Raw genomic sequence first — 461,373 nt, forward strand, 5'->3', positions numbered from 1 at the left:
CAATAATCAAGGAATAGACCTTCGACAAAATTCCCTATCCATTAGAACCTTAAAATGTTAAAAACAATTTGAGATTAGGATGTTCTTTGATTATGTTTTTCTCCTTCTCATTCAGTTAAAGCTTAAATGATATAAAAATGACTAAGAAGTTGTCTGGTTTTTGAGCATATATTCATTGAAGGAGCTTTCTAGTGTCCTAATAAAAAAAATTCTGGATATATGTCATGATAATTTTGTTTTTAAATGTCGATTACCCTTTAAAGAAAGGAAAAACCGCATAAGACTTTTACAAAAAGTCTTATGCGGTTTAAAGTCACGTTACGTGATCACAGTAACCACTTTATAGATACTCGAATTCACCATTTCCAACATGGAAAGTGAAAAAATGATGTTAATATTCCTCTCAAGAGAATGAAGATTAGAACATTAATTTAATCCCATGCTGATAGAGAATATCGTATTTGTAGATATACCAAGATAGTGAGTCATTTTCTCGGAGACAGTTTATGAGAAAGCAGGAATTTATTTAATTGGTCGTGACTACTAGGCTATCTATACAAATAAAATTAATATGATCATCCAAGAATAACGCATATTAGGGTATAATAATAAGGACGAAGATCTGACTATTACACTGTACCATACCATGAAACTATTAGAGAGTGAATAATTAATTCCCTCGTAATGACAATTGTAATTTTACTGCTAGACGCATTCTAGATTATCAAAATTAATCACGATTCAAAGAAAGAAGAAAATCAGAAAAAGCCGCCAAGAGATGCTAGTGAGAATCGAAATACGGGTTAATTTCGAACCGATTCGTATTGAATTATGCGATATTTAATTAACAGCATCATAGGAGTTCTTAAAAAAAACGATAACTCTCAGAAAACCCCTATTTTATAGGAACATATTTTCTTAAAAAATAAATCCTCTATTAACAGCAAAAATAAATCGTTTTTTTCGAAGTAAAAAATAATATCTCACTAGCGACACGATAAAATCGGCTAAATTTTAAATTTACTAAAGCTTACTAGTTTAATTACACAATACATTGAATTTTAATATATTTTTTTGTAAAAATAATCCAGTTATTTAGAAATATTAAGGGAGTAAAATCTATACTCACCTCGCTCTTCATGGATCGCTATGGGAAAAAACCACCACACTGTTTTTAGAAAATTTCATTTCTTCCATGATGCAAAGAACACTCACTATCTATAGAACTATCTATTTCTCCTTCAATGAGAAAAACAACAGTTCATTTAAGGAAAATAGAAAATGTTTGACAAATGAAAGCCTTTGAAGATATTTAATTAATTTAGCCATTCCAGTGGGTTCTATTGCAGACTTTGATAAGATTGACACTACCTTATTTATGCGATGACATTCAAAAGAAACTAACTAATTACGAAACAGTTAGACAAATAATAGAACGCAAAAAGAAATAAAACTAACTATAAACGAAGATTTTATTACTTCAGTAGCTCATCTTGCCTTTAATATCTCTTTATTTAAAATCAGATCAAACCCACTTACTATAAAAAATCACTGATAAAAAAAGAAAAATTGTATCAGCAAAAGAATTTGTGATTTATCTCTCAAAGCAAAAACAAAAATTCAATTCATTCACACATTACTCATGAAAACAAGAGGTAGATTTGCAAGTTATTAAGATAATCATTTTAAATTAACGGACAAGAGCTTTCAAAAACGAAATCCAGTATGCTCTTTAGCCTCTTCGATTGGTTTGTCGACGTAAATACTCAAGCTTTACAACAATTCACTAAAGAGTTGCTGGTTGATATTCGTCGAAAACTCAGAAAAACCCTCCTTAAAGTATTATTCGGATGTACAATCAACTATTCTTACCTTGGCAAATCGACGTTTCCCTACCTGATATAGATGGCTCTCTCCGGTTGAGACCATTAATTTGATATCTTCAACACGCTCACCATCGATGCATACAGCGCCTTGAGTAATCATACGGCGCGCTTCGGAAGTACTGTGCACTAAACCGACGCGTTGTAAAATATAGCCAATGGCAAGGTGTTTGTTTTCGGCCGTCAATTTAATTTCATTCAGATCTGCTGGCAATTTACGATGTTTAAAACGATCAATAAAATGCTGATGTGCCATTTTTGCCGCCTCCCTGTTATGAAAGCGTGAAACGAGTTCCTCGCCCAATAGCACTTTTACATCACGCGGATTTTTTCCTTCGAACACTTCTTTGCGCCATTGATTAATCTCTTGCGTTGGACGAAAACTCAACAACTCATAATAATGCCACATTAACTCATCAGATATCGACATAACCTTTCCAAACATTTCATCTGGCGGATCCATAATGCCAATGTGATTATTGAGCGATTTTGACATTTTTTGTATGCCATCCAGTCCTACCAACAAAGGTGTTGTTAAAATACACTGCGGTCGTTGGCCGAAATGTTTTTGTAATTCGCGGCCTACTAATAAGTTAAATTTTTGGTCTGTACCACCTAATTCGACATCAGCATGCAAAGCAACGGAATCATAACCTTGCAATAAAGGATATAAAAATTCATGGATAGCAACAGGTTGTTGTGCCATATAACGTTTATTAAAATCGTCTCGTTCTAGCATACGGGCAACCGTATAAGTACTGGCCAAACGGATAAAATCATCGACTTTTAACTCATTCATCCAAACGGAATTAAAAGTGACTCGTGTTTTTTTGGGATCCAAAATACGAAATACTTGTGTTTCGTAATTTTTAGTATTTTTCATCACGGTGTCGCGTGTTAATGGTTTGCGTGTCACATTTTTCCAAGTGGGATCACCAATCATCGCTGTGAAATCCCCAACCAGGAAAATAATTTCATGTCCCAACATCTGAAATTTGCGTAACTTATTGAGCACCACAGTATGCCCCAAATGGATATCTGGGCCAGTTGGATCAAATCCAAGCTTCACTCGCAATAGCTTGCCTTCATCCAATCGAGCAACCAATTCTTCTTCGAGAATAATCTCAACCGTGCCCCTTTTAATTTCTTCTAACCCTTCTTTTGGTGAAATCATTTAAGCCTCATCATGATTATTCCACAACGTTAACATACGTGGTATAATTCGGGATTGGAACTATCGATAATTAGTGGGGAATCCGAAGGAATCCGAATGCAGGGCTGTAAGTCAATGATTTCAATCATTATCGCTATCTCCGTGGTCCTTGCTATGTTAACTGGGTTGCTCTATGCATATGCACCACACAATAATAAAGCCATTACACTCAATCTTCCAAAGACCGCTCAGTCCCTAGGGAAAATAGACACTCACTTGTTAAAATGCAAGAAAATAATTGTTCAAAGAGGAGACTCTTTAGCTGCAATCTTTATCCGATTAAAGATATACCAAAAGCAATGCAAATTACTAGCTACTTTACATCCCCATCAAATACTTTATTCCCAGATCAAATTACCTTATCAATTAATGACTCTTAAATATCCTTTGTTAACCGACAAAACATTAATGATCCTTCGCGAAGAGAATCATTTTATAAAAAAGATTCCTCGTAATCCCATCTTAACAACTCTTGTTTATAAAACCTGCACGATATATCACTTCCTTAGCCGAGACTCTAAAAAAGCAGAACTTACTGCACGTATGCTATATAAACTACAAACCATTTTTATAAGAAAGGTCAATTTTTCTCGTGATCTTCATCAGGGTGACCGTTTTAATTTTCTTTATCAAAAAGAATACATTGATGGAAAAAAATATTACGACGGAGCTATTATTGCTGCTGAATTCATTCATCAAGGAAAAGTCGACCAAGTTGTCCGCTACACTTATCCTATTCAACATACCGCGTATTATACCCCTGATGGTCGAGGTATTGAAGCCCGTTTTTTACATACCCCACTTCACTATAAACGCATTAGTAGTCACTTTAGTTATCACCGTTTTGATCCTGTCTTACATCGAATTCGCCCCCATTTGGGTATCGATTTTGCAGCAAACATCGAAACGCCTATTCAATCTATCGGCGAAGGGAACGTAGTTTTTATTGGCAAAGATGGAGGATATGGAAAAACAATTAAAATCGCATATGGCCGTCATTATGTAGCTCTTTATGGACACATGTCGCGATTTGAAAAAATCAAATTACATGAATGGGTCCGTAAAGGCCAAATCATTGGCTATGTCGGCAAATCAGGCTGGGCAACAGGGCCTCATCTTCATTTCGGTTTCTATGTAGATGGCAAGCCTCGTGATTGGCTAGCAATGAAACCACCAATAGATCAATCTATTCCCCCGCAGTTATGAAAAATCTTTTCTTGTAACAGCGAAACAATTATTAGCAGAATTGCATTTACATCAAGATACTCAATTAGCAGCGAATAACAGAAATCCATAGGGTTAAGTATGCCTTAGTGACTTTTGTTCCTACTTCTTCGAAGTCTATATCTATTTTAATTAAAAGAAAATTTACTAATGTTAATTGCTTCTTGTTAAGGATGTAACATTTTTTAGTGAAACTGATAACGCTATCAGTCACTTACTCACTGTTGCCGAAAAACTTTATCAATTTGCGCCATATTGGGGCATCTGGCAGTATCCATTTAATTTGAAAATTAGTGATCTCAATATTATTACCGCAATAACTAGTATTACGACGATTGCGGATTTTCGCCGTGCGACATGACACTGAGAGGCCAAGTAGCATCATTTTGCCCCAATTTTCAATTTTCTTCTTTCAAACAAAACAGAGATCATTTTTTTGAATATTAATAGGTGTTGCTGATATCTGATATAACTTTTCTTTCCAGCAATTTTAAAAACTGATTATCGGCTTTTAATACAAGACGCTAAAATACCTTAACAGATAAGCTGTTGTATGAAACATTTAAAAAAATTTTATGACCACAATGATGGCGCCAATCAGCAGCTAGCGGAAAAGTACAGATTCAAATAAATTCATTGGCATTATGAGGCCCCGACAATACTTCGACAGATACTTAAGATCATAAACTATGATAGTTTTTCTAAAATAAAGCACATTAATTTAAATACGGTACGAATATTTTCACTAAAACAGAGGTTACTAAATAGATATTTTAGTCATCTAAATTTGAGTCGTAAAGTATATACGTCTGATCAGCAACATATAAACACTCTCACCGGCAGATGATTTACCTTTTAATTTCTTCTTAGTCAATCTTTTAATTATAAATAATTAAGGCCTCTTTTACGTCAATTGTCGAAGGAAAAAGGAAAATGACGACGGCAGTATTGTATATTTGATCAAGTTGAATTTGCTAAATTAACATTAATATCCATTCCTGAATATATGAAAATATTCTCCATTATTTCTATAAAGATCTACCTTTAAAAAGATGGCAATCCTTAAATACGATCGAAGTCAACCCCATTTTTATCAGTAGTATCAATAAATTACTTGTTTCTGATTTTATCTGCTTCATTACTTGAATAATCCATTTTATCAGAATAGCAAACCCAAAATTTCCACCTATTTTAGTAGCATCCAAATTAAGTGCCCCTTATCATCGAAGAAAACTCATCTGCTCGAATAAAATAAATAGCTGTATCATTTATAATTAATCGCTTTTCACGAGGGTGTTTATTTAAAATAATTCGTTATAAGAATAATGCATTCTAACTACCATAAATAGTTCTTGGCATTTCCAGTAAACAAAGATCTTATTTTTCTTTTTATAAAAGAAAAATAGCGCGTTGAGGTTATGTCAGATTAGACAATCACTATTAAACTTCCCATCAAATGGTTTCTAAAAATAGTTTTCTGAGGTAACTATTGCTTCGTGCTTCAACTAGTTGAGTTTCAAGATCGATGATATGTTAGTGTATTAATGTGTAAACAGAGTTTTAATTTTTGACAGATTTCTCATGCTATTAAATCAACTTCAACCATAGCCCATAACAGAAAGAGCAAGCAAGCGAAGAAAAACTAACTGCACCTCCCCTTATATAATTCCTATCTCATGATCGGTAGTTTTATACTAATAATTTAAATGAAAATATATAATTATAACATCAGGTAGAAGTTTAACTCCTTCTTTTTTAAGTACAATTGCATGATGATTATTTATATTAAAACGTCGCATATGAGATTATATATTTGACTTAAAAAATGTTGAGATAATTTATGCTTTAAAATTATTAAAAGTCTTATAATAATTGCTCTCTTTTTTAAAATAATTAGCTAGTTTCTTCTATCTGTATGTTTTCTAAGACCAAAAACTTAAATAACAATCAATGCTCATAAATTAAATACCCTCATTCAACGTTATGATCATGAATATATTGAGAAGCATCACTTATTACGAAAATCGCTTTTATTAATTTATAAATAAGGGCATTTTTTCCTTATATTATCCTAAGCATAAAATAATAACGTTTATGATATAATGATTCTAATACCATAAAAATTAATTCTGGTTCCTCATTTTGTTATTATAATCTGTTTTTTAAGATTTTTTTGTCTATTCGTAATAGAATTTTATTAAATTTGATGAATTCTCTACTTTCCAATTTTTCTTTTAATTTTTCTTGAAATTTCAGTTCCGGATAATGCCTTCTTGAGTATTGCAAGACGAGAAAGGAATAAAACTAGTAAGCTACAAGATAATTTTTTAACTTTCTATGAGCGTAAGAATTAAAAGCACAGATTAATCTCTCTCTTAATATTTTTAAGTATAGGAAATTATTTGTGATTGTCATCTTTATTTCCTACGGCATCTTAATATTCCCGATAAAAGACGCAGTAATTTCGTCAAAAGTATTTGTCAAAAGATATAATCATCTTCTCATGCTATAAAGCAGATTCTATATAAGAGAAAATCTAGTAATTTCCTTACTTTTCTAATTAAATTGACGCAATAAAATAGTTACATTAACTTTCTAACTTTCTGTTATTAGATCCGTAGCGAATAAGATAACCCTAAAGTTAACGTTAAACTTTAAAGAAAGAGAATTGACAAAAGAACTATTGGTCGATTACCCAACTTATTGGCATGAATACTTTCATAATCCGTCTGCGGATGCAACCACGAACAGATTATTATATAGCTTATGGTAACACACAATAAAACTAGAATTAGAAGGTGTGGTCTACGCATAAAAATCAAAAAAGAGCATAGCGATAAGAAAAATAGAAATAATTACAACACAACAATTAGAAAAACAAATTAATATTCATTCCTTAATGAGGAATGCTAATGACTGCGATAAAATCTGCTTATACCTGCGCAACTTCTAAGTTTATTAGAATCCCGTTATTCAAGGACAGTATAAAGCATTAAAAGTAGTTAAAATATAATCTCAAGTGAGATATTTTGACTTTTTAGAATTATCTTTAAAAGTTCATATCGATTGAAAAATAAAGGACGTAAATTTTTTTTCTATTAATATTTTAATTTTTCATCAGAAACTGTAGAATGCTTGACAAGTAGGTTAAATTAAAAGATTAAAATTTTTTTAATATAAATTATTTTCTGCGAAAACAAAAATAAAAAGATTATTGAATATACGCTACATGACACTACTAAATCTATCGATGTTACTGAATATAAACTTCTGCCAAAAAACACAGAAATATCTACTGACACCAGAACTGATTACTACTTTGCTTGATAAGATTTTATTCCATGCGACAATTAATAAAAAGATAAGGCTAATAAAGCGACACTATCTCTTATCTGGTCCTGCACGACTGCTCTCATTATAGCTTCCAAAACTTTTACAATCGATAAAGATCCTGTTAATTAATGCCGGTGCGCAGATTCGAACTGCGGACCTACTGATTACGAATCAGTTGCTCTACCAGCTGAGCTACACCGGCAAAATTTTCTACCTTCCTGTGTACTTTTCTGTACTCGCTTGATTATCTTCTATATACCCCACTGCGATTGTCGTCGTGTGGACGTTGGTGCAACAAGCATACTATTAATCACATAAGCAGGCGTTGAGGCGAGGTTCAGTTTACTGACATAAAGACTTTCTTCTACAGGCGGACTTGAATAGACCACCCCTCTTGGAATAGACGGGCAAGTATAGCTCATTATCACAAATCCTCATTGCTCTTTATGTCGCAAAGAAGCTACCAATTTATGATCGACTAGAAAAAATCGGCCTATGGCTTTGAGACGCGAGCATATACAAACTGTCTTTTATAACTATGTTACACTTTGAGCCTATTTATTATAGGAGAAAAAGTCTAGTTACCACAACTTTAATCTTTAAACAAAGAAAAATAGCTTTACTATCACTTAAAATGGGTGTTGATTCTAAACTAACCATAAATTTAAATCAGCTACCAGAAATAAACTTTTATCAATGTATCCATTTATATTGCACCGGGAAAGAAAGACAAAATGACAAAATATACGCAACAAATACTAAGCAAATGATTCTTAACCAGAAACAAAGGAGTGACGTCACAAAATCGTCCATTATAGCAGGCCCCTTGCTATAATGGACGATTTTGTGACATTACACACCATCCCTATCTTACCTACCTACCTTGCGGCCCAAACGAATCAGAATTAGTCACCTGTTAATCCTTTAATTGGACTCTTTTTTAAGTTTTTTATATTTTTACTACATTTTTAAACTGTTTCTGGCATGATAAAGTAAGTTATAGTTTTTTGGCACTCATAACGAACATTGTTTATTATTAAAGAAAACATATGCTACGAATCGGCTTAACAGGTGGCCTTGGTAGTGGTAAAAGCACAGTAGCCGATTATTTTGCAGAATTAAAAGTGCCTGTTATCGATGCTGATAAGATCGCGCATGAACTCACTCAACCCGATCAAGAAGCTTTTAAAAAAATCGTTGAGCACTTTGGGAAAGAAATCTTAATAGACCAAGTGCTATTAAACCGTTCAAAGTTACGATCTTTAGTTTTTCAAAGCTCAAAAGAACGTCTATGGCTTGAAAACTTATTGCATCCTCCTATTATTGCAAAAATGCAAGAATCACTAAACTATTTAAAGATTCCATACTGCATTTTGGTGGTTCCCTTGTTGACAGAGTCTTTGCAATCAATAAATTTTCTTGATCGTATTTTAGTAATTGATGCTCCTGTATCAATCCAAATCAAACGAGTAAGAATTCGGGATAAGCTCTCTCAGAAACAAATTGAATTAATCATGCACTCACAAAGCAGACGTGAAGAACGGCTGGCGATGGCTGATGATATACTTGTTAATAATCAGGATATTATAGTATTACGCGAGGCAGTTTTTAAGCTAAATTATAAGTATTCAAAATTAGCTGAAGAACAACATACTCAAAAGAGACCAATAAAAAAATCTTTCACCAATTCCATGTATGCTTTGGATGTTTAACGGGCTTCTTTTTTGTAATCACATTATGTAACAATGCAAATATTAATTTTGGAAATTTGACTTCCTAATTTACAGGTTACGTTGTAATCAAAAAAATGATAATCAACAAATTCGGGGCAGTCTTGGCTTGTGAGCCTTGGTTTCTGTACTTTGTATAATGATACAGTATCTCATTTTAAAAAAGTTCTTGCATCAAAATCCGATCTTTGAAAACCACTATTTAAAGTTAAAGTTATTATTTACTCTGACAAACATTCTCGGGGGCTTGCTTTGTTCACTATTCTCCTGACATTAGATCGTAGGAAAATCAGCATTAGTACCTATTGCTTTTTCAACGGTCATGATCTTTTAAACACTTATAAACTCTCCTAGTTAAATAAAATGGAAAACCCCTCGTTTTACCGTGTCGGAATTTATTGTTCCCAATACTTCTTCACATCTAATTGAATCAAAATCGCTCAAACTGTATTTGAATTCATTTGGCAATGAGCGCGTTTAAGATACATAGCTATCCCATCTAATTAAAATTATGAAATGGAATATTAGTAAAGTTAACATGCTGATTATTATCAGCCTTACTTCAAACAAAGGTAAGACACTTCTATTACGTAAAATTCCACAAGGAAAATATTCAACATTAGAGACAACCATCAACACACATAATCTCCGTCTTAATCTGGTACGCACAGAAGAATAGACATTATCATGAAAACGGTTATACGCATCTTCTAAATTAAATTGCCTGGTGAAACAAAGGAGTGTCCAGGAAGAAGTGGAGAACCAACAGCCACTCACTCGCTTTTATCACCTTGCTTTAACCAAACGCGATGGGAAGGGGAGATCTTTTCCCTGCGTAACGCCAAAATACCTTGCTACCAATCGTATGAACTCTCGAATCGACTGGAGTAATAGCATATGAACCAAATTCATTAAATTCGTTATATTTCTGGAAAAAATCGAAAGTTTTCTTTAAAAAACATTTTTTCCAATTAAATTCATAAATACCTTTACAATCTTCTAGATCCTTTATAACTTCACTAAACCCGATTACACACTTGTTGCACACAGTCTGACTGCGATAATACAACGAAACTCAAACCGGACACCGGTTTTTACAGAAGTATTTTGATAAATTTAATGGTTGAATCACATTGTTAAAACAATTTTACAAATCATATGAACAAGCACCTGTATGCACAAAATGCTTGCTCAACAAGATTGTATCAAAACGTTCCAGTTTATTCTGTTAACTCATCAGATTAATTTTACCCGCTAAAAACCACCCAACATCTATCCGTAGGTTTGCGCAAAACACCATATCGTCATCTATTTCTTTCTATTTAGATGTTAATGAAAGTGGTATAGTTAAGAAATTTTCCGACAACATTTCCTTTCCGTTAGAAACATTTAGTTTTAGGAAAATTCGACTTAATGATCTCTTGAACAGAAATTTAACGAAGTCACTCCCTTCCTATGCCCCATAGATTCTTTCTCAAATCTTTACTGGGCAATTCCCATAAACTATCTTGTGGTATATAATTCAGACATAAGGAAACTAAAATTTCATTTTGAGAATCCTCGTTTCTTTTTATTCAAAGGAAAGAATATAGATCTAAACCAGCTTCCCATGGCACTTCTTATACTTCTTACCACTTCCACAAGAGCATAATTCATTCCGCCTAATTTTAGGATAAGTACGCACAAAAGGCTGAGCGGATTGACTTTCAGCAATAGCAGTGGCGGCATCCACCTTTTCCGTAGATTGTAACATAGCAACTTTTGGATGATGATATTGTAACTCTAATGTTGATTGTTGGTGTAGCCGTTGTTCAACAGTTTGTGCTTCCGTTGTGATCTCTAATTTTGACAACGCTGCAACCACTTCATATTTAATCCGCTGCAACATTTGGGTAAACAATTCAAAAGACTCTCGTTTATATTCTTGAGTAGGATTTTTCTGAGCATAACCACGTAAATGAATACCTTGGCGCAAATGATCCATGGCAGCCAGATGTTCTTTCCAATGATGATCCAGCAATTGTAACATTATCGTTTTTTCAACTCTCCGCATTTCCTTAGGGTCTGCTTTTTCTTCTTTTGCTTTATAAGCTCGAGCAATTTCATTGACGAGATGTTGATGCAACTTTTCTTCGTGTAATATATCATTTTCCTCAAGCCATTTTGCAATAGGCAACGACAAGCCAAAATCCTCTCGAATTTGTTGTTCCAAACTAGGTATATCCCACTGCTCCTCTAAACTTTGCGTTGGCACAAACAAACTAACCATTTCAGAAACAGCTTCTTCACGAATCGCTTCGATGGTTAAAGAGATATCCTCAGATTGCAATAGTTTAAGGCGTTGTTGATAAATTACTCTTCGCTGATCATTTGCGACATCGTCATATTCCAACAGTTGTTTACGAATATCGAAGTTCATACTTTCCACTCGACGCTGCGCTTTTTCGATAGCGCGAGTAACCCATTTATGTTCAATAACATCGTCTTCTTTTACACCCAATCGGCGCATTATGTTTGACATCCGCTCAGCCGCAAAAATACGCAATAGATTATCTTCCATAGAAAGATAAAATTGTGAAGACCCTGGATCGCCTTGCCGACCAGAACGACCACGCAGCTGGTTATCAATACGCCGCGACTCATGACGTTCTGTCCCTAACACATGTAAACCACCGGCAGCAATTACTGCGTCATGCCGTTTCTGCCAGTCAATATTTCGCTTTTTCACTTCCGCTTTATCAGGATGATCTAACTTAGCAAGTTCCGTTTCTAAATTACCGCCCAACATAATATCCGTTCCACGGCCGGCCATATTAGTTGCAATGGTTATAGCTCCTGGACGTCCAGCTTCTGCAACAATTTTCGCTTCGTGTTCGTGATTTTTTGCATTTAGAACTTCATGTTTTAAATTAACTTTCTTCAAAAGCTGCGACACAAACTCCGACACCTCAATTGACACCACACCAATCAAAATCGGCTGAGCTTTTTCATGTCGTTTCCTAACTTCATTTACGATCGCATCAAATTTTACCTTCGCCGTTAGATAGATCTGATCAGGTTCGTCCCGACGAATCATAGGCTTATTTGTTGGAATTACGACGACTTCCAATCCATAGGTTTTTTGTAACTCAAACGCTTCTGTATCAGCCGTACCTGTCATACCCGATAATTTTTCATAAAGGCGAAAATAATTCTGGAAAGTGATCGTAGCTAATGTTTGATTTTCTAACTGAACCGATACACCTTCTTTTGCTTCCACAGCCTGATGTAATCCATCTGACCAACGACGACCTGGCATCAAACGTCCGGTGTATTCATCGACGATAATTACTTCGTTGTTCCTCACAATATAATGAATGTCTCGACGAAAGAGTGTATGTGCACGCAGAGCCGCATACACATAATGCATCAAAGAAATATTCGAAACATCGTATAAACTTTCCCTATCACGCATCAATCCTTGTTTCACCATCAACCTTTCAATGGTTCGATGGCCTTGCTCAGTAAGGTAGACTTGTCTATTTTTTTCATCTAGGATGTAATCTCCGCGGTTGGCAGGAGACAATTCTTCTTCCTTTTGACCTTTCTCCATCTTTTGTAATTTCAGCAGCGGGATGAGTTGATTGACTTTGGAATAGAGGTCTGAGGGTTCTTCTGCTTGACCAGAAATAATTAAAGGCGTTCGCGCCTCATCAATTAAGATTGAATCGACTTCGTCAATAATAGCGTAATGCAGCGTCCTTTGTACCCGTTGCTCTAAGTTGAACACCATATTATCACGCAGATAATCAAAACCAAATTCGTTATTGGTCCCGTATGTAACATCTGCTGCATAGGCTACTTGTTTTTCTGAAGGTCCCATCCCGGAAACATTTATTCCCACCGTTAAACCTAAAAATTCATAAATCGGTTTCATCCATTCGGCATCGCGTTTAGCTAAATAATCATTAACCGTGACGACGTGTACGCCTTTTTCTCTCAGGGCATTTAGGTATGCTGGCATCGTTGAACTCAACGTTTTTCCTTCTCCAGTGCGCATCTCTGCAATTTTACCACTGTGCAATACAAGACCGCCAATCAATTGAACATCAAAATGACGAAACCCTAGCGTACGTACACTCGCTTCCCGAACCACAGTAAATGCTTCAGGCAATAAGGCGTCTAGTTTTTCCCCCCATGAAGCCGCCTTTTAAATTCGTCGGTCTTATCGCGAAGTTTCTTATTAGAAAGAACCTTAATTTCAGTCTCTAATGCATTAATTTTAGATATAATTCTGGAATACTCCTTGAGTAATCGCTCATTATGGGTTCCCAGTATCTTTTTAATAAAGTTGCCAAGCATGGTGGCATTGTATATGATCCATCAATGAAGGGGAATTTCCAGAGAAAATGAAATCAACGCAAACCGAAGACCCTAAATCCATCATTCACTACTTTAAAACTGGTTCTCTTAAATTCATTGTGCAAAAAGCAAATCAAATTACTACGCTGAAGAAGATACTTGAAAACCTCCTACCTTCGGAAATTATACCTTATTGCCAAGTAATGAATATATCCTATAAAACGCTTATTCTCCGATTAGACAACGCCGCTTGGGCTACACGGGTTCGTTATTTAATCCCTAATTTAATTGAGGCATTTTCTCAACGAAAAATGCATATCACTTCAATCCAATGTCGAGTTAGGCCAAATACTATCACCTCGCGAGTTTGATTGGATGTACAGGGTGATTCAAAAACGACATTAACAAGAAGAGGAGGAGTCCTTTGATTCCTTTTGTTCTTAGCCAGAGAACCTCCTGCTTGAGATGTCACTGTAGAAATACGTAGTCAAACCGCCATCACTGCAGGTGCAAAAGAAAAAGGCAATTCCGAAGAATTTTTAAAGGTCACAATTTCCCATGCATTTTTTTCTGACAAAAGTCGTTTTAACAATTGGCTATTTAAAGTGTGTCCTGATTTCACTCCGCTAAATGAGCCAATTAAACTATGCCCCAATAAATACAGGTCTCCAATGACGTCAAGAATTTTATGTTTGACAAATTCATCAGCATAACGCAAAGCATCTTGATTTAAAATTTTATACTCATCCAACACAATAGCATTGTCTAAGCTGGCTCCTAAAGCCAAATTATTTTTGCGAATAAATTCATAATCCGATAGGAAACCAAATGTTCGAGCACGCGAAACTTCTTGCACGTAAGAAGTACTCGAAAAATCAAGTACCGCATTTTGATTATGTTCGTCAAATAATGGGTGATCGAAATCAAGGTTGAAACTGATCTTAAATCCGTTATAAGGTTCGACTATCACACTTTTATCATTTTCTTCAATTTTAATTTTGCGTTTTATGCGAATAAATTCCTTCGGTGCGTTCTGTTCTTCAATGCCCGCGGACTGAATTAAAAATATAAAAGGACCCGCACTGCCATCCATAATTGGCAATTCAGGTGACGTGAGGTCCACGTAAAGATTATCAATGCCAACACCACCTAAAGCTGATAGCAAGTGTTCAACGGTTGCAATACGAACATCACCTTTCGCTAAGCAAGTCGATAAACTGGTGTCGCCAATGTAGTTAGCATGAGCAGGAATTTCAACAACAGGATCCAAATCCGTTCGACAAAAAATAATACCCGTATTAGGAAGGGCAGGACGTAATGTCAAATAAACTTTTTCTCCGGTATGAACGCCAACACCTGTGGCTCTAACCACATTTTTTAAAGTTCTCTGTCTAATCATTAAATCAATCCCTTATTTCAATCCCTTACTGAAAAATGAGGCGCATTCTAACACATCCTTTTTGCAACAGTTAGTCATTTTTTGAGATAGTCTCAATCTCCCTGGTGACGCAGAAAAGACGGAATATCAAGATACTTAAAATCCTGATCACGTTGTTCTTCCGAATCTAAATTTCGTTTGACGGGCTCCTGATTTCGCAGGTAAGTAGGTCGATCAAGTTGATAGTAATCCACTGTCCCATCATTTTTTGTACCTTTTGCAGGTTTTGGAAGTACAGAGGCACCATTGCTATTAGTTCCAAGTCCAGTAACAACCACTGTCACACGCAATTCATCACTCATTTCTGGATTAATTACCGTCCCCACTACCACAGAAGCATTTTCTGAAGAAAATGCTTTCACTGCCCCACCAACTTGCTCAAACTCACCGATAGAGAGATCCATGCCTGCAGTAATGTTAACTAGTACTCCCCGAGCGCCTGTAAAATCCACGTCTTCTAGTAATGGACTCGCAATTGCCGCTTCCGCTGCTTCCCGAGCTCGGTTCTCGCCGCTGCTTATACCTGTTCCCATCATAGCCATTCCCATTTCCGACATTACGGTTCGTACGTCAGCAAAATCAACATTAATCAATCCAGGACGAGTGATGAGATCTGCAATCCCTTGAACCGCACCTAACAACACGTTATTAGCCGCCTTAAAAGCATTCAATAATGTGATATTTTTACCGAGCACACTCAACAATTTATTATTAGGAATAGTAATTAGAGAATCGACATAACTCGTTAACGCTCTAATACCTTCCTCAGCGACCTCCATTCGTTTTTTACCCTCAAAGATGAAAGGCTTAGTCACTATTGCCACAGTTAAAATACCCATTTCTTTCGCCACTTCAGCAAAAACAGGGGCAGCCCCTGTGCCGGTACCTCCTCCCATCCCCGCAGTTAAAAACACCATATCCGTTCCTTCAAGTACTTCACGAATGCGGTCTCGCGCCTCTTCAGCCGCTTGACGGCCAACATGAGGATCTGCGCCTGCTCCCAATCCTTTTGTGATTTCATCCCCAAGCTGCAAGATGGTTCGTGCGCTTGAACGACTTAGGGCTTGCGCATCGGTGTTAGCAGAAACAAATTCAACACCATCAATGCTTTCAGTCATCATATGTTCAATCGCGTTACCCCCACCACCACCGATGCCGATCACCTTTATTTGGGCATTTTGAGGCGACGTTTCACCAAGCTCAAACATATAAAACTCTCCTAATTTAAAAATTTCCTTGAAACCAGCTCTTCATTCTCTGCCATAAACTTATTCTCTGTTCTAAATCAAACATAAATCGACCACTGCTCTGGTTTTGGTGTCCATGAATCAATAATCCTACTGCTGTTGCGTAAATTGGATTCTCACGGACGTCCACTAAACCGTTTACATATTGCGGCAGCCCCAATCGAACAGGCATTTGAAAGATATGCTCGGCTAATTCAATACAACCTGGGGCACGCGAAGCCCCGCCTGTTAATACAATTCCTGACGAAATTAAATCTTTAAAACTGCTGCGACGCAATTCCGACAACACAAGTTCGAACAATTCTTTGTAACGCGCGGCAACCACTTGTGCCAATGCTATTTTTTGTACTTGCTTTGATGGGCGTCTAGTAATACTTGGCACTTGGATGGTTTCTTCCGCGTTTACTTCTTGCGGCAAAGCAGACGCATATTTAATTTTGATTTGTTCCGCATATTGTGTAGGAGTTCTAAGCGCCACTGCAATATCGTTGGTTACATGATCGCCCGCGATTGGAATAACGTGCGTGTGACGAATCGCTCCTTCTGTAAAAATAGCGATGTCAGTGGTACCACCACCAATATCCACCATGCACACACCTAATTCTTTTTCGTCATCAGTTAAAACCGAATGGCTAGAAGCGAGCTGCTCTAGAACAATATCACCGACTTGCAATCCGCAACGGCGCACACATTTAGTTATATTTTGCGCAGCACTAACGGCTCCCGTAACGATATGTATTTTAGCTTCTAATCGTACACCGGACATGCCAACAGGCTCACGAACACCTTCTTGATTATCGATAATAAATTCTTGGGGCAAAATATGAAGTATCTTTTGATCAGCTGGGATAACTACAGCTTTCGCAGCATCGATAACACGATTTACATCGGACTTATTTACTTCTCGGTCTCGAATCGCGACAATGCCATGAGAATTTAAACTTCGAATATGGCTGCCTGCAATACCCGTATAAGCAGAACGGATATCACACTCAGCCATAAATTCCGCCTCTTCAATCGCGCGTTGGATCGATTGAACGGTCAACTCGATATTGACAACCACACCACGTTTTAATCCGCGTGACGCATGCGTGCCAAAGCCAATAACCTCAATTTGGTTATCTCGACTGACTTCACCGACCAACGCTGCAATCTTGCTAGTGCCAATATCCAATGCAACGATAAGATTTTTATCTGGATTTTTCGGCATAGTTGCCAAATTCTCCCTGTGCACAACACCGCATCGATTGTTAAATCATCAGTATAAGTGATTAATCTTGAAATCACTATAAAAAAATTCTCTCATATTTAACGCTCCTTAATATTATTTAATACTTTTATAGAATATTTGATCCATCAATGAATTGAAAAATAAATTCGATTCTAACTTAAAGATACGTGCTAACTACTACTCAGGCGATCACACAAAATCGCTTCCATCCACGAACCCAGCTTTAATTATTAAGGTACTCAATTGGAGGAACTCCTTATTGGAACTGCGCACCATTTACTCAGAAAACAAGATCTCACTCGAACGTTTATTTCAGTTTTAATAGAACTAATTGATTTTTAAAATAAATAGTCATTTGAAAGCATAGATCGTTATCATTTAAATTCTTCCTCAATGTTTTATCAATTATCAATTATTATTTACTTCTTAAATTAATCGTCTTTTCTTAATCTTAGTTAATACTCTTTTTGCAATCAATCATATTTTTGCAACACCGTATCAAAAAATGATTGGTAAATTAAACTTCTATTTTTCACATTAAAATATTTCTCCCCTTATATCCCAAAATATGCACTTGGCCTATTAGCCTTTCACTATTCAGTTATTGCAAAAGCAAAAAGATGACATAATAAGCGTGGTTATTTTACGACATTTTTCAACATATTGCTGACATCTGGAAGCAATAGATCATACTTCATGAATCTTTACCAATTATTCTCTGACAATTAAAGGCGATCATTTTATGCAGGGCGTATCTCGTACATCACAGACAAACACCACAAATGTCAATATTGGGCATCAGAAAAAGTAATCATAACCATAATAGAGTAGTTGCTCATGATAAGACGTTTGCCCAATAGTAAAGCGCGATCTTAAGCCACATACGGTATGATGTACATAAGACCAAAAAATAGATGATAGACAGCCATACCACGATTAACCTAATCGATAGAATCATAAACTAGTATGCTACTTCTTACAGATCCCTATAAATAAAATTGACTAAACCCACAGTAGTGACTGCTAATCTTTGTCAAACAGAACAAAGTGGATTAAACCCCTCCCTTGCCTGGCAAATCTCTTTCTTCAGTAGTTGTATTTTGCATTACAGGTACCTCTAGAAAGCAATTCTATTTAAGTCATTTCAGCTTTTGTGAGAATGGAATAAAACTTTTATTCTAATTTTTATTTTTATATGATCGATAATGTTTTAAAACCTGTTTTGTTAATATGGCTTGTGTCCCCGTTAACAGAGGATGTTTATTGATCTTCGAAAATGATTGTATTTCTAACAGACTGTTTGTTTGAAAAATTTCCGTTGCAGAAAAAAGATCTTCGGGATACAAAGTGCTCTCTATTATTTTACCGCCTTTTTCCTGAATAGCGTTAAAAATAACTTGTCGTATAATGCCAGGTAAAATACCATCGGCCTTCTTTGGTGTAAACACTTCTCTATTAATCACTACGAATATGTTACCAATACTTGTTTCAGTAACAGCGCCTTTTGTATTAAGCATAATCCCCTCATTATATCCTTGCGACACTGCCTGTTGTCTTGCAAGAATAGATTCTAAATAATTCAGTGTCTTAATTTGAGTAAGAATAGAAAATTCATTTCTTTTAATTGTTGTAATACATACAGTCGGCTGAATAGCTGGCCGATGATAAGAGGCTGCTGTGATAATTAATGTTGGAGAAGCTGTCTCTGAAATACCAATTCCTCTTCCTTCTTCCAGACGACCCCTGGTTAATGTCATTCTTATTGCTATATCACCATCTAATTTATTAATGTCTACTATTTGTTGGCATTTCTTCTTAAGATTTTCTAAGGAGAACTTAAAGGGGATAAGTAATTTAACTGTTGATTCGAAAAACCTCTTATAATGAGCTTCGAAGAACAGCAACTTGCCATTTTCCGATTTAATCGTTTCAAATAATCCATCCCCCAATAATAGCCCCCGATCATTCCACAAAATTATAGGAAACTCATCAAAAACAACATTATCATTTACAATAATTTTCATAACTCTAAATTTTATATATGCACTATTTAATTCAATTTACTCTTCATTTCGATTCTTTCTACTGAATCGCAAGCCCATTCGGGTAACGGAGATCAATGCGGTTGACTTGATTTGTGTGGGAGCTGATAACCTTGGGGTAAAGGTGAACCAGTTGTGCAAAACGTTGATCAATGTTTTCCCGCCCGAGGTATACTTTGACATGCGCATTTAACGTTAGAGACCAGGTATGCCGATTCGTGAGGGTTAAAGCAGTAATAAAGACATGGAGCGGTGTTAATTCCTGACTGAAATGTTGAAAGCGTTTTAAAATAAGGAAAGCACTATCATAAGGGCCTTGCAAGTGGGGAAAATTTTTAGGAAAGTTATCGGAAGGTGGTGTAAATACTTTACATTCCGCAGTTATCAATTCATTATTATTCCACCGTGCAATTGGTTGTTGTTCTTGAATTGCAACTTCCAGTTTATTAGGCCAAACTCGCCGTAAAGAGACGCTATCAACCCACGACAGCGACAGCAATGCTGATCGCAACTTTGCAGCATTTAGCGAAAAAAAACCACCACCCACATGCTCAGTAATGATATCTTTTAAAGTCGTTATTTTAATATGATTTCCATTTTCTGATATTTTTATTTTTTGGAAAGGCAGTGTTTTTGGATTGTATAATACAATGATTAATAATAAAAAAGAAATTAAAATCATAATTACTAATCCTGTAGAAAGTACTTTCCGTATGAAACTTAGCCATGCGTATTGCTGTTTTTTTTTATGCCGTCTCATAATCACATCCAATAACATGTACTTCTTTTATCAGTCGAACACCATGAACTCTATACACGCGATCTGCAACATGACAAATCAAACGTTCAATATCAGCCGCTTTTGCATCACCTTTATTTAAAATAAAATTAGCATGTTTTTTAGAAACTTCCGCATTCCCTATTCGAGTTTCTTTCAAACCTGCCAAATCGATTAATCGCGCTGCATGATCGCCTGGAGGATTCCGAAATACAGAACCACAACTATAAGTTCCGATAGGTTGTGAAATATTTCTTTTTTGAGCAAAATGTTAATGGCTTCTTTTTCCTTAACAGCATTCCCCTGATTAAAACAAAAATAACCTGCCACAAAAAATTGATTATTTAATCCCTCAATTTGACGGTATTGAATTTTAAATTCATCCGGAATTCTTTCATATAATTCACCACATTGATTGATAGTTTCAACACGCACGACATAGCGCCATGTTTCGCCCCCAAAAGCACCGGCATTCATCGCCAATGCACCTCCTACTGTCCCTGGAATTCCTGCAAAAAAAGCGCCCCCTCTAATCTATGACTCGTACAAAATCTCGCTAATTTAGCGCAGGTCACGCCCGCTTCTGCACGAATAATTATTTTTCCAGCCTCTTTATTGTACAACTTCATTTCTTTTAATCGATTAAGCGTCAAAATAACCGTACCCGCTATGCCACCATCTCGAATTAAAACATTACTTCCTAATCCTAACCACGTTAACGGCTCATATTGCGGTAATTGGTCAAGAAAATTTTTTAAATCAGCTAAATCAGCAGGTCGATAAAATCGCTCAGCGTCTCCTCCCACACGCCATGAGCTGTAACGTGCCAAATTATGATCATAAAATAAATCACCTCGTAAATGATTAAACTTTTTTGAGTCATGAGTTTGGACTAGAGTTGTCACTATAGATCCTATATCACCTGCACCTTGAAGAATAACAACGTCACCAGACTGCACGATGGTTTCCAATATTGCAGGTAAATCTTGTAAATAGGGTACAAATACAGGTTTCTGTGGAATATTTTGTTCGATTGCTTTTAACAAGCTTTTTCCATCCGCCTCTGGAATAGGTGATTCACCAGCACTATACACTTCCAATAATACTAAGAAATCAGTCTCCATCAACACGAAAACGAATTCCGCCATTAAATCACGAGTACGCGTATATCGATGTGGTTGAAAAACTAATACGATTCGTCTATTAGGCCAAGCTGCACGCGCAGCAATCAACGTTGCCCTAATTTCATTAGGGTGATGACCGTAGTCTTCGAGAATTAGAGCGTGTCCGTTTGAAGTAATCATATTTCCGCGAATAGCAAAACGACGATCTACTCCCGGAAATTCTGCTAATGATTGAAGCAATGCGTATTCATCCATCCCTACTAAATCAGCTACTGCTATTACTGCTAAAGCATTAAGGGCGTTGTGACGTCCTGGCATATTTAGTTTAACGGATAAATGGGTTACATGGCCTGAATCTCGAGTTTCAAAATAACCTCGTATTCCTTTCTGAAAATAATAAGCGGCATGATAATCAGCGGTGGGAGAAAAACCATAAGTCACTATGCGTTGAGATAGTGCGGGGATTAATCGCCGAATAATAGGATCATCAATACATAAAACAGCTATCCCACTTTCTATAATTTGATGCAAAAATTGCACGTATGTTTGTGTTAGATTATCAAAATCACCACTATAAGTACTCAAATGATCAGCATCAATATTAGTAACGATAGCAATATTCGGTTTCATAAATAAGAAAGAAGCATCGCTCTCATCCGCTTCCGCAATAAAATAACGACCTTCGCCTGCTCTTGCAGGAGTTTGACAATCATTCAGGACACCCCCTATTATAAAAGTAGGATCTAAATTCGCTGTGATAAAAGCATTAGCCAACATAGCACTAGTGGTCGTTTTTCCATGAGTGCCAGCAACAGCAATGGAATAATAACCCGACATTAAATTTGCAAGCATTTGACCTCGTTTTAAAAGAGGAATATTAGCGCGTTTAGCTGCCATTAATTCAGGATTGTTTGTTTCAATAGCGCTAGAATAAATCACGCAATCAGATTTGGTAACTGTTGTTCCTTCATGATTAAATGTAATTTCAGCACCAAAACGTTGCAGTCGCTCTGTATTTTTGCTGTCTGAAATATCAGAACCTGTTACTCGATAACCCTTTTTTAATAAAATTTCGGCAAGAGCACTAACTCCGATACCTCCAATCCCTAAGCAATGTATGTGTTTTATTTGTTTATTGTCGAGCAACATAGCATTTCTCACATTGAGCAATAACATAGCGTACTGCATTTGGTTGTGCCAAATTTCGAGCACATTCTGCCATTGCTACTAAACGGCCTCGATGGTGAGCAAACTGTTCAAAATAATGAACTAAATCTACCTCAGTTAATGATTCTTCAGGAATAATAATAGCAGCCCCTGCTTGTTCCAAGAAGCGACCATTATAAAATTGGTGATTATCTACGGCGTGAGGATAAGGAATAAAAATGCTGGCGACACCGATAGCAGCGATTTCACTTACCGTTAAAGCGCCTGATCGACAAACAATCAAATCAGCCCATGCATAAGCGCTCGCTATATCGTCAATAAAAGCATTGACCTGTGTTTTAATTAATATTTTTTGATAAGTATTTTTAACAGATTGATAATCGAGTTGACCAGTCTGATGCCAAATCATAATTTCGTTAGACCGAGGATATTGATTTAATGCACCAGTCATTTTTTGGTTAATTGATCGCGCTCCTTGGCTGCCACCTAATACTAAAATTCGTAACGGGCCTTGACGATCAGCAAAGCGGGTTTGTGGCAGCGGTATATTGAGTAATTCAACCCGAATCGGATTACCTGTCGTCGTTACCTTAGGATTTTTAGGAAAAGTATTAGGAAATGCCTGCATGATCGATTTTGCCATGACGGCTAGCGCGCGATTCGTCAGCCCAGCTACCGAATTTTGTTCATGGATCAGTAAAGGAATCCGTTTTAACCATGCTGCTAACCCACCAGGTCCCGAGACATAACCGCCCATACTAAATATCACACCAGGGTTTAATCGGCAAATGATCCGATAAGATTGAAACAACGCTCTGGCTAAACGAAAAGGCATCAGACACTTCCGTAATAACCCTTTTCCTCGAAAGGCTTTTATTTGAATACGATTCAAAGGAAATTCAGGCGCCACCACCTTTTCTTCAAGCTTCCCCGCTGTCCCTAGCCAATGCACTTCCACCCCCTGTTCTCGTAATGCCCGAGCAACAACTAGTGCCGGAAAGATATGCCCTCCGGTGCCTCCAGCCATGATGAGTATCCTTTTCATAGAAGTATGGTAACACGGATGCTATTGTCCACACTAAAAACAGTGAAAAATATAAAAAACTCATTAAAATTATGTATCTAGATATATTTTTAAATTTCCTACAATAAGATTGTTACAACCTTCTCTTGTTATGACAATAAAATTTCTCAATATTCTGTGGACATCATTTACTGAATGCGGAAATAGGCCTAAAATTTTAGAAATTTCTTTATAAGGAAATCCTTCGAGAAACTAATTGACTGTATATATTCTTAGACAATGAGAATAAATTCCTACATAGGATTCTCCCACGCAATATCGCTCAAATAAGCACTGTGTTGGTAACAAATCTTTAGTACTTTTTTCGGCTTCATTTTAAAGATATAGCATTCCTAGATATCCAAATATCAAACTTTCTTCTATTACTATAATTCTTTAATCGCAATTATATGCACTAGATTAGGAAAATTAAATTGCTGGAGTTTATGAGGATGATATTCTCATAATATAGTAAACCAACAATTCGCATAATCAATTCAAATTAGCAAGCGATTTGCTCATTAGAATGATTGCATAATGTTACTGTGCTAAATAATATAATATTATAGTAAGAACATCCTAACTATTTGTTTTCTCCGTTTGTAAGCTTTTTTATACACCACTCGTTATTTAGCTTTTTCAAAACAAGTAAATAAACAACCAATCGATCGGCGGATATCTGCTCTTTATAGCTTCGATACCTAGTAATTTTTCTAGGATTTCAGACTGTATGCGTTTTACGAATTTCTTTTCTTTATACTAAACACATTTAATTACTTACTATTTGGTTAGCCTATATTCAACTCCAAAGGCAAGACGATTTAGAATAATCTAAATCGGATGTAGGGTATATTTTCATATAAAAAATATAAATCAATTTAAAGAGTAATAATTTAGAATCTGTCCTACGTTTGGTATAATTGGCCAATAGAGGAATACCCCTAATTTTATAAAAAAGAAAGGACCAAGAGTTAAAATATTAGCTAAGAAAACAAAAATATCAAAATGTATCTTTAAAAAAAGATTTAGATTAAAAGATATAAAATCTAAGTATATGCTTATGTAAATCTCCTTAGCATTGAGAATATTCCTCTAAGCAGCTTAATCTAAGAATAAGCAAAAACACCCATAATTTGCCAAAAGACATTCTTTCTTTTTGATACCGAGGGAAATTGTCTGAGTCATATTAGTTTTATTTATAAAAAATACTTTTCATTTCTAATGATTTAATCACTTTATTATCTTGAAAAGATATAGAGCTTCAATTATGTAAATTACATCATTAATTTAATGATTATTGGTTTCTTTACTTTTTTTATTTCTAAAATCGCGGTGTTTACTCACTAAATTCAACAACGGTCTACTTTCTAATCAATTCATTCAAAATGTATTTAGCAGGTTTTATTAGCATGCGCGCCACTGTGATATTATCCAGTTGGGTATTATTTGCTAGTCGATCTATCTATAAATATTACCATAAGCAGAAAGCTCAGTACTTTCTAATTAGAAAAATCAATATGCTTAATATTTTTAACTTAAAAAATTCTTGTCTTTTTATGAATTTTTAAAAACTAATAATATAGAAAAATTTACAAATTAATAATTCGCTCAATAGGAAAAAACAAAAAAGATGATATCAAACTATTCCTATTACCTTTGATAAAAAAATATTTAAATACACATAACCCTTAATATAAAACAATCTTTCATAAACTATTTCCTATTTCTAGATATTAAAATTTTAGAAAGCAATTTTATATCTTTATCAAATGAAAAGAACATAATAATGATGCGAAAATATATGCAGAAATTGAATCTTTAACCATGAAAACTAGTTTCTAAAAGAAAAGGAAATAAAAAAATTATTACTGCATTAATAAAATATTAAAAGAATTTTCTATATTGAATTTAAATTTTCTATATTGAATTTATTTCAATTAATCAAAATAAATATAACAAGGAAAAAATTAACGAAATATAAAATAGTACATACATTAAAAGTTTACTTTTATAATGCTTTATGTTACTCATAAACTATCTAAATTAAGGCAATCATTTTGATTGATGATCCTGTGTTAAGTATATTACAAGAGCTAGATCACAATAGCTAGAGATCATCAATACTTCTTTTCAGGAATTAATATTAATAGTACAAGTTAGCTAATTTATAATATTAACCTTTAAAACGGGGTTCTATCACGAAAATAGCTCAATACAGCTTTCTTTCTAATGCTAAAAGAAGCGAGATTTATTTTGGAGTATATTGTACATTGTACTAATCTTACAAACAGAAAAGCGGTTTATCATGATACTACTATCGTGATAAATATCTCTTTATTTCAAATAAAAAAATAACACGAACTTCAAAGGTCTTTATGGTTTTTATTGAGGATAAAAAAAGATTAGGATGAGTCCATTTGTCATAGAATCAGCATATTCCCATCGGTCAAATATTCATTCATTTGCAACCTATTTGCTAAAATCCAGTCTCCTAGGAATAATGCTACTGTTTATTTATAATAATTAACAAGACTAAATTAATATTATCAGATGATAGAATATTCCGGGATTGATACGATAAATTTCATTTTTTAGATTAATCTCACACAAATGATTGTATTCATTTTCAAAAATCTGTTCTTGATAAATCACTCGTCAAAATTCCTACTAAAGAAATACTTTTCCCAGAGCAGCCTTCACGAAAAGTCTTAGCTAAATAAATAGTGAAATCAATCACATCTCCCAAATTATGTAGTTATATTGGGAACGAACTCAGATTATTGGGATGCACAACATATTTTCTCGCTCCCTGTTTAATAGTTTTAACTTTTTCTTCAAATTTAGATGATAATGTTTTTATCTCTTTGCACACAAAATTAAATAAATCTAGTTAAGTTTCGATAGAATAATAACTATCTAAGAGAAGTGAACTGTGGACAGGAGAAAGTTGTTTAGTAAATTATGTGTTTTAAAACAAAACAGCGAGCAAATAGCACTACTTACGTTCTTCTCCACATTTGCTGGTAATAGACCGTTTGATGGAATAATTATTTTCTCCTTTTTAAAAACACAATAATCAGATTCTCGCCCGATAGCTGCAATCTCTTCTATCCTGGTTGTTGATATTGAAAACTGATTAATCTGTTTAGATTTCTCTCATTAAATGAGATGGATCATTTTATTAACATTTGGGAAATTCTCCATAAAAAAGTTGCTCCCACTTGGATGATAATCTTACCGAATTAATATCAGGAAAAGGCATTTACGACACCTCCATTTTCCTACCTAAGTAATAAAAACAAAGGCACTGGCACCTGATATTCTGCTATTAACCCTTTCAGTTTTCGGATGTGGTATGTTGAAAACTGTGTTTAACTTTAAAAGGAATAGACTGATGACTCACTTTAGAAATAAGATCACGACGCTTTATCGTCTTTCTCTTGTCAACAAGAGAAAGACGATATTTTAGAGATAATGTCCTCCCAAAAAAATTTTTGATCACAGCGACTTTATCAAGAAAAAAAGTACTAAGGCCCAACCAACTATGCAACTCGAGCTCACGGCTTTCAACACAGAATGCAACCTGATCGGGTTATAAAAGTACTGTCCACCGTCGAATATCGTCTTGTTCAATCAATTTATCAACAGACTAAAATTGAGATAAGGTTTGATACCCTTTGTTTGAGTATATTAAGTTACAGTTGTACTGCAACTTTATGAATATCTACTAAGTCTTCTACCAATATTTTGTGACCAGTGACTCATTAATGTTATTATCTTCTTCAATCTCAAAAGCAATTCGCAGCACAATACCGAGAACCAAGCAGTTAATTAATATACTACTTCCGCCATAGCTGATGAAAGGGAGTGTTAACCCTTTAGTAGGTAACATACCGGTGCTAACACCTATATTGATTAGGGCTTGTAATCCTAACCAAAGGGCCACACCGTAAGCGATGTAGGCAGAAAATAAACAGCTACTATTTTCAGCACGGCGTCCGATAATGATGATGCGACCAATTAATAGCATGAACAAAGCAATTAATAAAAGCTCACCAAACAGGCCTAATTCTTCGGCTAATACAGCAAATAAAAAATCCGTATGAGCTTCGGGTAAATAAAATAATTTTTGAACACCGTTACCTAATCCAACACCAAAAAGACCACCGCGTCCAAAAGCGATCAATGATTGCGTTAATTGATAACCTGATCCGAATTGGTTATGCCACGGATTTAAAAATGTAGTGAAACGCCGTAGGCAATAAGGAGATAAGATAGCTAATAAAGCCAATGACATAGCAATCAAAATTAAGAGTATGCAAAATGGCCACAATCGTACGCCTGCTAAAAATAACAACGCCATATAAGTCATGATAATAACAACAGCAGCACCAAAATCGGGTTCCAATAATAATAGGCTTGACAAAATAACCATTAAAATCATAGGTTTTACGAACCCTTTTAATTCCTCGCGAACCTCATCTTGGTAACGTTGTATATAACTAGCAAGATATAAGATAGCTACGGATTTTATCGCTTCAGAAGCTTGTAATGAAATAAAACCTAGTGAAATCCACCGTCGACTGCCATTCACTACTTTGCCTATTCCAGGCACCAAGACCGCAATTAATAAAATAAAAGAAAACAGAAATAAGAGGCGACTGTATCTTTTCCACACTCTTACAGGGATGTGTGTTACAATCCAGGTGACCGTCAATCCTAAACTTAAATAGGACAATTGTCGAATAAAATAATGGAACGGATAGCCAAACTGGCGATCGGAAACAACCATTGAAGCAGAAGCCACCATTAACAAACCTAATGCCAATAATGACAATGCACAAATTACGATCCAACGGTCGTAGGAAAAAACAACTGATTTCTGCCGCATTAAAGCGCTTCCACTATGTTTATAAAAACATCACCTCTATGTTCATAATTCCTAAACATATCATAACTAGCACAGGCAGGAGACAACAAAACAACATCACCTGCTCGCGCTACTGTTGCAGCTTGATTGACTGCCTCATTCATTGAGTCAGCGTGTTTAATAATCGTATATCCTTTCAAAGCTCTTTCTAAAATAGACGCGTCCTCACCAATTAAAATAACTTCTTTTACATAACGTTTAACAGATTCTCTCAACAAAGAAAAATCGGCACCTTTACCTTGTCCGCCTGCGATTAAAATCAATCGTCCTTTTGCTGACTGTCCCAAACTAACAATAGATGCTCGCGTCGCTCCCACGTTGGTACCTTTTGAATCGTTAAAATAATCAACCCTATATCGTCTCCGAATTAATTGGCAGCGATGTCGAATACCTGGAAAGTCGCGTAATACTTGCAACATAGCTGCCATAGGAATATTTACTGCTGTTCCTATGGCCAACGCAGCCATTGCATTTTGCAGATGGTGATGCGCATTCAATTTCAATTCTCTAATAGGCACTAACCGCTCTCCGTGATAAGTAATATAAATTTGTTTTTTGCACTCAATTAAAGAAAAATCAGCTGGAGATTCTAAACCGAACGACAAAAGCTTCCCAGTAAGTAAAAGACGTGTCCAGATTTCAGGCTCGTCCGCATTTACAACGGGTGTTTGACAACGCGCATAAATACGTTGTTTTACACTCAAATAATCCTGTAAAGTGGCATAACGATCCATATGATCTTCACTAATATTTAATATTATTGCAGCCTTAGAATGTAAGGAAAAAGTAGTTTCTAGTTGGAAACTCGATAACTCAATCACATAGTAATCTGCTTTTGTTCTAATTTGCTGTAATACGGGCTCACCGATATTGCCACATACCATTGCGTTAAAGCCAGCTGCTTTCATCATCAGACCTATCAATGTTGCGACGGTGGTTTTCCCATTAGAACCTGTAATCGCAATAATAGGTTTTTTATTTCGCGAGCAAATAGTTCGATATCAGCAACTATAGATTTACCTTTAGCAACCTGTTTTGCGATCAACGGTTCTTGCAATGAAATGCCTGGACTTAAAATAATCTCTTCAGCCATTTCTAATAAATTTTCAGAAAATTTTCCGAGGAAGAGTTCAGTATTCGGACAAATTTGTGTAAACTCTTTTAATCGGGGGGTTCTATTCGGCTATCCATAACAGCGAAGGACTGATTTTTTTGTGCCAAGAACTGAGCACAGGATAGTCCCGTTTTGCCCAATCCAACAATGACGGTGAATGGTTTATTTTTCATAATTTTTGAACTACTTTAATCTTAAGGTTAAGGTGGTTAATCCGCAAAGGACCAAAATAAATGTAATAATCCAAAAACGAATGATAACTTTGGGCTCTGGACAACCTTTTAGTTCAAAATGGTGATGCAGAGGCGCCATTCGGAAAATGCGTTTCCCACTTGATAATTTGAAATAACTAACCTGAATAATAACTGATGCAGTCTCAATGATAAAAATACCTGCCATTAAAAAGTAGGTCAATTCTTGCCGAACCACCACAGCGATAACACCTAATGCCGCCCCTAAACCCAGCGACCCCACATCACCCATAAAAACCTGAGCTGGATATGCGTTATACCAAAGAAATCCAAGTCCGGCTCCCATCAAGGCACTACAAAAAACAGCGACTTCCCCTGCTCCAGAAATAAAAGGAATTGTTAAATATTCCGCAAAAAAATGATTTCCCATCATATAAGCAAAAACGCTTAACGCACCGCTAATCATCACCGTTGACATCAATGCTAAACCATCCAAGCCATCCGTTAAATTTACAGCATTGCTGCTACCTACAATTACAAAGTAAGCTAATACGATATAAAACAATCCTAAATTTGGCGAGACGTTTTTTACAAAAGGAATAACTAGAGAAGTTTCTGCAGGCGTTGTTGTTATAAAATATAGATAAATAGCAGCAAGGACACCTATAACCGATTGGAACAAATATTTTGAACACGCTGATAATCCTTTACTGTTTTGGTTGATGATTTTTCGATAATCATCAATCCATCCTATAATACTAAACGCCACCGTTACTAATAAAATAGTCCATACTAAACGACTAGTAAGATCACCCCATAACAACATGCTGATTACAATAGCCAGAATAATCAATACACCCCCATAGTTGGCGTACCAGATTTTTTCAAATGTGCCTGCGGTCCATCATTCCTAACCATTTGACCAATCTGTAATGCCTGGAGTTTTTTAACTAATCGAGGACTTAAGGAAAGAACGATAATTAATGCGGTTAAGGCGCTCACAATGAAATGAAAAGTTAAATAATTAAACATGCGAAAACCACGAAAGTGATGACTTAAAAAATTAGTTAGCCACAGCAACATTTTTATCCTTCTATCAGCGCCTTTACAATTCTACTCATATTCATGGAAAGAGATCCTTTTATTAAAACTACACAATTTTCATTCAACTGCTCCTTTAAAACGGACAAGAGTTGATTCTGGCTATTAAAATGATATGCATTTCTACCAAAGGTTTTCGCCGTAAATTGCGTAAAGTTACCATAGCAAAACAATTTTTGAATTCCTGATTGTAACGCACGCTCCCCGATTTCACGATGGAATTGATGACAACTTTTTCCCAACTCTAGCATATCACCAAAAACTAAAATGGAATTTCCTTTTCGTTTCGCTAAAACGTCAATCGCTGCCGATACGGATAAAGGATTTGCGTTATAGCTATCATCAATAATAATCGCGCCGCGATAACCCTTTTGCTCAGTCAATCGACCCTTAACAGCAGCAACTGTTTCTAAACCGGCTTTTATTGTTATGATTGGCAAGCCTTCAGCATAAGCTGCAGCGGCTGCTGCCAATGCATTCGCGACATTGTGCATACCAATTAGTGGTAACTGAATATTAATTTCTTCTTTTGGTGTTATTAATTGAAAAGCCGGTTGAGCGGCCGAATTCATTTTTATATTCTTTGCTGTAATATCAGCAGGATGGTTTATACCAAAAGTGACAATTCGACGCTCACCCACTAAACCATGCCAAAAATTGGCGAAGCAATCGTTGATATTAATAATAGCAATCCCATTTGCTGATAATCCTTGAAAGATTTCTCCTTTTGCTTTTGCTACACCGCTGATGCTGCTGAAACCTTCTAAATGAGCAGGAGCCGCATTGGTAATAATACCAATAGCAGGTTTAACCAATTGTGTTAAATTAGAAATTTCACCAGGACGACTTGCACCCAGCTCGATAACAGCATAGTTATGTTCCGCACATAAACGCAATAGGGTTAATGGTACGCCAATACTGTTGTTAAAATTTCTTTCGCTCGCTAAGACGTTGCCGCACTGACGAAAAATATTGGCCAATAATGCTCGCGTCGTCGTTTTACCACAACTACCGGTTACAGCAATAATGGGGAGTTGTATTTGCTTGCGTTGATAATTAGCTAACTGCGCCAAAGCAGTCAGAGTATTACCAACGAGGATCAGTGGTAATTCGATTTCTACAATACGCGTAACGAGTGCACCAACAGCACCTCGTTCGCGAGCCTCTTTAACAAAATTATTCCCATCAAATCGAGGGCCCTGCAAAGCAACAAAGAGAGCGCCTGGTTGAAGTGTGCGGGTATCGGTGCTAATTGATTCGAATTCCTCGTCTCTGTCATTAAAACTGGAGTTCACAGTTTTAGCTACTTGAGAGAGCTTCATGAATTAAACACCTTTCTTACTTCTTCTACATCATCAAAGGGCAGGACATCCGTGCCAATAATCTGCGTGGTTTCATGTCCCTTTCCAGCAATCAAAACAGTATCATTGGATGTTGCTTTTTGCACGGCGTATTTGATAGCTTTAGCACGATCGGTTTCGACAATAACGGGATTCTTATTTTTAAACCCTGCCTGAATATCCCGAATAATTGCAAGTGGGGATTCACTGCGCGGATTATCATTAGTCAAAACAATCTGATTGGTTAATTTTTCCGCGATAGCTGCCATTTGAGGACGCTTTCTGCGATCTCGATTACCTCCGCAACCAAAGACGCAAATTAATTGACCTTTACAATGCTCCCTTAAAGCCATTAGTACTTTTTTTAAGGCATCTGGTGTATGCGCATAATCAACAATAATTTGAGGGCAGTGGTGCTGGTGGTGTCGGATATTAACCACTTGCATTCGCCCACGCACAGTGTTTAGCTTCGACAACTCTGTCAGCGCTTCTTCAAAAGGCACCCCATATAAACACAATACACTTAAAACAGATAATAAATTACTGATATTGAATCGACCCAATAAAGAAATCGTAAATGTACCTTTTCCCCATGATGTTTGTACATCCACTGAAAACCCGTGCGCTAATTTTTTTATATGGGTGGCTCTAACATAAGAAACGCGATTATCTTTTATGCCATCGGCAGAGTATCCCACTAATGTTAATTTGGAATGATAATTGTCAATAATGCGTCTTCCCAGTGCGTCATCACAATTAACCACTCCATAATGTAAGCCTGGTTGTTCGAACAATAATTCTTTTGCGCGAGCATAATTTTCCATATTGCTATGATAATCGAGGTGCTCTTGGGACAATTGAGTAAAAACAGCGATAGTAAAATGGACACCTTGCACACGAAACTGATCCAATGCATGAGATGATACTTCCATCGCAACAGCCTTGACATCTTGTTCTTGCAGTTTAGCAAACGCCTGCTGCAATTGAATAGGATCCGGTGTTGTGCAATTCGTCCTATTTAAATTACCCACAAAGCCATATCCTAATGTTCCTATAACGCCGCACGAAATTTTTTGTGATTGCAGAGATTGCGCAATAAAATGTGTACAAGAGGTTTTTCCATTAGTACCAGTCACACCAATGACTTTAATCGTTTTAGATGGATCTCCATAAAAACGCGTAGCAATGTCTCCAATATGATTTTGTAAGTTAGGAAAGGCAATTAAAGGGATTCCATTCTGAACGGAAGGTTCATAATGGTCAGCTTCATAGAGTACTCCTACCACCTGCTTCTCAATTGCTTCTTTTATATAGTGACGCCCATCGACCCGTCGTCCTGGGTAAGCAATAAAAAGATCCCCAGGTCGAATTTTTCGACTATCTGTTTGAAGTCTATGAATAAACACATCGAACTCAAGCTCATTACAGAACCCTTTCAGTAACTGATTGAGAGAAAGACCGTTCATTTCTATGGATTATACCCAATAGCCTAGATTAAACGCTAGTAAAACCCTACTGGGTTTTAATGTTAATGCAAAAGGAAAAGATATTCTTCGGACCAATCAACCATGCCTGTCTTCCAAATCTAATTGCAAATAGCTTAGCCATTTTTCATCCAAACAGCCTAGCCTAGATGCCTTCAGATTCGAATCACAAAGATGAAGAGTGTGTCTTTCACCAGACATTACAAAAAGATCTGGTCTTTTTCTCCTAATCAATTTAGGACAATAGCTTTCTCCTAAGATCATGAACTTCATCAAAATTACTTTATTTAGGTACAATAATCATAATTGCTTTTATTTTAGAAAAAGTTAATCGATAAGTTTTCCTCCACAAATAACTTAATATAATAGACTACTCTCAGATAGTGAATATTGACTGAGACATCCAAATTTAGGAATTACTTAGGCGGAATATCCAATAATCGCAACGAACCACTCATAATTTTAGAAAACAAAGGTGCAGCGACAACACCACCGGAATGTTTTGCCTGTGGGTCACGAATGACAACAGCCACAACTAATTGAGGATTATTCACAGGGGCCATACCGACAAAGGAAGACATGTAATGATGTTTATCATAGCCATTGGGGCCTGCAATATAAGCGGTTCCGGTTTTACCAGCCACACGATAGCCACAAATTTGACTGCGAGTCCCAGTTCCTCCCCTTTGAGTTACGGTCTCTAACATTTTTACGATAGTAGTAGTGATTTTTTCAGGAAGTACGCGAATACCCGGCGGCGGTTGATACACTTTCACAAAACTCACAGGTCGCTTAATTCCACCGGATGCTAAAATAGCATATCCTTGCGCTAGTTGTAGCGTCGTAGCAGCAAGACCGTAACCGAAAGCTAAAGTAGCTACCACACTAGGCACCCAAGTATTATGAAAAACCAACGCGCCCATTGATTCTCCAGGAAATCCACTAGTCGTGCGTTCTCCGAATCCTAAGGCACGCAGTAAAGCGTAATAGTGATCTGGCTTTAGTGATAATAAAATTTTCGCCGCAGCAATGTTGCTGGAATATTGCAACAACTGGGTTAAGGTAATGATGCCATAATTTAAACCATCATCACTGATTCGATAACCCCCAATTTTCATCCACCCTGGATTCGTGTCAATTTTTGTATCTCGCGTATATTTTCCTGATTCTAATGCAAAAGCGATTGCAAATGGTTTAATCACTGAACCTGGCTCAAACATATCTGTCACCGCACGATTACGATACCGCCCATCATAATTTCTTGGCCGATTATTCGAATTGTAACTTGGCTGATTTACCATTGCTAAAATTTCACCAGTTTTTACATCGAGTACAATAATAGAACCAGATTTTGCATGATAATCGGAAACAGTTTCTTTTAAAGCACGATAGGCCAAATACTGAATTCGATGGTCGATACTTAATACTAAATTATGACCCTGAAGAGGTTTTTTTAACGAAGCCACATCAGCAATAATATGCCCAAGCCGATCTTTAACTACTTCATCTTCGCCGGGCCTTCCGGCTAACCATTGATTATAGGCTAACTCCAATCCTTCCTGACCTTGATCGTCAATATTCGTCAACCCAATCACGTGGGCCGTCACTTCGCCTTCGGGATAATAACGTCGATATTCCCGTTTTAAAAAACGCCTGGGATATGTAATGCCAGCACTTCTTTAGCAATACAAGGAGGGTTGCCTCGCTTTAAATAGACAAACTGCCGCCGGGGATTCCATTTTTGCTCAGCCTCCCTTCTTATGAAAGAGAGAGATAAGCCCAAAAAATGGGCAAGCCTGCTCAATTGTGCGGGTGTAGGTTGAAATAATTGTGGATTAATCCAGAGCGAATCAACAGGCGTACTAATTGCTAACGGCACGCCTAGCCGATCGGTAATCATACCGCGATAAGCCGGAATACTGACGTCACGAAGAATCCTCGCCTTACTTTGTCTCAGTAAAAAAGATCGATCTAGGATATTTAAATCGACTAATCGCCATAATATTCCAGCCACCGCAACACACAATAAAAACCATAAGGCATAAAACCGCCAAGCTCGTCGCACGCTTTTACCTGACAAAAGCTGGTGGGTTTGGGTTGTTCTTTTTTGCATTAACTAAAACAATCTCCTTTGCGTTTGGCATTTCCATCCCCAATTGCCGTTGTGCAATTTTCTGAATACGTGATTGTGTCGACCACGTACTTTGTTCCAACAATAATCTTTCCCATTTAATGAGTTTTTCTGCTTTTTCGTGCTGTAAAGTTTCATATTGGATAAATAAGCGGCGATTAAGATCTTTAAAATAAACTACCCCAAAAGAAGAACATAACGAGGCCACCATCAGTAAAACAATTAAGGTCTGCATTGGGTGGTGCAGAAGATACGGCTTCTTGTTCCTATAATTTGTTCAACAATCACCCTAGTTACTACTATGTTCATGTTAATTTCTCCACAATACGCAAACGAGCACTGCGTGCTCGCGGATTTTTTCTGATTTTGGCTTCACTCGGTCGAATCAAAGCACCTATTTTTTTTAGTCGGTGTTTAATTTCACTCCATAAAATCGGAATCTCACGCGGAAACAGGTCGCACGATTCCTTTTGGATAAATTGTTTAACAATGCGATCCTCCAGCGAGTGAAAACTAATGACACATAAACGCCCTCCTTTGACTAAAGCTTCTAAACCTTGTGGCAAACAATTTTGCAATTCTTCCAATTCATGATTAATAAAAATCCGAACCGCTTGAAAAGTACGCGTTGCAGGATGTTTTTTAATTTCACGACGAGGTATTGCTTTTTTAACAACCTCACTCAATTGAAAAGTGCTTAAAATGGGTTTTTCTTCGCGTTCTTTCACAATGGCTGACGCAATGCGTTTGGCATAGCGTTCTTCACCATAATTCCAAAGCACGCGGCGAATTTCACTTTCCTGAGCTTGGTTAATCCAGGTTGCTGCGTCCAAGATTTGTTTCGGATTCATTCGCATATCCAGCGGTCCATCTTTTTTAAAACTAAAGCCCCGCTTTGCATCGTCCAACTGTGGTGATGAGACCCCCAAATCCAGCAAAATTCCGTTCACTTTCCCGTGCCATCCACAGTCCTTGACCGCTTTTCCAATATTTCCAAAAGTATCGTGAACGATAGAAAATCGTGAATCACAGAACGGATCTTTATTTCCTATAACGATTGCTTCAGGATCTTTGTCCATCGCCATCAACCGGCCAGAAGCCCCTAGCCTCTGCAGTAAACCGAAACTATGCCCTCCTCTTCCAAATGTCCCATCTATATAGACGCCATCTGGTCGAATAGCAAGCCCTTGGATCACCTCATCAAACAAAACAGGTTTGTGCATTATGTAAGGAGAATATTCTTAATTTTAGCAGCAGAACGCCTCTTTCAAAAACTCGTTTACTAACTATCTCACGCGACAGCTACCATTGCAATTAATCCTACAATTTAAATTTTTTCTATCCTTAAACTAGTAAAACTAATCTAGCTTAATTCCGCATATTCATGCGAAAGTAGTGGAACTAAAATTCACTTATTGCGGCGAGACCTATCCCTTAAATTTTAGGATCCACGGACTAACGGGATGATAGATAATTCAGTAAATTTTCTAATTTTCTCTTAATTTCTTCCTATCTAGGGTCTAGAAATTAAAGACAATACCCTAACGTCTTAAAATGATTACTAAGACATCATCTACTGCAATGACATTTAAGCTAATATGAAACCAAAATACACCCCCGCCTTTATTGTATCACTTTTTAAAAGTTGGTCTAACACCATAGAAGCGTTAGCGTTTTTGAAAAACGAAACATACCTCCTCTCAGAAAGTCTTATTTAAGAAGAAGGCAGTTATGGGAAAAAGCCTACATTAATCTCGAAAATTATCAAATTAAAGAAAGAGGCTGACCTCTTTTACTTGCGAAGCAATCCGATGACGAGAATCGAGATCATCTCTTTTTTCTGTAACATATACTTTCTCGCTTTGAATCACTATTTAAAAAACTTTCTCAATATATCAATTAATTGCTTCGGTTAAAATAGTCTCTACCCGTAATTGGCCCACTGTATTCGTATTACTAACTTTGTACTCATCCAGTTTAGATAAAATATCAAACGATAGTATAACTTGAGTCCTAATCAATAATTTCAGGAAGTTCAACAGTAAGTCTTGAAATCCTAATCTATACTGATTCTGGTATACTGAAAGGCTCTCTATGAGTTGGTAGCAGAAGTAAATTAAAGAAATGATTTTTAAACCCATCATAACAGAAAATGAAATTTGAAGTTGTGCTCTCCGTAAAAATGAAAAGATCCATACCTATGCTTAATACGCATAGCAATGAAAAAACTGTGATTAAAAAATCACAACACGAAATCACCTCTTTCCTAGTCTTAAAGAGACTGACAAGATTAACGCATAAAAGCCAAAATCATAAAAAAGAAGAGGAAGGGAATCTATTTACTTCTTCTTTTTTATGACCAATCCAAAATGACTTTGCCTGCTTTACCTGATAACATTACATGAAATGCTTCTTGAAAATTTTTTATAGGAAATTCATGCGTAATGACGGGGGAGATATCCAGTCCGCTTTGTAACAGATTGGTCATCTTGTACCACGTTTCAAACATGCGCCGACCATAGATGCCCTTAATCACCAGGCTTTTAAGGACGACTGTGTTCCAATCGATGGCGAAAGATTCAGGGAAATCCCCAAGGAAGCAATTTTCCCGCCGTTATTCATAACAGTTAACATACTACAAAAAGCTTCTGCGTTTCCAGACATTTCTAATCCGACATCAAAACCTTCCGTTATTCCCAATATCTTCATTATCTTCGTCAATGGTGTTTTTATGGGATTCACTGTAACATTCATCCCCATTTTTTTTGCCAAAGACAAGCGATATTCATTAACATCGGTAATCACTATATGACGTGCACCAATACGACGCACAATGGCACCAGCCATCAAGCCTACAGGACCTGCACCTGTAATTAACACATCTTCACCCACCAAATCAAATGCTAATGCAGAATGAGCAGCATTGCCGAAAGGATCCAAGACGGCTGCTGTATTATCACTAATTTTTTTGGAATTTTGTAGGCATTTTGCTCAGGAATGACTAAATATTCGGCAAATGCACCCGCGTAGTTGACACCCACGCACAACGTATTCCGACATAAATGACGTTTTCCAGAACGACAATTTCGACAATAACCACAAGTGATATGTCCTTCTCCAGAAACCCGATCACCGATAGAAAAACCTTTAACATCTTCGCCCATTTCCGCTATTTCGCCTACAAATTCGTGGCCTATGTGCATAGGAACTAAGATAGTTTTCTGCGCCCATTTATCCCATTTGTAAATGTGTAGGTCAGTCCCGCAAATCGCAGTTTTTTTGATTTTAATTAATACTTCATCACGCTCAGGCTTTGGAGTGTCTATTTCTGATAACCAAATACCTGTTTCTGCTTTTAATTTTGAAAGTACTTTCATATTTTACTCCATATCCTGGTATCGAATCCGGATTAATCATCATGCTTAAAATTTGAATGCCGCCTTCTACCATGATAGGGATGACAAAAAATCAAATCACTCCTAAATTTTTTCCAACACGGCCAAATATGTTAATAGCTCGATCTAACTGCTCCTTACTATGAATCGCTGACATCTGCGTACGAATACGAGCTTTACCTATCGGTACGATGGGATAAGAAAATCCAATTACATAAATACCTTCTTGTAATAATTGATCTGCCATTTTTATAGCTAATTGAGCATCCCCCAATATGACAGGAATAATCGGATGATTACCCGGTACTAAAGCAAAACCTAATTTTTCCATGCCGGCGCGAAAATAACGACTATTTTCCTGCAATTGTCGACGTAATTTCGGACCTTGATTTTCTAACAATTCAAGCACTTTTAACGAGGTAGCAACAATAACTGGAGCTAAAGAATTAGAAAATAAATATGGCCGCGAACGATTGCGTAACCATTCAATAATTTCCTTATGGCCTGAGGCATAACCCCTGACGCACCGCCTAATGCTTTTCCTAATGTTCCAGTAAGAATATCGATATGATCTGAGACGCCACAATATTCCGGTGTACCTAGTCCATTTTCGCCTATAAATCCTACTGCGTGCGAATCATCCACCATAACTAATGCATGATATTTATCCGCTAAATCACAAATAGACCTTAAATTAGCGATAGTACCATCCATTGAAAAAACCCCATCGGTCGCGATCAATTTATAACGGGCACCTTTCTCATCAGCTTCCTTAAGTTTCGCTCGCAAATCCTGCATGTCGTTATTTTTATAACGATATCGCTGCGCTTTACACAATCGAATACCATCAACAATACTAGCGTGATTCAGTTCATCACTGATAACTGCATCCTCACAGCCTAATAATGCTTCGAATAAACCGCCATTCGCATCAAAACAGGAAGAGTAGAGGATAGTAGCTTCGGTTTTTAAAAACAGACTGATATTTTTTTCCAATTCTTTATGAATATTCTGTGTCCCACAAATAAAACGTACCGACGCTACCCCGAAACCATATTCCTTAAGCGCCTTTTGTCCTGCTTTAATTAATTCAAGATGATCTGCTAAACCTAAATAATTATTAGCACAAAAATTAAGAACGGACTTATGATCTACTGAAATTTCAACATTCTGTGGTGAAGTAATGATCCGTTCTGCCTTGTAAAGACCTGTTTCTTTAAAATTTTCAATGTTGCTACGCAATTGATTTAATATTTCATTCATTGCTAAATACCTCTTAGCAGCTATTCACTCAAGTAGCTTTTAAAACTATGAAGTTCTTGAATTATACATCTCTCAGCTGACAAAGAAAATACGCACCCCTATAATTAGAACAGAATCAGTCTTATTGCCTTTACCATTTACCTTAATCTTAGCCACATTTCTAGCTGTTTTTTCGTAATGCCAAAGCTAAGACTCGATAAGAGTTAATTTCCTCAAAATTCTCTTTAACTATGTTTATAAATTATTTTTGATATTTTATAAAAAATCTTTCATCATTTTCTTTTTTAATAATTTCACTCTAATTCTTCAGAAATAACGTCTATTAAATCACGCCGCTGCTGTCCAAAACAAATTCTGACTTCATTAAAACTAATTAAATTAATTGTATTAAAAATTACATGATTACACCGACTATCGGTTTGGATATAAAAATAACAAAGATCAACTATCCAACCTATTCATTTAATTCTTAAACACAATGATAAAGAAACATAATCTCCTTGATCAATGCCATTAAATAAAAAGAAACTAAATTCCTTTGATCAAAGAAATGGTAGTGCTCAATCAAGAAAGTATTTTGTTAATGTAGAAAAAGACTAAAAATAAGCGATATTATGTATTAATAAAAAACTTTATTCCAACGGAACTATAGGTTCTACAAGTCCTTCTTAACGAAAAATTAATTTATTTTTTAATTTTTCTCTCTTTTATTTAAGAATATTAGGAAGAAGCAAAAGTGAAAATACCATGATTTTGAATCTTTTCCCGTATAATGGTTAGGAATCAACCCATGTAAAATAAATATACAAAGTATATATTTTATCGTAATCAATTCTTAATTTTCCGAATATTACTCGAAATATGTTGTATTACTTCTTTGTGGTTAAAAATCATTATCTTTTCTTTATCTAGTCTTTTTACACTACTATCCTTTCAATGATTAATTTTTTCGTTTTTAACAAAGAATAAGTATTATCTTCTAATCAAAAAGAATGATACATAAGTTCTTAAAATTAGTTACAAATTTTAGGTGTATAATATGTCTACTGCGTCTTACTCTCTTCCAAATTTTCATCCATATGTAAATCTTTTCTCTTTTCTGTTATATAAAGAGTATGTGAGCCGATAGTCATCAAATCAATCTTTTATAAGTAACCTGTTTCTGACTAACAATTGGGTAATAATTTTTTTCACTTTTTTATTTGAAAACAGGGAAAAATTTATTTTTCCCTGTTTAATGGCTGTTAGAGAAACTATTTGCTAGCGAGCACTTTATTTTAAAAATATTTTCTTTTATTGAATCGCTTAATGAGAGAGCGCTGACCGTTCTCAGCAAAATCATCTCCTAATTGTTGCATTATCTTAGGAAAGCCGAGAGATTTTTGCTGTTAAAATGTTTCCAACATTATGTGCTCCCATTAGGAAGTGGCTCTTTATAAGAGAAATACGGTTAAAAATAGGAAGTCTGATAATAAAGCTGATAATCACGAACAGTCACTTACTTATAAGTATCTCATCATGAAGCCACTCTTTGATAGATTTTTTTAAAAGGCGAGAAGGCGAAACATTTTAACTGAAATTAAACACTATATACAGAAACTCGTTAAATCGGTCGTATTTTTTCTTTTATTGATCTGAAGAATCAGTGAGAAACGCAGATACCCTACAAATAGTTTTAAAAGCATAGGTGAGATACTGGCGGGCCACTACTTCCCTGACTCTAAAAGGCACTCTTGCGTTATTTTTCTCTTTTACTGTTATTTTTTATAGCATCGTTTTGAATTTGATAATAATACAACGGGCACTAGTGAGGTCAGTGGTCGCCCCCACCTCTCATCAATTCATTGAAAAGAAAACCCCATTTATGTAGCCATGTATTAATTACAATTTTTTATCAATTCCACTTTTCGATATTATGACACATTTAAATTGGCCAGCTGATAAGCCGGGTTCTGTCGTGAACAGTCATCTATCTAGGATGTGTGTCACCACACACCTCAAGCAGCCTACCCAAATCCACGTGTGAGCTGCACGTTAAAGGATTCCTATTTGGCCTTGCTCCGAGTGGGGTTTACCATCGCCGTTGTTGTTACCACCTAACGCGGTGCGCTCTTACCGCACCATTTCAACCTTACTATCGAGAAATTCGACAGCGGTATACTTTCTGTTGCACTTTCCGTAGGCTTTCGCCCCCAGGTGTTACCTGGCACTCTGCCCCATGGAGCCCGGACTTTCCTCCCAGCTACGCTGAGCGACTGTTTAGCTGGCCTAGTCAACACTATACCAGATTAAACCATCTTTCACAGCAGTATATCCTTGTCTATAGCCTTTCTAATGAATAACCTAATGATTCTAGGCTTTTGGAATACCTTCGTCACTGAAAATTTTCTTTACTGCTTTGTAAAATAATGTCGTATTTTGTAATGTATAAAATCACTAAAACTAAAAGGCTGATGATCATTACGCCAAATCAAATCGCTTGTAACTATAACGAATGCTAAATCACCTAAATCCTCCGCTACTAAAAACACCTATATTGCCGAATATTCAACCAAAGTCATGGTCTCAAAGATACTTCAGATACGGGATTTCAAGTAACTACACTTTTAAAATATTTGAAAATATTTGCCACGGGGTTCATCTCTTAACTTGCCTTCATCACCCCTCCACCCACTAGTTCTTCCTATAACGTCTTTTAGTAAGACGTATGAAAAGAAAGGAAACACACAAACCAACGGGGGCTACAAGAAGCAGCTATGGCTTTGATCGATGTTTCCGAAATGGTATATCAGCGGAATAATCACTATCACTAAAATACAAAAGGAAATTATTTTTTTACTATTTATAGTAGTACATAGATCACGTACAAATAGTAAACCAATGATAATAGCAATCCCACAAAGAATGATGAATATTTCAGTGATCTTGACCAATGAATTAATTGTATATGGTGCTAATGTTCGTTGAAATAACTAAAGATCTCAACTTATAATTCTCCTTCGTAAATACATAATTCCTGGATTAAGTACTTCGGTTTCGTTTCGCACAGACCAACGTCATACTGACGCAATTATCCTATGAAAATTCCAAATTCGCGCAAGATCTTGCAGGATTAATTAGGATATTAATTTGCAAATCAAAGTGTCAAATAAATTCGTCAATGCTCACATCGTTTATAAAATCAACATAACAAAAGGCATAGCTATATTTTATGGGTTCCTCTCATAATATGTGCTGAGGTTTATTGCAACCGCCGAATTACATCGACAATCATCAATCCTTATCGGAGTTGTCAAAGATTTACACAGCGTCACGACGTACTTTCCTTTTCACTCTAACGAATAATCACTAAATATCTAGACGGCATCCGCTCACAAATTAATATCCGACAAGACAACAACTGTACCCTTTCATCCAAATATATTTTTTCTTTACTTAATTCAATCATGCTAATGACCCCAATCGTGTGATTGCTTATCAGATAAGAATAGGGTATAAAGAGGAGTTCTGTGCCCCCTTTATATATTCGATTTGGCTATATTTTATTCACTTTTATGAACGTGGGAATCAAAGGTCAATCGGTTGCTACTAACTATGGGTATTCATGTCTTTTTTCCCCATTATTCGGCTTTCTCTTCTTTGTACTCTATGGTCAATTCTTTTGGTTACTGTCTTTCCTATGATCTTCACATTTCCAACGCTTTCCTTTATCATTTTTAATAGTTGAGAAATTGCGAAATTGTAGGAAATTTCATGAACAGTCAAATTTTTGAAAAAAATATCGAGAAAATTCATCAAGATATTTCTACCACCTGGGACAAAAGCATCATTCCTGAACTCGTTAATTACATTAAGATCCCGAATAAATCGATTTTTTATGATTCGGACTGGAAAGCTCATGGCTATATGGACGAAGCTATACAACTGGTCGTTGGTTGGTGCCGAAAACAACCCATCAAAAACTTGCAATCAGAAGTGGTTCAATTACACGAGCGAACACCTCTTTTATTTATCGAAATTCCTGGACAGATTGATGAAACTATTTTGCTATACGGACACATCGATAAGCAGCCTGAAATGCAAGGCTGGGAGGAAGACTTAGGCCCGTGGAAACCAGTTTTAAGAGAAGATAAATTGTATGGCCGCGGTGCCGCAGACGATGGTTATGCTGTATTTGCCGCATTAACAGCTATCGAGACATTACAGCGCTATCAAATCCCTCACGCTCGCTGCGTTGTTATCATCGAAGCCTCTGAGGAAAGCGGTAGTATTGATTTGCCTTCCTATTTAAGTCATCTGAAAGATCGTATTGGAAAACCGAATTTAGTCATCTGTTTAGATAGCGGCTGTGGTAACTACGAACAACTGTGGTGCACTACTTCCTTACGCGGCAATATCAGCGGTACATTAAAGATTGAAGTCTTGAAAAACGGTATCCATTCAGGATTAGGAAGCGGCATTGTACCCTCTCCTTTTCTAATTTTACGTCAGTTACTTGATCGCATCGAGGATAGCCGGACTGGAGCTATCATTGTGGACGAATTGAAAGTAGCGATTCCGAAGCAACATCAAGAACAATCTAAAAGAATTGCTGAAAATATAGGTCAATTAATTTCTTCACACCTTCCTTTTTTGCCTAATGTCAAACCGATTACTTCTAATTCTCTTGAATTATTGTTTAACACTTTTTGGCGCCCACAATTGAGCGTAACTGGCCTTGATGGGCTACCCCCTGTTGCCAACGCGGGTAACGTGACCATTCCTTCTTTGAGCGTCGTGTTGTCCTTGCGTACGCCTCCAACGCTAGATACAGAAAGAGCAGCACGGGTATTGAAAGCCATATTTGAAAAAGACCCTCCTTTTAACGCACAGGTCTCTTTTTGCTTTGAATCTGCAGCAGCCGGCTGGGTAGCGCCGAGTTTAAGTGAATGGCTTGCGCGAGCCAATGAAAAAGCTTCCCAGCAATTCTTTAAAAATCCAGCAGCTTATCTCGGTGAAGGCGGCACAATCCCCTTTATGGGCATGCTTGGCCAAATGTTTCCAAAAGCCCAATTTATGATTACAGGTGTTTTAGGACCGCTCTCAAATGCGCATGGCCCAAATGAATTTTTGCATATCTCGATGGGGAAAAAAGTAACCGGCTGTGTAGCTTCTATAGTGGCTGCTCATTGTACGCATTATAGTTCAAATATAGATAGCAAGTAAGATTCTCAGGAAAAATTTTAAAACTGCATCCTAAAAAATACTAACCGCATAAAAAGAGCGAGATTCTCAGAACTGGCGCTTAAAATAAGGTACATCGATTTGTTTGCCAACAGCGGGTAATAAACGTATAAGTGATGAAGGTAGTGTATGGAATGCAAACTAAAAATCAGTGCTAGGTTAACATTGAAATAAGATAATCAACATTTTTCATCAAAAATAAAATCTTTTGTTAAAAAGATAGCATTTCACCAGTATTTCTTACATATTTAGATAGGGCAGGTAATTGGCTAAATGCGACACAGCAAGTACCACTACCAAAGTGATTACTCAGATGGATAGAAAATCTTGCCATCCCTTAAATGTTACATGATAGACACGATTATTACACGATTAGCTTATTGATATTAATAGTTGAACCCTTTGTTTGCTGATTTTTGATTCTCCTGATATAGTTTGGTTCCTAATATGACAAATAGCAAACTCATGTCTACTTATGATGTCTTGGTTATTGGCAGTGGTGCTGCAGGTCTCAGCCTCACCTTAAGCCTAGCGGATGAGGCGCGAGTTGCTGTCATCAGTAAAGATGATCTTATCGACGGCTCTTCTCCACATGCCCAGGGAGGAATTGCCGCTGTGATGAATACCGATGAAGATAGTATAGATCTCCATATACAAGACACTTTAAATGCAGGAAGTGGCTTGTGTGATGTTGAAGTGGTAAAAGCTACAGTAACCCAAGCCAAATTAGCTATTGAGTGGCTGATACGACAAGGTGTTCGATTTTCTACCGATGGTGATCATTATCATCTCACTCAGGAAGGAGGACACAGTCGACGGCGAATCTTACACGTTGCTGATAAAACAGGGGCGGCTATTATAGCAACGTTAGTTGAACAAGTAAAAACCCATCGTAATATTGATTGTTTCACTAAACATACTGCAGTTGATTTACGTCTTAAACATAATCGTTGTGTTGGGGTGTTGGTATATAGCAACCAACAACAACGAATGCTAGTATTTAATGCGACATGTACGGTGCTTGCAACAGGAGGGTCTAGTTTTGTCTATTTGCATACTAGTAACCCATCTTGTACGAGCGGTGATGGTATTGCAATGGCTTGGCGCGCTGGATGCCGTGTGGTCAATCTGGAATTTAATCAATTTCATCCTACCTGTCTTTATCATCCTAGTGCTAATTATCATTTAATCACTGAAGTCGTTCGTGGTGAAGGGGTTATTTATTACTGCCCAACGGCGAGCGCTTTATGCTGCGTTATGATAAACGCGCTGAAATGGCGCCAAGAGATATTGTTGCTCGCGCCATGCATACTGAATTAAGAAAGCATCAGCTCGATTGTGTTTACTTGGACATTAGCCACCGCCCTGCCGATTTTATCAAAAAAACTTTCCCTACTATTTATTCGACATGTCTGAAATTCAATTTAGATATGACAAAAGAACCATTACCTGTTGTACCAGCCGCACATTATACTTGTGGCGGTGTAATGACGGATTTAAATGGTCAAACGGATATTCTAGGTTTATATGCTATAGGTGAAGTAGCATACACGGGATTACATGGCGCTAATCGAATGGCAAGTAATTCGTTGTTAGAATGCCTAGTTTTTGCTGCCAATTGTGCACATGCTATTAAAAAGCATCGTCGCGAAAGAAACAATCCATCAAAAAGAATATATTACGTTGACTCCTGGATTCCTACTTTCTCTGGGATGGAAGAGGAAATTTCTACTGAGACCTTAACCCAGCGCGTACGTAAAATTATGTGGGATAATGTAGGAATTATTAGAAATAATACAAGTTTAAATAATGCAAAAAAAGAATTACAACCAATGTTTCAACAAATTGAAACCATTTTCTGCAATCAACAACCACTTAGCAGGTCGCTCATTGAACTTCGCAATATAATCACGGTAGCTATGCTGATAATAGAAAGCGCTCTCTATCGAAAAGAAAGTCGTGGTTTACATTATAATACAGATTATCCACAAAGTAGTAGCAGCCAGGTAACAAACACTATCTTGACCCCCTCCTCCTCCCACACCTACCTCAATTAATGTCAATCATGTTCGCTGTAACTATCTAAAAGAGACTTAGGCCCCCTGGCAATTAAAACGATTAATAATGTCAATGCCTGCGCTTGATATACTTGATATATCAGAAATACTAGATATACTTGATATATCAGAAATACTAAACAAAATAAATAGCGTGTCATCATCGTTTTATTCCTTAATTTTACCATACAAATTTTTTCCATCTGCATTTTGAGATTCTAATGTTCTGCATATTTAATAGAAAATAACTGATTGTATTCTAAAAGGAAAATCCTACATAAATAAAAAATACGGTAAAAAACGAGAAAATCGGAGTTGGAATAACAGTCACTCTATTTTATCCGGCACTAAATCAGGACGTAATACCCAATTTAGGATCCAACGGTTTTGAAATCGTTCTAAGCAAACCACTGTTGCAGGTGGAAAAAGTAAAATATCAGGATAATTGCTGCCTAATATCAACGAGCTGACCAATTGCGACATAAAAGGCATGTGACCGACTAACAGAGTGTCATCATGCCACTCTTGAATTCGACCAATAAGCGGTGCTGTTGGGTAGTCTGATCCTAATAATTCGCATATTTCTACTAGTTGATCTTTCGCCACAGCCTCAGCTAGAACAACGGCGCTTTGTTGGGCGCGCAATTTACCGCTGTGCATTACATGAACAATACGTATATCTCGGTGAGCTAGGTACATAGCTATTCTATTAATTTCCTCAATCCCTTTCTGAGTGAGTGGCCGTTCACCATTTGTATTAGGTGACTGTTCTGCATGACCATGACGAACACAATAAAGTTTCATTTAAACTCCATAATTAGAGATGGAAGTCCGATTCTATACCTCTCCTATTGGAATATAAATCTTAAATATAATGATTGATTAGCTATTGACAGGAGCACTTGATAGTCCGTAGAATGCCCCGAGTTCCTGCCGGGGCTATAGCTCAGCTGGGAGAGCGCTTGTATGGCATACAAGAGGTCAGCGGTTCAACTCCGCTTAGCTCCATTTGAGTCCTCGCTGAAGCTACAAAGTTATTAAGGTAGGAGCTACAAAAATAAGAATCGTAAAAATAGACCTGTAAAAAAGCGCTGCGAATACAGAAGTCCTGTGTTGTAATAAAGGATAAAGGCATCATAGGGTCCCCATCGTCTAGAGGTCTAGGACATCGCCCTTTCACGGCGGTAACAGGGGTTCGAATCCCCTTGGGGACGCCATTTTTCAATTGCAATAGAAAGAAAAGAGGAATAGCTTGTGCTGATTTCATCTAACGTGGGATTTAGTAGGAAAAGTGACGGCACTATTTAATTTCGATAAATATAAGATAAGGTTTTGTCAACAATGATAGAGGATCCACTTGTTTTGACAGTGTTAGAGAATAGAGGAACTGCGCCTTTTCTGGAAATTCCTCTGTACTTTTATACACTTTCGTACGATTGACACAATCTATTCCATAATTTCTTTTCAGAGATTTTTATGTAACTTCTTTGACTGCACTTGAAGAAATTAATGAGAGGCAATTGACTATTTTAAATTAGAGTTTAGTGCTTCTGCTTTTTTCTTTAGCTCTTTCATTAATTCTATTGATTTTTCAAAAATAGATTAATAAGTCTCTGAATCATTAATCTGTTAAATAGAACAATAAAGCTGATAACGCTCAGATAAAATAAAAAAGCTTACTTCCTAAAAAGCTTTTCCTATTTTTCAGGTAATCGTTGTTGAATCCGAAGATATTTAAATGAAAATGTCGCGTCTTATCTATTTTTTAATTAGCTTAACCGAACTTATTAGATAGCGGAATGTCCTGATTCGTATTTACTTTATATAAAATCATCTAAAAAGTTTTGTTATGTTTAAATATTTCGGAAACAATAGATAGAAATAAAATTTCTTTCAAATTATCATTTTTATTTAAATAATATGATGATTTCAAAGATAATAATTCCAGATTATTAAGTCTTTAGTATACTCAGCAAATAATTTAGCGTTAAAAGCTACTTTTTTATCTGTCATTTTCGAGCAATCACTTGTTTTATTGTTATTGTAATAATTAATTGGATATTACCCAAAATCTAATTCTCTATCCTTAACTAACATTTTTGTACCGTATAAAATACATTTTTCTCTAGTTAAATAAAATAGATTGTTAATCATTAAAAGTCATTACAAGATTCATATCAACGTAAAAAATAAATTAATTTTTTTTAGTATAAGAATTTAATTTAAAAATTTTATAGAAATTATTATTAATCCAACTAATTGAATGGACAATAGATGAGAAGGAGGGAGCCAGAAAAATAATTAAATAAAAATTCGCATCGAAAGATCAATAGCTTGAATGTGCTTCGTCAATGCTCCAACTGAGATAAAATTAACACCAGTTTCCGCAATTTCGCGAATATTTTCTAAATTTATATTACCCGAAATTTCTAGTTCTGCCCGGCCTTGATTAATAACAACGGCTTTTTTTATTTCATTAATATCGAAATTATCTAGCAAAATAATACCGGCGTTTGCGTTTAGCGCTTCATTAAATTCATTGATATTTTCTACCTCTACTTCTAGTGGTTTATCCGGATGATGATTTCGCGCTTTTTGAATAGCCTTTGTAATTGAGCCGCAACTAATAATATGGTTTTCCTTAATAAGGTAAGCATCATATAATCCCATGCGGTGATTACTACCCCCTCCGCAAAGAACAGCGTATTTCTGAGCATAGCGTAAGCCGGGAAGAGTTTTCCTGGTATCCAGTAACTGGGTAGTCGTGCCTTTTAATTTTTCAACATATCGTTTTACTTCCGTCGCGGTGCCAGATAAAGTTTGTAACCAGTTGAGTATCGCTCGTTCACCTGTCACGAGAGCTCGGGCTTTTCCAACTAATTCTGCCAACGTCTGACCTGAACTAATTGCTTCTCCGTCTTTTACCTTCCAATAGATTTTCAGATCAGGATCAACGTACTTATATACAGCTTCTACCCAAGGGATACCGCAGATAATAGCATCCTCACGCGAAATAATGGATGCTTTTGCCAAATAATTTTCTGGAATTAATTCAGCCGTAATATCGCCACTACCAACATCTTCGGCGAGACTCCATCGAGCGGTGTTTTGAATGAGTGTCAACTCCATCAATGAGAACGTTTTTTTACTTTAAGTTGCTTTTTTTCTGCCAGCTCTTATTACACAACGACCATAAAGTCGTGATGGGACCAGAGATGACATATATAAAACAAAGAAATAACAGGGTATCCGGGGGATCAAAAGAAACAAGCGCCAGGATTAAAATAACTGACAAAATAACCACAAATGGAATTCGATTGTATAAATTGAAATCCTTAAAACTACGGTACCGAATCGTGCTAACTTTTAATAATCCGAGAAACACCGCCGCTATTAGTAAAGGGAAAGCGATTGCCTCACCAGCGATATGGTAAGCATTGCATAGTAAAACTATACTCGCTACTAAGGCTGCCGCTGATGGGGTAGGTAGTCCCTGAAAATAGAGCCTGTCGACTTTTTTAACTTGCACATTGAAGCGCGCCAACCGCAAAGCAGTGCAAGCGGTATAAATGAAAGCAGTCAACCAACCAAGTTTTCCTACCACGTTGAGTGACCAGGTGTACATTACGAGGGCGGGCGTGATCCCAAAACTCACCATATCCGATAAGCTATCGAGTTGCACCCCAAATTCGCTCTGAGCATGAAGTAGGCGAGCAATTCGACCATCCAGACCATCCATAATTAATGCCACAAAAATGGCGATAGCCGACATCTCATAATGGCCTTTAATAGCAGCCACAATCGCATAAAAACCAGAAAACATTGCGCTAATAGTAAAAAGATTAGGGAGTAGATAAATGCCGCACACCCTAAGCTGCTTTATATCCGTCATTAACTACCCTGGCAGAATTAGTTAAAGTGCTATAATATTTGTGAATTCAAACTATACCATAGATTTCATCAGTTAGAGAGAGCAGCACACAGGTATCTCATGAAAAACGATCAACCGAAAATAATTATTGAAGGAGTGACAGAGTCTGGAGAAACTTTCCGCCCCAGTGACTGGGCCGAGCGCATGAGTGGTACGTTATCCACTTTCCACAAGCATCGAATTCATTATTCACCAATGCTTCAACCTTCTGTAAAGGATGGCCACAAATGCGTTGTCATTGACCCATATCTTAAACAATCTAATCCAGAACTTTATAAATCTATAATAAAATTTGCTAGGGCTAATAACTTACGGATCTGTAATGAAGATCTTGATTAATTCAAGGAAAAATGACTCTATGGAAGGTGGCTCACCCGTAACGACCTACCAAGAAAAGGTATTCACAGACGGGCAGAAACATTTTAACTCGTTACTCACTGATATTGCTAACGCTAAATATTCGATTGATTTAGAAACTTATATGTTTCATAACGATCCTTTAGGTAGACGTGTAGCCATTCAGCTCTCAGAGGCTGCTAAACGCGGCGTTAAAGTTCGAGTGATGGTAGACGGCGCTGGCAGCCCATCGTGGAGTGCCAACTTTGCGTATTTCTTGGAAAAAGCCGGCGCAAAAACCAAAGTATTTCATCCTTTCCCGTGGCAACTGTGGAATTGGAGTCGCTCTGTCATTAAATTACCGTTTCTATTAAAATGGATTTATTTGATTTTAAAAATTAATTTTCGCAATCACCGCAAAGTTTGCATTATCGACGGAAAAATTGCCTATATTGGCAGTCTCAATATTTGTAAGCATCATCTATCAAAAGCCGAAAGCGGTGACGCATGGAGAGACACTTCTGTACGGATATCTGGTATTTATTTAACTGAATTAAACAAAGCCTTTGAGGCGGCCTGGTATCATCGCACAATTCAAGAGCGCCTACGTGAAATTTTCAGACAGGTACGAAAAGACCCCTGATTCGCTTAAATTACACACGTCATCGACGCCGTATTCTTTATAAAAATTTACTACGAAAAATAGTGCGCTGCAAATCTCGCATTTGGATTACCAACGCTTACTTTGTTCCAGATAATTTTTTACTAAAACGTCTAAAAGATGCTGCTCGCGCCGGCGTAGATGTTCGTATCTTACTGCCGCGTAAATCTGATGTCGTGATAATGCCATGGGCATCATCTACCTTCTATGATAGCCTGCTAAAAGCAAGAGTAAGGATTTTCGAATACTTGCCAAGTATGCTCCATGCGAAATCATTAATACTCGATGACTGGATGCTAATCGGCTCTAGTAATTTAAATCATCGTAGTCTTATTCATGATTTAGAAGCCGACATTAATATTGCTTCTGACGAATCAAAAAAGTATTAGAACGACAATTTCTAGAAGATCTTAAAAATTCTCGGGAAATTTCTTTAGATAGTTGGCAAACTTTACGCCCATGCAGACAACGGATTATGGGCCGCCTGTTGCTTTATATGAAATATTGGATCTAAACAACAACCATCACCCAATTTGGAGAACTCGATCTAAGAACAGCGTAATAATCCACGAGAATAAGAAAATAAAAAATGCCACTATTCTTTAACAAACTCAAGTTGTTTGTCTTTTTTATCAACCTTAATCGTTATACCTGGTAAGAATTTGCCTTCTAAGATTGCCTGTGACAATGGATTTTCGAGATATTGTCGTAATATTCGCTTTAACGGCCGTACCCCATAGGTAGGGTCGTAACCCAATTTTGATAAATAATCAAGCGCATTATCAGTGATAGTGAGTTGATAATCTTTTTCTTTCAAGCGAGCCTTAATAAGATCAATTTGAATAGCCGCAATATTACGAATTTGCTTTTCTTTTAAAGCATGGAAAACTACCGCTTCATCAATACGATTAATAAATTCTGGACGAAAATGTTGCGCAACCACTTCCATTACAGCATTTTTCATTGTATCGTAATTTTCTGTCGCAACTTCCTGAATTAATGTCGATCCCAGATTCGAAGTCATCACAACAACCGTATTACGAAAGTCAACTGTTCTTCCTTGTCCATCAGTTAATCGACCATCATCCAACACCTGTAATAAAATATTAAAAACATCATTATGAGCTTTTTCAATCTCATCCAGTAAAATGACAGCATAAGGTCGACGTCGCACTGCTTCAGTTAAATATCCGCCCTCTTCATAACCTATATAGCCAGGTGGCGCGCCGATTAATCGTGAAACGGAATGTTTTTCCATAAACTCAGACATATCAATGCGTACCATCGCTTCTTCCGTATCAAACAAAAAAGCAGCTAATACTTTAGATAATTCAGTTTTTCCGACTCCTGTCGGACCTAAAAATAAAAACGAACCAATGGGTCGATTAGGGTCAGATAACCCAGCCCGTGAACGACGGATAGCATGTGATACAGCACTTATCCCTTCCTCCTGTCCGACAACACGTTTGTGCAACTCTTTTTCCATATGCAACAACTTATCGCGTTCGCTCTCCAACATTTTGGATACAGGAATATGTGTCCATTTAGAGACGACTTCCGCAACTTCTTCTTCAGTTACCTTATTACGCAATAATTTATGTTCACGAAGCCCATCTTCCTTATTAACAGCCATCATTAATCTCTTTTCTAAATCTGGAATGATGCCATACTGTAATTCCGACATGCGCCCCAAATCACCTGCACGACCTGCTGCCTCTAATTCAATACGCACCTGCTCCAACTCTTCTTTAATTTGCTGAGTGCCAGAGAGTAAAGCTTTTTCACTTTTCCATACTTCTTCAAGATCAAAATATTCTTTTTCAAGACTTTTAATCTCTTTTTCTAGAGCCGTTAAACGTTTTTTTGATGCAGTATCCGTTTCCTTTTTTAACGCTTCGCCCTCAATTTTTAATTGAATTAATCGTCTCTCTAACCGATCTAATTCAACCGGCTTTGAATCCATTTCCATCCGGATTTGACTTGCTGCTTCATCAATTAAATCGATCGCTTTATCTGGCAAATGACGATCCGTAATATAGCGATGTGACAACGTCGCTGCCGCAATAATAGCAGGGTCTGTAATTTCGACGCCGTGATGAACTTCATAGCGTTCTTTCAGCCCACGTAAAATAGCAATCGTATCTTCGCCGGAAGGTTCATCCACCAATACTTTTTGGAAACGTCGTTCTAAGGCAGCATCTTTTTCGATATATTTCCGATACTCATCTAATGTCGTTGCTCCCATACAATGAAGTTCGCCGCGAGCTAAGGCCGGTTTTAACATATTTCCAGCATCAATAGCGCCTTCCGCTTTTCCAGCACCTACCATAGTGTGCAATTCATCGATAAATAAAATAATTCGGCCTTCCTGTTTAGATAAACCCTTTAATACCGCTTTTAAACGTTCTTCAAATTCGCCTCGAAATTTAGCACCTGCAATTAAGGCACCCATATCTAATGACAATAACCGCTTATTTTTTAGCCCTTCTGGTACTTCTCCATTAACAATACGTTGAGCGAGTCCTTCAACGATAGCAGTTTTACCAACACCGGGTTCTCCGATAAGTACTGGATTATTTTTTGTTCGTCGTTGCAAGACTTGAATCGCGCGACGAATTTCTTCATCGCGCCCAATCACTGGATCGAGTTTCCCCAATTCTGCTTTCGTAGTAAGATCAATCGTATATTTTTCCAATGCTTTTCGCTGAGATTCAGCGCCTTGATCAATCACCCTTTCCCCACCACGCAAATTTTTAATATTTTTCTCGATTAGTTTAGGATCCGTATTTGCTTTTATTAAAATCTCTCTCAACTGACCTTTCACTTCTAGGGCTGCTGGAATAAATAATTCGGAAGAAATATATTGATCTTTGTTTTTTTGAGCTAATTTATCCATTAACGTTAACATTTGCCCTAATTCACGGGACAGATGAACTTCGCTAATGGTACCTTGGAGTTGAGGATAACTATCTATAGCTTTATCGATATCCTCAATAAGGGTTAGCAAATTAACACCAGATTGCCGCAATAATGATGCTACGGTTCCCTGTTCTTGTTCTAATAGAACTCTCATAAGGTGAGGTGGTTCTATATACTGATGATCGCGCCCAATCGCTAAAGATTGTGCGTCAGCCAACGCTGTTTGGAACATAGTAGTAAATTTATCCATCCGCATAACCCCTTCCCCCCTTATATCGTTTATATGCTCTGGGCATAAATTACCGCTTTTCCATTACTTAGATCTGGGCAATATGCGATAATTTCAAGTGTGTAATTTTTCAAAAGATCGCTTAAATAATCTCAGAGTTATGAGAGCTTACCCATATCAAATTTCCATGGCTGACGCGTGAAATTGCTCTGTTTACACCGCCGGCTATAAAAACCTGTACTTGAGAGTTGGGTTAGGTACAGGTCAGATTCATCACAAAAGCATATTATTAAGAAAAAATTTCGTATCATCGTCCTATTAATGTGAGAACATCGGAAGCACTTATTAAAAATTGAAGAAGCAATGTTCGTCAATCAGAATTTATCCAAGGTGATATTAACCATTTATCAAGATTGCTAAGCAGTGTATAAACTAACACTATCGCTTCAGGTTTATCCCTATTCATACTCTCAGAAGAGATTAAAAGGACTTATTAAACAAATAAAGCTTTGGTCAAGCAAACTTTGTTTGTTAAAGCGTATCGATGTTTCGATAGAGAAAAATGATCAATCAAAATAAGAGCTATTATAAAAAAGTATGAAAAAGAAAAGTATGCTCTCCTGTGCTTGACGGATAATCTTATCAGCGGAGCTTTACAAGCTTGGAAAATCTACAAAAAGAAAAAAGAAATTTTAGTGGGGAGTCACTCTATCGACAAAAGAAAGCGATACACATGCTATTGAAAAGAAACTACGTATTTGGATAACAAGCAGTTAAGGTACTTTATCATAGTTGATTTAGTACAGCTCACCATACATCAGTCTTCGCTTGAAAATGTTTTATTAATGTCAGAACCATCTGGAGATAAAATCTATAAATCTATACTATGTTTTTAGGAGAATGACGGGCCTTAGACTTATGACGGGCCTTAGACTTTATCCTTCATCGATTATAGGTAATGTAATGATGTTGCGGAAAAACCCACTATGTGATTTAAATACCACAGATAAACCAGAAAATGGGCCCACCAGGACTTGAACCTGGGACCTGCCGATTATGAGTCGATTGCTCTAACCAACTGAGCTATGGGCCCTCGCAGCTTTTTTAAAAGAGCGTTATTTTTAGCACGTCAATGTTGTTGTAAGAAAGCTCAAAGCAAATAATTAAGGTTACTTTCTATTAAATTTTGGTTTCCATTGCCATCTGTCCAGCCTAAGCGACGATAATCGACACCTACTATAAACTGACTACTAAGTGGGAAATTGACTCCTGCCATTCCTTGATAAGCAAATTCATTGCTTTCCGGACCATTGAAAAGAACAGCTACATTAGTTTTCCAAGTATGCACCCAACCGATACCTACGCCAACAAATGGAGCGAGTGGGAGATTAAGATTAAAATTATAATAAGCATTCGCCATTAATGTTGTCATACGTAATTGGGCGCTATGATTTCTTTTTAGACCGTTGCTGTAATAACTCAATGCCCCTTCAACGCGCACATTTCCCATATAATAACCTGCTTGCGCACCTATAACAGGTCCAGAGTTTAATTTTCCATTGTTCATCATCCTACTGAAAAATGCGACACCTCCGTGTAAACCTCCATAAGGAGCAGCGAGTAGCGCGGATGAATCTTGTGCATTAGCATTCATAAGTAGCGGAATTATCATTAAGCCTCTTAAACCAAGGATAATTAATCTTTTCATTAGTACTCCTCCATTCAAAAACTTGCCTATTACACCAGATTTTTTATGGAGATAAAATGGTAACCATTAAAAAGCTTTTGTATTTTACAATATACCGGAAAGTTAACAATGGCCAGTCGATCTTCAAATACCTCACTAAGCACTAAGTTGTCGGGTAGCTATTTGAGTGATGCCAATTACTTAATGATTGCTGATAGCTTGTAGTGTTGAAAACCGGCACACGTCAATGATAATTTTTTAATTTTGATTAGTTATTTATATAATAACAAGTAATTAAGAGCAAATAGAAAAACCTTTTTTCAATACCTCGCGTAATAATATGAATTTCTTGCTAATGGAATTGATTTTAGTGATCTTCAAAAATCAAACAAAAAAAATTTAACAACCTAAGTCCAGCAAAACGCGCTGAAGCATTAAAAACTGCGTTAATGTAGTTCTGATTATCAAAATTTAACAAGCGATCACATAAGTAGGTACTACATTAGTGATGCTCAGCATTACACATCTTAGTCTCTGAGCAACACCTGGTTAAAGGCTTAGGCGCTAGCGGACATGCCGTATGATACCAATCATACTAATCTATTCAAATGTAAATGGTGTGAACCTTTTTTCTCTACCTAACTAAAAAATTATGTCGCCAACGAGTGCATTTACAATTTTGATGCGAATAAATAATGATTTTTGCAGAAGCAGAAGTTAACATCCAGCTACAGAAAAATTATCTCGATAACGAATGCCTTCTCGCACACTTTCATCTTCATTAATGACATTAATAATAGGCTAGAGCTTCTAGATGATATAAAAATATTGCAAATAATTTAAATAAAATTAAGCAAATTAGGAAATCATTTTTTCGGATACGGATATTTAATCATTAAAAAACCCAGCAATGGTAGAAAAATTAGAGTCAGTATGTTCCTAGTGTCCTCAATATTGAGAATAAGTCGGCGCTGACATAACATCTGTTCTAGTAACCCAGTGCTATCTTACTGTGACTAATCTGGAATAATATCTTAGGATATTTGAGAACTAAAATGGGTTAGTGGGTTTGATAAGACAAATCTCAATATAAGCCGCTTGAATAAAAGAATCTACAATATTGAAGAGACTGACTCTTTTAATATTCAAGTACGTCATTTAACAAGCATATCCTCAAATGCATAGCCCGTTCAAGAGGGCACAAGATGTTATTTATTCCGTCAGATGGGTTCTTCCGAATCTGTAGAACTCTAGTTAAAGTCAATTGCTGAATATTACTTTGAATAAATGCAGTTAAAAAGGGTTAATCCACTTTATTTTTATTTACAATTTGAAAATCAGCAAGATTCATCCAGACTGACGAGCGATAGAAAATTTTGGTACCTTCTTCATCAATTTCTCTATGGTTTTTAGATTTTAAAATTCAAAAAGGTTTTTGATATACACGACATCACTAGGTTTTGCTAGAATAAATTTCTTAGATTTAAACAAACAGTTATTTTGTATAATTTTGTATGCACGAAATCTCTTTGATCCAACCCGACGATTGGCATTGTCATTTACGCGATCAATCTTATTTGAAACGCACGGTACCTGACATTGCTTCTCAATTCGGTCGAGCTATTATCATGCCTAATTTATCGCCACCTATCACTACTGTCGCTCAAGCAAAAGCATATTACAATCGAATTAAAGCGCATGTTCCTCCCACCACAACCTTTCAACCGTTAATGACTCTCTATCTCACTGATACCTTATCTTATAAGGAAATTAAAGCAGCAAAAGAATCGACAATTATTGTAGCGTGTAAGCTTTATCCTGCAGATACTACAACGTATTCTCAGTCAGGCGTCAAAAATTTACAGAATATTTATCCCTTATTTGAAGCAATGCAAACTGCCAACTTACCACTTTTAATTCATGGAGAAGTGATTGACTCTGATGTAGATATTTTCGACCGTGAAGCTGTGTTTATTGAACGTGAACTTTTATCTTTAGTAAGAACATTTCCTGAACTTCGTATCGTTTTCGAACACATTTCAACAAAAATAGCAGTAGATTTTGTTTCTGAAACGCCTAAGACACTCGCTGCCACGATAACACCTCATCACTTATTATTCACGCGCAATGATCTTTTAATCCACGGTTTTCATCCTCATTATTATTGTCTCCCCATTTTAAAAACGAATGAAGATCAGGCGGCTTTAATTCGGGCAGCCACAAGCGGAAATTCTAAATTCTTTTTAGGTACCGACAGCGCTCCCCATTCCAAAGCTAAAAAAGAATCTCCTTGTGGGAGTGCTGGTATTTATAGTGCGAAATCTGCTATCGAAATTTATGCTGAAATTTTTGAACGTGAAAATGCGCTCCACAGATTAGAGGATTTTTCCAGCCGTTTTGGCGCTCAATTTTATGACTTACCCCTTAATACAATGAAAATTTCGTTGATAAAACAACCATGGAAGATACCTGCATCTCTTTCCTTTGATCAAGACATTCTGGTACCGCTTATGGCAGGTGAAATATTGCAATGGCAAATAAAACGTTATGAATGAAGACAATAACCATAAAATTCCATCTATTAACAAGCGATTCAGTGGTTATTTACCAATTGTGGTTGACCTCGAAACTGGAGGGCTTGAGCCTCTGAAAAATCCTATTTTAGAAATCGCGGCTGTTTTAGTTGAATTCGATAAAGACGGTCAACTACGCCCAGGTGAATTATTTGCTTGTCATGTACTGCCATTTGAAGGCGCTTATTTAGATCCTGCGTCATTGGAAATCACGCGAATTGACCCTTATCATCCCTTCCGTTTTGCGATTAAAGAAAAAAAGCACTCAATAATCTGTTTGCCTTTGTTGAAAAGGCAGTAGAAAAAAGTGGTTGCCGGCGTGCTGTACTTGCAGGCCATAATGCGCATTTTGATTTAACATTTATTCAAACTACTATGAAACGGTGCAAAATTAAGAAATCACCTTTTCATACTTTTACCTGTTTTGATACAGCGACACTAGCAGCTATGATCTTTGGGAAAACTGTACTCGCACAAGCTTTACAGAAAGCAAAAATTCCTTTTGACAAAAGAGAAGCCCATTCAGCTATTTACGATGCCAAACAGACTGCTGCATTGTTTTGTTACATTCATAATCGGATTAACCGACTTAACTAGAGCCTGATAAAACTAAAGTGCCGATAAACAGACCGGAAAAAATCTCCTCTCCAGATTATTCACGTCAACGACGAGGAGTGAGCGGACGCCAGAAGAGCGCTTCTCGGATTTGCTCAGTTTCTTTATACTCCTTGAAAGCGAGCACTGCCATCTTTATCCAAATCTTCATGGTGCATGATATGTTTTAGCGTGGCGTTTTTCAAATTCAATAGAGTTTAGATATAAAAATAAATAAAAAGAAGTGGGGTACCCCACCGTCTTTAAGCTAAAAAGCTTTTTTATAAGTTATTTGCATTTTCCGCGAGATATTTGGCAACACCAGAAGGAGAGGCCTGCATACCAACATCCCCCTTTTTCCAGTTAGCGGGACAAACTTCACCGCCGTGCCGCTCAGTAAATTGCAACGCATCAAACAAACGCAAAATTTCAGGAATGCTACGACCAAGAGGTAAATCGTTCACGATTTGAGATCGGACGACGCCTTCTTTGTCGATCAAAAAAGCGCCGCGCAAAGCTACCCCCCGTCCACATATTCGATGTTGTAGCTTCGGCAAATATTATGCGTCACATCTGCTACTAAAGTATAGCGAACAGGACCGATACCTCCTTTTTCAACAGGGGTATTACGCCATGCATTGTGTGTGAACTGAGAATCAATTGAAACACCAATCACTTCAACATTGCGTTTCTGAAACTCATCAATAGCGTGATCCAAAGCAATCAATTCTGAAGGGCATACAAAGGTAAAATCAAGCGGATAAAAGAAAATCAATCCATACCTATTCTTAATTACTTGCACTAAATTGAAGTTCTCCACTATACAGCCATCAGCCAAAACCGCTGGAACCGTAAAATCAGGGGCTTTACGACCTACTAAAACTGCCATAAACCATAACTCCATATTTTAAAATTAAGACTGCTAATCTATTCCTATATTATCTATTTGTCAATTAACTAGAAATTCTAGCTACAATAAGGTATCATACAGAGGTCAAGACGTTAGATAAAATTCAGTAATACTCGGCATTAAGCGAGAAACAACAACGTCTCTGATTAATTGAGTGCAGCTGGTAAAAATCAACAAGGAGACTTTGATGCCATTTATACTACCCGATTTACCTTATGCTAAAGATGCCTTAGTTCCATATATTTCTAAGGAAACCCTTGAATACCATCATGATAAACACCATTGGGCCTATGTGGATAAGCTCAATAAATTGATCAATGGAACTCATTATGAAAAGAAATCTCTAGAAGAGATTATCCGAGAATCTGAAGTTAGTGGGGGTATCTTTAATAACGCCGCCCAAAGCTGGAATCATACATTTTATTGGCAATGTATGAGTCCAAATAGCAGCGAACCTTCTGGAAAACTAGCTTCAGCTATTAAAGAATATTTTAGTTCTATAGAAAAATTTAAGGAACTGTTTACTAATACGGCCAATAAACATTTCGCTTCTGGTTGGACTTGGCTGGTTAAGAATAAAGCTGGGAAATTGGAAATATTAAGCGCTGCTGATGCAGGGAATCCGATGACGGATGATAAGAAACCCCTGTTAACATGCGATGTTTGGGAACACGCCTATTACATTGATACTCGTAATGATCGTTCTAAGTACGTCGATAATTTTTGGCAAGTAATTAACTGGGATTTTGTTGAAGAAAATTTTGAATCCTAAATAAACAATGAATTCTTAATCTTAATTAGATATTTCTATAAATTAGTCCGTCATTCTTACAGTGATTAAGCATCTCTGATTTGATCAGGTTTGTAGGGTGTGTGGGGTGGGAATCCAGAGGAGCGAGGCTTGGTTACATTTTCCCACTAGATTTCTGCTCGCGCGAGAATAATACGCTCTTACATTTTTTATTCTTCTTTTATTCTTCATCAATATTTTTCATCAATAGCGCGTAAATGATATGCTCTTTTGAAGAAATAAAAGAGCATAAGATCCGAAGGGGTAATTAATATGGTTATCAAGATTATCATTAATGGTGTCAAGGGAAAAATGGGCCGCGTTCTTGAACGAAGCATAGCTGCTCAGCTAGATTTTAAGTTAGTTGCAGGAATCGGGCGTGAGGATGACCTAGCTAAAAGCATTCAATCTACTAATTCCGATATAGTGGTTGATTTCACAACACCAAAATCCGTATTTAAAAATACAGAAATGATTATTCAATGCGGCGCGAGACCAGTAATAGGTACAACGGGATTAACTTTAAAGCAAATTGCAACTTTAGATAAACAATGTCGTGCTAAAAAATTGGGGGAATTATTGCACCTAACTTTTCTTTAGGCGCCATATTAATGATGAAATACGCAAAAGACGCTGCTCGCTATTTTCCAGATACAGCAATCATCGAAATGCATCATCCACAAAAAATAGATGCTCCATCAGGTACAGCTATCAAAACCGCTCAAATGATGGCAGAATCGCGCTTACAAAAAAGCAATGATAAAACACATGAAGATCAGCATCATGCGCGTGATGAAATGGAACATAACATTGCTGTTCACTCGATCCGTCTTCCGGGTTTATTTTCTCATCAATCAGTTATTTTCGGCGGTAACGGCGAAGTACTAACCATCCGTTATGACAGCATAGATCGTAACTGTGCTATACCAGGGATTTTCCTAGCTTGCCGAAAAGTCATGGAACTAAATCAGCTGATATATGGCCTTGAAAATGTTTTATGGACCTAAATTCTAATAGCTATTACAAAAGCGTGCGAAATTTATCTGCACCAGCAGTATTCTTCTCTTCGGATAAAAATCCGAATTCTCTAAAATCTCAAGTGTAGCTTTTACGTCTTTTTAAATCTAGATGCCCTCCTTAATAAATGTCATTTTATCTCCTTTCAAATCGAGGGTGCGGCATCCACCGAAGATCTAAATCGCGGACAGCTTTGACTTCGTCGAGTCGATTAATGAGTTGGTGATGGGGAGCACTTTGTAAAAGATCGGGGCGAGTTTTAATTTCTGTCAAAATTCCTTGCATAGCTTCAATAAAATGATCTAATGTTTGCTTGCTTTCAGTTTCTGTAGGTTCAATTAACAAACATTCAGGAATTAATATAGGAAAATAAATCGTTGGCGCATGAAAACCATAGTCCAACAAACGTTTTGCAACATCAAGCGCGGTTATACCATAAACGCGCTTGAGTGGTTTCAAGGTGATGATAAACTCATGAGAAGCACGTCGATGAGGGAAAGCGAGTGTAAACCCCAATTGTTCTAACCGTTTCATCAAGTAGTTGGCATTTAAGGTCGAAAACTCAGCTACCCGTGCTAAACCTTCTTTACCTAATAAGCGTAAATAAATATAGGCACGTAATAATACACCGACGTTGCCCATAAATGCAGATAATTTGCCGATGGTTTGTTGGCATTCTTTTTCTGTTAACCAGAAATAACATTCGTCATTCTTTCCAACCATAGGTATTGGTAAAAATGAAGCGAGCTTTTGATTAGCTGCTACAGGACCAGCACCGGGGCCCCCACCGCCATGAGGTGTGGCAAATGTTTTATGTAAATTTAAATGCATGACATCAAAGCCCATATCACCGGGACGGTATTTTCCTAAAATTGCATTTAAATTTGCGCCGTCGTAATAAAGTAAACCACCAACGTCGTGAATAATTTTTGCAACCTCTAAAATTTTCCTCTCGAATACGCCCAACGTAGAAGGATTAGTAAGCATAATACCGGCTGTTTTACGACTAACCATTTTCCTTAATTTGTCGAGACAAATATCGCCTTCTTTTGTTGTTGCAACTTCTTTGACGGTAAAACCGCACATCGCTGCTGAAGCGGGATTGGTGCCGTGAGCGGCCTCGGTCACAAGCATTTCTATTCGATCATGATCATTGCGACTTTCATGGTACGCTTTTATCATGGCAACTCCGGCGAACTCTCCTTGTGCACCCGCCATCGAGGCTAGTGAAATTTTTTCCATACCCGTGATGTCAGCTAGCATTATTTGTAATTCATAAAGGCATTGCAAAAATGATTGACTGTATCGTGCAGGGGATAAAGGATGACGGTTTAAATAACCCGACAGCGAAGCTAAGCGATTAGCAGCACGTGGATTATATTTCATCGTGCAGGAACCCAATGGATAAAAATGCGTATCAATTGAAAAATTTTTGGCAGACAACTGTGTAAAATGTCGAACGACTTCTAACTCGGATAATTCAGGAAGATAAGGTGAAACGCGACGCAATAAATTAGCAGGGATATCGTTTGCATCGATTTGGTCATAAATCGCATGGGCTATTGTTCGTCTTTTTTTTGTGATTTTTCAAAAATTAACATTCTATGTATCTTTTATTGTCATACCTACTTTTGTAGAGATGACAATGTCCTTAAATGCTTGTTCATAACCTATTAAATCCTGTTCGGTTTTCGTTTCTGTCACACAAACTAAAAGACAATCACTTAATTCGGGATAATCATTTTTTAATGCATATCCTGCCTGAATACCTTGTCTTGTCATCTCTGTAATGATTATTTCTACTGGCTTTTCCAAACGAACTCCAAATTCATGAAAAATTGGGCTCGAAAAAACGGGTGACACTCCTTTTAACGCGGATAAACGACTCAATAGGTAACGAGCTTTAGTATGAGAAGCCAAAGCTACTTCCTGTAAACCCTTTGCACCTAATAAGCTTAAATAAATTATCGACGCCGTCACAGCTAATCCCTGATTAGTACAAATATTTGAAGTTGCTTTCGAACGACGGATGTGCTGTTCCCGTGCCTGCAAAGTCAATGTAAATCCTTCCTGACCTTTAGTATCGACCGTCCGTCCCACAATTCTTCCCGGTAATTGGCGAACATATTCCTTTTTGCAACACATGAAACCAAAATAAGGGCCGCCCGAAGCTAAGGGCACGCCTAAGGATTGTCCCTCTCCACACGAAATATCTGCTCCTTTCTGTCCCCATTGTCCTGGCGGTTTTATTAAAGCCATTGCAATTGGATTTACGCTCGCAATCACTAAAATATTACGGGCATATGCCCAGTCGGTAAGTACATCCACCGCCTCTAGGCAACCAAAGAAATTAGGTTGAGAAATAATAAGTGCTGCCACCCCTTCTGTTTCTATTTCTTCTAAAGCTTGTGGATCTACAACACCTTGCAATACATCAAAAGGTACTTCATCAACTACAATTTTTTGTTGCCTGATAATAGAGTTTAAAACTTGTCGATACGCAGGATTAACACTGGTTGGCACTAAAATACGTCTTTCTTTCCCCTGTTTAAGACGCACTGCCATTAATGCCGCTTCTGCTAACGCACTAGCACCGTCATATAAGGAAGCGTTTGAAACATCCATCCCCATTAATTCACACATCACTGTTTGGTATTCGTAAATTAATTGTAAAGTGCCTTGACTAGCTTCAGCTTGATATGGCGTATATGCGGTATAAAATTCTCCGCGAGTTGTAATTTCCCAAACGGCAGCAGGGATATAATGTTCATAAGCACCAGCACCAATAAAAGATAACCATTTTTTTGGTTCTCGTTCTTCCATCAACCGAGTAATTCCAGCTTCATTTAATCTCGTCGGAACTTCATTAATGGTAGCTGTGGGTAATGCTTTCGGAATTTCATCAAACAACTGTCCAATATCATCCACACCGATAGTGGCTAACATTTTATAAATATCATCAGGAGTATGAGGAATATAAGTCATCATTCTTCTCGAATTTTAGCTTCATAATCATTAGCACTCAGTAAATTATCTAATTCCGATTCGTCTTCGATTTTTATGCGATACAGCCAACCATCCCCATAAGGATCACGATTAATCAAGTCGGGTTCGCTTTGCAATGCTTCTTCGTTCACTTCGATAATTTCACCAGTTAAAGGTGAATAGACATCTACTGCTGTTTTTACTGATTCCACTACCCCCACTTCATCCCCGCTGTCAACATGCGTGTCCATTTTGGGCAATTCAACAAAAACCAAATCACCTAACTGTTCTTGCGCATGATCGGTAATACCTATTGTAAAAATATCCTCATTTTCTTTTCTTATCCATTCATGACTTTCGGTATAACGCAGTTCGTCAGGAAAATATGCCATTTATTTCTCCTTTATAGTAAGACATTACTCAAACTCGTATTGCTTCTTCTCGTAGCTTATCAGATTTGTGAAGTATTCTATCCACTTACGTCCTCAATAAGTACAGAGAGATGATAAGGCTGCACAAGATATTAAATTAAATTTTTTTACCCCGTCGAATAAAAGGAGGCTTAATTATTTTAACAGGAATATATTTACCTCGCCGCTCAATGTAAGCGGCACTTCCAATCTCAACAGGCAGTCTAGCTAATGCAATGGCGTAACCCAACGTCGGCGAAAACCCTCCGCTGGTGATCTCACCATTTTTATTATTTTCTAACCAAACTTTTTGATGATTGCGTAAAACACCTGGCTCCTCCATTATTAACCCTACCAATTGTTCTTTGACGCCTTCGTATAATTGTTTTTTTAATGCAGAGCGACCGATAAAATGACGAGCAGGATCATTCAACGATATTGTCCACGCCAAATTTGAGACTAAAGGAGAAGTAGTTTCGTCCATATCGGTTCCATATAAATTTAAACCAGCCTCTAAACGCAATGTATCCCGTGCCCCCAACCCACAAGGCTTTGCACCACGATTAATAAGTTTCTTCCAAAGAGCCGGCAATTCCTTGTCTGGCACGACAATTTCGAATCCATTTTCTCCCGTGTAACCTGTACGAGCAATTAATAGATCCTTTGACAAAACAAATTGAAAGGGCTTAAGTGAAATTAATTCGGCAGCTATTGATTGATTAAAGACAGGTTTAATTATAGAAAAAACAGCTGGACCTTGAACAGCCAGAATACACATTTGAGGACATTCATTAACGATTACCTTTAAAGATCGGCTTTGTCTTTTTATCCAAGCAAGATTTTTTTGACGCGTTCCAGCATTGACAATCAATCGATAATGATGAGAAGCTATATAATAAATAATTAAATCATCAATAATGCCACCGATTTCATTTAACATACATGTATATAAAGCGCAGCCGGGATCTTTCAATTTTGCAATATCGTTCGCTAACAAATAACGCAAAAATATAAAAGCATCTTTACCTGTAACGTCAATTACTCCCATATGAGAAACATCAAAAATCCCAACGTGTTGACGTACTTGATGGTGTTCTTTAATCTGAGACGTATAACGCAAAGGCATTTCCCAGCCTGAAAAATTGACAAAGTAAGCCTTCATTTTGACGTGTTCTTGATAGAGAGGGGTATGTCGGAGCATATTGTGAAATTATAGGTGATGAATTTTTTTATGCCAAGCGAAATCAAAACAACATCGAAATCACTACCTCTACTTAAAGAGGCAGCAAGCTGGCATCGAGAACTGAACGCTAAACGGCAAAATAATTTCTTCAGATTATTGACTCGGAGCCTCTAAACCTCTCTATATCTTCTTTTATCTTGTGCTTTCTAGGAGAACTCCTGTCAAAAAAGCTTGAGGATTGTGACTTAATGAAATGCCTTTCCCCTTCCGCTTCCTTCTTTAACAGTTTTTTCTTCGGAGATCTTTTGCATTGTTTCCCGTCCCATGTATTCAAAAAAATCACTCGTGCTGCTTCTCCTCACCTACAATCAACTCTAATTAATTATATCTTTGATAAAAGAGAGAGTATTTGCTCTTTGTACCGACAATAATTTCACTTTTTTTTGTAACGGAGTGGCCTTTAGTTGATTTTGTTCCGCTTTTCTTTCTGAATATTCGCTGAGAGCATTGTTCTCAGCGAATATTTTAGGAAAATAATCAATAAAGAGTAACAGTTTTTAAGAGAATTATTCCTCTCGATGCTTATAAAAAACCCCGCTTCAAGCGGGGTTTTCGTTGGAAGGCTTAGCACTAAAAAAAATTACATCATACCTCCCATACCTCCCATACCTCCCATGTCACCGCTAGGCATTGACTCCTCTTTCTTCTTTGGAGCTTCAGTTACCATACACTCAGTGGTAATCATGAGGCTAGCAATGGAAGCTGCATTTTGCAACGCGGTACGAGTGACTTTGGTTGGGTCAAGGATACCCATTTGAATCATATCAGCATATTCGCCAGTTGCTGCATTATAACCATAATTAACATCTTTATGGTTCAATACGCGATCAACCACCACAGCGGCTTGTTCACCCGCATTCTGCACGATTTGTGATAGCGGAGAAGCTATTGCACGACGAGCAATATCAACACCAACCTGTTGATCTTCATTGTCCACGCTTAATTTCTCAAGCACTTTCATCACCCGGATTAATGCTACACCACCACCAGGTACTACACCTTCTTCGACAGCTGCGCGCGTAGCATGTAAGGCATCTTCTACACGTGCTTTTTTCTCTTTCATTTCTATTTCAGTTGCTGCGCCGACCTTAATCACTGCTACCCCGCCAGCCAGTTTAGCTAAACGTTCTTGCAACTTTTCTTTGTCATAGTCAGAGGTAGTCACTTCAATTTCTTTACGGATTTGCCCAATACGATCCTTGATATCACCTGAATCACCGGCACCATCGATAATGATGGTGGTATCTTTGGTAACAACGACCCGTTTGGCAGAACCTAAGTCTTCTAAGGTAGCTGACTCTAATGACAAACCAACTTCTTCTGAAATTACCTTACTACCCGTTAAAATAGCAATATCTTGCAACATCGCTTTACGACGGTCCCCAAACCCAGGCGCTTTCACCGCAGCTATCTTGACAACGCCACGAATGTTATTAACCACTAACGTAGCTAGTGCTTCCCCCTCAATATCCTCAGCAATAACCAGCAAAGGCTTGCTTGATTTCGCAATACCTTCCAGTAATGGAATTAATTCACGAATATTAGAAACTTTCTTATCAACTAACAAAACAAAAGGATTTTCGAGTTCAGCGCTCATGTTTTGCTGGTTATTTACGAAGTACGGTGACAGATAACCGCGATCAAATTGCATACCTTCAACTACTTCCAGCAGATTCTCAAGTCCCGAACCATCTTCCACCGTAATGACCCCTTCTTTACCTACCTTCGTCATTGCTTCAGCGATAATGTTACCGATGGATTCATCCGAGTTAGCTGAAATAGTGCCTACTTGCGCAATAGACTTGTCATCCCGGCAAGGTTTAGAAAGCTTTTTTAGCTCAGCAACTGCCGCAGTGACTGCTTTATCAATACCGCGTTTCAAATCCATCGGATTCATGCCAGCAATAACTGCCTTGATACCCTCACGCAAAATCGCCTGTGCTAAACAAGTTGCGGTTGTAGTACCATCACCAGCATCATCCGATGTACGTGACGCCACTTCTTTCACCATTTGCGCGCCCATGTTTTCAAATTTATCTTCTAGTTCTATTTCTTTGGCTACACTCACACCGTCCTTAGTGATCATAGGAGCCCCAAATGATTTGTCTAAAATAACATTACGCCCTTTAGGACCCAAAGTTACTTTGACTGCGTTGGCTAAAACGTCCACACCACGGCTCATTGCATGTAATGCGTCGTGAGAAAATTTCAAAACTTTTGAAGCCATTTTTTTTACCTCTCTTACCTGTTGTAATCAGTTATTCTTGAATCACACCCATAATGTCATCTTCTCGCATGACGACATATTCATTGTCATCCACCTTCACTTCGGTACCAGCATACTTACCAAACAGCACCTGTTCACCAATTTTGACTTCCAAAGGACGGACCTCGCCATTATCCAACAGCTTACCTGTCCCAACGGCAATTACCTTACCTCGAGAAGGCTTCTCTTTCGCAGTGCTCGGGATGACAATGCCACCTTTTGAAGTGTCTTCTTCATCAAGACGATCGACAACAATCCGATCGTGCAATGGACGTATTTTCATGGTTTAACCCTCTCCATTATAAAATTAAGTTAGAAGCTCATCTATAAAAAAGGAGCAACAATCACTAAAAATAAATATAGGGGCAGATAGCAAAAAATCAAGGGAAGAAAGCAATAAAATACAAACTTCTTTTATGGATAGCTTGTAATCCCGATACAGTCTAATGTCGGCGCGAAGTTTTGGATATATGTTAGGTATATCTTGTGATCAAATCTTGGAGTTAAATTTATTTCGTCGAGGTCCGTATTAAAAAGTCACTATTGAAAACTTTGTTTCCATAAGCAGACATCAAAATCTCTTTTTTGCCGTGTATTATTGCTTATCATCCTCATTTTTAAATACAATGGGGTTGTGCGTCTTCCGAATTCTAGGTTACCATTACTAGCTTCATCAGCAACTTTATTTTCTTGAGTGAAGAATCAGCAAGTACCCAACAACGTTTATTAAAACTTTATCGATTGCATCATACGCTAGATCCCATAAGCATCGCTGTTATTTTAGATATTGATTCATGCATTTTGAATGCCAGAATTGTTCCCCATTGTTAATGATCCAGGTAGAAATTCTCATAGTACTGAACTGCTTTTACTGTCTATAATTTGCGTTATACCGAAATTAGAGAAAGAACAAATTTTTTCTTCGAAAAACCAAGTACTCAGTCAACATATATATCGAACACCAAAGAATTTCGCGCGATCCACGCTTGGGTGCAAAATCTCTTTAGGTGAGTTAGGTAGGCGCTGTACCGCACCAATATATTGGGATAAATGATGACTGCATTAAAAAATCCGAACTAGAATTTATTGGCAGTCGAATTAAAAGCGAACAATTACTATAAGACTCTAGGTTTCTGACCAAAAAAGAACATCTAGACTTAGATTGTGAGACCTTAAGTTCGGTCATGGCTGTGTCTCACTCAGCTGTGCTAAAGGCAGAGTAGCTTGGAAGAGTCGATTTTAAGATCCGTAGGTGAGAACAGTAAACTGCTTTATTCTTTGCATGCGCGGCGATATGCGCAATCCGTATAGAAAAGATCATGGTGAGTTTATTTTGTATTTTCGCAAGATGTAATTGGTATTGCACATCTGGGAACTTATAACACAGAGATAAATTTTTGCGAATTATCAAAAATTCTATGGATTTCGTAAAAAGGCAAAGGATAACGGTCGCAATAAGTTAGTATTGCCTGATAGCGTGTAATAAATGTGATCCATAAATAATATTGAGAACGACAGTTTTCCTAATTACAAAGTTGTATGTTTTTTGAAAATATTTTTTGAAGCAACGACAGAACCGATAGTCAATACTATACTGTGCCTCACAGTAGAACCCTTAATGACAGGTAAACAACCACCAATACCAAATAGCAACAGCTAAGCACACCGCTTCTAAAACACTTCTTGCACAGAGCAGGCCCACCAATAAAGCCGAAAGTAATGCAACGATGAAATGGGGTGTGATTGCTGTATCCAGAATAAAATATATAAAAGAATTAGCGATAACCTAAGCATATTTACAGGTTGTTTTTGATATCGGTAGGAGATTCACCGACTACAACTTGTAGAGCGGTGCCACCATGATGCTACTCGAATGGATTTTAATTCCATGTAGGGGGTCTATTAGGTACAAGGCATTATCTTAAGGAGCACTAGAGAGTCTCGACTACTTTAGGCAGTGTTTTTCTTTTCTTGATGCCCCTATTTACCCCTATATTGAAAGCAACCAGGAATATTCACAGATCAAAACTCATACCTCAATATGTGTGCGACCCTCTGCTTAGAATATTGTTCAGTATATGTAATTTCCTGGCGATATTATCTTCGTATTAGGAACATTATTTAAGTTTACTCCATTTTGAAGAATTAAAGCCTCATCATTGAAAACATCAATTAATTGAGCTGCTCTCCAATATATTCCGAAAAATAAACTGCAAAATACCACCATGTTTATAATAGGAAAGCTCTTTTTTTGTGTCAATACGGCAGTGCAGAGGAATTTTTTCGATAGAGTCATTTTTTCGCTTGATAATCATAATGACATCGCTCCTAGGATGTAAATCATTTGCTAAGCCGTCGATATCGATGACTTCATTACCTTCTAACTTCAAGGTTTTGCGATCTACGTTGTTTTTGAATTCAAGAGGTAAAATACCCATACCTACTAAATTAAAACGATGAATACGCTCAAAACTTTCTGCAATGACTGCTTTAATGCCCAATAAGTAGGGGCTTTTTGCTGCCCAATCGCGTGAAGAGCCAGTTCCATATTCTTTACCTGCGATTACGACCAGAGGCACATTTTCATCTCGATATTTCATCGCTGCATCGTAGATAGATAATTGTTCGCCTTCCGGAAAATGTCTTGTAAAGCCACCTTCGACACCTGACACAATTTCATTGCGAATTCGGATATTAGCAAACGTTCCTCGCACCAAAATTTCGTGATTACCGCGACGGGAGCCATAAGAATTAAAGTCTTTAATGTCGATACCTTGCTCAATTAAATACTGACCAGCGGGACTGTTAGGCTTGATAGCACCGGCGGGAGAAATATGATCTGTAGTAACACTATCTCCTAAAAGCGCCAAAATGCGTGCATTAGTAATATCTTTTAAAGGTTCCGGATTAATCCCTATATTTTCAAAGAATGGGGGCTTTTTACATAAGTGGAATCCGGCTGCCATTCAAATGTATTCCCCGACGATATTTTAATATTTTGCCACCCCAAATCACCTTTAAAGACGTCAGCATATTCTTTACGAAACATTTTATCGGTCACTTGTGTGACCATTTCAGCAATTTCTTCATTCGAGGGCCAAATGTCACGGAGATAAATAGGTTCTCCACGATCATTTTCTCCTATGGGTTCTTTTGAAAGATTGATGCGAGCAGTTCCTGCGAGCGCAAAAGCGACAACAAGGGGTGGAGAAGCTAACCAGTTAGCTTTTATGAGAGGATGAATCCGACCTTCAAAATTTCGATTGCCTGATAAAACTGAAGAAACGATAAGATCATTTTTGGTGATGGTTTTAGCGATCGAATCAGGTAGGGGACCGGAATTACCAATACAGGTGGTACAACCATAACCCACTAAATAAAATCCCACTTTTTCAAGGTAGTCAATTAAACCAGTTTTATACAGATAATTTGTAACGACTTTTGAGCCAGGGGCGAGCGATGATTTTACCCATGGTTTTTTTTTCAAACCTTTTTCGACAGCTTTTTTCGCCAATAACCCTGCAGCTAGCATGAGACTTGGATTAGAAGTATTGGTGCAACTAGTAATGGCAGCGATCACCACATCACCATGACGAAGAGCAAAATCCTTTTGGCTTCGGAAAGCTTGATCTAGTTCTTTTTCGCGCCCAGCAGTAACGATGAAATTCTCAACAGCTTCTCTAAGATTCGGCAAGGTTACTCGATCTTGTGGGCGTTTAGGTCCAGCTAAACTGGACTCGACAGTCGATAAATCAAGTAAAAGCATGTCACTAAATATCGCCTCTAGCGTATTTTCGTCATGCCAAGTGCCTTGTGCTTTTGAATACGCTTTGACAAGTGCGATAGTTTCAATGCTACGACCAGTCAGTTCCAAATATTTGATGGTTTCAGCGTCGATAGGGAATAAACCACAAGTAGCGCCATATTCCGGAGCCATATTACCAATAGTTGCGCGATCCGCCAGCGGTAGTTCGGCAAGACCTGGCCCATAAAATTCTACAAATTTTCCAACAACACCCTTAAGGCGTAGCATTTGGGTGACTGTTAAGACGAGGTCGGTGGCGGTGATTCCTTCCCGTAATTTTCCTTCCAGACGAAAGCCAATAACTTCAGGAATCAGCATAGAAATAGGTTGACCTAAAATAGAGGCTTCTGCCTCAATACCACCCACACCCCAACCGAGAACGCCGAGACCGTTAATCATAGTAGTATGACTATCAGTGCCTATCAAAGTATCCGGATAGGCAAATAATTTGTTATCTACTTTGCTAGACCAGACACCGCGGCTTAGGTATTCCAGATTCACTTGGTGGCAGATACCGGTACTGGGGGGACTAGCTGAAAATGATCAAATGATCGCTGTCCCCATTTTAAAAAGCATACCGCTCTTGATTGCGGCTCATTTCTAAATGAACATTTTTTCGGAAAGCCTTTTTGCTTCCGAATTCGTCTACTTGAATAGAATGATCAATAATAAGATCTACGGCACAATGCGGGTTAATTTTTGAAGGATCTCCTTTCATCCGCGCTATTGCATCTCGCATCGCAGCTAAATCCACAATCACAGGAACGGCTGTAAAATCTTGCATTAGCACGCGTGTAGGTCGATAAGCAAATTCACGATCTGAATTTCTATTATTCAGCCAATGCACAAAAGCTTCGATGTCTTCATTTGTGACGGTTTTCCCATCTTCGTAACGCAATTGATTCTCGAGGAGAATTTTAAGGGAATAAGGGAGGCGATGAATATTAGAGAGCCCAGCTTCTTCTGCTGCCTTTAGACTATGGTAATAATAAGTTTTATCGTTAACTGTTAATTCACGCAATGTTTTAAATGAATCAAGCATAACAACCTCTCAACAGATAACATTGGACCTTGAGATATATTTGGATAAATTCGCTTCCTACCGCATATAGACTTTTAGAGCATCTTGATAAAGCATGCCAATGATTGTCTCGTTCTTTTAATCAGCTTTAACGAATGAATCAATAACCTCTCAGATTTAGGGACTTTGCGATTTACCAATTTTTTCTGAAATAAATTCAAATCCTGAAGCTCTTATTCCGTTAAGTAAACCCGACATCATCACCATATTTAATACATAGAACGCATTACATCGCAATGGTGACTGTCAGGCCATTTCCATCCTATTGAACATTAAAATCTGACCTTGATCGCTAAACGGTACTAAATTATAAAAAGAAAACGGGTTATTTAATAGGGGGAACACCTGAGTCTTCGATACGCTTAATACAATAACACAATTGAAAGCGCTCTAAACTACCTGTATCAGTCAGCTCTAGCTAAATGCACACTATCTATGCACACTATCTATAAATTTTAACCGACATCACCATCATCCAAAGAATTCAAGAAAACTTTAAAAGGATCTTTATTTTGGTAATACGTAATCAATATAGCCCCAGAGATAGTTTAACTACTAACTTAATATAATGGAACAAAAAGAGTCTCTATTTATTTATTTTTTGAACAAGTCAATATCCATAAAGTTCTCGATCTTGCGATTAACTTCTTCAAACGGGGCGGCAATTTTCCAAATTATAGACAAACCCTTTTTTTCAGGCACAATAGGCCGCTTAGTTAGTTACTCACTGACGAGGAAACGCCATGGATATTCGAAAAATAAGAAAGCTTATCGAGTTGATTAATGAAACTGGCGTGAGAGAAATCGAAGTAAAATCAGGCGAGGAATCTGTCCGTATTAGTCGATTTTTAACGCAAACAACACCCCAACTCCGTCTATCTTCTATCACAGAACAAACCTCTCACATTCAAACATCTGCAATGATCAAAGAACCTCCACAAATCATAAAGAAAGCAATAATAGGACACGAATTAAGATCCCCAATGGTAGGCACGGTTTATTTGTCTCCGACCCCTGGAGCAAAGCCATTTGTTGAGGTAGGAGAACGCATATCGGTAGGTGATACATTATGTCTCATTGAAGCGATGAAAATGTTTAACAAAATCGAAGCCGATAAAAGTGGTGTGATCAGCGCGCGCCTCGTTGAAAATAAACAACCAGTGGAATTTGATCAGTTACTCTTTATTATTGATCTGAATGAGTAATGTTCATGTTTGAAAAAGTATTAATCGCTAATCGTGGTGAAATTGCTTTACGTATTCACCGCGCTTGCAAAGAAATGGGAATTAAAACGGTTGCTGTCTATTCAAGTGCTGACAGCGATTTGATGCACGTTCGTCTAGCTGATGAAGCTGTTTGTATCGGCCCTTCTAACAGTGCCAACAGTTATCTCAGCATCCCCGCCGTCATATCAGCAGCGGAGATAACCCATGCCGATGCAATCCACCCTGGTTATGGCTTTTTGTCGGAAGACCCTAATTTTGCTGAGCAAATTGAAAAAAGTGAATTTAAATTTATTGGCCCATCCCCAGAAGTAATTCATTTAATGGGTAATAAAGTTTCAGCGATTAAAACCATGCAAAAAGCAGGGCTACTTTGTATTCCAGGCTCTAATGGGGCCTTAATCCGAAATGATGAAGCTAATTTGGCCATTGCTCGAGAAATCGGTTATCCCGTCATTATTAAATCAGCAGGAGGTGGTGGTGGTCGCGGCATGCGCGTGGTATATAAGGAATCGGATCTTTTAAATTTCATTGCCATGACGCGCACGGAAGCCGCAGTGGTTTTTGGCACTGATGAAGTTTATATGGAAAAATTTCTAAAAAACCCTCAACATATTGAAATTCAGGTGTTAGGTGATGGACAAAATCATGCTATTCATTTAGGTGAACGCGATTGCTCCATGCAACGTCGTCATCAAAAAGTCATCGAAGAAGCTCCCGCTCCTGGCATTACTGCTGAACAACGTGCAGCGATTGGAGATCGTTGCGTGCAAGCCTGTATTGCTATGAATTATAAAGGGGCAGGTACGTTTGAATTTCTCTACGAAAATGGAGAATTTTATTTCATCGAAATGAATACCCGTGTTCAAGTAGAACACCCCATTACTGAAATGGTTACGGGTATAGATATTGTAAAAGAACAAATCCGCGTCACAGCAGGTTTACCATTGGGTTACAAACAAGAAGATATCGAAATTAAAGGCCATGCAATTGAATGCCGTATTAATGCTGAAGATCCTAAAAATTTTATACCCTGCCCAGGTACTGTAACAGCTTACCACGCGCCAGCAGGAATTCGGTGTCCGAATTGATTCCCATCTTTATACAGGCTATCGAGTACCTCCATACTATGACTCTTTAATCGGTAAATTAATTACTTATAATGAAAACCGTGAACAGGCTATCGCACGTATGAGGAACGCTTTGACGGAACTAGTTGTTGAGGGCATTAGAACCAACATCCCGTTGCATCAAATGATGATGGAAGATGAAGCTTTTCAAAAAAATGCACAGAATATTCATTATCTGGAAAAGAAATTAAGCCTTAAATAAAGGATCAGATCAATCAACTAATAATCCGAATAAATTTTTTGGATTGATGCCCTCCTCCTCGGGCACCATGTCCAACATGTGTCCTACGTGGAAATCTTCTGCCAAGCTATAAACTAATCGCAAAGTGACATAATCTTCCAAAGCAAATCCTATCAAATCGAAAACAAAAATTTCCTCATCGGAGGTACGTCCTAATTTTTTCCCTCCGTTAATTCCCAAAGTTCTGCATAAACATGATTATGATTGTAATTTTGTATTGCTCCCTCATCTTTTGACTGTTTAAGAAATTCAACCACAATTTTACTACGTTCCAATATTTTCGGATCGAGCGCAGTTCTATCAGTGCAATTTTCTCCAATAGTATTAATTATCATGCCCGGCTTTATCCACTCATTTCTTAATATTTGTGTGAATTTTCTGGAAGCCATTACGGTGATAATAATATCTACATCTTCAATCATGCTCTCCACATCTTTTGCTCTTTCCAAATTAACTCTTCCTGAATTACATTCATACGACGATAAGTTTTTTTCAAATTTATCCATTGCTTTGGAATCGAGATCGAAATAATAGACAGTTTTTATGTCAAATAATGTCTTATGTGCGATAATTTGAAATTCTGATTGCGCGCCTGTTCCAACAATTGCTAATGACCTAGGTTTCGGTTTTGCAATGTACTTTGAAGCTAAAACTGAAGTGGCTGCGGTCCGTATAGCAGTTAATAATGTCATTTCACTAATTAATACAGGATAGCCTGTAGCAGCATCGGCTAGCATACCGATACCCACAACTGTTTGCTTATTATCCTTTGAATTTGAAGGATGACCATTGACATATTTAAATGAATAATAATCTTTATTCCAGAATGGCATTAACTCAATGACGCCGCCTTCGACGCTTGAAACAACACGGGGCATTTTTTCAAATTCTTCCCAACACGAAAAAGTCGCTTCAAGCCTCTCGACGAGTTGAGTAAAAAATTTTTCTAACGTGACTTTGCGGATTAAACTTTTAATATCGTCAACGGTAACAATTCTAACCATATTCTTACTTTCATTTTAGGGAAATCTTATTGTATCAACCTTCAATTGTTGACGCTATCCTAAATTGTTACCTATCCCTGCGATTTATAATCATATGACTATGGTTATATAACCATTAGAACGCAAAAATGACTAATTTTACGAAATCCCTACTGGAAAATGCGAAGCGCCAGACGTATGGTCAGTTATCCACTGAAATAAAAACATCAAAATTAATCAAACTTTTTTAAGCATATTTTTATTTTAATACAATAGGTTGAATATTTAAGCGTATTATCCATTGAATAACAGCGAACTTCCTCTTCAATCAATAATTCCGGAGGAGAAATTGAATAAATCAACTAACTTAAAAAACGAGCATAACAAAGCGCTTACCAATTGTTTATGGTTTAGTTGTTTTAGAAGCCCGATAATGAGAACTATAACATAAAACATATAAGCACCTACCATGACTAATTTCACCCAAAACTCGCGTGCCAGATTGTAAAGGTGTTAGTTGTGGAGTTTTTGAAGGTAAGTACATCATTTCAAATGATAATTCCTTCATCGCGTGACAGCATGCTTATAACAAATGGGTGCGACCAACGCCAGATGCACCCCATAGTAAGAAACGACCCGTCGTTACCTTTCAATAACTCATTTAAAGATTGAAAAAGCTTTATTTTCACCAATAAAAATTAGTAAAGGTCCTCTCTTCTCGTAAATTGATACGCAACGGTAATTGGTCAAGCAACAATAACAGGTGTCTTTTCCTATCGCTGAGTTTCCCTACATCGATAAAATAAATTTGCCCAATTGGATCCTACTGGTAGGAGGTGCTGTTTCAAGTGTTAAAACTACATGCACATAATCTTCTAGATTTTTGTGCATCCCTCATCTATAAACAAAATTTTTCATACAGTTGCTGTTCAAAAAACTAAATTGGCTGTCCATCAATCAGCTGCCAGATCGACCCCGTTCATAAGCACTTCTGCAACATCATTTCCAGTCGTTTCCCACTCACAAGTCGCTCCTTACAAAAAAACTGCCATTCGCGTAACTTACCATTTCCCATTTTCATCAACTACTCCTGCTAAAATACAATCGATACCATATCGTTGTATAACAGCATCAACTGCTGGAAAGATAGTAATTACTATCGATTGTGTCGCATTGGTCTGATCCTCAAAAGATCTATAACAGGAAAAACAATAGGGGAGTCACGCGAAAATGCCATCCCTATTTATCGCTTGCATAGCTGACACTGCCTATCACTCGCTAGAATTTCGAAACCTATCTCTAGTACTGAACTCACAAACCATCGTCAATGGTCAGCTAGCCACCCAATAGCCTGGTTAGCGTCTTTCAAAGCGGCAGGCCCGCCTGTAACTACCTGAAACACTAACTGAAGCTCTTCCAACGGCATCTTTTTAATGGTAACTATTTTTTAACATAATTACTAAGCTTATAGATAAGCTTTTTGAATCGTGGGCAATGTTATATGACTGCGTTTCCACTCGCTCGTATCAGCGCCTTGCCGAATGCCTGAGACAATACCTTTCTAAAAATCAATTGGTGATTAATCTGGACATTTATCTGTATTTATATCTCGTATTTCAACAGTCACCATTATCAGCCAAGGATAAGCCATATAAGAAGATCACTATTTTTCGGATTATCGTCATTGGTAATACATTCTCATAGTCAAACTTCGGCTGCGTTCGTCTACTTTTTAAAAATATACACACTTCTGCTTTTTATTTGTCTTCTATATTTTATTCTCCTCCCCTATAATATCATCGTTATGATAGGCTCTGTTAAAAAACCGATCTCTTATCGCGATGCTGGTGTCGATATTGACAAGGCGAATACCTTAGTGAATACAATAAAACATATCGCTAAACGAACTAATCGTACAGGCTCTTTAGGCAGAATTGGCGGTTTTGGAGGCTTGTTTGAGTTGCCTAGCGGATACCGCCAGCCAGTGCTTGTCTCAGGAACAGATGGTGTCGGAACAAAATTAAAACTCGCCATCGAGCTTAATCGCCATAATACCATTGGTATCGATCTCGTCGCCATGTGCGTGAATGACGTCATAGCCACAGGTGCAGAGCCTCTTTTTTTCTCGATTATTATGCGACAGGCTATCTAAACAACGAACAGGCTAGCAAAATTCTCACTGGGATCGGGAAAGGCTGTGTAATAGCGAAAATTTCGCTGATTGGTGGAGAAACTGCTGAGATGCCTGGGCTTTACGAACAGGGCGATTACGACCTAGCCGGATTTTGTGTTGGTATTGTTGAAAAAGAAAAGATAATTGACGGGAGTCAGATCAAAGTAGGTGATGTTTTGATCGCGCTGGCTTCTTCTGGCCCGCATTCCAGCGGCTATTCATTGATTCGAAAAATCATTGCTCACACAAAAGTTCCACTCACTCAGTCCTTCGAAAATGCCACATTAGGCGATATACTGCTGACGCCGACCCGAATTTATGTCAACGCTCTTAATCGGCTTCTAGCTGAAGTCAATATTCATGCCATAGCTCACATCACCGGCGGTGGATTGGTAAGGAACATACATCGAGTCCTTCCTCCACACACCCAAGCTGCCATCCAGACCCAAAGCTGGGAATGGCCCCTCATTTTCCGATGGTTGCAAAAACAAAGCCGGGTGTCTACCGAAGAAATGTGGCGCACGTTTAACATAGGTGTAGGATTAGTTTTGTGTGTTAATAAAAATGAAAGCGATAAAACGCTAGAATTATTGAGTGCCTTTGGCGAAAAGGCTTGGGCTATCGGAGAAATTCAATTCTCTTCTCATCAACATCCTCATGTTGTAATGCTTTCATGAAAACTAATCTTCCCATTCTTGTTCTCATCTCTGGAAATGGCAGCAACCTGAAGGCGATTATCAAAGCTATCAGAACAGGCTTAGCAGCAGAGATCCGCGCCGTCATTAGCAACCGCAAAGACGCTTATGGTATAGAATGGGCTAAAAAGTAGGAATTCCTACCAACACTATCCCACACGGTGATTATCCCTCACGTACAGAGTTTGAAACTACCCTTCAAAAAATGATCGATCATTATCATCCTGGGCTAGTCGTTCTTGATGGCTTCATGCGTAAACTGGGTGAAGATCTCGTTGCCCATTATCAAGGGCGAATGATTAATATCCATCCCTCTTTGCTTCCCAAATATACTGGTCTTAACACACACGAACGCGTGTTAGCAACAGGCGATCTGGAACATGGCGTAAGCATCCATTACGTCACCAAAGACCTTGACAGAGGGCCACTCATTTGCCAAGCCAGTCTTTTCGTCACAAAAAAAGACACCCCAAAAACCCTTAGCCAACGTATCCATATTCTCGAACATATCCTCTATCCCCAAGTTCTGTCTTGGTTCGCCGCAGGTCGCCTCACTTTGTGTAATCAACAGGTATGGCTAGATAACGAACTGCTCCCAAAGACAGGAAAAAGAGTTCCTATCTCTATTGATCAATTCCTGATTTAAGCAGCTCAGCCGGCGGACCGCCCATCGCGCGGGTTAACTCGATGGGATAGGAAGAAGATGACAGAAATAAAACAAGGATTGGGAGTTAGAAACTCTAAAAAACTGTTGTATAATGATCACTTTTACAATCAACAAACATTAAACATGATAGGGCGACAGTATGGTAAAGTCAGAACTCATCAATCGAATCACAGCACAACAAAAAACCTTATCATCAAAAGATGTCGAATTAAGCATTAACCGTATATTAGAGTGTATGAGCATTACACTAGGTCAAGGTGAGCGCATCGAAATTCGGGGTTTCGGGAGCTTTTCTCTCCATTATCGCCCCCCGCGCAAAGCGCACAACCCAAAGACCGGTGAACGTGTTTATACTGAAGCAAAATACACACCACACTTCAAACCTGGTAAGGATTTGCGTGAACGAGTTAACAACAATCGTACTTTATATCCAATCCGTGAAATTAATAACGTAGACGCTGACGCGATTGCTGAATGCTCAACCCTGATGAATAAAGTTTTTTTCTGGGAAGCAAAGTAATTTTTGTCGCTAAAGCGACTACTTTTTTTAACGGCAATTCTTCAAGCAACACTGTCAACAGTCGCTGATTTTCCTCGTTTATTTCTGTGATTTTTTCAGTAGTGCCTTCCACAATAATCACGAATTCTCCTTTTTGTTGGTCAGGATTCTGAATAATCCATTCTTTCAATTCCGACAATAGGGCAGTGTAAATAGTTTCAAATGTTTTTGTTAATTCCCGCGCAATAGTTGCTCGCCGATGTGGACCAAATTGTTCATTTAATAAATCAATGAGATTCACAATACGATGAACTGATTCGTAAAAAATCATCGTGCGCGATTCATTTTTTAATTCCGCTATTTTTTTCCGCCGCACTTTTCCTTTAGAAGGAATAAATCCTTCGAAAACAAATCGATCCGTTGGCAATCCTGATGACACAAGCGCAGCAATGGCTGCACAAGCCCCAGGAACAGGTATGACCCGAATACCTGCTTCACGGACTCTCGCAATGAGCCGACAACCAGGATCACTGATCAGCGGTGTCCCCGCATCTGAAATAAGCGCAATGTTAAGCCCCTGTTTTAATTTTTTACATAAAATGGTCGCTCGAGCTGCTTCATTATGCTTATGCAAAGAAAGCAATGGCGTCTTTATCCCATAATAATCCATTAACTTTTTACTGTGACGTGTATCTTCTGCTACAATGAAATCCACTGTCTGAAGAATCTCAATCGCACGTAAAGTTATGTCATCGCGATTGCCGATAGGTGTTGCAAGAATGTATAAATAACAATCTTCCATATTATCCTTGATGCCCCAACTAAGCTAGGTTAAACCCGACCATGTAGCAAAATATTAAAACTGCCAGCGCGATATATTCTTAATCGCCCGGCAAGTATAATAGGATGTACAAAATCCACAAGTACACTCAATAATCAAGTTTTCGATGCCTTTGAAAATCTAGCAACTAGAGGCCAATCAAAAATTGCTTTTCTTCTGCTTCTAGAAGGCCGCTTACAACCAAGCCAATGCAATAAAAAACGGATTTTACTGTCTAATTATTAATTATCAAGTAAACAATCAGGCCCTATTTCTACCATAATGGTATTAAATACTAACGGAAAAGATATCCACACCATTTACCAGCAATCTATTGAGCACCAGCTTTATTGTTGGTCTACTTGCTAAAAATCATTTAGTTACACTAATAAACTCAATCGCATTGTTTATGCATTTATGATCGCCCCTACCGCTGCCCCGACTCTCCTGGAGAGAAACTATAGTAATCGCTATGGGGGGTGGTAGCTATCAAAACAACACCAATTTAAATAGTACGATCAGATATCTCTTAAATATCGATAAGGCTGAGCAACATACGCGAAAAATTAGGGAATTGCTTCATGAAAAGCTTGCGCTCTCCCGAATCGACGTGGGATTTTGACAAAATTTTTCTTATTGCTTAACGTTATTCAAGCTAAAATCGCGCCTTTACTTCGATTTTCATGACGGGATATATTCTCTTATGCTACTTCTTCAATTGATTCACCTGAGACAGAAGAAAATAATGACATCGATGGAGTAATTTTCTGACGATACTCTCTGGTTTTATCACTCAGAACGTTTTTATCAGAAAACTTTCAGCAAACTCGATCGTGTTCAAAATTTATGGCTAATCTCTTATTAGATAGAATTCTAGATAGATTTCACGACTGTATGTGCTGGGATCGATGCATTTAATCTCATTCTCCAGCTAGACAAATTATTCACTTCCTACTATAACTTCTTCCAAGGCGCCATAGGCACCTTACATTATTACCTGATCAATCAATATATCCATCGTCAATTAATTGGGGCGAATAATTAACGGTTAACTGAAATTACTCTAATTCACGGTATGATAAAATGCCAACTTATCCCACAGTTGGCATTTTATCATTTAAGACAGAGAATTGCTTTTAAGGCAAAAAAGCGTGCACTATTTTCTATTTACAACGATAGGAAGGACTGTCCTTACCATAAAAAATTTTCGCTCCAAATGTAGAGAAATAGATTTAATATGTTTTTCATCGACTCACTATTTTATTAAAGTTTACTATTGGCCACCTTGCTCATTCTATGCATCGACTCATAACAATATCTACTGTGTACACCACCCGACCAACAAAAACCCTTTTATTGCCTTAAAAAACGTCATCTCATCGATAAATTCCTTGTCGGTTTTATTTTGTTAATATTATTTGAGATCACTAAAAGCTCGTCTACTACCTGGATTAAAAATGTGATTGCAGTAGAATATTAACTTTTCCCGTAGGGGAGGTGCTTCATGGATTTATTCCAACACATTAAAAATAACTTTAATGAAAGTATTCAAACTAAAATTGCTGTGTCTGATGCTCTCGTTAATCACATTGCTCAAGCAGGAGAATTGATAGTTCAGTGTTTGCTTAAGCGTCATAAAATACTCAGTTGTGGTAATGGGGGGTCGGCTGCAGACGCTCAGCATTTTTCGTCGGAAATGCTTAATCGTTTCGAGTCGGAACGACCCAGCTTACCAGCCATTTCACTCACTACTGATTCATCTACCGTTACTTCCATCGCCAACGATTACAGTTTCACCGAAATTTTTTCAAAACAAATTAAAGCATTGGGATCTGGTGGTGATATATTATTAGCTATTAGCACGAGTGGTCGTTCAAAAAATATTCTCCAGGCAATAGGAGCTGCTCATCAACGAAAAATGGATATAATCGCATTAACAGGCCACGATGGTGGAGAAATTGCGACGTTGTTAAGCGGTAACGATATTGAAATTCGTGTTCCTGCCGAATCAACCCCGCGCATTCAAGAAACCCACTTGCTTATTATTCACTGTCTCTGCGATATTATTGATCGACAGTTATTTGAATCTGAGGAATAATCGTGAAGAAATTATTGTTCTTAATTTTACTTATTTTTCCTTTAGTAGGTTGCGTGCCTGCCATACTTGTAATAGGTGCTGCCGGTGCAGCGTTAGGAGGGGCAGTGGTTTATGATCAGCGTAGTTATCAAACGATGAATCAGGATCACAATGCTCGCTCTATGGCTCAATACCGACTGTCTAGTAATTCTCTTCTGAAGGGTAAATCTCATATTTCTATTTCTGTATTTAACAATATTGCCTTGCTCTTAGGACAGGTAGGAACACCAGAAATGCGTAACTGTGCTTATCAGATCGTTTCAAAAATTCCAAATATTCGACGAATTTATAACGAGATTAGCATTGGTACTCCAGCTTCAGCTATACGACAGGCAAATGATTTTTGGATCACTACCAAAGTTCGTACTCTCATGTTAGGCAAGTACGGCTTGCGTTCTTCCAATCTTAAAGTGATAACACAAAATAATGCTGTTTATTTAATGGGAATTGTCACTCCTAAACAGGCGTCTATGGCAGCCGATGTAGCTCGACAAATTTCTGGTGTGACAAAAGTTATTAAAGTGTTTGAATACAAATAAAAATTATCTTTCATTGGAATTCGTTTAGAAAATTATTCATAACCCAAAAATTGAATAAATAAATTGACTCAAATGCAACGCTAATGGTAAAAGAATACGACCCAATAAACCAAAAACCAATAGTCCTAACAAAATCCAAATTCCATATGGTTCTATTTTAGAATAATTATAAGCGGCTTGTCGCGGTAAAATTGCTGAAATCACTCGACTGCCATCTAGCGGAGGAATTGGAATTAAATTAAGTATTATCAAGACTATATTGATCAATACCCCAAAGAGTCCTGCATTGTAGAAAAAAGTGACAATATCCTGACTAATGGGATTACCCACATTTGCACCAAAAAGAAGACTTAATTTCGCCACTGTAGCCCATAACAGTACCATAAAAAAATTAGCCAACGGTCCGACTAGAGCGACTAATGCCATGTCGCGACGAGGATTTCTTAAATTTTGCCACGTGACGGGGACAGGTTTTGCCCAGCCAAAGGCAAATGTAAACTTACTAAGAACCAACATTAAGATCGGTAAAATCAAAGTACCAAAAGGATCAATATGCTTAATAGGATTCAGTGTGACGCGTTCCATCGTCAGAGTTGTTTTATCCCCCAATTTATTTGCTACCCAACCGTGAGCGGCTTCATGCAAGGTAATAGCGAATAAAAGCGGTAAAATAATAACTGAAATGAAATGAGCGATGTTTGAGAAATTCATAAGAATTAGTATACAACAATTCCCTTCAGCGGCCTATTTCACGATTTTCAAAGTCGGCCTACCTTTCCTAACTAGTGTACCGCCAGTCGTCGGCGATGGCGGACTTCCCCATCGCCACCTCCATCCATTTCTTCATCATTGAAAACCATTCCTCTCCCATTTTCAAAAGCGTAAATTGCTTTGACAGCGAGCACGGGAATAAAAATATGATGAGCTATTCCAGAGAAACGGGCATCAAATTCAATGGCATCATTTCCCATACGTAAACGCCCTGCCGCTTGCGGTTCAATATTCAACACGATTTTGCCATCTTCAATAAAGCGCTCTGGCACTTCAACATCAGGTACCATGGCGTCTACCATGACGTAAGGAGTGAATTGATTGTCAATAAGCCATTCATAGATTGCCCTTAATAAATAAGGGCGACTAGGAATCATATATTTCTCTGAGTTCACGTTCCGCTTCGCTTAAACTTGCCTGGAAAGATTCTCGTTCAAAGAGACGTTTTTTATAATTGAAAATCGCTTTTGCAGAAGTGCGCGACAAATTCACACCCAAATGCGGCAATCGCCATAATAAAGGTGTCATCACGCAATCGACTAAAGTGAAGTCATCGCTCATGAAATAGGGTTTTTCTGCAAAGATAGGATCCATCGCAATCAGATCTTTCTTTAGCGCATCGCGCTTTATTTCTACTTGCTTTGGAGTTCCGTTTTCAATAGCTTTCATTTGATAGTACAAATCTCTTTCAATGCGATACATTAACAGACGACATGCAGCACGAGCAACCGGATAGACTTGTAAAAGTGGCGGATGAGGGAAGCGCTCATCTAAATATTCCATGATGACATGTGGATTAAATAAAACTAACTCACGATCCACTAGAGTCGGTAAAGTATCGTAAGGATTGAGCTCCACTAGTTCTCTACTAGGATGATTGACATCGACATTCAGTATATCCACATGGACACCCTTTTCCGCCAATACGATGCGAACTTGGTGACTGTAAACATCCAACGGACCTGAATATAAAGTCATAATGGAGCGCTTTAACATATATTCCTATTTTTTCGATATAAACGGAAAAGAAAATTTCTATATTTTATCGTTTGGAATACTGAGTGCCCTTTCGTGCCTTGTGAAGGCCTACCTTCTTACGCTCAACCATTCGTGGATCACGAGTAACAAATCCTGCTTTTCGTAACACGCTACGCCAAGAAGCCCCTTCTCGGTCTTCTTTTTTATCGTAATCCATTAAGGCACGAGTAATCCCATGACGAACAGCGCCTGCCTGTCCGCTATCCCCGCCGCCTTCAACAGTCGCATACACGTCAAATCTGGAATTAACACCTAGCTTAAACAATGGTTGACACACAATCATGCGAGCTGTTTCCCGACCAAAATACTTATCCAACGGTCTTCCGTTAATGATAATTTTCCCAGTACCTGATCTTAAAAAACCCGAGCAGAGGCAGTCTTACGGCGGCCTGTGACCAAATTTTGCTTTTTTGCCGCTTGTTGTTGTACCATATTGTCTTAAAACTCGCTCACAATTTAATCAATCTTGGCTGCTGTGCTTTATGTGGGTGTTCATTTCCTGAATAGATCTTTAGCTTGCGATATATTTGACGACCCAAGGGCCCTTTAGGCAGCATACCCTTAACTGCTAATTCTAATAAACGCTCTGGTTTTTTATCCTGTAAATTAGCGAAATTAGTAGTCTTTAAGCCACCTGGATAACCGGAATGGTGGTAATATTGCTTACTTTCGGCTTTATTACCGGTGACAACCAGTTTGTCAACATTGATAACAACCACAAAATCTCCACTATCTACATGAGGAGTATACTCTACTTTATGCTTTCCCCGCAAAATCGTTGCGATTGGACTGGCAAGTCGCCCTAATGTTTTACCTTCAGCATTAACCAATAACCATCGAGAGTTTACTGTGTTCACATTAGCCATGTAAGTTGCCATAGACCAAAACTCCCAAACTGTATGAAATACAACATGAAGGACAGAGTCCAATGTACAGTATATCCGTATAAAATGCAAGGTACCACGCATCCTTAACGATATAATTTTTTGGAATATGCTATTTCCTAAAGTGGTTACTGTTATAGTATTTGACAAAGAAAATAAGAGGGGATGTTTAGTGACAAAACAGGTAGAAAACAGACGCGACGCCTTACAAAAAGTCATAATTAACCACTCTGTAGCTGCGGGAAGAGCAGGAAAGAAGTCACGAGATCTTTAAAAGCTGTCAGTTATAAATAACCGCATATAGACTTTTAGAGCATCTTGATAAAGCATGCCAATGATTGTCTCGTTCTTTTAATCAGCTTTAACGAATGAATCAATAACCTCTCAGATTTAGGGACTTTGCGATTTACCAATTTTTTCTGAAATAAATTCAAATCCTGAAGCTCTTATTCCGTTAAGTAAACCCGACATCATCACCATATTTAATACATAGAACGCATTACATCGCAATGGTGACTGTCAGGCCATTTCCATCCTATTGAACATTAAAATCTGACCTTGATCGCTAAACGGTACTAAATTATAAAAAGAAAACGGGTTATTTAATAGGGGGAACACCTGAGTCTTCGATACGCTTAATACAATAACACAATTGAAAGCGCTCTAAACTACCTGTATCAGTCAGCTCTAGCTAAATGCACTGCCGCCCCCACAAATAATGTGGGGGTCGGTGCACTCACTATACCAAGCTTATCTAACCCATTAATATAAAACAAAATCACTCCACGGCATTAGTCCTTTCACTAAAAAAATAATAACTTTCAAAATTAATCCACCCCTGCTGCAACAGAGGTTCTTAATGTATTAGCTATTAGCCACAAAATTGAAAACATATCAAGACTCTATTTTGTATACATTACCACTCTTGTAGGATAAGTAATTTATTCCACCCACTGATACACTTCAGCAAACTGTGGTTGACAAGATTGGCATTTTGTACCGCAACTCTTCTTGGGTTTAACCACCATATAGCGTATTTTCCCTTTACGAATCCAATGTGCTAATAAACAGCGCATAGTGTCAGGATGTTTGCAAAAGTAGAACGACAATTCTTGCAAATTAGCCGACTTTTGTTCTCTTAAAAATTTTTTGATTGATAACAACATTCAAACCTCAAAAAACCTTTATTCTTCAAAAGAAAGATAATTAGGGGTGATTCTTTTTTCTACAAGGTGCTGGCACTTTATTTCTCCATTAGTGCGCGAGAAGCATAAGGTCGTAACCAATACGACCGCTATAGCTAACACCATCAATAACAGCGCATTCGAACATAATATTACCCATAGATGATGGGCTACTGTAAGCAATTGATAACAAATAACAGCCAATACATAGGCCAAACCGGTATTCCACAATACTGAAAACAACGCCCATTGTTTGCCTACTTCACGTCGCATCGCAGCCATTGTCGATACACAGGGAAAATATAATAAAATAAATAATAAATAGGCAAATACCGCAGCGACATGGCCACCGAATTGTTGATACATAACCCCACAAGCTGTTTTATTCATTTCATGTGAAGTTCTATTTGCCGTAATAGGATTTTTAAACGCATCACCTAATCTGCTCAAATTTTCAGGTATCGACTTAACAGCATCAGTCAATCCACACAAAAAATTAAATTGCGAAGTGGCGGATTGTTGGGTTAAACAATCGTGTTCGCTGTATAAGCTATTCAATGTTCCGACCACCACTTCTTTTGCTAAAATACCGGTCATTAATCCAACAGTGGCAGGCCAATTTTCCTGTTTTATTCCTATCGGTGAAAGTAACGGAGTTACTATCTGACCCGCGGCAGATAATAGCGATTGTTGATCAGGGTCTTGCACTAATTTCCCTCTCATTGTAACTGAATTTAAAATACCAATGATGACACAAATGGGAATAATGTAACGGCCTGCCCGAAATAAAAAGTTTTTTAATCGCTGCCACATATACCGCCATAAAGAACCAACACGCGGTATATGATAAGGTGGTAATTCCATAATTAATGGCGCAGGTTTTCCAAGGAAAACAGTTTTTCTTAAAACCAACCCAGATAACACAGCGACCAAAATACCTATTAAATAAAGACAGAAAATAATAATCGCTCCATCCCTCGGAAAAAAGCGCTAGCAAAGACAGCGAAAATAGCCAATCGCGCCCCGCACGACATGAACGGCATCATTACGACTGTTAACACCCGATCACGCCAATTCTCTAAGGTGCGCGCAACCATTACAGCCGGCACATTGCACCCAAAACCTACAATCATCGGCACGAGTGATTTCCCAGGTAAACCTAACGCACGCATAAATCGATCCATCACAAAAGCCGCACGTGCCATATAACCACTATCTTCCAAAAATGCGAGGAACAAAAACATGCCTCCAACGACTGGCGTAAAAGTAATCGTGGTGTTAATTCCTTTTCCAATACCATTAGCTAAAATCACCGTCAACCAAACGGGACAATGCCAATACATCAATAGATGTGATAAACCATCGGTAAAAATGGTGTTGCTACTGATATCAAAAAACCCTGAAATGCGCCACCAATATTAATTGCAAATAAGAACATTAAATACATAATACCAAGAAATATCGGGATTCCTAAAAAACGATTTAATACAATATGATCAATCCATTGGGTCAAAGATTGACATGGTGTTTTAGTCAATCGCGTCACCTGATTTACGGTTTGATTCACAAATATATATCGCGCATTGGCGATTAAAATATCAGACTCCTCGTTTAATTTCGTTTCGATTGACTGAATTTCAGATTCAACTACTTTTAGAACCGATTGACCAACTGCTTGCTTTGCAAAATAATCACCCTCTAATAAACGTAGTGCTAACCATGCAGCACGAGGAGCACTACCTGTCATTATTATTTTAGAAAGCAAATGAGTAGCTTTTTTAATTTCTGCAGGCAAAGGCAAATCAAATTGAGGCAACATATCTTTTTTTATTATTACAATCATATCTTTCAGCAAATCAACACCTTTGTTTTGCCGAGCGATCAAACTCACTGTCGGACAATTTAACAATTTACTTAACTGGTTTAAATTAATTTCTAAACCATTTTGTTTTACAATATCCATCATATTAACAGCTATGATGGTAGGAATATCCATTTCCAGCAATTGCAAGGTAAGATAAAGATTCCGTTCGAGATTACTGCCATCGATTATATTGACGACAACATCCGCTTCTCCAGACAACAAATATTGACAAGCGACTTTCTCATCAATAGCACTTTCCTCAGAAATGATACTGGTAGAATACACACCGGGTAGATCAACAACTTTAACTTTAGTCCCCCTATGCTGAAAATAGCCATATTTTTTATCTACCGTCACGCCTGGCCAATTTCCCACCTGCTGATGACTTCTAGTTAGTGCATTGAAAACAGCCGTTTTACCACAATTAGGATTCCCTGCTAAAACAATAGTCATACTCTGACTCATTTATTCACCCGTGCTATTTCCAATTGCATCACTTCATGTTGCCGCAAACTGAGATAAAAATCGCGTACCAGAATTTGGATTGGGTCTCCTAATGGGGCTCGCCGAATGACTTCAAACGGCGTATTAGGCGTTAACCCCATCGCCAGCAATTTCTGACGATATCCCTTATCACTACTGCCACGAAATCCTAAAATTCGGCCAAATTCCCCAGGACTCAGATCAGACAGAGTTAACACAATAAATACCTCTCTTATTGAAAAATGCAATCAAATTCGAGTATCATTATCCTACGAACGAGTGAGCAGTGTCAATATAATTGAGAATCATTCTCGTTTATCGATTACCCCTCGTTACGCTCAACACCATACTACGCTAACTCTAGAATCAAAATTTCTCTCAATTTAATTAAGACGCCATCAAAAAAATGGTTAGCCTCTTCAACAGGAACGCATTTCATCGCAACAGGAGAATCGTCCACGAAAGTTTTAACGTCAACAAAGGGAACCAACTCATCTCGCCTACCGACAATAAGCCACCAAGGACAGATGATATCAGTCAATGCAGCATAGTTAGAATGATTAAGAGCTGGAGCAATAGTGATAAGTCTTGCAATAGTGCGATTTGCATTAGTTGCCTTAGCGGCAATATAAGCGCCGAAAGAAAACCCTGCTAGCCAAATTTCATCGCTAGGATAGTTATATTGAACCCACTTTATGATGGTTTTCAAATCATCAGTTTCCCCGATAGCATTGTCATATTTTCCCTCGCTTTTCCCAACTCCTCGAAAATTAAAGCGCACCGTTTTTAAGCCTAGTTGATAAAACGCTTTAGCGATTGTGGTTACAACTTTATTGTGCATCGTACCGCCATGTAAAGGGTGCGGATGACAAATAATGCCTGTCATTGATTTTTCCATATTTTCTGGGTTACTGGTCATAACCTCTAATTTTCCAACTGGACCAGATATTAAGAAAGTTACATCATTTTTGTGGAATAGTTCCATTATTTAGGGATTCTCCAAACTAAGAATCCCGGAATTATAGTCATACGCAAAAATTTCTGCATAACGACCCCAATCAATTACAGTAGTTAATACTTCATCTGCTGCCTGCTCACTCAAATAATTTTTTAAACTATCCAGAAAATGTTCTTCGGAAATTTCATGATTCGGATTTTCATTTAACTCCAGACGAATTTGACTTGCTAAAGGAACATAATCAATTAAATGCCGTGCAAATATTTTTTTACGTTCTAGGATATTAGCCTCAGCCAACTGACGTCCCATGAGCGTCAATTCAATATCACCACCTGAGACATGTGCAAAGTGCAATATTTCTAGGGCTTCTATGATGGGGAATAATTCATCGACTTCGTAATGCAGTTCTTCTGTCAATTCAGGAAGATCTACTGCTTTCTGATCATAAGAGGCCAACGTCTCTATGAAACCTATCATTTCTGAAATAGGCACTTGCGGTAATCGGCATCCTACATCGATCATCTTAAATTTGATAGCTTCAGGCATAGCCTCCGCCGCCGGTTTTGTCATCAGCCCATAAATATTATCAACGAGATGACGAAATTCAAGATCTTGATCGTTTCGCGAATGCGGTAAATCTACTTTTATTTCTGCTAGAATAGTTCCTGGATTAATTGAAAACACCAAAATACGATCAGCCAAAAATGCAGCTTCTTCAATGTTATGAGTGACGATGATGACATTTTTAATATTGGTTTTACCTGAACGCCAGATATCAATCAAGTCACCCCGTAAATTTTCCGCAGTTAATACATCTAATGCAGAAAATGGCTCATCCATTAATAATACTTCCGGATCGACTACTAATGCGCGCGCTAATCCAACCCGTTGTGACATTCCACCTGATAATTCTTTAGGATAAGCCGATTCAAAACCATCAAGCCCAACGATGTCAATAGCTTCAAGCGCTCTTGCCCGTCGCTCTTCACGTAAAACACCTCTTGCCTCTAAGCCTAATTCAACATTTTCTAACACGGTTAACCACGGCATCAAGGCAAAATGCTGAAATACCATACTTAAACCAGGCACAGGAGCAATGATAGGTTCATTGTGATACAGCACCACACCTGATGAAGGTTTAATTAAACCAGCAATGATACGTAACAACGTAGATTTTCCAGAACCCGATTTCCCTAAAATAGTAATAATTTCATCTTTGTTAATATTAAAATTAATGTGATCCAATACAAGCAGATCTTTCAGACCTTGTTTTTTAAACGATTTACAAATATTTCTAACTTCGATAATGGGAATATTTTTTTCATGATCGCCGCCTCTGAATCTCTATTTTAATTGGAATCGCTGTTCTGCTAGACAATACAAGGATCGCCACACACTACGATTAAATACCAATACATATAAAGACATCACCATAATAGCTAACGCTAAGCGTGGAAAATCCCCTTGTCGTGAAATAGTAGCAATATACGAACCCAATCCCGTAGCTTGCAAATGAGTACTGCCCCAACTCACAGCTTCAGCAATAATGCTCGTGTTCCAAGCACCACCAGATGCCGTAATAGCACCCGTAATGTAATAAGGAAATATTCCAGGCAACATAAATCGCTTCCACCACAACCATCCTTTTACGTTTAATGTGCCAATAACATGATGTAAATTTTTAGGTAACGCCATAGTGCCAGCAATTACGTTAAACAAAATGTACCATTGCGCGCCTAAAACCATTAACGGTGATGTACAAATATTGACGTTCAATGCGAACCGCATAATAAGCATCACTACAATGGGAAATAATAAATTAGCTGGAAATGCCGCTAAAAACTGGGCAAGCGGTTGAATAAATCTGGAAACCTTAGGTCGCAAGCCTATCCACACACCGATGGGTACCCAGATAATAGAGCTAACAATAAGCAAAATGGTGACACGTAATCCTGTCACAAAGCCTAAATAAAAAACATGTAATACCTCAGACCAACGTACCTCAGCTAAAATAAAACACATTAGCAGATACAAAACAGTGACCACAGTTAAAATCAGAATGACATTCCAACTAATCATTAAAAATCGACGTAGCAAGTAACTATATTTAAACGATTTTCCCGGCGGGCGGTAACGGAAGAATTGGCAATTGACGATAGCATTTCCCCAAAAAGAAAAATAATTTCCGATAAAACGTAAAAAACGTGTACGCTGAAAGAGATTCAATACCCACGATTGGATTTCACTTTCTCCTACACTTGCCTCAGCGCTGAATTTTTCAGCCCAAGCAACAAGGGGACGAAATAACAATTGATCATACAGGGCGATTACGATGATCATCGTGATGATCGCATACATCACTGCTATTTTATTAGCGTGCTCAACAGCCATCCCTATGTAAGAACCAATACCCGGCAGCAGGATATTATGACCAGCAACAGTAATCACTTCGGAAGCTACTAAAAAATCCAACTTTCCGACATGGACATCATGGTATTCCACAGAAGACCCGGCATAGAAAATGGTACTTCTACACGCCAAAAACGCTGCCATGCGGATAGCTGCAACATAGTCGCAGCTTCTTTTAAATCATGAGGCATCGTCCGCAAACTTTGATAAAAGCTCAAGGCCATGTTCCATGCCTGTGCTGTAAAAATCGCAAATAGCGCTGCGCATTCAGGACCTAACAAACTACCGCGAAATAATGCAATAAAAGCGGCTACTGTAATGGTAAGAAATCCAAGCACTGGTACCGATTGCAAAATATCAAGAATAGGAATTATGATACGTTCCGCCTGTCGGCTTTTAGCCGCCCACGTACCAAAAATAAAGGTAAATAACAACGAAAAAAACATCGCAATCAGCATGCGCAGGACAGTGCGTAAGGCATAGTACGGCAGCTTAATAGGATGTAATGAAATAGGAATAATCTGCCCGACATCAAATCGTTCCATCATTGCATCAGCACCATAGCCTAATAAAACAATAACAACTAGCACTAATAAAAGGGCAAGCCCATCCCAACAATTAGGAATCGGCCACGAGGTGGCTTCATTTTTCGTGTAAGTTTTTCTTGAAAGTGAAAACATGTCCCATTCCATTTATAATTATATGGAGCAAAAGATCAGCGGTGCTATTCAAAACGCACAATATCAAGCAGATTAGGCCAAGGGACTACTTTGGGGGTCTAGGCAAGTGCAGCGCAAACAGGGCCTTCACCTCCTATAAAGAAAGCTGAGTCTAAGGATTCATAACGAACTCTATCCAAGTCTTTTCCAAAAGACAATCTTTTTATTGCCGATACCATTCATTTAAAACTGTTTTCACTACATCTAATCCGGTACGATCGTAGGAAGAAAATAATTGAAGAGTTATATGGTCATCATAGGGCGTGAGCGCAGCCTCAAGTTCGTTGATGGTTTTCTTCGCTGCACTTTGGCTGAGTTTATCGGATTTAGTCAACAGAATATGAAGAGGAACACCGTAATCAACTGCCCATTTGACGACATCTGCATCCCTTTCTTTTAAGGGGTGACGAACATCCATTACCACGACCAGTCCTTTCAAAGAACGACGCTTCTTTAAATAGCTATCTACTAGCTCTTCCCAGCGCTCTTGAACCATCCTCGGAGCCTTGGCATACCCATATCCAGGTAAATCCACAAGACGTTGTCTTTCATTAAGCGCGAGGAAATTAATCATTTGAGTACGTCCAGGCGTTTTACTGGTACGAGCTAGCCCTTTTATACCCGTAATCACATTTAATGCGCTTGACTTACCTGCATTCGACCGCCCAATGAAAGCTATTTCGGCTCCCTCATCCGGTGGAAGCTGCTCGAACTCAGCCGCACTGGTCAGATATTTAGCCTCTTGATAGGCTGGTGACTCAAATTCAGTCATAGTAATGGACATTTTATGGCACAAGGAAAGAAGTGTAGTACATTATACACTAAATACCTAATGGTTTGAATATAGCCGAACACAGGTCTGTTAAACTGGTGATCCATGATTTCATACTGGAGTATTTTTTCCATTCTATGTTAGTTGGCGTATTCTCGCAAGAGATCACGAGGCCCGTACATAAGCGGTTCCCCGCCGCACAACCACTTTCTTGTTCCTTGTCTCCTACCAAGTGTCAGAATTGCATTCTCTTTAGCTAATATGATTAAAACCCCAATAACACACACCAACGGCTACCCTTCCCTTAAATTTACAAAGGACTATACGTTACTTTCACATTAGCATCATGCAATCGTACAGCTTAAACCAAAATACCATTTCGTAGAATCATATCGTGAGTTAACACTAGTCATTAATCGATTAGCTTCCCCATTTTTGCATTAACGTCCAAAAGACGGGATTAATTGGCTGGATAAATATTATTGACGGGAACCTCGTGGTACAATTACCTGAGCTCCTATTTCTTCTCCATAAAATAGCAGGGTAACTCAAAATCTGGTAGAATCGATAAAAATATTTGATACATTTCGTTTTCATAGACGCGAGGGTTGATGATGCAGTTTTTCCAGTCAGTTGAAAAATGATTTGGACAAGCGCACGAAGGTCAAGGCCAGTGTTTTATAACTTCTACATTTAAAGATCTGCATTTAGAGAATTTTTGTCCTTTTGAATAAGCTGATCGTGTAAGACAGGGATGGTAGTGGCGATAACTACTCCGCGTACGTTTTCGTAGAAACAACATCTAAAATAGCTACCGTATTCAAAAGGAAGCTTCCTTTCAGAAAGCGACACCTCCTCTCCTATACACCACCAACCCCACCGGTTAAATATTTTGGATCCGTGGATCCAGCTCGCCGACCTTATAACGGCACGCCATCTTTTCCAGAGAGATAATTTTAATTTTTTCTGCTTGTCCAGCAGTGCCAAAGTCTTCATAGCGCGCCCTGCAAATCGCTTTCATTGCTTGGAGCGCTTCGCCTAAATATTTTCGCGGATCAAATTGGGAAGGATTTTTAGTAAGGTAACGACGAATTGCGCCAGTAAATCCTAATCGTAAATCGGTGTCGATGTTAACTTTGCGTACCCCGTGTCGAATGCCCTCCTGGATTTCTTCTACTGGTACACCATACGTTTCTGGCATTTTACCACCATGCTCATTAATAATTTGCAGCCATTCTTGTGGAACCGAAGAAGAACCGTGCATAACTAAATGGGTATCAGGAAGACGCTTATGAATCGCTTTGATTCGATCAATAACCAGCACTTCACCCGTTGGGGGTTGAGAGAATTTATATGCCCCGTGGCTAGTACCAATAGCAATAGCCAATGCATCTACACGGGTTTTACTCACAAAATCCACAGCCTGCTTAGGATCCGTGAGTATTTGCTCACTCGATAACTCACCTTCAGCGCCAGAGCCATCTTCTTCTCCGGATTTTAAAGTCTCTAGAGATCCAAGACAACCTAATTCACCTTCAACAGAAACACCACAGGTATGAGCAATTTTTGTCATAAAAGCAGTAATCTGCACATTATATCTGTAATCTGACGGCGTTTTTTGGTCTTCTAATAAAGAGCCATCCATCATGACGGAAGTAAAGCCGAGTTGGATGGAACGCTGACACACTGCAGGAGAGGCTCCATGATCCTGGTGCATGCAAATGGGGATGTGAGGCCATTCTTCCGTGGCTGCGATGATTAAAGCACGAATAAATTGTGGGCCGGCATACTGTCGTGCACCTGCAGAAGCTTGGACAATGACAGGGCTTTTTGTCTCATCCGCCGCTTCCATAATTGCGCGCATTTGCTCTAAATTATTAACATTAAACGCCGGAACCCCATAATCATGCTCTGCTGCATGATCGAGTAATTGACGTAATGTGATAAGAGCCATATTTTCTCCTTTTTAGTTAGTATCATAAATTCTATTGCTATCTCTCGCAACACTCTGCCACCTTTAAAAAGCACAACCGTATATCATTTTCCTATATATCGGATAACTTTAGCCTCCACAATAACTTACCTACAATCAAATGTGGCTTGCTTACAGTAGATTAAAATAGCCCTTACACAACCTTTCCAACTACCACGATCTTCATAGCATTCGAGCCACCACCTATGCCCATGTAATCACCTTTTGTTAGAATTACCAAATCACCTTCTTGCAATAAAGCTTGTTTTTCCATTACTTCAATAGCTTTCACGTTGACTTCTTCCCGCGTATATTGAGTCGGGTCAAATTTCATGGGATAAACGCCGCGATAAAGCGTGATTCGACCAAGCGATTTATCAAATCGGCTTAGTGCATAGATAGGAATTGCTGTGCGAATACGCGACATCCAGAGCGTCGTAATTCCTGATTCTGTTAACGCCACAATCGCCTTGATATCTAAATGATTCGCCGTATACATGGTCACCATCGCAATGGCTTCATCGATCCGCTTGAAGCGGCATTCAACACGATGACCGGAAACGTGCGAACTTGGTTGCGATTCCGCAACCATGCATGTTCGCGCCATCGCTGCTACCACTAAGGTGGGATAATCACCCACTGCAGTTTCTGCTGACAGCATCACAGCATCCGTGTTATCCAGCACCGCGTTGGCAACGTCAGACACTTCAGCGCGAGTTGGTACTGTGGCATGAATCATCGATTCCATCATTTGTGTTGCAATAATGACCGGTTTATCTAATGAACGTGCGCGATGAATAATATCTTTTTGTACAAGAGGCACTTCCGCGTCTCCGATTTCAACGGCTAGATCGCCACGTGCTACCATCACTCCATCGCTTGCTTCGATAATTGCATCAATATTTTTAATCGCATCCGCCCGTTCTATTTTTGCAATAATGCCAGCCGCTCCTTTGTGTCTTTGAATTAAATGTTTGGCTTTTAAAATATCCTCTGCATCACGCGGAAAGGAAATTGCAATATAATCTACGTCAAGGCTTAATGCGAATTTTAAATCGTCGATATCTTTTTCTGTCATCGATGCGGCGGAAAGACCTCCACTTAATCGATTAATCCCTTTATGGTTAGAAAGTTCACCTCCTACAGAAACATGACAAATGATTTTATCGCCTTCAACTTTTTGGACAATTAATTTAAGTCGACCATCATCCAGTAATAAAACATCTCCAGCCTTTACATCTTTCGGCAAATTTTTATAATCAATGCCAACGCTCTTTTCCGTCCCTTCATCAGGAAGTAATCCCGCATCTAAAATAAATTGCTCTCCTTTTTTTAAATTAATTTTTCTTATCTTAAAGCTTGAAACGCGAATTTTAGGACCTTGCAAATCTGCTAAAATTCCGATAATACGCTCTTGTCTTTTAGCCGCTTCACGTACCATTTCAATGCGCTTTTTATGTTTTTCATGAGTATCATGAGAAAAATTTAACCGAACGATATCAACGCCTTCGTGAATAATTTCTTCAAGTAAGAAAGATTTATCTGTTGCAGGACCTAACGTCGCAATAATTTTAGTGCGACGCAACATATAATTATTATTTTTACTCATAAATATTTTGCTCGTTCTGCTAAAATTTGAATCGCTGGCAACATTTTTCCTTCTAAAAATTTCAAAAAAGCGCCTCCTGCTGTGCTAATATGGGATAATTGATTCGTGAGATTGAATTTATCCAATGCTGCTAAAGTGTCTCCACCACCGGCAATAGAATAAGCTTTGCTTTGGGCGATCGCTTTGGCTAATGCATGAGTGCCGCGACTAAAACCTGCGATTTCAAAAACACCCACCGGTCCATTCCACACAATAGTACCTGCTTGTGACATTAATTTAGCGTATCCCCCTCTGGTTTTTGGACCTACATCAAAAATAGATTCATTCTCTGCAACAGCCTCAATAGACGTTGCTCGTGGTTTAGCATCTTTTAATAATGCTTTTGCAACAATCACATCAACAGGCAAAGGAACAGAAACATTTTTTTCTTTTGCTTTTTTCCAAAACTGTTTCGCAATCTCCAGCGAATTATCTTCGCAAAGAGATCTACCAATCGGATAACCTTGAGCTTTTAAAAAGTATTCGCTACACCGCCTCCAACAATGAGCTGATCGACCTTATCTAACAAATTTTCTAATAATTGAATTTTAGTCGAAACTTTGGATCCACCAACAATGGCAACCAGCGGTTTTTTAGGATTTTTAAACGCTCGCGATAATGCTTTAACTTCCGAAACCAGCAAAGGACCGGCGCACGCGATAGGGGCATATTGCGCCACCCCCACAGTTGAAGCTTGTTCACGATGTGCTGTGGCGAAAGCATCCATAACAAAAACATCACATAATCTTGCGATTCGTTTAGCAAGCCCAGAATCGTTTTCGTTTTCCCCTCGATTAAATCGAACGTTTTCACAAAGCACCACAGCGCCTGGTTCAATGTTTACCCCGTCTAACCAATGTTTAACCTGTATTACAGGGCGGTTTAATTTTTTACTTAATAAATCAGCCACTGGTGCTAATGAAAATGCCGCATCATATTTTCCTTCTTCTGGCCTCCCCAAATGCGATAACACCATTACACGCGCTTTCGCCTCAAGCGCTTGTTCAATAGTAGGCAACGCCAAAATGATCCTTTTATCATTCGTAATTTTTCCTGTTTCCATTGGTACATTTAAATCCTCACGAATCAACACGCGTCGATAAATAAGATCGATATCGGACATCATCAGAAATTTAATCATTCCCCGCACTCAGTATTTTCATTCATCTGGCACTCCTCTTAATTCCTATCCCTTGTCGCCCAGATACAATACGGAGAAGCCACCACCAGGGTAGCAGAAAGTAAATCCGCGATAAACGATAGTTGTAAAATGCAAGAAGCTATTTACACTAAAGTGACGATGTTAAACATTCAAAAATGCTTGAGCTGTATCGAGCATCCGATTAGAAAACCCCCATTCGTTATCGTACCATGAGACAACTTTAATTAGCTTGTTAATGATTCGTGTTTGCCCGGCGTCAAAGACAGAAGAATGTGCATTGTGATTAAAGTCAATCGAAACTAATGGCTCATCGCTGTAACCGAGAATACCTTTCATTCTATCTTCAGCTGCTTTTTGCATAATAGCGTTGACCTCAGAAACACTGACCGATTTTCTTGCATCGAAAGTAAAATCGATAACAGACACGTTGATTGTTGGTACACGAATGGCATAGCCGCCAAGCTTCCCGTCTAATTCCGGCAACACTAAACCCACTGCCGCAGCTGCACCTGTTTTAGTGGGAATCATGGACTGTGTCGCGGCACGAGCGCGATACAAATCTTTATGATAACTATCCGTAAGGTTTTGATCATTAGTGTACGAATGCACAGTCACCATTAAACCACGTTCAATACAAATTTCATCATTTAAAATTTTAACGAGCGGCGCTAAGCAATTCGTCGTACATGAAGCATTTGAAATAATTTTATCTTCTCTAGTAATAATTTTTTCATTAACCCCAAATACAATGGTTTTGACATCGTTACCTGCTGGAGCTGAAATCAAAACCTTTTTAGCACCTGCCTTTAAATGTGCTTCTGCTTTTTCTTTGCTGGCAAACAAACCCGTGCATTCAAGAACCAGATCTATGTTAAGATTTCGCCATGGTAATTCTGCTGGATTTCTAATAGCATATACTTCAATTTTGTCGCTATTAATCACTAAACGATTGCTATCGACACGAACTGAACCAGGAAATCGACCATGCACACTATCATATTTAGTTAGATATGGATTAATATTAACATTACCCAAGTCATTGATCGCAATAATTTTTAGATCTTTATGCTTTCTAGATTCATACAATGCTCGCAAAATATTTCGCCCAATACGACCATAACCATTAATCGCGATATTGAAAGTCATGCTGTTCTCCTCATTAACTGATTACTAATTTTTTTGACAACGTGTTCTGGAGTAAAACCATATTTCCTATAAACGACTTCCCACGGGGCTGAGGAGCCGAATCGATTAATCCCAACGATATCCCCCTGAAAACCGACAAATTGATACCAATAATCCGGTTGAGCAGCTTCAATGGCAATACGTCTGGTAATGCGTGAAGGCAAGACAGATTCGCGATAATTAGCATCTTGTTTTTTAAATAATTCACAACAAGGCATGGATACAACTCGTACGGAAATATTTTGCTTCTTCATAATTTTTGCAGCTTCTATGGCAATTATGATTTCTGAACCTGTCGCTATTAAAATGATGATTGGATCTGTTTTAGGCTCCCATAAAATGTAACCCCTTTTTTAATCAGCGAGACTTGTTTTTCATCCCGTTCCTGGTGATTTACTTTTTGGCGTGTTAACAAAAGACAACTTGGGCCTTGGTGTTCCAGTATCTGTTTCCAGGCTATCGCGGTTTCTATTCCATCGCAAGGACGCCAAACATACAACCCAGGAATCATTCTCAGTGAAGGCAATTGTTCAATCGGTTGATGCGTTGGGCCGTCTTCACCAAGCCCAATTGAATCATGAGAGTAGATGAAAACAGCCTGCGCTTTTTCCATCGCTGCCAATCTCAGTGCACTACGTGCATAATCGGAAAAGGTTAAAAACGTACCAGCAAAAGGGATGAAACCGCCATGCAGCGCTATTCCGTTGAGAACCGCCGTCATTGCAAATTCGCGTACACCATATTCGATGTAATTGCCACCGCGATTTTCCTTACTGAGAAGAACCGAGCCAGACCATTTAGTACAATTAGATTCTGACAAGTCAGCTGAACCACCAATTAATTCTGGCAATAGATGAACGAAAGTATTTAAACATTTTAAAGATGATTTACGAGTAGCGTTACTTTCTCTAGATTTTTGTATGATTGAAATTAATTTTTTCCATTGCGCTTCCCAAGTTTTGGGTAATTTCTTTTTTGTCGTCGCAAAAATTCATGAGCCAGCTCTGGGTGTTGTCTTCTATATTTCGCAAAAAGCTTTTCCCATTCAGCCTCATATGCTTTACCTTTTTCTTTTGCATCCCAGGCAGCATAAATATCAGTGGGAACTTCAAAAGGCGGATAAGGCCAATTTAAAATTCGTCGCACACCAGCGAGCTCCTCTTGTCCCAATGGTGCACCATGGGTAATAGCTTGACCGGCTAAAATGGGAGCACCATACCCAATAATGGTCTTACAACAAATTAAAGTGGGCCTATCTATTACATTTTTTGCTTCTTCAATGGCTTTAGAAATAGCGTCTGGATCATGCCCATCAACCCCTGGAACGGTGTGCCAACCATATGCCTCAAAACGTTGAGGCGTGTTATCTGTAAACCAGCCACTCACTTCGCCATCAATAGAAATACCATTGTCATCGTACAACACTGTAAGTTTACCTAGCCCCAGCGTCCCCGCAAGGGAGCAAGCTTCGTGCGAGATACCTTCCATCAAGTCACCATCTCCAGCAAAGACGTAGGTATAATGGTCGACAATTAGGAATCCTTCTCGATTAAATGTATCGGACAAAATTTGTTCAGCTATTGCCATTCCTACACCATTTGCCAGCCCTTGTCCGAGGGGCCCGGTAGTAGCTTCTACCCCTGGCGTATGGCCAAATTCCGGATGTCCTGGCGTTGGAGAATGCAATTGGCGGAATTGTTTAATATCTTCGATGGCAAGATTGAAACCCGATAGATGCAAAAGCGCATACTGCAACATCGCCCCATGACCATTGGACAAGATAAAACGATCGCGATTTGACCACTTTGGATTCTGCGGATTAAATTTTAGAAAATCCCGCCATAAAACCTCAGCAACATCAGCCATACCCATTGGCATACCTGGATGACCTGAATTCGCTTTTTGTACGGCATCCATCGCCAACGCGCGAATTGCGTTAGCACAATCTCGACGTGAAATCATGACGTGTTCCTAAATGGCTAGCTCAAATTGAGGTTCATGATGATAACGCGTCTTAATCACTCATGCAACTTGTTGGTTTTTTAATAAGAAGATTTAAGTGAATATTTTCTAAATACTCTATGCTTTTACGTAGCAAGATTGGCTTCCTGACTTTTCATATTTAAAAGAACATCAGTAAGAAGCGTTTTTATAGTGAAAATGACTGATGTTTGAAGAATTAGTAGAGTTAACTAGAAAGAAGTACTTCTCAAGTCAAAAGAAACAGTCCTAGTTGGTTATATACTAGGTTGCACTCAGAGTCCTTAAAAGGTTCGAACAGGTCAGAAAAATTTGATATTCGATTCTTATCACAGAAGAGTTAAAAAGGAATTAGGCAAACAACATACGATTGCTAACTTCTAAGGGATTAAGGTGTTGAAAGTGAGTGATCACCAACAATAATACAATACCCCATGAAATCGACCAAGAAGAGCAGCCATCGCTGAAATCCTGAGGGCATTCACTGAGTACATAATCTCACTCCGATGCAAAGGATCCTATGAGTAGTAGCTAATGGCGATAACGATAACAAACCATCTGCACAAACAACTACTAGGAGTGATGTCTCTCTTCGTTGACCCAAATCCAGTCCTTCTTGGTAGAACATATTCATAAGAGAAACACGCAGACTTGAGTATAACGTGTGGTAGAATAGGTTTTCCATTCAAAAAAAATAGCCTATCCTGGAGCTTAAATCCATCCTTTCGGGTGGAGTAGGTGTTTTTTGAATCCTTGGCTTTTTGTTGTATAGAGCTAGTAGCTGCTGACACACACAATCTGAATGAAGTCCGATTTAAAATCGATACACTAGCCAATACAGCACTGTCCAGCACTATATTCCTTGGGGTCGAATCCCGCTTGTCCGACTTTCATAGGGATCAGAAAACTTTGTGAGGATAAGACTACTTGCTCTTTTCTTCTACAGATTTTTCTTTTCTCATAACAGAGAGGAGCTATTGCCTATGTGGATATTCTCAGAAAGGTACGAAGTTCGTCACTAAGATACACAATATCAAAGAGTAACACATTTGCGCTACCTTATCTTTACAAACCAGAAGCCGAAAATTCTTATCCTCTACGTGCCCGATTTAGTAAATTCTAAAAGGTTGGCGATTTTCATTCTAACACGAAACAAGGGGCCCTGGTGATATAACTGTCTCTCATATCTCTCACTCAGGGGTAGATTTGAAAATCATATCACGAAAACTATATCCTTACCCACCAGACTGGAAAATTAGGATCTAGTGGAAAAAGATGAAAACTCAATTCAAAGTAAGTATAGTGTCTTCTCCATGACGAACACAAAAAATCGACAAATCCTAGTTACTGCTGCATTGCCCTATGCTAATGGGCCTATTCATCTTGGGCATATGGTTGAGCATATTCAGGCAGACATTTGGGTGCGATTTCAACGCCTCCTTTATGGTAACGATTGCCTTCTTTTTATTTGCGGGGAAGATGCACATGGGACAGCAATCATGATTTCAGCCAAAAAAAAGGCATTCCTCCTGAAGCTTTGGTAGCCAAAATGCATCAAGAACATGTTAATGATTTTACTGATTTCTTAATTGACTTTGACAACTTTTATACTACCCACTCGCCAGAGAATCGCGAACTCTCTGAATTGATTTATAAACGGCTTAAGGAAAAAGGAGATATTTTTACTCAAACGATTTCACAATTGTATGATCCGATAGAAGAAGTTTTTCTTCCTGATCGCTTCATTCGGGGCACTTGCCCCCGCTGTGACTCGCCAGACCAATATGGTGATGTTTGTGAAGCCTGTGGCGCGATTTACAGACCGACAGAATTAATTAATCCAGTTTCTGGGTTATCAGGAGCAAAACCTATCGAAAAAGATTCCGAGCACTTTTTCTTTTCGTTAAATCATTATACCGATTTACTAAAAAGATGGATTAATTCAGGTCATTTGCAACCACAAGTGGCCAATAAACTAAAAGAATGGCTTGCTGATGGGCTTAAACCATGGGACATTTCTCGTGATGGGCCTTATTTTGGATTTAAAATCCCTGAAGCGCTTGATAAATATTTTTATGTCTGGCTAGACGCGCCTATTGGTTACATGGCGAGTTTAAAAAATCTTTCGAAAAAGCGTCCTGTGATTGGTTTTGAGTATTTTTGGAAAAAAGAAAGCACAACAGAGCTTTATCATTTTATAGGTAAGGATATTATTTATTTTCACGCACTTTTTTGGCCCGCAATGCTATCGGGAGCAAACTTTCGCTTACCCACTGCTATTTACGTTCATGGTTATTTAACTATTAACGGACAAAAAATGTCAAAATCTCGCGGTACCTTCATTACAGCGCGTCATTATTTGCAGCACCTAAATCCTGAATATTTACGTTATTATTATGCAGCGAAGTTAGGTCCTCAAGTAGAAGATATTAATTTAAATCTCGAGGATTTTGCACAACGCGTAAATGCTGATCTTGTAGGCAAATATGCTAATTTAGCGAGTCGATGCGCAAGTTTTATCACTAAAAAATTCAATGGTCAGTTGTCTTCTGAATTACCAGAGCCAGAATTATATGAAGCTTTTATAAAAGCGAAGCAAACTATTACTGAATGTTATGAATCATTAAATTACAATAAAGCCGTGAGGACTATCATGGCGCTAGCCGATCGTGCTAATCAATACATTGATGCTAAAAAACCGTGGATATTGGCAAAAGAAGTCGGTTACAAAAAACAAGCGCAAGCAGTCTGTACACAAGGACTCAATTTATTTAAGGTGTTGACGACTTTTTTAAAGCCAATATTACCAGCGACAGCGAAAAAAGCAGAACTATTTTTAAATAGTGAACTTAACTGGTTAACACTAAAAACACCTTTACTTAATCACTCTATCAATACTTTTGAAGCTTTACTACAACGCATATTACCAGATACAATGTCGAAGCTGATTCAATGAACAAGAAGTTAATTAATCAAATTGATGCACTATTACCTCAAACACAATGTGGATTGTGTAAGTACGACGCGTGCCGGCCTTATGCTGAAGCAATTGCTAAAAATGAAGCACCTATTAATCGTTGCTTGCCTGGCGGTGTTGAAAAGTTAGTAGCGATAGCTGAATGTCTTAATCTAGATCCAGCGTCCTATATTCCCGAAATGGAAAGAAAAGCGAAATTACCTGCAATTGCAGTAATTCGTGAAAATGAATGCATCGGGTGTACGAAATGCATTCAAGCCTGTCCAACGGATGCGATTATAGGCGCTGCTAAACAGATGCATACCATCATTAGCGATGCCTGCACTGGTTGTGAGTTATGTTTACCCGTATGTCCTATCGATTGCATTGATATTCAACCGACAATATTGAAGAAAAACCATTCCGCTCAGCAATGGCGTTTACGCTATGAAAATAGACAAAAAAGACTAAATCGTGATAAAACAGAACAGCGTAGTAATAAAATTTCTAATCTGACGGTGGAAACACGGAAAGCTGCCATTCATGCTGCAGTCTTGCGCGTTAAAAAAAAGGAAAGTGCGATGCATCAATCCCGGCTGGAAGAAATTTTTCGTCGATTTAAAGCGCATAATAGTGAGCCAGTCTCAGAGTTAATTTATCGTTCTAAATTTGAATTATTGATTTCTGTGATGCTTTCTGCACAAGCGACTGATATAAGTGTTAATAAATATACGAAAGAATTATATAAAGTTGCTAATACGCCACGTAAAATCCTGGAACTAGGAGAAGAGGGTTTAAAACAATATATTAAATCTATTGGTCTTTTTAATTCTAAAGCTAAAAATATTATAAAAACTTGCAAAATTTTAGTTGAAAATCATGGTTCCAAAATACCAAACACGCGCGAAGACTTAGAAGCTTTACCAGGCATTGGCCGCAAAACAGCTAATGTTATTCTTAATACAGCCTTTGGACAAAAAACAATTGCTGTGGATACGCATGTTTTTCGGGTTTCAAAACGGATTGGCTTAGCCTATGGGAAAACCCCGCTTGAAATTGAAAAAAATTGATGGGAGCTATTCCTCAAAAATATTTAGTCGACGCCCATCATTGGCTAGTTATTCATGGACGTTACATTTGCATGGCACGACGCCCAAAATGTTCTGATTGTTTAATTAACGATTTGTGTGAATATCCGGATAAAACTGGTTAGTAAAAATAATCAGGAACAGCGATCAAATGATAAATATTTTTTGATTCAATCTCAGCTTGAATAACAATCAATTACACAGTCATACATGCTCACTCGAAAATATCAGCACTACCAGCGCTTCTTAAACAATAATTTAATAATTCGGAAAATCAGCTTAAAAATATCACACGACTGAAACCAGTCTTTTTTACATGTGGATTTACATTTAAGTTCACTGGAAAGTTTAATACACATCCGCCTTGAAGGCATTCAAGATATTATCAAAATGATAAATAAAATCGACGAAACCCAAATCAGGTTGAACATTTAAATGATAGAAATCATGGCAGAAATAATTCGAGAAAGTCAGAAAAATAATACTTTTTCCAAAGAACAATGTTATCTGCATGCTTTACTTAACATCGTCTCTGAAAGTTGACTCTTTTCGACTTCACTTTTTAACTATAGTAATTAATTTCCCTTCTATCAGGGAAGGAATAAGTTCTTCTATTATCAATTTTTTTTGTTTTCCACTACACTTTTAATGAGATTAGCCACTCTTCTGTGGCTACTTCAGTGACATGCTCACCTATAAATTCTAGATTAGAAATCTGTAAACTGTGTGATCCTTTATCGTTACCAACCACAAGGATTCGTTGCAATCCGGCAAAAATTGAGGCAAATTTAGAATTTCAGATAATAATTTAAAAATAACTTTATCTGGGTATTATATGCCTAATTATCAGATTAAGTTAGTCATTTACCAAAAGTTAAGAATACTGGCACTGTTAGTCTTCTTATAGACCAGCCTGCTCAAACTGAATCCTTTTTGCAGCAATTTCATCGGCAGAGGAAGGAAAGATTGCTTAACGGTCGATTAACTTTATTTCTTTGCTGGTGAATTAACAGCTCTCATTTTACATTGCTAAAGAAGGTCCTTCAAAAATCGACGCAGATAAAGCTGAAGAATCCTTCTTAGGGATTTTCAGGATGGCGAGAAAATCTAGCAAGAAGTTATCTTAATGCATAGAATGCATCTGTATCTCTCAGACAATCGCTTTCCAGTTTCTTTTAAAGCTATACGCAATTACCTCTTTTGGAAACAGTAGTATTTGGTAATTACCTTGGGCATCGAGGAAAATACCGCTAAATTTACCTGATCAACCACGATAGCTAACGCTGTTATTACTACTCTTAAAAAAATTTAGCGGTTATCACAGAAGTATGTTCGTGCTTATAGATGAAAAATTGAGGTGAAAATTTAGATAAGACCAAACTTTAAAATTCTCACCGCCCTTCAATGCTGGCGTTTTTACATATAAATTATTTAGAGGCACACTTTTCTCTGATGGAGGCATGCTGTGCACCTGGATATACTCCAGGACTTACCCCTTAGTAATTTTCTTCACTAGTATAACGGAGAAAAGATACCAATTTAGGTTTGGAACAATTGGCATACGGAATTCGATGAACGAACAGTTGCTTTCTTCATTAAATTTATCCAATTAAAATAATGACGCAACCCCTCTTCGAGAGTAAGGAATACTTCTGAGTAACCACTATTGCGTAATTTGGTAATATTGGCTTGGGTGAAGATTTGGTAAGCACCTTTTAATTTTTCAGGGAAAGGGATGTATTCAATTTTTCCTTTATTATTTAATTCAATTAATATTTCAGCTAACGCATTAAATGTTCGTGCTTTTCCAGTGCCGACGTTAAAAATGCCTGATATATCTGTATGTTCCATAAACCATAAATTAATTTTGACAACATCTTCTATCGAGATGAAATCCCGAAATTGTCCGCCATTAGGACAGCCATCGGAACCTTCAAACAATCTGACAATTCCTGTTTCTTGTAACTGATTCATCAAATGAAAAGCCATACTGGCCATGTGGCCTTTATGCTGTTCGTGCGGACCATATACATTGAAGTAACGTAATCCAACCACTTGAGAAGCAATTTGTTTGCGTTGTTGCAAATAATATTGATCAAAAATCCATTTTGAATATCCATAAACGTTTAAAGGAATTTCATTATCACTGGTTTCCTCAAATTGACGATTACCCCCATAGACGGCGGCACTGGAGGCGTAAATAAAAGGAATTTTTCTTTTTGTGCAATAATGCAATAAATGTTTAGAGTATTCGTAATTATTACGCATCATGTAGCGGCCGTCCCACTCTGTAGTCAGCGAACAAGCACCCTCATGAAAAACTGCTTCAATAGACTTGGCAAATGATTGCTCCGCGATAATTCGATTTAAGAAATCTTCATAATCCAGATAATCAGCATACTTTGAAACAGCTAAATTTTTAAATTTTCTTCCATCTGTTAAATCATCAACAACAATAATATCCGCCCGACTCGCTTTATTAAGACCGTTAAGCAAATTACTCCCAATAAATCCTGCTGCACCTGTCACAATAATCATTCATGTCTTACTCCTCTAACTTTTTCAATTAACTGAAATGTCGAAAATCCCTTTTTAAGAGGGATAGTTAGTATCTGACCGCCATTTTTAATCACTGCATCAGCACCCGCAATTTCATCAAGTTGATAATCGTTACCTTTGACTAAAATATCGGGTAGCACTTTTCTAACTAAACGAGCAGGGGTATCTTCTGAAAAAGGCACAACCCAATCTACCGCACGCAAAGCAGCCAAAACTGCCATACGCACGTGCAACGCATTTATAGGACGTTTTACCCCTTTTAAACGGGTAACCGATTGATCATCATTCACAGCGACAATTAAACGATGGCCCATTACTTTAGCAGCTTCTAAATAGTGCACGTGGCCCGGATGCAAGATATCGAAACAACCATTAGTCATTACTACAATTTCTCCATGTGCATGTGCATCCGAAACAGCTAACAACAACTCTCTTTCTGTTAATATACCACCACCGATGCGTGAACCGGTGATTTGACACAAGGCGCGTCGTAACTCCGGCACAGTGACTGTTGCAGTCCCGAGCTTACGGACCGCTAATCCTGCTGCTAAATTAGCCAGCGTCACCGCTCGTACTAAATCGCAGCCTGACGCCAATGAAGCTGCTATGACTGAGATCACGGTGTCGCCCGCTCCGGTTACATCATAAACTTCACGGGCGTGTGTCGCTAAATTAATTGCTGGTTTATCTTTCTGGATTAAAAGTATTCCATGCTTGCCGCGTGTGATGAGTACAGCTTCAAAATGGTGACGTTGAATAAGGGCACGGGCTTTAAATTCAGTTTCCTGTTCTGTTTGGCAGTGACCCACAATCGCTTCAAATTCTCTTAAATTAGGTGTTAAGAGGGTAGCCCCCTCATAACAAGTGAAGTCAGTAGCTTTGGGATCAACCAATACAGGCAATCCTTTTGCACGGGCTCCTTTGATAAGAGTTGAAACATTATTGAGCGCCCCTTTGGCATAATCTGAAAAAACCACTACTTGAGCTTTAGACAGCGCCTCACGATACCGAATCATCAAAGGATTATCGTGATAATTCTTTATACGTTTTTCAAAGTCCAACCGCAAAAGCTGTTGATTTTGAACAAGAACCCGCAACTTAGTTACCGTGGAATAATTTGGCACACGATGAAAGTGACAATCAATAGAGTGCGCAGCAAGCAGAGACTCCAATTCTCTGGCTTCCCCATCATCGCCTACCAAGCCGATTAACACCACTGACGCGCCAAGTGCTCTCACATTCAAAGCTACATTTGCAGCACCCCCTGGGTGAGATTCACTATTACTCACATTCACTACAGGGACAGGTGCTTCAGGAGAAATTCGTCCTGCTTGCCCATAACAATAACGATCAAGCATTAAATCACCATAAACGACCACACGTGCATTTTCGTAAGGAGGGATATCAATTTCAGCTATCATACATACCTCTCACCCTCATTTTAAGTATTATGCGCAAAATCTCCTAGGCGGGCAAGGGAAGGTCTCCGTGCTCCCAAAGTATGATTCGGCGTAGAATTCACAGCCTCTGCGTGCGTGAGATAAGAGCCAAAAAACATCTTAAAATATAAGGAAGTTATATAATCAACTAGTGAAAAGAATAACTCAATTCTATCTGTAAGTTAATTTAATTCGAATTGGTCTTTTGATGTAAGGTATGTCACCACATAAAGACATTTTTCGCTTGCTCTCGCTTACTTGGATATGTATTCTCTGTGGGTTTGGATTTTGCGAAGCAATTATATTTAAAAACCTTAATAGAAAGTGTGGTAGAGAGCAAAAAAATCGAGATTAACGGGATTGGATATTAAGGGAATCCGACTGCATTGAAAACCACTGCAAAAAATCAGTCTCTGCCCGCTAGTACCCCAATAAAATTGGATATAGCGCATTGCGGCCTGAAAAAATACACTATTTATGAAATTTTGCTTATTTTTTGCAGTGGTTTACAAATCTTTACCAAGAAAACTTGGTGATTAAACAACCCCCCCATTTGGTTTATGACCATTTATTCCTTTGAAGATGATAGTAATGGCTGAATCGCTCTCGCAATTGTTGATGGCATTATATTACTCGCTCCGAAAAATAAACAGCGTCTTATGGCAATATGTATTGCATATGTTCTCAAATTTAATGAGAACGCAGTGACTGATAATTTAAATGCAAAATATCGACTCGTAGAAATGGTTTTTAAATTGTTTCAAAGCACAATTTAGCGTCGGTAATACCCAAAAACAAATCATCATCAATCGGCCAGCTTTTACGTAAAACTTACTTCTTGCAAAGAAGCTGTGACAAGAAATACAGGCTTACCTTCATTTGATGCAAACTTAACCAAAACAGATGCACTATTAACAAGCTTCAGTATTCGTCTAGTTTAGTGTTTAATTTTTGTTTCTCATAAAATTTAGCATATCGATAAAATGCACCATAACTCTGGCCCATCGCAATAATAAATCCGGGCCAGCCGTCTAAAAACCCCCATCGTAAAATATAAACTTTAATAAATGTCCAAATAGTATGGGTGAGTGTTAAAAGCATGGATGCTTTACTGTATCGTTCCTCAAGTCGGTCAACACCAAGGGTTGAATAGCGATTGGCTTTTTGCATCATTTCTGATACATCCTGAAATGGAATTTGCCAGATGGAATTTTTAAATAACCCATCGGCTTTTTGCTGTGGCATAGATAATTTTCATGTACGATATCGTTGATATAACTTAAACTATCTTTTCTAAATAATTGGGGTTGACGATAATCGGGATACCAGCCGCAATGTTTAATCCAACGTCCCATAAAATAACTTTTTCTTGATATCCGGTAAATATCTAAAGCTTCTTTAGAATTAATAATAGACAAAACTTCATATTGTACCTCCGATGTGCAGCGTTCATCGGAATCTAAACTAAATATCCAACCATACCGACAAGCTGCAACCGCCTGATTGCGCAAATTACCAAATCCCCGAAAGGGTATCTGAATTACCCGCGCACATAATTTTTTTGCTAACTCTGTGGTGCCATCCGTGCTATGTGAGTCGACGACGAGAATTTCATCTGCCCATAAAACACTTTTTATAGCGGATTCAATCTTTGTTATTTGGTTATAAGCAATAATATATACTGATATCTTATTCACTAAACACTCAATTTTTTGATTATTTTTAAGGTATTAACAGGATCATGCTCGCAAAAGAGAATTGCACCGGCTTGTTTTGCATTCTCAACAAAGCGCATATATTTGCGCCGAATTAATTGTAATGCCTCATAAATATTTTCAGGCGATCGGCGGGTCAGTACCACACCAGCCTGAAATCGCTGTACCGTTTCGCCAATCCAGGTATCATTTACTCCGATAATAGGACATCCCGCATACAAGGCGTCCAAAGCCACTCCGCTGAATTTATCACGATAATGAGCAGGACTGTAGACCATCAAACAAATCGCTCCAAAAAATAATTGCTGATAATCATCTTGATTTAACGTTTTGTTATACAAGGTTAATTTTGGCAATGACAATTGATTCAATCGTGACAATGCAGCTTGAGTCTTTTCATCATAACGTCCTGAGAAAGGAGGGGATATTTGCAACGCTATCGGCATGTCTTCTTCTTTCTGACATAAATATTCCAAAAAGTTAACTACTTCAGGAAAACCTTTATCAGCTCGCGCAGCGCCCGCATAAATGACTTTTAGAAACGATGAATTTTCGCGAGCAGGATGATAGAGCGGCGCATAAGTTGGACAAGGAACCCGTTCACAATTTTTAAATCCACTTTTCTTAAAAATGTTTAACAGCCTTTCAGTGGGGGCCATAAGAATAAATTCAGGATAACGTTTCGCTGTCTTTTCTAGTAATGACATTTTCTTATCGGTCATTTTAAATTGATGAAAATGCAAAAAAATTTTTCCCTGATATCTTTTCTTGTTTAATATTCGATCTAGATAAACCAAATCAAGGCGCCCAGCAGTTGGAATAAAAATAGTCTTGTGACATTGGATCAATGAGCGCAAATGAAAGAACTTTTGGACTTTACACCACCTCCGTCGGAAATAAGGACGAACATGGCAGCGCTCCCCTTGGAAAAGCCCACTTCCCTGACGATCCAACCAGATATGGAAATCATAACAAAAAGTCGAATTCGCGCGAACTAGACTTTGCACATAACCATGACAATGGCCTGCCTGATCAGCTAGCGTCGGTTCAACGATATGTACTTCTTCTTGATGGCACACTTTTGACCTCTATGTTACAATTTGGACAAATTTATCCAGTAAATGTATCCAGTATTTTTCCAATACGAGCTGTTGATGAAATTATGAAACAAGAGTCATGGAATGCAAAGCTTACAGGGAGTGTCTTAGTTCTTTCTGCCTTTTTTCTGCCACTTTCAACGAGCATTACTGGGACTTTATTTCCTTTAGCTGCCATTTTAAGTTTATTTAGCGATCGCTGGAAAAAAAATGGCGCATCATTATTTCACATCCCGTTGCTATTTTCCTGACAGCCTTTGTCCTACTTTATGTTGTCGGGATCTTTTATTCTCCAGCACCTCAGCAAGATATCCTCCATCGGTTTTTAAAATTATCCACATTGGTATGTGCCGCTGCCCTTTTGATGGGCTTTATTTGCGAATCCTATTGGAAAAGATACATTTTAAATGCTTTTTTAATGGCGATGCTAATTACGTTGACTTTATCGTACATCAAATATTTTTTCCATCCTTCATGGCTGCCTCATTCCCGTTTTGACCATGCAAGTGTCTTTAAAGACCATATCGTACAAAATTTTTTAATGGTCATTACAGCCTTTATTTTTCTATACCAATATGCGAGAAAATTTAATTTTCGTTGGTTTTACGGGTTATTAACCATAGCAGCGATCTTTAACGTATTTTTTATCAGCGACGGACGTTCAGGTTATTTTATTTTTGGCGCATTACTCTTATACACAGGCATTCTTTATTTTGGATGGCGAGGATTGTTTTCCTCACTTCTTGTCGCTGTTGTTTTGAGTGGATTGGCTTTTCATTTATCTCACGAATTCAGGATACGAATCATACAAATCGTTAGTGATGCCGAACATTACCAACAAGGCTTAGTCAATACTTCTGTTGGCATTCGTATCCAATCCATCAAAAACGCTTATTTGCTCTTCAAGGAAAAACCTTGGTTCGGACATGGAACAGGAAGTTTCCATACCGTCTATGCTACTCTGTCCCAAGATCAGACAAAAGCAACTGGCATTATATCGCTTGCTTACAATAGCTATTTGAATGTCGGAGTTGAATTAGGATTTCTAGGTATTGCGTTTATTTTACTGAATTTCATATTGCAGTGGAAATATAGTTTTCTTCTCCCTGAAGAATACTGTTATTTAATACAAATCCTTTTAATGAGCATGATTATTGGATGTCTCGCTAATCCTTGGCTTAGCGATACTACGGAATTGCATTTATATGCTTTATTTCTTGTTATGAGCTTTTCCCGAAAAGATTTAAATGAATGCTATTAAGTAATTAGTACATACTTTCCCCCGCGCTACACTTCGAAGTTAATGCTCTTTACAATCGACTCAAACGAGTCTTACTTTTTTTCATAAAGGGAAAATCATGATCAAAATTGGCTCGGCTGAAAATAAATTCTTTCTTCAAAGAGACAAGAGGAAGAAATAAAAATCTGTTATCAGAAGCTTTTAGATCGACTATTTAAATTCTACCGACTGAAGATGAAAATATCATTCAAGAATGGCTTGAATTATATATTCCTACTTGACTGCCATCTTTAATAGGAAAATAGGAGATGATTCCTGTATATAACTGCCAAATATAATCGCTAAATTCCGACACCCCTCCTTACTTTCTCCAAGTGATGTTGTGACATTGAATCTTTTAAAAAATAAGTTTTCATAATCCATTATATCGAACACAAATATTTACTTTATTTATTGCGCATTTATCAAGAAATACCCGAAAAACTTTAGGAAATAGATCTGCTAGTGGAATCGGCAGATGTTTCTACTGACAGATTTAAGATTAGCGAACATATTTCCTATCAATTGCACAGGTAGAAAAATAAAAATTATCTAAAGAAACAAAGTCCCAATTTCATCTGCAAAATACTAGAACTAATGGCGACTAAGCATCAAAATTGAGGAAAATTTATAAAAATATTTTCTATCGCGACTATAATTCTTTTGCTTATATCTTTGCTAGATCTTTAGTATAAATTTTTATGCGAGAGTCATACCTTATCAGTTAGAATATCTGTTGCCAATATTACCAACGCCCAGTATCCAGTTGCTATTACTTTTAAGAAGAAAAAATAGTTGTAGCAGCCTCTAATATCTGTTCCGGCTTTAATTTTTTCATACAGTCATGATGTCTGTACGGACAAGTACGTTTAAAACAAGGACTACACGATAGTGAGGATCTTAAAATTTGAGCTTTTTTTGATAGAGGCGGTGTAAATTCAGGTGAAGTAGAACCATATATCACGATAAGGGATCGACCAAGTGCAGCTGCAATATGCATTAAACCTGAATCATTCGTTACCACTAACGAAGCTAATGACAGTAAGTCCACAGCTTCACTTAATTCCGTCATTCCAGAAAGATTTTCAGCTTGATGCTCCGTTGCAGTTATAATCGAATCCGTTATTTCTTTATCTTTTACAGAACCGAACAACCAAACACGCCAGCCTTCGGACAGCTTAGCTCTCGCTATATCTGCGTAATAATCCGCTGGCCATTGTTTGGAAGGGCCAAATTCTGATCCAGGACATAAAGCTAGAATAAGCTCATCTGACTTTGATAAAGAAAGTCTATTTAATGTAGCATTAACACTTGATGGAGAAATTTGTAGCTGTGGATAAGGCAACTCGATAGGTAAAGGTTCGCCCTTTTCTAATCCTAAAGCAATAAAACGCTGAACCATCTTCGGAAAATGTCTTTTATTCAACCATCGCACATCATTCAAAAGACCGTAACGCATTTCTCCTATCCATCCAGTACGTCTCGATATCTTCGCAAAATAAGGTACCAAAGCTGATTTATACGAATTAGATAAGACAATTGCCTGTTCATAATGTCGTTCCCGGAGTGATACACCTAATCGATAGCGATCACCAAATCGAAGCTCACCATGATTAAAAGGAGAGCTTAACGACTCATGAATTTCTGGCATACGATCTAACAAAGGTTTTGTCCATGCGGGCGCTAAAACATCAATCTCTAAATCTGGATGGCGTTTTTTCAACCATCTAAACAAAGTTTGGGCCATTACAATATCACCTACCCACGCAGGCCCTATAATCAAAATTTTCATTTTTTTCTTCATGAATCACTGCAAACTTTCCTTTAGCATTTCAAAGTCCTCCAGGATATATTCAGCTTCACAGTAAGGGCATCTAAAATAGCCATCTCGTTCAATAGGCAAATAAACTCGGGGATGCGCATCCCATAAGCGATATTCAGGCATCGGACAAGAGAGAGGAGATTCGCTCGTGTTACTTTATAACGTCGCCTAGTGATGCCTTGGGGTTTCATCATCCTACTCCTCTGAAATGGGGAGTATTTTAGCATAAACGAGCGAGAGCAGAGCTCTTTTAGAAGAGCTGTTCTGAAAATGGAGAGTCACTAGGATTTTTAGAAATCGACACAATCCCACTGTGGGATAATAGGATAAATAATGTTTAAATGCAAGGCAGGTTCATCTGAAAAATTAAGCACAGAAATTAACATTTCATTAAAGAGACCGCTATCATAACAGAAGTATTATCCTCTTTTAATGATATCGTCTTACGTACCTTAAGGCAATTTCTCTGTTGTGCAACATATTCACGATCTTATGATTAGCGTGAGAGATATTACAAAACTACATTAACACCGGTTCTTTAAAAACATTTAAAGATGTTATTGTACAGTATTTAAAATACTAAATCATTATCAAATACTTAATAAATATTTTACTCACTATACTATCACCATACAAGATAACATATTGAAAGTTAATTTTTTTACCGTAATAAACAAGTCTATAAACAATTCATTAAAATCGCAGAATATGAACAATTCTAAAAGGATAATTTTAAAACTCTTAAACAAGCGCAGCGGCCATCATAGAAATGCTGAAAATCTTGGCATTACTATTCTTACGAAGCAAAATATATTGACCCCAATGGAGCAACTACACTAACTTCAGTCGATTTACCTGAGATAATGATTAAACGCATTCAACAAATGTCAGTCGACGCTTTTAAGACGGTGCATTGTTCTGGGATGGCACGGGTAGATTTTTTTATATCAAATAAAAATGAATTAATGATTAATGAGATTAATACTATTCCTGGATTTACGGATATTAGTATGTATCCAAAAATGTGGGAAGCGACAGGATTACCTTGTCGTGATTTATTAGATCAATTAATTGAGTTAGCTTTAGAACGTTACCGAGAACAGAAAAAATTAATACACCGAGGGACCTCCAGCCTTATACTTACGGAGTATAATTTCAGAGTATAATTTCAGTGAAAGGGATAATTAATAAAAGGCTGATCTAAGCGGAACCAGTTTAAGAAGACTTACTTGCCTTCCAGAAAAAATTCTATGGCGGAGTGGACGGGGCTCGAACCCGCGACCCCCGGCGTGACAAGCCGGCATTCTAACCAACTGAACTACCACTCCGTTTCATATATCTCCCTAAAATTTTTTGCCTCGAAGTTTTTGTGGTGCACCCTGGAGTATCAGCACATAATGGGTGCTGAGGGATTCGAACCCACGACATTCGCCTTGTAAGGACGACACTCTACCAACTGAGTTAAGCACCCACAAAAAGAAATCATTCCAGAAACTTTAAACTTCTTCTGGGGAAGTGAAGATAACGGATATATTTGAGTTAATCAAGTCTTCTTCTTTTACTCTCTATTTAAAGCTTCTTTCAGCTTCTTACCTGCGGAAAATCGAACAACCTTAATTGCCGGGATCTTCATCGGTTCACCCGTTCGTGGATTACGCCCAATTCTTGCTACACGTTGACTAGTTTTAAAGGTACCAAAACCAATAAGCACCATACCTTTTCCCTCTCGCAATGATTTTGTAACCGAATCTGTAAATGCATCCAAAGCACGAGCAGCCGCATTTTTAGAGATGTTAGCAGCGTTCGCCATGATTTCAACAAGCTTGTTTTTAGTCATAAGTTCCTCTTGGTAGTACTATTAATTAGGAGCATACAGGAATTTTCTCACTCAACCACCCTTCCATACTAAATGAGGTTATAAATCAACTGTCTTCCATCGCTGTCGCGCGAATAAATCAGATTTACTGAAATCCTGGTGAGAGACTAAATAGGAGGGTCAGTCTAACATATTGAATAGCTTTTTACTACCCCCTGGAAAACAGGTAATACTTTTTGAGACACCCTACCCTGAAAAGCCTTGACATTAATTAGCATCAGCAGCATACGTAAACCCTGCACTTTTACTACTGTCACTGCAACACGCGTGACCCAAAACTATAATCAATGCTAAAAATACTAAATCGTCCCTTTATACTGTAGATTCTTCCGAAAACCAGTTTTCTTCTTGAATATTTTGCAAATAATATATACGATATGCTATCAATCAGGAGCTCTATTACTGAACCAGATTTTCTCAATTATTAAGCTTAAGGCTATAAGCTTAAAGTATGAGAAGTAAATTTTATAACAGTGAATTAAGCTCGTGCTTTAATAGTACTCAATGCATACGGACGACAACCGTCATTCCTATCTGAAGAATATCATTTGTTTTACTGTTATCTCACAGCTTAATTTTAAGTTCTCGGTAATTTCACCTTTTAAAACTGAACAGACGACTAAAGACGCTTAACATTGAGTACGCACTGATATCACCAGGTATCAGTGCTTGCTAAAATGCTCAACACAATCGGTGTCAAATGCGATATTTAGTAAATTTGGTATTTTTAGCAATATAAATTGTTAGTAACGTAAATGAGTTTTACTCAGGATCGTGTTTACATTAAATTTTCCTCATAACTATCTTGGTCTTGTGTGAATACAAGGAGGACCTTTAATAGAATCCAAAATAATCCATTTCTTTGCACACATTGCAATAGAATTAGCATGGCCCTATACTAACCCATTCAAAATCAGCCCTAATCGACTCTTAATTATAATCGATTAGATGTGAATGTTATCATGAATTACGATGACTGTTGTACTTTTGTTCGCATAAGACGAGCTATCATTAGAAGAGCTAATCAATAAATTTAGCAACATGTAATACTATGAAATACTTAAAAATTGTTCTATGCATAAAACTAAACCAGTAAAATCACCTCTATATATTTAAAATGTAAAAGGTGCGGAATGTGAAAGATGCGCACAATCGTCCACCGTCAGATTGTTTGACTATCTTCTGCTGTATAACTTCTAACTAAAGAGTTTTCATTTTCTGGAACCAGAATCTGATATTCTCACCTAAGTACTTACATCATTTCAGCCATTCTTTTTCCCACATACAAAATTATATACTCACCTATTAATCCACACCCGTCGGCACATACTTTCTATTTCTAATATAAGTTGGGCATGAATTTGATTAATTTTTTATGGAATTAGGCTGCTTCTTTGCATGGATTATAGCTACTATTTATAAAATTTTGATCATGATTACATATCATATTTTCCATGCTTGATCGAAAAATCTTTAGCACACTCCTCCAATGGCTATTGAACTATTGCCTTTAAAAAATATTCATTACACCATAATTCAATGTCAGCAAAAACAGATTAAGTAGTTGGAGGTCTGATACCAGTAACACTTCCCTGACCGACTGTTTGACGACGAAAAATTTTCATTGATTTTCAGCTCACAAATTGTCAACAAAAATATTGCTTTTTAGGCGTGTAATTTTAGGGTGTAACATTGATGACAAATAATTAATAAAATTTAAGGTGATATTTGGTCGCTACAGGAGCTACAGAATTGTGCTTATTTCACCTAAAGCGGGCATCAGGCTTTCCCCGTAGCACCGTTTTTCTTTAACATGACTTTATCTTCTTTATTTCTTACTACATCAAGAGCTCTTTGTCTGATAATATTAAATGAGCCAGGTAGCCGAGCAACACGCTAATGAGTAATCTATGAAAATCTAGGTTGTGATTAACAGTTAATTAATCTATAAGTAAGGATTTTTGATTTTCGGGATCAACAATGACGACGTCACAGAAAAATGCGACACGGGATCAAAGCACACACCAACTGGTTAGATAGATTGATATAGATCAATTAATACAAAAGCGGTAGCACAACCATTAATCCCCATCGCTTAAAAATCTCCCTGATAATTGATCACGAAATTACTAAATATGCAAATTAACCAATACAACAAAATAATGACGATACTTGCCCTCGTTATCGATAAATATTTTAGACAAATCTTAAATAAATCCGCATTATGATTTTAAACATCAGCCTAATCTAAATCGATGATAATAATCCTGTAATAAAAATCGCACCCAAGGCCATAAAAACGTTGTACTAAAAATAGATAACCAATATTTTGCCGTTATCGGAGCAATATTAGCCAGTGCCATAATCCAATATTGTAATGCTAAATAAACAGCTGTTGAGATTAGTACAAGAATAATTTGCTGCCATGGCGGAAAACTGTGAATAAGTACCTGGAAACGAATGAAAAAATAGGCAATAACTGTAAATAAAAGCGCATGCTGCCCCACCATCGTACCTGTCAATAAATCAAGCAAAAAACCACTAATAAAAGCTGTGCCGATACTTACCCGATGAGGAATGGTCATCATCCAAAACAACAAGACCATAAATACCCACACCGGTTGCAACCATACAGCCTCTGACGGCAAAGGCAGGATGGTAAGCATCATTGCAATTAAGAGCGTAATACCAATAAAAATAAAATCTCTTGAAAAGCTATTTTCCATTATCCTCACTCACAGGAGTCAATTTTTATTTTAATTCTTCCTGAACTGACTTGACTAATGAAGCTTTACTTGGCCAAACCATTAACACCTGCTGTGACCGGTCTAAATGCGCCGATTGCCGCAATATAATTGTTGAAAAACGTTTAGAAAAATTATACCTCATTTCAGACACGACACCCACCGGATAACCTAGAGGATAACGAAGCCCGAGACTAGACGACACAAAAAGATCACCCTTCTGAATATCGCTGGTATCAGGTACATTAATTAACACCAATTTTTCAGAACTACCTATTCCCACAGCAATAGCACGAATTCCATTACGATAATCCTGTACTGGAACAGCACTTTTTCGATCAGAGATCAACATAACTTTGCTTGTTAATGGCCCTACTTGGACCACTTGACCAACCACACCATAAGCATCCAGCACAGGTTGACCTACATAAATATGATGGCGCCCCCCTTATCAACAATAATTTGCTGTAAATTCGGATCCAAATTCACCGCAAGCAATTGAGCAATAATTACCCTGGCATTACTGACATGAGAAGTTGACTTTAATAATTCTCGCAATTGAGCATTTTCGTGTTCTAGCGCGAGTAATTTTTGCAATTTGGATTCTAATAACAACTCATGAGCACGTAACCGTGCACTATCGGCGACTAATTGCTGTTGGGTAGTAACATTCGTGGCAATCCAGTGAATGGTCTTGATCGGCACATTGACTAGATATTGAATAGGGAGTACTGCTAACACTAAATTAGCTCGTATTTTTTGAAAAAACGTAACCTTCTGATCAAGAACAATTAAGGTGACAGCAAGCCCTATAAATAGAAGAGCACGGAGTCCTGGTGGCATTGAAGAGCGTGTAAAAATTAACTTGATGGCTCTTTCCTCTTTAAAAGCAAAACGCTATCAATCACGTGAAAGAAATTCACCACCCATTGAGCGCATTAACTCTAACGCTCGCCCGCCACCACGAGCCACACAGGTTAAAGGATCTTCAGCTGCTACAACAGGTAATCCAGTTTCTTCCATTAGGAGCTGATCGAGATCTTTCAACAAAGCGCCGCCGCCTGTTAATACCATCCCTCGTTCAGCAATATCGGCTGCCAATTCTGGAGGCGCTTGCTCTAGTGTACTCCGAACCGCACCTACAATTCCGGAAAGAGATTCTTGTAACGCTTCAAGAATCTCATTATTTGTCAAAGTAAAGCTGCGCGGGACACCTTCTGCTAAATTTCGTCCACGCACCTCTATTTCTTTGATTTCGTTATTAGGAAACGCTACAGCAATTTGATGTTTAATACGCTCAGCCGTTGTTTCACCTATTAAAACACCATAATTACGACGAACGTAACTAATGATGGCTTCATCAAAGCGGTCGCCACCAATGCGTACAGACTCAGCGTAAACAATACCACTTAACGAAATAATGGCGACCTCAGTAGTGCCACCGCCAATATCGACTACCATTGAACCGCTAGCTTCTTCTACCGGCAAGCCAGCACCCATTGCAGCCGCCATTGGCTCTTCAATCAAATACACTTCGCGTGCACCCGCACCTAAAGCGGACTCCTTAATGGCGCGTCTTTCCACCTGCGTTGATCCACAGGGCACACATACTAATACACGTGGGCTTGGACGCAAAAATCGTGTTTTATGTACTTTATGAATAAAGTACTGCAACATCTTTTCAGTCACATGAAAATCTGCAATAACACCATCCTTCAGCGGTCTTATAGCAATGATATTACCCGGTGTACGACCCAACATGCGTTTAGCTTCAGCGCCCACAGCAGCCACTCTTTCCTGACCACCACGCTTATCTTGTCGGATCGCTACTACCGAAGGTTCATTTAGCACGATACCTCCCTGTTCTACCATATAAATCAATGTATTAGCTGTTCCTAAATCGATAGATATATCGTTAGAAAGTAAACCACGTATTTTTTTAAGCATGGATAATCTCTTCTCGGTGAAGTGTTCGAAAATGCAAACTCACTTTAACTGAAAATCAAAGATGAGAGAAGTAGCTAATGGAAACGTTATCTCATTGCGTTTTCTAGTTCAATTGATAGAGTATGAGGTGCACTAACTCTATCCTCTCACACACCCACCATATTCAACCATTTTGACATTAAGATCAGGATGGTTTTGACTATGCGACATTTACATAAAATGACTAACACAATATACCTAGAAGATTATATTAACTGGAATGTTTCCATCTTAAAAGTCGTCTTACTCAAAGGGTCTCGTCAATATGCACAAGACTACACTTTCAGCATCTTAGGTAGAGTTCGATTATTTTATTATATGCACACAAAGAACCAATCAGCCTTTCAAAGAAAGAATAGTACTTCCCTAAGAATCAACTGTTTTGGATTATACCATATCGGTATTTAAATAAATAGTTTTAAATTGCATGACACTGAGCCTAGAAACGTAAAGAGATTTATGGTATGGAAAAGTGTTTTTCTCCGAAAATTCTAATTACTGGAACAGAAGTGCTAGGACGACGTTTATCGTCCCCTGAGTTGTCATTCTCTCATCACTTGCTACTACTTTTACTCTCCTCTTAAACTATATAAACACCATATTGGCGAGCAAGGAGATTTTCGATCGATTTGTATCTTAATTACACGGGTTTTCTAGTCTTTTTTATGAGTAAGACGTTTGCTAATGGTAAACTCATCTAAGGCATTATTTATTAAGATTGAATGATATATACAAGGGCGTTTAGAGAGAGTGTTGTTGTTAAAACGATCGGGGGAAACTGCATTCTATGCTAACCTAGCACGTGTTTTAGATCGCGATATCAATTTATTTGATAGAAGTCAATCTTCTCGGAGACCTATCAACTCACTTTATATACTTCTCTAAATAGTTCCAGTCCAGGTTTCTCGCTGCTAATGATTGAAATTAATTAAACCAATTCATAGTTACTTCAATGCGATTATAATTTAATTGATTTAATTAAGTATTAGAAGAACTTATCATTAATATTGTGATTTTTTTAAACCAACCTGACATTAGTATTAATTGAAAAATAAAGATCTATATAACTAGTCATTACAATATCGAACAAGCTTATCATAATTTTCTAACAGAATGCGGAAGAAATCACTTAGACTTAGTTAATTCTCAACTAAAGTTAATAGAGGAGTTATATGACTGCACTTACTTATAACTTAGAATACAAGATTTATACTTTTTATATGGGACTCAATTATAATGATAGACTTCATGATTGATTAAGCACTAATACTATTAGCCAAAAGATGTTGTTAAATCCTTTGTAATATAGCACGAAAATTTTGGACTAAGAATATTCACACTAGATTTATTTGCAATCAAGAATGGATGAAAACACCACATTATCAAAATAACTACATGAGTATAAACGTCCGGTTGTACTAATAAATAGAGAGAAATGCCCATGTCCAGAAAAATCCATGAAAGTGAAATAGCGGATTTATTTGCCTCAGGTAGTAATATTTAGTGAAAACATTAAAAGGATGACCGCATTTAACTTATATGGTTATGACGATTTGATTTCTATAAACACTAAATTTGAAAGAAATTAAAAAAGAAAGCATATGTTTTAACGACCCACTAATACAGAAACGAAACTCCATAGTTATAAAACGAAAAAATTAATAAAACTCAGCACCGCTAAATTATAGTGGGCACTCTTAATCTTGCAACCCTAAATAGTCCTTTCGGACAGTTAGGCAAAATAATGAAAGCCTTCACAATCAAATAACCTACAGATAGGATTTTTTAAGAAGTCACTCACTATTAGTGTCTTTTAAGGAGGGACATCTGTCTTGTTCTATTGTTAAAAGCGAAGATAAAAAATACAGTTTTATTTGGAAAGAGAAAAGAAAATTAAAAGTATACACTTAGTATTAAAACAGAAAAAAATAATTCCCAAATTAGTGAAATTCTATCTAGAACATTTACATTAATTATATGAACTCCAAATCAGCTAATAACGCAACCAATACTATTTCAAGATGATATTTCAACCATCATGAGCTTTGATACAAAGGTAAGAAGGAACCATTGAGTCAAGTAATATTAAAATCATTGTGTTAAAAATCTTTAATACTGCGTTACGCTAAGATTAAAGTATAATATTACGATATATCTGATATAATTAACAATTAACGGAAGAATTGATCAACGACATTAAAAATAAATATAACAGATAATAGAACTTTATAGTCAACATTCGGGATATTTCTTTAAGGTTATCTCTTACCACCCGAGAATATAATCGGAATAAATAAATACGAAAAATAGTTACTTTAAGAAGAAAATAATTTAGTTGATGTACTCCACTGAACTGAATCATAGGAATTTAGGGTTATAATTATTTAAAGGAATGATACAAGCACTTTCTTGCTAATCAATATTGTTATTCATTCTTCGATAAATGAAGACAAATGAGAAAGACTTACAAACATGAACTATCGATTAATTAAAACTGATTTAACAACTACAACTAATTGAATAACTGCTTTTTTAGGGTAAATGTACAGGAGATGGTGACACCATTTCCACCATGCATTTTAGCGATATCTTCCGCTCTACTCACATTTTGTCTTTCTAGCATAGATTTTAGAGTGGTCTTAATTATTTCGACATTTCATAAGACGAATCGGATGAGGCACAGATTCTCAACTTCGAGATAAAAGGTTTCCTAAACTCAGGCCGTTTTGATTTAGCATTATTGGCAAAGATTAGATATAATCCTTTCCTCAGTTGGGGGAAATAGCTGTGTCTATATTAAACGCTGATGACATTGATAGAATAGCACATTTAGCTAAACTAATTATTCCTGAAAATAAAAATCAATCGATGCAAAGGGAACTCAACAAAATTCTCAATTTGGTGACGAAAATGGACGAAGTAGATACAACTACAGTTGAGCCACTTTCGCATCCTTATGACGTATCTCAACCCTTGCGTGAGGACATCGTCACCGAACCAAACCAGCGCGCTTTACTCCAAGAAGTGGCGCCGCAAATTGAAGCTGGACTTTACATCGTCCCCCTCGTCATCGAAAATGAAGAATAATTGAAAGAACATGCACCGAAAAACCATTGCCGAATTAAGCCAAGAACTGCAACATAAAAACATATCCAGTGTGGAACTCATACAACATTTCATCAATCGCATTAAAAAGCTCGACAGCATACTCAACAGCTTTATTACCGTGACAGGAGAATATGCTTTAGCTCAAGCAAAAGCAGCTGATGCACGGCTAGCAAAAGACGAAGCAACCCCGTTAACCGGCATTCCTATCGCACAAAAAGATATTTTCTGTACCAAAGGCATCAAAACCAGTTGCGGTTCAAAAATGCTCGATAACTTTATCGCTCCTTATGACGCTACTGTCGTTGAACAACTAAATCATGCAGGCGCTGTTCTGATAGGAAAAACAAACATGGATGAATTTGCCATGGGTTCTTCGAATGAAACTAGCTATTATGGACCTGTTAAAAATCCATGGGATATCGAGCGGACTCCAGGGGGATCATCCGGTGGTTCAGCAGCTGCCGTTGCTGCCCGGATAGTGCCTGCCGCAACGGGCACTGATACAGGAGGATCAATTCGTCAACCAGCTGCTTTATGCGGTATAACTGGCTTGAAACCTACCTATGGCCGCGTTTCTCGCTTCGGTATGATCGCTTTCGCTTCTAGCTTTGATCAAGGTGGGCCACTAACTCAAACCGCACAAGACGCGGCACTATTGCTCAACGTTCTGGCTATGCACGACCAGAAAGATTCAACCAGCATTAACAAAAATACACCCGATTACACTGCCACACTAAATGATTCCTTGGAAGGTTTAAAAATTGGTTTGCCGAAAAACTACTTTAGTCAAGAATTAAATTCAGGCGTTGCAGCCTCTATTGAAGCTGTAAAAACAATATTTGAAAAATTAGGGGCCACCGTCGTAAACATTCACTTGTCTCACATAGATTTTGCCGATTCTGCTTATTATGTGTTAGCATTCACTGAATGTTCTTCTAATCTTGCGCGCTACGATGGTATTCGATACGGACATCGCTCCAACAATCCCATAGACTTGGATGACCTTTACAAACGATCCCGCTCAGAAGGTTTTGGTGCTGAAGTAAAACGTCGCATTATGATTGGTACCTATGTGCTTTCTGCCGGTTATTACGATGCTTATTATTTAAAAGCTCAGAAAATTCGTCGATTAATATGTAACGATTTTAGTGATGCGTTTAAAACTGTCGATATTATTTTAACTCCCTCAACGCCCACACCCGCATTCAAAATAGGTGAAAAAACGTCAGATCCGATAGCAATGTATCTCTCTGACATTTATACTATCCCTGCTAATTTAGCAGGTTTGCCCGCCATTTCTTTCCCCGTTGGTTTTATTAATCACCTACCTATCGGAGCTCAGTTAATTGGAAATTATTTTGATGAAGCGCGTCTATTAAATGTGGTTTATCGTTATCAGCAAGAAACAGATTTCCATAAACGATTGCCATCTAAATTGAGGTAAATAAGATGGAATATGAACCGGTTATTGGTTTAGAAGTGCATGTCCAATTACGCACAAGAACAAAAATTTTTTCTGGCGCCTCTACAACTTATGGCGCAGAACCTAATACGCAAGCTTGTGCGATCGATCTTGGTTTTCCAGGTGTTTTACCTGTTTTAAATAAAGAAGCTGTCAAACTGGCTGTTCGTTTTGGTTTAAGCATCAAAGCCACTATCGTGAATCACTGTATTTTTTCAAGAAAAAATTATTTTTATCCAGACTTACCGAAAGGCTATCAAATTAGTCAACACAGATTGCCAATTGCTAAATCGGGTTGTCTTAATGTTGAGAGCGAAAATGGGGGTATAAAACGCATTGGCATTGAGCGAGCGCACTTGGAGGAAGATGTGGGAAAATCTATTCATGAAGGCATGCAAGGCTATTCCGGAATTGATTTCAATCGGGCTGGGATGCCCTTATTAGAAATCGTTTCTCATCCTGATATTCGTTCTGCCACCGAAGCTGTTACTTACTTAAAAACCCTGCATACGCTTGTGCGTTATATCAACGTTAGCGATGCTAATATGCAAGAAGGCGCCTTTCGTTGTGATGTGAATGTTTCATTACGCTCTCAAGGTGAAAAGAAATTTGGAACACGCACCGAAATTAAAAATGTTAATTCTTTCCGCTTTGTAGGACGTGCTATTTTATTTGAAATTGAACGCCAAAAAGAAATTTTAGAAAACGGTGGAAGGGTTGTACAAGAAACGCGATTATATGATGCCGTACGCAATGAAACACGACCCATGCGAATGAAAGAAGAAGTGCACGATTATCGTTATTTTCCAGATCCTGATTTGTTACGGGTAGAAATCACACACGCATTTATTGAATCTGTAAAAAAACAGTTGCCCGAACTGCCATGGGAAAAACGAAAGCGCTTTGAAGCAAGTTATCAATTAAGCGGTTATGATATTAAATTGCTATCTTCTAATGTTGACATAGCTAATTATTTTGAAACCATAGTAAAACTAGATCAAACCCTACCTCATAAGCTTGTAGCCAACTGGATCAACGGCGATTTAGCCGCCGCGCTAAATAAAAATAGTCTCTCCATTACAAAGAGTCCCGTCAGTGCTGAACAATTAGCAACTCTTCTCAGTCGTATTGCTGATAACACTTTATCCGGCAGCATGGGCAAACAAGTATTTGAAGCTATGTGGAAGGGTAAAGGTGATACAGATTCGATCATCGAACAGCAAGGGTTTAAGCAAATTACTGACGCCAATACCATCGAAAAAATTATTGACGAAGTGATTGCCAATAATCCCAAACAGGTCGAACAATACTGCGCAGGTAAAAAAAACTCATCGCTTTTTTTGTTAGCCAAGTCATGAAAGCCTCAAAAAGCAAAGCCAACCCGCAACAGATTAATGAATTATTGAAGAAGAAATTATAAAGGTTATCCCTATTTATTCAGTTTAATACTCATATAAATCTTAGAAGTAGAGAGAAAAAGATAGGAGTTGTAATGGCACAATTGATAAACGAAAAGCGAATTTTATATTTTTTGATTTTTTAGCTTTTTAATTTGGTTTTTTTATTTAATCTCAAATTAACTCACTATGTTTTCGCGGAATTTCTCCGGAGTGCTGCATAGCTGCATAATACGCTGATGGAAGTAAAGCGCAGAATCGTTGAGTAGTTTAACAGTTTGATAGCGAGTAATGGTTGCAAGTTTGAGTTAATGAAAAGTGATTGACAATATCACTCCTGTCATATTAGCAACTATCAAACGATGCAAAGTTTCAAAACTCATCTAATCTAAATCTGGTTTCCGCTTACGTAGTTGCCATTGAACACGTTTCCAATGCCTGTTCTCTCAAAAAATGATATTTTTTCAATAAAAACAATATTTCTTTTTCAATATTAGCTATGTTATTTTTTCTTTTCTAATAATAATTTTTCGATAACGCCATGTAAAAGTCTATAGTAAAAGGATGCATAAAATAAATCACGAATGACTAAAATTTTGGAAATCGATAATATTGAATCGTATCCAGTTCACCATACGTTCATTGACTTGTGAACAATATTTTCTGTGTTATTTTCACACTTATTAACGGCGATTTTAAACAACAATTTCTAGAAATTGTTGTTTAAAATCGCCGTTAATAAGTGTGAAAAAGTTTCTAATGCAAGGAATAATACCTAGTCGGAGAGTACTTATCAGGGTATCTTCTTCTGACTTTTAAGTAACTGCAACTTCCCAACCTCGTTATGAAATAATAAGTACTTATTTCACAATCATTAATTATGCTACGGACGCAACTAAAATATGAGTTGGCTCACAAAACACTGTTCTGCAGATTTTCCAAAATTAATCGAAGCAGACTGCGTATATAGATACCGGAAACAAGTACCGACTTTGAATTTGTGCATTTCATTATCTGGAGACAGAAGAAAAAAGCCTAAAGTCCTCCCTATACTCCGGCAACTATCGTAATAATTTACCATTTTAAATGATTTGAATGTTGAATGAAATCTAAAAGAGATACTGCGTGCGTTCTCGATGCACTGCAAATGGATAAATTGTGCCCTTATAATTAGCAGCTAAACAAAAAACACTTATTTTTGCTAAGCAAATAAAAGGAAATAATTACGTTTTTAAAAATAAAGACCAATCACTATAATATGCGAAAGGTTTAAAACTCAATCCCTCACAAGCACTCAATAAATCGGAGTTCAGTGAATAGCCTTTATAACAAATCACCAACATTGCTTTAGTTATTACTTACGCAATACAAAACGTTCAACTGAACATACCTTAAAAAAGAAAGAAAAAATTAAATTAAGAGTAAACTATTAAAGTAACAATAAGAACCTTATCGTTATGCATAACGATGCCCATGCTCTAGTTAAAGATGCAAGCATTAATGGGCAATGCCAGACAATTTAGAAAAGAAGGTTACCGTGATCCAACACGTTGACAAAAAGCTTTAATTTTTATTTGCTAATATAGTTTCGGTTGTCAATAATGAAGACTTGTGGCACTCATACTAATAAACTGATTAAATCAATCAATCGGTCAGTAAGAAAGCTATTCAGCATACTATTTTCATGAAAGCATAAGTTTTTGTTTTCTTCTTTCTATAAAGAGGAAAAATCTGCCAATAAATTCTCCTATTAATCAGCTCTTTTTGGTAGCGTATCTTTGTGTTTTATAGAAAGTAAGTATATTCATTAAGTAATCTTACTGTTGTAAGATGAGAGTGGTATCAGTAGCAACGTCTCACCGTTTTATTTATGCCATAGAAATAGTGATACACTGGCTAAGTTGTAATAGTAAACATAATGAAGTACCGGACTTAATTAATTTTTAAGGATAAGCTACTTGCCAAAATGATTTTAAAATAAACTAGGTGATAAGAGTCTCAAATAATAAAGTCAATACGTATTGCATACGCATAAACATAAAAGAGAGTAGAAAGAAACACACAAGAATAAGGACGATGTTTAGCCCTATAAAAAGATTTCGCAACTGTAGTAGCCTGTGTACCTAAATGATTTGATACATCTCCCCAGAGAGCGAAATATAAGGCTTTTAATCACTACACCTTCCAATGGATATTAGCTCCCCGCGGGATGACACAGGTTTTGCTTCGCTTAATACAGTTACTTATTAGATTTCGCAGCCAAGTTATGAAACAAAGGAGCTAAGATTTTTTTCGATAAATTTCAATAAGTCAATTGGTATAGGAAATACGATAGTCGATGTTTTATCTCTTGCTAAATCTATCAAAGTTTGGATGTAACGCAACTGTAATGACTGCGGCTGTTCCGCCAAAATTTCCGCTGCTTCTTTCAAGCGCTTCGCAGCTTGATATTCACCTTCTGCATTGATCACTTTGACACGTCGTTCACGTTCCGCCTCCGCCTGCCGTGCAATTGCCTGCACCATACTCTCTTCCAAATCAACATGTTTAATTTCGACATTAGCCACTTTAACACCCCAGGAATAGGTCTCCGTGTTCAAAATTTCTTGAATGTCCTTATTTAATTTCTCACGTTCAGCCAATATTTCATCAAGCTCATGCTGTCCCAGAACTGAACGCAACGTCGTTTGTGCTAACTGACTCGTCGCTTCATCATAATCTTCCACTTGGGTAATTGCCCGTTCAGGATCAATCACACGAAAATAAACTACAGCGTTCACACGTACCGATACATTATCACGTGAAATTACATCCTGACTAGGTATATCCATCACTACTGTGCGCAAATGTGTACGCATTATTTTCTGAATGACAGGAATTACAACGATTAAACCAGGTCCTTTAACTTTCCAAAAATGTCCTAAAGTAAAAATAACACCTCGTTCATATTCTTTAAGAATATTAATCGCAGAAAATAATAAAAGTAAAACTAATATCGCGGCAGTAATTAAGATAATAATCATTATTTTTTCCATTCCACAGATTTATTTACTAATGGCACAAACTATATAATATGTACCACATAAAACAAGTTCCTGCGCTAGCTAAGCATCATCATGCACGAGCAGCACATAATCAATGCCGGTACAGGAATACAATTTGAATATCTGGGCATTTGAATATTAAAGTTACTCAACCACCCGCCCACATCCGATTACAAAATCACGACTTGATAGCTTTTTGAAACTACGCGCAAAAAATAGCTGATTTATGAGTATGGGAATTACTACGTAAAGATGTTCAAAGACAACTACAATAAACCCATAGCTAATATTAAACTAGAAAACTAACGAATGAACGAAGGCTTTCAAAATTACTAGCTCTCGTATTACTTGAATTATTATGGCACCATTAAAGCTGGGACGGTGTAATCTTTGTAGTTCCTATACGTTTGTGGCCCAGAATTGGGTCTAGCAAAAAAAATGACCTAATTTTAAGCTTCGTCAAGTGTTGGACAACAGAGGGCTACATTATGTACCTAAAATTTGAATCCAACAAGGATCACACGCACATGCTAACAGCAAAAAAATGTCACTCTAAGTTGTATCTCTGGTTAGCGCCATTTGTCGTCGGGGTTGTCGCTTCCTCATTTTATGCTTACGATTTCCTGGTTCGCGTCATGCCAATGGCGATGGCGCATGAATTGTTAAGCACTTTCAAAATCCAAGCAGGTGAATTAAGTATCTTATTCAGTGGATTTTTTTATGGCTATGCGTTGATGCAAATTCCCGTAGGTATGTTATGTGACAAATTCGGCGCTAGACGTTTGCTTTCCGGTGGTTTAGCTATTTGCGCATTTGCCACCTTCCTTTTTGGTTTAACCAACTATTTCCCTATCGCTATAATTTCACGTATCATCATGGGGTTTACTGCCTCCGTTGCTTATCTCGGCGCTTTATGGGTTGGTGCTTATTGGTTGGGCTCGCAACGTTTTGCAATGTATGCTGGCCTAGTTCAAGTGTTAGGATGTATCGGCGCCGTTATCGGTTCAGTTCCTGTCGCTCACTTAACCAAAATCTACAGCTGGCAAAAAACGACTTATTTTATCGCAATTGTGGCTGTACTTCTTGCCATTTTAAACTGGATAGTGATTCGAGATAAACAGAAAGCAGCCAAATCAGTCCAAAATGCTAAGATTGTCCAAAAGGACCGTCGCTTCCACTATGTCGGTGAGGTATTCAAACGCTCTCAATCTTGGTGGATTGCTTTATTCGGTTTTGCTATTTGGGGACCTGTTGCGCTCTTTGCTACCTCATGGGGCGCCCTATTTTTAATGAGCTCACATCATTTTACCAACATTGAGGCTACGAGTCTGATATCGCTCATGTGGATTGGCATTGCTGTAGGCGGCCCCATTTTTGGATGGTGGACGAATTTTATTAAACGACGTCGCTTGCCCATTATTATTGCTGCCCTTTTGGGATTCATCGTGATTTCATTAATCTTATATATTCCCGAACTTCCACGAATAACATTGGCTATCTGTCTCTTCCTTTTAGGCGTAGCTTGCTCTAGCCAAGCTATTGCTTTTGGATTAGTCATCGATAATAACCGCCCCGAAGCGGTTGGTACAGCATCCGGCTTAACAAATACGGGAATTGTTTTCGCCGGCGTTGCTTTACAACCATTTGTAGGACTATTACTCGATATATTCTGGGATGGACAAGTGATAAGTGGTGCGCCTGTTTATAGTTTTCGCGCTTATCAAATTGCACTCACGATGCTTCCCGCTCTATTTGTATTGGCACTAATTATCGGAGGATTTGTGGTAAAGGAAACGTATTGCAGAAATCAGTATTGACCTAATATCTACGCCATTCCGAGCATACCCAAAAGCTCAAAAGAAATATCTTGACAAAATTATACCTATTGTTACGTGGAGATGGAGAAACAAACACAGGACTGGATGAATGCAGAACTGACGGGTATACTATCTGTATTTTATAAAACTTGTGGATGCCTGAAATATCTTAAATGTTCTTAACGAACTAATTTAGAAGATGAAAATAAATACTAAAATAAGAACTATATAAAGAGGTTCTGTATAAGTGAATGAGCGTTTTAATATCTCTTCCTGCCTTAGTAGCTATTAAATTCTTTATGTACTGCGGCAAATTGATTCAACTATGTATTATACACTACAGGACTGTCACTAAGCGGTACATCATGGAAATATGTAAATAACCTCTCTGGTGAGAGGGGCTATTGATTAATATAAATGAACACGTAAATCACTTGTAAATCAGTGAGATTTAAGATATCTGAAAATCGTAAGTATTACGGGGAGACGGGAACCGCGTTTGTTAACGGCCTTAGAATTAGAATTAATTCTCTAATGAAAGACAAGGTCCTAAAGTAGACATTTTTTTGTTTCATCGACACTTTAACAGGAAACGGCTTTCTATCCTATCAGAATAAAGTATTCTTAAATGACTTCAAATAAAGAAAGCCATCTGTTGATTTCTATTCTTGTCGCCAAGAAGTACCTTCTGGGAAATCTTCAATAGTTATAGAAAGATTACTTAATTGATCGCGAATTTGGTCAGCTGTTTCCCAATCTTTTTTTACCCTTGCTTCATTACGTTCAGCGATAAGAGCTTTAATTTTTTGGGCATCCATTTCTTTTTTACCACCTTGTAAAAATCGTTCAGGAATTTGATCTAATAGACCAAAAATATGACTGAGATCTTTCAATTCAGCACCCAACATTGCTGCTTTTTCTAATTGATTGTCACTGCGAAGTCGATTAATTTCTCGAGTCATTTCAAATAGAACGGAAAATGCCGTAGGGGTATTAAAATCATCATCCATAGCTTCCTTAAAGCGATCCGTGTACAGGGAAGATGATTGCAGCTTTTTATCCACACGCAACAAACCACGTAAGGCAAGATAAAATCGTTCCAAAGCGGCGAGACTATTATTTAGATTTTCTTTGGAATAGCTAAGAGGACTACGATAATGTCCTGATAACAAAAAATATCGTAGAACTTCGACATCGTTTTCTTTAAGTGCTTCTCGAACAGAGATAACATTACCGAGCGACTTCGACATCTTTTCTTTCTCAATTTTAAGAAGACCTGCGTGCATCCATAACTTTACAAAGAGCTTTTTTTCAGCTGCTTCAGATTGTGCGATTTCGTTTTCATGGTGGGGAAATTTTAAATCGAGTCCACCTCCATGAATGTCAAACGGTTGCCCCAAAAGACTGCTTGACATCGCTGAACACTCGATATGCCAACCAGGTCGACCACAACCCCACGGAGAATCCCATTTAGGTTCTCCACGTTTTGCTTGCTTCCATAAAACGAAATCTAAAGGATCGTGTTTATTTTCGCTAACCTCTACACGCGCACCCGCCCGAAGCTCATCTAAGTTACAATTAGACAGTTTTCCATAATCTTTAAAACGACGCACATCGAAATAAACATCACCATTCTGTCCAATATAAGCACTTTCATTTTCAATTAATTTTTCTATTAACTGGATAATTTGCGGTATATATCGCGTTGCTCGTGGTTCTTTATCAGCTGATAAAATATGCAGCGCTTTTTCATCTTCATGCAAGATTTGAATAAATCGTTCTGCCAATGCTGCAGGATTTTCACCCCTCTCTTTAGCATGACTAATGATCTTGTCATCAACATCAGTAATGTTACGCACAAAACTCACTTCATAATTTCTCATTCGCAGATAACGCACAATCATGTCAAAAGTCATCCATGAGCGTGCATGGCCGATGTGCATGCGATCATATACTGTCATTCCACATACATAAAGTTTGACTTTGCCTTCTTCGATTGGTTTAAATTCTTCTTTTTGTTTCGTTAAACTATTAAAAATTTTCAATGCTTCGCATCTCGCAATCGTTTTTGAATAGTTTTGGCATCCATTAATAAAATTAATTTCCCTAATTCTGGGCCACGTTTAGCGCCGGTTAAAGCTATTCGTAATGGTTGATACAGAGCTTGCCCTTTAAGATTTAATTCTCCCTTTAAATAGTTTATTACTGACTTCAAATCTTTATCAAATCGCTTAAAGGCTTCAGCCGCTTTTTCAAAATAGACGCTGTCTGTCTCTTGTAAGTATGCTTTCTGCATTGGCTTAAACAGTTGTGTACTGTTGAAGCAAACATCAATCCAATAATGAACATCTTTCAGAAAAATCACATTAGGCTTTATTGTTGTCAAAAATAAATCGGTCTTTTCCGCAGGGATTTTTGATTTTAATCCATTCCCTACCCACTCCCAAAAATGGTCATAGGAGAATTGTTCAATAGCTCGTTTTTGCCAATAATCCAGTTGTTGCGCGTTAAATTTAGTGGGAGATTTACTTAACGATCCTATATTAAACCCTTTTACCAATTCAGAGAGCGAAAGAAAAGCGTTGCTTTCACAATAATGGCCCAAACGTGCTAAATAATTTGTCACGGCTTCGGGCAAATAACCCATTTCACGTAATTCTTTAATACTTCGACTCCCCTGGCGTTTGGATAAGGGACTACCATCTTGTCCCACAATTAAAGTGATATGACCATAAGCGGGTACGGCCAAATGGAGCGCTTGTAAAATTAAGAGCTGCCGTGGTGTATTGGTTAAATGATCTTGACCACGTAATACATGAGTCACCTCCATAAGCGCGTCATCGACGGCATTACAAAACATAAAAGGTGATATGCCATTAGCACGGCGAATAATAAAATCACCAATATCGTTAGTTTGAAAGCGTTGCTCACCTCGCACTAAATCAGTAAAGGTCACTACTTCACCATCTGGCACACGAAAACGCAAAGTAGGTTGTAACCCCTCAGCGCGTTTTTTCCCTACTTCTTCTGAAGATAAATAACGACACGTACCAGTATAACGCGGCGGTTTTGCAACAGAACGTTGAATTTTCCTCAGTAATTCTAATTGTTCTTCACTGCAAAAACAAGGATATGCCTGGCCGGCCGCTTCTAAACGCCGATAATAATCTTCATAAATAGCTTGTCGCTTGGATTGATAGTAAGGCCCTTTTTTCTCTCTCTATCAGGGCCTTCCTGCCAATCTAACCCCATCCAATGCAGATCTTCTCGAAGCCAAAAATCAAATTCTTTTTGGAACGCTCAACATCGGTATCTTCAATTCGAAGCAAAAAAATACCTTTTTGCTTTTGTGCAAAAAGGTAGTTAAATAAGGCTGTTCGAGCATTTCCTAGGTGCATAAGGCCTGTTGGACTTGGACAGAAACGACTTTTTATCATTAGACTCATTCTTGAAAACACATTATTATGACAATTTTTAATCTGCTTTCCAACGCATTTTAGACGATGAAACCTCATACTTTATTTATTTCCGATCTCCATTTAGAAGAAGGAGCACCGTCAGTCACTGCTCGTTTCTTCGATTTTATGGAATATCAGGCTCCTAAAGCAGATGCTATTTACATTCTGGGTGACTTTTTTGAAGCATGGATTGGGGATGATAATCAGTCAGTTTTCAATCGACAGATTATTGAAGCACTTCGAACTCTCATTGCAAAAGGGCCTATAATTTATTTCATGCGAGGTAATCGAGATTTTTTAATCGGCGAAAAATTCGCAACAGCCGCTAATACTGTCTTATTGGAAGATCCAACGGTGATTTCGCTTTATGATAAATCTACTTTATTAATGCACGGCGATAGTCTCTGCACATTAGACCATAAGCATCAAATTTATCGGCGAAATGTCGCAAAGCCGTGGGTAGAAAAATTAATGTTATCCCTCCCTTTATCGCTACGACGTAAATTAGCTAAAGGACTCCGCAAAAAAAGTCGCAATCACAATAGATATTTATCTATTAAAATTCAAGATGTTGAAAATGAAGAAGTAAAACGAGTTATTCAACGACACAACGTCGAATTACTCATTCACGGTCATACTCATCGTCCCGCTATTCATGATTTAACCGTAGGCCAAAAACCCGTTCAACGGATCGTCTTAGGTGCCTGGCACGAGAATGGAAGCGTTTTACGTTATTTTGACAATGGACAATTTGAATTGCATACTTTTGCTTAGCTGTTTTTCTGCTGGCTATTTTTTCGTGAGTGCGAATGACGGAAAGTAGCAAAATTTGTATCGTCATTTCTAGAGATATTATTAAGAAAAAATTAATTTTCTCTTGCTCCTTTATGTGATAGAACTTCGAGTTGATTGTGTTAATTTATTTTTCCATAAAAAATCAATCGATCTTCAATTGAAAGGAGGAAAGTTTTTATGACTAAAGTTTTTCATGTGTTTTAAAAGAAACTCAATTTGAACAAGAATAGCTGCAATAATTCGACCTAGCCGACAATAAACGAAAAGGAAGCTAATTATTCATCTTATTCCTTCAGAAAGGAACAGATTTTACTTCAAGGGAATTTCTTCTAATCACTTATCCTTTCAATAACTTATATTAACATTTTTCTATTTTTCGTGTATCTTAAAACTGAGCGTTTTCTTGAATAAGACGGATTATATAACAATCTGATTATCTAGCTGCTTTTTATCTCTCACATCCTCTTTCTGCTAAATGAAGAAAAAAGAGGACAAAGATGGCATAGAAAATTACCTCCTATCTAGCGCTCAACAATAAACTCTTCATTTCTTTTACTGCTTCGGAGAGTCCAATTAATACAGCACGTGAGATAACACTGTGACCGATATTAAATTCGTTGATAACAGGAATAGCAGCAATTGGTTGAACATTGTAAATGGTTAAGCCGTGTCCGGCATTAACGATGAGACCAAGATTATCGGCGTAAGTGGCTGCTTCGGTGATTCGCTCAAGTTCTAGATTATGTTCGCGATCAGTTTTTGTATTGGCATAATGGCCGGTGTGAATTTCAATGACAAAAACTTCACAGGCTTTGGCAGCATCAATTTGTTTTTTATCAGGATCGATAAATAATGAGACTTTGATGCCTGCTTTGGCAAGGCGAGCGCAAATTTTCTTCATTGATGCCTGTTTTCTCGCCACATCCAGTCCTCCTTCTGTGGTTAATTCTTCGCGTTTTTCAGCTACTAAACAACAATGCTCGGGTTTAATTGCTTCCGCAAACTGGATGATGGGTTCGGAAGCAGCCATTTCCAAATTTATAGGAACAGTCAATTGTTGTTTTAAATTACGCACGTCCTCATCCTGGATATGCCGGCGATCTTCGCGTAAATGAAGAGTAATCCCATCAGCACCTGCATCGACAGCAATAATTGCGGCTTCAACAGGATCAGGATAGGTAGTACGGCGCACTTGTCGCAATGTGGCGATGTGATCGATATTCACTCCTAAACGAATCATTTAATGTCTCCTTTTTATCTTTCCCTACCTCCAACGGAAAAGGAAGACAGGGAATGAAAACAACTTTATCATCCCAATTTTATACTACGGGGCACTGATTTCTTAATAAATTCTATAGCTAACGATATTGATCATATACTAGCGTAATAATTCGCGACTTTTAAGAGGTTTTTTCCGAGTAGTTGGCCTAGTGTTATTCGCATGAGACGTTTGATATCTTTTAGCGACTCATCATCAGAAAATGTTTCTTCTCGTAAAGCAACCAAACTTTTTCCATAAAAAATATCTTTCTCCCCACTTTTCTCGCAAAGCAAAAATCCCTGTTCTGGATGATATTGATAAAATTGATCAGCTTTAATGGGTATGTTAGTTTTTATCTCACACTGTAATGGCAAACCATAACCTAATTCCTCTAACAATCGTTTTTCAAAACGACGCAAGATCGCTTCTAAATGACCGTTAATCAATTGAGCAAGTGCTTCCTGATAAGAATAGAATAAATGATGGTAAGGATCATCGTGATATAAGAGACGCATTAATAATTCATTTAGATAGAAACCACATAATAACGACTTGCCTTCTAGAAGATACGGCATTCCATTTAATTCTACGTCTCCTAAACATTTTAAATCATTTTGACCTGCCCACGATACTAAAAGCGGAAAAAATAAGTCTAGCCCACCCCTATAACGTGATTTTAATCCCCGGGCACTGCGCGCCAGTATGGATACACGACCATGGTTCAGAGTTAACAGTTCAATAATCAAACTGGTGTTACTATAAGGACGTTTATGCAAAACAAAGGCGGGCTCTAAAACAACGCGCTGCATCATCCCTCAAACCCCAATTCATTTAATAATCGCTCACTATCTGACCATCCACTTTTTACTTTCACCCACAATTGTAAAAACACTTTTTTATCGAACAGTTTTTCCATATCTGTTCGTGCCGTTATACCTATTTTTTTAAGACGTTTCCCTTCTTTAGCAATTACAATCCCTTTTTGTCCTTTTTTCTCAACCCAAATCACTGCTGAAATGCGAATAATTTTTTCTTCTGGCTTAAAAAAAATAATAGTAACAGCTAACGAATAAGGAATTTCCTGATCCAACGAGCATATTAATTTTTCTCGAATAATTTCAGATGCCATAAACTGATTGCTACAATTAGTTACCTGTTCTGGTGGAAAACAAAATGGTGATTCAGGAATGTATTGAATAATCGTTTGCTCCAAAATACCCACTTGATAACGAGTTTTTGCGCACAACGGAATAATTTCCTGAAAAGGAAATAATGACGAAACCCTTTCAATTAATGGCAATAATTTGGTGCGATCTTTCATTTGATCAATTTTATTAATAACAAGAAAAACAGGTATCTCAAAATTTTTGAATTGGTTTAATACCCATTGATCTTGCACTTTCCAGTGCGGTTCAATCAAAAAAACGACTACATCAGCTTCCTGAAAAGCACTGTGAGTCATACGATTCATATAACGATTTATTGCTCGATATACGTCTGCGTGTAATCCAGGTGTATCTATATAAACGAGCTGAGTATTTTCAAAGGTTTTTATACCAAAAGTGCAAAAACGTGTGGTTTGCGGCTTACAGGAAGTAATACTGATTTTTTGACCCAGAAGCTGATTAAGCAAAGTTGACTTGCCCACGTTAGGGCGTCCAACAATAGCTACATAACCACAATAGATGGATTGATTATTCATCCAACAATTCCAAAAAATATTCAGCAGCTATCTGTTCTGCTCGGCGACGTGCCGAACTAACACCCTGTGTTTTACTAGGAAGCCCTTCAACAGAACACATTACAGTGAATATTTGTGCATGAGCTTCACCAGTTACCTTTGTTGTATACATAGGCAATGGAAATTTCCGAGCCTGTAACCATTCTTGCAAGCGCGACTTTGCGTCTTTATTCGGCGTTATTTTCGATAAATCATCCACCTGTTTCCCATACCAATTTAACAAACAATGCCGACAAATTTCCAATCCTGCATCAATATAAATAGCGCCAACCACTGCTTCTAATGCATCAGACAAGATAGAGCGACGTGATTTCCCGCCGCTTTTACACTCGCCAATGCCTAATCGCAAATTTTCATTAATCCCTAAATCAATCGACAATCGTGCTAACACGTCTCCGTTAACTACCGAAGCGCGCATCTGGCTTAATTCACCTTCTTGTGCTTCCGGGTGCCGTTGATACAATTCAGAAGCAATAACGAATCCCAGAACAGAATCTCCTAAAAATTCCAATCGTTCGTTATTATCCGATCCAATACTGCGATGACTTAATGCACTTTCCAATAATTTCACATTTCTAAACCTGTGGCTTAAGCGATCCATTAATTTATTCAGATCAGCCATGTGAATTCCCTCCGACACTGGGATAATGAAACTACATCAAAATACAATATTATACTGCACGTATACTACATGATCCCACTACGCCGCATCCAATTTATCTAAGGGATGCCAACTCATCCAAATTTCGGATATTGATCCAAGTTAATTTTTTCATGGACATCTCCATTTTCTAGCTATTGTCACTGTCATCTTGATTATCTCCCCATTTATAAAAGTGCCTTTTTTTGTTCTTCGCCATTGACATATATTTTTTTATGGGCCATATAGCTCTGGTAATCAATCACCCGTAATAAAAATAATTTTTGGATCTTTTTGAACCAACGAAATCAATCAATTTACCTTCGTTTTAGTTCATCTAAAGGAATAATTTTTTATAAACTGGCAAGAAAATCTATAAGCAATGTTCTATGGCGAAGATCACTAGAGATCGCTGTCGGCTCCAAAGAAGCGTTGCTGCATGTGATAGATCTCATTATAGGAAAGACCCTCCCCGCGTACTATCCTAAATAATCAACAACATAGGGAAAAGCTTTTGCATATTTAACGAGAAAATTAGCTTTGGTTTTTGAGAGTATGGCTTTTAAAACAAGCTAATTCACTACACTGATAAAACTCGTTGAAAACACGGTGATTATTAAAATGCAATAGATATGATCATTTTTCAGTTTTTGCTCTCAGAATCGCTAAAAAGGCTTCCTGCGGAATAGCGACTTTCCCTACATATTTCATGCGCTTTTTGCCCGCTTTTTGTTTTTCTAATAACTTTCGCTTACGTGTAACGTCGCCACCATAACATTTCGCTGTCACATTTTTCCGAAACGCCTTCACTGACGTACGCACAATAATTTTGGCACCAACCGCTGCCTGTATTGCAACTTCAAACATTTGACGCGGAATCAAATCTTTTAACCGCTCAACCAATTCCCGCCCGCGCATAAATACCTGATCGCGATGCACGATAGTTGCTAAAGCATCCACTTTTTCCCTCCAATGAGGATATCCAATCTTACCAGATCTGCGACCTGAAAGTGATCAAAACTATAATCTAATGAAGCATATCCTTGGCTGACCGATTTTAAACGATCAAAGAAATCCAACATTACTTCACTCAAAGGGGCCTCATAACTAATTGATACTTGTTTACTTAAATACAATAGCTTCTTTTGTACGCCCCGCTTTTTAATACACAGAGTGATCACAGCACCTAAAAATTCTGGAGGCACCAAGATGTTCACCATCACAATAGGTTCTCGAATTTCAGTTATTTTAGTTGTTTCTGGCAAACGACTTGGGTTGTCAATATATAAAATTTCGTTTTGTTTGGTCAAAACTTCATAGTTCACTGTCGGCGCGGTAGTAATTAGTTCAAGATCGTATTCGCGCTCTAACCGTTCCTGGACAATCTCCATATGCAGCATACCTAAAAATCCACAACGAAAGCCAAATCCTAAAGCTTGAGAAGATTCTGGCTCGTAAGATACGGCAGCATCATTTAAGCGCAATTTGGCAAGGGCTTCCCGAAAAGACCCATAATCTTTAGGATTAATCGGAAATAAGCCGGCAAACACTTGTGGTTTCATTTTCTGAAATCCCGGCAGTTGGGTGTTTGCCCCATCTTTAGCATATGTTAACGTATCGCCAACTGGGGCACCAAAAATATCTTTAATTCCAGCAACTATAAAACCTACTGCCCCAATACTCAATTCTTCAAGTGAATGACGCTTTGGTGTGAAATGGCCAAGCTGATCAACATAATAATCCCTACCCGTCGACATTACGCGAATTCTATCGCCTTTGCGTAATATGCCAGCCTTAACTCGCACTAACGATACTACACCTAAATAACTATCAAACCAGGAATCAATGACTAAGGCCTGCAAAGGAGCTTTTGGATCTCCTGCTGGTGGTGGAATCGTCATTACTAGTTGTTCCAATAATTCTCTAACTCCAACCCCTTCTTTAGCGCTCACCCGAATGGAATTATGTGCTTCAATGCCAATAACATCTTCAATTTCCTGAATAGCACGCTCAGAGTCTGCCTGGGGCAAATCAATTTTGTTTAAAACAGGAAGAACGACAACCCCTGATCAATTGCCGTATAACAAGTGGTCACCGTTTGTGCTTCTACTCCCTGCGCTGCATCTACTACCAATAAAGCGCCCTCGCAGGCAGCAAGCGACCTCGATACCTCATAAGCAAAATCCACATGTCCTGGTGTATCGATAAAATTCAGTTGATATGTATAGCCATCTTGTGCTTGATAATTGAGTGTAACACTTTGCGCTTTAATAGTAATACCCCGCTCGCGCTCGATATCCATCGAATCAAGCACTTGGGCTTTCATCTCTCGCTCACTTAAACCGCCACAAAGTTGAATAAACCGATCTGCTAACGTCGATTTTCCATGATCAATATGTGCAATGATAGAGAAATTCCGGATAAATTTTTGTATAACTACTGTCATAACAACCGTCATCTCCTCGACTTTTCAAATACAATGGTCGAAGCGAAAATCACCTCAATTATGATAAATCAAACTTCATAAATGCAAGCGCTTCAGACATTTGTAGAAAAGAAATTAAAGACACAGCTCTCTTTTTGGAAAGCATCCTACCTTTCTTCTCTGGCTTTCTAGTTTTATTTAAGACAAAAAGAGCTGCCAATTAGCAGTCATCAATTATCGATGACAACTATCTTAAAAATCGTCACCCTGATGCTAGGAGTTCCTAACCTAGCACAGATTAGAATAACCCTATGAACATAAAAATAAAGGAGTTGTACGTAGCGCCGGAAGACCAATGAGCAATTAGTTACTGAGAAGAACCCATAGGTTCATCATCTTCTTTTAAGGAAGTCATTAAACAGCTATTTTTCAAAAAAGCACTCAACTCTTTCTTCATATGCAATATATCATTCAACAGATTAGGTGATAGAAACTATGTTTGAAATCGCAAAAGAACGTAATTTGGTGGTTTATTATGCTTCTTGTTTAGAATTGGTGTAGCGAAAAATGACTGTCATGTACTCTTGATCATTATTAAAAAAGCATTAACTATTTTGGGTATTAAACTATTTATTTAAATCGTTAAAGTTAGTGTATCTTTACTTTCGTTTGCCTAGCTTAAACCGCAAACCACAAAAATGATAAGTACGATTCGATTGAATTGTGAATCAAATAATTCATTCATTTCCTCAAAATCGTGAGTAGTTGGCATTAATAACAACAGCGAGCAGGATAACATAGGGGATTGTCTCACACACTATAAGCAAATATACCTAATATACTATAAATATTTCACAATGTTACTTTGCATCACCAAGAGCATCCTTAACCTTAAAATTACCAAGAAAAAATTTAATTTTTATTTTTGCCTTAATGCCCTGGCAGATCTTGATAATAGCCTGAGGAGTAAATAACGGAGATTGTTTTGACCCGGAAACTGCTTTAAGCTTTCAGTACCAATTATCCAGCTTGTGTGCAGTACATGTTGTTTTTAGCAGTTGGTATTATATGTTTTATCACCCATCCACATTCATCATTTTTCGCTGTAAATCCTCCACAAATACAATAACCTACAACAGTGATTAATCTATCATCATAATAAATTAATGGAGTACGATCACGTTGCCACGGAGGAATTTTCCATTTCTGCATCAATTTTTTAAGTGAATATGTTTCTTGCCGCCCTGCTGGTCGGCAGCGTTCTCCGCCACGACGGAACTGGACAGTAATTTTTCGAATATCAATAGCTGTAGATATCCCTTCGCCTTTTTTCTTCGTGGCCTGCAGTACTCCTAAAGTACCGGGCAAATTTAATAAGTGGTTCAAATTCCATGGAATAATCATATGCGCATCATGCTCTGAAGAAGCTGCTGATATATGAAGTGCGTTATCGTACCGCCGAATTTCGGTGCTACCATAAATAAAAGGGGAGCTGCATCCTCCGATGCTTTTAAAACATCGCTTCGTATTTGCTCCAACTGTTTCGTCTGCGGTACACTAAATCCCAGACGATACATCCAACGACGCAAAATATTCCGTTGTTGTTCAGGTGTTAATTGTAACAGCGGTTTAATAGCTAATGCCTCTTTTGTTTTCATAGCTTGTAAGTTCGCATCAGCTGATTGATCCAGCAAATAGGATGCTTCTGCACAGTGACTAGCAGACCTCGAAATAACTGAAAATATTTTAGGCCAACGACGACGCAAAATAGGCAATACTGCATGCCGCAAATAATTTCGGTTAAAGCGCAATTCAAAATTCATATCGTCTTCAATCCAGTGCAAATGATTTTTTTCAGCATATTTTTTTAATTCCTCACGATTCATCTTCAAAAAAGGTCGTAGTAAATAACCCTTCCCAATTTTTTTTTCAAAGGCATTGCGGATAAACCTTTTACGCCCGAGCCACGTAATAACTGAAGTAAAAAAGTTTCAGCTTGATCATTTTGCGTATGCGCGGTTAGCACATTTTCTTCTTCGTGAATGTGATTCTGTAAAACATTATAGCGTGCTCTTCGCGCCACTGCTTCAATACTGTCGCCCGGGTTTAACGTGAGCCTTAATGATTCTGCATGAAAAGAAATTCCCAGATGTTGAGCAATTTTCTTACAATGATCTTCCCATTGATTAGCATTGGGATTTAAATGATGATTAACATGCAATGCGCGAATTTGAATGGAAGAATTCTGTTTTTGACATTCTATCATCGCATGCAATAATACGTGAGAATCCATTCCCCCACTGTAAGCAATACAAAAATAGGGATCATCAGTCAATTCGCGCAGACCAGCAAGAAGCTTTTCCGGTATCAACATAGCTCAACCCTTTCCGTAACTTAACCAACGAAGATAGCGCTCTTCCAACAATAGCTCGATGGGTTTCGATTGCAAATTCATTAAATTCGCCTGTAGTTCTTTTTGAAGTGTAGCGGCAACCGTGTCAACATCCCGGTGAGCGCCTCCGACAGGCTCTTTAATTATTTCATCAATTAAACCGAGCTCATATAGACGGTTAGCAGTGAGCCCCAAAGCATGAGCGGCCTCACCAGCTTTTTCTGAGCTTTTCCACAAAATGGAGGAGCACCCTTCTGGGGAAATTACAGAATAATAAGCATATTGCAGCATTAAAGTTCGATCACCAACCCCAATAGCTAAAGCACCACCAGAACAACCTTCACCCAGCACGGCACAAATAATAGAAGTTTTTAATTTCGACATTTCAAACAAATTCCGCGCAATGGCTTCACTCTGATTCCGTTTTTCAGCACCTATACCAGGGTAAGCGCCTGGTGTGTCAATTAACGTGATTAAGGGAATCGAGAATCGCTCAGCTAGCTTCATTAACCGGAGCGCTTTTCGAAAATCTTCCGGTTTCGCCATTCCAAAGTTATGATAAATTTTTTCTTTTGTTGTTCGCCCTTTTTGTTGACCGATAACCATAATGGGCTCTTCTCCCAATCGAGCGAGGCCCCCAATGATCGCAGTACCTTGTGAATAATGGCGATCGCCTTGTAATTCATTGAAATCAGTAAAAACACGATGGAGGTAATCCTTTGTATACGGGCGCAATGGATGACGCGCTAATTGAACAATTTGTTTCGCTGTTAAATGAGAAAAAATTTGACGTGTTAATTGCTCACTTTTTTCTTCCAACTTGGCAACTTCCTCGATAAGATTGATATCTTGGCTGGTGCCAACACGGCGGAGCTCTTCAATTTTTTCCTGGAGCTCCGCGATGGGTTGTTCAAAATCTAAATAATCTAAGTTCATGATATCTATTCGCTGAAATTTATAGAGTTTAATTTAGCAGTTTCTGCTGTCTGCTGCCAAGGGGGTAGTATGTCACTTTTTTCCTATAAAGGATCAATTGTTGTGATTATTACTCTTGTTACGCTGGTGGCGGGATTTACTTCACTACGTTTTATCCGGCGTTATCAGCATTTTTTGGATGTTGGTAATGCCTTTACTGATGGTATTTTTTTAGGAACAGCCGCTTTTCATATTTTCCCTGATTCTCTTCAGGGCATTCCAATCATGCTCGCGATTCTGATTACATTCGTTGGTTTTTTCTTTTATTTATTTTTGAGCGATGGATAATCTATCGCGAAAAGAAGCGTCAAGCAATAGCAAATGATTATATACGTACTGCGAGTGGTTTGTTGATGTTAGTTGGTATTTTATCTGTCCATGCGTTTATTGCTGGCTCTGCTCTGGGAGTTTCAGATACGATAAGTAACGTCTCTATATTGTTAGTCGCAATTCTAGCGCATAAAGGATTTGAAAGTTTTTCTTTGATAATTGGATTACATCAGAGTTTGAAAAATGAAAAACAAATCAAAGGCATCCTGTGGACATTTAGCTTCATAACACCTCTGGGAATTATCTTGTCTGCTTTGGTTCAAATATTTTTTCAAACACCTGACTTGATTACTAGCCTCTTCAGTGCTTTTTCAGCCGGTAGTTTTCTTTATATCGGCACACTGCATGTAGGACACAATCACCTCCACCTTCCGAAATCCCCTATGAACATTTATGAAAAAATCTTGATTACTCTTATCGGCATTGCGGCTATGGGAATAGTAGCTATTTTGGGATAGCTGTTATAGAAATTCGCTCATCAAAGACAAAACACTTTCCTTTAAAATAATTACCCCCACATTTTTCGTAATAATGGAGAATTCCACCGTCAAGTTGATAAACTTTTTTAAATCCTTTTTTTATCATCAGAGCAGATGCTTTTTCACAGCGAATACCTCCAGTACAAAAAGTCACAATGAGCTTGTCTTTGAGAGATTCTGGCAATTGATCAACAGCGCTTGAAAAATCACTAAATGATTTAAGGCGAAGATTAATCGCGTTTTTAAACGTTCCCATAACAATCTCGAAATCATTACGCGTATCTAAAATAATCATATCTTGTTTCTCTTCATACCAACGTTGGAATGTTTCAGGCGAGATACGTTGCGCTGTTTCTTTCTCAGGATGAATATTAGGACAGCGCATTGTGATGACTTCTTTTTTAATACGAATCACGAATTTTTTAAATGGACAGGACGCTGATAGCGTTTCTTTATAAACTATATCGCTCAAAGTCGATATATTGGATAAAAACTGCTTATACTTATCAATATTTTTTCGTTCTCCAGCTATCATTAGATTAATCCCTTCGGTACTCAATAAAATTGTACCTTTTAAATGGGACGCGAGCGCTTCTTCTCTCAGATCGTTTTGCAACGTGGGTAATTGCTTATTTTCGAAAGTTAGAAATTTATAAGCAGCTATATTGATTATTTTCATCTTTCACTCTCAAATAACTATACGCATCAAGACTTGTTTTGTCGCCATGAAAAGGCGCAAGTCTTTTGTATCTTGCTTTTTTCTTTCATGAATGGATACCCACGCGACTAGCTCCAGCGGGCCCCAAACACAAGCCCGCGCCATTAAAAATACCGATGATAGCTTGACATTTCTTCAGTAATTGATAATGCGGCTTTTCCCACACACCACAGCAGTAGTTCACCTCCAATTTAGCAAACTGGGCCCCTATAAGTCGATTCAATACCGCTCGAGGCATCTCCCCCGGGCTATCAAAACTAATTAATATTAGATAAATCAAGAACAACAGCAACAGTGTGGAGTATATCATACTTATCATACTGACAGTCATATAGGAAGCTGCAAAACGTTTCCTCAATAAAACTGTACCTTCTTAATTTCTAACAATGGAGCACAGTATTTATTTACAACATAACTTAGTTAATTGAAAAAATACCTACGGCTATTATATCATTCCAATGCAATCCGGAATGCAATTTAAATAAATAAAAAATAATTTTTCATCTCACTCTTTTTGAATCCAGGATTGCACCATTATTTATACAGCGTGAATCTTAATCTATCAGTCTTCCGTTTTGGGGGAACGTTCTAGAAGTTCTCGCACTGCCTGGTGAGGATCTAAATTTTCGTGCAGGATTCGATAAACTTGATAAGTAACTGGCATTTCAACAGCATGCTTTTTAGCTAACTTATACACTTGAGCAGTATTATATAAACCTTCGATCGCCCGCCCAATAGCCTGTTCTGCTGTTTTTGGATCCACACCTTTTCCTAAGGCTAATCCAAACTGGCGATTACGCGATTGATTGTCCGTACAGGTAAGCACTAAATCACCCAACCCTGCTAAACCAACCAGTGTTGCCTGTTTACCGCCCATAGCGTAAACCAATCGCCCCATCTCGGCTAATCCGCGCGTAATTAACGCAGCACGCGCATTAGCGCCTAATCCCAACCCATCGCAGATACCTGTCGCAATCGCCAAAATGTTTTTCACGCCTCCACATAATTCCACACCAATCATGTCATCATTTTGATAAACACGAAAACATGGGCTATGCAATCGCTTAATTAAGTCTTTTGAAAATTCAGCTTTATTACTTGCTACTGCAATCGCCGTAGGTAAATTAGCGACCACTTCTGCTGCCAGGCTGGGTCCAGATATTGCTGCCATAGTCAAATGTCCTAATTCCATCTCTACCACCTGATGCAATAAATAACCTGTCGTAGCCAAACCTTTCGTCCCCCACGCAATACGAGCATTTGAGTTGATATAAGGTTTGATCCGAATCACTACTTCCTGAAACGCAAAACTCGGCACTACGATTAAAATGTCGCTGACGTTATCCAAACTACTTGCTAAATTATCAAAAACATAAAGAGTTTTAGGAAAAGGATAATTAGGTAAGTAACGATTATTAACACGTTGCCCACGCATTTTATCAACGTGATCTTTCTCACGAGACCAGAGCCGAACTTTTTGTCCATTTCGTGCCAACACAAGCGCCAACGCAGTACCCCATGAGCCTGCGCCTAATACCGTGATGAAACGACTAGTCATCGATCGTATTTCTAATGCACACACTCGCCGTCTTGCGAGTGATTCTGTTGTTCTAGGAGAGTATCAAAATTGACTGGGGCTAAATAAAGTTGAGGGAAACCTCCACGCATAACCACATCGGTAATCGCCTCTCGTGCATACGGGTAAAGAATGTTCGGACAAAAACTTCCAAGCATAGGACGCATTTGTGTTTTTGGAAAATTTTTAATAGTGAACATACCGCCTTGATGTACTTCCGCCAAAAATATCGTCTTATCTTTCATCGTCACATTAACAGTTACTGTTAAAACGATCTCATGGTTATCCCCACCTAAATCATTAGCCTTAGTAGTCAAATCCATGTTTACCTCAGGTTGCCATTCTTCCAAAAAAACTAGCGGAGAATGAGGTACTTCAAATGACAAATCCTTTACGTACAAACGCTGGATAGCAAATTCGGGTTCATTACTATACATATCAGCTTGTTGCACTTGTTTTTTTTCTGCCATTCAAAGGTTCTACTTAATTATTTTAACAGCGTGTCTAATTGTTTCTTTTGTTCCAATTCCCACAATGCATCAAAACCTCCTATCCCACAATCATTGATGAATATTTGAGGAACGGTGCGTTGTCCATTACTTCGTTTTAACATTTCACGGAATTTGGCTTCTTCTTGATCAACACAAATTTCCTTGTATTCAATGCATCTCCGATCCAAAAGCGCCTTAGCTCTGATACAATAAGGACAACGGGCAGCAGTATATATTTCAACCTTCGCACTCATTTAACTATTGGCATGTTATCACTCTTCCAAGCGCGCATGCCACCTATTAGAATATAAATTTTTTCATGTCCTTGCTTGTGCAGTTTGTTGATAAGATATCTTGATTTTTGACCAATCGAACACACCATAATCAACGGTTGATGCTTGTATTGTTCCAGGTATTTTATATTCTTATCCAATTCTATAAGGGATATGTGAACGGCATTGGTGATATGGCCTTTTCTATATTCACTCACATCGCGAACATCAATGACCACAGCCTTTTCACTGTTAATTAAGCGAGTTGCTTGAAAAGGGGTGAGACGATTTTTCCCAGTAAGACCTCTAGTAAGCGCTTCCATTATAAATAGAAAAAATAGCGCGACTAAACTGCTAACGAAAGCAGTTACCAAAATCCAATGGTTAACAAAAAACTGTGGAAACTTTTCCATTACCTACACTACAAAACTTAAACTATTTTAAGTATACTGGATTTTCAATACGGTTGAAATACCGTAGCAGTATTTCTTATTCTACTCTAAAAAAGACACTCAAATGAAAATGGGTTTTTTCATATCTTTCCTGTGTCCATTATCTTTGCTATCAGCCAAATGTAAAATTAGTCAACCAAATTTAAAAACCTTCTCTTAATAGAAATTATAAAAGAGTGAGCAATTGGGGAGAAATATTAAGGACATGATCTTTTTTGAATTCAATGTTTCCCATCTATATCGTTGCTAATTTAAAATACGGAGAAACAATTTTCTAAAAAATTATCTACCATCAAAGCAATAGCAACAAAATTTGAAATATTGGATTGAAAATTTGTGACGATAAATTAAGTTTATACAGAAATTATCTCTGGATACCCACGGTGGACTCCTGATAGATATATCATTTTATGAAACCCTGAAGGCCGATTCAATGGATAACTAAATACTCTCCCGGCAGCGCGCCAGGGGGGTCCTCCTCCTCCGCGTATTTAACGAAATTCTTTGCAGCAACCCCCTATCCCTCTCCGATTGTCTAGCTAGCCATTGGAACTATGTTTGTATAGAAAACTCTTCACTGGTTGAATCAATATCGAAAAAACAAAAATAGCGTATTTTAAGGAAGACTAAGAAAGGATTGACAATGCTTTTTTCATTTTCTCTTTCTGAAGAGTTGACAAATTAGCAATGTTTAGAGTTACTAACCCTAATTTTTTATAAAGCTCAGAAAGTTCTATTTTTGACAGTACACGCAAATGTTCACTAATTGTATTAAGATCACCTCGTTTGATCGGGCCGGTTAAAGATTTTTCTGCCGATTGTGTAACCTCGATGTTTTCCAAAGTATTTTTCATGAGATTCATGGTCATTTTTACTGCAGTACTATCTTCTATATCTGCTTCTTTTAAGCAGGATAATGCACTTTTAAACAACGTGACTAAATAATTAGAAGCAAAAATGCCAGCGGCATGGTAGATGATTTTTTTACTTCGGTCAACGGGATATACTAAATAACCTATTGTGCTAAAAAGCTGAGTTAATGTCTCAACGGCGTTTTGATCACCTTCGATGGCACAATAAGCATTTCCTGACTGAAGAGTATTCTCTTCAATAAAACTTCGCAGAGGATGTGCGCTCGCTACAGAACAGTTCTTTTTTTCACTGAGATGAGTTGATCCGATGTCAACGCTCCACTGCAATGCACTACAATGCTTCTTTTTCTAAGATTGTTGCTCTTGGCTAATTTTTCACAGCAAGTTTGAATATCATCGTCCGGAGTTGTGATAAAAGTCAAATCAGCGGGTGGTAACGCATTAATATTTTTATAACTCTTTCCCTGCCCAATAAAATTGACAGCGTCAATACCACTTCGTGCATTGCAGATTCCCTGAATCATCGCAGCTTTATTAATTGCTATTTGCTTAGCAATATTTTTCCCAAGTTTCCCTGCACCGATAAAATTAACTTTCATCATAAATGTAACCTGCTTATTCATTAAAATTTTCTATTTTTATTGGTAATAAAACATCTGCAGGTTTAAAATCGAAAAACTGACTAAAAAAGTATAACTCTGATTCAAGCGCCGCTTTAATCGTTTCTACATCACGAAAACCGTGTTGTTCATGTTCAAATGTTAGATAAGAATAAGGCAATCCTTTTTTATTTATCTCTGTAACCATAATTTCTGACTGAGAAGGTGGTACGAGCTGATCTTCCAAGCCATGTAAAAGGATAATCGGACACACCAAGCGATCTGTATAATGAATCGGTGATCGTGCTTTATAAAGTGCTTTTTCTTCTGGATATTTACCCACTAAAGTCTCTAAATATCGTGATTCAAATTTGTGAGTATTGTCCATAAAATCTTCCAAATCTACAATACCAAAATAACTAGATCCGATAGAGAATACGTCATAAAAAATTAAGGCGCATAAGGCAGTATAACCACCTGCACTGCTACCGCGAATAATTAATCGTTTTGAATCTACTTTCCTTTCTCTTACCAAAAACTTTGCCCCATTGACGCAATCAGCAACATCGACTACCCCCACTTTTTTTTAAACGCTCACGATAAGCTTTTCCATAACCCGTGCTCCCACCATAATTTACATCCAAAACAGCAAATCCACGACTAGTCCAAAATTGATTTTTTAAATTAAGTGCTGTTGAGGAGGCACTGGTAGGGCCTCCGTGGCTGATAACAATCAGAGGTGGCTTTTCATTTTTCGGAGTCATATAGCTGTCGTTGTGTGGTGCGTAATAAAAACCATGCGCCGTTTTTCCATTATCGGTTGAAAATTCAATTGCTTGTGGAGTAGAAAAATATTTTTTATCGATTGTTAGAAAAGCACTTTCGTACAAAATAGCAAATTGTTTATCTTTTAAATCATAGCATGCTAGAGTGGGAAATCGATCGTAACTAGCACCAATAAAAAGGATCTTATTACTTTGAATCGCTAACGTGGGTATAAAATCAGTGAAAGGTAAATTAAATGCGGAATAGCGGCCCTCTTTAATTAAGCCAAGCGTTTGCTCCCCTTTTTTGTCACAATAACTACGATTTGATTACTATGAAGGAAATCATACGTTTTGATTTTAAAAACCCATTGGGGATAATCGCAATCAGCATCCATCGAACAAATTAATTTGAGTCTTTCGTTGTCATAACAATAAATATTTCCAAATCCACTTTTATCAGAAACAAAATAAAGTTTTCCATCGTGATTAAAGGAAGGCTGGGAGGCGAATTCGTCGACACTGCCTGTAATTTTATTGGCATTGATTAATTCGAGAGTCGGCGTTAAATCAGCTAACCAAAGCTCAGTCCCGTCCCAAGGCATTTTAGGATGATTCCAGCAAATCCAAGCGATTCGGTTTCCTATTTGATTCAATCGTGGTGCCGCATAAAAATCATATCCTCGTGTCAATACTTTTATTCTCTGGCTTCCGTCAGTAGCAATCGCAACGAGCTCATTCTCAACGGATTTTCCGTGTGATTCTCGAACTACTATTAACCATCTTCCATTGTGAGTGACTACACCATCTGCATAACGTAGTGCTGCCGTCTTCTCTGGTACGGGGGTAAGCGGCTGTGGGTCTTCTTCACCTATATTTTGGCGATACCAACGTTGGTCTGTATCATTAGAGAAATAAATAACATCTTGATGAATGACATAATTACCACCCCCATATTCGTGTACCCGTGTTCGTGCGCTAAAACCAGAAGGCGTAACCGCTTGAATATCTCCTGCTGAAGATAAACACATAATAACTTGGCGTCCTGCTTTTTCAGGACAACGTTCCAACCAATAAATATTATTGCTACTCGATTCAACCTCCATTAAAACTCGAGATGAAGATGCTGCTAAGCTAGCACTAATTGGAGATTGCCACGCACCATAAGCTGCTTGTTTTTTGATCTGCATTTAACTGAAATCTATGAAACTTAATTTAAAAAGGATCCTGAGGATTTTTCTTTGTCTGAGCTCCTCGTTTAAATCGACTACCCAATAACCTCGATGCTTCTCAGCTTATTCTATCTCAGCTGTTCTTTCTTTATTCCTTCTCGTTTCTGAAAAAACTTTAATCTAGTCGTCCTTCTGAGGACTAACTAATGTATCTTCTGTAAAGTCCAGCAGTTTTATTTTATAGACCACACTTAGCAACCTAATCTTATGACGCCAACACTGCTGATTTTCGGATCACTTTAGCATACCGAAAATAATTTACCAATAAAAAGCATAAAATGATTTTTGAATAGAATTGCATTCTGCTACATTTAAGTAACAGCTTAATCATTTTTTTTAATTGCGGAAATAAAGAACTTCTTTGATCAGCAATTTTTCAGCTCTGGTGTTATATCGCGTGAAGGATCTAAATTAAAAGAAAAAATAAATTTAATATCAATAATTTTCACTAAAAATTTAATATATATCTTACTCATCGCACCATTAACATAACTAAATGGCGAACCCTGCTTGCTGATTTTATCAGTAGTAATTTTTGAAAAGGACTACCCCCTAGTTATAAACATAAACTGTGTTGAATTAGCGCAGTAAACTTGAGTATCCAAGGATAAATTCTCGGAAATATAGTTATTGATTTGACTAAAGAGGAAAACCATTCAATATATTGAAATAATGGATAACTTTTAAGATGTCCTACAAATGATTCATGATAGTGAGGACAGGCGAGTGAATAATAATGATTAGGATTTTCAATAATGTAATTTCTTCTGTATCCAAATCACCCATAATTTCTTTTATGTAAGGGTTATATTGTACGCTATAACTGTTCTTAAAAGTAGGGTTTCTCGTTGAACTATTTGAAATAAATAAGAAAATTGGAAAAAGCTATTTCCTCTGGTGATACTTTAAGTCTGAGGTAACTATCTTTTGAATTCGCTCTGTAGTTTTATCGTTTAGTAAATTTCTATTTGGAAGTTTACGGTATGCTAACTATTCCGATCAAGGTTCATCAAAGACATAAAAAATTCCCAATATCAAAATTCAAGGAAATTACTTCTTTTCTTGTTATTGGAGAGCGCACAGCAATCTTACCAAGCCCATTGTTTTTCATTATCACAACGAAAATGCAGACGAAGTTAACGCCGATGAAGGTCTTTTAATTAGTCTCTCGAAGTAAATAATAGCTTTATCTTGAAAATCAAACGATAAGGAAATTACTCTTTCTCATTGTTTCCAATATAAAAATCCTATTCATTTTTCTATTTGAACTCAACTGTTTGGCGGTCGCTTGGTACGCCTGATAAAGGAGAGTATCTTTCTAGTTCCCAGTTTCTTATCAGACTACTCTAAAAATTTGAACAAAGAAGATTGCATGACTTCGTCTTGCTTAACCCTTAAATCTATAATGCATAGCTTTTCAATTACTGTTGTGCTCTGCGTATAAAAAATTCCCTTATTCTCTATCATATTTATTCTTAAATTTAAAATCGAGAGACAAATCTTATCCAGACAATGGAAATCTTGAAAATGAAATCCCCATCTTCTTAAAAATTTTTTTCGAACAGCTTAGAGATGATATTCCATGGTTAAACTCTTCAACTCTCTAGTAGTCTGATGAGATTATTGTTTTAACAATTTTGAAAAAGCTCTTACAACATTATATTTTTAGAATTCAAAATGCTCTGCTGGACTAAAAAAATACAGCAATTCGTCAGCAATTTCTTTAACTTATCAAGATCTGTTACGATAGTTGAAAGTCATATCTCAAAATTACTCGAGGCGAGCAAGTATATATCTGATGCTAAGGGAGCTCTGTTTGATTTTTCAGTTAATACATCATGTTAATCATAAGTAATCCCGCAGTAATCTCTCGAATCGCAGAATTAATTTAAAGATAACGGAGTGCTGAATGATTAGCTTTTCATGATTAGCTTTTTCAAAAAACTCAGTAGTGCCCCTCACATATAATTTTTCTAATTTTTTTCATAAAATATATCCCTAATTTGAGCTATTATTTCAGAAATAAAAAATAAATAAATTTTCGTACTTTCTAACAGAATAGAAACACCAGCGACAACTTTGGCTGTAATAAATAAACAATCCAATCTGTTATCGTCCTCCAATACCCAGAATACGAATCTCTAGGAAAAACCGTATTTAAGTAGTTTGACAAACTACAATCGTTTTATTTTTTATTCATTAAGGAATTCATTCTTCTTCCTAAATCCGTGCTTCAAGTTGTAAATCTGAGTATGAATTGTAAGTATTAGTCTTATTTTAGTTTGTAAAAACCCCTTCGGAATACTTGAAGAATTTTATATTTAAAACATCATAGCTCAATCAGTTACAATAATTTTTCTTTCTGAAAGCATCTTGCTTATTTTGATAGACAATGCATATGATTAGTCAGAATAAAAAAAGCATTTTTAAGTTTTTTCTGAGGAAGCTCTTCACTGTAACTCGTTAATAATAGCCTAGCTAAAAATGTGAAACTCTACCATATTGAGAAAATCACTGAACAAATTTTAGCGATTTAACCATTTCAATAGCTGCTGCAAAGAGCGATCACAGTTCTTTGTAGGGGAAACTTCGCCCGTGATTCAATAAACATGCTCCTTAAGATTAAACTGTGATGAAATTGAAATAATTGCATTTTCTTACAATTCTTTAAAAGATTGTATAACTCCATCAATTTCTCTTAACGATGCAACATTAGAAGCTAAACCTCTCGTTGCAATTCTTAAAAATAAAGTAATTAAAATATAAAACTGAATAAAAGCATAGTAAGATAGGTTCCTCAATTTTATTTAGGAATTGATCTAAATGCATGACCTTAAATACAGCAAATTATCAAGACACTATAATGACTAAAACCAACCAAAAAATTCATTCCAAACCAATGGTACTTATCATTCTTGACGGATTCGGGGAGAGCGAAGAAGCATTGCACAATGCTATTAAATTAGCTGATACACCAATGTGGGATGATTTGGTATCGCATTATCCCCATATTTCACTTGGAGCCTCCGGTGAGGTAGTAGGCCTGCCGGACGGACAAATGGGTAATTCTGAAGTAGGACATCTTCATATTGGCTCAGGACGAAAAGTGCCACAAGATTTAACGCGCATTGATATGGCTATTGCAAACGGTGATTTTTATAAAAATCCCGTCTTAATTAATGCTATTAAGAAAGCTAGAGAAAATAATAAAACTGTGCACATTATCGGATTATTATCACCAGGCGGTGTACACAGCCATGATAATCAAATTGCCGCAATTATTGAGTTAGTTTACCGACAGGGGATTAAAAAAATTACTTACATGCTATCCTGGATGGACGAGATACCCCTCCGAAATCCGCTTTGGAATCAATTAAAAAGATTCAGCATCAATATACTAAATATGGCCATGGAAAAATAGCATCTCTAATTGGCCGCTATTATGCCATGGACCGCGATAGACGTTGGGATCGGACGGAAAAAGCTTATAATTTATTAACGCAGGGGACTGCTAAACATCATGCCGCAACGGCAAAAGAAGCGCTGGCGTTGGCCTATAAACATGATGAGACAGATGAATTTATAGAACCAACTAGTATTCACTATGAAAGTGAAATATCCACCAAAATCCAAGATGGTGATGCTGTCATTTTTATGAACTTCCGTGCGGATCGTGCCCGACAATTGACACATGCCTTAACCGATAAAGATTTTATTGCCTTTAATAGAAATATCCTACCCGATTTAGCTTGTTTAGTAACACTCACAGCATATTCGAAGAGCATAGACACCGCTGTTGCCTTCCCCCCTGAATTTAAATAATACCCTTGGCGAATATTTATCAACGCTTGGTTATCGTCAACTGCGTATTGCAGAAACAGAAAAATATGCCCACGTCACTTATTTTTTTAATGGTGGAAAGGAGGAGCCTTTCCCTGGCGAAGATCGCTTGTTAATTCCCTCACCAAAAGTCACTACCTACGATCTTAAACCGGAAATGAGTGCTGTTGAATTGACTGATAAATTGGTAGAAATTATTAAGGGTAAAAATTATGATCTAATCGTCTGTAATTTTGCTAATCCGGATATGGTTGGTCATACGGGTAATGAATCAGCTGCAAAAGCTGCTATTCAGACCATTGATCACAGTCTGAAACGAGTTATCACAGCGCTTCAATCCGTCGGCGGTGAAGTGCTAATTACGGCCGATCATGGGAATGTAGAAAAAATGTTTGATGAAAAAACTAATCAACCTCACACAACACACACCAACAATCCGGTTCCATTAATCTACGTAGGTAGGCGAGCGCAATTCCAAAAAAGCACAGGTTCGTTGGATGATGTAGCACCAATTTTGCTTTATCTTATGGGATTGGAAAAGCCCGCTGAAATGACAGGGCGCAATTTGATTACTTTGAAATAAAATTGAGGACCTTTTTCACTTAGGCTTTTCAAAACTTAAGTCTGCTAACATAAGCCTTCCGCTGGGTCCACAGATCCGAAAGCTTTAGAAAACTTGAACAAAGTCACTTTAAGAAAAATTTCAGCTAGCCTATCAAAAAAAATAACAGCTTACAAATATACCAATGGAACAAATTAGATCTGAAACTTATTCTGAGCTAAAGCGATAACGATTTTAGAATTTTCCGTCTTTTTATATTATTACCTTAGTTGCCCCACTGACGATCTCCAAACTAACTTGTCAGAATTGCAAACTAATTAAATGAAAATAGAAATGCAAACTATTGCTTACAAATCTCAACCAAGAAATTCAAACTAAAAGCTAATGCCTCACCAAACTTCTCGATAATAAACGTGCATTCGAGTAATTCCTCTAATGCACCTAGAATGAAGCCGCGCTGAAACCGAAACAAACAGAATTTTTCTAAACTTCATTCAGAATTCCTCACTGTAATCCCATATAGCCTATTCTCAGGTATAGCGCCTAGCGCCTAGCGCCATCAATTTGAGCACTCTTATGAATTAAAGCTAGCCCAAATAGGAACACGGAATTACACGGCATTCACCGCAATACAAAGAGCACCTGTCCACGGGGTTGTCCACGGGGTTGTCCACGGGGTTGTCCACGGGGTTGTTGTAAGTGGCAAGGCAGGCTTCGCTAAATGGCTAGATACGGGTTATTGATTATCAGTCATGGACATGATTATATGACATTGTTTATGGATGTAATCACAATTTAAAATGCGATGAAGGTAAAAGATGACTGAATTGTGGTGGTCTATATTGTGAAGAAGCGGCACAAGAAACCGGCTCTTAACTTTGTAATTCGCACGATACTAGCCGCTGAATACATCGAAATGGTGTATGAGGAGAAAGGGTAAATGAATTTACGAGATATAATGAAAAAGATAGTAACAACAACTGCGGCTGTTATAGCGAATCTGGGTTTCACCGTTATACTGGCGATTTCCGATCATGCTGTATTGAACTTACTAGTACCTGTGCAAATTAACATGCAAGATAACCAACTGCCAAAAAAGATGTGCAACGATTTGTGACGGCCATTGCGTTGATTCACCACTACTATATCAAGAATGTCAGCAACGAAAAACTATTTAACGATGCCATTAGTGACATGATTTCCAGCCTTGATCCACATTCAAGTTATCTCGATGCTAATGACTTAAAAGAACTAAAAACCACAATTTCCGGAGAATTTATCGGTGTGGGTGTCGAACTTACCATATCCAAAGATGGAATTTTAAAAGTCATCAGTCCATTAGATGGCTCTCCTGCTGCTTGTACAGGCATAAAACCTAATGATTACATAATTAAAATAAATGATCAATTGATTCAGAATATAAGTCTTCCTGAAGCCGTGAGTCGCATTAAAGGTAGGAAGGATACAATGCTTAAGCTAACCATACTGAGAACAGGAATTAATAAGCCGCTGATTTTTAATATTAAGCGCGAACCTATTCACTTGATCAGCGTGAAGAGCAAAATGCTCGAGCCAGGGTATGGATATATTCGTATTACTTTCTTCCAGGGGCCTGTAAAAAAACAACTTCGCAGCGCCATTGATCAACTGAAAAAGAAGCGGATGGGCATCTGAATGGACTGGTACTAGACTTACGTAATAATCCAGGTGGATTATTGAACGTGGGCGCCGAAGTAGCTGACAGTTTTCTAAATGCCGACAAAACACATAAATATCAAGATTATATTGTGTACACCAAGGGTCGAGTACCAGGTGCTGATATTCGTATTAAAGCTAGCGGTAGTGACGTGATTCCTAACACACCGATGGTAGTCCTCATTAATAGCGGCTCTGCTTCTGCATCGGAAATTGTAGCGGGCGCCTTACAGGATTATAAACGCGCGATTATCATTGGTACTCCCAGCTTTGGAAAAGGATCGGTACAAACGGTGTTGCCAATTGGCAATAACGAGGCTATTAAATTAACCACGGCCTTGTATTACACACCTGCAGGTCGCGAAATCCAGGCACAGGGCATTATTCCGAATGTCACTGTACCAGAGCTCAAAGTGCAACCCGTTGAGCTTGGTTTAACTGTCGATGAAGCAAATTTCCAAAATCATTTGCTGAACGACATACTATCGAAAAAAACGGGATAAAAATAGAAGAAGAAAAAAATTGTTACACATACAACTACGACTAGCGAAAAAGGACTATCAATTATATGAAGCTTTATTAATGCTCCAAGGATTGCACGCCAATTCAAAATCTGACTGAAAAACTATGGAAATTTCCTTTAACGTTAAAGGAAATCCTACAGCAGAAAATTAAATAAAATTAAAAATCAATCCTTTAAAGGAGAAATAGTATGGGTTTAGTTTTTAATTCAAGTTAAACTGCCACAGGAGCCTTAATTGGCGGATGGTGGTTATAACCAATTATCTCAAAATCTGAAAAATCGTAATTGAATAATGACGCAGGTTTTCGCTTGATGATTAATTGGGGTAATTGACAGGGCTGTCTAGATAATTGTTCTTTAACTTGAGTTTGGTGGTCATTATAAATGTGACAATCTCCCCCAGACCAAATAAATTCACCTACATCCAAATCGCACTGTTGAGCAATCATATGCGTTAATAACGAATAAGAAGTGATATTAAAAGGCACGCCTAAAAATGCGTCAGCTGAACGTTGAGTCAATTTACAAGAAAGCAAACCATTTACGACGTAAAATTGAAAAAGCAGATGGCAAGGCGGCAATGCCATTTGATCCAGCTCACCAACATTCCATGCATTGACAATTAATCGTCGAGAATCCGGATTCGCTTTTATGTTCTGAATCAATTCCTGCAGTTGATCAATAACACGTCCGTCAACACACTCCCAGTGACGCCACTGTTTCCCATAAATAGGACCTAAGTCACCTTTTTTATCAGCCCACTCATCCCAAATAGTCACACCATGATTATGTAAATAACGAATATTCGTATCGCCCCTCAAAAACCAAAGTAATTCATAAATCATGCTCTTCAGATGGATTTTTTAGTGGTCATCAACGGAAATCCATCTCGTAAATTAAATCGCATTTCATAGCTAAACACGCTAAGTGTGCCCGTACCCGTTCGATCGGTCTTATCGACTCCGTAGTTAAGAATAAAATTTAAAAATTCGAGATATTGTTTCATCTAAACTTAGCTACCAACTGAATTCAGAAAGTACATTTAATGGCAGCATATACCATTTTGCTATCATCATCTTCGTTAATCAATCAACTAAAGCAACAAGATACTGGCACCTAAATTCCTACTACCATAATAAGTGGTATGGCGATTCGCTTGGTGAACCAACAAAAATCAGAATCAAAATTGTTTAAATATTCTAACGTTCCTTGCCTTGATACGCCCACCATAGCATAAAGGCACCACCAATAATCATTGGTAATGATAATTCTTGTCCCCGAGTGAGCCAACCCCATGCTACAAACCCTAGCTGTTGATCTGGTTGTCGAAAAAATTCCGCCGTAAAGCGAAATATCCCATAACACAGGGAAAATAAACCCACTACCGCAAGCCGTGGTCGAATCTTAGAAGAAAACCACCATACAATAATAAACAGAAGTATGCCTTCCAGTAAAAATTCATAAATCTGAGAAGGATGACGCGGCAAGGGCCCGCCCTCTGGAAACACCATCCCCCAAGGCACCTTTGTCACCCGTCCCCATAATTCCCCATTGATAAAATTTCCAATGCGCCCAGCGGCTAGGCCCAGAGGTACCAATGGAACTATAAAGTCAGCTATATCTATCCAATGTTTTCCCGTACGCCGGCTAAAAATCCAAGCGGCTACAGCCACCCCAATCAACCCACCATGAAACGACATACCTCCGCACCACACTTGAAAAACTATCACCGGATTTGCTATAAAATCGGAGAAATCATAAAAAAGCATATATCCAAAACGCCCACCAACAATGATTCCCAACATACAATAAAACACTAGATCTCCTACCTGCTGCGAAGTCCATTTTTGATTCGACTGTCGCATCCGACATAAACTAAGAAACCACGCCATCGTAAATCCAACAAAATACATAAGGCCATACCAATGGACTTTAATAGGTCCAAACCGGAAAGCGATCGGATCAATTTGCGGATAATCAATCATGTGCGAAAGTATATAGAAGATAAATGAGAAAAAATAGAGATCGCTTCGTTCGCCTAAATCAGCTAGCATATGGTTCCTCTGTAAAGCTAGACATTTCATTCAGCATAACGAATTGTTCTCTTTAAAAGCACGGTTGAAAGATTCATTACTCATGCCAAAATAGGTGCGAGTTACAAATAGTGCGGTACGGAGAACGATAAGACGACTATAAGTACTTTTAATATCCACCCAAGAGACAATATCTTGGGTGGACAAGGTGTTTTGTTCCTGACCTGAGGCAAGGTACGCGTTAGGAAGTATGATCTGGAACCGTAAAAGCAAATTTTTCTGCTGAATTATATCGACCATCCGTTTTCGCAACTTAATACAGCCCCACTTAGAAGAAGCGAATAAGTACATTGGCACTACAACATCAAATTGCATTTGATTTTTCAATTTGGCACTTAACAGAAAATAGGGCAATGATCATGTAGTTCTGTTTAAATTCTAACGTGTACCTTAAACACTTTTTATTTACTACCGCAATACCCTATTTATAGGAGCATTCCTTTCCCCAATAGGAGAAGAAGAAAAATTTACTGATAACATTAGTGCACCCTGGATCAAGCATTTTGGCGAGCAATCATCGGCGGAACGTATTTTCTTTATATGAGTTCCGAATATTAAAACGATAGAAAGTTGTTGCAAACAAAATGCTGTAAAACGCTGATTGTTTTAATTGCACTCTCTATTTATACCTAATTAAATAGGTATTCTTATAGAAACAACAACATCCTTTCCACAAATCAGTTAACGCTTAACGACTATTTATAGGGAATCATGCTGATTAGGAAATATACTTTAAAGAATAGGTTATGAATATTATCTACTTAAAGGCACGTGGATTAAAATAATTATTGCTACAGTTAAAATTGGTTCCTTTATTTAGAGAGAAAACTGCATCACGTAAACGATCGAAATCAAGGATAGTAGTTATTAATGACCAGAAATTTTCCATTTTTATCATTTATCAAATAGTAAGAAATTTATTTAGTAAGAAATTTATTTTAGAAAATGCTTCCTGATCAGAATTTATAAAACTTATTTCTGCAACAGCTCTACTTCCTTATTTTGAAATATTTGAAGAAATTATTGAAATATGACCTAAGCAAAAGGCCTGTTTTGTCTCTGATTCATAAAAATGGGGCGACAGAAGGCCAATCTTCAACTGCAGCGCAAAACACAGAATAATTAAGATTGCTATTTTTTTAACCCTTTAGCGACCGGCGCGAATTAATCCACCTAATCCAGCTTTTTCAAGTGCATTTTCTAGATGTAAACGAATATCTTTAGGGTCATCCATTTTCAACATCTCTTCCAGCAACTCTTTCGCTTTTTTCATCGAGAAATTACGAATCACCCATTTAATGCGTGGCAAAATCCGCGCACTCATACTCAACATATCAAATCCCATTGCTAATAACAAAACAACCGCCAACGGATCTCCAGCCATCTCTCCACAAAGGCTAACCGGCTTCCCCGCTTTATGCCCCGCTTTTACCACTAACTTTAAAGCCTGCAAAACAGCCGGGTGTAACCCGTCATAAAGGTTAGATACCCGCGGATTATTGCGATCAACTGCTAGTAAATACTGAATTAAATCATTACTTCCCACCGATAAAAAATCCACTCGCCTCGCTAATTCATAAGCTTGATAAACCGCTGCAGGAACTTCAATCATTAACCCAAGCGAAGGCAACTCAACACCTACTCCTTCTTCGATTAATTCATCATGCGCCTGATTAATCATACGAAGTGCTGTCTCGACTTCGTTGACTGACGTGATCATTGGTAATAACAAAGATAAATTATTTAGCCCCTCACTTGCATGTAACATCGCACGTACTTGCTGCAAGAAAATTTCAGGATGATCTAAAGTAACCCTAATACCCCGCCATCCCAAAAAAGGATTGTCTTCTTTTACTGAAAAATAAGGTAACGCTTTATCACCACCGATATCTAATGTGCGCATAATCACGGGACGTGGTGCGAAAGTATTGAGCAGCTGACGGTACATAATACGTTGCTCTTCTTCACTAGGAAAGCGTTCACGAATCATAAATGGCATTTCTGTGCGATATAAACCAACGCCTTCAGCCCCAACACTTAGTGATAATCCTCCTTCAATAGCAAGACCGGCATTTACATATAATGCCAATGCATGCCCATCCATTGTTTCTGCTGGTAAATCACGCAATGTTTGCAATTCTTCGTCGAGTTGTTGCTCTTCTTCAGCCAGTACCTTAAATTCCCTTTTGATTTCTAAAGAAGGGGAAAGATAAATTTGACCGTTATAGCCATCAACGATTAATTCCTGATTTGATAATTTAAAAAGAGGAGTTCCACGCACACCCATCACTGCCGGCAAACCCAATGCGCGCGCTAAAATGGCTACATGCGAATTACTCGACCCTGTTCCCGATATTACTCCGCGTAAACGCTCTAGAGGAACTTCAATCAGCGACGTTGCCGTTACTTCTTCGCTCACTAAAATCATATTTTTAGGATATTCTAGTTCTTCTTGCTTACTAAGTTGCAAATGAGCTAGAACACGTCGACCTAAATCACGAAAATCAGCTGCCCGTTCGCGCAAATAAGGATCTTCTAAAGATTCAAAATGCAACACCTGTTTTTTTATAACGTGTTTTAATGCACCCTGTGCCCATTGACCATTTTTAATTTCAGCAATAACTTCGTTAACAAACGTTCGACTATCTAAAAGACGAAGATAAGCATCAAACAATGCATTCTCCGCCACGCTTAAAGAACTTTTTGCACGCATCCGCAACGTATGAATTTCATCACGTGCAGCAGCAAGCGCCGTTTCAAAATCCGAAATCTCGGCACTAATATTAGTAATTTCCTGATCGGGAACTGCGTCTAAATCGGCTGGCGGATAAACAATCATAGCTATACCGATCGCAACTCCTGAAGAGCTAGGTACACCCGATAAAACCGTCTCCGTTTTTTTGCGTCGTCGTTTTTGTCCGCTGAGTTGTTCTAATGCCCCCTTGGCGCGCGCATGAGCAATTTCTGCAGCTAAATGAATTGCTAAAGTCACACAAAATGCTTCTTCTTCCTCAGCAAAATTATGACTCTCACACTGCTGAACTATTAATATTCCTAACAATTCCCCTTGTTCGATAATAGGAATTCCTAAAAATCCATGAAACTCTTCTTCTCCCAATTCAGCACGATGTTTATAACTAAGATGCAACGGCGCGTCTGCTAAATTAATTGGTTCCTCACGCTCCCCAATCAGTCCAATTAGTCCTTCTCCAAATTTCAATCTCGCCTTTCCCACTTGTTTGACATTCAGTCCTTGTGTTGCCATTAATACATATTCGCCATGCACATCATCACAAATAAAAATACTGCAGGCATCGGCAGGTAATTTTTCGCAAAGTCGCTTAACAACGAGCGACAGCGCTTCCTCCAAACTCAGAGCTGCATTGACTTCTTGAGTGATTTGGCGAAGAATTTTCAACATTATCGAAAGGTCTCCCGCAAACTCTTATGATTATGTTTGGTAAACGTCGCATTTGAGTTTGCCTACATGTTTTCAGATACGAATAATCTACTCAAACTGCTGGCTTTTAAATTCTGGCTTCTCTAAATGATTTAAAGGGATATAGCTATCATCCCTACCACTGCATAATAAAAACCATTTTTGCTTCTGCTTAAATTCTGCTTAAATAATGGCAACTTAATTAATCAACGACCAACTTTTTGGAAGACTATAATTCAGCCAACAACGTATCTGTCGGAGAAAAATAATGTGTTAAAGCTTTTTAATCCAAAATCTCTTCAACTAGCTCCCGAGTGATGGTTTCTCAGGAAGGTCGGACCCATTAAGGAAATTCCCACATATTAGGTTGCTTTATCTGACATCCTAAAAACAGTTCCCTTGTTAGTTTACAATGACTACACAATAACTATATGAATGCCCGATCAGAATTCGTATTTTCCAATGATTGCACCGTTTACTATCTTAACTCATTGTTTCAATATTAAATAGCAGACTCCAGGTCTTCATTCAGACCCTTGCCCGAACCCATAGGAAGCTGAACAGGGCTTGAGAGAAAAGATCAAGCTACGACGAAGCGGATGATGCACTATTGGTTCTATTTGTCTACTATTCGGGGAACCCACTATGAGAGTATGTTATCCACATCTTGTACACATGTTACTCTACTTGCAATTCATACTAAAACACACTATGTTGTGTCCAACAAGGAAAGAATACCTATATATTGAGATTCAATGGATTGAATCAATCGGGAGCGCTGGCAGACCAATTTGGTTCTCAGACAAATACCGACTACTACTATAATCCGTTTTATTTGTCAGGAGAGGCCGCATGGAAATAAAAAACACAAAACGAAGAGCTTCATACAATATCGACATTCACGATATTGATGTGTGTACTACTGCCCAACCAGGTCAATTGCGTGTGATTAAGCGAGATGGTCGCGTAGTAAAATATATCGATACTCATATTGCTAATGCAATAAAACAAGCTTTCTTAGCAGTGGAAGGAGAAACAGCACAAAATTCTAGTCGAGTGGAAGAAATTGTCTCGCGCCTTACCCATCAGATTACCGATTTATTTTACAAGCGCTGCCCGGCAGGTGGGAACGTTCATATCGAAGCTATCCAAGATAAAGTAGAGCTCGCACTGATGTATGCTGGCTTACAGAAAGTCGCACGAGCTTACGTATTATATCGGGAAGAGCGTCGCAAACAACGTGAAGCACAAGAAGCAATTGAGCCACCACGTACCGACATTTATATCACGCTTGATTCTGGCAATAGAATTCCCCTGGAAAAAACTTGGATGGCGGATATCATTCAGTCCGCCTGCAATAATTTAGATGATGTCGATGTTTCTAAAATTCTCAATGCGACCACCCATAATTTATTTGACGGTATTGCATTGAAAGATGTTTACAAAGCTCTTGTAATGACTGCGCGGACACTAATAGAAAACGAACCCAATTATACGTACGTCACGGCACGTTTACTGTTATATGATTTATACAGCGAAGTGTTGCGCGGCCTCTATATCGCGCATGATTTAATGCACGAAAATATTGAACGCTATTATCCAGCCGCATTTAGAGCTTTCATTCAGCAGGGCATCAAAACCGAACGTTTACATCTTAATCTAAGAATCTTCGATTTAGATCGTTTGGCGTCAATGTTAAAACCTGAGCGAGATCAACAACTTACCTATCTTAGTTTACAAACGCTCTATGATCGGTATTTTATTCATCAAAAACAAGTTCGTATTGAGCTACCGCAAGTTTTTTCATGCGTGTTGCCATGGGATTAGCGCAAAGCGAGGGAGAAGCGCGTACCGAACGAGCTATTGAGTTCTATGATGTGCTTTCTTCTTTCGATTTCATGAGTTCAACACCAACGTTATTCAATTCAGGCACCACGTTCCCTCAGCTTTCGAGCTGTTTTTTAACGACTGTGCCAGACAGTTTAGATGGAATTTACAGTGCCCTAAAAGATAATGCTTTACTTTCGAAGTATGCAGGTGGCTTGGGAAATGACTGGACACCAGTGAGAGCGATGGGCTCCTATATCAAGGGAACGAATGGAAAATCATTAGGCGTTGTCCCGTTCCTTAACGTTGCTGATGCAACGGCCATCGCTGTTAATCAAGGGGGTAAACGCAAAGGCGCCGTTTGTGCCTATCTAGAAACATGGCACATGGACATAGAGGAATTTCTTGATCTACGCAAAAATACTGGCGATGATCGTCGACGTACACACGATATGAATACCGCCAATTGGATTCCCGATTTATTTATGAAACGTGTCTTTGAAAATGGTGAGTGGACTTTATTTTCTCCTGACGAAGTACCTAAATTGCATGATAGCTTTGGCAAAGCATTTGAAAAGTCATACGTAACTTATGAAGAAAAAGCACATCGCGGCGAAGTCCGCTCCAAAACCATTTCAGCACTTTCGCTCTGGAGAAAAATGTTAAGTATGTTGTTTGAAACTGGCCATCCCTGGGTTACTTTCAAAGATGCTTGTAATCTACGATCTCCACAACAACATGTGGGCGTTATTCACAGCTCAAACCTATGTACAGAAATCACTCTGAACACATCCGGAGACGAGATTGCAGCTTGCAATCTGGGCAGTATTAATCTCGTCAATCATATGAAAGAGGGAAAATTAGACATAGAAAAATTAGCACGCACGATAAAAACGGCTATTCGTATGCTGGATAATGTCATCGACATTAATTATTACAGTGTTCCTCAAGCGCATAATTCTAATCTTAAACATCGTCCGATTGGGCTTGGCTTAATGGGTTTCCAAGATGCACTGTATTTGCGGAAAATTTCTTATGCTTCGGAAGCGGCTGTACAATTTGCTGATCACAGTATGGAAACCATTAGCTATTATGCTATTCAGGCTTCGATGGAATTAGCGAAAGAACGCGGAAGGTATGAAAGCTTTGAAGGTTCTTTTTGGAGCCAGGGTATTTTACCGATTGATTCAATTCAATTACTGAAACAAAGTCGCGGACAATATTTGGATCAAAACAGTGATCAGACATTAGATTGGGATACATTACGACAACAGGTAATAACACATGGAATGCGTCATTCCAACGTCATGGCTATTGCGCCAACTGCAACCATTTCGAATATTTGCGGTGTTTCTCAATCGATCGAACCAACTTATCAGAATTTATTTGTGAAATCGAATTTGTCAGGTGAATTCACGATTATTAATCCTTATTTAGTTAAAGAACTGAAAAGCTGTAATCTGTGGGACAATGTGATGGCGCATGATCTTAAATATTATAATGGTAGTGTGCAAAAAATTGACCGCATCCCAGTAGAACTTAAACAATTGTATACAACCGCTTTTGAAGTGGAGCCCCGCTGGTTAGTAGAAGCAGCATCACGCCGACAAAAATGGATCGACCAGGCGCAATCTCTTAATTTATATATGGCAGAGCCATCTGGGAAAAAGTTGGATGTTCTTTATCGCATGGCATGGTTGCGTGGATTAAAAACCACTTATTATTTACGCAGTATGGGTGCTACAGGTACTGAAAAAGCGACAATTCACGATTCTACTTTAAATGCAGTTTCCGAACAACACACTGCAAAAGTGTGTGCGATTGATGATCTTGACTGTGAAGCATGTCAATGAGAAAAAACTTCTCTTGCTTCCTAGCAGCCCGTTGAAACCTTTGAAGTCTACGTATCTTCAGTACTTTTATATTTAAGGGCGCAGGGGAGGAGTCGTGTCAGCTAAAAAAATACATTTTTTAGGGGAATATACATTTGAGAAAGATAACCTTTCCTAAAGGTTTATAAATTAAACGAAAAAGGAGAATCACCATGTCGACTTACCAAAAAATCAGCAGTTTATTAGGTTGGGAAGATTATCATGGCACTGCAGCAGTCGATGTAACCTCAGACAAAATACCTGAAACCGCTTCTACATTTCTCAAGGAAAACGAAGTTATCAAAGATGAAAAAAATTACGGTAGTAGGTCGGAAAGCAGTATGACTCAAAGAGGTGCTACTGGTTTGGAGCAACCCGAAATGGGTGCTGCTCGCATTCAAGTCGACGACAAAAAGATCATCAACTGCCGTGCGGATCTCAATCAATTAGTGCCGTTTAAATACACATGGGCCTGGCAAAAATATTTATCTGGTTGTGCCAATCATTGGATGCCAAACGAAATTAACATGGCGGCTGATATCGCCTTATGGAAAGATCCCAACGGACTAACCACAGATGAACGAATGATCATAAAACGCAGTCTGGGTTTTTTCTACAGCTGATTCATTGGTAGCTAATAATTTAGTGCTTGCTATTTACCGACATATTACCAATCCCGAATGCCGCCAATATTTATTGCGTCAAGCTTTCGAAGAAGCCTTACACACTCATGCTTATCAGCACATTATCGAAAGTTTAGGCTTAGATGAAGCTGAAGTATTCAATATGTATCGAGAATTACCAACTGTTTCTGAAAAAGCTATATGGTCATTGTCTTTTACAAACAGTTTGGCTGATCCCGATTTCAAAACGGGAACACTTAAAAATGATCATCGCTTATTACGCGATTTGATTGCTTTTTACGTAGTTTTTGAAGGGCTTTTTTTATGTTGGGTTTACCCAAATTCTCTCAATGGGTCGTCGTGGAAAAATGACGGGAACATCCGAACAATTTCAATATATTTTGCGTGATGAATCTATGCATGTGAATTTTGGTATCGATGTGATTAATCAGATTAAAATTGAAAATCCTCATTTATGGACTAAGGACTTCCAAGTCGAAGTTATTAAAATGATTCTCGAAGGAGTTGAACTTGAATGTCAATACGCGAAAGATACTATGCCACGGGGTATTTTAGGATTAAATGCAGCAACGTTTAAACATTATTTACAATATATTGCTAATCGACGTTTTGCTCAAATCGGGTTGCGTGAACAATTTCCAGACGCAAAAAATACTTTTCCGTGGATGAGTGAAATGATGGATCTCAAAAAAGAAAAGAATTTCTTTGAGACTCGTGTAATCGAATATCAAGCTGGAGGAACACTTAAATGGGATGAATAGCAAAAACAGAAGCTTTTTTTGATGTTAATTTAGCTGATCAAGCGAAGCTTGGCACATATTTCATATTTGAGGTTTGAGTATGCCATTAAAACAAAAGACCAGTCCGTTAAAAATTTTGATTCTTTCTATTCAAATTGACATAGCAATTTGGCTTTTTACCTCGATAGTTTATTTTATTTATTACCCCGATGCCAATTAATTCGGATTCTTTTAAATAAAACGCCGCTGAATGTATGAAGATAACTACAAAATCCCTATGGAGATAGTCGGTTATTTCCAAATATTTGCTATAGCTTTATTCCGGTTTGGATGCCATCCTTTTATTTTGCAATCTTTCATAACAGCGTTGATATATAGGCTACAAGTTTAGTACCCATAATTACGTATGTTTAATGAAAACGAGAGAGACAACTTGAAAATATGCTGGAGTATTATGTGTGGTTTTGGACTTTATGACACAGGCATAGTAGTTATCGATGTCGTTTGGGTTGTACAATTTAAACTGATAAACATTAGTTATGAGGCTTTTTGATATCTACCGTTATCTCAAGAACTATTTAGTTTTTTAGCCCAGTCAGTACGACCTTTCGTATAACGGTTTGATTTGAAATATGCTAGAATCTTAGTGTGTATGAAAGTCACCCAGTTTTTCTAGACACAGTTAAAGAGACGCCTACTGATGCGGAGCTGGTAAATCATCAGCTGATGATTCGCGCGGGCATGTTGCGTAAATTAGCAAGCGGTTTGTATACGTGGTTACCGCTCGGGTTACGTGTGCTGCGAAAAGTGGAGAGCATTGTGCGCGAAGAAATGAATCGCAGTGGTGCCATAGAATTATTAATGCCGATTGTTCAACCAGCTGGTTTATGGAAAGAATCAAATCGATGGGAAGCTTATGGCGCAGAATTGTTAAGAATTATAGATCGACATAAAAATGATTTTTGTTTTGGTCCTACACACGAAGAAGTAGTCACAGATATTGCTCGTCAGGAATTGCACAGTTACAAACAGCTCCCTATTAATCTTTATCAGATTCAGACTAAATTTCGCGATGAAATTCGTCCTCGTTTTGGTGTGATGCGGTCGAGAGAATTTTTAATGAAAGATGCTTATTCTTTTGATCTCGATGAACAAGGAATGCGATTAGCCTATGACAATATGTATGAAGCTTACGTGCGAATATTTACACGCCTCGGATTAAATTTTCGTGCGGTGTTGGCAGATACCGGAACCGTCGGTGGCGATTATTCACATGAATTTCATATATTAGCGGATGTGGGAGAAGATATTGTCGTCTATAGCGACGGGAGCAATTACGCTGCTAATATCGAAAAAGCAACGGCACAAGCTCCTGAAGGGAAACGTCCCGCACCTGTTGCTAAGATGAAAAAAATATCGACTTCTGACGCGGTGCGGACAATACCTGAAAAAAGTGTAAAAACATTAATTGTTAAGGGAAAAGAATCGCCTTTTATCGCACTTGTTTTACGTGGTGATCACGAATTAAATCTGGTGAAGGCACAGCATTTGCCTGATGTTACTTCGCCTTTAGTGTTTGCGAGTGAAGAAGAAATTAAAGAAATCATCGGTTCTGGTCTCAGCTCTTTAGGGCCTGTAAATATTACGATCCCTTATATCGTAGATCGAGACGCTGCTCATTTAGCTGATTTTTGTTGTGGTGCAAATGAAGATAATTTTCATTTTATGAATGTTAATTGGGATCGGGATGTGGTACTAAAGACGGTTGCCGATATTCGCAATGTGGTTGAGGGCGATTTCAGTCCCGATGGGAAAGGGCATCTTCATTTTACGCGCGGCATTGAGGTAGGACAGGTTTTTCAGCTCAGCGATAAATATAGCCGAAAAATGAACGCTACCGTGATTGATAAAGTAGGGAAAAATTGCTATTTGCAAATGGGATGCTATGGTATTGGCGTGTCACGGACAGTAGCCGCAGCCATCGAACAGAATTACGATGAGCGAGGTATTATCTGGCCAGAGGCCATGGCACCTTTTTTAATTGCATTAGTCCCGATGAATATGCACAAGTCATACCGCCTACGCGAAGCCTGCGAAAAATTATATAACGAGTTATTGCAAGCAGGTTATGATGTACTCTGGGATGATCGCAAAGAACGACCCGGTGTCATGTTTGCTGATATGGATTTAATTGGCATACCCCATCGCTTAGTGGTAAGCGAACGAGGCTTGGATGAAGGAACCATAGAATACAAAACACGTCGGCACCATAAAATCGAACATTTATCACTTCACGATATTTTCGCTGAACTTAAAAATAGGTTACTACAATAAGAAATTCCCAACCTTATCGGGAATTTCTTAAAAATCCCTAGATTCCCTGATCAACTTTGCAGTAAGCAAACTTTCTCTTAAAAAGATCAGTTGAGAGCTTACTAACTATCTGTTCTCATTTTTCTTTTGCGTTTCGTTAGAAGGAGCAACAGAGTGCTGTTGATGAGAATTGGGCGTAGTATTTGATTGCTTTTTAGTTTGGTCGCTTTGTTGACAAGCAGCTAAACCGACAATAAAAAATAACATCATGGTGACTGCTAGAAATTTTTTCATAATTCCCCCTATGTTAGAATCCACTGCATGCTCCCCTAAAGAGAAACATGGATTTGATGATAACATAAATCTACGTCAGAAAATAGTCATCATTCGCATTTCTTTCATATTTCCTTAATATTTTTCGGTTATTCTTGGTCTTATGTCAAAATCAAGCTATAGTAGAATAATAGCTACTCTGTATTTCGGCAGGTTTCTTTTAATGACTACATTATTGGTATTACGCCTAGGTTAGTTTTCATATTCACAGGGGGAAACTAAAGGCAGTCGTTGTATGTCTTGTGTCCGTTTTGATCCTCTTGCTGTAGTCCCTTATCGATTGCTAACGTTCGTGATTAGGCAAGTGTGGGTTACCATTACTTCACTTTTTTAGTTTTTAATGAAATTTATTTTACGCCTCTATCATCTTATCGATACCTTGTCGGTGTAGTAGTGCTCGATTATCTCGGATTAAATAGTAGGTGTGAGCGTCATTGGTATTGCGTTATCGGTAGTAAAATCATTATTACTTTTTTCGTTTAACGTCAGGTCACTCAAAAACCCAAGAGCTGTAAGGTAATTGTTTATTTTTGTTTACACTCCGTTGTTTAGATATCAGTGGATGTGCTGAAGAAAACTCGGATGCGCAAAACAACGTTCATATGCCCAATATAGAAGCGCAAGTTATTTCGTACTATAACGGTTCCACCTTTATTACCCAGCAACAATTCTGGATTACAACTACAAACGCGTAGCGATGATTGTTGGATTAATAAGGTGATGGATTATCATGGGCTATCCACTTAAAAACCGTGATATCATGCGAAACGTTGCACCTCATTTTAAATCAAAGTTATCGCCATTTGCTTCACCAATAGTTACACTAATCAAATATCCTAGTAAAACCTAATTTGAGTTAACTTAGTGCATCTGCTGATACTATCCCATTTTGCCAATCGGGAGGCATTTTTAAATGAAACCTTAAAATAGCCAAAGCTTGTACAGCTATTTGAAAATCTAGATAAAATTTAAATAAGCTCTATGGCTTGCGTCTTTCTATTTATCCATTGATAATAGAAGCAGACTGCACAGTTAGATGATAAAGGACCTAGTATGTCTCAATGCTTAACCAAGTCTAGGCGCGTTTTGTGTCTTTGGGTGGGGTGGTTTTTTCTCATTAATGTTCTTTTGGCTTTTGTGATAGGTATCGGGTATCTTCCATTATTGCCGGATTTCCACGTAGTGAACGGTATCACGAGCGGCGGGATAGCTTTATCTTGTCTTTTTTCAGTAACCTCCCTCTTCACCCAATTAGCGATTATGTTTTTCTTTTGTTGCTTATTAGTCATTGGGGTAGTGGCATTGTTTCCTCATCGATGGTTGGCTTTTCTGCTGGCGATATTTTTTACATCTTCTCTTATTTTTATCTTAGTTATTGATATCATGACATTTGGCTTATATCACATGCATTACTTTAGTGAAGGGTTGCGACTTTTTAAAGCTGGTGCTGTATTGCAAGTGATTGCATTGTCGTCATTGGAACAACTCTTTCTGATTGTGTTCGTTATTATCTCATTTATAGTTGAATATATTATTGCATTGCTTGTGTGGCGTCGAGTGATCAAGGGGAAGAAAGGATATCGTGGTTATATTTTTGCCAGTGGATTAGTGCTCGCATTTTTAATTTCTTACAGTAGTATGTTTGTCGCAACAAAGATGACGTATCAACATGGGTTTAGTCCTATTGATAATCACATTATTTTGGAAGATGCACGCATTCTCCCTTATTATAGTGATGTTTATAGATTGTTTATGCCGGGGGATCCAATCATACGACAGATCCACACATCAGAGGGAGAAGTTTACTTTCAAATGCGTCAACTAAACCATCCACTTAAATATCCCATCCACCCAGTCCGATGCAAGTCTCCAAAAAAGTTATTAAATATATTAATCATCGGAATTGATGCATGGCGCTATGATGCGATGAATAACGCTGTATCACCACACATTGCCCATTTTGCGAAACAGACGTTGCAGTTTCAGGACCATTGGAGTGGCGGTAATTGTACTCAGCCGGGACTCATTTCGTTATTTTACGGGATACCACCTAACTATTGGTGCGCATTTTTAAATCAGCGCCACGGACCGGTGTTAATCCACCAATTGTTGAAGAATCATTATCAAACGGGGATATTTATTAGTGCACCACTTAATTATCCTCCGTTGGATAGAACTATTTTTAATGAGGTCAAACACCTCATTATACGTACGGCCGGAGACACTTCTATTACACGCGATCGTGCTATCACAAAAGAGTTTAATTATTTTTTGGAAAAAAGAGATAAAAACAAACTTTTTTTCAGTTTTCTCTTTTACGATGCTGTTCATAATTATTGCGAACAAACGATTCCCGATTATCAACCTTTTCAACCTACTGTTAAGCAATGTGATCGATTTTTATTAACACCGAACTCAGACCCCATACCCTACGTTAATCGTTATCATAATGCAGTTTATTTCGTTGATAATGAAGTACAAAAAGTGCTTAATTCACTGAAGGACCATAATTTGTTGAAAAATACCGTTGTTATCATCACAGCTGATCATGGCGAACAGTTCAACGATGAACATATGGGGTACTGGGTCCATGCGAGTGCTTACACTCCTTATCAATTACATATTCCGTTTTTGATGTACTGGCCTGGGAAAAACCACAAATTTATTCGTATTTTACGACCCATTATGATATTGTGCCTACTTTGATGATGAAGGTATTAGGTTGTCAAAACCCCCATCTGATTATACGATCGGTCATTCATTGTTTTTCAAGAGAAATCGTCCTTTCCTAATCGCTGGCAGTTATGGTGATTATGCTATTGTTACAAAAAAGCAAGTAATGCGCATTTATCCTGATGGGGATTACGTTATCAATTTTCTTAATGGTCATCCAAAATATGATGCTTCTCTGAATAAGAATGCGTTGCAGCAGACACTGGAAGATTTGGAAAAATATTTTCGTTACTAATGGTACGAGGGCGCATGCTGAAGATACCACTCTCCTATCGTTTGCCTATAGGTATTTCTGTTTTTTTGCATTTCATCTTACTAGTTACACTAAGTATTAATATATCTACGCAGAATAGATATCGATTTAGCGATCAGAATAGGCCCATGCCAGTCATTAATGCTCTCACTGTGAACCAACAAGCCTTTAACAATCAAATTAAAAAAATGCAGCGGGCTGAGAAACAAAAACGAACTGCTGAAAAAATCCTCAAAGAAACATTACAACAGCATCTGCTTGCTTTAAAAAAGCAACGAGTTACTGAACAAAAACAGTTATTATCTATGCGAGATAAGCAATTACAATTAAATCAACAACAGAAATATGAAGTTGCTGCTCGGAAGAAAGCACTAGCTATGAAAAAACAAAAGCAAGAAGTGTTATCTAAAAGGCAGCAACAATTACAAAAGAAATTGCTTCAACAAGAGATAGCTCAAGAGAAGGTATTGGCAGCTACTAAAGCACAACAGATGGTGCAACTGCAAAGTGTTTTAAATCAATATAAAGCACAAATCATCAGGGCTATAGAACAGCAATGGATTGTACCTACTGACATAAATAATAATCTGTCGTGTATTTTACTTATTCGTTTGGCATCAGACGGTAATGTACTAAGTGTGGAAACGGTCCAAAGTAGCGGTGATGCTGTTTTAGATCGTTCAGCACGAATGGCTGTGTTCAAAGCATCCCCCTACCTGTTCCAAAAAATACGGGCGCCTTTTCTGAATTTCATGAACTGCGTCTTACAGTACGGCCTGTAGGGTAAACAGTCGTCCCTTTGTATGAAGGATAAAATTACGGAACTATAATCAATGTTAGTCATAGAGTGAATATCATGGTAAAACACCGCGGATTCGTTTCATTAATCATATTTTTGTTTTTTCTTCCAGCCTATGGTACGCTAGATTTAGAATTAACACAGGGGATAGTAGCCGCTATCCCTATCGCTGTTGTGCCATTTGCAGGTCCAAGGATTTTAGTGCCTGGTAACCAAACTGTTACTGAAGTTATAAAAAATGATTTACAAAATAGTGGGCAATTTCGAGTGATTGGGCCTCCGATTAATGATCTCGATCAGATACCAAAATCCTTGCAAGACAACTATTGGCACACACAAAAAGTTAGCGCAATTATGGGTGGCGCAATTCATCCTTTAGGTTTAAACCGTTACCGAGTAGCTTTTACTTTAATGAATGTTTTTGGTTCTGACAACGTTTTATTAAGCGATTCATTTAGTATAAATTCTAAAGAAATGCGAAATCTTGCCCATCATATTAGTGATTTAATTTATCAAAAGCTAACCGGTGTTCGAGGTATTTTTTCTACGAAGGTTGCTTATATTCTACTGCAGCGTTCTCTGAGTAAGGCGGATAAATACACCCTGGAGGTCATGGATGTAGATGGATTTAACCCGAAGCCATTATTGGTTTCAGACATGCCAATCATGTCTCCTAGCTGGTCTCCAGATGGTCAAAAGATTGCTTATGTGTCCTTCGAGGGACATCGCTCAAGTATTTATCTTCAAGACTTGATGACAGGTGTGCGACAGCGGATTAGCGATTCGCCAGGCATTAATGGAGCCCCCGCTTTTTCTCCCGATGGCAGTCGTCTGGCATTAGTACTCTCTAAGATGGGCAACCCCAATGTTTATATTTTGAGTTTAGACAGTGGACAATTACAAGAAATCACGCAAGACTGGTCCATTAATACGGAACCCGCTTGGTCAGCAGATGGAAAATCATTGCTATTTACATCCAATCGTGACGGAACGCCGCAAATTTACGAATATTCACTGCAGCACGGCACTGTCACTCGATTAACTTATCGCGGTGATTATAACGCGAAAGCTTCTTTTCTGCAGGATGGTCAATCTATCATCATGATGCATCGGGACTATGGTCTCTTCGGAATTGCCCGACAGAATTTGATAACCGGATATATGCAAATTTTAACCAAAGGCGGTTCTGATGAATCGCCTAGCGTAGCCCCAAATGGGAAAATGATAATTTATTCAACCGAATATAATGATCGTGGGGTGTTGGCCCAAGTATCTGTGGATGGTCAAATTAAACTACGTTTACCATCGCGAGATGGAATTGTGCAGGAGCCTGCCTGGTCGCCATTTTTGAATTTCTAAATTAAAATATTAGGGTTAATTTATGAGAATACTTCAAATAAACGCTATTATCACTGTTTTAATGGCATTGGAATTGACTGCCTGTAAAAGCCATAATGCATCACTCACAGGAGTGAATAGGGATATTGTTACTGACTTGCTGCCTCATCAGTGTGTAACCCAGACATATGCGCTTGCAGAACAAGCTGGATACACTGAAAAAGTGCAGAAAGATACTGATGGTCGAATCATCAATCCGTTGGTCGCACCGGCTAATCAAACCTACTACTTCGATTTCGACAGTATAGCGTCGCATTCTTTTGATCTTAAAGCCATCCAAATTCAAGCGAATTATTTGGCGACGCACTCCACGGCAAAAATACGATTAGAAGGAAATACAGATAACCGCGGCAGTCGAGAATATAATATTGGATTGGGATGGCGACGAGATAAGGCCATCGCTCGCATTTTAGAACAAGCAGGTGTTGCGCCGAGGCAGATTGACATGCTCAGCTACGGAAAAGAATGTCCTGCAGCAGTGGGAAAGAATGAAGCAACCTGGAAGTTAAATCGACGTGTTAATTTGATTTACGAGGCCTTTTAAGAAGTTACTTAAAAATGAAAACAAAAATAGCAATTGTAAGTGCAGTCACCTTGTTCTGCGTTTTGTCGGTACTGGCAGATGCGCCGGTATTAGATATTTCACAGCAGACTAGCGTACAAATCGCCTCTTCCACAGCAACCGAGAATCAACGATTAGCGCGTTTAGAACAACAAATAAATAATATCACCAACATGAATTTACCACAGCAACTTATCGATCTCCAACAAGAATTAGCACGAATCAGTGGTCAGTTGCAAGTCCAAGAGCATAATCTGCACTTACTTAATAATCAACAGTGTAACTTTTATCAAGATTTGGATCAAAGAATTACGAAACTTAAAAATTTAAATAGCGTTAGCACTTCAAATGATAATATATCCTCCAAAAAATCGTCAGGAAATTCTATTCCGGGTAATGGAGAAATGCAATTACGGGATTCAAACGCCTATCAGGCAGGGCTAGATTTATTAACCAAAAAACAATATGAAAAATCAGAAGCGGCGTTTCAAAATTATTTGGATGATTATCCCAATGGAAATTATGTAGCAAATGCGCATTATTGGCTCGGTGAAATTTATCTTCAACAAAAAAATACCCATAAAGCAGCTACTGAATTTGAAGTTGTTCGAGATAAATCTTTAGAATCAGAGAAAATACTAGATGCTAAATTGAAATTAGCTATCATCCATGCAAAAATAGGCAAGATTGCCGAAGCTAAGCGTGAATTAATGGAAATAAAGAAATGCCATCCAGAATCCACGGTGTCTCGGTTGGCGAGTGTTTGTCTTCAACAATTAGAAGAGTCTACTACCTCACAACATTAACAACATTTTAATGATGTACAGATTTTACAGATTTCGAGTCACTGAAATTTCTTATTTTCTGTAAGTCGAAATAAAAACACAGGACCGCCTGTTTACCAGTAGTGAACCGGCGCCGACGACCTGCTTGTTCTTGCTTAACGAAAACTCCATGACGTTGTTTCTTTAGACGAGCGACGTTTAGAGACTTCAGTTGTTAAGCAGACTGCAATTTACAAGTTATCGATATTAAAATGTTCAGTCACAACAAATTTCATCGCAATTGTTATAAAAATTTCAACTACTTTTTGTCTCAAGATTAAATTTGTGATTTCTAATCATTGAGATTAAAAATAGGCAAGACAATTATTATTCAATGTTATTTAACATAGTGCTCTGGGGTTGGGGGTTTTTTATTTTCCAATTTTTCTAACAACTGTCAATAATCATAGGTGAAGCTTCTACTTTCACCCCTCCCGCTTGGCACCTACCACCACCTCCCATTTTCTGGTTTATCTGTGGTATTTAAATCACATAGTGGGTTTTTCCGCAACATCATTACATTACCTATAATCGATGAAGGATAAAGTCTAAGGCCCGTCATAAGTCTAAGGCCCGTCATTCTCCTAAAAACATAGTATAGATTTATAGATTTTATCTCCAGATGGTTCTGACATTAATAAAACATTTTCAAGCGAAGACTGATGTATGGTGAGCTGTACTAAATCAACTATGATAAAGTACCTTAACTGCTTGTTATCCAAATACGTAGTTTCTTTTCAATAGCATGTGTATCGCTTTCTTTTGTCGATAGAGTGACTCCCCACTAAAATTTCTTTTTTCTTTTTGTAGATTTTCCAAGCTTGTAAAGCTCCGCTGATAAGATTATCCGTCAAGCACAGGAGAGCATACTTTTCTTTTTCATACTTTTTTATAATAGCTCTTATTTTGATTGATCATTTTTCTCTATCGAAACATCGATACGCTTTAACAAATGTACTGTGAATGGATTTATTGCTAGGAGTAAGAGTATTCAGCTAGCATAAACTGCCGAATGGTTTAAATTCATCACTATCATACACAGCAAGCCTTCTGTTCTAGATTTATCAGTCTTTGCTACATGAATGAACACAACAGCCTTCACGGAGATAACAAATTAGTTGTAGATCCCTTCTGGATCGTGTAAATCCATGCTTTTTATTCTTCAGATTCAATAAAGCTACGTAGCTTTTCGGCTCGGCTTGGGTGACGTAATTTACGTAGAGATTTTGCTTCTATTTGACGAATCCGTTCTCGTGTAACATCAAATTGTTTACCTACTTCTTCGAGTGTATGATCAGTATTCATATCAATGCCAAAACGCATACGTAGAACTTTAGCTTCTCGAGGGGTGAGTGTAGCTAAAATTTCTCGAGTAGCTTCCTGAAGACCGGAGGAAGTTGCATAGTCTACTGGGGATTCTATGTTTACGTCTTCGATAAAATCCCCCAGGTTAGAATCTTCATCTTCACCAATCGGTGTTTCCATTGAAATGGGCTCTTTCGCAATTTTTAATACTTTCCTCACTTTCTCTTCAGGCATATCCATACGGTGACCCAATTCTTCTGGAGTCGCTTCTTGGCCAGTTTCTTGTAGAATTTGTCGACTAATGCGATTAAGTTTATTGATGGTCTCAATCATATGTACAGGAATACGGATAGTGCGCGCCTGGTCAGCAATCGAGCGAGTAATAGCTTGCCGAATCCACCACGTTGCATACGTCGAAAATTTATAACCGCGGCGATATTCAAATTTATCCACTGCTTTCATCAAGCCGATATTGCCTTCCTGAATCAGATCGAGAAACTGCAAGCCGCGATTGGTATATTTTTTCGCGATTGAAATCACGAGCCGCAAGTTGGCTTCAATCATCTCTTTTTTGCACGACGTGATCTCGCTTCACCAATTGCCACACGACGATTAATTTCTTTGATTTCCTGGATGCTTAAATTACTTTTTTCTTCCAGTTGAGCCAGATTTCGTTGAGCACGATAAATTTCTTTGCTATATTTTTCTAACCGTTTTGCTTGGTCCTTATTTTCTTTTTGTACTGCTCTAGCCACTCCATGTTTGTTTCGTTATGTGGAAACGAAGTGATAAACTTTTTACGAGAAGTTTTTGCCTTCATCACACAATAACCCGTAATTAATCGCTCTTGTGTGCGTGCTTCTTTTAACAAATAACGTAATTGACCCATGAGTCGATTAAACTGTTTAATAGACAGTTTAAATGTAGAAAATAGTTCCGAGAGATTTTTTTGATGTTTTAATGTTGCTGAATTTTTTTTCCGTAACGTTTAATTGCATTTAAATAACGACTGTAGAGCTTTTTGAGCTCATCCATATACTTTTTGGTGACGAGTGGATCGGGAGAGCTTTCACCAAAATCATCGCCACCCTCGTCCTCATCCTCTTCGGATAAATGCGCTTCTTTGGTTTGCTCCTCAAGCTGTAATGCTTCTTCGGATTCTTCGTCAAAAAAACCGATGAGTAAATCACTTAGACGTCCTTCTGTTGTTATGAGAGTGTTATATTCTCTAATAAACGATTCAATGAGTTCAGGATATGCAACTACCGCACCCATCACTTGCCGAATGCCTTTTTCAATGCGTTTAGCGATAACGATTTCACCTTCCCGCGTTAACAATTCAACGCTACCCATTTCGCGCATATACATGCGAATTGGATCAGTAGTTCGGGTTTCTGTCGCCAATACTTCGGCGACATCTTCGTTTATTTCATCATCCGATTGAGTATCCTCTTCTAAAAGCAAGGAGTCAGCATCTGGAGGAGCTTCAAAAACTTTAATTCCCATTTCCGTGAGACGGCCGATAATGCCTTCTATTTGCGATGGATCAGCATAATCATTAGGGAGAAGATTAATCAAATCTTCATGGACCAAATAACCTTTATTTTTCGCCTCTTCTAATAAGGCGCTAAAACCCAATCGCTGAGTTTCTGCGATGTTTTCTTCAGATTTTGTAAGAAATTGCACTCGAGACGATGGAGCAATAGCTAGTTTTGCTTCACCGGGGAATATAAACGAATGTTTTTTTGGTTCCATAAGCACAGTAACTTTTTTTGTTTTAGTCTTTTTCATTTTGACCGTTATTGCAGCAGGCTTAATTTTTTTCGATGTATGCTTAACTGATTTTGGTTTAATTTTTTCTAGCTGTTTAGCTTTTGTTTTTTGAACCTTTCCTTCTATAACAGTAGCTTTTTTCTTCGCTTTGAGAGCTTTAACTTTAGATTTCTTTTTACGAATTGACATAAATGTTGCTGTACCTCAATGATTCAAAGAGCCTATTCTACAACTAACTTATGCGTATAGCACCTCTGATACGATAGATGGTGAATACAAAAGTCCACGCTACTACACAAAAGATCTATCAATCGGAGATAAAAATACGTTAGACGGCAGTTATAGTTATATAGCGTCGATGGGAGATTTCATCAAGAGTTTCTGGAGTCTTTTCTTTTCTTCTTGGGTAAGTACATATGTTTTTGCTTTATTTATCAGATCTTCTGCAAGATTTTGAGCTTTTTGTTCTTGAAGTCGTGATAAGGCACCTTTTAATTCAGCCAGCACCCCTTCTTTGGCTGATATAGGCAGTTGTTGAGCGGCTAACTGAGCAATGTGACGGCGTTCGGTTTCATCATCCCATTGCCCCAAAAGAATGCCTGTCGACATGGTAGGGAAGTTTTTCAAGATAGCAATTAATTTAAGCAGCAATTTGATACCCGGCATTTGGATGCCATCCAGATCAGGTAGAGGATTAATTTTTTAATCAATTCAGGTTGTTGTAAAAGAGCGACAATCGCCCGGTAAGCAGGAGATAATACGCGCTTTTGAGTAGGAAAAGAAGACAATGAAGGTGAATTAGAAGAAAGTAATAATGATCTGATTTGATCAGCATTAGTGCCTAATCGTTTGGCTATTTTATTCAATAAGAATTGACGAAAAATTCCTTGAGGCATAATATCAAGATACCCGCAGGCCCGCTTAGCGAAATGTGCTTTATCATCCAGTGAACGAATAGGAATTTCTTTTTCCAGTGATTGGAAAAACATTTTTTCGATAGATAAAGCCCACTTTATTTTTACTTCAAAGGCTTTTTGTCCAATTTTTTGGATGAGATTATCTGGATCTTCACCTTCAGGTAAAAATAAAAAACGAATATGAATGCCATCGCGCATTAATGGTAAACTTTCCGTCAATGCACGAAAAGCTGCGCGGCGGCCAGCTTCGTCTCCATCGAAACAATAGATAATTTCACTAGTATACCGCAGTAATTTTTGTAAATGACGTGCACCCGTGGCTGTGCCTAGCGCCGCAACGGCATAGGTAATCTGATGTTGGTGAAGTGAAATGACATCCATATAACCTTCAACAATCAATACACGCTGTAGTTCGCGATGGACTTTATGTGCTTCATATAATCCATATAATTCATTGCTTTTGTGAAAAATGGGAGTTTCAGGTGAGTTCATGTATTTAGGCTGATCACCTCCTAGCGCTCGTCCTCCGAAAGCAATAACACGACCGTGCACATCTCGGATAGGGAACATGATACGATGTCGAAAGCGATCAAAAAAACGATTTTTTTTTTAATAAGGAGGCCGTTGGTGATTAATTGCGATTGTATTTTTGAAGTTTTTGCCAAAAATCGAAGATTTTCCCACCCCGGTGGGGCATAACCGATGGCGAACCGTTTAGCAATTTCACCGGTTAATCCGCGAGATTTTAAGTAATCGATAACTACAGTTGAGCGTTTCAATTCTCGTTGGTAATACTGTGAGATATTAGCTAATAAAGTACAATAATCATTGTATTCAGCTGACTGTGAGCGTTGAGACATTTCAGTTGGAATTTCTAACCCTTGTTGACTAGCTAGATCCGTAATCACTTCTACGAATTCCATGCGATCAAAGGCCATCAAAAAATTAATGGCATTGCCGTGGGCGCCGCAACCGAAACAATAATAAAATTGTTTGCTGCTGCTTACTGTAAATGAAGGTGTTTTTTCATTGTGAAAAGGACACAATCCTAAATAATTATTGCCGCGCTTTTTTAAGTTGACACGTGCCTGGATAAAGTCAACGATATCTATGCGAGATAGGAGATCTTGAATAAATGATTGTGGAATACGACCCATAGCTCATTTTACAATAATTTCTACCAATGAATAGGGTATAAGCTTGTCGATGTCTTTTCTGATGTTACATTTAGTTTTTAAACCGTCTGGTGATGATATTCTCAATTTCAACTCATCTGCGCTTTCTGGAGATATCCTTCCAAGTAAATCAATTTCTCGTTGCTCTTTATCAACGAGATCACGGCGGTCACCGGACTTATATCGAACGATCGTATCGTTTTTGATTTTACTTAATAACTTTTATAATCCTTGTTACCCAATATAACCAGGCATCTATTTCGCGTTATTTTATTGTCACAACAGGGTAAGCGTATAGTGCTTAAAATCCCTATACATCCCTGCTTTCATATCCTTCTGAAAGCAGGGAATAGATTAAGCCATTATCCCTCTCCATCTAATGACGCGTGCGCTCACGCTCCAACGCTTCCCTTTCTTTTTGCATCTTTTTGGTATAGCGTTTAATAGCTGCAGCGCGTTTGCGTTTACGCTTACTGGTTGGTTTCTCGTAGTATTCGATTTGACGCAGCTTGGTTAGGATAGCAGCCTTTTCGCACGCTCTTTTAAAGCGGCGCATGGCAACATCAAAAGCGTTATTATCGGTTATTTCTATCATTGGCATATTGTGGTCTTTACCTCCGTAATCCCGTAATGATACTGGATTTGGATAGGAAAGCAATGCCTAAACAGTAGACTCAGCGTTCAGTCGCCTTCGATATCTGGCGCTTGGATTGAATAGTGGCTATAGTTTCAATCTGGACAATTATAGTACATCATTATTAAGTAAGAAATGTAATCATACAGCTATGAAAACCGGAAAAATCCAATTTTTATCAAAAGCTTGAGATGAAAATAGGAGTTTCGTAATTCAAAAAAATTAGGTTGTTCGATTCTTTTGTTTCAGGAAATTAATTTGCGATTTCGAATTCTGCGTGCGTTGCTTCAATTGGAATCAAATGGCGGTGTTGTTCTATTTATCGCTGCTATTTTAGCGCTTATTTTAGACAATACACCAGCCAAAGCCTATTATGAATCCTTACTCAATTTTCCCGTAAGCTTTGAATTGGGCACCCTGCAATTATCTAAATCGCTTTTGTTATGGATTAACGATGGATTGATGACCATTTTCTTTTTATTGGCGGGCCTTGAAATTAAACGCGAAATACTGGAAGGCGAACTTAATAGTTTTGAAAAAGCAGTGTTGCCTGTGATGGCAGGTTTAGGTGGGATGGTTATGCCAGCTTTAATTTATGTCATTTTTAATTGGGGAAACAGCGCTGCATCACGAGGATGGGCTGTCCCCATGGCAACCGATATTGCTTTTTCATTGGGTATTTTGGCTTTATTGAGAAAAAGATTGCCGGTTGCCTTAAAAACATTTTTAACCGCCTTGGCAATTTTTGATGATATTGGTGCGATTGTTATTATTGCAATTTTTTATACTCATTGCATTTCATTATCTTTATTGCTCACCGCGGGTACACTACTTTTTTTGTTAATTTTATTAAACTGCTTGCGAATAATGACAATTACAGCTTATATCATTGTTGGTATTGCCTTATGGCTTTGTATATCGAAATCTGGTATTCATGTTACTTTAGTTGGTATCGCGTTAGCTTTTGTTATTCCGCTTCGTAACTCTAAAAAACCGGGAAATTCGCCGCTGCGTGAATTAGAATATAGATTACATCCGTTAGTAGTTTTTGGTGTTTTACCGATATTTGCATTTGCAAATGCAGGTTTTTCCTTGGCGGCAATCGATTTAAAATATTTACTGAACCCTGTGACTGTAGGAGTCGCTTTGGGGTTATTCATTGGAAAGCAACTAGGCATATGGTCTGTTTGTTGGCTTGCTATTAAATGTGGAGTAGCACATATGCCGTACGGTGGAAATTGGAGAGGAATTTACGGTATCAGTTTGACAGCTGGTGTTGGTTTTACGATGAGTTTATTTATTGGGATGTTAGCATTTGGGCCTATTGGAGGGTGCAATTATCCAGAGATGGTGAGGTTAGGCATTATGATCGGTTCGTTTTTATCTGGCACTTTAGGTTATATAATTTTGCGTTTCACTTATCCTGCCGATTAATTTTTTTAAAATTCTAAGAAATAGTCTGTATGTGTAATTGAAATTCAAGTCGGATTATATGTCCAATTTGTCCAATTCAATCACAATGGGTTTAGGATGGCTAAATGAATGCAGCCAGCGTCCGAAGAAATGATTTTGATCAATTTCTTTGGATAAGCAGCTCGGTATAGAGTTGTTGAAGTTTTGATTTAACAAATCCTCTTTAAGTGAGATTAGCTTACAATTTTTCTGATGTCTAACAAATAATATGTGGAGGAGAGTTATGTATTCACGTGCGTGTTAATTTTAATGAAATTTGAGCCAAGCGCTTTCCTAGTGCTTGGCAGAGATTTTTTCTTCCTTCCTAAGAGACCAATTGCTTTCTGGTCCAGCCATATGACTCGGACCGTACGGTGTACCCCCGTGGTGGTAGAAAACAAATCAGTTTCACTATAAGGCAAGCCAACAATAATTGCTCCGTGGTGAATCAATGGCATCATCATACTAATAAGCGTTGCTTCTTGTCCGCCGTGCAAACTGGCTGCAGATGTAAAACATCCTGCAGGTTTATTAATCAATGATCCCGATTGCCATACGGTACTTGTCGTATCGAAAAAATATTTTAACGGAGCAGCCATATTGCCAAATCGTGTGGGACTTCCTACAGCGAGCCCCACACATTCTTTCAAATCCTCATGGGTGGCGTAAGGGGGACCTGACTCGGGAATTTTGGGTTCTATTGCTTCTGTATTAGGGGAAACAGAGGGAATCGTGCGAATACGCGCTTCTATGCCCCCTACTTTTTCAACGCCTCGGGCAACGTATCTAGCCATTTCTGCGGTGGCGCCGTACCGACTGTAATAAAGTACTAAAATAAGTGGCATTGATAAAATACCCGGGTTACTTTTCAATCTCTTGTGATCACTAGTAACATTTAGCGTGATAAGAACTCCGCATATCGATTCGTTGATTTTGCTGTAACTAGAATAGAAGTAAAACCGATGAATCATTGCATTAGCCAGAGACAATTATAAGATAGCAGCGGAATCATGACAATCTATCCTCATATAAAGTGGGGCAATGCTACTCTCCAGTCTATCTTCATCATTGTTATGATGAAGAAGGATGCGCGCTTACCGAGCTGCAGCGCTAGCTTATACGACATTGCTTTATTGCTTTTACTGGCTCCGTTAGCCATTATTATCTTTACATTATTTTATTTATCCTTATATTCCAAGGTATTGGTGAATGAATACAAGAGTTGATTTTAAAAAACTTTTGCCTTAGTTCAGCGGATACAGTTTTCCACTGTTTGGAAGGATTTATCCGAAACGCTCTAGCTGTCCATCTTATATATTTTCGCTTTATTATTGATGTATAGGGCTGTTAATCGAGTCTCCATCTCTATTTGATGCTGACGACGTTTTCAGTTTTTCATTCGTTCTTTTTATTTATTTTGTCTTATTTGTTTCCATGTTTATTATTTACCATTGTGGTTGTAGCATTTCCTTACCAGGATCGTATATTTAACAATCTAAATAAACTTATCACTTTATTTTCAGAAGCTACTTTTGTCTGTCTCGCCTTTAGTAATCTTTATCACCTTTGCCGTGTTTAATTGGATACTCCCTTCCGTTAAAATCAGATTATTGCATGTAGCAATCGCCGGATTAGTGACAACGGTACTGTTTAAGTTAGTCAAGTTTACTTTTATATTATATTTATCGTTTTTTCTGACTCATCGATTGTTATATGGAACTTTATTAGTCATTCTTTTTTTAGCGCGGTTATATGTATCATGGACAATCATTCTGCTTAGAGCAGAAGTGAATAATATGACGGGTTCGGTGTTCCTAAAAAATATTGTGTTTTCAACTCAATGATAATTTAGATGATCATGAAATATTTTCGCTTTTTGGCGTTGTCTATTTTAATTTTTTTCACTTTTTCTGCATTAGCACTTCGTTTTTCTTTGCCAGAGAGTGGTAATAATTTATTTGGGCGGATCCAATTTGTTTCTATTCAGGAAGGATATACTTTCGCTAGTATTGCGCATCAATATGACATTGGTTATTTCGAATTGGTAGAGGCTAATCCTGAAATAGACCCTAATCAATCGGTGCCGGGGACGGCTTTAATTATTCCTACACGATATCTGTTACCTCATGTATCAAGGGATGGAATTATTATCAATTTAGCTACAATGCGACTTTATTATTTTCCAAAAGGCAAGAATTATTTTTATAGTTATCCTGTTGGTATAGCTCGATTTAATTGGGCAAGTCCGATAGGGAGATTTCGTATTGTTCAAAAAATCCGAAATCCTGTTTGGATAGTGCCGAATAGCATTTTTCGTTACCGACAGGAAAATGGCGATCCCGTCCCTAGAATAGTTCCTTCGGGTCCGAATAATCCGTTAGGTTATTATGCATTACGATTATCAAATCCTACTTATTTAATTCATGGAACCAACGATCCAGGTAGTGTTGGAAGGCGAAGTAGCGCAGGTTGCATTCATTTGTATTCGGAGGATATTAAGCAATTATTTGCAATGGTTTCAGTAAATACGCCGGTGTTGATTATTAATCAGCCTTATGTTGTAGGATTGGATAAAGGGAAATTATATATCGAAGCGCATCTACCTTTAAAAGAACAACGAAAGAAGTTGTCGACGAACATTCACAATGTAGTAATAACGCTCATCAATGATTTTTTAAAAAATAGAAAAGAAAATTTTTCCATTGATTGGCAAAAAGCTGATGAAATTATAAAGGAACACGTGGGCATTCCTACTGTAGTGAACTTTTCAGGTTCAGATAATCATTCATGATTCCCTGTCATGATGTCATTTTCTAATGTCAACTTTATTAATCCTCACCCATCCACCGTATTCGTCATCCAGAGCAGAGGATTGAGATGTGGTGAGGGGCCCCCGGCGTGACGCCGGGGGCCCCTCACCCTATTGATACATTATTGGATGGTAATTAAGGCCTGCTAATATGGTCTTGGTTTGTTCTGCCGGTTTTTTATGGAGATTAATTTGCCCACGGCAGAATTCATACAAAACTCTCATAGTTTTTAAATATTCATACTTTCAGGATTTTATTTTCTAGGTAGAGTTATTGTATATCCGCTTTAAATATATCTCAATAAATTTTTGGTCAGATAATGTATAGAGTTTTTTAGCTAATTTTCATAAAAATTGCGATGAAAGTTCGTTCCCATCCGGATACTTCCATTTTAAGATTTAAATGCTCAATATCTTAGGTGGTTAAATGAAATAAGGAATATATATTATGCATTAAAAAATCAGTGTATTGGAGTTACTATGAATATGCTAATTCTACACAAAGAAGAGTGTGTAAATGAGCACGGTTCTTTTCTAACAAGAACGAGAATAGGAATTCGATTGTAAAATGCGAAAATAAATTCTTTCTAAAGTAAGACATGCCAACTACAAAGCCAGAATCTCCAAAAATTGAATCTAGCCGATCTATAGAGAAGGATAGAGAGCAGCTTTAGTAAGGATGTTTTTCAACACAAATCGTGAGCATATTGAGCTACGGGAAGTATTTGTCAAATAGGCTAGATCTTTATTGATTAAATAATGTTGGCTACATTTAATCAATCTACGTAGCAATCACATTGAACAAATTTAGTAAGGTCTTGTAATTTTCGTGTTCTTCATAATCCTGAAATAATAATTTCATGTTTCGTTTTAGTAAAATTCTTTCTCAAGATATAAGTTTGACTAAATAAAACGCAGTAAATGGTAGAGATGCCAATCATTTCATATTGAGCCTCAAATAGCATAGCTTACGGGATGAACACACTGTTTTAGCGTTATCGCTCTTGTGGTAACTGCGAACACGAGATGAACTAGACCATGCAATTTGGTTCCATGTTCTACGTGAATTTTGTCAACGAACAAATCAACGAGATCAAATCTAGATTTACTTTAGCATCATCAAAATCATTTCAGTCAAATTATAGTATTTTATTAATCATTATTTCTATTTCATTCAAACTTTAGGTAATGATTTTTTGTCTTCAAGTCTTCAACAAATTGCGCACGTGATTTCATAAGTGTAATTGATTTTTACAGATCGCTGCGCGAAATTGTTGCTAACGTCCGGTAATTGGTTAAATTTTGTTTGCTACATATGGCAAGATCATGAATCAGTACTGGCTGGACATTTAATCCACACCACAGTACTTGCCCCCTGCTGCTTGCTTAAAATTTTCAATCCTGCCCTAAGGATTTTATCCTGAAGTCAATTTTTTATCGATTTGCACAAGAGTGCCCCCTGCATTTCTTACTAAATCATCATATTTTCACTCTTTGCATAATCAGATTCTACAACAAAAGTTCTTTTCTTCTATCGACAAATATGAATAATTGTGATACGTAAAATTTATTTAAATCAGAAAAAGAAGTAAAGATATCCTCATAGTCATTCTCAACTTGCTCTAACAATTTCGTGATCAATCGCAGAATAAAGAAATGCATTCCTTACACGCACCAGTGAGTGCGTTTATAAAAAGACGAAAACCAAAGTAAAGAGAATCATCAAATTCTGAAACGGTATTTAAAAATTACATCTTTACCACAAGTACAAGTTCAGTTTTTAAGTTTTTTAATTGCTTGAAATCCAGAATGGGCAAGCATAGATTCTTTACCTACTTTAAGCCGGTATTACAACCTCTTACCTACACTAATGATACCCAGACAAGTGTATAACGAAAACGCTTATGCAATTTGAAAGCACCCCTTTGAGAGTTAAGCCTCAAGTATTAGGATCTGAAAAACCCTATACAATTAATCCTACTAAAAGCAATAATCAACTTTCCATCATTTTTTGAATGGTAAACTAATGACCACAGAAGCTCGCTTCGTAAATGTCTTTAAGTGATCTCATATTTGGTTGGAACTCTTCCAAGTAATAACTCTATTTCATCACGATTTATTTTTGTAGCATTCTATAATGCTATTTTCTGATAACAGATCATAAACGCTCTATTATCAAGATTTCATTCTCATAGCAACGTGATAGACTCAAGGTCATGAAACAACATATAGAATCTCTATTGCATCAAGCTATGGAGACCCTGAAAATGGATGGCACCCTTACGATTGACGTATTGCCTGTAATCAGGGTGTCTTCCAACAATGATCTAAAACATGGTGATTTTTCGTCTAATTTAGCACTTATCCTTAGTAAAACTGTCGGAATGAACCCGCGGACTTTAGCAGAAAAAATTGCCAATGCTCTACCTACCTCAAAGCAAATTACCCAGGTGAAAATTGCTGACCCAGGCTTCATAAACTTTTTTCTAGAAGAAAGCAGTTATTATTCTGTGATCCATTCTATCCTCAAAGCAGGGCAGTGCTATGGTGAAAGTGAATTTGGCAAAGGAAAACGTGTACACATTGAATATGTATCTGCAAACCCAACCGGCCCGCTGCACGTCGGTCATGGCCGAGGAGCCGCTTATGGAGCTTGTGTCGCTAATTTATTAAAAGCTGTAGGCTACGATGTTCATCGAGAATATTATGTCAACGACGCTGGTCGGCAAATGGATGTTCTAACGCTAAGTGTTTGGATTCGTTATTTACAAAGTTGCGAAGAAGCTGTTGATATTCCTAAAAATGCTTACCAAGGGGAATATGTTATAGATATCGCTCAGGATTTAAAAAAAATATGGCAATCAATTTTACTGTACACAAAAATTCATTAATGAGATATTTTCTCCAGAAATTAATCCTTGTATCAACCCTGAAACTTATCTGGATGCATTGATCAAAACTCAAAAAGAAATCCTCGGCACTGCTAACTTCAATCTTATTTTTCATGCAGCACTTGATAATATCCTGGATGATATTAAAAATGATCTAGAAGAGTTTGGGGTGTTTTACGAAACATGGTTTTCTGAAATTCAGTTAATTAATAAAGAGCTCATTCAGGCCGGTGTCGATCAATTAGCTAAAGGTGGTTATGTTTATGAAAAGAATGGAGCCCAATGGTTTCGCGCTACAGTATTTGGTGATGAAAAAGATCGTGTATTAATGCGTAAAAATGGCGTACCTACTTATTTCGCTTCTGATGTAGCTTATCACCTTTACAAATACGACCAAGGCTACGACTTACTTGTCGATATATTTGGCGCGGATCACCATGGTTATATTCCTCGGATTTGTGCTTTTTTAAAAGGCCTCGGAAAATCAACAGAAAAATTACATATTTTGCTAGTGCAATTCGCTATCCTTTATCGAGGAAATGAAAAGATCTCGATGTCTACCAGAAGAGGAATGTTTATTACTTTACGTGAGTTACGAAATGAAGTGGGCAATGATGCGGTGCGATTTTTTTACATCATGCGAAAACCTAATCAACATCTTAATTTTGATATTGAATTAGCAAAATCAAAATCGAACGAAAATCCAGTATATTATATTCAATATGCTCATGCGCGCATTTGTAGTGTGTTTCGTCAATTAAAATGTGCTCAAAAATCACGGGATGAATCGTCAGGTATGGAAAACTTATCCTTATTGTCAACAAAGTATGAAAAAGAGCTATTAAGTACGTTAACGCGATATCCGGAACTACTAAGAAAGGCAGCAGTTCAACATGCCCCACATTTACTCGCTCATTATCTGCAAATCCTTGCTAACCAATTTCATACCTATTACAACGCAGAACGTTTCTTACTAAGAGATGCTAAACTTCGTGATGCTCGATTAAATCTAATTGCCGCAGTGCAACAAGTGCTCGTCAATGGTTTAACCTTATTGGGAGTTTCCGCTCCAAAAGAAATGTGAACGAACATAAGAATGAACTGCAAAGACTCTCTAATGATTATTCCTGTTCATGCTTATTTTTCTTCTCAGTACTACCTTTCTAAATAAGTTTTGGTTTAAGGATAACTGGTAGAAAGCTCCCTTATTTAGCTCATGCGCACTATTTCGATTAAAACTCCTTAAATTTGGTCGTGTGTGGCTCGCGTCAAACGTCAAATGCCGATCTAAGCTATTGTCCCAAACCAAAATCATCTGTCACTAAAAATAATCCGTCAAGACAGTTCATTATTAAACAAACACCATATCCTTATACCCTTTCTGCTGAACAACAACTTTATTTAGGCCACCGTTGATTTAAATTTGTCTGTGGAAGAAATTATAAAACACCGGCTCCATTCACCAACACCATAATCTATCAATTAATCAACCCATTAATGCCTTTTATTGAGTCAGAGAATTTTAGTGTAATTGATGATGAGTTGTTAATGTCCGAAACAGATCGCTAACCTATAAATTAAGCATTAGCTAACCAATAAAAATTTGTTCAGGAAGATTAAGACGTACAATTAAAGATAACTTAACGATAATAAAAGTAGATTGGTTAATTAACGAATTACTTTCCGATTCAAAAAATATTAGATAAATTGATTGAGGAACTATTATCAAAAGCCAGGCCCACTTGAAAATCGTGCTTCTCAACCCAATCTACACTGAATTAACGCCGGGGAAAATGTGGAACCATTACACAGCACTACGATTCTTTCAGTAAGGCGAGACGGTAAAGTAGTTATCGGAGGTGACGGACAAGTTTCAATGAATAGTACCGTCATGAAAGCAAACGCTAAAAAGGTTCGCCGACTATATAACGGCGACGTCATTGCAGGGTTTGCAGGTGGCACAGCAGATGCATTCACCCTTTTTGAACGATTTGAGAGTAAGTTGGAGCAGCATTCGGGTAATTTGACGAGAGCAGCGGTGGAATTAGCAAAAGACTGGCGAACCGATCGCATATTACGTCGCCTTGAGGCTTTACTGACTGTTGCTGACATTAAAACATCTTTGATTATTACAGGTATCGGAGACGTTATTGAACCAGAACAAAGTCTAATGGCTGTTGGTTCAGGAGGTCCTTACGCTCAAGCAGCTGCAAAAGCTTTATTAGAAAATACTACTCTCAGCGCAAGAGAAATCGTGGAAAAAGGGCTCTCTATTGCTGCTAAAATCTGCGTTTACACAAATCACCAATTTACGATTGAAGAACTAGATAGTAGAACATAACAAACTGGATAAATTTGTATGGCAGACATAACGCATTCTTTATCTACAACAAATCCTTCTGCAATCTCGATGACGATGACGCCACGTGAGATTGTGGCTGAGCTCGACAAATTTATCATTGGACAAAATGAAGCAAAGCGAGCAGTGGCTATCGCTCTTCGCAATCGTTGGCGTCGTATGCAATTACCAGAAGAATTACGTCGGGAAATATTCCCAAAAAATATTTTAATGATCGGCCCTACCGGCGTAGGAAAAACAGAAATCGCTCGTCGCTTATCTAACTTAGCGAACGCACCTTTTCTCAAAGTAGAAGCGACCAAATTTACAGAAGTTGGCTATGTGGGTCGTGATGTAGAATCTATTATTCGTGATTTAATTGATGTTGCTGTCAAAATGACGCGTGAAAAAGCTATACGTCAGGTAAAAAGTATAGCAGAAGAAGCTGCAGAGGAGCGTGTATTAGATGCTTTAATTCCTCCAGATCGTAGTACTTTTACGGGGGAGCCTGTCAGTGAGGAAGTGCTACCTACTCAAACGAAAGAATCTGCTACGAGAAAATTATTTCGTCAAAAGCTGCGCAGCGGAGACCTGAATGATAAAGAAATCGAAGTGGAAGTTAGCGCAACGCCGTCTTTCGAAATTATGGGTCCTCCAGGCATGGAAGAAATGGTGAGTCAGCTGCAAGGTATCATGTTGAGTATGGCTAATCGACGCACAAAGTCTCGTCGTTTAAAAGTAAAAGATGCGCGGCGTATTTTAGAAGAAGAAGAGGCTGCAAAACTGGTTAACGAGGATGAAATAAAATCTCAGGTACTCATGAGTGTTGAACAGAATGGTATTGTATTTATCGATGAGATCGACAAAATCGTCAAACGGGAAGGTGGGGGAGCTGTTGGCGCTGATGTTTCACGTGAAGGTGTACAACGGGATCTCTTGCCTCTCGTTGAGGGCAGCACCGTTTTTACTAAATACGGGATGATTAAAACCGATCATATTTTATTCATTGCTTCCGGCGCCTTTCATGTCGCGAAGCCGTCAGACTTGGTCCCTGAATTACAAGGCCGCTTCCCAATTCGCGTGGAATTAAAGGCGCTTACAGCAGATGATTTTGTGCGAATATTAACTGAACCAAAGGCTTCTTTAACGGAACAATATACCGAATTGTTAAAAACGGAAAACCTTAGCTTGAGCTTCACTAAAGACGGCATTAAACGTTTGGCCGAAATTGCTTATCAAGTTAATGATCGTTCAGAAAATATTGGTGCTCGTCGTTTACACACGATCATGGAGCGATTACTTGAAGAAATCTCTTTCGAAGCCACGGACAGACAAGGTGAATCGATTACAATCAACGCTACTTACGTTAACAAGCAACTGCAAAAATTGGCTGAGGATGAAGATTTAAGTCGATATATCCTCTAATTAAGGTATCTAAATTAAGAAAATTCAGCTAAATTAGGAGAAAGAACACTTTGCATTAGTCAACATTAATGAAAAACGGAATCGCAGTGAATCGAGATCACAGGTTCTCTGATTTGTGAAAATAGAGATCGTGGCTTTTTCTGTTTAGGCAAAACTACAACTGGCGTTAGTAGGTCAATTATCTGTTTTAATATCGATAATACTCATATTTAAAAGGACCCTCCGGATTAACACCAATATAATCAGCTTGTTTAGTTGTTAGTTTTGTTAGTTTAGCGCCCACGCGTCTCAAATGAAGACGAGCAACTTCTTCGTCTAAGTGTTTAGGTAAAATGTAAATACCGATATGATATTTCTCCGGATGTTGCCAGAGTTCTATTTGTGCGAGTACTTGATTAGTGAAGGAGTTAGACATCACTAAACTAGAATGACCTGTTGCACAACCCAAATTGACTAAGCGACCTTTTGCGAGGACTGTCAAGTGTTTTCCATCTGGAAAAATTACTTGATCTACTTGAGGTTTAATATTGATCCAGGGGTATTGCAAAAGAGAAGCGATATCAATTTCGTTATCAAAATGACCGATATTACATATAATCGCTTGGTTCTTCATTTGTAACATGTGATCGTGGGTGATGATAGTAGTATTTCCGGTCGCCGTTACGAAAATATCCGCCTGTGTAGCCATTTCATCCATTGTTACGACTCGATAACCTTCCATCGCTGCTTGTAAAGCACAAATAGGATCGATTTCTGTGATGTAAATAGTAGCTCCATAGGCACGTAAGGATTGCGCGCATCCTTTACCCACGTCACCATAACCACAGATAACAACGCGTTTGCCAGCAATCATAACATCCGTCGCTCGCTTTAGTGAATCGATGAGTGATTCGCGACAGCCGTAAAGATTATCGAATTTTGATTTCGTAATAGAGTCATTCACATTAATAGCCGAAAATTTAAGCGCATTTTCTTTCATCATTTTGTGAAGACGATGAACTCCGGTCGTGGTTTCTTCTGATACTCCGCGGATGTTTTTACATAATTCAGGATGTTTTTGGAGCACATAGGCTGTTAAATCACCGCCGTCATCTAACAAAAGATTAGGTGTCCAGCTACCAGACCCTTCGAGTGTTGCGGCGATGCATTCCCAATATTCTTCTTCCGTTTCTCCTCTCCAAGCAAAGACGGGGATGCCCTTTTTAGCAATAGCGGCGGCTGCGTGGTCTTGAGTAGAGAAAATATTACAAGATGACCAGCGAACCTCTGCGCCTAATGTGAGTAAAGTTTCGATTAAAACCGCAGTTTGAATAGTCATGTGAATACAACCAGCAATGCGTGCACCCTTTAAAGGCTGGATTTTTTCGTATTTTTCGCGGATAGCCATTAGACCTGGCATTTCCGTTTCAGCAATTTCAATTTCCTTTCGACCCCATTCGGCCAGATTAATGTCCGCAATCTGATAATCTTTTGACATGGTCATTTCCGATAATTAATTTCTTCCCTTTATTGTTAATTTCTTATTTTGCGTGGTCATAAATTGAATGCTCTGGTCAAGCGTAGACTGAGGATGAATCATTGTTCCTCAATAGGTGTTATGTTTATAGCTACACTGGATAACCCAGCTGATTCCCGAAGTGCCTCTGCTTTATCTATTTGTTCCCACCCAAATTCTGGCTCCTCTCGGCCAAAATGTCCATAAGCAGCAGTAGCTTTATAGATAGGACGCAATAAGTTTAACTCTCGGATGATGCTATCAGGTCGAAGATCGAAATATTTTATAATTAATAATCGTATACGGGCTTCATCAATTTTTCCTGTGCTGAAAGTTTCGACGCTAACGGAAGTTGGTTCAGCAATACCAATAGCGTACGAAATCTGAACTTCACATCGATCGGCTAATCCGGCGGCTACAATATTTTTCGCGACATAACGGGCAGCATAAGCACCTGAGCGATCGACCTTCGAAGGATCTTTACCTGAAAAGCATCCGCCACCATGTCGAGCCATTCCACCATAAGTATCCACGATAATTTTTCGACCAGTTAATCCACAGTCGCCCACTGGACCACCGACAACAAAACGCCCAGCAGGGTTAATTAGAAAACGGGTCCCTTTATCAATCCATTTTTTGGAATAACAGGCTTTATAATTTCTTCGATGACTGCTTCTTGTAATTCTTTTTGTTGAATATCAGGACTGTGCTGGGTAGAAAGCACGATGCAATGAGCAGATACTGGAATACCATTTTCGTAACACAGTGTTACTTGTGATTTAGCGTCTGGACGGAGCCAGTTAAGAACACTCTCTTTGCGTAGTTGTGCTTGTCGTCGCATTAAGCGGTGAGCATAAACAATTGGGGCAGGCATAAAGACGTCTGTCTCTCGCGAAGCATATCCAAACATCAAGCCTTGATCACCAGCTCCTAATTTTTTATCTTTTCCTCCATCTACCCCCATTGAAATATCTGATGATTGTTTGCCGATCGCAGAAACTACAGCGCAGGTTTCACCATCAAATCCAATGTGTGGATCGTTATAACCGATTTGCAAAACTGTATTGCGTGTAATTTGTTCAATATCAGCCCAAGCGCTGGTAGTGATTTCGCCTGCTACGAAAACCATTCCAGATTTTACCACAGTTTCACAGGCTACACGACTGTGAGGATCTTGTTTGATGAGTATATCTAGAATGGCGTCTGAAATTTGATCCGCTACTTTGTCAGGATGACCCTCCGAAACAGATTCCGATGTAAATAAAGTTGTGTACACCATAAATTTATGCCACTACAAACGAAGTAAGCTATCATAGTAATAAAATTTCCAATAAATTGCACTTGTTTTCTGTGAAAATGGACTATGGTAACTTCGATAATAAGGCCCTGAAAAAGTTGTAAATATGACCTATCCCCTATTATATTTGACTTTGTGGAGAAGATCTTTTTTATCTGTACATTGTGACCTAAACAGAGGTTTTGGTCATTAATTTTTTATTAATTACAAGAGTGGACTAATTATATTTTGAAATGATAATACTCGATCGGAGAGGCTCTTACTAAGCTAAGAAAATAGCAAACTCTGGTACACGTCCATTAATTATTGCTGAACTAGAACGATGGCGTCTTTTATTCTTAGAATAAGATTTTCGCTTTTAAGTTTAAACGAAGTTACTTCAAATCACTTTTAAAATCTTCTCAGGAGATCATTAATTTTTGATACTGAGATAGATAAACGAATGAAACCATGGGCGTGATACTGGGTTTGTCTTGTTCTTTTAAGGGGTGTTAGGGTGAATAAAATAATGATTCTGGGATATGTGATAGACCTTCTGTATTCGAAATCTTTCTGCTAAAATTTAAATCTGGAGAGACACAAGCGTTTTTTAGTTTTGAGTAAATTGTTTCAATACTGCAGAAATCATACTATCGAAAATAACACATTTTTGGCAAGCAGGAGATGGGGAAAGCCATTCAGTTCATTGCATAGCATTTTTGTGGTGACGCTCTTCATGAGATGCTATAGTTTTGCTGCACAGAAAAAATATTAACGAAGAGTGACAATGAAACCGACCACATTATAAGGAATTTTAACTGTTCTGCTAAGAATGATTAGCATCAGTTTTGTTATTTTTTAGATGGATTGCTCTGGGTTTCTACGCATAGTTTTAATATAACGACTTTTCAGATTATTTTCATCCGTAAAGTTAGTAAAAGGGGAGCATGACTCAGCTAATCGTTTCCCGCATGTTTTCAAATATAAAAATATGAACTGCCGATATCATCTGTTACAACAATGTGATTTCTGGATTACAAAAGTAAGAGTAGTCGGTTGTGGTAGAATCGGAAAGATCCTGCTGATTTGATTCCAAATCTGCAACGCAATATTTATAGGAAAATCCATGGATAACTTAGAAAATATTCATAACCCTTGATTAATGCTCAGGATTTTTTACACGTACGTTGATTAAACATAAATTAGCGTTTACCATGCCCGTTTCATGGGTCTGACTTTTATTCTGCATGAATGGTGGATAGTACACCAGTATGTAATTTGTAATGTTTTGTTATTAGCAGCCGGTCATTGGTTTAATTCCATCGTTCCAGACCATAAAAAGCCCTCTGTATTTTTTCCATTGGGACCACAAATTTTGTTAGATAACAAAGAATCTAGAAATAACACGTGAGACAAAGACTCCTGCTTTTAAGCGTGGTAGCTTAATAATGAATCTCAGGGGATTTTCTGGAATAGAAATGATGGTATTATAATATTTATAAAAGCATCAGTTATTATACACCGATGCACCAGATTCCGTGAAGGATCACATCACTGATGTGATCCTTCACGGAATCTGGAACGGGATTTAGAAATTCACAATTTCTATAAGACTTGCGCGACAGTGCCTCACCGAGAGATGTTTTGCCGGCAATCATAATAAAAAAGTATTTCTATATTATGGTATGATGTTTAATAAAAGCCACATGTTATTTAAGAATCTTTATAGAGGTTATTTTAGGAGTTCATTTTATGATGTCGTCTTCGTTTCATCTTTGCAGTTAAGTTTGGTCCGATCAGGTTTTAGAGTAATCTTAACTAAGAGGACGACAAGAGGTAATAAAAGTTCTCATTTTTGGGGGGTCATTTGCTAGAATTACCCTAAAATACAAATGATATAATAAAATAAAAGAGATAATTTTGTTTAATCCAAAACATATTAATGACATTGTGAGTCGTCTTGTAAGATCTATACCACCTGGTGTTAGGAATTTACCGAAAGATTTAGAAAAAATTTTAAGAGTGTTTTGCAGCAATCCTTTAAAAAAATGGATTTTGTAACACGGGAAGAATTTGATGCGCAAGTGAAAGTGCTGGCACGTACACGGGAAAAGCTGGAAGCGCTAGAAGAAAAATTTAAACGAACTTGAAAGACAGAAAAAATCAATGTTACCTAGCCCGTTGTACATGACCGATGGCAGTGTGTACGATCGGTACACAGCCCACTAGTTTATTGAAGGAGAGTCGGCATCGCATTCAAACTGCTATGGTCGATAACTAAATGAAATTTTCCGTTCTGGGTATTACTGTCGGTTATCTTATCGGAGGCTGATTTAGTTTATCTAAAAGAAGGAAGACAGTTTTACTTTAGAACGATTAAATGAATATAAATTCTTCGATAACTTCGATAAGTTGCTTTATTCGAAAAATTGAAGCCCATTCTTAATGCGTTTCCCTTCTACAGTGGTGAGACTACTAAAGCCAAGTGAAATTTAGTTATTACTTCGAGAAATGCCGACGATACAGAGTATTTATATTGCTATAGGGCTGGGCAGTGTGAATGACCCAGAGTCTTTTATCGGTAGGAAGCTCTGTTAGGACAGATAGTAGGGAAATAGTGATACAGATTTAGGAGAGGACGAATAATAGCAGAAATAATTCTTTTAGCACCCGACTCTATACCACACCCACGTTCGCGATGACAGGAAGCAGAAATCCTCTATGAACGAGATAAACGACTTGGTATCCATCACGGTTTTATTTTTAGGCACTACCTGAATTCTCATGGACCAGTTGTCGAAATTCGATTTCCTGTCAATTTCCAATTATTAGTCAAACGTAAAATGATGAATTAATTTCTTTTTTATAAGAATATGTCTCATTAAGTTCGTGCTTTGCAGATAGATAATATCATAAATCCAATGCTTGGATCATTGCCAATGCAGTGCGCAAGTATGATGACTTGTAAGAAGAAAACAAGGTATTGTCTCTTGAAGATAGCGCGTATGATTTCTGATTTAGAGAATGCTGAGAACATGGAAACCACATTTGGTAAAGAGTATTAAGTTATCACGTACTTAAATCATTCTCTTTGTACTGTTTAGAATTATTGAACAGATTTTTCCTTTGAAGTCGCAAAGTCGCGATGAAGCTGATAGGACGACAGAAGCAAAAAAGAAAAGTAATAGCATTTGAGATAAAAGTGATATGAAATAGAGGGCGTAGTTAAAGTTTTATTGTATCTCCGAAATAGATAAACTCTAAACAATAAAGGATTAGGTCTATTTTCTGTTTTATATGAACTGCCTTCGTATTTCTTATTCGTGTCGTTCATCATTCTATATCAATCCCAATCGTGAGCAGCAAAACATTTATGCTGACGATTAAGAATAGTTATGAATGAATTATCACTGTGTTAAATTTAGTAAGCGAAAAGTGCAGTAGTAGGAAAAGGTGATGAGAGCACATTATTCCATAAGGTTTACTATTTTGTTAGGCACTGTTTTCTAGTGTTGGTAGGCATTGGAATACCCACCGTTTATGCGGAAAAAATAAAAAATTAAAAACATGATTTCCCGATATTATTCGTCGTCAATTTTAGTCGCGAGCTTAGCTATACCCATTGGGATTGATTGTGGAATACTCAAGCAAGACGGCGTTTTACTAGAACAGTTTTCACATCAAAATCACGAAATGTATTAGTGAGTATTTACTTTCTTAAATAGGTTTCGTTAGTTATGTTACACACTTTATTTTCTCCTGTATTCCTAGAAATGATTAGGGATATCGGTGAATCAGTGGTATAGAAATTTTTCTTGTATGGTTGCTGTTTTAATTAGCAGTTTATTATCTTTTAATTTCACAGTTTTTCATTTAAAAACTAGGAAAACGAAACCAGATAGCTTTATTACTTGAGGCTACTACCATCCTAGAATAATCAAGAAAATTCCCAGTCCAAATGTCGTCCATTGCCAAGGAATTATTGGTTTAGGTCCAATAATAAAACTCGTGATTGCGCTGACAAAAAGGCAATCCCAGCGCCGAAGATAAAAGTACATTTGTGTTTTTTTGGTGGTGCTGGCAGAGTTTCTCGGCGTTGGAAGTATTGACAGAAATTAGTTTTTTGTAGTACGTCATGGAATAGCCGCGGTATTTTTAAAGCCGCTTCGATAGTAGTAGGTAACTCTTTTTTAGCCATCTTAAAAAATAACGAGGACTGCGCTGTTCACGCATCCAATTTTCAATAAGGGGCTTCGCTGTTTGCCAAAGATCCAAATCTGGATATAGATAACGACTTAAGCCTTCAATATTGATCAATGTTTTTTGCAGCAGTAATAATTGAGGTTGTATTTCCATGTTGAATTGATCAGCGGTTTGAAATAAACGCATTAATAATCGTCCAAATGAAATATCTTTTAAAGGTTTTTCGAAAATAGGTTCGCAAACAGTGCGAATAGCTGCCTCGAATTGATCAATTCGAGAATCAGGAGAAATCCAGCTGGATTTCATGTGTAAGATAGCTACTTGTCGATAGTCTTGTTTAAAAAAAGCTTCCAAATTTTCTGCAATATAACGTTGATCTTGGGGGCTTAATGAACCCATGATTCCAAAATCGACGCTGAGGTATTTAGGATTTTCTGGATCGCTGACATCAACAAACAGATTGCCAGGATGCATATCTGCGTGGAAAAACTATCACGCAATACTTGTGTAAAAAAGATTTCAACACCATATTCAGCCAATTTTTTAAAATTAGTGTTAGCAGCTTTTAATTCGGTAATATTGGAAATACAAATTCCACGAATACGCTCCATCACCATTACATTACGATGGGCGTAATTCCAGTAAATTTTTGGCACATACATTTTTTCAGAGTTAGTGAAATTACGTCTTAATTGAGAAGCATTCGCAGCCTCACGCATTAAATCAAGCTCGTAATGAATAGTCCGTTCAAATTCGGCAATCACTTTTATAGGTTTTAGGTGCTTACCACATTTTAAAAATTTGCGAGCTAATTTTGCACTCAAATACATTAATGCGATATCACGCTGAATCGTTTTAAAAATGTGGGGACGCAATACTTTCACAATAATCTCACTGCCGTCATATAGAGTGCCAGCGTGTACCTGGGCAATAGAAGCGGAAGCTAAAGGTTTTTCATCAAAACTGGCAAAACATGCTGAGATAGATTTTCCATAGGCTTTTTCAACCATTTTTTTTGCGATTTTTCCTGGAAATGGCGGTACTTGATCTTGTAATTTTTCTAATTCTTCTACGATATCGTCTGGCAGGAAATCGCGTCGAGTAGAAAGCAGTTGTCCGAACTTAACAAAAATAGGTCCCAATTCTTCAAGTACAATGCGCAAAGATTCTCCTCGTGTTTTACCTTTTTGGCCAAAACTCCATGGATTCAAATAACTTAACGTCCGTAACCACGGTGAAAATTCGCTAACTACAGGACGATTAAAGCCATGACGGAGAATAATTAAATTAATTTGAATTAATCGGATTAATTGTAAGGGGCGTATCATGCAGATATGTCCCTTTTCCCCAGAAGATGATTAATTCGTGCTTCTGTGCGTTCTACATCGTACTGAAGATAGGTAATCGACTGCATAAAATAATCTACTTCTTCAAAAGTGGGCGTAAACCGAGCTTCTATTTGTAGATAATCTTTTATATTTTCACGCAATGTATCAGTGATAGATTTACCAATATCTCTTGCTCGATGAGCCCACACACTGATTTTGTGGGCAATGATATCACCCGTAACTTTTGATAAATATTCCTCCCAATCGATGTCAATATTCGACAGAATATCTCGCACTTCTTCTCCGAAATTTGTATTACCCATGATTTCAACAGTATTTTTAAATAAAGTAGAACCTTTGCTTTTTGTAAATCCTACTTTGAATAAACTCAAAAATGTACTTACAATAGTTATGTCAGGTTCATTTCTGCAGGTGTTCAATAAACGGATTTTGGTTTGAGAAAGCAAAATAAAAAAATCAAGATTCCAGTCAGTGATTTCTATTTTAATAATTTTATTTCCCATATCAGACAAACGTTTAATGGTTTCAGGGTCAAGTTGTAGATAACCATTAAGTGCTTTTTCTAGCCCAGATAAGACTAATGCGAGCATTAAAATTTATAACCTTTATGAATAGCAACGATACCGCCGCTTAAATTATGATAATCACAGTCTTCAAATCCAGCTTCGGCCATATAGCTAAGTAATGTTTCTTGATCTGGATGAACACGAATAGATTCTACTAAATAGCGATAGCTTGCTTCGTCATTGGTGACTATCCTGCCTAGCCAAGGTAACCATTTAAAGGAATAAATATCATAAAGAATTTTTAATAGTGCTGATGTTGGTTTGGAAAATTCTAAAATAGTTGTAAAGCCACCTGGTTTTAAAGCGCAATAGATCGATCGAAGCGTCTTCATCTTATCTGTCATATTTCGAAGTCCAAAGCCAATAATAACGCGATCAAAAGAATTATCAGGAAAAGGAAGGTTTTCCGCATCAGCCTGTATAAGCTTAACGTTCTTGAAAATTCCTTGATCTAATAATCGGTTACGCCCTATTGATAGCATGGTTACATTAATATCTGCTAATATAACTTCTCCATCGTCGCCGACAAGAAGGCTTATTTTTTGAGTGAGATCTCCTGTACCGCCAGCCAAATCCAAGATTCGTTGACCTTGCTGCAAGCAGCAAAGCGTCACAGCAAAACGTTTCCAACAGCGGTGAATGCCTAAAGACATTAAATCGTTCATTAAATCATATTTTTCAGCTACGGATCTAAACACTTTTTCTACTTTGGTAGTTTTTTCATACTGATGGATGGATTGGTAGCCAAAATGGGTGGTTTTTTCTGTCTTACTCATGTGCTAATCATAGCTTGCCCATGAGACCAGAGCAACCCGCCATTACACATTGACTACATCAAAACGGCATAATCTACAATGCGGGTCAGAAGTACTTTTTCTCTTATAAATTATGATTCACAGTAAGTTAGAGAGGAATACTTAAAAATTTTAACGTGTATGAGTAATAATTCTTCTAAAATACTCCATTTGGCATATTCAAATAAATTGTTTCGATTACTCTTGTAAGAGAGTGCCTCGCTAATAAGTTCCACGGCTTTTGATTTCACGCCTACCCACAATTCAGGAGAAAATCTTGTAAGAGTGGACCATGACACTAATCTCTCACCTGTCCTGTACAGCGTTTAAATACGTACCTGAATCGAAATTCTCTCATTAATGTACACTTTTCGATATAAAGCATGTCTTGACTTTTTGAGAATGCCTCAAGGATAGAAATAATTCTGCTTCACTGCCTCTTTTACTAGAAATAAGGTCTCTTCGGCAATTTTATTCGCACGAGCAGATCCTTCTTGCAAAATTTTCTGAATTTCTATCTGATCTTTTTCATACTCAATGCGTCTTTTTTGGATGGGTTTAAGAAATTCCAACAACACATCCACTAATCTTTTTTACATTCTACATCGCCAATTTTACCTTCACGATAGCGTTGCTTAGCTTCTTCTATCCAATTCTTATCAGGATTAAATATGTCATGAAAGATCCATAAAGGATTATTTTCAATCGTTCCAGGATCACTAGCATATAGACGATTAGGGTCCGTATACATGTTCATTATTTTTTTTGCACAATTCCAGGGGAATCACTCAAAAAAATCGCGTTATTTAACGACTTACTCATCTTTAACAATTGACCATTTTTACCAAATCCACCTGTACCAACTAAACGTCGTATACGTCCCATTCTCGTTTTCGGTATAGGAAACAATCCCCCTGCTTTAATATAATCTTTATCTTCCGTATCCGGACTAATACCGCAATACACTTGGCTAAAGCGGCGAGCTACTTCGCGAGTAAGTTCTAAATGCGACACTTGGTCTTCTCCTACTGGTACGACTTCAGCACGCATAGATAAAATATCAGCTACTTGCATAATTGGGTAGAATAAAAACCCCATTGAATAATTATTCCCTAATTCTTTATCTCGAATTTCATCTTTAATAGTCGGATTTCGCATTAATCGATGGAATGGAATTAGCATGCTAAAAAAGCTGTCAATTCAAAAATTGCGGGTACATCAGTTTCAACAAAAATTGTACTTTTTTTCGGATCAATACCGGCTGCTAAATAATCGAGAACGATGTCTAATGTACTTTGTCGAATCGCTTTAGGCTGATTTATACGAGTCGTAAACGCATGCGTATTAGCTAACAAGAAATAACATTCATATTCATTCTGAAGTAAGACTCGATTCTCCACAGAACCAACCCAATGGCCTAGGTGTAAACGACCTGTTGGTGTATCACCAGTAAGCAAGCGTGATTGATATACAGAATTTGACATCACGTCATCATCTCTAGTTCATCTTAGTGTGTCAACACTCAAAATTGATGAAGAATAAAAACTTAAAGGCCGCCTGAGTCTCATCCCCAGCAGTTAAATTTGCTCCTGATCAGGAGCAAATTTAACTGCTGGGAGATGGGGAAGTAAATAGCTACTTTACTTGTCGAAACGATATACCACTGGGCAAGTCCCTTATATAAGGTCCGATTTAATCGCAAGATCAAGGGAAGCTTACTAGCTTGTCAATGAAGTTTAAAAATAGATGAGACAAAACTCCATCGAAACAAATAAATAACGAAATTGTTTATACCGCAAAAGATAAAAAGACACGCCAAATTACAGCTGCTATTTTAATTCCTATACATTGTATTAGAAAATATAATTATTTATATAATACGACAAACTAAATTTATTTTTGACTGAAGAAAAAATCAATGTTACTTGTCATCTGTCGCCTATATGATGGCTCTAAAAGATTATAAAGGGACTATAATCACATTTTGCGCTATTCAATTAAAGAGAACTGACAAAAAAATGCTGATGATATTCTTCCTCTTGAGAGTAGCAGTAATGAAAATTTAATCGCGATTTGTTAGTCGTCAGAATTTAATTAAAATTAAAAAAAGCAACTTATTCAAAACCTTTGGCTATCAAAGTAGTAACGAATGCGATAAATCAGATTATTCTTAAAAAACTCGTTAAGCAATAAGTTGTGAAAACATCATATCTAATTTCATATCGATAGTGCCTATGGTGATTTTGTGCTCTTAAAAAAGTCGACACAATTAAGAATTAGTAGCTTCATCTATTCATTGATTAAAATCATAAAATTATGAATCTCGCGCATATTCGTTCTGTAGGTATTCTTCGATTAGGTGCACTGGGTGACGTGTGTCTTACCGTACCATTAGTTCGTCTTTTACAGAAACATCTTCCTCACGTAGAAATTCACTGGATTATTAATCGACTTTTATATGATTTCGTAGAAGGATTGCCGAGAATCAAATTTATCGTTGTAAATAAACCAAGATCTATTAAAGATTATTGGCGTTATTACAGACAGTTAAGATCTTATTTTTTTGATGTGTTATTGTTGCCTCAGGCTACGCTACGATCGAATTTTTTATGTTTGTTAACGAAAGCTAAAATTAAATATGGTTATGGAAAATTATGTAGCCGAGATTTGCAATATCTCTTTGTAGATCGTACAGTGATATCTAAACGGGAACACCTGTTAGAAAGTTTTTTACGGTTCGTTGAGCCTTTTGGAATTACCGACAAAACCATTAAGTGGGAACTGCCTATTAATGCGGACGACCGCGCATGGGCGAAAAAGCAAATAGATGGATATTTAGGGAAATGGTTAGCGATTTGTCCTGCTGCAAGTAAAGAAGAGCGCAATTGGTTTTGTGAGCGCTACGCTGAGGTTGTTAACAAATTAAAAAAAAATTGGAATTTTAATGTTGTTTTGGTGGGAGGACTAAGCACTTTAGAAAAAGAAATGGCCAATGAGATTAATAATCAGTTAGAGGTGCCCTCTCTCAATCTTGTTGGAAAAAGTTCATTAAAACAGCTAACTGCATTGTTAGGCGAAGTCGATGTTTTATTGTCGCCTGACACAGGTCCTTTACATATTGCTCAGGCGATGGGAACGCCTGTGGTTGGGCTCTATGCGGTAGCGCCTCCTGAAAAGACAGGACCTTATTTTTCTCAACAATGGGTCGTCAATAAATTCCCAGAAGCGGTAAAAACTATTTTAGGGAAAGATCCTGAAAAAATAAGTTGGCGCGAACGAGTTCATTATCGCGAAGCTATGGCGCTAATTACTGTAGATGAAGTTAAACATAAACTCGAACAAATATTTTCAGGAACGAAAAAAAAATGCTCACTATCCATGAGAATTTTTAAATTTTTTAAAAATATTTTTAAACAGATAATGTCATTCCCGGGTAAGTAAGAAGGGATCTGTAGCTACTAGCATAAGTTTTTGTCTGATCTCACTTTCCGCGAGAATGGTCCCTTTTGATTAAACTTAAAATGCCATGTTGCTTAAACACAAATCCTCCACTACTCACCTTAATGTGGTATCTTGGCTTCGCCTGTGAATGTTGCTTCGACCGCTTTCTGACTTATTGCTAGTGCTAAGAAAATAAAAATTTTTAACTATTTCTTCATAGCAACACAGTAGTTGTTAAGCAGCTGCTATAGGTAATCAGACAGTTTTAATTGTTCCGTTTTATCAGGAGAGAACTCAGAACGATTTGTTCAGTGTCATAAAATAATCTCGGAGGCATAAAAATTCTAAAAGTTTTTATTTCCTGTTAAAAGCAGTTAACTAATTGTATGCACAGAAGTTATTTTAGAAGATACGAATTTTGGAAATGTATTAATTCCAGAAATGGAACATGATGGAGAATGAGTTATTGAAGTAAAGGTTGTGGATTATGAGAAAGGATCAATGTATTATAGCCATTTCAATTTAGATTGGAAGGAAAGCTATTAACGCTCTCCGCTCTTGCTCCTGAACGTGTCCAATTATCAAAAAGGATCATAAAAACGAATCCACTGCCTTAATTAATTGAGAGATTAAAAATAGTGATAGAATTCAGACTGCGAGAAGTGTAAATTTCGATTGCGAAAGTTGAATCTCAGTAATAAAAATTATTATCAGCAAAATCACAAGATTTAATTAATAGTAAATAGTAGATGTTCATTAATGAAAGAATTAGGAGATTTTCAGGCAACATTAAATTGCCTTGAAGACGAAAAATCTCTCCTAAGAGCTATTAAATTAGGATACTCAGAAAAACTGAAGTTTTAGTTATAAAGATAGGCTCCTGTTAGGACTCTTTCATTAAGAGTTTTTACACTGAGAATCTAGGTCTTATCAAATTTTTTTTGAGGAAAAGAAGAGACGGCGCGGCGGTTGCCGCGGAAAATCGTTATATCTCCTTATTAGAGTTATATTATTTTGAGACATCAAAAGGAAGCTGAAGAAGGTGCTGCTAAGAGTTGATATTCCCACTTAGTTGGTCACTGTTAGCACTTGTCTTTGTTACTTATCCAGCTCGTAAGACCTCACCTGTAATAGCATCGCGAATTTCTGTGGGACGGCAAGAAGGTCCGATAGGGCCTTCAAGAATCCTATTTATTTGATTGCCAAAAATCATGCGCAATATTCTAACATTCCGAATAGGCTGTTCCCATTTTCGGTTTGCACTGGTTGAAACGATAGGCCCACCGAACCTATAACATAATAATTTTGCTATTAGGTGATCGGTAAGGCGAATAGCAATAGTAGGATGTTTTCCCCGAATCCATGAGGGCGCCTCTGAACTCGCCGGAAAAACCCATGTAACAGGGCCTGGCCAACTCTGAAATATACGAGCGAGTGATTTAGGGTCAATAGGTTGCGTCAGAGTGGCCACTTGTTTCCACGCAGAAGCAATTAAAATAAAGCCTTTTTCAAGAGGGCGCTTTTTCAGTATCAATAATTGAGTAACAGCGTTATGATTAAAAGGATCGCAGCCTAATCCATAAACAGACTCCGTTGGATAAGCAATAATGCCCCCTGTCTGAGTTCAGTGACTGCGTCGTTAATTGATTGGATAAAATCATCCATAAACTTATAACGCTTTTTGGAGTTTCTCATCCGCCTCTTTCAAATCATTCTCATTCAGTTCTCGTTTTTCTCGTAATTTTTTTGCAATACCTGCATCCTGAAGAGCCATAATTTGTACCGCTAAAATCGCTGCATTTTTAGCACCTGCTTTCCCGATAGCTGTACAAGCGACAGGGATACCACCGGGCATTTGCACGGTCGATAACAAGGCATCTAGCCCACCAAGACTGCCACCTGCCATAGGAACGCCGATTACTGGTTTAATGGTATGTGCCGCCACAGTACCAGCCAAGTGCGCTGCCAATCCCGCCGCTGCAATAAAAACTGCACAGCCACGCTTGTCTGCGTCTTTAACAAATTTAATAGTTATTGTAGGATTGCGATGCGCTGACAATATATGCGCTTCAAAAGCAACACCAAAAGATTTTAATTCAATAAAAGCTGCTTCCATGGCAGTAATATCACTATCGGATCCAAGCAAAATAGCAACAAAAGATTTATTCATCGATTTCTACCTCGCCTTCAGAATAAGGTTCCGCAAAATTACAGTCCTTTTGGATACATATCTTTTCTATACCTCTATTTTTAGTAATTTTTATCGATAAAATTGGCCAATGGCATTTTTGGCATTCTTTCGCAATAGGTTTGTTCCAGATCGCGTAATCGCAATCTGGATAATGCATGCAAGAATAAAAGATTTTCCCTCGACGAGTTTTACGTTGCAAAATAGTGCCCTTATTACACTTCGGACAAGTCACGCTGGTATCTTGAGGTTTCTTTAGTGATTCCATATAGTTGCAATTAGGATAACCTCTGCAGCCGATGAATCTCCCATAGAGCCCTGCCCTAATAATTAAATTCGATTGGCATACTGGACATTGTCGTCCATCCACCGTTTTCTGAGATTCATCAGCGGTAATTTCAGTTAAATTACGGGTATAATCGCAATCTGGATATGCAGTGCAACCGATAAATCGTCCTCGTTTTCCGAGTCGAATAGATAATTGAGCCACACATTTAGGACATTTTTCATCGATTTTTTCTTGTGTCACATCGCTGCGTTTCACTGTTTTTTCAGCAAGATCCACCAAATTTTTAAACGTCGACCAAAATGATTCTAAAACAGGGATCCACGCCTTTCCACCGCGTGCAATATCGTCTAGCTCATCTTCTAATTTCGCTGTAAATCCATAATCCACGTATTTCGTGAAATAATGCGTCAAAAATCGATTTACTACACGACCAATGTCAGTCGCTACAAAGCGCCTGTTATTCACATCGACGTATTTTCGATTCTTGAGAGTTGCAATAATGCTCGCATAAGTAGAGGGTCGACCGATATCGTATTCTTCCAATGCCTTTATTAGGCCCGCTTCCGTATAGCGTGCCGGAGGTTCAGTAAAATGTTGCTCACCTTTAATTTTGCTTACATCAACGGTTTGTCTTTCTTCAAGTAGAGAAAGCATTTTGATATCTCCTTCGTCGTCTTTTTTCTGATCATCACTTGTTTCCTGGTAAACATTAATAAAGCCTGGATTTACAATAGCAGAACCATTAGTACGAAAAAGTGCATTGGAGGTACTTAAGTCAATTGATACTGTGTGTAAAGTAGCCTCAATCATTTGGCAGGAAACGGTGCGTTTCCAGATCAAAGTGTAGAGCTTTAATTGATCACTGTTTAAATATTTTTTTAATTTCTCTGGGACGCGAAAAGCAGACGTTGGACGTATGGCTTCATGAGCTTCTTGCGCATTTTTGGATTTAGTTTTGTAAATGCGTGTTTTAGTTGGCATATTTCCAAATCCATATTTTTCTTTAATTAATTCGCGAATTTCTTGTAAGGCTTCTGGTGCTAATATAACCGAGTCAGTTCGCATATAAGTAATAAGGCCAATCGCACCTTCTTTACCGACATTCACTCCCTCATATAATTGCTGCGCAATTTGCATTGTTTTAGAAGAAGAAAAACCTAATTTGCGCGCTGCTTCTTGTTGCATAGTTGAAGTTATAAAAGGAGGAGCAGGATTTCGTTTGCGTTCACGCTTAACAACTTTAGTAATAGTAAGCTTCTTACCATTCACTGATTTTGTAATCGCTTCACAGATTTTATTTGCGGTTTTTTCATCCGTTATAGAAAATTGTTCGATTTTCTCATTTTGAAACTCAATTAAGCGTGCATCGAAATTTTGTTTTTGTAAATGACAGTCTGCATGAATCGTCCAATGTTCCTGACTTTTAAAATTCTCAATTTCAATTTCTCTTTCAACAACTAACCGCAATGCGGGGCTTTGAACGCGACCTGCCGACAACCCGGGGCGAATTTTTCGCCATAATAGCGGCGATAAATTAAAACCGACCAGATAATCCAATGCGCGACGCGCTTGTTGCGCATTCACTAAATCCATTGAAATATCACGAGGATGTTCAATGGCATTTTGAACAGCTTTTTTAGTAATCTGATGAAAAACAATGCGGGAAAATGTTTTATTTTTTAGCGTATTCTTCGCCTCTAGCATGCGTTTCACATGCCAAGCAATAGCTTCGCCTTCGCGGTCGGGGTCGGTAGCGAGATATAAGTTGTCGCAATTTTTTAATGTTTTTGCGATAGCATCCATGTGGCGCACATTACGTCCGATTGCTTGATGATACATTTTAAAATGATCATTCGGGTCAACGGCTCCTTCTTTGGGGACTAGATCGCATACGTGACCATAAGAAGCCATTACTTTAAAATCTTTTCCCAAATACTTTTCAATCGTCTTCGCTTTTGCGGGCGATTCGACCACCACTACTGATTTAACCATAATCAATGTACACACCATCTAACGTATCGTCGAGAACTAATAATTCCATACTTACAAGAGTCTGTTTTTGTCAGACTGATAATCGAAAAGAAGCATGATAAGGGTAATTAACTTGAGAAGACTTATATCAAGGCTTTCCGTTAAAAGCTCAATCACTTGATTAGTAACAAATTCACAGGTATGAGAAAGGATTCCCTGTTGTTCTAAGGTAAGAAGGAAGCGACGACATTCTTTCAGTAATTCACATTTATAATCGCTAAACACGCGACATGAATTCTTTTTAGGAAGCTGTATCGGTTTTCCGCCGTAAGAACGACTATTCAGCCATATCAAGGTTTGGTCAATGACAACTCGATAAAAACCGAACTCTTCCAATTGAATTGGAAATTTTTTCTCTCCAAGGTTCAGGGTGCAATTTTCTTGCATATAATTTTTGGAAAGATACATCGATATATCTCTTTCGTCTTTCATTTTTTAACTCGTATCATAATACTAAACATAGTTATAATAACGATCTAATTCAATAGATAACGATAGCAAAAATTTCGAAGTTAAAACTACTTCTTTCCATGCTTGATCTGCAGAAGCAGCTTCAAAACCGATATAATGTAGTAACTTCTGTTTGTTCGCATCAAGTATCTTTTTGTGGCTATTATCGCTATCAACCACACTTTCAAATTCTCTCTAATTCTGCAAAATATCCATTATAGATTCAACCAGTTTCGCGCCTTATTTCAAATGATTAATACCTCTGCTGGTAGAGCGCCAAGATCGTTAGTAATGATAGAGGTCCAGCTTGGAAAATTTTCTTGAGAAGGATGATTCAGCGTAAGATGCGATGATTGGGTTCAAGCGCAGTATGTAATTCTTTTTGAATGTTCTCGATCTGTTCTATGTAATTTCAGTAGAGCTGATGATATAATTCGCCATCATTTTCGATAGGTATGCAGAGAGTAGTAATTGATTGAAAGGGACTGGCAATATTAGAGATAACATCGTTCATGTCGTTGAAAATTATTTTCGCTGGAACACCTAGATTTGCAGTTCTCACTTTAGAAACTTTAATTCGATCTTCGCATCGAGTAGTCTCCGTTTATACACAGCCAGATCGCCCTGTGGGGCGTGGGCGAAAGGTAAGTCAGAGTCCCATTAAAATTATTGCGAAGCAACATGGAATTTCTGTTAGACAGCCTGCTTCATTACGAGAGACATCAATACAAAAAGAATTAATGTCAATGCAATTCGATGTAATGGTGGTGGCGGCTTATGGATTGCTACTCCCTAAGGCTGTGTTAGCGAGTCCCAGATTAGGATGTTTAAATGTGCATCCATCACTATTACCACGATGGCGCGGAGCCGCGCCAATTCAGTGGGCTATTTTATCAGGTGATGACGAAACTGGTGTTAGTATTATGCAGATGGATGAGGGACTGGATACAGGTGATGTGTTAGCAAAAAAATCCTGTGTGATTAAAGCGAGGGATACTAGTGCCGATTTGCATGATCGTCTTTCGCAATTGGGTTCGGATTTGTTAATGGAAATTTTGAACGCATTAGAAAAAAAGGGCATATAGTAGCGGAAAAACAGGATAGTAGCAAGGCTACTGATGCGCCAAAAATTCGAAAGAAAGAAGCTGAATTAGATTGGTATAAATCGGCCGCTGAATTGGTACGATGTGTACGTGCGTTTAATCCGACGCCCATGACTTTTACGTATTTTAATGGACAGCCTATTCGAATTTGGGAAGCAGAGGCGTTGAATGAAAAAACGATGTTAGAACCGGCGACGCTGGTCCACGCTGATAAAAATAGATTGGATATTGCAACAGGAGCAGGTATTCTTCGAATTCGTAAACTTCAATTGCCTGGTAGACGAGTGCATTCCGCTAATGATTTTGTTAATGCATATCGAAGTAAATTAATTTCGGGAGAGACGATTTTTAAAACTCATTATCCAGCAACTTGGGGCATATAGATTGAACAAAAAATTAAGCCCATTCAATTTCTTCTGTACTCATCTCAGGTTAGATAAATTCAATTGATCTTAATCAGACCAAGGGTGATAGAGAAAGAGAGGAATACAATTTTGAAAAAAAGAAAAAATTAATTATTTTAGACCGTGATGGTGTTATTAATTATAAGTCTGAAAATTATATTAAAAATTCCGACGAGTGGATTCCTATTCCAGGAAGTTTAGAAGCGATTGCATGTTTGAATACAGCAGATTATCAAGTTGTCGTGGCGACCAATCAGTCAGGTGTTGGGCGCGGTTATTATTCGCTAGGTACGTTAGAAATGATTCATAAAAAGATGCAGCGTGAACTGGTGAAAGTTGGCGGTTATATCAACCACATTTATTTTTGCCCACATATACCGGAAATGAAATGCCTCTGTCGAAAACCACAACCCGGTCTTTTGCATTCGATTGCGAATGATTTTCCTGAGGCGTTTCCTAGTGCCATATTTGTCGGTGACAGTTTACGGGATATTCAAGCAGGTCAGGCAGTGGATTGTCAGGTTGCGTTAGTAAAAACAGGCAATGGAGAAGAGACCATTGCTGCCGGGAAAGGATTAGAAGGTATTTCGATTTATGAAGATTTACAGGATTTTGTGAACTATCTAATACTAAAATCAAAATAACATTCCAGCCCAATTTCTTTCAAATGGATATTGTTCATAGTTACTGAGGGTAGTCCTTCCCGCAGAGCTATTTAGTGAGCACTGTCATTACATTCTGGACGCACTTACGCGTAATATAAAAATTTCGATCAGATGATCTAAACAATCTAAACAAGGCAAACCTGCAGAAATTAAACATCACAATAAAAAAACAAAAATTGTCCCAGAGTAGTGAAGCAGTCAAAATTAGGAAGGTTCAAAACAGCCTAGCACAATCGCTGCTGATACTGATGATATTATGTACATGGATTGGCAGATGAATATGGAAAAAGTATCTAGGTACTGAATAGTGAATAAAAGATCTAAAGTGAAAGCCGATAGAATTTACAAAGAATTAACTTCTCAACTCGATGTTATTCTCAACTCGATGTTACCTTTTATTCAATCTCTTAAAGAGAAGTTGCGTATGTATCGCAATTAAAATACACTCGTGTTTTTATTGTACTCAATGCAAACGCGGGAGATGGTATTATGGAATAATTGGTTTAACTTAGAAAACGATTTTATGATGTTCTTTTATAATTCTGAGAGTTATTTTGAGAGAATGTCTTATCCGAAAAGAAGACATATGCGTTTTTCTGAAAAAATTAATTATTTCTTTTACAGGTTAGACTACAGCCAGGATGTTTGGCCTAAGAGGATAGAGTATTGAGTTAGAATGATTCGTTTCGGATAGTTTTGATATGTGATTTGAACGCACCACAGTAATTTTGTGGCAACACGTGGAAAAGGTGATTATGAAATTTGAGCGGCTGAAAATATCAGAAAACGATTTATTGGGTATTTAATGGGTACAAATGAAAAGGATCATAACGTATGATTGAAATTGAAAAGGAAGTAAATTTGTAGCAACAAGAATATTGGGTTGGGTGTGTATTCTTTAGCGATATCAATCGTTGACGATTGAAAAATGGACGTCTCTTAACTAGAATTGGCATGAAACTTTACTGAAAAGATTAAATTTCAAATGATTATTACCCTTGTTGCTGCCATGGATAGAAATCGTCTGATTGGCCAAAACAATGCTTTACCATGGCATCTGCCGGTTGATTTAGCACATTTTACAGAAGTCACTCTGAGGAAGCCAATTATAATGGGCCGACGAACCTTTGACAGTCTTGGGAGGCCACTGCCATATCGGCACAATGTTGTAATTACGCAGCAAAAAAATCTAGTTCTTGAGGGCTGTAATATTTTTCATTCATTAGACAACGCATTAGATGCGTTAGTTCAAGAACGCGAAATTATGATCATAGGTGGTGCACGCATTTTTAGAGAAGCGTTATCAAAAGCTAATAAGATGATTCTTACAATTATCGATTATACTTTTAAAGGTGATGCTTATTTCCCTGAGTGGAACACTGAAGAATGGAAAATAGTTTTTGAAGAAATACATCCGTTGAATGAGAAAAATCTTTATTCTTTTCGATTTCTAGAATTAGAACGGCTTAGTATGACGTAGCCCATTTCTTGAAGTGTATTATAACATCACATTCCCAATGATAAACAGCAGGCGACAGAAAAACGTTCTTTAGTTTCGAGATTAATCGCCGTTAATCGGCGTCCCCAGGCGCAACCCGTATCTAGTGCGTGACAGCGAGGGGAATCGCATTCCCCATTTAAGGCAGACCAATGTCCGAAAAGAATGTCGATATTGTCTTTCTGAGGATCGCGCCAATTAAACCATGGTTTTAACTGTTTAGTGTTGGTTTTTTTAGTCGTTTCGAATTCGAGGGTCCCTTGAGCATCGCAAAAACGCATGCGCGTGAAAGCATTACTAGTATAGTGTAACCGATCTTGACCGCTCAGTGTGTCTTTCCATTGATCAGCTTGATTACAAAATAAATGCGCTAAATAATCTTCATAATGAGAGCTACGTAAAATAGCAGAAACTTCATTTGCGTGGTGAATACTTTCTTTAATAGACCACTGCGGGGGTATACCGGCGTGAACCAAAAGCGCATTTTTGTTTTTTTCGTAGTAAATCAAAGGGCGTTCTCGTAACCATTTTAATAATTCCATTTTATCAGGCGCTTGTAAAACGGCATGCAGCGTATGCTTGCAAATATCAGGCGACATGAGACCATAGCCAATGACTAACAAATATAAATCATGGTTACCTAGAACCACCATCTGTGAAGGTAAAGATTTTATAAAACGCAACACCGCTAATGAATTAGGACCTCGATTCACGAGGTCACCCACAAAACCTAGCTGATCTTTCGAAGGATCAAATTGAATAAGTGTTAGTAATGCTTGCAATTCCTGATAGAACCCTTGTACATCGCCGATAATATAAGTGCTCATTAATAAACCTGTTCACGAATAGACGCGGCCTCATTAATTAAATGAAAATAAATATCAGTGACAGTATTACGAAATAATGCTTGTAGCAGAGGTGTTTTTGTAGTGTAGTCGTGATAACTTTTTGCACAAAACTCTTGTCGAAGCACTGTCTCTAAGTTAGCTGTCCCATCCACGATGCCAAGAGTAGCCGCTTCTTTCCCGGTCCAAAAATCCCCTGAGAATAATTCTTGACGATCGCCGTGCAATCGGTCACCACGTCCTGAAACCACGAGATCAATAAAATTCTGATGCACTTGTGCAAGGACTTGTTTTATTTTAATAACATCGTTAGGATTTAAAGTTTCGAAAGAGTCAAGTCGTCCTTTGTGACTACCGGCTGTAAATAAACGGCGTGTCACTCCTACTTTTTTGAGCGTATCCACAAAACCGAAGTTGCTCATAATAACACCGATGGATCCTGTTAGCGTATCTTTGTTAACGTAAATTTTATCAGCAGCAGTAGAAACAAGATAAGCCCCGGAAGCCAATTCATCTTCTCCCACGACAATCACTTTTTTATGATATCGTTTTTTAAGATCAAGAATTTCATCATGAATAATCGATGCCTGAACTGGACTGCCGCCTGGAGAATTAATCACTAAAACCACGCCTTTAGCGTTCTTATCCGCAAATGCTTTTCTTAATGCAGGAATTACTAGACGTGCAGAAAACATTGTATTTGCCATGATTAAACCATCCATACGTACTAAAGACACGTATACTCCGTTTATTTTTTCTGCTTCTAGTGCGGCCGGTGAAGGAGCAAAAATTAATATCGTTAATAGTGACAAAAATAATATCCAACCTGTAAATCGAATATTACGCCACCGCCGTTCTAACCGGCGGTCATCCAAGACCGCTTTAATCAGTGTATTTTCAATTGGTTGATTGTTCATGGAGTTGCCTCATTAGGATCGATATCCGAGCCTTATTGTCACTATGCACAAAAAGGTAGGTAATTGCTAGATTGGTCACTACTTTTTATAGCTTTCTAATATTACAAGTCTAACTCAATCATAATCCGTTTCATAAATAAATAATTAACGCCGGCATCAAAAATAGGACAAATATGCGCTTTTCCACCTACATCGTAGATTAATGTAACACCAACATTATTGGAACCACGCAAATCTATTCGGCTAACCTAAACTATATAGATAATAAAAGAAATTTTATAAAATCGAGGTAAAAGGTGACTGTGGTAGCGATATTAGAAAAGCATGTATAATTTAATTCCACAGCGAAATGAGGCTGGACTCATAGCTAACTACAAAAATTCGTAGAGAAAATCTCGATTGCTAGTGTTAGTCGGTGTAAAAATGACAAGTGCGAATATTCCCCTCCCCGGCTAGGGGAGGAGCCCTCCTCTCTCCCGCGCGCAACACCTTTTTCAACTAATTAGCTCTCTAACGGTGCTTCTCTGGCAGAGGCTAATACCCATTTAAGGAATATGTGAAATGAAGAAGATCTCCCTACAGTTTGCAACACCCATCAACGTCCTGTAAGTATAGGTGAAAATAACCGACAAATCACCGCTTTCATGTTATTTTCCTTTGCTTACGCGGGGGCACATCCGCACACTTGGTGGCATGCAAGACTAGCTCTCAAGCCGAGTATTATCTCCCTTGATGATTATCGGTGCCTACGACGGTTAAAGTCGGCATTTACTTTCTCTCGATAAGGTTCAAGGGCGTTCGAACGATGTCGCGCACTATGTGTTTCTATGAAGTGAGAGTTTTGCGAGCCTATAGTCTAATATTTTCAAGATCTATTAATGTGTAACTCTCTTGGTGTTAATGTCATCAGACGATTATGAATGCGAGATAATTATGTAATGTACCGCTTTTAACTCATTTATAAGTCCAATTCAAATCATTAGAAAGCCCTTTTTCAATTTAGACTTCCAATTCAAGAGATTATTATCGAACCTCTCTTTGGGATACTTCTCACAGCTTATCTTAAATGAAAGTGTCATATATAAGAAAAAAAATACCAAGAAAAATTACTAATCCTACCCAATTGTTATTGCGAAAAGCTGCAAAACAGTTTTCAGGTTTTCGATGACAGATCAACGTTTGCTGATAGATCATCAGCCCCAAGGCAGCTAAAAGCCCCAGATAAAACCAATAATTCAATTGCAAACGCCTCCCTAAAGTGCTTAGTAACAGTAACATCCCTCCCTGTAACAACGCAATCGTTAAACGATCATAGCGTCCGAACAAGATAGCCGTTGATTTCACGCCGACCTTAAGATCATCTTCTCGATCCATCATCGCGTATTGTGTATCATATGCCATCACCCAGCATACCCCCGTCATAAACAAAATCCAGGCTGTTGTAGATACACCCCTCTCTGTTCTGCCGTAAATGCCATCGGAATACTCCATGAGAAAGACAACCCTAACCAAAATTGAGGTAAATGAGTTACTCTTTTTAAAAATGGATAAATAACCACTAACAAGATTCCCACTATCGCTAATTCCAGTGTAAAACGGTTTAATAACACTACAAAACCCAAGGCAAATAAACATAAAATCCCAAACAACGCTATCGCTTCAATAGTTCCCACTGCCCCTGTAGTAAGTGGTCGAAATTGAGTACGTTGCACATATTTATCGATATTGCGGTCCGCAAAATCATTCATGATGCATCCCGCTGCTCGCATAACCACAACACCTAAAATAAAAATAATCAGTGTCTTAAAAGAGGGTATTCCATTCGCTGCCAGCCACAAAGCCCACAAAGTAGGCCATAATAAAAGCAAAATCCCGATCGGTTTATCAAACCTCATCAATCGAAAATAGTAAGGAGCTTGATGACGTAGATTAATCATAGAATAACACTTTATTTTCAAACAAGGCAGACAAAAAATTTCACCAACGAACGAGCCCCCCCCGCCTTTCTTCATGGAAATAAAAAAGAAAACGTGACGCTTACATCATACTGTTTCCATGCTAAGTTAAGACAAGAATGCCTAAGAATGATCTTTCGCTTTTTCAAATTCAAACTCACTGCAGCTTAAGTTAGAATCTGCAAGTAATATGCACTCCCAAAGAGTATTACCCAATTTTTAACGGAGGTTCTTTACTTCTAGTATTTGAACATGGATGACGACGTGTACAAGTATTTATAATTCCTTAAAATACAACTCAAAAAAAATTGAACTTTTCGGAACCCCTAGTTTAAAAAAGCCAGTCAAGTAAATCAATATTGTCGTAGTAGTCCACGCATCGCCCCATTATCTCCAAAAAATACATGCAAATGTGTCGAGAGATTGTCTGACTTTTTCATTGATTATCAGGATTTTACTAATCCAGTTAATTTTTTGTTTTATATCAAACACAAATCTTAAGCACTTACCGTTAGTTACGACTGCTGCCAACAATATCGAATTTTATACTAATTTTTATTTTACTGAGCCTTGAGATATTAATTATTTTCGCATCGTGTGCGGCCCCCGCCTCTCCCATAGAACCACATCTTTTCATCAATCCATGAGTGCAGGTCAGTAATCTTTGCGCAGAAGACCTCGCGCCCAGCACACATACCAATGGGAAATAACCATAATCGGCACACGATGTTTAGGAAAATTAAATTTGGAGCTGTCCCGATTTTCTCAAAGCCACCTAAAGATACCCTATCAGATTGTCTGGATCTAATACAAGTTTTTAAGGTAAGTAAAATAGACGGCACACTCGGAGCGGATGATAAACCAACGAGGTTATAATATGCAATGACTATATCCCCCTTATTATTTGAATACGATTTGTTTGTATCGATCCATCCAACTGAAGCTCCTATTTCATAAGAAAAAATTGATAATACGCGACTTTGGAAGCGATTGCTCTTGCATTCGTTGCTTCAAATAACCAATCAGCTCAAATTAGGAACCACTTACTATTATCACAGAACATTTTTCTACAGGAGAAAGGAGCCTATCAACTACAGTACCTGATATGCGAGACGCATGTAAAGTTCTAGGGATGAGAGGTATAGCAACTCATTTTTCTCCACTTCTTCGGTGACCGACGTGAAAGAATTCTTGCGTGTTGAGGGTATTTTGTATTATTGATGCTATGTGATATTGTACAACACAATAAACCATGAGCTAGCTTAAGAAAGCTTCATTCAAAAATGAAAATTATTTTTTATTCCCAATAAAAAATAATCACGTTGAAAAGAGAGATTTTCACGAATTTCGGCAACTACAAAAAAGATCGATGGTGGTTATTCGATCAAACAAACCTCTTGATCGAACTTTTTATAAGACCTATTCCGTTACCAAAGAAGAAAATCGAATCAATAAGAGAAAAACAATAAATACTGGCATTGTTTCACCTACAATTCTTAAAATGCTCTTTTAGTGGGAGGTCCACTATAGCCAATTCATTTTAACGACACAATAAAGATCCGATTAACTTTCAATGTTTCATTTATGAATGTTGAAAGCGCCTGACTATAAATCTCGAGGTAATCCTTGCTTTATCAAAATTTTTTGATAGAACGCCTGACGAGTTTTTAGGGAACACGAAATACAGTTTACAATTAATCAGCTTCAGTCTGGAAAATAATCATTTAGACAAAATGAAAAGCGTTATCTCAAGTAGTTCTTATCACCGTCGGAATCGTTAATGCTTCTATAATAGTTTTTAAAATACATAACAAAACAATCTTACCTTCTAGCGACAATCATCCGTGGTAAGCCAGCGGGATCAGTGTAGTCCTGTATTTGGTAATAATTAGCTTCTTGCATCAACTCGATAATCTTTTGAGATTGGTCAAACCCATGTTCGAGTAATAGCCAACCACCATCAGTTAGGTATGATTTTGCTTCTTCGATAATTGTCTTAATAGAGGCTAACCCGTCGGGCCCACCAGCCAAAGCTTCGTGAGGCTCGTATTTTAATTGCTGCAAGTGTTTGTCGCAGTCAAGAATATAAGGTGGATTACCAACGATAACATGATAATTTTGCTGTTCCAAAGCTTGACACCATTCACTAAAATGAAAATTAATATTGCGTATATGGTGTTTCTCAGCATTAGTTTTTGCCACCTTTAAAGCTTTTTTAGAATTATCGACAGCAATTAGCTGCCAGTAAGGCCGCTCTGAAGCTATAGCGATCGCAATAGCACCAGACCCGGTCCCTAAATCAGCGACTTGCAATTTTTCATCTTTTGGTAAATTTTTTAGAATCCACTCTACCAACATTTCTGTTTCGGGGCGAGGGATCAGTACATCTGGTGTTACTGTTAAACTAAGCGACCAAAATTCTTTTTCTCCTAAAATATAGGCAACTGGCTCACCGGCAACTCGACGACTTATACAATCTGCTAACTGTTTTTTTTGTGTGGGCCTCACTCGAACTTCCGAATAAGCAAATAATTCAGCACGGGATTTTTTAAAAATATGACCTACCAATATTTCCGCATCCAAATTCGGCGTTTCTGAATACATAACTAATTGACAGGAAATATTTTTAATTATTTCCTTAACAGTCATCATCTTCGCCATTTTCCTGACTTTTCATTATTGCTGTTTTAAAAAAATTTTATTCCTTGCTCAATTCTGCCAATTGTTCTGCCTGCAGTTCGCGAATTAACGGCCCAATCACGGAGTCTAAATCTCCTGCCATCACTTCGTTTAACTGATAAATCGTCAAATTAATACGATGATCAGTTATTCGTCCTTGTGGGAAATTATAAGTGCGAATTCGTTCAGATCGATCTCCACTTCCCACTAATACTTTTCGTTGTGCTGCTTGTCTCTGCTCTTGCTTCGTGCGTTCAGCATTTAAAAGCTTGGATTGTAATAAAGACATAGCCCGTGCTTTATTTTTGTGTTGTGAACGCTCATCCTGACATCCTACCACCATACCTGTCGGAAGGTGCGTAATACGCACAGCCGAATCGGTTCGGTTAACATGCTGCCCTCCTGCACCAGAGGCACGATAAGTATCAATACGTAACTCTGCCAGATTAATTTTAATTTGGTCAATTTCTTGTACTTCAGGCATTACAGCTACGGTACATGCCGATGTATGAATACGTCCTTGTGATTCGGTTGCAGGCACACGTTGAACTCGATGCGCGCCCGACTCAAATTTTAATTGCGAATAAACTGCACCACCGGCTACCCGAGCAATAATCTCTTTAAAACCACCATACTCACTCTCATGGGAGGATACCACTGCTATGTGCCATCCCTTTTTTCCGCATATCGCACATACATTCGAAATAAATCACCCACAAAAATAGCTGCTTCACTTCCTCCAGTACCAGCACGAATTTCAAGAAAAACATTGCGCTCGTCATCAGGATCCTTAGGTATCAACAACAATTTTAATTGATTTTCTAATTCATTTTTTTTAATAGTTAATCTGTCCAATTCTTCTTTTGCTAATTCTTTTAATTCAGCATCTTTTTCTGAAGCCATTGCTTTCGCAGCTTCGAGCGCTTTTTCATTTTGCTGAAATTCTCGAAAACATTGCACGATGGGCTCTAATTGCGCATATTCTTTACCTAATTCACAATAACGATTGCGATCGCTCATGATGGTGAGATTGCCCAATAAACCACCAACCTCCGCGTACCGACTGGATAATGTATTTAATTTTTGAATTAAGGAATCTTTAATCATAACTCAAATGATTCTTTAGCGGACAATAATAATGCTACACTGCATTCGTAAGTGACCTTTCGCAATTTCGCGATGCTGGTTAGTATGTATTTTACATGTTATTCTTGGAATCATGAGCAAGACAAGCAATAGCCGCTCGGGTCTTGAGTTCGCTAACTTAATAGCGGGCCTTTCCCTGGTTATAAACTACCTCTAACGCTCACGAAAAAAGGTCATCATACTCCAACTCTGTAACTCTAAGCTCAAAATATCACGAAGACAATATAAGAGCTATAAAATGATCATTGGATGACACCTTAGCGCAACACACTATTAAACCAGACACCTTTTTCCAATCAACGACATTCACTACTCCCATTGGATTAGTCGCATCCATATTCTCCATCTATACAGGAATCTCTCACGCATGTGAATCCGTCAGCATAGTAAATATCCGTTGACTGTTTGGCCATTTTACCGTTTGATTTAAAATGGATGCGAACAAACTAGTGCTACCGTATCACCTGCACCAATCAATAATACCCGATCTAAATAAGACAAGAAAAATCCGCTAATCGCGCGCCACTACATAAAATCGAAATTTATTAGAAGCACAATATCCCTATTAATCCGCTACGTCTCACCAGCAAAAATTAAATGTTTTTCATATATAAATCTCCTATCAACAAGACAACGATAAACCTATCTCAACTGACCAAAAATTTACGGCTCTCTTAAAAACCATTGAATCAAGCCCACTCATCACTCACTACGTGATAAAAATCTCTGTATACTTGAATATGTGAGAAAAAATGAAGAAATCCCCGAATCTGCTACAAAATGCAGTTTCTCGGGTAGATGCATAGCTAATCAATAAAAACCCTAAAATTTCATTGATAGTGATATAGATTTTCGTACGACCATAAGTCTGAGATAATAAATTATGCAAAGGTAAAGTTCTACTCTTATACTAAATATACTAGCTTTCATGAATATCCAACGGGGCTGATCTTTACCACATACCAACAATATTATAAGGGAAAACTCTCTTTCCTCTAGAAGGCTTTCTTTTACACACCGCACCTTAGAAGAATGCCGCTCTCAGAAATGACAATCAGTTGAACCACCTATTTATTAGAACGAAGGGCCTTGGTTTTTATTCTTCATAAATGGTAAGTGATGATGCTAAACTAAAGGGGAAGGAGAATTTTAATGAAAAATGACGAAATACCAAAGGGAAGTAATGATATCTTTTCTCTCCTTAGACGCGGAATTGTACGAAACTATAAAGCACTGCCAATGGTAAAATTATGACATCCGCATTCGCTCAACAATAACTCCAGCCCCCTGTGCATCATCAAAAACGAAAAGCTTTGTGGCACTCAATTGCAACCACTGAATACCAAACCGATTCACTAAAAAATTCGCACATCGATCCGCTAAGGTTTCGATCAAATTAAACTGATGCTGATTTAAAAATTCGATGATACTTTCACGAACTCTAGCATAATCAATGGCGTGCCTCAGATCATCAGAAACAGCAGCACGCTCCGCATCCACACTGAAAGTGATATCAAGCGAAATTGTCTGTGCCGCTATTTTCTCATGAGGCAAAATTCCTACCCAGGCCAGCACCTTAAGATTGCGGATGAAAAGCTTATCCACCAGACTGCTTCTCTCGGATTTCTTCAAAAGTCTTGCAGTCGATGCATTTAGTTGCTGTAGGACGCGCCTCTAATCGACGAATACCAATCTCAGCACCACAATCCTCACAATAACCATACTCTTTTTCATCGATAGCATCCAAAGCTTGCTCAATTTTCTTAATCAGCTTGCGCTCACGATCCCTTGTGCGCAATTCTAAATTAAAACCCTGTTCTTGACCAGCGCGGTCCAAGGGATCTGCGTAAGCATTCGCTTCCTCTTTTAAATAAATCACTGTAGAATCTACTTCTTCCATTAACTGCTTTTTCCAGTTAAATAAAATTTTCTGGAAATGCTTCAATTGTTTATCATTCATATATTCTTCGCCCTTTTTAAGCTTATAAGATGCAACCCCAAGTACCGCCGTTTTTGTCTTTAATACTTTTGGTACCGCCATCTCCACCTCCTTAAAGCCTCAACGTGGCTAGTTAAAACTCACACATTCTATAATCAAACTATAAAACTCGCAAAGGCAAAAGCGCTCAAAAAAACACACTAAATTAAGTAGAGGTTCAAGATTTATTTAGTTAACGATTAAGGATAGACAGCTCTAATCCAGCCACTCGCCATCAAAAACCTTCGCTGCGGGACCTGTCATTATTACGGGAGTTTGTGGTCCCTGCCAATCGATGGTTAAACTCCCTCCGGGCTGGCTCACCATAACTCGTTCCTGCAACAAACCTAGACGGCGCCCTACAGACACGGCAGCACAAGCACCACTACCACAAGCCAAAGTTTCACCAACTCCTCGTTCGTAAACACGTAACCGAATAGTTTGCGGATCAACGACTTGCATGAATCCAATATTTGCTCCATCAGGAAAACGCTCATGAGTACTTAAACAGGCTCCAAGAATTGATGCTTGCTTGGTATCAATATGCTTCACGGGGATTATCGCATGAGGATTTCCGATGTTAACCACACCCAGTGTTATAACTTGATCCTTTACCTCAACTTCATAAATGTTTGCTGTTTGCGCTGTAATAAAAGGGACATCCCGCGGATCAAACTGCGGGATTCCTATTTTCACGGACACCTTATCATCAGGTTGAATTTTTAATTCTAATACATCGTTAATTGTAGAAATAAGAAGCTCATTATGATTGCTAAGTTTTTGTGAGCGAATAAATCCTGCAATACAGCGAGCACCATTTCCGCACTGCCCTACTTCGCTTCCATCAGCATTAAAGATGCGAAAATGAAAATGGACAGCATTATTTTTAGGGTGTTCAATTACTAGTAATTGATCGAATCCCACACCTAAACGCCGATTGGCCATTTTTTGAATTTGCGAAGTCGTTAATGCAAACGGTCGCTTTGTAGCATCAATTACCACAAAGTCATTACCCAAAGCATGCATTTTTGTGAATTTAATTTTCATTTTATATCAACTGTGGTTTGCATGGATTTTTTGGTAAATATAAAGGCCCTCTGGCCCCACAACTAATCAGAATAAAACTGAAGCTTATGCCTATCATTATTAGTGATATAGCTCTCCATTTTCTACCGTTATGTTGCTTTTTCCTCCGTTCTCCAGTGGCTTAACCCACAGCATCCAAGCTACAATGTTCTTTTGTTGGATGCTGTGGGTTAAGCCACTGGAGAACGGAGGGAAATCAGGGAAATCGTAGAATGACGATAAACCATAAAACAACAGATTTTTTAAGAGAAGAAACGCTTTCATAATCGAATGCTATCACGACGATAGATTTTACCACATATCGATAAAGTTGATAAAAAAATCTAAGATACGCTCGGAGATGATATATTAACAGATGGCTATGAACAAATCTTTAGAAAAAATTACCATTCTACCAATTAGAACAGCCGTGGGCAGCGTTATTTGGCTACATGGACTGGGCGCCGATGGACATGATTTTGCGGGTATTATCCAACAGCTGAATTTGCCACAAGATCTTCATTTGCGTTTTATATTCCCCCACGCACCTTTAAGGACAATTACCATCAACGCCCAGATGAGGATGCGCGCTTGGTATGATATTTATAGTCTTGAATATTTAAGCCATGAAGATGAGATCGGTATTGCTCACACACAGCAATCAATTAATAAATTGATCGAACAAGAGATTATAGCAGGTATTCCCGCCGAGAATATCATTCTAGCGGGATTTTCTCAAGGCGGCGCAATAGCTTTGTATGTGGGATTGCGTTATTCCAAACTACTGAAGGGTATTCTGGCTTTATCGACTTACCTTCCCCTCGCTGACAAGCTTCCTAAAGAAGCCAACAAGGCTAATCAGGATGTTTCCATTTTTATGGCACATGGCAACGCTGATCTGGTTTTACCATTTATGCGTGGATACCAAACTTTTCAACGTTTAAAACACTTAAATTATTCGATTGAATGGCATACCTATCCTATGGGGCATCAGGTTTCCCTTGAAGAAATTAAAACCATCAGGAAATGGTTAACAAACCGTTTTTCTTAAAACTAAAAATCCTTATGTAATTCACCTATCACCTTTCCATAATAGATTTAAATTAATAAAGATGAGGAATGAAATTTGGCAATGTTGAACCACATCAAGCTTACCATGACTAACTCTCTACCTTCAGATGTTAATATCAACCATTACTGGTGTAGGTAATACGGATTTTTAAAATTAAGTGCACATTGTTATCAGATTCAAAAAATGTTCTACCAAAGAAAAATTGCCTCTCCCCGGTTACAAGCGATTGATCTCTGTGATAGGAATAATGAAATATTAGCTTTATAGCGCTTGCCATCGCCTACGGAATAATCTATAACTCATTTTGCATGATTTTTCATACTACCTCTCTGAACACCAATACTCCTCAATTCTCAACTGTGTTTAACTCAATTTTGAATTGTGTTCAATTAAATTCTTAAACCCAGCAGGATCATTAAGGGCTTTTGGGATAGTATCTAATAGTTTTATCATGAGCTAGCACCGCAGTGGGTTATATCACAGTTTTCATTAATGCTTGATCCATTTTTAGTCACAGCTTTAGTTCTCCAATTCAGGATACCACTTATAAATCTCTTCCAAACAACCAATTACCCGTGGAATATATTATAAATACATGAACTTTTGTCACATTCTTTAATTGAGGAAAAGAAAGATACATTTTAAATGTCGTTACAACCAGAACCCAATCAAACCAACACAGAAATTATTACTTGCGCCTCTTTCAGCACACCTGACCCCACGCGCACCTGATGATGATAATAAAACCCTATGTTTCTATCCTTTCTTGGCTAATCAATAAAAAAACCCTATAACAACAGAAGATGTAACTTACAGACCCTAACACGATACCTTAAAACATAACACAGTTTAGAACATTAACCATCATCAAACCAGGAAAATGAGATAGATAATGCATGCAAACTTGTAGCTATGATTAAAAGCTATTACTAAATCATAAAACAAAGATATTCTTCGACAATAAACTCCGATATAAACGGCTATAATTAATAGCCTTCATTTACGTGGATAAACAATAAATCGTTAAAAGCGTGTCAATAATCCTACGCCGTATTTTCCTGAACGCATCAACAACATAAACGATCGCTAAAATCCGTTAAAAACAAAATCGCATTTTTCTTGTAAGTCTTGTAAGAGATAAACGATAGGAACCTTTTAATTCAGCTGATAAAGCGTTTTATGATAGCAATATAAGTGAATCTTATGAGACTCCCACAGGCCCCTAGCCGGCAATAGGGCACGAGCCATGATTAATGTATGCGACACACACCAAAACGAGATGCAAGCTTGCATCACTCTGTACCCCTGCAGAAAAAAGAGAGAGCTTATAGGCATTACTCTCGCTCACCTAGCCACTGTTGCTCACTGTAAAACGCTTTAAAACATTCGCCTTGCACGTTTTATTACATCGAGGTTACTATTTCTAAACAGTGCTATTCATAACTTAGAAAGAAATTCCAACAGTGAAGCTGAAAAAATCATTTTTTTATATTGTCTCATCTCTATATTACCTTTTTTCAGCAAGTTAGCGTCGCTGTGACAACCAGCCTCATTAAAACCACTAAAACAACAGAGTGGAAACAGTACACATTGACGAAAGGAACGCTACCCAAATTCGGGTCTCATCAGCGTTACCAACAACATATTGCAGATATTCTCGGATGGGTATCCACCACAGACCATCCACATCTCCTTTGCTCAGGTTATTTCAAAGAACCATCCATCCTCAGCGAATTTCCGCATCTGGCATTTATTAAAAAAAATCGACGATTATCACCGCTGCAGGCCCTTCTATTGTAACTGCCCACGGCGTTTCAATTTTACGAGAGGTTATCATCACTCAGTCAGGACGAATCGTCAAAGCAGATACAGCTTATATTTATCGCGATACTAAAAGCGGTCAGATCGCTAAAATTATTCTTGTAGGTCATATCCACTTACATGAAGCAGGAAAATTGATTATTGCAGATCATGGAATACTCATACTTTTTCCTAAGACGGCGATTCTAACGAACGCAGCTTATCGCGTTTACAACGATATGTCTTTTATCCATAAATTTGACTATTCATTCAACGGCTGGGGTGTCGCGAAACACGCTACTCGCAACAAGTCCGGTGTGATTACTTTAAGACATGCGACCTACAGCACCTGCGATCCTACTCATCCCGCCTGGTGGATGAACGCGTCGACCATCATTTTAGACAAACAAACTCATCGAGGCAAAGCCTATAATACGTTGATTCGTTTCGAGGGAGTGCCGATTCTTTATTTTCCTTATTACAACTTTCCTATTGACCATCGCAGAAAAACCGGTTTTTTAACCCCTAAATTAGGTTATAGCAGTTATTCTGGCAGAACTTTTTCACTACCTTTTTACTGGAATATGGCGCCCAATTATGATTTAACGTTAACCTTTGAAATCATGACTCAACGCGGACTCAACATGGGCGCGCTACTTCGTTTTTTAAGTGAACGCAGTAAAGGAAGTATCTATCTAAACTACTTGCCGAATGACATAGAATTTCAAAAATTTCGTGAAGATACTATCAGTAAACATCTTCCTATTTTATCAAACAATCTTCTCATCGTTCCTTACGTTAACCAACTACAAAGAGCGAAGAACCAACGCGGTTTTTTAGCCATGGATGATACTATTTTATTCAATTCCGAGTGGTCATCCCATGTTATTTTAAACTATGTAACCGATCCCTATTATTTTCAAGATTTAGGCTGGCAGCTAGGTATCGACAGCGCAGCTAATCAACTTTTAAATAAAATTGATCTACAGTACAGTGGATTACACTCGCAATTTAATGTGCTTTTACAAGCTTATCAAACACTTCATTTAATTGCACAATCTGACAATCCCCCATTCGACCAGTATTTACGATTACCTGATTTTAATATGAAGGGTTATTATCCCGACATTGTTCATGACATGGATTTTAATTTCAACATCGAAATAGTTAATTTTAAATATAGAAGTGACTTCACTCCAAAGCATCCTATTGGGCAACGTTTTCATATGCGCTCTGGTGTGAGTTTTCCTATTTATTTTGCTTTAGGCCATTTTATCCCGCAAATTTGGTGGGATGCTATTGGTTACAATCTCACCCATCTTCAACCGGGACAACTTCACACAGCCAGTCGAGTATTACCAATTTTTGATATCGATTCTCGGCTATATTTTAATAATTATCTAAAAATTGGAAGTCACTCATTTATTCAAACTTTAGAACCACGTTTCTTTTATTTATATGTTCCTTATCAAAACCAAGAGAGATTACCTAATTTTGATACTGTTTTGCTGCCCTTTTCTTTTGAACAACTATTTGCTGTCAATCAATATACTGGCGACGACCGGATTCAAAATGCTAATCAAGTCACTTTCACACTGACTTCAAATTTGCTAGATACAAACAGCGGTGATGCCATACTGAGTGCTAATACTGGTTTTATTTATTACATTAAAAATCAGCGCGTCTGTCTCGATAAATGCTGCACGTTGCCAAAAAAATACTATTTTTCTGATATTGTTGCCAAGCTTGTATTTCGTCCAATTCTTCACTGGTCATTATCAGGAAGCCTAGCGTGGGATCCTTACTTAGGAAAAACGAATAATACCTCTGTTACTCTGACTTATCAAAATTGGGGAAAATATATCGGCGTAAGTTACGTTTTTGTCGGACAAAAGCGTAACTATATCACCCTAACCCCAGCAATCCCCCAAGGTAATCTCTTCAAACAAAATATTGGCCAATTTATATTTTCCGCGGCATGGTCTGTTTTCAAGAGATGGAACACCACTAGCTACTGGAACTATAATATTGGTCAAGACCATATCGACAACTATTCAATTGGTGTACAATACGATACGTGTTGTTGGGCGTTGAGTTTTATAACGCAGCGTTCTTATATAGGCTCGAGGTTAGGTATCAAAAGCAATCTCCAAAATGTTTACGATACTAACTGTTTTATTCAGTTTCGGTTGAAGGGGTTAGGCGATTTTGGCGCGTCTTCTATCTCAAGCAGTGGCATATACAATATGATCAACAATAGGCCTTTTCGATTACGCGAGGCAGGGTAATATATGTTGAAAAAAATAGTAAGTTTCATCGTCATCCTATTTACTATAGGATATACCTTTACGCAGTCCGCCTTATCTACAGCACTTACTATCACTCCTGAGCAATCGCTAAATCAAATTGTAGCAGTTGTAAATGATGAAATTATCACACAAAGTGAATTTACTCATGCAGCGAGTATTGCAAAACAACAGTTCGCGCAAGAGCACATTGCTCTACCGAATGAGCAAACATTTAAACGGCAAGTGCTTGATCAACTAATTTATCAGGCATTACAATTACAATTAGCAAAACGGAGTAACATTAAGGTCACTAATAAAGAGGTCAACGCGGCTATTGCGCACATTGCTGCGCAAAATCATTTTTCGAGAACAATTCTTCAACGAAAATTGGCCCAAGAAGGAATTGCTTACAAACAATTCCGCGATCAATTACAGGAGCAATTAACCATTTCAAAATTACAACATCAAATTGTAGGTAATGATATTACCATTGATGAATCCGACATCTCAGCATTTAAAAAACAACATCAAAAGCAACTTGCTCCCACACAATATCATATCGCAACCATATTAATTCCTCTGTTTGATTCCAGCACTCAGGCTCAAATCAATCATGCCAGAGGAAAGGCTATGCTAGTTTTAAACAAGCTTCGTAGCGGGTCCAATTTTGAAACAGGCATGAAAATGCATCCTGGTAGCATTGACTTAGGTTGGCGCACCGCTGATAATTTACCACAAGTTTTTGCTAGCGCAATTACTAAAATGAAACCAAACGAAATTGCAGGCCCTATCCAAGCACCTAACGGTTTTCATATTATCAAATTAATAGACAAAGAAGCGACAGGCAATGTTACTGATCAACAAGTTCAACAAATCGTCTACCAACAAAAGCTTGAACAAGCGATACAAAAATGGTTACTGCAATTACGCCGTGCAGCTTACATACGTATTATGCAGTAACGCATTATTTTTTAAAATCGCGGGAAGAAATCCGGGATAAAAATGAATCACTAGCGTTAATTAAAGTCCCGCTTTTTAAAAAATGATATAACGGTGGTGAGAATGAGAGGCGTAGGTTAAACTGCGCTATCGCAATGACTTCGTCTTGACCTTGCAATGACATTGATCGCCATTACACCAGGAGAACCAGCAGGTATTGGACCTGATATTTTGATTAAGCTCGTGCAATACGAGCTTCCTGTGCCTTTGTGCGTAATTGCTGATCGAGATTTATTGCAAAACCGCGCCAACATGCTCGGCCTCTCACTGCCTCAAAATCTTTCAATCCAGCATGTCCCATTAAAAAAATCCTGTATAGCCGGAAAACCAGACCCCGTTAATGCAGAATATGTGTTAGAAACATTAAAAATTGCAGTGAAGGGTTGCCAAAATGGGAATTTTAAAGCTATGGTAACAGGTCCCGTGAGTAAATGTCTCATAAACGAAGCCGGCATTTCTTTCATTGGACATACGGAATGGCTGGCAGCAATCACTGGAACTAAACAAACGGTAATGCTTTTTGTAGCCGATAATCTAAAAGTGGCTCTATATACGACACACATTCCTTTATCCCAAGTTTCTGCTTCACTACATTCATCCACATTGAAAAATTGCATTAAAATTTTACACGATGGTTTGCAGAAATATTTTTCCATCAAAAATCCGAACATTATTGTGTGTGGGTTAAACCCCCATGCTGGAGAGCAAGGTTATTTAGGGAAAGAAGAAATCACTATTATTCGTCCCGTCATCGAAGCCCTTCAAGCAGAAGGTCTGCAATTAAAGGGCCCACTTCCTGCAGACACTGCATTCATTCCCACTCATATTAAAGCTTCTGATGCCATTTTAGCGCTTTATCACGATCAAGGGCTACCACTCATCAAATCTATCGGATTTAGTCATACAGTTAATATCACGTTGGGACTCCCCTTTATTCGTACGTCAGTTGATCATGGCACCGCGTTCGATCTCGCTGGCACAGATTTAGCCGACGAACAAAGTTTATTCACAGCAGTCAAATTAGCATTAAAAATTTCTTGCCCTTCTTCCTTGTCATCGAAAGAAGATTAGGATGAAGAAAAATATTTTTAGAAAACGATTCGGTCAACACTTTCTTCATGATCCATATTTCTTAGAGAGAATCACCGCGGCTATTCATCCTAAAAAAACTGATATTCTCGTAGAAATTGGTCCTGGTTGCGGCGCGCTAACAGATCATTTATTAACTGAGTGTATAAAATTAGTTCTGATCGAAATCGATCATGATCTCTTAGCTTTTTTACAAACTAAATACAAGCAAAAAAGAATATTATCTTTTGTCAAAAAGATGCTCTGCAATTTGATTTTTTAAAATTGAAAAGAGGCGGACAGTTTCTTCGAATAGTAGGGAATTTACCTTATTACATTTCAACGCCATTGCTTTTTCATTTATTTACCCAAATAACCTGCATTGAAGATATGCATTTTATGCTACAGAAAGAAGTAGCACTGCGACTAACTGCTTTAGTAGGCACTACTAATTACGGACGGCTTAGCGTAATGACACAATATTTTTGCGATAATACATTGCTATTTACTGTTCCTTCCAACGTCTTTGTTCCGGCGCCACGCGTGGAATCTGCGATGGTGCGACTAATACCGAGGAGAAATCCAGCTCTGACAGTAGAGAATTTAGAATACTTTAGCGCCATAATCAAAGAAGCATTTTCTTATCGAAGGAAAACAGTTAGCAATGCATTAAAGAAAATCATCAGTGTTAACAAGTGGAACACTATAGGCATTAACCCCCAATTACGGCCACAAGAATTAACAGTGGAAGATTTTATTAAAATCAGTGATATGACAAACTAGCGCTGCTATTCCAGCGAAAGTTAGGAATCCAAGAGTTTATTCAATAATGATAAAGCAATGGATTTATAAACATCTGTATCTCGCTATCGACCTTTTACTGTACGCTGAACAGATAATCAAACAAGCTAGAGCTCACTACAGACAGTAGTGTTACCACCGCGTCCACATGAGAACTTACGTTATTATACTGGTAAATTTCTAATTCCCATTAATAGTATGCAAAGGTTAAGTAACACTACTGCTATTTCTTGCAGCCGCTCCACTCTCTGTCAAAACTTAATTTTCTGAACTAAAAAGGATTTTTTAATGTGTTAAATGCCATTATCAATTTCTACGGAAGAAAAATTCAAGGTTGGCCTAAGAGCGTGATAGTGGTATTTATGATTCTCGAGTGATATAGCCAGTTGTGGAACAGAAAATTTAGTACTGGAATAGATCGACTACCAGTTGAAATATACTTGTCATTGGGCAGCCTCATGTCGGATCCACACATATCAGTATTTTGAAGCAGCAGAGACAACATTATGTCCTTCCAATTTAGTGCAAATAAAAATAAATACCTAGTTCGGGTATTCGTGAGGTTCGATATCAAACGACATAAAGTATCCTTAAAGTTATCTAGTGTAATTCAGGAAGGATGAGTTGTTGGATCAGCTCAATATGTTTGACAACCGCACCAGTATTAGCAGCACTGACCTGATAAACGCGTTCGGCAAGGGCATTTTTTTCTTTTGGATTTTGGAACAATTGTGAAATTGCGTTAGAGAGGCTCTGACTGTCGTTCACAATAATTAAAGCATTTGCTTTTTTTAATAACTCGCTTATAGCTACAAAATTATGTAAATAATGTCCGCTAATAAGAGGAAGATGAAGAGCGGCAGGCTCTATAAGGTTGTGCCCGCCAACGGGAACGAGACTGCCTCCTACGAAAGCGACATCACTGGCTGCATAAAGCAAACAGAGTTCGCCCATAGTATCACCAAGCAAAATATCTGTTTTTGGGGTTGGAATTTGTTGCAGACTCCGTTTGACCGTTGAAAAACCGGTTGCTTCACATAGTCGTGCTACTTTAGCAAAACGGTCCGGATGCCGTGGCACTAAAATTAAAAAAGCCTCTGGGAAATGAATGCGAAGTCGATGAAATGCTTTGAGTAAAATTGTTTCTTCACCCTCATGGGTGCTCGCTGCAATTAATGTTGGACGTGTTCCCCAAGTTTCTCGTAGGGATTTACCTTCTTGAATAATAGATTTTGGTATGTGGAGATCGAATTTCACATTACCGGTAATTGCTAATCGTTCAGGGAGTAAGCCGAGACGAATAAACCGCTTTCCATCTGCGTTGCTTTGCGCAGCCACACAAGTGATCTTTGAAAGCATTTTTTTTATCATACCATCGATGCGTCGATAATTCTGCATAGAACGTTCCGAAAGACGAGCGTTAGCTAGAAGCACAGGAATATTCTGTTGATGGGTATAATGCAATAAATTAGGCCAAAGTTCGGTTTCCATTATGATGGCAAATTGCGGATGGACACGTGCCAAAAATCGTTTAATGGTGGTGGGTAAATCATAAGGTAAATAAACATGGTGGACTCGTTCAATGTCGAAATTTTTTGGACTTGCAAAGAACCAGTTGGCGTTGTGGTGGTAACCATCAGCGTATGATAAGGGTAGTGTTTTTGTAGTGCTTTAATTAAAGGAGTGGCAGCAATAACTTCGCCTACAGAAACCGCATGAATCCAAATAGAATGAGTGTTTTGGTCGATAAAATCGATATATCCAAAGCGTTCAAAAAGTCGTTGACGATATCCTTCCCGTCGCCCTGATCGCCATAACAGGCGAAATAATATGAAAGGCATAGCAGCATAAAGTAATAAGGTATATAAATAACGCATAAGCAGCAGTAGTACAGTCCCGTGGTCATTAGGCTTTCAATAATGACTTACAATAATGTGGATTATATGCGATAGCAATGCTGGTAAAAAATAATAAGCGACAAAAATGAGGTGATATACTGTGGCCGTTGCGGAGTTACTGCAAGTTGTTAAAGGCGAGTGGTTTAGATCCAGTAGTAAGATGCTATTCCTACATGTATAGTACATGTTGATACTACTTGCTCAAAATTATCTGGCTCAGAAACTATTAATATAAGTGATTGTGATGGTCACGGTATGCCAACAGACACGTATTCAGAGCATAAAGTTGCATTATATTGTAACTGCGGAGAACTCAGGATCTACTAAATTACAAATTAGGATACAGAATTAGGCGCGAAATAAAGTCGGATCAATCGCGCGGAAACCACAATGAATCCGGAGACATGCTATTTAGTGAAATTAACAGTCAGTACTAAAATTAAAGCAGAACATCTTCAAGGAATATGCTTTCGGTAAAAAGTGATCTGCTGGTCGTCGTCATTGATTTGAGAAAAGACAATCTTGCTGAAATTGAAATTTAGGAGTGCACATAAAAACACATCCACGAATTTGCACAATCCCTACAGAGGTTGCGTCTTAGATTACTTGGATTGAACTAGATCGTATACCGTGAAAAATGATAGAATAGAAATATGGTGAAGATTCTGATCTTGCTGGCATCTATTGAAAAAGATGAATAAAACTAAAATGTTTTTGATCTGTCATTGTTTTTAAATTCTTGTAAGAACTATTAAGCTCTCGATTAACCTTCTGTAACTACTGATTTTTGTTTTTAGGATAGCTTTAAACAGGATGGATGAATTTTTGTCGTGTTTTTTTCTTCTCATAAATTTTTGAATAGACTACCAATAAGTATTTTGAAATACAACGTAAGTGATTAATGTTTTCTTTTAACTAATCTTTTAAAAATAAATAATAGGCGCTGTTCATTAAACGAATAATGTTCATCATTTTTGAACTTCGTTTTAATATTTAATAATAGGGCTAACTGAGCAAGCATAAGCACTTGTTAGTGCAATCTGAGTTGAAGATTGTAAGAAATTTATATCCTCATAGTTATCGGCACAAACATTTCATCAGTAAGTTAAATATTCAGTTTATGAAAATTAAAGACGATATATATTCTCTTTAACAATCAGTCTGGAAATTTCATCAGAAAATAGTATTTTTATTTCTTTATCTAAAGTGATTTCTATAAATAGCAATAAATTTTAATATTAATTTTATGACCATTATAGAATGATAGAATTCTATTTTAATAAGTTTGATCAAACTTATTGTTTAGAATAAATACGCACTTTAAAGTTTCAGTGTTAAGAAATTCTTTATTTTTAATCAGGAAAGTGAAAATAGCAGGATAACAGGTAAAAATTCTTCAAAGTTTGCCATACTCAACATGAGAAGATTGAAATTTAATTTATTTGTACACCCATAAAATTCGCATAATATATTAATATTATTATACTTTTACTGAAAAAAGATTGTCTTAATGCGATATCTTCTCGTCACTAATTTTTGTAACGATTGGCAGTGAGATTGGTAAAATTCGTATCACTTGTAGTGAATGCTTGAAATGTTAAAGTTACGCTTTAAGTAAGAGAATACGCATTTGGTTTCTTGCTAACTAGTCTGCCCCTCTTCTTTTTCACTTATCTAGGCTAGATTTATAGGTAATTAATGAAAGAATTTTGTATTAAAGCTGGATATTTTATTAGCTCTGCGTGATGAGTTAGAAATTGAGATTGAATTTTCTGTAATTGTTTTATTAATCTTGTTAAGCTCAGAAATTTTTTCGGAAAAGTATTTATATTTCGAGTCGAACTTAAAAAGAACTTTTAATAACAAGCAAAGAGTTATAGTACTAGTGAAATCGGTTAAATTGCTAGCTAGGTTGAGGGGCTTTTATGAAACAATGCTTATTTATTATGTAATATGATGAGTGGACCATGATATTCTGGATAGAATAGTCTTTCGATACGAAATGTTTCTTATATAGACACCGTAGTTGTCAACCGGTGATGACTGAGGTAAAAATTTTTCAACAAGGCGGGGAGTATCATTCATTTTTCGAATGTGCAGAACTTCTGTACTTTAATAGTTACCTTGGCGATTAGGGCCTGCAACTGATACATATTAAGCAGTATAAGGTTGTACCTTAGGTGAGCTTTTTCTGAAAAGATATTTAGATGATGTACAAGTATAAAGCAGATCTAGATTCATTGTGAACGTAGCATATTTCACTAATTTTTCTATATGATTAATTAGGTATTGTTCCTGCTGAGATGTAAATTTCAGGAGGTGATGTGTACTGAAATGCTTTTTCTTATAAAACTATTTTAAAATTTTTATCTAATTGGTATTAAAATGGCGTTTTGGATACCCATCCCTGGAAGAAGTTTAAATGGATTCACTTTTTTTGATTTATTTAAAGTGAGAGACATTAAGGGATGAGAGTACGATGCATCTTAAAGCAGCTAGAGAGACAATAAACAAAAAACAAATGTCAAAATGTGCCACTTTGCCTTGGGGTTTTTTGAAATCACTCTTGTTTTTATTAGTCAGAAACAATTATTTTCATTTGGACTTTCCTGGATATAACTATATTTATTCCTAGCTATTTTCTCTTTAGTGACTTACTCTAGTAATTTTGTTATCTATTGGGTTATTGTTCGAAGACGGCGCTAAAAATAATAAACTTCCTGTTCTGTGACAACGAGGTTTAAAGGAATATCCCAAATTTCGGAGGGAAGTTTTTCTACTTTCTGAAATTCATAAGCAATCCCTATTAAGAGAGGTTTTTTTTCTGAGTGCTGTAAAGAAGCCAACGTCCGATCATAATACCCAGCGCCACGACCTAAGCGATTACCTTTTTTATCAAAAGCGACCAAAGGTAGAAAGATTAAATCCAGTGCTGTTATCACAATGGATTTATCTTGCGTCAAGCTGGGCTCTTCTATTCCAAAACGATTTTTTATTAATACATTTTCTGTATGATAAAGATAAAAGTCTAAATAATAATCTTGGTTAGTTTGTAAAGTAGGTAAATAGCATGATTTCTTTCTTCTCAAAGCCTTATTCAACAGATTTTTAATATCCACTTCACCGTCGTGCGCGAGATAAAATGCTATCCGCTGGCTTTCTTGGAATAAGGGGAGTGCCATTGTTTTTTTGCAGATAATATAAGAGAGCTTATTTCTTTGTTGACAAGAAAGGTCATTTCGCTTTTGACGAAAGAGGCTTCGAAATTGTTTTTTTTTAGTTAAATTCATTTTTTAACCCCCCATGACATCACTTACAAGCCGTTATATGTCGGTTTAAATGCGCGTTCTTTAGAGGATGGGCACGGTACTGTCATTTCTTTGTTCGTTTCCATAAATTTTCAATACGACTCTGTAAATTTCGAACGCGTTGGCTCAACTACATCCATATAATTATTTTTCTGTTTACGTAATTGTATGAATTCATAGTAAGTATTGAACGCAGTGACAACCGCGGTCGTTCATTATTGTTGATACTCTTGATTTGCCACATTTTTTGCATTTGTGCATTAACATAGTTAGCAGCTTCTTAAATAGCTCTTGCCACTGCTTAGGCGGAGATTTAATTTTAAGCTGTGATCCATTTACGGCAATAAACCCTGTTCAGCTTCACTCACAATATCGCTTCCCTTAATTGTGTAATTAATTTTTTTATTTTTTGTGCTGCCTGTAAATTTTTTCTACTAATAACGACTGTTCACGTACTTGCATGGCTACTTTTCGCTGCAGCCCATTGTTTTCTGCTTTTAGACGTTTTAAGTAGCGAAGCAAATAATTAATCCGATCTTCTAATGCACTAAGTTCAATCATATGTGTTGCTTGCATCCTTATGATCCCTTATTTTATTTTCAAGGACTAATCTGTGTTTTATGACCTGATATGTAAGAATAATGCCTTACCTTTTTAAGGTCAACCAACCTTCAGCTTTTTGGGAAGAGAAGTTTTTATAGTGGAGTAGTTGCTGCTTCAAGCCAATCAATTAGTTCAGTAAAGGGTAATAAATCCTTTACTGTTTGATAAACTTGGCAATGATAGTCGTTAATTTGCTGCATTTCTTCATGGGTGAGTGCCTTGACTTGGATTAATTTTCGACAATAAGGGACTAGTGTAAGATCTTTAAACGCGTAAAAAGGGCCGTGTTGAGTCTGGCTGTCATCTACGGTAAATTTTTCGATTACTAAACAAAGGTTTTCAATTCGGATACCGTATTTATTAGCTAAATAAACGCCGGGCTCATTACTCAAAATCATGCCTGGTTGAAGAGGAATATGCGTATTGTGAGCAGTAATGGCTTGCGGTCCTTCATGTACACATAAATAACTACCAACACCATGCCCTGTTCCATGTCCATAATCCAGTGCTTTACGCCAGAGAAATTGGTGCGCTAATGCGTTAATATGTTCTCCACAAGTGTATTTTGGGAAGACTGCATGCCGGATTGCCAAATGTCCTTTAAGCACTAACGTATAGAGCTCTTTTTGCTCTTCCGTTGGCGTTCCTAAATGGATAGTGCGAGTAATGTCGGTCGTTCCAGCCGGATACTGGCCACCGGAGTCAATGAGGTAAATAGAGGAATTATCGATGCGACTATCGGTTTTTGGGGTTGCGGAGTAGTGAATAATAGCACTGTGCGGTCCAAATCCACTGATAGTTGCAAAGCTTAAATCTACACAGCGGGAATCCTCCCGACGAAATGTCTCTAATTGCTTACTAGCCGTTATTTCAGTAATGTCTTCTCTCCAGTGGGTTTCGATCCAGTGTAAAAATTTGATCATGGCTATGGCATCGATGATATGAGCTTCGCGTGCGCCTCGCTGTTCTGTTGGATTTTTTACAGCTTTTTCCAGCGCAATGGGTGAGGGCTGAGTAACCCAATCAATAGAATTTTTTAACTGTTTCTTGATCCACCAGTTTGTGGTTGTTGGATCTATCCATAGTGTACTGTCTGACAATTGTCGGAGCGCATTAGGAAATGCCTCGTAAGATTTTACTTGAAGAGAAATTTCTTTAAATTTTGATTTAACTTCCTCTGTAATTTTGTCGAAATCGACGAAGAGAGTAGCTTCTTTTGCGGTCACAATCGCATAGCTAATTACGAGCGGATTATAGGCAATGTCGTTGCCTCGAATATTAAAGAGCCAAGCAATGGCATCAAGGATACTAAGTATGATGGCATTAGTATTTTTAGACTGCAGAGTTTTTCGTAATTGAGCCAATTTCTCTTCTGCGCTTTTCCCTGCGTAAGGTTGAGGTTGCAAACGGATAGGGGTTTTTGGGATTGATGGACGGTCCTTCCAAATCTGATCGATGAGGTTATCTTCGACAGCTATTAGTTTACCCTCGTTTTTTTGAAGCACTTTCTCAATCTTTTCTGCTTGCTGAATACTGATAAGACGGGGGTCAGTGGCAAAAGTGAGGGGGCGTTTTTGTTGGGATAGCCATTGAGCAATGGCTGATATTTCACCATTCTCTATTTTTATTAATTGATACAAAGAATGATCAAGTTGCCGTTCAGCTTGTAAGAAATACCGCGGGTCTGTCCAGAGAAAAGCTTCATGCATCCCGACTACGACGTCTCCTGCAGAGCCTGTAAAATTGCTTATCCAAGCACGACGTTGCCAGCAAGGGGTACGTACTCGTTTTTATGCGGATCGACTGCAGGGACATAATAATAATCTGCGCCTATCTTACGGACGAGCCTTCGTAATTCAGATAAACGAGCAGCGATAAACCTCATACACTTTCTATTTTTGACAGAGCTCCATATTTCGTCGCACTAAACCTTTCTTCTCATCCTGAGCTCTCTAAAGGGAATTTTTTGACTAGGAATTATAAAGCAATCATCCCACAAGTAACAACAGCTATTTAATCTATATTCCAAAGAAGGTAGAAATCCAGGCTGATATTTGTTTAGTCATATTTTTTGACTCCTGTCTTTAAAGAAATGATAGGCTTTAGTTTTTATTAACGATGAAAATAGTATGGCGGGGCGGGAAGCGGAAGGGATAAAAAGATCCATTAGTGCTGTTCCGATTTTTGGGGTAGGATTACTAAAGGTATATTTTAAGAACACTTTAGTATGATAGGATGCTCCATCATATGCAGAAATCGGACATTGTTATTGTAGGTGCTGGACTGGTAGGTACAAGCTTGGCAGTAGCTTTGCAAAATCAAGGGCTACGTATAGCTATTTTAGAACATCATTTACCACAAACCACGATGCATGTTCCAAGAGACATACGGCCGATTACTTTATCTCTAGGTAGCCATCAAATTTTGCATACTTTGGGTGTGTGGAACGATTTAGTTGATGAGGTTTGTCCGGTTAGTATCGTGCACGTATCAGAGCAAGGCGTATTAGGTTCAGTACGTTTTCGAGCCGATGAATTAGGCGTACCTGCCTTAGGTTATGTCGTACCTTTTTTTAGATTACAAAAGATCCTTTATCAGCGAGCTACTGCTCAAAAAGATGTTGAGATTATTGCAATGAATCAAATAAAAAGCATTCAATGTGGTTATGAAAACGCTGTAGTCCATTACGTAACGGTTGATGGAGAAACACGACAATTAGTTGCTGATTTATTGGTAGGCGCTGACGGTACACGGTCTATAGTGCGTCAATTTTTAAATATTGCTGCCAAAGAAGAAAATAAAAATGAAATCGCATTGGTTGCATTGCTGGAGTTAGAAAAACCGCATCATTTTACGGCTTATGAGCGTTTTACATCGCGAGGCATATTAGCCGTTTTGCCCCTCTTCCATCGCCATTACTGTCGTTTGGTTTGGACGATGTCGAAAGTAAAAGCGGATGAAATAGAACAATGGACAGATGAACGCTTTAAAGAAGCAGTGCAAATAATTTTTGGCCATTATCTCGGAAATATTAAATCGGCTATACGAGATAAGCGATATTTGTTGCATCTATTACTAACTAAGCGACAGATTCAATCTCATTCTATATTGATTGGAAATGCAGCGCATACGTTTTACCCCTTTACAGCCCAGGGATTTAATTTAGGTTTGCGGGATGTGGCAGTGCTGAGTGAAGTGTTAACGACCGCACATCGCGAAAAAAAACCATTAGGCGATATTCATCTTTTACAAAATTATGAACGGTGGTGCAAAACAGACCAAAATCTGGCAGCAGGGTTAGCACGTGGCATTTCTGGGTGGTTTGGTTTGCAATTGCCGTTGATAAATCGGCTGCGTGGATTGGGTTTATTAGCAACAGAATTATTATTCCCATTTAAAAAACGCCTAGCTAAAAGCGCAATGGGTTTGGTGGGTCGTTTACCGAAATTGGTTCGGGGATTAAAACTCGATGATCATGACACAGTTATGTGAATTAAAACCGCTGACAATTATTGGTGGTGGCGTGGTGGGATTGTTATTGGCCGCGTTATTAGCCGACGAGAAAATAAGTGTTGTGGTTATTGAAGCGAAAAAACCTTTATTGCACTGGGATAAAAAAGTTTGGATTCGCGTGTGAGTGCGATTAATTCTGCATCACAACGCTTATTAAAAATAATTGGTATTTGGAAAGAAATTGATTTAAAAGCCTACTCCCCTCTGATGAAATTAAGAGTATGGGATGGTTTGGGGGAGCCGAAATTATATTTGATAGTGCGGATGTGGGTTCGCCTTCATTAGGCGCTATTGTTGAAAACCGAGAAATAGTGCGTGCTTTGTGGCAACGGTTAAACAACGATCCCTATGTTAGATTGGTTTGTCCTGAAAAACCTCTCCATTTGTTACAATCGGATGATTTTATCGAGCTTGAATTGAATAATAAACAAAAAATAAAGACATTTTGTGTAGTAGGTGCTGATGGTTCGCATTCCTGGCTACGAGAAAAAATGAAAATCGAATTAAGTGAGCGTTCTTATAAACAAAGCGCTATAGTTGCAGTTATTAGGACTGAAAATGATCATCAGAAAACAGGCTGGCAGGTTTTTTTACGAGAGTCGATAATAGCGCTGTTGCCATTAGCTGATTCGCATACTTGCGCTATTGTATGGTCTTCCATAGCTGAAGAAACTGACAAATTAATGATGGCAGATGAAAGAACATTTAAAGTAGAGCTAAACAATGCTTTTAAATTTCGGTTGGGAGAGATTCGTTGCCTGAATTCTCCTAAGTTGATTCCGTTAGTCATGCATCATGCAAAAAAGTATGTCAAACCAAGAATGGTCCTCGTGGGTGATGCAGCTCATACGATTCATCCTCTGGCGGGGCAGGGTGTAAATTTAGGATTTATGGATGCAGCTTGTTTAGCGCAGTGTATTATTGACGCGCAGCGAGAACAACGAGATGTGGGCAGCTTACGGGTTTTACGCCGTTATGAACGTTGGCGTAAAGGCGATAATACGACGATGTCAGCTGCTATGCGTTTACTTAAAGAATGCTTTAGCGCCCAATTTCCATTCATCGTGCAAGCGCGTAATATGGGTTTGGCGATAGCCCATCGTTTTAATTTTCTCAAAAATTTTTGTATGAAAATTGCTATGGGTGAGATGAATGATTTACCGAACTTAATGAAATGAAAGTATCTTTTCTGTTCTGCATCTCATAGAATCTTATTCGAATCGGTAAGTTTGAGATCGGAGGGAGTAGCATTTGTAAATTTTTTACGATAGCTTCAAAGATATCGTTACTTTTGGAGGCCGATTGCATTTTACCTACTTTAATCCAATTTTGACATTAAAAAGTTGTTGCTGATTTCCTTTTCTATTCAAGAGCATTAAAATGCTTTTTAAATGCATTAAAATAAAAACCAATAATACCTCCATAAAACTTAAAAAATTATGATGATTATTATGGTAGTATTATAAAAAAGGTTGAATCTATCACAATGAAAGTAATATTTAGTTATGAGGAAGAAATTGCATTACGTTTCATAAAATCGTTAATCTCTGCAAAAAGTTTTAAAAATTAAATCAGAGATTATTTTAAATTAAAAGAAGGATGAAACTGACTTTATAAAAATACGAACCTGAATAACCCCTTAGATGAGATCTATAAACTAATTATTCAGGATTAAAAAAGACAGAATTGATGGAATCAAATCACTTAGAATTTTCTCTATGTCAACCTTGAAAATTTAACCAGCAGCTCTTGTGCTCTTCGTACTTCGCTCAGCCCAATCCCACTGCTCTCGGACTTGTTCTATTTCAAAATTATTACATTGAGCAATACGGTTGACTTTGCAATCCATGGACGGTTCCTCAATCACAACATGGACAATGGGAATAATAAAATGGCTACTCACCTCTACCTTACTAAAATGCGTCTCTTAATCTGTTTCTAGTAATCGATTAATTTAAATAACTAATTAAATAACATTCGATACAAACCATGTACGAAGAACGTCGTCAAAGTGCAAGCGAAGACAGGAGGTATTGTTATTGCGGGGAATTTTGGGTGAGTAAGCCAACACCACTTGCACCTGCCTGTTTTAAAAGAGCCATCATTTGCACCACTTTTCCGTAATTCACTTCATTATCACCTTTAACATAAATTTCCCTTTGTTGATGTTTTTGTTTGGCAAGCTGTAAAGCGGCAGCAACACGAGTAATTAATTCTTTAGTTGAAACCGGTTGTATAAAATCATCTGAAATATTGAGAAAATAATTTCCATGATTGTTGATGCTAATGATAATCGGCGTCTCTTGTTGAGCAGGAAGCGCTTTTACCTTAGCTTGAGGTAATTTGACATTGATTCCTTGAGTCAATAAAGGAGATGTAATCATAAAAATCACTAATAAAACTAACATGACGTCAATGTATGGAACGACATTAATTTCAGCGATCGGTCGTCTTCGCATGTTCCCCTCTTTCTTTAAATGTAAGACCGGTGATGTAATATATTTAAAAACTCCTCTTGAAAGGTGTCATAATTTTGCGTGATACGATATAACTCATCAGAAAATCGGTTGTAAGCAATAACAGCAGGGATGGCAGCAAATAAACCAACTGAAGTTGCGATCAATGCTTTTGATATTCCCGGGGCTACCATTGCAATTGTCATTTGTTGAACAGCACATAAGGCGCGAAATGAAGTCATGATACCCCAAACGGTTCCAAATAAACCGATATATGGGCTTGTCGATCCTACGGTTGCTAGAAAATTTAAATTGCGTTCAAGAAAATCTACTTCGCGAGTTTGGGCGATACGCATAGCGCGTTGCGTGCCTATAAACATAATGTCAGGATGCGTTTTTAATTTTTGATGGAACCTGATAAATTCGTTAAAGCCGGCATAAAAAATACTTGATAAACCAGAAAGTTTCTCTTTTTTTCAGATAATTGGTGATAAAGTGTTGCTAAATCACTACCTGACCAGAAACGACGTTCAAATTCTTTCATTTCAAGTCGCATTTGTTTTATTAAAAAAATGCGTTGTAAGATGATTGCCCAGGAGGCGATAGAAGCAAGAAATAAAAGAAAAATTACTGTCTCAACAACAATACCGGCGTCCCTGATAAAACTCCATAATGTTAGTTGGCTATCCAATCTAAATTCTCCGATTAAAGAAGCATGCATTCTAACAAAATCAAATGCTCTTTGCTTTAAAAATGTGATTATTTGCACATCATATTTTTAAAAACTACGTTTTTTTAGAATCTATCCATTCATGTTGAAAGATTTTCGTTTGGTTCCTGGTTCCTATCAATTTTTGCAATCCATTACTGTGAGAGCTAAGCTCCGAGGCTATTTGTAAGATGGTGTCCGTACTCGTAAATAATTGAGCGAAACTGATGTGTGAAGAAGATAAATAGTGCAAAGGTAAATCATTCGAAGAAGGACAATAAGGCTAAAAATAAAAAAGATCCCTCATTGCTCAATTCCAATACAAACGCAATGGTAAAGAGAATGACTCTCGTCGGTTAAGAAGAAATGTTACATTGTCATAATGCTATTTTGAGTTTAAGAGATATATAGGCCCAATAAGCTGTAGATTGAGCGCAACATCAATTCAGAACGAAAAGCAGCCGAAATACACACACATATCAATGGCCCATCCATCCGGTTGTGGTGATTGCAAAAAGTTAAGGCAGAGAGGATTCATTAGGCTTTCAAGTGCAGTGTGGTAATTCTCACGCCATAGCTAGGGAAAAGTAAAGCCGTAAAATAAAAGGGCACACCTTTTAAGTCGCCGATGCTTAATAAAAGTTGACTGAGTGCAGCATAAAAGCGACCGTGTAAAAGAAAATTTTTTCTCGTGTTTGTTAAGCAGTTTTAACTAATTAGCTAACTTTTAATAGTGATAAAAAGTCCGCGCGTATAACAGTCGTTAAAAAGTTGCAATCCAAGCAACCACCACGGAGTATATAATACGAAAATAACCGATAACAAGAGCCTAATACTCCAATCATCCAATGGAGCACACTACCAATCTTGCTAAATGGAGACTCGCCATGATGTAAAGTGAGAAAAAGTCGTTGTCGGGTGTAAAAGATTAAACCTAACAAGAATGAAAAACGGTAATAAGGAAAATTTTTCCTGATTTCATAGTTATTACTGTTACGTAAAAAATAAAAATAACAGATCTAATTTTCTTGTAAGAATTGTGTAGAGTTTCATATCAATTACTCACAACCAACAGCTATGTAATCCATCATCCCCATGAAACGGGAAAGAAAGGCTACGTTGTTATCATACTTTCTAACTAAATCCACTCATTCGCCTGTGCTCGGATAGCGGTCTTTAGATTTTTCATTCTTCATCAATGGTGAGCAATGATAGTAGCATGACCTGGTAAACCAAAGTGCTGATAGGTTTGTTGCGTGACAATTCGTCCACGTGGTGTACGAATGATAAGACCTTCCTGAATTAAATAAGGTTCAATAACATCTTCAATGGTACCACGCTCTTCACTGATGGCTGTGGCTAAACTTTCGATACCAACGGGTCCGCCCTGAAACTTTTCAATTATGGTATGAAGCAATTTTCGATCCATTAAATCTAAACCGCGAATATCGACGCTTAATAAATTCAATGCTTCTTTTGCAACGGCTTCAGTGATGATGCCATCCGTGCGTACTTGCGCGAAATCACGCACTCGGCGAAGTAACCGATTGGCAATTCGCGGTGTGCCACGGGACCGTCGTGCAATCTCGATTGCGCCCTTTTTTCGATGGTTACATCAAAAATATGAGCAGCACGTTTGATAATATGCATAAGATCATTAACGCGATAAAATTCTAATCGCTCAACGATGCCAAAGCGATCGCGCAGTGGTGATGTTAATAATCCGGCGCGCGTCGTGGCACCGATTAGGGTGAAGGGCGGTAAATCTAGCTTAATCGATCGTGCGGCCGGCCCTTCGCCGATGATAATATCCAGTTGAAAATCTTCCAAAGCTGGATATAACACTTCTTCAACAGCCGGATTTAATCGGTGAATTTCGTCGATAAATAAAACGTCGTGTGGTTCAAGATTAGTGAGCAATGCTGCAAGATCTCCTGCTTTCTCAAGTACAGGCCCTGATGTTTGTTTTAAACCTGCACTCATTTCGTGAGCAATGATATGTGCTAATGTGGTTTTTCCTAAACCCGGAGGTCCAAAAATTAAAACATGATCTAGCACTTCTCTTCGTTTGATAGCCGCACGAATAAAAATTTCCATGTGCTCACAAACGCTTTCTTGACCAACATAATCTTGAAGTCGCCGAGGCCGAATAGAGCATTCGATAGCAAGCTCACTCTCACTAGATTGCATAGCGACATTAGTAGGATGTTTTTCAGTTTGAATCGTATCCATCGCTCATGTTATTACCTGCTTTAATGCTAAACGAATTAATGCCTCAATGGTGAGCAAGGGAGGTTGTCGAACTGCGTCAACGGCGCGTTTTGCTTCTTTAGGTTTATATCCTAACGCAATTAATGCTCTGATGGCATCTTGTGTCGGTTGATTAATGGGAGCACCATTTCCTTTTGAAGTAAATGCATTCGTTTGCCAACGCATTAGTGCGTCTTTTGTTTCGACTATTAAGCGTTCTGCTGTCTTTCGTCCAATGCCAGGGATACTAACGAGTTGGTCGACGTTTTGATGAAGAATGCATTGCACGAATTCATCATGGCCGATGGCTGATAAAATAGTTAAAGCGGATCTTGGACCTACACCGCTCACCTTAATTAAAGCACGAAAAAGACGCCGATCGCATTCACCATGGAAGCCATAGAGTATATGAGCATCTTCGCGAATAACCAGATGGGTGTAGAGAATAACTTCCTCAGAGGTATCAGCTAAATAATGAAAAGTAGATACGGGTGCTGCAATTTCGTAACTGACCCCCGCCACTTCCAACAACAGGTAGGGTGGCTGTTTTTCAAGTACAATTCCTCGAAGTCGCCCGATCATATTCGAGTGCCTCTTTTTTGAATTTGTGTTAATTTTTTTGATAAGCGTTGAGTTGCTGCATGACACAATGCGATCGCTAAAGCATCCGCTGCGTCGACAAGCGGTTTTTTAACTAATTGTAACAATATGCGAACCATATGTTGTACTTGCATTTTGGTTGCAGCGCCATATCCTACGATAGCTTGCTTGATTTGGCGTGCGCTGTATTCGGCTACTGGTAATGCCTGATTAGCGGTAGCGACAAGAGCTGCGCCTCTGGCTTGCCCAAGTTTTAAAGCTGACTGAGGGTTATGAAAGGTAAATACTTGCTCGATAGCAACTTCCTGAGGTTGGTAAGTAGCAATCACATGACGCAATCCCTGATGAATTTGTTGTAAACGAACATTGAGCAATTCAGAATTTGTTTTGATTTGTCCAAAGGTAATGCAGCCTTGTTTTGATTCCTGAGACCAGATTATCCCATAACCTGTGATCCTCAATCCCGGATCGATCCCGATGATAATTCGTTTCGGTTTGTCCATGTGCCGTCCCTATTCTAGCTGGTAAAGGTTCCCTATACAAGAAGGCTCGTCGTCAGAATAGTTATTATTATAGCGCTTCACTGGCTCGGCGTTAGAATACACATTTTGTACGTCATCTAAATTTTCCAATGTTTCTCTCAGACGGAGCATTCGTTCAACATTTTCTTTATCTAATTTAATTTCAGTTGAAGCCAGTATAGTTACTTCTGCATAAGAAAAATTGAGGTCGGCGCTTTTCATAGCATCGCGTACTTTTTCAAGTTTCTCAGGTACTGTAATGACATTAATACTTCCATCATTATTGGTTGTGATATCATCTGCGCCCATTTCTAAAGCCATTTCGATAATTTTTTCCTCGTCGCTATTGGGAGGGAAAGTAAGTAAACCACGTTGTGTAAAAAGATAAGAGACCGACCCATCTGTGCCCAGATTGCCTCCGCATTCCCTAAAAGCATGTCGCACTTCAGCCACGGTACGATTTTTATTATCAGTTAAACAATCCACCATGACAGCAACGCCGTTAGGGCCGTATCCCTCATAGCGAACTTCCGCTAAATTATCGCTGCTGGCTTCACCACCGGTAACGCGCTTGATAGCGCGATGAATCATATCTTTTGTCATATTGGCGGCATAGGCCTTATCTACCATAGCGCGCAATCTGGGGTTGGAATCAACATCTTCTCCGCCCAAACGTGTTGCCATGCTGATTGCACGGATTAATTTTGTAAAAATCTTTCCGCGTTTTATAGCCTGTCGTGCTTTGACATGCTTAATATTTGCCCATTTGCTATGTCCAGCCATGATGAATACCTGCTAAGGGAAGTTATTCTCTCCTGTGTTTGCCTACCCATAGTCCTAAAGCTTCTAGTTGTTGGATTGCAACCAGCGTAGGAGCGTTTGTCAATGGACAATTGGCAGTTTGGGTTTTTGGGAATGCGATGACATCGCGGATGGAGGTGGCGTCTGTCATAATGGCAGTTAAACGATCCAATCCAAATGCGATACCTCCCAACGGAGGACAACCAAACTGCAATGCTGTTAGCAGATGACCAAACTGTACTTCGGCTATTTCCTTTGAAATTCGCAGAATTTTTAACACTGCGTATTGCATTTCTATGTTGTTAATACGAATAGAGCCGCCACCGATTTCACTACCGTTTAAAACCATATCATAAGCGCGGGAAAGTGAAGCACCCGGATCAGCGAGAAGTTTTTCGATGTCTTTTTCTTGAGGAGCGGTAAATGGATGATGTAATACTTGCCAAGAGGTGGTTCCTCCACTATCTTCACGTTTGAACATCGGAAAATTTGTGACCCACAATGGTTTCCATTTTCCTTGGTATAAATTGCAATCTGCACATAAACGATCACGCAATGCACCCAAAGACTCATTCACGATTCTCGTTTCATCTGCTCCAAAAAATAGAATGTCTCCGTTTTTCGCTTGCGTGCGTTTGAGAATTTCAAGGATGGTATTGTCAGATAGAAATTTTAGAATTGGTGAGTGTAATCCTTCAATGCCTTTTTCCATATTTTTAATTTTGATATAAGCTAGCCCCTTAGCACCATAAATTCCGACGAATTTCGTGTAATCATCGATGGTTTTACGCATTGTTTCTAAACCGCCTGGCAATCGCAAAGCAGCCACGCGACCCTGGGGATTATTAGCTGGTTCTTTAAATACTTTAAATTCGACCGATTGCATAAGATCAGTTATATCAACGAAAATTAAGGGGTTACGAAGATCAGGCCGATCCGTACCATAATTTTTTATCGCGTCGGCATAAGTCATTTGTGGAAAAGGATTGGGCAGTTGCACATTTAAAAACTTAGAAAACAAATACCGCATCATAATTTCCATCAAATCCTGAATATCTTTTTCTTCGATAAACGACATTTCTAAATCAAGTTGGGTAAATTCAGGCTGACGATCGGCCCGTAAATCTTCATCACGGAAACACCGCACGATCTGATAATAACGATCAAAACCAGCCACCATCAAAATTTCTTTAAAAATTTGCGGCGATTGCGGTAATGCAAAAAAATGACCAGGTTCTACACGACTTGGGACTAAATAATCACGAGCACCTTCTGGTGTTGATTTTGTTAGTATTGGTGTTTCAATATCGAGAAAGCCTCGCTCGTCTAGAAAGCGACGAATTTCGCGAGTAATATACGAGCGCATTTTAAGTCGATAAGCCATCTCTGGTCGCCTCAGATCGAGATAACGGTATTTCAGTCGGACTTCTTCTCTAACTTCCTGATATTCACTAATATTAAAGGGTAGTGCTTTAGATTGGTTTAATAATTCAAGATGAGTTGCAGCGATTTCCACTTCGCCAGAAGCAATGTTGTGGTTGATAGTTCCTTCTGGACGTTTTTTAACAGTGCCTGTGATTTTAACCACATATTCGTTTCGTAAATTTTCAGCCATTTTAAAAACGTTCTCTTGTGTCGGATTGCAAACTACCTGAACCAACCCCTCTCGATCACGCAGATCGATGAAAATTAATCCCCCATGATTGCGACGTCGATGTACCCACCCGTAAAGTATCATCGTCTGCCCAACTAACGATAGATTGATCTCATCAGTGTAATGCGTGTGCATATTATTCCAGATAGTGAAATAAGCTTGAATATTAGCGAGAGTTGTTGAAGGGATCAAGTCACTTTTTCCTACTTATAAAAGCTCTAGGATTTATGATGCAAAGCCTTACAGCAATAAACTGTCACATCCCCAGCGCTGGAGAAAAGAAACTTCGCTCGGCTCATTGGCTTATTATATAAAATCCTTAGATTAAAAAACATATGGCAAAGTTCATATAATAGTAGAGTAATAAAGGTGAAGACACCGAGTAAGCAGATTCAAAGATGAATCACGTTTCAGATAATTAAAGGGATACTGGTAATTAATTAAGAAAGAAGATATAAATCCTTGTGGTAATGAGGATCAATATCTTGGTCAAGTAAGGCTTGATAGATAGTTCGAAAAGAGGAGGTGAGCAGTGTCTCCCGCCCGCGGGCCCGCCGCGGAGTGTGTCGTCCACAACCAACGGCATAGCCAGAATCGCGTGAAAACATGCACCAAAATAGATGCGGCAGAGATGTTTAACTAAATTTTATAGTGTTTATCCCCTATCACGATGGTTGATAGATAAGAAATATAAAAAATAATAGATAGAAAGAGCAAGAAACATTCCTATCATTACAGGTACTTTCTTATGAAAATAACGAAATTTACTATTGCTAACAGACATATTTTCGTTCCATGCTTCCTGCTCAATGGTAGTCGTTACTCCACCAGAGAAGAATAGAGCAATGACCATGCTTTAATGCGGTATAAAAAATAGTTATTGGTGAAAAGGTAGCATATTTCGGGATCAATACAAAAGAAAGCAATCGTCAAAAGGAATGATGGGGAAAAAACACCAAATGCACAGCGCAATAGCCTATTTTAGGCTATTGCGCTGTGCATTTGGATCTCTTTGCTTAAAATTGAGATAACACTCTTAGATAGTAAATGTGGTGGAAATGTATACTATATAGGGTTATTTGCTTATCGCAGAGAAATTGAGCCAATATAGGGATTATGAAAGAGTGTGAGGCAATTGAGTATGGAGTATTTGCCTAAAAGGAAACAATTATTCGGGAGATCTATTCAGATGGTATTTGTGGACTAGGATTAGAAAGTGAACCAGGGATGGAAGATTGTGTGGTACAAAACAGCCAGCGTGTGATCATCGTTTCCTCCATTAAAGATAACACACAAAATTGTTGGAAGTGAGAAATCTTATGCTCCATTGACCTTTGCAAGGATACTCGATAGCACTACTTTTCAAAAAGATTAGCTTTTAAATTGAATAAATGCATATGTCACTTTTACAACGATTTAATACTTCGAATAGAAGGAATGCGGACTAAAATGTGTTCCCACTATTAAAATAAATAATGAGCTATGAAATTAATGACTAGTAAACCGGTGAAAAAGAATGTTAAAGTGAAGTTTAATCTTAGACCGGGCATGTTGTATACACAAATCTCTGCTCATGGTGTGGTGTAGCGATAAGATAATAAGTTCCGTCTCTAGAAGATCGACGAGAAAGAGGATAACAAAATTGCTACTAAACGTAATCTAGCAAGAAAGTAACGGCGAATAAGGTTTTTCATGTTGTTTTCAATTTTCTTCGTCCTGTTTAGCCTTTTTATCTCTTCTTTTTTTGATCATTATTTTAATCAAAGTGAATTGAGGTGGAGGAAGGTAATTCGGCAGATTTCTTAGAAAGAATGATTTTCCAACAAAGATTTACATCCATTTAAAATGTGGAAATGACCTTTTCTGTAATAAAGAAGATGATTAGTCTGTCTCGGTTGTATCGCGCTTTAGGTCAGCTATAAATAATCGCAACAATGTTCCAAATCCATAATAGTGCCCATAATTTAAGCTACTATTTCCAAAGTTAACGCTCAATGAGACAATTAAAAGAGAGCATTAAACTTAAATGATGAATTTAAGATTGGCATATAAATAAAAATTCTTTTGGCCATCTATTTTCATGATTTTCATTTTATTATTCATGATGTTAACTAAGAAATAGATTTAAATGAATAGATAGCGTTATGAATCTCGGACCCATAATAAAGTAAATTAATGATTAATTCGCCATTCATTAACCGTATATTCTTGAAGGTAAAAGAGTGATTAATTACCAAGAGAGATAAGTTGTTGAGATTTTCTATCCATATAATTTCGATGCAATTTTTATAGTTAAATGGAGATTTGATAATAATCTCCAAAATTTTCAAATCTGATTCGTTCAATTTAAATTTTATTTTTATTGGATTGTGATTAATATAAATGGATATATGTTAGATCATTTCTAATTTCATAAAAGAGGGGGTCCCGATAAATTTTAGTAATGCAGTTAATTTTAAGCTATCAATGATCACTTGTTCCTTCAACAGCGGAATAGTATTGAAGTAAGAAAGGTGATTGTAGTCCAATCCGCAAAAATATGATTTTCTCTATATACTGCTGTTGAGATTGTATAAATATAAAGATCTAATATAAATACATTGCTAATTTTTTCATAAGTACCGCCACCGACGGATATATACCCTTCTTCTTCGATATATTCACCGGTGCGATGAATGATTGTTGCATTAACTAAGCCAAAATATTCTATGATCATCAAATATAACAAGATTTCTTGCATCCAATGATAAATTTGCTTACTATTTGGATCAGTGAGGCGTGATAATTGCACTCCATATTAGCATCTACATGCTATCCGGTGAAAAACCGTTATATTTTCCATCGCGTGACTTCTAAAAAGACATCCAGCTATTTTAACTAATTGATAAAGCGTGAATTATCCTCCTAATTTGGGTACAATAACCGACATGGAACAGTCAGGTCTTTTAGAATCTCTTAATCCACCGCAAAAAAAGCAGTTACTTCGCCTTTTAAGCATGTCCGTATATTAGCGGGGGCAGGGAGTGGAAAAACAAGGGTGTTAACTCATCGTATAGCTTGGGTCATTCAGCAGAAAAGCGTTTCGCCTTATAATATTCTTGCCGTCACATTTACAAACAAATCAGCTCATGAAATGCGCGAACGAATCAAGTCCATGCTAGGGATTCCTATCGATGCCATGTGGACAGGGACTTTCCATCAGTTAGCCCACCGTTTGCTCCGTACGCATTGGAAAGAGGCAGATTTACCGCAAGCTTTCCAAATTTTAGACGCGGATGATCAGTATCGTCTAATTCGGCGTGTACAACGGAGTCTTAATCTAGAGGAATCACAATGGCCTCCAAAACAAGCGCAATGGTTCATTAATAACCAAAAAGAAGAAGGACTGCGTTCTAATCAAATCCTTAATGCAGATGGCGCTTATTTTACAGAAACACTGATTAAAGTCTATAAAGCATATGAAGAAATTTGCCGCCCTAGTGGATTGGTCGATTTTTCAGAACTCTTATTGCGCTCTCTTGAACTGCTGCGCAATACTCCTTCAATTCGAAAACATTATCAAAAACGATTTCAACACATATTAGTCGATGAATTCCAGGATACTAACACCATTCAATACATCTGGCTACAATTGCTGGTCGGAAATGATACTAGTGTGATGGTCGTGGGTGACGATGATCAATCCATTTATAGTTGGCGTGGGGCAAAAATTGAAAATATTCATCGATTTTCTAGCGATTTTGGTGATGTAGAAACTATTCGTTTAGAACAAAACTATCGCTCTACACAAACCATTCTGAACGCAGCAAATGCTATTATTGAAAACAATAGTAATCGTCTCAGGAAAAAATTATGGACCTATAATCATACCGGAGAGCGAATTACTCTATGCACCGCCTTCAATGAACACGACGAAACTTTTTATATTATTTCCTGTATTGAAGAATGGATTCGCCAAGGTCGGCACTATAATGAAATCGCTATTCTTTACCGTTCTAATGCGCAGTCGCGTTTATTTGAAGAGCGATTGGTCGATCGTCAAATTCCTTATCGCATTTATGGTGGACTAAAGTTTTTCGAACGTGCTGAGATTAAATATGCACTCGGTTATTTACGTTTACTAGCAAATCGCGACGATGATGCAGCGTTTGAGCGTGTCATCAATACGCCAACGCGCGGCATTGGCAATACAACTCTTATCACCTTGCGCACAACTGCTTGTGATAAAGGTATTTCGTTGTGGCAAGCTACCCTTTATTTGATTAAGAGCCAGGCTTTGAATTCTCGGGCATTAAATGCCTTACAAAATTTCTTTCAATTAATCGAAACACTGCACAAAGAAACAAAAAATCTTCCTCTAAGCGAACAGACAAAAACCGTATTAGCAAAAAGCGGTTTATTAGTGTTGTATAAAAAAGATAGGAGCGAAAAAGCTCTTTCTCAGGTTGAAAATTTAGAAGAATTAGTTAGTGCTACTTCGCAATTCACTCCTGATAAAAAAATAGGCTTATCGCCTTTAGACGCTTTTCTTTCTCATGTTGCACTAGAAGCGGATGGAGGACAAGCGAATTTCTATAACAATTGTGTCAATTTAATGACGTTGCATGCGGCAAAAGGCTTAGAGTTTCCATTACTTATTATCAGTGGTCTGGAAGAAGATTTATTTCCTCATTACATGTCAGCTGAAACTAAAAATGGAATTGAAGAGGAACGTCGATTATGTTATGTCGGCATAACACGCGCAAGAGAAAAATTAATTTTAACCTGTGCTGAATGCCGTCATTTACACGGATTGGAAAAATTTAATCAACCCTCTCGTTTTTTAAGCGAAATTCCTGCTGAATTAATTGATGCGGTGCGCCCTACTCGAAAAATAATACGAATTTCCTCGACAAATTCTACATCATACCAATTTATCAGGAAAAACAATCTGCATGTTGGTCAGCGTGTTAATCATAAAAAATTTGGGCCCGGCGTTATTACTAATTATGAAGGACAAAGCGAACATGCCCGTCTACAAGTGAAATTCGACAAATCCGGTACTGCTAAATGGCTCATGGTTAGCTATGCTAAGTTGGAAGTATTGACATAATTCTTTCCGAATCGGTATTCATATTTATCTACTATCCAATATTTTTCGTCGTTAGCTTAGATAATGGCGTGAATAAAGGTTCCGAATCACTGTCATTTTTATAATTTCCTTTATACTTTTAAGCATTCTATTAAGTTTTTGTGTTTTCAAAGTTATCCCAAAATTTTCAAATTGCTATCATCGCTTTTAGTGTCGCATCCCTCCTTTATTTAGTTGCTAAAGAAATGCTCGCCAACACCTACAAAGTCTCTAAAACTTATCTCGAAATAGTCTATTTTCATTAGATTTTCACTTATATTATTTGTTCATTTAGATAAAATTCACTAAATATTTTACTAACAAGGTAAAAAGCCACCAGTATGTTGAGTAAGTTTGTACTGCTAGCGTGGGAGTTGCATTTGATAAATAAATATTTCTCTGATACTACATGATTGACAATCATTGATAATTATTCTCTGATAATCGTTGCCTATGTTTTCTCTCGATAACCTCCTTTAGTGTTTTCGTAATAACCTATATGAAACACAAATACACCATTAAATACCTAATTTATGATGAGCTAACTTTGTGTAGTATCCCATCGCGGCATTAAAATTGTGTCGTCCAATGACTTTAATTTATTAAAACTTGAATCGAAATCGAAACAGTACATAACTTTTTACCGTCGCAGTAGCCAGCATAAGTTTTAAAGTAATGGCAACCAACACGGTGGTAATTGAACTTCCCTTACTGTCAGAAAAATGAATAAAATACTAACTAAAATTTTTCTCGTAAAAATCAATAAACTTATGAACTTCCAACGAATAACAAATAAGTGCCTAAGGCCTACAGCCATTAACAATAACGCCAATAGCCATACCAACAGGAACAAAATCTTCAATAACCATAAATCACCATATTGTTAGCACGATTCTTTTTCATCAATCATGAGATCGGCAATAAGTTTCTCGTAAACAAAAAGCAGCGATAAATGCAACAAAAAAACCAATGGGTAACATTAACATTGCCCATTGAAAATCAGAAGCTCTGTAATTTGCAGAAAAGTGTTGAAAATAGACTACCTGTAAATCCATTAATCGTCCAAAAAGAGGTTGGGAGACAGCTTGGCCCATCATTGTAGTAATACTAACTACACTGACAGACATTGCTGTAATTGCAGGTATACTACTTTCCGCTACCACTGGATACCCAATTACTTGAGTACTTGTCGTTAGTCCAATAGAAAAAAATAAAAATAATAAAGCGGGGAAGGATAAATATGGCCCACACATTATGATCAAAATTAATACTAACGATAAAATAGCACCTATCAGCATCGGTAAACGACGCAAACTGATTTTATCTGACAAAAAACCAACCGTTGGGCCACCAATCACTGTCCCTAAAAACAACATGCTGATTACATATGTCGCATCGAGTTTCGTGACTTGATGTGCGTCTACCAGATATAAAACACCCCAAACACCCCCCAACAAACTAATGGGTAAATTCATCAGGCATGTATATATGCCTCCCAACCAATTTTGTGATTTTAGAAAAACCAATCTCGCGCTTTCCCAGTATCCAATCTCATCCACTTGCTGTCGTTCTAATTGATAATATTCGCGATCATTCGACGGAAAATCTTTCACAACGCTGGCGATGATAGCAAAAATTGAAATTCCAAAAATGGCATCAATTAACAGTGCCCTCCGCCAATTCATCGATTCTGCCAATAAAGTTAACGGGGTCTGTGCAGCCATTCCACCCAACATAGCCATAGTTACAATAATACCTGTCACCAACGCCAATCGGGCTGAGGAAAACCAACGGGTTGCTAATCGCATAACGCTTAAAAAACAAAACGCGCTACCAATACCCATTAAAAATCGGAATATAGAAGCCCAAAACACAGATTTTGTCAAAGCAAACAAAAATACACCTAAAATGCAAATACTCAACGAAGATAAAATAATCTTTCGTGTCGAATAGCGATCGAGCAATATCCCTGCAGGGAATAGAAAAATAACATTAGAAATAAAATAAAAACAAGATAATTCTCCCAATTCTGTAGCTTTGATATGAAAAGATTGCATTAATTGTACACTAATCGCATTAAACATATTCATCTGAATAAATTCGTAAAAGAAAAAGAGCGATGCCGATAAACAAACTAGCCACGCATACCATGAGCCGGATTGTTCACATGGTTTTAAATTTAAAGAATTCTCGATACTGATAACTGACTTTTTCATTTCGGGATTTTCCTTTCTCGGTAGAAACAGTGAGTTTTTTTACAGGCTTCCTGATCCCAACACAAAAGCTAACGGTATCATGGTTTTAATGCCAAGCCGACAATCTTTAGAAAAGAATACCACTTGATTAACAATGTCTTCCGTGTTAGTAAGCGCCAAAGAATGATTGCTTTTAGCAACCAAGGATAACTTACTAATTTATGTGCCGGTAATAAATTCTAATACTAGCAAAATAGCTAATAATGCGAATAAAGATAAAAAGGCAACTGTATAAGAAATAAAACTAAATAAAGGCAATAATCACCTACAATCATAGGGTTCTCATAATCACTTGATTTTATCCGAAGCCACCCCATACTTATTTTCCGATGATGACGCCAATTACAAAGCATCTAGGTATAAAAAACAGTATGTATTTGTGTTAATCAACGAATTTGCACAAATATAAACTGTCTACATAATATCTATCAAAATTAGCAAGACTTCATACGCTTGTAAAGGTAAACAATTTATCGCACACCAACTTAATATCTTAATATCTGTTAAGAGCATGGCACCGCCAGAGAAAATAGATGGTTGTTTATTTTGGGATGATGAATTTCTTCATTAGCGACAGGCTTTCTTAGGTAAAAAAGAAACGGTAAGAAGCGATAATTCCGTAAAATATTAAGATATAATCTCTGTGCTTTCTAGGTGCGATTATTTTTGTATAGTGTTGCTGAATCAATACTTTAGTTATAGAGTAGAACTGATGTCGTAATTGCAGCATAAACATCTTTGCCTATGCTTTTGCTTTTTCTAGGAAAGTTTATTGGTCATTTTATCTCAATACCTAAATGATATCCGATTCTACAGTCTCTTTCTATAGCCTCTAGTTCCCTAAGTTATTCACAAAGCATGGTTTTTTAGGGAATATTTTTATTCTAGTTTTAATAATTTTTCGGCACTTTCCCATCTGAATTTCTCGGCCACCTTTTATTACGATTAAAACTTTTACAGTGCATATTAGTAGCTTGATATTGAGAAGAGGGAAAAGATGATAGGGAAAAGATGATTTTGTTCGTGATACAGAATTTATTTTTTGGCTTCTTTTTAGCTTAGTACTTGGTGACAAGATTACAAATTAAATTGATATCAGAATGAGTAATCTTTTTGATATTCCTTCATATCTTCAATATAGGAAAGAATTTTATTATTGAGCCTAACTTTTCTGTTAAACGATTATATTTCAATACTTTCTACTATCGAATTGTTCAAAGGAAAAAGAATTGATTGCTTGGTTTCTTGCCATTAATTTTTTGAGTTTATTATCGATATGTTTGGATAAAAGTCAAAATAAGCTTAGTTAATTTTTCAGTCGCCAATTTTACACCATGTAAGGTTTGTTCGTGAGTGAGTTTTGCTTTTGTCATTCCTGCAGCAAAATTACTGACAACTGAAATTACACTAACGCGCATATTACAATGTCGCGCGGTGATAACTTCAGGAATTGTCGACATTCCAACGATGTCAGCACCCAAAATTTTATACGCATTAATTTCGGCAGGTGTTTCAAACGTGGGACCCAAAACACCAAAATAAACCCCTTCTGGCAGATTAATCTTTAATTGATTAGCAATTTCTAAAAACTGAACACGAAAATGAGGATCATAAGCCTCTTCCATACTGACAAATCGAGGTCCAAAATCATCCTCATTTTGACCTATAAGCACATTATTAAACTGAAAATTAATATGATCTCTCACTAAAACCAAGGTGCCAGGCTCGATATCTTCTCGCAAAGACCCAACAGCATTGGTAGCTAACCAGGCCTCGCAACCCAATAATCTCATTGTACGTACCATCGTTTTAATCGCATTATTATTAGTACCTTCATAATAGTGCGCACGGCCGCACAAACAGGAAACAGGGACACCTTTAATTTTACCTAAATATAAGTTCCCTGCATGCCCTGCAATTTTTGGCTTATAAAATCCAGGGAGTTCGTGATAAGAAATGACAGTGGTTTCTTCAATTTCATTAGATAACTCACCAAGTCCAGAGCCCAAGATGATAGCTAATTTTGGTTGAAAATTAGAGGAACGTCGTCGGCGAATTTCTTTGAGTGCGTCATAAGAATCAAGTGTCATGTTATATTGCATTTTCCAAAACAGTAAAAGTGCCAGCTGAAAACATAGTACAGGAATACTATCCATCCTCTCCTTTTTTTCCTTTTTCAAAACACGACGCCAGTTCTTGATAGTATGTTGGCGTTTACGGGAAAGGGTGAGATGATCAGCAGGAGCATCTTGGGTGATGGTAGAGCCAGCACCGATGGTAGCGTTTTTCCCGATGATAACAGGAGCTATCAAAGTGGCGTGTGAGCCGATGAAAGCACCGTCTTCAATTTTTATGGGCCACTTATTGGTGCCATCATAATTGCAAGTGATGGTGCCAGCACCTATATTAACGTTTTTTCCAATAGTAGCATCGCCTAAATAGGTTAAATGATTAGCTTTGCTCCTAATGCCTAAGGTAGATTTTTTCATTTCGACAAAATTACCTACTTTGGCCCCTTCTTCTAAAATACTACCGGGACGAATACGCGCGAAAGGACCAACGCTGCATTGTGCACCAATGACGGCATCTTCAATAACGCTACTGGACAGAATTTCAGTATTTTTATCAATAGTCACATTTTTTAATAAAACATTAGGACCAATCCGAACATTCCGACCCAAACGGATTTTGCCTTCAAGAATGACATTAACATCAATCACAACATCATGACTAACGTTTACATTGTCACCGCGAACATCAATGCGATTAGGATCAATAATTGTCGCACCAGCCAACGCCAATTTTTTCGCCATAGACTGTTGAAAATAACGCTCTAACTTAGCAAGGTCCCAACGATTATTAACGCCCTGGACTTCCTCGAAACAATGAGCCATTACACCGCCAACGGGGCAACCTTCCGACACCGCCATAGCAACGATATCTGTCAAATAATATTCTTTTTGCCGATTATTGTTACCCAATTTCGGCAACCATCTTTTTAAATTTTTTGAAGAAGTTGTTATGATGCCAGTATTAATTTCGCGAATTTTTAGTTGTTGCTTGTTGGCGTCTTTGTGTTCGACAATTCTAACGATATCACCAAACTCGTTACGAATAATGCGGCCCCATCCTGTAGAATCAGGTAATTCAGCAGTTACTAAACCCAACCCATTGGTCGGTGTGCTATGCAACAAATCTTGCAGCGTCTTAGCGGAAACTAAAGGCACATCGCCGTAAAGAACTAAAATCTGATCATTGTCGTCACTACATAAAGGAATTACTTTCGAAACAGCGTGACCAGTACCGAGTTGTCCGTTTTGTTCCACCCAATGTATGGGAAAATGATTGAATGTTTCATGAACTAAACTTTCTCCACTGCTATAAACGACATAAATGGCATGAGCCCTTAATAATCTAGCAGTGTTTAGGACTCGTTCCAAAATGGGGATTCCGCCAATAGAGTGTAACACTTTGGAAACACCTGAAGCCATTCGCTTTCCTTTGCCTGCTGCAAGAATAACAACGTTCAATCCCATGTTTATTCTCTAATGTCTTTCTCGCTTACGTATCGACTGGATGATACGCAATTGAATGATAGCTTCGGCCAGTTCCCTCATCGCTTTTGAATATTCAACACCTGATTTCTGCTTAGCTAATTGTCGCTCCGATCTCTCTTTTGCTACTAATGCGACTGATTCATCCAGATCGGCAACACGTAAAACAGTATCAGCTAAAACTGTTACGATTTCCGGCTGCACTTCTAGCATTCCTCCTGAGATATAAAATATATCTTCCCCACCTACTTCTAAGAGGATGCTAATTTGTCCTAGCTTTAAAAAAGTCAAAAGCTGACGATGACCTGGATAAATCCCAAGTTCACCAGCGATGCCAGTAGCATTTATTCTCTTTACTTTGCCGCTAAAGATAGCAGCCTCCGCTGAGACGATTTCCAATTGCATGGTTTTTATTGTAGTCATTAGTCATAATCACCTATTTTACCTAGCCGCTATCCTGATTGTCTGGGTAACTAAATTAAGCCATCACAATGACTTTGCTTTTCCAAACACTTCTTCGATTGAACCTATCATATAAAAGGCTTGTTCTGGCAATTCATCATATTCCCCACTGATAATGCTTTTAAAACCACGAATTGTCTCTTGCAATGACACATATTTTCCTGGTATACCAGTGAATACTTCTGCAACAAAGAAAGGTTGAGACAAGAAACGCTGAATTTTACGAGCACGACGAACAGCCAGTTTGTCTTCTTCCGATAATTCATCCATACCCAAAATAGCAATAATGTCTTTTAATTCTTCGTAGCGTTGCAGTATTTCCTGAACTCCGCGTGCAACACGATAATGCTCTTCACCGATCATTAATGGATCAAGTTGTCGACTGCTGGAATCTAGAGGATCGATAGCAGGATAGATACCACGCTCTGCAATTTGCCGCGACAAAACTACCGTGGCATCTAAATGCGCGAACGTTGTAGCAGAAGACGGATCAGTTAAGTCATCTGCCGGTACGTACACTGCTTGAATAGAAGTAATAGATCCTGTTTTGGTTGAAGTAATGCGTTCCTGCAAAACACCCATTTCCTCCGCTAGAGTAGGTTGATAACCCACTGCGGAAGGCATACGACCTAAAAGCGCAGAAACTTCAACACCAGCGAGGGTATAGCGAAAGATGTTATCAATGAATAATAATACATCTCGGCCTTCATCTCGAAAAGCTTCAGCAACCGTAAGACCAGTGAATCCGACACGTAATCGATTTCCTGGTGGCTCATTCATTTGACCATAAACTAATGCCACTTTATCCAATACGTTAGATTCCTTCATTTCATGATAAAAATCGTTTCCTTCCCGTGTTCGCTCACCAACACCGGTAAATACGGAATAACCACTGTGTTCGATGGCGATGTTGCGAATTAGCTCCATCATATTAACAGTTTTTCCCACACCCGCACCACCAAAAAGACCCACTTTACCACCCTTGGCAAAGGGACAAAGCAAATCAATGACTTTAATTCCTGTCTCTAGTAATTCCGTGGTGCCTGACTGCTCTGCAAAGGATGGGGCCAAGCGATGAATAGGTAATTTTTCTTCAGCATCGATAGGGCCTGCATCGTCGATTGGTTCCCCTAAAACATTCATGATACGGCCCAATGTTTTTCTCCAACGGGAACTTTAATCGGTTGGCTCGTATTTTCCACTGAAACACCACGTTTTAAACCTTCCGTGCTGCCCATAGCAATGGCGCGAACAACGCCATCGCCTAGTTGTTGTTGTACTTCAAGTGTAAGGTGATTATCTTTTACATATAAAGCGTCGTACACTTTGGGCACTGCGTTACAGGGAAACTCGACGTCAACCACTGCGCCGATAACTTCATTAATCGTTCCGGTTAGTGTCATTTTGCTACCTCATTTTTATTCTACTGCAGCAGCACCTACGACAATTTCTGCAATTTCTCGCGTGATGCCAGCTTGACGCGCTTTGTTGTAAATCAATTGCAATTCGTCAATCAATTGGCCTGCGTTTTCTGTTGCATTTTTCATCGCCACCATTCGCGCGCTTTGTTCACACGCGATATTTTCAACAACTGCTTGATAAACTTGTGATTCGATATACCGAACTAATAACATTTCTAATAAATCTTTAGGTGAATCTGGTTCATAAATGTAATCCCAATAGCCTTCCTCCGCTCTCTTTTGATCAGCTTGCAGCGGCAATAACTTTTGGATAATTGGCTTTTGAAGTACTGTATTGTAAAACTTATTTGTTATGATATAGACCGCGTCAATTTTTTTATTTTTATATTGATCCAGCATAACTTTCACAACACCAATAATATCTCGCACTTCCGGTGCATCACCTAAGCGATCCGCTACTGCTAAAACCGGTATGCCATAACGACGAAAAAAGGCTTCACCTTTTCTGCCAATTACACACAAATCAACATTGATACGATCTTCTTGCCATTGCTTCATATCTGCAATAGCTGTGCGAAATAAATTAACATTTAAACCACCACATAAGCCGCGGTCAGTCGTAACAATGATATAACCTCTACGTTTAATGTTTTCGCGTTTCTGTAAATAAGGATGAGAATATTCAGCATGGCTGGCTGCAACGTGGCTAATGACTTTGCGAATTTTGCTGGCATAGGGGCGCGACATTGCCATGCGATCCTGTGCTTTTCGCATTTTACTTGCTGCAACCAGTTCCATCGCACTCGTAATTTTTTGCGTGTTTTTTATGCTCGTAATCTTCTTTCTGATTTCTCTTACTCTTGACATAAGTTATTTCTCGTTATCCACATAAATATCGTTTCCCCGCTAATATGACCGTGTTTCTTTGAATTTCTCTAATACGGCTTTAATTTTTTCTATTCTTCTTCCTGAAAAATGCGGATCTTTATTAATTTCATCTAATAAATCCTGATGTTGATCGTGTAGAAAGCTTAATAATGCCTTCTCAAAATCAACTACTTTTTTAACTCCACTTCATCAAGATAATTATTATTAACCACATACCAAATGATCGCCATTTCAGATACGCTTAATGGCTGATATTGCGGTTGTTTTAAAATCTCCATTACCCGCTGGCCGTGCTCTAATTGTTTTCGAGTAGTTTTGTCCAGATCAGAAGCAAATTTGGCAAAGGCTTCTAATTCACGATACTGAGCTAATGACATTCGTAAACCACCAATCAGTTTTTTAATAATTTTAGTTTGAGCAGCCCCACCCACACGTGATACAGATAACCCCGCATTGATCGCCGGTCGAATACCAGCGTTAAATAAATTGATGTCTAAATAAATTTGCCCGTCCGTAATTGAAATAACATTGGTAGGAATAAACGCTGAAACGTCTCCAGCTTGCGTTTCAATAATAGGAAGAGCAGTCAATGAGCCTGTTTTCCCCTTAACTTCACCTTTTGTAAATTCTTGAACGTAATGTTCATTGACATGCGCTGCGCGTTCTAATAAGCGAGAATGCAAATAAAAAATGTCCCCAGGATAAGCCTCACGACCTGGCGGTCGACGCAACAATAACGAAATTTGTCGATACGCCCATGCTTGTTTGGTTAGATCATCGTAAACGATTAACGCATTTTGACCACGATCACGGAAGTATTCGCCCATCGCACAACCTGAATAAGGTGCTAAGTATTGCAAAGCAGCCGCTTCAGAAGCGCTTGCATTGATAATGATAGTGTGCTTAAGTGCACCATGCTCCTCTAATTTACGCACGACTGCAGCCACTGAAGATTGTTTCTGACCGATGGCGACATAAATACATTTAACGCCAGTACTTTTTTGATTAAGAATGGTATCGATAGCAATAGCCGTTTTTCCTGTTTGACGGTCACCAATAATTAATTCTCGTTGTCCACGACCGATAGGAACCATTGCGTCAATAGACTTAATACCAGATTGCAATGGTGTATCAACAGATTTTCGTTTAATAACACCTGGTGCTACTTTTTCAATAGATGAGGTAAGTTTTGTTTCAATTGGACCTTTTCCATCGATCGGTTTGCCTAGTGCACTAACCACTCGGCCTAATAATTCTTCCCCTACAGGTACCTCCAGAATTTGACCAGTACAGCGCGCAGTCATCCTTTCTTCTAAATGTTCATAAGATCCCATGACTACCACCCCTACTGAATCACGCTCAAGATTAAATACCAAGCCGTAGGTATATTCAGGAAATTCAATCACTTCGCCAAACATGGCATCACGCAATCCATAAAGCTGCACAATGCCGTCTTTAATATTAACGATTATGCCTTCAGTACGTTCTTCTGCTTTAATACCAAATTTTTCAATACGCGATTTAATGATGTCACTGATTTCAGCTGATCGTAATTGCGAACTCATAATTTACCCCTTAAGACTTTCTGCTAATCGAGTCAATTTTCCTCTAACAGAGCCGTCTATTACCCAATTATCGGCACGAACAATAGCACCGCCCAGCAAAGATTTATCCTCCGTTACCCTTAATTTAACTTTAGAGTTAAATCGCTTTTTCAGTTTATTTTTAATTTGTTCTTGATGTTCAGTGCTTAACGGAAAAGCACAAATGACTTCGGCTTCCATAAGACCGTAGTAGTTGTTTAATAATTGGTGATATAAGAAATCGATATCTGGTAAAGTCGTTAATCTTTTTTCGTGAATGAGCAATTGAAGAAATCGGTCGATTTTTCCTTTCAACGAATCTGATTCGGCTTGAATGGTTTGAATTAAATGAAGCAACAACTCTTTGACATCTTCCTTAGAAATCTGAGAATTAAAAATCAGTTGGGCTATTTGATTATTTTTAATAATTTTTGAGAAAGCATGCAGCACCGCAGACCATATTTCAAGCTGATGGGTTTCTTTAGCATCAGAAAATACGGCTTTAGCATAAGGTCTTGCTAGTGTTAGTTGTAAGACCATTATTTAATCTCGCTCACTAATTCATCTACCAAACGATCATTGCTTACCTTGTTTATTTCGCACTGCAAAATCTTTTGAGCGCCGACCACAGCAATATCAGAAATCTGTTTGATCAGTTCTGCTCTTGCTACGTTGTATTGTTGCTCAATTTCACTTTTAGCTAGTTGCAGTAAATACGCACTTTCTTTCTGAGCCTTGTTTTTTGCTTCTTTAATGATGCGATTTGCTCGTTGATTAGCTTGTTCAACAATATGTGCTGCTTGCGCTTTTGCTTCAGTGAATATTTCTTTGGACCTAATTTCTGCAACTTCCAGCTTTTTATGACCTTTTTCAGCAACCGCTAGCCCATCGGCAATATTTTTACGACGAAGTTCCAATACTTGTATAATCGGCGGCCAAATAAATTTCATCGTTAAGCCAATGAAGACAATAAATACCAGCATTTGTACAATCAACGACGCATTAATATCCACTAAAAACCTCTTTTTAACTTACTCTTCTTGTCGAAAGCGGTGTGATTTGTCATTGACTAGCTATTTTCGCTGCAGCATCCATAACGGCAGTCAAGAACGGATTTTTAGAAAAAATTAAAATCAAGCCCATGACCAACGAAATAGCTGCGAAAGCATCCACTAAACCAGCCATTAAAAACATGCGAATCATTAACATCGTAGATAATTCCGGTTGTCTGGCTACACCTTCTAGAAATTTACCTCCAAGTATGCCAAAACCAATAGCTGTTCCCATAGCAGCGAGGCCGATAAATAAGCCAGCTGCGATGGCTGAAAACCCTTGTACACTTGAGATTAACTGAGCTATAACCATAATTTCTCCTTTTTCTAAATTAGTGCGATCTTGTTGCAAGGCTGAGATAAACAACTGTCAGCATCATAAAGATAAACGCTTGAACTGTAATCACCAATAAATGGAATAGGACCCAAAGTACACCTAACGTAAATTGACTGAACCAAGGCAATAGCGCAATCAAAATGAAGATTAATTCACCTGCAAAGAGATTACCAAAAAGCCGCAACGCTAATGAAATTGGCTTAACACCTTCGTCAATCACTCTGAAGATAATGTTAATGGGTATAAGATACCAACCAAATGGTTGACTTAATACCTCCTTACCGAAACCAATTACCCCTTTCATTTTGAAATTGTAAAAAACGACCAAAATAAAAACTGTAATAGACATAGAAAAAGTCAAAGCGGGATCGGCAGTGGGAACAGACTTGAAATGCTCTACATTGACAAAATGAAATAACCGAGGAATAAGATCCACCGGTAAGAGATCCATAAAGTTCATCAAAAAGACCCAAGTAAAAATAGTTAATGCTAGAGGCGCAACCAAACTTCGATCACCGCGAAAAGAATCTTTGACAGTGTTGTCGACGGATTCTACTGCCATTTCGACAAAATTTTGCCACTTACCAGGAATCCCAGCTGTCGCATTACGCGCAATAATATAAAAGAAACTCAAAAACAAAATACCGAGAGTCACAGAAATAACGAACGTATCGAGATTAAGTGTCCAAAAATCACCCCTTGTGAGGGTGAAATCGTGCAGGTTCAGCTGCCAATGAGACATATGGTGCTGAATATATTCGCCCGGTGTTAGCTTAGCCTGTACATACATCTACTGTGTACTCTTCACCTTATTCGATCGACTCCACAGAATCTCTAGGGGCGCAAACAAAAATCCAAACTGTGCTCCCACAAATCCAATAGTAAACGGCACGATAGAAACCGGAATGAATACTATGATAAGTATCACCAGCACAGAACTCAGTGCCAACTTAATCAACTCTCCTAAAAAAAATCGATTATGATCCTTTTAGTTGCCCGAGAACTCGTAATAGAAAATAGACGCCAAGCAAAATAAAGGTTAGGTAACACACAAGCTGCACCACCTAAAAGCGCGGACAGTCCATCAGTCGCTCCCTGAACCCACCAATACCAGGTAATTACAATAACCACCACTGCTTGCAGTCTAATTAACCGGTAAGCAATGAGACGAACGGAGCATGTCGCTGAATCTATAGACGACTTTTGTGCATAAAACAACTTTCCAACCCATCGATCTCGGTATAATTGGGGCGAGTATATAGATTTTTATAGGGTAAGGCAAGGCCAACTTAGCTTTAATTTGAACTTAAAACTTTATCTACACCATAAGAAGAAAAAACTTTTTGGAAACTAAAAGCTCATTTAGCTTGAAGGTATGCGGCTGTATGGGTGAGAAAGGTCGGAATGGAAATTTTTTCTTTCTGTTGGTTTTAAAATTAAGATGAGAAAAATCATAAAAGCACTAAAAATATGAAAATATGACTTTAAAAGCCAGCACAATAACTCTATAGTCTGAAAAATCGAATAACGCAACAATGTGATGTCATTACTAGAAATAAAAACCAACATCCATATGTTCGGTTTCTTATCTAAGGATTTTATAGTGCCGGTGATCCTTCCAATCGAGCAATAACAAAAACCAGAGGGCAGTAACAAAGAAATATCAAAAATGTATAAAACCATGGAATAAAGTTTTTATAATCCTAGTAAAAAGATGTAACGAGACCTGTAAATCCAAACAAAGATCTAAACAAAGTTGCAATAAAAAGTAACAATATAGATAAAAGAACGAAAAAAGAATACCAACTCTTTATTGATAGGCTATATCTCGAATAATATCGCTATTTTCTAATTTAAACGAATAAATTTATACTGTCTTAGCATTTAAAATTCATGATATCTATGTGCTTAGATAATTAAAAAATTTGAAAAATAGGTGCTAATATGGGAACAGTAAAATGGGACAGAAAAATCGAGACCCCTAGTAATGTGTGCTAATCAACGAACTGATCTTTCAAATCTTCAGCATCGAAACAATCTGTTTTATAAAAGATTAAAATAGAGCTATAAAAAAGTATCTTTATCTTCCATCACTATTTCGGTTCCAAACAACGATAAAAACTTAGAGCAATTAAAGCAAATGGTAAAGAATGGAGAATTTTAAAAAATCCAAAAACAACTTGACTGCTTTTTTAAAATCAAAAAGAAGCTGCTTATTTTTACTGTAAAAAATTTATTAAAGAATTAAAGAAAGTGCTTCCAATAAAGATAATTAATTATCAAAGATATCGTCTATTAACACTCCTGATACTTAGGGTAACAGTTAAAAAGTTGCCGCACCAAACACCTAAAGAACTTAAATCCAGACTTTCAATGATCTTATCATTAATTTTCCAATATAAATTCATAAGCAAATTGAAAATAGCAGATAAGAAGGCTTGATAATAATGAATAACCTATAACTATCTCCGGGACATAACAAAAAAGCGAAAATAAAACTAATGGCAAATAATCAGACCAAGTCCATTTACGTGCCGATTAATCTCATATTGTGACAAAAGGAGCGGATTACGACAATATGATGCACTATTTATCTGAAACCAGGCGGCCACCCCACCAGTTAACATATTTTAAGAGGGTAGTTAATTACATGAAGTTATGCTATAGATTTCGCTTCAAGTATTTCCTTTAAACAATGCCTTTGTTAGCCTAATTTTAAAAACCGCCTAGATTAAAGTACGGCAAACTGCATGGTTACTCAAAATATGCACTTTTATGAATTTTTATGAATCTAGATTAACCATCAGAATCTATCGTTTAGTAACAGTGAGTAAAGTTATAAATTAACAGTAGAAGTTATTTTACTAACCCAGTCTTCTTTTAATCAGCGTTGCGATTACGCTTATTTCCAATTTCAACAAGATGACGCTCCGCGTTTAAATCCGGCACCTTTAAACGATAGACAACAAAAGGCTCTAAGATGATTTGCAATTCCTCCTTTGGATAACTGCCTTTCATTATAAACCATCGCCCATCTGGGCAGAGCAAGTGTTTAGTTTGATTTATAACAAACCTGAGATTTCCAAAAGCACGACAAATAATTGCGTCAAAACCAAATTCTCGCCGATAGTCTGGAACATGTGCTCGCACGATGGTGACATTAGATATCTTAAATTGAGAAATGGCCTGAAGCAAAAAAACTGATTTTTTATTTTTACTATCAAGCAAAGTAAATTGTTTATCTGGGCATGCTAACGCCAGTGGAATTCCTGGGAAACCCGCCCCACTCCCCACATCTAAAATCGTTTTTCCCTTTAAATAAGGGAAGATAGACAAACTATCCAAGAGATGATAGGTTATCATACTTTCTGTGTTGCTGATTGCAGTGAGATTGTAGGCCTGATTCCATTTTTGTAGGAAAGTAAGAAAATCGAGCAATATTTTCTGAGTGTTTTCTGGAATTTCTAACCTTAATTCATCAATTCCTTTTTTCAGTTTTTCTTTCATTCTTACCTTACCCACTAAAACTCCCACTAAAATCGACCTTTTCTTCAGAAGACTGGAATCTAAAAGCTAGTTTATCATTCTCTCCTTAGATTCTTGATAACTCACTCTGATGACAGGGTTAACGGCAAGAAGTACTGACTCGAATGACACAGATAACAATTACCCAAATAAGGTAGCACTACCTTACTTCTTCTTTTTAGATAAATAAGTAACAAAGAAATTGCAGCTGGAGTAATACCAGGAATTCGTGTAGCTTGCCCAAGGGTAGTTGGTCTAATTTGACTGAGCTTTTGTCGTACTTCATTCGATAATCCCGCAACTTCATTATAATCAATGGATTCTGGAATATATGCAGATTCGTATTTTTTTGACGAGTAACCTCAGCCAACTGATGAACTAAATAACCTTCATATTTTGCCTGTATATCGATTTGTTCCGCGACAGAAAAATCATTTACAGATGGGCCTAAATTTTCTATTTTCATCAGCTCAAAATAAGTAATCTCGGGACGACGTAAAAGATCCATTGCAGAATATTCCCGCTCTAATCGTTGTTGAAAGCATTCATGAATTTTCCCGGCAATTATTGAATTAGGTTGAATCCATTTTTTTTAAACGTTGTTGTTCCTTTTCAAGGGACTCTCGTTTGCGAGCAAAAAAATCCCAACGTTCATTATCGATACAACCTAATTCACGTCCTTTTTCTGTCAAACGCAAATCAGCGTTGTCTTGTCTTAATAAAAGTCTATATTCTGCACGACTTGTGAACATTCGATAAGGCTCATTCGTTCCACGAGTTGTTAAATCATCGATTAACACACCAATATAAGCTTCATCTCTTTTAGGTGTCCATGATTTTCTTTCTTGGATTTGTAAAGCGGCATTAATTCCGGCAATTAAGCCTTGCGCAGCAGCTTCTTCGTACCCAGTAGTACCATTAATTTGGCCAGCAAAATAAAGTCCCGGAATACATTTGGTTTCCAAAGAAAGATTCAAACCACGTGGATCAAAAAAATCATATTCAATAGCATACCCTGGGCGAGTGATATGACAATTTTCCAGTCCTTTTATGCTGTGAATAAATGTCGATTGTACTTCGAAAGATAAGCTAGTCGAAACGCCGTTTGGATAAACTTCAGGTGTATTTAATCCTTCTGGTTCTAAAAATAATTGATGTGATTTCCGATCCGAAAATCGAACTACTTTATCTTCAATAGAAGGACAATAACGCGGTCCGATACCTTCTATAATACCCGAAAAAAGTGGTGATGTTTTTAACCCGGAGCGAATAATGCTATGCGTTTTTTCATTGGTATGAGTAATGAAACAGGAAATTTGTTTCGGGTGTTCTTTTACATTTCCACAATAAGACATTATCGGCACAGGTTGGTTGCCCGGTTGCTCTTCTAGCTGAGAGTAATCGATCGTTCGTCCATCAATACGTGGTGGAGTGCCTGTTTTTAATCGCTCAACGCAAAAAGACATAGCGCGCAGTCGTTCAGCTAGCGCAATGGAAGGGGATCGCCCATACGACCCCCATCTCTACTTTTCATACCAATATGAATTTTCCCCCTAAAAAGGTCCCAACCGTTAAAACCACAGCGGGTGCGTAAAATTGAAGGCCTATTTGAGTGTCAACCCCTACTACTCGATTATTTTTCAAGATTAAATCATCAACTGCTTGTTGGAATAACCATAGGTTAGATTGATTTTCCAGTGCTTTCCGAATAGCGGCTTTGTACAAGATCCGATCAACTTGCGCGCGGGTAGCTCTAACGGCAGGACCTTTTTTGGCATTGAGTATGCGAAAATGAATTCCAGCCTGATCAGTCGCCCGGGCCATAACCCCCCTAATGCATCGATCTCCTTTACCAGATGCGTTTTGCCAATGCCGCCGACAGAAGGATTGCAAGACATTTGACCCAGTGTTTCAATGTTATGCGTAAGCAATAAAGTCCTAGCTCCCATGCGCGCCGAAGCCAATGCAGCCTCAGTGCCTGCATGCCCACCGCCGATAATAATAACGTCAAATTTCTGGGTGGCATTTTTCATACATAGGATTCTATCATAAGAAAAGGTTATTTGTAGGTCGCAGAAAGGAGACTATATTATTTTCCGATACAAAATTCAGAGAATATTTTCCTGAGTAAGTCATCTGCTACAAATTCACCAGTAATTTCTGAAAGGGTATTTTGTGCTTGTCGTAGGTATTCGGCGATAAGTTCGCCGGCCTTTTGCTTGAAAAATTGTTCATCCGCTTTTTCTAGAAAAAATCTAGCTCTTGTTATAGAATCGCAGTGGCGTCGTCGCGCGATAAAGTCATTTTCGTTAGTAGTTTTAAATCCAACAATCTCTTTTAAATGACATTTGAGTAAATCAATACCGGCGCCAGTTTTAACAGAGATTTTAATCCGTATGTAATCAGTATTTTCTTTTGACGGTTTTTCTCCAGTTAAATCAATTTTATTTTCGATAATAACAAGTGGTATTTGTTTTCCACTATCTGAAAATAATTGTTTTATTGTTTTATGAAAATCTTCTTCTTTTGAATGACTAGAAGAATCCAGCATAAGTAAAATAAGATCAGCTTTATCAATGGCTTTTTTAGTACGATTCATACCTTCCTTTTCAACAACGTCTTCGGTAATTCGTAAACCCGCTGTATCTAGAATATTAATGGGCATGCCGTCGATATGGATGGACTCTCGGAGAACATCGCGGGTAGTACCTGCGATATCAGTCACAATCGCTATTTCTTGTCCACTGAGTAAATTGAGCAAACTCGATTTACCTACATTCGGTTCACCTGCTATCACGACAGTAATTCCGTCACGTAACAACACGCCTTGTTTTGCCGTTTTTTTAATTTCCTTCACTTGTCGTAGCAAATTTTTTAATTTTATTTCTATCGATTTATCTGCTAGAAAATCAATTTCTTCTTCTGGAAAATCAATTGCTGCTTCTACGTGTGTCCGTAATTCAACAAGGGCCGTAACGAGTTCACGAATATGGTTGGAAAACTCACCTTGTAATGAACGGACAGCAGACTTCGCAGCCCGTTCAGAAGTAGCATTAATTAAATCTGAAATGGCTTCTGCTTGTGCTAAATCGATTTTGTTATTTAAAAAAGCTCTTTCAGAAAATTCCCCTGGCCTTGCTAACCGCACCTCCTCATTTAAGATGCTTTTAAGCAAGCAGTCTATTACAATAGGTCCACCATGACCATGGAGTTCTAAAACATCCTCACCAGTGAATGAATTTGGCCCTGGAAAATAAAGGGCGATGCCTTCATCAATAACTGACTGTTGATATTTAAATTTAGCAACCGTAGCATGTCTAGGTTTAGGTAGGCACCCTAGCATCTTTTTCGCAATAGCTTTAGTCTGTGGTCCAGACACACGAACAACACTAATCCCTCCCTGACCAGAAGGCGTTATTTGTGCAACAATGGTCTCCCTAGAGTCACTAGACATAAAAAATGTAATTAGATTTCAACATTTATTTTCTAGTAGTGCATCTGATTTTTAATTTCGCTTTGTGGCTTTCATATACTCTATTAACGTACCATTGTTGCAACGTCTGAACAACATTATTTATTAGCCAATATAAGACCAATCCTGCCGGGAAGTTGATAAAAAATACAGTAAACATCATAGGTAAAATCCACATCATTTTTTGTTGTGTAGGATCTGGAGATGTAGGAGATAATCTCTGTTGGACTAACATACTTAATCCCATTAAAACTGGAAGAATATAGTACGGATCTTTAGCGGATAGATCATAAATCCATAGAATAAACGGTGCTTGACGTAATTCAACACTTTCAATGATGACGTAATAAAATGCGATAAAAACGGGGATTTGAATTAACAATGGCAGACAGCCGCCAAGAGGATTAATTTTTTCTTTACGATACAGTTCCATAGTAGCGCGGCTTAATGCTTGTCGATCATTGCCATAGCGTTCCTTTAACGCTTGCACTCGAGGTTGCAGTTCACGCATACGCGCCATTGAACGAAAACTTTTTTCAGAGAACCAGTAAAAAACAATTTTAATTAAAATCGTCGTAACGGCAATAGACCAACCCCAGTTTCTTAAAATTTTATGAACAGCACTCATAATCCAAAATAAAAGCATTGAAATAGGCCATAACCATCCATAATCAATCGTTCTCTCTAAACCAGGTGCTAATGGTTTCAATTGATTAGCTACTTCTGGACCAATATAAACTGTTGCGTGACTAGATGCAGTTTTTCCAGGCGCAATATTCATTGCTGGACTTAAAAAACCTATGGTATAAATATTCTGTCTTCCGTTTTGGGAAGGGGTGATATAGCTATAATAGTAGTAAGTTAATTTGGAATTTCCTGGAATCCATGCGCTCAAAAAATAATGCTGCTGCATGGCAATCCATCCGCCTGTCGATACTCGATTGATGTTTCCTTTGTCAAGGGATTCATAAGTCACCTTTTTGTAAGGTGTTTGTGGACTCGAAATTGCAGGACCATTATAGCTTCGGATATAAAAATGGTGATGCTTAACAGATGGTTGTCGGCGCGTTAATTGAGCAAACAGACTACCTTGCCACAGTTTAGCAGTCTCATTTTTTACCACATAATTAAGTTGAATGGCATAATTACCACGATGAAAGGTATAAGTTTTAATAATTTTTAATCCATTAGATGTTCGGCTAGTCAATTGAACTACAAGCTTAGTTTCCGCATCTTTTAAGACATAATTTTTTTCTGTAGAGGTAAATTTAATTGGGAAGACTTTTTGATTAGCATTCGCATTCGTGAGACCACTTTGTGCGATATATAATTCATTGCAATCAGAATTTAAAATTTGAACTGGCGTATCTTTTTCTTTAATAGAAATTGGATATTTCGGAAGTGCAGCCGAAACAATATTGCCACTCTGCATATCGATTACTATTTTGAGCACATCAGTTCTTACAGTAATGAATTGTCTTAGAAAATTTTTATTTCCTGCTGCAATGGTTCCTGTTACTTTGGTTTTGGCCGTTTTTGGCATAAGAGCTGGAGGTGTATAAATCGTTTCTTTTCCATCCGTATGTGGGGATGGGGCGGATTGTAATGATTGTTCCGAAACTGGCGGATAATCTCGCATCCATGCATTAAAAAGTGAAATCGCTAAAAGTACCATAATGATGTATAAAACTATTTTTTTGCTATCCATTGTTATATCGTCTTCTTATATTTTTTAGGAACTGAATCAATGCCACCTAAATGAAAAGGATGACAACGTAATAATCGACAAACCGATAAATACACACCTTTCATAACACCTAATTGTTTTATTGCTTCTTCTGCATAAGAAGAACAGCTGGGATAAAATCGACAACAACTAATAAACCAGGGACTTACTATATACTGATAAAATCTAATTAAACTAATAAAAATGAACTGTGTTATTTGACTAATTGTTCGAGTAAACGATTTATACATTTATACAGCTCTCTGTTGCTTGCTTCACTAGCACATGCCTTTGCAATAAAAACAAGATCAAACGATGGTAGTTGATTTTTTTGTCTGCGGAAGGCCTCCTTTACCATTCTTCTAACTCGATTTCGGATGATGGCCTTTTTAACACTTCTCTTACTTGCTACCACCCCTAAACGGGAATGCCCGATATCGTTATTAAGATAATAGAGTACATAATACCGATCTAATAATCGCTGGCGTTTGGAATAAACACACCGAAACACTGCTGTTGTCCGGATTCGCCAATCCGATGAAAAGTGATATCCCATTAGTTTATTGGACGCTTCTCCCTTTGGCGCGACGACGTTTTAATACTTGACGACCATTTTTTGTGGCCATGCGTGCACGAAAGCCATGTGTTCGATTTCGCTTTAATTTACTGGGTTGATATGTTCGTTTCATAAGTCACTCGGTGTTATCAAGATCCGAAATCATAAATCAGCGCGAACGGTGCTGTCAAATAAAGTGATTACGGTTCTTTCTACTATCAATTAAATTTAGTTAATAAATTCATGGTAATGATTATAAGACCTGTTAATAAAAGAACAAGTTAAATTACTGTTTATAGAACAATTGGTTATAGTATTTTCATCTGTTAATGAATGAAAGGACATTGAAACGAATAACCTGTGTAAAACCATAAGCATGTTGTTTTGCTTTTAAAATATTCATTTTCTATAGACAGTTTATCCACAATTTAAAAACACATAGAAATGAAAACCTTTTTAATTTTTAGTTTAAAAATATTTACGTTAGTCTTAAGAGAAAAGACGCTTATAGTGTGTCACCGATCAAAGTACGTTAATCCTCCTTTTAGCTCTCTTTGTTCTTTTTTAGATTTTATATCAGTATCTGTTGCATTCCTTTTCAAGAAGAAAACTTTAAAACTAAAACTAAATTCCATAAAGAAAGTGGAATGAGAATTTCACCTTAGTGTGCGCTGGGCCCTGTGAGAAGTTTTCCTTCATTACTTGATGTTTGCACTTACTTAATTTGAGTCAGAAGCCGCTTTTGAATATGGATTCTATTATTTCTTATGGAATCTAATCAATTTTATATTCATCTAAATTCTTTAAATTTTTCCCTCGATTGCTGCTACTTCCAAAAGATGGTTCTCGAGAGAAGAATTCCCATTAATATAAGTTTTCGATAAACCGCGTATATTGGTTTGAATTTATTTCTTGATATATGGTTTTAGCAAAACCATTCGGATGCAATATCCGCTGTAACATAGAACATAGCTCGGAATTGAGTCGTATTTTCCTTCAACTATATTCATTATAAGAAATAATATAATATGTGATGAATTTCAGTGAATTTTATGATTCGTCGTTCTATAATGATTTGTTGCTATCGTAAAAACTATTAAATACAAAATAGGAATGCAATTAGAAAAAACGATATGTCTCTTGCTTAAATAGTTTAAAATTATATACAATATAGATAATAAAGGCCGCTCATTGTCAAGCGCTCCAATTGGTAGAGATGAAGTTAACGCACTCATCGTTCGATCGTATCTGTATCAACCCATTTTCCAAACTTCTTGCTTTATTCATTGTGAGGCAGTTATCGGGGTAGCTTGAATCTTTCCTAAAAAATCAGAAGTAGAAAGCGTATTAGCATATTGAAAAATAAAAAGGTAGCTACTCTCCATTCATGTTTGTATTCAAATAAAGTATATTATTTTTCTATCAAGAATTGGACATCAGACTAATTTCGATTTCTGATGGTATATCATTATTGAGATTCAGTTATCCTATTCTCTAAAAACACGTAGATATAATATTCTACTCATGGTATCAGAGAGAGCTTATAGGCTTCAGCGGGGGATTTTATAATAAAATCATATCACTGCTATGTAATGTTCTCTTACAAAGGTCTATAAAAAATAGTTTAACAAATGTCTAGATAAATCCTTAGCTTTTACAGGGCTATATGTGCGTTCGTTAAATTTTTCAGAGTCTACACATATAGATAAAAGTTAATAAAAACAAGTTTGCATAATTGGGCTAAGCTCTTATAGATTTAACTACAATAAGTCTTCTTATTTTTTTTGGATTCCATGTAGTGCTTAACCATTTAAGGGATTCTAAGTTTAAAATTACCCAAGGCATTCTGGTAATAATTAAATAAAATTAAACGAAAAAAATTTCATGAATTTAGTCTGTTATAACTAGGATAAGGTATGTTGAAATGTTGTTCATTGAGAATCAAGCGACCATAGTTTATATTCATTGATTTAATGAAGTTTAATAAATACGGAGTATAGCTTAATTAGTAATAATCTTTGTTAACACAGTTAACAGTTTGGGTTTCGTAAGAAACTGCTATAATGATTTCTGATTCTTAAAAGGTGATCTAGTGTGGTAGCTGTCATAGACGAATCTTTAGTGGGAGTTGACCTCATTCTGCCTGGAGATCATCATAGTGCCAATAGTATCACTACTACTTGATTCTATGGAAAACACTGTTTTGCATGGAGTAAATGTGATGTTGTAACAAGTTTAGCTTAGAGAATTGAACTCCGTATTTTAAAAATGGCGCTATCCAGTTTTGATAAGTGAAGGTTTGGTCTATTTCTTTATTAACAAAGGCTCCGATAACATTGATGAAATCGCTCTTTTTATTTTTTTCAAATTTAGTATCTGTATGCAAAGTGCATTCATTAAGGACGCAGTCGAATATTTCCACTTTTAATTACATTAAGACTAAGAAACCTGCTGATTGCCATGTCTATGCTGCGCATATTCTCGATAATATTTTGAATCTAGCTAATTTTATTATGCTATAGGGTGAGTATACTGTCCTTTAAGTTGTAGCTAAATGGTATATTGATAAAAGTCAATTAAAAGTAAGTAAATAATAATTTTGATTTTCACGTGGAGAACAAAATAATTTTTCAGCGATAGATTTTAATTTAAGGTACCGCAAAGCATCGTAGTGCGCCATAGCCAATAATGCAGTCTTTTATAAAAGCGCCACGCACATGCTATAGCAGAGAAATATCTGCGATCTGCATAAAAAGTTGTTGTAACGATGAAAGTAATATCAAACGATTGGCACACTTTCTCTTGTCATCTACCATTACCATAACTTTATTAAAAAAGCATCAATTGGCCCCTTAAGGGATGCTAATTCGCTCAGTGCTTTGGTGTAATCTGCTTTTTTATATAAATTATTAACAGAGTCAGCATGTATTCTCAGCTGTGTGGCGAGAATGCGTTCAGCATCAGAATCAAATAAAGAATCATTGATCAATTTTAATTTTTCCACATTTGACTGTTTTTTTAGAATATTATTGATACGTTTATTAGCGGCTGCAAGTGCGTTTGCTTCGGGTAGCGTTTGAAAATGTTGTACTGCCTTAATACGTCGATCGAAATCTAGAGGTTGAGTGGGTCGTGAAGATAGAACTGACATAAATACAGATGATGGTACATTCTTTTCGAGATACCAGGTACGTAATCGTTCAATAATAAACTTAAAAGATTGATCAACGACATTTTTGCTAGGTAATGCTATAGTGAAGTTCTTTTCCGCTTCTTCAAGTAATGTTGATAAATCTAAAGGAAGCTCTTTCTCTATTAAAATACGCAAAACGCCAATCGCAGCTCGGCGTAAAGCAAAAGGATCTTTATCTCCTGTTGGCAGTTTATGAATACCGACAATTCCAATAATAGTGTCTAGCCGATCTGCGAGAGCAATGCAAGCGCCGGGTAAACTCTTGGGCAAAATATCACCAGAGAAGCGGGGTTGGTAGTGTTCTCTAATAGAATTGGCCAAACTTTCAGATTCTTTACTGTGGAGTGAATAGTAATAGCCCATAATGCCCTGTAGTTTCGGAAATTCATGCACCATTTTACTAACTAAATCACATTTGGAAAGAAGACACCCGCGATGAACAAGGAGTTCATCGATATGAATTTGTTTAGCTATAAAAACCGCGAGCTTAGCAATGCGTTTCGTTTTATCAGCAAGTGTACCGAGCTGGTGCTGAAAAACAACATCAGCTAATTTAGGTAGTCGACTTTCTAGGGTAACATCGAGATCGTTGTTATAAAAAAATGAAGCGTCTGAAAGACGGGCGTTAATAACGCGTTCGTTTCCTGAAATTACACGTTTATGGTCTTTGCTTTCAATATTACTGACTAAGATAAAATAAGGAAGTAAGTTGCCTTTTTCATCTTTTATAGGGAAATAACGTTGATGTACTTTCATCGCAGTGATTAATACTTCCGGTGGTAGTGCCAGAAATTTTTCTTTAAAGCGTCCTAGTAGGGCAACAGGCCATTCGACCATACCGGTCACTTCTTTTAGTAAATATTCATCGATGATAGCTTGCCCTTTTAGGCTAGCTACTTCTTGAATTAAAATCCGAATTTTTTAAGCCGTTTTTCGAAATCAGCGATTACCATACCATGCGTTAATAATACTCGCTGATAATCATCAGGTTGGCTGATTGCTATTCGTTGAGGGTAATGAAAATGATGTCCTCGTGTTTCAGCAGAAGTCATATGACCAAGGATAGTGGTTGGCACGACATCTTTTCCAAAAATCATCACAACCCAATGAACAGGACGAACAAAAGTTTCTGTATGAGCCCCCAGCGCATGGCTTTAAAAATGGGTAATTGCTTAATGGCCGTTTGGATAATTTTAGGTAATAATTCTTTGGTTAATTGACCCGGTTGCTTAATGCGACAGTATATAAAATCCCCTTTTTTTGTTTCTTTTCTTTGAAGCTGATCTGTTGAAATACCACAAGATCGTGCAAAACCTAAACACGCTAATGTAGGAGCACCATCTTTTCCAAAAGCAGATTTGACACTAGGGCCCTGTCGTTCAATGACACGTGCGGGTTGTTCTGTTGAGAGACGATTTATTAATACTGCTAAACGGCAGGGCGTTGCGAATGAATGTAAAGTGCCAAATGACAATTCTGATTTTTCAAGCTGTATCTGGATGTTTCGAGATAATGAGTTTGATAATTGATTCAACATGCTTGGTGGTAATTCTTCACAGCCAATTTCAAATAAAAAATTTTTCGTGACCATCAAGCAATCTCTTTTTTTAATAATGGAAATCTAAGTTTTTCTCGCGTTGAATAGTATGCGCTTGCGACAGCAAGCGCTAGTTTTCTGACACGTAGTATAAATCGTTGACGTTCCGTCATTGAAATAGCTTGGCGAGCGTCTAATAAATTAAACGTATGAGAAGATTTTAATACCATTTCATAGGCAGCTAAGGGTAATTTAGCTCCAATTAAGCGTAGTGCTTCTTTTTCGTAGAAACCAAAATGCTTGAATAAGGTATCGACATCGGCGTATTCGAAGTTATAGGCTGACATCTCAACTTCGTTTTGGTGAAATATATGTCCGTAGGTGATGTCACCATCTGGGCCTTTAGCCCAAACTAGATCAAACATATTATCTACCTGTTGCACAAACATGGCCAGTCGTTCTAAGCCATAGGTAATTTCGCCGGTTACTGGGTGACATTCTAGGCCACCGACTTGTTGGAAATAAGTAAATTGGGTGATTTCCATTCCATCTTGCCACACTTCCCAGCCAACCCCCAAGAACCCAACGTTGGCGCTTCCCAATCATCTTCAACAAAACGGATATCATGGATGAGAGGATCAATATTTAAAGCTTTTAAGGAGCCGAGATAGATTTCTTGAATGTTATCAGGGGATGGCTTTAGCATAACTTGATATTGATAATAATGTTGTGTGCGATTGGGATTGTCTCCATATCGACCGTCAGTGGGGCGACGTGATGGTTGAACGTAAGCAGTGCGCCAGGGTTCAGGGCCGATCGCCCGCAAAAAAGTAGCCGGGTGGAAAGTACCAGCGCCTACTTCCATATCCAATGGCTGAAGCAAAAGACACCCTTGGTCAGACCAATACCGATGTAAAGTTAAGATCATTGTCTGAAAGTTTAATGGGCACTGATTCATTTTGAAATCCAGGACAATGATGACTTATGTCGCCTTCCTTCCGTATTCCACATTTTTGGAATAACAGAAGGTCTAGTTATTTTTTTACCTGGCCAATTGCACTTTGGAGTAGAGATTTTGTTGAGAAATTGTGCCTGGTGTAAATCGAAAATTAGTCGATGCTTTTCTACCAATAACCAGATCGGTGTGCTTACCGGTTGCATTGATCGTGCCAATTGAAAATTATCGCGCAATTGTTTTTGTATGGCGGGATCATTCATATCTTTTTTAACTTGATCTATATTTAATCCAATATTTTTAGTAATTTTAAAAACTGAATCATTTGTCAACGAATTATCAGTGTTGAGCAGTACATCAAAAAACATAATATTTTCCTTGTGTTACCGCTGATTATGATACTTTGGCAGCCAATTGCGATTGATTGTAAAAAAGTCAGTCCTTCAAAGAGGACGACTCGAAGATCTTTATTTTGTTTCATGAGATTTTGGATGAATTGATTTATAGCTTTGCAATGCCACTTTGATAATCAAAAAATTTAACTAAGATGACACTACCTTTAGAATTACTTATGATAGGCGAAACTGAATCATTAAGCAATTTTTATCGTGTTGTGCAATCGCCTTTCGTATACATTGTTCTCGCCGCTTATTTGCGTCTACTTTTGTAGAGTTCGGGAAGATTCCATTAACACTTTTTAATTATTAATTAGGTAATTATGAATAATTTTATGAATTTCTTTTATTTTTTTATGTTGAAAAATTAGAGAGTTATAGGGTAATTTGTTAGTGTCGAGTTTTGTAGAGCCACCCTATGTTCTTTTGATTAGTTGGTGAGTGTCATTGCTTCTCGAATTTTCTGCATAGCATTTTTTTCGAGTTGGCGAATGCGCTCAGCAGAAATGTCGTATTTCCCCGCCAATTCATGGAGTGTTAGTTTTTTTTCATTTAACCAGCGCTGATATAAAATATCTTGACTTCGTTTATCCAGTGTTTGAATAGCGTTATGCAAAAGTTGCTCTTGATCGTACGACCAATCACTTTGTTCTAGTTGCAAAGCGGGATTGTAGCGTTTATCTTGGAGATAATGAACTGGTGCCGCTACGCAGCCAATATGACCTCCTCCGTCGCTATCATCGTCACTGCCATCAAAGGCCTCATCATAACTGTTTAGCCTTTCTTCCATTTGGCGCACGTCTTTTGTATTCACATTTAATGTTTCAGCAAGCGTTTGAGCTTCCTGTTCACTAAACCAGCCGCGTTTTTTTGTATGCTTTCGTAAATTGAAAAAAGCTTACGTTGCGCTTTGGTAGTGGCAACTTTAACGATACGCCAATTGCGGAGAATAAATTCATGAATTTCTGCTCGAATCCAATGTACAGCAAAAGAAACCAAGCGAACACCTACTTTTGGATCGAAACGTTTTACTGCCTTCATAAGGCCAATATTGCCCTCTTGAATAAGGTCGGCTTGAGGGAGCCCATAACCTGAGTAACCGCGCGCGATCCGCACCACAAACCGGAGATGAGAAAGCACCAACTTTCTAGCTGATTCTAAGTCATTGTTTTTTTTAAACTTGATGGCTAACTCTTGTTCTTCCTCTACGCTTAGCATAGGGATGCGATTAACCCAGCTAATGTAGCTGCCCAAACTTCCAACAGAAAGAGATCTTTCCTCAACGCATGTTAGCTGATTCATGTTTTCACTCAATTTTCGAATAGGCTATCGATCAGGAACAGTAATTTTAACATCGTTTTGAGTTAAGTGCTATGGGCTAATCTGAATCCCAAACATGAGTCTGACACGTTTTATTTGTCAGATTTTTTATTATTCAATCTTCCTAAATCATCTTGAGTTTTTTTGTTTCGATGCACCACCCGGTTGTATATCTACTTTCTACTTACGATATTGATTATCGTTCTGATGATGTTCTATAATAACTTTATGTAATGGCTAATTTCCCACTGATATCATAAAAAACAAAGAACATTTAAAGCAAATTAAGATGATCTAATAAGAAGGGAGCGTTTGTGGTATTGTTTTTCCGGTTAGTGGGCTGGTTAGAGTAAGAGTAGCTGGCTGAGGATTAAGAATTATAACGAAGCAAAGTCTGATTAAAGTCCGAAAAGTGATTTATGTGTTGCCGTTGGATTCTCTTGCATGGAGCTTTACAACTTGATTACTAAAAGTTTCTTTATCAAAAGTATTAAATCAAATCCGTTGGTACTTCATCTTTATAGTAAGTACAAGTGACTATAAAGCAGTGCTTTTTAAAAATGTTGAAAATTAGCACTACTATTAAAAGATAGGTTATACGCAGAAGTTATTTCAAAAATATTTGTGGGTTTCAGTTATGGTCATCAGGATGAAGATTGAGAAATTAAGTTGCTTCGCGGGGTTTGTTAAGACTTTGGTCAATCTGTGCAGTTTTGAATGATAACTCTCTACAAAAAAACAGAAGATGAACGTCTAATTTCGGTTGCTTGATTAATTATTGATGAGGGATAATCAAACGGTTTTTCGGTGAGAAAATTTCTCAAAAGTCGGTCATAGATTAATAAGAAATAAAGCTAGAAAGAATTAGTTTTACTGAATATACTGCATTTATGAAATGGTTTGTTATAAAATACTTATCTTCCTAATAAAATAATTTTAGTAAATAACAATTGCTTTTATGTTATCGAGCAGTTCATTGATAAACAGTTTTATTTGCCGATAAGTTGCTAACCACGGGTCATCTAAAGCTTAAAGATCGAGGAAAAATGGGAAAGAGCTCCAGAATATACAGCGAATTTATGTTAATTATACCGGAGATCCTCGATATAAAGGGGTTGGATGATGTTTAAGTGGCAATCACCAATTGGGGAGTTGCAGTTTCCCTACGTTCAGATTCGTTTATCAAACAAATAGTATTACTAATTATTAACGCCGATAAAAACAAAACGATGCATATACACTTAAATGCTCTTCTTCCAAAGAACAATGAAATAACGCCTGCTTCATCAACGCAAAGTCGGGTTGAGTGAATTAATATGAATAGCATTTATAGAATCTAAAAATACATGTTACAAATTGTCGGGATTGCTATTAGCAGGATATGCAACGATTATATCGAGTAAGTGGAATGTTAATGCGTTTTTATGGTGTCGTGAGTGCTTTTATTGCTTTGTTAGAAGTGTTGAATTTAAGTAAAGTAAGTTATAGATTGAGATAGTAGGCTGTACTTAGTGGTACCGTCCTAACATTTACTCAATACTTGAAAATTTTTCAAGAATAAGTAAAAACCTGCCGAAAACGTAATCAACGATGTCGGTTATGGTTACTGGCTGTATCAAACTAATCCCACAAAATCATGCACAAAAGCCGAACAAGGCACCCTCCTTTTAAAGTAGGAATAATGCGGTAATTTAAAGTCAATGAGAAATAAATCGTGCGTTTTAGTAAGAGGAGGAATAGCTCTCCTGGTTGGCTGTTGTAAACAGTCTCATAATGTCTCGTAATGATAATGCTGGGTTAAGATTTCGGTGGTCATCTACGTTAACGGTTCATTGGCGTGCGATACCAACTCGTTGGATCTCCGCTTCACAAAACAGAAAGATACAGATTCTTCTTTTACAGAAATCTGACTTTATCCAGATGGTTAATTACCTTGTGTTCATAATCCTGAGATAGCTAGTGGGGGAAGATATTATTGAAAAAAGTATACGATAATAGAAAAATTATGGGTTTTAAAAAATTATATCTAAACAATTTCAGTAAGGTCATTTTTCAAGTACAGGAGTAATCAATTAAAATGCTATTTTTTCCTTTTTTAATGTAAATGTAGTGCTATCCAGCATTTGGGTCACTAAGGTAATATTTTAAAATCGGTAAAACAAATCACGGGTTTTTATTTCCAATAGGACAGTGATAAATTCCTCAGCATCAAAAGTTATTAAATCATCAATTTGTTCACCAACACAGACAAATCGAATAGGTAATTGTATTTTTTTGCGATACCAAAAATAACCCCGCCTTTAGCGGTGCCATCTAATTTTGTAAGAGAAATACCGTTTAAACCAATATATTCATTAAATTGTTCTACTTGATTGATTGCATTTTGCCCAGTCCCTGCATCAATTATTAGTAAAGTTTCATGTGGTGCCTCAGGATTTACTTTCTTCATAACGTGTTTTATTTTTTTTAACTCTTCCATGAGATAAGATTTGGTATGAAGGCGACCTGCTGTATCTACAATTAAAATATCATAATTTCTTGCCATTGCTGCTTTCATTGCATCATAAATTACAGAGGCGCTATCCGCGCCAGGTTGCTGTGCGATAACCGGTACCTGATTGCGTTCACCCCAAGTTTGTAATTGCTCGATAGCTGCTGCTCGGAATGTATCTCCGGCAGCTAGCATGACACGTTTATTTTGTAATTGATAAAAATGAGCCAATTTGGCAACGGTGGTTGTTTTTCCAACACCGTTAACTCCTACTATTAAGATGACAAACGGCGATTGATTAATATTGAGTGGATATTGACAGGGTTCTAGGATAGCTAGCAGTTCCGTTCTTAAAGCACTCATTAAAGCAGTTGGATCGGAAAGAGATTTTCGAGCGACTTGATGTGATAATTTTTTAAGGATAGACTGACTTGCTTTCATACCTACATCGGCGGTTAAAAGAATCATTTCCAGTTTATCTAATAAGTCGACATCGATGGTTTTTTTACCAAGAATTAGATGGCTGAGGGCATCAGTGAGCCGATTTCGAGTTCGCTGCAAGCCCTTGTTGAGACGAAAAAACCATTTTTTTTTCAGTTTTGAAGATTTGACATCGTCTTCTGCAGACTGACACTTAGATTTTGAAAAACCAAACATAGAAATTCCTGTCAAAAATACAACGACCAACCTTATGATCTTATCCTAACATCGTATGATGGGATTGAGTAGTATTTATATCATGGTATACTATTTAATGGATTGGGGTACGGGAGATATGTCATTGAGTGGTACGTGCAGAGTAATGTAATTGCGGTGTTAGAACGCGAATACCTTACTGAAGACGATTATTCAACTATTACTTTTTATTACGTGAGTACTGATTACATACGTATTTAGATATCTAACTTCCTTATCATGAGATATCATGAAAGATTAGTAAGGCCGTTAATTGCTGTTGTTAGCTTAACACGTTCTCTTTTCTATGTTATGCCGTTAGTGTCGTTAGTGCATTCCTTGCTAACTGAAGGAAGGTACGCACGTAAGCTGGTTAAATTAAAATTGAGTTTGATTAGATAGACTCAATATGGTAGCAATGTGATGAGATGGTATGGCAGAATTTGCGTAACTTAATCAGAGTGATTTTTAAAATCTACAGTTTTAACTACACTGAATTTTTGATGGTCTCCATCTAATCGGGTAACATAGTTACCTTATAATAACTTATAATAAACAGTCAATCATAATCCTTTTTTAATAATTTTTGTTAAATATTAACCCTTATGGGCATTGACCTGAGAGAAGTTGTTAAATGCTGCGTGCCAGAAAAATGAAGTAAGTACGTTTCGACATGCTCTCTATATAGTAAAAAATTCAGAAGTTGTAATGCTGGGTTTTTAATCTGTGACCGAGAGCAGCAACTGCTGCTGAAGAGGCCGCGGGATTCTTGCTGGATGGGAAGGTAGTACCGCAATGATTAAGAACTAAAATATGGGACACTTCTTATTTTAGCCAAGTAAAAGATACTATCGTAATTGGATAGGTGGTTGGCATTACTCCTAATAATATCGATTATCTTTCTCTTATTGTGGGGAATTGAACATTAGGTCGTATTACCTCGATCTTCTCTATTTTTGAGCAGGTGAAAAATTAACTTAAGTTAGCTTATACACCTACAGTAGTTTTCCCACGAAAATGGCGCCCCTATTTTCCTTACAAAATCAGACTCGAAAGGAAGCATATGAAGCATTAGATCTGCTAAAATGGTCTGCATATTGTGCGGAGAAGTAGGATTGCTATTTATGTCTAAACGATTACGGGGAAAGTCCGTATCATCAGCGGAAAATGGCGTAGCCGAAATGTCATTTTTCCTGAGGTTCCTGACTTGCGCCCAACGGCTAGTCGTATTCGTGAAACCATCTTTAATTGGTTACTGACTTATATTGTAGGCGCAAATTGTTTGGACTTGTTTGCGGGTAGCGGTGCTTTAGGATTTGAGGCGTTGTCACGTGGTGCGGCTCATGTCACCTTTATTGATCGTTCCAATAAAGTCATCAATGCATTAAAAAAAATGCAGCTATTTTAGAGGCTACCAATGTCGAGTTTATTCATGCTGAATTCCCATCTGATGTCCCTTTATTAAAGAATATTCCTTTCGACATCATCTTCCTTGATCCCCCTTTTCGTCAAGGTCTTATTGGAAAAGTAGGAGAGTGGTTAGAAAGAATGCAGATAATGTCTGAGAAGGCTCTCATTTATATAGAAGTTGAGAAAGACTTGAAGTCTTTGTCTGTACCTGAAAATTGGAAATCTTATCGAGAAAAAGAAACAGGGAGTCTATCTTATAGCTTATTTTTACGCTATTTATCATAGTTCGTTATAGATTTGTTTCTGGATAAAAATAAAAATTTACAAATTTCATTACTTCCTTTTTAGGAGAGATATAAGACTTCATGATCATTCTTTAATAGCCCTACTAAACTCCTCAGAATAAATGCTCCATTGTTGTATTCTGATAAAAAAAGAAAATAGTACCTTACTAAAGAGTGCAATAAGTATCCAATTTACGGTTACTCGTTTTTAAGCACTAGATTCGGGCCTTAAAGAAAGAAAAAATTTCGACTTCATTTTTCAGAGAAAGGATCGTTAGATAATTGTCGTGAGAGGCGAACACTATTAGAGGAGAACGATTAGAACAATTTTTGTTTTTTACGCGGAGATGTAATGATTATATTATCAGCGCATAATAAGTTTTTACCACCTCTATTCGTAGTTTTTTCACGATTTTCAAAAAGCTGATTCAAAGAACATGCCTATTGAAGCACTTGATTAGCGATATTTTTGCAAACGTTGCCTTTTATGATCCTCGAATATTGTCGGACCTTATGTAAGTATAAAACTGGTTGAACTAGTTGATAATTAAAATTATTTAAAGCCCCTGGTGTTAAGGTCGTTCAGATTTTTATATGAGGAATGCGTGAATTACACTCCACGATATACCCATGATTCGCCCGCACATGATTGTAGTTTTTCTTTAATTAATATAAAGGATTTCAGCGTAAATTAACCATTAGGTAAATATTTTAGATGTGCACCCCCACCTTATTTCAGTTTTTCAACCCACAGTGACGGTAAAAATTTATGATTTTGATTGATTCTGAATCTCAGTATCAATTGTCCTGAACTGATTATGAATCAAGAAGTCAGAAAGCCAAACATAAAATTTAAAAGATTAACGAATTATTAGCTGCGTTAAACGTCCAAATTTTCGACAGCTAACGCATTTTGTTCGATAAAAATGCGGCGAGGCTCAACCTGATCGCCCATTAAAGTAGTAAAGATTTCATCGGTGATAACAGCGTCTTCAATGCTGACAGATAAAAGTCGACGACTTTCTGGATCCATGGTGGTCTCCCATAGCTGTTCGGGATTCATTTCACCTAAACCTTTATAACGCTGAATAACTAGCCCTTTTTTTCCTTCTGCAATTAACCAGTCCAAAGCTTCCCCAAAATTATTAATCACGCGGCGTTTATCATTACGTTTTATATATGCACCTTTTTCAATTAAACCAGAAATCTTTTTGTGTAATTCTATGAGATAACGATAATCGGCACAACCAAAGAAATCTTGATAGAAAGTATAACTATGTTTAATCCATTGATTGATGATGGTTACAACTGGAAGATATCGTTCACGTTCTTCATCTTTTTTAATGCTAATACGGTAACGTCTGCTATTTTCAGTTTTAAACTGGTTTAATCGTTCTTCAAGTTGTTTTGTCCATTCTCTTATCTTTTCTTCATTATTCAAATCCTCAGTGCTCAATGGCGTAATGTATAGTAGTTGTTCAAGCACTTCATTAGGGTATCGTTTACTTAATCGTTCGATACTTCGCATGGCTAAACGATAATGAGAAGCTAAATCTTCTAAAGCAGATCCGCTGATTGCCGATGCCTCTGGATTTGGATAAAGCTTTGCGTCTTCAAGTGCGATTTGTAGCAACCAAGCGTCTAAAGAGGCATCATCTTTCAAGTATTGTTCTTTTTTATTTTTTTCGACCTTGTATAAGGGAGGTTGTGCGATATAAATATGCCCGCGTTCAATTAATTCGGGCATTTGGCGATAAAAGAAGGTAAGTAAAAGGGTACGAATGTGTAAGCCGTCAACATCTGCATCAGTCATGATAATAATACGGTAGTAACGGAGTTTATCTGGATTGTATTCTTCTCGACCAATGCCACAGGCGAGAGCTGTAATTAAGGTACGTACTTCAGCTGAAGATAAAATTTTTTCGAATCTGGCTTTTTCAACGTTTAAGATTTTGCCTTTTAGCGGCAATATCGCTTGATAGCGACGATCGCGCCCTTGTTTAGCAGAACCACCGGCAGAATCACCCTCAACAAGGAATAATTCACAAAGCGCAGGATCTTTTTCTTGACAATCCGCAAGCTTTCCTGGAAGCCTTCCTAGATCAAGTATATTTTTTCGACGTGCTATATCCCGTACTTTTCGTGCTGCTTCCCTTGCATGGGCGGCATGGATAATTTTCGCTGCAATGAGTCTCGCTTGCTTAGGATTTTCTAGCAAATAGTCGCGCAATTTTTCAGAAACTGCGGCCTCTACAATAGGTTTTACTTCGGAAGAGACCAGTTTATCTTTCGTTTGTGACGAAAATTTTGGGTCAGGTACTTTAATAGAGATCACTGCCATTAAGCCTTCGCGTGTATCATCACCGCTGATGGACACTTTATTTTTTTAGCTAATCCTTCCTCTTCGATGTAATTGTTGAGTGTACGTGTCAGTGCAGCACGAAATCCTGCTAAGTGAGTGCCGCCATCATTTTGAGGAATGTTGTTAGTAAAACAAAAAATCGTCTCCTGGAAGCTATCGTTCCATTGCATTGCTACTTCGACGAAAATATTTTTACTTTCCATGGAAAAATGGAAAACATCTTGGTTGATAGGGGTTTTTTCTTATTTAAGTGCTGAACAAACGCTTTAATGCCACCTTCATATTTAAAAACGTCACTTTTTCCTGAGCGCTCATCCAGTAATTCAATTCGAACGCCCGAGTTTAAAAAGGAAAGCTCTCTTAAACGCTTAGCTAAGATGTCATAGTGGAACTCGATATCACTGAAAATTTCATTACTTGGTTTAAACCGAATTTCGGTCCCTGTTTTGTCCGATTTTCCTGTAACCACTAACGGTGCCTGAGGCACTCCTACTCTATAGGATTGCGAATAAATATTACCATTTTGACGGATGATTATACGGAGCTCTTCCGATAATGCATTGACGACTGAGATCCCAACACCATGTAAACCACCGGATACTTTATAGACATTTTTATCAAATTTCCCACCAGCGTGAAGGACCGTCATGATCACTTCCGCCGCAGATCGGTCTTCTTCGGGGTGGATACCAGAAGGAATGCCTCTCCCGTTATCTCGTACAGTCACGGAACCATCGATATGGATAATGACCAAAATATGTGTGCAAAAACCTGCGAGTGCTTCGTCGATGGAATTGTCAACGACTTCAAATACCATATGATGCAAACCGGAACCATCGTCCGTATCGCCAATATACATACCGGGGTGTTTGCGAACCGCATCGAGACCTTTGAGGACTTTAATAGTTGAGGAATCGTATTTTTGGGATGTGCTCACGCTTATTATCACTCCGTGTTAGAGATTCTCGGAAAATGGGTTATGGATCTAAGTTTCATTTGGGCGTTTTCATTATATCATAGTTAAATGCATTCACCAGGCCTTTTTGTGCTGCATATGTGTATAACTAATTGAATATGTTTTAAAATTAATTTTTAGCTTTTTAATATTTCAGATTCATCGAAATAAACTTCAACAACGTTGAAGGTGTTGGCGCATTCAACTTATTGAAATTGAACCATGTTGCACATGGAACATTAAGGTGTTGTGGGGCATTTCTAAGTCGAGGGGATTAATTCCTGTAATAAACACTTGTGATTCTAATTTTGTCAATAAATTGACGACACATTTGCGTTTATTAATATCTAGCTCTGCAGTTAAATCATCTATTAAATAAATAGGACTGACTAAAGTCTTTTCTTTAAGAAGAAGACCTTGCGTAATATGAAGAGCATAAGTAAATAATTTTTGTTGTCCCTGGGATAGAATATCTTGAGCGGGCAGAGTTCGGATAGAAAAGCGAAAATCAGCACGCTGTGGACCTATTTGAGTATAACCCCGTTGTAGATCTAGCTTTAAATGAGCAGAAAGGAGCTCGGCAATGGTTTTGCCTTCGCTCCAGCCGCGATAATAATACGGAATCAAAGCATATTCAGGTAAGAAATGTTGGAGAATTTCCTGAAAAATAGTGTTGAATTCTAATGTGATTTTTTTCCGTAGTTTGTCGATGTGTTCAGCATCTTGAGCTAATGCTTCATCCCAGTAAGTGATTTCCTTTAATGGTAATTGTGCTTTAAGTGCTGCATTACGTTGTTTTAAAATTCGCTGAATGCGTTTCCAGGCAGGAAAAAAGTGGATTCTACATGGAATAATATCCAGTCAAGAAATTGACGTCGAACCTTTGGTCCGTCTGATAAAAATTGATAGCCCATAGAGCTTAAAAGGCATAGTGGCAATCGCTTTGCCAGAAGTGACCAATTAGAAATCACCTCATAATCCATTTTTAAACGCCGATCTCCCCGCTTGCGGCATTCTACTCCGAGAGGAATGGACCACTGTTTGCCTTCATTAATCGTAAGAAAGACTGCAAAGCCATCAGTAGAATCTCGGATTAAACGTTGTGGTAAATGGGTACGAAATGAGCGCCCTACACCTAGATAATAAATCGCTTCAAGCAAACTGGTTTTTCCAGCTCCGTTTTGACCGAAGAAAATATTAAAGCGCGAAGCGAGAGTGATATCAACTGCAGCTAAATTTCGAAATTGATCGATTTTTATTGAAGTAATACGTGGCATTCCATTACAAACGCATTGGCATAACAACAAAGGCACTACCAGTTTGATTTTCTGCTTCTTGAATTAAGATACTACTGTCTGGGTTAGAAAAGGTCAATATTATATTGCCTGAAGAAATAGTATTTAAGATATCTAATATATAATTCACATTAAACCCTATATTCAAGTCTTCCTCAACATAATTAATTTTCACTTCCTCTTCTGCTGCTTCTTGTTCGGGATTAGTCGCCAGAATACGCAGTAAACCCTGTCGAAGTTCAAAGCGAACGCTTTTAAATTTTTCATTACAAAGAATAGCTGTTCTAATAAGTGCTTGTTTTAAAACATAATTATCAATAAGGATTTGCTTGTCACCGCCTTTTGGAATAACTTGCTCGCAATCTGGGAATCGGCCCTCAATGAGTTTTGAGGTGCAAATAAAATCTTCCGTAGAAACACAAATGTGATTATTCCCAATTCTAACTATTGCAGGAGTATCATTATCTTCAAGCAAGCGCAATAACTCAATTACACCCTTACGGGGTATAATAATTTGTAGGTGATGTTCAATGTTAGTTTCGATATCTAACACGTTAGCTGAAAGTCGGTGACCATCGGTAGCAATAGCACGTAATTGGGTGGGATAAGTTTCAAGTAACAAGCCATTTAAATAATAACGAACATCGTGTTGGGCCATAGCAAAAGCTGTTCGTTGTAATAAGCGACGGAATTGACGTTGAGAAATCATCAATTGCAAATGTATCTCTCGTCTTTCTAGACTCGGGAAATCTTCTGCTGGTAAAGTGGAGAGCGTAAATCTACTAAGCCCTGAACGAAGGATAATTTTTTCTTTATCACGATACAATTCGATTGGCGCATTTTCAGGAAGAGCGCGACAAATATCCATCAATTTGCGTCCTGGAAGGGTCAATTTGAGTAGGTCTGTTTCATTTTTATCTAGCTGTATTTGCCCGACCAGCTCTACTTCGAGATCAGTACCCGTAATTGAAAGCCGATTTTTTTCTATGGAAAGCAAAACATTTGAAAGAACCCGCAAAGTCTGCTTACGTTCCACGACACTGATGACTAATTGTAAGGGCCTCAATAACGTTTCACGGATCAGATTGAGTTTCATTGGTATTCCTTGATTTTAAGTCAATTCCAGTTTTAACCAGATAAAATACGCACTAGATTTTTATAATCTTTCAAAATATCGAGCGATGTGATAAGCACCTTGACTTTGCGGCAAGCATGCAGTACGGTGGTATGGTCTCTACCACCGAAGGCATCACCAATTTCAGGAAGACTATGATTGGTGAGCTCTTTAGACAGAGCCATGGCAATCTGGCGAGGTCGTGCGATCGAACGGTTGCGCCGTTTAGTTAATAAGTCAGATACTTTAATCTTATAATACTCAGCTACTATTTTTTGGATATTTTCAATAGTAACTAATCGTGCTTGAAGTGTGAGTAAGTCTTTCAGTGCATTTTTTGTAAACTCAACGGTTATCATCTGCCCCATAAAGTGAGCATTAGCAATCACCCGCTTTAGAGCACCTTCTAGCTCTCGTACATTAGATTGAATGTGTTTAGCAATAAAGAAAGCGACTTCGTGAGGAAGATGTACTTTGAGTTGATCTGCTTTTGCCATTAAAATGGCAACACGTGTCTCTAGCTCTGGCGGTTCAATAGCTACCGTCAGTCCCCAGCCAAAGCGAGATTGCAAACGCTCTTCTAGACCATTAATTTCTCTTGGGTAACGGTCACAAGTTAAAATAATCTGCTGTTGACCGTCTAATAACGCATTAAAGGTATGGAAAAACTCTTCTTGAGAGCGATCTTTGCCTGCAAAAAATTGAATATCATCGATGAGTAATGCATTGACGGATCGATAAAAAAGTTTAAATTCATTCATTGTATTATGTTGCAACGCTTTAATCATATCAGCTACAAAACGTTCAGAATGTAAATACAGGACTTTCATACCAGGGCTTTTTGTAAAATAGTATTGCCCACTGCATGTGTTAAATGAGTTTTTCCTAATCCTACTCCACCATAAATGAATAATGGATTGTAGGCTTGGCCTGGATTTTTTGCGACTTGAGTAGTCGCAGCGCGTGCTAACTGATTGGATTTCCCTTCTACAAATGTATCGAAGGTGAAGCTACTGTTTATATTGGTACGAGTATGTGTCACCACAGTTGCAGTAGTTGTTTTATCTACAATCGCGCCAGTCGTAATTTTATATTCAATTTCAGCGGATTTACTGCCTATTTGTAACTCTATTTTCGGCGGGATATCCGATAATTCATCTAATAGTTCCTTAATTCTAGTCAGAAATCGTTCATTAATCCAATCCAGTACAAATCGATTAGGTGCGAGGAGTAACAATAGTCTATTTTTCTTGGATTCAATGGCGTGCAGAGGACGAATCCACGTATTATATTGCTGCGGTGGAATTTCATCGCGCAAATAGACAAGACATTGATCCCATAGTGATATTGATGCTGACATAGGATTTGTTAAACATAAAAACTGATATTATAGGTTGCGGAAGGTATTGTAACTTGCTGTGGATAACTTATCCAGAGCCAAAAACTTTTGCAAATTGCAAATTTTATCGTTATTTATGATTATCAGGGATAATAGGATCTTCTGTATCAAACATCGTCTAAAAATTGATTTTCTAATTTACTCTTCTGTAATTTACTACAATGAATAACAGTAGAATTGTAGATAAATTACTTAGATAAAACAGCAAATTATATCAGGTTACAAAACAATTTTTAAAGGTAGGATGTATGCGTTTATATAGTGATGCTATTCAGAAAAGAATAATGATGCAGCATTTAATGGTTGATGAATAAAGTTTGTTTTATATTAATTTAATCGATTTAATATTTTTGTGTTTTATTAACATAGATGACAGAAAACGCCGATTCGTTATAAGCGAAATACGGGAATATTCTGATGAGTTGGTGAGGTCTACGCTACAATGGCATTCACTATTCCTTGCAATGGGCTGGAGGAGATCGGTTTTTGGTGATCAGTCAGATAAAATTAGAAAACTTCATAGTAAGGTGTTTTTGGTAAGGTTTTAAATATTCTAGATGTAACTTATAATCGATGAGGTGCATTTGGCAATGGAGTTTTCTTTTTTTGGTGAGATTGATCTTTTAGTTGATTGCATCTCTTAAGGTATTTCGATACAACAGAATAGATTGTGATCTTGATTCGTTTAAAAGCGGTGAGTGTTGATTTTGACACAAGATCCTTGATGTATTCTAGAAAGTATGTTTAGACAATTTTAGGTATTTACGAACAGCATGCATTACCTGAATATAAGCCTAAAAAAGATTAAAAAAGCAGTAAAAACAGCTGTACAAACGTTCAGATAAAATCCGAAACTAAATACCGCAAAAGTAATTACTTAATTCTTAATTAAAAGTGCAGGGAGCGAATATTGCTCCTATGCACTCATGGCGCGTATGAAAAGTATGATTAATCATAGACACCGTGCCCCTAGTTCTAAAATAAAGTAAAAAGATAGTGAAACTAATGCAGTATTTACACCCACGGCGGGTCCTCTACGCGGGACGTCCTTGTCAAAGTATCGCAGAGGCGTTGTTATTATTGAAATCGGCATCGAAAACGATGGCCAATCAGATTGGATAGCCAAATTACTCGAGGTGTTCTTTGGACCTATACTCAAAATCAGAAGATGAAAACAAATCCAGTACAGCCATCCGAATAGCCACACTATTATATGTTTGTTGAAGAATAACTGAATGCTTCCCATCAGCAACTTCTGAGGTTATTTCAACTTCGCGATTGATAGGGCCAGGGTGCATGACAATAACATCCGGTTTTGCTAAAGCTAATTTTTCATGAGTCAAACAAAACATCTGACGAAATGCAGTTAATTCTATTAAATTAGAATGGCGCTCTTTCTGCCAACGAAGGGCGATGATAACATCAGCATCAATGAGGCTTGAATCCAATTTATGAAATATTTGAATATTATGGTCATGAATTGTTTCCGGCAGTAATTGCGGAGGAGCTGCTAAGCGAATTTCAGAGGTTTTCATCGTTAATAGTCCATCAATCAATGAATTCGCAACGCGTGAATGATAAATATCGCCGATAATAGTGACACATAATTCATTCCAGCATGGTTTATGTTGTTTAATCGTCATTAAATCAATGAGACCCTGAGTAGGATGTTGGTGATTACCATCTCCTGCATTAATAACAACACCTGAGGATAAATGTTCTGCTAACCAGGCGGGTTTGTCATTTTCGAAGTGACGGATGATAAAAAAATTAGTACCCATTGCTTGTAAATTCTTAACAGTATCTAGAGTCGTTTCGCCTTTATTCAGAGCAGAGATTTTAAGATCGACGCTCTGGACAATAGCGCCGAGTCGTTTTGCGGCAATTTCAAAAGAGTTGCGTGTACGCGTGCTGGTTTCAAAAAATAAAGTGGCGACAATTTTTCCGTTTAAAATGTCAAAAATAGTATTGTTTTTAACAGTGCTATTTAAAAAATAATCAGCTCGTTGCAAAATAGTTTCAACATGATCACGAGTAAGCGATTTTATGCTTAATAAATGAGCAGGGAGTTTCCTAATCATTTTCGTTATCGTTCTCTTTCAGCCATTGTTCTAAAATGAGTTTTGCAGCGTAGCTGTCAACATGTTCAGGAAGCTTAACATTTTTTTCTCTTTTCGCTCACGCCATTGTCTTTTGGCTTCAAGTGTAGTCAATCTTTCATCCACTGTGTACACAGGTAGCTGAAAATGGGAGCGTAATTTACGGGCAAATTTCCGGGCTGCAAAGGTGAAAGACTGTTCCGACCCATCCATATTATAGGGAATACCGACCACTAACGCGCGTGCATCCCAGATTCGAATCAGTGCTTCGATTTTTTCCCAGTGAGGAATACCATCATGAACATCCAATATATCTAGTGGGTTAGCGGAACATGTCAACGTTTGTCCTACGGCAAGACCAATATGTTTCATCCCGAAATCGAATCCCAATGCAGTTAAAACTGGTTTAGGCATGCCCTATCTGATCTGAAAGGCGATTGATATCGATGCCGATAAGGGAGGCTGCTTTTTGCCAGCGCTTTTTTATGGGAGTCTCAAACAGAATAGAACGATCAAATGGCACGATAAGCCAATCATTATGTGCAATTTCTTTTTCTAATTGACCTGCTTCCCAACCAGAATAACCCAAAGTGATTAAAAAGTTATCAGGTCCTTTATTCTTGGCAATGTTTTCTAGCATGACCTTGGAAGCAGATACTGAAATTTCAAGACTCTCCTTAGCGAGATAGTTTTCATAAATAATAAAACCATGTTCCTGACCTATAGGACCTCCCATTAGTACCGGTTGATCAGAAATGTCAATGCGGTCACTTTCTATCTTCAAATGCTCTAAAACACTTCCTATGTTTACCTGGAGCGGTTTGTTAATAATGATTCCTAATGCTCCTTTAATATCGTGCTCCGAAAGGTAGATTACAGATTGCGCGAAAGTAAGATCATCTAATTGTGGCATTGCAACTAGGAAATGATTGGCAAAAATATTTGTTTTTATCATGAACTAAGTATGCGCGGATCTTTGCGGTGTCGCAACTATGGGAGGGTATTCAGTGTTAAAATAATTTGACATAATGGCTATCTGGTGAAACAGGGGAAAAACTCATGAAACAAATTTCAGCACGAACCACCTATAAAGATCTTTCGTCTGATGAATTGATCCAGCATGTCATCAAAAATGGCGAAGGAGTATTAAGTTCTACGGGGGCTTTGGTGGTAACCACAGGAAAACGTACTGGTCGATCTCCTAAAGATCGGTTTATTGTAAAAGATGAGGACACAGCGGATCAAGTGCAATGGAATGCTATCAATCAACCGATTGAGCAAAGTGTTTTTGATTGTCTCTGGGACCGTGCTATCAATTATATCTCGGAACGAAGTGTATATATTTCACATCTGCAAGTTGGGCAAGATGAAAATCATTTCTTGCCGCTTAAAGTAATTACCGAATTAGCCTGGCATCATTTGTTTGCACGCAATCTTTTTATTCGTCCTTCTGATGATTATGTCGAAGGTAGATCATCGTGGATTATTTTAAGCACACCAGGATTCAAAACTGATCCCGAACGAGATGGGGTAAATAGCGATGGTGCTGTAATAATCAATTTATCAAGGTGTTGCGTATTATTGGTGGGAATGCCATATGCAGGTGAAATGAAAAAAGCTATGTTTACTGTATTGAATTATCTTTTACCTCCATATGATGTTTTACCTATGCACTGCGCAGCCAATGTGGGGAAATCAGTAGGTGATGTGGCGCTGTTTTTTGGATTATCAGGAACTGGTAAAACCACTTTATCAGCTGATCCTGAACGTTTGCTGATTGGCGATGATGAGCATGGTTGGAGTAGAACCGGTGTTTTTAATTTTGAAGGGGTTGCTATGCCAAGTGTATCGATTTATCCAGAGAACGAGAGCCTATGATTTGGGATGCGATTCATCATGGCGCCATTATAGAGAACGTAGTGCTAAAAAAAGATGGTATTCCTGATTACAAAGACGTTAGTTTAACACAAAATTCGCGTGCAGCTTATCCGCGCGAGCATATTCCTTTGCGTGTCGAAGATAATAGAGGACAACCGCCGAAGGCCGTAATTTTTTAACTTGCGATCTCTATGGAGTCTTACCACCTGTAGCGTTGTTAACTAAAGAGCAAGCAGCATATTACTTTTTAAGTGGTTATACCGCCCTAGTGGGAGGAACAGAAGTGGAGAGTGTAAAAGCAGTGATGCCAACATTTAGCACCTGTTTTGGTGAGCCGTTTTTCCCACGGCCTGCAATTGTGTATGCTGAGTTATTAATGAAACGTATTGAAGAAACCTGTTGTCAGGTTTATCTTGTGAATACGGGCTGGACGGGGGAGCTCATGGCGAAGGCGGAGTACGCTTTTCTATCCCAACGACGCGCGCCATTGTTAATGCTATTGTTAGTGATAAATTGAAAAGTCAGCATACTGAAATATTAAGCGGTTTTAATTTTGTTGTTCCAACATCAGCGCCCGACGTTGATCGGGCTTTGTTAAATCCAAGAAAGACATGGAAGGATGTTAGGGCGTATGATACTAAGGCGCGCATGTTAATGGAAAAATTTTTGGAAAATTTTGTTAAATTTAAAGTGGCAGATGTGATTCGCGAAGCGGGCCCAGCAATTGAATAAATTAGTAATGGTTCTAGTAATGGTTCTTTCAAGATGTACATTAGCGACAATATCAAGAAAATAAACGAAGAAATTCGGAAAGCGGAAAGTTTATTCGGACGCGCAACGAATTCAGTTATTTTATTAGCTGTAAGCAAATCACAGAGTATTGAAAAAATAAAAATCGCGGCAATCAGCGGACAAAAACTATTTGGAGAGAATTATTTACAAGAAGCGCTTCCTAAAATATATTCGTTGCGATCTTACAATTTGGAATGGCATTTTATCGGCTCTGTTCAAACTAACAAAGTGCGTCTTATTGCGACGAATTTTGCGTGGGTACATAGCATTTCTAGTCTAAAAATAGCTGAGCAGTTAGATCGCTATCGAGCTTCTATGTTATCTCCTCTAAATATTTGTATTCAAATCAATATTAGTGAAGAAAGAAGCAAAAGCGGTGTGAGCCTGAATGAGTTACCAAGATTGGCTTTCGTCGTTAATCAGCTTGATCGATTGCGATTACGTGGATTAATGGCAATTCCAGCGAATTGTGTAGACTTCGAGACACAAAAGCGAGTATTTGAAAAATTAAAAAGAGCACAATGGCAATTAATAGAAAAAGGAGTACCATTAGATGTTTTATCGATGGGTATGACGCATGATTTTCCTGCTGCAATTGCAGCAGGAAGTACGATGGTTCGTATTGGTACAGGAATTTTTGGGTCTCGCCCACGAGTCTCGCGGTTTAAACGGTTTGACAAGCATCAAGGGAAAAAATGAGTATATCAAAAATTACATTCATTGGTGGCAGTAACATAGCGCATAATATTATCCTTGGCTTAATTGCTAACGGCCACGACCCTACCCATCTTTGTGTTACTAATCGTAGTCCGGATAAACTAAAATTTTTTAGAGAAAAATATGGAATAAAAACCACGCAGGATAATTATGAGGGCGCTCTCGATGCGGGTGTTATTGTCTTCGCTGTTAAGCCACATCAAATTAAAACTGTTTGTGAAGAGCTCAAGCAAATTGTTCTTGTATCAGACACATTCTTTATTTCAGTAGCAGTAGGTGTGAGCACGGAATTACTTCAAAAATGGTTAAATAAAAAAGTTCCCATTGTTCGCGCGATGCCGAATACGCCAACTTCAGTAAGAGCAGGAGCGACAGGTTTATTTGCAACAGGTGCAGTTAACGAAAATCAAAGAAATTTAGCAGAATCTATCATGCGGGCAGTTGGGCTTGTAATTTGGGTTTCCTCAGAAAGTCAAATTGATGAAGTTGCCGCACTTTCTGGATCGGGTCCAGCCTACGTGTTTTATATTATGGAAGCATTACAGGCCGCAGGGGAAAGTCTCGGGCTTTCAAGAGAGACCGCAGAATTATTAACTAAACAAACGGTTTTGGGTGCTGCTCGCATGGCTCTGGAAGCCGAGCAAGAGGTGGTTCAGTTACGCCGATTTGTGACATCTCCTGGTGGTACCACTGAGCAGGCTATTGCGGTTTTGGAATCAGGGAATTTAAAAGAGTTATTTAAAAAGGCGTTAATGGCAGCTGTTCATCGCGCAGAAGAATTATCACGAAGTATAGATAAGTAAAATGATTGCACTTACAAATGTTTTTTTATTTTTAGTTAGTTTTATCTTTGATTTTTATATTATTGTCTTGATATTACATCTTTTAATACAAAAATTAGAAGCGAGTTATCATAATCTTGTGTCTCAGTTTGTTATCCGAGTTACTAGCCTTTTTGTTGCACCACTACAACACATAATTCCTGAATTTCATGGATTTGATTTTTCGATTGTATTTTTAATAATTGTCTTCGAATTCATTCAGGCTTTTTTACTTTTCTGGTTACGCTCTCGATTGATACCTCATTTCGGAGGTCTGCTTTTAATAAGTATTGGTGCGTTAGGTAATAAATGCATGAGTCTCTATTTTTACGCGATTATCTTTCGAATCATTATAAGTTGGGTGGTTTCTTTGCAACAAAGTCCGGCTGCAGAAATTATATTTCTGATTACAGATCCAGTGATGAAACTTATACGTCGATTTATTCCAGCAATTGCTGGTTTTGATGCCCCCGCACTTTTACTTTTAATGTGCTTTCCGCTAATTTCCTTCCTATTTTTTGATCCATTAATGAATGTAGGGATGCGTCTTGCATTGATGTGATAGAGAAAAATATTAAAAACAGTTGATGCAAGGCATCGCTTCGATTAGGATCTGAAATAAATAAAGGGGTTTATTATGAGCGATGTACACACTGCGTCCGATAAAAAGTTTGAGGCTGATGTGCTAAAAGCTGATGAGCCTGTGCTTGTCGATTTCTGGGCCGAATGGTGCCACCCTTGTAAGATGCTTGCTCCTGTGGTGGAAGAAATTGCTAAAATATATAAAGGACGTATTAAGGTATTTAAATTGAATGTAGATGAAAATACGGAAATGCCTGTAAAATATGGGGTTCGCGGTATTCCTAGTCTATTAATTTTTCGCGATGGAGAGGTTGTTGCCGCTAAGGTGGGGACACTTAGTAAATCGCAACTTGCGGCTTTTTTGGATGAAAACTTGCGTTTTTCATCTTAAGATATTATAATTCCCCTGATTGTTTTACCTATCGGTACAACTCCCACCATTTTTAGGTCTATCCCTAACATGATAAATGTCAGTCGGGATGTAGCTTTGTGGGCTAATTGTTTGTTCGAAAGCGCGAGCAAGTTGTCGTTATTTTAATCCACAAATAAGAGGATTTATCAGGAATTATGAATTTAACTGAGCTTAAACAAAAATCAGTTCCAGAATTGATGAAAATTGCTCAAGAGATGAGTCTAGAAAATGTTTCGCGTTCCCGTAGACAAGATATTATCTTTTCAGTTTTAAAAACACACGCTAAAAAAGGCGAAGATATTTTTGGAGACGGGGTTTTAGAAATTTTGCAAGATGGGTTTGGTTTTTTACGTTCGGCTGATAGCTCTTATTTAGCCGGACCTGATGATATTTATGTGTCTCCTAGTCAAATTCGGCGGTTTAATTTACGAACAGGTGATACCATTTCAGGAAAAATCCGCCCTCCTAAAGAGGCAGAACGTTATTTTGCTTTATTGCAAGCTAATGATATTAATTTTGAAAAACCAGAAGCTTCTAAAAATAAAATTCTATTTGAAAATCTCACACCACTTTTCCCTAATGAACAGGTAAGAATGGAAATTGGGAATGGCAGTACAGAAGATATTACTGCTCGAATTATTGATTTAATTTCACCCATTGGAAAAGGTCAGCGGGGCCTAATTGTATCGCCGCCGAAAGCTGGAAAGACGATGATGTTGCAAAACATTGCCCATTCAATTACCGCCAATCATCCGGAATGCGTTCTCATTGTGTTATTGATCGATGAACGTCCTGAAGAAGTAACTGAAATGGATCGGTCTGTCAAAGGTGAAGTGGTTGCAAGCACTTTTGATGAACCTGCTGCACGCCACGTTCAAGTGGCTGAGATGGTGATTGAAAAGGCTAAACGATTGGTAGAGCATAAAAAAGATGTGGTTATTTTATTGGATTCAATCACCCGATTGGCTCGTGCATATAATACAGTTATTCCTGCTTCTGGAAAGGTTTTAACTGGTGGAGTTGATGCTAATGCGTTGCAACGGCCTAAACGCTTTTTTGGTGCTGCACGTAATGTGGAAGAGGGAGGCAGTTTAACCATTATTGCTACAGCATTGGTGGAAACGGGTTCGAAGATGGATGATGTGATTTTTGAAGAATTTAAAGGAACCGGCAATATGGAAATTCATCTAGATCGTCGCATTGCGGAGAAACGTATTTTCCCAGCAATCAACATTAATCGGTCAGGTACACGACGCGAAGAACTGATGTTAAAGCAGGACATTCTGCAAAAAGTTTGGATTCTTCGTAAAATATTACACCCCATGGACGAAGTGGTTGCCAGTGAGTTTTTGATTGATCGATTGAAATTAACAAAGACAAATAATGAATTTTTTGATTCCATGAAGGGCTGAAGCAGTTTACATGTTGTGTTGTTTATCCCTATATGGTTACAAAATGAAGAACATTGCTTTCCTTTTTTCTAGTTGTAACTTGTAGCTTCAATGTCTTGTCGTGGTCAACAAGAGTACTTTTTGTCGTCCATAACTCAAAAGCATTTATCAAAGCAGATAAAAATAGTGGTCAAAACACGGAAGTATCCATCTTAAGGAGTTACGACCTTGCGATTCAATGAATGGGCTCTTAGTTATTTTTCCTAATCTCATTAATGCTTGCTCAGCTCGCTGACGTCAACCTTCAGCTAATTCACATAATCCTTGAGTGGTTAAACAACGACTTTGATGATATCCATACATTTCCTGACACCATTTGAGATTTTTTAAAATTCGTGTAGTACGTCCGTACGTCCTAACAGGAGGCAAATAGTATAAAGAAGGATAAAAAATAATAAGAGAAACGCTGTGCAGCCTACACTGTAGTTTTATACCCCCCAGTGTCGATAAACGATTAGGATACACCCTTGTATCATTTTCAACCCAAGCTAAATCGATAATGAGAGAAGAATATTACATATATACTGACATCAATGATCGTGAGAGCAATTAAGCCTCAATTATTGTTTTATTAATCGTCTTTTCTGGGCGACGTATATGTATATGATTGAAAATATCTTAGCACCGCGTTTAGTGAGCTGTTTCTTTAAATAAGCGGTGTATCTTCATCTCGGGGCAATAAACCATTTCTGTAATGCAGAGGAAGAGTATTCGCTCCACGGTCCCTTGTAATGCAAAATATCAGTAATGTTGCGGTGTCAATAGAAAGATTTTGATTACGAAAAATTAAAATTTAGACGGATAGAGTTTAGACAGATTTAATCTTTCTAAATCAGGTGTAACTAGTTGATGATAGAAATTGGAACAGAATAAGCTCCTATCTACTTTTCAACAGCGATTTTTGAATTTTCTGCTTGTTCTTTTTGTTGGATGGTCAAGGTTATTTTTGAGAAAACTCAATAATATGATTTTCAATTTTCCAAGCTGCATAAGCAGGAGTTTCATAGGGATGAGTTCGCATTAATTCATTAAGCACCACTTGCAAAAAATGATCTTCACAAACCATTTCAACCAGATACTCTTTAATCTTTTCAACTCGGCCTTGGGAGCCTACATAAGGTTGGCTGCCACTTAAAGGTCGATACTGTCCTATTCCCGGGGTTTGCCAGGCACAACATTCATAATTGCCTACTTTCCCAGCACCTTTTGAGAAAAGAGCATTTTTTACCAGTTCTAGGTATTCTTCAGGAACGTAAAAAGTGATTTTATACATAATTATATTTCATAACTACCTATTAAGACTTTTTTTAGATTGTAAACGATTAAATTGGTGGTAAAAATTCCGCATTGTCTTTATATCAATTTGTCCAGGAGCAGAACTAGAGTGATCTATGGAAGCAAAAGTTAAATAACTGCCAAGTAAAGGGGCCAACAATCGCGTTATTTTTCCTTTTTTACCCATTCCAAGTACGATTATATTTTCCGATGGCTTTTTGTTCAGGAGAAAGCGAAACAATATACTTGCATCGTCTAACTGGTTCGTCATTACAGCGAATTTAAGAATATCTGGGGAAAAAGTTCGCATCTCGCCGGCAATATTAATCAGCGCTTTTAAAGTGGGTGTTTTTTGGAAATTATGATAGGAAATAATTTTCTTCGCTTTTTTACGTCGGATAATGATTTTATTGGCAATAGCAAGATCAATGTCCAAGTAATCAAATTTAAGATCGTTTCCTGTTTGTAGAATTTGATTTTGTGCTTCAAGTGTACCCGTAAAATTTCCATTGTCGCGCTTAGCTCGACAACAAAGGATTACTTTCTTTTTAATTTGCTTAGCAATATGATAAAGCGTTTTTGAATTTATATTTTTAAGATAGTCGACTCTCAGTTCAACAAGATCTGCGATAGCTTGTGCCCTTTGGAGTTGAGATAAGAAACCAGAAAGCGTTTTTCCAATCACAACAGCGCAAAGAAGAGGCTTATTTAGCATTTTATTTGACCTCATGAATTATGAATCTTGCTCCATAATTTAACAATTCGAGATCCATTCAATTCTATCACCTAATGCATACTCTTCTTTAGGATTGTCGTTAATTGCTTCTATACGAATAATCGAGAAGAGCTGTCCGTTTCTGATCATTGCTTAAGTAAATTAATTATCATCAGAAACAGAGGGGCGACACAATGAGAGTGCAATCATTACTCTCCTAATTTATAATGAAGTGGTACAATTAGCAATTGTGCAAAATTGTGTTTATCAATAGTGAAGCCTTATCAATGATGACACCTTGTTATCACGTGACTAAAATAAATTCATGAAGGTCGAAAGGCCCTAAGCCCAACTACTAAAATTGTAGCATAATCACCCCACTCTTTAACTAATCGAATATCAATATTATCTTTGATATTTTTACGGTAGACTTATATTACTAAGTCGCTTTAATTAACATTATTGGCATGTGGTTTCGTGCTGAAAACAGTATCTTGAGCAAATCCTTTAGTGAGGTTATATAGCTACAAAGACATCACATAGATTTCCCTGTACTAAAAAGCAGTGATAATTAAACTAAATTATCATGAACCGATATGCATCTTAACTCAAAAAGCCTTTAGTAAATCTTTAAAAAAGATTCTTGACACCATTCTCGGCTAGCGTTGTGGTTATACGATCACTTTGGTCTATCTAACTAATTATCTGATAATTTTATTAATATGAGTGTAATTTTTAAGTTAAGAATTAACCTATTTAATTTACTGATAGTAATTATTACTAAGGAACTATGAGCAATAATTGTTAGTTTGTGTTTCTTCATCGTATCGGTAACTAAGTTTATCTAATAATAAGTCTTTGCCTACCCATACCGAATTTAACCATTTCTGCAAATAGCACCGAAATTCTCGATCATCGTAATAATTGCCAATGAGATCAGCAGTTAAGGGAAGGAGTTTATAGTGTATGGTTATATTAGCGTAATCGCCGCTAAAATATTTCCAAAATGACATAGGTTGCGAATAATGAATAGTAACATCTAGAATACCACTTAACTCATTTTTTAATTCATTAATGACCACAGCTAGGCTGCCCACTTTAGGTTTTAATAAGTGTAGAAAAGGTGATTGTTGTCGTCTATGTTTTTCAGTAGTGAAACGAGTCCCCTCCACAAAATTCATAATGGTTGTTGGAAATTCTTTAAATTTTTTGCAGGCTGTCTTTGTGATTTGGATATCTTTATTTTTTAGTTTAGGACGCTTACGAATATCTTTTCGATCATAGCGATGTAAGAAAGGATAGCCTAATATCCAGCAACTAAGCCCAAGTATAGGTAATCCCCACACTAATTCTTTTTTCATAAAAAATCTAATTAATGGAGTTTTTCGGTTAAATACGTAACCCAATACTAATATATCAAGCCAAGTTTGATGGTTACTGATCAATAAATACCAACAATGAGTGGTAAGGTTGCCTTCTCCTTCAATTTTCCATCGGTGACGACGTAGACGCAATGCGCCGTTAGAAACGCTAACCCACATAACCGCTATATTCAACGCTATTTTTATTAATATTTGATACCCTGATTTATTAGGTATCAATCGTGCGAGACCGCCAAAGATAATAACGGCTAGTGCTAATAGGGTTGACGAAATTGTGTAGAGAAGAATAATGAAAGTAGCGAATAATACACTAAAGAATTGACGCATTCGTAAATCCTTCTATTCTAAAACTATTCCTAAGCCCATTTTTTGTCTGGGAGGAGATAAGGTGCTAATTAACTGCTGTTGATATAAATCAACAGACTACAATTTATATTCGGGTTTGAGTATACACTCTTTGACCATCTAACCAGTATTTTGTATAACCACCTAAATTTTACTCTATTTTCTTCCTATGAATTTGATAAACGAGAAGATTATATTCTAGAGTGAGAGCGACGTCATTCTCTCGTTTGAGTATAACATGCAGGTTACATTGTGGAAACTCACGCCTTGCTATGTTAGCACATAGAAATTTATCAACATGAATGGTAAATGAAGCGGAATAGTTAAGCTAACTATTCTTTTTGCTAAAATTTTTATAGTGATATCTTTATGAAGATGGCTTATTCTTCGTGAAGATGACTTATTTTAAATCAGGTGAAGTGCCCGTAGAGAACCTGAAAAAAAGTCATAGGTTTGCTTAGTTCTGGAGAATAAGGGCGTATAGAAATTTTAAGAATCCCATACCTGTCCACTTATTAGGCTCGCTGAACCTCATTATTAAGTAGCATTATTTGGGTGTTAGGGGCGAAATATTCAAGGTATAGTGTGGTTTGGGTGTACCTTTTTACTTTATATCTGTTCCATGCGATATTATCACTGACTTCTGTCAGGATTTCTGTTTTTCTATTTTTTGCTAGGAGAGCGTTTTGGTTTAATCGATACTTAAGCGATACCTAATTTAATCCTCTTATTACTTGAGCGAATGCTATTGCTCTTTTTGCCTTATGAAATCAAGAAGAGTAGTCAATCAGAGAATGGCCCGTGTGTTCTTTTTAAGTAACATAAACCTAGTTTATCTACCTACTGGTCTATTATTTGAGAAATACGTTACCTAATTAGTGCACATGGACGCACTCTTTATCATCCAGTTCAATAACATTTTGCCGTTTTTGGCTGACATGAAGTGGAACTTGGCATTTGCGCCATTCTGTAGTGATTTCTTTTAACTTTCTTGAAATTTGGCGACAATCGCGAGAGATGGCAGCAATAAGTTCTACCATAGCTTCCTCGGTCAAATCTTTATTGGCGGCTTGAATCGCCATATCGCGATAAGTGACGTCAGAAGCTGAAAGAATGGCCCGCTCGTAATGTTTGACATTAAATTTAGGTTCATTGGTGAGCATTTTATTTTTCTTGCAGATGGGTAATTCACCGACTATAGCAAGAACCCCTTCTTAAACTTATTAAAATTATCGGTTCCCCATTCCAATTTTTCACCATTAATATAGGTAATTAAAGCAGCTAAGGCCTCATAAGTCTGTTTTTCTTTTTTTCCAATCCACAAAGCTGGTTATAAAGTTTAATTTTTTGAGGATTTAATACATTCTGTGTTTTTCCCGTCATAGTTACTCCATCAGCGATAACCTGATGTGGCGCATTATATACTTTCTTTATCAAGATTGCTCCTTGAAATTATTGATGGCACTTCGTATCACAAACTGTTATAGGCTGGGATGACAGTAGATCTAGAGTAGCCCTTTTTTAAAATCTGATAAGGCAATCCTTCATTTTAGAATGACGCGCGCTGCACTTTATGAGAAGTTAGGCCATGCCGGGTCTCAATTTTTTATTTACATAAAAATAATGTTTTTTAAGAGAGTGGTCACCCTTGTTTCACCTCTTCAACTTTACCAGGCACTTTCTCTAGGGCTTCCTGCTGAATACGTTGAAAAATCTCTTCTCGATGAATGGGAATGTATTTAGGTGCTTCGATACCAAGTCGAACTTGGTTTCCCGCACCTCGAGAACAGTCAGGACAATTTCACCATTTTTGATAACCAAGCGCTGACCAACAGTTCTTGTTAAGACTAACATTTTATCTTCCTTTATCTAACCGTCTATACAGGGATAATGACGGTCGGCTTCACGCACACGACTTTCCATTTCCATGATCTCCTCAAAAATCGTTGAAGTAGATCCGATCAAAGTGTACACACGGACACTGGCAAGCCATTATACTCATGATGACGAAAAGTGCAAGTCCTATGTTAATTTGACCATAGAATTACACAAGAAGAAATTAAATAAGTACCGTGCTTCTGGTGGCTACAGGACGAGATTTTTGATAAAGCTGAACGCCACCAGAAGCACCTACCAGAAGAATATCAGCAGAACGTCTGGCAAATAAACCATTCGCTATTACCCCTGGAAGGTTATTAAGGGTTTCTTCCAGCTTAATAGGATCCACAATATTCAGATTATGGACGTCTAAAATCACATTGTTATTATCCGTAATAAATCCCTGACGATAAACAGGATTTCCATCAAGTTTCACAATTTCCCGAGCAACAAAACTTCGCGCCATTCTCATTACTTCGATTGGTAACGGAAATTTACCCAAAACATCAACACGTTTACTTTCATCTACAATACAGATGAATCGCTTAGCAACAGCAGCAATAACCTTTTCTCTGGTAAGAGCGCCTCCACCACCTTTAATGAGATAAAAATATTCATTAAATTCGTCTGCTCCATCGATATATACTTCCAGATTAGAAATCGAATTTAAGTCAATGATGGGAATGCCTCTTTCTTTTAAGTGTTTTTCAGTCGCTACTGAGCTAGCAACAACTCCTTCAATTTGATGTCTTTTTTTAGAAAGTGCGTCAATGAAATAATTGACCGTGGAGCCTGCTCCTACGCCAATAATATCAATATTTTTGATATACTGAATAGATTCGAGAGCAGCCGCTTTTTTATAGATGTCTTGGTCAGACATTTTTCCTCTCCATTGACGCGAATAATGGTGTCATTAACCTAACAACACAGCATAGCCAAAAGATACGTGTCGGAGACCTCTTCTTCTGGAGCGGTTATATGTTTAAATGAATTTCATTATAGATATTGCTTTTCATATAATACTGCTGAGAATTAAATGCAACACGCAGGGATGATGGTGCACGCTATCCAGAGCTTCCAGAGTCGTTTCAGCTGGGGTATAAACATGGCGCAAAGTACAATTTCTACACTACCAAAGCCAACCTAATCACCACGTACACCTCGTAAGACTACGATCTAGACTCCCCCATTTTACACTAATAGCACTTACTAAGCTAGTCTACTTTTATAGGTACTGCCTGGTTGATACTAACTTTTAGTGCTGACTAGATAAAATTGCTCAATCCATAAAGAATTGATGTTTATCGATTAAAACACCCAACCAAGAAGGAATGTAGGCTGGCAAGGATCTTATCGAGATAGTTCAAATAACGGAGTTGTGCAGGAGACTATTCAGATAACATTAAAATCTGTCACGCCTGAATACTTATTACTTAAACAACAATGCTCACATCTATGGGATACTCTATATGATCAAAAGCATTCACAGCATTTAACATAACTCGGGGGAATAGGATTCTTTGTTCATAAATACCAACCCGTTCCAATATCCGCTTCGGCGTATTTCGCTCATTGTATCACTGAATCACTCCAAAAAGAATTACTAATGATATAAGCTGGATAATAGCAGCGCAATTCACATAAACGCACCCCCCTGCCGCCCGGCCGGGGGGCACCGGATTATAAAATTCCTCTTTGTCGTAACAACGCTTCTATTTCTGGCTCCCGACCCAGAAAAGCTTTAAATAAATCCATTGGATCTTCTGAACCCCCGGTTCTAAAATATAGGTCAGAAATTGTTGCGCGCTATCATAGTCAAAAATACCCTTTTTTTCAAAAACTGAAAATGCATCTGCTGCCATCATTTCAGCCCATTTGTAGCTATAATAACCTGCAGCATAACCACCTGAAAAGATATGTGAAAAGCTATGTTGAAATCGGTTAAAAGGCGGCACCGCAATCACACAAATGGCAGAACGTATTTCATTAAGAATTCGTTGAATTTGATTTTTTCTTCCGGGTCAAACTCTACATGTACTCGCATATCAAATAAGGCAAACTCCAATTGGCGCATGATTTGCATTGCCGCATGAAAATTTTTCGTTTTATTTAAGCGTTGAAATAAATTATCAGGCAAAGGCTCTCCGGATTGGTAATGTTTGGCAATCATATAAAGTGACTCTTTTTGCCAGGCCCAATTTTCTAGAAATTGGCTGGCCAACTCTACAGCATCCCATGGTATACCATGAATTCCTGATATTTCGGCATAATCAATTTTAGTCAACATATGCTGAAGCGCATGCCCAAATTCGTGAAATAAGGTGCTTACCTCATCGTGGCTAAACAAAGCAGGTTGATTGCCTACCGGGGGATTTAAATTACATACGACGAAAGCAATAGGCAATTGCAGGTCCCCATTAGGCAATCGACGCCTCATTCGATAATCATCCATCCATGCCCCTCCACGCTTCTTTTCACGCGCGTAAAGATCGAAATAAAAATAAGCAATTAAACCATTTTGGCTGTCATACACACCATAACAACGTACATCCGGATGCCATACATCCACTTTATTGATCGGTTTGATGATAATTTGAAACAACCGATTTACTATTTTAAAAAGTCCTTGGACGACTTGTGTTTCTGGGAAATAAGGTCGTAAATCTTCCTGGGAAATATTATATTGCTGCTGGCGCAGTTTTTCAGATGCATAAGCAATATCCCATGCTTCTAATTTTTCTATTCCCAATTTTTCTTTAGAAAATTCACAGAGCGTCTTAAACTCTGATTTTGCTTTTGGCAAAACAGCTTTTATCAGTTCATTTAGGAAATCAATCGCTTTTTTCGGAGATTTTACCATTCTCGTGGTCAATAAATATTCTGCAAAATTAGAAAAACCAAGTAATTTAGCTAAATTCAAACGACAGCGAAGAATTTCTTCCATAATAGTCGAATTATCCCAATGTCCCGCGTTAGGACCTTGATCTGAAGCGCGGGTAACAAAAGCCATATATATTTCTTTCCGTAGTGTTTGCGAATCTGCATATGTTATCACCACTAAATAAGAAGGTATTTCTAATGTGAACACCCATCCTATTAAACCTCGTTCCTCTGCCGTTTGTCGCGCAGCCGTTTTAGAATGCTCGGGGAGACCACGAAGCTCATTTTCATCAGTTATCTGTTTATACCAGTTCTGCGTTGCATCTAATAAATTTTCTTCAAATTTATTTTGTAGTTGTGATAACGTTTTTGCCAATTCAGCGAAATATTGTTTTCCTTTATCTGGTAAAGTAACGCCAGACAATTTAAAATCCCGAATTTTATTGTCGATAACTTTCCTTTGCGCCATGTTAAGTTTCTGGTATTCCATCCCCTTTGCAATCGATTGGATCGCGTAGAAAAGCCTTTCATGATGGCTTAATTCCGTTAAATAGTCTGTCAATTTAGGAAGACAAGCATGATAAATGCTTCGCAACTCTGGAGAGTGAACAACTGCATTAAGATGAGTCACTGGAGCCCAAAAATAATGCAACTGTTCATTAATATCTTCGAATGGTTGAATTAACGTATTCCATGCAAAATCTTTCCCTGAAATAAGCAGTTGATTGATTTTATATCTATTATCCGACAACAAATGATCTAATGACGGTTCAATATCATTCAGCACAATCGTGCTAAACTGCGGTAAATCGATTTTAGTAAGTGTTTGGCTCATCTATGCATTATAACGGCTTATCCTATCCGATAAAATAGATTTAATAATACCGGTTTTAAAAAGCATAACAAACAATAGCAACACGATGGTCTCTCTGGATCATTTTAAAAAAGCACACATAGCAGGAATAACCTAATTTTGATCTTATTTCATTAAGATACTGATTTACTATGAAAATATTAAAACGAGATGTAATGAATCGTGATCATTTGTCAGCGCTGTTTCGTCGAAATTCATAAGACAACCAACTTAAGACAATAGGGAACCTATTACTTTTAATCAAGATAATTTCAAATTAGAAGAATCTCTCCTTAGCTGCACGCCAATCCTGCAATAATACAATGGCTCTCCAGAATCGTGACAAGTGATCAATGTTTCTTTTAATAGCTGATAAATTTTAGTGTTTTATTATTGGGCGCGCGATGTCACCCGTGGCATTATAGCACTCAATATTTTGATTATTCGCAATATCTTTAATGTTTCTGAGTATTATTACCATCTATGCTAGAGAGATTTTCGCAATCGTTTATTGCTATACATCTTAAAATACTTCTTCCTTAGTTGGAAATTTTTTGAATATTTTCTTACACTTTTGTTGATATTATCGTATACGTTTTTGTCTAAACAACCTCCTAATGTAAAAGTGCTTAGCTTCTCCAGGCTAAAATATTTTTAGTTTCTTTTAGTTATTGCATCAGTAGTTATGTAATACCTGCCCTTGTGCCTGCAGTAGCGAATAATTTTAATACAAAAGGAGGACCTCACCCCAATCTGGTGATCCCTAACAGAAGTTCCATGATCAGATCTTGCTTGTTCCATGAGATCAAACTTTCTAAAACCATCCGCCGCTGCTGGCATCTGCCTCATTTAAGAAGCTAATCCAAGCCAATTCTATTCTCATGTATCAGCTAACATCCCAAGCATTTTAATAACAGAATGTGTGTCAGGATGCATGCCGAACCATAAATTAAAAAGAGCGGCGTTATGCTCTACTAACATGCCAAGGCCATCGAAACAATACATTGCACCCCTATCTTTTGCCCAATGTAAAAATGGCGCAGCGATCTTGCCATAGGAAAGATCGTAACAACAAGTATATGGAGTTACTAAACTATTTGGTAAATCAGGTAATTTTCCTTGATGACCTAAACTCGTTGCGTGAATAATTATATCGTAATGTACGGGCTTTAATTCATCAAAACCAACCCCATCAATGTTGCCATGTAACTGAAATAAATTAGCAAGTTTGCGTGCTTTCCTAGGGGTTCGGTTAACAATAACAATTTTTGAAGGCACTGTTTTAATAAGCGGTTCTAAAATACCTTGCGTTGAACCACCAGCACCGATAATTAAAATAGATTTTTGTTTCAACGTTATATTGAGATTGTGTGTTAAATCTCGCACCAAACCTAAACCATCGTAATTAATAGCATAAATAGTGCCGTCATCAAAAAATTGTAAAGCACTTGCTGCATTATGGTTTGCTTCTTGACTTTTTTTATTCGCTAATTGATAGGCTTCGCGTTTAAAAGGCAAAGTAATATTAGCACCTTTGCCGCCTTCTTTTTGAAATTGCGTGATAACTGCGGCGAATCCATCCAATGGCGCTTTTATTTTAAAATATTCAAATGACTGGTGCGTTTGTTGAGCGAATGCCTGAAAAATAATTGGCGACAAACTATGTTCTACAGGATTGCCGATGATTGCGTATTTATCCATACTTATAGATCTTATGAAGAATTCACATAATCGGTCTTTCGTACGGTACATATGGGGATGTTTTCATTAATCATAACTAAATGATAATACCTCATTGCGGCAAGTTTGGCATATACTACCAAATACAAAAGAAGTTAACCAGAGAAGTGGAGCAGTTTTAGCGACCCTCGAATTACACCAATCGTTACATTACACCTGTTGGGCATGTGATCTTTGACGTGGGTTGGGGCCTCTAAATAAAGGGATACATACAGTTTACTTTGTTATATGCAAAGTAGATCAATGTGAGCTTATCAAATTATGACGGGAAAGGGAAATCATTGCTAGTTAGATTATGTTTGAAGTTTATACCTATTATAGGTGCGAGTATTTTTAGGGCGTGAATCTCATTCGCTATGAACCTTGTTCTTTATAATATGCTTCTCCTTTTTTTGATAAACATCTCCGTTGTTAGATCATCAGATTTTTTAGCATTTCTTTTAACATACTTTAAAGTGTGGTTTATATTCAAGCTAGCACAACATCATTAGATGTTGTGCTAGCTTGTGTGGGATATCTATTTCGTAATGAAGGAAATTACCATTCAGCCTTCGTTTAAGAATAATTTTAGCGTAAATGAATAGATCTTGTATTAGATAGACTGTAATAAGGTGTATCATTGTTACCCCCTACGTGATCTATTAGTCTGCTGTCTATTTGAAATTTCAGTGGCAAATCTTCTCTTTTGCTTGACGGTATTTTTCTTGATTAATTAAAGTGAACTACACTTGCTAGTAACATCGTGGTAAAGCTTAAGAGGCCCGTTAATTTTTTCTTTGAAATTAAGATAGAACAAGAATGTGTTGAGATTAAGAATAATTGGGCTAACGGAGCTATAAGCCACCACTTATAATCATTGCATATCCACCTGGCAATAAGAAATAATTTTATAGTCCATGTTGTCATTGATTTAAAGCAATATTGTTATCAACTCCGGGTTGCTAGGAAATACAAGTTTCCTTATAAAGTTTGACTTTTAACCGCTCTATTCGTGGGAAGTATTGTTGAAAATTGTCCGAAATCAGACAATAGAAAACAGCGATAGCAGTAAATAATTTTTGTGTACTAGCGTGTGAAAATAGAAATTACTGCTGTTCTCTGTAAAAGTACACAGCCGGTTTTTATGTCGTGACGGTAAATGCGGCGTTAATATCTTTTTGGATATGATGTAGCAAGGGCCCCTCTTTATAGACTCTTTGAGATAACAGAACTTGTGTTTGTACCGATATAGGTAAATAAAGTGCGGGCAATGATGAAAATATAAAGCTATATATACGACGAGAACTGAAATTGGCCAGCGCATACGTTTCTACGGGGATAATGCCAGATTCTAATTTAAACTCAATCGTTACATCAGCTACCATAAGCATAGTGTGTTGATATCAAGTCAGTTTTTATTTCTATTTATATACGTATTTGGTGTTATTGTAAGAATAGATAGGGAAGATGATTCAACGGTGCTTATTAAGGCATTATACTAATTAACACTAATTTAACTTTCTAGAGTTGTCACTAAAGAATTTAAAAGAACAATAGAACAATGCTGGGATTAGGGTAATAAGTTGATTACGTGATTTAATATTTTCAAAAGAATTGGCAGAAGAGAAGCTATTAAACAATCCGCTTTTTATTATGAAATTTCATTGGCTTATTTTCTAAATGATATTAATGATAATCGGTTACCTCATCGTCTCTAAAGTTTGGATTATTGATGGAAAAATAGGCTGAAAATGAGCCTAAAAGAGAACTTAATTTGTAAAGGTAGGTAGAAAGAATAACTCTTCCTCGTGGAATATTTCTAATTTCTCTCCCTTATCCTTCTTATTTTAAACGTACTTATAAGGAGTATTATCAATTTTGTTAGATGTGAATGGAGACATTGTTTGGTTATGGAAAAATAATCTTTAATGGAATGCTTTGACAGAAAGAACAGCACAATGTTTAAAAAATTACACAACTTAAATGAAAAATTATATGACTTACAAAGAAGATTGGAAAAAAGAGCACAACACTACATTAAGGGACATTCGGATGCAATTCTTTTCAAGCTCATTCTCATTACCGTAGCAACGAACAGAGAGTGTGTGTTCAACCTTTATTTAACGATTTTGACTCATTTGCTCAAAAAATAATTTTAATTGTTTATCGTTAATCTGCTCAGAAATCATTGCCTCTCCGATACGCTTCAACAGAACAAGATGCAAACGATCATTTAGAACTTTTTTATCCATATACATCGTTGCCAATAAAGTGTTATACCCAATAGCTTGGGGAAGATTGGTAGCTATAGGAATTTGTTCAAGGAGGCGATGAATGCGTTGTACTGCGGCGCCATCAAGAAATTTTTGTTGATGCGAAAATTTGGCCGCTAATACCAGTCCTATGGCAACCGCTTCGCCATGCAACCAATCACCGTAACCCAATAAGCGCTCAATTGCATGTGCAAAGGTATGGCCTAAGTTTAATAAGGTACGTTCTCCGCGGATCTCTTTTGCATCAGACATGACAATCTCGCGCTTGATTTCACAAGCGCGCTTAATTACCGCCTGCAGTAAATTAGGGTCACGTTGTAATAACTGCGGAAGATTCGCTTCCAGTATATCGAAAAATTTGTCGTCACAAATGAGGGCGGCTTTAATAATTTCAGCAATACCCGCTTTAAATTCACGATTAGGTAACGTTTGGAGTGTAGTAAGGTCAATAATCACTGCTTTAGGTTGGTGAAAGGCGCCGATAAGGTTTTTACCTTCTGGAAGGTTGACAGACGTTTTGCCACCGATGGAAGCGTCCACTTGTGCTAATAGGGTCGTTGGTACTTGAATAAAATCAACGCCGCGTTGGTAGCAAGCTGCTGCAAACCCCGTAATGTCTCCTATAACACCGCCACCTAAAGCGATGAGTGTAGTATCACGGTGATGATTACGTGAAGCCAGTTCATTTAAAATAAACCCCCAGTAAGTAAGATTTTTATATTTTTCGCCATCTGGTAAAATGAAAATATCACATTGAAGGTCATAACTAATAGTTTTTAGTGCATCGATGTAAAGCGGTGCAATGGTTTTATTAGTGATGATCATGACTTGACGGGCTTTTATATAGTGACGGAACAGAGCCGCGTTTTGCAAAAGGTTTTCGCCGATATAAATCGGGTAAAAACACTCATCAATATTGATAGTCAATTGTTCTATTTTCATTGGAGACTTTTCTTTTCTTGTTCCGGTTTTTCGATAGTAGTTAACAAATTATTTTATCTTTTTTGTTGATCACTTCCTATTGAGTATCTTTAGAACTTTGTTTTATCCATCATTGCCGCGAAGGCAAGACTCTTTGAGTCACATCTAATTTATTCTTTTTACTAAATCTACTTTTGTGAAAATGACAGTAATATTCATTACGAGGTATCTGATAGATGTTTTTAATATCATTTAAAATTTGAGTTGCTAGTTGTCGAGGATTCAGGCTGTCGGTGGAATAAATGAGGTCCGCAATAGAGCGATATAAAGGCTCTCGTTCTTCATTTAATTTTTTCAATTTTTCTTTGGTATTGTATTTGATAAATAAAGGACGAGATTCTCTTTTTTGTGTAATGCGTTTGAATTGGATATCAATAGAAACCATTAAATACAACACGATGCCATCGGATAAATGGTGACGATTGCTTTCAGTTAATACAGCGCCTCCGCCAGTGGATAAAATAATATTGTCTAGTTTGCAAAGCAACTCGATCATTTCTGATTCGCGTTTGCGGAATCCTGCCTCACCTTCTTTTTCAAAAATCCATGGGATATCAGCGCCAGTCCTTTTTTCAATTTCACTATCAGAATCATAAAGAAGGCTTCCCGCGAGCGTGGCGAAACATTTCCCAACACTAGTTTTTCCGGCACCCATTGGACCTATTAAGTAAATGTTGTGGGGATTTTTTCATGAACTTGTGTAATTGTCTTTGACATTACAAAATCAACAATTGCCTCATGCTTGATCAACTAATGACTGTCTGTGGTGTTGAAATCAACCACCTAAACTGGTGAGCAATACAGGTTCTGTTTATAACGTTTCCTGATCATTAACTATCACCCCCTTCACTGGGATAATTGCTGAGCTCTAAGCAAGTAGAGATACCATTTACCAAATGGACTTATTTTACCTAATTAATATTCAGTTGTAAAAGAATGTGAGAGTACAATGGATGTTGCTTTAATCCGTATAGTCTCGGCTTTTTTAAAGGCGACGCTCGTATTCCCCATTGCTTTGTCTCTTGATAAGGAATGCTGCTCGATGATAGTAATTTGACGGTTATTCGTCATCAACTTAGGACTTGGTATAATAATTATGCGACCTTTTTTGTGATCCAGAAGATGAAAGTACATGTTGATTGGCTAACTGTTCTGTGACTGAAACAATAGAATATAAGTAGTGCCAAGTTCAAGAAAGGAATCTGACATATCTCGCACAAGGCCGTCGTTGGGATCGGTAACAGTTGATTTGATGTCAAATAAAATTTTTTGATGAGCATAAATTATGTTCATCCGATGTATGATGTCCGCTTTTATTACTTTTATCAGAATTTAATGGATTAGAAAATATCCAGTAGTTTTATCAGCGGTTGAATGGAGTGAATATGTGACCCGAGCGATTCGTTACGAATAAAAATCTGAACTGGTGCGACGATCAGCGACATATCACCTGATTTGGGTGAAAACTGATTTCCAATAGTAGGTGAAGGTGAGTCATTTTTTCATCTGCGCAATGTAATGATGAAATTCATAAAGTCAAATAAATATTGTGAATATGATAATTCTTTCGTTTTGATAAGAAAAATAATTATATAATTTACTTAACGTTAGTAATGGGATAATTGCTTGGACTTGAATGAAGAGCAGCATTTTTCACAGGAGGCTGTTCTTTGTACAAATTTTATTTATGTCGATTCATGGCCTATTTTAGGATAAATACCGCGAGAACATCACTAAATTGGTTTAATGCTGTGGAAGATCGGCGCAGTATTTTGGTCATTGCGATAAAACGAACCTGCAAGCACGAAGTCAGCAGCTTCGCAGGTTACACATTTGGGTCGTCTTGTTTGGCTCCCCTTTGTCACCACATTTGTTCAGTGGATTGATGTTCATATAGAAGTAATTCCCTGATATTAGAACATTGCGTGATGCATATTTGAAAGTTGCCATTGCGGGTGTGCTGTGGAGAGCATAGCCGTGACCATAAATTGATCGCGCAATTTGGCGCTAAGCAAGTGTATTCCGATAATTCCTTGGGTCAAGCACAAAACTATTAATTCATATGGTACCTTGCGAGGATGTTCGTTCTATGAACATCGGGGCGCTCATTTGACAGGAATTTTCGTGCTGCTAAAACGGTGATTGAAAAGGGTATATGCTTCTCCAGGTACTGGCACAATTACCATGCAGGTGGCAGCATTTCCTTTAACGCAAAAAACTTATACCAGAAAAATTAATGAAATATTACTCCCATTAAAAGTCGATTAAAGAATTCAGAAAAGATCAAATTCTTTGTATTTAAATAAAATTTATTTAGCAATCGTGCCTGTGGGATTGTAGCCGATGCGCGTTTATTATAGAAAATTATTGCATTAGTTAACTCCATCGCATATGGCGACGATTGCCAACTTTGCCCCAAGTATCTTTTAAAAATTCCGCTGGATAGGCTGTGGTGAGAATTAATCCTATTTTGAAATTTTCCGTCAGCAATATACTTCCATACAGTTTTCCACTTTATCTTTTAATTTCTAGTTCTTTATCTAGGGGTTGGTTTGGAAAATGATCAACATTTTTTAAGTAGCAGAAATTATTAATCAGAAAAAGTTTCCTTCTACTACCTTTGTGTTTGATTGATTTCTTCTTTTATGCACCTTGAGGAAATGCATTCTAATTCAAATATAGAGAAAACGCGAAATAAATATGTTAACCAAGCATGACGCAAAAATTGTCTAAAGCGCTCATATTGTAAGCAACTACTCCCTGTTTAATGAAGATTGTACATTTTCGTCTGTAAAAAACAAACCGAAAATAATTCCAATTAAAATTAGCAGTCGATAGAATATGAACTACTTTAATGCGGTATGAAATGCCAACAATTAATTGTTTAGTTTTTTTAACGAAGAAAAAACATTTTCTTTAGTTGGTGCTTTTAAAGTGGATAAACTAGTTAGCCCCGTCTATTGCAATTCCATAGACGGGGGCTGCTGCGCCCCACGCTGCTTTCCTCTCCATAAGCGCTGACAAGGATCTATTACGATAACTGTACTAACTGCAGTATTCGCCTTTACTACTTAAAATACACTAATCATTTCATTAAAATTAAGAGGCTATCTCCCTGTCCATAAAGGCAATCCCCCATGTTTGATCGCACCGCAGCTCTAGGCCCGATAAGAAATCGGTTTTTGGGTACTAAATTTATATTTCCTGTGATTGGTTTTGATAATGCTGATTTTGTCAAAGCATCTTACATAGTCTCAAATGGAATGTTTAGTAGGATCGGTGTTGTCGGTACGCGAAAGTTAAGGTGCTAGTTTTACTTTAACTACGAAGACAATCTGCATGGCAATTCAATGCGCTTATAATTATTTTTGCCTGTGGTTCATCTATTCAAACTTTTTCAGTGGGAGCATAAATTCGCTGATCATCTCAGCATGTTTCATTTCATTACAATTATAGGAGTTTAAAATCTTAGATTGCTTTTCTATAGATTCATGAACTGCCTGAAATACAGCCAGTGCACATAGTATCCATAGTATTTTAAACCCTTTATGACTCTACGTAATTAACATAATAATTATCATTTGTACCTACTACATATGAATTATAAGATTTTAATCAAGAAAGTATGATACGCTAACAGAACGAAATGCCCGGGTTGGTGAATTGATACTACCTAGAATACAATTCTAAGTCTATTAAAAGATAACAGAATAATTAATTGTTCGGTGCTCCAGCATCAAAGGTGTTCTCTATATGCTGTACAAAAAATATATATGCTTGTTATGTGGTTTCATTTATGATGAGGAAAAGGGCTGTCCTGAAGACGGGATTGCCCCTGGTACCCCTTGGGAAAAAGTACCAGAAGATTGGCTTTGCCCTGAGTGCGGTGCGATGAAATCCGATTTCGAGATGCTTGAAATGTAATTGAGTATCAGATCTAAGTCATTTGTGTTTAATGTTATGAGAAGTAGTTTAGTCAATTAAAAGAACCCGAAGAGGAGAACTACAACTACAGTTAAAGCAGGTCTGCTTTCGCAAATTGCTCAAGTATCTCTCCAATGGAAATGATATGATGCGGACTTGGCATTAAGTTCTACCTGCAGAAAAAGTCTAAAAAATAATTAAGATGATGCAATGAAGACACTTTTTAATTGTAGATACCGCTGTAAGTAATCGTCCTATTTTTAGTAATTTTTAATCTGAAAGACTCTTTTACATTTATCCGCATTATTAAGGTTGAAAGTTGACGCAAATAAATCAGATTTGAATTAATTAAAATAATAGGCATCCATTCTCTTTTTAGGATTTAAGAAGTAGTATCATTGTCCAGATTAATGAAACACAATGATCTCATTAAAACGGCGGCTGAATTATGTCAGTATTGCTTGTAGTTATGCTTAAATCCAATAAGTAACTTTCTATAAGCGAAACGGATATATGTAATAAATGCAATTTGATATTAATTTTACGTAGATCCTTATTCTTCTAAAAGAAGAGCCAATTAATACATGAAAAGGTCACTAAAATAATTTTATCCGGACTTTGAATAGATGAACCTCTTTAAAAGAGGTTCATCTAAATAGCGTTAATTATCATGATGCAAAAAGAAAATTTGATTTAGGCTTTCTTACTGAAAGATGGATTTTTTAAGATATCATTAAGATTTGTCATTCTAAAAAAGGCTGAAAGGGCTTTTATTTTTTCCTGCTATTTCTATCCAACGATCAGATGGGGATTCAAGCTTAATTGCAGGAATGTGACAGCAGCAGAGGTAATTTAAGATTGCATTTCATTTACGGATGAACCTTAAATAAGTCACATAGAGGATAGGTATTAAGAAATGGTGTTCCAATTGACGTGGATATCTAATAGTTGTATAATCCCCGCATGGTCGGATTAGTTCAAAAAATAACTCCTCGGTCGGCTTTGGTTTTTACAAAAGCAGCAGCCCGAAAAGTGAAGGAGCTTATTGATGAGGAAAATAATCCTAAACTGAGCCTGCGTGTGTTTATTACGGGTGGAGGATGTTCTGGCTTTAAATATGGATTTACGTTTGAAGAATTCATTAATGCCGATGATCTTGTTATTGAGAAGCAAGTAGATAAAGAAAAAAGGATGGCGGCGGTGAGAGAGAAGTGAGTTTAGTCCGATTGTTAGTTGACCCGTTGAGCCTTCAGTACCTCCATGGTGCAGAAATTGATTATCGCGAAGATGTTAGCGGTGCCCAATTCGTTATTCGAAACCCGAATGCAAAGATAACTTGTGGGTGTGGTTCTTCCTTTTCTGCTTAGCTTTTTGTTTTTTTATAATGGGATGGTTTTAGCTGATCTTAGCTAATGGTAGAAACCACAGGCAAATAAGAAGACGAAATTAGTTATAAGAGCTAAATACCCATTAGAATCACTTGAAAAAACTGTCTTTAAATCTTTTATTAAATTTTAATTTATTGTAACCAATCTGAATACCCGAGGATATAAGTATTTTAATTCAATAAAGCACAAGTTTTCTAAGAATTACCAAGATATAAAGCGTAGGGTCTTGTAGTTTTTTATTCATTTAAAAATTTTAAAAAGGATTGAAGTTGATAGTTGTAAGAGTTATTTTATTTTACTAAAGAAAAACTTTAAAAATAAACGTCAAACCGACTGCTTTTACCTGTATATACCGTATTGGGTATTAGACCATCAAGTGGTAGTGCTAGTCGGGGACGTTTAACCACAACGCGGTATTTAGCTTTTTTCAGTGAGAGATTTAATAATTTCATGGTGTCCTCGTCAGGACCTACAACATCTCGCAATAGGCGCATTTCTTTTTTAACTAGAGTTGACTTCTTTCCTATGGGATACATCGGATCTAAGTATACAATATCAAAAGATTTTTCTAATGTAGAAGATAAGTAACGTTGAGCATCTGTTTCAATTAATTTTAATTTCAGAGCCCGAAACCATTCCGCTGCTTGTGCGCGTTTTAGCCCATCTTTTAATAAAGCAGCAATGACAGGATGACGTTCGAGCATAGTGACATCACAGCCCAAGTTTGCCAACACAAAGGCATCTCTTCCTAAACCCGCTGTTAAATCTAAAACGGTCAGACTGGTATGGGATTTTAATCCAACAGCCCGTGCAATGAGTTGACTGCGCCCACCGCCAAACAATCTCCGGTGTGCTAAAGTGCCTTTAAGAAAATCTACATAAATGGGACCGGGTGCTTTGATACCAGTTTGTTGTAATTCGAGACGAGATTTGGTAACGACTAATAAAACAGAACAATCATTGATATTCTTAGGTACTAATTTCAACTTCAATTAAGGGTACACTCCTTCTTTTAAGGATTGAATATATATTAAATTATAAATTTCTAATGTATTTGAAGTATTTATTTATATGTCGAAACACCGAATTCTTTCTGATGGCCAGCAACGCAGCATTGCGTCACCTTCTGCTTCCCTTTTTCCTTCTGATAAATGAAGAAAAAACAGACTCAAAATATATTTCTATCCGCTTGTACACACGTTTAAGGAAAATGTCAACGCTGGCAATGTTTAACGAGAAGCACCCCTCTCACTGTATTGAATTTCAAGGAACTCAATGAATTTCCCAGAAATATCAATATTAAATTGTGCCTCTAATTCTCGAACGCCGGTGGGACTTGTGACATTAATTTCTGTTAAGTAATCACCAATGACGTCAAGTCCAGCGAACCATAATCCTTTTTCACGCAGAGTTGGGCCGACTTTTTGCAAATCCAGCGATCGCGATCAGTGAGCTCTCGCCCCTCACCTCGTGCGCCTACCGCTAAATTACCGCGAAAATCGCCGGTTGCAGGAATGCGTGCAAGCGCATAAGGAGCAGCGGGCTCACCATTGATCAAAATAATTCGCTTATCACCCTGTTTAATTTCAGGAATAAATTGTTGTGCCATAACTAGTCGATTTCCATGGGTTGTCATCATTTCAATAATCACGGGTATATTTGGATCATCGATAGATAAACGAAATACAGATTGGCCAGCCATCGCATACAGAGGTTTTATTACAATTTGTTTTAATTCATGGGCAAACTCTATTAATAAACCTCTATTTGAGGTTACTAATGTTTTGGGTGTGCAGTGAGGAAACCAGCTAGTAAATAATTTTTCATTTGCATCCCGTAAGCTCCTTGGTTTATTCACGACGAATAAACCATCTTTCTCAGAAAGCTCAAGCAAATGCGTCAAATAAAGATAGTTCGTATTAAATGGTGGATCCTTCCGGATGAGCAAAATATCCAGCTCATTTAATGATTTTGTTTTACGTTCACTGAGGGCAAACCAATGAGAAGTGTTATCTTGTACATGAATTTGAGAAAAAAAACCAAAAACTTCTCCATTTTTTAAAAAGATATCGGTAGGCTCTAAGTAATAAAGTTTATGTTGCCGTGCCTGCAATGTTAAAAGAAAAGCAAAACTCGTATCATGCCTAACATGAATAGTATGAATAGGATCCATTAATATGCCCACATTCATTTGGCGTTCTTTTTAAATAAGGCTAATTCACGTGCAGCTGCCAAAGTGGCCAGACGAGCGATAACACCATAAGTGTAAAATCGATTCATTGAATGATTAATATATGAAGAAGTATTACAAGTGCAGTCAAAAGACATTGGGATAAAATCCATGCCAGGAGCATTTAAATTTTCATTGGGACCCCGGTTTTTATGAATGCGGTAAAATCCGCCGATCACGTGTCGGCCAAACAAATAAACAACAGGTTCAGCAACAGCATTTTCTTTTCCGACAGTTTCAAACGTATAAATACCTTCTTGTACGATTGCTTTTGTCATAGGAACGCCACCTTTTAAAGTAGACATGCGTGTGCGCTGTTTGCGATTAAGGTGTCGTAATTCATCAGAATCCTGGATCATCATGACTGCCATACCATATGTGCCTGCATCTGCTTTAATAGCTAAAAAGGCTGTTCAGCAATGTGATATTGAGCATATTTCTTTTTAACTGCTCGTAACACACCATCAGACCGATTTACCAAACATTCTTCTCCTTCTTTCTTAAGAAAATTCACTTCGGAACATTGATCGAAAAATGGATTAATCAGCCAATGATCGATATCTAGGATGGTGGAAAATTCTTTTGAAACGCGGGTATAAGCATGAAAGTGTGAGGATTTTAAACGATTTGACCAGCCAAGTTGAGGGGCAGGTGTAATCTGCTGATTAACGTCTTTAAAAATTTCTGGGACTTTCCCTGATAGATCATTATTTAATATGATGCAACGTGGGAAGAAATCTTTAACTCCAATCTGATTACCTTTCCGCTCTAGTGGTTCGATTTGTAATTTTAGGCCTGATGGTAATTCATAAATTTGTGGTTCAGTCAATGATTCATCCAGCGAACCTATACGGACTTCAAACCCAGCGCCTTTAAGAATTTCTACCAACCTCGCTACGCTTTCAAAATAATGAATATTCCGAGAATGACTCTCTGGAATCAATAGAAGTCGTGTGACACCAGAGCAAATCTCCGCTATAGTGGGTTGCACGGCTTGAATGTAAAGGGGCAAGTAATCGGGATTGAGGTTGTTAAAGCCAGCGGGAAAGAGATTAGTATCAACAGGTGCTAATTTAAAGCCAGAATTACGCAAATCGACGGATGTATAGAAAGGTGGTGTTATTTTGAGCCATTGTTCGCGAAACCATGTTTCAATAAAAACTTGATTTTTAAAAAATAATTTTTCCAATCGACGAAATGGTTCGTCGAAAGCGGTGGCAAAATGTAGAGTGCTAGAATTGTGAAGCATATAGTTATTTCCTAGGAGTTGATGTTAACACACTTTATGATGCGGGCAATGAACTGGACAGGTAAAATCATCTGCATGATCTTAGGCTTCTTTCTAGTAGGCAACTTTGGCCTTATCATAGGTTTTTTTATTGGTCATCTCGTTTTTGATCAAGACTGGTTTCGAAAATGGTTACACTCATCAACACACTCTTACCGTCAAAGAGTACAAGAAGTGTTTTTCAATACTACCTTTCGTGTGATGGGATTTTTGGCAAAATCCGATGGTCGGGTCTCCGAAAATGAAATTTACCAGGCGCGCCAAGTAATGCAAAAAATGAGCCTAAACAACAACATGAAACGCGAAGCCATTCTCCTATTTACTGAGGGAAAACGATCGGATTTTAACCTTGATATGGTAATAAGTCAATTAAGACATGCTTGTGTTTTTCAACCAGCTTTATTGCGTATATTTTTAGAAATCCAGATTCAAGTGACTTATGCGGACGCTAAAACGATCAATGAGAGAAAACGGTGCATCTTGCAATATATTAGTCAACAACTAGGTATAGCTGGATTTCATTTTGAGCAATTTGAGTGGCGTTATCGCACGAAGCAAAATAATCAAAATTATCAGAAATACAATACGCGCGTAGACCCTGATTCTCAGTTATTAGAAGCATATGATGTATTGAGTGTTGCCGGTACTGCAAGTATGCTAGAGATCAAAAAGCCTATCGTCGCTTGCTGAATCAACATCACCCTGATAAATTGATGGCAAAAGATTTACCACCAGAAATGATTAAAGCAGCAACTCAAAAAACACAGCAAATAAAGAATGCATATGAAAAAATTCGGAAAGCTCGAAGAGTGTCTTAGAAGAATCTTCGTTTATTCCTGATGAGAATGACGAAGGAAGGAGAATAGTAATTATGCAGAAATTTATTTCCGCTTCAATTTTGTCTGCCGATTTTTCTCGATTAGGAGAAGAAGCAAAACAAATTATTGATGCCGGCGTTGATTATATTCATTGCGATGTTATGGACCATCATTTCGTTCCTAATTTAAGTTTTGGTGCAGTTGTTTGTAAGGCTCTTCGTCATGTAAAAATCACGGAGCCTATTGATGTACATTTAATGGTGGATAATCCTGAGGTTTATATCAAGCCTTTCCGCGAGGCCGGGGCAAGTTTAATTACTTTTCATCCTGAAACAGTAAAAAATGTGGAAGAGGTAATAGAGCTGATCCATCAAGCCGGTATGCAAAGCGGATTAGCGTTTAACCCAGATAAATCTATATCATTGCCATTATCTATTTTGAAGCAAGTGAATTTAGTTTTATTGATGTCCGTTAGTCCTGGATTTGCAGGGCAATCTTTTATTTTAAATAGCTTACAAAGAATTGAATCAACGAGGAAACTATTAGATAAAGTCCATAGTAAAGCAATGCTTGGAGTTGACGGAGGGATTGAAGCTGATAATATCAAAAAAGTTTCTCGTATGGGGGCAGATTTTTTTGTGGTTGGTTCAGGGTTGTTTCACGCATCGGATTACAAAGAAGAAGTTAAAACTCTCCGTCAGAGATTGGATTTAAATGATTAAGAAGGGGAGCTGTACGACCACTACACTTTTTGCCCTCAGGGGAAGAACTAGGGAGGTAATATCGAAAGTAGAAGAACTATGTATGGCACAGTGTGAAAAGAGGGCGGCAATTAAGTAAGTTGGAAACCAAAAGCGTGGTGTTGTTGTTATACGGCTAGTTAGATGCTATTAGTAATCGATAATTATGATTCTTTTACCTATAATCTGGTTCAGTATTTTGAAGAGCTAGGCCTGTCCGTTACTGTTTATTTTAACGATAAAATTTCGATTGCAGATATCCAGACATTAAATCCAAAAAAATTGTTATCTCTCCAGGTCCAGGGCGTCCAGAAGAATCAGGAGTGACAATCCAAGTTATTAAAACATTTTGCGGAAAAATCCCTTTATTAGGAGTGTGTTTAGGTCATCAAGCAATTGCTCAAGCATTTGGTGCTAAAATCGTTCTTGCAAAAAGAATTATGCATGGAAAAACATCGCCGATTTATCACAACGGAAAAGGCGTCTTCCGCCATCTAAAGAATCCATTTAAAGCTACGCGCTATCATTCTTTGGTAATTGATCCTCAATCACTTCCTTCTATATTTGAAATCACCGCATGGACGGAGAATGAAATCATGGGTATTCGTCATAAGGACTATTTATTAGAAGGTATTCAATTTCATCCGGAATCTGTGTTGACAGAAAAAGGACATCAACTTTTGAAAAATTTTTTAAATCCAATAAGCAAGTGTAGTCATCACTTTCGCATGTAGAGCCATTAATTTTTTTACTGGATAAGGTAATTTTTTTGTGCCGGCAGATTTTGCTTTGTGCCCGTGTTCTATCTCATCTTTTTGCATTTGCTCTAGGATTTTTCGGCTTTTTATGTCGGTCAATGGAAGTTTATGTAAATGACCAGCTAGATGTACTTCTACTTGTTTTTCTGTTTCTTCAACAAAACTCAAGCTCAAGCTATCTCCGGACAATCCTGTCAGTAAGCCGATTAAAAAAGCGCTTGTATACCAGAAAATATTTAAATAACTGACATGTCCACCCAATTCATACACGCGCTCCTGGCACCAGGCTAAATGATCGGTTTCTTGTTCTGCCGCCGTTTCCAATATCGCTCGCACAGCTGGTTTTTCCGATAGAATCATTTGTCCTCGATAAAGAGCCTGAGCACAGACTTCTCCGCTGTGATTAACACGCATAAAACTCACGCTTTGCTTTTTCTCGACAGGTGTTAAAGGGAGCTGCTTATCCGACTCCTTTGCCGGATTTTTTCGCTTGGCTATTGGTTTGCCAAAACATATCTCCAGAAAAACATGGCATTGTGAAATAGTTTTATCAACGACCGAGTAATGGCGTATTCTGTTACTCATAGATTTAAAAATAAGATAGCATCATTTTAGGATGAAAGAGCACCTTCATCATTATACATTATTCCTCGTTTTTTAATATACAGATCAATCTTAAGTTTAAATACTTTAATGCCATAAAATTGTTTGCCGTCGGCCAAAATCAGAGATTACTTTTTTGTGTAGTAGCGGCAAAAGAGTACAAATGTTATAGTCATATTTTAACTTCTGTATGAAGAGGGTTGATGTCAGCTATCGGGTAGCTATCGGGTGATTTAATTGCTTGTTGGAAATCAAGTGATTGGGCTAGATACTACTTTGAGTTTTTTCGAGATAAAAGATAAAAAGTCGGCAAAGCAAGTAAATTGCCTATTAAGAGTATTGTAGGAGATCACTTATCCACTTACTCAATAATATAAATATAGTCCGATAATAACGCATAAATGATCGTAACCCAGATTTCTTTAAACATACTTCCCACCCGATTAACAGAAAGATAATCAGCAATGTCGATAGCCAGATTCGAAAGTAACACTTTTCTCGCGCAAATTTTGTAATGGATACTTACAAAAAAACTCTATGTAGCAAATGATGTTCGTAGTGAGCTGATCACACAAAGAACCGGGCCTCTACCTCGATCTAATCGTGTTAACCACAGAGTTATGGATCACTTTTATAATGACGGAACTGGAGAATCTATTGAATAATTTGAATGTAATTGGCTTAGATGACCTTGAAAAATTTATTAGAATTACTATCTAGAGTGGTTGGAATTTCGTTTAGAAACCTTCTGTTATTGATTGTAATATCGTCTGATATAAGTTATCGATCGATTGTATTTGCTGATGGCTTTAACTACTGTTCTTTAAGCTCAGATAAAAATTTTGTCACAATCATTCAGAAGAAAGATCATCTTGCCATGAGGCCTTGGTGATACAGTTTAACTTAATAAAAGGTAAGTGGAGCCATTTTAGAAATTGAGTTTCAGTAGTTATCTAAACTAAGAGATCGAAAATTCATGGTGGACAAGCTGAACGTGATTAAAATTAGCCAGACAGGAAATTGGAAGAAGATAAATGTCATGTGGATAACGCTCGCGATTCACCCTACCCATGGCCAAAGCGCAGTACGAAGCAGAGATGATGCCTTCTGAACCCGTGGTATTTATCTAAACGGGTGGGGTAGAGTCAACGGTCCAAAAAGGTGAGGGTCAAATAAATTATCGTGTAGACAATGAATTTTTAGTACAAGTACAAGAGCAATTTTTTTAGATTTTTATAGGAAAAAGTTACGGAATATCTACCCCCACGCATTACCTTTGGATAAAGCTTAGAAAATTCATTACAACTATTTCATTTACTTTTCTTTTGGGTAATACTACTGCTGCGGCTACGGAGAATATTAATAACTGTCCTTCTGAAAATCGCGGCAATGTACTAGAATTTTTCATCATATACCTACTGTGGTGAGGCATTGATTATGCACATTTCAATAATTTTATACGTAACACCAAGTGGATGTGTTGATTGATGGAGAGCAGGCAAAGAACAGTAATTAAATTGAAGTAGGTCATAAAGTCACTGGAACAGCAGTTTTAGCCAAAGCGCCGGGAATCTCCCGCACTAATTTAGGTACTAAATAACCTGGTAAACGTTTCATTAAATGGAGTACCAAATTTTTTGCTTTAATTTCATTTACTTCAAAATGCCAGGCGCCTTCCACTCGGTCTAGAAGATTTAAATAATAGGGTAAAATACCGGATTCAAATAAACGCTCACTTAAGTGGATGAGTGTTTCAGCGTTATCGTTAATGTTTTTTAACAAAACAGACTGATTTAATAACGTTATCTTTGACTGACGCAAGGGATCAAGTGCGCTTATAACTGATTGATCAATTTCGTTCGGATGATTGCAATGGATAACTACAGTTGATAAAAAACGTGATTCGCATAGTAGATTAATGAATTCAGAAGTAATTCGCTCGGGGATCACCACTGGAAGACGAGTATGGATACGTAATCGTTTAATATGCGTAATTTTTTCACTTTGTTCGATAAATTCTTTTAGTAGAGTATCCTTTACAATTAAAGGATCTCCTCCACTTAAAATAATTTCTGTTATATTTATGTCCGATTTTAAGTAATTAAAAATACAGTTCCATCCCTTTTTTCCAGGGGTATTTTCGTCATAAGAAAAGTATCGACGAAAGCAATATCGGCAATGAACAGCGCACGCGCCACTTAATGTTATCAGCACTCGTCCATAGTATTTATGTAAAAGTCCAGAAATCCGATTCGATTGCTTTTCATTGAGTGGATCAGGGCAATAACCTGGGTAAGTAATCAACTCTTGTGAGGTCGGTAATACCTGCAATAACAGAGGGTCACGAGGATTTCTTTTCTCCATACGGGTCATAAAACCTCTAGGAACCCGCAGAGGAAAAGCAGTAATACCGTGAGTTTGAGACATTGTTATGGGATCGAGTTCAAGCTCACGCCACAGTTCATTCGGGTCAGAAATCGCCGTTTTTAATAAAAATTGCCAATCGTTCATTGGATTAAAAACCATAGAAAGTCTGCTTTTAATTATATCATTCTAGCCTTTGATTTTCGCTTTCTTTATTTCGTCGAACAACTACTGAAAAGCTCATATTCGCGATGCCAGAAATGGCTCTCTGTTTTTCCAGATACGGGCGTTGGTTATTTCTTGCCTCGCTGAAAAATAAAATGGGTATTATATTTTAGGACTGACGGGAGAACACTGCGAAATGATTAATATTAGTGAATCATGATTCTCTCAGAAAAGCATAACTATTAATTAAGGAATTTATTAAATCGTCTATTTCCTCACATAGGGAGGTAATAAAATCAGTTCATTTGAAATCAAAACGACATCATCGCGTTTATATGATAACGAAGAATCCATAGCAAATTGCTTTTGAAAATTCAGTTGAAGAAATAGTTGCTCGATTAGATGGTGTAATAATTGAGGCCTGGCTACAGTAAAATTTGTTAGGCGCACTCCACTCAGGCATTTAGAATACTGCTCTATCTAGATAGATTTAGATGCGATATTATAGAAATATGGGAATGGAATGCAAAAAGGTATTCGTATTCAGACTATTCGTATTGAGACGCTGAGTGCCAGTAAAGAAGGGTTAGCGTTAAAGAATGAAAAATAACCGGAAATAGTGATTTTGATTTCTGGCTACCAGATATTTCATCTCAGATCCCTGACCCAGGTTGTCACCTCCATCGAGGTACTGTTATAATACTCATTGCAATCGTCATCGGAAGGGGAGTTGCTAACCATGTGTTTACTGGAAAAAAGATGCGAGGATTTATAACTAAAGCAGCAGTCTGACAAACTAGAATACGCTATGAAAGCGGTTAGCGGATGCATGGTAGTATAGTGCTGTTTAAGTCTTAAAATCTGGTTGCTTAGTTTAAACAGATAAAGCGGCAGGGCTTGCCTTTTGAGCAACTCAGCGTTTGCCACTGCCTACAAAAGTATACTAAATAAATGCGCGCTCATGCGTCATGTACATGTAGCTTTTTAAACGTCGTATCGATTGAGATTGCATTTTTATTTCCAGTTATCTTTGCACGCGCTGCTGTTCCCTTTTTCTTTGATTACTTGTACCAGCTTTTAATTTCGCACGATTTAAACTTAAGTTACTAGAACTCGTCTTATTTAACGAGAAACATTAATATTCTCTACCCCAGAAAGAAAATTAATTTCAATCTTTTACATCTACGTCCTCCATAGCCTCTATTATCAAGGCCTAGAAAAAAGGTCTAGAAAAACTTCAACTATCAAACAGTATATTTATCTCCTCCCTTTTCTCTTCTCTCAGGAGGATTATATTAGCAAACCATGGCTTGCAAATTATCTGAAATACAAGTAAAATTTAGGTCCCCTAAATACAGGTCAAAACAATGGTTGCTGAAAGCTTAGAACTAATGGTGGCATTACGGAAATCTACGGGTAAAAGTGCAATGCGGCGTATGCGGCAATTTGATGACAAAGTCCCGGGGACTGTTTATGGTGCGGGAAAGGCTCCTCAATCCATCAGCCTACTACAAAAGGACATTTTAAAAGCACTGAAAAATGAAGCGGTTTTTTCTTCTATTCTTACTATTAAGATTAGCGATAAGAAGCAAAAGGTAGTCATAAAAGATCTGCAGCGTCATCACACTAAGCCAAAAATTCTTCATATCGATTTTCAGCGTATTAAAGCGACGGAAAAGCTAACGATGAATATTCCACTACATTTCATCGGTGAAGATGAATGCCCGGGAGTTGAGCAGGGCGGTGTTATTTCACACTTGCAAACGGAAGTTGAAGTTCGATGTTTGCCGGCTGCTTTGCCGGAATATATCGAAGTGGACCTTTCTAGACTTGAACTGGATAAGTCTTTTCATTTGTCTGATTTGAAATTGCCTGCAGGGGTTGAATTGACTATAACGCCTGACGAACAACATGATTTGCCTATTGTAAGCGTTCATATCCACAGAGTTAGTCAGGCTGATATTGAAGCACAACAAACTGGAGTCGTAGAAAAATCTGCAGAATCTAGGGAAACTAAGACAGAGATCAATACTAATGAAAGAGAATGAGCTTTGTGTTATCTATCAAGCTCATTGTAGGACTTGGAAATCCAGGAAATGAATATGCTGGCACGCGGCATAATGTGGGCACCTGGTTTGTTAAGGCACTTGCTAATCGAGAAAACCATTTCCTGAAAAAGGAAGACAAATTTTACGGTGCTATTGCTAAATTCAATCATTGTTGGCTTCTTAACCCCCTAGTTTATATGAATGAAAATGGGAAAGCAGTAGCAGCATTAGTGAGGTTTTATAAAATTAGGCCTCAAGAGATTTTAGTGGCGCATGATGAACTGGATTTTCCGATAGGCATTATTCGTCTAAAAGCAAGCGGCAGTCACGGAGGGCATAACGGCCTTCTTAGTGTTATTAAGCATTTAGGAACAGCTGATTTCTGTCGATTACGGATCGGGATCGGCCATCCTGGACATAAATATCAGGTAACACCATATGTTTTAAGCGTTCCTTCTAAAGACGATCGAACCGCTATTTCAGCGGCAATTGACAGAGGTTTGCGTGTTACTAATGAATTGATGCAAGGTGAATTTGAAAAAGCTATGCATAACTTACATGTTGCAAATAACATAATAAAGAAAAAAATGGGTTTTAAATGCGGCATTGTGGGCCTACCAAACGTAGGCAAATCAACTTTATTTAATGCACTAACTAAAGCGAGCATTGAAGCATCCAATTATCCATTTTGTACAATCGCACCTAATGTTGGTATGGTTCTTATGCCAGATAAGCGACTAGAAAGAATCGCTCAAATAGCTCAATCAAAAAGAACTATTCCGACCACAGTAAAATTTGTTGATATTGCTGGGCTAGTTGCCGGCGCTTCAAAAGGACAAGGATTGGGCAATAAATTCCTTGCTAATATTCGTGAAACACAAGCGATCGCTCATGTGGTGCGTTGCTTTAAAAATGAAAATATTGCCCATATTTCTGGAAATATTGATCCTATTTCTGATATTGAAGTTGTAAATACGGAATTGGCATTGGCGGATATAGAAACGATCGATACAGCCTTAATGAACCTTGCTAAAGACGTAAAACGGGGAGATCAACGAGCCTACGGGATGAAAATCTCATTTGAAAAATTTAAAAATTTATTAAGTAAGAGCATTCCATTACGTAGCGTGAATCTAAAGAAAGAGGAAAAAATTTTATTGCAGCCCTATCAATTACTAACATTAAAACCCGTTTTATACGTGGCCAATGTGACAGAAGAAGGGTTTACAAATAATTCATACTTGGACCAAGTAATCAAGTACGCTAAAAAAGAAAAAGTCAAGGTGGTGCCTGTCTGTGCATCCATGGAATCAAAAGTCCCAGAACTTTTCTCCGCAAAGCAGATTGAATTCTTGCAAAATCTAGGTCTCGAAGAAGTTGGATTAAATAGTGTCATTCAGGCAGGCTACGAATTATTAGAGCTCATTACTTTCTTTACTGCTGGACCCAAAGAAGTACGCGCCTGGACATGCCATAAAGGTACAACCGCTCCTCAAGCAGCGGGGGTTATTCATAGCGATATTGAAAAGCGCTTTATACGTGTTGAAGTTATTGGCTACAATGATTATCTCCAATTCAATGGAGAAGAGGGTGCCAAAGATGCCGGGAGATGGCGCCTGGAAGGAAAGAAGTATGTAGTGCAAGACGGGGATATCATGTACTTCAGATCTGGCACTTCTTGACATCCTCTACGTAAGTCGCCAGAATGCGGTTCTCTTCAAAATCGATCTAATATATGGCTATGTAGCTCAGTTGGTTAGAGCACAGCATTCATAATGCTGGGGTCGGTGGTTCAAGCCCACCCGTAGCCATTTTTGATCAAGCTTTGTAGTTGAGTGATTGCAGGAAAATCTGGAATAACTTTTTTATATGTTTATCTATATGAGATAAACTCGTTGGTTTTCATTGTACAAGAACCATATTAAAAACGGAAAACAAAACCTCAGAAATATTGTATACAGCAACCCTTTTGTAAAGAATAGCTAGGTTGGAAGTCGTATAAGATACTGAGATGATTAAGGGGGAAGATTTACATCAGTAGTAAAGAGATTAAAAGAAGAAGAAGCAGTATTGTGCTATTTTTTTGGAATTGTCCGATATGTTAAAAGATATCGTCTAACTCTCACACTCCGTCGGCTAACAGATATAGATCAGTGTAAACACGATGCTCAAAATGTGAAGACAATTACCAAACTAAAAGTAATGCCGTATTCAAGATGGTTTTGTAAGGCGTAAGATTAGTGTTAAATAAAATATTTCCTGTTTGTCTGATTATTCTATAGCTTTATCTGTTATCGGTAATGAAGGAAAAGTTTTGGTTGTTGAGAGTTCTAAGAATTATGGATATAGCTTTTAAGATGAACCTAGTCTATTAAGAAGATAACATTGCCCTCGGGCTTGTCATAATAATGTGACAAGGTGTGCAACAAACAATAATGAAGACCTTATCCTCTGGTAAATCATTAAATTCTGGGTTTCAATCGATATTGAAATAAGAAGATTTTTATCATTGATATTTTCTTTTATCTTAAGATGAAGATATTGATAAAGGTAGCGCGCTACTCTTTCTTCAGAAAGAAGAGATACTTCAATGCGGCATAAGATGAGATTATGATGCTCATAAAGATTTTTCATATAGTGTTAGAATAAAAGTAGTGGTGTCCGTGCGCCGCCGGACCCCGTGTACCCCCTCTTGTCTATTGTCTATAGTCGCTAGACTTCTATTAATTGGTTAATTGAATGCAAACCGCCTCTTCTTCCGGCCTCTAATCCAAAAACATAGAACTCACAGATTCTTTTTGATTAATCCGAGAGATAGTTTCGGCAATAAGACAACTTAATGAAATTTGCTTAATTTTGCTACAAGCTATTGCTTCGGTGCTGAGTGGAATAGTATCTGTCACAATCAATTCGTCAATATCTGATTTCATAACATTTTCGATCGAATGACCAGACAAAACAGGATGGGTACAATAAGAAGAAACTGTTAACGCGCCCTCATCTTTAAGGGCTTTAGCCGCCTGACACAGCGTGCCGGCAGTATCAACGATATCATCCACAATCACGCAATGTCTTCCTTTTACATAACCGATGACGTTCATGACCTCAGCCTGATTAGCGCTCGGACGTCGTTTATCAATAATCGCTAAATCCGAATCATTAAGCCGTTTTGCGATGGCACGAGCACGAACTACCCCACCCACATCGGGTGATACGATCACGGGATTATTTAGCTTTTCAGGCAGCCCATATTGCTCTAAAGCAGTGATACTAGCATAAATATTGTCCACCGGCATGTAAAAAAGCCTTGAATTTGATCTGCATGAAGATCAACAGTGATGAGGCGTGAAAAACCTACCTTTTGCATCATATCAGCAATCACTTTTGCGCTAATGGGCACTCGGGAAGAGCGTACGCGACGATCTTGACGGGCATAACCAAAGTAAGGAACAACTGCAGTGATACTTGCGGCTGATGCTCGACGAAAAGCATCTGCCATAAAAAGCAGTTCCATTACATTTTCGTTAACTGGATGTCCTGTGGATTGGATGAGGTAGATATCGCGTCCACGCACATTTTCTTGTATCTCAATACGAATTTCTCCATCACTAAAACGAGTAACCAAGGTATTTCCGATGGTGGTATTTAATTCTTTAGCAACGCTAGCGCCCAAAGTCGGATTAGCACTACCGTGGAAAATGCGAATATCGTTGAGATTTGGCACGAAGTTTCCTTCTAAAGACCGCATGGCTGGGGCGCCAGGATTCGAACCTGGGAAGTGCTGGGATCAAAACCCAGTGCCTTACCACTTGGCGACGCCCCAATAACTCGATTAGTTGAATAAGAGCATATTATCAGTTTTGCAGATTGTGTCAAACCAAATGCAAGCAGGTGGGCCCCTCTTGTTAGGACGAAATAAATGCTACAAAAGGATTCAAATCAAGTTTATGTTGAGCACCTATTCAACAAATTACAATTCCAATTTTTAATAACGATCTTCACAGTCAATTTCCTGCTGTTCAATTTTAACATACGAGGTAAATCTACTGGGCCAATGGTGGTATATTGAGAAAAGAGGATATGCCACCCATTTTGTTGAAGTGTGATTAAATGACAGTAGAGATCAAAGGTAGCCAGATACTTTCCTGCCGAATGTATACCTCGTATCCAATAATAGAGATTAGAAACGGGAAGCTGCCATCCGAGTTGTTCCTGCATGAGTCGTTCGGGGGTGTCCGCGATATAACGTTCTTTAGGTGAGCGCCATAACAGGACCACGCTGGAACCTCCAGAAATATTGATGCTGTAGATGTCAAGTGCAGAATGGATGCGGATGCGATAGTTACGACCTTTTTGTTGCCAGTCGTAATAAGCTACTACCGTTTTTCCACCCTGCTGAATGCTAAAAACACCATTAATACTCCATATCGAGATATGACTTAATGCTTGATAGCGTTGCTGCCAGTTTTGTATTTTATGGGCGGATGTGCTTTGAGAAGGCAAACGCAAGGTTCTGCATCCATTAATCAATAAGGTGACAGTGAAAAAAATAAAGGCGATGAGGACGTGGTTATTCTTTTTCACAAAAAGTTCTCCTTTTCTCTGTTATAATTCCTGAAAAGTTCTAAGTGTCAGATGGAATGGGTCCGCGGATTATTTAATGATTTCCTGTTATTAATCGTGATCAATTCTCCTGTAATACGGTCGTTTTTAATTAAGAAAATAATGTCTGAGAAAGTAAGTTTACGTTTTTTGTCGAGCGGGTTTTCATGATATTTTAGGCTATTACAATTAACTTGCTGCAGGTTAGAGGATGCATGTAGAGAGCCTCACCGGCGAAAATATTAACGCGTACGGGGTTTAGGCGCGAGCGCGATTAGAGAGCAAGTATTCACTTAATGGATTTAATTCCACTTTATCTGTGTGATAAACAGTTTAACTGTCGGTGAAGAAAGAGGCTAGCGTGCATTGTTAGTATCGCTGAAACGATGTCATTCATGCGTTTGCTGCAAATAAGGAAATGCTGTTGTAAAATGAAGTGTTGATACTGCTTTTATTAAATTTTTTATTAAATCATTTTACTGATCCGTCGTTTTTTTCACTTTATCAGGAAAGGTATAGGGCATTATTAAATCCAGTTGGAAAACGATTACCTTAGATTGATTAATGAATGAGTGGAAAGAGAATTTGATTAAGATCAACCTTATATTAAGATAGTGGTAGAGTGTTTTCGTTTGCTCAGACATATCGGCCGCTTTTGGCAGTTTCGTGGGAATGACAGTACCTCACTCAGTCCTTATGATTGTTATAACTGAGTTTGTGAAGTACTCCAACTAGATGAGCCTAGGTGCCCCGTTTTGCTTGCGCTTTCGGCAAGGGTAGATCTTGTCATTTGACATTCAATTGATTTTCTTTTAGGGTGTACGGGGTGCTGCCTAACAACTTACCAGCTCTGGACTCGCTTGCAAAGGCGCACAGCGAACGGCTGCGCCAATATGTTGCGCAGGAAATTATCAACAATGGTCCTCTTACTTTTGCGCGCTATATGCAGCTCGCTCTTTATGCTCCAGGGCTTGGATATTATAGCGCTGGTGCGCAGAAATTCGGGAAAGCAGGTGATTTTATTACTGCTCCAGAAATTTCTCCACTTTTTTCAAAAGCCGTTGCGAAACAGTGCCAACAAATTTTAACAGACTTAGATGGTGGGGAGATCCTTGAATTTGGAGCTGGTTCGGGTGTGATGGCAGTGGATATTCTAAGAGAATTAGAGCATCATCAATGTTTGCCTACACGTTATTATATTTTAGAAGTTAGCGCCGACTTTCGAGAACGTCAAGTGGCCCTTATTAAAAGTGAAATTCCCCAATTATTGGATCGCGTTAACTGGTTGTCTCAACTGCCAAGTCATCCAATTCGGGGAGTGATTGTTGGAAACGAAGTTATCGATGCAATGCCAGTTCATAAATTTAAAATAAAAAATGGTATTAAAGAAATTTATGTTGATTATAAAGCTGATCAATTTATCTGGAAAATAGATGAACCATCATCATCACTAGTCGAAGCTGTTAGAGATTTAGGAATTGATTTTACAGAAGACTATGAATCAGAAATTAATTTATTGATGAAGGGATGGGTCTCCTTGCTAACTGAGATATTACATACAGGCCTCATTTTACTAATAGATTACGGTTTTCCACGACACGAATATTATCATCCGGACAGAAATCAAGGAACGATTGTTTGCCATTATCGACATCGTAGTCATTTTGATCCACTTATTCTAATAGGTATTCAGGATATTACGGCGCACGTCGACTTTACTGTCCTTGCCGAAGCAGCTTTGCCGTGCTTAATGGTTGCTGGTTTTACACATCAAGCAGCTTTTTTGTTAAATTGCGGTATTACGTCCTTTATGCCTTCTTGTGAAGACCCGATGCTTCGCTATGTGGTTACGCAACAGATTAAAAAACTAACTCTACCCAGTGAGATGGGTGAGTTGTTTAAGGCTATTGCATTAACAAAAAATTATCAGCAACCCTTATTAGGTTTTACTCATATGAATCAAACGGAACGCCTAACATATCTCATCTAGAGTTGATTGATCAACTAATTTCTGATCACGTGTTTTAAGGGTTATGATATCGAAGCTTTGAATATCAAGGTCCTCAATCACTTGTTTTAAAGAGAATCAGAGTGAGATTACTGTATGAATTGCTGAATTGCTTCAATACGCAATTTTTTTAACGCTTTTGCAAATGCTTCCCCTTTTAATCCTTGTTTTTGTAGAGATTTAATATCTACCGATTTAATTACTTCGATAATGCGTTTGATTCTTTCATTATGATGTAATGTAACTGTAGAATTAATCGAATCACAAACAAGAATAAATTGTTCGAAGCGTCGGTCTCGACGCAAGGCATCTGTTTTCATAATGAAGTTCAACAATTCATTTTCGTTCATTTTATCGCTATTAGCATAAAGTGAACGAAAATGGGCAGTTAAAAGCGCTAATTCGGTATACTCGTTTGGAAGGCGGTATCGTTGAGCTAGTGATTGAATTGTCTTACATGAAAGATTATGGAGTAAAGCAGCAAAACGAATAACACTAGATGAGGTTTTGTTCGTGATAAGGTCTAAAGCAGCAATGCCTTTTCCATTCAGATAAATTTCAGGAAATAAAATAGAGAGCGCATCACAATTATTTAACACTTCAAAAAAACGAGTCGGTTTTTTATTATCAAGCGAACGTACCCATTCTTGCCACACCCGTTCCGGAAGCAAGGCATCTACTTCACCACGTTGCACTATTTTTTTCATTAATGCCAATGTATCAGGATGAATAGAAAATCCCGGAAATTTAGTCGCTAAACGAGCCACTCGCAAAATGCGGACAGGATCTTCGTGAAAAGCAGAAGAAACGTGGCGCATGATTTTGTTTTTAAGATCTTGTTGGCCTCCATAAGGGTCAACAAGTTTTCCTTCTGGTGTTTCAGCTATCGCATTGATGGTCAGATCTCGTCGTTTAAGATCATCTTCCAGCGTCACATCCGGTGCTGCATAAAAAGTAAATCCTTTGTAGCCTTTTGAGATTTTTCGTTCTGTGCGAGCGAGTGCATATTGTTCATGTGTTTCTGGGTGTAAAAAAACTGGAAATTCTTTACCTACGGGTTTAAATCCTTTAGCAACCATGATTTCAGGAGTAGCCCCCACTACCACCCAGTCTTTCTCACTCACTGATAATCCCAATAATTTGTCTCGAACGGCACCACCTACCAAATAAACTCTCAAATGTGCTATCCTCTCTGCTACTGAAATTTGAGTATCCTAATATCATGTACTTGTAAGCTTGATAAGCGTAGCGTATTCAAGCTGCAAGATGACATCATAGTAATCATGGTTAGATTATGTAAATACCTACTACAATATAGGTTGTCAAGAATTGTCGGCTGGCTAGCTGATCGTCAATGGGGATTATTGACTCGGTGGGCAATCAAATTTTTTATTCGCTATTATCGTGTAGATATGAGAGAGGCTGAGTATTCGAATATCCACTATTATTCTTCTTTTAATTCCTTTTTTACCCGTTATTTAAAAACAAATTTACGTCCTCTTTCGGAAGACTCTAACGCGATTATTTCTCCTGTAGATGGAATTATTGGCGAAGTGGGTCAATTAACCGGGGGCCAGGTGATTCAAGCAAAAAATCGTTTCTATACGGTTGTAGATTTATTAGGAGGGGATGAAAATCACGCACTATTATTTCAAGATGGCTATTTTTTCACGACTTATTTGGCGCCAAGAAATTATCACCGCATTCATGCGCCTATTGATGGTCAATTAAAGGCAATGATTCACATACCCGGCTGTTTATTTTCCGTCAATACCATTTCCGTTCGTACTGTTCCACACCTATTTGCTCGCAATGAGCGGGTTGTCTGTTTATTCGAAACAAAAGCGGGACTCATGGCGGTAGTAATGGTAGGTGCTATGCTGGTAGGTAGTATCAGCACAGTTTGGCACGGTGCAGTGACACCCACTGCTAAAAATTCTATTTCTATTTGGAAATACACTGAAGAAAAAATTACGTTGACTCTTGGTGAAGAGCTAGGTCATTTTAAAATGGGTTCAACGGTGATTTTGTTATTTCCTAATCACTCAATTGCTTGGGAAATGCGCCGCCAAACCGGTGACACCCTTTGCTATGGTGAAAAAATTGGAATTCTGTATGAGATGCAAAAATAGAAGCTATCCTCTTCCTCTCTGACCCCCAGTGTCGGGTCTTTGGTTTGGGTATGTTATTTTGATAGGCTATAGCTGTTTGAGATAACGATTAGGATAAGAATAGAGAAGAATAGAGATAAAATTCAGGAATTTTCTATTATATTGCGAGTGAGAGTTGCTCTAATTTTAAAGACGATAACGGAACTATGGCAGATAGATAGGCATGGATTAGCAGCGGTAAAGTACAATCGTTCTGGTATTGGCTCTGGGAGAGACTTTACGAATTGAATCACTAAAATCTAACACAAAAAATCAACGCCTCATTAATGCAATTCGATTCACAGAATTAATCCAAGAAAGTCTTTTCTTTTTTAGCTTTGGATCAGTTTAAACCACTGTCCTTTAACAGTCAGACAGCGTAAGGTTACGCTCTATCTGTATTGAAGTTGTAACATATTGTGACACAATCAATGTTGATCTATATCCGGAGAGTACGGATCGATGGATAGTAAACTCCCGAAGAGATACGTACTCACCTTACCCACCACCAATGTGGCAGATCTTTCTTTCATAAAATTTACACATATAATACACAAATAATATCTCGCTTAACTCGCTTTATTTTATACCCTCAGGAGTAAGGGTCACTTATATCTCTGACAGTTAAATAATGCGACACAATCACTATAATAGACAACACCGCTCCAAACTCCAAACAGCGAATCGGGTTTTCTAATTCACTAGTCAATACCTAATGAAGCGATCTTGCAATAAATGCACTTTCCCTTGTTTGGCAATTAATGGTAAACGATATACAGTTGAATATTGTCAGAATTTAATCCAACGGAAAAGCAAAAACCCTAACGAGTAGCCTATGATGGTACATTTATTATTCTATTATTACTACTCGTAAAATAATTCATCCCTAATTTCTGTCGTAAAGTGAACAGTTAAATCTGCTGCTCACAAGTTAGCAAAATTGAGCTACTATATTATGTATCTTTTACTAAAGCAGCGATAGATGTGCAATGCTAAAGTGCATAACAAATGGACATTGACCACTACGGCATTCTAGATATTTATAGGCCTTACCTACCTTATTGTCCTCAATCTTAAGCAAGGACCGTCAATATTTCTATTTTAAGATATATGTGAGTATTACTGCTTTGCCCAGCCAGAATAGCACAAAGTCTGTTTTAAGACAATCGTTAATAAATCTAAGTATCTTCATTGACTTGGTTGAGCAATAAAACACAGTCTGATAAGCACAAGTTAGGAAACATTCTCAAATACGTGTAAATTTGCCAAAGTAGTTTGAAGTAACAAAATTACACTTAAGATCACCAAAAACGTCCTCATTCAGGTAAGTTTTAAACTTAGAGCCCCTCCCGCGCCGGTGACACTAAAATTTCCCTCCAATCTGAAAGTGTAATTACAAACTAACTATTTATAAATTTGTCAACTTGTTATCTCGATTGATCCTCAAACTAATACACTCTAATGTGCCTCATCCCAATTATCTCCAATCCCAATATCCACAACCAACGGTATTGACAAGGAAACAGCATGTTCCATGTGTTTTTTGATTTGTGGGATAGTCTGGCCGAGGTCTTTTTCAGCAATTTCGAAAATGAGTTCGTCGTGGACTTGCATCATGAGGTAGGCATTGACTTCGTTTTCTTTAAGCCAATCACTGACTTTGATCATGGCGATTTTAATGATATCGGCTGCAGTTCCCTGAATCGGGGCGTTGATAGCAGCACGTTCGGCGGCACGACGACGTCGAAGGCTTGAAGCGTGAATATCTGGGAGATAAACGCGTCGTCCGAACAGGGTTTCGATATACCCTTTCTCAGCAGCAATGGACCGAATTTTTTGTATATAGTCGCGAACGTTAGGATAACGTTGAAAGTAAGTATAGATATATTTCTGTGCAAGCTCGCGACTAATACCAAGTTGTCTTCCCAACCCAAAACTTGACATCCCATATAACAAACCGAAGTTAATAGTCTTCGCACGCCGACGTTGTTCGTCAGTGACCTGTCCTAGTTTTACGCCAAAAACTTCAGAGGCTGTTGTGCGGTGAATATCCCATTCTTTTTCAAATGCTTTTATTAATCCAGGGTCTTTTGAAATATGAGCGATAATACGCAATTCTATTTGCGAATAATCGGCAGAGACAATACGAAAGCCAGGGAATGTAATGAAAGCACGTCGAATTTTCCGACCCTCTTTCGTGCGGATTGGAATATTTTGCAAATTAGGATTGTTAGAGGAAAGACGCCCTGTCGATGTGACTGCCTGGTTATATGACGTGTGGACACGACAAGTAGCGGGATAGACTTGTTTGGGAAGTCGGTCAACATAAGTGTATTTTAATTTACTTAAGCTGCGATATTCTAAAATTACTTTTGGAAAAAGATAATTTAGGGATAGATCTTGTAAAACATTTTCTGCTGTTGAGGGTTGGCCACTAGGTGTTTTTTTAAACACCGGTAATTTTAATTCATTGTACAAAACCATTTGTAATTGCTTTGGAGAATCCAAATTGAATTCATGGCCAGCTAATTTATGGGCTTCTCGTTCTAATTCTTCAATACGTTGATTCAGCTCAATACTTTGTGAACGTAGCATCGCTGTATCAATTAAAACACCGTGTCTCTCCATTTGCATCAGAATAGGCACAAGCGGCATTTCAATTTGCTCAAACACTTTTCTTAAATTTTTTCTTTTTTGATTAAAGGCCATAACTTATGATGGACTTGTAATGTCACATCGACATCTTCAGCGGCATAGGCGCCGGCATCATCAAGGGAAACTTGATTAAAAGTAGTTTGTTTCGCTCCCTTTCCTACTATATCTTTAAATTTAATGGTTATCCGACCTAAATACTTTAAAGCTAGCGTATTTAAATCGTGTCGTATGCTATTGCTATTTAAGACATATGATTCGAGCAATGTATCGTAGGTTTTTGTTTTAATATAGATATTTTCTCCTGCTAAAACTTGGCTGTCATACTTTAAATTTTGCGCGATAATGGTCTTATTTCCATCTTCTAGTATTGGCTTTAATTGTCCTAAAACCCATTGTTTATCGAGCTGCATAGGTGCGTTCATATAATCGTGCGCCAGCGGCACATAAGCTGCCTCATGTGGCTTTATCGCAAGTGAAATTCCTACCAACCTGTGCATCGCATTAAAACCGGTAGTTTTAGTGTCAAAAGCAAATTCATTAGCTACTCTCAGCTTCTCCATCCATTTTTTAAAAGTCTTTTTATCAGTAATCGTAATATATTGTGAAATTGTGGTTTTTTGAGTGTCTTCCGATAAGATCTCGGCAAGCCACGATTTAAATTCGAGCCTAGTAAACAACTTAATCAATTTTTCACGATTTTTTTGTAGAGGAACTAAATCCGTTGGCCTTTCTTCCAATGATAAATCAGAAATTACAGTAACTAATTGACGCGCCAGAGGAAGTATATCTAAATGTGCACGAAGACTTTCACCTACTTTTCCTTTAACTTCTCTAGCATATTTTACAATAGCTTCAACCGAACCATATTGACTAAGCCATTTAGCTGCAGTTTTTGGGCCTACTTTTGGAATCCCGGGGATATTGTCTGTGTTATCTCCTGTTAAAGTTAAATAATCAATAATTTTTTCAGGTGGGACACCGAATTTTTCTTTAACCCCATGTGGATCTAATAGGCGATCTGTCATTGTGTTAATCAGAGTTACATGACTATTGACGATTTGTGCTAAATCTTTATCTCCCGTCGAAACTAAAACATGAAATCCTTCCTGTTTTGCTTTTTTCGCCAAGGTAGCAATGACGTCATCGGCTTCATAACCCTCTTTAATAATCAGCGGTAATCCTAATGCTTGGATAATTTCAAAAAGCGGTTCAATTTGATTATGAAGTGCATTCGGGATCTCTGCGCGATTGGCTTTGTAAGCTCTGTATAAATCATTTCGGAATGTTTTTCCTCTAGGGTCAAAAATAACAGCCATATAATCCGGCTGATAATGAACCATCAATTTTCGCAGCATATTGATCACGCCATATATTGCACCGGTCGAATATCCTTTGGAATTCGTTAAAGGCGGTAACGCATAATAAGCTCGAAAAAGATAAGAAGAACCATCAACTAAAATTAACGGCTTTAAAGTAGCATCATTCATTTTTTAGATCATCTTAGTCAAATAACTTGCTAGTTATTCTAGTCTCTTCTTCAGGAGAGTTGAAATAGGAGAATAAACTATTCAGTAGAGCTTAAAATTGATAGAATGACCCTTCGGCATTTGACCTATGATAATCTATTGAGGCTATGCTAAAGAGATCCATCACACCTTTTGCTTTACTACTGACTTCAGTAAGTAGTATTTTGGGGTCAGGCTGGTTATTTGCTACTTATTATACTTCAGAATTGGCTGGTCCTTCGTCTATCTTTGCCTGGCTGGTAGGTGGTGCATCTGCTATCGCCGTGGCCTTCGTGTTTGCTGAGCTCTGCGCTATGTTACCTATTACAGGATCCAGTATTCGAATTCCTTATTATACTCATGGCACTTTTGTTAGCTTCCTATTTTCGTGGATTATTTGGATTTCTTATGCATCGCTGGCCTCCACAGAGGTACAAGCTGTCACACAATATTTAAACTATTTTTTCCCTTCATTAGTCTACAGTGATGGGGGATTAACAGGAGATGGCTATATAGTAGCAACAGTGCTTATGCTCGGCATTGCCGCACTTAATGTTTTTTCTTTACGCTGGTTGTTACGCTTTAATAGTGTGTTAACTCTTCTGAAAATTGCCATCCCGACAGTAGTCGCTCTGATTATCCTAGCCTTTTATTTTTCACCACAACATCTTATTCATCCTGCTCATGCGGTCTTTATGCCTTTTGGGCTACATGGTGTGTTCGCTGCAGTTACCAGTGGGGGTATTGTCTTCGCTTTTAACGGCTTCAAACAGGCCTGCGAAATGGCCGGAGAGGCTAAAAATCCATCGCGAGCACTACCTTTCGCCATCATTGGTTCTGTTGTCATTTGCTTGCTCATTTATCTCTTGTTACAACTCGCTTTCCTATCATCAATTATCCCCGACAACTTGATCCATGGGTGGGCTCATCTGGCATTGCAAGGCGGTACTAGCCCTATTACAGCTATTGTGCGTCAACGGCATTTAGATTTCCTGTTGCCTATTTTATATGTAGGCGCTATTATTGGACCTTTGTCAGCAGCGCTAATGTATACCAGTAGTGGTGCCCGAGCTTTATATGGAATGAGCAAAAATCACCATATTCCGTTGTTATTTCAACGACTGACTAGCCGAGAAAACCCTGTTATCGCCATTATTACTAACTTTATTTTAGGTATGTGCCTTTTTGCTCCATTGCCAGGTTGGAATCACATGATTACCTTTTTAACGTCATTGATGGCGTTGACTTATGGTATCGCTCCTATTTGTTTATTAACATTGCGTCAGCAGCTCCAGGATCATCACCGACCATTTAAATTACCATTCGTAACTGTATGGGCCACTTTCTCTTTTACATATGCACTCTGCTAACTTATTGGAGTGGGTGGGCAATCATCTCTAAATTAGGGATTACGATGCTGATTGGGTTCGCTCTTTTGTTAGTTCATCGTTATTTTATCGAACCTTCTAAACGCTTTTCTTTTGATTGGTACGCCTCCGTTTGGATCTGGCCTTATTTTTTTGGTATCACGTTAATTTCTTATCTCGGTAATTTTGGTGGCGGAAAAGGAATTATCCACTTCGGCTGGGACTTTGTTGTTGCTGGTATTTTATGTATATTTGTTATGTGGCTTGCCGTTAAATTTAAATTGCCGGCTTATCTCACTCAACGCTATATGCAAGATTCCGAATCTACTGAACCTACCTGAAGAGCGTCTACTTGTATAGAGCAGAAAAACCTGTTCATTTGAACACTACTGATGTAATAATGAACACAGCAAAAGTCAATTTTGCTTTCAATATTTACGTAAGGATATTCGTAAAATTCATTGGTAAAATTGCTTATGCTCGCGCAGCTCGTTATAGTAGTTATTATGTAGTATGTCGTAGTAGCGGCCGATTAGTTGTGAGTTGTAATGTTTAAACAATCTTTGTCTTGCAAATTTAGTGAATTACTACGCAACTATCGATGCTTAGCTGTACACTTTCTCGATTAGGGTATGATATTACAGCTGTTATCGATTATGTGACTATTTTGATGACAATACAATCTAAGACTATTTAAGTTACCCTTGTTTTCTTCTTCAAAACACATTGGTGTTTATTGTTGATGAAAGTGATTCTGTTTTATTATCATATTCAGGTTTAGTATTAAAAAACAATTCTTTACAGAGCTACTCATCTTATTACTGCTCTTAATTCTCAATCTGCAGGGCATCAAAAAAAGAATCAACAAAGTATTAATGATCATTGAATATTTTTTATTACTCATCTAATCATTATTGCAACCGGAATTATTTACATGGCTATGGAATAAAAATGGGTATCTAAATTTAGATGTAGAAACTTATCGACATATTTAAAATAATTCTTTTCGATTAGAACTGTATTTCTTTGCGTGCATTCACTTGGTCTGGTACGTACCTATAAGACTTAAGGCTTTTCCAATAATATAAGCATCTGCTATACCGCGTAAAAACGAGATCATTAACGAGATTTATTTTAGTTGTCTCAATTAAGTTTAGTTGAGATCGATATTATTATATATTATTGATAAATAAAATTTTTCTGATATCCTCTATTATTGTTTCTTGTGAAGAAGGTAAAGAAAGTTCGGCACCGCTTCTTACTTCTATAGACAGAAGGAACATTAAAACACCTGTACTATAGAAGATCACCATTTTATTCAATCAAAAAACACTGGCTTTTATAATTTTATTTGTTATTTCTTTGATCATTTTTGAAGCTTTTTTACTCTTGACTAAAAGGTGAAGGATGCAATAAGGTGTAGTATATATGCCTATGCTTCTAGGGATTATTATGCTGGTTTTTATTTTGAAGAGCCAGGTAAGGCTAGATTTGCGTGATATGAAAGAATACTTCTTTATCAAACTCTTATGAGTTCCGCTTTCCAATGAATTAAAAAATGTTAAAAGCGGTTTACGGCAGATATATGATGCTGTTATTAATGAGGCTCCGATTTTGCAGCTGAGATTCGATGGAGTGCAGTCACTTGAATTGCGTTATAGGCGTTCTTTCTGGTATTGCTTAGTTTCATCGGCAAGTCAACTCAAGGAAATTTCATGGAATTCTATTGCATCTGGGTTAATTTATAATCTCTGTTTATTGTAATCTGTACGGTTTTGTTAAATTTAGCACTATAGGAGAGTTGATGTGCGAATTAAATTTATTTCATATACGAGATTTAACCACCACCTGATCTGCAATGCTGTATCGAATTAAATAAAACTAATCATTGAATATTCAATATATTCATTTTAATTAGTTATATTTGGCAATTTTTGGATGCAATTATTCATGAAATTATCTTTGCCCTATTCAGATCTTTGCGCGATTGAAATGGCTCTATGATATGACTACGAGTATTTACTCCAAATATATGGACTCCTGTTAACAAGTGAGTAAGATACATGTATTATGTGATCTGCAAAAGCTTAAATTTTTATAATATTTTTATGAAGCCTTTTCCTTATGATAAAGATCCTGGCTGATGATCATATCCCTTTTGTGTCAGAGTTATTTGGTGAGTGGGGTGAACTTATTTTAAAACCTGGGGAGCGGATAGAAAGGCGTGATCTTCTAGACGTCAATGCGTTGCTTACTCGATCAATAACTCTTGTAAATACCAATTTGTTAAAGGGGACCTCAGTAGAATTTGTGGGAAGTGCAACGGCAGGATTTGATCATATCGATCAAGTATCGCTTAAGAATCAGTCTATCGCCTGGGCTTTTGCTGCTGGTGTTAACGCGATTGCGGTTGCGGAATATGTGCTGCATTGTGTAGCTTTTTTACAAAAAAGTAATCTTCTCTCGCGTGAAAAAACAACAGCAGCGGTGGTTGGTGTAGGTCGTGTTGGTTCTATGGTGTCAGCCCGATTAAAAAAATTGGTTTTACAGTTCTCCATAATGATCCACCACGTGCTAAATTAGAAAACGATTTTATTTCAACGCCTCTAGAATCACTTACGAACGTAGATCTTTTTGTTTACATACGCCATTAATCAAATCCGGGAAATTTCCCACTTATCATTTAATCAGTGAACCTTTGCTTTCAAAAATGAAGCCAGGGACTATTTTATTGAATGCAGGGCGAGGATCCGTTGTTGATAACAATGCATTATTAAAGCAAGATCATGTCATTGCTTGTCTTGATGTGTGGGAAAATGAACCCAGAATTAATCTAGAATTATTAAAAAAAGTCATTATTGGAACTCCACACATTGCTGGCTATAGTGAATCTGCAAAATTACAGGCAACCTTTTCAATTTATGAAGCGTTTCTCAAACATTTTTACTTACCCGCATTACCCGAAATTCGTCAATTTAAAAAGCTAAAACAGTTACAAGAAAAAACAACAGTGCTTAAGATTGAAAATTGTGACACTCTCGAAGATGTTTTGCTAAAAATATATAATCCGGCCAATGAAACACGAAATATGCGTGAATCACTTCTCAGAAACCCCGATCAATTTGAAAATTTACGCCGTCATTATCCGTTACGAAACGAGCTTTCAGCTATCCAATTAATTCCACCACCTAACAATACATTTAAAAGCATACTCCAACGCTGCGGATTCAATATTGATTAGCAGCACAGATTTTACACAGGAAAATCTGTGCTGCGGGCGTCTGATTCTCACAAGCCCATTAGTCTGGAGAAAAAATTTATGAAATGTTACGCTAAACTATTTCTTGCGGGTCGACGTCCAGTGACCAGCGAACTTGTGTTCGTTGATTGGTAAGCAAGGTAATTAATTTTTTTAACATTTTGTGTAAACTGGTTCGGTTTTTTGCTTGAAATAATAATTGATGACGATAACGACCTGCCTTACGTTCCATTACAGCAGGAATAGGACCAAATAAATTAACTTCTTTATCGATGATATTAATGAGCTGCTGCTTTATCGTTACTAAAAAATCATGTGGTAAATTTTGTCTAACTGCTTCAGCGCGTAGTAAAGCAAGATATGTATAAGGGGGTAAATCAGCCATTTTTCGTTCACTTAACAATGCTTTTGTAAAAGCTTCATATCCTTCTTTTAATAAAATAATTAAAAATGGATTGTCCGGATGATGTGTCTGAATAAACACTTCACCCTTTTGTACAACGCGTCCAGCGCGACCAGCAACTTGCGTTAATAATTGCCCCATGCGCTCTGCTGCACGGAAATCGGCGCTATAAAAACCACTGTCTATATTAATAATCGCTACCAATGTTAAATGAGTAAAATGATGACCTTTTGCAATCATTTGTGTGCCAATTAAAATTGACACTTCTCGATTACGTACGAGATTTAATTTATCTTCCATGCTATCTTTTGTACGTGTACTATCGCGGTCGATGCGCACGATGCTGTAATCAGGAAAACGTTCTTGTAACCTTAATTCCAGCTGTTCTGTTCCTAATCCCATCTCAATCAGCTCACAATGCTTGCACTGTGAGCAGTAAGAAGGAATTTTTTGCTAATGCCACAATGGTGGCAATAAAGTCGTTTAGGACAGGAATGCAAAGTTAATCGTGCATCGCAACGATGACAGTGAATTATCCAGCCACAATCGTGACATAATAATGTTGGCGCATAACCTCGTCTATTTAAAAAAGCAGCACTTGGCCGTTATTTTTAATATGCCTCTCAACGGAAAATAATAAGTCTTCACTCATTCCTGCTATTAATTTTTTCTTCCTTAAATCAACTACAGTCACGGTCGGTAAATGAGCACTTCCTGCACGATTAGGTAACGATAGTAATCGGTAACGTTTATATTTTACGTTATAGAAACTTTCAAAAGAAGGTGTTGCGGTACCCAACACCACAGGAATATTTTCAATCTGGCCACGAATTACAGCTAAGTCTCGTGCCGAGTAACGAAAACCAGATTGCTGCTTAAATGAAAGATCATGCTCTTCGTCCAAAATGATAATTCCTGGATTTAGCAGTGGTGTAAAGATAGTAGAGCGTGTACCAATGACAATTTTAGCAATACCATTTTTTGCCATCAACCATGCTTGTGCTCGTTTTTTATCAGTTAAATTCGAATGTAAAACGACAATAGGTACATTAAATCGTTCGCGAAATCGTTTTAGCGTTTGAGGAGTTAATCCAATTTCAGGAATTAAAATCAATATTTGTTTGTTTTGTTTTATTAGTGTTTCAATACAACGTAAATAAACCTCAGTTTTTCCGCTACCGGTCACACCGGCTAGTAAATAAGGCTGAAATTCTTTTTGCTTAACAATCTCATCGACGGCATGTCGTTGGTAGGGATTTAGCTGAACGACTTGGGGTAATTTAAGTAGAGGATCATCATCAATTTTTCTGCCATTCACTTTTTCCCCTTGTCGAATTAAACGCGGCAATGCACTGAAAATAACCTCACCGATGGGGTAATGATAATAATCGCTAGCGAAACGACACAATTGAAGTAACGACAAAGGAAGTGGTGCTCTATCAAGAACGGTGTGGATAGCTTTAAGTCGCGCAGTGGGCAGTGGCGAATGGGATGTCAAATTGAGTAATACTCCCGTACATTTCCGGTGGCCAAAAGGAACCTTTAAAAGCATACCCGGTCGTAATTTGGCATGCGGAATTGATTCAGGTATCAGATAATCAAAGCATTGATAGAGGGGTATGGATATAGCAACTTGCAAGATCGTTGACATAACCCTATGATAACCATCGCACTGGCCAATCACAACAAAGGGATCATTATGGTAACTTACAGCACCAATGAGTTTCGGGGCGGACTAAAAGTCATGATTGACGGAGATCCTTGTAACGTCATAGAAAATGAATTCGTAAAACCAGGCAAAGGACAGGCCTTTAACCGGGTAAAATTCCGTAATCTAAAAACTGGTCGTCTATTAGAACGGACATTTAAATCAGGGGAATTTCTACCAGCCGCTGATGTCGTTGAAGTTGAAATGCAGTATTTATACAATGATGGTGAGTTTTGGCATTTTATGGTACACGATACTTATGAACAGTACGCCGTTACTTCTAAAGTGGTTGGCAATGCAAAACAATGGATTAAAGAAGAAGCACTCTGTGCAGTCACGATGTGGAATGGAGCTCCTTTATTGGTTGACCCCCTAACTTTGTTGAGTTGAAAATCACAGAAACAGAACCTGGCGTTCGTGGAGATACGGCTTCAGGTGGTACAAAAAATGCTAAGTTGGAAACCGGCGCTGTTATCCGCCTCCCTTTATTCTTAAAGGAAGGCGAAATCATTAGAGTTGATACACGACGTGGAGAATATGTCTCCCGGGCTAAATAATACAGATCCTTAATCATCTCCGTTATTTCCACTGGGACGGATAAGAATCTAATGAAATGAATGTTACGCTGGCCCCAGTACCCAACGACACCTAATTAAGTTGAAAACAAGTATAATAGCTCACCAAATATTTAGGTTGAGAGGTCACACCAATGTCTAATTTAACGTGGCAACCCACTGCTTCCCTTGATAATCAGAAACTGCGGGCAGAATTGTACGGCGAAGTTCGACGGTTTTTTGCAAAGCGAGGTGTTTTAGAGGTCGAGACACCACTTTTATCACAACACACTGTCACCGATATGCATCTCCGTAGTTTTCAAACCACTTATTACAATGAAAATGAAAAACGTCATTATTATTTACAAACCTCTCCAGAATATGCGATGAAACGTTTACTTGCTGCTGGAAGCGGGCCAATCTATCAAATTTGCAAAGCTTTTCGTAACGGTGAAATTAGCTCTCAACACAATCCAGAATTTACACTTTTAGAATGGTATCGCCCAGGATTTAACTATCATGATTTAATGGATGAAATCGATGCATTATTACAAGTAACCATTCAATCAAAAAAGACAATTCGTAAAACATACGAACAATTATTTTTGGATAATCTATCGATCAGTCCATTTCAGCTGTCTCTACCCGAATTGCATAAACTAGGTAAAAAATTTTCACTGCAAAATGTTAGTGACTATAACGATCGTAATATTTTATTACAGTTTTTATTCGCTCATGTCATTGAACCAACTCTTGGATTCAGCCAACCTTTATTCGTGCATGATTTTCCGGCTTCTCAAGCTGCTTTGGCTAAAATTGACCCACAGGATTCCAATGTGGCTTTGCGTTTTGAGGTTTATATTGAAGGACTGGAGTGCGCAAATGGTTTTGAAGAATTAGTGGACGCTAGAGAGCAACGTCGACGATTCAAACAAGACAATTTCAAGCGAAAAGCCGTCGGCCTTCCTAAAATAGCTATCGATCAGCGTTTTCTCGCTGCATTAGAAACAGGGTTGCCTTCCTGCTCAGGAGTGGCACTAGGTTTTGATCGACTATTAATGATCAAAGCTAAAACAAAAAGAATTGACGACGTTATTAGCTTTCCTGCTGATAGGGCTTAATTGATAGAAATTTATTTGATTTCTATAAAATTTTGTGAAATTTAACTACAATCACCTTTGGCTCATTCTACAGGCAATCCCGCAACATTGCCACTCTGCTGATTTTTTCCAGTGGTCGCGCAATAATCTATTGAAGTTAAAATGTGCCCTATAATCTCCATAACTGTTAAGCGCGGCGTTAAAATAGTAATGTGGTAAATCTGCCACATTGACTGACTTGCTGCTCAATCATAAAGGATAAAATAGTTCTGGGGACTATAAATTTGAAAATTGACTCAGCCTAGCTTAATCCTGCGGCTATTTGCTAGCGAGATATTTAAGGATGAATGGCATATAAGATCTTTAAAAAACAAATTGTTTACATCATAGTTATTTTGAATATGTGCACAAAAATCGGTGAAATTAAAAGATTCTACTTCCATCTAGAGCTGGATTCACCATTAACTTGGCATCATGATAGCAGTAAACCTAGTTCTCTGGTTAAGATAACAAGATACTAGCCGATGTTTGAGCTACTTTTCCTATTCTACCGTAACTGATTTTGCTAAATTGCGAGGTTGGTCAACATCAATTTCTTTAAAAACAGCCACATGATAGGCTAATAATTGTAAAGGAATTGTATAACCAATCGGTGCAATTATATCAGACATGGTAGGTATCCTTATTGCTAAACTACGGCGATTTTTTGATTGCCAATGTACTTTCTCATCTAAAAATACGAATAATTCCCCACCCCGCGCTTGTACTTCCTGCATATTAGATTCCAGTTTTTCAATTAGATGATCATTAGGCGCAACGACAATGACTGGCGTTCCCCTATTGACGAGCGCAAGAGGTCCGTGTTTCAGTTCTCCTGCGGGATATGCTTCGGCGTGTATATAAGAAATTTCTTTTAGTTTTAGTGCCCCCTCCAAAGCAATGGGAAAAAGTGCACCGCGACCGAGGAATAAAACGTGTTCTTTAGTGATAAAACGTCTGGATAATCGTTTTATCAATGGCTCTAATGCTAAAGTCTTTTGAAGTAAAGTAGGTAAGTTTTGTAAATGTTTTATGATTGTCCCATGATCATTATCTTGACGTCTTAGAAGTGCTGCCAATAATAATAACGAAACCAGTTGTGTCGTGAACGTCTTTGTTGCAGCAACACTAATTTCAATACCAGCTAGCGTAAGAAAAACTAAATCCGCTTCTCGCGCGATTGAACTTGTTGGAACATTACAAATACCTAAAGTTGCTGCATACCTTAATTTTTTTGCCTGCCGTAATGCTGCAAGTGTATCAGCCGTTTCACCGGATTGGGATAGAGCAATAAATAAAGTATTAGGTTCAACGACACCTTTTCGATATCTATTTTCACTCGCAATTTCCACTTGACAAGGGATATCTGCTAATGCTTCTAACCAATAGCGTCCAACAAGCGCAGCGTGGTAACTGGTTCCGCACGCTACGAGCTGAAGACGTTTTGTATTTTTAAATATGGCTTCAGCTTTATTGCCCAAACTTTTTGGATTAATACGATTATTAATTAAATGGCCAGAAATAGTATTCAACGCCGCTTGAGGCTGTTCAAAAATTTCTTTTTGCATGTAATGACGAAATTTTCCTTTTGTTATAATTTCATAGTTGACTTTGGCGTTATGCGCGGTTCGTTTAACCAATTTACCAACTTCATTATAAACAGCCACTGAATTAATGCTAATTTTAGCGATGTCACCTTCTTCTAGATAAATAAAACGCTGTGCTACTGCCAATAACGCAGCCAGATCTGAGGTAATAAATTGCTCACCAATCCCTAAGCCGATGACTAAAGGACTACCACGACGAACCGCATACAGCGTATGAGGTTCATTCACTGAAATAATGCCAAGCGCATAAGCGCCCACTAATTCTTTTACAGCACATTCTACGGCAAACAATAATTCTTTTTCTTTTTTACTGTAATGATGAATTAAATGTACAATGACTTCTGTATCGGTTTCAGTTTTAAATTGATACCCGAGTTTTGAAAGTTTTTGTCGAAGTACTTCGTGATTTTCAATAATACCATTATGTACGACAGCGATGCTATTTTCAGAACAGTGAGGGTGTGCATTGTTTTTTGTCGGTTTTCCATGGGTTGCCCAGCGTGTATGTGAAATGCCTGTGTGACCTTGTAAATGCTTTTTTTAAGCTTTTCCATAAGAACGGCAACTCTGCCTTTAACTCTAACACATTGAATTTTAGAAGTTTGAGGATGGAGAACAGCGATTCCTGCCGAATCATAACCACGATATTCCAGACGTATCAGCCCTTGGAGCAAAATATCAGCTATAGGACGCTCAGCGACAGCTCCTACAATACCACACACAGTGTTCCCCTATTAGACCATTTAATTAACTTTACCAGAATGACAGATTTAGAAAATCGCATTATACGTCTATTTATGAAGATAATAAAAATAAGGGAGTAATACTGGTGGGGTTAGAGAATCTTTGATTGTCAAGCTAATCAATCAGTTATCCTTTATCTAACTTTTAAAGAATGAGACATGGAGAGTTTTGGTATAGTTTTTAGGTGAATTTGCTGCGAGGTGGAGCTCAGGGACGCGAGATGTTTGATAACACAATTCTCTGGTTCACATTTAAAAAGTCTCGGACTTCTCCTGCACGTAATATACTCGTCCTTTTTTTCGCTTATGTTTAAAGTAACACCTTTTATGTGGATATATTCTGGTTTCCCTAAAAAATAAGATGAAGAAAAACATCTCGCATCCACATTTTCTCCTTCTTTTTTAGATTCTCGATTTATCCAGATAGTGATATGATGATTTTGGTTTTAAAGAAAGCTACTTGAATCTCGAATATAGAGCGCGAGTTACATTTTCTATTTAAAACTTAAAACTGTAACGCATTGTGCGTTAATATCATTAGCTTCTCTTTCACAGGACTCAAGATTTACCTAGGAAAACGTAGGGGAAATTTATCTTTAGGGAAATCGTCAGCAAATTACTCCTATTCAGAAAAATAGCTGTGTTAATTAAGGAGGGATAAATTATGGTAAAATTCAGATCCATGCAATCTATTACAGAAAGAATAAAACGCCGAACTATTAGTTCACATGCTGTCCAAATGGGACAGAAAGGAATACCAGAAATTAAAAACATTATTGCGGTGGCATCTGGAAAAGGTGGAGTAGGGAAATCGACGATGGCTGTTAATCTCGCTTTGGCGCTTAGCGAGGCAGGGGCTGAAGTAGGATTGTTGGATGCGGATATCCATGGACCAAACCAGCCTCTCATGCTGGGGGTTCGGGAAAGACTTACAATACGGCCCGATAAAAAATTGATACCGATTCGAAAATATGGTATTCAATCGAACTCTATTGGCTATCTCACCGATATAAAAACACCGATGATTTGGCGTGGGCCGATGGTGAGCCAAGCATTGCAACAATTGCTTTATGATACACTGTGGAAGGATCTCGATTTTCTAATCCTTGATTTACCCCCTGGTACCGGCGATATTCCTTTGACATTGGCGAAGAAAGTGCCGATAGTAGGGGCTGTTATAGTTACCACGCCTCAAGATGTTTCCTTATTAGATGCTGGAAAGGCGCTCTCTATGTTTAAAAAATTGGGTATTACGGTTTTAGGAATCATCGAAAATATGGCTATCTATGTTTGTTCCCACTGTGGCCAGGAAGAAGCCATTTTCGGAAGCGGTGGCGGTGAATCGATGGCGGCTGAGAATCATATCCCTTTATTAGGCAAGGTCCCTTTAAATGGTATAATTCGAAAAAACGCCGATGCGGGAATTCCTATTACCTTTTCTGATCCTAAAAGTTCATTAGCAAATAGTTACCGTGAAATCGCTTTCGCTTTAGTCGAACAATTATCATTACAGCCAATTAATTATGCCGTAAAATTTCAAAATGTTGTTGTAGAAGGAACAAAGTAATGCCAATTAAGTCTGATAAATGGATTCGCCATATGGCTAAATCCCAAGGGATGATTATCCCCTTTGAGTCAGAGCAGGTCCGTCAGACGTCTTCAGGAAAAGTAGTTTCTTATGGAACATCAAGTTATGGTTATGATGTCCGTTGCGCTGGTGAATTCAAAATTTTCACCAATATACATACCTCTATCGTAGATCCTAAAAATTTTGACCCGAGAGGATTTTTTGATCTAAAAACCGACGTTTGCATTGTGCCACCGAATTCATTTGTGCTGGCACGTACCATTGAATGTTTTAAAATACCACGCAACATATTAACCATTTGTTTAGGAAAATCTACCTATGCGCGTTGTGGGATTATTGTTAATGTGACTCCTCTAGAGCCTGAATGGGAAGGTCATGTCACATTAGAATTTTCTAATACGACAAATCTACCTGCTAAAATTTACGCTTACGAAGGCGTGGCGCAAATGTTGTTTCTTGAGTCTGATGAAGCTTGTGATATTTCCTATAAAGATCGCGTCGGGAAATACCAAGGCCAACGAGGTGTGACGTTGCCGGTGATATAAAGATTTAGTGATAACGTATATATCAAAAATAGGAAAGTAATTATGAGACTTAAATTTTAAGATTTAGCTTCACTAAACATTATCGGTATTTCACTCCACTTAGTCTAGGCGATGCGCCATGTACGCGACAGATAAATGTATAAAAGATAAATCATTTGAGTTACCGAAATAAATAGCGACAATATTTAGGGTAAACTTACTAATTCCACTAGTTATATACGTTGCGAGCTTGGCTTTGTTCTTAAAAAGTGATACAGAACAGCGAGATCCCGCGCAAGACTTTGCGAATTGGTTGCTATTTTATTAATCCATGCTATTTAGCTTGTAAAAAAGTATATATTTAACTCAATCGTAGCGTTTTGAGCCAGACTGTGCTTAAAGGAAACAGTTCTCACGTCTTCTTGCTTTTGTTAAAATAGCCTTCCGTAGAGAAACGGACGGGTCTTATGACACGATATATCTTTGTTACTGGCGGTGTAGTTTCTTCTTTAGGTAAGGGTATCACTTCTGCATCCCTGGGGGCTATTCTCGAAGCTCAAGGTCTTAGTCTCACAGTCACCCTGATTAAATTGGATCCCTATATTAATGTAGATTCTGGAACCATGAGTCCTTCCCAACATGGGGAAGTATTTGTAACTGAAGACGGTGCTGAAACCGATTTAGATTTGGGGCACTATGAACGGTTTATAAATGCTACCATGACCAAAAAAAATAATTTCACTGCGGGCCGCGTTTATGCTGATGTGATTCGTAAAGAAAGACGCGGAGATTATTTGGGGGAACCATTCAGGTCATTCCCCATATTACCGATGAAATCAAAGCAAAAATTCGAGAAGGAGCTGATAATGTTGACGTTGCGTTGGTTGAAATCGGCGGCACGGTAGGTGATATTGAATCGTTGCCATTTTTAGAAGCCATTCGTCAAATGCGTATAGAATTAGGTGAAGAGAAGACTTTATTCATTCATTTAACATTAGTTCCTTATGTGGCGGTTGCTGGTGAAATTAAAACGAAACCCACTCAACATTCCGTTAAAGAATTGCGTTCGATCGGTATTCAGCCGGATATTTTAGTGTGTCGTTCAGAGCACCCTCTATCTGATACTGAACGCGCAAAAATTGCTTTATTTACTAATGTTACTGGTCCTAATGTGATTTCTTTATCTGACGTAAAATCTATTTACGAGATTCCTTTAATTTTACGTGATCAAGGATTAGGGGATCGTATTTGCGAAAAACTAAAAATTAAAACGTGCTCAGCTAATTTAGAAGACTGGAAAAAGGTTGTGGAGGCGCAAAAAAATCCTAGGCATGCTGTGACTGTTGCGATGGTAGGGAAATATGTTGACCTCTCAGATTCTTATAAGTCATTAAGTGAAGCATTAGTTCATGCTGGAATTCATACAGACACGCGAGTAAATATTGAATATATTGATTCCGAAGCCATTGAATTATATGGAACTGGTTTATTGGAAAGTGCAGATGCCATTTTGGTCCCAGGTGGATTTGGTGCGCGAGGTATTGAAGGAAAAATTCTGGCGGCACGATACGCGCGTGAAAATGATATCCCTTATTTGGGAATTTGCTTAGGTATGCAAATTGCTGTCATTGAATTTGCCCGAAATAAAGCAGAAATGAAGGGTGCCAACAGCACAGAATTCGATCTCCAAACGCCTTACCCTGTTGTGGCATTAGTCAGCAAATGGTTATCGAAAGAAGGTATAATTGAAAAAAGAAAACGAGATGGAGAAAATTTAGGAGGAACAATGCGCTTAGGTGGACAGTCCTGTCGATTAAAATCCAATACACTTGCGCACCGATTTTACGGTAAAGATATCGTTATTGAACGACATCGCCATCGTTATGAAATTAATAATGATTGTATTAATCATTTAGAAGAAAGAGGACTTATTGTTTCCGGACGTTCGATTGATAACCGGTTAGTTGAGATGATTGAGTTGCTGGATCATCCGTGGTTCATAGGCTGCCAATTTCATCCTGAATTTACTTCAACTCCTCGCAGAGGTCATCCCTTGTTTATCGGTTTTATCAAGGCAGCTAGGCAGCAGCAGCTGAAATCAAAACGGTCGCTTTAGCAGTCTCTTCGCTAACAATCCATTGGAACAAATGGGCTATAGTTTTTTAAGTAAATACCCCAAAAATTGAAATTAGAAAAGAAACAAATGAAAAGTATTATTGATTAAGTTACTCTCAAGTTCCCTACTCGCATTTTATTATCATTCAATCGTCTTTCGCCAGTCTTTAACCTTCAACCGTCCCATATTACAAAGCAATGACTCTTCTTGTATAGGAAAAAGTTTATTAACGGTGTAATGTGACCATTTTACACGATTTATCTCTTCTGACCAGTCTGAACAACTGGGTCTTCGGCAATTAAAGAAATTGAGAATAAAAATATTCATTACCTTAAAGAAAAAAATAGCAAAATATTTTCTGATAGAAAAAGCAGTAAAACAACTGAATATCCATTTATATTTATATTCCCGTTAATCTAGCTCAATTTAATGTTTAATGGTATTCTTAATTCAGCAAAGCGGCTTGGGCTCGAAAAACTATCCTATCTTCATTTTGGATAATCGCGTGCTGTGAGGGCTTTAAAAATATAACCGCACATAATCTGGTTAACGCTACAGTCAAGGAGGCTAACGTTATGGTTTAACGGAACCTAAAAGGTTGGACTTGCCAAAGATACAGTAAAGAGATACAGCAGAGAGATATAATTTAGCGAAATAAAAATTGTTGTATATGGAAAGTAGCGATAAAAAACCTTAACTAGTTCATTTGAGTCTTCTGTAACGGTGTGCGTCCAAATGTTGCAAGTTGTGCGGATTCATATTACAAAGATGCCGTAGGTATTTCCGTGATTAACACTTACCTTGTAGCAACTGCTTTTGGCGCAATTTTTGCGTATTCTTATAAAATTTAAGTAGTTTTTAATTGATTACTAAATTTAACTGATTGATGATAATTGATGATAGCAATGTGGGCAGGAAATTATTGAGTTTATTGTCAAGTTTTCATAATGCAGCATTTTCATTTTATTTATAGTAAGTTATATAATAAATGGATAGTAAAGGCGCCATGTTATGGAATTCAACAATAATAGAAGAGGCAGATTTTTAGATATGAGAATATAGATGAGATAGGGCAAATAAATTTTTTAGAGATCCAAATTAAACCACTCCTGCAGCAGCCTAGTCGGATATATTGATTGCATAGAGAGAAATCATGTGTGATTCCAACGACGTCGGTGGCGTGATTAATGAGTTTTGGAGCTAACTTATGAATCCTAGAGTTAGCTTTAAAATTTATTTAGAAAAACCTTTACAAACTTTTAGTTCGTTTTACAAAGCAACAATACTGCCTACCATCATTTGCGCTATCTGGCCGAGGAAGCTAGGTTCTATCATATCTGTACGATAGCAGCTAGGTTCTAAGAAAATTATTATAGATTATTTTAAATAATCTTGGAGCTACAGGATGCAAAGACTATCGAGGAAGCATATAAAGATAATGAATGGCTGAAAAAATGTTTTAGTCCTAGCACACAGGCTCAAGGGGCAGGACATTAAAAGCTGCGAAACAGGCAGTTTTCAACGTCGTACTTCCTACATGCTCTGAATCACACTAAAATGAGTTTTAAGATTTATGAATTTTCGTGTCGCTTTCCTTAATTTCACCTACAGAACGGATTGATATTTTTAAATAGGCTTGTAAAATCAGTGTTTAATCATCATCGATTGAATGTAAAAGTAATTGCCTACTTTTCGGATATAGCTTCATTTTTTTCTTCAGCAGGAGAAAGTTAACAGTTCAAGAATCTCGAAATATCATTTGATAAGTGCGAAGAGATTAGAAAAGCGTTAATAAGCGGAGTAAGCATGCGGTAGTCAGGTCATTTATTTCCAAAACCACTGGAAGGTTTTGTATGCTGAATTTTAGAAGCAACATCCCGGCAACCATACTATAAAATTGTTAAAAAGTCTTAATTAAAAGAATTGCAGGAAATGATTGGCAGGAATATTGAATATTGATCGTAAATATTCTGCATCATGGCGCCAGAAGATATTTTTAATTTTTCGGCCTGACCTTAAGAGAGTAAACATGAAGAATTACCCATTAAAATGTGATACAATGAAAAGGTTACATGATTGACTTAATAAATGGCTTGTGCCGAGAAGAATTAAAAGCTTATTTTCAATGGGCTCTGAATAGATGACTATTTTCTAAGTTTTACATTAATTTTAGAGAGTGGCAGTTCGTTCCTAATTAGAAAAACATAGAGAAATAATGGAGTTAAAAAAGTAATTTCTTAATCCAAAAGGTACAGAAAGAACAAAGCTGTTAAAATTTGCTCGAGCTTGCTCTAGACAATCGAAATTCTTCAGTGAGTTTGCGAATTTGTTTAAACTAGAAATTGTCAAAATATTGCATGAAAGTGAATGCATGGCAAAGCTCCATGATAGGAATTTTAAACGCTAGATTAAATAAAAATAGAGAAAAGGGGCTTTTTTTGGGAAGATAGAGAAAAAAGGATATCCTGACTTACCAGTAAAGCTAGAAGGAAAGCAATGAATCAAAGTCAGTTAACTATACCGAGCAAAGCTTAATAGTTCATTTCTTTACTATAAGAAATCAGGTGGGGGAAGCAAGAATTTTCCAGAATACTCTTGACGATGTTGAAGGTTTTCTTTAGATGCTTCGTTGAGAAAAAGCGCAATCCTTCGCTTGTTTTCTCTATACAACTTAAATTAAATCAAAATGAGAGTATGAAAATTGCTGGTTTTGAGATAGGCTTAAATGAGCCTTTATTTTTGATTGCAGGTCCATGTGTGATTGAAAGTGAGACACTGGTGATGGATGTTGCCGATGAACTTAAAACGATCACTCAGGCGCTGGACATTCCTTTTGTTTTTAAGGCATCGTTTGATAAAGCCAATCGCTCTTCTTATTTAAGTTATCGCGGACCAGGGATTGAAAAAGGATTGTCAGTACTTGAAAAGGTTAAAAAAACGCTGCGGCTTCCAGTTTTAACTGATGTCCATGAAGACACACCACTGAACGAAGTGGCTTCTGTGGTTGATATATTACAAACGCCCGCTTTCTTATGTCGGCAAAGTAATTTTATTCGTAATGTCGCTGCGTGTGGCAAACCGGTAAATATTAAAAAAGGACAATTTTTATCGCCTTGGGAGATGAAACAAGTGGTGGAAAAAGGGTGGTCGATGGGAAATAAAAATATCATGGTGTGTGAGCGTGGTTACTCATTTGGGTATAACAATTTAATTTCTGATATGCGTGCTTTAGTCATTATGAGAGAAACAGCTTGCCCAGTGGTGTTTGACGCAACCCATTCTGTACAATTACCGGGGTGGCAGGGTATCAGTTCTGGCGGACAACGAGAATTTGTACCAGTGTTGGCGCGTGCGGCCGTGGCAGTAGGTATCGCAGGTATTTTTATAGAAACGCACCCCGATCCCGATCACGCTTTAAGCGATGGCCCTAATTCTTGGCCTTTAGCGAAAACGTTGCCATTATTGAAAACCCTGAAAGTTATTGATCAAACAGTTAAGAAAACTGAATTTCTGGAAAATATGAAATAGATCTTAGTTTGTTGAATCAATTCTAGGATCCAAGTAATCCTTAAATATTTATCTGAAAATATATTTAATGCTATAGTAATTGTCATGATCGCAACTATCAGTGACATTGATGCTCGCGAAATTTTAGATTCGCGAGGTAATCCTACCATTGAAGTAGGAGTTACGCTTTCTTCACATGCGCGAGGTCGAGCTGCTGTTCCTTCCGGTGCATCGACGGGAGAGCGCGAAGCTATCGAATTGCGGGATAATGATTTTAACCGTTATAATGGTAAGGGCGTATTGCAAGCAGTTGAAAATGTGAATGGTCCTATTCGTGAGGCTTTATTAGGCCAAGATCCCCATTCTCAGGAAGAGATCGATCGTATTATGCTCGAATTAGACGGAACGGAAAATAAAGCCAATTTGGGTGCTAACGCTATTTTGGGAGTTTCATTAGCGGTAGCCTATGCGGAAGCAAATGATATGAGATTGCCGTTATATCGTTATCTCGGTGGTGATGGTCCTTTTAGCATGCCAGTGCCTATGATGAATGTTATCAATGGTGGTATCCACGCTAATAATAATTTAGATTTTCAGGAATTTATGATTGTGCCTATTGGTGCTCCCACATTCGCTGAAGCACTTCGTTATGGCGCTGAAATTTTTTATGCATTAAAAAAGCGATTAACTTCTCTCGGGTTAATAACAGCCGTTGGTGATGAGGGCGGTTTTGCACCTGATTTGCCTCATAACGAGGCTGCTTTTGAATTAATTTTAGAAGCCATTAATGATGCTCATTACAAACCAGGCAAAGACATTTATTTAGCTTTGGATGCTGCAGGTTCAGAACTTTATAGAGATGGTTTTTATAATTTTGAAAATGACAAAGTAACCAGTGAAGCTTTAATTAGTCGCTTTACAGAATGGGCAAAAAAATATCCGATTATTTCGATTGAAGATGGTTTGTCGGAAAACGATTGTGAAGGGTGGAAATTATTGACAAAACAGTTAGGAAATAAAGTGCAATTAGTAGGTGATGATATTTTCGTGACCAATCCAAAAATTTTAGAAAAATATGGCATTGAAGCAGGCGTTGCCAATGCTATTTTAGTTAAACTTAATCAAATTGGTACGCTGACAGAAACATTAGCCACTGTCGGTTTGGCAAAAAGCGCCAATTATGGTGTTGTTATTTCACACCGTTCAGGAGAAACGGAAGATACCACGATTGCAGATTTAGCAGTAGCAACGACGGCGGGCCAAATTAAAACAGGGTCTTTATGTCGCTCAGATCGGGTAGCAAAGTATAATCGTTTGTTGGAAATTGAACGCGAATTAGGCGACCAGGCGCCTTATGCGGGTAAGGAAGCATTGCTTTTTTAGTATGGAAGCGGGTTGTTTTTGGATACGACCCATTATTGGAATCCTCATCGCCTTGTTTATTTTACTGCAATATCAATTATGGTTTTCTTCAGGTGGCGTTATATCTGTTTATCATCTGAATAAGAATATTCATCAGCAAATTCTCGAAAATAAAACATTCGCGAATCGTAATGCAGTGTTAGAAGCTGATATTGATGATTTAAAAAATAGCAATGAAGCCATCGAAGAGCGTGCCCGTAATGATTTAGGGATGATCAAAAAAGGTGAAATATTTTATCAAGTCGTCAAATCAATTTCGAAGTGTTAAGCTTCCTTTATGAAAAATACCTCCGAAAAAAGGCTACGCTTGTTGATTTCTAATGATGACGGTATTTACGCAAAAGGGTTAATAATATTGGCGCGTATTCTCGCTGAGCTAGGAAATGTCGACATTGTAGCGCCCGATCGTAATCGCAGCGGTGCGAGCAACTCATTAACATTAAATGCACCATTGCATATAAAAAATTTAGAAAATGGCATGATTAGTGTGGAAGGTACACCAACGGATTGTGTACATTTAGCGATTACTGGCTTTCTCCCTGAAGTGCCCGATATGGTGATTACTGGAATCAATGATGGACCTAATTTAGGAGATGATGTGTGGTACTCAGGGACCGTGGCAGCAGCAATGGAAGGACGGTTTCTGGGATTGCCCGCGTTAGCTATTTCGTTAGTAGGAAAGCAATTTCGATATCATGAAACGGCAGCGAAAGTTGCTTATCAGTTAATTCAGCATATTGTGAAAGAACCTTTGCCTACCAGCACCGTTTTAAATGTGAATGTACCAGATTTACCCTATCCTGATTTAAAAGGATTTGAGGTCACTCGTCTGGGCACACGACATCGTTCAGATCCTACTATTCGGCAAATAGACCCCCGTGGCCATCCTGTCTATTGGGTAGGTGCGGCGGGGCCTGAGCAAGATTCTGGTCGAGGCACAGATTTTTTTGCTATTAATAATAATTGTGTATCTATTACTCCGCTACGTGTTGACCTTACGCATTACGAAGGATTTGATCAATTAGCTAATTGGATTAAACGATTAGAAAGATAAAAACATGTTAAACATTTCCTTTAGTCGATGGTGTGTCGGTCTAATATCAGTTATCTTGGTTTTAGTGGTTATAGCCGGATGCGTAAAAAAGGCGCATTTTGCGCCTGTGCTCAATGGCTGGTTACAGTCCGATGCAAAGAAAGGGCTTTATCGCGTTAAAGAAATGGACACTATTTACTCTATTGCATGGGCGTTTGGCCTGGATTATCAGGCTCTGGCGGCGATTAACCATTTAAGCACACCTTATGCTATTAAGTCTGGGCAACTATTACATATGACTAATGCCCCCTCCAATATGGCCAAAAAATTGTCTTACTTCAGCTGGCACAGAAAAGTGATCAAGTGCTGCCGCCATGGCGGCAGCACTTGAGTCCGGCTAGCTCAAGATTAGTGTCTCATTGGCAATGGCCTGTAAAAGGACGTATTATAGGCTGTTATTCTGAGACGATGACAGCAGGCACTCAGGGGCTCGACATCACGGGTTACTATGGGGAGCCTGTGCATGCCGCCTCTGAAGGGGTAGTCGTTTATAGTGGTTCTGGAGTGCGAGGTTATGGTAATCTTATAATTATAAAGCACAGTCAGAATTATCTCAGTGCTTATGCATTCAATAAACAGATCTTCGTCAAGAAGGGGAGCAGGGTTCGTGTTGGTCAGGAAATCGCGGAAATGGGACGCACTGATTCAGGATGTGTTATGCTCCATTTTGAGATTCGCCGAAATGGAAAACCTGTAAATCCACTCCGTTATCTATCGTGAAAAGAAGTAGCAGATTTAGTCGAGCGATAGCCAACGTCGATAGATGTTTTCTCATTTCTAAAGCTGAAAAAATAATTGGTAAATATGTTAATCGACAAAGTAATATTAGTTATCCACGCGAGAAGTTAATTCAGAATGTCGATTTGCGCGTGCTCATATCGAGCGTTGATTAGAACAATTGGACAAATTTAGATTGCGTGAGTGCGAAAATAGAACACTGAAATCAGAGGCGATAAAACAGTAGGACTGGAAGTGCAAAGTATTTATTAAATACAAAGAACATACTGAATTAATTGCCGTCATATTTTCTAAGAAAAAGGTGTAATATCACTGGCAAATAAATTTAAAGATTAGAATCTAGTAGATTATGTCGGTGGTTTGAAAACAACAAGCTTTAGCTTCCAAAAGGAAGGTCTTTTACTCCATCATTCTCTCGAAGGCAAAAATGACAAAGCAGAAATTTGAATTTCTAGGAGTGCAGAAAACTGTACGAGAGATTTAGACTTACCGTTTTTGTAATTCTGTCATCGATCGCACTTTTACAACAGAATCGGAGATATCAACACGCATTGACTACTAATTTGTGAAGTCGTAAAAATATTACACAATGTTTGTCGATAATTATTTTCGTTACTAATTAATGCAAGATAATGCATGGGTGTATTTTTAAAGTTACAACAATATCCTTCACTCTCACGCGTTTTAGACATATATGTCTAAAACGAGAATTAGGGATGAGTCACCATTTAATCAGTATGCAAGTTAGCTGATTTTTGCCCTAAAGATCCTTACCAAACACTGCCGCTGGGAATATTGTATCCTCTGTTTTGCACACTAACAACACAGATGTAGGCTATACAATTTTATTTTATTAAGCGTATCAATAGGTTTATTTGGTTATGTCATACCATGCCGCGGTAATATCTGAGAGAAATTCGCCGTGATAGCAAAACTGAGGAGTTTATCGTGACAAACTCATTTTGGCAGTTGGCGTAAAAAATAAAAAATTTTCAGGAAAAGGCTTAAATAGTTAAGATGCTTAGCTTATTATCAATAAGTATGCCTAATGACCCAATCATTACTTTTACTATTATGTACATAGGTTACTGGAGTTTCACTGTTCTTGGTGTAACCACTTTGTGTTTTCTCAATTTCTGAAAAAGTTTCTTCCAGTAATGCAGTCAACAAAGCCTTCATCTCTTAGCAGAAAAGATAATAATAAAGACACCCCCACCTCCATAATTTAAAGAGATGAAGACAGGATCAGTTTACTCCAATATTGTCCTTAAAACTTCTATAACTTTATTTTACATAAAAATACAACGTAAACGATATATAACAATCAGAGGAAGGGATTGTATCTGACAAATCAAGCCAAAGCTCTAACCGTGCTCCGTTTTAGCGATATGTCTGAATAGTTTCTCTTTTTACACTTGCCTTCTTCTTTCTTAGGCCACTAAGCAATTAATTGGGATGCTTCTTTTTTATGAAACAGAAAGGAGAGAAGGAGAATATAAAGTCAAATGAAGGATATTAATAACTATAAGAATGGGAGATATTTGGTCGCCAGATGAAATTTTGGAGCGGGAATGCACGACAATAGAAGGATGTAAAACTTTGTTCTTAAATTCATATAAGTAGGCATTAATTTTTAGTAAGTTTTGGTAAAAATACAAACTGATCTAAGTAAATATCGTTTTTTTAGTTGAGACATAAAAAATTTATAATTTCAAAAACTAAAAGACTATCTTTTTATTCCTGTAATAATTCATGTGGATACAAAAACCAAGAGAATTCTAATGCATTGTTTAATATTTTTGCTGATATGGCTGACTAAATAAAATAAGCATCGTTACAAAAAATTTTCTTTGTCAGCTCGTACTATCGTTGGGAACGAATTGCTCAAATAAGGTCAGACGAGGCTTCTAATGTTTTTCTCATAAAAATGACATTTTAAAAATATACGTCGAGTTCATCATATTACATATGAAATTGAGTCTCACTTTGCTTTACCAAAGTTAAAAATGTTTGATTTTTTAATTTAAATATTTTTTAAGTCATCATTTTCTAAGGGGCAGATTTTGTAGAAACCCCCATGCAAGATATTCAGCTAATTTTCTTAAGATAAAAGTATATTTTTCAAAAACACTCTTAAATCGAAGTTTAGCCAAAATTTTCATTCATTGTTGAAATTATTTCTGAGACGATTAATGAATCCAACCCATACTCACTGATATAGGCAGACAAATCAATTTTGCTAATTTCTAGATTGATCTGATCGATGATATTTGCTAAAAGTTTTAATAGCTTGAATATCTTTATTGTATAGTTTCTATTTTTGTTTTTGATTTAGTAATAAACAACTTTCATTCTCTTTGGGAATATTCAAAAGTAATATCTTCCTGTAATGTGTCATAGATTTTTATCGGGAGTTTTAGGAAAAAGGCAAATAATTCCCCTGTATCTTCCTGATAAAAATCTATGACACATTTTGCAGTGTATCTCAACCTACTTAGTTATTTAATTTTATTAGTTATTTAATTTTAAAGGATTTTTTTCTCTGTAAAACCAAAGATTCATCAAAAAGATCTCTTTTGCTCCTTCATGAATACGATCTACACGTGTCCCTGTAAAAAAACTGAGATGTTAGCACTTTTCATATCCTTGCCTATCCCAGTGATTGCAAAAATCGAGGCACCTAATAATTAAAGAACCAACGCTACGTTTTACATTCCTAAGCACATTACACTAAAATCCAGTCGAACCAACAACATCGCTTTCTGTTCCATAAGTATTCCTTCTCACGCTTTGCCAATCAACCTTTCCATAACGAGTTTATTTTTTATAGGGATACTCTGTGCCGTTAAATTATAAATCAAGGATTAGAATTTTGGGCTAAATAGTAATATGGGGTGAGAAGCCTATCTATTTCACTAAAAAATGAAATCTAGGCTTGTTAACTAGGTAATATCTTAACAAATTGTAATAAGTCTTCGCCCATTTTGCATGACAGTATAGTTTTGGTTCTCTGAAGTTACCCTACGTTTAAACGATCCGAATGTGTTTTAAAATAATGTGCGCTAGATTTAATTGTGTAGGGGTAGTGAGTGGAACATATTTCCTGGATGAATAATACTTTTTATTTTTACTTCTTCGTGAAGCTATGACACGTAATACCTTTGCCTGATACAATTTCGACGTAGACTTTGTCAGATTCGTGCTTATCGCTTCACTAAAAGTGCCAACTATATTCCTGATTATAACACCATTGGAATTGTACTAGAATAGGATCTTATTTATTATTCTCGGTGGCACTTTTCTCCTGAGCTTATAACAATCACATTTTTCTGTCTCCAAGTGCACATTGAATAAAAATTGCTCTTCTGCTTGGAATACCAAGGTTATCGATTATAATGATATCCTTTGCAGGTTTTTTATCATTTCTATTCGCTTTTAAGAGAAGTAACTGTCCCAGCTATTTCCGTAGGCTCTATACCTTTTCAGATTTTCAGACTTCAATTATAAAAGTCTCTAATTATCTTAGGATTCATTTTAGCGTCAAAATTAATTCTCGTTTTCTTTTGGAAAGGAGTACCTATCCACTGTTCCTACAATATGTACGGTCGTTTGTTAAAATCTAGTTGGCCTTTCTGTCCTTTAATTTGCTGATGAATTAAATTTAAAAGTCTTGGAACCATAAAATTAGAGTAGGTTCATCTTGAAAAATTTGGAATAAAATGATAATACTCGTGACTGCGAGTAATAAGGAATGATATCTGGGAAACTGAAAAACAGAGCTACTAGGGCTTTTGTTTTGCTCTGAACAAATAGTTAAGGTTGAGTAAAAAACGAATCGTACAGGACTAAGAGTAGCTCTGATGCAGGTCCTTTAGATTTGAAGAGTAAAAGGACTGACTGGTGAGGTTCTTTTTTATGGCCTTGATTCCGTTAAAATATTCGACTATAAAAGGTATAGAGGGCTTTAATGAGTCGTCGTCCGTTAGTTGCTGGTAATTGGAAGATGCATCATGGTACGCGAGAGAGTGTGACAGCATTATTAGAAGCGCTAAAGCACGGTTTTAAGGGCCTAGAAATGGTAGAATTGGTTGTTTTTCCTCCTTTCGTTTTTATTGCCCATTGTGAAGCCGCTTTGATGCGTACCCAAATTTCCTGGGGAGCTCAGGATGTTTCAGAACACGAAACTGGAGCTTATACAGGGGAAATTTCTGCATTGATGCTGAGGAATTTTCATTGTTGTTATGTCATTGTTGGGCATTCAGAGCGGCGTCAGTCTCATGGGGAAACTAGCGAGAAAGTGGCTGCTAAAGTAAGAGCGGCTCTGAAACACGGTATCCGACCAATCATTTGCGTCGGAGAAACAGAAAACGAGCGCAAAGCGGGACAAGCATTAAAAGTGATACAAGAGCAACTTGCAGTTGTGCTGCGTATGAATGATAATCTGGTCTCACTTAAGGAAATGGTGATTGCTTATGAACCTATTTGGGCGATTGGGACCAGTAAAAATGCCTCACCAGACCAGGTTCAAGAAGTCCATGCGGCGATTCGAGCTGAATTGTATTCGTATGAAGTCACACTTGCAGAAACTATACGGATTTTATATGGTGGCAGTGTACAGTTAGATAATGCCGGTGCTTTATTTGCGATGCCTGATATTGATGGAGCACTGGTAGGTGGGGCTTCCCTGAAGGCGGAACAATTTTTACAGATAGGACAGCAATGCAACCGTCAGTTTCATTGATACATGTTCTGATCGCCGTTTTCATTATTGCCCTCGTGTTGTTACAGCACGGGAGAGGCGCTGGCGTGGATATGGGCTTTAGTAGTGGCGCTTCAAATACTGTGTTTGGTAGCTCGGGTGCTACGCCGTTTTTAATAAAAGTGACGATTTTTTTAGCGGCTGGTTTTTTTGCTACGAGTATTGGACTCAGTTATTTAGCATCACGCCAGTTAAAAGACGCGATAAAAGTGTCACCCTTGCGATCAGCGCTATTTAAAAATTTTCAGTCTGGGATTAGTACTCGTTCTCCTTACGTAACGCCGAAGTGGTGAAACTGGTAGACACGCTGTCTTGAGGGGGTAGTGGGGAAACCCGTGTCGGTTCGAGTCCGGCCTTCGGCACCAGTTTGTGGACGGAAGGCTTAATATGCTGCACAATGATTATCTACACACAGTTAATATAAAGGGCCATTGATTTTGTTAGCATATTATTTTCCTATTTTAATATTTATTGGCGTTGGACTATTTATTGGTTTCCTTGCTTTGTGGTTGGGGTGGTTTTTGGGGCCTAGATGTCCCTACAAAGCCAAATTATCTCCTTACGAATGTGGTTTTGAGGCATTTCAGGATGCTCGTTTGCCTTTTGATGTTCGTTTTTATTTAGTTGCTATTCTTTTTATTATCTTTGATATAGAAACAGCTTTTTTGTTTCCTTGGGCTATTGTGTTGCGACACATCGCTTGGAGCGGCTTTTGGGCAATGATGATCTTTCTTGCCATCCTGTTTGTTGGATTTGTTTATGAATGGAAGCGCGGTGCTTTAGAGTGGGAATGAAGATGAAATATCAACTGACTAAAGAAGGTTTTTTGCTGACTTCTGTGGATGATTTGATGCGGTGGGCACGTAGTAGTTCATTATGGCCAATGACTTTTGGATTAGCTTGTTGCGCTATCGAAATGATGCACTGCGCTTCATCTCGATATGACCTTGATCGTTTCGGCGCTGGGTTATTTCGACCCAGTCCTCGCCAATCTGACGTAATGATTATAGCAGGTACGCTTTGTAACAAGATGGCACCAGCACTGCGTAAAGTCTATGATCAAATGGCGGAACCGCGCTGGGTAATTTCGATGGGTTCATGTGCGAATGGTGGTGGGTATTATCATTATGCTTATTCGGTAGTCCGTGGTTGTGATCGTATTGTACCAGTAGATATATATGTACCTGGCTGTCCACCAACAGCAGAAGCTTTACTTTACGGCATTATACAACTGCGTAATAAAATTCGTTATCCCAATATTTTTGATCGTCGAGTAGCGGTTTCTGTTGACTCTTGATCTTCTTAATCAAGCCCATGGACTTGTTCATTGGTGCAGTTTATACAAAGAAAAGCCTGTTCTTAGCACAGGAGAAATCACTGATCATGAAGATATCTAGGAAAAAGTAATGGCTGATAATCAAACACTCGTAAGTCTGGTTGAAGACCATTTCAGTTCACAAGTAGAAAACGTAAATGGTAGTCTTGATATTGTGACTGTGGAATTATCAACCAATTATCTTCTGGAAGTTGGCATAGCATTGCGGGATAATCCTTTATTTAAATTTGAATTGTTGCTCGATATTTGTGGTGTGGATTATTTAAAATATGGCGTTAGCCATTGGCGTACAGAGGAAACAACCAATACGGGATTTAGTCGTGGTTATAGTAGTGATCAGTTAGAACAAATAATTCCGTGGAATAAACCTCGATTTTCGGTGGTTTATCATTTGCTATCGATTACTAATAATCATCGGCTTCGCTTAAAAATTTATGTTGATGGTGAACCACCTTTGGTGCCTTCGGTAATTAAAATATGGAATTCTGCGGATTGGTATGAGCGAGAAGCATTTGATTTATTCGGAATCGTATTTGATGGTCATCCCGATTTGCGGCGATTATTAACCGATTATGGTTTTGTGGGTCATCCTTTCCGAAAAGATTTTCCCTTGATTGGTGAGGTTGAGCTTCGTTATGATGCAGAACAACAACGTTGCGTTTATGAGCCCGTCAGTATTCAACCGCGCGTCATCATGCCTAAAGTAATCCGCATGGATAACCGTTACGAAAAGTGTGAAGAAAACAATGACTGAAGTCCGTAATCACACATTTAATTTTGGACCACAACATCCCGCGGCTCATGGTGTGTTGCGTCTGATTGTCGAAGTCGATGGTGAAGTGGTTCAACGAGTAGATCCACATATTGGATTTCTTCACCGCGCGACAGAAAAATTAGCCGAAAGCAAGCCATATAATCAATCAATTGGTTACATGGATCGTTTAGACTATGTTTCGATGATGGCTAATGAACACGGTTATGTGTTGGCCGTTGAAAAATTATTAAAAGTCGATCCACCGATCCGCGCAAAATATATTCGCACAATGTTTGATGAAATTACACGAATACTAAACCATTTATTATGGTTGGGAGCGCATGCGTTAGATATAGGTGCAATGACTATTTTTCTTTATTGTTTTCGTGAGAGGGAGGATTTAATGGATTGCTATGAAGCAGTCTCAGGTGCACGCATGCATGCTACTTATTATCGCCCGGGCGGTGTTTATCGCGATTTACCCGATAGCATGCCGAAATACAAACCTTCTCGCTGGCATAATAAAAAAGAAGTAAAAAAATGAATGAAGCTCGCGAGGGGTCGCTGCTTGATTTTATTTGGGATTTTACTGAACGGTTTCCAAAATTAATGGATGAATACGAAACGTTATTAACGGATAACCGAATTTGGAAACAGCGCACAGTGGGCATTGGTGTTATTTCACCAGAGCGAGCATTGCAATTAGGCTTTACGGGCCCCCTTTTGCGTGCTTCAGGGGTGGAATGGGATCTTCGGAAAAAGCAACCCTATGCGGTTTATGATCGCATCGATTTTGACATACCAGTCGGTCGGGAAGGAGATTGTTACGACCGTTATTTAGTTCGTATGGAAGAGATGCGCCAATCCACTCAGATTATCCGTCAATGCATAGAATGGCTACGCAAAAATCCAGGGCCAATTATGATTAACGATTGTAAAATCGTACCTCCAAGTCGAGAAATGATGAAACGCGATATGGAATCCTTAATTCATCATTTTAAATTATTTACAGAAGGATACGTGGTTCCCGAAGGTGAAGCTTATGCTGCGGTAGAGCAGCCGAAGGGGGAATTTGGTGTTTACATCGTTTCCGATGGTGCTAACAAGCCTTATCGAGTTAAAGTGCGTTCAGCAAGTTATCCGCATTTAGCAGCGATGAATGAGATGTGTCGTGGACATATGATATCAGATTTAGTCGCAATTATTTCGAGTATTGATATCGTATTCGGCGAGATAGATCGATAATGCATCACGTAGAGGAACAATTTAAAATTGATGCCTCAGTCGCCAAAGAAATTGATCAATGGATTGTTAAATATCCACTAGAACAAAAACGCTCAGCAGTTATACCGGCCTTAATATTTGTACAAAAGCAAAATAAGGGATGGTTAAGTAAAGCGGCAATGAATGCGGTTGCAGATTATTTAGGATTACCTCGAGTGTGGATTTATGAAGTAGCCACCTTTTACGATTTATACAATCTCGAACCGATCGGTAAACATAAAATTAGCATTTGTCAGAATGTGTCGTGTTTTTTAATGGGAAGTGATGTTATTGTTAACTGCGTTAAAAAACGTTTACTCATTGATTTTAATGAGACAACTACAGATGGTTTGTTTACGTTAAAGAGTGTGGAATGTATGGCCGCTTGCGGAGGCGCACCCATGTGTCAAATTGACGATCAAAGATATCACGAAAATTTAACGCCCGAAAAAATACTGACCATAATTGATAAATTAGAGCGAGAGTCAAAAACTAATGCTCACTAATGCAGTATGTTACCGTACTTTGCACTTACAAGAACCGTGGACGCTAACGTCCTATGAAAGCGTTGGCGGCTATAAAATATTGCGAAAAATTATTAAAGAAAAAACATCATCGGAAAATATCATTAATGAAATAAAAGAATCTGCTTTGCGGGGTCGGGGCGGCGCTGGATTTCCGACTGGTTTAAAATGGAGTTTTATGCCACGCGACAAACAAGGTCAAAAATATGTAATTTGCAATTCAGATGAGAGCGAACCTGGTACATTTAAGGATCGGGATATTTTACGATTTAATCCTCATCAGGTGTTAGAAGGGATTGCGATTGCTTGTTACACTTTGGGTGCTAATGTTGGATATCATTTTTTGCGCGGTGAATTTTGGGAACCTTTTAATCGATGTGAACAAGCACTACAAGAAGCTCGTGAAAAAGGACTTCTTGGAAAGAATATATTAGATTCGGGTATAGATATCGAAATTTATAATCACTTTAGCGGTGGAGCGTATGTTTGTGGTGAAGAAACCGCGTTGATGAATGCATTGGAAGGCAAACGTGGTTGGCCTAGATTTAAACCCCTTTCCCTGCAAATTTTGGTTTATACGGCTGTCCAAGCAATATTAACAATACGGAAACTTATGCCTCCATACCGGTAATTTTAGAAAAGGGTGGTAAATGGTTTTCGGATTTGGCATTGGCACCACCAAAAAGTGGTGGTATGAAAATATTTTCCATTAGCGGTCACGTGGGAAAGCCGGGTAATTATGAGGTACCGCTTGGTATTCCATTCGTTGATTTATTAGTATTAGCTGGTGGTATGCGCAAGGGAAGCGTCTTAAAAGCGGTTATTCCAGGAGGTAGCTCTATGCCGGTTTTACCCGCTGACATTATCATGAAAACGGTAATGAGTTTTGATGGACTAGTTAAGGCCGGCTCCATGTTGGGGTCCGGTGGCGTTATGGTGATGGATCATTCGACTTGCATGGTGAAAGTACTTGAACGCATTTCTAAATTTTACATGCACGAATCGTGCGGGCAATGCACTCCCTGTCGTGAAGGAACGGGCTGGATCTATCGTTTAGTGCATCAAATTGAAAACGCAGAAGGCACAAAGCGCGATTTAGAGCAGTTACGTCGGGTTGCCAAAGGTATTGAAGGGCGCACCATTTGTGCTTTCGGTGAAGCAGCAGCCTGGCCAGTGTCTGGCATGCTAAAACATTTTTATAAGGAATTTGAATATCATGTAACGCATAAAAAATGCATGGTTGAAAATTATAATTGACGGTTTGACCCCGGAATCCAAGAGAAGAATAGAAGGGAAGAGGCAGGGGATCCGGGGTCGTCGGAAGACACGCTGGGGCTGGGGGGGCTTGGTGTTGTTTTTCTGAATTCTGTGGGGAAGCTATGGGATTATGAAGGCGGACAAAAAAATGGTGGAAATTGAAATCGATTGCAAGAAAACGATGGTAGAAGATGGAGTGTCGGTTATTGAGGCAGCGGATGAAATGGGGATTTATATTCCGCGTTTTTGTTATCACAAAAAATTATCCGTCGTTGCCAATTGTCGTATGTGTTTGATAGAAGTAGATGGATCTGGAAAAACCCTGCCTGCTTGTGCTACGCCCGTGACTGCTGGTATGAAAGTTTTTACTAAATCCCAAAAAACTATTGAGGCTCAACGTGCTGTCATGGAATTTTTATTGATCAATCACCCATTGGATTGTCCTATCTGCGATCAAGGTGGTGAGTGTGAATTACAAGATATCGCGATGGGTTTCGGTCGTTCAGATTCCAATTACGATAAAGCTAAACGGGCGGTATTTAGCGACAATATTGGTCCACTAGTAGAAACTGAAATGACTCGTTGCATTCAATGTACGCGATGTGTGCGTTTTGGTGAAGAAATTGCAGGATTGCCCGAATTGGGCGTGATTAATCGTGGGGAAAAGGAAGCGATTTCTACCTATGTTAAGCATTTTATACAATCAGAGTTGTCTGGGAATATTATTGACATTTGCCCTGTAGGTGCATTGACGGATAGACCGGCGCGTTATCGAGGGCGTGGGTGGGAATATCGTGAAAATGCTGCGGTTGCACCGCATGATTGCGTGGGGGGTAATATTTTTTCATACACGCTGGCAACAATATGTGCCGCAACGGGTGGTTGTGCGCGCAGTACCGCGTGAAAATGATGCAGTGAATGAAATCTGGATGAGTGATCGTGATCGTTTTAGTCATTTTGGTTTATATCATGAATCTAGAATTTATCAGCCAAAAATAAAAATTAACGGGAAGTGGGTGGAGGTGTCTTGGAAAGAAGCGATGACGGCAGTAAAAGTGAAAACAGAGGCGTTAATTAAAAAACAGTGTGCTTCACAAATTGGCGCGTTGATATCGTCAAGCGCCACTACTGAAGAACATTATTTATTGCAAAAATGGCTTCGTGGTTTGGGGAGCCAGAATATCGATCATCGTATTCGTTGGCAAGATTTTCGGGATCAAAATGTGTTTCCCGCCTTTCCTAGTTTAGGCTTACCCATTGCCGACATCGAGAATTTAAACGTAATTTTATTAATTGGTTCATGTGTTCGATTTGAACAACCGTTAATTAGCCACCGTATTAATAAAGCCTGTTCAGAAGGCGCAAAAATTTTAGTGATTAACCCAATGGATTATCCGTTTGTTTTTAGAGTGGATAAAAAAATCATTGTTTCGCCGCAGAAGTTACTCGGAGTACTTCATACAATGGCAAATGAAAAATCACATGTCATTATAGAAACGCTAAAAAAAGCTAAAAAATCGGCGATCTTTCTCGGAGAACACGCGCTTCATCATGCAGAGGCGTCTGAAATTCGTGCATGGGCACATTTTATTGGAGAAAAATGTGGAGCAAGTGTGGGTCTTCTTACAGAAGGGAGTAACAGTGCTGGGGCTTGGTTAGTTGGTGCCGTACCCCACCGTGGACCAGCAGGTGAATCATTAGATTCTCCGGGTCTTGATGCAAAAGCGATGCTAACAACTGATCCTTTGAAAATTTACTTTTTATTAAACTTCGAACCTGAACTAGATTGTGCCTATGCGGCAGAAGCCAAGCGTACATTGATGAATGCTGAATTTGTGGTTTGCTTAACGACGTTCCGTAGTGCAGAAATGGAATCTTATGCGGATATTCTTTTACCTATTGCGCCATTTTCTGAATCGGGCGGAACATTTGTTAACGTAGAGGGACGTTGGCAATCGTATGTACCAGTAAGTGCGCCAGAAAATGATTCTCAACCAGCATGGAAAGTGCTCCGAATTTTAGGGAATTTTTTTGAGTTGCCCGGATTTAACTATAAGACACTTCAAGAAGTACAGGACGTAGTCATTCTAGAAACCAATGCTATTACTCTCGCGCAGGCGGAAAGTCAGCAAATTAAAAAATCATTTTTTTCGCTGACTTTCCGCCTGCGCGAGAGTAATAGCATTGGTAAGTCCTACCTAACTCGTCTTGCTCCATGGCCGATGTTTTGTGTTGATAATATAGTTCGCCGTTCTCAACCTTTACAAGAAACTTTAGCGGATCGATTAAACAATATTCGCCTCAATGAAAACACTGCTTCCCGACTAAATCTCACAGCAGGTAATCCCGTGACGGCAATTCAGGGGGAAAGCCGGGTGACATTACCGTTGGTGATTGACGAACGCTTAGCTGATGATACAGTTTTGTTAGCTTCAGGATTGATCGTAACTTCGGGTTTTGGTCAGGCAGAAACAGTGATCACCTTGGAAAGAGGTGATTGTGGTAGATAAAATCCTTATATTGATTTGGATTATTATTAAAATCATTATTATTTTGATTCCTATACTAATCTTCGTTGCGTTTTTAACTTTTGCTGAACGAAAAGTAATTAGTTATATTCAGGCGCGTGTTGGGCCTAATCAAGTTGGTTTTCATGGTTTTGCGCAACCAATTGCTGATGTATTTAAGTTATTATTCAAGGAAATTATAGTTCCTACTTCTTCTAACCGTTATCTTTATTTTATTGCACCGGTTTTATCTTTAGCTCCTGCTTTGGTGGCGTGGTCGGTGATTCCTTTCGCCAAAGGATGGGTATTGACTAACGTGAATGCGGGTTTACTTTTTTTATTTTCAATGTCCTCGTTGGGTGTGTACGGCATTTTGGTAGCGGGGTGGGCTTCTAATTCTAAGTATGCGTTTTTTGGTGCCTTACGTTCTGCAGCTCAAGTTATTTCTTATGAAATCCCGATGGGTTTTGCTTTAGTGGGAGTATTGATTGCAGCAGGAACAATGAATTTACAAGATATCGTGTTACGACAAGCGGGAGGAATTTGGCACTGGTTTTGGTTACCGTTGCTGCCTTTATTTTTGGTGTATTGGATTACAGCAGTAGCAGAAACAAATCGTGCGCCGTTTGACGTTGCCGAAGGTGAGTCTGAGATTGTAGCTGGTTTTCATGTAGAATATTCGGGCATTACGTTTGCGCTTTTCTTTTTAGCTGAATACTCCAACATGGTTTTAGTATCCGCTATTATTACGGTAATTTTCTTAGGAGGATGGTTGTCGCCTTTTCAAGGAATTCCGGTATTACAGAGTGTTTTTGCCTGGATACCAGGGATCGTCTGGTTTTTATTAAAGTTATCACTTTTTATTTTTACATATTTTTGGATACGAGCTACGTTTCCACGTTATCGTTATGACCAAATTATGCATTTTTGCTGGAAGATATTAATTCCAGTAACGTTAGTCTGGATTGTAGTTTTAGCTCTAATAGTAGAATTTCGTTTAACGCATTGGTTTTAATTAAGTGAAACGACTAAAACAGATTATTAAAAGTTTTACTCTTTGGGAGCTTCTGAAAGGGCTTTCATTAACTTTATGTTATTTTTACAAGAAAAAGGTCACCATCCATTATCCAGATGAAGAAGTTTTGAGTTCGTTTCGGTTTCGAGGTATGTTGGCTCTACGACGTTACCCGAATGGGGAAGAACGTTGTATTGCATGTAAATTATGTGAGGCGGTTTGTCCAGCTTGTGCTATTACGATTGAAGCTGGTCCTCGACAAAAAGATGGTTCACGACGGGCGACATTATATGACATTGATGCTTTTAAATGCATCAATTGTGGATTTTGTGAAGAAGCGTGCCCTGTTGATGCTATCGTTTTGACTTCTGAGATGCATTATACGATTAAAGATCGAGGTGAGAATATACTTACTAAAGAAAAATTACTAATGATCGGGGATATGTATGAAGAACGAATTGCCAAAGATCGTGCAAAGGACAAAAAGTATCGGTAATATTTACATTATTCTCGCGCAGAAAAGTCGAGAGCAAGGAATACTTGCTTTGGCTTTCTAAATTTTTTTGCGGGCAGGATAAAAGAGGAGAAAATTGAGTATGATTAATGTTTCCTGTTTATGATGTCATATTTTTTATTTTTGCAATCGTTTTAATTTCTGCTGCTACGATGGTCGTTGTATTGCGTAATCCGGTCCATTCTGTACTTTTTGTTATGCTCGCCTTTTTTGCAAGCGCCGTTTTGTGGATGATGATGCAAGCGGAATTTTTGTCTTTAGTCTTAATATTTGTTTATTTAGGTGCGGTGATGGCGTTATTTTTATTCGTTGTCATGATGCTGAATATTGATCTTTCAAATATGGAGAAAAAATTTGTGCGGTTATTACCGTTAGGATTGCTTGCGATCTTGCTCTTAATCTCAACGATGGTAGTTGTTGTTAGGCCTCGATATTTTAGTATAGCCTCTACCACTTTACTTCTCATACCCGATCATTTTAGCAATACGAAAGCGATGGGAGTCTTACTTTATACTCATTATTTATTACCTTTTGAAATTTCTGCTGTCATTTTGTTGGTGGCTATTATTGCAGCAATTACACTTGCGTTTCATGGGCGAAAATCGAATACCAAGTCACAGTACATTCGTGAACAACTGGAAATAACTAAGGAAAATCGCTTGCGTATGATAAAAATGAAGTCAGAAAAGTCATGATACCACTAGGTTATTTTTTGATAATTAGTGCTATTTTATTTGGATTAGGATTCGCTGGCATTATTGTTAACCGAAAAAATTTAATCTCGCTTATCATGTGTATTGAACTCATGATGTTGGCCGTGAATACAAATTTTATTGCTTTTGCGCAATATTTACAGGCATATGCAGGAGAAATATTTGTGTTTTTTATTTTAACAGTATCTGCTGCAGAGTCGGCAATTGGTCTAGCGATTTTAGTATTATTTTATCGTCACTGTGGCAGTATTAATGTGGATGATATGAATGTTTTAAAAGGATAACGTAGATAAGAATGATTAGGAAGTATGTAGGGTAGAGGTAGGTAGAAAGATGATAATTCGGAATTTGACATCACTGACTGTGTTAGCGCCCTTGTTGGGTTGTTTAATTGCAGGATTAGGAGGCGCCAAACGTATAGGCGGCCGTCGTGGAGTGCAGTGGGTCACTATTAGTTTAATGACGATTTCCTTCTTAAGTGCTGTTTGGCTTTTCAAATTAGTAGCGATTAAAGGAGAAGATTATTATGGGACCATTTACACGTGGGGTATTAGTGGTCGATTTCATTTTGATATGGGATTTATGGTAGACCAGTTAACATCTGTGATGATATTAATTGTGACCTTTATTTCTTGGGTTGTGCACATTTATAGTACCGGTTATATGGCTGATGACCCAGGTTATCAGCGATTTTTCTCTTATATGTCGATGTTTACTTTTGCGATGCTCGTGCTAGTTACGGCGAATAATTTTCTTCAATTATTTTTCGGTTGGGAAGGAGTCGGTTTAGTTTCGTATTTATTAATTGGTTTCTGGTTTGAGAAAGAATCTGCTGCGGCTGGTAGTTTAAAAGCTTTTTTAGTAAATCGGGTTGGTGACTTTGGATTTATTCTAGGAATTGCCGCTATTTTTAATTACTTCGGAAGTCTGGATTACCACACCGTCTTCAATGAAGTAGGGGGCATGCATGGTACATTGAATATTTTTCCAAGCATTCATTGGTCTGTAATTACAGTGATTTGTATTTTGTTGTTTATCGGCTCCATGGGTAAATCAGCACAAATGCCATTGCACGTATGGTTGCCAGAATCCATGGAAGGCCCTATTCCGATTTCCGCTCTTATTCATGCCGCAACGATGGTGACATCAGGTGTATTTTTAGTTGCACGTATGTCTCCGCTCTTTGAATTATCTCAAGTGGCACTCAGTACAGTACTCATTATTGGTGCGACTACGGCGCTTTTAACAAGTTTATTGGCTTTTGTAGAATTTGATATCAAGCGTGTCATCGCATTTTCAACGATGTCGCAGTTAGGTTATATGATGGCAGCGGATGGTGTATCTGCTTATTCTGCGGGCATTTTTCATTTATTAACGCATGCTTGCTTTAAAGCATTATTATTTCTGTCCGCTGGGTCCGTTATTGTTGCCATGCATCATGAACAAGACATGCGCAAAATGGGCGGCCTTCGAAAATATTTGCCGGTGACCTATATGACTTTTTTAATAGGCGCCTTATCATTAGCTGCTATTCCACCTTTTGCAGGGTTTTATTCTAAAGATGCTATTATTGAAGCAGTATCGTATTCCACTATTCCCGGTGCAGGATATGCTTATGGGTGTTTATTAGTCGGTGCTTTTTTAACGAGCTATTATATTTTTCGGGTGTTTTTTATGACTTTTCATACTGACGCTCGAATGAACTTCGAGGTGAAAGCGACATTGAAAGAAACTCCATGGAATATGTATGGGCCTCAATGGATATTAAGCGCTCCCTCTCTATTATTGGGTGCGCTATTAATTTACTGGATTCTGTATCGTTGTTCCGATTTACTAGGCTCAAGCATTCAAATATTGCCATCTTACGATGTATTGCAAAATATGGCTAACGAATATAGTAGTGCTTTCTTTATGGCTTTTCATTCAATCATCACACTGCCATTTTGGGCATCCGTTTTAGGAATTTTATCTGCCTGGTTTATGGTCATTGGCATGCCAAAAATACCCATATTACTAGAACATCGTATGCCGTGGTTGTATCGAATTTTAGTGGCTAGGTATGCATTTGATGCTTTTAATTGGATTATTTTTGTTCGTGGTAGTCGGGTGTTGGCTAATTTCTTTTTCCGTGTAGGAGACTTGAAATTACTAGATCATTTCATTGTAGACGGTTCAGGAAGAAGCGCTACCCGCGTAGCACATTTTATACGCCGTTTACAATCAGGATACCTATATGATTACATATTTGCAATGATTCTGGGTTTATTGGTATTTTTAATTTGGTTAGTATTGACATAAAAGTAATGACATTTGAAAATACACATTTGCTGAGTATACTAATCTGGCTGCCCATTTTGGGAGCTATTCCTGTAGGGATGCTTAGTAGAGAAGAACGCACACATCAAGCGCGTGTGTTGGCACTGGTTGTAGCATCAATTTCCGTCATAATTTGTATCCATCTGTGTATCATTTTCGATCCAACTACTGCAGCGATGCAACTCACGGAACATTTCAACTGGATTCCTATATCAAAAATAAATTATGACATTGGTATTGATGGCATTTCCATGCCACTCGTTGTGTTGACCTGTTTTACGACGCTGTTGGTAGTTTTGGCTTCTTGGACGATGGTGAACAAAAAAACAGGGCACTACCTAGCTACTTTTTTGGTAATGCAGGGATCAGTTATCGGGGTGTTTTTATCCTTAGATGCAATATTATTTTATTTCTTTTGGGAAGCGATGTTGATTCCGATTTACCTCAGTATCGGTATTTGGGGAATGGAAAAGCGTTCGTATGCTGCAATTAAATTTTTTCTTTATACTTTTTTTGGATCCTCATTGTTACTAGTCTCTTTATTATATTTAGGTATGCGCTCTGGAAGCTTCTATATTCCGAATTATTATTGTTTACATATGACTATGACCACTCAAATTTTGATTTTCATAGGTTTTTTTATTGCATTTGCTATCAAGGCACCAATGTGGCCGCTTCACACGTGGTTGCCAGATGTACACACCGAGGCTCCGGTAGGTGGCTCTGTGGTATTGTCGGCTTTAATGCTGAAATTAGGCAGCTACGGTTTCTTGCGATTCAGCTTGCCTATTGTACCTGATGCGAGCCGTTATTTAGATTGGCTTATAATTATTCTTTCGCTTATTGCTATTGTGTACATTGGATTTATTGCAATTGCACAAACCGACATGAAAAAATTAATTGCCTATTCATCAGTGGCGCACACGGGATTTATTACATTGGGTGCGTTTATGTTGTTCGTGATTGTAGCACACACAGGGAGTAGAAAATACGCATATCTGAGTTTAGAAGGTGCCATGGTGCAAATGATTTCACATGCTTTTAGCGCTGGTGCGATGTTTTTAGCGTTTGGTATACTGTACCAACGGTTACATTCGCGTTATATTCGCGATTTTGGCGGCATTGCTAAAACCATGCCTTGTTTTTCCGCCTTTTTTATGGTTTTTTCAATGTCCAATGTGGGTTTACCAGGGACTTCAGGATTTGTAGGTGAATTCATGATCCTGCTTAGCACATTTAAGTCCAGCTTTTGGGTAACCTTTTTGGCGGCATCCACCTTGTTGATTGGAGCTGCTTATACGTTGTGGATGTATAAACGAGTTTTTTTCGGTCCTATTACTCATCCAGGAGTGATGCAGTTAAAAGATATTGGTTTTTCAGAGACTATCATTTTCGTGTTATTAACAGCTGCTGTCGTGTGCATCGGTATTTACCCAAATTCGTTATTAAATATGCTTCATGCTTCAATTGGTAATTTATTACATGAAGCGTTGCAATCGAAATTATAAAGGTAAGATATGCTATCAGCATTAGCCAATTTTATTCTAGCTATTCCTGAGATGGCTGTGCTATTCATAGCACTCGTAATTTTAATGATGGGCATCTTCTTAAGGAAATATCCTCAAATTCCTTATTATTTGGCGCAGGTTACTTTAATTGTTGCTTTCTGGGTAACTTGGCATAATTTTGCTCATTTTAGTTTTTTAACAATGTTTGCTTTTGAACACTTATTTATGATGGATCATTTATCCGTTTGTTTAAAATTATTTATTTACTTATCTGTGTTTTTTACTTTTATTTACGCTCGTGAATATAATGACGAACGCAACATTTCCGCTACAGAATTTTATACATTAGGTTTGCTGTCCTTACTGGGAATGATGATTCTGGTTTCTTCTTGCAATTTGTTAATCCTCTTTTTAGGATTAGAATTGTTTTCATTGCCAACCTACACCATGGTCGCGATGCATCGCCGAAAAACCCGTTGTGTAGAAGCAAGCATGAAATATTTTATTATCGGCACGGTTGCTTCAGGAATATTGCTCTATGGCATGTCGATTATTTTTGGTGCTACTAAAAGCCTAGATTTAATTCAAATTGCACGGATTGTTGCTGGCATACCGTTGCATCAGAATTTAGCGTTAATCGTTGGTCTTGTTTTTATTACGGCAGGAGTGGCTTTTAAATTAGGCACTGCTCCTTTTCATATGTGGGTACCGGATGTATATGAAGGCGCACCAAGTTCTGTTACCTTATTTATTGCTACAGCACCAAAAATAGCAGCTTATGCTATGCTAATCCGATTATTTCTAAGCACGATGCCTGCTTTACAGGTGCAGTGGCATGAAATGCTCATTGTTATCGTGATTTTGTCTATGGTTGTCGGTAATTTTGCTGTTATTGTGCAGTCCAATATTAAACGAATGCTAGCTTATTCGTCAATTGCCCACATGGGTTACATGTTGTTAGGCGTCTTATGCGGCACACGTGAGGGTTATGCTGCTGCGATGTTTTATATTATTACCTATAGTCTGATGACTATAGGTGCTTTCGGTGTGATTATTTTAATGAGTCGTGGTGGTTTCGAGGTTGAAAATATTAAGGATTTTGTAGGATTAAACAATCGTAATCCATGGTTAGCTTTCGTGATGATGCTAGTTTTATTTTCTTTAGCAGGGGTTCCCCCTTTGGCAGGATTTATAGCTAAAGTAGGAGTGTTAGATTCGTTAATTCAAATACATTTGGTATGGCTTGCAGTGCTTGCTGTGTTATTAACTATCGTTGGCGCTTATTCTTACATTCATGTAGTGAGAGCAATGTACTTTGAAGAGGCTTCCTTTCAGCTTGAACCTATTCAATCTTCATTAGAAATAAAAATTGCTATTTCTCTTAATGGTCTGGCTGTACTTTTTGTCGGGCTTTTCCCAAACTATTTATATATTCTATCCCATTGGGCTTTTTAATTCTCCTTAAATAGTACTCCCGTGGTTAAGCGACGGGAAGGAAGGAGTGGAGATATACTCGTTAATCAGTTTACAGCTTTGGCGATCTCGTATCACTTTCTCAATCTCCGGTGTTTGATTGAGTTTCTGGCTCAAACTAGCATTATTCCTTTGCAAAAGATATAATAAAAGCGTTAAATACATCAAAGATAAGCCTCTCCGCGCCTATAAAGATAGTGATTTCGACGAGGAGAGCAAGCCTGTCCATTTTACTGTCAATAAAGAGAAAACTGAAGTGTATCAATGCTGATGACACTCACAGCAATTTCAGGGGAAAATATTCCGGATTCTGTGTAAGATAATCACAGGTACAGTCGAAAAGCAGCTGCAACTCCGGCATACTATTTCAAAGCTAGATACAGCATCAAAAAAAGAGACTTTCACCTATTATAAATTAAATTAAAGTCGTGCACAGGACATAGTGAATCCTTATTCTTTTACTTTTAATTCAAAGAATATTGATAATAGTGAAAAATGTAGTCACAGCAAACAAAAAAAGTGGGATCAGTACTTTTTAATCTAAAGAGTCGTAGATTAGTATAAAATTCGGTAATCATAACTGAAGTTAGTTTCTAAATAATGAAACTAACCAGAAAATATTTCCATGAAAGAATATTTCTTTCATGGAAATTAACTTAAAAAGAAAGACAGCCTCTTTTGGAAGAAGCACTGGAATAAAAGGGACGCTTGCCAACATAGGCGATTAGCGGCTGCAATAATGCTGGTTACATGCCACATTTAGAAACTGGAACAGGCACCAATCTCACGATCAGAATATGCTAATCTAAAACAGAAGATAAAGAGAACAAGCTACAAGAAAATGGTAGCTAACAAAGGAGACATGGCCAGTGTGCGATGTTGGTCGTTTTTTAATATTTTTAAGGTACGCGGAATTAGTTAATTCATCAAAAAGCTGTAAATCAACCAATAACTATTGTATGCAATGATTCATCTGATGGTGAGGGGTAAAAAGGAGATATCTCAAAATTATGGTAACTAAGAAATGAATCCAATGAAATATCTGCTTGATACCTCGCAGCCTCTCATATAAAAACCCTATCCCTCCCTAACTCAATGAAAACTAATCCGGCGGCGACCTTAAATAGAAAATGAGATGGAAATTAGAGAAAGAAAAATCCATTGTAACGAAGATGATGCTACTCTCATCCAACATAACACTGAGATTACCTGCACACAGCTTACCATACTTACCCATTCGGAAACTAAAAGGTGATAGCAGGAAAATTGATAAGAAGGACGAAAATACAAAGAGATGCGCAAAACAGATAATAACGACGCTACTACTGCAGCCTTTTCTCCGTATCATAAAATCATAAATAATATTTTACTCTTTCATCGTTATAGGGATATTGCTAGAGTGACTGCCACCGAATTATAAATTAATTGCTCGCCTGCTTAGTTCATTTCCCCTCTTGATCAAAGTGAGTATTTTATTTTTTCTGGTCAACAGTTGCTTGTCATTCTGTAAATTTATTTATATCATTCATGTTATCTATCATTTATATTGCCTATAGTTAAACTGCGATACATAGAAGAAAATACAGCATTGATGCGGGGTGGAGCAGTTTGGTAGCTCGTCGGGCTCATAACCCGAAGGTCGTAGGTTCGAATCCTACCCCCGCTACCGACTTTCGCTTTTGTGAAATCCCTGTTTTGGAGTTCAAAAAAGGGCGAGTTTACGCCCTTTTTTGTTTTTAAGGTGGAAATGTATCAAATGCAAGCAGTACAGCGGATTATTGGTCCAGCTATAAAATTTTTAGGCTTTGAGCTGGTGTCTTGTGAACTGCATCGTTACGGTAGCGGCGTGAGGGTATTGCGGATTACGATTGATAGCGCAGCTGGTGTCAGCTTAGATGATTGTACAAGAATTAGTCGACAAGTGAGTGTAATACTGGATGTCGAAGATCCTATTAGTGGTCATTATAATTTAGAAGTTTCCTCCCTGGGTTGGAACGGCCCCTATTTGCGATTGATCATTACCGTCGATTTATAGGACGACCTGTTAGAATACGATTGCGGTTGCCGAGGGCAGGGCAGCGTCAATTTCGTGGCGTTATTGTTGCTGTAGATAAAGAAATTACGTTAAAAATTGATGATAGTAAGTTAAAAGTTGCGTTAAGCGAAATTGAAAAAGCGAATCTAATAGCTAGCGAATTTCGAGGGCTAACAAAATGAATAAAAATATTTTATTAATCGTTGATTCAATATCGAACGAACGCGGTGTTTCGAAAGAAGTTATTTTCGAGGCTATTGAAGCTGCGTTAGCAACAGTGACGGCAAAACGTTATAAGGATGCGGATGTAAAAATTCGCGTGGCTATCAATCGGGAAGTGGGCAATTATAAAACATTCCGTTGCTGGACAGTCGTTGAAAGCACGAATGAGCTGCTCGAATTACCAGATCAACAAATGACGCTAAAACAAGCTCAGGAAATTGATCCTGCACTTGAAATCGGCGATGTTATTGAAGAGCCGGTTGAATCCATAGAATTCGGTCGAATTGCAGCACAACAAGCCAAGCAAGTCATCGTCCAAAAAGTTCGGGAAGCTGAACGAGCGAAGATTGTGCAACAGTATGAAAAGAGATTGGGTGAGCTTGTTATTGGTGTGGTTAAACGAGTAACACGTGATAACATCATTTTAGATATGGGAGAAAATGCTGAGGCGTTGTTGCCACGTGAAGAAATGATCCCGAGAGAAGCTGTGCGAGTGAATGATCGTTTACGTGCCTATCTATGCGATGTTCGTCGAGATAAACGTGGTCCGCAATTGTTTGTTAGTCGCACGCGTCCTCAATTTTTGATTGAGCTGTTTAAAATCGAAGTACCTGAGATTGGTGAAGAAGTTATTGAGATTAAAGGTGCTGCGCGTGATCCTGGTTCGCGTGCTAAAATTGCAGTTAAAACTAACGATGGACGCATTGATCCTATCGGTGCTTGCGTCGGCATGCGCGGTTCGCGTGTACAGGCTGTTTCTAATGAGTTAGGCGGAGAGCGAATTGATATTGTATTATGGGACGATAATCCTGCTCAATTGGTTATTAACGCGATGGCACCAGCAGAAGTTCCTTCTATTGTTGTGGATGAGGAATCACATGCAATGGATATTGCAGTTCCAGAAGAGCAGCTTTCACAAGCAATCGGTCGAAACGGACAGAATGTTCGATTGGCTAGTGAATTAACTGGATGGACATTAAACGTCATGAGTGAAATGCAACTGGCTCAAAAAATGAAAAAGAAGCTGGAAATATTAAGTCTGTTTTTATGGAAAAATTGGATGTAGACGAAGAAGTAGCCAATGCATTGGTACAAGAAGGCTTCATGAGTTTAGAAGATGTGGCCTACGTTTCTAAAAAAGAGTTGCAAAGTGTTGAAGGATTTGATGAGGTTATTGCTGCCGAATTACAACGACGTGCCAGCGATGTTCTCTTAACACAAGAAATCGCTAATCAGGAAAAAATAAACGAGGTCAAACCTGCGGCAGATTTATTAGATGTACAAGAAATGACAGAGGAATTAGCACGCCAATTAGCAGCGCACGAAGTACTCACACGTGACGATTTAGCGGAGATGTCCGTGGATGACTTAAAAGAAATTATAGAAATTGATGATGAATCAGCTGCTAAATTAATTATGGCAGCACGAGCCCATTGGTTTACGGAAGAAGAAAGAAGATAAGAGCTGATATATGATAGCTGACATTAGTGTAAAACAACTTGCTGATTTAGTACGGACAACGCCAGAGCGTCTTTTAGAACAATTAAAAGACGCGGGTGTTGCGGTCACTCACGTTGATCAAACGATTACCGATGATCAAAAAAGAAAATTACTTTTGCATTTAAAAACCGCTCACAGTCCGGAATCTGAAAAACACTCAAAAATCATTTTGAAGCGCAAAAAATTAAGTACAGCGAAGTCTGGGAAAAAAGTGTTAACGTCGAAATCCGATCTAAGCGAATATACATTAAACTGGTTGAAGAAGAAAAATCAGTGATAAAAGAAGCAGCTTTTCAGGAAGAAGTGTCATTACTTCCTCCTGCTACTGAGCCAGTAACTGAGTTTAAAAAAGAAAATGTGGGAGTTGTAACTATTGAAGCATTGCCCGGATTTAAAGCAAAAAAAACAACTAAAAAAACCACTGCGGAAATGAAAGAAAAAGAAACAGCGAAAACAGGGCTTCGCAAAGAGTCGCGCTCACGTTCACGTAGATCCGAAGAAGAATATCAATGGGAGGAGAAGAGGGAAGAGCTGCATATGAGTAAATTTGCTGAGGAACGCCGACGACGATATAAACCTGCAGTAGAAATAAATAGGGCTTCGACTCGACTGGAACACGGTTTTGCTAAACCTACTACTCCCGTTATTAGAGACGTATTACTCCCTGAATCCATTACAGTGCTTGACCTGGCCCAAAAGATGTCTGTGAAAGCGGCGGAAGTTATAAGAGTCATGATGAAGATGGGTGCGATGGTAACGATTAATCAGCGCATTGACCAGGAAACTGCTGCGATTGTAGTCCAAGAAATGGGCCACAATCCCAAGCTCATTAAAGAAGACACGTTAGAAGCAGACTTAGCGGCCACCATAGGAGAGATGGTAGGTGAAGCTGTGCCGCGGGCACCCGTTGTCACTATTATGGGACATGTAGATCACGGTAAAACCTCATTGTTAGATTATATTCGGCGCAAGAAGGTTACCAGTACTGAAGCAGGGGTATTACGCAACATATTGGTGCCTATCATGTCGAAACGGAGCAGGGAGTGATTACTTTCCTGGATACACCAGGTCACGAGGCATTCACCGCGATGCGTGCCCGTGGCGCTAAGTGTACGGATATTGTGGTGCTCGTCGTCGCGGCGGATGATGGGGTGATGCCGCAGACGGTTGAAGCTATTCAACATGCCAGGGCCGCCAAAGTGCCGATAGTAGTTGCTATTAATAAAATGGATAAACCAGAAGCAGATCCAGATCGAATTAAAACCGAGCTCTCAAAGCAAGATGTGCTCCCTGAAGAATGGGGGGTGATGCTATGTTCCAGCCAATTTCGGCAAAAACTGGTGATGGTGTGGATGCGCTCCTCGAACGCATTTTACTGCAAGCGGAAGTATTAGGATTAAAATCCGTAGCGATGGGTCCTGCAAAGGGGGTAGTCATTGAATCTCGTCTCGATAAAGGCCGTGGACCGATAGCAACTGTGTTGGTAACAGATGGCGAATTATATCCCGGTGATATTCTTCTCGCTGGTCGTGAGTATGGTCGGGTGCGCGCGATGATTGGCGATGATGGTAAATTATGTAAAAGCGCTGGCCCTTCTATGCCAGTGGAAATATTGGGGTTGTCCGGTACACCTGTAGCTGGTGATGAGGCTGTGGTAGTACCAGAAGAACGTAAGGCGCGAGAAATAGCTCGTTTTCGTCAGGGTAAATATCGTAAAGTGCGTTTGGCAAAAAAACAAACTGCACATCTCGAACATATTTTTGATAAGATGAGTGAAGGGAAGCAAAGTGTATTAAATATTGTTTTAAAAGCGGACGTGCAAGGATCTCTGGAAGCCTTAACCGAAGCGCTTAATAAAATTTCTACAGACGAAGTTAAAATTAACATTATCGCTAGCGGTGTTGGCGGTATTACCGAATCTGATGTGCATTTAGCTATTGCTTCGGACGCAGTCATGATTGGGTTTAATGTTCGTGCTGATGCGTCAACGCGCGCATTAGTCGAACTGGAAGGAGTTGATCTTCGTTATTTCAGTGTTATTTATGATTTGATTGATGAAGTGAAAAAGGCACTTAGTGGTTTGTTATCGCCAGAATTAGAAGAAAAAATTGTGGGATTAGGTGAAGTGCGCGAAGTTTTCCGTTCATCAAAATTAGGTGCTATTGCTGGTTGTATGGTAGTTGAAGGTGTAGTTCGTCGTCATTTGCCTATTCGTGTATTGAGGGATAATGTTGTGATTTATGAAGGTGAGCTTGAATCCTTGCGTCGTTTTAAAGAAGATGTTGCCGAAGTACGTTATGGTATGGAATGTGGTATTGGCGTAAAAAATTACAACGATGTAAAAGTCGCTGATCAGATCGAAGTTTATGAAAAAATTCAAATCGAACGGAAAATTACTTGACAACAACACAGCGCCAACAGCGTGTAGCTGATCTTATTCATCATCAATTAGCGGTGCTTCTTAAAAAAGAAGTACACGATCCGCGATTGGTCAGAATTTCTATAACGGCAGTTTCGATATCTCCTGATTTGAAACAGGCAAAAATTTTCTACACATTTTTGGAAAACAAAAATCGAAAAGCGACTCAAAAAGCCCTTGATAAAGCAATAGGTTATTTACGATGTTTGTTGGCTGAGGCTACTAAATTACGATACGTACCTCAATTGCAATTTGCTTATGATGAATCACTAGAGCGAGCTGAGAGAATTTCATCGTTGATAAACTGTGCGTTCAAGAATGACAACGATAGCTAATAGCCAAAAAATATATAAGCGGCACGGCGGAGCAATTGACGGAGTTTTATTATTAGATAAACCCAGTGGTATGACTTCTAACGACGCCGTGCAGCGAATAAAAAACTATTTCATGTAAAAAAGGCAGGACATACAGGAGGTTTAGATCCTTTAGCTAATGGTATGTTGCCCATTTGTTTAGGTGAAGCGACTAAATTTGCTCAATATTTGCTAGATGCTGATAAAGCTTATTATGTGAAAGTGCGATTAGGAGTCCGAACTGCAAGCGGGGATAGTGAAGGTGCAATTATTGCAGAACGTCCAATTTCCAAAATAACAAAACGTTTGCTCAGAAAAATATTATCGTCATTTCGTGGAGTTATTGAACAAACTCCACCTATGTATTCTGCTGTAAAATACAAAGGCCAACCCCTCTATAAACTAGCGCGTCAGGGAATTGAAGTGGAACGTAAACCACGTCAAGTGACAATTGATGAATTAAATTTATTGGATTGGAATGAAAAAGAGGCTGAGCTTCACGTGCATTGCAGCAAAGGTACTTATATCAGAACGTTAGTAGATGATTTAGGAGAAGCGCTTAATTGTGGCGCCCATATTATTGCCTTACGTCGATTGATGGTGATGTATTATCGTGAAAACCAAATGATTTCATTAGCGCGGCTTGAACAAAGATATGATGAATCAAACCTAACTGCCTTAGATCTCCATTTATTACCTATCGAAAGTATGGTTTTGAATTTTCCAGCGCTTCAACTAAATCGATTAGCCACCTTTTATCTGCAGAAGGGTTTAGCGATGATGGTACCGCATGCGCCGGCGAGCGGATTTGTGCGATTGCGCAATCATAATGATGATTTTATAGGTATCGGCGAAGTGTTACACGATGCGCGAATCGCACCTCGTCGATTAATAAAACAACCATAATCTCCCGTTTCATAACAAGAGAAGAGCGTGTCGTGTGTCCAAGCGCACTGAGACATCAACAAAAGCTGTAACCTCCAAATGTAGTGTCATGTTTTGGAGTCTGGATTAGTTTCTGTTTCCGTTGTCTTAATTGGTAGCGATCCAGAGGTTGGAAAGCTCGCTTTATTGTTACAAATTTTATGTCAAATTAGTAAAAATTATTCCACGTTGTATATGACTGGTGAAGAATCGTTGCAACAAATCGCTATGCGTGCGCAGCGTTTACGATTACCACAAGATAAATTAAAACTATTAGCCGAAACTTACATTGAACAAATTGTTACACTGGATGAAAAATTATGTTCACAGATTATGGTAATCGATTCGATACAGACAGTCTACTGACAGCGCCCTTTCTGCGCTTGGTGGAGTAAGTCAGGTTCGTAAAAGCAGCGAAAGCACTGCCCGGTTAGCATAATTTTCGAAACAAAAAGGAATTTCTCTAGTTATTCCTGGTCATGTAACTAAAGAAGGAAAAATAGCAGCCATTTTCGCGTGATTCATGTGGTAATTTTTTTGGAGCCGTTAATGAAATTGGCACATTTGTCATGACAAATGTGGTATTAAAACAAGTGAAAATTCCTCAGATACATTTTTCACGCTACGATAAGCCTGTTGCAGGTAGCGTTATCACACTCATTGGTCGCGAAGAGCCATTTAACTAATCCACGTCGGTTACTGTTGTCTCGAACGGAATCATTTATCGATGTTATTAGCAATCCTACCTGACATGGTGGTATGGCTATTTATGATCAGGATATTTTTGTTAATGCAGGGTGGGTTGCGTATCATCGAAACCGGCGCCGATCTTGCTGTTTTATTAGTTGTCCTTCCAGTTTGCGTAATCAGAATTTTCCTCCTGATTTAATTTTTTTGGCGAGAGAGGGAGGGGCCAGCTGGCGAAATTTGCGGGGGCGTGGGCAAACATCTCCAAATCGGACAAGAACACCTCAGGGAAGCTGCCAAACATGGTTTCAAACTTGCTCAAAGCCAATGCACCAAAAAATCTTCTCGAAGAAGAAATGAAAATCGCTGTAACTGATAAATGTCAGGAAGTTTTAAAGCATTGGAATATAATATTGGCAAACGCTCTACCATAGTACATTCTAAATGCCTTCCGCTTTCTCAGCAGCTCAGGTAAAATGTTTTCTCTGCTAAACCGCCACTAGGAGCTCAAGAATGTATGATGCTGATCTCAGCGTAGAGAGTTTTGATCCTGAACTTGCACAAGCGATTTTTTGGGAAAAGGCGCGCCAAGAAGAACATATTGAATTAATTGCCTCAGAAAATTATGTAAGTCCTCGAGTATTACAGCTTCAGGGGTCAATTTTAACTAATAAATATGCAGAGGGATATCCTCGCAAGCGCTACTACGGTGGATGTAAATTTATTGATATTGTAGAACAGTTAGCGATTGATCGAGCAAAAGTGTTATTTAAAGCCACTTATGCTAACGTTCAACCACACTCCGGTTCGCAAGCCAATGCCGCAGTCTATATGGCACTTATGAATCCAGGTGATACTTTACTAGCGATGGATTTATCAAACGGTGGTCATTTGACGCACGGGACGCCGGTGAATTTTTCAGGGAAGTTTTATAAAGCAGTGTGTTACGGTTTGAATGCAGAAAAAGATATTGACTATGAGCAAGTATCTTTATTGGCGGAAAAGCATAAACCAAAGGTAATTATAGCCGGTTTTTCTGCATTTTCTGGTATTGTCGATTGGCAGCGATTTCGTGAAATTGCTGATCGTGTCAATGCCTATTTGATGACAGACATCGCACATGTAGCAGGTTTAGTTGCAGCGGGAGTTTATCCTTCTCCGGTCAATATTGCGGATGTGACGACAACAACAACGCATAAAACACTGCGCGGACCACGTTCGGGATTGATATTGGCGAAAGCCAATCCCGAATTAGAAAAGCGATTAAACTCGGCGGTCTTTCCCGGATCGCAAGGCGGTCCTTTAATGCATGTCATTGCCGCAAAAGCTGTTGCCTTTAAAGAAGCGATGCAGCCTGAATTTAAAATTTATGCGCAACAGATTTTGAAAAATGCCAGAACTATGTCAGACGTTATGATAAGGCGCAACTATGCCGTCGTTTCAGGTGGGACACAAAATCATATGTTTCTAGTCAGCCTTTTAGATAAAGACATATCAGGTAAAGATGCCGAAACAGCGTTAGGTCGTGCTAATATTGTTGTTAATAAAAATACTGTACCCGCTGAGACGCGTTCGCCTTCTGTAACCAGTGGTCTTCGTATCGGTACCCCAGCGATTACCACACGCGGATTTAAAGAAAAAGAAACGAAAAAATTGGCTCATTGGATTTGTGATGTTTTAGATGATATCAATAATGAGAGCGTGATTGTAGATATCAAACAAAAAGCGGAATATTTGTCTCAGCAATTTCCAGTGTATAACCGAGAGAAGTAGTCCGCTAATGTTTTGCCCTTTTTGCAATACAGAAGATACAAAAGTCATTGATTCGCGATTAGTGGAAGAAGGTGCACAGGTGCGTCGTCGACGTGAATGTCTTAAATGCGAAGAACGGTTTACCACTTTTGAAATGGCAGAATTAAATTTACCTCGCATTATTAAACGAGATGGTCGCTGCAGTACATTTGATGAAGAAAAACTACGCTCCGGCCTATTAAAAGCATTAGAAAAACGGCCTATTTGTATGGAAGAGATCGAGTCGGCTATTCAACGCATTATACATAAATTCCGGGCACAAGGTGAATGCGAAGTTAGTTCTCAATGGGTTGGTGAATTAGTGATGGATGAATTACGCGCCATGGATGAGGTTGCTTATGTGCGATTCGCTTCGGTATATCGCAGTTTCCAGGATGTTGATGCGTTTCACGATGAAATTCGTCACTTACAAAAACATCAGAAAAAAATTAAATGACGCTATACAGGAAAATGAATTCCCGGCACAATGCACGTCGTTACGCATTGCAAGGACTTTATCAATGGTATTTTGGTGAAGTGAAACCAGATGATTTAATTAACCAGTTTTTAGAAGAAAATGCTTTGAATGATCTGCCCGATGTTGATCTAATTTATTTTAAAGATTTAGTGATAGGGACGATTCAACATGTTGCGTTCATTGATGCACTCATGATTCCTCATTTGGACCGTAAAATAAGTTCCTTAAACCCAGTTGAGTTATCAGCGTTGAGGTTGGCAATCTATGAGCTATTGCATCGCAAGGATGTTCCCTATAAAGTCGTGATTAATGAGGCATTAGAATTAGTCAAAGAATTTGGTGCTGAAGAAGGACACCGATATGTCAATGCTATTTTAGACGTCTTGGTTCCAGAATTACGGAAGAAAAATCGATAATTAAATTAGAAAGGATAATAATGTACCGTCATCGTCCTGTGGTTGAGCATATATAAGAAGAAAAGAAAGGTGATTTTGTATGTCAAGGGGTAGGGGACCTCATGGTCCGAAGAAATTCCGAAAACGAAATAAAAAATAGTCAAAATACTCGATTATGGCACTTTGTTTTGTTCTAAATTTTTTGGTTTATCTGGTTAAAAGCCGCGGGGTACCTCGTGGGTAAAGTACCCCGCGGCTTTTAACCAGAACTTTCGGGGTAACATCTTTTCTGTTGCAACTGTCGAATAGTCACTGAATTACACTTCTAGGTTCTAGCTCTAGGATAATAGTGATTTTCATCGAAGCAGAAGAAAATGTGTGTTTCGCTTCATCCAATAACGGCTAACTATATTCTCGAGTAGCTATGGATATTTACCTTTAGTGCAACGTCCGTCCGCCGTTGGTTGATGCCGGTTCCCAGCAACAGCCTCTTTTTTCTAAGAGATATGGTATTTGCTTTTAGCTTTAAGAACGATGTTTAGCATTTACACGTAATAATATTGATCACAGTAATAGATTCTTTGTATAAATTTGGCCGACATTTAATCACAAAGAAGTAACAAGTGATAGGTTTTATCGTAGCTAATTTGTTGTTGGTGTTTTTCAGTGAAAATCGAAATAGGCAGGTTGTAGAATCCCAATTTGGCAAGCGGCGGGGTTGGCATTATAATTTAATATAGGCTAATGGGATTAATGTTTTGGGTTTAAACCAATTAAAGCCATAATATTGTCCCTATGTTTGGAATTAATCTATATCTTTAATTCTTTTAATTTTCAATAGATTTTGTTTATGTCCTTTAGTGTTAAGGTATTGGCATAAGAGTTTTGGCTGTAATATACAGTTTTTTAATCCGTTTGCAGTTATTTGCAGTGCATTTTTAAGAATACAAAGGGATTTAAAATAACAATTTATGAAAGTTGCTAGTGTAGGGAAATCGTAAAAACTATTAGTAATTTATGTTTTACGTACGGCACGTGAGCCTAAGGTTATTATGTTAATTTAAGGGCACACTAAATACTGAAGGGAAAGAAAGCTTTTGTTGTTTACAGATTGTTAATTTTACGTTAAACACATGCGTCAAAAATGGTTGACTCTTCATAGTAAAGCTCACCCTATGGGATTCAAGTTTTCTTTTAAGTTATTATTGCATCATGCCGATTACAGAATTTGAAATTATAAAAAAATATTTTCAGAGACGTGAAGATCAATCACCGCGCGTTGTAGTGGGCATTGGCGATGATGCTGCTGTTGTCAAAATACCAAAAAACAAGCTGCTAGTAACATCAATGGATACCCTAGTAGAAGGGGTGCATTTTCCTGTTGATACTTTACCGCAAGATCTCGGTTACAAAGTGTTGGCAGTGAATTTAAGTGATCTAGCAGCGATGGGAGCACAGCCAGATATGGCTTTACTGGCGCTCACGTTGGAAAAAGCAGATGAAGTATGGTTAAACGCATTTACTGAGGGGTTTTTCTCCCTAGCTGATCAATATGGTATCGTCTTAATCGGTGGAGATATAACGGCAGGAATGCTTTCAGTCTCCGTTGTCATAAATGGTTTGGTTTCTGGAGATGAAACTATTTGTCGAAATGGTGCAAAAGTGCGGGATCTGATTTATGTTACGGGTACGTTAGGTGACGCAGGGCTGGCATTAAGTTTATTGAATCAAGACAAAAAAATAGATTCATTTTTATTCGACCGATTAAATCGACCTGCACCTCGCGTTGAAGTGGGTCTTGCGTTACGAAAAATTGCCAACGCAGCAATCGATATTTCCGATGGTCTTATTGCGGATCTTGAAAAAATGACTACAGCCAGTCAAGTTGGTGCCGTAATACATGCTGATCGATTGCCTTTATCAAAAAGTTTAAAAGAGGAGTGTGAAACAAAAATTGCGTGGCAATATGCACTTACCTCTGGTGATGATTATGAACTTTGTTTCACTGTTCCGCCAGAAAAAAGCGATCGATTAAAATCAGTCTTTAAGTCATTGGATTGTGCATGGCAGTGTATTGGGGAAATCGTTGCAGGTACGAGTGTAGCAGTGATGGATTCGAAAAATAATCCTCTAAAAATAGAGAAAAAAGGTTATGAGCATTTTAAAGAAAAGAAATAGTGTCCCTCAAAGTATGTGGATAAGCCCATTGGAGTTTATTGCTTGCGGATTTGGTGTAGGCGCAATGCCTTGGATGCCAGGGACTTTTGGCACGTTGGTGGGTATTATTTTTTATTTACTATTGAGACAATTGCCTTTACTGATTTACTGTATCATAACGCTTTTTTTATTCGTAGGGGTCGTTGTTTCTGGTGTTACAAACCGGCGTTTTGGCACTGAAGACCATTCAGCAATAGTTTTTGACGAAATTGTAGGATTTTTGATTGTAATGATTTCCATTCCCAAAAAAAACTATTTTATTTTAGCGGGATTTTTTTGTTTCGTATCTTCGACATTTGGAAACCTTGGCCGATACGGTGGTTAGAAAAAAATACTAAAGGAGGATGGGGTGTGATGGTAGATGATATCGCTGCTGCTTTTTATGCGTGGATTATTCTGATGATTGGAGTTTATTTTTTTGAGTCCTTCTAAATGAGTATTATTTTAAAGTAATCGTTAAAAGGAATCACATCGATTCAAGTAAGAAGGAGATCAAGGTTTTCCCCATATCGATTACTTTCCCATTCCTCATTTCTTTTTTTGTTATCCTGCGAGATGCAGAGATGCACTAGCCCTAACAATGTTGTGATGAATTTATGGGGATATTTAGCCGATTTTAAACGGTGAGTCCGCCTTTTTATTTGGTGTTGTTGTATTAACTTTATATATTTCGTATTAATTTTAACGCAAAGGTTTCAGGTATTCCCAGGTCTGATTTGACTACATACACGTTTCTGTAGAAATCAGAGATTCTTACTCAGATATTATTAATAAAACGGTAGCTTTTTTGTAATCGATGACAACCAGTGATTATGGTCTAACCTGTGTTTCGGTAAATGACGCGTAAAAATTTATGAGGTTATCGTGCCGGAATAGATATTGCAGAAGATATCGGCAACATCCTCTGGTGATAATGTACCTTGTTGGTAATGGTATTTATGCGGATAATTCTAAATTGGAAGAACGCCTATTGGAGAAGAGATTAGAAGAAACTCACCTCTACCATATTCAAATTCGTGAGCTAGTTGACTAATAGGCATAGTAGAGCGGGAGGTGGAATAAAAACCTTCATTTAAGCAGTTTCTAAAATCGTCTCTGATTCAAATCAAGCACTGTTGCGAAAAATGACTCTCGTCGACTCCCCATTCCTTTACCTTTGCTAATAGCCCTTGACACTAAATTAGCGAATACACACACTTCTTAAAAAGTTTACTCATCTTTCACTTCACAGTTTATATTGAAGCTAGTAAATGAGAGGTTTCTATTTGTGTTTTTCTAACAGTGTTGTTATAATTGCGGCGTGCTAGCGATGTAGGCGAGGTTGTTTTTATTTTTTAATTTAAATCAAATTTTGAATCGGGTGGGAGGAATGAATACTAATAGGCCCGTTAATCTTGATTTGACTAAGTTTCATTTTCCACCGATGGCGATTGTATCAATTTGCCATCGAATTTCTGGGATTCTTCTTTTTTGTTTTTACCTTTGATGTTTTATCTTTTGCGCCAAACAACCCTGGCGCCAACCGCTTTTCTGCATGTGCAACAATTGGTTAGTAATAATCATTGGTTGAAGTTGCTGATATGGCTGATGTTGGCTTCTATAATATTTCATTTATTTGCAGGAATACGGCATTTAGCTATGGATTTAGGTTTTTGGGAATCGGTTCGTAAAGGACAGGTTAGTGCGTATACGATTTTTGCGCTTTCGTTAATTGCTATGATTGTAGCGGGAATATGGATATGGTAGCGGTAGATCGAATAAATCGTCTAGGTTATCAGGGCTGGTTCGTTCAGCGAATTACAGCACTGTTGAGTGGTATCTATGCAGTTTTCATCATTGTTTTTTTGTTAGTGCATCATCCGGTTTCTTATCTTCAGTGGCATGCTTTATTTAGCGATTGGTTGATGAAAATGGCGACTTTTATTGTTATTTTTAGCATATTGTGGCATGCATGGATTGGGTTATGGATTGTTTTTACAGATTATGTGAAAAATAAACCTATACGATTGGCCCTACAGACGGTCATTTGTTTATTATTGGCAACTTATTTTATTTGGACTATCGAATTTTTGTGGATAGCGTGTTGAGGGTTGAGTGATTATGACTTCTATCAAAGTTAAAGAATATGATGCGGTGATTGTCGGCGCAGGGGGGCCGGTTTACGTGCTGCATTAGAGATGTCAAAATCACGTCAATATAAAGTTGCTGTCATTTCTAAAGTGTTCCCAACAAGATCGCATACGGTTTCTGCGCAGGGCGGTATCGCAGCGGCTTTAGGAAATGTAATGCCTGACAAGCCGGCATGGCATATGTATGATACGGTGAGAGGATCAGATTATTTAGGTGATCAGGATGCTATCGAATATATGTGTGAACAAGCACCATCTTCGGTTTATGAATTAGAGCACTACGGATTGCCTTTTTCACGTTTGGATAATGGACGTATTTATCAACGCGCTTTTGGTGGTCATACGCGGGATTTTGGTAAACAAATAGCACGTCGGACCTGTGCTTGTGCTGATCGAACAGGACATGCAGTGCTACACACCCTATACCAAAAAACGTCGAAGCAGGTACACACTTTTATTATGAATGGTATGGTATCGATTTGGTGAGAGGCGCTAAAGGCGGTATCGCTGGTATAGTTGCAATGAATATGGAGATCAGCGATCTTGTCTTTTTTAAAGCGCGCGCGACAATTTTTGCAACAGGTGGTGCTGGCCGTGTTTATCAGACAACGAGTAATGCTTATACTAACACTGGTGACGGGGTTGGGATGGTTTTACGTGCTGGATTGCCGGTGCAAGATATGGAGTTTTGGCAATTCCATCCGACAGGAATTTATGGTGTAGGCTGTTTAATTACTGAGGGTGCGCGAGGCGAGGGTGGTTACCTTACTAATGCATATGGTGAGCGTTTTATGGAACGCTACTCCCCTCGTTTAAAAGATTTGGATTGTCGTGATGTCGTTGCGCGCTCTATTTTACAAGAAGTTATGCTTGGAAATGGTGTTGGCCCTAAAAAAGATCATGTCTTGCTAAAGTTAGATCATTTAGGAAAAAAGGTACTACATGAGCGATTGCCGGGGATTGCTGAATTATCGGCTAAGTTTGCAAATGTAGATATCACCAAAGAACCCATTCCTGTATTGCCCACTTGCCACTATATGATGGGTGGTATTCCAACAACTATTAATGGGCAAGCGTTAACCGTGGATGAAAACGGCAATGATCAAATTGTAGAAGGCATGTTTTCGGCTGGGGAATGTGCTTGTGTCTCTGTGCATGGTGCTAATCGACTTGGTACGAATTCCTTACTAGATTTAGTGGTTTTTGGTCGTGCTATAGGACTGCTTTTGCAAGAAGCGCTTAAATTTGAATTGACCCACCGTGCTGAAAATCCGGATGATATCGGTGCTGCTATCGCACGTATACAGCAGTTAGAAAAGCCAGAAAACGATGAAAATTCGGCAATCATTAAACATGAAATGGCAAAAGTTATGTCCGAAGATTTTGGTGTTTTTCGGGATGAAACACAAATGGAACAAGGATTAAAACGGCTGGAAAAATTAAAAGAACGATTGCAACGCGTGAAATTAATGGATACCAGTCGTACGTTTAATAACGCTCGAGTAGAAGCACTTGAACTGGATAATTTGATGGAAGTGGCTTATGCGACGGCTATTTCTGCGCGACAACGCACTGAAAGTCGCGGCGCACATTCTCGTTATGATTACAGAGAGCGTGACGATATGAATTGGTTAAAGCATACTATCTATTTTCGTGACGGGCGCATCGCCTATCGTCCGGTCAATATGAAACCCAAAGGAATAGATCCGTTTCTACCTAAACCGAGAGATTAATGGCATGAGTGTTAAGAAACGAGTTATGACTTTTTCAATAATGCGCTTCAATCCGGAAACTGATAAAAAACCTTATATGCAGGATTTTAAATTAGATCTCTCTACAATTCTCGGCAAAATGTTATTAAATGCGTTGGAAACCATCCGTGAAAAACACCCTGACATCGGATTGCGTCGTTCTTGCGGCGAAGGTGTTTGTGGATCTGATGCTATGAATATTAATGGTCAAAATGGTTTAGCATGCGTGACGCAATTAAAAGACTTACCAGATTGCGTTGTTGTGCGGCCGTTGCCCAGTTTTCCGATTATTCGTGATTTAATTGTGGATATGGAGCAATTCTATGTACAATATAAAAAGATAAAACCATATCTTTTAAATAATCAAGAACCACCACTAAAAGAACGATTACAATCACCTGCTGATCGTGCAAAATTAGATGGATTGTATGAGTGCGTTTTATGCGCGTGTTGCTCTTCTTCATGCCCATCCTATTGGTGGAATCCCGATAAATTTATCGGACCGGCTGGTTTATTGTGGTCATATCGTTTTATTGCTGATAGTCGTGATACAAAAACAAGAGAACGATTAGACTCTATGAAAGATCCTTACAGCGTTTTTCGTTGCCGTACTATTATGAATTGCGCGACTGTTTGTCCAAAAGGTCTTAACCCAACAGAAGCGATTCGTAAAATTCGGACTCAGATGCTGCGTGAACCAGAGAGTGTGGATTAACTAAATCAAACCTATGCAAAAATCAACCTCAATGGAACAGTTTCAACAAACTTCATATCTGGCAGATAGCAACGCCGGCTATGTCGAAGCTCTTTACGAGAATTTCCTTAAAGATCCTAATAATGTTAATGAAGAATGGCGGCATTATTTTCAATCGTTATCTAATGGCATGCTAATGGGCAACATTCCGCATTCGATTATTCGGGAGCAATTTCGAGAATTAGCTCCCCAATCACACACTGTAATGCCACTAGTCACACCTTCTCCAAAACAGATCAGTATTAGTTTACTAATTGAAGCTTACCGTCTCTTCGGTCATTTGAGCGCAAAAATAAATCCCTTAGATGATGATCGACCGATTGATTCTCGTTTAGAACTTAGCAATTACGGCTTATCAGAATCCGATTTCGATAAAATATTCTTAACCGATGGCTTAATGGATAAGCCACAAGCTACCTTAAAGGAAATTTATACATGCTTACGAGAAATTTATTGTGGTTCTATTGGTGTGCAATACAGTACGATTTTGAACGAGCGTGAACGTCATTGGTTACGAGATTATATGGAACGTCGATTGCCATTGCTTAAATTTAATAAAGAAACTAAACAAAATATTCTGCAACAACTGATCGCAGCTGAAACGCTGGAAAAATATTTGGATACTAAATACGTTGCACAAGTGCGTTATTCTTTGGAAGGCGGTGATAGTTTGATTCCGTTGCTCGATGAGCTAATCAAACGCGCACGATATCAAAAGTTGCGAGAAATCATTATTTGTATGGCGCATCGAGGACGTATCAATGTATTGTTAAATATTATGGGCCAATCAGCTGAAGAATTATTTCAGGAATTCGAAGGTAAAAAAGACTACGGTTTAATGTCTGGAGACGTAAAATATCACCAAGGTTATTCGCGAGATATAAAAACCGATTCAGGTTCTGTTCATCTGTCTTTAGCGTTTAACCCTTCTCATCTGGAATTTATTGGTCCTGTAGCAATGGGTTCTGTGCGTGCACGGCAGGAAAGACAAAATGGACAAAATCGCGATTATGCCATGCTGGTCATGATTCATGGTGATGCTTCTTTTTCTGGAGAAGGAATTGTAATGGAAGCACTTAATATGTCTCAGACACGTGCTTATTACATTGGTGGTACTATTCATATTATCTTAAATAATCAAGTAGGCTTTACAACAAGCAACCTGAACGATTCACGTTCATCAATGTATTGCTCTGACATCGCAAAAATGCTGGATTCACCTATATTTCACGTGAATGGAGATGATCCTGAAGCTGTGGTTGTTGTGACGCAATTGGCGCTTGATTATCGAATGACTTTTTATAAAGATGTATTTATCGATCTCGTTTGTTACCGTCGTCATGGTCATCAGGAAGTGGACGATCCTGTCCCCACACAACCATTGATGTATAAAGTCATCCATGAGCATCCTACCACTCGCGTGTTATATGCTGAATCGCTGATTAGTCAAAAAATCTGTACAGCCGAAGAAATCGATCAGTGGATAGAAAATTATCGCAATCGTCTCGATCAAGGACGCCAAATGCTGGAAACCTTTTCAGAAGGATTGTCTGCACATTATACCGCCAACTGGACGACTTTTGTAGGACAAGAATGGAGCACCATTGTTAGTACAATGGTCTCTTTAAAAAATTACAAACCATCGGAAAAAGTTTTTTACTTTGCCCGAGAGTATAAATCCTCACCATAAAATTGCTAAGTTGTATCAGAAACGCCTTGAAATGATCGCAGGCAAGACACCGATAGACTGGGGGTGTGCTGAGATGATGGCTTATGCAACTTTATTGAAAGAAGGTTATTCAGTGCGTCTTGTTGGGCAAGATTCTCGTCGAGGTACGTTTTTTCATCGTCACGCTACCATATTCGATCAGCAAACTGGAAAAGAATATGTACCTTTAAAATATTTAGACAATAATCAGGCAAAATTTCACAACTATGATTCGCTGTTGTGTGAAAATGGTGCTTTAGGATTTGAGTATGGTTATTCAACTTCAGCTCCCAATGCACTCATTATTTGGGAAGCGCAGTTTGGTGATTTTGCTAATGTAGCTCAAGTTATTATCGATCAATTTATTAGTTCAGGATGTCAAAAATGGAATCGTTTATCAGGATTAGTTATGTTTTTGCCGCACGGTTACGAAGGTAAAGGCCCAGAACATTCATCCGCCCGTTTAGAGCGCTATTTGCAGCTATGTGCGCAAAATAATATGCAAGTTTGTATACCTACAACACCCGCGCAGATTTTTCATCTGTTGCGACGTCAGGTACTGCGTCCTTATCGCAAGCCATTAATTGTAATGACGCCGAAAAGTATGTTACGTAATAAATTAGCTATATCGTCATTAGAGGATTTAGCGCACGGTCAATTAAAATTATTAATTTCAGAAATTGACAAACACAATGCAAAAAAATTAAACGTATTGTTTTATGCAGTGGTAAGGTGTATTACGATTTACTGATCCGACGTCGCGAGCATAAGCAAAATCACATTGCTCTAATTCGCATCGAACAACTCTATCCATTTCCTTATGATCAGTTGAAGGAAGAATTTAAAAAATATTCAAATGCAAAACAGGTTATCTGGTGTCAGGAAGAACCTAAAAATCAAGGAGCCTGGTTTTGCACGTGCCGCCGATTAGCGAAGTGCATTCGAGAGGATCAGACATTAGAATACGTAGGACGACCCGCTTCAGCAGCGCCGGCGTCAGGATATTCAGCGATGTTCTTAAAATTGCAAAAGCAAGTGATTAATCGAGCTTTAGGTCTTGAAGAGGAAATTTAAATGGCGATTGAAATTAAAGTGCCCATTCTCCCAGAATCAGTTAGTGATGCTACAGTAGCTAAATGGTATAAGAAAGAAGGTGATTCTGTAGCCCGTGATGAAAATCTTGTTGATCTGGAGACAGATAAGATCATGCTCGAAGTACTTGCCCCAAAAGATGGTATTATTGAGGACATTGAAGTTAAAGAAGGCGAAGTCGTTAAAACTAACCAGTTGTTGGCTTTATTAAAAGAAAAAGAAGCAGATTTAAGCAAAGTACACATTACAGAAAAAGAAGAAATAAAAAAAGAAAAAAAGTAAAAATTGAAAACACACTCAGTCCGACCGTTCGTCGATTAGTATCTGAAAAAGGAATTGATGCCACCGAAATTGAAGGAAGCGGAAAAGACGGACGCCTTACCAAAAAGGATGTGGAAAATTATTTAGAGATACAAAAAGAAAAACCGGTTGAAAAAAGAGTCCCTGTGGTTGGTGAAAGAACAGAGAGACGAGTTCCTCTTTCGCGAATTCGACAATGCATTGCGAAACGGCTAGTGCAAGTGCAACATGAAGCAGCGCTACTAACGACCTTTAATGAAATTAACATGAAACCAGTAATGAATTTGCGTGAAAAATACCGTAATGAGTTTGAAAGAAAATTTAATGTGCGATTAGGATTAATGTCATTTTTTACAAAAGCAGTGATTAAGGCTTTAAAACAATTTCCGATGGTAAATGCTTCTATCGATGGAAACGATATTGTTTATCACGATTATTACGACATTGGTATTGCCATTGGGACAAAACGTGGATTAGTTGTGCCTATCCTTAAAAACGCGGAAAATATGAGTATGGCGGAGATTGAGGAACAGATTCGTGAATTTGCGTCACGTGCTCAAAAAGGGCATTTAAATATTGATGAATTAACTGGTGGTACATTTAGTATAACTAATGGAGGTACCTATGGTTCATTATTATCAACACCAATTATTAATCCGCCACAAACAGCCATTTTGGGTATGCACAAAATCGTCGATCGTCCTATAGTTGAAAATGGTGAAATTGTCGTTCGGCCGATTATGATGTTGGCTTTATCTTACGATCATCGGGTGATTGACGGTCGTGAGGCCGTTTTGTTTTTGGTCGCTATTAAAGAAATGTTGGAAGATCCTGCGCGGGTGCTGTTAGGATTTTAAACATCGACTATGGGGTTGCCCGGCAAAAAAGGCCGTGCAAGATGACACCGTACTAACCCGTTTCTCCACAATCAGAAGCCTCATTCTGAATATCGAGTTTTAAAGAAACCAGAGGCCCTGAAACTACAGGATTTTCATATTTTACATATAAGGAGAGAAAAATGAACCTACATGAATATCAATCGAAGTATTTTTTAAAAAATATACTATCCCTGTGCCTACAGGAGAAGTAGTGTCTGATCTAGAAGCTGCTATTCATGCAGCCGAAAAGATTGGCGGCGACCGTTGGGTAGTTAAAGCGCAGGTACATGCCGGTGGTCGGGGAAAAGCAGGCGGTGTGCGTTTAGTAAAAGGGAAAGAAGAATTAAAAGCGGTAGTAAAAGCTTTGTTGGGTACACGATTAGTGACTGAGCAAACAGACAAACATGGACAACCTGTCAATCAAGTGCTTATTGAACAAACTTCCGATATTGCCCGCGAACTTTATTTGGGCGCTGTGATTGACCGTGCTTCTCAGCGTGTTATTTTTATGGCTTCAAACGAAGGTGGTGTTGAAATTGAGAAAGTAGCTGAGGAGTCGCCAGAAAAAATATTAAAAATTACGATAGATCCTTCTATTGGATTACAGCCTTTCCAGTGCCGTGAGTTGTTTTTTGGCTTACATTTAGATCTTGAGCAAATGCGTTCATTCACTACTATCGTAATAGGATTGTACCGATTATTTATCGAGCGGGATTTAAGTTTGTTGGAAATTAATCCGTTGGTCGTTATGAGAAGTGGTGAATTCATTTGTTTAGATGCAAAATTAAATATCGATGACAATGCACTGTATCGTCAAACTGAATTGTGCGAAATGCGTGATATTACCCAGGAAAATGAACATGAAACGTTAGCACAGCAATTAGGATTAAGCTATATCAAATTGAATGGAGATATTGGTTGCATGGTTAATGGTGCGGGCCTTGCCATGGCCACGATGGATCTCATTAAATTATTTGGTGGCAAACCGGCTAATTTTCTTGACGTAGGTGGGAGCACTACGAAAAAACGCGTAACGGAAGCTTTCAAAATCATTGTATCAGATAAAAATGTTAAAGGAATTTTGGTTAATATTTTTGGTGGAATTGTCCGATGCGACTTAATTGCAGATGGTATTATTAGTGCTGTGATAGAAGTAGGTATTAATGTACCTGTGGTGGTTCGTCTCGAAGGTAATAATGCACAATTAGGTGCGAAAAAACTCACAGATAGCGGTATGAATATTATTGCTGCAAAAGGTTTTGCTGATGCAGCAAAACAAATCGTGAATCAAGTAAGGTGATGCGTAATGAGTGTATTGATTAATAAAGAAACGAAAGTCATTTGTCAAGGTTTTACAGGTAAACAGGGAACTTTTCATTCAGAACAAGCAATAAAATACGGTACAAAAATAGTCTGCGGAGTTACGCCTGGCCGAGGCAATCAATTGAATTTAGATTTGCCAATATTTAATAGCGTCCATGAAGCAGTGGAAAAAACAGGCGCTGATGCTACCGTGATTTTTGTGCCTGCGCCTTTTTGTAAAGATTCTATTCTTGAAGCAACCGATGCCGGAGTGCAGTTAATTGTTTGTATTACAGAAGGTGTGCCCGTACTCGATATGTTGGAAGTCAAAGCTTATCTCCAGCAACATCCCGGCATTCGTCTCATCGGTCCGAATTGTCCAGGTATTATTACGCCAGATGAATGCAAAATCGGTATTATGCCTGGTTATATTCATCAACGTGGCAAAGTGGGTATTGTTTCGCGTTCAGGGACACTAACTTATGAAGCTGTGGATCAAACTACTCAATTAGGCTTTGGTCAAAGTACTTGTATAGGTATCGGTGGTGATCCAATTTCAGGAATGAGTTTTATTGATGTTTTAGAGCTTTTTGAAAAGGATTTGCAAACAGAGGCGATCGTTATGGTAGGTGAAATTGGTGGAACGGCAGAAGAAGAAGCAGCTGAATTTATCAAATCTAATGTGACAAAACCTGTTATTTCTTATATCGCTGGTGTAACAGCTCCGTTGGGTAAGCGTATGGGACATGCAGGGGCGATTATCGCTGGTGGAAAAGGAGCCGCCGCGGATAAATATGCTGCTTTGGAAGCTGCTGGTGTATTTACCGTAAAATCTCCTGCTGAAATTGGCAATGGAGTTGCAGAAGCTGTAGGCTGGTCAATTTCTTAAAATCATTTGAAATGAAATCGCTACGATCTATTCTGATTTAGAATCGCCTACATGAAATTTTTTATTTTCTTTTTTTCGATTTAGCATTATTGACACTAATACTGTTATTGGTGCGGTTTTTTGTGTAAATTTTGTAATCTGGCACTATTTATTTAATCCAGGATGCAATTTTCTCAATTAACTGCCCCATTTACTATATTAAAATCTATGCCCTGTTTTTAGAAACTCTCAATAATTTCGAGTAATGTATAAACAGTATGAAAATCTGTTGTTATTTCCATAGCGCATAAAATATGTGATAACCAGGATTTGTTTTCTAAATTTATAGATTTTTGAATGAGTGAGGGGTAATCATAAACGAATTTGGACTCGACTTCATAAGATAAACGTTCCCTATTGAGACGGGTGAAAAATGAATGTAGTCTAAAATGGCTTGCAATGAGATGGTTACGCACCTTGATAGAGACGGTAGATATGAATTTTTCAGAAAAGCGACGTGGTTGATAGTATTTTAAACTTCGATTGCCAACTAGAAAAAGGATATCAGAAACTTTTTATCTGTTAATTCGCTACACCGGGGTGCCGCATTTATTTCCTGAGCAGCGTTATACATATTAGTCATGTGTTGATTTCCTTAATTTCTTCTCCTTTTCTTAAAGTAAAAACCTCATAGCCACTGTCAGTCACTGCCAGCGTATGTTCCCATTGAGCAGACAAACGACGATCTTTCGTAACGACAGTCCAACGATCATTAAGCAATTTTACATACCGTTTCCCAGCGTTAATCATTGGTTCGATCGTAAATGTCATACCCGGCTCCAGAACAATTCCTGTTCCGGGTTTTCCATAATGAAGAACTTGCAGTTCTGGTTCGTGAAAAACGCTGCCGATACCATGTCCGCAATATTCACGAACGACAGAATAATGATTTTTTTCTGCATGCATCTGAATAGCAGAACCCACGGTTCCTATCTGTATCCCAGGCTTAATCATTGAAATCCCGATATAAAGACATTCCTGCGTGATACGAATTAAGCGTTCTGCATGCGAGGGAATTTTACCAACGGCAAACATCTTGCTGGTATCACCATGATAACCATCTTTGAGTACAGTTACGTCGATGTTGATAATGTCACCTTCCTTTAATTTTTTTTCATTTGGAATACCATGACAGACTACCTGATTGACGGAGACACAAATGGACTTGGGAAATCCTTGATAATTGAGTGGTGCAGGAATTGCCTGTTGTATTTCAGTGATATAATTGTGACAAATTGTGTTCAGCTTGTCAGTTGTGATGCCGGGCTTAATATAAGGTTCGATCATTTCAAGCACTTCAGCTGCTAATCGCCCCGCTATACGCATTTTTTCCAGTTCGTCTGACGTTTTGATCGATATTTTCATGGGGGAAGTATAGCCTTGTTCCTATTCTTCGTCTATGGTATAAACTTTGCAGCGAAATACACACATCTATCAGCACATAATTTCGGGTGTCTGCTTAACAGGTCAGGTTATGGGGTAGGTGTAGGTAATATAAACCCGGAGACATTGATGACTACGATAACCATGCGTCAAATGTTGCAAGCTGGGGTTCATTTTGGGCATCAGACCCAAAACTGGAACCCCAAAATGGAGCCTTATATTTATGGATCTCGTCAAAAGATTCACATTATTAACCTTGAAGAAACCCTACCGCTTCTTCGTAATGCGCTGGCATTCATAAAAAATATTGCTTTAAACCGAGGAAAAGTGCTGTTTGTAGGAACCAAGTTTGCAGCGCGTGAGATTGTAAAAGAAGAAGCCACTCGTTGTGCCATGCCTTATGTAGATCACCGTTGGCTTGGTGGCATGTTGACTAATTATAAAACCATTCGCCAATCGATTAAGCGTTTAAAAGAACTTGAAGAGCTTGTAGCGAATGAAGACAATCTAATCGGTATAACGAAGAAAGAAATCTTGAATTTAATACGTGAGAAAGAAAAACTTTCAGCTAATTTATCGGGTATTAAAAACATGGGTGGCTTACCAGATGTATTGTTTGTTGTTGATGTTGGCTATGAGAAAATTGCTATTAAAGAAGCTAACCGCTTAGGAATTCCCGTCGTTGCAATCGTCGATACAAATGCTAATCCCGATAATATCGATTATGTAATTCCAGGTAATGATGATGCCATTCGCGCTATTCGCTTTTATTGTAAAGCAGTAGCAGATGCTATTATCGATGCACGAAGCGCTTTGGGATTGAAGAAAGAGGAAGAATCGCAAGAAAAGGAAAAAGAAAAAGCTAAAGTGAAGACGACTATTAAGAAAATTGTCACTAAAAAAGCCAAAGCTGCGGAAGGACCAACCACTGAAAATGAATTGGAAAAAGCACCGACGAAACCAAAAAAATCAACTGTCGAAGCTTTAGAAAAAAGATATAAAACTGGCAGTAAAGAAAGCCATAACCGAAGAAGGTAAAAATCAAGCGGAGACAGAAAGCTAAATAGGTATGTTGGGATGTATCTCATCCTCTCCACCATCACGCGACTTGACTTAAAAGAGTCCAGAAAAATCGCACTTAGTCATAATCTGGGTTTCCAGTCAAGTCGCGTGATGGTGGAGAGGATGAGATAATCTTAAGTAATTCTACGAGGTACAATTAATGACAACAATTACAGCAGCCATGGTAAAAGAATTACGCGACCGTACAAATGCTGCAATTATGGCTTGTAAAAAATCCCTGCAAGAAGCTGATGGTGATTTAAAGAAAGCGATTGATATTTTGCGTAAAGCTGGTGAAGCAAAAGCAGCTAAATGGGCAGATAAAACAGCTGCAGAAGGTGTTATTGTCATCTCTATTAGTCCTGATCAAAAGAAAGCCTTCATGGCAGAAATCAATAGTGAAACCGATTTCGTTGCGCGCGATATCAGCTTTATTCGGTTTGCTGAAAGTGTGGCAAAACTTGGATTAGAGAAAAGTATAAAAGATGTGGTTTCACTATCAGCATTACCAGTGTACTCTCATGCTTCGTTAACCATCGAAGATGCGAGAAAAGAACTCGTCAATAAAATCGGTGAAAATATTCAAATTCGCCGCGTTGCTTTTTTGTCTTCAGAAAATGGTATGGTGGGACATTATTGCCATGGCAATCGTATTGGTGTTCTAGTTACAATTAATGCTAACAAATCTGCTTTGGCAAAAAACATTGCTATGCATATTGCAGCTTTCCAGCCACAAGCAATCAGTGCCGATCAGGTACCTACAAAATTTTTAGAGAAAGAGAAAAATAATTTGTTAGCACAAGCTAAAGAAAGTGGAAAACCTATGAACATTATTGAGAAAATAGTGGCTGGACGACTCAATAAACTATTGAAGGAAGTTAGTTTGGAAGGGCAGTCATTTTTAAAAGATTCTGAGATTTCCGTTGGCGATTTATTGAAGTCGGAAAAAGTAAAGGTATTTGAATTTATTCGATTTGAGGTTGGCGAAGGAATTGAAAAAGAAATGCAAGATTTTGCTAGTGAAATGATGGCGCAAGCGCAAGGAAATCATTAATGACCAATGGGCCGCCGCCTCAACCACTTTATCAGCGTATTCTCTTAAAGATGAGTGGTGAGGCCCTTATGTGGAAAGGCCCTCACTCAATTGACCCTTATGTTTTGGATCGTATAGCTAAAGAAGTTACCCAAGTATATCAATTAGGTGTTCAAATCGCGATCGTGATTGGAGGTGGCAATTTCTTTCGCGGGGCAGCGCTACAAAAAGCGGGCATTAATCGGATGACAGGTGATTTCATGGGTATGTTAGCAACGTTAATGAACGCATTGGCTTTACGCGATGCTTTCGAGCGTTCCAGCTTGCCGGTTCGTATTTTATCAGCGATTCCGATGATAGGAGTCGCTGATGCTTTTCATCGTAGAAAGGCGATTCACCATTTGAAACAGGGACGAGTCGTTATCTTTGCGGCAGGGACAGGGAATCCCTTAGTCACTACTGATTCCGCGGCTAGTTTGCGAGGCATTGAAATAGGTGCTGATATAGTGTTAAAAGCTACTAACGTTGATGGCGTCTATTCTGAGGATCCTGCAAAAAATCCCACAGCAAAATTATATAAACATTTAACCTATCAAGAAGCCTTAGAAAAAGAATTGTCTGTCATGGACTTAGCAGCCTTCTGTCAATGTCGGGATCATAATATGCCATTGCGTGTTTTTAACATCAAAAAAGTAGGAACCTTACTTCGCGTTATCCTAGATAAAGAGGAAGGCACATTAGTTGATTGTGGATGATGATTTTAGACACGTAGTCTTAACAAGCACTTATATGAGAGGAGGAGAAGAGTATGATTAACAGTGTTATCGATGATGCAAGATTACGTATGGGAAAAAGCGTGGTGACGTTAAAAATGGAAGTATCAAAATTGCGAGTAGATCGCGCACATCCAAGTTTGCTTGAACACATCAAGGTGAATCATTACAACATCGATGTATCACTCTATCAAGTTGCAACTATTGCTGTTGAAAATCCTCATATGCTAACAGTAACCCCGTGGGAAAAAAACATAGTGGGGTCGATTGAGAAAGCCATTCGGAAAGCTGATTTAGGATTAAATCCAATGATCGTTGGTGCAGTGATCCGTATCCCGCTTCCGCCGATTACAGAAGAGCGGCGGAAGGAACTCAGTCGAATAGTCCGTGATGAAGCAGAAAAAGCTCGTGTAGCGATACGAAATATTAGGCGAGAAGCAAATAATAACTTAAAAGTATTGCTGAAAGAAAAGAAAATCAGCGAAGATGAAGAACGTCATGCACAAAATAGTATTCAAAAGTTGACGAACATACAAATTTTGGAAGTAGACAAAATAGCGTCTCAAAAAAATCAGATTTAATGGCGATATGATGGGTAAAAATGCAACTTATTTGCCTCAACATGTGGCGATTGTAATGGACGGTAATGGCCGCTGGGCTAAGAGTCGTGGACTACCACGTGTCGCTGGCCATCGGGCAGGTGCTAAAATAGTTCGCTATGTGGTAGAGTATGCGGCAAAAAGAGGTGTGGATATCTTAACCCTTTTTGCTTTCGGCCTTGAAAATCTAGCGCGTCCGCAATCAGAAGTAAATTTTTTAATGTCTTTATTTTTGGATGCATTAGAGAGTAATACGGAAGAGCTTTATAAAAATAATGTACAATTACGCATCATTGGTGATCATCGGGATTTTGATGAAAAATTGATATCGCAGATTTATTCTTCTCAGGAACTCACGAGAAATAATTCAGGTTTAAAACTTATTATTGCTCTTAACTATAGCGGTCGTTGGGATATTGTAGAAGCTGCACGTCGAATAGGAAAAAAATAGAAAGCCAGGAAATTAACCCTGACTCTGTAACGACTGACTTATTTCATCGACAATTATCTCTAAGCGATCTGCCTGATCCTGATTTATTAATTCGTACTAGTGGTGAACAACGGTTGAGTAATTTCATGTTGTGGCAGTTCGCTTACACAGAAATTTTTTTAGCCCAACCCATTGGCCCGATTTTAATCGTGCAATATTTGACGAAGCTCTAGCGTTTTATAGGACCCGCCAGCGCCGTTTTGGTTTGACACCGGAACAGGTTAAAAAACAACATGCTTAAACATCGGTTTCTGACCACGTTGGTATTAATTCCTATTGTTCTGTTAGCCGTTGGATTTTTACCGATGCCGTGGTTTTCGGTCTTGGTAGGTGTAGTGATCGCCTGGGCAGCATGGGAATGGGCTGCATTGTCAGGTATAATAAGTCATTATGGTCGTGGGCTATATGTTCTTTTAATCGCTGCAGCACTTTGGGCTGCTTATTATTTGTCGGTTTTTTGGATATTAATAGCTTCGTTGGTAGTTTGGATATGGATTGCGGTCGCTATTTTCTGCTATACGTTTGGGTTTGCTCCATTGGGTTTTCAATATTCAATAATTAAAATCATATCGGGATTTTTTACATTGATACCTTGTTGGTTAGCAATTACTGCTTTGCGTGAAGATATTGGCGGTCCTAGGTGGCTATTATTTGGTTTTGTGGTGGTTTGGGCGGTGGATACTGGAGCTTATATTGCTGGCCAGTGGTGGGGGAAACATACCTTAATTACCCGTGTTAGTCCTAAAAAGACCTGGGAGGGATTGTGGGGCGGCATTATTTCTGCATTACTCATGGCCGCTGTGATAGGTTTTATATTTCGGCTTCCTTTTGATCGCATCTTCCTTTTCTGTCTGTTAACCCTAATTACTGTAGTTTTTGCTATTGTTGGTGATCTTTTTGAAAGTATGCTCAAACGTCAAGCTGGTGTTAAAGATTCTGGACAATTGTTACCTGGTCATGGTGGCATTCTCGATCGCATTGACAGCGTTGTTGCAGCACTGCCAGTTTTTGTTCTATGCTCTTTACTGATGACTTACTATTACCCATCGGTAAACACTACCTAGTTTATTGAGGTTACCTCCATGAAAGCGGAAAACTAGAAAATAGTACACTGTTAGTTTTCTCTTGGATCCTATCCTTTTCTAGAGATAGGCAGGCTTTAATTGAACCACTTTTTGGTAATAGCAATTCTGCCGAGTGATTATTGCAGACAGAGTTTCATAAATTTATCTTCACTCTCATTATTCATAAAACACTTTCTAGGTTTTTTAAAGCAATCTTCAAAGCAAGATCTAGCCAAGGTGTAAAAATTTCTGGATGTCGTTTAAGTTCTCTTTCTAAGTCAGCAATATTAATCCAACGAATAGTATTAATTTCTTTTTTATTAAAATAAATAGTTGTATCCGTTGCAAATCCTACTAGGATATGATCATATTCATTTTCAATTAAATGGCCAACTTGTGCCGTATATCGAAATTTCCCTACTTCTTTTAAAGGAATTTTTAGTCCCATTTCCTCATATAATCGTCTTTCACCAGCAGCAACAATTTCTTCCCCTGGCCGAGGGTGACTGCAACAAGTATTACTCCATAAATCACCGCTATGATATTTCTTCGGATGGCGTTTCTGTAATAACAGATGCCGCTCATCATTCTTTTGTAAAAAAATAAAAATAGAAAAAGCACGATGTAATTTACCTTCACGATGGGCTTTTATTTTATCTTCAGTTCCAATAATACGATTATTTTCGTCGATTAATATTACTTGCTGTTTATTCTGTTCATTTATCATGACTATTCTCAAAGGGGTAAATAATTTCAACATAGGGAAAATGTTGTTTTACTTTCTCTGCTTCTGGTTTTAAAAATAATAGCTTAATATTTGGTCCCGCATCCTGTGTAAAATAAAGAACTAAACCGTTTTCTCGAAGTTCCCATACCTTTTTTACCCATGCAATCGTTTCAGGTGAAGAATATAAAAGCGGTGGCCATGCGGCAAGCATGGTGGCGTGCATGGCTAAAGCGTTCGATTCAGCCGTTTGTCCCAGCAAATTAAAATCTTTTTCTACGATTGCTTTTTTCAAAAGCGAGAGATCATAATTGGATTTTTCAGACCACGCTGAATAAAGAGCAGACGTAGTGACTGTGCGTTTCATCCCTTCTCGTGAGCTGACAGCCTTTTGTTGCTTCGTGATAATACAAAGTCCAATGCTAAGTTCAGGCCAGATTGCTTTAATAGGTTTCGCATAGCTATCCATTCCATCAGGATTGTTACCGCGTAGCCATTCCACAAATCCATCAAAAATTGAACGACAAGCGCTCCCACTGCCTAAACGAGCCAAAATAGAGAGGGATTTTCCATCCAATTGCCAGCCAAAAAAATCATCGAAAGCTTTTATGATAGCCGCATAAGCAGAAGCAGAAGAAGCAAGACCAGCAGCGAGTGGAATATTAAAATCTAATTCTAATCGATAAGCTTTAGGGACAAGAAAATGAAATTCATCCAAAAAAGACAGCAGACGTTTAGCAGGTGCAACTTCCGAATCTAGTGATTGATGATTAACGATTAATTCATGTTGCTGGTTTGAGGATAGTGAAATTTTTGCCAAAGCTCCTTTATTATTCAACGAAACGGACAAACTTGAGGTGATAGGCAAGTTAAGCTCTATGTTCCGTTTACCCCAATATTTACATAAAGCAATATTTGAGGGTGCAAACGCGCGTCCGAAAGACTGAACGGGAGTTTTCGATCGGTGGGCAAGCAATTTCAGAAAAATTTCTTCACATCCCATTAATATTGATATTTACGCCCCTTGGCGTGATAGTCAGTGGAATTTGTTTTACGCCGAGATTTCTCTCGTTATTATTTTGCGGAAATGCATTCGATGAGAGAATTCCTACACCAATTACACAATCACCTAAACCAGAGCCGGATATTTTAGCACCAAAAATAGAAGGTTTTGCAAGCAATTGATTAATCAGTGTATCCAAAATTTTATTACTTACTTCTAAAGTGATCATTAATTTTTGGCCTTCGTTTAATAAACGTCCCAATTCTTGCCAATCACCAGTATTGATGATACTAATCGCGTTTAATGCTAATTTGTCCATTTTTTCATTTATATTTCGATAAAAAATGGGTTGCTGTTGACGTCGTTTATTCACAATATCAATAGCCTGCCCTGTCTTTAGTTTTGTACCGGAATAGACAACCACTATAGGTGGTCTTCTTTTAAGGGATAAAATGTGCAACGGGTGATTGCGAAAAGCAATCACCCCACCATAAATACTGGCCGCACAATCAGCACCTGATCCTTGATTTTGCACAGCTTTGATAACGCTCATTGCTTCTTGCCATAAATTTTTTTTGTCAGTGGTATTTTCAGCCAAGCACTCATTCCAGCTAACAGTGCTATCGTGACAGCGGCAGAGCTTCCTAGGCCAATGGCGCTTGGTAAATCCGATTCAATCATCACGTCGCAACCAGTCGGTAGCTTTTTTGAAGCTAAAGCCGTTAAGACAAATTCGAAAGGGGGCAAGGATTGTAACTGACGGCGGTCGGCTGTCAGTTCTCCTAACGAGGAATAAATATGGATGGTGTTGTCGTTACGGGGTGTTAGAGATACTAAAATAAATTTATCAATAGCTGCTACAATAGCTGTTTTTCCATGAAGCACAGCATATTCACCAAGCAACATTAAACTTCCCGGCGCTTTTGCTCTATACAACATGAGTGCCCTGATTGTCGGTTTGAACGGGAATCAGCGAGTAACCGTATCGTTGAGGCAAATCAACCAGGGGCTTATCAGCTGCTACTAATACTGCTCCCCCATTGTCACCGCGTATGCTACCTGCACCGCAGATTTTTGCGGCGCCGCCAAGTTTCTCTACATCCACAATAAAATTATTTATTTTATCAGGGACAACACCAATAGTTCTTAATAGATGGTGATTTTGACGGATACAGTTTTTTATTTCTTCTCGGTCTTCATTTTGTAAAGCTTGATCAAACGCATTCGTAACAGCAGAAAAATCGTTGCCGATGGAACTTTTTTTAAAAAAGAAGAAACCTGTGAAACACATTCACCGCTGCTACTTTTTGGTTGACCCGTTTGTACTAATTGTATAGGCAAATCTGGAAGAGTTCGCTTTTCGAAGTCGCCTTTTTCGTAGCGCAAGCAACCACCGTGATAAACGGTATGCACGTCGAGACCGCTCGAATAACCATGTTGTAAATTTTCCGACTCGATGCCTAGCGTTAAATAATCCTCTAAATTTAAATCAATGTTAAGAAATTGGGTAAGGGCGTAAATCAAACTAACAACACTCGCAGCCGAAGATCCCATGCCGCATCCCATAGGGATGTTAGAATTCGTGACAATATCGATCCCCGTTGGTAATTCGCTTTTTAAGCGATCAAGAACGTTAATAAAAGTAAAAAGTGATAATTCAAACGGTTTTTTTAATACCTTGCGAATACTTAGACGGCCAGCACGGTATTTGTGGTATTGATTTTTGAGTTTTTTTTGTAATTTTTGAAGTGTTTGCAAGGTAATTTGTCGACGAAAATCAATCCCCATAAAATGAAAAGAAAAGTGCAAGGGAAAGGTCCATCGTACGATGACTTCCATATAACAATTGATAGCAACCGCCAATGCTGGGTACCCATAAAGTACTGCATGTTCACCGGAAAGAATTAATTTGGCGGGTGTTCTTATTTTTAAAAAGTCTTTTTTCATTTTTTATCCAACCGTCGTCAGTCGGTAGGTAGAGCAATGATGTTATATTAAGATACTTATCAAATTGTGAGATGATGCGGGATTTAGATCTGGCGTGGTTTTTGTGCGTTCAAATTTTTCATGCGCGCGCATCAATTCTCCGCGGTTTGTCTGGGCGGCCAATAATGATAATTCGCCACACCATACTGTCGCAGCAACAATAATTGCTAGTCTTCGTGCATTTTGACCGATTTCAGGATTATCCAGACAACCTAATAATTGCAGGTGTTGTTTCACGAAATCATAGTGCTTTCCATTGCCGACAGTGCCGACGATGATATTGGGCAGGGTGACAGAAAAATAAAGATCGCCATTGTTGCAAAGCTCTGCGTGAGTAAATCCTTGAGAGCCCTCGACGATATTGGCAACATCTTGCCCTGTCGCAAGATAAATCGCATACAGTAAATTAGCGAAGTGAGCATTCGCGGTACGTAAACTCCCAGAAATAATCGATCCTATGAGATTTTTTTGATATGAAGATTAACAATCGCTTCAGGAGTCGTTTTTAATCGTTCTTGGCAAATTTCGCAAGGAATCATCATATCGGCAATGACATATTTCCCACGGCCGAGTATCCCGTTAATAGCGGAATTTTTTTATCGACGCAAATATTTCCAGAGATAGAAACATATTTCAATTGAGAATACTTATTGAGCATCCAGTTGACAACAGCGTCAGCTGCTTTGGTGAGCATATTATGCCCAGAAGCATCGCCGGTAGTTGCTTCAAGTCTCAGAAATAGTAGATTACCGACTACTTGCATGTGCCAGCCTATATTTCGGCAAAAGCGGCTGGTGTTTGAGATAGCTTCAGCAACAGCTTCGTTGCCATTGAAATCATCTAAAACTGTTTTTATCGCAGCTGCATCTGATCCTTCGAGAAGAATGGAGCGAGTCATTCGATCGTCAAGAATTAGACAATGAAGTCCCTGGCAACATCGAGTCACACTCGCGCCACGACTGGTCGATGGCCACATAGGAGTTTCAAATGTTGCTAGTGGGACTTCGACTTCAGTGTTTACTTCGGGACCTATAATCTTAATCGGTCCGATAGTTTTTACGGGTATAGGTATGGTTCGCATGTCACGCATGATACACAAACAGGAAAAACAATACTACTCACAGATTCATAGTGTGTCCGTTAGTCTAATCTCGCTATTCTCCCAAAACTAGCATAGGTGGCGGTGAGTGTGTACGGCGTGTTAATTATTAACGATATGAATTTCGTTGCAGAGGAGAGTTTTTCGATAATGATCGACATAATATCTGGAGGAAGATGGATAGGAAGGATAGATAGTAGGTTTAGCATTGGAGTTTGGTTTAAAAAGTGTTTAAAGTTGTTTGAAATTCAGTAGCGCTGCCAGAATCCACCAGTCTGATTAGAGTTTATAATAAGTCTCTCTCTACTGTGGGGTCCCAGACCGCATCTACTGCAATCAGCCCTGTGCACATCAATTATTTTGAATCAGGCCTCTAAATCTTTCCTATATGGCTCGACTGCTTTCATATCTATCTTCGGGTGATTTAGCTAACAAAGTTTGGACTATATTAGTTTAAAAACGAATGGGCTTTGGGATTAAGTTTGATTAAATCAATGCATTTTTATAATGCGTCTGCATCAATTTCAAAGGGATTATATTAATAAGGCTATACAACTATAAATTCCTCATTAAGATTCATTCTTCTCTAGCAGAATGTCTTTTGCCCCGAGTGGTTTTTCCTGATAGAGAAGAAACAAGTTAATTATAGTGTCGAATTCGATGGAGCAAAATCCGAAACCGGATATACGAATGCTTCGAAATAGGCAGATTATGGATTATAAAGTATGGATAATCATAAATCGAGGGGTTATAATGCCTTCTGTTTTTTTATCTCGGTGCGAAAGGATTTGCAGGTCTAAGGCTAGGGAATATGGCGGAATAATCGAAAAAAAGTGTAGTCCTGATACTATGATATTTCGTAAACGTTTTTTCTTTATAATCGCATTACTTACTTTTTGTATTCCCTTTGGCATAGCAGCCGATGACTTCGTGATTCGCTTCATTCAGATTCGAGGCTTGCAAGGAATGTCGCCAGAGACGGTTCTCAGTTATCTTCCCATCCATAAAGGCCAAGAATATACATCAAAAAAAGGACGACACATCCTTCAAGAGTTGTATGGGACGGGATTTTTTGATGATGTTCGATTAAGTCGTCGAGGAGATGCTTTGATTATTGTGTTGAAAGAACGTCCTCTAATAAGTTTGATTCGCATTAGTGGAAACAAAACTATTGAATCTAGAAAATTAAGTCTCATTTTGAATACACTCAATATTGCGGAAGGGCAGCCTTTAAATCCTAATGCCCTAAATAGAATTGAACAGGGATTGCAGCAACAATATAATGCGATGGGTTATCATGCGGCTAATGTTTCTACAAAAGTGGTTGAAAAAGGTCAAAACCGTGTGGGGCTTTACATTAATGTGGATGAAGGTAGTATTGCCATAGTTCGTTCAATCCAGTTTATAGGTAACTGCGCTTTCAGTAGCAGCACTTTGCATCACCAATTTCAATTAACAACGCCTGGATTATTTACCTGGATTTCTCATGCGGATCGTTACTCTCAACTTAAACTGGAAGATGATTTACAGAATTTAACTAATTTTTATTTAAATAGTGGTTACTTGCGTTTTCGCATTGTTTCTCAGCAAGTGAAATGGTCAGTGGATAAAAGAAGCGTTCATATTATCATTCATGTTGATGAAGGACCTATTTACCGGATCGGTGGTTGTTTTATTAGTGGAGACACTTTCGGTTTTAAAGAGCAACTTTATAAATTAATCGCTTTAAAATCGGGGAATATATTTTCTCGTCAGAGGATTATTGATACTAAAGTAGCTATTGGTAATTTTCTTGCGAATCGTGGATATGCTTTTGCGAAAGTGACTATTATCCCAACTATTGATGACCAACAAAATATAGTTCATTTAAATTTTAATGTGATTCCTGGTTGGCGTGTTTATGTACGGCGCATTAATTTCTTTGGAAATCAGCATACTGACCAAGAAGTATTGCGACGAGAAATGCGTCAATATGAAGGTAGCATTTATTCATTATCAAATATTGAAGAATCAAGGCGTCGATTGGAATTATTAGCTTATTTATCAGACGTTAAATATACTGCGCAACCGATACCAGGCTTATCCAATCAAGTAGATTTAAATTATCAGGTAAAAGAAGTCAATGCTGGTCGTGCCAGTGTCCAGGGTGGATATTCGAATGTTTATGGGTTTTTATATGGGGCGAGTATTGCTGAGGCTAATTTTATGGGAACAGGTCAATATGTTTCTATTGGTTTACAAAATAACCAATATCAACAATATTATTCCATTTCTTACAATAATCCCTACTACACAACTTATGGTTTGCAGCGCGGTTTTTCTGTCTATTATTCACGTGTCAAACCAAATAGTAAGTTTAATCTAGCTTCTTATTTAGAAGACGGTTATGGGACAGATATGACTTATGCTTACTCTATTTCGGAATGTAATACTATTGGTTTTGGTTATGGATTTGAGCATATTTCCATTAGCCAGGTAGATACCGCTATTGCGGCGCCAAGTGTATTATCGTTTCTGGGAACAACTAACGGTGTCCAAAATACCAATGGCGATTACAATCAGATTAAATTAACTGGCGGATGGACTTACAACGGTCTTGATCACGCTATTTTCCCAACAAAAGGACTTTACGCAGGAGCTGGCTTGGAAGTAGGTATTCCTATTTTTAAATCTGGTTTGAGTTATTATTTGGCGACATATGTGGTGAAATATTACCAGCCCATTAGTAGTTACGATGGGTTTATTCTAAATTTATTAACCACTTTAGGTTATGGAGATGGGTTTGGACACGACCGCTTGCCATTCTTTAAAAACTTTTATGCGGGTGGTATTGGATCAGTTCCCGCTTTTGCTATAAGTTCATTGGGCCCTAAAAATCGCTATAATAGTTTTGGCGCTTTGGGGGTAACCTGGAAACTGTTTTTGGTGCCCACTTAATTTTTCCTAAATTTATTAGTGAAAAGGTGCGTACTGCATTAATATTTGATGTTGGTAATGTATTTCAAGTGCCTCGTTTTCCGGGAGATATTGCTCTTCCTGCTCGCGGTGGTTCTTCAGATCCAGAAGCCAACTCACGGCCTCAAATCATTCAAGATGATACCTTTTCTTTGAAAAACCTTCGTCCATCAATAGGTCTTGCAGTTGAATGGTATACACCGCTGGCACCGATTGATTTCACATTGGCATTCCCATTGAACCGTCAATCTGGCGATAACTTGCAGGCATTTCAATTTTCTTTTGGCGTGAGTTTATGATAGTTTTCATGATTGTGAGCTTAACTTCGGGAGATAGGCTACGGGGAAGATAGAATGCTTAGAAAGCCAGGAAAGTAAAAATAGAGGATTTAGATTCTCTTGGTTTCATTCAAGACCTTGAACTATAATATGTATTAATTTTTTAAGGAGAAGCTTATGATAAAACGCTTACGGGCTGTTGCTAGCTTAGCAGTAGTAATCAGTTGGAGTGTTTCTGCCATCGCCCAAAGCGTTGGGCTCGTTGATATACGACAAATATTTCAGACCTCACCACAGATTAAACAAATGAACGCCCATTTGGAAAAAAATTTTCACCACAAAGGGAGAAAGTTGTTGGATTAGGGAAATCCTTACAAGATAATATTAATAAGTTGCAACGCGACGAATCCGTAATGAGTAAAAAAGAAGTTGTAGCTTTACGTAGTAATATTGAAAAACAACAAAATCAATTGCGTAAAGCCCAAAGACAATTTCAGCAGTGTCTATTTATCGCCCAAAATGAAGCAATGGCTGACTTTATGAGAAAGATTGCTGGTGCTATAGAGCACGTTGCTAAAGAAGAAAATCTCGATCTCGTCTTACTTAAAGACACCGTACTTTATACCAAATATGGTAAAGATATTACCTCTGATGTTTTGTTTTCTGCTTTGAAATAAATTAGTGTTGTGACGAGTGTTAAATCCGCTTATACATTGAATGAATTAGCAGCTGCTATCGGTGCTGCGGTGCAAGGTGATGGTGGCTGTAAAATTCACAATATTGCCTCTATCGCCCATGCAAAAATGGGCGAAATCAGTTTTTTGGCAGATCGCAAATACCAGAAATATTTAACGCGAACTAAAGCGTCTGCTATTTTACTTGACAAAAAGTTAGTAACCAGTTGTCCAGTTAATGCACTGGTAATGCAAAATCCGAGATTAGGTTTTATAAAATTACTAGCTCTTTTTCGTCCGCAGTCTTTACCATCTGCGGGCATTCATCCCACTGCAATCATTGGTAAAAATTGTCAAATTCACCATACTGTTTCTATTGGTCCTTATACAGTTATTGGAATGAATGTCACTATAGGTGTACGAACCATAATCGGTGCAGGAACGAGCATTGGAGGTAATAGTCAGGTAGGAGGAGACTGTTGTTTATATAGCCGAGTCACTTTGTATCATGAAACGATTTTAGGTGATCGTAATATTATCCACAGCGGTGCAGTGATTGGGGCAGATGGTTTTGGTTTAATGCAGGATGGAGAACGCCACCAATGGATAGGCGTTCCTCAGGTGGGACGAGTAGTTATAGGAGATGATGTAGAAATCGGGGCTAATACAACTATTGATCGAGGTGCATTGGATGATACGGTTATTGGCAACGGCGTTAAGATAGATAATTTAGTGATGATTGGTCATAATGTTCATATTGGTGATCATACGGCCATTGCTGGCTGTGCGGGTATTGCGGGTAGTACGACTGTTGGGCGGCACTGTATGATTGGCGCTTCAGCCGGCCTTAGCGGCCATATTACAGTTTGTGATGATGTAGTTATTACTGGTATGGGTATGATTCAAAAGTCTATCACAAAACCAGGTATTTATTCTTCAGGAACAGGCATGCAAACTAACCGGGAATGGCATAAAAGCGTAGTTCGATTTCGGCAATTGGATGCATTGGCAAAACGTTTAAAACGATTAGAGAGACTTTCGCGATGACTGTAGCAGACATCAATGAGATTAGAAAGTATATCCCTCACCGATATCCTTTTTTATTAGTTGACCGAGTGATAGCAATGGAAAAGTATAAATCGTTAGTGGCTATTAAAAATGTCACTGTTAATGAGCCTTTTTTTCAGGACATTTTCCCGTCCGGCCGGTAATGCCTGGTGTATTAATTGTTGAAGCGTTAGCTCAGGCTGCAGGTCTTTTAATCGTTAAATCTATCGATTTGCTTAAATATCATGAAGACATTTATTTCTTTGCAGGGATAGACAAGGCCCGATTTAAGCGCGTAGTGGAGCCAGGCGATCAATTACAATTGGAGATAAAAATACTGAAGACTGGTCGTTTATGGAAATTTACCGGTAAAGCAACGGTTGAAGGGCAACTAGCCTGTAGAGCTGAATTTATGACCATTAGAGGGTCAGAGGGGCAAAAGAGTGATCGATGAGCGAGCCATTATTCATTCGACTGCGAAAATAGGTAAATACGTAACCATCGGACCCTGGACCCTAATTGGGAAAAATGCCACTATTGGAGATGGCACCGAAATCAGTGCTCATGCAGTGATTGGTAGAAACACAACGCTAGGAGAAAAAATAAAATTTATTCTCATGCTTCTGTCGGTTCTGATCCACAACACCTCGCTTATAAAGCTGAAGAGACATGGCTGGAAATAGGCAGTAATAACGTCATTCGAGAGTTTGTCACGATTAATCGTGGCACAAAAGAAGGTTATCAGTTAACTCGTATTGGTAATAGTAATTATTTAATGGCTTATTCACATATTGCCCATGATTGCAAAGTAGGAAGTCATGTGGTATTCGCCAATACGGCTTCTATTGCGGGGCACGTCGAAGTAGGGGATCATGCTAATTTAGGTGCTTTTTCCGGTGTTCATCAATTTTGTCGGATTGGTGCCTATTGTTTTTTAGGTCGCGCTACCAAAATTTATCAGGATATTTTACCGTACATGCTTGTAACCGGTAATCCGGGTGTACCGACTGGATTGAATACGGTAGGTCTACGTCGTCATGGCTTTAATGGTGAGATAATGCGCTCGTTAAAGCACGCCTTCCGGTTGATTTATCGGGACAACCGAGCGTTAAACGAAGTTTGCATAGAGCTTAAAAAATTGGCTGATAGTGTGCCGGAAGTTAATAATTTACTTACTATGATTAATACTTCAACGCGAGGCTTTGCGCGCCATAATAGTGAACTAAACCGGGACTCAAATTGATGAGCTGAATCACAATGAGGCTCAAAAAATTTATTGGCTCGTTTGTTAGAAATATTGATGATTCGGAATATTACTCTACCGATAATATCAACGAGACAGTTCCTACCTTACCCTAAAGCACCACCAATTATCGCACCATGTTAAACAGGATCATCGGATAAATAATTTTCGAGAAAATGGATGTGGCGCTTACCTATTCCGGCTTTAAAGAACAAGCTCAAATGTGGTTATCTTTGGCCCAAATAAAACCCAAAAAGCTAAGAGCATAATACAAGTGATAAACCAGACCATTTTTAATAATTTGGATCAATGGAAGACAGAAAAATTGAGAGTGGGTTGCATGAATTAGTAATAAAAAACCTGAAATCAATAAAAATACATAGGAAAAAGAATAATCAGGTCGTTACGCGCGCAATAATCATTGTCACTGATTTCACGTTTCTGTCCTCTCGCGGGGGGGATAGATAGCTTGAGGATTTGTAACGCTTAAGCAGCAATATTCGATATACCTAAAATTATAAAAAAGAATATCCCTAAATATTAAGAAATTATGAAAGGGCAACTGAAATTCATTTTATTCCGCTATATTCATATTCTCAGGTCTGCTCCAGATGACAGAAAGGCGCGAGGAGGAGGGGTTGAATATGGGCTTAATGGCAATGTATTCCTATCAAACTACGGTATAACAGTCTGCGGAAATAACGGGAGGCAATAAAAATTTTCATGCATTTCACGAGGTTCTAAAAAATTCCTTAAAATTTAAAAGCTAATCTGATAGATCACTCTGTGCAATTTTTCTTTAGAATAGGCGACGTATCCAACTAAAGCTCCTATCGTCATTTTCGATTTCACTTTTTCGGTTTTTTCCAGAATTATAAACCCCGTTTCAATCGCACCGCCATCCCTTTTATAACCTCGGGATGATGCAAATAAATAACGTTCAGTCATTCCTCACTAATTTTAAAATTATTTGTTATTTAATGAGGCATAATTCTGTATGATTAGTCTGGTCACAACGCGCGACACAATGGATTTGTCTATTAAACAACTATTCTATAATTGTTAATTTTCTGTACCGATCAAAGCACCGTGAGTTCTTATTTTCTTACTGTTTATCGTCATTATCTAAATCGTCATAAATAATTTCTTCCCAATATTTTTAGGAAACAGCAGCGTATTTACCTCTAGGTTTTAAATTTTTTGTAGTTGACTCGACGGCTTTATCACGATTTAAAATTTAGACTTTATTGGCCAAGCTATCACACACGTGGGATAGATAGAAGCAACGAACGATCTTTGATGACATTAATGAGAAGTTTGACGAGATAGACCGAGCTGTCGGATATCACCAACTGACGTGCTTGACTACATTTTTAAATTCCTCATTCACGTATTAAAGAACCATAAATTACGATAAACCGATTATAAGTAATTATTACTAGATCTTTATCTAATCTGAATAATTTTAACGGACCGATGACATCCTTGATAAGCTTTTTCAATCCTATAGAATACCAATTGCTGATTTTGCTATTTACTTGATTGGAAAAATAATTTGACAATAAAATTCCTAAATTGCTCAACTTTTTGTTTCACATGAATAGTGGAAAGAGAAAAATAGACTGAATCTACTGCATCTCTTATTGATTAGCAGTATATTCTTTGCAGTTTCGTCCTGGCTTTATGGAGATTTTTCTGACTTCGTTGATAAATATAGCATCTCTAATGCTAAGCGAGCCGCTTTCATCGATGCCCCTCCATCACCTAATTTTTCTTTAATAGGTTTTAATTGGGTTAAACAATGATGACGATAGAGGGAGTCTTCTAATAAATGACAAATTTCGTTGGCAATAGCTTCTGGTGTGGCTGCTTTTTGGATGAATTCCGGCGTCACTCTGGTTTCAGCGATTAAGTTGGATAAGCCAATAAAAGGAACATGAATTAAGTTTTTAACCAGCCAATAAGTGAGAAGAGCAACTTTGTAGATGATAACAAAAGGAACTTGATGTAAGGCAATTTCTAAAGTTACTGTGCCTGAGGTTGCAATGGCTGCGTTGCAAAGTGGTAATATATTGTAGATATTATTTTTGACGACTTTAATATCGGGGAATAAATAATTTCGAATATCATCCATCGATAAATTTGGTGCTAATGGTAATACAAATTGCACCTGTGGCATTCTCTGTTGGATTAGGCGGGCAGCTAGCACGATAACCGGCAATAAACGCCTAATCTCATTATAACGACTACCAGGAAATAAACCAATAATCGGTTTATCAGGTGATAAATTAAATTGTTGGTAAGCTTCTTCCCGGCAGAGCGAAGGTACGGCAATATCAACTAGTGGATGACCGACAAGGTTAACCGGTATATTTTCCCGTTGGTATAGTTTTTCTTCAAAAGCAAATAAAACCGCCATACGATCCACATATTTTTTTATGTTTTTAACACGACCATAGCGCCATGCCCAAGTTTGAGGACTTACATAGTAAAGCACCGGAATACCAGCTTTTTTAGCGTGTTTTGCCATGTGTAAATTAAAACCCGGATAATCAATAAAAATTACTAAATCTGGTGGTGTTTTTTAAAACGATTTTTTAATTCTTGCCTGACAGAAAGAATGACATTTAAATGCTTGAACACTTCAAATAAACCAACAACCGCAAGCTGATTAGCATTGATGAAAATGTTTACGCCTGCATCTCGCATTTGTTTCCCACCAACACCTGTCAGTGAGATAGTTGAATCAAGGGTTTTTAACGATTTTGCTAGATGGGCTCCTAACAAATCGCCGGAAGCTTCGCCAGCGATCATGAGAATCTGTTTGGAAAGTTCAGTCATTTTAAGTCTCTACCGGTAAAATCGAAAATTGTTCATTGGTTCGATGAACAATTAAGGAAATTTCTAAGGCAATTGCTAAGGCAGTTTTACCTGCTTCTCCGGAAACTAATGGCGGCTTTTTATGAATAATGGAATGTAAAAACGCAGAGATCTCATCTAACAGTGCATCACCTTTATTAAATCGTTCTACATGACGGGTGATCTCTGGGATACCGGGAAACATCTCTTGTGTTCCTTTGCGATGGATAGTCATTTTTTTATGATCGAGATCAATTGCAATATAATTATCATGTTGGAAGATGCGTAATTTCCGCTCTATTTTCAGGCTGACACGACTGGCTGTTAAGTTCGCAACACACCCGTTGGTGAATTCGATACGGGCACTCGCAATATCAATATAAGCTGATAGTACAGAAGCACCATTGGCTGAAATATTTTGGATATCTGATTTGACGATCGATTGAATAATATCAATGTCATGAATCATTAAATCTAAAATGACATTTACGTCGCTTCCACGCAATTTGAAGGGCGCCAGACGCAATGATTCGATAAAACGCGGACTGGAGATTAGAGGTTCCACCGCTTTAACTACATTGTTAAAGCGTTCAAGATGACCGATTTGAAGAATGACTTGATTTTTTTGGCTATGGTAACAAGATCATCTGCTTCTTCCAGCGTGGTGGAGATAGGTTTTTCTAAAAGAACGTGAATACCGTTATCTAAAAAAATCGTGCGATCCGATGGTGTAAAGGTGTAGGAACAGCAATGCTTACAGCATCTACTAGTCTTAGTAATGACTGATAATTGATGACTGCCTCCACATTGAGTTCTTTGGCTTTCGAATAACAATGCTCATAATCGATATCGCAAACTGCCACAAGCTCAGTCTGTGGTAAAATGGCATACTTTTCCGCATGATACCGCCCCAAATAACCCACGCCGATGACAGCCGTTCTAATTTTCTCCATTGTTCCATTTGTGCCTTTTATATATCAAAATGAGGCGTAATAGTGGCATTTTTTGCAGAGTGAATCAATAATCAAGATCGATAGGCGTATAAGAGAAGGGAAAAGGAGTATTTAATAGCCTGCAGGGCGGTCGGACATTATCTTGCAAGAAATCTTTTAACATTTTCATGATATGTTTTCTAATAACGTTCAGCGTTTCTCTGGATTGAGGGGCTTGCACAAAGGAAGTGTTAATATAGATTATGAATCAAGTATCGAGATAGGTAAAATCAATCCACGGTAGGATGTTCAATTCATTAACTGAGATTGTGTATAAAGAAAGAGAACAACTACGGGATATTTCTGGCTCGGTCTGGAAACGCATGAGCTTCTTCTTTCCGCATGGGGTCTGATTTCTTCTCCGTAGATCTAAAAAATCAGAAGAGTGAGCCACATTAAAAGGATGAGCTTGTTTCGGTACAGATATGGACACAAGTGCAGAGACATCAATATCGGTTTCGTCACAATATTGTTTGCCTTTCTTGAGCTGACTACTTTGTATATAGCGTTCCGCGATCAGCATAGTAATATCGTTCTTAATTCCTAGGTGATAATTACTTATAACTTACTTCTTTTTCAAGGAAATGGATTTATTTCTTCTGTTTGGTATTATTTTATTAGCGAAAGAGAAGGAGATCTATATAAAATCATAAAATTTATAGAACAGTTCAATTGAATTGCATGAGTAAAATTGATACATTTTTTATTCGGCGAGCTTTATTGCTAGCCAAAGAGGCTGAAAGGAATAATGAAGTACCGATTGGAGCGGTTTTGGTAAAAAAAATGAGATCCTTAGCGAAGGGGCTAATCAACCAATCACTTTAAATGACCCTACTGCTCATGCAGAAATAGTCGCATTACGAAGGGCTACTGCGAAGATTAGCAATTACCGTTTAATTGATACTACGCTTTACGTCACTTTAGAACCTTGTGCTATGTGCTTAGGAGCTATGATTCAGGCACGTATAAAGCGCCTATTTTTTGGTGCATATGACATCCGCGCAGGTGCAGTTACCAGTGTTTTTCAATTATTAGAAGAACCTCGTCTTAATCACCGCATTGATTGGAGAGGAGGTATTTTGGTAGAAGAATGTGCATGGATCTTGAAAAATTTTTTTCAGATACGACGATGAAAGCTGATAAGTATGTTACTGTATTTATACTTGATAATTAGAATTTTTAGGTAGGATTATGTTAGTTTTAATCTAAATTATTTTAAATTTCTTATATATTCAAAAGTTCTTATCTACGAAGCTTGAAATTTTCATCTAAGGACTTTATCCTTTTCGCTGTATTCTTGTCTTCGCTGTGATGGTCTATGGTTTCAGGATTATAGAAGATGAGGAGGTGTAACGAAAGAGTGAAGATAACGGGAGTATGATAAGGAATGGCTGTTTATTCAAGATAGTCGGTCACAGCCATAATGTGAAAATGGCGATATGGTGAATCTAGGGATTATATAGAGATTATAGGTTTTATAGGTTTTTAGTACTCCTTTTTTGCAGAGTGGTAAAAAATGCGGACATAGCGTTGGCATCACTCTATCAGCAACGCCTCGATTTTTTAGCATTTTTAGAAAAGTAGCACTTTAAGATCTTGAAAGTAATTTTGTACTCATCGTCAAAAAAAATTAAAAAGAGAGATTATGCAAACTAGAAAACTATAAAAGTTATTTTAATTTTTAAACAAGTAAAAAAAATAAAAGGGAGCTCACACTCATTTATGAAAACGGTGACGTCATGCGTTAACTTGGAATACGGCTAACTATCCACTATTGTAATCGCTCTATTTCCTGTAGTTTAAGTACATTTATACAATTTTTTAGTTATGACAGAGGGAATCAGGTTCGCTATAGCTCGCCTTCCGTTTTGCCGAGGTATTCGCTTATCTAACCTTTGGAGTTATACTATTGCCGTTTTCGTTTATAGGTAAGGAGTTATTATGGCACCGACGACTGTTTCTGCTGGAAAAGGTATTCACGATTTTAATGTCATTATTGAAATATCGGCAAATGGTGGCGAAGTTAAATACGAATATGACAAAGAATTGCAGATCTTGACTGTGGATCGATTTATGCTGACCTCGATGCGTTATCCTTGTAATTACGGGTTCGTGCCGAGTACGCTTGGAGAAGATGGTGATCCGCTGGATGTGTTAGTATTAACCCCAGCGCCTATACAACCAGGTACATTGATACGGGTGAGAGCTGTGGGTATGATGAAAATGGAAGATGAATCCGGGAATGATAGCAAGATTTTAGCGGTACCTTTGGTAAAGGCTTGTCGCGAATATGAGTATATTCAGTCTTTGAAAGATGTTTCTCCGTTGTTGTTAGATAACATTGCCTGTTTTTTTGAACATTATAAAGAGCTAGAACCTAATAAATGGGCAAAAGTAAAAGGATGGTTTGAGAAAAGCGAAGCTAAAGAAGAATTTGAAGCTAGTTTTAAACGTCTTCAAGAATAATCTGAGAAGAATAATGACCGATCAATCCCTACTTTTTTATGAAAAATCCCTATCAGTAGATTCAGTGCGTCCTCTGTTAAATATAGCATATCGAATGGATGAAACTGAATGTGTCGAATATTTGCTAAACATTATTGATTTTACAACAGAAGTTGAACGTGCTGTGAATCAATTTGCAGAAAAACTAGTTATCAAAATACGCAAACAGGAAAGCAAAAAAGGAGGCATTGAGGGATTGATGTGGCAATATGACTTATCCACTGAAGAGGGTATTGTGTTAATGTGCCTGGCAGAAGCATTGTTGCGCGTGCCCGATAAAGAAACCGAAAATTTATTAATTTGTGACAAGCTCACCAGCGCCACGTGGGAGAAACACGTCGGCGCCAGTGAATCTACATTTGTCAATTTCGCCACGTGGGGGCTAGCTCTTTCAGCGAAAGTGTTAAAAAAAGAAAAAGCCGGGCAATTTAAAACTATTTGGCATAATCTGATCCGAAAAAGTGGAGAGCCTGTTATTCGTAAAGTAGTGCGTGAGGCAATCAAATTATTGGGCGAACAATTTGTATTAGGACGTACCATTAATGAGGCTATTCAACGTTCTCAAAACGCATTGAGAGAGGGATTTCATTATTCTTATGATATGCTAGGTGAAGTGGCGCGAACGCAGGTGGATGCTGATCGTTATTACAATTCCTATTTTCAGGCTATCAGCATGTTAGGCAAAACCCGTTCTGCTGAAAATATTTATGAGGGGCCTAGCATTTCAGTGAAACTGTCTGCTTTATATCCGCGCTATGAATTTAAAAAACGTGAATTAGCCGTGCCTTTTTTAATTAATCGCGCTAAAGAATTGGCGTTACATGCAAAACAACAAAAAATTGGCATGACAATTGATGCTGAAGAAGCGGATCGATTGGATATTTCATTAGATGTTTTTGCAGGATTATTTAAAGATAAGGCTTTTGAAAAATCGGAAGGGTTAGGGTTAGCTGTTCAGGCGTATCAAAAACGGGCTCTACCGTTAATTGAATGGCTTATTGATTTAGCGCACCAACAAAAACGGCGTATTCCTATCCGATTGGTAAAAGGGGCTTATTGGGATTCAGAAATTAAAGTCACGCAAATGGAAGGCTTTGTTAATTATCCTGTTTTTACGCGTAAAGTGAATACGGATATCTCTTACATTGCATGCGCAAAAAAAATGTTAAGCGCACAACGGGCTATTTATCCTCAATTTGCGACGCATAATGCCTATTCTGTTGCAGCTATTTTAACTCTGATGAATCATGATTATGATAATTACGACTTTGAATTTCAAAATCTGCAAGGAATGGGAAAAGCTCTGTATCATTACGTCGTTAATAAATTACATTTGCCCTGCCGTATTTATGCTCCTGTAGGGTACTACGAAGATTTGTTGCCTTATCTAGTACGACGTCTTTTAGAAAACGGTGCTAATAGTTCATTTGTGAATCGGATTGTAGATCAAACCGTCCCTATTTCTCAGATTATTCAAAGTCCATTTCAAAAAGTGGAGTTATTGAAAAAAATTCCTAATCCAAAAATCCCATTGCCAAAAAACATTTTCGGAAAAGAACGCATGAATTCAGTAGGAACAGATCTCAGTAATTTTTCTGAATTAATGCCACTGAATGAAGATATTAAAAAGGCATTGAATAAAACCTGGGAAGCATCACCGTTTTTGCGTGAAATGAAAAATGGCCAGCCAGTTTTTGATCCGTCGGATAATCGCCGGCAAATAGGCGTGATTGAATTAGCTGATGCATCAGATGTGAAAGAAGCTATTGAAGTAGCGTCATTAGCTTTTTCAGCATGGGATCAAAAGGGGATTATAGTGCGTGCCGCTATTTTACGAAGGATGGCCGATTTACTAGAAGAACATCAGGCAGAATTGATGGCCATTGTCATTCGGGAAGGAGGACGAACTCTTTTGAATGCGTTATCAGAAGTACGAGAAGCCACAGACTTTTGTCGTTATTATGCTCTGCAAGCAGAGAAACATTTAAGCGATGTTAAGTTACCAGGCTATACTGGTGAAATTAATGTGCTTCGCATGAATGGGCGCGGTATTATTTTATGTATCAGCCCGTGGAATTTTCCTATTGCTATTTTTACAGGCCAGATTGCAGCGGCATTAGTGACAGGAAATGCTGTTATTGCCAAACCTTCTGGCCAAACTCCTTTAACGGCTGCCAGAGTGACACAACTATTTTATGAAGCTGGCGTACCGAGAAAAATTTTGCAATTGATGCCAGGATTGGGTAGCACTGTTGGACAAGCCTTGATTGAAAGTTCTAAAATTAACGGCATTATTTTTACAGGCTCGGAGGCTACGGCGCGACATATCCAAAAAACGCTTGCTAATCGTTCTGGTCCTATTATACCTTTTGTTGCAGAAACTTCAGGAATTAATGCTATGATCGCCGACTCGACAGCTTTACCTGAACAGTTAGTCCATGATGTTATAACTTCCGCTTTCGATAGCGCAGGACAGCGTTGTTCAGCACTTCGAATTCTATATCTCCAAGATGAAATTGCGGACAATGTGATAAAAATGTTGTCGGGCGCGATGGCAGAAATGAAAATAGGAGACCCGATGTTGTCGTCAACGGATGTCGGCCCTGTCATCGATATTAAAGCACAAAAAACATTACAAAAACATGAAGCTTTTATGCAGCAAGAAGCAAAATTAATTTACAAAGTAGATTTATCACCTGAAACTGGGCACGGTACTTTCGTCGCACCACAAGCTTATGAATTGCCAAGTTTGGATTTGATCACAGGAGAAGTGTTTGGTCCTATTTTGCATGTGCTTCGTTATCGCAAGCGGAATCTGGATAAAGTCATCGATGACATTAATGCGCTGGGTTATGGTTTAACGTTTGGTATCCAAAGTCGCATCGAAGCAACCATCGACCATATCCAAAGTCGCATCCACGCAGGTAATATCTATGTTAACCGAAACGTTATAGGCGCCGTCGTTGGTATCCAGCCTTTCGGAGGGAGTTGGTTGTCAGGCACTGGGCCCAAGGCCGGTGGCCCACATTATTTGCCTCGATTTTGCATTGAAAGTACTCTCACTATTAACACCACTGCTGCTGGCGGTAATACCAGCTTAATGATGATGGAAAGCTGATTATTGATTATTTCTGCTAAAAAGTTTAGTTCGTATTCTACGGTTATTGCACTGAATTATAGAGTAGACACCTAACGTGGCTCGTATTACTTTTAACACGCTTCTTTGCAGAAAAACTAGAAAGAAAGCAGAGAATGAATCCAAAGACTGTAGAGCAGCACACGCGGAGTCTAGAGCTGCAGTCTTGAGTGAACGGGACAAGGTTACTTAGCAGTACTTATCAACTGACATTAAAAACTGAGTTTAAAATTGTGAGTAACTCAAGTGCAAACGGATATTGAACTCATGAAGATTTCTCTAAGCGCAGAAACAATCAGCTTTACGGTGTTTTCGAGTACATGGGTCGCTTTGAAAAGACGAATTCTGAATATTTCCAAGAAGACGTCATGAAAAGTCTAATTCGCGAAATGCTATGCGAAATGATTTATTTTGTCTGTCTTTGGGAATGGTGTTTCTTTTTGTGAAAACAGTAGAAGCAGCGATATTATGTGTAAAATATTTTAAAAATCAATATACTAAAATAAATTCCCAGCTTCTTTCAAATAGATAAAAGTACACGAATCATTTATCAAAAATGTGTGACATGAAAAATTTCAAAGATAATCCACGCAAAAAGCGCTATCTAGTAGTTTACAGTATAAAAAACAGTATAAAAAAGTTCCTTAACCAAAAAGACTAATGTAGTTACGGCAAATCACGAAGCCATTTGTTGAATGGATCGCTTTGGCAGCTCCTATACTATAATAAACCATAAACGCGCCAGAAACAGCTACTTTTCCTATTAATAGTTATAAAATGGACATTAGTCGATAGAGCTCTGGTGGAAGTAATATACTGTCAAGTTTATGTGATATTTCATATAGGATATAGTAAGAGAGGGATTTCTGGCATTGAGAAAAAATAAATTATTCCGTTATTTTTAAAGTAGTTTGTTAGCGATGGATTGGAGCGCGAAGATATTTTTAATATTGAGTTCATTATGTTTTAAGATTTCTGCTTTTATAGTGGGAAGATGAGATGAATTTGAGATGATAAGATGTCACTTTTATTTTTGAGGTTTAATTATGCTATTTTTACAGGGCGCTAACGCCTATACTGCATTTCGCCAACAACAAATTTTCTCCAGTTTACAGCAAAAGGAGCCTAGTATTCGGGCTATTAAAGCGAAATTTGGTTATTTTGTTGATTGTGATGACAGTCGATTAAATAGTAATGATCTAGATCGGTTAGAATGCTTATTGCCTAATGCTTATTTTTGTCATCATTCCCAATCCAGCGAAGATTGCGCCTTTTGGGTCGTGCCTCGAATAGGGACGATTTCTTCTTGGTCATCGAAAGCCACTGATATCGCCAATAACTGTAAAATTCCCGTTAATCGAATTGAAAGGGGAATTTACTATGTTGTGCAAGGAATCTCACCAACTGATGAACAGAGTGCGCAGGCTATCATTTTAGAATTATATGATCCTTTGGTGGAATCCATTTTATTTTCCGCCGATGATTTGGCATTATTATTTGAGTATCCTTTATTTAAAACGTTTAACTCAATCAATCTTCTAGAAAAAGAAGAAATAGCATTAAAAGAAGCTAATCAAAATTTTGGATTAGCTTTAAGTAATGATGATATTAATTATTTATTAAGTGCTTTTAAGAAATTAAATCGTAATCCTACTGACGTTGAGTTAATGATGTTCGCTCAAATAAATTCCGAACATTGTCGACATAAAATTTTCAATGCGGAATGGACGATTGATAGACAACACAAAGATGAATCTTTATTCTCAATGATTCGTTATACGCATAAAACACATCCTGACCAAGTGATGGTAGCTTACCGAGATAATGCGGCGGTTATAAAAGGTTCTACAATGGATCATTTTTCTATTAATCCAGCTAACAATCTTTATGGGATACAAAAAGAGTTCATACACACTGTGCTAAAAGTAGAAACGCATAATCATCCAACTGCTATTTCACCTTTTGCAGGTGCGGCGACTGGCAGTGGCGGCGAAATTCGTGATGAAGCGGCCACAGGACGAGGCGCGCAAAGTCAGGTGGGATTGACCGGATTTTCTGTATCACACCTGAAAATTCCTAGTTTTTTACAACCTTGGGAAATAGAAAAAAGTAAACCGAAATTATTGGCATCTGCGTTAGACATCATGTTACATGGACCCATTGGCGCTGCTTCATTCAATAATGAATTTGGGCGACCGAATGTTTGTGGTTATTTTCGAACGTTGGAATATGGTCAACATGGCTATCACAAACCTATTATGATTGCTGGCGGCATTGGTCATATTCGTCATTCTCAAATTGAAAAAGAAAATTTTGACGAGGGTGCATTATTAATTATTATGGGCGGCCCTGCAATGTTGATTGGGTTAGGTGGGGGTTCAGCTTCTTCGCGAAATAGTGAAGCATTTACAGAATCTTTAGATTTTGCTTCAGTTCAACGATCCAATCCAGAAATGCAACGTCGGGCACAAGAGGTCATTAACGTTTGCACTTCTTTAGGGAGTGATAATCCAATTTTAAGCATCCATGATGTCGGTGCGGGAGGATTATCGAATGCATTGTCGGAATTGGTTTATACTACAGGATGTGGTGGTGAATTTGAATTACGGGATATACCTAGCGTAGAACCCGGAATGACCCCACTTGAAATTTGGTGCAATGAAGCGCAAGAGCGATTTGTGTTGGCTATTAGAGCAGAATCGTTGAGAGTCTTTCATAATATTGCTAAACGAGAACGTTGTCCTTTCGCTGTGGTTGGTCGAGCTACGCGGAATAAAAAGCTAATTGTAAATGATGAGTATTTTAATAATCAGCCTATTAATCTTCCATTATCTTTGTTGTTTAAAGATATCCCGCCTTTGCAATGTGCAGATAAACAGCTTGCGTTGCCATTTCAGCCTGCAGAGAATATTACTTCTTCTCAGGTAGGTTTATTTTCTTATCGGTCAAGCTGCAGAATGATGAAGGGAAACCATGGTGAACAAATTAAGACATGGGATGTCAGCAGTGATTGGATGCAATCTTTCGATGTTAAGAGTACAGATTTGGATTGGTCCAAAGTGGTAAAACGCATTTTGCAATACCCTTGCGTGTCCGATAAAAGTTTTTTAATTACGATTGGTGATAGGACAGTAGGAGGAATGGTCGTCCGAGATCAAATGGTAGGGCCGTGGCAAGTACCCGTATCTGATGTTGCCGTAATCACTCACAGTTTTACAGGATTTCAAGGACAAGCTTTAGCTATTGGTGAGCGGTCCCCCATAGCTATTATTCATCCGGCAGCATCAGCACGGATGGCGATAGGAGAAGCCATCACTAATATAGCCGCCGCTGGATCCATTGAAACACTGTCTCACCTGGTATTATCGGCGAATTGGATGGCTGCAGCAGATGCTCCAGGGGAAGGAGCGGGTTTGTATGAAGCGGTGCGAACCGTTTCCAAAGAATTGTGTCCCGCATTAGGGATTTGTATTCCTGTAGGAAAAGATTCGTTATCTATGAAGACTACTTGGGTGGATGAAGACCAAAATAAAACCGTTACATCCCCCTCTCACTAATTATTACCGCGATAGCACCTGTGATTGATGTACGTAATACACTAACACCCCAATTACAAATAGAAGCAAGAGTAAAAACCAAGTTATTGTTAATTGACTTAGGGGGTGGCGCTAATTCATTGGGTGGATCATGCTTAGCACAAACGTATAATTTATTGGGTCAACAACCACCCGATGTTGATGACCCTATTTTGTTACGTCATTTCTTTGAAGTAATTCAATTTCTCAGTCGAAAAAAATTATTATTAGCCTACCACGACCGCTCTGATGGTGGTTTATTCGTTACAATTTGTGAAATGGCTTTTGCTGGACGTATAGGCGTTACTATTAAGTTAGATTCACTAGGCACTCATCCGATAGCTAGTGCATTTACTGAAGAACTGGGCGCCGTCATTCAAGTCAAAGAAGAAAATGTGGAGGAAATATTCACTACTCTGGAGAAAATTAGTTTAAAAGCCCATGCCCATATTATTGGGGAGACTAATGATTCGGATGAAATAGTGATTAATTTTCAAGAAAAAATACTCTATCAAGAAACCCGCACGACACTCCAAAAGTGGTGGAGCGAAACAAGTTATCGTTTGCAATCCCTTAGAGATAATCCGGACTGTGCCAAGCAACAATTTGATTATTCATTAAACAAAAAAAATTTGGGATTAACCGCGATAGCCACTTTTGATATCGAAGAAGATATTGTTTTACCCTATCTTAACAAAGGCAAACCACCGCGTGTAGCTATTTTACGAGAGCAAGGAATTAATGGTCATCGTGAAATGGCAGCAGCATTTTATTTAGCGGGTTTTGAGAGCGTAGACGTACATATGAGTGATTTATTAAGCGGTGAAGTTAATTTAGTGGATTTTAAGGGACTCGTAGCATGTGGTGGTTTTTCTTTTGGTGACGTGTTAGGAGCCGGTCGTGGATGGGCACAATCAATTTTAATGCATTCCAAAATGCGAGACGAATTTGCTTCATTTTTTCATAATTCTGATCGTTTTGCTTTGGGAATTTGCAATGGATGCCAACTCTTTTCTCATTTGAAATCTTTAATTCCTGGAGCTCAAAATTGGCCAGCTTTCGAGCGCAATACGTCAGAACAATTTGAGGCGCGTTTAGCTTTAGTTGAAATTTCTGAGTCACCATCTATCTTTTTCAAAGATATGGCAGGAAGCCAGTTACCGATCGCTGTTGCTCACGGTGAAGGACGGGCTGTCTTTCAAAAAAAAGGGGGCAACTCATAGAAAATAATAAGAATAAGCTTATTGCCTTACGTTATGTGGATTATAATGGTCAACCCACAGAAATTTATTCGGCTAACCCCAATGGCAGTCCAGAGGGCATTACAGGACTTACCATACCTGATGGTCGCATCACAATTTTAATGCCTCATCCAGAGCGTGTTTTTCGCACCGTGCAATTATCCTGGCATCCTCAAGAATGGAAAGAGATGAGTCCATGGATGCGGATGTTTCGCAATGCTCGTGTGTGGGCAGACTAATTGACACATTTATGTAAGAGTATACATGACAATCATTCTTTGAATTTTCATTTCTGCAGAAAGGTGATAGAGTGTGAGTGTATGCGATATCCTTATCTATAAAAGAGATTCTCATAATTCTTTATCAAATATAGGATCGTTGTGGTACATCTGCCTTGCGACCACTATAGCGTGTTCTTTCTTCATCCCGAAAAACACATGGGGGAAGATCGGCAAAACTACAATCACATGTATTTTAGTCGTTCTGATGAACAAAATTACTAAAAGCGAAGAAGCTATAAGCTGCATTGTCGGATCAGAAAAAATCTGAGTCTATTGACAATGTTGGTCATGATTTATGTATACCTATTAATAGCATTTTAGGTATGGCCTAAATTTTAAATATGTGTGAATATGCAAAAGAGTAGTGGGCGTTAATTAATGATTTGAATATACGGTTCATTTATTTTTAAATTTTGTTGAAAATATTCCAGATCTTATTCGTCTTGAAGTGAAAAAGTTGAAAGTAAGATGTTCTTAGTTTGACTTAAGATGATTAATTACTTTTATAGTAAAATTTTCCATTCTCTTTTCCATAATCAAGTTAGTCAAAAGAGAATTAGCACTAGTGTACATTATGTTCCATCGCTGCTTAATATACAATCGGTTAACCTTAGTTATATTCGTTTTATTTTTCTTAATCTAGTCAGTAATGCAGTTAAATTTACAGGAAAGATAGCATCGATGTATTTGTTTATTTTGTTGAGGACGACGAAACTTTACTGAAAATTTCAGAAGGGTTTTGATATTTAGATTACCTAAAGATAGATGGTACTATTTTTGATCGTTTGAATCGAATGATGCCACCGATTTATACCAATGCTTATGAAAATGACTAAGGTTGGATTAAGTTAAGTATCGCGAAAAGACTTATCTCCATTTTAGTGAAGAAATTTATGTTATCAGCCAATAAATAAAGGATCAATCTGATTTATATCCGCTGTGAAATAGTGTCTTCTCAACTTCGAATTACCTTAAAAATGCGATTATGTCGATTAAACTAAAAACAAAAAATTTGAAACATTAAAAGGATGTACGTATGTTAGTCGAAGATGATAAATTATTTCAAACTATTGAAAAGGCTTTACTTAGAAGAGATTGAGTGTATAAGTGTATAGTTGGTGTCACTTTAACTGCCGAGAAACATTAGAAAAAATTAAAAATAGTTGATTACGAATTAATTCTCATGGATATCGGATTGATGGACGAACGTGGGTTAAATTTTGGTACGTGAAATTCGACGGTCATGAAGGTAAAATCCTATCCTAATTGTTGCGATGATAGCCCATGTGTTGAGCCGAGAAAAGAGTAAATGTTAAAAGAGTTTAGAAGATAGGATCAAGATTTCGTTAGCAAGCCTACCACCGAGAAGATTGAAAGGCCTTATTAGAGTTCCTCTGTTGATTCATCTAAAAACGTTCACCATGGGTATAAGAATTCTGCCGATGGAAACTAATTAGGGCTAAGTCAATTTTAATTTCTCTAAATGATAGAAAATTAAAATATTAATAAAACGTAGGTATTTATTGATAAATTTTGTGGAATCTTATTTATTCTATCATTAACGAAAAATTAAGAAATAAATTAAACCTTGAGGTGGAAAGTTTTAAGTGAAACAATTAATATCTTTAAAAAGCGAGCAATTTCACCGCCACTTATAAGGCGGTGATCGCTTGTCACAGAAAGCGGCAGTATTCGGTGAATAGCAGGACTGCCATTTTCTGGAACAACCGCATCCCGTATACGTCCAACACCAATGATAGTTACTATCGGTGGAATCAATATGGGATTGGCGTAGCGGCCAGCAACAGTGCCGAAATTGGAGAGCATGATGGTTTTTCCTTGTAGATCGTCTGGTGGGAAACTTCGGCTTTGAGCTTGTTCTTTAAATAGATTGATTTTTTGGCGCAACTCGGCATCGTTGATTCTGGCAATATCTTTCAACACCGGAACATACAGGCCGTGTGGTGTATCTACCGCCATGCCTACATTGATAGATTCGTTTAATTGATATCGCATGGCCTCACCGTCGAAATAAGCATTCATAATCGGTACTTCCTTACAAGCTACTTCAATAGCCCGAATTAATCGAAGAGTAATATCTTGTTTCCCCGACCAGCTATGTAGATCTGCATCATCCATTAAACTTACTGGCACCACGCCTCGGTGGGATTGAGACATGCTCTGCACCATTGCCCGCTGAACATTTGATAATGGAGTGAATTTCCCTTCGACTTTGTGGTGTTTAGAGGTTTCTGGTAGTTGGGCTGCTTCCTTAACTTCCTCAGCACGTATCATGCTGCCTTTAGGCGTGATAGAAGAAAGGTCGACTCCCAATTTTTTTGCCAGCATACGAACAGCAGGAATTGCTTTGATAGATTTTTTTTAGTAAGTTTGTCGGAAATGCCAAACACGGATTCTTGTAGGACGGTTTCACCAGATTCAATTACTCCCACAACAGTGCCTGCATCTTTCGATTTTTCAGGTTCTTCAGCTTCTCCTTCAAACCCAATCAACGGATGTCCCGTTTCGATCGTATCGCCAGTTTCACCATATAATTTTTTAACTTTACCTATAAAGGGGGAAGGCACGTCCACTAATGCTTTTGCTGTTTCCATTGCCAGTAACGGTTGATTCACATCTACCTCGTCACCCACTTTAATGTACCATTCTCGAATGATAGCATCCGGCAATCCTTCACCTAGGTCAGGTAATTTGAATATTTTCATAAGGAGCACTCCAACACTGATTGTATAGTTTTGATAATACGGTTAGTGCTTGGCATATATTTTTTCTAATTTGAAGTACGGTATCACCGTATCATAACCAGCTACGCGTTTGACAGGAGCTAACAATGACAATAATCCGCGTTCAGCAATACCAGCAGCGATTTCTGCGCCAACACCACCAGTGAGTGGTGCCTCCTGGATGATGACGCAGCGCCCAGTCTTTTCCACGGATTGTAAAATTGTCTCCATGTCTAATGGCTTAATTGTAGCGACATCAATGACTTCAGCCTCTATATTTTGAGCGGCAAGGGCTTCTGCAGCTTCCAAAGTTTCTTTGATCATAGCGCCCCAAGTGATTAAAGTGATATCATCTCCTTCACGCAATAAAAAACAGAGATCGAGTGATAATGCCTTACCATCATCGGGAACTTCTTGCTTCACTAAGCGATAAATCCGCTTCGGTTCGAGAAAGAGAACAGGGTCTGGATTGCGAATGGAAGCTAACAATAGACCGTAAGCCCGAGCCGGAGAAGAAGGAATAACAACGCGTAGACCAGGGATATGGGCAAATAAGGCTTCCATGCTCTCGGAATGATGCTCTGGTGCATGAATGCCGCCTCCAAAAGGAGCGCGATAAACGATGGGACAATGCAAACGTCCCCGCGTTCGATTACGCATTCTCGCAGCATGGCTAAGGATATGGTCTAAACCAGAGTAAATAAAACCTTCGAATTGAAATTCAGCTACGGGTTTTAGCCCTTGAGTCGCCATTCCTACGGAGATACCAGCAATCATACTTTCCCCTAAAGGGGTATCTAATACCCGCTCGGTTCCAAATTTTTTAAGTAAACCTACTGTTGCACGAAAAACACCACCGTTAATGCCGACATCTTCACCTAGAACGATAACAGAATCATCTTTTGTCATTTCATAAGCGAGTGCCTGATTAACGGCCTCAATCAAGGTAATTTTACTCATATTTCACACTCGGAAAATTCTTCACGTTGTTTCTTTAGTGACTGTGGAAGTTCCGCGTATAAATAATCAAATATGTCCGTTGATTTTGGTGGTGGTATATTCAAAAATTCTTCGATAATCTGTCCGACCTCTTGAGCTAGTTCTTTTTGCAGTTCTGCTTCTTTTTCTCTAGACCACAAATGTTGAGATTCGAGATAGTGTCTAAGGCGAGAGATTGGCTCTATTTTCCACGCAGCTTTAAATTCTTCCGAAGGCGCGTAACGTGTCGCATCATCAGCGGTGGTGTGATCGCATAAACGATATGTAACTGCTTCAATCAACGTGGGTCCACCACCATAGCGAGCCTTTTCCAAGGCTTTTGAAACAGCATAACGCACTGCAATGATGTCATTGCCATCAACTTGAAAACCTTTGAACCCGCCTGCAATGGCTTTCTGTGCCAATGTCTGGCAAGAGGTTTGTTGAGAGCGAGCTACTGAAATGGCCCATTGATTATTATTAACTATAAATACCAAAGGCAATTGCCAACAGCCAGCTAAATTAATAGCCTCATAAAAATCCCCTTTAGAGGTCCCTCCATCACCGCAAATAGTTAGTACGGCGCGTTTTTGTTTACGATATTTCACCGCGTAAGCTACACCAGCTGCATGTAATAATTGCGCTGCAATAGGAACACAATTAGGAAAATCTTCTTTCACATGAGGATTGGAATAATGACTTCCGCGCTCGTCGCCCCCCAGTAAGCTAAAAGTTCCGACAATTTTATTCCGCGTTCAAGACAGGCTCCTTGATCTCTGTAATAAGGGCAAAAAATATCTTCTTCTTGCATAGCATTACCTGTACCTACTCCTACGGCTTCTTGTCCACGCGATGAAGGAAAAGTGCCAATTTTACCGATGCGTTGCAAACTGACGGCTTTATTATCGAAATGACGGATTAGAACCATTTGGCGGTAGAGGTAAAGTAAACTATCGGGATTTACGAATTCAGGAAAGAGCTGGGTAGGATGACTGTTTGCATCGAGAAATCGTAAATAAGGAATCGAAAAATTAGCTACTGTCATCATTTTCGCTGTCATATCATACACTCTCCAGCTGGTTAGAAGTTGCTGTCAGTTTCTCTTTGGCTATCAAATCAGCTACTTCAGTGGTAGGAATATCTTCTTTTGCTGAGCGATCAAATAATTCTAAAAGACAATCATAGAGGTTATCAATTAATCGATTGGCAATATCGATATTGTGATAATCGTGAACGGATGCTGCTTGAATTAAACCACCGGCATTAATCACATAATCGGGTGCATACAAAAGTCCTCGCTGATGAGCAATAATCCCATATTTCCGATGGGCTAATTGATTGTTGGCAGAGCCTGCGATGATAGATGTCTGAAGACGGTTGAGTGTATTTAGGTTAATAACCCCGCCAATAGCACAGGGTGAAAAGATATCGCATGGAACATCATAAATTGTTTCTGGTGGGACAACACGTGCTTGAAATTCATCCGCAAATTGTTGAGTGGCCTCTAGTTTGGTATCACACATAGAAATGGTTGCACCGGCTTGACGCAGAAAACGAGCCAAACTGTAAGCAGTTTTACCGCCGCCTTGGATTGCCACATGTAATCCTTCTATCGTATCACGATTTAATTTGAATTTAACAGCCGCCTTAATGCCAAGAAAAATGCCGCGTGCGGTAAATGGTGAAGGATCGCTTTGTAATTTATCAGTTCCTGCTGCACCGATAACATGTGGCGTGCATTCGGCGATGATATCCATATCCTGGGTGGTCGTGCCAATATCCATGGCTGTAATATAACGACCATTGATATGGTGCACAAAATACCCAAAAGAGCGAAAGAGTGCTTCGCGATTTATAATTTTAGAGGGTTTTAAAATGACTGCTTTTGCACCGCCATGTGGTAAATCAGTAAAAGCTGCTTTCAAAGTCATCATGTAAGCAAGCTGAATCGCATCCTTTAGGGCCAGATCAATAGAATGGTAAGAGTAGAAACGACAACCGCCAATGGCGGGGCCACGCTTTGTACTGTGAACAGCAATGATAGCATGTAGCCCTGTATTTGAATCAATTTTTATATGGATGTCGCCAAAACCAAGCATTCTAGCATAGCGCATTAACCTTTCATGGGTAT

253 protein-coding genes, 10 tRNA genes, 1 other RNA gene and 114 pseudogenes (1 of these 378 only partly in view) are annotated in these 461,373 nt (G+C 37.9%); 161 read left to right on the forward strand and 217 right to left on the reverse strand.

The annotated features are described in order from the left end of the window. Window positions 1–1,842 precede the first annotated feature (1,842 nt). A complete protein-coding gene (tyrS, locus tag LG660_RS02285) occupies window positions 1,843–3,057 on the reverse strand; it encodes a tyrosine--tRNA ligase (protein WP_258267150.1) in 1,215 nt (404 codons plus the stop codon). 114 nt (window positions 3,058–3,171) lie between these two features. Here tyrS and LG660_RS02290 point away from each other — a divergent pair, with 114 nt between their 5' ends. Next, a complete protein-coding gene (locus tag LG660_RS02290; protein WP_258267151.1) occupies window positions 3,172–4,302 on the forward strand; it encodes a M23 family metallopeptidase in 1,131 nt (376 codons plus the stop codon). Between the two features lie 3,480 nt (window positions 4,303–7,782). Here the strand turns inward: LG660_RS02290 and LG660_RS02295 are convergent. Together LG660_RS02295 and LG660_RS02300 are read right to left on the reverse strand one after the other, a co-directional pair. Continuing rightward, window positions 7,783–7,855: transfer RNA gene (locus tag LG660_RS02295), tRNA-Thr, on the reverse strand. Window positions 7,856–7,904: 49 nt separating this feature from the next. After that, window positions 7,905–8,075 carry a hypothetical protein gene (locus LG660_RS02300; RefSeq protein ID WP_258267152.1) on the reverse strand — a complete coding sequence of 57 codons (171 nt, stop codon included), beginning with the start codon at window positions 8,073–8,075 and terminating at the stop codon, window positions 7,905–7,907. Between the two features lie 627 nt (window positions 8,076–8,702). Between LG660_RS02300 and coaE the strand changes: the two are divergent. After that, a pseudogene (gene coaE, locus LG660_RS02305) lies at window positions 8,703–9,296 on the forward strand (dephospho-CoA kinase); the annotation flags it as partial. A 445-nt stretch (window positions 9,297–9,741) separates the two neighbouring features. Further along, complete coding sequence (locus LG660_RS04415) at window positions 9,742–9,864, forward strand: hypothetical protein (RefSeq protein WP_373566705.1); 123 nt, start codon at window positions 9,742–9,744, stop codon at window positions 9,862–9,864. A 1,113-nt stretch (window positions 9,865–10,977) separates the two neighbouring features. Here LG660_RS04415 and secA read toward each other — a convergent pair. Next, window positions 10,978–13,724: pseudogene (gene secA, locus LG660_RS02310) on the reverse strand (preprotein translocase subunit SecA). Between the two features lie 47 nt (window positions 13,725–13,771). On the opposite strand from secA, the gene LG660_RS02315 reads away from it, so the two are divergent. After that, window positions 13,772–14,095, forward strand: coding sequence for a DciA family protein (locus LG660_RS02315; RefSeq protein WP_258267154.1), 324 nt, complete (start codon window positions 13,772–13,774; stop codon window positions 14,093–14,095). A 116-nt stretch (window positions 14,096–14,211) separates the two neighbouring features. Here LG660_RS02315 and lpxC read toward each other — a convergent pair whose 3' ends face one another. The 19 genes and pseudogenes from lpxC to rnpB all read right to left on the reverse strand — a co-directional run bounded on the left by lpxC (window position 14,212) and on the right by rnpB (window position 43,034). Continuing rightward, window positions 14,212–15,123: a UDP-3-O-acyl-N-acetylglucosamine deacetylase gene (gene lpxC / locus LG660_RS02320; protein WP_258267155.1), complete on the reverse strand. Its 912-nt coding sequence runs from the start codon at window positions 15,121–15,123 to the stop codon at window positions 14,212–14,214. A gap of 92 nt (window positions 15,124–15,215) precedes the next feature. Continuing rightward, window positions 15,216–16,370 carry a cell division protein FtsZ gene (ftsZ, locus tag LG660_RS02325; protein WP_258267156.1) on the reverse strand — a complete coding sequence of 385 codons (1,155 nt, stop codon included), beginning with the start codon at window positions 16,368–16,370 and terminating at the stop codon, window positions 15,216–15,218. 16 nt (window positions 16,371–16,386) lie between these two features. Then, complete coding sequence (gene ftsA / locus LG660_RS02330) at window positions 16,387–17,628, reverse strand: cell division protein FtsA (RefSeq protein WP_258267722.1); 1,242 nt, start codon at window positions 17,626–17,628, stop codon at window positions 16,387–16,389. Between the two features lie 1,190 nt (window positions 17,629–18,818). After that, entirely contained in the window at window positions 18,819–19,664 is an 846-nt protein-coding gene (locus tag LG660_RS02335; RefSeq protein WP_258267157.1) for an aminotransferase class IV, read from the reverse strand. Window positions 19,665–19,722: 58 nt separating this feature from the next. Further along, a complete protein-coding gene (locus LG660_RS02340) occupies window positions 19,723–20,442 on the reverse strand; it encodes a cell division protein FtsQ/DivIB (protein ID WP_258267158.1) in 720 nt (239 codons plus the stop codon). Beyond that, window positions 20,429–21,365 (reverse strand): annotated as a pseudogene (murB, locus tag LG660_RS02345) (UDP-N-acetylmuramate dehydrogenase). The gene LG660_RS02340 and the pseudogene murB overlap by 14 nt, the downstream one beginning before the upstream one ends. Further along, window positions 21,342–22,733: pseudogene (gene murC, locus LG660_RS02350) on the reverse strand (UDP-N-acetylmuramate--L-alanine ligase); the annotation flags it as partial. The pseudogenes murC and murB, both read right to left, overlap by 24 nt. Further along, window positions 22,717–23,796 (reverse strand): undecaprenyldiphospho-muramoylpentapeptide beta-N-acetylglucosaminyltransferase, encoded by a 1,080-nt coding sequence (murG, locus tag LG660_RS02355; protein WP_258267159.1) that lies wholly within the window; start codon window positions 23,794–23,796, stop codon window positions 22,717–22,719. The gene murG and the pseudogene murC, both read right to left, overlap by 17 nt. A 3,754-nt stretch (window positions 23,797–27,550) precedes the next feature. After that, window positions 27,551–28,705: a putative lipid II flippase FtsW gene (gene ftsW, locus LG660_RS02360; protein WP_258267160.1), complete on the reverse strand. Its 1,155-nt coding sequence runs from the start codon at window positions 28,703–28,705 to the stop codon at window positions 27,551–27,553. Next, window positions 28,705–30,031, reverse strand: a pseudogene (gene murD, locus LG660_RS02365) (UDP-N-acetylmuramoyl-L-alanine--D-glutamate ligase). The gene ftsW and the pseudogene murD overlap by 1 nt, the downstream one beginning before the upstream one ends. A gap of 10 nt (window positions 30,032–30,041) precedes the next feature. After that, window positions 30,042–31,132, reverse strand: a pseudogene (mraY, locus tag LG660_RS02370) (phospho-N-acetylmuramoyl-pentapeptide-transferase). 2 nt (window positions 31,133–31,134) lie between these two features. After that, entirely contained in the window at window positions 31,135–32,472 is a 1,338-nt protein-coding gene (locus tag LG660_RS02375; RefSeq protein ID WP_258267161.1) for a UDP-N-acetylmuramoyl-tripeptide--D-alanyl-D-alanine ligase, read from the reverse strand. Further along, window positions 32,469–33,956, reverse strand: coding sequence for a UDP-N-acetylmuramoyl-L-alanyl-D-glutamate--2,6-diaminopimelate ligase (locus tag LG660_RS02380; RefSeq protein WP_258267162.1), 1,488 nt, complete (start codon window positions 33,954–33,956; stop codon window positions 32,469–32,471). The genes LG660_RS02375 and LG660_RS02380 overlap by 4 nt, the downstream gene beginning before the upstream one ends. Window positions 33,957–34,390: 434 nt before the next feature. Beyond that, window positions 34,391–36,087, reverse strand: a pseudogene (locus tag LG660_RS02385) (peptidoglycan D,D-transpeptidase FtsI family protein). Beyond that, window positions 36,044–36,414 (reverse strand): annotated as a pseudogene (ftsL, locus tag LG660_RS02390) (cell division protein FtsL). The pseudogenes LG660_RS02385 and ftsL overlap by 44 nt, the downstream one beginning before the upstream one ends. Further along, window positions 36,411–37,328 carry a 16S rRNA (cytosine(1402)-N(4))-methyltransferase RsmH gene (gene rsmH / locus LG660_RS02395; RefSeq protein ID WP_258267163.1) on the reverse strand — a complete coding sequence of 306 codons (918 nt, stop codon included), beginning with the start codon at window positions 37,326–37,328 and terminating at the stop codon, window positions 36,411–36,413. Before rsmH ends, ftsL begins: the two are co-directional and overlap by 4 nt. Before the next feature lie 1,130 nt (window positions 37,329–38,458). Continuing rightward, window positions 38,459–39,482: pseudogene (gene tdh / locus LG660_RS02400) on the reverse strand (L-threonine 3-dehydrogenase). A gap of 91 nt (window positions 39,483–39,573) precedes the next feature. Then, window positions 39,574–40,763: pseudogene (locus tag LG660_RS02405) on the reverse strand (glycine C-acetyltransferase). 1,925 nt (window positions 40,764–42,688) lie between these two features. Then, window positions 42,689–43,034: RNase P RNA component class A (gene rnpB, locus LG660_RS02410), an RNA gene on the reverse strand. A 1,482-nt stretch (window positions 43,035–44,516) separates the two neighbouring features. Between rnpB and LG660_RS02415 the strand changes: the two genes are divergently transcribed. The 3 genes and pseudogenes from LG660_RS02415 to LG660_RS02425 form a co-directional block, all read left to right on the forward strand. Continuing rightward, window positions 44,517–45,968: a M20 family metallopeptidase gene (locus LG660_RS02415; RefSeq protein WP_258267164.1), complete on the forward strand. Its 1,452-nt coding sequence runs from the start codon at window positions 44,517–44,519 to the stop codon at window positions 45,966–45,968. Between the two features lie 483 nt (window positions 45,969–46,451). Next, window positions 46,452–47,627 (forward strand): annotated as a pseudogene (gene nadB, locus LG660_RS02420) (L-aspartate oxidase); the annotation flags it as partial. Between the two features lie 116 nt (window positions 47,628–47,743). Then, window positions 47,744–48,043 (forward strand): annotated as a pseudogene (locus LG660_RS02425) (L-aspartate oxidase); the annotation flags it as partial. A gap of 327 nt (window positions 48,044–48,370) precedes the next feature. On the opposite strand, the gene sixA reads toward LG660_RS02425, so the two are convergent. Then, window positions 48,371–48,847, reverse strand: coding sequence for a phosphohistidine phosphatase SixA (gene sixA, locus LG660_RS02430; RefSeq protein WP_258267165.1), 477 nt, complete (start codon window positions 48,845–48,847; stop codon window positions 48,371–48,373). Window positions 48,848–48,978: 131 nt separating this feature from the next. Here sixA and LG660_RS02435 point away from each other — a divergent pair. Then, window positions 48,979–49,051 (forward strand) — tRNA-Ala (locus tag LG660_RS02435). 133 nt (window positions 49,052–49,184) lie between these two features. Beyond that, window positions 49,185–49,260: transfer RNA gene (locus LG660_RS02440), tRNA-Glu, on the forward strand. 1,084 nt (window positions 49,261–50,344) lie between these two features. On the opposite strand, the gene nadC is transcribed toward LG660_RS02440, so the two are convergent. Next, window positions 50,345–51,172 carry a carboxylating nicotinate-nucleotide diphosphorylase gene (gene nadC, locus LG660_RS02445; protein ID WP_258267166.1) on the reverse strand — a complete coding sequence of 276 codons (828 nt, stop codon included), beginning with the start codon at window positions 51,170–51,172 and terminating at the stop codon, window positions 50,345–50,347. A gap of 16 nt (window positions 51,173–51,188) precedes the next feature. After that, on the reverse strand, window positions 51,189–51,935 hold the full coding sequence (pssA, locus tag LG660_RS02450; protein ID WP_258267167.1) for a CDP-diacylglycerol--serine O-phosphatidyltransferase: 747 nt from the start codon (window positions 51,933–51,935) through the stop codon (window positions 51,189–51,191). Between the two features lie 99 nt (window positions 51,936–52,034). Between pssA and LG660_RS02455 the strand changes: the two genes are divergently transcribed. Together LG660_RS02455 and LG660_RS02460 are read left to right on the forward strand one after the other, a co-directional pair. Beyond that, the gene (locus LG660_RS02455; RefSeq protein WP_258267168.1) at window positions 52,035–52,313 is read left to right on the forward strand and encodes a DUF3579 domain-containing protein; all 279 of its coding nucleotides are present in this window, start codon (window positions 52,035–52,037) and stop codon (window positions 52,311–52,313) included. Between the two features lie 19 nt (window positions 52,314–52,332). After that, window positions 52,333–53,485, forward strand: a pseudogene (locus LG660_RS02460) (phospholipase D-like domain-containing protein). 81 nt (window positions 53,486–53,566) lie between these two features. On the opposite strand, the gene clpB reads toward LG660_RS02460, so the two are convergent. The 3 genes from clpB to LG660_RS02475 all read right to left on the reverse strand — a co-directional run bounded on the left by clpB (window position 53,567) and on the right by LG660_RS02475 (window position 57,827). Next, window positions 53,567–56,146, reverse strand: a complete 2,580-nt coding sequence (gene clpB, locus LG660_RS02465; RefSeq protein WP_258267169.1) for an ATP-dependent chaperone ClpB — start codon at window positions 56,144–56,146, stop codon at window positions 53,567–53,569. 992 nt (window positions 56,147–57,138) lie between these two features. Then, window positions 57,139–57,212, reverse strand: a tRNA-Ile gene (locus LG660_RS02470). A gap of 57 nt (window positions 57,213–57,269) precedes the next feature. Continuing rightward, the gene (locus tag LG660_RS02475; RefSeq protein ID WP_258267170.1) at window positions 57,270–57,827 is read right to left on the reverse strand and encodes an outer membrane protein; all 558 of its coding nucleotides are present in this window, start codon (window positions 57,825–57,827) and stop codon (window positions 57,270–57,272) included. A 1,493-nt stretch (window positions 57,828–59,320) separates the two neighbouring features. Here LG660_RS02475 and pyrC point away from each other — a divergent pair. Then, window positions 59,321–60,361 (forward strand): dihydroorotase, encoded by a 1,041-nt coding sequence (gene pyrC / locus LG660_RS02480; RefSeq protein WP_258267171.1) that lies wholly within the window; start codon window positions 59,321–59,323, stop codon window positions 60,359–60,361. Continuing rightward, a pseudogene (rnt, locus tag LG660_RS02485) lies at window positions 60,354–60,976 on the forward strand (ribonuclease T). Before pyrC ends, rnt begins: the two are co-directional and overlap by 8 nt. Before the next feature lie 278 nt (window positions 60,977–61,254). On the opposite strand, the pseudogene LG660_RS02490 reads toward rnt, so the two are convergent. Continuing rightward, window positions 61,255–61,862 (reverse strand): annotated as a pseudogene (locus tag LG660_RS02490) (peroxiredoxin). A 208-nt stretch (window positions 61,863–62,070) separates the two neighbouring features. On the opposite strand from LG660_RS02490, the gene LG660_RS02495 reads away from it, so the two are divergent. The 3 genes from LG660_RS02495 (at window position 62,071) to LG660_RS02505 (ending at window position 63,680) form a co-directional block, all read left to right on the forward strand. After that, window positions 62,071–62,655 carry a superoxide dismutase gene (locus LG660_RS02495; protein WP_258267172.1) on the forward strand — a complete coding sequence of 195 codons (585 nt, stop codon included), beginning with the start codon at window positions 62,071–62,073 and terminating at the stop codon, window positions 62,653–62,655. Window positions 62,656–62,946: 291 nt separating this feature from the next. Further along, window positions 62,947–63,273 (forward strand): Rossmann-fold NAD(P)-binding domain-containing protein, encoded by a 327-nt coding sequence (locus LG660_RS02500; protein ID WP_258267173.1) that lies wholly within the window; start codon window positions 62,947–62,949, stop codon window positions 63,271–63,273. An 11-nt stretch (window positions 63,274–63,284) separates the two neighbouring features. Further along, complete coding sequence (locus LG660_RS02505; protein WP_258267174.1) at window positions 63,285–63,680, forward strand: 4-hydroxy-tetrahydrodipicolinate reductase; 396 nt, start codon at window positions 63,285–63,287, stop codon at window positions 63,678–63,680. Window positions 63,681–63,825: 145 nt separating this feature from the next. On the opposite strand, the pseudogene gcvPB reads toward LG660_RS02505, so the two are convergent. The 6 genes and pseudogenes from gcvPB to groES all read right to left on the reverse strand — a co-directional run bounded on the left by gcvPB (window position 63,826) and on the right by groES (window position 70,877). Further along, window positions 63,826–65,291: pseudogene (gene gcvPB / locus LG660_RS02510) on the reverse strand (aminomethyl-transferring glycine dehydrogenase subunit GcvPB). Between the two features lies 1 nt (window position 65,292). Then, window positions 65,293–66,675, reverse strand: coding sequence for an aminomethyl-transferring glycine dehydrogenase subunit GcvPA (gcvPA, locus tag LG660_RS02515; RefSeq protein ID WP_258267724.1), 1,383 nt, complete (start codon window positions 66,673–66,675; stop codon window positions 65,293–65,295). Further along, on the reverse strand, window positions 66,675–67,067 hold the full coding sequence (gene gcvH, locus LG660_RS02520) for a glycine cleavage system protein GcvH (protein ID WP_258267175.1): 393 nt from the start codon (window positions 67,065–67,067) through the stop codon (window positions 66,675–66,677). The genes gcvPA and gcvH overlap by 1 nt, the downstream gene beginning before the upstream one ends. Window positions 67,068–67,203: 136 nt before the next feature. Next, window positions 67,204–68,286: a glycine cleavage system aminomethyltransferase GcvT gene (gcvT, locus tag LG660_RS02525; RefSeq protein WP_258267176.1), complete on the reverse strand. Its 1,083-nt coding sequence runs from the start codon at window positions 68,284–68,286 to the stop codon at window positions 67,204–67,206. Between the two features lie 622 nt (window positions 68,287–68,908). Further along, window positions 68,909–70,555 carry a chaperonin GroEL gene (gene groL, locus LG660_RS02530; protein ID WP_258267177.1) on the reverse strand — a complete coding sequence of 549 codons (1,647 nt, stop codon included), beginning with the start codon at window positions 70,553–70,555 and terminating at the stop codon, window positions 68,909–68,911. 31 nt (window positions 70,556–70,586) lie between these two features. Beyond that, on the reverse strand, window positions 70,587–70,877 hold the full coding sequence (gene groES / locus LG660_RS02535; RefSeq protein ID WP_258267178.1) for a co-chaperone GroES: 291 nt from the start codon (window positions 70,875–70,877) through the stop codon (window positions 70,587–70,589). 407 nt (window positions 70,878–71,284) lie between these two features. On the opposite strand from groES, the gene LG660_RS02540 reads away from it, so the two are divergent. Beyond that, the gene (locus LG660_RS02540) at window positions 71,285–71,425 is read left to right on the forward strand and encodes a hypothetical protein (protein WP_258267179.1); all 141 of its coding nucleotides are present in this window, start codon (window positions 71,285–71,287) and stop codon (window positions 71,423–71,425) included. A 1,337-nt stretch (window positions 71,426–72,762) separates the two neighbouring features. On the opposite strand, the pseudogene acnA reads toward LG660_RS02540, so the two are convergent. Beyond that, window positions 72,763–75,441 (reverse strand): annotated as a pseudogene (gene acnA, locus LG660_RS02545) (aconitate hydratase AcnA). Between the two features lie 782 nt (window positions 75,442–76,223). On the opposite strand from acnA, the gene accB reads away from it, so the two are divergent. Together accB and accC are read left to right on the forward strand one after the other, a co-directional pair. After that, on the forward strand, window positions 76,224–76,685 hold the full coding sequence (gene accB / locus LG660_RS02550) for an acetyl-CoA carboxylase biotin carboxyl carrier protein (protein ID WP_258267180.1): 462 nt from the start codon (window positions 76,224–76,226) through the stop codon (window positions 76,683–76,685). A gap of 5 nt (window positions 76,686–76,690) precedes the next feature. Continuing rightward, window positions 76,691–78,035, forward strand: a pseudogene (gene accC, locus LG660_RS02555) (acetyl-CoA carboxylase biotin carboxylase subunit). A gap of 9 nt (window positions 78,036–78,044) precedes the next feature. On the opposite strand, the pseudogene ocd reads toward accC, so the two are convergent. Further along, window positions 78,045–79,078: pseudogene (gene ocd / locus LG660_RS02565) on the reverse strand (ornithine cyclodeaminase). A 1,783-nt stretch (window positions 79,079–80,861) separates the two neighbouring features. On the opposite strand from ocd, the pseudogene purM reads away from it, so the two are divergent. The 4 genes and pseudogenes from purM to LG660_RS02585 all read left to right on the forward strand — a co-directional run bounded on the left by purM (window position 80,862) and on the right by LG660_RS02585 (window position 83,112). Beyond that, window positions 80,862–81,907, forward strand: a pseudogene (purM, locus tag LG660_RS02570) (phosphoribosylformylglycinamidine cyclo-ligase). Further along, the gene (locus tag LG660_RS02575; protein ID WP_258267183.1) at window positions 81,904–82,059 is read left to right on the forward strand and encodes a formyltransferase family protein; all 156 of its coding nucleotides are present in this window, start codon (window positions 81,904–81,906) and stop codon (window positions 82,057–82,059) included. Before purM ends, LG660_RS02575 begins: the two are co-directional and overlap by 4 nt. 17 nt (window positions 82,060–82,076) lie before the next feature. Beyond that, the gene (purN, locus tag LG660_RS02580; RefSeq protein WP_258267725.1) at window positions 82,077–82,571 is read left to right on the forward strand and encodes a phosphoribosylglycinamide formyltransferase; all 495 of its coding nucleotides are present in this window, start codon (window positions 82,077–82,079) and stop codon (window positions 82,569–82,571) included. 160 nt (window positions 82,572–82,731) lie between these two features. Beyond that, window positions 82,732–83,112: an integration host factor subunit beta gene (locus LG660_RS02585; protein WP_258267184.1), complete on the forward strand. Its 381-nt coding sequence runs from the start codon at window positions 82,732–82,734 to the stop codon at window positions 83,110–83,112. Here LG660_RS02585 and rsmI read toward each other — a convergent pair. Further along, window positions 83,036–83,893 carry a 16S rRNA (cytidine(1402)-2'-O)-methyltransferase gene (gene rsmI, locus LG660_RS02590; RefSeq protein WP_258267185.1) on the reverse strand — a complete coding sequence of 286 codons (858 nt, stop codon included), beginning with the start codon at window positions 83,891–83,893 and terminating at the stop codon, window positions 83,036–83,038. The genes LG660_RS02585 and rsmI overlap by 77 nt on opposite strands. A gap of 1,522 nt (window positions 83,894–85,415) precedes the next feature. Between rsmI and LG660_RS02595 the strand changes: the two genes are divergently transcribed. Continuing rightward, window positions 85,416–86,009 (forward strand): phosphoheptose isomerase, encoded by a 594-nt coding sequence (locus tag LG660_RS02595; RefSeq protein ID WP_258267186.1) that lies wholly within the window; start codon window positions 85,416–85,418, stop codon window positions 86,007–86,009. A 2-nt stretch (window positions 86,010–86,011) separates the two neighbouring features. Then, window positions 86,012–86,587, forward strand: a complete 576-nt coding sequence (locus LG660_RS02600; RefSeq protein WP_258267187.1) for a BON domain-containing protein — start codon at window positions 86,012–86,014, stop codon at window positions 86,585–86,587. A 36-nt stretch (window positions 86,588–86,623) separates the two neighbouring features. On the opposite strand, the gene LG660_RS02605 is transcribed toward LG660_RS02600, so the two are convergent. From LG660_RS02605 to tkt, 19 genes and pseudogenes are all read right to left on the reverse strand, one after another. Then, window positions 86,624–87,298, reverse strand: coding sequence for a site-2 protease family protein (locus tag LG660_RS02605; RefSeq protein WP_258267188.1), 675 nt, complete (start codon window positions 87,296–87,298; stop codon window positions 86,624–86,626). Window positions 87,299–87,331: 33 nt separating this feature from the next. After that, window positions 87,332–87,735 (reverse strand): annotated as a pseudogene (locus LG660_RS02610) (ClpXP protease specificity-enhancing factor). Next, the gene (locus LG660_RS02615; RefSeq protein WP_373566681.1) at window positions 87,725–88,354 is read right to left on the reverse strand and encodes a glutathione S-transferase N-terminal domain-containing protein; all 630 of its coding nucleotides are present in this window, start codon (window positions 88,352–88,354) and stop codon (window positions 87,725–87,727) included. The pseudogene LG660_RS02610 and the gene LG660_RS02615 overlap by 11 nt, the downstream one beginning before the upstream one ends. A 46-nt stretch (window positions 88,355–88,400) precedes the next feature. After that, window positions 88,401–88,828 (reverse strand): annotated as a pseudogene (gene rpsI, locus LG660_RS02620) (30S ribosomal protein S9). A gap of 17 nt (window positions 88,829–88,845) precedes the next feature. Beyond that, window positions 88,846–89,274, reverse strand: coding sequence for a 50S ribosomal protein L13 (gene rplM, locus LG660_RS02625; protein WP_258267189.1), 429 nt, complete (start codon window positions 89,272–89,274; stop codon window positions 88,846–88,848). A gap of 947 nt (window positions 89,275–90,221) precedes the next feature. Beyond that, entirely contained in the window at window positions 90,222–90,446 is a 225-nt protein-coding gene (locus LG660_RS02630) for a FeoC-like transcriptional regulator (RefSeq protein WP_258267190.1), read from the reverse strand. Between the two features lie 18 nt (window positions 90,447–90,464). Next, window positions 90,465–91,388 (reverse strand): nucleoside recognition domain-containing protein, encoded by a 924-nt coding sequence (locus LG660_RS04420; RefSeq protein WP_373566706.1) that lies wholly within the window; start codon window positions 91,386–91,388, stop codon window positions 90,465–90,467. Between the two features lie 17 nt (window positions 91,389–91,405). Then, window positions 91,406–91,807, reverse strand: a complete 402-nt coding sequence (locus tag LG660_RS04425) for a nucleoside recognition domain-containing protein (RefSeq protein WP_373566682.1) — start codon at window positions 91,805–91,807, stop codon at window positions 91,406–91,408. Next, window positions 91,807–92,793: a FeoB small GTPase domain-containing protein gene (locus LG660_RS04430; protein ID WP_373566683.1), complete on the reverse strand. Its 987-nt coding sequence runs from the start codon at window positions 92,791–92,793 to the stop codon at window positions 91,807–91,809. The genes LG660_RS04425 and LG660_RS04430 overlap by 1 nt, the downstream gene beginning before the upstream one ends. Beyond that, window positions 92,790–93,029 carry a FeoA family protein gene (locus LG660_RS02640; protein ID WP_258267191.1) on the reverse strand — a complete coding sequence of 80 codons (240 nt, stop codon included), beginning with the start codon at window positions 93,027–93,029 and terminating at the stop codon, window positions 92,790–92,792. The genes LG660_RS04430 and LG660_RS02640 overlap by 4 nt, the downstream gene beginning before the upstream one ends. A 131-nt stretch (window positions 93,030–93,160) precedes the next feature. Further along, window positions 93,161–93,730, reverse strand: a complete 570-nt coding sequence (locus LG660_RS02645) for an alpha/beta hydrolase (RefSeq protein WP_309137046.1) — start codon at window positions 93,728–93,730, stop codon at window positions 93,161–93,163. A 69-nt stretch (window positions 93,731–93,799) separates the two neighbouring features. After that, entirely contained in the window at window positions 93,800–95,083 is a 1,284-nt protein-coding gene (locus LG660_RS02650) for an ABC transporter ATP-binding protein (protein WP_258267726.1), read from the reverse strand. Between the two features lie 30 nt (window positions 95,084–95,113). After that, window positions 95,114–96,858: pseudogene (locus tag LG660_RS02655) on the reverse strand (ABC transporter permease). A 202-nt stretch (window positions 96,859–97,060) separates the two neighbouring features. Beyond that, window positions 97,061–97,669: a ribosome biogenesis GTP-binding protein YihA/YsxC gene (gene yihA / locus LG660_RS02660; protein ID WP_258267193.1), complete on the reverse strand. Its 609-nt coding sequence runs from the start codon at window positions 97,667–97,669 to the stop codon at window positions 97,061–97,063. Window positions 97,670–98,552: 883 nt separating this feature from the next. Next, window positions 98,553–99,623 carry a class II fructose-bisphosphate aldolase gene (gene fba / locus LG660_RS02665; RefSeq protein ID WP_258267194.1) on the reverse strand — a complete coding sequence of 357 codons (1,071 nt, stop codon included), beginning with the start codon at window positions 99,621–99,623 and terminating at the stop codon, window positions 98,553–98,555. A gap of 172 nt (window positions 99,624–99,795) precedes the next feature. After that, window positions 99,796–101,250, reverse strand: coding sequence for a pyruvate kinase (pyk, locus tag LG660_RS02670; protein WP_258267195.1), 1,455 nt, complete (start codon window positions 101,248–101,250; stop codon window positions 99,796–99,798). After that, window positions 101,247–102,427, reverse strand: a pseudogene (locus LG660_RS02675) (phosphoglycerate kinase). Before LG660_RS02675 ends, pyk begins: the two are co-directional and overlap by 4 nt. A 165-nt stretch (window positions 102,428–102,592) precedes the next feature. Continuing rightward, window positions 102,593–103,597, reverse strand: a complete 1,005-nt coding sequence (gene gap / locus LG660_RS02680; RefSeq protein WP_258267196.1) for a type I glyceraldehyde-3-phosphate dehydrogenase — start codon at window positions 103,595–103,597, stop codon at window positions 102,593–102,595. Continuing rightward, window positions 103,594–105,598: pseudogene (tkt, locus tag LG660_RS02685) on the reverse strand (transketolase). The gene gap and the pseudogene tkt overlap by 4 nt, the downstream one beginning before the upstream one ends. 1,331 nt (window positions 105,599–106,929) lie before the next feature. Here tkt and metG point away from each other — a divergent pair. The 3 pseudogenes from metG (at window position 106,930) to nth (ending at window position 109,785) form a co-directional block, all read left to right on the forward strand. After that, a pseudogene (metG, locus tag LG660_RS02690) lies at window positions 106,930–108,572 on the forward strand (methionine--tRNA ligase). Continuing rightward, window positions 108,569–108,994, forward strand: a pseudogene (locus tag LG660_RS02695) (RnfABCDGE type electron transport complex subunit B); the annotation flags it as partial. The pseudogenes metG and LG660_RS02695, both read left to right, overlap by 4 nt. Window positions 108,995–109,153: 159 nt before the next feature. Continuing rightward, a pseudogene (gene nth, locus LG660_RS02700) lies at window positions 109,154–109,785 on the forward strand (endonuclease III). Between the two features lie 1,414 nt (window positions 109,786–111,199). Here nth and rfaD read toward each other — a convergent pair. The 4 genes and pseudogenes from rfaD to LG660_RS02720 all read right to left on the reverse strand — a co-directional run bounded on the left by rfaD (window position 111,200) and on the right by LG660_RS02720 (window position 116,095). Continuing rightward, the gene (rfaD, locus tag LG660_RS02705) at window positions 111,200–112,198 is read right to left on the reverse strand and encodes an ADP-glyceromanno-heptose 6-epimerase (protein ID WP_258267197.1); all 999 of its coding nucleotides are present in this window, start codon (window positions 112,196–112,198) and stop codon (window positions 111,200–111,202) included. Then, the gene (gene hldE / locus LG660_RS02710; RefSeq protein WP_258267198.1) at window positions 112,195–113,640 is read right to left on the reverse strand and encodes a bifunctional D-glycero-beta-D-manno-heptose-7-phosphate kinase/D-glycero-beta-D-manno-heptose 1-phosphate adenylyltransferase HldE; all 1,446 of its coding nucleotides are present in this window, start codon (window positions 113,638–113,640) and stop codon (window positions 112,195–112,197) included. Before hldE ends, rfaD begins: the two co-directional genes overlap by 4 nt. A 939-nt stretch (window positions 113,641–114,579) precedes the next feature. Further along, a pseudogene (locus LG660_RS02715) lies at window positions 114,580–115,355 on the reverse strand (glycosyltransferase family 2 protein). Continuing rightward, window positions 115,355–116,095, reverse strand: coding sequence for a glycosyltransferase (locus LG660_RS02720; protein ID WP_258267199.1), 741 nt, complete (start codon window positions 116,093–116,095; stop codon window positions 115,355–115,357). The pseudogene LG660_RS02715 and the gene LG660_RS02720 overlap by 1 nt, the downstream one beginning before the upstream one ends. 125 nt (window positions 116,096–116,220) lie before the next feature. Between LG660_RS02720 and LG660_RS02725 the strand changes: the two genes are divergently transcribed. Together LG660_RS02725 and LG660_RS02730 are read left to right on the forward strand one after the other, a co-directional pair. Continuing rightward, window positions 116,221–116,721, forward strand: a complete 501-nt coding sequence (locus tag LG660_RS02725; RefSeq protein WP_258267200.1) for a hypothetical protein — start codon at window positions 116,221–116,223, stop codon at window positions 116,719–116,721. A 113-nt stretch (window positions 116,722–116,834) separates the two neighbouring features. Continuing rightward, on the forward strand, window positions 116,835–117,731 hold the full coding sequence (locus LG660_RS02730) for an O-antigen ligase family protein (RefSeq protein WP_258267201.1): 897 nt from the start codon (window positions 116,835–116,837) through the stop codon (window positions 117,729–117,731). Between the two features lie 796 nt (window positions 117,732–118,527). Here the strand turns inward: LG660_RS02730 and waaF are convergent. Both waaF and LG660_RS02740 read right to left on the reverse strand, forming a co-directional pair. Further along, window positions 118,528–119,553, reverse strand: coding sequence for a lipopolysaccharide heptosyltransferase II (waaF, locus tag LG660_RS02735; RefSeq protein ID WP_258267202.1), 1,026 nt, complete (start codon window positions 119,551–119,553; stop codon window positions 118,528–118,530). A 3-nt stretch (window positions 119,554–119,556) separates the two neighbouring features. Beyond that, entirely contained in the window at window positions 119,557–119,694 is a 138-nt protein-coding gene (locus LG660_RS02740; protein ID WP_258267203.1) for a zinc-finger domain-containing protein, read from the reverse strand. Between the two features lie 665 nt (window positions 119,695–120,359). On the opposite strand from LG660_RS02740, the pseudogene LG660_RS02745 reads away from it, so the two are divergent. Then, window positions 120,360–120,737: pseudogene (locus LG660_RS02745) on the forward strand (hypothetical protein); the annotation flags it as partial. 85 nt (window positions 120,738–120,822) lie between these two features. On the opposite strand, the gene LG660_RS02750 reads toward LG660_RS02745, so the two are convergent. From LG660_RS02750 to LG660_RS02775, 6 genes and pseudogenes are all read right to left on the reverse strand, one after another. Next, window positions 120,823–120,899: transfer RNA gene (locus LG660_RS02750), tRNA-Asp, on the reverse strand. A gap of 70 nt (window positions 120,900–120,969) precedes the next feature. Then, window positions 120,970–121,042 (reverse strand) — tRNA-Val (locus LG660_RS02755). Window positions 121,043–121,129: 87 nt separating this feature from the next. Beyond that, window positions 121,130–121,408: an HU family DNA-binding protein gene (locus LG660_RS02760; RefSeq protein ID WP_258267204.1), complete on the reverse strand. Its 279-nt coding sequence runs from the start codon at window positions 121,406–121,408 to the stop codon at window positions 121,130–121,132. A 2,276-nt stretch (window positions 121,409–123,684) separates the two neighbouring features. Continuing rightward, entirely contained in the window at window positions 123,685–124,173 is a 489-nt protein-coding gene (mreD, locus tag LG660_RS02765) for a rod shape-determining protein MreD (protein WP_258267205.1), read from the reverse strand. Window positions 124,174–124,198: 25 nt separating this feature from the next. After that, window positions 124,199–125,034: pseudogene (mreC, locus tag LG660_RS02770) on the reverse strand (rod shape-determining protein MreC). Window positions 125,035–125,091: 57 nt separating this feature from the next. Next, a complete protein-coding gene (locus LG660_RS02775) occupies window positions 125,092–126,138 on the reverse strand; it encodes a rod shape-determining protein (protein ID WP_258267206.1) in 1,047 nt (348 codons plus the stop codon). A 2,826-nt stretch (window positions 126,139–128,964) separates the two neighbouring features. On the opposite strand from LG660_RS02775, the gene gatC reads away from it, so the two are divergent. From gatC to gatB, 3 genes and pseudogenes are all read left to right on the forward strand, one after another. After that, window positions 128,965–129,264, forward strand: coding sequence for an Asp-tRNA(Asn)/Glu-tRNA(Gln) amidotransferase subunit GatC (gene gatC, locus LG660_RS02780; RefSeq protein ID WP_258267207.1), 300 nt, complete (start codon window positions 128,965–128,967; stop codon window positions 129,262–129,264). A 10-nt stretch (window positions 129,265–129,274) separates the two neighbouring features. Further along, a complete protein-coding gene (gatA, locus tag LG660_RS02785) occupies window positions 129,275–130,729 on the forward strand; it encodes an Asp-tRNA(Asn)/Glu-tRNA(Gln) amidotransferase subunit GatA (RefSeq protein WP_258267208.1) in 1,455 nt (484 codons plus the stop codon). A 5-nt stretch (window positions 130,730–130,734) separates the two neighbouring features. Further along, window positions 130,735–132,167, forward strand: a pseudogene (gatB, locus tag LG660_RS02790) (Asp-tRNA(Asn)/Glu-tRNA(Gln) amidotransferase subunit GatB). A 2,241-nt stretch (window positions 132,168–134,408) separates the two neighbouring features. On the opposite strand, the gene LG660_RS02795 reads toward gatB, so the two are convergent. Continuing rightward, a complete protein-coding gene (locus tag LG660_RS02795) occupies window positions 134,409–135,167 on the reverse strand; it encodes a slipin family protein (RefSeq protein ID WP_258267209.1) in 759 nt (252 codons plus the stop codon). Window positions 135,168–135,715: 548 nt separating this feature from the next. Between LG660_RS02795 and LG660_RS02800 the strand changes: the two genes are divergently transcribed. Further along, window positions 135,716–137,005, forward strand: a complete 1,290-nt coding sequence (locus LG660_RS02800; protein ID WP_258267210.1) for an MFS transporter — start codon at window positions 135,716–135,718, stop codon at window positions 137,003–137,005. A gap of 662 nt (window positions 137,006–137,667) precedes the next feature. Here LG660_RS02800 and cysS read toward each other — a convergent pair. The 3 genes from cysS to LG660_RS04325 all read right to left on the reverse strand — a co-directional run bounded on the left by cysS (window position 137,668) and on the right by LG660_RS04325 (window position 140,520). After that, window positions 137,668–139,068 carry a cysteine--tRNA ligase gene (cysS, locus tag LG660_RS02805; RefSeq protein ID WP_258267727.1) on the reverse strand — a complete coding sequence of 467 codons (1,401 nt, stop codon included), beginning with the start codon at window positions 139,066–139,068 and terminating at the stop codon, window positions 137,668–137,670. Then, the gene (gltX, locus tag LG660_RS02810) at window positions 139,047–140,183 is read right to left on the reverse strand and encodes a glutamate--tRNA ligase (protein ID WP_258267728.1); all 1,137 of its coding nucleotides are present in this window, start codon (window positions 140,181–140,183) and stop codon (window positions 139,047–139,049) included. The genes cysS and gltX overlap by 22 nt, the downstream gene beginning before the upstream one ends. Before the next feature lie 64 nt (window positions 140,184–140,247). Then, window positions 140,248–140,520, reverse strand: coding sequence for a glutamate--tRNA ligase family protein (locus LG660_RS04325; RefSeq protein ID WP_309137047.1), 273 nt, complete (start codon window positions 140,518–140,520; stop codon window positions 140,248–140,250). Between LG660_RS04325 and LG660_RS02820 the strand changes: the two genes are divergently transcribed. Beyond that, complete coding sequence (locus LG660_RS02820) at window positions 140,509–141,237, forward strand: UDP-2,3-diacylglucosamine diphosphatase (RefSeq protein ID WP_258267211.1); 729 nt, start codon at window positions 140,509–140,511, stop codon at window positions 141,235–141,237. The genes LG660_RS04325 and LG660_RS02820 overlap by 12 nt on opposite strands. A gap of 538 nt (window positions 141,238–141,775) precedes the next feature. Here the strand turns inward: LG660_RS02820 and pdxJ are convergent. From pdxJ to LG660_RS02865, 9 genes and pseudogenes are all read right to left on the reverse strand, one after another. Then, the gene (pdxJ, locus tag LG660_RS02825) at window positions 141,776–142,498 is read right to left on the reverse strand and encodes a pyridoxine 5'-phosphate synthase (RefSeq protein WP_258267212.1); all 723 of its coding nucleotides are present in this window, start codon (window positions 142,496–142,498) and stop codon (window positions 141,776–141,778) included. Between the two features lie 138 nt (window positions 142,499–142,636). Further along, window positions 142,637–143,331 (reverse strand): annotated as a pseudogene (gene recO / locus LG660_RS02830) (DNA repair protein RecO). Next, window positions 143,328–144,221 (reverse strand): GTPase Era, encoded by an 894-nt coding sequence (era, locus tag LG660_RS02835; RefSeq protein ID WP_258267213.1) that lies wholly within the window; start codon window positions 144,219–144,221, stop codon window positions 143,328–143,330. The pseudogene recO and the gene era overlap by 4 nt, the downstream one beginning before the upstream one ends. After that, window positions 144,214–144,882, reverse strand: a complete 669-nt coding sequence (gene rnc / locus LG660_RS02840; protein WP_258267214.1) for a ribonuclease III — start codon at window positions 144,880–144,882, stop codon at window positions 144,214–144,216. Before rnc ends, era begins: the two co-directional genes overlap by 8 nt. Before the next feature lie 654 nt (window positions 144,883–145,536). Continuing rightward, window positions 145,537–147,346: pseudogene (lepA, locus tag LG660_RS02845) on the reverse strand (translation elongation factor 4). A gap of 999 nt (window positions 147,347–148,345) precedes the next feature. Then, entirely contained in the window at window positions 148,346–148,729 is a 384-nt protein-coding gene (tilS, locus tag LG660_RS02850; protein WP_258267215.1) for a tRNA lysidine(34) synthetase TilS, read from the reverse strand. Continuing rightward, window positions 148,726–149,148, reverse strand: coding sequence for a TilS substrate-binding domain-containing protein (locus tag LG660_RS02855; protein ID WP_373566707.1), 423 nt, complete (start codon window positions 149,146–149,148; stop codon window positions 148,726–148,728). Before LG660_RS02855 ends, tilS (LG660_RS02850) begins: the two co-directional genes overlap by 4 nt. A gap of 3 nt (window positions 149,149–149,151) precedes the next feature. Beyond that, window positions 149,152–149,699: pseudogene (tilS, locus tag LG660_RS02860) on the reverse strand (tRNA lysidine(34) synthetase TilS); the annotation flags it as partial. A 3-nt stretch (window positions 149,700–149,702) separates the two neighbouring features. Further along, entirely contained in the window at window positions 149,703–150,653 is a 951-nt protein-coding gene (locus tag LG660_RS02865; protein WP_258267218.1) for an acetyl-CoA carboxylase carboxyltransferase subunit alpha, read from the reverse strand. 69 nt (window positions 150,654–150,722) lie between these two features. Between LG660_RS02865 and LG660_RS02870 the strand changes: the two genes are divergently transcribed. Beyond that, window positions 150,723–150,980, forward strand: a complete 258-nt coding sequence (locus tag LG660_RS02870; RefSeq protein WP_258267219.1) for a ZIP family metal transporter — start codon at window positions 150,723–150,725, stop codon at window positions 150,978–150,980. A 65-nt stretch (window positions 150,981–151,045) separates the two neighbouring features. Beyond that, window positions 151,046–151,480: a ZIP family metal transporter gene (locus tag LG660_RS02875; protein ID WP_258267220.1), complete on the forward strand. Its 435-nt coding sequence runs from the start codon at window positions 151,046–151,048 to the stop codon at window positions 151,478–151,480. Here the strand turns inward: LG660_RS02875 and trhO are convergent. The 10 genes and pseudogenes from trhO to LG660_RS02930 all read right to left on the reverse strand — a co-directional run bounded on the left by trhO (window position 151,467) and on the right by LG660_RS02930 (window position 158,435). Continuing rightward, window positions 151,467–152,180, reverse strand: a complete 714-nt coding sequence (trhO, locus tag LG660_RS02880; RefSeq protein ID WP_258267221.1) for an oxygen-dependent tRNA uridine(34) hydroxylase TrhO — start codon at window positions 152,178–152,180, stop codon at window positions 151,467–151,469. The genes LG660_RS02875 and trhO overlap by 14 nt on opposite strands. Window positions 152,181–152,265: 85 nt before the next feature. Beyond that, window positions 152,266–152,403, reverse strand: coding sequence for a hypothetical protein (locus LG660_RS02885; RefSeq protein WP_258267222.1), 138 nt, complete (start codon window positions 152,401–152,403; stop codon window positions 152,266–152,268). Between the two features lie 378 nt (window positions 152,404–152,781). Continuing rightward, window positions 152,782–153,777, reverse strand: a complete 996-nt coding sequence (locus LG660_RS02890) for an NAD(P)H-dependent glycerol-3-phosphate dehydrogenase (protein ID WP_258267730.1) — start codon at window positions 153,775–153,777, stop codon at window positions 152,782–152,784. A gap of 11 nt (window positions 153,778–153,788) precedes the next feature. After that, entirely contained in the window at window positions 153,789–154,265 is a 477-nt protein-coding gene (gene secB, locus LG660_RS02895; protein WP_258267223.1) for a protein-export chaperone SecB, read from the reverse strand. 17 nt (window positions 154,266–154,282) lie between these two features. Continuing rightward, window positions 154,283–154,540: a glutaredoxin 3 gene (gene grxC, locus LG660_RS02900; protein WP_258267224.1), complete on the reverse strand. Its 258-nt coding sequence runs from the start codon at window positions 154,538–154,540 to the stop codon at window positions 154,283–154,285. After that, window positions 154,537–154,971, reverse strand: a complete 435-nt coding sequence (locus LG660_RS02905; RefSeq protein ID WP_258267225.1) for a rhodanese-like domain-containing protein — start codon at window positions 154,969–154,971, stop codon at window positions 154,537–154,539. Before LG660_RS02905 ends, grxC begins: the two co-directional genes overlap by 4 nt. Before the next feature lie 665 nt (window positions 154,972–155,636). Next, entirely contained in the window at window positions 155,637–156,209 is a 573-nt protein-coding gene (locus tag LG660_RS02910; RefSeq protein ID WP_258267226.1) for a DUF2520 domain-containing protein, read from the reverse strand. Beyond that, entirely contained in the window at window positions 156,149–156,505 is a 357-nt protein-coding gene (locus LG660_RS02915) for a hypothetical protein (protein ID WP_258267227.1), read from the reverse strand. The genes LG660_RS02910 and LG660_RS02915 overlap by 61 nt, the downstream gene beginning before the upstream one ends. Then, a pseudogene (locus LG660_RS02920) lies at window positions 156,498–157,245 on the reverse strand (alpha/beta hydrolase family protein). Before LG660_RS02920 ends, LG660_RS02915 begins: the two are co-directional and overlap by 8 nt. A gap of 281 nt (window positions 157,246–157,526) precedes the next feature. Then, window positions 157,527–158,435 carry a TolB family protein gene (locus tag LG660_RS02930; RefSeq protein ID WP_258267230.1) on the reverse strand — a complete coding sequence of 303 codons (909 nt, stop codon included), beginning with the start codon at window positions 158,433–158,435 and terminating at the stop codon, window positions 157,527–157,529. A 2,905-nt stretch (window positions 158,436–161,340) separates the two neighbouring features. Between LG660_RS02930 and gpmI the strand changes: the two are divergent. The 3 genes and pseudogenes from gpmI to LG660_RS02945 all read left to right on the forward strand — a co-directional run bounded on the left by gpmI (window position 161,341) and on the right by LG660_RS02945 (window position 165,077). Continuing rightward, window positions 161,341–162,900 (forward strand): annotated as a pseudogene (gene gpmI, locus LG660_RS02935) (2,3-bisphosphoglycerate-independent phosphoglycerate mutase). Between the two features lie 1,080 nt (window positions 162,901–163,980). After that, window positions 163,981–164,553, forward strand: a complete 573-nt coding sequence (locus tag LG660_RS02940; RefSeq protein WP_258267231.1) for a S41 family peptidase — start codon at window positions 163,981–163,983, stop codon at window positions 164,551–164,553. Between the two features lie 47 nt (window positions 164,554–164,600). Next, window positions 164,601–165,077: a S41 family peptidase gene (locus LG660_RS02945; RefSeq protein ID WP_258267232.1), complete on the forward strand. Its 477-nt coding sequence runs from the start codon at window positions 164,601–164,603 to the stop codon at window positions 165,075–165,077. Between the two features lie 232 nt (window positions 165,078–165,309). On the opposite strand, the pseudogene thyA reads toward LG660_RS02945, so the two are convergent. The 3 genes and pseudogenes from thyA to ptsP form a co-directional block, all read right to left on the reverse strand. Further along, window positions 165,310–166,103 (reverse strand): annotated as a pseudogene (gene thyA, locus LG660_RS02950) (thymidylate synthase). A gap of 193 nt (window positions 166,104–166,296) precedes the next feature. Further along, complete coding sequence (gene lgt, locus LG660_RS02955; protein WP_258267233.1) at window positions 166,297–167,082, reverse strand: prolipoprotein diacylglyceryl transferase; 786 nt, start codon at window positions 167,080–167,082, stop codon at window positions 166,297–166,299. Between the two features lie 1,255 nt (window positions 167,083–168,337). Next, the gene (ptsP, locus tag LG660_RS02960) at window positions 168,338–170,611 is read right to left on the reverse strand and encodes a phosphoenolpyruvate--protein phosphotransferase (protein WP_258267234.1); all 2,274 of its coding nucleotides are present in this window, start codon (window positions 170,609–170,611) and stop codon (window positions 168,338–168,340) included. A 909-nt stretch (window positions 170,612–171,520) separates the two neighbouring features. Between ptsP and LG660_RS02965 the strand changes: the two are divergent. The 3 pseudogenes from LG660_RS02965 (at window position 171,521) to LG660_RS02975 (ending at window position 178,045) form a co-directional block, all read left to right on the forward strand. Beyond that, window positions 171,521–174,309: pseudogene (locus tag LG660_RS02965) on the forward strand (ribonucleoside-diphosphate reductase subunit alpha). Window positions 174,310–174,668: 359 nt separating this feature from the next. Then, window positions 174,669–175,732: pseudogene (locus LG660_RS02970) on the forward strand (ribonucleotide-diphosphate reductase subunit beta). Window positions 175,733–176,357: 625 nt separating this feature from the next. Beyond that, window positions 176,358–178,045: pseudogene (locus LG660_RS02975) on the forward strand (proline--tRNA ligase). Window positions 178,046–178,150: 105 nt separating this feature from the next. On the opposite strand, the gene LG660_RS02980 reads toward LG660_RS02975, so the two are convergent. Then, window positions 178,151–178,318: a hypothetical protein gene (locus LG660_RS02980; RefSeq protein WP_258267236.1), complete on the reverse strand. Its 168-nt coding sequence runs from the start codon at window positions 178,316–178,318 to the stop codon at window positions 178,151–178,153. Window positions 178,319–179,485: 1,167 nt separating this feature from the next. On the opposite strand from LG660_RS02980, the gene LG660_RS02985 reads away from it, so the two are divergent. The 6 genes from LG660_RS02985 to ybgF all read left to right on the forward strand — a co-directional run bounded on the left by LG660_RS02985 (window position 179,486) and on the right by ybgF (window position 184,908). Continuing rightward, entirely contained in the window at window positions 179,486–181,063 is a 1,578-nt protein-coding gene (locus tag LG660_RS02985) for a sulfatase-like hydrolase/transferase (protein ID WP_258267237.1), read from the forward strand. Between the two features lie 16 nt (window positions 181,064–181,079). Next, a complete protein-coding gene (locus tag LG660_RS02990) occupies window positions 181,080–181,325 on the forward strand; it encodes a hypothetical protein (protein WP_258267238.1) in 246 nt (81 codons plus the stop codon). A gap of 146 nt (window positions 181,326–181,471) precedes the next feature. Beyond that, window positions 181,472–182,125, forward strand: a complete 654-nt coding sequence (tolA, locus tag LG660_RS02995; RefSeq protein WP_258267239.1) for a cell envelope integrity protein TolA — start codon at window positions 181,472–181,474, stop codon at window positions 182,123–182,125. A 74-nt stretch (window positions 182,126–182,199) separates the two neighbouring features. Next, on the forward strand, window positions 182,200–183,501 hold the full coding sequence (gene tolB / locus LG660_RS03000; protein WP_258267240.1) for a Tol-Pal system beta propeller repeat protein TolB: 1,302 nt from the start codon (window positions 182,200–182,202) through the stop codon (window positions 183,499–183,501). Between the two features lie 22 nt (window positions 183,502–183,523). Beyond that, a complete protein-coding gene (locus LG660_RS03005; RefSeq protein WP_258267241.1) occupies window positions 183,524–184,084 on the forward strand; it encodes an OmpA family protein in 561 nt (186 codons plus the stop codon). Window positions 184,085–184,098: 14 nt separating this feature from the next. Beyond that, window positions 184,099–184,908 (forward strand): tol-pal system protein YbgF, encoded by an 810-nt coding sequence (gene ybgF, locus LG660_RS03010; RefSeq protein WP_258267242.1) that lies wholly within the window; start codon window positions 184,099–184,101, stop codon window positions 184,906–184,908. 1,173 nt (window positions 184,909–186,081) lie between these two features. On the opposite strand, the pseudogene rpoD reads toward ybgF, so the two are convergent. From rpoD to rpsU, 5 genes and pseudogenes are all read right to left on the reverse strand, one after another. After that, window positions 186,082–188,193, reverse strand: a pseudogene (gene rpoD, locus LG660_RS03015) (RNA polymerase sigma factor RpoD). A 156-nt stretch (window positions 188,194–188,349) separates the two neighbouring features. Beyond that, window positions 188,350–188,670 (reverse strand): DNA primase, encoded by a 321-nt coding sequence (gene dnaG / locus LG660_RS03020; protein WP_258267243.1) that lies wholly within the window; start codon window positions 188,668–188,670, stop codon window positions 188,350–188,352. Beyond that, on the reverse strand, window positions 188,640–188,993 hold the full coding sequence (locus LG660_RS03025; protein WP_258267731.1) for a hypothetical protein: 354 nt from the start codon (window positions 188,991–188,993) through the stop codon (window positions 188,640–188,642). Before LG660_RS03025 ends, dnaG begins: the two co-directional genes overlap by 31 nt. 32 nt (window positions 188,994–189,025) lie before the next feature. Continuing rightward, window positions 189,026–190,078 (reverse strand): annotated as a pseudogene (locus LG660_RS03030) (DNA primase); the annotation flags it as partial. 394 nt (window positions 190,079–190,472) lie between these two features. Continuing rightward, on the reverse strand, window positions 190,473–190,697 hold the full coding sequence (gene rpsU / locus LG660_RS03035) for a 30S ribosomal protein S21 (protein WP_258267244.1): 225 nt from the start codon (window positions 190,695–190,697) through the stop codon (window positions 190,473–190,475). A 291-nt stretch (window positions 190,698–190,988) separates the two neighbouring features. Here rpsU and nhaA point away from each other — a divergent pair, with 291 nt between their 5' ends. Beyond that, the gene (nhaA, locus tag LG660_RS03040) at window positions 190,989–192,164 is read left to right on the forward strand and encodes a Na+/H+ antiporter NhaA (protein WP_258267245.1); all 1,176 of its coding nucleotides are present in this window, start codon (window positions 190,989–190,991) and stop codon (window positions 192,162–192,164) included. 268 nt (window positions 192,165–192,432) lie between these two features. On the opposite strand, the pseudogene wrbA reads toward nhaA, so the two are convergent. Then, window positions 192,433–193,027 (reverse strand): annotated as a pseudogene (gene wrbA, locus LG660_RS03045) (NAD(P)H:quinone oxidoreductase). 726 nt (window positions 193,028–193,753) lie between these two features. On the opposite strand from wrbA, the gene LG660_RS03050 reads away from it, so the two are divergent. The 5 genes and pseudogenes from LG660_RS03050 to hslU all read left to right on the forward strand — a co-directional run bounded on the left by LG660_RS03050 (window position 193,754) and on the right by hslU (window position 201,645). Then, window positions 193,754–194,026 (forward strand): YhjD/YihY/BrkB family envelope integrity protein, encoded by a 273-nt coding sequence (locus LG660_RS03050; RefSeq protein WP_258267732.1) that lies wholly within the window; start codon window positions 193,754–193,756, stop codon window positions 194,024–194,026. 14 nt (window positions 194,027–194,040) lie between these two features. Continuing rightward, window positions 194,041–194,973 carry a L,D-transpeptidase family protein gene (locus tag LG660_RS03055; protein ID WP_258267246.1) on the forward strand — a complete coding sequence of 311 codons (933 nt, stop codon included), beginning with the start codon at window positions 194,041–194,043 and terminating at the stop codon, window positions 194,971–194,973. 2,234 nt (window positions 194,974–197,207) lie between these two features. Beyond that, window positions 197,208–198,966, forward strand: a pseudogene (argS, locus tag LG660_RS03060) (arginine--tRNA ligase). Window positions 198,967–199,677: 711 nt separating this feature from the next. Then, a complete protein-coding gene (hslV, locus tag LG660_RS03065) occupies window positions 199,678–200,223 on the forward strand; it encodes an ATP-dependent protease subunit HslV (protein ID WP_258267247.1) in 546 nt (181 codons plus the stop codon). 69 nt (window positions 200,224–200,292) lie between these two features. Continuing rightward, window positions 200,293–201,645 carry an ATP-dependent protease ATPase subunit HslU gene (hslU, locus tag LG660_RS03070; protein WP_258267733.1) on the forward strand — a complete coding sequence of 451 codons (1,353 nt, stop codon included), beginning with the start codon at window positions 200,293–200,295 and terminating at the stop codon, window positions 201,643–201,645. 187 nt (window positions 201,646–201,832) lie between these two features. Here the strand turns inward: hslU and ahcY are convergent, their stop codons facing one another. Together ahcY and metK are read right to left on the reverse strand one after the other, a co-directional pair. Beyond that, the gene (ahcY, locus tag LG660_RS03075) at window positions 201,833–203,128 is read right to left on the reverse strand and encodes an adenosylhomocysteinase (protein ID WP_258267248.1); all 1,296 of its coding nucleotides are present in this window, start codon (window positions 203,126–203,128) and stop codon (window positions 201,833–201,835) included. A 92-nt stretch (window positions 203,129–203,220) separates the two neighbouring features. Continuing rightward, window positions 203,221–204,419: pseudogene (metK, locus tag LG660_RS03080) on the reverse strand (methionine adenosyltransferase). Between the two features lie 1,917 nt (window positions 204,420–206,336). On the opposite strand from metK, the pseudogene LG660_RS03085 reads away from it, so the two are divergent. After that, a pseudogene (locus LG660_RS03085) lies at window positions 206,337–206,566 on the forward strand (accessory factor UbiK family protein). Window positions 206,567–208,336: 1,770 nt separating this feature from the next. Here LG660_RS03085 and ubiB read toward each other — a convergent pair. The 4 genes and pseudogenes from ubiB to trpS all read right to left on the reverse strand — a co-directional run bounded on the left by ubiB (window position 208,337) and on the right by trpS (window position 212,812). After that, window positions 208,337–209,947 (reverse strand): annotated as a pseudogene (gene ubiB / locus LG660_RS03090) (ubiquinone biosynthesis regulatory protein kinase UbiB). Further along, complete coding sequence (locus tag LG660_RS03095) at window positions 209,944–210,558, reverse strand: ubiquinone biosynthesis accessory factor UbiJ (protein WP_258267249.1); 615 nt, start codon at window positions 210,556–210,558, stop codon at window positions 209,944–209,946. The pseudogene ubiB and the gene LG660_RS03095 overlap by 4 nt, the downstream one beginning before the upstream one ends. After that, entirely contained in the window at window positions 210,558–211,310 is a 753-nt protein-coding gene (gene ubiE / locus LG660_RS03100; RefSeq protein WP_258267250.1) for a bifunctional demethylmenaquinone methyltransferase/2-methoxy-6-polyprenyl-1,4-benzoquinol methylase UbiE, read from the reverse strand. The genes LG660_RS03095 and ubiE overlap by 1 nt, the downstream gene beginning before the upstream one ends. A 425-nt stretch (window positions 211,311–211,735) precedes the next feature. After that, window positions 211,736–212,812, reverse strand: a pseudogene (trpS, locus tag LG660_RS04435) (tryptophan--tRNA ligase). A gap of 832 nt (window positions 212,813–213,644) precedes the next feature. On the opposite strand from trpS, the gene LG660_RS03125 reads away from it, so the two are divergent. Next, on the forward strand, window positions 213,645–214,769 hold the full coding sequence (locus LG660_RS03125; RefSeq protein ID WP_258267255.1) for a glycosyltransferase family 9 protein: 1,125 nt from the start codon (window positions 213,645–213,647) through the stop codon (window positions 214,767–214,769). 1,102 nt (window positions 214,770–215,871) lie between these two features. Here LG660_RS03125 and tsaC read toward each other — a convergent pair. The 5 genes and pseudogenes from tsaC to LG660_RS03150 form a co-directional block, all read right to left on the reverse strand. Beyond that, window positions 215,872–216,434 (reverse strand): annotated as a pseudogene (tsaC, locus tag LG660_RS03130) (L-threonylcarbamoyladenylate synthase type 1 TsaC). 4 nt (window positions 216,435–216,438) lie between these two features. After that, on the reverse strand, window positions 216,439–216,939 hold the full coding sequence (gene purE, locus LG660_RS03135; RefSeq protein WP_258267256.1) for a 5-(carboxyamino)imidazole ribonucleotide mutase: 501 nt from the start codon (window positions 216,937–216,939) through the stop codon (window positions 216,439–216,441). Further along, complete coding sequence (topA, locus tag LG660_RS03140) at window positions 216,932–219,238, reverse strand: type I DNA topoisomerase (RefSeq protein WP_258267257.1); 2,307 nt, start codon at window positions 219,236–219,238, stop codon at window positions 216,932–216,934. The genes purE and topA overlap by 8 nt, the downstream gene beginning before the upstream one ends. A gap of 51 nt (window positions 219,239–219,289) precedes the next feature. Then, window positions 219,290–219,664: a DUF494 family protein gene (locus LG660_RS03145; RefSeq protein ID WP_258267258.1), complete on the reverse strand. Its 375-nt coding sequence runs from the start codon at window positions 219,662–219,664 to the stop codon at window positions 219,290–219,292. A gap of 66 nt (window positions 219,665–219,730) precedes the next feature. Beyond that, window positions 219,731–219,907 (reverse strand): hypothetical protein, encoded by a 177-nt coding sequence (locus LG660_RS03150; RefSeq protein WP_258267259.1) that lies wholly within the window; start codon window positions 219,905–219,907, stop codon window positions 219,731–219,733. Between the two features lie 332 nt (window positions 219,908–220,239). Here LG660_RS03150 and fmt point away from each other — a divergent pair. From fmt to LG660_RS03165, 3 genes and pseudogenes are all read left to right on the forward strand, one after another. Beyond that, window positions 220,240–221,213: pseudogene (gene fmt, locus LG660_RS03155) on the forward strand (methionyl-tRNA formyltransferase). A gap of 131 nt (window positions 221,214–221,344) precedes the next feature. Then, the gene (gmhB, locus tag LG660_RS03160; RefSeq protein WP_258267734.1) at window positions 221,345–221,878 is read left to right on the forward strand and encodes a D-glycero-beta-D-manno-heptose 1,7-bisphosphate 7-phosphatase; all 534 of its coding nucleotides are present in this window, start codon (window positions 221,345–221,347) and stop codon (window positions 221,876–221,878) included. A gap of 1,006 nt (window positions 221,879–222,884) precedes the next feature. Further along, on the forward strand, window positions 222,885–223,379 hold the full coding sequence (locus LG660_RS03165) for a dihydrofolate reductase (RefSeq protein ID WP_258267260.1): 495 nt from the start codon (window positions 222,885–222,887) through the stop codon (window positions 223,377–223,379). Window positions 223,380–223,405: 26 nt separating this feature from the next. On the opposite strand, the gene LG660_RS03170 is transcribed toward LG660_RS03165, so the two are convergent. From LG660_RS03170 to dapF, 9 genes and pseudogenes are all read right to left on the reverse strand, one after another. Next, window positions 223,406–224,224 carry a symmetrical bis(5'-nucleosyl)-tetraphosphatase gene (locus tag LG660_RS03170; protein WP_258267261.1) on the reverse strand — a complete coding sequence of 273 codons (819 nt, stop codon included), beginning with the start codon at window positions 224,222–224,224 and terminating at the stop codon, window positions 223,406–223,408. Then, a complete protein-coding gene (locus tag LG660_RS03175; RefSeq protein ID WP_258267262.1) occupies window positions 224,224–225,159 on the reverse strand; it encodes a S49 family peptidase in 936 nt (311 codons plus the stop codon). Before LG660_RS03175 ends, LG660_RS03170 begins: the two co-directional genes overlap by 1 nt. 101 nt (window positions 225,160–225,260) lie before the next feature. After that, on the reverse strand, window positions 225,261–225,392 hold the full coding sequence (locus tag LG660_RS03180; protein WP_258267263.1) for a hypothetical protein: 132 nt from the start codon (window positions 225,390–225,392) through the stop codon (window positions 225,261–225,263). Window positions 225,393–226,221: 829 nt separating this feature from the next. Next, a pseudogene (gene ubiA, locus LG660_RS03185) lies at window positions 226,222–227,096 on the reverse strand (4-hydroxybenzoate octaprenyltransferase). Between the two features lie 1,839 nt (window positions 227,097–228,935). Then, window positions 228,936–229,766: a peptide chain release factor N(5)-glutamine methyltransferase gene (gene prmC, locus LG660_RS03190; protein WP_258267735.1), complete on the reverse strand. Its 831-nt coding sequence runs from the start codon at window positions 229,764–229,766 to the stop codon at window positions 228,936–228,938. A 46-nt stretch (window positions 229,767–229,812) separates the two neighbouring features. After that, window positions 229,813–230,897: pseudogene (prfA, locus tag LG660_RS03195) on the reverse strand (peptide chain release factor 1). Window positions 230,898–232,187: 1,290 nt separating this feature from the next. Next, a complete protein-coding gene (locus LG660_RS03200) occupies window positions 232,188–232,544 on the reverse strand; it encodes a dihydroneopterin aldolase (RefSeq protein ID WP_258267264.1) in 357 nt (118 codons plus the stop codon). Next, window positions 232,537–232,980 (reverse strand): RNA polymerase-binding protein DksA, encoded by a 444-nt coding sequence (dksA, locus tag LG660_RS03205; RefSeq protein WP_258267265.1) that lies wholly within the window; start codon window positions 232,978–232,980, stop codon window positions 232,537–232,539. Before dksA ends, LG660_RS03200 begins: the two co-directional genes overlap by 8 nt. A 153-nt stretch (window positions 232,981–233,133) precedes the next feature. After that, complete coding sequence (gene dapF / locus LG660_RS03210) at window positions 233,134–233,964, reverse strand: diaminopimelate epimerase (RefSeq protein ID WP_258267266.1); 831 nt, start codon at window positions 233,962–233,964, stop codon at window positions 233,134–233,136. A 394-nt stretch (window positions 233,965–234,358) separates the two neighbouring features. Here dapF and LG660_RS03215 point away from each other — a divergent pair, with 394 nt between their 5' ends. From LG660_RS03215 to rsmA, 6 genes and pseudogenes are all read left to right on the forward strand, one after another. Next, entirely contained in the window at window positions 234,359–235,033 is a 675-nt protein-coding gene (locus tag LG660_RS03215; RefSeq protein WP_258267267.1) for an alpha/beta hydrolase, read from the forward strand. Window positions 235,034–236,590: 1,557 nt separating this feature from the next. After that, window positions 236,591–236,854: a hypothetical protein gene (locus LG660_RS03220; RefSeq protein WP_258267268.1), complete on the forward strand. Its 264-nt coding sequence runs from the start codon at window positions 236,591–236,593 to the stop codon at window positions 236,852–236,854. 155 nt (window positions 236,855–237,009) lie between these two features. Further along, window positions 237,010–239,142 (forward strand): LPS-assembly protein LptD, encoded by a 2,133-nt coding sequence (locus LG660_RS03225; RefSeq protein ID WP_258267269.1) that lies wholly within the window; start codon window positions 237,010–237,012, stop codon window positions 239,140–239,142. Window positions 239,143–239,145: 3 nt separating this feature from the next. After that, entirely contained in the window at window positions 239,146–240,102 is a 957-nt protein-coding gene (locus LG660_RS03230) for a SurA N-terminal domain-containing protein (RefSeq protein ID WP_258267270.1), read from the forward strand. Between the two features lie 156 nt (window positions 240,103–240,258). Then, the gene (pdxA, locus tag LG660_RS03235; RefSeq protein ID WP_258267271.1) at window positions 240,259–241,212 is read left to right on the forward strand and encodes a 4-hydroxythreonine-4-phosphate dehydrogenase PdxA; all 954 of its coding nucleotides are present in this window, start codon (window positions 240,259–240,261) and stop codon (window positions 241,210–241,212) included. Window position 241,213: 1 nt separating this feature from the next. Next, window positions 241,214–241,992 (forward strand): annotated as a pseudogene (gene rsmA / locus LG660_RS03240) (16S rRNA (adenine(1518)-N(6)/adenine(1519)-N(6))-dimethyltransferase RsmA). 618 nt (window positions 241,993–242,610) lie between these two features. On the opposite strand, the pseudogene waaA reads toward rsmA, so the two are convergent. From waaA to LG660_RS03265, 4 genes and pseudogenes are all read right to left on the reverse strand, one after another. Then, window positions 242,611–243,887 (reverse strand): annotated as a pseudogene (waaA, locus tag LG660_RS03245) (lipid IV(A) 3-deoxy-D-manno-octulosonic acid transferase). Window positions 243,888–246,610: 2,723 nt separating this feature from the next. After that, window positions 246,611–247,198: a 5-formyltetrahydrofolate cyclo-ligase gene (locus tag LG660_RS03255; RefSeq protein WP_258267273.1), complete on the reverse strand. Its 588-nt coding sequence runs from the start codon at window positions 247,196–247,198 to the stop codon at window positions 246,611–246,613. Between the two features lie 420 nt (window positions 247,199–247,618). Continuing rightward, complete coding sequence (locus tag LG660_RS03260) at window positions 247,619–247,792, reverse strand: TIGR02449 family protein (protein WP_258267274.1); 174 nt, start codon at window positions 247,790–247,792, stop codon at window positions 247,619–247,621. A 119-nt stretch (window positions 247,793–247,911) separates the two neighbouring features. After that, window positions 247,912–249,528: an aminopeptidase family protein P gene (locus LG660_RS03265; protein WP_258267275.1), complete on the reverse strand. Its 1,617-nt coding sequence runs from the start codon at window positions 249,526–249,528 to the stop codon at window positions 247,912–247,914. 538 nt (window positions 249,529–250,066) lie between these two features. Here LG660_RS03265 and LG660_RS03270 point away from each other — a divergent pair. From LG660_RS03270 to LG660_RS03280, 3 genes are all read left to right on the forward strand, one after another. Continuing rightward, window positions 250,067–251,311: an FAD-dependent monooxygenase gene (locus tag LG660_RS03270; RefSeq protein ID WP_258267276.1), complete on the forward strand. Its 1,245-nt coding sequence runs from the start codon at window positions 250,067–250,069 to the stop codon at window positions 251,309–251,311. Continuing rightward, a complete protein-coding gene (locus tag LG660_RS03275) occupies window positions 251,295–251,456 on the forward strand; it encodes an NAD(P)-binding protein (RefSeq protein ID WP_258267277.1) in 162 nt (53 codons plus the stop codon). The genes LG660_RS03270 and LG660_RS03275 overlap by 17 nt, the downstream gene beginning before the upstream one ends. Window positions 251,457–251,553: 97 nt before the next feature. Beyond that, window positions 251,554–252,510, forward strand: a complete 957-nt coding sequence (locus LG660_RS03280) for an FAD-dependent monooxygenase (protein WP_258267278.1) — start codon at window positions 251,554–251,556, stop codon at window positions 252,508–252,510. An 858-nt stretch (window positions 252,511–253,368) separates the two neighbouring features. Here the strand turns inward: LG660_RS03280 and tolR are convergent. The 9 genes and pseudogenes from tolR to LG660_RS04335 form a co-directional block, all read right to left on the reverse strand. Beyond that, window positions 253,369–253,791 (reverse strand): protein TolR, encoded by a 423-nt coding sequence (gene tolR / locus LG660_RS03285; protein WP_258267279.1) that lies wholly within the window; start codon window positions 253,789–253,791, stop codon window positions 253,369–253,371. A gap of 14 nt (window positions 253,792–253,805) precedes the next feature. Beyond that, window positions 253,806–254,144, reverse strand: coding sequence for a MotA/TolQ/ExbB proton channel family protein (locus LG660_RS04490; protein ID WP_507136695.1), 339 nt, complete (start codon window positions 254,142–254,144; stop codon window positions 253,806–253,808). Window positions 254,145–254,185: 41 nt separating this feature from the next. Beyond that, a complete protein-coding gene (locus tag LG660_RS04495; RefSeq protein WP_258267280.1) occupies window positions 254,186–254,479 on the reverse strand; it encodes a MotA/TolQ/ExbB proton channel family protein in 294 nt (97 codons plus the stop codon). A gap of 1,213 nt (window positions 254,480–255,692) precedes the next feature. Then, a pseudogene (gene ruvB, locus LG660_RS03300) lies at window positions 255,693–256,729 on the reverse strand (Holliday junction branch migration DNA helicase RuvB). 3 nt (window positions 256,730–256,732) lie between these two features. Continuing rightward, window positions 256,733–257,329, reverse strand: a complete 597-nt coding sequence (gene ruvA / locus LG660_RS03305; protein ID WP_258267281.1) for a Holliday junction branch migration protein RuvA — start codon at window positions 257,327–257,329, stop codon at window positions 256,733–256,735. Continuing rightward, window positions 257,326–257,850, reverse strand: a complete 525-nt coding sequence (gene ruvC / locus LG660_RS03310) for a crossover junction endodeoxyribonuclease RuvC (RefSeq protein ID WP_258267282.1) — start codon at window positions 257,848–257,850, stop codon at window positions 257,326–257,328. The genes ruvA and ruvC overlap by 4 nt, the downstream gene beginning before the upstream one ends. Window positions 257,851–257,859: 9 nt before the next feature. Continuing rightward, window positions 257,860–258,651 (reverse strand): YebC/PmpR family DNA-binding transcriptional regulator, encoded by a 792-nt coding sequence (locus LG660_RS03315; protein WP_258267283.1) that lies wholly within the window; start codon window positions 258,649–258,651, stop codon window positions 257,860–257,862. Window positions 258,652–258,673: 22 nt separating this feature from the next. Continuing rightward, window positions 258,674–260,458, reverse strand: a complete 1,785-nt coding sequence (aspS, locus tag LG660_RS03320) for an aspartate--tRNA ligase (RefSeq protein ID WP_373566708.1) — start codon at window positions 260,456–260,458, stop codon at window positions 258,674–258,676. Between the two features lie 2,467 nt (window positions 260,459–262,925). After that, window positions 262,926–263,018: pseudogene (locus tag LG660_RS04335) on the reverse strand (peptide deformylase); the annotation flags it as partial. 232 nt (window positions 263,019–263,250) lie between these two features. Between LG660_RS04335 and uvrD the strand changes: the two are divergent. Continuing rightward, a pseudogene (gene uvrD, locus LG660_RS03330) lies at window positions 263,251–265,415 on the forward strand (DNA helicase II). Window positions 265,416–266,335: 920 nt separating this feature from the next. Here the strand turns inward: uvrD and LG660_RS03335 are convergent. The 29 genes and pseudogenes from LG660_RS03335 to ftsY form a co-directional block, all read right to left on the reverse strand. Then, complete coding sequence (locus tag LG660_RS03335; protein ID WP_258267286.1) at window positions 266,336–267,649, reverse strand: MFS transporter; 1,314 nt, start codon at window positions 267,647–267,649, stop codon at window positions 266,336–266,338. Between the two features lie 39 nt (window positions 267,650–267,688). Beyond that, on the reverse strand, window positions 267,689–267,832 hold the full coding sequence (locus LG660_RS03340) for a hypothetical protein (RefSeq protein ID WP_258267287.1): 144 nt from the start codon (window positions 267,830–267,832) through the stop codon (window positions 267,689–267,691). A 1,124-nt stretch (window positions 267,833–268,956) separates the two neighbouring features. Next, the gene (locus LG660_RS03345; protein ID WP_258267738.1) at window positions 268,957–269,778 is read right to left on the reverse strand and encodes a purine-nucleoside phosphorylase; all 822 of its coding nucleotides are present in this window, start codon (window positions 269,776–269,778) and stop codon (window positions 268,957–268,959) included. A gap of 78 nt (window positions 269,779–269,856) precedes the next feature. Next, window positions 269,857–271,224, reverse strand: a pseudogene (gene glmU, locus LG660_RS03350) (bifunctional UDP-N-acetylglucosamine diphosphorylase/glucosamine-1-phosphate N-acetyltransferase GlmU); the annotation flags it as partial. Window positions 271,225–271,233: 9 nt separating this feature from the next. Beyond that, on the reverse strand, window positions 271,234–271,665 hold the full coding sequence (locus LG660_RS03355; protein ID WP_258267288.1) for a F0F1 ATP synthase subunit epsilon: 432 nt from the start codon (window positions 271,663–271,665) through the stop codon (window positions 271,234–271,236). Between the two features lie 63 nt (window positions 271,666–271,728). Next, window positions 271,729–273,107, reverse strand: a pseudogene (gene atpD / locus LG660_RS03360) (F0F1 ATP synthase subunit beta). A 15-nt stretch (window positions 273,108–273,122) separates the two neighbouring features. Next, window positions 273,123–273,992 carry a F0F1 ATP synthase subunit gamma gene (gene atpG, locus LG660_RS03365; RefSeq protein WP_258267289.1) on the reverse strand — a complete coding sequence of 290 codons (870 nt, stop codon included), beginning with the start codon at window positions 273,990–273,992 and terminating at the stop codon, window positions 273,123–273,125. Window positions 273,993–274,031: 39 nt separating this feature from the next. Continuing rightward, window positions 274,032–275,578 (reverse strand): annotated as a pseudogene (gene atpA, locus LG660_RS03370) (F0F1 ATP synthase subunit alpha). A gap of 3 nt (window positions 275,579–275,581) precedes the next feature. Then, window positions 275,582–276,136 (reverse strand): F0F1 ATP synthase subunit delta, encoded by a 555-nt coding sequence (locus LG660_RS03375; RefSeq protein ID WP_258267290.1) that lies wholly within the window; start codon window positions 276,134–276,136, stop codon window positions 275,582–275,584. Further along, window positions 276,136–276,609: a F0F1 ATP synthase subunit B gene (locus tag LG660_RS03380; RefSeq protein ID WP_258267291.1), complete on the reverse strand. Its 474-nt coding sequence runs from the start codon at window positions 276,607–276,609 to the stop codon at window positions 276,136–276,138. The genes LG660_RS03375 and LG660_RS03380 overlap by 1 nt, the downstream gene beginning before the upstream one ends. 49 nt (window positions 276,610–276,658) lie before the next feature. After that, window positions 276,659–276,961 (reverse strand): F0F1 ATP synthase subunit C, encoded by a 303-nt coding sequence (gene atpE / locus LG660_RS03385; protein ID WP_258267739.1) that lies wholly within the window; start codon window positions 276,959–276,961, stop codon window positions 276,659–276,661. Window positions 276,962–276,980: 19 nt separating this feature from the next. Then, on the reverse strand, window positions 276,981–277,775 hold the full coding sequence (gene atpB, locus LG660_RS03390) for a F0F1 ATP synthase subunit A (protein ID WP_258267292.1): 795 nt from the start codon (window positions 277,773–277,775) through the stop codon (window positions 276,981–276,983). Between the two features lie 173 nt (window positions 277,776–277,948). After that, entirely contained in the window at window positions 277,949–278,203 is a 255-nt protein-coding gene (locus LG660_RS03395) for an ATP synthase subunit I (protein WP_258267293.1), read from the reverse strand. A gap of 1,662 nt (window positions 278,204–279,865) precedes the next feature. Further along, complete coding sequence (gene rsmG / locus LG660_RS03400; protein WP_258267294.1) at window positions 279,866–280,492, reverse strand: 16S rRNA (guanine(527)-N(7))-methyltransferase RsmG; 627 nt, start codon at window positions 280,490–280,492, stop codon at window positions 279,866–279,868. 101 nt (window positions 280,493–280,593) lie between these two features. After that, complete coding sequence (locus tag LG660_RS03405; RefSeq protein WP_309137057.1) at window positions 280,594–280,839, reverse strand: tRNA modifying enzyme MnmG family protein; 246 nt, start codon at window positions 280,837–280,839, stop codon at window positions 280,594–280,596. A gap of 101 nt (window positions 280,840–280,940) precedes the next feature. After that, window positions 280,941–281,093, reverse strand: a pseudogene (locus LG660_RS04440) (hypothetical protein); the annotation flags it as partial. Next, window positions 281,083–282,015: pseudogene (locus LG660_RS03420) on the reverse strand (FAD-dependent oxidoreductase); the annotation flags it as partial. The pseudogenes LG660_RS03420 and LG660_RS04440, both read right to left, overlap by 11 nt. Window positions 282,016–282,040: 25 nt before the next feature. Next, window positions 282,041–282,543 (reverse strand): annotated as a pseudogene (locus LG660_RS04445) (FAD-dependent oxidoreductase). A 56-nt stretch (window positions 282,544–282,599) separates the two neighbouring features. Next, a complete protein-coding gene (mnmE, locus tag LG660_RS03435; protein ID WP_258267296.1) occupies window positions 282,600–283,964 on the reverse strand; it encodes a tRNA uridine-5-carboxymethylaminomethyl(34) synthesis GTPase MnmE in 1,365 nt (454 codons plus the stop codon). A gap of 25 nt (window positions 283,965–283,989) precedes the next feature. Continuing rightward, window positions 283,990–285,690, reverse strand: coding sequence for a membrane protein insertase YidC (yidC, locus tag LG660_RS03440; RefSeq protein WP_258267297.1), 1,701 nt, complete (start codon window positions 285,688–285,690; stop codon window positions 283,990–283,992). 2 nt (window positions 285,691–285,692) lie between these two features. Next, entirely contained in the window at window positions 285,693–285,959 is a 267-nt protein-coding gene (gene yidD / locus LG660_RS03445; RefSeq protein ID WP_258267298.1) for a membrane protein insertion efficiency factor YidD, read from the reverse strand. Next, complete coding sequence (gene rnpA / locus LG660_RS03450) at window positions 285,923–286,264, reverse strand: ribonuclease P protein component (protein ID WP_258267299.1); 342 nt, start codon at window positions 286,262–286,264, stop codon at window positions 285,923–285,925. Before rnpA ends, yidD begins: the two co-directional genes overlap by 37 nt. A gap of 4 nt (window positions 286,265–286,268) precedes the next feature. Continuing rightward, window positions 286,269–286,397 carry a 50S ribosomal protein L34 gene (rpmH, locus tag LG660_RS03455; RefSeq protein ID WP_258267300.1) on the reverse strand — a complete coding sequence of 43 codons (129 nt, stop codon included), beginning with the start codon at window positions 286,395–286,397 and terminating at the stop codon, window positions 286,269–286,271. Between the two features lie 2,682 nt (window positions 286,398–289,079). Further along, a complete protein-coding gene (glyS, locus tag LG660_RS03460) occupies window positions 289,080–290,375 on the reverse strand; it encodes a glycine--tRNA ligase subunit beta (protein WP_309137058.1) in 1,296 nt (431 codons plus the stop codon). Then, window positions 290,363–291,048: pseudogene (locus tag LG660_RS03470) on the reverse strand (glycine--tRNA ligase subunit beta). Before LG660_RS03470 ends, glyS begins: the two are co-directional and overlap by 13 nt. After that, window positions 291,048–291,952, reverse strand: a pseudogene (gene glyQ / locus LG660_RS03475) (glycine--tRNA ligase subunit alpha). Before glyQ ends, LG660_RS03470 begins: the two co-directional pseudogenes overlap by 1 nt. After that, the gene (locus tag LG660_RS03480; RefSeq protein ID WP_258267304.1) at window positions 291,949–292,317 is read right to left on the reverse strand and encodes a thioredoxin domain-containing protein; all 369 of its coding nucleotides are present in this window, start codon (window positions 292,315–292,317) and stop codon (window positions 291,949–291,951) included. Before LG660_RS03480 ends, glyQ begins: the two are co-directional and overlap by 4 nt. Window positions 292,318–292,774: 457 nt before the next feature. After that, window positions 292,775–293,646, reverse strand: a pseudogene (rpoH, locus tag LG660_RS03485) (RNA polymerase sigma factor RpoH). Between the two features lie 2,162 nt (window positions 293,647–295,808). After that, window positions 295,809–296,812: pseudogene (ftsY, locus tag LG660_RS03490) on the reverse strand (signal recognition particle-docking protein FtsY). 1,225 nt (window positions 296,813–298,037) lie between these two features. Between ftsY and rsmD the strand changes: the two are divergent. Further along, window positions 298,038–298,525 (forward strand): annotated as a pseudogene (rsmD, locus tag LG660_RS03495) (16S rRNA (guanine(966)-N(2))-methyltransferase RsmD). A gap of 879 nt (window positions 298,526–299,404) precedes the next feature. Here the strand turns inward: rsmD and gyrB are convergent. The 7 genes and pseudogenes from gyrB to LG660_RS03535 form a co-directional block, all read right to left on the reverse strand. Further along, window positions 299,405–301,829, reverse strand: a pseudogene (gene gyrB / locus LG660_RS03500) (DNA topoisomerase (ATP-hydrolyzing) subunit B). 213 nt (window positions 301,830–302,042) lie between these two features. Then, window positions 302,043–303,118: pseudogene (gene recF / locus LG660_RS04340) on the reverse strand (DNA replication/repair protein RecF). A gap of 4 nt (window positions 303,119–303,122) precedes the next feature. Then, window positions 303,123–304,232 (reverse strand): DNA polymerase III subunit beta, encoded by a 1,110-nt coding sequence (gene dnaN, locus LG660_RS03515; RefSeq protein WP_258267307.1) that lies wholly within the window; start codon window positions 304,230–304,232, stop codon window positions 303,123–303,125. 32 nt (window positions 304,233–304,264) lie between these two features. Next, window positions 304,265–305,610, reverse strand: a pseudogene (gene dnaA / locus LG660_RS03520) (chromosomal replication initiator protein DnaA). A 1,166-nt stretch (window positions 305,611–306,776) separates the two neighbouring features. Further along, window positions 306,777–307,727, reverse strand: a complete 951-nt coding sequence (locus LG660_RS03525) for an aspartate carbamoyltransferase catalytic subunit (RefSeq protein WP_309137059.1) — start codon at window positions 307,725–307,727, stop codon at window positions 306,777–306,779. Further along, window positions 307,723–308,162: pseudogene (gene ruvX / locus LG660_RS03530) on the reverse strand (Holliday junction resolvase RuvX). Before ruvX ends, LG660_RS03525 begins: the two are co-directional and overlap by 5 nt. Next, window positions 308,155–308,738: pseudogene (locus LG660_RS03535) on the reverse strand (YqgE/AlgH family protein). The pseudogenes ruvX and LG660_RS03535 overlap by 8 nt, the downstream one beginning before the upstream one ends. 69 nt (window positions 308,739–308,807) lie before the next feature. Here LG660_RS03535 and LG660_RS03540 point away from each other — a divergent pair. The 6 genes and pseudogenes from LG660_RS03540 (at window position 308,808) to rho (ending at window position 314,362) form a co-directional block, all read left to right on the forward strand. Further along, window positions 308,808–310,358: pseudogene (locus tag LG660_RS03540) on the forward strand (phosphoenolpyruvate carboxykinase). Window positions 310,359–310,391: 33 nt separating this feature from the next. Beyond that, complete coding sequence (locus LG660_RS03545) at window positions 310,392–311,117, forward strand: YggS family pyridoxal phosphate-dependent enzyme (protein ID WP_258267310.1); 726 nt, start codon at window positions 310,392–310,394, stop codon at window positions 311,115–311,117. Beyond that, a complete protein-coding gene (gene proC, locus LG660_RS03550) occupies window positions 311,114–311,938 on the forward strand; it encodes a pyrroline-5-carboxylate reductase (RefSeq protein WP_258267311.1) in 825 nt (274 codons plus the stop codon). Before LG660_RS03545 ends, proC begins: the two co-directional genes overlap by 4 nt. Before the next feature lies 1 nt (window position 311,939). Continuing rightward, a complete protein-coding gene (locus LG660_RS03555) occupies window positions 311,940–312,518 on the forward strand; it encodes a YggT family protein (protein WP_258267312.1) in 579 nt (192 codons plus the stop codon). A 75-nt stretch (window positions 312,519–312,593) separates the two neighbouring features. Further along, the gene (trxA, locus tag LG660_RS03560; RefSeq protein WP_258267313.1) at window positions 312,594–312,929 is read left to right on the forward strand and encodes a thioredoxin TrxA; all 336 of its coding nucleotides are present in this window, start codon (window positions 312,594–312,596) and stop codon (window positions 312,927–312,929) included. A 176-nt stretch (window positions 312,930–313,105) separates the two neighbouring features. Further along, complete coding sequence (gene rho, locus LG660_RS03565; protein ID WP_258267314.1) at window positions 313,106–314,362, forward strand: transcription termination factor Rho; 1,257 nt, start codon at window positions 313,106–313,108, stop codon at window positions 314,360–314,362. Between the two features lie 979 nt (window positions 314,363–315,341). Here rho and LG660_RS03570 read toward each other — a convergent pair. The 12 genes and pseudogenes from LG660_RS03570 to LG660_RS03625 form a co-directional block, all read right to left on the reverse strand. Beyond that, complete coding sequence (locus tag LG660_RS03570) at window positions 315,342–315,674, reverse strand: YqfO family protein (protein WP_258267315.1); 333 nt, start codon at window positions 315,672–315,674, stop codon at window positions 315,342–315,344. Window positions 315,675–315,689: 15 nt separating this feature from the next. Further along, a complete protein-coding gene (aroD, locus tag LG660_RS03575) occupies window positions 315,690–316,391 on the reverse strand; it encodes a type I 3-dehydroquinate dehydratase (RefSeq protein WP_309137060.1) in 702 nt (233 codons plus the stop codon). Between the two features lie 788 nt (window positions 316,392–317,179). Next, the gene (gene yihG, locus LG660_RS03580; RefSeq protein ID WP_258267317.1) at window positions 317,180–318,100 is read right to left on the reverse strand and encodes a 1-acylglycerol-3-phosphate O-acyltransferase, YihG family; all 921 of its coding nucleotides are present in this window, start codon (window positions 318,098–318,100) and stop codon (window positions 317,180–317,182) included. Between the two features lie 893 nt (window positions 318,101–318,993). Continuing rightward, window positions 318,994–319,281 carry a hypothetical protein gene (locus tag LG660_RS03585; RefSeq protein ID WP_258267318.1) on the reverse strand — a complete coding sequence of 96 codons (288 nt, stop codon included), beginning with the start codon at window positions 319,279–319,281 and terminating at the stop codon, window positions 318,994–318,996. Between the two features lie 118 nt (window positions 319,282–319,399). Beyond that, window positions 319,400–319,555 carry a hypothetical protein gene (locus LG660_RS03590; RefSeq protein ID WP_258267319.1) on the reverse strand — a complete coding sequence of 52 codons (156 nt, stop codon included), beginning with the start codon at window positions 319,553–319,555 and terminating at the stop codon, window positions 319,400–319,402. A 205-nt stretch (window positions 319,556–319,760) separates the two neighbouring features. Further along, window positions 319,761–319,972, reverse strand: a pseudogene (csrA, locus tag LG660_RS03595) (carbon storage regulator CsrA). A 205-nt stretch (window positions 319,973–320,177) separates the two neighbouring features. Beyond that, window positions 320,178–320,876, reverse strand: a complete 699-nt coding sequence (rpiA, locus tag LG660_RS03600) for a ribose-5-phosphate isomerase RpiA (RefSeq protein WP_258267320.1) — start codon at window positions 320,874–320,876, stop codon at window positions 320,178–320,180. Window positions 320,877–321,708: 832 nt separating this feature from the next. Beyond that, window positions 321,709–323,711, reverse strand: a pseudogene (locus LG660_RS03605) (M3 family metallopeptidase). A gap of 897 nt (window positions 323,712–324,608) precedes the next feature. Then, entirely contained in the window at window positions 324,609–325,430 is an 822-nt protein-coding gene (gene aroE / locus LG660_RS03610; protein WP_258267321.1) for a shikimate dehydrogenase, read from the reverse strand. Between the two features lie 1,160 nt (window positions 325,431–326,590). Then, window positions 326,591–326,833 carry a hypothetical protein gene (locus LG660_RS03615; RefSeq protein WP_258267322.1) on the reverse strand — a complete coding sequence of 81 codons (243 nt, stop codon included), beginning with the start codon at window positions 326,831–326,833 and terminating at the stop codon, window positions 326,591–326,593. Between the two features lie 735 nt (window positions 326,834–327,568). Then, window positions 327,569–328,663, reverse strand: coding sequence for a 3-dehydroquinate synthase (gene aroB, locus LG660_RS03620; protein ID WP_258267323.1), 1,095 nt, complete (start codon window positions 328,661–328,663; stop codon window positions 327,569–327,571). A 211-nt stretch (window positions 328,664–328,874) separates the two neighbouring features. After that, window positions 328,875–329,357 (reverse strand): annotated as a pseudogene (locus LG660_RS03625) (shikimate kinase); the annotation flags it as partial. A gap of 3,098 nt (window positions 329,358–332,455) precedes the next feature. Between LG660_RS03625 and LG660_RS03630 the strand changes: the two are divergent. Continuing rightward, entirely contained in the window at window positions 332,456–332,626 is a 171-nt protein-coding gene (locus tag LG660_RS03630; protein WP_258267324.1) for a rubredoxin, read from the forward strand. 963 nt (window positions 332,627–333,589) lie between these two features. Beyond that, window positions 333,590–333,993 (forward strand): annotated as a pseudogene (erpA, locus tag LG660_RS03635) (iron-sulfur cluster insertion protein ErpA). Between the two features lie 332 nt (window positions 333,994–334,325). Here erpA and LG660_RS03640 read toward each other — a convergent pair. The 3 pseudogenes from LG660_RS03640 to gshA all read right to left on the reverse strand — a co-directional run. Further along, window positions 334,326–335,006, reverse strand: a pseudogene (locus tag LG660_RS03640) (class I SAM-dependent methyltransferase); the annotation flags it as partial. 237 nt (window positions 335,007–335,243) lie between these two features. Beyond that, a pseudogene (gene gshB, locus LG660_RS03645) lies at window positions 335,244–336,205 on the reverse strand (glutathione synthase). Beyond that, window positions 336,202–337,493, reverse strand: a pseudogene (gshA, locus tag LG660_RS03650) (glutamate--cysteine ligase). Before gshA ends, gshB begins: the two co-directional pseudogenes overlap by 4 nt. A gap of 21 nt (window positions 337,494–337,514) precedes the next feature. On the opposite strand from gshA, the gene djlA reads away from it, so the two are divergent. From djlA to LG660_RS03665, 3 genes and pseudogenes are all read left to right on the forward strand, one after another. After that, complete coding sequence (gene djlA, locus LG660_RS03655; protein ID WP_258267325.1) at window positions 337,515–338,222, forward strand: co-chaperone DjlA; 708 nt, start codon at window positions 337,515–337,517, stop codon at window positions 338,220–338,222. 181 nt (window positions 338,223–338,403) lie between these two features. After that, a complete protein-coding gene (gene rpe / locus LG660_RS03660) occupies window positions 338,404–339,072 on the forward strand; it encodes a ribulose-phosphate 3-epimerase (protein WP_258267326.1) in 669 nt (222 codons plus the stop codon). Between the two features lie 162 nt (window positions 339,073–339,234). Continuing rightward, window positions 339,235–339,824: pseudogene (locus tag LG660_RS03665) on the forward strand (anthranilate synthase component II). On the opposite strand, the gene coq7 reads toward LG660_RS03665, so the two are convergent. Together coq7 and epmB are read right to left on the reverse strand one after the other, a co-directional pair. Continuing rightward, complete coding sequence (gene coq7, locus LG660_RS03670) at window positions 339,783–340,433, reverse strand: 2-polyprenyl-3-methyl-6-methoxy-1,4-benzoquinone monooxygenase (protein ID WP_258267327.1); 651 nt, start codon at window positions 340,431–340,433, stop codon at window positions 339,783–339,785. The pseudogene LG660_RS03665 and the gene coq7 overlap by 42 nt on opposite strands. A gap of 1,545 nt (window positions 340,434–341,978) precedes the next feature. Beyond that, complete coding sequence (epmB, locus tag LG660_RS03675) at window positions 341,979–342,977, reverse strand: EF-P beta-lysylation protein EpmB (protein WP_258267328.1); 999 nt, start codon at window positions 342,975–342,977, stop codon at window positions 341,979–341,981. 1,370 nt (window positions 342,978–344,347) lie between these two features. On the opposite strand from epmB, the gene LG660_RS03680 reads away from it, so the two are divergent. The 4 genes and pseudogenes from LG660_RS03680 (at window position 344,348) to LG660_RS03695 (ending at window position 346,839) form a co-directional block, all read left to right on the forward strand. Next, window positions 344,348–345,028, forward strand: coding sequence for a 50S ribosomal protein L25/general stress protein Ctc (locus LG660_RS03680; RefSeq protein WP_258267329.1), 681 nt, complete (start codon window positions 344,348–344,350; stop codon window positions 345,026–345,028). Then, window positions 345,025–345,588: pseudogene (pth, locus tag LG660_RS03685) on the forward strand (aminoacyl-tRNA hydrolase); the annotation flags it as partial. The gene LG660_RS03680 and the pseudogene pth, both read left to right, overlap by 4 nt. Before the next feature lie 27 nt (window positions 345,589–345,615). After that, on the forward strand, window positions 345,616–346,710 hold the full coding sequence (gene ychF / locus LG660_RS03690; RefSeq protein WP_258267743.1) for a redox-regulated ATPase YchF: 1,095 nt from the start codon (window positions 345,616–345,618) through the stop codon (window positions 346,708–346,710). Window positions 346,711–346,765: 55 nt separating this feature from the next. Then, window positions 346,766–346,839: transfer RNA gene (locus tag LG660_RS03695), tRNA-Met, on the forward strand. A 954-nt stretch (window positions 346,840–347,793) separates the two neighbouring features. On the opposite strand, the pseudogene LG660_RS03700 reads toward LG660_RS03695, so the two are convergent. The 3 genes and pseudogenes from LG660_RS03700 to lolB all read right to left on the reverse strand — a co-directional run bounded on the left by LG660_RS03700 (window position 347,794) and on the right by lolB (window position 349,612). After that, window positions 347,794–348,752 (reverse strand): annotated as a pseudogene (locus tag LG660_RS03700) (ribose-phosphate pyrophosphokinase). Window positions 348,753–348,775: 23 nt separating this feature from the next. Then, a tRNA-Gln gene (locus LG660_RS03705) sits at window positions 348,776–348,851 on the reverse strand. A 122-nt stretch (window positions 348,852–348,973) separates the two neighbouring features. Continuing rightward, window positions 348,974–349,612 carry a lipoprotein insertase outer membrane protein LolB gene (gene lolB / locus LG660_RS03710; RefSeq protein ID WP_309137048.1) on the reverse strand — a complete coding sequence of 213 codons (639 nt, stop codon included), beginning with the start codon at window positions 349,610–349,612 and terminating at the stop codon, window positions 348,974–348,976. Window positions 349,613–350,456: 844 nt separating this feature from the next. Between lolB and LG660_RS03715 the strand changes: the two genes are divergently transcribed. Beyond that, window positions 350,457–351,620, forward strand: coding sequence for a class I SAM-dependent methyltransferase (locus tag LG660_RS03715; RefSeq protein WP_258267330.1), 1,164 nt, complete (start codon window positions 350,457–350,459; stop codon window positions 351,618–351,620). 107 nt (window positions 351,621–351,727) lie between these two features. Here LG660_RS03715 and LG660_RS03720 read toward each other — a convergent pair whose 3' ends face one another. Next, the gene (locus LG660_RS03720) at window positions 351,728–352,825 is read right to left on the reverse strand and encodes a tRNA nucleotidyltransferase/poly(A) polymerase-related protein (RefSeq protein WP_373566709.1); all 1,098 of its coding nucleotides are present in this window, start codon (window positions 352,823–352,825) and stop codon (window positions 351,728–351,730) included. Between the two features lie 96 nt (window positions 352,826–352,921). Between LG660_RS03720 and asd the strand changes: the two genes are divergently transcribed. After that, window positions 352,922–353,770, forward strand: a complete 849-nt coding sequence (gene asd, locus LG660_RS03725) for an archaetidylserine decarboxylase (RefSeq protein ID WP_258267332.1) — start codon at window positions 352,922–352,924, stop codon at window positions 353,768–353,770. A 1,476-nt stretch (window positions 353,771–355,246) separates the two neighbouring features. Here the strand turns inward: asd and polA are convergent. After that, window positions 355,247–357,930, reverse strand: a pseudogene (polA, locus tag LG660_RS03730) (DNA polymerase I). A gap of 146 nt (window positions 357,931–358,076) precedes the next feature. Between polA and LG660_RS03735 the strand changes: the two are divergent. The 4 genes from LG660_RS03735 (at window position 358,077) to LG660_RS04455 (ending at window position 362,556) form a co-directional block, all read left to right on the forward strand. After that, a complete protein-coding gene (locus LG660_RS03735; protein ID WP_258267333.1) occupies window positions 358,077–359,318 on the forward strand; it encodes an APC family permease in 1,242 nt (413 codons plus the stop codon). 44 nt (window positions 359,319–359,362) lie between these two features. After that, complete coding sequence (locus LG660_RS03740) at window positions 359,363–359,656, forward strand: hypothetical protein (RefSeq protein WP_258267334.1); 294 nt, start codon at window positions 359,363–359,365, stop codon at window positions 359,654–359,656. 1,783 nt (window positions 359,657–361,439) lie between these two features. Then, complete coding sequence (locus tag LG660_RS04450) at window positions 361,440–361,898, forward strand: Rossmann-fold NAD(P)-binding domain-containing protein (protein WP_258267335.1); 459 nt, start codon at window positions 361,440–361,442, stop codon at window positions 361,896–361,898. Between the two features lie 115 nt (window positions 361,899–362,013). Beyond that, window positions 362,014–362,556 carry a DUF3410 domain-containing protein gene (locus LG660_RS04455; protein WP_373566684.1) on the forward strand — a complete coding sequence of 181 codons (543 nt, stop codon included), beginning with the start codon at window positions 362,014–362,016 and terminating at the stop codon, window positions 362,554–362,556. Window positions 362,557–362,647: 91 nt separating this feature from the next. On the opposite strand, the gene priA (LG660_RS03755) is transcribed toward LG660_RS04455, so the two are convergent. The 3 genes from priA (LG660_RS03755) to priA (LG660_RS03765) all read right to left on the reverse strand — a co-directional run bounded on the left by priA (LG660_RS03755) (window position 362,648) and on the right by priA (LG660_RS03765) (window position 364,628). Further along, the gene (priA, locus tag LG660_RS03755; protein WP_258267336.1) at window positions 362,648–363,379 is read right to left on the reverse strand and encodes a replication restart helicase PriA; all 732 of its coding nucleotides are present in this window, start codon (window positions 363,377–363,379) and stop codon (window positions 362,648–362,650) included. Window positions 363,380–363,384: 5 nt separating this feature from the next. Beyond that, entirely contained in the window at window positions 363,385–363,477 is a 93-nt protein-coding gene (locus LG660_RS03760; RefSeq protein WP_258267337.1) for a hypothetical protein, read from the reverse strand. Between the two features lie 83 nt (window positions 363,478–363,560). Further along, window positions 363,561–364,628, reverse strand: coding sequence for a replication restart helicase PriA (gene priA / locus LG660_RS03765; protein WP_258267338.1), 1,068 nt, complete (start codon window positions 364,626–364,628; stop codon window positions 363,561–363,563). A gap of 48 nt (window positions 364,629–364,676) precedes the next feature. On the opposite strand from priA (LG660_RS03765), the pseudogene efp reads away from it, so the two are divergent. Then, window positions 364,677–365,242, forward strand: a pseudogene (efp, locus tag LG660_RS03770) (elongation factor P). A 152-nt stretch (window positions 365,243–365,394) separates the two neighbouring features. Then, window positions 365,395–366,360 carry an elongation factor P--(R)-beta-lysine ligase gene (gene epmA, locus LG660_RS03775; protein WP_258267339.1) on the forward strand — a complete coding sequence of 322 codons (966 nt, stop codon included), beginning with the start codon at window positions 365,395–365,397 and terminating at the stop codon, window positions 366,358–366,360. A gap of 62 nt (window positions 366,361–366,422) precedes the next feature. Here the strand turns inward: epmA and LG660_RS03780 are convergent, their stop codons facing one another. Together LG660_RS03780 and glmS are read right to left on the reverse strand one after the other, a co-directional pair. Next, entirely contained in the window at window positions 366,423–366,569 is a 147-nt protein-coding gene (locus LG660_RS03780) for a hypothetical protein (protein WP_258267340.1), read from the reverse strand. Between the two features lie 312 nt (window positions 366,570–366,881). Continuing rightward, window positions 366,882–368,707 (reverse strand): annotated as a pseudogene (gene glmS, locus LG660_RS03785) (glutamine--fructose-6-phosphate transaminase (isomerizing)). Window positions 368,708–369,392: 685 nt separating this feature from the next. Here glmS and apbC point away from each other — a divergent pair. The 9 genes and pseudogenes from apbC to LG660_RS03830 all read left to right on the forward strand — a co-directional run bounded on the left by apbC (window position 369,393) and on the right by LG660_RS03830 (window position 379,698). Next, window positions 369,393–370,295, forward strand: coding sequence for an iron-sulfur cluster carrier protein ApbC (gene apbC, locus LG660_RS03790; RefSeq protein WP_258267341.1), 903 nt, complete (start codon window positions 369,393–369,395; stop codon window positions 370,293–370,295). Then, window positions 370,295–370,861: a dCTP deaminase gene (gene dcd / locus LG660_RS03795; RefSeq protein WP_258267342.1), complete on the forward strand. Its 567-nt coding sequence runs from the start codon at window positions 370,295–370,297 to the stop codon at window positions 370,859–370,861. The genes apbC and dcd overlap by 1 nt, the downstream gene beginning before the upstream one ends. 446 nt (window positions 370,862–371,307) lie before the next feature. Next, window positions 371,308–373,006 (forward strand): annotated as a pseudogene (gene pyrG / locus LG660_RS03800) (CTP synthase). 2,644 nt (window positions 373,007–375,650) lie between these two features. After that, a complete protein-coding gene (gene kdsA / locus LG660_RS03805) occupies window positions 375,651–376,484 on the forward strand; it encodes a 3-deoxy-8-phosphooctulonate synthase (protein WP_258267343.1) in 834 nt (277 codons plus the stop codon). Window positions 376,485–376,568: 84 nt separating this feature from the next. Then, window positions 376,569–377,846, forward strand: coding sequence for a phosphopyruvate hydratase (gene eno / locus LG660_RS03810; protein WP_258267344.1), 1,278 nt, complete (start codon window positions 376,569–376,571; stop codon window positions 377,844–377,846). Between the two features lie 22 nt (window positions 377,847–377,868). Continuing rightward, window positions 377,869–378,153 carry a cell division protein FtsB gene (ftsB, locus tag LG660_RS03815; protein ID WP_258267746.1) on the forward strand — a complete coding sequence of 95 codons (285 nt, stop codon included), beginning with the start codon at window positions 377,869–377,871 and terminating at the stop codon, window positions 378,151–378,153. Window positions 378,154–378,162: 9 nt separating this feature from the next. Continuing rightward, complete coding sequence (gene surE, locus LG660_RS03820) at window positions 378,163–378,939, forward strand: 5'/3'-nucleotidase SurE (RefSeq protein ID WP_258267345.1); 777 nt, start codon at window positions 378,163–378,165, stop codon at window positions 378,937–378,939. A 64-nt stretch (window positions 378,940–379,003) separates the two neighbouring features. After that, on the forward strand, window positions 379,004–379,309 hold the full coding sequence (locus LG660_RS03825; RefSeq protein ID WP_258267346.1) for a LysM peptidoglycan-binding domain-containing protein: 306 nt from the start codon (window positions 379,004–379,006) through the stop codon (window positions 379,307–379,309). Further along, window positions 379,306–379,698, forward strand: coding sequence for a murein hydrolase activator EnvC family protein (locus LG660_RS03830; protein ID WP_258267347.1), 393 nt, complete (start codon window positions 379,306–379,308; stop codon window positions 379,696–379,698). Before LG660_RS03825 ends, LG660_RS03830 begins: the two co-directional genes overlap by 4 nt. A gap of 1,050 nt (window positions 379,699–380,748) precedes the next feature. Here LG660_RS03830 and LG660_RS03835 read toward each other — a convergent pair. Next, complete coding sequence (locus LG660_RS03835) at window positions 380,749–380,895, reverse strand: hypothetical protein (protein ID WP_258267348.1); 147 nt, start codon at window positions 380,893–380,895, stop codon at window positions 380,749–380,751. Window positions 380,896–381,861: 966 nt separating this feature from the next. Beyond that, entirely contained in the window at window positions 381,862–382,047 is a 186-nt protein-coding gene (locus LG660_RS04460; protein WP_373566710.1) for an acyl carrier protein, read from the reverse strand. 1,636 nt (window positions 382,048–383,683) lie between these two features. On the opposite strand from LG660_RS04460, the gene tpiA reads away from it, so the two are divergent. The 39 genes and pseudogenes from tpiA to sucD all read left to right on the forward strand — a co-directional run bounded on the left by tpiA (window position 383,684) and on the right by sucD (window position 423,479). Continuing rightward, complete coding sequence (gene tpiA / locus LG660_RS03840; RefSeq protein WP_258267349.1) at window positions 383,684–384,457, forward strand: triose-phosphate isomerase; 774 nt, start codon at window positions 383,684–383,686, stop codon at window positions 384,455–384,457. Next, a pseudogene (gene secG / locus LG660_RS03845) lies at window positions 384,436–384,663 on the forward strand (preprotein translocase subunit SecG); the annotation flags it as partial. The gene tpiA and the pseudogene secG, both read left to right, overlap by 22 nt. 92 nt (window positions 384,664–384,755) lie before the next feature. Then, window positions 384,756–384,840, forward strand: a tRNA-Leu gene (locus tag LG660_RS03850). A 66-nt stretch (window positions 384,841–384,906) separates the two neighbouring features. Next, window positions 384,907–385,269 carry an NADH-quinone oxidoreductase subunit A gene (locus LG660_RS03855; RefSeq protein WP_258267351.1) on the forward strand — a complete coding sequence of 121 codons (363 nt, stop codon included), beginning with the start codon at window positions 384,907–384,909 and terminating at the stop codon, window positions 385,267–385,269. A 2-nt stretch (window positions 385,270–385,271) separates the two neighbouring features. Further along, complete coding sequence (locus tag LG660_RS03860) at window positions 385,272–385,772, forward strand: NuoB/complex I 20 kDa subunit family protein (RefSeq protein WP_258267352.1); 501 nt, start codon at window positions 385,272–385,274, stop codon at window positions 385,770–385,772. Window positions 385,773–385,881: 109 nt separating this feature from the next. Then, window positions 385,882–386,565 carry an NADH-quinone oxidoreductase subunit C gene (locus tag LG660_RS03865; protein WP_258267353.1) on the forward strand — a complete coding sequence of 228 codons (684 nt, stop codon included), beginning with the start codon at window positions 385,882–385,884 and terminating at the stop codon, window positions 386,563–386,565. Next, window positions 386,558–387,810: pseudogene (locus LG660_RS03870) on the forward strand (NADH-quinone oxidoreductase subunit D). Before LG660_RS03865 ends, LG660_RS03870 begins: the two are co-directional and overlap by 8 nt. Next, a complete protein-coding gene (locus tag LG660_RS03875) occupies window positions 387,810–388,334 on the forward strand; it encodes an NADH-quinone oxidoreductase subunit NuoE family protein (protein WP_258267354.1) in 525 nt (174 codons plus the stop codon). Before LG660_RS03870 ends, LG660_RS03875 begins: the two are co-directional and overlap by 1 nt. After that, window positions 388,324–389,609 (forward strand): annotated as a pseudogene (gene nuoF, locus LG660_RS03880) (NADH-quinone oxidoreductase subunit NuoF). Before LG660_RS03875 ends, nuoF begins: the two are co-directional and overlap by 11 nt. A 148-nt stretch (window positions 389,610–389,757) precedes the next feature. Next, window positions 389,758–391,681: pseudogene (gene nuoG, locus LG660_RS03890) on the forward strand (NADH-quinone oxidoreductase subunit NuoG); the annotation flags it as partial. Between the two features lie 427 nt (window positions 391,682–392,108). Continuing rightward, window positions 392,109–393,131 (forward strand): NADH-quinone oxidoreductase subunit NuoH, encoded by a 1,023-nt coding sequence (nuoH, locus tag LG660_RS03895; protein ID WP_258267357.1) that lies wholly within the window; start codon window positions 392,109–392,111, stop codon window positions 393,129–393,131. A gap of 4 nt (window positions 393,132–393,135) precedes the next feature. Then, on the forward strand, window positions 393,136–393,627 hold the full coding sequence (gene nuoI / locus LG660_RS03900; protein ID WP_258267358.1) for an NADH-quinone oxidoreductase subunit NuoI: 492 nt from the start codon (window positions 393,136–393,138) through the stop codon (window positions 393,625–393,627). A gap of 107 nt (window positions 393,628–393,734) precedes the next feature. Then, window positions 393,735–394,340 carry an NADH-quinone oxidoreductase subunit J gene (locus LG660_RS03905; protein ID WP_258267359.1) on the forward strand — a complete coding sequence of 202 codons (606 nt, stop codon included), beginning with the start codon at window positions 393,735–393,737 and terminating at the stop codon, window positions 394,338–394,340. Continuing rightward, window positions 394,337–394,642 carry an NADH-quinone oxidoreductase subunit NuoK gene (gene nuoK / locus LG660_RS03910; RefSeq protein WP_258267360.1) on the forward strand — a complete coding sequence of 102 codons (306 nt, stop codon included), beginning with the start codon at window positions 394,337–394,339 and terminating at the stop codon, window positions 394,640–394,642. Before LG660_RS03905 ends, nuoK begins: the two co-directional genes overlap by 4 nt. A gap of 49 nt (window positions 394,643–394,691) precedes the next feature. Then, complete coding sequence (gene nuoL / locus LG660_RS03915; protein WP_258267361.1) at window positions 394,692–396,656, forward strand: NADH-quinone oxidoreductase subunit L; 1,965 nt, start codon at window positions 394,692–394,694, stop codon at window positions 396,654–396,656. Window positions 396,657–396,661: 5 nt separating this feature from the next. Continuing rightward, on the forward strand, window positions 396,662–398,182 hold the full coding sequence (locus LG660_RS03920) for a complex I subunit 4 family protein (protein ID WP_258267362.1): 1,521 nt from the start codon (window positions 396,662–396,664) through the stop codon (window positions 398,180–398,182). Window positions 398,183–398,191: 9 nt separating this feature from the next. Beyond that, on the forward strand, window positions 398,192–399,637 hold the full coding sequence (gene nuoN / locus LG660_RS03925) for an NADH-quinone oxidoreductase subunit NuoN (RefSeq protein ID WP_258267363.1): 1,446 nt from the start codon (window positions 398,192–398,194) through the stop codon (window positions 399,635–399,637). 1,610 nt (window positions 399,638–401,247) lie between these two features. Then, window positions 401,248–401,321: transfer RNA gene (locus LG660_RS03930), tRNA-Met, on the forward strand. Window positions 401,322–401,402: 81 nt separating this feature from the next. Then, window positions 401,403–401,872, forward strand: a pseudogene (gene rimP / locus LG660_RS04350) (ribosome maturation factor RimP). After that, window positions 401,869–403,373: pseudogene (gene nusA / locus LG660_RS03945) on the forward strand (transcription termination factor NusA). The pseudogenes rimP and nusA overlap by 4 nt, the downstream one beginning before the upstream one ends. Window positions 403,374–403,386: 13 nt before the next feature. Beyond that, window positions 403,387–405,813 (forward strand): annotated as a pseudogene (gene infB, locus LG660_RS03950) (translation initiation factor IF-2). Beyond that, complete coding sequence (rbfA, locus tag LG660_RS03955; RefSeq protein ID WP_258267365.1) at window positions 405,810–406,166, forward strand: 30S ribosome-binding factor RbfA; 357 nt, start codon at window positions 405,810–405,812, stop codon at window positions 406,164–406,166. Before infB ends, rbfA begins: the two are co-directional and overlap by 4 nt. Next, window positions 406,150–407,090 (forward strand): annotated as a pseudogene (truB, locus tag LG660_RS03960) (tRNA pseudouridine(55) synthase TruB). Before rbfA ends, truB begins: the two are co-directional and overlap by 17 nt. 93 nt (window positions 407,091–407,183) lie before the next feature. Further along, a complete protein-coding gene (locus LG660_RS03965; RefSeq protein ID WP_258267366.1) occupies window positions 407,184–407,474 on the forward strand; it encodes a DNA repair protein RadA family protein in 291 nt (96 codons plus the stop codon). Window positions 407,475–408,097: 623 nt separating this feature from the next. Beyond that, entirely contained in the window at window positions 408,098–408,229 is a 132-nt protein-coding gene (locus LG660_RS03970) for a hypothetical protein (protein ID WP_258267367.1), read from the forward strand. 79 nt (window positions 408,230–408,308) lie between these two features. Beyond that, window positions 408,309–409,568: a serine hydroxymethyltransferase gene (glyA, locus tag LG660_RS03975; RefSeq protein ID WP_258267368.1), complete on the forward strand. Its 1,260-nt coding sequence runs from the start codon at window positions 408,309–408,311 to the stop codon at window positions 409,566–409,568. A 7-nt stretch (window positions 409,569–409,575) separates the two neighbouring features. Continuing rightward, on the forward strand, window positions 409,576–410,043 hold the full coding sequence (gene nrdR / locus LG660_RS03980) for a transcriptional regulator NrdR (protein ID WP_258267369.1): 468 nt from the start codon (window positions 409,576–409,578) through the stop codon (window positions 410,041–410,043). Window positions 410,044–410,057: 14 nt separating this feature from the next. Beyond that, window positions 410,058–410,480 (forward strand): transcription antitermination factor NusB, encoded by a 423-nt coding sequence (gene nusB, locus LG660_RS03985; protein WP_258267370.1) that lies wholly within the window; start codon window positions 410,058–410,060, stop codon window positions 410,478–410,480. A gap of 1,191 nt (window positions 410,481–411,671) precedes the next feature. Continuing rightward, window positions 411,672–412,637, forward strand: a complete 966-nt coding sequence (thiL, locus tag LG660_RS03990) for a thiamine-phosphate kinase (RefSeq protein WP_258267371.1) — start codon at window positions 411,672–411,674, stop codon at window positions 412,635–412,637. A gap of 73 nt (window positions 412,638–412,710) precedes the next feature. Continuing rightward, window positions 412,711–413,108: pseudogene (locus tag LG660_RS03995) on the forward strand (phosphatidylglycerophosphatase A family protein). Window positions 413,109–413,583: 475 nt separating this feature from the next. Continuing rightward, window positions 413,584–413,709 carry a hypothetical protein gene (locus LG660_RS04000; RefSeq protein WP_258267373.1) on the forward strand — a complete coding sequence of 42 codons (126 nt, stop codon included), beginning with the start codon at window positions 413,584–413,586 and terminating at the stop codon, window positions 413,707–413,709. Between the two features lie 390 nt (window positions 413,710–414,099). Next, window positions 414,100–414,422, forward strand: a pseudogene (gene sdhC, locus LG660_RS04005) (succinate dehydrogenase, cytochrome b556 subunit). Beyond that, a complete protein-coding gene (gene sdhD, locus LG660_RS04010; protein WP_258267374.1) occupies window positions 414,410–414,763 on the forward strand; it encodes a succinate dehydrogenase, hydrophobic membrane anchor protein in 354 nt (117 codons plus the stop codon). The pseudogene sdhC and the gene sdhD overlap by 13 nt, the downstream one beginning before the upstream one ends. A gap of 13 nt (window positions 414,764–414,776) precedes the next feature. Beyond that, window positions 414,777–416,538 (forward strand): annotated as a pseudogene (gene sdhA, locus LG660_RS04015) (succinate dehydrogenase flavoprotein subunit). 4 nt (window positions 416,539–416,542) lie between these two features. Next, window positions 416,543–417,271: a succinate dehydrogenase iron-sulfur subunit gene (locus LG660_RS04020; protein ID WP_258267375.1), complete on the forward strand. Its 729-nt coding sequence runs from the start codon at window positions 416,543–416,545 to the stop codon at window positions 417,269–417,271. A gap of 13 nt (window positions 417,272–417,284) precedes the next feature. Next, a pseudogene (locus tag LG660_RS04025) lies at window positions 417,285–420,092 on the forward strand (2-oxoglutarate dehydrogenase E1 component). Further along, window positions 420,093–421,267, forward strand: a pseudogene (gene odhB / locus LG660_RS04030) (2-oxoglutarate dehydrogenase complex dihydrolipoyllysine-residue succinyltransferase). It begins immediately after the preceding pseudogene. A gap of 161 nt (window positions 421,268–421,428) precedes the next feature. Further along, window positions 421,429–422,588: pseudogene (gene sucC, locus LG660_RS04035) on the forward strand (ADP-forming succinate--CoA ligase subunit beta). 6 nt (window positions 422,589–422,594) lie between these two features. Continuing rightward, the gene (sucD, locus tag LG660_RS04040) at window positions 422,595–423,479 is read left to right on the forward strand and encodes a succinate--CoA ligase subunit alpha (RefSeq protein ID WP_258267376.1); all 885 of its coding nucleotides are present in this window, start codon (window positions 422,595–422,597) and stop codon (window positions 423,477–423,479) included. A 618-nt stretch (window positions 423,480–424,097) separates the two neighbouring features. Here the strand turns inward: sucD and map are convergent. Next, complete coding sequence (gene map, locus LG660_RS04045) at window positions 424,098–424,883, reverse strand: type I methionyl aminopeptidase (RefSeq protein ID WP_258267377.1); 786 nt, start codon at window positions 424,881–424,883, stop codon at window positions 424,098–424,100. A 147-nt stretch (window positions 424,884–425,030) separates the two neighbouring features. Between map and rpsB the strand changes: the two genes are divergently transcribed. The 6 genes and pseudogenes from rpsB to LG660_RS04075 all read left to right on the forward strand — a co-directional run bounded on the left by rpsB (window position 425,031) and on the right by LG660_RS04075 (window position 429,922). Then, window positions 425,031–425,939 (forward strand): 30S ribosomal protein S2, encoded by a 909-nt coding sequence (rpsB, locus tag LG660_RS04050; protein WP_444861382.1) that lies wholly within the window; start codon window positions 425,031–425,033, stop codon window positions 425,937–425,939. Window positions 425,940–426,123: 184 nt separating this feature from the next. Beyond that, window positions 426,124–427,017, forward strand: coding sequence for a translation elongation factor Ts (gene tsf, locus LG660_RS04055; protein WP_258267378.1), 894 nt, complete (start codon window positions 426,124–426,126; stop codon window positions 427,015–427,017). Then, entirely contained in the window at window positions 427,017–427,751 is a 735-nt protein-coding gene (gene pyrH / locus LG660_RS04060; RefSeq protein WP_258267379.1) for a UMP kinase, read from the forward strand. The genes tsf and pyrH overlap by 1 nt, the downstream gene beginning before the upstream one ends. Before the next feature lie 53 nt (window positions 427,752–427,804). Next, a pseudogene (frr, locus tag LG660_RS04065) lies at window positions 427,805–428,361 on the forward strand (ribosome recycling factor). Then, window positions 428,361–429,099, forward strand: a pseudogene (gene uppS / locus LG660_RS04070) (polyprenyl diphosphate synthase). The pseudogenes frr and uppS overlap by 1 nt, the downstream one beginning before the upstream one ends. Then, window positions 429,092–429,922, forward strand: a complete 831-nt coding sequence (locus LG660_RS04075; RefSeq protein ID WP_258267380.1) for a phosphatidate cytidylyltransferase — start codon at window positions 429,092–429,094, stop codon at window positions 429,920–429,922. Before uppS ends, LG660_RS04075 begins: the two are co-directional and overlap by 8 nt. 181 nt (window positions 429,923–430,103) lie before the next feature. On the opposite strand, the gene idi is transcribed toward LG660_RS04075, so the two are convergent. From idi to LG660_RS04105, 6 genes and pseudogenes are all read right to left on the reverse strand, one after another. Beyond that, on the reverse strand, window positions 430,104–430,649 hold the full coding sequence (gene idi, locus LG660_RS04080; protein WP_258267381.1) for an isopentenyl-diphosphate Delta-isomerase: 546 nt from the start codon (window positions 430,647–430,649) through the stop codon (window positions 430,104–430,106). Continuing rightward, a complete protein-coding gene (gene mvaD / locus LG660_RS04085) occupies window positions 430,639–431,649 on the reverse strand; it encodes a diphosphomevalonate decarboxylase (RefSeq protein WP_258267382.1) in 1,011 nt (336 codons plus the stop codon). Before mvaD ends, idi begins: the two co-directional genes overlap by 11 nt. Then, the gene (locus tag LG660_RS04090) at window positions 431,639–432,247 is read right to left on the reverse strand and encodes a mevalonate kinase family protein (protein WP_258267383.1); all 609 of its coding nucleotides are present in this window, start codon (window positions 432,245–432,247) and stop codon (window positions 431,639–431,641) included. Before LG660_RS04090 ends, mvaD begins: the two co-directional genes overlap by 11 nt. Continuing rightward, window positions 432,199–432,588, reverse strand: coding sequence for a mevalonate kinase family protein (locus LG660_RS04095; protein ID WP_258267384.1), 390 nt, complete (start codon window positions 432,586–432,588; stop codon window positions 432,199–432,201). The genes LG660_RS04090 and LG660_RS04095 overlap by 49 nt, the downstream gene beginning before the upstream one ends. Beyond that, window positions 432,578–433,596 (reverse strand): annotated as a pseudogene (mvk, locus tag LG660_RS04100) (mevalonate kinase). Before mvk ends, LG660_RS04095 begins: the two are co-directional and overlap by 11 nt. 42 nt (window positions 433,597–433,638) lie before the next feature. Then, a pseudogene (locus LG660_RS04105) lies at window positions 433,639–434,747 on the reverse strand (hydroxymethylglutaryl-coenzyme A reductase family protein). Window positions 434,748–435,583: 836 nt separating this feature from the next. Here LG660_RS04105 and bamA point away from each other — a divergent pair. From bamA to lpxA, 6 genes and pseudogenes are all read left to right on the forward strand, one after another. Then, window positions 435,584–437,988, forward strand: a pseudogene (gene bamA / locus LG660_RS04110) (outer membrane protein assembly factor BamA). Between the two features lie 156 nt (window positions 437,989–438,144). Beyond that, the gene (locus tag LG660_RS04120) at window positions 438,145–438,330 is read left to right on the forward strand and encodes an OmpH/Skp family outer membrane protein (protein WP_258267386.1); all 186 of its coding nucleotides are present in this window, start codon (window positions 438,145–438,147) and stop codon (window positions 438,328–438,330) included. 20 nt (window positions 438,331–438,350) lie between these two features. Beyond that, window positions 438,351–438,644 (forward strand): OmpH/Skp family outer membrane protein, encoded by a 294-nt coding sequence (locus tag LG660_RS04125; RefSeq protein WP_258267749.1) that lies wholly within the window; start codon window positions 438,351–438,353, stop codon window positions 438,642–438,644. A 9-nt stretch (window positions 438,645–438,653) separates the two neighbouring features. Then, on the forward strand, window positions 438,654–439,688 hold the full coding sequence (gene lpxD, locus LG660_RS04130) for a UDP-3-O-(3-hydroxymyristoyl)glucosamine N-acyltransferase (protein ID WP_258267387.1): 1,035 nt from the start codon (window positions 438,654–438,656) through the stop codon (window positions 439,686–439,688). Beyond that, window positions 439,685–440,142: pseudogene (fabZ, locus tag LG660_RS04135) on the forward strand (3-hydroxyacyl-ACP dehydratase FabZ). Before lpxD ends, fabZ begins: the two are co-directional and overlap by 4 nt. After that, a pseudogene (lpxA, locus tag LG660_RS04140) lies at window positions 440,132–440,931 on the forward strand (acyl-ACP--UDP-N-acetylglucosamine O-acyltransferase). Before fabZ ends, lpxA begins: the two co-directional pseudogenes overlap by 11 nt. A gap of 759 nt (window positions 440,932–441,690) precedes the next feature. Here lpxA and LG660_RS04145 read toward each other — a convergent pair. The 4 genes and pseudogenes from LG660_RS04145 to LG660_RS04160 all read right to left on the reverse strand — a co-directional run bounded on the left by LG660_RS04145 (window position 441,691) and on the right by LG660_RS04160 (window position 445,305). Further along, window positions 441,691–441,879, reverse strand: a complete 189-nt coding sequence (locus LG660_RS04145; RefSeq protein WP_258267388.1) for a hypothetical protein — start codon at window positions 441,877–441,879, stop codon at window positions 441,691–441,693. A 733-nt stretch (window positions 441,880–442,612) separates the two neighbouring features. Further along, window positions 442,613–443,772, reverse strand: a pseudogene (gene lpxB / locus LG660_RS04150) (lipid-A-disaccharide synthase). A gap of 1 nt (window position 443,773) precedes the next feature. After that, a pseudogene (locus LG660_RS04155) lies at window positions 443,774–444,743 on the reverse strand (Gfo/Idh/MocA family protein). A gap of 247 nt (window positions 444,744–444,990) precedes the next feature. Then, entirely contained in the window at window positions 444,991–445,305 is a 315-nt protein-coding gene (locus LG660_RS04160; protein ID WP_258267389.1) for a hypothetical protein, read from the reverse strand. 292 nt (window positions 445,306–445,597) lie between these two features. Between LG660_RS04160 and LG660_RS04165 the strand changes: the two genes are divergently transcribed. From LG660_RS04165 to LG660_RS04470, 6 genes are all read left to right on the forward strand, one after another. After that, window positions 445,598–445,915, forward strand: coding sequence for a nucleoside deaminase (locus LG660_RS04165; RefSeq protein WP_258267750.1), 318 nt, complete (start codon window positions 445,598–445,600; stop codon window positions 445,913–445,915). An 808-nt stretch (window positions 445,916–446,723) separates the two neighbouring features. Further along, the gene (gene ppa / locus LG660_RS04170) at window positions 446,724–447,248 is read left to right on the forward strand and encodes an inorganic diphosphatase (protein ID WP_258267390.1); all 525 of its coding nucleotides are present in this window, start codon (window positions 446,724–446,726) and stop codon (window positions 447,246–447,248) included. A gap of 13 nt (window positions 447,249–447,261) precedes the next feature. After that, window positions 447,262–450,405 (forward strand): bifunctional proline dehydrogenase/L-glutamate gamma-semialdehyde dehydrogenase PutA, encoded by a 3,144-nt coding sequence (gene putA / locus LG660_RS04175; RefSeq protein ID WP_258267391.1) that lies wholly within the window; start codon window positions 447,262–447,264, stop codon window positions 450,403–450,405. A gap of 1,064 nt (window positions 450,406–451,469) precedes the next feature. Continuing rightward, a complete protein-coding gene (gene purL, locus LG660_RS04180) occupies window positions 451,470–453,980 on the forward strand; it encodes a phosphoribosylformylglycinamidine synthase (protein ID WP_373566685.1) in 2,511 nt (836 codons plus the stop codon). Window positions 453,981–454,000: 20 nt separating this feature from the next. Continuing rightward, complete coding sequence (locus LG660_RS04465) at window positions 454,001–455,221, forward strand: phosphoribosylformylglycinamidine synthase subunit PurQ (protein WP_373566686.1); 1,221 nt, start codon at window positions 454,001–454,003, stop codon at window positions 455,219–455,221. A 35-nt stretch (window positions 455,222–455,256) separates the two neighbouring features. Continuing rightward, a complete protein-coding gene (locus tag LG660_RS04470; RefSeq protein WP_373566687.1) occupies window positions 455,257–455,478 on the forward strand; it encodes a phosphoribosylformylglycinamidine synthase subunit PurQ in 222 nt (73 codons plus the stop codon). Window positions 455,479–457,101: 1,623 nt separating this feature from the next. On the opposite strand, the gene LG660_RS04190 is transcribed toward LG660_RS04470, so the two are convergent. From LG660_RS04190 to LG660_RS04210, 5 genes and pseudogenes are all read right to left on the reverse strand, one after another. Further along, window positions 457,102–457,869, reverse strand: coding sequence for a 2-oxo acid dehydrogenase subunit E2 (locus LG660_RS04190; RefSeq protein ID WP_258267392.1), 768 nt, complete (start codon window positions 457,867–457,869; stop codon window positions 457,102–457,104). After that, window positions 457,812–458,246 carry a biotin/lipoyl-containing protein gene (locus tag LG660_RS04195; RefSeq protein WP_258267393.1) on the reverse strand — a complete coding sequence of 145 codons (435 nt, stop codon included), beginning with the start codon at window positions 458,244–458,246 and terminating at the stop codon, window positions 457,812–457,814. The genes LG660_RS04190 and LG660_RS04195 overlap by 58 nt, the downstream gene beginning before the upstream one ends. Continuing rightward, a pseudogene (locus tag LG660_RS04200) lies at window positions 458,243–459,224 on the reverse strand (alpha-ketoacid dehydrogenase subunit beta). The gene LG660_RS04195 and the pseudogene LG660_RS04200 overlap by 4 nt, the downstream one beginning before the upstream one ends. Beyond that, window positions 459,221–460,302 (reverse strand): annotated as a pseudogene (pdhA, locus tag LG660_RS04205) (pyruvate dehydrogenase (acetyl-transferring) E1 component subunit alpha). The pseudogenes LG660_RS04200 and pdhA overlap by 4 nt, the downstream one beginning before the upstream one ends. 1 nt (window position 460,303) lies before the next feature. Then, window positions 460,304–461,373: the 3' portion of a Leu/Phe/Val dehydrogenase gene (locus LG660_RS04210; RefSeq protein ID WP_258267394.1), read on the reverse strand. The gene runs 79 nt beyond the window's last position; only the last 1,070 of its 1,149 coding nucleotides appear in the window; its start codon lies off the right edge, out of view — the gene reads right to left on this strand; its stop codon occupies window positions 460,304–460,306.

The organism is Coxiella-like endosymbiont, assembly GCF_024730665.1.
Classification (GTDB): Bacteria; Pseudomonadota; Gammaproteobacteria; order Coxiellales; family Coxiellaceae; genus Coxiella.

Bases quoted from the DNA above. Each gene is read 5' to 3' on its own strand.
- tyrS (WP_258267150.1), bottom strand. From the start codon at position 3,057: ATGATTTCACCAAAAGAAGGGTTAGAAGAAATTAAAAGGGGCACGGTT.
- LG660_RS02290 (WP_258267151.1), top strand. From the start codon at position 3,172: ATGATTTCAATCATTATCGCTATCTCCGTGGTCCTTGCTATGTTAACT.
- LG660_RS02300 (WP_258267152.1), bottom strand. From the start codon at position 8,075: ATGAGCTATACTTGCCCGTCTATTCCAAGAGGGGTGGTCTATTCAAGT.
- LG660_RS02315 (WP_258267154.1), top strand. From the start codon at position 13,772: ATGAAATCAACGCAAACCGAAGACCCTAAATCCATCATTCACTACTTT.
- lpxC (WP_258267155.1), bottom strand. From the start codon at position 15,123: ATGATTAGACAGAGAACTTTAAAAAATGTGGTTAGAGCCACAGGTGTT.
- ftsZ (WP_258267156.1), bottom strand. From the start codon at position 16,370: ATGTTTGAGCTTGGTGAAACGTCGCCTCAAAATGCCCAAATAAAGGTG.
- LG660_RS02335 (WP_258267157.1), bottom strand. From the start codon at position 19,664: ATGAAAATTATTGTAAATGATAATGTTGTTTTTGATGAGTTTCCTATA.
- LG660_RS02340 (WP_258267158.1), bottom strand. From the start codon at position 20,442: ATGAGACGGCATAAAAAAAAACAGCAATACGCATGGCTAAGTTTCATA.
- murG (WP_258267159.1), bottom strand. From the start codon at position 23,796: ATGAAAAGGATACTCATCATGGCTGGAGGCACCGGAGGGCATATCTTT.
- ftsW (WP_258267160.1), bottom strand. From the start codon at position 28,705: ATGCGGCAGAAATCAGTTGTTTTTTCCTACGACCGTTGGATCGTAATT.
- LG660_RS02375 (WP_258267161.1), bottom strand. From the start codon at position 32,472: ATGAAGCTCTCTCAAGTAGCTAAAACTGTGAACTCCAGTTTTAATGAC.
- LG660_RS02380 (WP_258267162.1), bottom strand. From the start codon at position 33,956: ATGAACGGTCTTTCTCTCAATCAGTTACTGAAAGGGTTCTGTAATGAG.
- rsmH (WP_258267163.1), bottom strand. From the start codon at position 37,328: ATGCACAAACCTGTTTTGTTTGATGAGGTGATCCAAGGGCTTGCTATT.
- LG660_RS02415 (WP_258267164.1), top strand. From the start codon at position 44,517: ATGAACAGTCAAATTTTTGAAAAAAATATCGAGAAAATTCATCAAGAT.
- sixA (WP_258267165.1), bottom strand. From the start codon at position 48,847: ATGAAACTTTATTGTGTTCGTCATGGTCATGCAGAACAGTCACCTAAT.
- nadC (WP_258267166.1), bottom strand. From the start codon at position 51,172: ATGGAGTTGACACTCATTCAAAACACCGCTCGATGGAGTCTCGCCGAA.
- pssA (WP_258267167.1), bottom strand. From the start codon at position 51,935: ATGACGGATATAAAGCAGCTTAGGGTGTGCGGCATTTATCTACTCCCT.
- LG660_RS02455 (WP_258267168.1), top strand. From the start codon at position 52,035: ATGAAAAACGATCAACCGAAAATAATTATTGAAGGAGTGACAGAGTCT.
- clpB (WP_258267169.1), bottom strand. From the start codon at position 56,146: ATGCGGATGGATAAATTTACTACTATGTTCCAAACAGCGTTGGCTGAC.
- LG660_RS02475 (WP_258267170.1), bottom strand. From the start codon at position 57,827: ATGAAAAGATTAATTATCCTTGGTTTAAGAGGCTTAATGATAATTCCG.
- pyrC (WP_258267171.1), top strand. From the start codon at position 59,321: ATGCACGAAATCTCTTTGATCCAACCCGACGATTGGCATTGTCATTTA.
- LG660_RS02495 (WP_258267172.1), top strand. From the start codon at position 62,071: ATGCCATTTATACTACCCGATTTACCTTATGCTAAAGATGCCTTAGTT.
- LG660_RS02500 (WP_258267173.1), top strand. From the start codon at position 62,947: ATGGTTATCAAGATTATCATTAATGGTGTCAAGGGAAAAATGGGCCGC.
- LG660_RS02505 (WP_258267174.1), top strand. From the start codon at position 63,285: ATGATGAAATACGCAAAAGACGCTGCTCGCTATTTTCCAGATACAGCA.
- gcvPA (WP_258267724.1), bottom strand. From the start codon at position 66,675: ATGACTTATATTCCTCATACTCCTGATGATATTTATAAAATGTTAGCC.
- gcvH (WP_258267175.1), bottom strand. From the start codon at position 67,067: ATGGCATATTTTCCTGACGAACTGCGTTATACCGAAAGTCATGAATGG.
- gcvT (WP_258267176.1), bottom strand. From the start codon at position 68,286: ATGCTCCGACATACCCCTCTCTATCAAGAACACGTCAAAATGAAGGCT.
- groL (WP_258267177.1), bottom strand. From the start codon at position 70,555: ATGGCTTCAAAAGTTTTGAAATTTTCTCACGACGCATTACATGCAATG.
- groES (WP_258267178.1), bottom strand. From the start codon at position 70,877: ATGAAAATACGTCCATTGCACGATCGGATTGTTGTCGATCGTCTTGAT.
- accB (WP_258267180.1), top strand. From the start codon at position 76,224: ATGGATATTCGAAAAATAAGAAAGCTTATCGAGTTGATTAATGAAACT.
- LG660_RS02575 (WP_258267183.1), top strand. From the start codon at position 81,904: ATGAAAACTAATCTTCCCATTCTTGTTCTCATCTCTGGAAATGGCAGC.
- LG660_RS02585 (WP_258267184.1), top strand. From the start codon at position 82,732: ATGGTAAAGTCAGAACTCATCAATCGAATCACAGCACAACAAAAAACC.
- rsmI (WP_258267185.1), bottom strand. From the start codon at position 83,893: ATGGAAGATTGTTATTTATACATTCTTGCAACACCTATCGGCAATCGC.
- LG660_RS02595 (WP_258267186.1), top strand. From the start codon at position 85,416: ATGGATTTATTCCAACACATTAAAAATAACTTTAATGAAAGTATTCAA.
- LG660_RS02605 (WP_258267188.1), bottom strand. From the start codon at position 87,298: ATGAATTTCTCAAACATCGCTCATTTCATTTCAGTTATTATTTTACCG.
- LG660_RS02615 (WP_373566681.1), bottom strand. From the start codon at position 88,354: ATGTTAAAGCGCTCCATTATGACTTTATATTCAGGTCCGTTGGATGTT.
- rplM (WP_258267189.1), bottom strand. From the start codon at position 89,274: ATGGCAACTTACATGGCTAATGTGAACACAGTAAACTCTCGATGGTTA.
- LG660_RS02630 (WP_258267190.1), bottom strand. From the start codon at position 90,446: ATGTTGTTATCAATCAAAAAATTTTTAAGAGAACAAAAGTCGGCTAAT.
- LG660_RS04425 (WP_373566682.1), bottom strand. From the start codon at position 91,807: ATGTATTGGCATTGTCCCGTTTGGTTGACGGTGATTTTAGCTAATGGT.
- LG660_RS04430 (WP_373566683.1), bottom strand. From the start codon at position 92,793: ATGAGTCAGAGTATGACTATTGTTTTAGCAGGGAATCCTAATTGTGGT.
- LG660_RS02645 (WP_309137046.1), bottom strand. From the start codon at position 93,730: ATGACCAGTAACCCAGAAAATATGGAAAAATCAATGACAGGCATTATT.
- yihA (WP_258267193.1), bottom strand. From the start codon at position 97,669: ATGACTGAATTTGAGTCACCAGCCTATCAAGAGGCTAAATATCTGACC.
- fba (WP_258267194.1), bottom strand. From the start codon at position 99,623: ATGGCTCTTATCACATTACGTCAATTACTCGATCATGCAGCAGAGCAT.
- pyk (WP_258267195.1), bottom strand. From the start codon at position 101,250: ATGAGTAAAAATAATAATTATATGTTGCGTCGCACTAAAATTATTGCG.
- gap (WP_258267196.1), bottom strand. From the start codon at position 103,597: ATGACTTTCAATATCGCGATTAATGGTTATGGTCGTATTGGGCGAAAT.
- rfaD (WP_258267197.1), bottom strand. From the start codon at position 112,198: ATGATTATTGTGACAGGTGCAGCAGGATTTATTGGGAGTAATTTGCTT.
- hldE (WP_258267198.1), bottom strand. From the start codon at position 113,640: ATGATAGCTGAAATTGATATCCCTCCTTACGAAAATGCACGTGTGGTC.
- LG660_RS02720 (WP_258267199.1), bottom strand. From the start codon at position 116,095: ATGACCGATAAGAAAATGTCATTACTAGAAAAGACAGCGAAACGTTAT.
- LG660_RS02725 (WP_258267200.1), top strand. From the start codon at position 116,221: ATGAGCGCAAATGAAAGAACTTTTGGACTTTACACCACCTCCGTCGGA.
- LG660_RS02730 (WP_258267201.1), top strand. From the start codon at position 116,835: ATGGGCTTTATTTGCGAATCCTATTGGAAAAGATACATTTTAAATGCT.
- waaF (WP_258267202.1), bottom strand. From the start codon at position 119,553: ATGAAGAAAAAAATGAAAATTTTGATTATAGGGCCTGCGTGGGTAGGT.
- LG660_RS02740 (WP_258267203.1), bottom strand. From the start codon at position 119,694: ATGCCTGAATATCGCTTATGGGATGCGCATCCCCGAGTTTATTTGCCT.
- LG660_RS02760 (WP_258267204.1), bottom strand. From the start codon at position 121,408: ATGACTAAAAACAAGCTTGTTGAAATCATGGCGAACGCTGCTAACATC.
- mreD (WP_258267205.1), bottom strand. From the start codon at position 124,173: ATGGAAAATAGCTTTTCAAGAGATTTTATTTTTATTGGTATTACGCTC.
- LG660_RS02775 (WP_258267206.1), bottom strand. From the start codon at position 126,138: ATGCTTAAAAAAATACGTGGTTTACTTTCTAACGATATATCTATCGAT.
- gatA (WP_258267208.1), top strand. From the start codon at position 129,275: ATGCACCGAAAAACCATTGCCGAATTAAGCCAAGAACTGCAACATAAA.
- LG660_RS02795 (WP_258267209.1), bottom strand. From the start codon at position 135,167: ATGATTATTATCTTAATTACTGCCGCGATATTAGTTTTACTTTTATTA.
- LG660_RS02800 (WP_258267210.1), top strand. From the start codon at position 135,716: ATGCTAACAGCAAAAAAATGTCACTCTAAGTTGTATCTCTGGTTAGCG.
- LG660_RS02820 (WP_258267211.1), top strand. From the start codon at position 140,509: ATGAAACCTCATACTTTATTTATTTCCGATCTCCATTTAGAAGAAGGA.
- LG660_RS04325 (WP_309137047.1), bottom strand. From the start codon at position 140,520: ATGAGGTTTCATCGTCTAAAATGCGTTGGAAAGCAGATTAAAAATTGT.
- pdxJ (WP_258267212.1), bottom strand. From the start codon at position 142,498: ATGATTCGTTTAGGAGTGAATATCGATCACATCGCCACATTGCGACAA.
- era (WP_258267213.1), bottom strand. From the start codon at position 144,221: ATGAATAATCAATCCATCTATTGTGGTTATGTAGCTATTGTTGGACGC.
- rnc (WP_258267214.1), bottom strand. From the start codon at position 144,882: ATGGCTGATCTGAATAAATTAATGGATCGCTTAAGCCACAGGTTTAGA.
- tilS (WP_258267215.1), bottom strand. From the start codon at position 148,729: ATGATTATTCCATGGAATTTGAACCACTTATTAAATTTGCCCGGTACT.
- LG660_RS02855 (WP_373566707.1), bottom strand. From the start codon at position 149,148: ATGAATTTTGAATTGCGCTTTAACCGAAATTATTTGCGGCATGCAGTA.
- LG660_RS02865 (WP_258267218.1), bottom strand. From the start codon at position 150,653: ATGAACTTAGATTATTTAGATTTTGAACAACCCATCGCGGAGCTCCAG.
- LG660_RS02870 (WP_258267219.1), top strand. From the start codon at position 150,723: ATGTCACTTTTTTCCTATAAAGGATCAATTGTTGTGATTATTACTCTT.
- LG660_RS02875 (WP_258267220.1), top strand. From the start codon at position 151,046: ATGTTAGTTGGTATTTTATCTGTCCATGCGTTTATTGCTGGCTCTGCT.
- trhO (WP_258267221.1), bottom strand. From the start codon at position 152,180: ATGAAAATAATCAATATAGCTGCTTATAAATTTCTAACTTTCGAAAAT.
- LG660_RS02890 (WP_258267730.1), bottom strand. From the start codon at position 153,777: ATGACTAGTCGTTTCATCACGGTATTAGGCGCAGGCTCATGGGGTACT.
- secB (WP_258267223.1), bottom strand. From the start codon at position 154,265: ATGGCAGAAAAAAAACAAGTGCAACAAGCTGATATGTATAGTAATGAA.
- grxC (WP_258267224.1), bottom strand. From the start codon at position 154,540: ATGAGTGCGAAGGTTGAAATATATACTGCTGCCCGTTGTCCTTATTGT.
- LG660_RS02905 (WP_258267225.1), bottom strand. From the start codon at position 154,971: ATGGAAAAGTTTCCACAGTTTTTTGTTAACCATTGGATTTTGGTAACT.
- LG660_RS02915 (WP_258267227.1), bottom strand. From the start codon at position 156,505: ATGAATAAGCAGGTTACATTTATGATGAAAGTTAATTTTATCGGTGCA.
- LG660_RS02930 (WP_258267230.1), bottom strand. From the start codon at position 158,435: ATGCAGATCAAAAAACAAGCAGCTTATGGTGCGTGGCAATCTCCAATT.
- lgt (WP_258267233.1), bottom strand. From the start codon at position 167,082: ATGATTGATTATCCGCAAATTGATCCGATCGCTTTCCGGTTTGGACCT.
- ptsP (WP_258267234.1), bottom strand. From the start codon at position 170,611: ATGTTGAAAATTCTTCGCCAAATCACTCAAGAAGTCAATGCAGCTCTG.
- LG660_RS02980 (WP_258267236.1), bottom strand. From the start codon at position 178,318: ATGAAAAAATTTCTAGCAGTCACCATGATGTTATTTTTTATTGTCGGT.
- tolA (WP_258267239.1), top strand. From the start codon at position 181,472: ATGCCAGTCATTAATGCTCTCACTGTGAACCAACAAGCCTTTAACAAT.
- tolB (WP_258267240.1), top strand. From the start codon at position 182,200: ATGGTAAAACACCGCGGATTCGTTTCATTAATCATATTTTTGTTTTTT.
- LG660_RS03005 (WP_258267241.1), top strand. From the start codon at position 183,524: ATGAGAATACTTCAAATAAACGCTATTATCACTGTTTTAATGGCATTG.
- ybgF (WP_258267242.1), top strand. From the start codon at position 184,099: ATGAAAACAAAAATAGCAATTGTAAGTGCAGTCACCTTGTTCTGCGTT.
- dnaG (WP_258267243.1), bottom strand. From the start codon at position 188,670: ATGCCGGGTATCAAATTGCTGCTTAAATTAATTGCTATCTTGAAAAAC.
- LG660_RS03025 (WP_258267731.1), bottom strand. From the start codon at position 188,993: ATGTTTTTCCAATCACTGGAAAAAGAAATTCCTATTCGTTCACTGGAT.
- rpsU (WP_258267244.1), bottom strand. From the start codon at position 190,697: ATGCCAATGATAGAAATAACCGATAATAACGCTTTTGATGTTGCCATG.
- LG660_RS03055 (WP_258267246.1), top strand. From the start codon at position 194,041: ATGAAATATTTTCGCTTTTTGGCGTTGTCTATTTTAATTTTTTTCACT.
- hslU (WP_258267733.1), top strand. From the start codon at position 200,293: ATGACGATGACGCCACGTGAGATTGTGGCTGAGCTCGACAAATTTATC.
- ahcY (WP_258267248.1), bottom strand. From the start codon at position 203,128: ATGACCATGTCAAAAGATTATCAGATTGCGGACATTAATCTGGCCGAA.
- LG660_RS03095 (WP_258267249.1), bottom strand. From the start codon at position 210,558: ATGCTCGCATTAGTCTTATCTGGGCTAGAAAAAGCACTTAATGGTTAT.
- ubiE (WP_258267250.1), bottom strand. From the start codon at position 211,310: ATGAGTAAGACAGAAAAAACCACCCATTTTGGCTACCAATCCATCCAT.
- LG660_RS03125 (WP_258267255.1), top strand. From the start codon at position 213,645: ATGAATCTCGCGCATATTCGTTCTGTAGGTATTCTTCGATTAGGTGCA.
- purE (WP_258267256.1), bottom strand. From the start codon at position 216,939: ATGAATAAATCTTTTGTTGCTATTTTGCTTGGATCCGATAGTGATATT.
- topA (WP_258267257.1), bottom strand. From the start codon at position 219,238: ATGGTTAAATCAGTAGTGGTGGTCGAATCGCCCGCAAAAGCGAAGACG.
- LG660_RS03145 (WP_258267258.1), bottom strand. From the start codon at position 219,664: ATGCAAGAAAATTGCACCCTGAACCTTGGAGAGAAAAAATTTCCAATT.
- LG660_RS03165 (WP_258267260.1), top strand. From the start codon at position 222,885: ATGATTATTACCCTTGTTGCTGCCATGGATAGAAATCGTCTGATTGGC.
- LG660_RS03170 (WP_258267261.1), bottom strand. From the start codon at position 224,224: ATGAGCACTTATATTATCGGCGATGTACAAGGGTTCTATCAGGAATTG.
- LG660_RS03175 (WP_258267262.1), bottom strand. From the start codon at position 225,159: ATGAACAATCAACCAATTGAAAATACACTGATTAAAGCGGTCTTGGAT.
- prmC (WP_258267735.1), bottom strand. From the start codon at position 229,766: ATGATGACTGTTAAGGAAATAATTAAAAATATTTCCTGTCAATTAGTT.
- dksA (WP_258267265.1), bottom strand. From the start codon at position 232,980: ATGGCGGTACCAAAAGTATTAAAGACAAAAACGGCGGTACTTGGGGTT.
- dapF (WP_258267266.1), bottom strand. From the start codon at position 233,964: ATGAAAATTAAATTCACAAAAATGCATGCTTTGGGTAATGACTTTGTG.
- LG660_RS03215 (WP_258267267.1), top strand. From the start codon at position 234,359: ATGGCTATGAACAAATCTTTAGAAAAAATTACCATTCTACCAATTAGA.
- LG660_RS03230 (WP_258267270.1), top strand. From the start codon at position 239,146: ATGTTGAAAAAAATAGTAAGTTTCATCGTCATCCTATTTACTATAGGA.
- pdxA (WP_258267271.1), top strand. From the start codon at position 240,259: ATGACATTGATCGCCATTACACCAGGAGAACCAGCAGGTATTGGACCT.
- LG660_RS03255 (WP_258267273.1), bottom strand. From the start codon at position 247,198: ATGAATTTAACTAAAAAAAAACAATTTCGAAGCCTCTTTCGTCAAAAG.
- LG660_RS03260 (WP_258267274.1), bottom strand. From the start codon at position 247,792: ATGCAAGCAACACATATGATTGAACTTAGTGCATTAGAAGATCGGATT.
- LG660_RS03265 (WP_258267275.1), bottom strand. From the start codon at position 249,528: ATGCATGAAGCTTTTCTCTGGACAGACCCGCGGTATTTCTTACAAGCT.
- LG660_RS03270 (WP_258267276.1), top strand. From the start codon at position 250,067: ATGCAGAAATCGGACATTGTTATTGTAGGTGCTGGACTGGTAGGTACA.
- LG660_RS03275 (WP_258267277.1), top strand. From the start codon at position 251,295: ATGACACAGTTATGTGAATTAAAACCGCTGACAATTATTGGTGGTGGC.
- LG660_RS03280 (WP_258267278.1), top strand. From the start codon at position 251,554: ATGGGATGGTTTGGGGGAGCCGAAATTATATTTGATAGTGCGGATGTG.
- tolR (WP_258267279.1), bottom strand. From the start codon at position 253,791: ATGCGAAGACGACCGATCGCTGAAATTAATGTCGTTCCATACATTGAC.
- LG660_RS04490 (WP_507136695.1), bottom strand. From the start codon at position 254,144: ATGCGTATCGCCCAAACTCGCGAAGTAGATTTTCTTGAACGCAATTTA.
- ruvA (WP_258267281.1), bottom strand. From the start codon at position 257,329: ATGATCGGGCGACTTCGAGGAATTGTACTTGAAAAACAGCCACCCTAC.
- ruvC (WP_258267282.1), bottom strand. From the start codon at position 257,850: ATGGACAAACCGAAACGAATTATCATCGGGATCGATCCGGGATTGAGG.
- LG660_RS03315 (WP_258267283.1), bottom strand. From the start codon at position 258,651: ATGGCTGGACATAGCAAATGGGCAAATATTAAGCATGTCAAAGCACGA.
- aspS (WP_373566708.1), bottom strand. From the start codon at position 260,458: ATGCACACGCATTACACTGATGAGATCAATCTATCGTTAGTTGGGCAG.
- LG660_RS03335 (WP_258267286.1), bottom strand. From the start codon at position 267,649: ATGAAAAAGTCAGTTATCAGTATCGAGAATTCTTTAAATTTAAAACCA.
- LG660_RS03345 (WP_258267738.1), bottom strand. From the start codon at position 269,778: ATGACACTTGATTCTTATGACGCACTCAAAGAAATTCGCCGACGACGT.
- LG660_RS03355 (WP_258267288.1), bottom strand. From the start codon at position 271,665: ATGACTACAATAAAAACCATGCAATTGGAAATCGTCTCAGCGGAGGCT.
- atpG (WP_258267289.1), bottom strand. From the start codon at position 273,992: ATGTCAAGAGTAAGAGAAATCAGAAAGAAGATTACGAGCATAAAAAAC.
- LG660_RS03375 (WP_258267290.1), bottom strand. From the start codon at position 276,136: ATGGTCTTACAACTAACACTAGCAAGACCTTATGCTAAAGCCGTATTT.
- atpE (WP_258267739.1), bottom strand. From the start codon at position 276,961: ATGGTTATAGCTCAGTTAATCTCAAGTGTACAAGGGTTTTCAGCCATC.
- atpB (WP_258267292.1), bottom strand. From the start codon at position 277,775: ATGTATGTACAGGCTAAGCTAACACCGGGCGAATATATTCAGCACCAT.
- rsmG (WP_258267294.1), bottom strand. From the start codon at position 280,492: ATGAAAGAAAAACTGAAAAAAGGAATTGATGAATTAAGGTTAGAAATT.
- mnmE (WP_258267296.1), bottom strand. From the start codon at position 283,964: ATGTCTAGTGACTCTAGGGAGACCATTGTTGCACAAATAACGCCTTCT.
- yidC (WP_258267297.1), bottom strand. From the start codon at position 285,690: ATGGATAGCAAAAAAATAGTTTTATACATCATTATGGTACTTTTAGCG.
- yidD (WP_258267298.1), bottom strand. From the start codon at position 285,959: ATGTATAAATCGTTTACTCGAACAATTAGTCAAATAACACAGTTCATT.
- rnpA (WP_258267299.1), bottom strand. From the start codon at position 286,264: ATGGGATATCACTTTTCATCGGATTGGCGAATCCGGACAACAGCAGTG.
- rpmH (WP_258267300.1), bottom strand. From the start codon at position 286,397: ATGAAACGAACATATCAACCCAGTAAATTAAAGCGAAATCGAACACAT.
- LG660_RS03480 (WP_258267304.1), bottom strand. From the start codon at position 292,317: ATGTTTTTTGATGTACTGCTCAACACTGATAATTCGTTGACAAATGAT.
- dnaN (WP_258267307.1), bottom strand. From the start codon at position 304,232: ATGAAACTCAATCTGATCCGTGAAACGTTATTGAGGCCCTTACAATTA.
- LG660_RS03545 (WP_258267310.1), top strand. From the start codon at position 310,392: ATGTACATTAGCGACAATATCAAGAAAATAAACGAAGAAATTCGGAAA.
- proC (WP_258267311.1), top strand. From the start codon at position 311,114: ATGAGTATATCAAAAATTACATTCATTGGTGGCAGTAACATAGCGCAT.
- LG660_RS03555 (WP_258267312.1), top strand. From the start codon at position 311,940: ATGATTGCACTTACAAATGTTTTTTTATTTTTAGTTAGTTTTATCTTT.
- trxA (WP_258267313.1), top strand. From the start codon at position 312,594: ATGAGCGATGTACACACTGCGTCCGATAAAAAGTTTGAGGCTGATGTG.
- rho (WP_258267314.1), top strand. From the start codon at position 313,106: ATGAATTTAACTGAGCTTAAACAAAAATCAGTTCCAGAATTGATGAAA.
- LG660_RS03570 (WP_258267315.1), bottom strand. From the start codon at position 315,674: ATGTATAAAATCACTTTTTACGTTCCTGAAGAATACCTAGAACTGGTA.
- aroD (WP_309137060.1), bottom strand. From the start codon at position 316,391: ATGCTAAATAAGCCTCTTCTTTGCGCTGTTGTGATTGGAAAAACGCTT.
- yihG (WP_258267317.1), bottom strand. From the start codon at position 318,100: ATGCGTCAATTCTTTAGTGTATTATTCGCTACTTTCATTATTCTTCTC.
- LG660_RS03585 (WP_258267318.1), bottom strand. From the start codon at position 319,281: ATGCTCACCAATGAACCTAAATTTAATGTCAAACATTACGAGCGGGCC.
- rpiA (WP_258267320.1), bottom strand. From the start codon at position 320,876: ATGTCTGACCAAGACATCTATAAAAAAGCGGCTGCTCTCGAATCTATT.
- aroE (WP_258267321.1), bottom strand. From the start codon at position 325,430: ATGGATAAATACGCAATCATCGGCAATCCTGTAGAACATAGTTTGTCG.
- LG660_RS03615 (WP_258267322.1), bottom strand. From the start codon at position 326,833: ATGGTAGCTGATGTAACGATTGAGTTTAAATTAGAATCTGGCATTATC.
- aroB (WP_258267323.1), bottom strand. From the start codon at position 328,663: ATGAAAATAGAACAATTGACTATCAATATTGATGAGTGTTTTTACCCG.
- LG660_RS03630 (WP_258267324.1), top strand. From the start codon at position 332,456: ATGCTGTACAAAAAATATATATGCTTGTTATGTGGTTTCATTTATGAT.
- djlA (WP_258267325.1), top strand. From the start codon at position 337,515: ATGTTAACACACTTTATGATGCGGGCAATGAACTGGACAGGTAAAATC.
- rpe (WP_258267326.1), top strand. From the start codon at position 338,404: ATGCAGAAATTTATTTCCGCTTCAATTTTGTCTGCCGATTTTTCTCGA.
- coq7 (WP_258267327.1), bottom strand. From the start codon at position 340,433: ATGAGTAACAGAATACGCCATTACTCGGTCGTTGATAAAACTATTTCA.
- epmB (WP_258267328.1), bottom strand. From the start codon at position 342,977: ATGGTTTTTAATCCAATGAACGATTGGCAATTTTTATTAAAAACGGCG.
- LG660_RS03680 (WP_258267329.1), top strand. From the start codon at position 344,348: ATGGTTGCTGAAAGCTTAGAACTAATGGTGGCATTACGGAAATCTACG.
- ychF (WP_258267743.1), top strand. From the start codon at position 345,616: ATGGGTTTTAAATGCGGCATTGTGGGCCTACCAAACGTAGGCAAATCA.
- asd (WP_258267332.1), top strand. From the start codon at position 352,922: ATGGTTAGATTATGTAAATACCTACTACAATATAGGTTGTCAAGAATT.
- LG660_RS03735 (WP_258267333.1), top strand. From the start codon at position 358,077: ATGCTAAAGAGATCCATCACACCTTTTGCTTTACTACTGACTTCAGTA.
- LG660_RS03740 (WP_258267334.1), top strand. From the start codon at position 359,363: ATGCTGATTGGGTTCGCTCTTTTGTTAGTTCATCGTTATTTTATCGAA.
- LG660_RS04450 (WP_258267335.1), top strand. From the start codon at position 361,440: ATGATAAAGATCCTGGCTGATGATCATATCCCTTTTGTGTCAGAGTTA.
- priA (WP_258267336.1), bottom strand. From the start codon at position 363,379: ATGGGATTAGGAACAGAACAGCTGGAATTAAGGTTACAAGAACGTTTT.
- priA (WP_258267338.1), bottom strand. From the start codon at position 364,628: ATGTCAACGATCTTGCAAGTTGCTATATCCATACCCCTCTATCAATGC.
- epmA (WP_258267339.1), top strand. From the start codon at position 365,395: ATGTCTAATTTAACGTGGCAACCCACTGCTTCCCTTGATAATCAGAAA.
- LG660_RS03780 (WP_258267340.1), bottom strand. From the start codon at position 366,569: ATGTGGCAGATTTACCACATTACTATTTTAACGCCGCGCTTAACAGTT.
- apbC (WP_258267341.1), top strand. From the start codon at position 369,393: ATGGTAAAATTCAGATCCATGCAATCTATTACAGAAAGAATAAAACGC.
- dcd (WP_258267342.1), top strand. From the start codon at position 370,295: ATGCCAATTAAGTCTGATAAATGGATTCGCCATATGGCTAAATCCCAA.
- kdsA (WP_258267343.1), top strand. From the start codon at position 375,651: ATGAAAATTGCTGGTTTTGAGATAGGCTTAAATGAGCCTTTATTTTTG.
- eno (WP_258267344.1), top strand. From the start codon at position 376,569: ATGATCGCAACTATCAGTGACATTGATGCTCGCGAAATTTTAGATTCG.
- surE (WP_258267345.1), top strand. From the start codon at position 378,163: ATGAAAAATACCTCCGAAAAAAGGCTACGCTTGTTGATTTCTAATGAT.
- LG660_RS03835 (WP_258267348.1), bottom strand. From the start codon at position 380,895: ATGAAGGCTTTGTTGACTGCATTACTGGAAGAAACTTTTTCAGAAATT.
- tpiA (WP_258267349.1), top strand. From the start codon at position 383,684: ATGAGTCGTCGTCCGTTAGTTGCTGGTAATTGGAAGATGCATCATGGT.
- LG660_RS03860 (WP_258267352.1), top strand. From the start codon at position 385,272: ATGAAATATCAACTGACTAAAGAAGGTTTTTTGCTGACTTCTGTGGAT.
- LG660_RS03865 (WP_258267353.1), top strand. From the start codon at position 385,882: ATGGCTGATAATCAAACACTCGTAAGTCTGGTTGAAGACCATTTCAGT.
- LG660_RS03875 (WP_258267354.1), top strand. From the start codon at position 387,810: ATGCATCACGTAGAGGAACAATTTAAAATTGATGCCTCAGTCGCCAAA.
- LG660_RS03905 (WP_258267359.1), top strand. From the start codon at position 393,735: ATGTTTCCTGTTTATGATGTCATATTTTTTATTTTTGCAATCGTTTTA.
- nuoK (WP_258267360.1), top strand. From the start codon at position 394,337: ATGATACCACTAGGTTATTTTTTGATAATTAGTGCTATTTTATTTGGA.
- nuoL (WP_258267361.1), top strand. From the start codon at position 394,692: ATGATAATTCGGAATTTGACATCACTGACTGTGTTAGCGCCCTTGTTG.
- LG660_RS03920 (WP_258267362.1), top strand. From the start codon at position 396,662: ATGACATTTGAAAATACACATTTGCTGAGTATACTAATCTGGCTGCCC.
- nuoN (WP_258267363.1), top strand. From the start codon at position 398,192: ATGCTATCAGCATTAGCCAATTTTATTCTAGCTATTCCTGAGATGGCT.
- LG660_RS03970 (WP_258267367.1), top strand. From the start codon at position 408,098: ATGGTTTCAAACTTGCTCAAAGCCAATGCACCAAAAAATCTTCTCGAA.
- glyA (WP_258267368.1), top strand. From the start codon at position 408,309: ATGTATGATGCTGATCTCAGCGTAGAGAGTTTTGATCCTGAACTTGCA.
- nrdR (WP_258267369.1), top strand. From the start codon at position 409,576: ATGTTTTGCCCTTTTTGCAATACAGAAGATACAAAAGTCATTGATTCG.
- nusB (WP_258267370.1), top strand. From the start codon at position 410,058: ATGAATTCCCGGCACAATGCACGTCGTTACGCATTGCAAGGACTTTAT.
- thiL (WP_258267371.1), top strand. From the start codon at position 411,672: ATGCCGATTACAGAATTTGAAATTATAAAAAAATATTTTCAGAGACGT.
- sdhD (WP_258267374.1), top strand. From the start codon at position 414,410: ATGGATATGGTAGCGGTAGATCGAATAAATCGTCTAGGTTATCAGGGC.
- LG660_RS04020 (WP_258267375.1), top strand. From the start codon at position 416,543: ATGAGTGTTAAGAAACGAGTTATGACTTTTTCAATAATGCGCTTCAAT.
- sucD (WP_258267376.1), top strand. From the start codon at position 422,595: ATGAGTGTATTGATTAATAAAGAAACGAAAGTCATTTGTCAAGGTTTT.
- map (WP_258267377.1), bottom strand. From the start codon at position 424,883: ATGAAAATATCGATCAAAACGTCAGACGAACTGGAAAAAATGCGTATA.
- rpsB (WP_444861382.1), top strand. From the start codon at position 425,031: ATGACTACGATAACCATGCGTCAAATGTTGCAAGCTGGGGTTCATTTT.
- tsf (WP_258267378.1), top strand. From the start codon at position 426,124: ATGACAACAATTACAGCAGCCATGGTAAAAGAATTACGCGACCGTACA.
- pyrH (WP_258267379.1), top strand. From the start codon at position 427,017: ATGACCAATGGGCCGCCGCCTCAACCACTTTATCAGCGTATTCTCTTA.
- LG660_RS04075 (WP_258267380.1), top strand. From the start codon at position 429,092: ATGCTTAAACATCGGTTTCTGACCACGTTGGTATTAATTCCTATTGTT.
- idi (WP_258267381.1), bottom strand. From the start codon at position 430,649: ATGATAAATGAACAGAATAAACAGCAAGTAATATTAATCGACGAAAAT.
- mvaD (WP_258267382.1), bottom strand. From the start codon at position 431,649: ATGGGATGTGAAGAAATTTTTCTGAAATTGCTTGCCCACCGATCGAAA.
- LG660_RS04095 (WP_258267384.1), bottom strand. From the start codon at position 432,588: ATGTTGTATAGAGCAAAAGCGCCGGGAAGTTTAATGTTGCTTGGTGAA.
- LG660_RS04120 (WP_258267386.1), top strand. From the start codon at position 438,145: ATGATAAAACGCTTACGGGCTGTTGCTAGCTTAGCAGTAGTAATCAGT.
- LG660_RS04145 (WP_258267388.1), bottom strand. From the start codon at position 441,879: ATGACTGAACGTTATTTATTTGCATCATCCCGAGGTTATAAAAGGGAT.
- LG660_RS04160 (WP_258267389.1), bottom strand. From the start codon at position 445,305: ATGCTGATCGCGGAACGCTATATACAAAGTAGTCAGCTCAAGAAAGGC.
- ppa (WP_258267390.1), top strand. From the start codon at position 446,724: ATGGCACCGACGACTGTTTCTGCTGGAAAAGGTATTCACGATTTTAAT.
- putA (WP_258267391.1), top strand. From the start codon at position 447,262: ATGACCGATCAATCCCTACTTTTTTATGAAAAATCCCTATCAGTAGAT.
- purL (WP_373566685.1), top strand. From the start codon at position 451,470: ATGCTATTTTTACAGGGCGCTAACGCCTATACTGCATTTCGCCAACAA.
- LG660_RS04190 (WP_258267392.1), bottom strand. From the start codon at position 457,869: ATGCTGGCAAAAAAATTGGGAGTCGACCTTTCTTCTATCACGCCTAAA.
- LG660_RS04195 (WP_258267393.1), bottom strand. From the start codon at position 458,246: ATGAAAATATTCAAATTACCTGACCTAGGTGAAGGATTGCCGGATGCT.